The 446,827-nt window shown below is 60.8% G+C and carries 432 protein-coding genes, 3 tRNA genes, 1 pseudogene and 1 riboswitch (2 of these 437 cut by a window edge); of the genes and pseudogenes, 253 read left to right on the plus strand and 183 right to left on the minus strand.

Annotated features, from left to right (window positions below):
• From ACFWXH_RS01295 to ACFWXH_RS01320, 6 genes are all read left to right on the plus strand, one after another.
• Positions 1–615, plus strand: the end of a protein-coding gene (locus ACFWXH_RS01295) for a M20 family metallopeptidase (protein WP_379116841.1). The gene continues 645 nt to the left of window position 1, outside the view; only the last 615 of its 1,260 coding nucleotides appear in the window; its start codon lies beyond the left edge, outside the window; its stop codon occupies positions 613–615.
• Between the two features lie 36 nt (positions 616–651).
• Complete coding sequence (locus ACFWXH_RS01300; RefSeq protein ID WP_379116843.1) at positions 652–1,713, plus strand: substrate-binding domain-containing protein; 1,062 nt, start codon at positions 652–654, stop codon at positions 1,711–1,713.
• Positions 1,714–1,774: 61 nt separating this feature from the next.
• On the plus strand, positions 1,775–2,839 hold the full coding sequence (locus tag ACFWXH_RS01305; RefSeq protein WP_379116845.1) for a substrate-binding domain-containing protein: 1,065 nt from the start codon (positions 1,775–1,777) through the stop codon (positions 2,837–2,839).
• A 43-nt stretch (positions 2,840–2,882) separates the two neighbouring features.
• Positions 2,883–3,857, plus strand: a complete 975-nt coding sequence (locus ACFWXH_RS01310) for an ABC transporter permease (protein ID WP_379116847.1) — start codon at positions 2,883–2,885, stop codon at positions 3,855–3,857.
• Between the two features lie 10 nt (positions 3,858–3,867).
• The gene (locus tag ACFWXH_RS01315) at positions 3,868–5,067 is read left to right on the plus strand and encodes an alanine racemase (RefSeq protein ID WP_379116849.1); all 1,200 of its coding nucleotides are present in this window, start codon (positions 3,868–3,870) and stop codon (positions 5,065–5,067) included.
• Between the two features lie 10 nt (positions 5,068–5,077).
• Positions 5,078–5,830, plus strand: a complete 753-nt coding sequence (locus ACFWXH_RS01320; RefSeq protein ID WP_379116851.1) for an ATP-binding cassette domain-containing protein — start codon at positions 5,078–5,080, stop codon at positions 5,828–5,830.
• A gap of 70 nt (positions 5,831–5,900) precedes the next feature.
• Here the strand turns inward: ACFWXH_RS01320 and ACFWXH_RS01325 are convergent, their stop codons facing one another.
• The 5 genes from ACFWXH_RS01325 to ACFWXH_RS01345 all read right to left on the minus strand — a co-directional run bounded on the left by ACFWXH_RS01325 (position 5,901) and on the right by ACFWXH_RS01345 (position 10,712).
• Entirely contained in the window at positions 5,901–6,662 is a 762-nt protein-coding gene (locus ACFWXH_RS01325; RefSeq protein ID WP_379116853.1) for an SDR family NAD(P)-dependent oxidoreductase, read from the minus strand.
• 10 nt (positions 6,663–6,672) lie between these two features.
• Complete coding sequence (locus tag ACFWXH_RS01330; protein WP_379116855.1) at positions 6,673–7,485, minus strand: ABC transporter permease; 813 nt, start codon at positions 7,483–7,485, stop codon at positions 6,673–6,675.
• Positions 7,485–8,348 carry an ABC transporter permease gene (locus tag ACFWXH_RS01335; protein ID WP_379116857.1) on the minus strand — a complete coding sequence of 288 codons (864 nt, stop codon included), beginning with the start codon at positions 8,346–8,348 and terminating at the stop codon, positions 7,485–7,487. Before ACFWXH_RS01335 ends, ACFWXH_RS01330 begins: the two co-directional genes overlap by 1 nt.
• Before the next feature lie 77 nt (positions 8,349–8,425).
• Positions 8,426–9,589 (minus strand): PotD/PotF family extracellular solute-binding protein, encoded by a 1,164-nt coding sequence (locus tag ACFWXH_RS01340; protein ID WP_379116859.1) that lies wholly within the window; start codon positions 9,587–9,589, stop codon positions 8,426–8,428.
• Positions 9,570–10,712: an ABC transporter ATP-binding protein gene (locus tag ACFWXH_RS01345; protein ID WP_379116861.1), complete on the minus strand. Its 1,143-nt coding sequence runs from the start codon at positions 10,710–10,712 to the stop codon at positions 9,570–9,572. The genes ACFWXH_RS01340 and ACFWXH_RS01345 overlap by 20 nt, the downstream gene beginning before the upstream one ends.
• Positions 10,713–10,831: 119 nt before the next feature.
• Here ACFWXH_RS01345 and ACFWXH_RS01350 point away from each other — a divergent pair, with 119 nt between their 5' ends.
• Complete coding sequence (locus ACFWXH_RS01350; RefSeq protein ID WP_379116863.1) at positions 10,832–11,656, plus strand: LuxR C-terminal-related transcriptional regulator; 825 nt, start codon at positions 10,832–10,834, stop codon at positions 11,654–11,656.
• Between the two features lie 116 nt (positions 11,657–11,772).
• Here ACFWXH_RS01350 and gyrB read toward each other — a convergent pair whose 3' ends face one another.
• A complete protein-coding gene (gene gyrB, locus ACFWXH_RS01355; protein ID WP_379116865.1) occupies positions 11,773–14,250 on the minus strand; it encodes a DNA topoisomerase (ATP-hydrolyzing) subunit B in 2,478 nt (825 codons plus the stop codon).
• Positions 14,251–14,742: 492 nt separating this feature from the next.
• Here gyrB and ACFWXH_RS01360 point away from each other — a divergent pair, with 492 nt between their 5' ends.
• Positions 14,743–14,973, plus strand: a complete 231-nt coding sequence (locus tag ACFWXH_RS01360; protein ID WP_054309193.1) for a hypothetical protein — start codon at positions 14,743–14,745, stop codon at positions 14,971–14,973.
• A gap of 58 nt (positions 14,974–15,031) precedes the next feature.
• Here the strand turns inward: ACFWXH_RS01360 and ACFWXH_RS01365 are convergent, their stop codons facing one another.
• Complete coding sequence (locus tag ACFWXH_RS01365; RefSeq protein ID WP_379116867.1) at positions 15,032–15,853, minus strand: aminoglycoside 6-adenylyltransferase; 822 nt, start codon at positions 15,851–15,853, stop codon at positions 15,032–15,034.
• A 152-nt stretch (positions 15,854–16,005) separates the two neighbouring features.
• On the opposite strand from ACFWXH_RS01365, the gene ACFWXH_RS01370 reads away from it, so the two are divergent.
• Positions 16,006–17,373 (plus strand): cytochrome P450, encoded by a 1,368-nt coding sequence (locus ACFWXH_RS01370; RefSeq protein ID WP_379116869.1) that lies wholly within the window; start codon positions 16,006–16,008, stop codon positions 17,371–17,373.
• The gene (locus ACFWXH_RS01375) at positions 17,370–17,654 is read left to right on the plus strand and encodes an acylphosphatase (protein ID WP_379116872.1); all 285 of its coding nucleotides are present in this window, start codon (positions 17,370–17,372) and stop codon (positions 17,652–17,654) included. The genes ACFWXH_RS01370 and ACFWXH_RS01375 overlap by 4 nt, the downstream gene beginning before the upstream one ends.
• Before the next feature lie 9 nt (positions 17,655–17,663).
• Here ACFWXH_RS01375 and ACFWXH_RS01380 read toward each other — a convergent pair whose 3' ends face one another.
• The 3 genes from ACFWXH_RS01380 to rsmI all read right to left on the minus strand — a co-directional run bounded on the left by ACFWXH_RS01380 (position 17,664) and on the right by rsmI (position 19,306).
• Positions 17,664–17,894: a DUF3297 family protein gene (locus tag ACFWXH_RS01380; RefSeq protein ID WP_379116874.1), complete on the minus strand. Its 231-nt coding sequence runs from the start codon at positions 17,892–17,894 to the stop codon at positions 17,664–17,666.
• Between the two features lie 139 nt (positions 17,895–18,033).
• A complete protein-coding gene (locus ACFWXH_RS01385; RefSeq protein ID WP_379116876.1) occupies positions 18,034–18,411 on the minus strand; it encodes a YraN family protein in 378 nt (125 codons plus the stop codon).
• The gene (gene rsmI, locus ACFWXH_RS01390) at positions 18,404–19,306 is read right to left on the minus strand and encodes a 16S rRNA (cytidine(1402)-2'-O)-methyltransferase (RefSeq protein WP_379116878.1); all 903 of its coding nucleotides are present in this window, start codon (positions 19,304–19,306) and stop codon (positions 18,404–18,406) included. The genes ACFWXH_RS01385 and rsmI overlap by 8 nt, the downstream gene beginning before the upstream one ends.
• Positions 19,307–19,437: 131 nt before the next feature.
• Here rsmI and ACFWXH_RS01395 point away from each other — a divergent pair, with 131 nt between their 5' ends.
• Positions 19,438–19,629 carry a hypothetical protein gene (locus tag ACFWXH_RS01395; RefSeq protein WP_379116880.1) on the plus strand — a complete coding sequence of 64 codons (192 nt, stop codon included), beginning with the start codon at positions 19,438–19,440 and terminating at the stop codon, positions 19,627–19,629.
• 20 nt (positions 19,630–19,649) lie between these two features.
• Here ACFWXH_RS01395 and hemW read toward each other — a convergent pair whose 3' ends face one another.
• Genes hemW through rph form a run of 4 tightly spaced genes read right to left on the minus strand, consistent with a single transcriptional unit; the run spans position 19,650 to position 22,588 of the window.
• The gene (gene hemW, locus ACFWXH_RS01400; protein ID WP_054309185.1) at positions 19,650–20,807 is read right to left on the minus strand and encodes a radical SAM family heme chaperone HemW; all 1,158 of its coding nucleotides are present in this window, start codon (positions 20,805–20,807) and stop codon (positions 19,650–19,652) included.
• Complete coding sequence (rdgB, locus tag ACFWXH_RS01405) at positions 20,807–21,454, minus strand: RdgB/HAM1 family non-canonical purine NTP pyrophosphatase (RefSeq protein ID WP_379116882.1); 648 nt, start codon at positions 21,452–21,454, stop codon at positions 20,807–20,809. The genes hemW and rdgB overlap by 1 nt, the downstream gene beginning before the upstream one ends.
• On the minus strand, positions 21,455–21,865 hold the full coding sequence (locus ACFWXH_RS01410) for a VOC family protein (protein WP_379118901.1): 411 nt from the start codon (positions 21,863–21,865) through the stop codon (positions 21,455–21,457).
• A 6-nt stretch (positions 21,866–21,871) separates the two neighbouring features.
• Entirely contained in the window at positions 21,872–22,588 is a 717-nt protein-coding gene (rph, locus tag ACFWXH_RS01415; RefSeq protein WP_379116884.1) for a ribonuclease PH, read from the minus strand.
• A gap of 134 nt (positions 22,589–22,722) precedes the next feature.
• Between rph and hrcA the strand changes: the two genes are divergently transcribed.
• The 3 genes from hrcA to ACFWXH_RS01430 all read left to right on the plus strand — a co-directional run bounded on the left by hrcA (position 22,723) and on the right by ACFWXH_RS01430 (position 25,460).
• The gene (gene hrcA, locus ACFWXH_RS01420; RefSeq protein ID WP_379116886.1) at positions 22,723–23,808 is read left to right on the plus strand and encodes a heat-inducible transcriptional repressor HrcA; all 1,086 of its coding nucleotides are present in this window, start codon (positions 22,723–22,725) and stop codon (positions 23,806–23,808) included.
• Between the two features lie 32 nt (positions 23,809–23,840).
• On the plus strand, positions 23,841–24,035 hold the full coding sequence (locus ACFWXH_RS01425; RefSeq protein ID WP_379116888.1) for a hypothetical protein: 195 nt from the start codon (positions 23,841–23,843) through the stop codon (positions 24,033–24,035).
• An 84-nt stretch (positions 24,036–24,119) separates the two neighbouring features.
• A complete protein-coding gene (locus ACFWXH_RS01430; RefSeq protein WP_379116889.1) occupies positions 24,120–25,460 on the plus strand; it encodes a PQQ-dependent sugar dehydrogenase in 1,341 nt (446 codons plus the stop codon).
• On the opposite strand, the gene ACFWXH_RS01435 is transcribed toward ACFWXH_RS01430, so the two are convergent.
• Entirely contained in the window at positions 25,457–26,713 is a 1,257-nt protein-coding gene (locus tag ACFWXH_RS01435; protein WP_379116891.1) for an Hsp70 family protein, read from the minus strand. The genes ACFWXH_RS01430 and ACFWXH_RS01435 overlap by 4 nt on opposite strands.
• 195 nt (positions 26,714–26,908) lie before the next feature.
• Between ACFWXH_RS01435 and ACFWXH_RS01440 the strand changes: the two genes are divergently transcribed.
• The 3 genes from ACFWXH_RS01440 to ACFWXH_RS01450 all read left to right on the plus strand — a co-directional run bounded on the left by ACFWXH_RS01440 (position 26,909) and on the right by ACFWXH_RS01450 (position 29,454).
• The gene (locus ACFWXH_RS01440; protein WP_054309178.1) at positions 26,909–27,526 is read left to right on the plus strand and encodes a LysE family translocator; all 618 of its coding nucleotides are present in this window, start codon (positions 26,909–26,911) and stop codon (positions 27,524–27,526) included.
• Positions 27,527–27,689: 163 nt separating this feature from the next.
• Positions 27,690–28,670, plus strand: coding sequence for a cysteine synthase A (cysK, locus tag ACFWXH_RS01445; protein ID WP_054309177.1), 981 nt, complete (start codon positions 27,690–27,692; stop codon positions 28,668–28,670).
• 157 nt (positions 28,671–28,827) lie between these two features.
• Positions 28,828–29,454 (plus strand): glutathione S-transferase family protein, encoded by a 627-nt coding sequence (locus tag ACFWXH_RS01450; protein ID WP_379116894.1) that lies wholly within the window; start codon positions 28,828–28,830, stop codon positions 29,452–29,454.
• Between the two features lie 21 nt (positions 29,455–29,475).
• Here the strand turns inward: ACFWXH_RS01450 and ACFWXH_RS01455 are convergent, their stop codons facing one another.
• From ACFWXH_RS01455 to ACFWXH_RS01465, 3 genes are all read right to left on the minus strand, one after another.
• Complete coding sequence (locus tag ACFWXH_RS01455; RefSeq protein WP_379116896.1) at positions 29,476–30,720, minus strand: RNA polymerase sigma factor; 1,245 nt, start codon at positions 30,718–30,720, stop codon at positions 29,476–29,478.
• Positions 30,721–30,738: 18 nt separating this feature from the next.
• On the minus strand, positions 30,739–31,080 hold the full coding sequence (locus ACFWXH_RS01460) for a YciI family protein (protein WP_379118903.1): 342 nt from the start codon (positions 31,078–31,080) through the stop codon (positions 30,739–30,741).
• 293 nt (positions 31,081–31,373) lie between these two features.
• Positions 31,374–31,520, minus strand: a complete 147-nt coding sequence (locus ACFWXH_RS01465; protein WP_152979733.1) for a hypothetical protein — start codon at positions 31,518–31,520, stop codon at positions 31,374–31,376.
• Between the two features lie 343 nt (positions 31,521–31,863).
• On the opposite strand from ACFWXH_RS01465, the gene ACFWXH_RS01470 reads away from it, so the two are divergent.
• Complete coding sequence (locus tag ACFWXH_RS01470; RefSeq protein ID WP_379116898.1) at positions 31,864–32,358, plus strand: SMI1/KNR4 family protein; 495 nt, start codon at positions 31,864–31,866, stop codon at positions 32,356–32,358.
• Here ACFWXH_RS01470 and ACFWXH_RS01475 read toward each other — a convergent pair.
• Positions 32,298–33,050 (minus strand): ArsR/SmtB family transcription factor, encoded by a 753-nt coding sequence (locus ACFWXH_RS01475; protein ID WP_379116900.1) that lies wholly within the window; start codon positions 33,048–33,050, stop codon positions 32,298–32,300. The two genes, ACFWXH_RS01470 and ACFWXH_RS01475, sit on opposite strands and share 61 nt — an antisense overlap.
• A gap of 68 nt (positions 33,051–33,118) precedes the next feature.
• On the opposite strand from ACFWXH_RS01475, the gene ACFWXH_RS01480 reads away from it, so the two are divergent.
• From ACFWXH_RS01480 to ACFWXH_RS01495, 4 genes are all read left to right on the plus strand, one after another.
• Positions 33,119–33,337, plus strand: coding sequence for a DUF1127 domain-containing protein (locus ACFWXH_RS01480; protein WP_379116902.1), 219 nt, complete (start codon positions 33,119–33,121; stop codon positions 33,335–33,337).
• An 83-nt stretch (positions 33,338–33,420) separates the two neighbouring features.
• On the plus strand, positions 33,421–33,753 hold the full coding sequence (locus ACFWXH_RS01485; RefSeq protein ID WP_379118905.1) for an NIPSNAP family protein: 333 nt from the start codon (positions 33,421–33,423) through the stop codon (positions 33,751–33,753).
• Positions 33,750–34,676: an alpha/beta hydrolase gene (locus tag ACFWXH_RS01490; RefSeq protein WP_379116904.1), complete on the plus strand. Its 927-nt coding sequence runs from the start codon at positions 33,750–33,752 to the stop codon at positions 34,674–34,676. The genes ACFWXH_RS01485 and ACFWXH_RS01490 overlap by 4 nt, the downstream gene beginning before the upstream one ends.
• Positions 34,673–35,017 (plus strand): antibiotic biosynthesis monooxygenase, encoded by a 345-nt coding sequence (locus ACFWXH_RS01495; RefSeq protein WP_054309169.1) that lies wholly within the window; start codon positions 34,673–34,675, stop codon positions 35,015–35,017. Before ACFWXH_RS01490 ends, ACFWXH_RS01495 begins: the two co-directional genes overlap by 4 nt.
• Positions 35,018–35,082: 65 nt before the next feature.
• Here the strand turns inward: ACFWXH_RS01495 and mbfA are convergent, their stop codons facing one another.
• Complete coding sequence (mbfA, locus tag ACFWXH_RS01500) at positions 35,083–36,066, minus strand: iron exporter MbfA (protein WP_379116906.1); 984 nt, start codon at positions 36,064–36,066, stop codon at positions 35,083–35,085.
• 163 nt (positions 36,067–36,229) lie between these two features.
• Here mbfA and ACFWXH_RS01505 point away from each other — a divergent pair, with 163 nt between their 5' ends.
• Positions 36,230–36,553 carry a hypothetical protein gene (locus tag ACFWXH_RS01505; protein ID WP_054309167.1) on the plus strand — a complete coding sequence of 108 codons (324 nt, stop codon included), beginning with the start codon at positions 36,230–36,232 and terminating at the stop codon, positions 36,551–36,553.
• A gap of 136 nt (positions 36,554–36,689) precedes the next feature.
• On the opposite strand, the gene ACFWXH_RS01510 is transcribed toward ACFWXH_RS01505, so the two are convergent.
• A complete protein-coding gene (locus ACFWXH_RS01510; RefSeq protein WP_379116908.1) occupies positions 36,690–37,130 on the minus strand; it encodes a hypothetical protein in 441 nt (146 codons plus the stop codon).
• A 318-nt stretch (positions 37,131–37,448) separates the two neighbouring features.
• On the opposite strand from ACFWXH_RS01510, the gene ACFWXH_RS01515 reads away from it, so the two are divergent.
• Complete coding sequence (locus ACFWXH_RS01515; protein WP_379116910.1) at positions 37,449–38,429, plus strand: threonine/serine dehydratase; 981 nt, start codon at positions 37,449–37,451, stop codon at positions 38,427–38,429.
• 6 nt (positions 38,430–38,435) lie between these two features.
• Here ACFWXH_RS01515 and ACFWXH_RS01520 read toward each other — a convergent pair whose 3' ends face one another.
• From ACFWXH_RS01520 to ACFWXH_RS01540, 5 genes are all read right to left on the minus strand, one after another.
• Positions 38,436–39,572, minus strand: a complete 1,137-nt coding sequence (locus tag ACFWXH_RS01520) for an ABC transporter permease (protein ID WP_054309165.1) — start codon at positions 39,570–39,572, stop codon at positions 38,436–38,438.
• The gene (locus tag ACFWXH_RS01525) at positions 39,569–40,489 is read right to left on the minus strand and encodes an ABC transporter ATP-binding protein (protein ID WP_379116912.1); all 921 of its coding nucleotides are present in this window, start codon (positions 40,487–40,489) and stop codon (positions 39,569–39,571) included. The genes ACFWXH_RS01520 and ACFWXH_RS01525 overlap by 4 nt, the downstream gene beginning before the upstream one ends.
• A 128-nt stretch (positions 40,490–40,617) precedes the next feature.
• On the minus strand, positions 40,618–41,568 hold the full coding sequence (locus tag ACFWXH_RS01530; RefSeq protein ID WP_379116914.1) for an HlyD family secretion protein: 951 nt from the start codon (positions 41,566–41,568) through the stop codon (positions 40,618–40,620).
• Positions 41,569–41,652: 84 nt separating this feature from the next.
• The gene (locus tag ACFWXH_RS01535; protein ID WP_379116916.1) at positions 41,653–42,291 is read right to left on the minus strand and encodes a CerR family C-terminal domain-containing protein; all 639 of its coding nucleotides are present in this window, start codon (positions 42,289–42,291) and stop codon (positions 41,653–41,655) included.
• A gap of 93 nt (positions 42,292–42,384) precedes the next feature.
• Positions 42,385–43,293: a LysR family transcriptional regulator gene (locus ACFWXH_RS01540; protein ID WP_379116918.1), complete on the minus strand. Its 909-nt coding sequence runs from the start codon at positions 43,291–43,293 to the stop codon at positions 42,385–42,387.
• A gap of 103 nt (positions 43,294–43,396) precedes the next feature.
• Here ACFWXH_RS01540 and ACFWXH_RS01545 point away from each other — a divergent pair, with 103 nt between their 5' ends.
• The 3 genes from ACFWXH_RS01545 to ACFWXH_RS01555 all read left to right on the plus strand — a co-directional run bounded on the left by ACFWXH_RS01545 (position 43,397) and on the right by ACFWXH_RS01555 (position 46,104).
• Positions 43,397–44,620 (plus strand): MFS transporter, encoded by a 1,224-nt coding sequence (locus tag ACFWXH_RS01545; RefSeq protein WP_379116920.1) that lies wholly within the window; start codon positions 43,397–43,399, stop codon positions 44,618–44,620.
• 78 nt (positions 44,621–44,698) lie between these two features.
• Positions 44,699–45,172, plus strand: coding sequence for a CYTH domain-containing protein (locus ACFWXH_RS01550; protein ID WP_054309158.1), 474 nt, complete (start codon positions 44,699–44,701; stop codon positions 45,170–45,172).
• Positions 45,169–46,104: a CHAD domain-containing protein gene (locus tag ACFWXH_RS01555; RefSeq protein ID WP_379116923.1), complete on the plus strand. Its 936-nt coding sequence runs from the start codon at positions 45,169–45,171 to the stop codon at positions 46,102–46,104. Before ACFWXH_RS01550 ends, ACFWXH_RS01555 begins: the two co-directional genes overlap by 4 nt.
• Before the next feature lie 45 nt (positions 46,105–46,149).
• Here the strand turns inward: ACFWXH_RS01555 and sigJ are convergent, their stop codons facing one another.
• The 8 genes from sigJ to ACFWXH_RS01595 all read right to left on the minus strand — a co-directional run bounded on the left by sigJ (position 46,150) and on the right by ACFWXH_RS01595 (position 51,676).
• Positions 46,150–47,025 carry an RNA polymerase sigma factor SigJ gene (sigJ, locus tag ACFWXH_RS01560; RefSeq protein WP_379116925.1) on the minus strand — a complete coding sequence of 292 codons (876 nt, stop codon included), beginning with the start codon at positions 47,023–47,025 and terminating at the stop codon, positions 46,150–46,152.
• Positions 47,018–47,578: a hypothetical protein gene (locus ACFWXH_RS01565; protein WP_379116927.1), complete on the minus strand. Its 561-nt coding sequence runs from the start codon at positions 47,576–47,578 to the stop codon at positions 47,018–47,020. Before ACFWXH_RS01565 ends, sigJ begins: the two co-directional genes overlap by 8 nt.
• The gene (locus ACFWXH_RS01570; protein WP_379116929.1) at positions 47,578–47,949 is read right to left on the minus strand and encodes a hypothetical protein; all 372 of its coding nucleotides are present in this window, start codon (positions 47,947–47,949) and stop codon (positions 47,578–47,580) included. Before ACFWXH_RS01570 ends, ACFWXH_RS01565 begins: the two co-directional genes overlap by 1 nt.
• A 90-nt stretch (positions 47,950–48,039) precedes the next feature.
• Positions 48,040–49,755, minus strand: coding sequence for a SulP family inorganic anion transporter (locus tag ACFWXH_RS01575; RefSeq protein ID WP_379116931.1), 1,716 nt, complete (start codon positions 49,753–49,755; stop codon positions 48,040–48,042).
• Positions 49,756–49,953: 198 nt separating this feature from the next.
• Complete coding sequence (locus tag ACFWXH_RS01580; protein WP_054309152.1) at positions 49,954–50,205, minus strand: helix-turn-helix domain-containing protein; 252 nt, start codon at positions 50,203–50,205, stop codon at positions 49,954–49,956.
• 92 nt (positions 50,206–50,297) lie between these two features.
• Positions 50,298–50,996: a phosphatase PAP2 family protein gene (locus tag ACFWXH_RS01585; protein ID WP_054309151.1), complete on the minus strand. Its 699-nt coding sequence runs from the start codon at positions 50,994–50,996 to the stop codon at positions 50,298–50,300.
• 61 nt (positions 50,997–51,057) lie between these two features.
• Positions 51,058–51,381, minus strand: a complete 324-nt coding sequence (locus ACFWXH_RS01590) for a hypothetical protein (RefSeq protein ID WP_379118908.1) — start codon at positions 51,379–51,381, stop codon at positions 51,058–51,060.
• Positions 51,382–51,487: 106 nt separating this feature from the next.
• Positions 51,488–51,676, minus strand: a complete 189-nt coding sequence (locus tag ACFWXH_RS01595) for a hypothetical protein (RefSeq protein WP_054309149.1) — start codon at positions 51,674–51,676, stop codon at positions 51,488–51,490.
• Positions 51,677–51,818: 142 nt separating this feature from the next.
• Here ACFWXH_RS01595 and ACFWXH_RS01600 point away from each other — a divergent pair, with 142 nt between their 5' ends.
• Positions 51,819–52,643: an alpha/beta fold hydrolase gene (locus ACFWXH_RS01600; RefSeq protein ID WP_379116934.1), complete on the plus strand. Its 825-nt coding sequence runs from the start codon at positions 51,819–51,821 to the stop codon at positions 52,641–52,643.
• Positions 52,644–52,749: 106 nt separating this feature from the next.
• A complete protein-coding gene (locus ACFWXH_RS01605; protein ID WP_054309147.1) occupies positions 52,750–54,756 on the plus strand; it encodes a PhoX family phosphatase in 2,007 nt (668 codons plus the stop codon).
• A 50-nt stretch (positions 54,757–54,806) separates the two neighbouring features.
• On the opposite strand, the gene ACFWXH_RS01610 is transcribed toward ACFWXH_RS01605, so the two are convergent.
• On the minus strand, positions 54,807–55,937 hold the full coding sequence (locus tag ACFWXH_RS01610) for a flavin-containing monooxygenase (protein ID WP_379116936.1): 1,131 nt from the start codon (positions 55,935–55,937) through the stop codon (positions 54,807–54,809).
• A gap of 158 nt (positions 55,938–56,095) precedes the next feature.
• Between ACFWXH_RS01610 and ACFWXH_RS01615 the strand changes: the two genes are divergently transcribed.
• Positions 56,096–57,136, plus strand: coding sequence for a phosphatidylglycerol lysyltransferase domain-containing protein (locus tag ACFWXH_RS01615; RefSeq protein WP_379116938.1), 1,041 nt, complete (start codon positions 56,096–56,098; stop codon positions 57,134–57,136).
• Between the two features lie 12 nt (positions 57,137–57,148).
• Here ACFWXH_RS01615 and ACFWXH_RS01620 read toward each other — a convergent pair whose 3' ends face one another.
• Positions 57,149–57,910 carry an ABC transporter permease gene (locus ACFWXH_RS01620; protein WP_054309144.1) on the minus strand — a complete coding sequence of 254 codons (762 nt, stop codon included), beginning with the start codon at positions 57,908–57,910 and terminating at the stop codon, positions 57,149–57,151.
• Positions 57,907–58,833: an ABC transporter ATP-binding protein gene (locus ACFWXH_RS01625; RefSeq protein WP_054309466.1), complete on the minus strand. Its 927-nt coding sequence runs from the start codon at positions 58,831–58,833 to the stop codon at positions 57,907–57,909. Before ACFWXH_RS01625 ends, ACFWXH_RS01620 begins: the two co-directional genes overlap by 4 nt.
• Before the next feature lie 240 nt (positions 58,834–59,073).
• On the opposite strand from ACFWXH_RS01625, the gene ACFWXH_RS01630 reads away from it, so the two are divergent.
• Positions 59,074–59,337 carry a PepSY domain-containing protein gene (locus ACFWXH_RS01630; protein WP_379116941.1) on the plus strand — a complete coding sequence of 88 codons (264 nt, stop codon included), beginning with the start codon at positions 59,074–59,076 and terminating at the stop codon, positions 59,335–59,337.
• Between the two features lie 74 nt (positions 59,338–59,411).
• Here the strand turns inward: ACFWXH_RS01630 and msrA are convergent, their stop codons facing one another.
• The 4 genes from msrA to ACFWXH_RS01650 all read right to left on the minus strand — a co-directional run bounded on the left by msrA (position 59,412) and on the right by ACFWXH_RS01650 (position 62,641).
• Positions 59,412–60,155 carry a peptide-methionine (S)-S-oxide reductase MsrA gene (gene msrA, locus ACFWXH_RS01635; RefSeq protein ID WP_379116943.1) on the minus strand — a complete coding sequence of 248 codons (744 nt, stop codon included), beginning with the start codon at positions 60,153–60,155 and terminating at the stop codon, positions 59,412–59,414.
• Between the two features lie 130 nt (positions 60,156–60,285).
• Positions 60,286–60,594, minus strand: a complete 309-nt coding sequence (locus tag ACFWXH_RS01640) for a hypothetical protein (RefSeq protein ID WP_379116945.1) — start codon at positions 60,592–60,594, stop codon at positions 60,286–60,288.
• A gap of 114 nt (positions 60,595–60,708) precedes the next feature.
• Positions 60,709–61,422 (minus strand): DUF1223 domain-containing protein, encoded by a 714-nt coding sequence (locus ACFWXH_RS01645; protein WP_379116947.1) that lies wholly within the window; start codon positions 61,420–61,422, stop codon positions 60,709–60,711.
• A gap of 169 nt (positions 61,423–61,591) precedes the next feature.
• Complete coding sequence (locus tag ACFWXH_RS01650) at positions 61,592–62,641, minus strand: TadE/TadG family type IV pilus assembly protein (RefSeq protein ID WP_379116949.1); 1,050 nt, start codon at positions 62,639–62,641, stop codon at positions 61,592–61,594.
• 147 nt (positions 62,642–62,788) lie between these two features.
• Here ACFWXH_RS01650 and lepA point away from each other — a divergent pair, with 147 nt between their 5' ends.
• The 16 genes from lepA (at position 62,789) to ACFWXH_RS01730 (ending at position 81,813) form a co-directional block, all read left to right on the plus strand.
• Positions 62,789–64,597 (plus strand): translation elongation factor 4, encoded by a 1,809-nt coding sequence (lepA, locus tag ACFWXH_RS01655; protein WP_054309139.1) that lies wholly within the window; start codon positions 62,789–62,791, stop codon positions 64,595–64,597.
• Positions 64,598–64,945: 348 nt separating this feature from the next.
• Positions 64,946–66,967, plus strand: a complete 2,022-nt coding sequence (locus tag ACFWXH_RS01660) for a hydantoinase/oxoprolinase N-terminal domain-containing protein (protein WP_379116951.1) — start codon at positions 64,946–64,948, stop codon at positions 66,965–66,967.
• A 657-nt stretch (positions 66,968–67,624) separates the two neighbouring features.
• Positions 67,625–69,802, plus strand: a complete 2,178-nt coding sequence (locus ACFWXH_RS01665) for a malate synthase G (protein ID WP_379116953.1) — start codon at positions 67,625–67,627, stop codon at positions 69,800–69,802.
• Positions 69,803–69,861: 59 nt separating this feature from the next.
• A complete protein-coding gene (gene tsaB, locus ACFWXH_RS01670) occupies positions 69,862–70,536 on the plus strand; it encodes a tRNA (adenosine(37)-N6)-threonylcarbamoyltransferase complex dimerization subunit type 1 TsaB (RefSeq protein WP_379116955.1) in 675 nt (224 codons plus the stop codon).
• Positions 70,536–71,030, plus strand: a complete 495-nt coding sequence (rimI, locus tag ACFWXH_RS01675; protein ID WP_054309133.1) for a ribosomal protein S18-alanine N-acetyltransferase — start codon at positions 70,536–70,538, stop codon at positions 71,028–71,030. The genes tsaB and rimI overlap by 1 nt, the downstream gene beginning before the upstream one ends.
• Positions 71,031–71,057: 27 nt before the next feature.
• Positions 71,058–71,852, plus strand: a complete 795-nt coding sequence (locus tag ACFWXH_RS01680; protein ID WP_379116957.1) for a lysophospholipid acyltransferase family protein — start codon at positions 71,058–71,060, stop codon at positions 71,850–71,852.
• A 281-nt stretch (positions 71,853–72,133) separates the two neighbouring features.
• A complete protein-coding gene (miaB, locus tag ACFWXH_RS01685) occupies positions 72,134–73,525 on the plus strand; it encodes a tRNA (N6-isopentenyl adenosine(37)-C2)-methylthiotransferase MiaB (protein WP_379116959.1) in 1,392 nt (463 codons plus the stop codon).
• 56 nt (positions 73,526–73,581) lie between these two features.
• A complete protein-coding gene (locus ACFWXH_RS01690; protein WP_379116960.1) occupies positions 73,582–74,631 on the plus strand; it encodes a PhoH family protein in 1,050 nt (349 codons plus the stop codon).
• A gap of 139 nt (positions 74,632–74,770) precedes the next feature.
• Positions 74,771–75,259 (plus strand): rRNA maturation RNase YbeY, encoded by a 489-nt coding sequence (gene ybeY / locus ACFWXH_RS01695; RefSeq protein WP_379116962.1) that lies wholly within the window; start codon positions 74,771–74,773, stop codon positions 75,257–75,259.
• Positions 75,260–75,285: 26 nt separating this feature from the next.
• Complete coding sequence (locus ACFWXH_RS01700) at positions 75,286–76,362, plus strand: hemolysin family protein (protein ID WP_379116964.1); 1,077 nt, start codon at positions 75,286–75,288, stop codon at positions 76,360–76,362.
• 62 nt (positions 76,363–76,424) lie between these two features.
• Positions 76,425–76,766, plus strand: coding sequence for an ArsR/SmtB family transcription factor (locus tag ACFWXH_RS01705; protein ID WP_379116966.1), 342 nt, complete (start codon positions 76,425–76,427; stop codon positions 76,764–76,766).
• 89 nt (positions 76,767–76,855) lie between these two features.
• The gene (locus tag ACFWXH_RS01710; protein ID WP_379116968.1) at positions 76,856–77,353 is read left to right on the plus strand and encodes an SRPBCC family protein; all 498 of its coding nucleotides are present in this window, start codon (positions 76,856–76,858) and stop codon (positions 77,351–77,353) included.
• A gap of 112 nt (positions 77,354–77,465) precedes the next feature.
• A complete protein-coding gene (lnt, locus tag ACFWXH_RS01715; protein WP_379116970.1) occupies positions 77,466–79,052 on the plus strand; it encodes an apolipoprotein N-acyltransferase in 1,587 nt (528 codons plus the stop codon).
• Between the two features lie 138 nt (positions 79,053–79,190).
• Complete coding sequence (locus tag ACFWXH_RS01720; RefSeq protein WP_054309124.1) at positions 79,191–79,610, plus strand: helix-turn-helix domain-containing protein; 420 nt, start codon at positions 79,191–79,193, stop codon at positions 79,608–79,610.
• A 201-nt stretch (positions 79,611–79,811) separates the two neighbouring features.
• Positions 79,812–81,095, plus strand: a complete 1,284-nt coding sequence (metK, locus tag ACFWXH_RS01725) for a methionine adenosyltransferase (RefSeq protein WP_379116972.1) — start codon at positions 79,812–79,814, stop codon at positions 81,093–81,095.
• A 16-nt stretch (positions 81,096–81,111) separates the two neighbouring features.
• On the plus strand, positions 81,112–81,813 hold the full coding sequence (locus tag ACFWXH_RS01730) for a tRNA (guanine(46)-N(7))-methyltransferase TrmB (protein ID WP_379116974.1): 702 nt from the start codon (positions 81,112–81,114) through the stop codon (positions 81,811–81,813).
• Between the two features lie 108 nt (positions 81,814–81,921).
• On the opposite strand, the gene ACFWXH_RS01735 is transcribed toward ACFWXH_RS01730, so the two are convergent.
• Together ACFWXH_RS01735 and ACFWXH_RS01740 are read right to left on the minus strand one after the other, a co-directional pair.
• On the minus strand, positions 81,922–83,343 hold the full coding sequence (locus ACFWXH_RS01735; protein ID WP_379116976.1) for a sensor histidine kinase N-terminal domain-containing protein: 1,422 nt from the start codon (positions 83,341–83,343) through the stop codon (positions 81,922–81,924).
• 24 nt (positions 83,344–83,367) lie between these two features.
• A complete protein-coding gene (locus ACFWXH_RS01740) occupies positions 83,368–84,033 on the minus strand; it encodes a response regulator transcription factor (RefSeq protein WP_379116978.1) in 666 nt (221 codons plus the stop codon).
• Positions 84,034–84,249: 216 nt separating this feature from the next.
• On the opposite strand from ACFWXH_RS01740, the gene ACFWXH_RS01745 reads away from it, so the two are divergent.
• From ACFWXH_RS01745 to ACFWXH_RS01760, 4 genes are all read left to right on the plus strand, one after another.
• Complete coding sequence (locus ACFWXH_RS01745) at positions 84,250–85,314, plus strand: ABC transporter substrate-binding protein (protein ID WP_054309463.1); 1,065 nt, start codon at positions 84,250–84,252, stop codon at positions 85,312–85,314.
• 311 nt (positions 85,315–85,625) lie between these two features.
• Entirely contained in the window at positions 85,626–86,570 is a 945-nt protein-coding gene (locus tag ACFWXH_RS01750; protein WP_379116981.1) for a Bug family tripartite tricarboxylate transporter substrate binding protein, read from the plus strand.
• Positions 86,567–87,055, plus strand: a complete 489-nt coding sequence (locus ACFWXH_RS01755) for a tripartite tricarboxylate transporter TctB family protein (RefSeq protein WP_054309118.1) — start codon at positions 86,567–86,569, stop codon at positions 87,053–87,055. The genes ACFWXH_RS01750 and ACFWXH_RS01755 overlap by 4 nt, the downstream gene beginning before the upstream one ends.
• 22 nt (positions 87,056–87,077) lie before the next feature.
• Positions 87,078–88,592 carry a tripartite tricarboxylate transporter permease gene (locus ACFWXH_RS01760; RefSeq protein WP_054309117.1) on the plus strand — a complete coding sequence of 505 codons (1,515 nt, stop codon included), beginning with the start codon at positions 87,078–87,080 and terminating at the stop codon, positions 88,590–88,592.
• Positions 88,593–88,778: 186 nt separating this feature from the next.
• Here the strand turns inward: ACFWXH_RS01760 and ACFWXH_RS01765 are convergent, their stop codons facing one another.
• Positions 88,779–88,937: a hypothetical protein gene (locus ACFWXH_RS01765; RefSeq protein WP_379116983.1), complete on the minus strand. Its 159-nt coding sequence runs from the start codon at positions 88,935–88,937 to the stop codon at positions 88,779–88,781.
• 309 nt (positions 88,938–89,246) lie between these two features.
• Here ACFWXH_RS01765 and rimP point away from each other — a divergent pair, with 309 nt between their 5' ends.
• The 12 genes from rimP to ACFWXH_RS01825 all read left to right on the plus strand — a co-directional run bounded on the left by rimP (position 89,247) and on the right by ACFWXH_RS01825 (position 102,356).
• Positions 89,247–89,864, plus strand: coding sequence for a ribosome maturation factor RimP (gene rimP / locus ACFWXH_RS01770; protein ID WP_379116985.1), 618 nt, complete (start codon positions 89,247–89,249; stop codon positions 89,862–89,864).
• Positions 89,865–89,908: 44 nt separating this feature from the next.
• Positions 89,909–91,501 (plus strand): transcription termination factor NusA, encoded by a 1,593-nt coding sequence (gene nusA / locus ACFWXH_RS01775; RefSeq protein ID WP_054309115.1) that lies wholly within the window; start codon positions 89,909–89,911, stop codon positions 91,499–91,501.
• Between the two features lie 32 nt (positions 91,502–91,533).
• Positions 91,534–92,184: an RNA-binding protein gene (locus tag ACFWXH_RS01780; protein ID WP_054309114.1), complete on the plus strand. Its 651-nt coding sequence runs from the start codon at positions 91,534–91,536 to the stop codon at positions 92,182–92,184.
• A complete protein-coding gene (gene infB, locus ACFWXH_RS01785; protein WP_379116988.1) occupies positions 92,181–94,796 on the plus strand; it encodes a translation initiation factor IF-2 in 2,616 nt (871 codons plus the stop codon). The genes ACFWXH_RS01780 and infB overlap by 4 nt, the downstream gene beginning before the upstream one ends.
• A 232-nt stretch (positions 94,797–95,028) precedes the next feature.
• Positions 95,029–95,451, plus strand: a complete 423-nt coding sequence (gene rbfA / locus ACFWXH_RS01790) for a 30S ribosome-binding factor RbfA (protein ID WP_054309112.1) — start codon at positions 95,029–95,031, stop codon at positions 95,449–95,451.
• Positions 95,451–96,407, plus strand: coding sequence for a tRNA pseudouridine(55) synthase TruB (gene truB / locus ACFWXH_RS01795; RefSeq protein WP_379116991.1), 957 nt, complete (start codon positions 95,451–95,453; stop codon positions 96,405–96,407). Before rbfA ends, truB begins: the two co-directional genes overlap by 1 nt.
• A gap of 147 nt (positions 96,408–96,554) precedes the next feature.
• Positions 96,555–97,649, plus strand: coding sequence for a magnesium/cobalt transporter CorA (corA, locus tag ACFWXH_RS01800; RefSeq protein WP_379116993.1), 1,095 nt, complete (start codon positions 96,555–96,557; stop codon positions 97,647–97,649).
• Between the two features lie 184 nt (positions 97,650–97,833).
• Positions 97,834–98,103 carry a 30S ribosomal protein S15 gene (rpsO, locus tag ACFWXH_RS01805; RefSeq protein ID WP_054309109.1) on the plus strand — a complete coding sequence of 90 codons (270 nt, stop codon included), beginning with the start codon at positions 97,834–97,836 and terminating at the stop codon, positions 98,101–98,103.
• 266 nt (positions 98,104–98,369) lie between these two features.
• A complete protein-coding gene (gene pnp / locus ACFWXH_RS01810) occupies positions 98,370–100,517 on the plus strand; it encodes a polyribonucleotide nucleotidyltransferase (protein ID WP_054309108.1) in 2,148 nt (715 codons plus the stop codon).
• A 107-nt stretch (positions 100,518–100,624) separates the two neighbouring features.
• Positions 100,625–100,867, plus strand: a complete 243-nt coding sequence (locus ACFWXH_RS01815) for a hypothetical protein (protein ID WP_379116996.1) — start codon at positions 100,625–100,627, stop codon at positions 100,865–100,867.
• Positions 100,868–100,869: 2 nt separating this feature from the next.
• Positions 100,870–101,343: a hypothetical protein gene (locus ACFWXH_RS01820; RefSeq protein ID WP_379116998.1), complete on the plus strand. Its 474-nt coding sequence runs from the start codon at positions 100,870–100,872 to the stop codon at positions 101,341–101,343.
• Positions 101,340–102,356, plus strand: a complete 1,017-nt coding sequence (locus ACFWXH_RS01825) for a class I SAM-dependent methyltransferase (protein WP_379117000.1) — start codon at positions 101,340–101,342, stop codon at positions 102,354–102,356. Before ACFWXH_RS01820 ends, ACFWXH_RS01825 begins: the two co-directional genes overlap by 4 nt.
• 38 nt (positions 102,357–102,394) lie before the next feature.
• On the opposite strand, the gene ACFWXH_RS01830 is transcribed toward ACFWXH_RS01825, so the two are convergent.
• The 4 genes from ACFWXH_RS01830 to fabA all read right to left on the minus strand — a co-directional run bounded on the left by ACFWXH_RS01830 (position 102,395) and on the right by fabA (position 106,758).
• Complete coding sequence (locus ACFWXH_RS01830; RefSeq protein WP_379117003.1) at positions 102,395–103,954, minus strand: putative bifunctional diguanylate cyclase/phosphodiesterase; 1,560 nt, start codon at positions 103,952–103,954, stop codon at positions 102,395–102,397.
• Positions 103,955–104,160: 206 nt separating this feature from the next.
• On the minus strand, positions 104,161–104,973 hold the full coding sequence (gene fabI, locus ACFWXH_RS01835) for an enoyl-ACP reductase FabI (protein WP_054309103.1): 813 nt from the start codon (positions 104,971–104,973) through the stop codon (positions 104,161–104,163).
• An 11-nt stretch (positions 104,974–104,984) separates the two neighbouring features.
• The gene (fabB, locus tag ACFWXH_RS01840) at positions 104,985–106,208 is read right to left on the minus strand and encodes a beta-ketoacyl-ACP synthase I (RefSeq protein WP_379117005.1); all 1,224 of its coding nucleotides are present in this window, start codon (positions 106,206–106,208) and stop codon (positions 104,985–104,987) included.
• Positions 106,209–106,242: 34 nt separating this feature from the next.
• Positions 106,243–106,758: a 3-hydroxyacyl-[acyl-carrier-protein] dehydratase FabA gene (fabA, locus tag ACFWXH_RS01845; RefSeq protein ID WP_054309101.1), complete on the minus strand. Its 516-nt coding sequence runs from the start codon at positions 106,756–106,758 to the stop codon at positions 106,243–106,245.
• A 278-nt stretch (positions 106,759–107,036) separates the two neighbouring features.
• On the opposite strand from fabA, the gene irrA reads away from it, so the two are divergent.
• On the plus strand, positions 107,037–107,438 hold the full coding sequence (gene irrA / locus ACFWXH_RS01850; protein ID WP_054309462.1) for an iron response transcriptional regulator IrrA: 402 nt from the start codon (positions 107,037–107,039) through the stop codon (positions 107,436–107,438).
• A 77-nt stretch (positions 107,439–107,515) separates the two neighbouring features.
• Here irrA and ACFWXH_RS01855 read toward each other — a convergent pair whose 3' ends face one another.
• A complete protein-coding gene (locus ACFWXH_RS01855; protein ID WP_054309100.1) occupies positions 107,516–108,073 on the minus strand; it encodes an SH3 domain-containing protein in 558 nt (185 codons plus the stop codon).
• A 162-nt stretch (positions 108,074–108,235) separates the two neighbouring features.
• On the opposite strand from ACFWXH_RS01855, the gene ACFWXH_RS01860 reads away from it, so the two are divergent.
• Positions 108,236–109,237, plus strand: a complete 1,002-nt coding sequence (locus tag ACFWXH_RS01860; protein ID WP_054309099.1) for a D-glycerate dehydrogenase — start codon at positions 108,236–108,238, stop codon at positions 109,235–109,237.
• 81 nt (positions 109,238–109,318) lie between these two features.
• Here the strand turns inward: ACFWXH_RS01860 and ACFWXH_RS01865 are convergent, their stop codons facing one another.
• The 9 genes from ACFWXH_RS01865 to ACFWXH_RS01905 form a co-directional block, all read right to left on the minus strand.
• Positions 109,319–109,801, minus strand: coding sequence for a GNAT family N-acetyltransferase (locus tag ACFWXH_RS01865; protein ID WP_379117008.1), 483 nt, complete (start codon positions 109,799–109,801; stop codon positions 109,319–109,321).
• Positions 109,798–110,556, minus strand: a complete 759-nt coding sequence (locus ACFWXH_RS01870) for a molybdopterin-synthase adenylyltransferase MoeB (RefSeq protein ID WP_379117010.1) — start codon at positions 110,554–110,556, stop codon at positions 109,798–109,800. Before ACFWXH_RS01870 ends, ACFWXH_RS01865 begins: the two co-directional genes overlap by 4 nt.
• 31 nt (positions 110,557–110,587) lie before the next feature.
• Positions 110,588–111,763 carry a DNA replication/repair protein RecF gene (gene recF / locus ACFWXH_RS01875; RefSeq protein WP_379117012.1) on the minus strand — a complete coding sequence of 392 codons (1,176 nt, stop codon included), beginning with the start codon at positions 111,761–111,763 and terminating at the stop codon, positions 110,588–110,590.
• Positions 111,764–111,785: 22 nt separating this feature from the next.
• Positions 111,786–112,904 (minus strand): DNA polymerase III subunit beta, encoded by a 1,119-nt coding sequence (gene dnaN / locus ACFWXH_RS01880; RefSeq protein WP_054309095.1) that lies wholly within the window; start codon positions 112,902–112,904, stop codon positions 111,786–111,788.
• A 198-nt stretch (positions 112,905–113,102) separates the two neighbouring features.
• Positions 113,103–114,569, minus strand: coding sequence for a chromosomal replication initiator protein DnaA (gene dnaA, locus ACFWXH_RS01885; protein ID WP_200911709.1), 1,467 nt, complete (start codon positions 114,567–114,569; stop codon positions 113,103–113,105).
• An 891-nt stretch (positions 114,570–115,460) separates the two neighbouring features.
• Positions 115,461–115,727, minus strand: a complete 267-nt coding sequence (gene rpsT / locus ACFWXH_RS01890) for a 30S ribosomal protein S20 (protein ID WP_054309093.1) — start codon at positions 115,725–115,727, stop codon at positions 115,461–115,463.
• Between the two features lie 167 nt (positions 115,728–115,894).
• Complete coding sequence (locus tag ACFWXH_RS01895) at positions 115,895–116,668, minus strand: enoyl-CoA hydratase (RefSeq protein ID WP_379117016.1); 774 nt, start codon at positions 116,666–116,668, stop codon at positions 115,895–115,897.
• A gap of 36 nt (positions 116,669–116,704) precedes the next feature.
• Entirely contained in the window at positions 116,705–117,595 is an 891-nt protein-coding gene (gene mutM, locus ACFWXH_RS01900) for a bifunctional DNA-formamidopyrimidine glycosylase/DNA-(apurinic or apyrimidinic site) lyase (RefSeq protein WP_379117018.1), read from the minus strand.
• Positions 117,588–118,823, minus strand: a complete 1,236-nt coding sequence (locus tag ACFWXH_RS01905) for a phosphopentomutase (protein ID WP_379117020.1) — start codon at positions 118,821–118,823, stop codon at positions 117,588–117,590. Before ACFWXH_RS01905 ends, mutM begins: the two co-directional genes overlap by 8 nt.
• A gap of 156 nt (positions 118,824–118,979) precedes the next feature.
• On the opposite strand from ACFWXH_RS01905, the gene ACFWXH_RS01910 reads away from it, so the two are divergent.
• Positions 118,980–119,945, plus strand: a complete 966-nt coding sequence (locus tag ACFWXH_RS01910; protein ID WP_379117022.1) for a phosphate/phosphite/phosphonate ABC transporter substrate-binding protein — start codon at positions 118,980–118,982, stop codon at positions 119,943–119,945.
• Here the strand turns inward: ACFWXH_RS01910 and ACFWXH_RS01915 are convergent.
• From ACFWXH_RS01915 to ACFWXH_RS01925, 3 genes are all read right to left on the minus strand, one after another.
• Positions 119,926–120,540 (minus strand): TadE/TadG family type IV pilus assembly protein, encoded by a 615-nt coding sequence (locus ACFWXH_RS01915; RefSeq protein ID WP_379117024.1) that lies wholly within the window; start codon positions 120,538–120,540, stop codon positions 119,926–119,928. The two genes, ACFWXH_RS01910 and ACFWXH_RS01915, sit on opposite strands and share 20 nt — an antisense overlap.
• A gap of 30 nt (positions 120,541–120,570) precedes the next feature.
• On the minus strand, positions 120,571–121,176 hold the full coding sequence (locus ACFWXH_RS01920; protein WP_379117026.1) for a TadE/TadG family type IV pilus assembly protein: 606 nt from the start codon (positions 121,174–121,176) through the stop codon (positions 120,571–120,573).
• 140 nt (positions 121,177–121,316) lie between these two features.
• The gene (locus ACFWXH_RS01925; protein ID WP_054309087.1) at positions 121,317–121,736 is read right to left on the minus strand and encodes a pilus assembly protein N-terminal domain-containing protein; all 420 of its coding nucleotides are present in this window, start codon (positions 121,734–121,736) and stop codon (positions 121,317–121,319) included.
• Between the two features lie 225 nt (positions 121,737–121,961).
• Here ACFWXH_RS01925 and ACFWXH_RS01930 point away from each other — a divergent pair, with 225 nt between their 5' ends.
• From ACFWXH_RS01930 to ACFWXH_RS01965, 8 genes are all read left to right on the plus strand, one after another.
• Entirely contained in the window at positions 121,962–122,480 is a 519-nt protein-coding gene (locus ACFWXH_RS01930; RefSeq protein WP_379118910.1) for a prepilin peptidase, read from the plus strand.
• Between the two features lie 121 nt (positions 122,481–122,601).
• Entirely contained in the window at positions 122,602–123,417 is an 816-nt protein-coding gene (cpaB, locus tag ACFWXH_RS01935) for a Flp pilus assembly protein CpaB (RefSeq protein ID WP_379117028.1), read from the plus strand.
• Positions 123,414–124,958 (plus strand): type II and III secretion system protein family protein, encoded by a 1,545-nt coding sequence (locus ACFWXH_RS01940; protein WP_379117030.1) that lies wholly within the window; start codon positions 123,414–123,416, stop codon positions 124,956–124,958. Before cpaB ends, ACFWXH_RS01940 begins: the two co-directional genes overlap by 4 nt.
• A 12-nt stretch (positions 124,959–124,970) precedes the next feature.
• Positions 124,971–125,690 carry a CpaD family pilus assembly protein gene (locus tag ACFWXH_RS01945; protein ID WP_379117032.1) on the plus strand — a complete coding sequence of 240 codons (720 nt, stop codon included), beginning with the start codon at positions 124,971–124,973 and terminating at the stop codon, positions 125,688–125,690.
• Positions 125,691–125,718: 28 nt separating this feature from the next.
• Positions 125,719–127,002: an AAA family ATPase gene (locus ACFWXH_RS01950; RefSeq protein ID WP_379117034.1), complete on the plus strand. Its 1,284-nt coding sequence runs from the start codon at positions 125,719–125,721 to the stop codon at positions 127,000–127,002.
• 29 nt (positions 127,003–127,031) lie between these two features.
• On the plus strand, positions 127,032–128,525 hold the full coding sequence (locus ACFWXH_RS01955; RefSeq protein WP_379117036.1) for a CpaF family protein: 1,494 nt from the start codon (positions 127,032–127,034) through the stop codon (positions 128,523–128,525).
• Positions 128,526–128,554: 29 nt separating this feature from the next.
• Positions 128,555–129,568, plus strand: a complete 1,014-nt coding sequence (locus tag ACFWXH_RS01960) for a type II secretion system F family protein (RefSeq protein ID WP_379117039.1) — start codon at positions 128,555–128,557, stop codon at positions 129,566–129,568.
• A gap of 4 nt (positions 129,569–129,572) precedes the next feature.
• Positions 129,573–130,592 carry a type II secretion system F family protein gene (locus tag ACFWXH_RS01965; protein WP_379117041.1) on the plus strand — a complete coding sequence of 340 codons (1,020 nt, stop codon included), beginning with the start codon at positions 129,573–129,575 and terminating at the stop codon, positions 130,590–130,592.
• A gap of 49 nt (positions 130,593–130,641) precedes the next feature.
• On the opposite strand, the gene ACFWXH_RS01970 is transcribed toward ACFWXH_RS01965, so the two are convergent.
• Positions 130,642–131,478, minus strand: a complete 837-nt coding sequence (locus ACFWXH_RS01970; RefSeq protein WP_379117043.1) for a tetratricopeptide repeat protein — start codon at positions 131,476–131,478, stop codon at positions 130,642–130,644.
• 119 nt (positions 131,479–131,597) lie between these two features.
• Here ACFWXH_RS01970 and ACFWXH_RS01975 point away from each other — a divergent pair, with 119 nt between their 5' ends.
• From ACFWXH_RS01975 to ACFWXH_RS01985, 3 genes are read left to right on the plus strand one after another with little or no spacing between them, the layout of a single operon-like run.
• Positions 131,598–132,956, plus strand: a complete 1,359-nt coding sequence (locus tag ACFWXH_RS01975) for a leucyl aminopeptidase family protein (protein WP_379117045.1) — start codon at positions 131,598–131,600, stop codon at positions 132,954–132,956.
• A gap of 48 nt (positions 132,957–133,004) precedes the next feature.
• Complete coding sequence (locus ACFWXH_RS01980; RefSeq protein WP_379117047.1) at positions 133,005–133,355, plus strand: MarR family winged helix-turn-helix transcriptional regulator; 351 nt, start codon at positions 133,005–133,007, stop codon at positions 133,353–133,355.
• 24 nt (positions 133,356–133,379) lie between these two features.
• On the plus strand, positions 133,380–134,240 hold the full coding sequence (locus ACFWXH_RS01985; protein ID WP_054309075.1) for an NlpC/P60 family protein: 861 nt from the start codon (positions 133,380–133,382) through the stop codon (positions 134,238–134,240).
• Positions 134,241–134,252: 12 nt separating this feature from the next.
• On the opposite strand, the gene ACFWXH_RS01990 is transcribed toward ACFWXH_RS01985, so the two are convergent.
• The 7 genes from ACFWXH_RS01990 to ACFWXH_RS02020 form a co-directional block, all read right to left on the minus strand.
• Positions 134,253–134,681, minus strand: a complete 429-nt coding sequence (locus ACFWXH_RS01990) for a GFA family protein (protein WP_054309074.1) — start codon at positions 134,679–134,681, stop codon at positions 134,253–134,255.
• 131 nt (positions 134,682–134,812) lie between these two features.
• A complete protein-coding gene (moaB, locus tag ACFWXH_RS01995) occupies positions 134,813–135,361 on the minus strand; it encodes a molybdenum cofactor biosynthesis protein B (protein ID WP_379117050.1) in 549 nt (182 codons plus the stop codon).
• Positions 135,348–136,274 carry a 4-(cytidine 5'-diphospho)-2-C-methyl-D-erythritol kinase gene (locus ACFWXH_RS02000; RefSeq protein WP_379117052.1) on the minus strand — a complete coding sequence of 309 codons (927 nt, stop codon included), beginning with the start codon at positions 136,272–136,274 and terminating at the stop codon, positions 135,348–135,350. Before ACFWXH_RS02000 ends, moaB begins: the two co-directional genes overlap by 14 nt.
• The gene (locus tag ACFWXH_RS02005) at positions 136,271–136,456 is read right to left on the minus strand and encodes a hypothetical protein (protein WP_054309072.1); all 186 of its coding nucleotides are present in this window, start codon (positions 136,454–136,456) and stop codon (positions 136,271–136,273) included. Before ACFWXH_RS02005 ends, ACFWXH_RS02000 begins: the two co-directional genes overlap by 4 nt.
• An 82-nt stretch (positions 136,457–136,538) precedes the next feature.
• Positions 136,539–137,402 carry a S49 family peptidase gene (locus ACFWXH_RS02010; protein WP_379117053.1) on the minus strand — a complete coding sequence of 288 codons (864 nt, stop codon included), beginning with the start codon at positions 137,400–137,402 and terminating at the stop codon, positions 136,539–136,541.
• 173 nt (positions 137,403–137,575) lie between these two features.
• Complete coding sequence (locus ACFWXH_RS02015) at positions 137,576–138,367, minus strand: tRNA1(Val) (adenine(37)-N6)-methyltransferase (protein WP_379117055.1); 792 nt, start codon at positions 138,365–138,367, stop codon at positions 137,576–137,578.
• Positions 138,364–138,588, minus strand: coding sequence for a DUF2007 domain-containing protein (locus ACFWXH_RS02020; RefSeq protein ID WP_379117057.1), 225 nt, complete (start codon positions 138,586–138,588; stop codon positions 138,364–138,366). The genes ACFWXH_RS02015 and ACFWXH_RS02020 overlap by 4 nt, the downstream gene beginning before the upstream one ends.
• A 153-nt stretch (positions 138,589–138,741) precedes the next feature.
• On the opposite strand from ACFWXH_RS02020, the gene ACFWXH_RS02025 reads away from it, so the two are divergent.
• The 3 genes from ACFWXH_RS02025 (at position 138,742) to ACFWXH_RS02035 (ending at position 142,920) form a co-directional block, all read left to right on the plus strand.
• On the plus strand, positions 138,742–139,758 hold the full coding sequence (locus ACFWXH_RS02025) for a polyprenyl synthetase family protein (protein WP_379117059.1): 1,017 nt from the start codon (positions 138,742–138,744) through the stop codon (positions 139,756–139,758).
• 277 nt (positions 139,759–140,035) lie between these two features.
• A complete protein-coding gene (locus tag ACFWXH_RS02030) occupies positions 140,036–141,802 on the plus strand; it encodes a tetratricopeptide repeat protein (protein ID WP_379117061.1) in 1,767 nt (588 codons plus the stop codon).
• A gap of 173 nt (positions 141,803–141,975) precedes the next feature.
• On the plus strand, positions 141,976–142,920 hold the full coding sequence (locus ACFWXH_RS02035; protein WP_054309067.1) for a glycine--tRNA ligase subunit alpha: 945 nt from the start codon (positions 141,976–141,978) through the stop codon (positions 142,918–142,920).
• Positions 142,921–142,922: 2 nt separating this feature from the next.
• Here the strand turns inward: ACFWXH_RS02035 and ACFWXH_RS02040 are convergent, their stop codons facing one another.
• Entirely contained in the window at positions 142,923–143,105 is a 183-nt protein-coding gene (locus tag ACFWXH_RS02040; protein ID WP_379117063.1) for a hypothetical protein, read from the minus strand.
• Between the two features lie 203 nt (positions 143,106–143,308).
• Between ACFWXH_RS02040 and glyS the strand changes: the two genes are divergently transcribed.
• Both glyS and ACFWXH_RS02050 read left to right on the plus strand, forming a co-directional pair.
• A complete protein-coding gene (gene glyS / locus ACFWXH_RS02045) occupies positions 143,309–145,618 on the plus strand; it encodes a glycine--tRNA ligase subunit beta (RefSeq protein WP_379117065.1) in 2,310 nt (769 codons plus the stop codon).
• Positions 145,619–145,763: 145 nt separating this feature from the next.
• Positions 145,764–146,036 carry a hypothetical protein gene (locus ACFWXH_RS02050; RefSeq protein ID WP_161808044.1) on the plus strand — a complete coding sequence of 91 codons (273 nt, stop codon included), beginning with the start codon at positions 145,764–145,766 and terminating at the stop codon, positions 146,034–146,036.
• Between the two features lie 58 nt (positions 146,037–146,094).
• Here the strand turns inward: ACFWXH_RS02050 and ACFWXH_RS02055 are convergent, their stop codons facing one another.
• Entirely contained in the window at positions 146,095–146,517 is a 423-nt protein-coding gene (locus ACFWXH_RS02055) for a hypothetical protein (protein WP_379117068.1), read from the minus strand.
• A gap of 154 nt (positions 146,518–146,671) precedes the next feature.
• On the opposite strand from ACFWXH_RS02055, the gene ACFWXH_RS02060 reads away from it, so the two are divergent.
• The 3 genes from ACFWXH_RS02060 (at position 146,672) to ACFWXH_RS02070 (ending at position 149,825) form a co-directional block, all read left to right on the plus strand.
• Positions 146,672–147,643, plus strand: a complete 972-nt coding sequence (locus tag ACFWXH_RS02060; protein ID WP_379117070.1) for an L-threonylcarbamoyladenylate synthase — start codon at positions 146,672–146,674, stop codon at positions 147,641–147,643.
• A 9-nt stretch (positions 147,644–147,652) separates the two neighbouring features.
• Entirely contained in the window at positions 147,653–149,077 is a 1,425-nt protein-coding gene (locus tag ACFWXH_RS02065) for an FAD-binding oxidoreductase (protein ID WP_379117072.1), read from the plus strand.
• A 181-nt stretch (positions 149,078–149,258) separates the two neighbouring features.
• Complete coding sequence (locus ACFWXH_RS02070) at positions 149,259–149,825, plus strand: DUF6101 family protein (protein WP_054309060.1); 567 nt, start codon at positions 149,259–149,261, stop codon at positions 149,823–149,825.
• Between the two features lie 11 nt (positions 149,826–149,836).
• Here ACFWXH_RS02070 and ubiA read toward each other — a convergent pair whose 3' ends face one another.
• Positions 149,837–150,820, minus strand: coding sequence for a 4-hydroxybenzoate octaprenyltransferase (gene ubiA / locus ACFWXH_RS02075; RefSeq protein ID WP_379117074.1), 984 nt, complete (start codon positions 150,818–150,820; stop codon positions 149,837–149,839).
• 57 nt (positions 150,821–150,877) lie between these two features.
• On the minus strand, positions 150,878–151,417 hold the full coding sequence (locus ACFWXH_RS02080; protein WP_379117077.1) for a GNAT family N-acetyltransferase: 540 nt from the start codon (positions 151,415–151,417) through the stop codon (positions 150,878–150,880).
• Positions 151,418–151,610: 193 nt separating this feature from the next.
• Here ACFWXH_RS02080 and purD point away from each other — a divergent pair, with 193 nt between their 5' ends.
• Positions 151,611–152,888 (plus strand): phosphoribosylamine--glycine ligase, encoded by a 1,278-nt coding sequence (gene purD, locus ACFWXH_RS02085; protein WP_379117079.1) that lies wholly within the window; start codon positions 151,611–151,613, stop codon positions 152,886–152,888.
• A complete protein-coding gene (gene arsC / locus ACFWXH_RS02090; RefSeq protein ID WP_379117081.1) occupies positions 152,885–153,298 on the plus strand; it encodes an arsenate reductase (glutaredoxin) in 414 nt (137 codons plus the stop codon). The genes purD and arsC overlap by 4 nt, the downstream gene beginning before the upstream one ends.
• A 5-nt stretch (positions 153,299–153,303) precedes the next feature.
• Here the strand turns inward: arsC and ACFWXH_RS02095 are convergent, their stop codons facing one another.
• Complete coding sequence (locus ACFWXH_RS02095) at positions 153,304–154,446, minus strand: glycoside hydrolase family 25 protein (RefSeq protein WP_379118912.1); 1,143 nt, start codon at positions 154,444–154,446, stop codon at positions 153,304–153,306.
• A gap of 122 nt (positions 154,447–154,568) precedes the next feature.
• Positions 154,569–154,784, minus strand: coding sequence for a hypothetical protein (locus ACFWXH_RS02100; RefSeq protein WP_054309056.1), 216 nt, complete (start codon positions 154,782–154,784; stop codon positions 154,569–154,571).
• A gap of 220 nt (positions 154,785–155,004) precedes the next feature.
• Here ACFWXH_RS02100 and ACFWXH_RS02105 point away from each other — a divergent pair, with 220 nt between their 5' ends.
• Both ACFWXH_RS02105 and ACFWXH_RS02110 read left to right on the plus strand, forming a co-directional pair.
• Positions 155,005–156,774, plus strand: coding sequence for an acyl-CoA dehydrogenase (locus ACFWXH_RS02105; RefSeq protein WP_379117083.1), 1,770 nt, complete (start codon positions 155,005–155,007; stop codon positions 156,772–156,774).
• Between the two features lie 26 nt (positions 156,775–156,800).
• Positions 156,801–157,556 carry a crotonase/enoyl-CoA hydratase family protein gene (locus ACFWXH_RS02110; protein WP_379117085.1) on the plus strand — a complete coding sequence of 252 codons (756 nt, stop codon included), beginning with the start codon at positions 156,801–156,803 and terminating at the stop codon, positions 157,554–157,556.
• 117 nt (positions 157,557–157,673) lie between these two features.
• On the opposite strand, the gene ACFWXH_RS02115 is transcribed toward ACFWXH_RS02110, so the two are convergent.
• Together ACFWXH_RS02115 and pdxH are read right to left on the minus strand one after the other, a co-directional pair.
• The gene (locus ACFWXH_RS02115) at positions 157,674–158,120 is read right to left on the minus strand and encodes a BA14K family protein (RefSeq protein ID WP_379117087.1); all 447 of its coding nucleotides are present in this window, start codon (positions 158,118–158,120) and stop codon (positions 157,674–157,676) included.
• Positions 158,121–158,314: 194 nt separating this feature from the next.
• Positions 158,315–158,932 (minus strand): pyridoxamine 5'-phosphate oxidase, encoded by a 618-nt coding sequence (gene pdxH / locus ACFWXH_RS02120; RefSeq protein WP_379117089.1) that lies wholly within the window; start codon positions 158,930–158,932, stop codon positions 158,315–158,317.
• Positions 158,933–158,968: 36 nt separating this feature from the next.
• Here pdxH and ACFWXH_RS02125 point away from each other — a divergent pair, with 36 nt between their 5' ends.
• From ACFWXH_RS02125 to ACFWXH_RS02145, 5 genes are all read left to right on the plus strand, one after another.
• Entirely contained in the window at positions 158,969–159,436 is a 468-nt protein-coding gene (locus ACFWXH_RS02125) for an RT0821/Lpp0805 family surface protein (protein WP_379117091.1), read from the plus strand.
• A gap of 85 nt (positions 159,437–159,521) precedes the next feature.
• A complete protein-coding gene (locus ACFWXH_RS02130; protein ID WP_379117093.1) occupies positions 159,522–160,460 on the plus strand; it encodes a DnaJ C-terminal domain-containing protein in 939 nt (312 codons plus the stop codon).
• 113 nt (positions 160,461–160,573) lie between these two features.
• Positions 160,574–161,035, plus strand: coding sequence for a GNAT family N-acetyltransferase (locus ACFWXH_RS02135; RefSeq protein ID WP_379117095.1), 462 nt, complete (start codon positions 160,574–160,576; stop codon positions 161,033–161,035).
• A 131-nt stretch (positions 161,036–161,166) separates the two neighbouring features.
• Positions 161,167–161,985, plus strand: coding sequence for an enoyl-ACP reductase FabI (gene fabI, locus ACFWXH_RS02140; protein WP_379117097.1), 819 nt, complete (start codon positions 161,167–161,169; stop codon positions 161,983–161,985).
• Positions 161,986–162,036: 51 nt separating this feature from the next.
• Entirely contained in the window at positions 162,037–162,627 is a 591-nt protein-coding gene (locus ACFWXH_RS02145; RefSeq protein ID WP_054309048.1) for a histidine phosphatase family protein, read from the plus strand.
• 32 nt (positions 162,628–162,659) lie between these two features.
• Here ACFWXH_RS02145 and ACFWXH_RS02150 read toward each other — a convergent pair whose 3' ends face one another.
• A complete protein-coding gene (locus ACFWXH_RS02150; protein WP_054309047.1) occupies positions 162,660–162,908 on the minus strand; it encodes a DUF1344 domain-containing protein in 249 nt (82 codons plus the stop codon).
• Positions 162,909–163,180: 272 nt separating this feature from the next.
• Here ACFWXH_RS02150 and aroC point away from each other — a divergent pair, with 272 nt between their 5' ends.
• Both aroC and ribB read left to right on the plus strand, forming a co-directional pair.
• Entirely contained in the window at positions 163,181–164,278 is a 1,098-nt protein-coding gene (gene aroC, locus ACFWXH_RS02155) for a chorismate synthase (protein WP_379117101.1), read from the plus strand.
• Between the two features lie 85 nt (positions 164,279–164,363).
• On the plus strand, positions 164,364–165,467 hold the full coding sequence (ribB, locus tag ACFWXH_RS02160) for a 3,4-dihydroxy-2-butanone-4-phosphate synthase (protein WP_054309045.1): 1,104 nt from the start codon (positions 164,364–164,366) through the stop codon (positions 165,465–165,467).
• 43 nt (positions 165,468–165,510) lie between these two features.
• Here ribB and ACFWXH_RS02165 read toward each other — a convergent pair whose 3' ends face one another.
• Positions 165,511–166,719: an MFS transporter gene (locus ACFWXH_RS02165; protein WP_379117103.1), complete on the minus strand. Its 1,209-nt coding sequence runs from the start codon at positions 166,717–166,719 to the stop codon at positions 165,511–165,513.
• Between the two features lie 101 nt (positions 166,720–166,820).
• Positions 166,821–168,041 (minus strand): MFS transporter, encoded by a 1,221-nt coding sequence (locus ACFWXH_RS02170; protein WP_379117105.1) that lies wholly within the window; start codon positions 168,039–168,041, stop codon positions 166,821–166,823.
• 157 nt (positions 168,042–168,198) lie between these two features.
• Between ACFWXH_RS02170 and ACFWXH_RS02175 the strand changes: the two genes are divergently transcribed.
• Complete coding sequence (locus ACFWXH_RS02175; protein ID WP_379117107.1) at positions 168,199–168,810, plus strand: TetR/AcrR family transcriptional regulator; 612 nt, start codon at positions 168,199–168,201, stop codon at positions 168,808–168,810.
• 6 nt (positions 168,811–168,816) lie between these two features.
• Here ACFWXH_RS02175 and bluB read toward each other — a convergent pair whose 3' ends face one another.
• Entirely contained in the window at positions 168,817–169,533 is a 717-nt protein-coding gene (gene bluB / locus ACFWXH_RS02180; protein ID WP_379117109.1) for a 5,6-dimethylbenzimidazole synthase, read from the minus strand.
• Positions 169,534–169,577: 44 nt separating this feature from the next.
• Positions 169,578–169,765, minus strand: a riboswitch (cobalamin riboswitch).
• Between the two features lie 215 nt (positions 169,766–169,980).
• Between bluB and ACFWXH_RS02185 the strand changes: the two genes are divergently transcribed.
• The 8 genes from ACFWXH_RS02185 (at position 169,981) to ACFWXH_RS02220 (ending at position 177,230) form a co-directional block, all read left to right on the plus strand.
• Complete coding sequence (locus ACFWXH_RS02185) at positions 169,981–170,907, plus strand: histone deacetylase family protein (protein ID WP_054309041.1); 927 nt, start codon at positions 169,981–169,983, stop codon at positions 170,905–170,907.
• Between the two features lie 3 nt (positions 170,908–170,910).
• Complete coding sequence (locus ACFWXH_RS02190) at positions 170,911–171,162, plus strand: exodeoxyribonuclease VII small subunit (protein WP_054309040.1); 252 nt, start codon at positions 170,911–170,913, stop codon at positions 171,160–171,162.
• A 163-nt stretch (positions 171,163–171,325) separates the two neighbouring features.
• Positions 171,326–171,613 (plus strand): DUF2277 domain-containing protein, encoded by a 288-nt coding sequence (locus ACFWXH_RS02195; RefSeq protein ID WP_379117113.1) that lies wholly within the window; start codon positions 171,326–171,328, stop codon positions 171,611–171,613.
• Positions 171,614–171,786: 173 nt separating this feature from the next.
• Positions 171,787–172,707, plus strand: coding sequence for a pirin family protein (locus ACFWXH_RS02200; RefSeq protein WP_054309038.1), 921 nt, complete (start codon positions 171,787–171,789; stop codon positions 172,705–172,707).
• A gap of 90 nt (positions 172,708–172,797) precedes the next feature.
• Positions 172,798–174,711, plus strand: coding sequence for a 1-deoxy-D-xylulose-5-phosphate synthase (gene dxs / locus ACFWXH_RS02205; RefSeq protein ID WP_379117115.1), 1,914 nt, complete (start codon positions 172,798–172,800; stop codon positions 174,709–174,711).
• A gap of 188 nt (positions 174,712–174,899) precedes the next feature.
• Positions 174,900–175,157, plus strand: coding sequence for a hypothetical protein (locus tag ACFWXH_RS02210; protein ID WP_379117118.1), 258 nt, complete (start codon positions 174,900–174,902; stop codon positions 175,155–175,157).
• 59 nt (positions 175,158–175,216) lie between these two features.
• A complete protein-coding gene (locus ACFWXH_RS02215; RefSeq protein WP_379117120.1) occupies positions 175,217–175,981 on the plus strand; it encodes a TlyA family RNA methyltransferase in 765 nt (254 codons plus the stop codon).
• A gap of 7 nt (positions 175,982–175,988) precedes the next feature.
• Positions 175,989–177,230: a class I SAM-dependent RNA methyltransferase gene (locus ACFWXH_RS02220; RefSeq protein ID WP_379117122.1), complete on the plus strand. Its 1,242-nt coding sequence runs from the start codon at positions 175,989–175,991 to the stop codon at positions 177,228–177,230.
• Between the two features lie 12 nt (positions 177,231–177,242).
• Here ACFWXH_RS02220 and ACFWXH_RS02225 read toward each other — a convergent pair whose 3' ends face one another.
• The 4 genes from ACFWXH_RS02225 to ACFWXH_RS02240 all read right to left on the minus strand — a co-directional run bounded on the left by ACFWXH_RS02225 (position 177,243) and on the right by ACFWXH_RS02240 (position 180,421).
• Positions 177,243–177,950: an NAD-dependent deacylase gene (locus ACFWXH_RS02225; protein ID WP_379118914.1), complete on the minus strand. Its 708-nt coding sequence runs from the start codon at positions 177,948–177,950 to the stop codon at positions 177,243–177,245.
• A 26-nt stretch (positions 177,951–177,976) separates the two neighbouring features.
• On the minus strand, positions 177,977–178,303 hold the full coding sequence (locus ACFWXH_RS02230; protein ID WP_379117124.1) for an antibiotic biosynthesis monooxygenase family protein: 327 nt from the start codon (positions 178,301–178,303) through the stop codon (positions 177,977–177,979).
• A 102-nt stretch (positions 178,304–178,405) separates the two neighbouring features.
• The gene (gene tldD / locus ACFWXH_RS02235) at positions 178,406–179,818 is read right to left on the minus strand and encodes a metalloprotease TldD (protein WP_054309031.1); all 1,413 of its coding nucleotides are present in this window, start codon (positions 179,816–179,818) and stop codon (positions 178,406–178,408) included.
• Positions 179,819–179,899: 81 nt separating this feature from the next.
• Positions 179,900–180,421, minus strand: a complete 522-nt coding sequence (locus ACFWXH_RS02240; protein ID WP_054309030.1) for an invasion associated locus B family protein — start codon at positions 180,419–180,421, stop codon at positions 179,900–179,902.
• A gap of 365 nt (positions 180,422–180,786) precedes the next feature.
• Here ACFWXH_RS02240 and coxB point away from each other — a divergent pair, with 365 nt between their 5' ends.
• From coxB to rnhA, 11 genes are all read left to right on the plus strand, one after another.
• Complete coding sequence (coxB, locus tag ACFWXH_RS02245; RefSeq protein ID WP_379117126.1) at positions 180,787–181,653, plus strand: cytochrome c oxidase subunit II; 867 nt, start codon at positions 180,787–180,789, stop codon at positions 181,651–181,653.
• Positions 181,654–181,691: 38 nt separating this feature from the next.
• The gene (ctaD, locus tag ACFWXH_RS02250) at positions 181,692–183,341 is read left to right on the plus strand and encodes a cytochrome c oxidase subunit I (RefSeq protein WP_379117128.1); all 1,650 of its coding nucleotides are present in this window, start codon (positions 181,692–181,694) and stop codon (positions 183,339–183,341) included.
• 77 nt (positions 183,342–183,418) lie between these two features.
• Entirely contained in the window at positions 183,419–184,363 is a 945-nt protein-coding gene (locus ACFWXH_RS02255) for a heme o synthase (RefSeq protein ID WP_379117130.1), read from the plus strand.
• Positions 184,360–184,530, plus strand: coding sequence for a hypothetical protein (locus ACFWXH_RS02260; protein WP_379117132.1), 171 nt, complete (start codon positions 184,360–184,362; stop codon positions 184,528–184,530). Before ACFWXH_RS02255 ends, ACFWXH_RS02260 begins: the two co-directional genes overlap by 4 nt.
• 8 nt (positions 184,531–184,538) lie before the next feature.
• Positions 184,539–185,168, plus strand: a complete 630-nt coding sequence (locus ACFWXH_RS02265) for a cytochrome c oxidase assembly protein (RefSeq protein ID WP_379118916.1) — start codon at positions 184,539–184,541, stop codon at positions 185,166–185,168.
• 1 nt (position 185,169) lies between these two features.
• Positions 185,170–186,057 (plus strand): cytochrome c oxidase subunit 3, encoded by an 888-nt coding sequence (locus ACFWXH_RS02270; protein WP_379117134.1) that lies wholly within the window; start codon positions 185,170–185,172, stop codon positions 186,055–186,057.
• A gap of 106 nt (positions 186,058–186,163) precedes the next feature.
• The gene (locus ACFWXH_RS02275; RefSeq protein WP_054309453.1) at positions 186,164–186,553 is read left to right on the plus strand and encodes a DUF983 domain-containing protein; all 390 of its coding nucleotides are present in this window, start codon (positions 186,164–186,166) and stop codon (positions 186,551–186,553) included.
• Positions 186,553–187,305 (plus strand): SURF1 family protein, encoded by a 753-nt coding sequence (locus ACFWXH_RS02280; protein ID WP_379117136.1) that lies wholly within the window; start codon positions 186,553–186,555, stop codon positions 187,303–187,305. The genes ACFWXH_RS02275 and ACFWXH_RS02280 overlap by 1 nt, the downstream gene beginning before the upstream one ends.
• A gap of 187 nt (positions 187,306–187,492) precedes the next feature.
• On the plus strand, positions 187,493–188,503 hold the full coding sequence (ispH, locus tag ACFWXH_RS02285) for a 4-hydroxy-3-methylbut-2-enyl diphosphate reductase (RefSeq protein WP_379117138.1): 1,011 nt from the start codon (positions 187,493–187,495) through the stop codon (positions 188,501–188,503).
• Positions 188,503–189,465, plus strand: a complete 963-nt coding sequence (locus ACFWXH_RS02290; RefSeq protein WP_379117140.1) for a homoserine kinase — start codon at positions 188,503–188,505, stop codon at positions 189,463–189,465. The genes ispH and ACFWXH_RS02290 overlap by 1 nt, the downstream gene beginning before the upstream one ends.
• The gene (rnhA, locus tag ACFWXH_RS02295) at positions 189,462–189,944 is read left to right on the plus strand and encodes a ribonuclease HI (protein WP_379117142.1); all 483 of its coding nucleotides are present in this window, start codon (positions 189,462–189,464) and stop codon (positions 189,942–189,944) included. Before ACFWXH_RS02290 ends, rnhA begins: the two co-directional genes overlap by 4 nt.
• A gap of 17 nt (positions 189,945–189,961) precedes the next feature.
• On the opposite strand, the gene aac(3) is transcribed toward rnhA, so the two are convergent.
• The 3 genes from aac(3) to ACFWXH_RS02310 form a co-directional block, all read right to left on the minus strand.
• The gene (aac(3), locus tag ACFWXH_RS02300; RefSeq protein WP_379117144.1) at positions 189,962–190,777 is read right to left on the minus strand and encodes an aminoglycoside 3-N-acetyltransferase; all 816 of its coding nucleotides are present in this window, start codon (positions 190,775–190,777) and stop codon (positions 189,962–189,964) included.
• 17 nt (positions 190,778–190,794) lie between these two features.
• The gene (locus ACFWXH_RS02305) at positions 190,795–191,280 is read right to left on the minus strand and encodes a peroxiredoxin (protein ID WP_379117146.1); all 486 of its coding nucleotides are present in this window, start codon (positions 191,278–191,280) and stop codon (positions 190,795–190,797) included.
• 89 nt (positions 191,281–191,369) lie between these two features.
• Positions 191,370–192,176, minus strand: coding sequence for a protein-disulfide reductase DsbD domain-containing protein (locus tag ACFWXH_RS02310; RefSeq protein ID WP_379117148.1), 807 nt, complete (start codon positions 192,174–192,176; stop codon positions 191,370–191,372).
• Between the two features lie 248 nt (positions 192,177–192,424).
• On the opposite strand from ACFWXH_RS02310, the gene ACFWXH_RS02315 reads away from it, so the two are divergent.
• The gene (locus tag ACFWXH_RS02315; RefSeq protein WP_379118918.1) at positions 192,425–193,033 is read left to right on the plus strand and encodes a YqgE/AlgH family protein; all 609 of its coding nucleotides are present in this window, start codon (positions 192,425–192,427) and stop codon (positions 193,031–193,033) included.
• 156 nt (positions 193,034–193,189) lie between these two features.
• Here the strand turns inward: ACFWXH_RS02315 and ACFWXH_RS02320 are convergent, their stop codons facing one another.
• The 4 genes from ACFWXH_RS02320 to thrC form a co-directional block, all read right to left on the minus strand.
• Positions 193,190–196,024, minus strand: a complete 2,835-nt coding sequence (locus ACFWXH_RS02320) for an EAL domain-containing protein (protein ID WP_379117150.1) — start codon at positions 196,022–196,024, stop codon at positions 193,190–193,192.
• 158 nt (positions 196,025–196,182) lie between these two features.
• On the minus strand, positions 196,183–196,779 hold the full coding sequence (locus ACFWXH_RS02325; RefSeq protein ID WP_379117152.1) for a GNAT family N-acetyltransferase: 597 nt from the start codon (positions 196,777–196,779) through the stop codon (positions 196,183–196,185).
• A gap of 15 nt (positions 196,780–196,794) precedes the next feature.
• The gene (locus ACFWXH_RS02330) at positions 196,795–198,087 is read right to left on the minus strand and encodes a M16 family metallopeptidase (RefSeq protein ID WP_379117155.1); all 1,293 of its coding nucleotides are present in this window, start codon (positions 198,085–198,087) and stop codon (positions 196,795–196,797) included.
• A gap of 14 nt (positions 198,088–198,101) precedes the next feature.
• Positions 198,102–199,499, minus strand: coding sequence for a threonine synthase (gene thrC, locus ACFWXH_RS02335; protein ID WP_379117157.1), 1,398 nt, complete (start codon positions 199,497–199,499; stop codon positions 198,102–198,104).
• A gap of 140 nt (positions 199,500–199,639) precedes the next feature.
• Here thrC and ACFWXH_RS02340 point away from each other — a divergent pair, with 140 nt between their 5' ends.
• Positions 199,640–200,422, plus strand: a complete 783-nt coding sequence (locus ACFWXH_RS02340; protein ID WP_379117159.1) for a hypothetical protein — start codon at positions 199,640–199,642, stop codon at positions 200,420–200,422.
• A 70-nt stretch (positions 200,423–200,492) separates the two neighbouring features.
• Here ACFWXH_RS02340 and ACFWXH_RS02345 read toward each other — a convergent pair whose 3' ends face one another.
• Positions 200,493–201,182 carry an HAD family phosphatase gene (locus ACFWXH_RS02345; RefSeq protein WP_054309452.1) on the minus strand — a complete coding sequence of 230 codons (690 nt, stop codon included), beginning with the start codon at positions 201,180–201,182 and terminating at the stop codon, positions 200,493–200,495.
• A gap of 146 nt (positions 201,183–201,328) precedes the next feature.
• Here ACFWXH_RS02345 and ACFWXH_RS02350 point away from each other — a divergent pair, with 146 nt between their 5' ends.
• On the plus strand, positions 201,329–202,462 hold the full coding sequence (locus ACFWXH_RS02350) for a site-specific DNA-methyltransferase (RefSeq protein ID WP_379117162.1): 1,134 nt from the start codon (positions 201,329–201,331) through the stop codon (positions 202,460–202,462).
• 70 nt (positions 202,463–202,532) lie between these two features.
• Here the strand turns inward: ACFWXH_RS02350 and ACFWXH_RS02355 are convergent, their stop codons facing one another.
• The 3 genes from ACFWXH_RS02355 to mutY are packed head-to-tail and all read right to left on the minus strand — an operon-like array spanning position 202,533 to position 204,624.
• Positions 202,533–202,895: a nuclear transport factor 2 family protein gene (locus tag ACFWXH_RS02355; protein ID WP_054309011.1), complete on the minus strand. Its 363-nt coding sequence runs from the start codon at positions 202,893–202,895 to the stop codon at positions 202,533–202,535.
• On the minus strand, positions 202,892–203,503 hold the full coding sequence (locus ACFWXH_RS02360; RefSeq protein WP_054309010.1) for an HAD family phosphatase: 612 nt from the start codon (positions 203,501–203,503) through the stop codon (positions 202,892–202,894). Before ACFWXH_RS02360 ends, ACFWXH_RS02355 begins: the two co-directional genes overlap by 4 nt.
• Positions 203,500–204,624, minus strand: a complete 1,125-nt coding sequence (gene mutY, locus ACFWXH_RS02365) for an A/G-specific adenine glycosylase (RefSeq protein WP_379117165.1) — start codon at positions 204,622–204,624, stop codon at positions 203,500–203,502. The genes ACFWXH_RS02360 and mutY overlap by 4 nt, the downstream gene beginning before the upstream one ends.
• Positions 204,625–204,675: 51 nt before the next feature.
• Between mutY and ACFWXH_RS02370 the strand changes: the two genes are divergently transcribed.
• From ACFWXH_RS02370 to ACFWXH_RS02390, 5 genes are all read left to right on the plus strand, one after another.
• Complete coding sequence (locus tag ACFWXH_RS02370) at positions 204,676–205,173, plus strand: DUF721 domain-containing protein (RefSeq protein ID WP_379117168.1); 498 nt, start codon at positions 204,676–204,678, stop codon at positions 205,171–205,173.
• Positions 205,174–205,315: 142 nt separating this feature from the next.
• A complete protein-coding gene (locus tag ACFWXH_RS02375) occupies positions 205,316–206,056 on the plus strand; it encodes a DsbA family protein (protein WP_379117171.1) in 741 nt (246 codons plus the stop codon).
• A gap of 60 nt (positions 206,057–206,116) precedes the next feature.
• Positions 206,117–209,578, plus strand: a complete 3,462-nt coding sequence (gene smc, locus ACFWXH_RS02380) for a chromosome segregation protein SMC (protein WP_379117173.1) — start codon at positions 206,117–206,119, stop codon at positions 209,576–209,578.
• Positions 209,579–209,681: 103 nt separating this feature from the next.
• Complete coding sequence (locus ACFWXH_RS02385) at positions 209,682–210,656, plus strand: NAD-dependent epimerase/dehydratase family protein (RefSeq protein ID WP_379117176.1); 975 nt, start codon at positions 209,682–209,684, stop codon at positions 210,654–210,656.
• 153 nt (positions 210,657–210,809) lie between these two features.
• Complete coding sequence (locus tag ACFWXH_RS02390) at positions 210,810–211,466, plus strand: class I SAM-dependent methyltransferase (protein ID WP_379117179.1); 657 nt, start codon at positions 210,810–210,812, stop codon at positions 211,464–211,466.
• Between the two features lie 229 nt (positions 211,467–211,695).
• On the opposite strand, the gene ACFWXH_RS02395 is transcribed toward ACFWXH_RS02390, so the two are convergent.
• From ACFWXH_RS02395 to ACFWXH_RS02410, 4 genes are all read right to left on the minus strand, one after another.
• Entirely contained in the window at positions 211,696–212,862 is a 1,167-nt protein-coding gene (locus ACFWXH_RS02395; RefSeq protein ID WP_379117181.1) for a glycosyltransferase family 87 protein, read from the minus strand.
• A 226-nt stretch (positions 212,863–213,088) separates the two neighbouring features.
• Positions 213,089–213,301: a hypothetical protein gene (locus tag ACFWXH_RS02400; protein ID WP_379117183.1), complete on the minus strand. Its 213-nt coding sequence runs from the start codon at positions 213,299–213,301 to the stop codon at positions 213,089–213,091.
• A 554-nt stretch (positions 213,302–213,855) separates the two neighbouring features.
• A tRNA-Gln gene (locus ACFWXH_RS02405) sits at positions 213,856–213,930 on the minus strand.
• Between the two features lie 124 nt (positions 213,931–214,054).
• Complete coding sequence (locus tag ACFWXH_RS02410; RefSeq protein WP_054309003.1) at positions 214,055–214,399, minus strand: VOC family protein; 345 nt, start codon at positions 214,397–214,399, stop codon at positions 214,055–214,057.
• 335 nt (positions 214,400–214,734) lie between these two features.
• Here ACFWXH_RS02410 and ppdK point away from each other — a divergent pair, with 335 nt between their 5' ends.
• Together ppdK and ACFWXH_RS02420 are read left to right on the plus strand one after the other, a co-directional pair.
• Complete coding sequence (gene ppdK, locus ACFWXH_RS02415; RefSeq protein WP_379117185.1) at positions 214,735–217,395, plus strand: pyruvate, phosphate dikinase; 2,661 nt, start codon at positions 214,735–214,737, stop codon at positions 217,393–217,395.
• A gap of 93 nt (positions 217,396–217,488) precedes the next feature.
• Complete coding sequence (locus tag ACFWXH_RS02420) at positions 217,489–218,247, plus strand: polysaccharide deacetylase family protein (RefSeq protein ID WP_379117187.1); 759 nt, start codon at positions 217,489–217,491, stop codon at positions 218,245–218,247.
• 37 nt (positions 218,248–218,284) lie between these two features.
• Here ACFWXH_RS02420 and ACFWXH_RS02425 read toward each other — a convergent pair whose 3' ends face one another.
• Positions 218,285–219,016, minus strand: a complete 732-nt coding sequence (locus ACFWXH_RS02425) for an SDR family oxidoreductase (RefSeq protein WP_379117189.1) — start codon at positions 219,014–219,016, stop codon at positions 218,285–218,287.
• A gap of 34 nt (positions 219,017–219,050) precedes the next feature.
• Positions 219,051–219,536 carry a VOC family protein gene (locus ACFWXH_RS02430; RefSeq protein ID WP_379117191.1) on the minus strand — a complete coding sequence of 162 codons (486 nt, stop codon included), beginning with the start codon at positions 219,534–219,536 and terminating at the stop codon, positions 219,051–219,053.
• A 109-nt stretch (positions 219,537–219,645) separates the two neighbouring features.
• On the opposite strand from ACFWXH_RS02430, the gene ACFWXH_RS02435 reads away from it, so the two are divergent.
• The gene (locus tag ACFWXH_RS02435; RefSeq protein ID WP_379118920.1) at positions 219,646–220,539 is read left to right on the plus strand and encodes a transcriptional regulator GcvA; all 894 of its coding nucleotides are present in this window, start codon (positions 219,646–219,648) and stop codon (positions 220,537–220,539) included.
• Between the two features lie 46 nt (positions 220,540–220,585).
• Here the strand turns inward: ACFWXH_RS02435 and ACFWXH_RS02440 are convergent, their stop codons facing one another.
• A complete protein-coding gene (locus ACFWXH_RS02440; protein WP_379117193.1) occupies positions 220,586–220,975 on the minus strand; it encodes a DUF427 domain-containing protein in 390 nt (129 codons plus the stop codon).
• Positions 220,976–221,055: 80 nt separating this feature from the next.
• Complete coding sequence (locus tag ACFWXH_RS02445) at positions 221,056–221,412, minus strand: hypothetical protein (protein ID WP_054308997.1); 357 nt, start codon at positions 221,410–221,412, stop codon at positions 221,056–221,058.
• A 190-nt stretch (positions 221,413–221,602) separates the two neighbouring features.
• Here ACFWXH_RS02445 and ACFWXH_RS02450 point away from each other — a divergent pair, with 190 nt between their 5' ends.
• Together ACFWXH_RS02450 and ACFWXH_RS02455 are read left to right on the plus strand one after the other, a co-directional pair.
• Complete coding sequence (locus ACFWXH_RS02450; RefSeq protein ID WP_379118922.1) at positions 221,603–223,231, plus strand: fatty-acid--CoA ligase; 1,629 nt, start codon at positions 221,603–221,605, stop codon at positions 223,229–223,231.
• A gap of 207 nt (positions 223,232–223,438) precedes the next feature.
• Positions 223,439–224,227, plus strand: coding sequence for a DUF1499 domain-containing protein (locus ACFWXH_RS02455; RefSeq protein ID WP_379117195.1), 789 nt, complete (start codon positions 223,439–223,441; stop codon positions 224,225–224,227).
• A 29-nt stretch (positions 224,228–224,256) separates the two neighbouring features.
• Here ACFWXH_RS02455 and ACFWXH_RS02460 read toward each other — a convergent pair whose 3' ends face one another.
• Positions 224,257–225,162 carry an MBL fold metallo-hydrolase gene (locus ACFWXH_RS02460; protein ID WP_379117197.1) on the minus strand — a complete coding sequence of 302 codons (906 nt, stop codon included), beginning with the start codon at positions 225,160–225,162 and terminating at the stop codon, positions 224,257–224,259.
• Between the two features lie 210 nt (positions 225,163–225,372).
• Between ACFWXH_RS02460 and pseB the strand changes: the two genes are divergently transcribed.
• Genes pseB through ACFWXH_RS02475 form a run of 3 tightly spaced genes read left to right on the plus strand, consistent with a single transcriptional unit; the run spans position 225,373 to position 228,537 of the window.
• Positions 225,373–226,398, plus strand: a complete 1,026-nt coding sequence (gene pseB, locus ACFWXH_RS02465; protein ID WP_379117199.1) for a UDP-N-acetylglucosamine 4,6-dehydratase (inverting) — start codon at positions 225,373–225,375, stop codon at positions 226,396–226,398.
• An 11-nt stretch (positions 226,399–226,409) separates the two neighbouring features.
• A complete protein-coding gene (pseC, locus tag ACFWXH_RS02470) occupies positions 226,410–227,621 on the plus strand; it encodes a UDP-4-amino-4,6-dideoxy-N-acetyl-beta-L-altrosamine transaminase (protein ID WP_379117202.1) in 1,212 nt (403 codons plus the stop codon).
• Positions 227,614–228,537 (plus strand): aldo/keto reductase, encoded by a 924-nt coding sequence (locus ACFWXH_RS02475; protein ID WP_379117204.1) that lies wholly within the window; start codon positions 227,614–227,616, stop codon positions 228,535–228,537. Before pseC ends, ACFWXH_RS02475 begins: the two co-directional genes overlap by 8 nt.
• Before the next feature lie 9 nt (positions 228,538–228,546).
• Here the strand turns inward: ACFWXH_RS02475 and ACFWXH_RS02480 are convergent, their stop codons facing one another.
• From ACFWXH_RS02480 to ACFWXH_RS02490, 3 genes are read right to left on the minus strand one after another with little or no spacing between them, the layout of a single operon-like run.
• Complete coding sequence (locus tag ACFWXH_RS02480; protein ID WP_379117206.1) at positions 228,547–229,881, minus strand: aminotransferase class III-fold pyridoxal phosphate-dependent enzyme; 1,335 nt, start codon at positions 229,879–229,881, stop codon at positions 228,547–228,549.
• Between the two features lie 7 nt (positions 229,882–229,888).
• Positions 229,889–230,275, minus strand: a complete 387-nt coding sequence (locus ACFWXH_RS02485) for a GNAT family N-acetyltransferase (protein ID WP_379117208.1) — start codon at positions 230,273–230,275, stop codon at positions 229,889–229,891.
• Complete coding sequence (locus tag ACFWXH_RS02490; RefSeq protein ID WP_379117210.1) at positions 230,272–231,006, minus strand: cytidylyltransferase domain-containing protein; 735 nt, start codon at positions 231,004–231,006, stop codon at positions 230,272–230,274. The genes ACFWXH_RS02485 and ACFWXH_RS02490 overlap by 4 nt, the downstream gene beginning before the upstream one ends.
• 145 nt (positions 231,007–231,151) lie before the next feature.
• Between ACFWXH_RS02490 and pseG the strand changes: the two genes are divergently transcribed.
• Complete coding sequence (gene pseG, locus ACFWXH_RS02495) at positions 231,152–232,180, plus strand: UDP-2,4-diacetamido-2,4,6-trideoxy-beta-L-altropyranose hydrolase (RefSeq protein ID WP_379117212.1); 1,029 nt, start codon at positions 231,152–231,154, stop codon at positions 232,178–232,180.
• 191 nt (positions 232,181–232,371) lie between these two features.
• Entirely contained in the window at positions 232,372–233,418 is a 1,047-nt protein-coding gene (pseI, locus tag ACFWXH_RS02500; protein ID WP_379117214.1) for a pseudaminic acid synthase, read from the plus strand.
• Positions 233,419–233,454: 36 nt separating this feature from the next.
• Here pseI and ACFWXH_RS02505 read toward each other — a convergent pair whose 3' ends face one another.
• The 3 genes from ACFWXH_RS02505 to ACFWXH_RS02515 all read right to left on the minus strand — a co-directional run bounded on the left by ACFWXH_RS02505 (position 233,455) and on the right by ACFWXH_RS02515 (position 236,513).
• A complete protein-coding gene (locus tag ACFWXH_RS02505; RefSeq protein WP_379117216.1) occupies positions 233,455–234,831 on the minus strand; it encodes a UDP-glucose dehydrogenase family protein in 1,377 nt (458 codons plus the stop codon).
• Positions 234,832–234,963: 132 nt separating this feature from the next.
• The gene (locus ACFWXH_RS02510; RefSeq protein WP_379117219.1) at positions 234,964–235,518 is read right to left on the minus strand and encodes a sugar transferase; all 555 of its coding nucleotides are present in this window, start codon (positions 235,516–235,518) and stop codon (positions 234,964–234,966) included.
• Positions 235,515–236,513, minus strand: a complete 999-nt coding sequence (locus tag ACFWXH_RS02515; RefSeq protein ID WP_379117221.1) for an NAD-dependent epimerase/dehydratase family protein — start codon at positions 236,511–236,513, stop codon at positions 235,515–235,517. The genes ACFWXH_RS02510 and ACFWXH_RS02515 overlap by 4 nt, the downstream gene beginning before the upstream one ends.
• Before the next feature lie 294 nt (positions 236,514–236,807).
• On the opposite strand from ACFWXH_RS02515, the gene ACFWXH_RS02520 reads away from it, so the two are divergent.
• Complete coding sequence (locus ACFWXH_RS02520; RefSeq protein WP_379117223.1) at positions 236,808–238,757, plus strand: polysaccharide biosynthesis protein; 1,950 nt, start codon at positions 236,808–236,810, stop codon at positions 238,755–238,757.
• 360 nt (positions 238,758–239,117) lie between these two features.
• Here the strand turns inward: ACFWXH_RS02520 and ACFWXH_RS02525 are convergent, their stop codons facing one another.
• The gene (locus ACFWXH_RS02525; protein WP_379117225.1) at positions 239,118–240,269 is read right to left on the minus strand and encodes a Wzz/FepE/Etk N-terminal domain-containing protein; all 1,152 of its coding nucleotides are present in this window, start codon (positions 240,267–240,269) and stop codon (positions 239,118–239,120) included.
• A gap of 696 nt (positions 240,270–240,965) precedes the next feature.
• Between ACFWXH_RS02525 and ACFWXH_RS02530 the strand changes: the two genes are divergently transcribed.
• From ACFWXH_RS02530 to ACFWXH_RS02540, 3 genes are read left to right on the plus strand one after another with little or no spacing between them, the layout of a single operon-like run.
• The gene (locus ACFWXH_RS02530; RefSeq protein ID WP_379117227.1) at positions 240,966–242,108 is read left to right on the plus strand and encodes an NAD-dependent epimerase/dehydratase family protein; all 1,143 of its coding nucleotides are present in this window, start codon (positions 240,966–240,968) and stop codon (positions 242,106–242,108) included.
• Between the two features lie 5 nt (positions 242,109–242,113).
• Positions 242,114–242,692 (plus strand): serine O-acetyltransferase, encoded by a 579-nt coding sequence (locus ACFWXH_RS02535; protein WP_379117229.1) that lies wholly within the window; start codon positions 242,114–242,116, stop codon positions 242,690–242,692.
• Positions 242,679–243,692 carry a hypothetical protein gene (locus ACFWXH_RS02540; RefSeq protein ID WP_379117231.1) on the plus strand — a complete coding sequence of 338 codons (1,014 nt, stop codon included), beginning with the start codon at positions 242,679–242,681 and terminating at the stop codon, positions 243,690–243,692. Before ACFWXH_RS02535 ends, ACFWXH_RS02540 begins: the two co-directional genes overlap by 14 nt.
• On the opposite strand, the gene ACFWXH_RS02545 is transcribed toward ACFWXH_RS02540, so the two are convergent.
• The 7 genes from ACFWXH_RS02545 to rfbC are packed head-to-tail and all read right to left on the minus strand — an operon-like array spanning position 243,685 to position 250,845.
• Complete coding sequence (locus ACFWXH_RS02545) at positions 243,685–244,671, minus strand: glycosyltransferase family 2 protein (protein WP_379117233.1); 987 nt, start codon at positions 244,669–244,671, stop codon at positions 243,685–243,687. The genes ACFWXH_RS02540 and ACFWXH_RS02545 overlap by 8 nt on opposite strands.
• Positions 244,672–244,688: 17 nt before the next feature.
• The gene (locus tag ACFWXH_RS02550) at positions 244,689–245,969 is read right to left on the minus strand and encodes an O-antigen polymerase (protein WP_379117235.1); all 1,281 of its coding nucleotides are present in this window, start codon (positions 245,967–245,969) and stop codon (positions 244,689–244,691) included.
• Positions 245,966–247,426: an O-antigen translocase gene (locus ACFWXH_RS02555; RefSeq protein WP_379117237.1), complete on the minus strand. Its 1,461-nt coding sequence runs from the start codon at positions 247,424–247,426 to the stop codon at positions 245,966–245,968. The genes ACFWXH_RS02550 and ACFWXH_RS02555 overlap by 4 nt, the downstream gene beginning before the upstream one ends.
• 56 nt (positions 247,427–247,482) lie before the next feature.
• A complete protein-coding gene (rfbA, locus tag ACFWXH_RS02560) occupies positions 247,483–248,385 on the minus strand; it encodes a glucose-1-phosphate thymidylyltransferase RfbA (protein ID WP_379117239.1) in 903 nt (300 codons plus the stop codon).
• Positions 248,382–249,236 carry a dTDP-4-dehydrorhamnose reductase gene (gene rfbD / locus ACFWXH_RS02565; protein WP_379117241.1) on the minus strand — a complete coding sequence of 285 codons (855 nt, stop codon included), beginning with the start codon at positions 249,234–249,236 and terminating at the stop codon, positions 248,382–248,384. The genes rfbA and rfbD overlap by 4 nt, the downstream gene beginning before the upstream one ends.
• Entirely contained in the window at positions 249,233–250,282 is a 1,050-nt protein-coding gene (rfbB, locus tag ACFWXH_RS02570; RefSeq protein WP_379117243.1) for a dTDP-glucose 4,6-dehydratase, read from the minus strand. Before rfbB ends, rfbD begins: the two co-directional genes overlap by 4 nt.
• Positions 250,279–250,845, minus strand: coding sequence for a dTDP-4-dehydrorhamnose 3,5-epimerase (gene rfbC, locus ACFWXH_RS02575; protein ID WP_379117245.1), 567 nt, complete (start codon positions 250,843–250,845; stop codon positions 250,279–250,281). The genes rfbB and rfbC overlap by 4 nt, the downstream gene beginning before the upstream one ends.
• A 271-nt stretch (positions 250,846–251,116) precedes the next feature.
• Here rfbC and ACFWXH_RS02580 point away from each other — a divergent pair, with 271 nt between their 5' ends.
• From ACFWXH_RS02580 to cysQ, 6 genes are all read left to right on the plus strand, one after another.
• The gene (locus ACFWXH_RS02580) at positions 251,117–251,692 is read left to right on the plus strand and encodes a GNAT family N-acetyltransferase (RefSeq protein ID WP_379117247.1); all 576 of its coding nucleotides are present in this window, start codon (positions 251,117–251,119) and stop codon (positions 251,690–251,692) included.
• On the plus strand, positions 251,692–252,474 hold the full coding sequence (locus tag ACFWXH_RS02585) for a WxcM-like domain-containing protein (protein ID WP_379117249.1): 783 nt from the start codon (positions 251,692–251,694) through the stop codon (positions 252,472–252,474). The genes ACFWXH_RS02580 and ACFWXH_RS02585 overlap by 1 nt, the downstream gene beginning before the upstream one ends.
• Positions 252,455–253,564, plus strand: a complete 1,110-nt coding sequence (locus tag ACFWXH_RS02590; protein WP_379117252.1) for a DegT/DnrJ/EryC1/StrS family aminotransferase — start codon at positions 252,455–252,457, stop codon at positions 253,562–253,564. The genes ACFWXH_RS02585 and ACFWXH_RS02590 overlap by 20 nt, the downstream gene beginning before the upstream one ends.
• Before the next feature lie 411 nt (positions 253,565–253,975).
• The gene (gene cysD / locus ACFWXH_RS02595) at positions 253,976–254,881 is read left to right on the plus strand and encodes a sulfate adenylyltransferase subunit CysD (protein ID WP_379117254.1); all 906 of its coding nucleotides are present in this window, start codon (positions 253,976–253,978) and stop codon (positions 254,879–254,881) included.
• A 2-nt stretch (positions 254,882–254,883) separates the two neighbouring features.
• Positions 254,884–256,821, plus strand: coding sequence for a sulfate adenylyltransferase subunit CysN (cysN, locus tag ACFWXH_RS02600; RefSeq protein ID WP_379117256.1), 1,938 nt, complete (start codon positions 254,884–254,886; stop codon positions 256,819–256,821).
• Positions 256,822–256,866: 45 nt separating this feature from the next.
• A complete protein-coding gene (cysQ, locus tag ACFWXH_RS02605; protein WP_379118924.1) occupies positions 256,867–257,640 on the plus strand; it encodes a 3'(2'),5'-bisphosphate nucleotidase CysQ in 774 nt (257 codons plus the stop codon).
• Between the two features lie 137 nt (positions 257,641–257,777).
• Here cysQ and ACFWXH_RS02610 read toward each other — a convergent pair whose 3' ends face one another.
• From ACFWXH_RS02610 to ACFWXH_RS02625, 4 genes are all read right to left on the minus strand, one after another.
• Entirely contained in the window at positions 257,778–258,917 is a 1,140-nt protein-coding gene (locus ACFWXH_RS02610; protein WP_379117258.1) for a DegT/DnrJ/EryC1/StrS family aminotransferase, read from the minus strand.
• Positions 258,918–259,145: 228 nt separating this feature from the next.
• Positions 259,146–260,090, minus strand: coding sequence for a carbohydrate kinase (locus ACFWXH_RS02615; protein WP_379117260.1), 945 nt, complete (start codon positions 260,088–260,090; stop codon positions 259,146–259,148).
• A gap of 4 nt (positions 260,091–260,094) precedes the next feature.
• Entirely contained in the window at positions 260,095–260,532 is a 438-nt protein-coding gene (locus ACFWXH_RS02620) for an RbsD/FucU family protein (protein WP_054308977.1), read from the minus strand.
• A gap of 2 nt (positions 260,533–260,534) precedes the next feature.
• On the minus strand, positions 260,535–261,683 hold the full coding sequence (locus ACFWXH_RS02625) for an ROK family protein (RefSeq protein WP_379118926.1): 1,149 nt from the start codon (positions 261,681–261,683) through the stop codon (positions 260,535–260,537).
• 296 nt (positions 261,684–261,979) lie between these two features.
• Here ACFWXH_RS02625 and ACFWXH_RS02630 point away from each other — a divergent pair, with 296 nt between their 5' ends.
• The 8 genes and pseudogenes from ACFWXH_RS02630 to ACFWXH_RS02665 all read left to right on the plus strand — a co-directional run bounded on the left by ACFWXH_RS02630 (position 261,980) and on the right by ACFWXH_RS02665 (position 274,413).
• Complete coding sequence (locus tag ACFWXH_RS02630) at positions 261,980–263,011, plus strand: sugar ABC transporter substrate-binding protein (RefSeq protein ID WP_054308975.1); 1,032 nt, start codon at positions 261,980–261,982, stop codon at positions 263,009–263,011.
• Positions 263,012–263,173: 162 nt separating this feature from the next.
• Positions 263,174–264,256, plus strand: a complete 1,083-nt coding sequence (locus ACFWXH_RS02635; RefSeq protein WP_379117262.1) for an ABC transporter permease — start codon at positions 263,174–263,176, stop codon at positions 264,254–264,256.
• Entirely contained in the window at positions 264,253–265,038 is a 786-nt protein-coding gene (locus tag ACFWXH_RS02640; RefSeq protein WP_054308973.1) for an ATP-binding cassette domain-containing protein, read from the plus strand. The genes ACFWXH_RS02635 and ACFWXH_RS02640 overlap by 4 nt, the downstream gene beginning before the upstream one ends.
• 197 nt (positions 265,039–265,235) lie before the next feature.
• Complete coding sequence (locus ACFWXH_RS02645) at positions 265,236–267,704, plus strand: glycogen/starch/alpha-glucan phosphorylase (RefSeq protein ID WP_379117265.1); 2,469 nt, start codon at positions 265,236–265,238, stop codon at positions 267,702–267,704.
• Positions 267,705–267,805: 101 nt separating this feature from the next.
• Positions 267,806–269,959, plus strand: a pseudogene (gene glgB, locus ACFWXH_RS02650) (1,4-alpha-glucan branching protein GlgB); the annotation flags it as partial.
• Positions 269,960–270,066: 107 nt separating this feature from the next.
• Positions 270,067–271,332 carry a glucose-1-phosphate adenylyltransferase gene (gene glgC, locus ACFWXH_RS02655; protein WP_379117267.1) on the plus strand — a complete coding sequence of 422 codons (1,266 nt, stop codon included), beginning with the start codon at positions 270,067–270,069 and terminating at the stop codon, positions 271,330–271,332.
• 3 nt (positions 271,333–271,335) lie between these two features.
• Entirely contained in the window at positions 271,336–272,781 is a 1,446-nt protein-coding gene (glgA, locus tag ACFWXH_RS02660; RefSeq protein ID WP_379117269.1) for a glycogen synthase GlgA, read from the plus strand.
• A 3-nt stretch (positions 272,782–272,784) separates the two neighbouring features.
• Positions 272,785–274,413, plus strand: coding sequence for an alpha-D-glucose phosphate-specific phosphoglucomutase (locus ACFWXH_RS02665; RefSeq protein WP_379117271.1), 1,629 nt, complete (start codon positions 272,785–272,787; stop codon positions 274,411–274,413).
• Between the two features lie 53 nt (positions 274,414–274,466).
• On the opposite strand, the gene ACFWXH_RS02670 is transcribed toward ACFWXH_RS02665, so the two are convergent.
• Complete coding sequence (locus ACFWXH_RS02670) at positions 274,467–274,907, minus strand: SRPBCC family protein (protein WP_379117273.1); 441 nt, start codon at positions 274,905–274,907, stop codon at positions 274,467–274,469.
• Between the two features lie 159 nt (positions 274,908–275,066).
• Between ACFWXH_RS02670 and glgX the strand changes: the two genes are divergently transcribed.
• Both glgX and ACFWXH_RS02680 read left to right on the plus strand, forming a co-directional pair.
• Positions 275,067–277,061 carry a glycogen debranching protein GlgX gene (glgX, locus tag ACFWXH_RS02675; RefSeq protein WP_379117275.1) on the plus strand — a complete coding sequence of 665 codons (1,995 nt, stop codon included), beginning with the start codon at positions 275,067–275,069 and terminating at the stop codon, positions 277,059–277,061.
• Positions 277,058–278,686, plus strand: a complete 1,629-nt coding sequence (locus ACFWXH_RS02680; RefSeq protein WP_379117278.1) for an alpha-glucosidase family protein — start codon at positions 277,058–277,060, stop codon at positions 278,684–278,686. Before glgX ends, ACFWXH_RS02680 begins: the two co-directional genes overlap by 4 nt.
• A gap of 68 nt (positions 278,687–278,754) precedes the next feature.
• Here the strand turns inward: ACFWXH_RS02680 and ACFWXH_RS02685 are convergent, their stop codons facing one another.
• Together ACFWXH_RS02685 and ACFWXH_RS02690 are read right to left on the minus strand one after the other, a co-directional pair.
• Positions 278,755–280,533: a pilus assembly protein TadG-related protein gene (locus ACFWXH_RS02685; protein WP_379117280.1), complete on the minus strand. Its 1,779-nt coding sequence runs from the start codon at positions 280,531–280,533 to the stop codon at positions 278,755–278,757.
• Positions 280,533–280,994 carry a TadE family protein gene (locus ACFWXH_RS02690; protein WP_379117282.1) on the minus strand — a complete coding sequence of 154 codons (462 nt, stop codon included), beginning with the start codon at positions 280,992–280,994 and terminating at the stop codon, positions 280,533–280,535. The genes ACFWXH_RS02685 and ACFWXH_RS02690 overlap by 1 nt, the downstream gene beginning before the upstream one ends.
• A gap of 378 nt (positions 280,995–281,372) precedes the next feature.
• Between ACFWXH_RS02690 and ACFWXH_RS02695 the strand changes: the two genes are divergently transcribed.
• From ACFWXH_RS02695 to ACFWXH_RS02710, 4 genes are all read left to right on the plus strand, one after another.
• Complete coding sequence (locus ACFWXH_RS02695) at positions 281,373–282,968, plus strand: peptide ABC transporter substrate-binding protein (RefSeq protein ID WP_379117284.1); 1,596 nt, start codon at positions 281,373–281,375, stop codon at positions 282,966–282,968.
• 65 nt (positions 282,969–283,033) lie between these two features.
• Positions 283,034–283,957: an ABC transporter permease subunit gene (locus ACFWXH_RS02700; protein WP_379117286.1), complete on the plus strand. Its 924-nt coding sequence runs from the start codon at positions 283,034–283,036 to the stop codon at positions 283,955–283,957.
• Positions 283,950–285,077, plus strand: a complete 1,128-nt coding sequence (locus ACFWXH_RS02705; protein WP_379117288.1) for an ABC transporter permease — start codon at positions 283,950–283,952, stop codon at positions 285,075–285,077. Before ACFWXH_RS02700 ends, ACFWXH_RS02705 begins: the two co-directional genes overlap by 8 nt.
• 1 nt (position 285,078) lies before the next feature.
• Complete coding sequence (locus tag ACFWXH_RS02710) at positions 285,079–286,698, plus strand: ABC transporter ATP-binding protein (protein WP_379117290.1); 1,620 nt, start codon at positions 285,079–285,081, stop codon at positions 286,696–286,698.
• Between the two features lie 126 nt (positions 286,699–286,824).
• Here the strand turns inward: ACFWXH_RS02710 and ACFWXH_RS02715 are convergent, their stop codons facing one another.
• Positions 286,825–287,139 carry a YMGG-like glycine zipper-containing protein gene (locus ACFWXH_RS02715; protein WP_379117292.1) on the minus strand — a complete coding sequence of 105 codons (315 nt, stop codon included), beginning with the start codon at positions 287,137–287,139 and terminating at the stop codon, positions 286,825–286,827.
• Between the two features lie 455 nt (positions 287,140–287,594).
• Between ACFWXH_RS02715 and ACFWXH_RS02720 the strand changes: the two genes are divergently transcribed.
• The gene (locus tag ACFWXH_RS02720; RefSeq protein ID WP_379118928.1) at positions 287,595–287,774 is read left to right on the plus strand and encodes a glucoamylase family protein; all 180 of its coding nucleotides are present in this window, start codon (positions 287,595–287,597) and stop codon (positions 287,772–287,774) included.
• A 58-nt stretch (positions 287,775–287,832) separates the two neighbouring features.
• Here the strand turns inward: ACFWXH_RS02720 and proC are convergent, their stop codons facing one another.
• The 3 genes from proC to ACFWXH_RS02735 all read right to left on the minus strand — a co-directional run bounded on the left by proC (position 287,833) and on the right by ACFWXH_RS02735 (position 290,984).
• On the minus strand, positions 287,833–288,648 hold the full coding sequence (proC, locus tag ACFWXH_RS02725) for a pyrroline-5-carboxylate reductase (RefSeq protein WP_379117294.1): 816 nt from the start codon (positions 288,646–288,648) through the stop codon (positions 287,833–287,835).
• 11 nt (positions 288,649–288,659) lie between these two features.
• Positions 288,660–289,964, minus strand: coding sequence for a M20 family metallopeptidase (locus ACFWXH_RS02730; RefSeq protein WP_379117296.1), 1,305 nt, complete (start codon positions 289,962–289,964; stop codon positions 288,660–288,662).
• A 99-nt stretch (positions 289,965–290,063) separates the two neighbouring features.
• Positions 290,064–290,984, minus strand: a complete 921-nt coding sequence (locus tag ACFWXH_RS02735; RefSeq protein WP_379117299.1) for a LysR family transcriptional regulator — start codon at positions 290,982–290,984, stop codon at positions 290,064–290,066.
• A 141-nt stretch (positions 290,985–291,125) separates the two neighbouring features.
• Between ACFWXH_RS02735 and ACFWXH_RS02740 the strand changes: the two genes are divergently transcribed.
• From ACFWXH_RS02740 to ACFWXH_RS02755, 4 genes are read left to right on the plus strand one after another with little or no spacing between them, the layout of a single operon-like run.
• Entirely contained in the window at positions 291,126–291,914 is a 789-nt protein-coding gene (locus ACFWXH_RS02740) for a transporter substrate-binding domain-containing protein (protein WP_379117301.1), read from the plus strand.
• Between the two features lie 44 nt (positions 291,915–291,958).
• The gene (locus ACFWXH_RS02745; protein ID WP_379117303.1) at positions 291,959–292,624 is read left to right on the plus strand and encodes an amino acid ABC transporter permease; all 666 of its coding nucleotides are present in this window, start codon (positions 291,959–291,961) and stop codon (positions 292,622–292,624) included.
• Positions 292,621–293,280, plus strand: a complete 660-nt coding sequence (locus ACFWXH_RS02750; RefSeq protein ID WP_379117305.1) for an amino acid ABC transporter permease — start codon at positions 292,621–292,623, stop codon at positions 293,278–293,280. The genes ACFWXH_RS02745 and ACFWXH_RS02750 overlap by 4 nt, the downstream gene beginning before the upstream one ends.
• The gene (locus ACFWXH_RS02755) at positions 293,258–293,989 is read left to right on the plus strand and encodes an amino acid ABC transporter ATP-binding protein (protein ID WP_379117307.1); all 732 of its coding nucleotides are present in this window, start codon (positions 293,258–293,260) and stop codon (positions 293,987–293,989) included. The genes ACFWXH_RS02750 and ACFWXH_RS02755 overlap by 23 nt, the downstream gene beginning before the upstream one ends.
• A gap of 6 nt (positions 293,990–293,995) precedes the next feature.
• Here ACFWXH_RS02755 and ACFWXH_RS02760 read toward each other — a convergent pair whose 3' ends face one another.
• Positions 293,996–295,699: an aconitase X gene (locus ACFWXH_RS02760; RefSeq protein WP_379118930.1), complete on the minus strand. Its 1,704-nt coding sequence runs from the start codon at positions 295,697–295,699 to the stop codon at positions 293,996–293,998.
• Positions 295,700–295,995: 296 nt separating this feature from the next.
• Here ACFWXH_RS02760 and ACFWXH_RS02765 point away from each other — a divergent pair, with 296 nt between their 5' ends.
• From ACFWXH_RS02765 to ACFWXH_RS02790, 6 genes are all read left to right on the plus strand, one after another.
• Entirely contained in the window at positions 295,996–297,075 is a 1,080-nt protein-coding gene (locus ACFWXH_RS02765; RefSeq protein WP_379118932.1) for a threonine aldolase family protein, read from the plus strand.
• Between the two features lie 31 nt (positions 297,076–297,106).
• Complete coding sequence (locus ACFWXH_RS02770; protein WP_379117309.1) at positions 297,107–297,472, plus strand: nuclear transport factor 2 family protein; 366 nt, start codon at positions 297,107–297,109, stop codon at positions 297,470–297,472.
• A gap of 180 nt (positions 297,473–297,652) precedes the next feature.
• Entirely contained in the window at positions 297,653–298,384 is a 732-nt protein-coding gene (locus ACFWXH_RS02775) for a LuxR family transcriptional regulator (RefSeq protein ID WP_379117311.1), read from the plus strand.
• Between the two features lie 88 nt (positions 298,385–298,472).
• Positions 298,473–299,111: an acyl-homoserine-lactone synthase gene (locus ACFWXH_RS02780; protein ID WP_379117313.1), complete on the plus strand. Its 639-nt coding sequence runs from the start codon at positions 298,473–298,475 to the stop codon at positions 299,109–299,111.
• A 90-nt stretch (positions 299,112–299,201) separates the two neighbouring features.
• Positions 299,202–299,393, plus strand: a complete 192-nt coding sequence (locus ACFWXH_RS02785) for a transcriptional regulator domain-containing protein (protein WP_379118934.1) — start codon at positions 299,202–299,204, stop codon at positions 299,391–299,393.
• Positions 299,344–299,946, plus strand: coding sequence for a DUF2285 domain-containing protein (locus ACFWXH_RS02790; RefSeq protein WP_379117315.1), 603 nt, complete (start codon positions 299,344–299,346; stop codon positions 299,944–299,946). The genes ACFWXH_RS02785 and ACFWXH_RS02790 overlap by 50 nt, the downstream gene beginning before the upstream one ends.
• A 186-nt stretch (positions 299,947–300,132) precedes the next feature.
• Here ACFWXH_RS02790 and ACFWXH_RS02795 read toward each other — a convergent pair whose 3' ends face one another.
• Positions 300,133–300,384, minus strand: a complete 252-nt coding sequence (locus tag ACFWXH_RS02795; RefSeq protein WP_379117317.1) for a DNA -binding domain-containing protein — start codon at positions 300,382–300,384, stop codon at positions 300,133–300,135.
• Positions 300,385–300,505: 121 nt separating this feature from the next.
• Between ACFWXH_RS02795 and ACFWXH_RS02800 the strand changes: the two genes are divergently transcribed.
• From ACFWXH_RS02800 to ACFWXH_RS02885, 18 genes are all read left to right on the plus strand, one after another.
• On the plus strand, positions 300,506–300,718 hold the full coding sequence (locus tag ACFWXH_RS02800) for a helix-turn-helix domain-containing protein (RefSeq protein ID WP_379117319.1): 213 nt from the start codon (positions 300,506–300,508) through the stop codon (positions 300,716–300,718).
• An 867-nt stretch (positions 300,719–301,585) separates the two neighbouring features.
• Positions 301,586–301,825, plus strand: a complete 240-nt coding sequence (locus tag ACFWXH_RS02805; protein WP_379117321.1) for a helix-turn-helix transcriptional regulator — start codon at positions 301,586–301,588, stop codon at positions 301,823–301,825.
• Positions 301,822–302,367, plus strand: a complete 546-nt coding sequence (locus tag ACFWXH_RS02810; RefSeq protein ID WP_379117323.1) for a S26 family signal peptidase — start codon at positions 301,822–301,824, stop codon at positions 302,365–302,367. Before ACFWXH_RS02805 ends, ACFWXH_RS02810 begins: the two co-directional genes overlap by 4 nt.
• Positions 302,355–303,032, plus strand: a complete 678-nt coding sequence (locus tag ACFWXH_RS02815) for a lytic transglycosylase domain-containing protein (RefSeq protein WP_379117325.1) — start codon at positions 302,355–302,357, stop codon at positions 303,030–303,032. The genes ACFWXH_RS02810 and ACFWXH_RS02815 overlap by 13 nt, the downstream gene beginning before the upstream one ends.
• Positions 303,033–303,151: 119 nt before the next feature.
• A complete protein-coding gene (gene rlxS / locus ACFWXH_RS02820; RefSeq protein ID WP_379117327.1) occupies positions 303,152–305,125 on the plus strand; it encodes a relaxase/mobilization nuclease RlxS in 1,974 nt (657 codons plus the stop codon).
• Positions 305,126–305,360: 235 nt separating this feature from the next.
• Positions 305,361–307,391 carry a conjugal transfer protein TraG gene (locus ACFWXH_RS02825; RefSeq protein ID WP_379117329.1) on the plus strand — a complete coding sequence of 677 codons (2,031 nt, stop codon included), beginning with the start codon at positions 305,361–305,363 and terminating at the stop codon, positions 307,389–307,391.
• Positions 307,392–307,495: 104 nt separating this feature from the next.
• Complete coding sequence (locus tag ACFWXH_RS02830) at positions 307,496–307,909, plus strand: CopG family transcriptional regulator (RefSeq protein WP_379117331.1); 414 nt, start codon at positions 307,496–307,498, stop codon at positions 307,907–307,909.
• A complete protein-coding gene (gene trbB / locus ACFWXH_RS02835) occupies positions 307,906–308,868 on the plus strand; it encodes a P-type conjugative transfer ATPase TrbB (RefSeq protein WP_379117333.1) in 963 nt (320 codons plus the stop codon). Before ACFWXH_RS02830 ends, trbB begins: the two co-directional genes overlap by 4 nt.
• Positions 308,869–308,879: 11 nt before the next feature.
• Positions 308,880–309,188 carry a TrbC/VirB2 family protein gene (locus tag ACFWXH_RS02840; RefSeq protein ID WP_379117335.1) on the plus strand — a complete coding sequence of 103 codons (309 nt, stop codon included), beginning with the start codon at positions 308,880–308,882 and terminating at the stop codon, positions 309,186–309,188.
• Entirely contained in the window at positions 309,188–309,460 is a 273-nt protein-coding gene (locus tag ACFWXH_RS02845; RefSeq protein ID WP_379117337.1) for a VirB3 family type IV secretion system protein, read from the plus strand. Before ACFWXH_RS02840 ends, ACFWXH_RS02845 begins: the two co-directional genes overlap by 1 nt.
• Entirely contained in the window at positions 309,454–311,895 is a 2,442-nt protein-coding gene (gene trbE, locus ACFWXH_RS02850; protein WP_379117339.1) for a conjugal transfer protein TrbE, read from the plus strand. Before ACFWXH_RS02845 ends, trbE begins: the two co-directional genes overlap by 7 nt.
• A 5-nt stretch (positions 311,896–311,900) precedes the next feature.
• Positions 311,901–312,626, plus strand: coding sequence for a P-type conjugative transfer protein TrbJ (trbJ, locus tag ACFWXH_RS02855; protein ID WP_379117341.1), 726 nt, complete (start codon positions 311,901–311,903; stop codon positions 312,624–312,626).
• A 31-nt stretch (positions 312,627–312,657) separates the two neighbouring features.
• Complete coding sequence (gene trbL, locus ACFWXH_RS02860) at positions 312,658–313,980, plus strand: P-type conjugative transfer protein TrbL (RefSeq protein ID WP_379117343.1); 1,323 nt, start codon at positions 312,658–312,660, stop codon at positions 313,978–313,980.
• A complete protein-coding gene (trbF, locus tag ACFWXH_RS02865; RefSeq protein WP_379117345.1) occupies positions 313,981–314,715 on the plus strand; it encodes a conjugal transfer protein TrbF in 735 nt (244 codons plus the stop codon). It abuts the gene before it with no gap.
• On the plus strand, positions 314,702–315,724 hold the full coding sequence (trbG, locus tag ACFWXH_RS02870) for a P-type conjugative transfer protein TrbG (protein WP_379117347.1): 1,023 nt from the start codon (positions 314,702–314,704) through the stop codon (positions 315,722–315,724). The genes trbF and trbG overlap by 14 nt, the downstream gene beginning before the upstream one ends.
• A 4-nt stretch (positions 315,725–315,728) precedes the next feature.
• Positions 315,729–316,952 carry a TrbI/VirB10 family protein gene (locus tag ACFWXH_RS02875; protein ID WP_379117349.1) on the plus strand — a complete coding sequence of 408 codons (1,224 nt, stop codon included), beginning with the start codon at positions 315,729–315,731 and terminating at the stop codon, positions 316,950–316,952.
• 758 nt (positions 316,953–317,710) lie between these two features.
• Entirely contained in the window at positions 317,711–318,520 is an 810-nt protein-coding gene (locus ACFWXH_RS02880; RefSeq protein ID WP_379117351.1) for a glycosyltransferase family 2 protein, read from the plus strand.
• Positions 318,521–319,681: 1,161 nt separating this feature from the next.
• Positions 319,682–320,062, plus strand: coding sequence for a tail fiber domain-containing protein (locus ACFWXH_RS02885; protein WP_379117353.1), 381 nt, complete (start codon positions 319,682–319,684; stop codon positions 320,060–320,062).
• Here the strand turns inward: ACFWXH_RS02885 and ACFWXH_RS02890 are convergent.
• Together ACFWXH_RS02890 and ACFWXH_RS02895 are read right to left on the minus strand one after the other, a co-directional pair.
• Positions 320,059–321,198 carry an SGNH/GDSL hydrolase family protein gene (locus ACFWXH_RS02890; RefSeq protein WP_379117355.1) on the minus strand — a complete coding sequence of 380 codons (1,140 nt, stop codon included), beginning with the start codon at positions 321,196–321,198 and terminating at the stop codon, positions 320,059–320,061. The genes ACFWXH_RS02885 and ACFWXH_RS02890 overlap by 4 nt on opposite strands.
• Positions 321,158–322,327 (minus strand): acyltransferase family protein, encoded by a 1,170-nt coding sequence (locus ACFWXH_RS02895; RefSeq protein ID WP_379117357.1) that lies wholly within the window; start codon positions 322,325–322,327, stop codon positions 321,158–321,160. Before ACFWXH_RS02895 ends, ACFWXH_RS02890 begins: the two co-directional genes overlap by 41 nt.
• Positions 322,328–322,618: 291 nt before the next feature.
• On the opposite strand from ACFWXH_RS02895, the gene ACFWXH_RS02900 reads away from it, so the two are divergent.
• Positions 322,619–323,812 carry an acyltransferase family protein gene (locus ACFWXH_RS02900; RefSeq protein WP_379117359.1) on the plus strand — a complete coding sequence of 398 codons (1,194 nt, stop codon included), beginning with the start codon at positions 322,619–322,621 and terminating at the stop codon, positions 323,810–323,812.
• Positions 323,813–325,122: 1,310 nt separating this feature from the next.
• Positions 325,123–325,473 (plus strand): hypothetical protein, encoded by a 351-nt coding sequence (locus ACFWXH_RS02905; RefSeq protein WP_379117361.1) that lies wholly within the window; start codon positions 325,123–325,125, stop codon positions 325,471–325,473.
• 269 nt (positions 325,474–325,742) lie between these two features.
• Here ACFWXH_RS02905 and ACFWXH_RS02910 read toward each other — a convergent pair whose 3' ends face one another.
• Positions 325,743–326,123 (minus strand): hypothetical protein, encoded by a 381-nt coding sequence (locus tag ACFWXH_RS02910; RefSeq protein ID WP_379117363.1) that lies wholly within the window; start codon positions 326,121–326,123, stop codon positions 325,743–325,745.
• Positions 326,124–326,147: 24 nt separating this feature from the next.
• Positions 326,148–327,083 carry a glycosyltransferase family 2 protein gene (locus tag ACFWXH_RS02915; protein WP_379117365.1) on the minus strand — a complete coding sequence of 312 codons (936 nt, stop codon included), beginning with the start codon at positions 327,081–327,083 and terminating at the stop codon, positions 326,148–326,150.
• Between the two features lie 173 nt (positions 327,084–327,256).
• Between ACFWXH_RS02915 and ACFWXH_RS02920 the strand changes: the two genes are divergently transcribed.
• Together ACFWXH_RS02920 and ACFWXH_RS02925 are read left to right on the plus strand one after the other, a co-directional pair.
• The gene (locus ACFWXH_RS02920; protein WP_379117367.1) at positions 327,257–328,663 is read left to right on the plus strand and encodes a hypothetical protein; all 1,407 of its coding nucleotides are present in this window, start codon (positions 327,257–327,259) and stop codon (positions 328,661–328,663) included.
• A 495-nt stretch (positions 328,664–329,158) separates the two neighbouring features.
• Entirely contained in the window at positions 329,159–329,473 is a 315-nt protein-coding gene (locus ACFWXH_RS02925) for a hypothetical protein (protein WP_379117369.1), read from the plus strand.
• Positions 329,474–329,540: 67 nt separating this feature from the next.
• Here the strand turns inward: ACFWXH_RS02925 and ACFWXH_RS02930 are convergent.
• A tRNA-Pro gene (locus tag ACFWXH_RS02930) sits at positions 329,541–329,617 on the minus strand.
• A gap of 210 nt (positions 329,618–329,827) precedes the next feature.
• Between ACFWXH_RS02930 and ACFWXH_RS02935 the strand changes: the two genes are divergently transcribed.
• Together ACFWXH_RS02935 and ACFWXH_RS02940 are read left to right on the plus strand one after the other, a co-directional pair.
• A complete protein-coding gene (locus tag ACFWXH_RS02935) occupies positions 329,828–331,348 on the plus strand; it encodes a phosphomannomutase/phosphoglucomutase (protein ID WP_379117372.1) in 1,521 nt (506 codons plus the stop codon).
• Between the two features lie 19 nt (positions 331,349–331,367).
• Positions 331,368–333,620: a mannose-1-phosphate guanylyltransferase/mannose-6-phosphate isomerase gene (locus ACFWXH_RS02940; RefSeq protein ID WP_379117374.1), complete on the plus strand. Its 2,253-nt coding sequence runs from the start codon at positions 331,368–331,370 to the stop codon at positions 333,618–333,620.
• Here ACFWXH_RS02940 and betB read toward each other — a convergent pair.
• From betB to betI, 5 genes are read right to left on the minus strand one after another with little or no spacing between them, the layout of a single operon-like run.
• Positions 333,617–335,080: a betaine-aldehyde dehydrogenase gene (betB, locus tag ACFWXH_RS02945; protein WP_379117376.1), complete on the minus strand. Its 1,464-nt coding sequence runs from the start codon at positions 335,078–335,080 to the stop codon at positions 333,617–333,619. The two genes, ACFWXH_RS02940 and betB, sit on opposite strands and share 4 nt — an antisense overlap.
• A 49-nt stretch (positions 335,081–335,129) precedes the next feature.
• Complete coding sequence (gene betA, locus ACFWXH_RS02950; RefSeq protein ID WP_379117378.1) at positions 335,130–336,782, minus strand: choline dehydrogenase; 1,653 nt, start codon at positions 336,780–336,782, stop codon at positions 335,130–335,132.
• A complete protein-coding gene (locus tag ACFWXH_RS02955; RefSeq protein WP_379117380.1) occupies positions 336,775–337,776 on the minus strand; it encodes a pyridoxal-phosphate dependent enzyme in 1,002 nt (333 codons plus the stop codon). Before ACFWXH_RS02955 ends, betA begins: the two co-directional genes overlap by 8 nt.
• The gene (betC, locus tag ACFWXH_RS02960) at positions 337,776–339,302 is read right to left on the minus strand and encodes a choline-sulfatase (RefSeq protein ID WP_379117382.1); all 1,527 of its coding nucleotides are present in this window, start codon (positions 339,300–339,302) and stop codon (positions 337,776–337,778) included. Before betC ends, ACFWXH_RS02955 begins: the two co-directional genes overlap by 1 nt.
• Positions 339,299–339,883: a choline-responsive transcriptional repressor BetI gene (gene betI / locus ACFWXH_RS02965; protein ID WP_379117384.1), complete on the minus strand. Its 585-nt coding sequence runs from the start codon at positions 339,881–339,883 to the stop codon at positions 339,299–339,301. The genes betC and betI overlap by 4 nt, the downstream gene beginning before the upstream one ends.
• A gap of 218 nt (positions 339,884–340,101) precedes the next feature.
• Here betI and ACFWXH_RS02970 point away from each other — a divergent pair, with 218 nt between their 5' ends.
• Complete coding sequence (locus tag ACFWXH_RS02970; RefSeq protein ID WP_379117386.1) at positions 340,102–341,268, plus strand: acetyl-CoA acetyltransferase; 1,167 nt, start codon at positions 340,102–340,104, stop codon at positions 341,266–341,268.
• Between the two features lie 116 nt (positions 341,269–341,384).
• On the opposite strand, the gene ACFWXH_RS02975 is transcribed toward ACFWXH_RS02970, so the two are convergent.
• Positions 341,385–342,797 (minus strand): purine-cytosine permease family protein, encoded by a 1,413-nt coding sequence (locus tag ACFWXH_RS02975; protein WP_379117388.1) that lies wholly within the window; start codon positions 342,795–342,797, stop codon positions 341,385–341,387.
• Positions 342,798–343,134: 337 nt separating this feature from the next.
• On the opposite strand from ACFWXH_RS02975, the gene ACFWXH_RS02980 reads away from it, so the two are divergent.
• Complete coding sequence (locus ACFWXH_RS02980) at positions 343,135–344,139, plus strand: asparaginase (RefSeq protein WP_379117390.1); 1,005 nt, start codon at positions 343,135–343,137, stop codon at positions 344,137–344,139.
• A gap of 96 nt (positions 344,140–344,235) precedes the next feature.
• Here the strand turns inward: ACFWXH_RS02980 and ACFWXH_RS02985 are convergent, their stop codons facing one another.
• Entirely contained in the window at positions 344,236–345,615 is a 1,380-nt protein-coding gene (locus tag ACFWXH_RS02985; protein WP_379117392.1) for a TIGR03808 family TAT-translocated repetitive protein, read from the minus strand.
• 160 nt (positions 345,616–345,775) lie between these two features.
• Between ACFWXH_RS02985 and greA the strand changes: the two genes are divergently transcribed.
• Positions 345,776–346,243 carry a transcription elongation factor GreA gene (gene greA / locus ACFWXH_RS02990; RefSeq protein WP_379117394.1) on the plus strand — a complete coding sequence of 156 codons (468 nt, stop codon included), beginning with the start codon at positions 345,776–345,778 and terminating at the stop codon, positions 346,241–346,243.
• A gap of 39 nt (positions 346,244–346,282) precedes the next feature.
• Here greA and scpA read toward each other — a convergent pair whose 3' ends face one another.
• Both scpA and ACFWXH_RS03000 read right to left on the minus strand, forming a co-directional pair.
• Positions 346,283–348,400, minus strand: a complete 2,118-nt coding sequence (gene scpA / locus ACFWXH_RS02995) for a methylmalonyl-CoA mutase (RefSeq protein WP_379117396.1) — start codon at positions 348,398–348,400, stop codon at positions 346,283–346,285.
• Positions 348,397–349,839, minus strand: a complete 1,443-nt coding sequence (locus tag ACFWXH_RS03000) for a methylmalonyl-CoA mutase subunit beta (RefSeq protein ID WP_054308889.1) — start codon at positions 349,837–349,839, stop codon at positions 348,397–348,399. The genes scpA and ACFWXH_RS03000 overlap by 4 nt, the downstream gene beginning before the upstream one ends.
• Positions 349,840–350,016: 177 nt before the next feature.
• On the opposite strand from ACFWXH_RS03000, the gene ACFWXH_RS03005 reads away from it, so the two are divergent.
• Positions 350,017–351,531, plus strand: coding sequence for a helicase HerA-like C-terminal domain-containing protein (locus tag ACFWXH_RS03005; RefSeq protein WP_054308888.1), 1,515 nt, complete (start codon positions 350,017–350,019; stop codon positions 351,529–351,531).
• 101 nt (positions 351,532–351,632) lie between these two features.
• On the opposite strand, the gene ACFWXH_RS03010 is transcribed toward ACFWXH_RS03005, so the two are convergent.
• Positions 351,633–352,454, minus strand: a complete 822-nt coding sequence (locus ACFWXH_RS03010) for a L,D-transpeptidase (protein ID WP_379118936.1) — start codon at positions 352,452–352,454, stop codon at positions 351,633–351,635.
• Positions 352,455–352,867: 413 nt separating this feature from the next.
• On the opposite strand from ACFWXH_RS03010, the gene ACFWXH_RS03015 reads away from it, so the two are divergent.
• From ACFWXH_RS03015 to ACFWXH_RS03030, 4 genes are all read left to right on the plus strand, one after another.
• Positions 352,868–353,746, plus strand: coding sequence for a branched-chain amino acid aminotransferase (locus ACFWXH_RS03015; protein ID WP_379118938.1), 879 nt, complete (start codon positions 352,868–352,870; stop codon positions 353,744–353,746).
• A gap of 212 nt (positions 353,747–353,958) precedes the next feature.
• Positions 353,959–354,555, plus strand: a complete 597-nt coding sequence (locus tag ACFWXH_RS03020; protein ID WP_054308885.1) for a superoxide dismutase — start codon at positions 353,959–353,961, stop codon at positions 354,553–354,555.
• Between the two features lie 203 nt (positions 354,556–354,758).
• A complete protein-coding gene (locus ACFWXH_RS03025) occupies positions 354,759–355,196 on the plus strand; it encodes a c-type cytochrome (protein ID WP_379117399.1) in 438 nt (145 codons plus the stop codon).
• A gap of 10 nt (positions 355,197–355,206) precedes the next feature.
• Positions 355,207–356,148, plus strand: a complete 942-nt coding sequence (locus tag ACFWXH_RS03030; RefSeq protein ID WP_379117401.1) for a c-type cytochrome — start codon at positions 355,207–355,209, stop codon at positions 356,146–356,148.
• Positions 356,149–356,230: 82 nt separating this feature from the next.
• Here the strand turns inward: ACFWXH_RS03030 and ACFWXH_RS03035 are convergent, their stop codons facing one another.
• Genes ACFWXH_RS03035 through ACFWXH_RS03045 form a run of 3 tightly spaced genes read right to left on the minus strand, consistent with a single transcriptional unit; the run spans position 356,231 to position 360,640 of the window.
• Complete coding sequence (locus tag ACFWXH_RS03035; RefSeq protein ID WP_379117403.1) at positions 356,231–357,445, minus strand: MFS transporter; 1,215 nt, start codon at positions 357,443–357,445, stop codon at positions 356,231–356,233.
• A 59-nt stretch (positions 357,446–357,504) separates the two neighbouring features.
• A complete protein-coding gene (locus tag ACFWXH_RS03040; RefSeq protein WP_054308881.1) occupies positions 357,505–358,491 on the minus strand; it encodes an AraC family transcriptional regulator in 987 nt (328 codons plus the stop codon).
• Between the two features lie 43 nt (positions 358,492–358,534).
• The gene (locus ACFWXH_RS03045) at positions 358,535–360,640 is read right to left on the minus strand and encodes a S9 family peptidase (protein ID WP_379117405.1); all 2,106 of its coding nucleotides are present in this window, start codon (positions 360,638–360,640) and stop codon (positions 358,535–358,537) included.
• Between the two features lie 413 nt (positions 360,641–361,053).
• Here ACFWXH_RS03045 and ACFWXH_RS03050 point away from each other — a divergent pair, with 413 nt between their 5' ends.
• A complete protein-coding gene (locus ACFWXH_RS03050; protein ID WP_054308879.1) occupies positions 361,054–361,479 on the plus strand; it encodes a MucR family transcriptional regulator in 426 nt (141 codons plus the stop codon).
• Positions 361,480–361,663: 184 nt separating this feature from the next.
• On the opposite strand, the gene ACFWXH_RS03055 is transcribed toward ACFWXH_RS03050, so the two are convergent.
• Both ACFWXH_RS03055 and ACFWXH_RS03060 read right to left on the minus strand, forming a co-directional pair.
• Complete coding sequence (locus tag ACFWXH_RS03055; protein ID WP_379117407.1) at positions 361,664–362,092, minus strand: SufE family protein; 429 nt, start codon at positions 362,090–362,092, stop codon at positions 361,664–361,666.
• Between the two features lie 127 nt (positions 362,093–362,219).
• The gene (locus ACFWXH_RS03060; protein WP_054309441.1) at positions 362,220–362,591 is read right to left on the minus strand and encodes a DUF5330 domain-containing protein; all 372 of its coding nucleotides are present in this window, start codon (positions 362,589–362,591) and stop codon (positions 362,220–362,222) included.
• 566 nt (positions 362,592–363,157) lie between these two features.
• On the opposite strand from ACFWXH_RS03060, the gene ACFWXH_RS03065 reads away from it, so the two are divergent.
• The 3 genes from ACFWXH_RS03065 (at position 363,158) to ACFWXH_RS03075 (ending at position 366,068) form a co-directional block, all read left to right on the plus strand.
• Positions 363,158–364,837 carry an ATP-binding protein gene (locus ACFWXH_RS03065; RefSeq protein ID WP_379118940.1) on the plus strand — a complete coding sequence of 560 codons (1,680 nt, stop codon included), beginning with the start codon at positions 363,158–363,160 and terminating at the stop codon, positions 364,835–364,837.
• Entirely contained in the window at positions 364,812–365,627 is an 816-nt protein-coding gene (locus tag ACFWXH_RS03070) for a peptidoglycan-binding protein (protein WP_379117409.1), read from the plus strand. The genes ACFWXH_RS03065 and ACFWXH_RS03070 overlap by 26 nt, the downstream gene beginning before the upstream one ends.
• Before the next feature lie 93 nt (positions 365,628–365,720).
• Positions 365,721–366,068 carry a DUF1491 family protein gene (locus ACFWXH_RS03075; protein WP_054308876.1) on the plus strand — a complete coding sequence of 116 codons (348 nt, stop codon included), beginning with the start codon at positions 365,721–365,723 and terminating at the stop codon, positions 366,066–366,068.
• On the opposite strand, the gene ACFWXH_RS03080 is transcribed toward ACFWXH_RS03075, so the two are convergent.
• From ACFWXH_RS03080 to ACFWXH_RS03095, 4 genes are all read right to left on the minus strand, one after another.
• Complete coding sequence (locus ACFWXH_RS03080; RefSeq protein WP_379117411.1) at positions 366,055–366,978, minus strand: hypothetical protein; 924 nt, start codon at positions 366,976–366,978, stop codon at positions 366,055–366,057. The genes ACFWXH_RS03075 and ACFWXH_RS03080 overlap by 14 nt on opposite strands.
• 423 nt (positions 366,979–367,401) lie before the next feature.
• Positions 367,402–367,950 carry a DUF1254 domain-containing protein gene (locus ACFWXH_RS03085; protein ID WP_379117413.1) on the minus strand — a complete coding sequence of 183 codons (549 nt, stop codon included), beginning with the start codon at positions 367,948–367,950 and terminating at the stop codon, positions 367,402–367,404.
• Positions 367,943–368,527, minus strand: coding sequence for a DUF1214 domain-containing protein (locus ACFWXH_RS03090; protein ID WP_379117415.1), 585 nt, complete (start codon positions 368,525–368,527; stop codon positions 367,943–367,945). The genes ACFWXH_RS03085 and ACFWXH_RS03090 overlap by 8 nt, the downstream gene beginning before the upstream one ends.
• A 73-nt stretch (positions 368,528–368,600) precedes the next feature.
• Positions 368,601–370,757 (minus strand): transglycosylase domain-containing protein, encoded by a 2,157-nt coding sequence (locus ACFWXH_RS03095; protein WP_379117417.1) that lies wholly within the window; start codon positions 370,755–370,757, stop codon positions 368,601–368,603.
• A 271-nt stretch (positions 370,758–371,028) separates the two neighbouring features.
• Between ACFWXH_RS03095 and ACFWXH_RS03100 the strand changes: the two genes are divergently transcribed.
• Positions 371,029–371,472, plus strand: a complete 444-nt coding sequence (locus ACFWXH_RS03100) for a GNAT family N-acetyltransferase (protein ID WP_379117419.1) — start codon at positions 371,029–371,031, stop codon at positions 371,470–371,472.
• A gap of 8 nt (positions 371,473–371,480) precedes the next feature.
• On the opposite strand, the gene ACFWXH_RS03105 is transcribed toward ACFWXH_RS03100, so the two are convergent.
• A complete protein-coding gene (locus tag ACFWXH_RS03105; RefSeq protein WP_379117421.1) occupies positions 371,481–372,275 on the minus strand; it encodes an SDR family NAD(P)-dependent oxidoreductase in 795 nt (264 codons plus the stop codon).
• Between the two features lie 336 nt (positions 372,276–372,611).
• Here ACFWXH_RS03105 and ACFWXH_RS03110 point away from each other — a divergent pair, with 336 nt between their 5' ends.
• From ACFWXH_RS03110 to ACFWXH_RS03120, 3 genes are all read left to right on the plus strand, one after another.
• A complete protein-coding gene (locus tag ACFWXH_RS03110; RefSeq protein WP_379117423.1) occupies positions 372,612–373,004 on the plus strand; it encodes a winged helix-turn-helix transcriptional regulator in 393 nt (130 codons plus the stop codon).
• A gap of 324 nt (positions 373,005–373,328) precedes the next feature.
• Complete coding sequence (locus ACFWXH_RS03115) at positions 373,329–374,489, plus strand: porin (protein WP_054308867.1); 1,161 nt, start codon at positions 373,329–373,331, stop codon at positions 374,487–374,489.
• 304 nt (positions 374,490–374,793) lie between these two features.
• Entirely contained in the window at positions 374,794–375,975 is a 1,182-nt protein-coding gene (locus ACFWXH_RS03120; RefSeq protein WP_379117426.1) for a P1 family peptidase, read from the plus strand.
• 61 nt (positions 375,976–376,036) lie between these two features.
• Here the strand turns inward: ACFWXH_RS03120 and ACFWXH_RS03125 are convergent, their stop codons facing one another.
• A complete protein-coding gene (locus tag ACFWXH_RS03125) occupies positions 376,037–376,813 on the minus strand; it encodes a pyrroline-5-carboxylate reductase (protein WP_379117428.1) in 777 nt (258 codons plus the stop codon).
• A 233-nt stretch (positions 376,814–377,046) separates the two neighbouring features.
• On the opposite strand from ACFWXH_RS03125, the gene ACFWXH_RS03130 reads away from it, so the two are divergent.
• The 14 genes from ACFWXH_RS03130 to ACFWXH_RS03195 all read left to right on the plus strand — a co-directional run bounded on the left by ACFWXH_RS03130 (position 377,047) and on the right by ACFWXH_RS03195 (position 392,413).
• Positions 377,047–377,460: a DUF3168 domain-containing protein gene (locus ACFWXH_RS03130; RefSeq protein ID WP_379117430.1), complete on the plus strand. Its 414-nt coding sequence runs from the start codon at positions 377,047–377,049 to the stop codon at positions 377,458–377,460.
• A gap of 285 nt (positions 377,461–377,745) precedes the next feature.
• A complete protein-coding gene (locus tag ACFWXH_RS03135) occupies positions 377,746–378,048 on the plus strand; it encodes a hypothetical protein (RefSeq protein ID WP_379117432.1) in 303 nt (100 codons plus the stop codon).
• 67 nt (positions 378,049–378,115) lie between these two features.
• Positions 378,116–378,781 carry a response regulator transcription factor gene (locus tag ACFWXH_RS03140; protein ID WP_054308864.1) on the plus strand — a complete coding sequence of 222 codons (666 nt, stop codon included), beginning with the start codon at positions 378,116–378,118 and terminating at the stop codon, positions 378,779–378,781.
• 46 nt (positions 378,782–378,827) lie between these two features.
• Complete coding sequence (locus ACFWXH_RS03145; RefSeq protein WP_379117434.1) at positions 378,828–380,207, plus strand: ATP-binding protein; 1,380 nt, start codon at positions 378,828–378,830, stop codon at positions 380,205–380,207.
• A 103-nt stretch (positions 380,208–380,310) separates the two neighbouring features.
• Positions 380,311–380,742 carry a hypothetical protein gene (locus ACFWXH_RS03150; protein WP_054308862.1) on the plus strand — a complete coding sequence of 144 codons (432 nt, stop codon included), beginning with the start codon at positions 380,311–380,313 and terminating at the stop codon, positions 380,740–380,742.
• Between the two features lie 137 nt (positions 380,743–380,879).
• On the plus strand, positions 380,880–382,007 hold the full coding sequence (ccmI, locus tag ACFWXH_RS03155) for a c-type cytochrome biogenesis protein CcmI (protein ID WP_379117436.1): 1,128 nt from the start codon (positions 380,880–380,882) through the stop codon (positions 382,005–382,007).
• 3 nt (positions 382,008–382,010) lie between these two features.
• A complete protein-coding gene (gene ccmE / locus ACFWXH_RS03160; protein ID WP_379117438.1) occupies positions 382,011–382,454 on the plus strand; it encodes a cytochrome c maturation protein CcmE in 444 nt (147 codons plus the stop codon).
• Positions 382,455–382,465: 11 nt separating this feature from the next.
• Positions 382,466–384,451 carry a heme lyase CcmF/NrfE family subunit gene (locus ACFWXH_RS03165; RefSeq protein WP_379117440.1) on the plus strand — a complete coding sequence of 662 codons (1,986 nt, stop codon included), beginning with the start codon at positions 382,466–382,468 and terminating at the stop codon, positions 384,449–384,451.
• A complete protein-coding gene (locus tag ACFWXH_RS03170; RefSeq protein ID WP_379117442.1) occupies positions 384,448–384,915 on the plus strand; it encodes a cytochrome c-type biogenesis protein in 468 nt (155 codons plus the stop codon). The genes ACFWXH_RS03165 and ACFWXH_RS03170 overlap by 4 nt, the downstream gene beginning before the upstream one ends.
• 132 nt (positions 384,916–385,047) lie before the next feature.
• The gene (locus tag ACFWXH_RS03175) at positions 385,048–386,565 is read left to right on the plus strand and encodes a Do family serine endopeptidase (protein ID WP_379117444.1); all 1,518 of its coding nucleotides are present in this window, start codon (positions 385,048–385,050) and stop codon (positions 386,563–386,565) included.
• A 192-nt stretch (positions 386,566–386,757) separates the two neighbouring features.
• On the plus strand, positions 386,758–387,435 hold the full coding sequence (locus ACFWXH_RS03180) for a response regulator transcription factor (RefSeq protein WP_379118942.1): 678 nt from the start codon (positions 386,758–386,760) through the stop codon (positions 387,433–387,435).
• 6 nt (positions 387,436–387,441) lie between these two features.
• Positions 387,442–388,917, plus strand: a complete 1,476-nt coding sequence (locus ACFWXH_RS03185) for an ATP-binding protein (protein ID WP_379117446.1) — start codon at positions 387,442–387,444, stop codon at positions 388,915–388,917.
• Between the two features lie 11 nt (positions 388,918–388,928).
• A complete protein-coding gene (locus ACFWXH_RS03190) occupies positions 388,929–391,895 on the plus strand; it encodes a bifunctional [glutamine synthetase] adenylyltransferase/[glutamine synthetase]-adenylyl-L-tyrosine phosphorylase (protein ID WP_379117448.1) in 2,967 nt (988 codons plus the stop codon).
• 62 nt (positions 391,896–391,957) lie between these two features.
• On the plus strand, positions 391,958–392,413 hold the full coding sequence (locus ACFWXH_RS03195; protein ID WP_379117450.1) for a hypothetical protein: 456 nt from the start codon (positions 391,958–391,960) through the stop codon (positions 392,411–392,413).
• Between the two features lie 114 nt (positions 392,414–392,527).
• Here ACFWXH_RS03195 and ACFWXH_RS03200 read toward each other — a convergent pair whose 3' ends face one another.
• Both ACFWXH_RS03200 and pepN read right to left on the minus strand, forming a co-directional pair.
• Positions 392,528–394,846 (minus strand): PAS domain-containing sensor histidine kinase, encoded by a 2,319-nt coding sequence (locus tag ACFWXH_RS03200; protein WP_379117452.1) that lies wholly within the window; start codon positions 394,844–394,846, stop codon positions 392,528–392,530.
• A gap of 172 nt (positions 394,847–395,018) precedes the next feature.
• Positions 395,019–397,661, minus strand: a complete 2,643-nt coding sequence (gene pepN, locus ACFWXH_RS03205) for an aminopeptidase N (protein WP_379117454.1) — start codon at positions 397,659–397,661, stop codon at positions 395,019–395,021.
• A gap of 156 nt (positions 397,662–397,817) precedes the next feature.
• On the opposite strand from pepN, the gene ACFWXH_RS03210 reads away from it, so the two are divergent.
• Positions 397,818–397,958, plus strand: coding sequence for a hypothetical protein (locus tag ACFWXH_RS03210; protein WP_379117456.1), 141 nt, complete (start codon positions 397,818–397,820; stop codon positions 397,956–397,958).
• Positions 397,955–398,905, plus strand: a complete 951-nt coding sequence (locus tag ACFWXH_RS03215; RefSeq protein WP_379117458.1) for a DMT family transporter — start codon at positions 397,955–397,957, stop codon at positions 398,903–398,905. Before ACFWXH_RS03210 ends, ACFWXH_RS03215 begins: the two co-directional genes overlap by 4 nt.
• Here the strand turns inward: ACFWXH_RS03215 and ACFWXH_RS03220 are convergent, their stop codons facing one another.
• Entirely contained in the window at positions 398,906–399,724 is an 819-nt protein-coding gene (locus ACFWXH_RS03220; RefSeq protein ID WP_379117460.1) for a helix-turn-helix domain-containing protein, read from the minus strand.
• A 203-nt stretch (positions 399,725–399,927) separates the two neighbouring features.
• Here ACFWXH_RS03220 and ACFWXH_RS03225 point away from each other — a divergent pair, with 203 nt between their 5' ends.
• Positions 399,928–400,317, plus strand: coding sequence for a hypothetical protein (locus ACFWXH_RS03225; protein WP_379117462.1), 390 nt, complete (start codon positions 399,928–399,930; stop codon positions 400,315–400,317).
• Positions 400,318–400,384: 67 nt separating this feature from the next.
• Here ACFWXH_RS03225 and ACFWXH_RS03230 read toward each other — a convergent pair whose 3' ends face one another.
• From ACFWXH_RS03230 to ACFWXH_RS03240, 3 genes are all read right to left on the minus strand, one after another.
• Entirely contained in the window at positions 400,385–401,269 is an 885-nt protein-coding gene (locus ACFWXH_RS03230) for a uracil-DNA glycosylase family protein (protein WP_379117464.1), read from the minus strand.
• 131 nt (positions 401,270–401,400) lie between these two features.
• Positions 401,401–402,045, minus strand: a complete 645-nt coding sequence (locus ACFWXH_RS03235; RefSeq protein WP_379117466.1) for a hypothetical protein — start codon at positions 402,043–402,045, stop codon at positions 401,401–401,403.
• Between the two features lie 53 nt (positions 402,046–402,098).
• The gene (locus ACFWXH_RS03240) at positions 402,099–402,743 is read right to left on the minus strand and encodes a hypothetical protein (protein WP_054308847.1); all 645 of its coding nucleotides are present in this window, start codon (positions 402,741–402,743) and stop codon (positions 402,099–402,101) included.
• A 226-nt stretch (positions 402,744–402,969) separates the two neighbouring features.
• Between ACFWXH_RS03240 and ACFWXH_RS03245 the strand changes: the two genes are divergently transcribed.
• The 3 genes from ACFWXH_RS03245 to ACFWXH_RS03255 all read left to right on the plus strand — a co-directional run bounded on the left by ACFWXH_RS03245 (position 402,970) and on the right by ACFWXH_RS03255 (position 406,071).
• Positions 402,970–404,649: an electron transfer flavoprotein-ubiquinone oxidoreductase gene (locus tag ACFWXH_RS03245; protein ID WP_379117468.1), complete on the plus strand. Its 1,680-nt coding sequence runs from the start codon at positions 402,970–402,972 to the stop codon at positions 404,647–404,649.
• 117 nt (positions 404,650–404,766) lie between these two features.
• Positions 404,767–405,369 (plus strand): DUF922 domain-containing protein, encoded by a 603-nt coding sequence (locus ACFWXH_RS03250; RefSeq protein WP_379117470.1) that lies wholly within the window; start codon positions 404,767–404,769, stop codon positions 405,367–405,369.
• 93 nt (positions 405,370–405,462) lie between these two features.
• A complete protein-coding gene (locus tag ACFWXH_RS03255; protein WP_379117472.1) occupies positions 405,463–406,071 on the plus strand; it encodes a DUF922 domain-containing Zn-dependent protease in 609 nt (202 codons plus the stop codon).
• Between the two features lie 17 nt (positions 406,072–406,088).
• On the opposite strand, the gene ACFWXH_RS03260 is transcribed toward ACFWXH_RS03255, so the two are convergent.
• From ACFWXH_RS03260 to ACFWXH_RS03275, 4 genes are all read right to left on the minus strand, one after another.
• Positions 406,089–407,591, minus strand: a complete 1,503-nt coding sequence (locus tag ACFWXH_RS03260) for an AMP nucleosidase (protein WP_379117474.1) — start codon at positions 407,589–407,591, stop codon at positions 406,089–406,091.
• Between the two features lie 194 nt (positions 407,592–407,785).
• Positions 407,786–407,980: a hypothetical protein gene (locus tag ACFWXH_RS03265; protein ID WP_054309437.1), complete on the minus strand. Its 195-nt coding sequence runs from the start codon at positions 407,978–407,980 to the stop codon at positions 407,786–407,788.
• 23 nt (positions 407,981–408,003) lie between these two features.
• Positions 408,004–408,162, minus strand: a complete 159-nt coding sequence (locus ACFWXH_RS03270) for a hypothetical protein (RefSeq protein WP_379117476.1) — start codon at positions 408,160–408,162, stop codon at positions 408,004–408,006.
• A 213-nt stretch (positions 408,163–408,375) separates the two neighbouring features.
• A complete protein-coding gene (locus ACFWXH_RS03275; RefSeq protein ID WP_379117478.1) occupies positions 408,376–408,717 on the minus strand; it encodes a DUF2147 domain-containing protein in 342 nt (113 codons plus the stop codon).
• A gap of 453 nt (positions 408,718–409,170) precedes the next feature.
• Between ACFWXH_RS03275 and ACFWXH_RS03280 the strand changes: the two genes are divergently transcribed.
• The 3 genes from ACFWXH_RS03280 to ACFWXH_RS03290 all read left to right on the plus strand — a co-directional run bounded on the left by ACFWXH_RS03280 (position 409,171) and on the right by ACFWXH_RS03290 (position 412,227).
• The gene (locus ACFWXH_RS03280) at positions 409,171–409,437 is read left to right on the plus strand and encodes a sel1 repeat family protein (RefSeq protein ID WP_379117480.1); all 267 of its coding nucleotides are present in this window, start codon (positions 409,171–409,173) and stop codon (positions 409,435–409,437) included.
• A gap of 304 nt (positions 409,438–409,741) precedes the next feature.
• The gene (locus ACFWXH_RS03285) at positions 409,742–410,866 is read left to right on the plus strand and encodes a branched-chain amino acid ABC transporter substrate-binding protein (RefSeq protein WP_379117482.1); all 1,125 of its coding nucleotides are present in this window, start codon (positions 409,742–409,744) and stop codon (positions 410,864–410,866) included.
• Between the two features lie 236 nt (positions 410,867–411,102).
• Entirely contained in the window at positions 411,103–412,227 is a 1,125-nt protein-coding gene (locus ACFWXH_RS03290) for an ABC transporter substrate-binding protein (RefSeq protein ID WP_379117484.1), read from the plus strand.
• A gap of 80 nt (positions 412,228–412,307) precedes the next feature.
• On the opposite strand, the gene ACFWXH_RS03295 is transcribed toward ACFWXH_RS03290, so the two are convergent.
• The 5 genes from ACFWXH_RS03295 to ACFWXH_RS03315 form a co-directional block, all read right to left on the minus strand.
• Positions 412,308–414,260, minus strand: a complete 1,953-nt coding sequence (locus tag ACFWXH_RS03295; RefSeq protein ID WP_379117486.1) for an acetyl/propionyl/methylcrotonyl-CoA carboxylase subunit alpha — start codon at positions 414,258–414,260, stop codon at positions 412,308–412,310.
• Positions 414,261–414,286: 26 nt separating this feature from the next.
• The gene (locus tag ACFWXH_RS03300) at positions 414,287–415,108 is read right to left on the minus strand and encodes an alpha/beta fold hydrolase (RefSeq protein ID WP_379117488.1); all 822 of its coding nucleotides are present in this window, start codon (positions 415,106–415,108) and stop codon (positions 414,287–414,289) included.
• Between the two features lie 43 nt (positions 415,109–415,151).
• Positions 415,152–415,559 (minus strand): VOC family protein, encoded by a 408-nt coding sequence (locus ACFWXH_RS03305; RefSeq protein WP_379117490.1) that lies wholly within the window; start codon positions 415,557–415,559, stop codon positions 415,152–415,154.
• 132 nt (positions 415,560–415,691) lie between these two features.
• Entirely contained in the window at positions 415,692–416,060 is a 369-nt protein-coding gene (locus ACFWXH_RS03310; protein WP_379117492.1) for a hypothetical protein, read from the minus strand.
• Positions 416,061–416,191: 131 nt separating this feature from the next.
• Positions 416,192–417,799, minus strand: a complete 1,608-nt coding sequence (locus tag ACFWXH_RS03315; RefSeq protein ID WP_379117494.1) for a carboxyl transferase domain-containing protein — start codon at positions 417,797–417,799, stop codon at positions 416,192–416,194.
• A 240-nt stretch (positions 417,800–418,039) separates the two neighbouring features.
• On the opposite strand from ACFWXH_RS03315, the gene ACFWXH_RS03320 reads away from it, so the two are divergent.
• Both ACFWXH_RS03320 and ACFWXH_RS03325 read left to right on the plus strand, forming a co-directional pair.
• Complete coding sequence (locus tag ACFWXH_RS03320; RefSeq protein WP_379117496.1) at positions 418,040–418,432, plus strand: hypothetical protein; 393 nt, start codon at positions 418,040–418,042, stop codon at positions 418,430–418,432.
• Positions 418,433–418,687: 255 nt separating this feature from the next.
• Positions 418,688–419,836, plus strand: coding sequence for a PcfJ domain-containing protein (locus ACFWXH_RS03325; RefSeq protein ID WP_379117498.1), 1,149 nt, complete (start codon positions 418,688–418,690; stop codon positions 419,834–419,836).
• A gap of 38 nt (positions 419,837–419,874) precedes the next feature.
• Here the strand turns inward: ACFWXH_RS03325 and ACFWXH_RS03330 are convergent, their stop codons facing one another.
• The 3 genes from ACFWXH_RS03330 to ACFWXH_RS03340 form a co-directional block, all read right to left on the minus strand.
• Positions 419,875–421,038 (minus strand): isovaleryl-CoA dehydrogenase, encoded by a 1,164-nt coding sequence (locus ACFWXH_RS03330; RefSeq protein WP_379117500.1) that lies wholly within the window; start codon positions 421,036–421,038, stop codon positions 419,875–419,877.
• Positions 421,019–421,651 (minus strand): TetR/AcrR family transcriptional regulator, encoded by a 633-nt coding sequence (locus ACFWXH_RS03335; RefSeq protein WP_379117502.1) that lies wholly within the window; start codon positions 421,649–421,651, stop codon positions 421,019–421,021. Before ACFWXH_RS03335 ends, ACFWXH_RS03330 begins: the two co-directional genes overlap by 20 nt.
• A 154-nt stretch (positions 421,652–421,805) precedes the next feature.
• A complete protein-coding gene (locus ACFWXH_RS03340; protein WP_379117504.1) occupies positions 421,806–422,765 on the minus strand; it encodes a sterol desaturase family protein in 960 nt (319 codons plus the stop codon).
• 220 nt (positions 422,766–422,985) lie between these two features.
• Between ACFWXH_RS03340 and ACFWXH_RS03345 the strand changes: the two genes are divergently transcribed.
• Complete coding sequence (locus tag ACFWXH_RS03345; RefSeq protein WP_379117505.1) at positions 422,986–423,570, plus strand: histidine phosphatase family protein; 585 nt, start codon at positions 422,986–422,988, stop codon at positions 423,568–423,570.
• A 138-nt stretch (positions 423,571–423,708) separates the two neighbouring features.
• Here ACFWXH_RS03345 and ACFWXH_RS03350 read toward each other — a convergent pair whose 3' ends face one another.
• Both ACFWXH_RS03350 and ACFWXH_RS03355 read right to left on the minus strand, forming a co-directional pair.
• On the minus strand, positions 423,709–424,821 hold the full coding sequence (locus ACFWXH_RS03350) for a pyridoxal phosphate-dependent aminotransferase (RefSeq protein WP_379117507.1): 1,113 nt from the start codon (positions 424,819–424,821) through the stop codon (positions 423,709–423,711).
• Between the two features lie 202 nt (positions 424,822–425,023).
• The gene (locus tag ACFWXH_RS03355) at positions 425,024–426,181 is read right to left on the minus strand and encodes a porin (RefSeq protein ID WP_379117509.1); all 1,158 of its coding nucleotides are present in this window, start codon (positions 426,179–426,181) and stop codon (positions 425,024–425,026) included.
• A 416-nt stretch (positions 426,182–426,597) separates the two neighbouring features.
• Between ACFWXH_RS03355 and ACFWXH_RS03360 the strand changes: the two genes are divergently transcribed.
• The 3 genes from ACFWXH_RS03360 to ACFWXH_RS03370 all read left to right on the plus strand — a co-directional run bounded on the left by ACFWXH_RS03360 (position 426,598) and on the right by ACFWXH_RS03370 (position 429,274).
• Positions 426,598–426,688: transfer RNA gene (locus tag ACFWXH_RS03360), tRNA-Ser, on the plus strand.
• A 203-nt stretch (positions 426,689–426,891) separates the two neighbouring features.
• On the plus strand, positions 426,892–427,983 hold the full coding sequence (locus ACFWXH_RS03365; RefSeq protein WP_379117511.1) for a porin: 1,092 nt from the start codon (positions 426,892–426,894) through the stop codon (positions 427,981–427,983).
• Between the two features lie 241 nt (positions 427,984–428,224).
• Positions 428,225–429,274, plus strand: a complete 1,050-nt coding sequence (locus tag ACFWXH_RS03370) for a tyrosine-type recombinase/integrase (RefSeq protein WP_379117513.1) — start codon at positions 428,225–428,227, stop codon at positions 429,272–429,274.
• Between the two features lie 60 nt (positions 429,275–429,334).
• Here the strand turns inward: ACFWXH_RS03370 and ACFWXH_RS03375 are convergent, their stop codons facing one another.
• Both ACFWXH_RS03375 and ACFWXH_RS03380 read right to left on the minus strand, forming a co-directional pair.
• Complete coding sequence (locus ACFWXH_RS03375; RefSeq protein ID WP_379117515.1) at positions 429,335–430,216, minus strand: alpha/beta fold hydrolase; 882 nt, start codon at positions 430,214–430,216, stop codon at positions 429,335–429,337.
• 127 nt (positions 430,217–430,343) lie between these two features.
• The gene (locus tag ACFWXH_RS03380) at positions 430,344–432,371 is read right to left on the minus strand and encodes a lytic transglycosylase domain-containing protein (protein ID WP_379118944.1); all 2,028 of its coding nucleotides are present in this window, start codon (positions 432,369–432,371) and stop codon (positions 430,344–430,346) included.
• A 265-nt stretch (positions 432,372–432,636) separates the two neighbouring features.
• Here ACFWXH_RS03380 and dapA point away from each other — a divergent pair, with 265 nt between their 5' ends.
• From dapA to ACFWXH_RS03395, 3 genes are all read left to right on the plus strand, one after another.
• Positions 432,637–433,518, plus strand: coding sequence for a 4-hydroxy-tetrahydrodipicolinate synthase (gene dapA, locus ACFWXH_RS03385; RefSeq protein WP_379117517.1), 882 nt, complete (start codon positions 432,637–432,639; stop codon positions 433,516–433,518).
• A 206-nt stretch (positions 433,519–433,724) separates the two neighbouring features.
• Positions 433,725–434,204 (plus strand): SsrA-binding protein SmpB, encoded by a 480-nt coding sequence (gene smpB / locus ACFWXH_RS03390; RefSeq protein ID WP_054308804.1) that lies wholly within the window; start codon positions 433,725–433,727, stop codon positions 434,202–434,204.
• A gap of 42 nt (positions 434,205–434,246) precedes the next feature.
• Positions 434,247–434,957, plus strand: a complete 711-nt coding sequence (locus ACFWXH_RS03395; protein ID WP_379117519.1) for a GH25 family lysozyme — start codon at positions 434,247–434,249, stop codon at positions 434,955–434,957.
• A 10-nt stretch (positions 434,958–434,967) separates the two neighbouring features.
• Here ACFWXH_RS03395 and ACFWXH_RS03400 read toward each other — a convergent pair whose 3' ends face one another.
• Together ACFWXH_RS03400 and ACFWXH_RS03405 are read right to left on the minus strand one after the other, a co-directional pair.
• Positions 434,968–435,630, minus strand: a complete 663-nt coding sequence (locus tag ACFWXH_RS03400) for a uracil-DNA glycosylase (RefSeq protein WP_379117521.1) — start codon at positions 435,628–435,630, stop codon at positions 434,968–434,970.
• 32 nt (positions 435,631–435,662) lie between these two features.
• The gene (locus ACFWXH_RS03405; protein ID WP_379117523.1) at positions 435,663–436,256 is read right to left on the minus strand and encodes an NYN domain-containing protein; all 594 of its coding nucleotides are present in this window, start codon (positions 436,254–436,256) and stop codon (positions 435,663–435,665) included.
• A gap of 259 nt (positions 436,257–436,515) precedes the next feature.
• On the opposite strand from ACFWXH_RS03405, the gene rpoZ reads away from it, so the two are divergent.
• From rpoZ to ACFWXH_RS03450, 9 genes are all read left to right on the plus strand, one after another.
• Positions 436,516–436,917 carry a DNA-directed RNA polymerase subunit omega gene (gene rpoZ / locus ACFWXH_RS03410; protein ID WP_054308800.1) on the plus strand — a complete coding sequence of 134 codons (402 nt, stop codon included), beginning with the start codon at positions 436,516–436,518 and terminating at the stop codon, positions 436,915–436,917.
• 109 nt (positions 436,918–437,026) lie between these two features.
• Positions 437,027–439,258 (plus strand): bifunctional (p)ppGpp synthetase/guanosine-3',5'-bis(diphosphate) 3'-pyrophosphohydrolase, encoded by a 2,232-nt coding sequence (locus ACFWXH_RS03415; RefSeq protein WP_054308799.1) that lies wholly within the window; start codon positions 437,027–437,029, stop codon positions 439,256–439,258.
• 15 nt (positions 439,259–439,273) lie between these two features.
• On the plus strand, positions 439,274–439,852 hold the full coding sequence (gene pyrE / locus ACFWXH_RS03420) for an orotate phosphoribosyltransferase (RefSeq protein ID WP_379117526.1): 579 nt from the start codon (positions 439,274–439,276) through the stop codon (positions 439,850–439,852).
• Between the two features lie 29 nt (positions 439,853–439,881).
• Positions 439,882–440,472 carry a DUF2062 domain-containing protein gene (locus tag ACFWXH_RS03425; protein WP_379117528.1) on the plus strand — a complete coding sequence of 197 codons (591 nt, stop codon included), beginning with the start codon at positions 439,882–439,884 and terminating at the stop codon, positions 440,470–440,472.
• Positions 440,469–440,882: a holo-ACP synthase gene (acpS, locus tag ACFWXH_RS03430; RefSeq protein WP_054308796.1), complete on the plus strand. Its 414-nt coding sequence runs from the start codon at positions 440,469–440,471 to the stop codon at positions 440,880–440,882. The genes ACFWXH_RS03425 and acpS overlap by 4 nt, the downstream gene beginning before the upstream one ends.
• Positions 440,883–441,059: 177 nt before the next feature.
• Positions 441,060–441,809 carry a signal peptidase I gene (gene lepB / locus ACFWXH_RS03435; protein WP_379117530.1) on the plus strand — a complete coding sequence of 250 codons (750 nt, stop codon included), beginning with the start codon at positions 441,060–441,062 and terminating at the stop codon, positions 441,807–441,809.
• A gap of 3 nt (positions 441,810–441,812) precedes the next feature.
• On the plus strand, positions 441,813–442,541 hold the full coding sequence (gene rnc / locus ACFWXH_RS03440) for a ribonuclease III (RefSeq protein WP_379117532.1): 729 nt from the start codon (positions 441,813–441,815) through the stop codon (positions 442,539–442,541).
• Complete coding sequence (era, locus tag ACFWXH_RS03445) at positions 442,538–443,452, plus strand: GTPase Era (protein WP_379117534.1); 915 nt, start codon at positions 442,538–442,540, stop codon at positions 443,450–443,452. Before rnc ends, era begins: the two co-directional genes overlap by 4 nt.
• Before the next feature lie 102 nt (positions 443,453–443,554).
• Positions 443,555–444,280, plus strand: coding sequence for a hypothetical protein (locus tag ACFWXH_RS03450; protein ID WP_379117536.1), 726 nt, complete (start codon positions 443,555–443,557; stop codon positions 444,278–444,280).
• Positions 444,281–444,354: 74 nt separating this feature from the next.
• On the opposite strand, the gene ACFWXH_RS03455 is transcribed toward ACFWXH_RS03450, so the two are convergent.
• Complete coding sequence (locus tag ACFWXH_RS03455; protein WP_379117538.1) at positions 444,355–444,624, minus strand: hypothetical protein; 270 nt, start codon at positions 444,622–444,624, stop codon at positions 444,355–444,357.
• On the opposite strand from ACFWXH_RS03455, the gene ACFWXH_RS03460 reads away from it, so the two are divergent.
• The 3 genes from ACFWXH_RS03460 to ACFWXH_RS03470 form a co-directional block, all read left to right on the plus strand.
• On the plus strand, positions 444,617–445,762 hold the full coding sequence (locus ACFWXH_RS03460; protein ID WP_379117540.1) for a porin: 1,146 nt from the start codon (positions 444,617–444,619) through the stop codon (positions 445,760–445,762). The two genes, ACFWXH_RS03455 and ACFWXH_RS03460, sit on opposite strands and share 8 nt — an antisense overlap.
• Before the next feature lie 124 nt (positions 445,763–445,886).
• The gene (recO, locus tag ACFWXH_RS03465) at positions 445,887–446,648 is read left to right on the plus strand and encodes a DNA repair protein RecO (RefSeq protein ID WP_379117542.1); all 762 of its coding nucleotides are present in this window, start codon (positions 445,887–445,889) and stop codon (positions 446,646–446,648) included.
• Positions 446,645–446,827: the 5' end (the start) of a PaaI family thioesterase gene (locus tag ACFWXH_RS03470; RefSeq protein WP_379117544.1), read on the plus strand. The gene runs 336 nt beyond the window's last position; the window shows 183 of its 519 coding nt (coding positions 1–183); the start codon lies at positions 446,645–446,647; its stop codon lies beyond the right edge, outside the window. The genes recO and ACFWXH_RS03470 overlap by 4 nt, the downstream gene beginning before the upstream one ends.

Genomic DNA, 446,827 nt, shown 5'->3' on the forward strand with positions numbered 1-446,827 from the left:
AAATCCGCCTATTTCGGCGTGCCGGAACTGGGCAAGGACGCGCTGCGCGCCAGCCACGCTGCGATGACCGCGCTTTGGAAACACTCCGATGAGGTCGCCGCGCGTGCCGAACACAAGCTGGTCGGACGCAGCTTCCTGCTGATCACCGGTCTGACCGGCGGTGGCTACATCGCCGTGCCGGAGCGCTGCTCTTTGTCGCTGATCCGCAAATTGCTGCCGGGTGAATCCCTCGACGTGGCGGCCGCCGATATCGAGAAGGCCGTGCGCGACGCCATCACCGATCCGGAAATCCGGGTGGAGTTCTCCTATCCGGCCGGTCGAGATCATTCGCTCGGCGGCACCGCAGCCGAGATCGATGAAACGGCTCGGGAAGTGCGCATGCTGTCGGCCGAGATGGCCGCCGCCATGGCCGGGCGTGGGATTGTCGAAGGTGCTCCGTTCTGGTCGGAACAGCCGTTTTTCGTGAACCGGCTCGGTATTCCCGCCGTCTATTGCGCGCCGGGCGACATCCGCAACTGCCACACCTACGAGGAGCATGTGGACGTCGAGGAATATCTGGCCGGCGTGGTCGGCTTTGCCGCCTTCATGGCCCGCTACTGCGGCGTCTTCGAATGATCCTGAAATTCTAACGAACAACAAAGGGAGGAAGAAATGATCTTGAAGAAACTATTGGCTACCGCGCTGGCAGGCGGCCTGACGCTGGCGGCGGGCGCCACCTTCGCGCAAACGGTCGGGCCGGCTGGTGAAGCCGCTACCCCGAGCGCCGAAGTCAAGCTCAGCGACGCCGATATCGGCGCGCTGAAAGGCAAGGGCTACAAAGCGGCGCTGCTGTGGCATACCTCTTCAGACTTCACCAATGCGGTCTCGGCAGGCGCCAGGGACGAATTCGCGCGTGCCGGCGTCGACATTGCCGTGACCACGGATGCGGGTTTCGACGCGGCCCGCCAGCGCAGTGACATCGAAACGGCGCTGGCTGCCAAGCCGAATGTCATCCTGGCGCTGCCACTCGATCCGGTCACCTCCGCCGAAGCATTCCGTCAGGCGGTGAAGGACGGCACCAGGCTGGTGTTCCTGTCCAATGTGCCCAGCGGCTACAAGCAGGGCGGCGACTACGCTTCGATCGTCACCGATGACTTGTTCCAGATGGGCAAGCAGGCGGCCGATGCGCTGGCCAAGGCGATCGGCAGCAAAGGCAAGGTCGGCTACATTTTCCACGATGCCACCTATTACGTGACCAACCAGCGTGACCAGGCGTTCAAGACCACCATCGAGAAGAGCTATCCCGACATCAAGATCGTCGCCGAAAAGGGTATTTCAGATCCGGCACGTGCCGAAGAGATTGCCAATGCGATGCTGCTTCAGAACCCGGATCTGGACGGCATCTACGTGACCTGGGCCGAACCCGCAGACGGCGTTCTTTCGGCGCTGCGCTCGGCCGGCAATGCCAAGACCAAGATCGTTACGCTTGATCTTGCCGAGCCGGTCGCGCTCGACATGGTCAAGGGTGGCAATGTCACAGCACTTGTCGCCGACAAGGCCTACGAGCTTGGCCGGGCCATGGCCGCAGCCGGCATGAAATCGCTGCTGGGTCAGCAGACGCCGGCTTTCGTGGTTGCGCCTGCGCTGACCGTGACGAAGGAAAACGTCGCCGACGGCTGGAAGGAATCGCTCAATCGCGACGCGCCGAAAACGGTGCTCGACGCCGCGAAGTAGCGCGGTCGCCTTGCGGCTTACGCCGCGGGGTCCTTCAACTCGCCTCACAAGGGATGAAACGATGTCGATGAAATTCAAGAGTTTCGCGCTGTTTGCGGGTCTGGTGGCGGCGACATCCGCTTTTGCCGCCGAGGGCGTGACTACCGGTCCGCACGGTGAAAAGCCGACGCCGGCAGCCAGCATGACGCTGAGCCAGGAACAGGAACAGAAGATCAGGGACGGCAAGTTCACCGCCGCGCTGGTCTGGCACGAAATGAGCGAATACACCAACGCGGTGAACCGCGGTGCGCAGGACGAGTTCAAGCGCCTCGGCATCGAAGTCGTTGCCCAGACGGACGCCGGCTTCGACGGTGCCCGCCAGAAGGCCGACGTGGAGACGGTGCTGGCCAAGAAGCCTTCGATCATCGTCTCGTTGCCGGTCGATCCGGCAAGTGCGGCAAGCGTCTACGACCCGGCACGCGCTGCCGGCGTCAAACTGGCTTTCGTCGACAATTCGCCGGCCGGCTACGAGCATGGCAAGGACTACGTCACCATCGTTTCGGACGACCTGTTCCAGATGGGCAACAAGGCCGGCATCGCCATGGCCGAAGCGCTCGGTAAGAAGGGCAAGGTCGGTTATATTTTCCACGACGCGGATTTCTACGTCACCAACCAGCGTGACGGCGCCTTCAAGGCGACGATCGGGAAAGACTATCCTGATATGAAGATCGTCGTGGAAGCCGGCATGGCTGATCCTGCCCGCGCCGAGGAAATCGCCCAGGCGATGGTCACCCAGAACCCGGATCTCGACGGTATCTACGTGACCTGGGCGGAGCCCGCGCTCAGTGTGCTTTCGACCCTGCGCAACGCCGGCAATACCCACACCAAGATCGTTACGCTCGACCTCAACGAACCGGCAGCACTCGACATGGTCAAGGGCGGTAACATCGCAGCGCTGGTGGCCGACGAAGCCTACGACATCGGCGTCACCGTCGCGCGTGCCGCGGCCGGCTCCTTGGTCGGCAAGGCGGCGGAGCCCTTCCTGGTGGTCGACTCGCTTGCCGTCACCAAGGAAACCGTCGCCGAGGGCTGGAAGAAGTCGCTTCACAAGGACATGCCCGAAAGCATCGCGGAAGCCACGAAGTAACAAGGATGCGGGGGCTGGCTGCCCCTGCCTTTCCGGAGGAAGAATGATGTCCGGTGCCAATACGAGCGCTGTCGGCCAAGGCTTGGCCAATCGCTTCAACCTGCAGCAATATGTCGTCTATCTTGGCTTCCTGGCCATTTTCCTGTTCTTCGCTGTGGTGCTGAAGGACAGCGGGTTCCTGACGGTCCGGAACCTCTCCAACATCGTGCTGCAGACCGCGCCGGCCACGATCATGGCGATCGGCCTGGTCTTCGTCATGTCGGCAGGGGAGATCGACCTTTCGATCGGTTCGACAGTCGCGGTGGCTGCTTTGGCCGCAGCGGTGACACTTGGCCAGTATGGCCTTGTCGCGGGCGTCCTGGCCGGTCTCGGCGCCGGCCTGCTGATCGGCCTGATCAATGGCGCGCTGGTCGCCTATGTCAAGCTGCCGTCCTTCCTGGTCACCCTGGCGACGCTGGGGTTGTTTGCGGGTGTATCGCGATCGATGACGGACCTGCGTTCCATCCCGGTCACCGACAGTGTCTTCACCGGCTTCTTCGGCTCGGGTGTCTTCCTTGGCATCCCATCGCTGATCTGGTGGACGGCAATCGCCGTCGCCATTGGTCACATCATCTATCGTGAGACCCGTTTCGGCGCCCATGTCCTGGCGACCGGCGACAATGCTCGCGCCGCCGGCGTCTCCGGCATCAGCGTGCCGCGCATCAGGCTGGCTGTCATGGCCATCAGCGGCACTCTCGCGGGCCTTGCCGGCCTGCTCTATGCCGGCCGCCTGCAGGCCGCCAAGTATACGCTCGGCGAAACCGATCTGATGACCGTCATCGCCGCCGTCATCGTCGGCGGCACGCTACTGAACGGCGGCAGAGGATCGATCATCGGTGCGCTGGTCGGCTCGCTGATGATGGGCATGCTCAACAACGGCCTCATCCTCATGGGCCTGTCGGTCTCCGACCAGATGATCGTCAGAGGCCTCATCATCCTGGCAGCAGTCGCCGTATCGCTGCGCGAAAAGTCCCGCTGAAGGAGCAACCATGTTTCTCGACGTTCTGCGCCGCCGCAATCCGGCTTTCATCGAAGCCGTGATGGCCCTGCATCAGCAGGGGAAGATCCCGGCAAACGCCTACGTGCTCGACCTGGACACGGTCGAACGCAATGCCCGCGTGCTCTCCGACGAGGCGGCGCGGCTGGGGCTGAAGACCTTCGCGATGACCAAGCAGGTTGGCCGCTCGAGCTCATTTTGCCAGGCAGTCAAGCGCGGCGGCATCGATCGTGCAGTCGCCGTCGACATGGCCTGCGCACGCGCCACTCACAAGGCCGGCCTGAAGCTCGGCCATCTCGGACATCTGCAGCAGGTCGCACGCCACGAGGTTGCGGCTGCGGCAAAGGCGTTCGCGCCTGACTATTGGACGGTCTTTAACGACAGCAAGGCCGGCGAGGCCGCTGCCGGTGCGAAAGCTGCTGGATATACGCAGGGTCTGCTGGCGCGCATCCGCGCCGAAGGAGATACCTTTTATCGCGGCCATGAGGGCGGCTACGATGCGGCGGATATTACGGCGGTGGCTGACAGGCTGGATGCGCTGGATGGAGGACGTTTCGCCGGCATCACCACATTCCCGGCCCTGCTGTTCGACCAGGCAACGCGCAAGGTCCTGCCGACGCACAATCTCTCGACACTGTCGAAGGCCGCCGAGACGTTGGCGAAATCCGGCCGCAAGGATATCGAGATCAATGCGCCCGGCACCACCTCCGCGGTGATGCTGCAGGCGCTTGCCGACGCAGGGGCCACCCAATGCGAACCCGGCAACGGCCTTCACGGCACGACTGCACTGCATGTGATGGAAGACCTGCCGGAACTGCCGGCGGTGCTTTATCTCACCGAGGTGTCGCATCTTTCAGGTGGCAAGGCCTATTGCCTGGGTGGCGGTTTCTACATCGATCCGATCTTCCCGGACTATGACGTGAAGGCCTTGGTCGGCGCCGAGCCCACCGTGGCGGCAACTGCGTTGCGCAGCGTCGAGGTGCCGCCAGCTTCGGCGATCGACTATTACGCGATGATCGACGCCGCCGGTCCGTCGGCGCCCAAGCCCGGTGACACCGCTGTCTTCGGCTTTCGTGGGCAGGCTTTCGTCACCCGTGCTTTCGTCGTCGGCGTTTCCGGCATTTCGAAAGGCCAGCCGAAGGTCGAGACCATCGAGAACGGTTTTGGTGAGACGGCCGCCTGGCCTGTTTAGGAGCGATGTCATGAATTCGACTGAGGCAAGTGCGCCAGTGCTCAAGCTGCAGGACATTCACAAGATGTTCAGCGGCATCACCGCGATCGAGAACTTCTCGCTCGAAGTCCATCCGGGCGAGATCGTCGCGCTGGTCGGCGACAATGGTGCGGGCAAGTCTACGCTGATCAAGATCATCTCGGGCGTCCATTCCCCAACCTCGGGCACGATCTCCATCGAGGGCGAGACGGTGACGATGTCCAACGCCACCATGGCGCGGTCGCACGGCATCGAGGTGGTCTATCAGGATCTCGCTCTTGCCGATCAGCAAAGTGTCTACATGAACATGTTCCTGGGTAGGGAACCGGTGAACGGTTTCGGCCTGCTGGACAGGCGCCGCATGATCGCGGAGACCGATAAACTGGTGAAAGAGCTCGACGTGCGCATTCCCTCCGCGCACGCCACTATTCGCGACCTGTCAGGCGGCCAGCGGCAGGGCGTAGCGATCGCGCGCGCCACGCATTGGGCAAGCAAGCTGATCCTGCTCGACGAACCGACGGCCGCGCTGGGGGTTGCCGAAACCGCCAAGGTCGAGGAAATCGTCCTGTCGCTGAAGCGGCGCAACATCGGTGTCCTGATCATCAGCCACAGTCTCGATCAGGTCTTCCGGCTCTCCGACCGCATCTGCGTGCTGCGACGCGGCAAGCAGATTGGCGTGCGCGAAACGGCGAAAACTGACAAGAACGAGATCATCGCCATGATCACCGGCCTGCAACAGCAGTAGCGCGCGACTGGTCGGCATGGGTTCTGGCTGTGGCCGGGCATGATTGCCACCACCGCCAGAAAGGTCCCCGTTATGCGATGCTTTCGCCGCCGTCGATCACCAGTGCTTGTCCGGTCATGAAGGAAGACCTGTCGGACGCAAGGAAAAGGATCGCCTCAGCGATCTCTTCGGCCGTTGCCCAACGCTGCATGGGGATCTTTGTCCGCACATAGGTTTCGATCGCTTCCCGACCGCCCATCTGCGCGATGAACGGATCGTTGAACGGCGTGTCCACCCAGCCCGGGCACAAAGCATTCACGCGCACATTGTATTTGGCATAGTCGATCGACATCTGCCGCGTCATCGCCACGGCCGCGTGCTTGGAGGTGGCATAGGCGATCATTTCACGGTCGTAGAAGACACCGGAATTCGAAGCCGTATTGACGATCACGCCGCTGCCTTGCGCGATCATGGCCGGCACAACAAGTTTCGCAGTGAGGAACTGCGCCCGCACATTGATGCGCCAGGAAGCGTCCATGCCTTCGGCCGCGACCTCCGTCAGCGGCCCGCCGATTTGTATGCCGGCATGGTTGTGCAAGATGTCGATGCGGCCGTGACGGTCGAGTGTGGTCGCGACGAGCCGCTCGATCTGGGTGTCATCCGCGACATCGGTGGCGATGGCCTCGGCGCGTCCTCCCACGGAGCGGATTGCCTCCGCCGCGGCTTTGCCTGCCGCCGCATCCCGGTCGGCGATGACGATCACGGCTCCCTCCCTGCCCATCAGCGAAGCGCCGGCGCGGCCGATGCCTGAGCCCGCGCCGGTCACCACGGCAATGCGATCTTTGAGCAGCATGATGGGCCTTTCAGTGGGAGGGCGTGCGCTTGCGCAGCAAAAGTTGCGCCAACAGGACCATGAACACCGAAGCGCAGAGCACGATGGTGGCGATAGCGTTGATTTCCGGTGTGACGCCGCGGCGGATCGAGGCAAAGACATAGATCGGCAGCGTGGTCTGCGATCCGGCGACGAAGAAGGCGATGATGAAATCGTCGAAGGAGAAGGTGAAGGCGAGCAGAAAGCCCGCAAGGACGGCCGGCATGATCTGCGGCAGCACGATCGAGCGGAAGGTCGTGAACGGCGTTGCGTAAAGATCGCTCGAGGCTTCGACGAGGCTGCGGTCGAGACTGCCGAGCCGGGTGCGTACGATCATCGAAACCAGGGCCATCGAAAACAGGCCGTGAGCCGCGATGATCGATCCATAGCCCAGCGCCAGCCGAGGCGGAGCGTCGCCCGGCCAGATCGAGGCGAGCATCGGGTTGACCACATCGAACAACTGAACCAGCGCTACCAGCGTCGAGATGCCGATGACGACGCCCGGCACCACGATGGCCGCGCCCAGCAGCGCGTCGAAGGCTGCGCGGATGCGCGGGCTCACGCGGGCGAGACCGAGGGCTGCCGCAGTGCCGATCACGGCTGCCAGGAAGGCACTGGTGGTTGCGATGAACAGGCTGTTCTTCAAGGCCTCGACCAGGAAAGGATTGGACAGCGCCTTGCCATACCATTGCGTCGAAAGGCCTGTGAGTTCGCTGGCGTGCCGGCCGGCATTGAATGAGAACAGCACGACCAGCGCAATCGGCAGGTAGAGGAAGGCAAAGACCGCAACGATGAAGACGCGCATCAGATCAGGTCCACCTGGCGCGCACCGGAGAAGCGGCTCGAAACACGGTTCGCGATGATGAGGACTACGACCGAAACAAGCACCAGCGTCACCGCGATGGCGGAACCGAATGGCCAGTTGCGCGACTGCAGGAATAGGTCGACCAGTGCGTTGCCGAGGAAGAAGACCTTGCCGCCGCCGAGCATTGTCGGGATCAGATATTCGCCGAGCAGCAGGATCATCACCAGCGAAAAGCCGGTCGTCACGCCAGGCAGCGAAAGCCTGAATGTTATTCCAAAAAAGGTCGAGACCGGCCTGGCGCCGAGATCGGCGGAAGCCTCCAGAAGGCGGCGGTCGAGCCGTTCGAGACTGACATAGATCGGCAGGATCATCAGCGGCAGGTAACCGTAGACGATGCCGAGCAGCACGGCGCCCGGCGTGTTGATGAGCCGCAAATCCTCAATGCCGACATAGGCGAGCAGGGCCGGGATGCCGCGGCCGCCGAGGATGTACATCCAGGCATAGGTGCGCATCAGAAGGCTGGTCCAGAATGGAATGACGATCAGCGCGAGCAGGATCAGCCGCCAGCGCTGCGACGCCTTCAGTGCGAGATAGTAAGCGACGGGATAGGCCACCAGCAGGCAAGCGAAAGCACCGACGGGAGCAAGGATCAGCGTGTTCCAGAAGGCGGCGGCACGGGCCGGCAGATTGGCATACTGCGTCAGCGTCAGCGCTGCCTGATAGCCACCTTCCGGTGCGCGTTCGCCGACGCTGAAGATGATGATGGCGACGAAAGGCAGCACGAGGAAGACGATCAGCCATGCGCCGGCCGGGGCCAGCAGCAGGGTGGTCAGCAGTTTTCGGCGAAGGCGGCTACCAGGCATCCGGCTAGATCCAAGTCACCGACGGGCGCGGTTTGCCCCGCGCTCGCCGGCAAGGTTTGTGACAGGAACGGACCGGCTCAGGCCGACTTGAAGCGTGCCATCAGTTCGGCGCGCGAAGGGTCGGTAAGCGTCGCTGCCGCACCGAATTCAAGTGGCGTGAGCAACTCGGCTGCGGGATAGAGGATCGGGTTTTCCAACACTTCCTTCGGCAGGAGCGCGTTGACGCGCGCGTCGGTACAGGGCGCGCCGTTGGCTAGATGCTCTTTCACCGCCACCTGCGGGTTCATCAGGTGATTGAGCAGGGCGTAGCCTGCCGGCTTGTTCGGCGCATCCTTGGGGATTGCATAGAAATCGGTCCAGATCTCGCCGCCCTCTTTGCCGAGCACATAGGCGATCTCGGGGATGTCGCGGTGAAGCTGGGCGCCGTCATTGGTCCAGCACATGGTCATCCACGCGTCGCCCGCCCGCATCGGCGGCTGGTAGTCGCTGGAAACCGCGAAGAGGTGCGGCTTGACCTTGATCAGCAACTCCTCCGCCTTGGCCAGCTCGTCGGGCTTCAGCGAGTTGAAGGAGAAACCGAAATATTTCAAGGCATTGCCGATGGTGGTGAGCTGATAGTCGTGCACCATCGTGCGGCCGTCGCCCTCAGCCATGGCCGTATCCCAGAACTCCTTCCAACTGGTCATCGGTTTGGTGAGTTTCTTGGTGTTCACGGCAAAGCCGGTGGTACCCCAGTTCTTCGGCACCGCGTAGACGACACCCTCGATCGTACCTTCGGCGGTAAAGCGCGCATCCTCCGACTTGGCGTCGAAATTGGTCAGCTTGGCCATGTCGAGCGGGTCGATAAGATCAAGTTTCCTGTAGGTCGAGATGGTGTAGTTGGTCGGTACGAACAGGCTCCAGCCCGAACCGCCGGCCTGCAGCTTGGCAAGCATTTCCTCGTTCGAGCCGAACACATTGACCTCGACGGCCACGCCGGTGTCCTTGGTGAAGTTCTCGAAGGTCGCGGGATCGTGGTAGTTGGGCCAGGTGGCGATCGACATACGGTCGCCAAGGTTCTCGGCGGCGCGGGCCGGTGTCGGGGCGAGGCCCAGTTCGCGGCCGAGGATGGCGGTGGCGATGCCGAGGCCGGTCAGGCCTAGGAAGTCGCGACGGCCGATGGAGCCACGCCTGAGGCGCATGAGTTGGTGGACGAATTCCTCCGATGTGACGGGCAGACCGTCACGATATGATTTCGACATTTCTGGTTTCCCTCTGTTTTGTCCCGTTTTCCTTGATGCCCGGGAACGCCAGCGGTGCTCCCGAAGCAAAGCCGATGGCGACGGGCTCACCCGGCTCGAAGAGATTTCCCTGGACGAACTGATGGTCTGCGGTGGCCATGAGCGTTCCCAGGACCGGCACCTCGATGACATATTCCACAGTCGCCCCCAGGAAGATGCGATTGCGCACGACACCTTGCAGCGTGCCTCGCCCTGGCGCTTCCAGCCGCAGTGCTTCCGGCCGCAGACTGACCGAAGTGTCGTCGCCCTTGGCGAGGTTGCTACGGCTTCGCGCCGAGATCGTGGACCCGTTGGCGAGCCGCACCTCGACCAGGCCGTCCGCGCGGCCGGAGACCTTGCCGGGTAAGAGATTGGTTTTGCCGACGAAATCGGCGACGAACAGGTCCGCCGGCTCGTGGTAGACTTCGTTAGGTTGGCCGATCTGGACGATGCTGCCACGATTCATCACGCAGACGAAGTCGCTCATCGACAAGGCTTCTTCCTGGTCGTGCGTGACCAGCACAAACGTTATGCCCAGTTCACGCTGCAGGTTCTGCAGTTCGATCTGCATGTCCGTGCGCAGCTTCTTGTCGAGTGCCGCCAGCGGCTCATCGAGCAACAGCACCGCCGGCTTGTTGACCAGGGCACGGGCGAGCGCGACACGCTGCTGCTGACCGCCCGAAAGCTCGTGAACCTTACGATGGCCATAGCCGGCGAGCTGAACCATCGCCAGGGCTTCGCCTGCCCTTAGACGGATCTCCCGGGCGGAAAGCCTGGGCCGCTGCTGGCGCAGCCCGTAGGCCACGTTGTTCTCCACGTCGAGATGCGGAAACAGCGCGTACTGCTGGAACACCATGTTGACGGGCCGCCGATAAGGCGGCGTTCCGGCCATGTCCTTGCCGCGGATGAGCACCTGGCCTTCGCTTGGCTGCTCGAAACCGGCGATCATGCGCAGGCAGGTGGTCTTGCCGCAGCCCGATGGTCCGAGCAGGGCAACGAAGGCGGCTGGAGGAATGGAAAGATTGATGCCGCTGACGGCAGTGACCGCGCCATAGCGCTTGGCGACCTCGCGGAACTCGATGTCGGAATTGAGCGCTGCGGTCAAACGAATGTCTCCAAGCGCGGACGCGTCACAACTCTCGCAACGCTAGCAGAAAATTTCAACTCGTATATACCTCACAGGTGGTATATGGGTACAATTTCACTGATCCGAGTGGTATTTCCTTGCGACAACAAACCTCCCGCGGCGACGATTTCGGTGACCTTGCGTCGGTGATCGCCGCCACCCGGGAGACCGAGGGCCGCGGTTTTGGAGAGGCGCTGGTCGGTTGGCTGCGCCGGCACGTTTTCTTCGATCATTCGGTCGTGTTCGGCTATCGCGGCGCGGCACGGCCGCCGATGCTGTTTGAAACGTTTTCGCCGGCTGAAAGCCATGTATTTGTCGCGCTCTACCAGGAAGGACCTTACCTGCTCGATCCCTTCCATCACGCCGCGGTGGAGCGTCGGGAAGGCTTCTGGCGCATGCGCGAACTGGCGCCGGATCGCTTCTATGCCAGCGAATATTTCCGTTCCTACTACAGCCAGACACGCCTGGCCGAAGAGGTCGGTTTCTTCGTACCGCTCGCTGGAAAGCAGGCTCTGGTTCTATCCTTGATGCGGCTCAAGACAACAGGACCATTCGGCACCGCCGACGCTCGGCTGCTGCGCGACATGGCCCCCACGGTCATCGAACTTTGCCGCCTGCGCTGGGCGGAACTGCCTGAAATGTCCGAAAAGGAGCATCCCGCATCGATGGCCAGGGGCACGCAGGTGCGTGCAAATGAATTCGACCGCGCCCACATATGGGAAAGCCTGTCACTGACTTCGCGCGAGATGCACGTCGTCGATATGGTGCTCCAGGGTCATTCGACCGAATCCATCGCGCGGTCACTGGGTGTTGCTCCTGGGACCGTCAAGGTTCATCGCCGCAACATCCACCGCAAGCTCGGCATCAAATCGCAGGCCGAGCTTTTTGCCCGTTTCATCCAGATCATTGAAAAACGGCAATGACTACCGATCTCCACCGGCGCCCATAAAAGCGTCGGGGCGTTGGCCTGGCTTGAACGGCTGCGTGTCAAAACATGCAGAATTACGCGTTCAAATCCGAACCGTCAGTGCACGATCACTCAGATATCCAGGTTTGCCACGCTGAGCGCATTCTCCTGGATGAACTCGCGGCGCGGTTCCACTTCGTCGCCCATCAGCCTCGCAAACAGCGAGTCCGCGTCGGTGGCATCGTTGACCTTGACCTGCAGCAGCGAGCGCACGTTCGGATCGAGTGTCGTCTCCCACAACTGCTCGGCGTTCATCTCGCCCAGACCTTTGTAGCGTTGCATGGTCAGCCCCTTCCTGCCAGCGGCGAAAATCGCGTCGAGCAGGGCGAGTGGGCCGGATATCATCTCAGAGGTCTCGCGGCGGCGCAGATGCGGTGGCTCGGAATAGACTTCGGCAAGGCGGGAAGCGTAACGATCAAGCTGGCGCGCATCGGCCGAATTGATCAGGCCCATGTCGAGCTGCACCACCTCGCGCACGCCGCGTACGGTGCGTTCGAACACATAGCCGCCCGTGCCGTCGTTGGAAGTCGATGTACGTCCCTGCCAGCCGCGTTCGATATCCTCGGCAATGGCATCAAGCCGCCTTGCGATCGTTTCGGCCATGGCATTGGCGCGGCCGAGATCGGTGAAGACAACAGGGTTGAGGCCGCCGGCGATCGCGGCCTGTTCGACCACGGCGCGGTTGTAGCGCGTGTGCAGGCCGTTGATCAGCTGACGCACACCCAACGCGTCCGTCACGGCGGAAGCAAGATCCTGGCCGGTGCGGACTTCACCCGACGAGAGCGTGAGAGAGGCTTCCTCGAGGCCGGAGGAGATCAGGAATTCCTCGAAGGCACCTTCGTTCTTGATGTATTGCGAGCTCTTGCCGCGGCTCACCTTATAAAGCGGTGGCTGCGCGATATAGAGATGCCCGCGCTCGATCAGCTCCGGCATTTGCCGGAAGAAGAAGGTGAGCAGCAGCGTGCGGATGTGGGCACCGTCGACGTCGGCGTCCGACATGATGATGATCTTGTGGTAACGCAGTTTGTCGGCGTTGAATTCGTCCTTGCCGATCGAGGTGCCGAGCGCGGTGATCAGCGTGCCGATCATATCGGACGACAGCATGCGGTCGAAACGCGCGCGCTCGACATTGAGGATCTTGCCGCGCAGCGGCAGGATCGCCTGGTTCTGGCGCGAGCGACCGCTTTTGGCCGAGCCGCCTGCCGAGTCACCCTCGACGATGAAGATTTCGGATTTGGCCGGATCGCGCTCCTGGCAGTCGGCAAGCTTGCCGGGCAGGGAGGTGATGTCGAGCACGCCCTTGCGGCGGGTGAGCTCGCGCGCCTTGCGCGCCGCTTCCCGAGCGGCGGCGGCTTCCACCACCTTGCCGATCAGTGTCTTGGCCTCGGATGGGTGTTCCTCCAGCCAGGTGCCGAGCGCCTCGTTGACGAGACTTTCCACAACCGGCCGCACTTCCGACGACACCAGCTTGTCCTTGGTCTGCGAGGAAAATTTCGGGTCCGGCACCTTTACCGAAAGCACGGCGGTCAGGCCTTCGCGGCAATCGTCACCGGTCAGCGTCACCTTTTCCTTCTTGGTCAGCCCCGAAGTATCGGCATAGCCGGTCACCTGGCGCGTCAGCGCGCCGCGGAATCCGGCCAGATGCGTGCCGCCGTCGCGCTGCGGGATGTTGTTGGTGAAGGCCAGCACATTCTCGTGGTAGCTGTCGTTCCACCACATGGCGACTTCCACGGTGATGCCGTCGCGTTCGCTTTTGATGGCGATCGGCTTCTCGATCAGCGACTTCTTGGAACGGTCGAGATATTTGACGAACTCTTCCAACCCGCCTTCATAGTGCAGTTCCTGCGTCTTGACGTCGGCATGACGCTTGTCGGTCAGCACGATGCGCACGCCCGAGTTCAGAAAGGCAAGTTCGCGCAGCCGGTGCTCCAGCGTGCCGTAATCGAATTCGGTCACGCCCTTGAACGTGTCGGATGACGGCAGGAAGGTGATTTCCGAGCCGCTGCGGCCTTCATAGGTGCCAGGGAGCTTTTCCTGGTGATAGGTGCCGGTCACCTTCAATGGCGCGTCCGCATCGCCATGGGTGAAGCTCATTTCGTGGATATTGCCGTCGCGGCGAACCTTGATGCGCAGCCACACCGACAGCGCGTTGACCACCGAAACGCCGACGCCGTGCAGGCCGCCGGAGACCTTGTAGGAGTTCTGGTCGAACTTACCGCCGGCGTGCAACTGGGTCATGATGACCTCGGCCGCGGAGACGCCTTCGCTCGGGTGCAGGTCGGTCGGGATGCCGCGGCCATTGTCGATCACCGTGCACGAACCGTCCGGATTAAGCGTCACCGTCACCAAGTCGGCATGGCCGGCCAGCGCCTCGTCGATGGCGTTGTCGACCACCTCATAGACCATGTGATGCAGGCCCGAACCGTCATCGGTGTCGCCGATATACATGCCAGGGCGCTTGCGCACTGCATCCAGGCCCTTGAGAACCTTGATGGAATCGGCGCCATACTCGACGCTGCCGCCGTTGGCGTTTTCGCTCTGATCGCTCATGGAAACCTGTCTGTTCGATACCGTTCTAAAAGGCGCAGGAAGCGCCCGAATCGTGCTCGTCCCGAGAAGTCAGATATAGGGGTAAAAGGCGGTTTTTCCAAGGTTTACGGGGTACTGCAGCGGGGATAATGCCTCGTAGAGGCGAGGGCGATCCATTCACTCGAGTGGTCTTGGTGTCCCAGCGCCTTATTCAGCTCCGTTCCGAACGCGTCGAGGCTCCAGCGCCCGGGGGGCAACCCCCACAAAATGACGAGCACGTAACCTCCACAGTCGCCTGGTCGGATCGACGCCGGCAGATGCGGTAAGGCCGGCGCTCGGTCATGCGGGAAATGATGACGTTGCTGACGGAGCGCGCAAAGCAGGCTGCTTCACTCTGCGATTTGGACATTTCGATCAACAGTCGTATGCTTGTTCATCGGCGATAGATGGGTCAGGGCATCGCCGGCTGTAAGCGAAGACGCGCTTCCGCCCCAAGTGCAAGGGAAGGGAGTTATGGTGATTCGCCATTCCTCGACGAGCGGGGCTGCGTATCCCGACGATCTCAAACTTCTGAAAGTCATCTATGATGACATCTGCACCCAGCGTGGCCTCAGGCGTGGCAGCACCGCCGCGGAGAATTTGGCCCGGGAGGCAATGGACCTGTTCTCGCAGGGTGTCTTTGATGAAGCCGACATCCGCGAAAGCCTGAAGCTTTACCTTGAGCGGAAGGAACCAAGGAACTGAATTTATCCTGCGGTGAAGTGCCCAGCCCGGGTCCTGTCCGTTGTTTGCGCAGTACGGATCAGTCCAGCGCGCGGATTTTGTCTTCGACCTGCTGCGGGTAGTGGAACCCGGCACGTGCCGCGACCTCGCGACCAAGTCGGCCATAAAGCTTCACAGTTTCCTCGAAGGCCCGCTTCTGATCGTCGGCGTCGAAACGGCCGAACGTTTCCTGTAAATCGCGCCAGGTTTCGGTGTCGGTCCATTCCCTGAGATGGGTTCCAATGTGCCAGATGTCCACCGGCTTCGAATTCGTTGCGATTGCATGCCATTCGATCATTTCCAGCAGCAGTTCCTTCATGGTCCAGTCGCGTTGTTTGACGAGGAAAAGCTCGCCGCGGGCAAGATATTTCGGCACGTGGAATGCCTCGAACCAGAATTCCTCGACGCGTTCGCGAAACGTCTCGGATGAAGGCAGCGAAGCGATCGGAAATCGATGGGATGGTGCCGGCAAATCCTTGGTGACGCCCGTCTTGTCCAGCAAAATCCGGTAACCGCGTTCATAGAGCGGGTCGAGTCCGGACTTGACCATCTCCGTTACGCGTTGGCGGCCCGCGATTGTGAAATCAACCTTCACGCCGTCCTCGAAGATCGCCAGCCGGGTTGCCCAGTCCTGGTCTTCATCGAGGCGAAGCACAGTGATGAGTTCGCCGATTTCTGCCAGCCATGTGTCGTTCGCCGCAAGGCCCGCGGGTCTTGCCGCGATGATCTCGATATCGAGATCGGAGAATTCGTCGGCGCGGTTGTCCGGACGGACGAGCGATCCGGTATGGACAAGCGCTTCGACGCCTTCATGGCCGTTTGCCCACGTGACGACGGCGTCCAGAACGTCGGTGCGGTTCATGCTGGAATGAACTCCTGCGTTGCGGCTGTCTCCTAGGTAGGAAATGCGTCGGTTCGTACAAGGTACGGGTTCGTGCTCCGTCATCCTGCCGCCACGCCGCATGGACGCCGCTATTGGCGCTCACTACATTGGAGCCAGCCACGGAAGACGTCATGGACACAAAGCCAGCCCCCTTCGTTCCGCCGGCGCCGAAGCCGCGCACCGTGCCGCCCTCGACGCTGGAGATGATGCGTATCGTCTACCGCAATCCGCTCGAGTTGTGGGGTGAGCCTTCCTACAACGAACCTTGGATTTCGGTGACCGGTATCGGTGGGCCGTTGGTCGTCGCCAACGATCCGGCGCTCATCCGTCATGTGCTCGTAGACAACGCCAAAAACTACAAGATGGCGACGGTGCGCCAGAAAATACTGCGCCCCATCCTGCGCGACGGCCTCCTCACCGCGGAGGGCGACGTTTGGAAGCGTTCACGCAAGGCGATGGCTCCGGTGTTCACGCCGCGTCACATCTTCGGCTTTGCCGCTCCGATGCTGAAACGCACGGTCGAGTTCGTCGAGCGCTATGAGGACGGCGCGGTCAGCGATGTCGCTCATGACATGACCATGCTGACCTATGACATCCTGGCCGAGACGCTGTTTTCCGGCGAGATCGCCGGCGAGCCGGGCAGTTTTGCCAGCCAGATCGACCGGCTGTTCGAGACCATGGGCCGGGTCGATCCGCTCGATCTGCTGCGTGCGCCGGACTGGTTGCCGAGGCTGACCCGCATCCGCGGCCGCAAGTCGTTGGCGTATTTCCGTAACATCGTCACCAACACCGTGCTGATGCGCGAGGAGCGATTGAAGCGCGATCCCAACGGCGTGCCGCAGGATTTTCTCACCCTGCTGCTCAAGGCCGAAGGGCCTGATGGGCTGACCCGCGCCGAGGTGGAGGACAACATCATCACCTTCATCGGTGCCGGCCACGAAACGACGGCCCGCGCGCTCGGCTGGACGCTGTATTGCCTGGCCGAGGCACCGTGGGAGCGCGAGCCGGTGGAAGCCGAGATCGATGCCGTTCTGGCACGCGAGCCGGATCCGACCAAATGGCTGGACGCCATGCCGCTCACACGCGCGGTTTTCGAAGAGGCGCTGCGGCTCTATCCGCCGGCCCCGTCGATCAATCGCGAGCCGGTCGAGCCGGAGACCTTCAACGGGCTCTATATTCCGCCGCGTGCTGCCGTGCTGGTGATGCCCTGGGTGGTGCACCGCCACCGCAAGCTGTGGGATCGCCCCGATGCCTTCCTGCCGGAGCGCTTCCATCCTGGAAACCGGGAAAAGATGGACCGGTTCCAGTATCTCCCTTTCGGCGCCGGTCCGCGCGTATGCATCGGGGCAAGTTTCGCCATGCAGGAGGCGATCATCGCGCTCGCCATCCTGCTTTCGCGTTTCCGTTTCGACACGGTCGCCGAGACGAAACCTTGGCCGGTGCAGAAGCTGACCACACAACCTGAGGGTGGTCTGCCGATGCGGGTGACGAAGCGGTGAACGGCAGCAGCAAAGCGGTGCGCGTGCACATCACCGGCCGCGTTCAGGGTGTCGGCTTTCGTGTGTGGACACAACGCGAGGCGTCACGGCTTGGCCTGCGCGGCTGGGTGCGCAACGAACCGGATGGTTCAGTCAGCGCGTTGATCGCAGGTTCGAACGAAGCCGTGGCCGAGATGCTGAAAGCCTTCTGGCAAGGGCCGTCCGGCGCCGGCGTCAGACGTGTCGAGCCAAAACCCGCCGACCCCTCCGATGCGCCGATGGATTTCGACATCACCGGCTGATCGATAGCCTTACGGCTTCGGGAACGGCTCGACCGTACCCTTCAGCTTGATGGTGATCGGCTGGCCGAAACGGTCTTTCGATTTGCCGGCGGGCGCACGGATCCAGCCTTCGCTGACGCAATACTCGCTCACGTCATCGCGCTCGCGTCCGTTGAACAGGATGCCGACGCCGCGCTCGAGCACCTCTGCATCGAAATAGGGGCTGCGCGGGTCGTTGCTCAACCGGTCGGGAAGGGCCATCGATTGCTCCAATACACAAGGCGACTGCGGCAGGGCGCAGAAGCACGAATTTTAAGGTCGGGAGCGCTGTTAAGGGCATTTACCATCACGGTAAAGCCCTGTGGCTCCGTTCCGATGTTTGTGTCCGGCTGGACGGGCGCTAGTCATGTCCTTGAAAGATGTTCTCGACATGCACGGGCCAGCGCCAGGGCAGGACCGCCACCATATCGAAGCGCACCGAAAGCTTGCCGAAATCCGGCTGGCGCGACAGCCATAGGTCTGCGGCGCGCTCGATGCGGTGCTCGGACTCGTATTCGATTGCTTCCATCGCTTCCACCAATGTCCGCCGCGCCTTGACTTCGACGATCAGTATGAGGTCGCCACGCCGGGCAATCAGGTCGATCTCACCGAGCTTGGTGCGGTAGCGGCGGGCGAGGATGCGATAGCCTTTGAAAGTCAGGGCGATGGCAGCCAGCCATTCGCTGCGGTGACCACGCCGATAGGATTTGCGTTTCCGGACAACGGAGGCGTCAGCCACCGTTTGCTTCCTTCAGTTCGAGCAGCCGGCGGTAGAGCACCTGCTTCTGACCGCCGGTCATCTTGGCGGCCTCCGAAGCCGCCTTGGAAGCTGGCATTTCCGCCGCAAGCGACAGAAGCAGCCGGTCTATGTCTTCGGGGCTCTCGGTTTGTGCCAGTGGCGGACCGACACAAATGACGATCTCACCTTTCGGCGTATCGGCTTCTGCATAGTGCGCGGCAAGCTCGGCCAGCGTACCGGGCCGTATCTCTTCGAAGGTCTTGGTCAGTTCACGCCCAATCGCTGCCTGGCGTGCCCCGCCCAGAACCTCGGCCATCGCCTCCAGCGTCTCGGCCAGCCGTCGCGGAGATTCGAAGAAGATCAGTGTCGACGGAACGCCTTTAAGCTCTTCCAGTCGTGTCTGGCGCTGGCCGGTTTTGGCCGGCAGGAAGCCTGCGAACAGGAAGGTGTCGGAGGGCAGGCCGGAGGCGGTCAGCGCAGCGAGTGCCGCCGAAGGACCGGGTATCGGCACCACGCGGATGCCGCGCTCGATCGCTTCACCGACCAGCCGGTAGCCAGGATCGGAAACCAGCGGGGTACCGGCATCCGAGATCAGCGCGACGCTTTGTCCCTGTTCGAGAGCCGCGATCAGTCTCGGGCCAGCCTCGGCGGCATTGTGCTCGTGATAGGCGGTGGTGCGGCGGCGGATACCGTAGCGCTCCAGAAGCACGCGCGAAACGCGTGTGTCCTCGCAGGCGACGAGATCGGCCGAAGCCAGCGTTTCCAAGGCGCGCAGGGTGATGTCGGCCAGGTTGCCGATCGGCGTTGCTACCAGATAGAGCGCAGCTTCGAGCGGTCGGGCAGCAAGCTCCGTCTGCCCGATCACATAGGTCTTCCTGGTCGTTTCGCCGTTCATGTGCCCTCCGGTCTGCGCTTGTTTGGCACGGGCGGCGAAGACTTGCAAAAGTCGCGCGCCGCCACACCTTTGCCACAGGGCCGCAGCACACAAAGCGCAGCGGAATTCATGGGTGATTCTGGAAGCACGCGATGCCCAATCATTTCGACGCCTGCATGTCCCAGTTGGAAGCGCGCAGCGCCCGGGAGACAGGGCCTTCTCACGCCTCCGGTGACGAAAACGGCGATCACCGGCATGGCAAGGACGAAGGAAAGTCAGGCCGCGGCGGTGAGCTCTTTGCCGAAAAGGACCGTGTCAAAAACGGTCATAAGCGGCACGCGTGAGCCGCCGGTTGTGAGCCTGGTTAACGCGCCAGGTCAGCCACGACAGCATCCAGAACAATCATGCCGGCAGCCGTAGCGCGCAGGCGTGAATTGCCGATCGATGTGACCAGCCCTTCTTCCTGCAGGATCGAAAGCCGAGCCGAGGGCAGGGCACGACCCGAATATTGCTCGTAACGGGCAAGGTCGATGCCTTCTGCGAGTCGCAATCCCATCAGCAGGAATTCGTCGGCTTCTTCCGAACGGGTAAGAATCTCGCCTCCGGTGACGCCGTGGCCCTTGGCTTCGACGAGATCCAGCCAGGTTTCCGGCATCTTCTCGGCCACCGTCACCACGCGCGTGCCCTTCTCGACAAAGCGGCCATGCGCGCCGGGGCCTACACCGACATATTCGCCATAACGCCAATAGGTCAGGTTGTGCCGGCTCTCGGCGCCTGGTTTTGCATGGTTGGAAATCTCATAGGCCGGCAGGCCGCGAGCCGCGGTGATTTCCTGCGTCAGCTGATAGAGGTCGGCTGCGTGATCACCATCCGGGATTTCGAACTTCCTTGCTGCATGCAGCATGTGGAAGGGTGTGCCTTCCTCGATCGTGAGCTGATAGAGCGACAGATGATCGGCGGCATGGCCGATCGCTTCCTCGAGCTCCGCTTCCCAGGCTTCCGGCGTCTGGCCGGGGCGAGCGTAGATCAGGTCGAAGGAAAGCCGCGGGAAGATCTCGCGGGCGAGCCCGATGGCGTGCAGCGCCTCCTCGACATTGTGCAGCCGGCCGAGGAATTTGAGGTCGCGGTCGTTCAGCGCCTGCACGCCGAGCGAAACACGGTTGACGCCCGCGCTGCGATAGCCGCGGAAACGTTCGGCCTCGACGGAAGACGGGTTGGCCTCCAGCGTCACTTCGATGCCGGCCGGTACCGTCCAGTTTTTGGCGACCGCATCCAGAACGGCACCGACGGTTTCCGGCTTCATCAGCGATGGCGTGCCGCCGCCAAGGAAGATGCTGGTCACCTGGCGCGGGCCGGTACGTTCGCGCATCGTGGCAAGCTCGGCCTCGAAGGCACGCGTGTATCGTTCCTGGTCCACCGGCTGGTGGCGGACATGGCTGTTGAAGTCGCAATAAGGGCATTTGGCCGCGCAGAACGGCCAATGAATGTAGACGCCGAAGCCGGGCGACCGATCCAGCAGCATCAGGCCGAACCCAGCCTTGCGCGGGCGAACTTCTGGAAGGCGCGGGCGCGGTGCGACAGCGCCTCGGCCTGGCCGGGTTTCCAGCCATGTTTCTGCTCGGCGGTCATCTCGCCGAAGGTCTTGTCGTGCCCGTCGGGGCGGAACACTGGATCATAGCCGAAGCCAAGATCGCCACGCGGTGGCCAGACCAATGTGCCTTCCGCTTCGCCGCGGTAATATTCGGCCTGGCCGTCCGGGAAGGCGAGGCAGATAACAGCCACGAAGCGTCCCGAACGCTGCGCTGCTTCGGTCGCCTTCACTTCCTGCAGCGCATCTTCGGTCTTCTGCATCGCCATGCCGAAATCGCGGCTGCCGTCGGGCTTTTCGGCCCAGTTGGCGGTGTAGACACCTGGTGCGCCGTCAAGCGCGTCGACGCAAAGCCCAGAATCGTCCGAAAGCGCCGGCAGACCGGTCGTCTGCGCAGCGGCAAAAGCCTTGATATAGGCGTTTTCCTCGAAGGTCGTACCGGTCTCGTCCGGCTCCGGCAGGCCATATTCCTTGGCCGATTTCGCCTCGAAACCGAAAGGTGCCATCAGGTCGGCGAATTCCTTCAGCTTGCCGGCATTGTGGCTGGCGACGACGATCTTCTTTCCATCGAGCGAATGCATTTACAGCTTCCAGATCTTGGGTTCGGCGAATTCCAGCGAGTTCCCGGAAGGATCGCGCAGATAGATGGAGCGGCCGCCTTGCGGCCATTCGAATTCGGCCTCGATGGCGACGCCATGCGCACTCAGATGCGCCTTCCAGCGATCCAGTTCCTCGGCACTTGCCGAGAAGCAGAGATGGCCGTGACCGGTCGTGCCATGCGGCGGCACCGGCAAACGAGCATCGGGCGCTGGTGGATGCCGCGTTGCGTCCGCGTTGAACAGCAGCAGCACGCCCTGGCCGCAGCGAAAGAACACATGCCGGCCTTCAACCTTGCCGATGCGCTCCAGGCCGATGACATCGGCATAGAACGCTTCCGCTATCTCCAGATCGGTGACGTAGAGCGCGGATTCAAGGATGGCGGCAGGCTGTATCACGCTTCAGGCCACCGCCATCTGCTGCAGGGACACCAGGCGGGAAATGCCCTTCTTGGCCAGGCCCATCAGCGCCGTGAACTGCTCTTCCGAGAAAGGTTCACCTTCGGCCGTGCCCTGGATTTCGACGATCCCGCCCTTGCCGGTCATGACGAAATTGGCGTCGGTGCCGGCGGAGGAATCCTCAAGATAGTCGAGATCGATGACCGGCTGGCCGTCATGGATGCCGCATGAAATGGCGGCGACATGGTCTTTCAGCACCTTGTCCAGCTTTACCATCTGGCGTGCTTCCATCCAGCGCAGGCAGTCGTAGAGCGCCACCCAACCGCCGGTGATGGAAGCCGTGCGGGTGCCGCCATCGGCCTGGATGACGTCGCAGTCGACGGTGATCTGGACCTCGCCCAGCGCCTGCATATCGACCACGGCGCGCAGCGAGCGGCCGATCAAGCGCTGGATTTCCAGCGTGCGCCCACCCTGCTTGCCTGCGGAGGCCTCGCGGCGCATGCGATCGCCGGTCGAGCGTGGCAGCATGCCGTATTCGGCCGTCACCCAGCCCTTGCCGGTGTTGCGCATCCAGCCGGGCACCTTTTCCTCCAGGCTTGCCGTGCACAGCACGTGCGTGTCGCCGAATTTGACCAGGCAGGAGCCTTCGGCGTGCTTGGAAACGCCGCGCTCGAAGGAGATCGCACGCATTTCGTCTGGCTGGCGTTTGGAGGGGCGCATCAAAGGTCTTTCTTCTTGGTTTTGGAGTCGTGGCCGGCTTGTAGCTCCATGGAAGACCGGGCGCAAAGGAAAACGGGTCGCTTGCGTCGCACCGGCTGCAATCTATATCCTTGTCTTCGGAGATTTAGCGCCCGATGACCAAGCCCATCGTTGATCCGATCATGCAATCGCCGGCCTTTCAGCCGCTTGATATCCGTTCGCGCGACATCTTCCGGCGCATCGTCGAGTCCTATCTCCGGGACGGCGAGCCGGTCGGCTCACGCTCCTTGTCGCGTATTCTGCCCTCGTCGCTGTCGCCGGCGACGATCCGCAACGTGATGAGCGACCTCGAGCATCTTGGGTTGATCTACGCGCCGCATATTTCCGCAGGCCGGCTGCCGACCCAGCAGGGGTTACGTTTCTTTGTCGATGCTTTCATGGAGTTTGGCGATCTCACCGGCGAGGAACGCCGTTCCATCGAGGCGCAGGTGAAGGCTTCGGGCGAGGGCATGTCGCTCGAACACATGCTGACCGAAGCCAGCCAGATGCTGTCCGGAATGTCGCGTGGTGCAGGGCTTGTCCTGGCGGCCAAGGCAGAAGTGGCGCTGAAGCATATCGAGTTCATCCAACTGGAGCCGGGCAAGGCTTTGGCGGTGCTGGTCTCACAGGGTGGCGATGTCGAAAACCGCGTCATCGACCTGCCGGCCGGCATCACGCTTTCGCAACTGCATGAGGCTTCGAACTTCCTCAACGCCCATATCCGCGGCCGCACGCTCGCCGAGGCACGCGGTGAGATTTCAAGGTTGAAGGAAGAAACCCGCACCGCGCTCGATACGCTGTCGCAGGATCTGGTCGAAAAAGGCCTTGCCGTCTGGGCAGGCACTGAAAGCGGCTTGCCGGCGCGCCTTATCGTGCGCGGTCGTGCAAATCTGCTCGAAAACGTCACCGCTCAGGCCGATATCGAGCTCCTGAAGCGTTTGTTCGAGGACATGGAAACCCAGGATGGGTTGATCCAGTTGCTCGACCTCGCCGAACAGGGCTCGGGCGTGCGCATCTTCATCGGTTCGGAAAACAAGCTGTTTTCGCTGTCGGGCTCGTCGCTGGTCGTCGCGCCCTATCGCGACAAGGACGCGCGCGTGGTCGGCGCCCTCGGCGTGATCGGCCCGACGCGGCTCAACTATGCGCGCATCGTGCCGATGGTGGACTATACGGCACAGCTGATTTCGCGCATGCTGCGGTAGTTAGCCGAGACTGCCAGCCAGGAGGGAACACCATGGCGCTGGAAGAGATCAAAGCCCGTATCGGCCTGCTTCTGCAGGAGATGGTCAACCAGCCGGAAGACGAGCACGAGATCCAGGAGCAGTTGCGCGAGAAGTTCTCCGAACTGCGTGCGCTCGGCTTGCCGCTGCCGGCCGATCTTGTCGAACTGGAAAAGCGGCTGGAAGCTGACTTCGGCGCCGAGGCCTGAAGGGCGGTCGTTTTTCACGGTCAGTTGTGATGCGCTGACGCGTCTCCCATCCTATCTTCGTCGTGGCGGTCGAAGGAGGATGATGTGAAACGTGCTGTCGCAGCCTTGCTGGTTCCGTTCTTTGTAGCGCCGGTTTCTTCGGCTCTCGCCCAGCAATCCGAAGTTCTGAAAGGGGAGGCCGCCTTCGGTGGCTGGCGCGCCGACAAGCCCGGCATCCGGCGCTTGATAACCCCGCAGGATCTTCCGAAACCCTATGTGTCCGATTCCGCTTCGAACAGCCCCAGCGAGGTCCGGCGCCCGAAGAATGCGGAGCCGAAACTGCCCGCCGGCTTTTCGGCCGAACTGATCGTTTCAGGCATCAGCAATCCGCGCGCGGTGCGCGTTGCCCCGAATGGCGACATCTTCGTTGCCGACAGCCGCGCTGATCAGGTTCGGCTCTACAGGCTTGGCACCGGTGGCGCCAAGCCTGCCGAAGAATCCATCTACGCCAAGGGGCTGAGTTCACCCTACGGCATCGCTTTCTATCCACCGGCCAAGCCGCAATGGGTTTATGTCGCCAACACCGACAGCATCGTGCGCTTCCCTTACGAGGAGGGCGACCTGAAGGCGTCCGGAAAACCCGAAACGGTTGTCACGGACATTCCTGACGGTGGCCATTGGACCCGCGACATCGCCTTTTCGCCGGATGGCACCACGCTTTATCTGTCGGTGGGTTCGGCTTCCAATGCAGCAGAAGACCTCGGAGATCCTCCCGGGGGTCCCAAGGCATGGGCCGCCAACGAGGCGCTTGGAGCTGCATGGAGCTACGAACGCGGCCGCGCCGCCGTCTTTGCTTTTGACGCCGACGGCAAGAACAGCCGCACCGTGGCCACCGGCCTGCGCAACTGCTCGGGGCTTACCGTCCAGCCGGCCACCGGCGAACCCTGGTGCGTGGTCAACGAACGCGACGCGCTGGGCGACAATCTTCCCTTCGAATACGCAACGTCGGTAAAGCAGGGCGCCTTCTACGGCTGGCCCTGGTATTATATCGGCGACAATGAGGATCCGCGCCATGCCGGAACTCGCCCCGACCTCGCGGGCAAGGTGACAGTGCCGGACGTTCTGATGCAGGCGCATTCGGCGCCGCTGGGCATCGCCTTCTACGAAGGCAATCAGTTCCCAGCCGAATATAAGGGCGATGCCTTCGTCGCCTTGCACGGTTCGTGGAATCGCGGCGCGCCGACCGGATACAAGGTGGTGCGGCTGTTCTTCAAGGATGGCAAGCCGACCGGCGAGTACGAAGACTTCATGACCGGTTTCGTCGTCTCCAACGATGCTGTGTGGGGCCGACCGGTGGGCGTGGCGGTGGCCAGGGACGGTTCGCTGATCGTCACCGAGGACGGCAACGGTACCGTCTGGCGTGTCTCTTACAAAGGTAAAGGCTAGGCAAATTTGCGGCGTGCGTCGAGCGCAAGGCCGAGGCCGACCGAACCGAACGCATCGCCCTGCACCACCTTGGCGTCGGGCACCAATCCCAGGATGCTGCGCCGCGCCATGGGGATGGCGGTCGAGCCGCCTGTCAGGAATACGGCAGTGATGTCCGCCGGCTTCACGCCGGCATCGGCCAGAGTATCGGCAACCGTTTGCGTGACGCGACCGACCTCGTTGTGGATGGTGCCCTCCAGGCCTTGTTTGGTCAATTCCGCCGAGAAGTTCGCGCCGGGCAGAACCACCTCCACTGTTGCCTCGTCCTGGTCGGTCAGCGCGATCTTCGCCCTTTCCACCTTCGTGGCGAGCGCATGCCCGAAACGGTGTTCGACCACTTCGATCAACCTGTCGACCAGATCGGCCCGCGCGGCCTCGTAGCGGATCTGGCGCAGATCCAGCATGGCCTTCGGCGTGTAGAGCAGATTGATGCGCTGCCAGGTGGCGAGATCGACGAAATAACCCGCCGGCAGGTTGCGCTTGCCGTCCTTTGTCGGTGTCAGATAGCCGAGTTCGGACATGACACTGGCTATGCTGAGCAACCGGTCGAAATCGGTGCCGCCGATGTGGATACCGCGATTGGCCAGGATGTCGCCCTTGCGGTCGCTGGCGGCGGAACGCTCCGGTGACACCCGCACGATGGAGAAGTCAGACGTGCCACCGCCCATGTCGACGATCAGGGCGAGTTCTTCGCGGTTGAGCGTATGTTCGTAGTCGAGGGCTGCGGCGATCGGCTCAAATTGGAAGTCAATATGCTTGAAGCCTTGTTTGCGGGCTGCCTTTTCCAACTGGCTCTGCGCATCGGTATCTGCGGCGTCGCTCTCGTCGACGAAACGCACGGGTCGGCCAAGCACCACATTTTCCACCGGTTGCCCGGCATGGCTGTCCAGCCGCGCCTTCAGGTGGGCGACAAAAAGGCCGATGATATCGGTGAAGGCCAGCGTGCGTGCCTGAATGCGCGTCTTTTCATGTGCCAGCGAAGAACCCAGCACGCTCTTCAGCGCGCGCATCAGCCGGCCTTCGACGCTATCCGTATAATCGCTGATGGCACGGCGGCCGAACAGGGTGTTGCCGTCTTCGAAATTGAAGAAGATCGCTGAGGGCAGCGTCGCATTGCCGTCCTCCAGCTCCACCAGGCGTGGCCGGCCGTTTTCGATCACGCCAACGGTGGAATTGGAGGTGCCGAAGTCTATGCCGCCGAAAGCCGGTCGCATCGTCTCGTCCTGGATGTTTGCGTAAAAGGGCGCGACCTGTCGGTGCGGGTCGCGGCGGGACCGTGCGCGTACAGGAGCCGGGTCGAAATGTCGATGCCTTTTCAGGAAATTGTGAGTGGCTGGACCAAACACTGTGCCATTTCCAGGAGGCTGGCTTCCATGCGATAAAGCGCCGGTGTTCCCGAGGTTTTCGCGATGACCCTTGCCGGATTTCTTGCCTATTCCGCCGCCCTTGCGGTCGCCGCCGCCATCCCCGGTCCCGGCGTGACGGCGCTGGTGGCGAGAGCGCTCGGTTCCGGCTTCCGCTCATCTCTGGCAATGTCATTGGGGCTCGTGCTTGGCGATCTGACCTATCTCACCGCGGTCGTGCTCGGTCTTGCGCTGGTGGCGCAGAGTTTCGGCATGGTGTTCCTGGTCATCAAATGGCTGGGTGTGCTCTACCTTGCCTATCTCGCCTGGAGTTTCTGGACGGCCGGCATCACGCCGGAAACGGTCGAAGCCCGCAAGGGCAGGGATGGTTTCGTTCCCTCGGTACTGGCCGGCCTTGCCGTCACGCTCGGCAATCCGAAGACGATGATCTTCTACCTTGCGATCACGCCGACCATCGTCGATCTCAAATCGCTGACCTTGGCCGATTACGGCATCCTGGCTGCCATCACCGCCGTCGTGCTGCTCATCGTCCTGGTGCCGTATTTGGCGCTTGCGGCCAAGGCGCGCTGGTTCCTGCGTTCGCCGCGTGCATTGAAAGCGTTGAACCGTACGGCAGCCGGCTTCATGGTTGGTGCCGCGGCAGCGATTGCCGCCCGGTCCTGAGGGTGTTTGCGCAAAGCTGAACCTGAATCCGGGATAATCAGGAAAACTGTTCCAGCCACCTGTTGTTTTCAGCACGCTGCCCACTCGGATATAGTCGGGTGGCGGCCTATCTTCCGTTGGTGAAAAGCCGCATAAGGCAGCCTCGTTTCAGGGAGCGAAATCAATGAACAAGCCTGTAACCTCCGCACGTGTTCCCGGCCGCGGCCGCATCTACAATTCGATTACCGAGACGATCGGCGATACCCCGCTGGTCAGGCTGGACAAATTCGCGAAGGAAAAAGGCATCGTCGCCAATCTTCTCGCCAAGCTCGAGTTCTTCAACCCGATCGCTTCGGTGAAGGACCGCATCGGCGTCGCCATGATCGAGACGCTGGAGCGCGACGGCAAGATCACCCCCGGCAAGACGGTGTTGATCGAGCCGACCTCCGGCAACACCGGTATCGCGCTGGCTTTCGCCGCCGCCGCCAAAGGTTACAAGCTGATCCTCACCATGCCCGAAACCATGTCGGTCGAGCGTCGCAAGATGCTGGCGCTGCTCGGCGCCGAACTTGTGCTGACCGAAGGGCCGAAGGGCATGAAGGGCGCGATCGCCAAGGCCGACGAACTGGCCGCCTCGCTGCCGGATGCCATCATTCCGCAGCAGTTCGAGAATCCGGCCAATCCCGAGATTCATCGCGAAACCACCGCCGAAGAGATTTGGAACGACACCAAGGGCGAAGTCGACATCTTCGTCTCCGGCATCGGCACCGGTGGCACCATCACCGGCGTCGGCCAGGTAATCAAGAAGCGCAAGCCTTCGTTGCATGTCGTGGCCGTTGAGCCGGAAGCATCGGCGGTGTTGTCGGGCGGCCAGCCCGGCCCGCACAAGATCCAGGGGCTCGGCGCGGGCTTTGCGCCGAAGATCCTCGACACCACCATCTATGACGAGATCGTCAAGGTCTCCAACGAGGATGCTGTCGCCAATGCCCGCCTCGTTGCTCGCCTGGAAGGGGTGCCGGTTGGTATTTCGTCTGGCGCCGCGCTGCAGGCCGCGATCATTGTCGGCTCGCGGCCGGAGAACAAGGGCAAGAACCTTGTCGTTGTCATTCCGTCCTTTGCCGAACGCTACCTCTCGACTGTACTTTTCGAAGGGCTTGGCACGTAAGTTTTTTCTCTTGTGGCCAGCGGAGCGGAAAGGCGTTTCCCGTCCCTGGCCCCTGTGAAAAATCTGTTGGCCTTACTGTTGCTAGCTTGAGTGCTGTGCCTCGGCCAGGTCAAATCCACTCTGGTCCGAACGCCGGACCAGGGAGGAGCAGCAAAAAATGTATAAGCTTTACACGCGCCCGGGCTCGGGCGGGTTCGTGATTGAGGCCGCACTCAAGCTGGCCGGCGTTCCCTTCGAACAGATCGATGTGCCAAAGAAACCGGAGCCGGATCCAGAGTTTCTCAAGATCAGCCCGATGAACCAGGTGCCGGTGCTGGTTCTGCCGAGTGGTCATGCCCTCCCCGAAACAGTGGCGATCTCGCTTCTGCTCGCTGAGTTGCACCCGGGAAAAGGGCTTGGTCCGGTTGCCGGCGAGCCGGGCAGGGCGGATTTCCTGCGTTGGATGGCGTTCATGGCGACCGCCATCTACATGGCCAATCTGCGCTACTATTATCCGCACCGTTCGACCACCGACGCTGCCGGCATCGCCGCAGTCAAACAAGCGGCTGTTGCCGAGATGGATAAGGAAATCAGTATTTTGGACAGTGCGCTGACCGGCCGTGATTGGCTGGTGAGTGACAGCCGTACCATTGCAGACATCTATATGCTGATGATGGTTTGCTGGTATCCGGACACGGATAAGGCGCGTCGGGCCTGGCCGAATGTCGAGCGGGTCTGCGCCAGACTACGCGTTGATCCCATGCTTGCCGCGCTCAATGGGCGCCATGAGATGTGGCCCTCCTGATCAGCCTGAAGGGTAATTTGTTCAGTTCAGGAGCGTCGCCTTCTTTGCGGCCAGGAACCGCCGCACTGCTTCATCGCGCTCCAGTCCGATCGCCCTTTCGTAGGCCAGTCGCGCCTCATCCCACCGGCCGAGTTCGGTGAGCAGCCCAGCTCGCGCTGCCCAATAAGGCTGGTAGTCATCGATGCGGCGGTCGTCGGCGACAGTGTCGAGTTCGGCCAGCCCGGCGGTAGGCCCATCGGTCTCGCCGACAGCAACCGCGCGGTTGATGGTCACGACTGGTGAGCCGGCAACCAGGGCAAGCGCATCGTAGAATTGTCTGAGTGCCGCCCAGTCGGTCCTGCCGGTCAGGCGGCGGGCGATATGCACGGACTGGATTGCCGCTTCGATCTGGTAGCGGCCGAGGCTGGAGGAACGGCCTGCGCGCTGCAGCAGCGCGTCCGCTTCCTCAATCAGCTTGGTATTCCATAAGGTCATATCCTGCTCGCTGAGTGGCACGAAGTCGCCTTGCGTGCCTCGGCGCGCCTCGCGTCGCGCTTCAGCATAGAGCATCAACGCGAGCAGTGAGAGAGCTTCCGGCTCTTCCGGCATCAGTTCGGTCACCAGCCGGCAAAGCCAGATTGCCTCGGTCGCCAGGTTGCGGCGGCGCGTTTCGGTACCGGCAGGATCGGTCCACCCTTCGGCGAAGGCAGCGTAGACAGCCTCGAGTACTGCCGACAGCCGCTCAGGTAGTTCCGGCAGTTCAGGAATGCGGAAAGGGATACCCGCTTCTCGGATACGGGCCTTGGCGCGTACGAGCCGCTGCCCCATGGTGGCGGGTGAGATCAGAAAGGCGGACGCGATGGTGGCGGCGTCAAAGCCGAGCACCGTCTGCAGGATCAGCGGCGCGCGCACGCCTGAATCGATCGCTGGATGAGCGCAGGCAAAGATCAGGCCGAGGCGATCGTCCGGCAGCTTCTCGCGCATTGCCTCTTCCTCCATTTCATCGCCGATGAGCTTGAGATGGGGTAGTGCCGCCTCGCGTGTCTGGTGTCGGCGATGCTGGTCGGTGGCGCGGCGGCGCGCCACCGCGAGAAGCCAGGCTTCGGGATGTTGGGGGACACCCGTTTCGGGCCATCTTGCGAGCGCCATCGCAAAGGCGTCTGCGAGCGCGTCCTCGGCGCCGGCAACGTCGCGCGAACGCGCGGCGAGGAAAGCGACGAGCTTGCCGTAGCTTTGGCGGGCGGCCGCTTCAGCCGCCGCCCGGGCCGTCTCCGTGGCCGAGGCCATCGCGCCCTGCCTTGCTGCTCAGTGGGTCGGCCAGATCGGGCGCACCTCGACTGTGCCATGGCTGGCGGCAGGGCATCGCGCAGCCCAGGAAAGTGCCGCGTCGAGATCGGGAGCCTCTATAAGATAGAAGCCGCCGAGCTGTTCTTTGGTGGTAGCGAACGGGCCGTCGAGCACCTCTGTCTTGCCCTCGCGGACCTTGACCGTGGTGGAGACGTTGGATGGCTGCAGCCGCTGGCCGACCACCATGGCTCCGGCCTTCTCGAGTGCAGCATTGTAGGCCATGTAGGGTTCCGACATTACCCCTTGCATTTCGGGGGTCATCCTGGCGAAGGCCGTTTCGTCGACATGGATCAGAAGCATATATTGCACGACAATCTCCCGAGTTTCGAAGGCCGCGTCCTTGCTGGCCGCACGAATGTCGCGCGAGCTTGCCCGATTTCGACAGGCGATGCCGAAAAAATCTTCAGCCCCTGTTGGAAAAACGAAAACCGCCGGCGTGGGAGAACACCGGCGGTTTGAAGATCGGGAAGTTGTTTCAATTGCAGCGTCTCAGGGGCGTGCAGCAATCCCTGGCCGCAGCGGCCGGTAGGTGGTCGTGCGTTGTTCGGCAGCGGGACGGGCGACCCGGCTGTCGTGACGGCTTTCCAGTGTCATCAGTGGGCGCTCACGCCGAGCGTGTGGGTGCGGCGAGCACAAGCCGGACCGGGACCGCGCATGTAATGGCGCTCGGGCCGATAGGTTGGCGCGATGAATTCGCGGATGGCGGCGGCGTAGCCTTTGAACTGGCTGAAGATGGTCATTCGTCTATTCCCTGTCCCGATTTTCGGATGTCCCGTCCGATTGGGTGCATCCTAGCGAGAAGGCGTGAATAGTCGGTGAACGGGATGTTAATCTTCGGGCGAAACCTCTACGAATCATGGCCGCAAAGTGGCGGATTCACGGTGTTTTGGCGCCATTTGACGCCTTTGTCAGTGCTGTGACTTTCGCGCCACAGAAGCTTTCGTTTGAGACTCGGAAAAACGCGGTTCGGTTTCGGCCTTCGGCTGCGAAATACGGAAATGCTCACCTCGCTGCGGGAGTTGCCGAAGGGGCTGCTTCCTCACTACGCTGCAGGCATGAAACGCGATCTGTGGGAACGTGCGAATGGAGCTTTGGCGCTTTATCGACGCCGTCAATCAGGCAGGGGAGAGTCCCGCGGAGCCACGCGACCTGCAGCGGTTCGAGGAAACGACGGGAATCTTCCTTCCTGACGACTATTGCGCATTTCTGCTGGCCTGCGCCGGCGGCAGATGTCTCCAAAAAGTTTCGTTTGATTTTCCGAACGGGGTGTGGGCCGGATATGTGCTGGACGTTGGCGGCCTGCAGAAGGATCCGGTTTATTCGCTGGTCCACAACCGGAGATTTCCGCCATGGCCTCTGCACAATGACCTGCTGTGGATCATGAGTGACCATGGCGGAAATCCCATCTGCCTCCGGCTCGATGAGGGCAATGAGGGGAAGCTCTGCTTCATCGACCACGAACTCGCGCCCGAGGATGACGATTGGACCCTGGAGGAAGCCAGTTCCAGGGACTGGGGTTACGTGTTGCCCCTGGCGTCGTCGTTCACGGAGTTCGTCAGGAAGCTCCGGCGCAAATAGTCGACTTGGCTAACCTCCAGGAATGCCTTCTCGAATGCCTGACGACCTTTCGGTGAAAAGGTGACGACGCGGCTATCCTTTTCTCGGCGCGCCCATTTCTCGGCGAGGATCTTGTCGAGGATCGCAGCACCCAGCTGCCCGGCCAGATGCGAGCGGCGCACGCTCCAGTCGAGACAGTCGCGGCAGACCGGCCGGCGCGAGGGACCTAGCCTCTCCGCGTCGATTCCGATTGCGATGAAATGCGAGGCACCGTTCGGGCCGAGCCGAATCTCCTGACCGTCGCGTACCAGGATGTCGCGGGCGAGAAACGTGTCCATCATCTTCACGGCGTGTTCGCCGGCAAGATGGTCGTAGCAGACACGCGCTTCGCGCATTGCCGGTTCGCGCGGGCCGGGGCGAGCGCGCTTGGGCCCGACACCGGCTGCTACGCCCATGATGGCCTCCAGCATGGAGGCTACCTGCGGCCCAGCCAGGCCATAATAGCGATGACGACCCTGGGCGGCGACGGTAAGCAACCCGCCTTCGATGAGCTTGGCCAGGTGCGATGATGCCGTCGGCAGGGTGACGCCACCCTCCAGCGCCAGCTCGCTTGCCGTCAGCGCGGCGCCTGCCATCAACGCCGTCAGCATGTTGGCGCGGGCAGGGTCGCCGATCAGGCTGGCGATACGGGCGATATCCGGTCCGTCTTTCATAGTTCGATCCCCATCAAAGCATTGACGCAAGAAAAGCACTAATTTGCGAGCAGTTCAAGGAGACGACGATGACCAGCCTGTCTCATCCTGTCAGTGCCGATGTCGGCTACGCCCGGTTCCGCTTTCGCTGGGTCGCACGCGGGCAGTGGTCGCTGCTGATGCGCCGTTATGACTGTTATCTGCAGCGGCTGGAGCTTGCCGAACTCGACGCATGGCAACTCGAAGACCTTGGCCTGGCGCCCGAAGATATACGGCGCGAATGCGCAAAGTTCTTCTGGCTGCCGTGATCGTATCCCGCGTTTAGTCCCATTTCCCAGCCGATGTTTCGATCGCGATCGAAGTGTCGATGCCCCTGCCGAAGGAGATCACCATGACCATCACCTGCTTCATCCGATACGAGATCGATCCGTTCAAGAAGGCGGCGTTCGAGGAATATGCCCGTAACTGGGGGCAGGCGATCCCTCGCTGCGGCGCGGACCTGATCGGCTATTTCGCACCGCATGAAGGCTCTGCCACGACAGCCTATGCGCTATACAACATCGAAAGTCTGGCGGCCTACGAAGCCTACCGCGCCCGCCTTGCCGCCGATCCCGCAGGCAAGGCCAATTTCGAGTTCGCCCGGCGCGAAAACTTCATCCTCAAGGAAGACCGGATTTTTCTGAAGCTGGCATCAGCGCCGCATGCAGCGTTGGTTAAGCCGTGACACCGGGCGAGGCCACCATACTCGACGGACGGGCCGGCGAACCTCGATTGCTGGTCAGGCGCGTCGCTTCGTCGGGACCAAGCGTCATCTACGTCCATGGCGCGACATTCCCGTCGGCACTGTCAGTCGCGTACCGGTTTCACGGCCATTCCTGGATGGACGATCTGCACCGGCGTGGTTTCGACGTATGGGCCTTCGATTTTGCCGGCTATGGCGGGTCCGACCGTCCGGCCTACTTTGCGCGCTCGCCTGCTGGCCGGCAGCCAGGAGGCCGTGCGCCATGGGCCCGCCAGCAGCTTGGCCGGGTCGTCGCGCATGTCCTGGCTGTTACGGGTGGCGCGCGGGTTTCCTTGATTGCCCATTCGTGGGGTACTCTTGTCGCGGGACTCTATGCGGCGACACGGCCTGGGAACGTGGATCGCCTGGTCCTGTTCGGGCCGATCGCCCGGCGCGACGTCGCAGGCGATAGGGCAGCCCATGTCCCAGGCTGGCGGCTGGTGTCCATCGCCGATCAATTGTCGCGTTTTGTCGAAGACGTGCCTTCGGGGCATCCGCCTGTCCTGATCGAGCCGGAACTCGCATCGTGGGGGCCGGCCTACCTTGCCACCGATCCTGGCAGTGCGGCGCGCACGCCACCTGCTGTGCAGGTGCCCGGCGGTCCCGTGGCTGACATCGCCGATGCCTGGGCCGGCCGGATGGTCTACGATCCCGCGCGGATCCAGGCGCCGACACTGGTAGTTCGCGGTGCTTGGGATCGCGTTTCGGACGACGCGGACGCCGCTTGGCTGATGGACCGGTTGGGAGGCCGGATCAAGCTCGATCGCAAACTTCCGAAGGGCACCCATCTGATGCACCTCGAAACTGGCCGCGTGGCGTTGTTTGAAACGGCCGGCCGCTTCCTCGCAGGAGAAACAAACCCATGATCGCTGTTATCTTCGAAGTCACCCCGGCCGAGGGCAAGCGCGACGCCTATCTCGGCATTGCCGCCAATCTGCGCCCGTTGCTCGACGGCATCGACGGTTTCATCTCCATCGAGCGGTTCCAGAGTTTGACCGACCCCGCACGCGTCCTGTCTCTGTCATTCTGGCGCGACGAGGAAGCGGTGCGAGAATGGCGCAACAGCGAGGATCACCGTCAGGCTCAGAAAGCCGGTCGCGCCGGCATCTTTTCGGACTACCGCCTGCGCATTGCCCATGTGATGCGTGACTATGGCATGTTCGACCGCGCCGAGGTGCCGGCCGACAGCCAAAAAGCTCACGGCTGATCGGCACTTCTCTCTCCACTCTTGCGGGAAAGGCCACTCTTGCGAGAGAGGGAAGTGCCGGATAGTCAGGCGTTGCCGATCAGAACACCGGCGGCGAACACCAGCGCGCCGCCGAGCACCACCTGGAAAGCTGCGCGCAGGAAGGGCGTTTCCATGTAGCGGTTCTGGATGAAGGCGATCGCCCACAATTCGAAGAACACGACGACTGCAGCCACCGAAGTCGCGGTCCAGAAATTCGTGATGAGATAGGGCAAGGCGTGGCCGAGTCCGCCGAGCGAAGTCATGATGCCATTGGCCAGCCCGCGCTTCAGCGGCGAACCGCGCCCCGAGAGCTTGCCGTCATCATGCGCGGCCTCGGTGAAACCCATCGAGATGCCGGCGCCGATCGAGGCCGACAGGCCGACGAGGAAGGTCTGCCAGGTGTCGTGTGTGGCAAAGGCCGCTGCGAAGATCGGCGCCAGAGTCGATACAGAGCCGTCCATCAGCCCGGCCAGCCCCGGCTGCACATAGGTGAGAATGAACTGCCGCCGCTCCGTCGCGGCTTCCTCATCGCGCACGTCGCCCGGCACATATTTCTGCTCGAGCTTATGAGCAAGGTCCTCGTGGTTCTGTTCTGCCGCGGCGAGGTCGCCGAGCAATTTGCGGGTGGAGGCATCGGACGTGCGCTTGGCCGCTTCGATGTAGAAGATCTGGGCCTGCCGCTCCATTTCCTCGGCCTGGTGGCGTACCTTGTCGATGCCCAGGGGACGCACCAGCCAGTCGGGCTTGCGTTCGTAGTAGCCCCTCACATGGTCGCGGCGGATGAGCGGGATGAGTTCACCAAAACGCTTGCGATGCAGTTCGATCAGCAAGCCGCGATGCTTGTCTTCTTCTGCTGCCATTTCCTCGAACATCCTGGCCGAATGCGGATAGCTCTCTTGCAGACCCTCCGCATACGAGCGGTAGATGCGGGCATCGTCCTCCTCGGAGGAGATGGCCAGTGCCAGGATTTCCTGTTCGGAGAGCGAGGAAAAGGAACGGCGGCCGAAGCCGAAAACACGGGAAAGCATGATGGATATCTCTAGTTTAGAATTATTCTAAACTATGCCGCTACCATCGGCCGGTCAAGCGTGACGGCTGGCTTTCACCGACAGTCATCATGGTTTTGCGATGGTCCTTTTTATCGGCGAATGTTCACCTATATGTCGTGAGAAGCCAACCGGAGACCTTTGCATGACGGCTGCCAAGCGCACGAAATCCTTTGATCCGAAACCGGTTCTCGATCTCATCGCCTCGATCGAGGCTGACCTTGCCCGTCTCAAGACCATGATGTCGGTCGAGATCGAGCCGTTCGACCCAGCCAATCCGCACAACAAAACGCCGGATGGCAAGCTGACCGGGGAAGGCGTCGAGTGTTGCTATCGGCTCTTCGACAAGGGTGAATCGCGCTATTCCGTCTCGCAGAAGATGAAGATCTCCTTCGCGGCCGCCACGCATCGTTTCAATTCCTGGCGCAAGGCGGGCGGAAACAAACGCAAGCCGACCTTGCTGGGGTAAGAAACCCGTCACCCAGGCGAAGGTCCGCAGGCGCTTTCAAAGCGTGCTCGACACAAACCGGATGAGGGGGAGCACCCCAACCAACGCAAAACGGGCGCCGTTGGGCGCCCGTTCGCATTTGCATTGTCGAAAGACGTCAGCTCATCAGCGGGCAGCGCGGGTCGCGGCGGCCGAAGATCAGGCGTACGCGCTCACCGCTGCGGGCAATGCCGCGCACCTCGATGGTGCGGCGGCCGACGCCGACGACGCGGGCGCGGCGCACGCCCATGCGCTCGGCCTTGTCGAGCGCGCGGTCCGGACTGCATTCGCGGCGGCGATAACCGTCATCATCCTCACGGTCTCTACGCCACTCGTCGGAACGGCGACGCCCGTAGTCGTCCTCGCTGCGCCATTCGTCGGAGCGGCGGCGCTCACCGCAATATTCGCGGTCGGGATCGCAGCGCCGGTCACGCATCATGACCTTGGGACCATCCGGGCCGATCTGAATGTTGAGATCTTCGGCCGAGGCCGTGGTCAGTGGCAGGCTGGTCAGTGCCAGCGTTATGGCGAGGGTGGAAAGGGTAAGGATCTTGCGCATTTGAAGGCCTCCTCTCATCGCCGCACAAGGTCAGGCGGCGCTGTCCTGTTCAAGTCAGATTTCGCTTGGTTCAGAAACAATCGGTGAGCACCGCCGACGTCCCTGACGAACCGATGACACTAGAGCGTTTCCGTTTTTCACGGAAACGCGGAAACGCTCTAACTCTTTGTTTTGCGCAATTCCGGACGGAAAACCGCTACACACTTTTCCTGGAATTGCGCTAGGCGAATGAACATTGTCACGGTTACATCTTTTCGTTGGCGCTCGCCTATGCTTCGCGCACATGATGACGGCGAATGTGTGATTGAGCAGGTTTCCATGACAGCTTCGCTTCCCGCCATTGCCGATGTTCGCAACGCCGCCGAGCGCCTCTCCGGCCTGATCGTGACAACGCCGTTGATCGAGTCTCCCGTGCTCAACGAACGCTTCGGTGGCCGCGTCCTCTTCAAACCGGAAACGCTGCAGCGTACTGGTTCGTTCAAATTTCGTGGCGCCTACAACAAGATCTCCTCCCTGTCGGAGGATGAACGCCGCGGCGGCGTTGTCGCCTTTTCCTCCGGCAATCATGCACAAGGCGTGGCAGCGGCCGCCGCTATGTTCGGCTTGAAAAGCGTGATCGCCATGCCTTCGAATGCGCCGGAAACCAAGGTCGCCAACGTAAAGCTCATGGGCGCGGAAGTGGTGCGCTTCGACCGGTTTCGCGATGACCGCATGGCGGTGGTACGGCCATGGGTGGAGCAGGGCATGGCGCTGGTGCCGCCCTTCGACGACCCTGCCATCATCGCCGGCCAGGGCACGATCGGGCTGGAGCTGGTTGCACAGGCAACGGCCCTTGGCACGACGCTCGATGCGGTGGTGATGCCGTGTGGTGGGGGCGGGCTGTCGAGCGGTATTTCAATCGCGATCAAGGATGCTTCGCCGCGGACTGCCGTCTGGGTGGCCGAGCCGGAGCATTTCGACGATACCCGCCGCTCTCTCGCTGCCGGCCAGCGCATCGCCAACGATCCTGGCCACGACTCGATCTGCGACGCAATCCTGACGCATGAACCCGGCGCCATCACCTTCGAGATCAACCGCAAGAACCTTGCCGGTTCCGTCGTGGTGTCGGACGGGGCGACAGCGGCCGCCATGCGCGATGCGATGGCCTATCTCAAGCTGGTGGTGGAGCCTGGCGGCTGTGTCGGGCTTGCTGCGCTGTCCTCCGGTGAGATCGACCTTGCCGGCAAATGCGTGGCGGTGGTGCTTTCCGGTGGCAATGTCGACTTCGGCACCTATGCCAAAATTCTCGCTGCTGCCTGAACCGGGCTAGTCGAGCGTGCGGCGGAAGCGCATCAGCGCCAGCCCTGCAAACAGCGCCACGAAGAAGATCAGCCAGCCGATCTCGCTGGCAACGGCAGGAAACTCGGCACCTTTCAGCATCACCGCACGCACGATGCGCAGGAAATGCGTGAGCGGGAAAATCTCGCCGAAGGTCTGCGCCCAGCCCGGCATGCCACGATAGGGGAACATGAAGCCGGACAGAAGGATCGACGGCAGGAAGAAGAAAAAAGTGAGCTGCATGGCCTGCATCTGTGTCCGCGACACGGTCGAGATCGTGTAGCCGAGCAAAACCAGCCCCAGCACGAAGACGAGGATCGAGGACAGAAGCAGCCCGAGCCCGCCGACGAAAGGCACATGGAACAACAACTTCGCCGCGATCAGCACCACCACCACTTGCACCGCGCCTACGCCGGCATAGGGCAACACCTTGCCCAGCATGATCTCCAGCGGGTTGGCAGGCATGGCAAGCAGGTTTTCCATCGTGCCGCGCTCAGTCTCGCGCGTCAGCGCGATCGAGGTCATCATCACCATGGTCATCTGCAGGATGACGCCGAGCAGGCCGGGCACGATGTTGTATTGCGAGATGCCTTCGGGATTGTAGAGGCGGTGGGTGATGACATCGAGCTGGCTTGCCGCATCCTCGGCGGCAGCTGCTTCCATGCCACGAGCGCGCAGCAGGGCCTGGGATGCGACGGTGCCGAGGGTGGAGATGGCGCCGCTCGCAGATGACGGATCGGTCGCGTCGGCCTCGATCAGGATCTGTGGCCGGTCGCCGCGCTCGACCCTTTTGCCGAAATCGGCCGGAATAGTGACCACGAACGAGACATCGCCGCGCGCCAGCAGGAAGTCCGCCTCGGCTTCCGTGCGGGCGATGTAGTCGAAGCGGTAGTAGTTGGTGTTTTCCAGCGCCGAGACCATGGCACGCGTGTATGGGTCGCTGCTCATCGCCAGCAGCGCCGCCGGCAGCCGCTTCGGATCGCTGTTGATGGCAAAGCCGAACAGGATGAGCAGCATCAGCGGAACGCCCAGCATCATGGCGAACGTGACGCGGTCGCGCCGCATCTGGATGAATTCCTTGGTCAGCAGCGCGCCGAGCCTGGCGGGAGAGAACAGCTTGCTCACGCCATATTGTCCTTCGAACCAGCCATGAACTGGATGAAGACGTCTTCCAGGCTGGTTTCGCCAGGCCTCACCTTGACGCCGGGATGCGTCTTCTCGACATCGGCCAGCGCGTGTTTGAGCGCGCCGGCATCCGAACCCACGACATGCAGCGTCGCGCCGAATGGCGCTACCTGATCGACGCCGGGCCTGCCTTCGAGCGCCGCCGTCACGGTGTCGAGGCGCGGCCCTTCGACGATGAAGGTGGTGAGCCCCGCATTCTCCACCACCTCCGCCACGGTGCCGGTGGCCAACAGCTTGCCATAGGAGATGTAGGAGATGCGGTGGCAGCGCTCGGCTTCGTCCATGTAGTGGGTGGAGACCAGGACGGTCAGCCCGCCATGGGCGAGGTGATGGATCTCATCCCAGAATTCGCGCCGGGCCTTTGGATCGACGCCGGCGGTCGGCTCGTCGAGCAGAAGCAGCCGCGGCTTGTGCATGATACAGGCGGCGAGTGCGAGCCGCTGCTTCCAGCCACCTGAAAGCGTACCGGCGAGCTGGTTGCGCCGGCTGGTCAAGCCAAGTTCCTCCAGCGTCTTGTCGACATGATCCTCAATCGGCTTCAGATGATAAAGACGGGCGACGAATTCGAGGTTTTCGGCGATCGTCAGGTCCTCGTAGAACGAGAACTTCTGCGTCATGTAGCCAACCTCGTTCTTGATCTTCAGGCTCTCCGTCCTGAGGTCGTAGCCGAGCACGGTGCCTTCGCCTTCGTCCGGCGTCAAAAGCCCGCACATCATGCGGATGGTCGTGGTCTTGCCGGAGCCGTTGGGGCCGAGGAAGCCAACGATCTCGCCTTCGGCCACGCTCATCGTGACATGGTCGACGACGGTCTTGTCGCCGAAGCGTTTCACCAGGTTCTTGACGTCGATGGCATTCATAAAGCGCTGCCTCCGGCAGCGAGCGAGTAGTGAGTAGCGAATAGTGAGTAGCGAATGGTGAGGTGCGAGCAGCAAAGCCGGTCGCGCCTTGATGAGATCAATTCAACCATCTCCCTACTCGCTATTCCCTATTCCCTACTCGCTAGATCCACATCCACGATCTGCCCCGGCTGCAGCGGCCCGGCATCGCCCATGGGCCGCGCCTCGACGAGGTAGACCAGCTTCTGCCGGTTCTCGAGCGAGTAGATGACGGGTGGCGTGAATTCCGGATCGGGCGAGACGTAGCTGATGCGAGCCTTGAGGTCTTGCGGGCAGCCATCGCAGCGCACCGCCAGTTCGCCGCCGACCTTGACCGAGGAGAGGCTGGCTTCGGGCACGTAGACGGTGAGCTTCACCGCACCATCCGGCAGCACCGAAAGCACTGGCGCGCTGGGGCCGGCCGTGTCGCCGGCATGGCGGATGATGTCATCGACGCGGCCAGCGGCAGGCGCGACAAGCGTGCGTTTGGAAAGCTGCCATTCCGCCTGATCCAGCGCGGTTTTCGCCTGTTTCACCTGGTTTTCGGCGGCCTTGATCGTCTCGGGCCGTGCCGGCAGGTTACCGACGGCCAGATTGGCGGTGGCCTGGCCGATGGCGGCTTCTGCCACCTCCGCCTGGGTGGCGGCATCGTCATACTGAGCCTGGGTGGCGACACCGCGTTTCAGCAGATCCTGCGTACGGGCGAGCGTGCGGGCGGCATCGGCTGCCTGCGCCTTGGCCGAGCGCAAGGTAGCCTCCAGCACGGCGATCTCTTCCGGCCGCTTGCCGACCTGTAGGTCGGCCAGTTGCGCCTGCGCCTGGGCGAGCGCTGCCTTGGCCTGTGCCACGGCGATCTCGGTATCGGCGCTCTCCAGCGTCGCCACAGGCTGGCCGGGGCTGACACGGTCGCCGCGTCGTGCCGAAACTGTCTTCACTTCGGCCACTTCGATGGGGGCCAGCAGTACGAAGTCGCCTTCGACATAACCGACGGCGAGCGGCGCGGCGGCGCTGCAGGCGGAAAACAGGTGTGCTGCCAGGGGCAGCGAACACAGCAGGCTCATTTCACATCATCCCTCGAGAACCGGGCCGATCGCCAGCCTTGGCCGAGGCAAGAGCTGATCTCAACGTGTGCGAAATCTCCAGCTTCATGGCTTGTTCCCCCTGGCGTTCAGCATCGCATCGAGATTGGCGTGCAGCGTGGCGACGATCTTGCCGGATTCGTCTTCGCCGATCGCTGTCCAGCCCATGCGGCGCATCACCGGTTCGCGGCCGATGCGGAAATAGACCGTCTGTCCGATCAGCGAGAAGATGGTCAGCCGCGTCGCCTCGCTCTCGGCGGGCTCGCCGGTGGCCCGCTCCCAGATGACACAAAGTCTTCTGTGCGTCGGCTCGAAAACGCCGGCATAGATGCGGTCGAGCGTGGGCGTCGGATCGGAGAGTTCCCTCAACATGAATTGTACGATCTCGCCGGCTTCGGGGCGTGCCACGATGAAGGCAACCATGCCCTGCAGCGTCGCTTTCAACTGCTCGCGTGCTGTCTCCGCTGTCAGCGTGGCAGGCTCGGGGCCGGTCATGCCGCCCAGCGCCTGAGCGGCGATTGACTGGATCGTCTCGACGATATGGTCGGCGACGGCCGCCCGCAGGCCTTCCTTGCCGCCGAAATGATAGGCGATCGAGCCGATATTGGCTTTGGCGGCGGCAGCAATCTCTCGCGTGGAGGTGCCGTCATAACCTTGCCGGCCGAAAAGTTTGAGCGCGGCGCGCACAAGTGCTGCCTTCGTCATGTCAGCGGCCGAGGGGAGTGGTTTTTGCGATTGGGTCGACATTCATTTACTTTAATCAATCGAATGATTAAAGTAAAGCTGATGCCGTTTTGCCTATGAAATGAATGGGGAAGGGACCCTCAGTCCCTCAAGCAATGCGTCGCGAAAGACCGCGACAGGACGAGCGAGCCGTCCAGCGGGCGGTCGATGGAGCATCCATGCACGCACCAGGGGGCGAAAATCCTGAACCTCGATGACTTTGACGCGATCCTGCCACGGGCTTCCGGCCAAAGCGGCGGGCGTCACCATGCCGATGCCGTGGCCGCGCGCCACCAGCGACAGACGCAGATCCGCGCTCAACGCCTCCACGCCGACATTGAAGGGCAGACGCGCCGCCTCGAACTGGCGACGGATGAAGGCACGAAAACCGCACCCGGTCTCGTTCATCACCCACGAGAATTTGGACAGGTCTTCCAGGCTTGCAGGCTTTGGCAATGGAAGATCGGCTGCCGCGACGAGCAGCACCGACTGCGTTCCAAGGTCCTCGCTGACAAGTTCGTCGGGTGGCTGAAGGCCATCGGCAAGGCAAAGCGCTGCCGCGTCGAGTTCGCTGCGCAGAACCTGTTCCATGAGGCGTGGCGACCAACCGGATGTGATGCGCAGCGTCAGTTTCGGGAAATCGGTTCGCAGCCGTTCGATCGGAACCGCAAGCGCGGCATCGGAAAGATATGGCATGATGCCAAGCCTGAATTCCCCCTCGATATCCCCGGTTGGTGAGACGCCGGCTTTCAGATCGTCCAGCGAGCGCAGCACGCGGCGGCCATGTTCATAAGCCTCCCGGCCGGCCGCAGTTGGTTTGAACGGCTTCGACTGGCGATCGAGAAGCGCCGTCTTCAGCCTGTCTTCCAGGTTCTGGATGCGCCGCGTCACGCCCGGCTGGGTCAGGTTCAGCCGCGCCGAGGCTCCGATGATCGAACCTGTCTCGACAACGGCGACAAAAGCTTCGAGGTCATGGATATTCATGCGAAACTCGCATAATCATTATCGACTATTTCAATTTGTATCATGATGCTGTTTGTGAATAAAGCTCCCCATCGATATGCGAGTCATACGAAGGAGCCCTTCCATGTCCACGAACGTCACCGATGCAGCCTGCGGTGTGGCGCGTCCCGGCTCCATCACCGGCTGGCAGGTGTTTCTGTTCGCGGTCGCCGTCGGCGTGATCGTGACGAACCTCTTTGCTCCGCAGACCCTTGTCGGTTTGATCGGCCCCGCCTTCGGTTTCGGGACGGGAACGGGAGGGCTGGTGGCAATGGCAACCTTGCTCGGTTACGCGGCCGGACTGTTCTTCCTGGTTCCCTTGGCCGACCTGTTGGAGAACCGCGCGCTTGTGCTGCGGATGCTGGGCTGCGCTGTGCTGGCGGCGATTGCCGCGACGCTTGCGCCCAATGCGGGTCTGCTGATGGCTGTTCTTTTCGTCCTCGGCGCGGCCTGTTCGGCGATCCAGATCCTGGTGCCCATCGCCGCGTCCATGGCGGAACCCGAGCGGCGCGGCCGTATCATCGGCGATGTGATGAGCGGTCTGATGATCGGCATCCTTCTGGCGCGTCCTGCTGCCAGCCTGATTGCCGACACCTTTGGATGGCGAGCCTTCTATGGCACCAGTGCCACGGCGATGCTGCTGCTCGGCGCGGTCTTGGCGATGCGGCTGCCGCGGCGATGGCCCGCGGGCGATGCCGGATATCCGGCACTGGTTGCCTCGCTCTGGAAACTGCTGCGTTCCGAGCCTGAATTGCGGCGCCATTCCCTCACGGCCAGCCTCTCGATGGCGGCATTCAGCCTGTTCTGGACATCCGTGGCGCTTCGGCTGGCGGAACCACCCTTCGATCTCGGTCAGCGCGGCATAGCTCTTTTTGCGCTTGCCGGCGCAGGCGGTGCGGTCGTGACGCCGCTGTTCGGGCGCGCCGGCGATCATGGCTGGACGCGGCAGGGCACGGTCCTTTCGCACTGTCTCATGGTTGCCGCCTTCGCCCTGTCGGTATGGGCGGGGCTGGCCCGATCCGGTTCCTGGCTTTTGCCTCTCTTGCTGTTGGGGGCCGGCGCCGTTCTGCTCGACGTCGGTGTCACGGGCGACCAGACACTGGGTCGGCGCGTCATCAACCTTCTGCAGCCGGAAGCGCGGGGCCGTCTCAACGGCTTGTTTGTCGGGCTGTTTTTCCTTGGCGGCGCTGCTGGCTCGGCAATTGCCGGTCTTGCCTGGGCATGGGGTGGCTGGCCGGCGGTTTGCACCATCGGCATCGCGATAGCTCTGGCGGCGCTTGCTGTTGATTGTCTTTTCCCGCCGCAGTGACAATGCCTGCAGCGTGCATGCCACGTCATCCCGCAATTGCGGTTGATTTGCTGCCGCCGCCGCGCTTTATTCCTTGTGATGGCCAAGGAAGTCGAACGCAAGTTTCTGATAAGGGACGAGGGTTGGCGCAAGGCGGTGGAGCGCAGCGTCGCCATCACCCAGTTTTATCTGGCCATTTCCTCGGAACGCTCGATCCGCATGCGCATCAGCGACGGCAAGACCGCCAAGCTGACGCTGAAGTTCGGATCGGACCTTAGGGTCCGCGACGAGTTCGAATATTCGGTGCCGCTCGCCGAGGCGCGCGAGATGATGGCCTTCGCCATCGGCAACATCATCCGCAAAACCCGTCATCATGTGCGCCATTGCGGCTATGAATACGAGGTCGATGTCTTCAACGACGTGCTCGACGGGCTCGAGGTGGCCGAGCTCGAAACGCAGGATAGCGTGCCGGATGCCTTGCTGCCCGCCTGGCTCGGGCGGGAGGTGACGGGGGAATTGCGTTTCTCCAACGCTTCGTTGGCGCTGAACGGTTTTCCGGAACTGGTGCCATGAGCGCGCGGCTTGACCCGAACCTGGCCCTGGCCAATGACGCCATGCGGCTGCTGAGGCAGGATGTCCATCTGGCGCTTGACCATCTGGCGCGGGCGCATGCCGAGCCGGAGGAACATCTGCACAAATGCCGGCGTCGGCTGAAGGCGGTGCGGGCGCTGCTGCGCCTTGTGCGCCCCGGCGACGAGACCTTCTTCAAGGCGGAGAATGCGCGTTATCGCGACGTGGCGGCGAGCCTGGCAGGACCGCGCGAAGCAACCGCGCTGATCGAAACCGTCGACCGGCTTGCGGAGGCGCATCCGCATCACGCCGAGCTCTATGCCGGTCTTCGCGCCGTGCTGGTCGAGCGCCGCAATGCCGCGATGAGCGACATCACCGCCTTCGCTTCCGTCATCGATGCAGCCACGGCCACATGCCGCCAGGGGTTGCTGAGGGTCGGTGCGCTGTCCCTGCCGGCCGATCCAAATGCTTCGGCTGCTATCGTTGCGCGAGGCGTTCAAACAGCCATCGACCGCGCGAAGAAGGCGCTCACCAAGGCCCGTTCGCACGGCAAGGAAGACGATTTCCACGACCTGCGCAAGGCCGTCAAGGTTCATGCCGCCCAGCTCGATCTCTTGGGCAAGCTGTGGCCGGGTGGAGACAAGGCGCGCCGGAAGGCACTGGACAAGCTCGGCGGCAAGCTCGGGGATCTGAACGACCTCGCTGTCTTCGGCGCGTTATTGAGCAAGGACGCCGAAGCATTCAAGCTCGCACCCGAAGCGCTGAGGACGATCGAAAAGGATCTGAAGCGCGAGGCGAAACGCCTGCGCAAGGAAAGCCTGGCTGGCACGGCCGCCCTTTTCGAACACGACTGGAAGCGCAAGATTGCGAAACTGACCGAGCGGCTGCGGCTTCAATTCGCCGCCGTTTCGACGACGACGCTCTGGGCAGCTTGAGATCGATCGAATCCGGTGGCTGCAAGCCGGAGGCCGGTTCGACGCTCACATCTTCACATCCATCAGCTTGTCAGGATTGCGCACCACATAGACGCCCGAGATCGCACCTCGGGCATTGACCTCGAAACTCATCGTCTGTTCGATCTTGCCGGCAATCGTGACGACAAGTCCTGGCGCGCCGTTGATGGCGGCGGGCGCTACGATGGTATGCGCCGGATCCGGGTTCTTGCGCGCCACGCCGATCATGAATTTCGCCACGGCATCGCTGCCCAGCAGCACGTTGGTCGCCGCCAGGACCTTGCCGCCGCCGTCCGAGACATATTCGACATCCGCAGCCAGCAATGCCTTCAGCGGCTCGATGTCGCCACCGCGCATCGCTTTCTCGAACACGGCAACGAAGCGGGCCACGTCCTCGTTCGAGGCCGGGAAGCGGCTTTGGTCCTGCCTGAGCATCCTGCGCGCGCGCGACGCCATCTGCCGGCAGGCGGCCGGCGTGCGTTTCAGCGTCTCGGCGATCTCCTCGAACGGTACGTCATAGAGGTCGTGCAGGAAGAGCGCCGCCCGCTCCAGCGGCGACAGCCGCTCCAGCGCCCGCATCACCGAAAAGGAGATGTCGAGTGCCGCATCATTGGTGTTGGGTTCGACCGCACCAGCCCGTTCCACGATCGGCTCTGGCAGCCACGGCCCGACATAGGTTTCGCGCCGCATTTGCGCCGAGCGCAGCCGGTCGAGGCACAGATTGGTGACGATGCGCGAGAGCAGCCTGGGCGCATCCTCCGGCTCGTCGACACCCGCGAAGCGCAGCCAGGCGTCCTGCACGATGTCCTCCGCTTCGCTTGCCGAGCCGAGGTAGCGGTAGGCAAGCCGGGTCAGTCGGTGGCGTTCGCCGAGATAGGCGGCGAGCCGCGGATCCTCAGCCATCGATCGTCTCCAGCATTGCCTCCTCTTTCGCCTCGCCGGCCAGCCAGGCCATTACCGGCTCGCAGCTGTTGCCGTGGCCGAGCCCTCGCTTGAGCAGCGGGTAGAAGGAGCCTGAAACCGTCGCCGCCGCAAGCCCGGCCACGCCTCTCTTGCCCCAGCGCGCCTCGCAGGCTGCGAGGATATTCAACAATGCCGGGTCGTTGGCCAGCACGGCTTCGGCATAGTGGCGGGCAAGCGCCATGTTGCGCGGCGCGCTTTCCGCGCCGTCCAGGAGCATGGCGCGGATATCGCGCATGGGCACGCCGGCCTCGCGGGCCATGGCGATGGTGAGCCTCAGGCAAGAGCCGCAATCGGTCTGTCGCGCCGCGGTGATTTTCGCGGCGAAATAAGGTGCGGCCTCCAGTCCGAAGCGGTGGTCGGTGAAGAACGAAACCAATGCAACCTTGAGCGCGCCGGTGGCGTCGGTGTCGGCGAGTTCTGCAAGGTAGCCGGTGTCATAGCCGTAGCGTCCGCCGAATTTGCGGAACGCACGTTTGAGCAGGAGGGCAAGCATCAGGCGATCCTCCTATCGGGAGCGGTGAGCGCGGCCAGAGGCAGGAGCCCAGGCACTGCGATCAGCGTGATGTCACGCAGCGCGTCCATCGGCGTGGTGCCGTGCAGCAGTTCGGCGAGATGCAGCAGCGCATGACCACCGAGAAAGATGGAGGCGACGAGGACTGTCCGTCGATCGTACTTGAAGGCGCCAAGGAACAGTCCGACGCCCGCCGCGATGAAGGCAAGCCCGATGTCGCGGATGAAATGCGGGTTGGAAGGGCCGGTTTCGGTGACACCGGGAATGGTGGCATACCAAAGCGCAGGTGCGCCCAGCATGAAGACGCCGTTGGCGCTCTGGTAGAGGCCGATGAGGATAAGCAAGGTTCGCATGTCGTTTCTCCTTGGGCCTTTGACGGGATAGGCCGGGGAGGTGTGACATCGAGCGAGACGTTTTTTGCGGCCACCGTTAGGGAAAACGGGTCAAGCGTCGGCTCTCAACTGCGCTTTTGCATCTTTCACTGAAGCTGCGAAGGTCACCAGCGGGCGCTTGACGCCGTGGGTGATCAGCATGCGCCGGGTTTGCGGCGAGGCGCCGGCAATGACGAAACGTACGCCGGCCTTCCTGGCTTTGTGCGCCGTGCTTTCGATGACATTGGCGGCGGTGGAATCGAACAGCGGCACCTGGGAACAGTCGAGGATGAAGTTCTTGCGCTGGTCGGCGATGCGGTCGAGTACGGCCGCCACCGTCGAGGCGGCGCCGAAGAAGAAGGCGCCGGAAATGCGATACACGACCGTGTCGGGGTCGCTGGCCTCGCTTGCGTCGTAGGCGCGGCGGTCGCCATTGGTGGTGTCGGCGACATCCTCCGCAATCAATGGTGGCTCGCTTTCGGCGATTGCCACGGCCTTGGCCATGCGGTCGATGAACAGCACCGATCCCAGTGCGAAGCCGACGACGATACCTTCGGTGAGGTCGCGGAAGACAACGATCAGGAAGGTTGCCGCAAGCACCAGCGCATCCGCGCTGGAGGAGCGCAGCAAGACTGCGATCGCCTGCTTCTCGACCATGTTCCAGCAAACGACGGCAAGCACACCGGCAAGCGCAGCCAGCGGGATGTAGCTGGCAAGCGGTGCTGCCACCAGCATGAACAGAAGCAGGAAGGCTGAGTGCAGCATGCCCGAGACCGGTCCGTATGCGCCGGCGCGCACATTGGTGGCGGTGCGCGCGATGGTGCCGGTGACGCAGATGCCGCCGAACAATGCCGAGCCGATATTGGCAAAGCCTTGCGCCACCAGTTCGCAGTTGGAGCGGTGGCGGCGCCCGGTCATGCCGTCGGCCACCACCGCCGACAGCAGGGATTCGATGGCGCCGAGCAGGGCGAACGCAATTGCATCCGGCAGCACGGCAATCGCCTTGTCGAGGCTCATGGCCGGCAGAGCGGGCAAGGGCAAGCTGCGCGGAATGCCGCCGTAGCGCGAGCCGATCGTGTCGGCGGGCAGGGCAAAAAGCGCCACCACAAGGGAAGCCAAGGCGACCGCCACCAGCATGCCGGGCCAATGCGGGCGCCATTTCTTCAGAGCCATCACGGTGACGATGGACAGAAGGGCGATACCGGCCGCGGATGGGTTCAGCGTGCCGCCGGCCTCCCACAACGCCATCAGTTTCGGGACGAAAGGACCGGGTTCCTTGCCGGGCAGTTTGAGACCCAGCAACTCGACGATCTGGCCGGAAAAGATGATGACGGCGATGCCGGCGGTGAAACCGACCGTCACCGGATAGGGGATGTATTTGATATAGGTGCCGAGCCTCAGATAGCCGATGGCAAGCAGGAATACGCCGGCCATCATCGTGGCGAGCAGGAGCCCGTCCAGACCCTGCCGATCGGCGGTGGAGGCCACAAGCACGATGAAGGCACCGGCAGGCCCGCCGATCTGGAAACGGCTGCCGCCGAGCGCCGAGACGATGAAACCGCCGACGATCGCCGTGAACAGACCGCGCTCCGGAGTCACACCGGAAGCAATCGCGATCGCCATGGAAAGCGGCAGCGCCACGATGGCGACGGTCAGCCCCGACAGGGCATCGGCGCGCAGTTGAGGCAAACGGTAGCCTTCGCGCAATACCGTCATCAGTTTCGGCGTGAACAGTTCGGAAAATGTCGGCCTGGCCTTGTGTGCCTGCCGGCGACGGAGCTGATCCATGGCATGCCTTCCGCAAAAGCGTCGGCATCGTCGGCATCGCAATGGTCTTGCGGAAAGTCGGCGGTCGCCGTCGCGAACCCTAGAGCGTTTCCGTTTTTCGTGGAAACGCTCTAACCCTTTGTTTTTGCGCAATTCCGGACGGAAAACCGCTACACGCTTTTCCTGGAATTGCTCAAAGCCGACCCGGACCGGGAAATCCTATACGGAGTTCTTCAGCCGCACGCCCCTGCCGCCGCGATCGCTGGCCTGGTTGTCGCCGATCAATTCCACCCCGGCCTCGTTAAGTGCCTGGATGACCTTCATCAGCGTGTCGACCACGCCCCGTACCACGCCGTCGCTGGCTTCCATGCGCTGGATGGTCGGCAGCGAAACGCCGGCGCGCTCGGCGAGCGTCTTCTGGTCGATGCCGGCCAGTGCCCGCGCCGCACGCATCTGTGCAGCGGTAATCACCGGTCAGAACTCCCGTCTGAGTCTGCGGTATGAATGTATGATACTTTCATAATGATGTGTCAAACATGAATATGGATTGAAAATACCTTAACTCAACTCGTTTCGCCGTTGTGGCCGCGCGGCATGAAGCGCGCCGCCAGCCAGCACAGCATGGCCCAGGCGAAACCCGCGCACCAGCCCGCCAGCACGTCGGACGGCCAATGGACGCCGAGATAGAGGCGCGACACGCCCACCATCAGCGTCAACAGAACCGCGAGCACGAAGACATAGATCTTGGTGACATGGCCGGGCAGGAAACGCGCCGCCAACGTGCCGAGCGTCAGGTAGGTGACCGCCGAGAGCATGGCGTGGCCGGACGGGAAGGAAAGCGAGGTTTCGACGGCGAGTTTCGATACGAGGTCGGGCCGTGGCCGATCGATGCCGAATTTGAGCAGTGTGGCCAGGATCTGGCCGCCGCCGACCGCCGCCAGCACGAACAGCGCGGTCGTCCAGCGCTTGATGAGCAGGAAATAGACAATGGTGGCTGCGGTGATCAACGTCAGCACGACAGCACTGCCGAGTGCGGTGATGTCGCGCACCGCACCTTCGAAGCGCGGTGAACCGATCGGATTGCCGGGGTCGCCCGCCTCGCGGAAAGCAAGCAGGATTTGCGTGTCGAACGTGTGCGGGGCGGTATCGCGTGCGACTTCCATCAGTTCGACGAAACCCCAAAGCCCGCCGGCCACGATGATGCCTGCCAGGAGCACCGGAAACTCGATCCGGTCGTAAAGCGTCGAAATGGTTTTGCGCATCAATCCTGCCGTAATGCCGGTTGTCGAAGGAGGCCGGCATTATCCAATCCCGGCATCGCTGTCATCGGCCTTGCAAATAAGGCCCCAGCGTGACGAGCGCGACGGCGACGATTGCTAGTGCCACGCCAACAGCCTGGATGGTGGTGAGTCGCTCGCCGAAGAAAGCCAGCGCCACGGCGTTCACGGCCACCAGTTGGATGACAGCCGACAGGCTCAAGGAAATCGACATGCCGAAGTCGCGGATCAGCTTCAGCATGATCAGATTGCCGAGCGTGTAGAGTGCCAGCGTGACGGCGATCTTGCCGAGGCTCGGCGCCAGCGCCCATTGCTTGGCCGCCGTCGCGGCAGCCAGGAAGATCACGGTGGAGACACCGAGTTGCGCCATGCCGAACACGTTCACCGATAGCCTCCGCCAAGCCCGAATACCCACTGCGCAAGCTTGTTTCCCAACGGCGGGCGCTGGTCAAGTGCGCAGCATCTGGCACGGCGGGTTAGCGCAGCTGAACCGTCTTCGGAAACTCGATCACCTGGCCTTTCGGTTTGGTGTGCTGGGCCGTGACGATGGCTTCGATCAGAATGTCCAGCGCCTCGCAGGCTTTCTTGCTGGTCTGGTCGTTCCCGCGCAGGTAGTGGCTTGCCCGTTCGAGATGCAGGCGCGCGGCGGCAAAATCACTGTTCATCGGTGCTCCGTTCTTTACCCACCGCCATTGAAAGCATGGAACGATTCGGTTGCGGGAACGGAAATTCCGGAGGCGGTATTTGATTCAAAATTGCGCTTCCTGCACCCTGCCGGCGAGTCTTCGAACCCTGCAGGATGGCGCTATGTCGTGGAAACTTGATGAGATCGTGCCGACGTCGGCGGGACGAGTGGCAGCCGGCCGGGCCGGTATCGGCCCGGATCTTGTGCTGGCGCATGGCTGGCCGTGGTCGTCCTTTTCCTGGCATCGGATCATTCCCGCGCTGGCCGGACACTATCGTGTCCATTGGTACGACATGCCGGGCTATGGTCGATCGGAGAAGAGCGCCACGCAGCGCACCTCGCTCGATGTGCAGGGACAGGTGTTCGCCGAGATGCTGGCGCATTGGCGCCTCGAAAGCCCTGTCGTTATCGCCCATGATTTCGGCGGCGCGACAACGCTGCGTGCCCATCTGCTGCACGGCTGCGACTATGGGCGCTATGTGTTGATGAATGTCGTCGCCATGCGGCCATGGGGTTCGGAATTCTTCGATCACGTCGGCCGCCACGTGGATGCATTCCTTGGCCTGCCGCCGCACATCCATCGGGCGGTGGTGGAGGCCTATGTCAAGGGGGCAATCGCCAATGGCATCGAACCGGGAGATTTCGAGACGCTGGTCGAACCCTGGCTTGGAGAGGCGGGGCGGCAGAGTTTCTATCGGCAATTCGCACAGGCCGATGAGCGATACACGGCCGAGGTCGAGCCGATGTTCGGTGATATCCGCTGTTCGGTTGCGATCATCTGGGGCGAGGACGATCCCTGGATTCCTCTGGAAAGGGGCCGGGCGCTTCACCGCCTCATCCCACAGGCGTCGTTCGACACGCTCGCGGGTGTCGGCCATCTGCCTCAACTGGAGGCACCCGACCGTGTTCTGGCTCTGTTGAACGCATTTCTGTCAGACAGGGGCTGATGACGGGAGGGGCTGGACGCGTCCTGCGTCATGAAACTGTTAAGCCCGGCCGCTACGCAGGTTTCGGACACGCAGCCCAGCCAACCCGAACAGCCAGAGGTCAGCCATGTCGGACCAGCCGCAAGACGAGATTCGTTTTCGCACCAGCCTGCTCGAAGAAAATGAAGGTCCGGCGATCAATCCGACCGACAACCGTACCATGGGCGAGATCATCGCCGCGCGCTTCTCGCGCCGCGGTTTCCTGAAGGGCTCGCTCGCCGTTTCGGCCATTGCCGTCACCGTCAGTCCGCTTGCCCTGATGAGCGCCGACGAGGCGCGGGCGGCCGAGGGCGGGTCGGCCTTTACCTTCGACGAGGTCGAGGCAGGCATCGATGACAAGCACCATGTCGCCGCCGGCTACGACGCCGACGTGCTCCTGCGCTGGGGCGATCCGCTGTTTGCCGACGCTCCAGCCTTCGATCCTACCAAGCAAACGGCCGAGGCCCAGGCCAGGCAGTTCGGCTACAACAACGATTTCGTCGGTTATATCCCGCTGGAAGGTTCGCCTGAGCACGGGCTGCTGGTGGTCAATCACGAATATACCAACCCGCATTTGATGTTCCCGGGCATCGTCAAGGTGGTGGAAAAGGATGGCAAGAAGGCGCTGGAACTTGCGCCACTTACCAAGGACCAAGTCGATGTCGAGATGGCCGCGCATGGCGGCACCATCGTCGAGATCCGCAAGGAAGGCGGCAAATGGCAGGTCGTGCGTGACGGCAAGCTGAATCGCCGCGTCACCGCGAACACCGAAATGGCGCTCTCCGGCCCGGTCGCCGGTCATGACCGCGTCAAGACCAATGCCGATCCATCGGGTACCAAGGTGCTGGGCACCGTCAACAACTGCGCCGGCGGTGTCACGCCCTGGGGCACCTACGTGATGGCCGAGGAGAATATCCACGGCTATTTCTCCGGCGCATTGCCGGAGGGCCACAAGGAAACCGAGAACTACAAGCGGCTCGGCATACCGGAGGGGGCCTACGAGTGGGGTGCCCACTACGACCGTTTCGACCTTGCCAAGGAACCGAACGAGGCGAACCGCTTCGGCTGGATCGTCGAGGTCGATGTCACCGATCCGAACTCGATGCCGAAGAAGCGCACCGCGCTTGGCCGTTTCAAGCATGAAGGCGCGGAATCGATCGTGGCCAAGGATGGCCGCGTCGTCTTCTATCTCGGCGACGACGAGCGTTTCGACTATGTCTACAAATTCGTCACCGCGGGCAAGTTCGATCCGGCCAATCCGGCCGCCAACAAGGATCTGCTCGACGAAGGCACGCTCCATGTCGCCAAGTTCGCCGAGGACGGCGGTGTCGAGTGGCTGCCCATCGTTTTCGGCCAAGGGCCGCTGACCGCCGAGAACGGCTTCAACAGCCAGGCCGACGTGCTGATCGAGACGCGCCGTGCCGCCGACCTGCTTGGTGCCACCAAGATGGATCGTCCCGAGGACATCCAGCCCAATGCCGTCAACGGCAAGGTCTATGTGATGCTGACCAACAACACCAAGCGCAAGGACGACCAGGTTGATGCCGCCAATCCGCGCGCCAAGAACGCCTTCGGCCATATGATCGAGATCGCCGAGGACGGCGGTGACTTTGCCGCGACCAAGGGCAAGTGGGAAGTCCTGCTGAAATGCGGTGATCCCTCGGTGGCCGATGTCGGCGCCTCCTTCTCCACCGCCACGACCGCCAACGGCTGGTTCGGCATGCCGGACAATTGCGCCGTCGATTCAGCCGGCCGGCTGTGGGTGGCCACCGACGGCAACAATGCCAAGGAAACCGGCCGCACCGACGGTCTTTGGGCGGTCGACACCGAGGGGCCGGCGCGGGCTACCTCCAAGCTGTTCTTCCGCGTGCCGGTGGGGGCGGAAATGTGCGGCCCGCAGTTTGCGCCGGACGACAAGACCGCCTTCGTTGCCGTACAGCATCCGGGCGACGGCGGTACCGACTGGGAGCCGTTCGGACGGCCGTCCTACTACGAGGATCTGTCCACCCGCTGGCCGGACTTCAAGCCGGATATGCCTGTACGGCCTTCGGTCGTTGCCATCACCAAGCAGGATGGCGGCAAGATCGGAGTTTAGCGAATTCCACCACCGACACCGCGCAGGGGTGGCAAAAGCTTCCCCCGCGGCTATTTCCGGCCGACGATCTTCGCCGCGATGGCTTTCGCTTCCTGGCCTGCGGCGTAGAAGTGGCCGACGATGCTCGGCTGCATCGAAATGAACCACAGGCCCGGCTGGCCACCCGGTTCAGCCCCATTGACCTTCGGCTTGCCCTTGTCGTCCACCACGCCGAGGCCGTCCAGCATCTTGTCCAGCCCGGTGCGGTAACCGGTGGCGGCGATGACGACATCGGCCTTGACCTTCGTTCCGTCGGCCAGCACGACATGCTCCGGCTTGAAGCCGGTTACGGGAGCCACGACCTTGATGCGGCCGGCCTTGATGGCGGCGATCGCGCCGTCGTCGGCGGCGATCGCGACGTGATCTTCCTTCAGCCGGCTGATGCCACCTTTCTTTACCGGCGCGAAGCCAAGCTTACGAAGGTCTCCGAACAACAGGCGCTGCACCAGCGCCACCACGAAATTGCCGAGCGGGATCGGCAGCGCGTTGGTGATCCTCGAAAAGCGTTGCACGGCGATCTTGCCGATCCGTTTGGGCAGGATGGAGGGGCCAGCACGGGCAGCGAGATGGATCATGGCCGTCTTGGCGCCGATCAGATAGTTCAGCGCGTCGAAGCCTGAATTGCCGGCGCCGATCACCAGTACGCTTTTGCCTTCGTAGTCCTTGGGACTGCCGAACTGCGCGGCATGGATCAGGCGCCCTCTGTATTCCGATGCCCCTGGCCAGTCCGGCATCCACGGTATTTTGTCGTGGCCGGTGGCGATCACGACGTTGCTGGCGCGGCGGGTGCCTTTGTTGGTACGAACCGCCCAGTGGTCGCCTTCGCGGGCGACACGCTCGACTTCGGTGCCGAATTCGACCGCGATGTTGCGTTCTTCGGCATAGCGTTCGAGATAGGCAATGACGGCAGCCTTGGGCGGAAAGGCCGGCACACCCTTGGGATAGGGCATGCCCGGAAGATAGGACATGTCGCGATGCGTGTTGAGCGCCAGCCGCTCGTGGCGCTGCCGCCACGGTTCGGCGATATGGGCTTCCTTTTCGAGCACGCTGGCCTTGATGCCATGCCGGGCCAGCGCGTCGGCCGTCGCCAGTCCGGCGGCACCGGCGCCGATCACGATCACCTCTTCGATCGTTTCGGTCATATTTCCACCAAATCCTTTCGCGACATCCCAGCCGCAACTTGATTGCGCTATGTGGCACCGACGGCGATATGGCAAGAGAGGGTTGAGGGGTGGCAGCGGCTTGTTGATTCGGAAGACGGATCGATGGGCCGTCTTCGGGTATCATCTGGGCGTAATTCATGGGCTCGCTCCGCAAGAGCATAGACCGCTTCCTCGACGACCGCGCTGCCGCTGTGCCGCGCGCCAGCCTGTCGCTTGCCAAGCGGCTGGAAATGCTCGCACAGCACGGCGATTTCTCGCTTGCCTATTCCACAGCCACGCAGCCGCTGCTGTCCTATTTCGGCGATGAAAACGGCTATGTCGCCTTCCAGACCATGATGGGCCGCCATTATGCGCTGGCCGATCCGGTCGTCGGCGATGCCGATCGCGCCGCGCTGATTTGCCGCTTCGTCGAGATCGCCAGTTCGCCCTGGTTCGTGCAGATCGGCGAGGCGACAGCGAAAATCCTGTCCGGCCTCGGTTATCAGGTCAGCCGCATCGGCTATGACACGCGCCTGCCGCTGCCGGCGCATGATTTCTCCGGCAAGCCCAACGAAACCGTGCGTTATTCCGAGCGCTGGCTGGTCAAGAAGGGTTATACGCTGACCGAGGACGAGGGTGGGCTGGTCGATGCCGACGAGGTGCGCCGCCTTTCCGATGAATGGCGATCCGGCCGCATCGTCGCGCGGCGCGAGATGGCTTTCCTCAACCGACCGTTCCCGATCCTGCCCGGTCCCGGCATGCGCCGTTTCGTGCTGCTGGACCCGGACAACAAACTGACCGCCTTGCTCGATTTCGATCCGATCTCCAGCGATGGCAAGGTCACGGGCTACACCACCGCTTTCAAGCGCAAGCTGGCCGGCGCCACTCCACATGCCGAGATCGGCCTGACCAAATTTGCGGTCGACCGGTTCCGTGAAGAGGGTATTTCGTCGGTGACGCTGGGCCTGTCGCCGCTGGCGGATATGGCGCCGAGCGGCTTTCCCGAAAGCACGTTCTGGCGCGGCGCCTTCAGTCGGGCGTTCGATTCCAGGCTGGTCAACCGCTATCGCTTCAACCTTCAGGGGCAGGCTGCCTTCAAGCGCCGTTTTCACGGCGTGGAGGAACCGGCCTATATCGCGTTCAAGCGCGGTACCGCCAGCGGCATGCTGGCTCTGCTGAGATTGCTGAAGGCGATTTGAGGAGCGCTGCTGTTACGTTCTCAGCCGGTATCCGGTCTTGAAGATCCAGCCGACGACGCCGATGCACAGCACCAGGAAGGCCAGCGTGATGCCGAGGCTGATCTCCACCGCCACGTCGGAATGGCCGAAAAAGGCCCAGCGGAAGCCGCTGACCAGATAGACGACCGGGTTGAACAGCGAGATCGTGCGCCAGACGCCCGGCAGCATGTCGATGGAATAGAACGAACCACCGAGGAAGGTGAGTGGCGTCACCACCAGCAGCGGAATCAGCTGCAACTGTTCGAAACCATTGGCCCAGATGCCGATGATGAAGCCGAACAGGCTGAAAGTCACAGCCGTCAGCACCAGGAATCCCAGCATCCAGAACGGGTGCTCGATGTTGAGATCGACGAAGAGCGAAGCTGTGGCCAGGATGATCAAGCCGATGCCGATCGACTTGGTGGCCGCCGCCCCGACATAGGCGACGACGACCTCCAGATAGGAGACCGGCGCCGACAGGAGCTCGAAGATCGTGCCGACGAATTTCGGGAAGTAGATGCCGAAGGAAGCGTTGGAGATCGACTGGGTGAGCAGCGTCAACATGATCAGCCCCGGCACGATGAAGGCGCCGTAGCTCACACCGTTGACCTCGGTGATGCGCGAGCCGATCGCGGCGCCGAACACCACGAAATAGAGCGAGGTCGAGATGACCGGCGAGATCACGCTCTGCATGATGGTGCGCAGCGTGCGCGCCATCTCCACCTTGTAGATCGCCCAGACGGCGCGATGGTTCATGACTGCCTCCTCACCAGGGAGACGAAGATCTCCTCCAGCGAACTGTTTTCGGTGTCGAGATCGCGGAACTGGATGCCGGCCTGGTCGAGGTCGCGGATCAGCGAGGCGACACCTGGCCGTTCCGCCTGGTTGTCATAGGTATAGGTAAGCCTGCTGCCGTCGGGCGAAAGCTCGAGATTGTAGGTTTCGAAGCCGGCCGGCACGGCGGTGAGGGGATTGCGCAGTTCGAGCTTCAGCAGCTTGCGGCCGAGCTTGCGCATCAGCTCCGCCTTTTCCTCCACCAGGATGATCTCGCCCTTGTTGATGACGCCGACCCGGTCGGCCATCTCCTCGGCTTCCTCGATGTAGTGGGTGGTGAGGATGATGGTGACGCCGGATTCCCGCAAGGTGCGCACCAGCGCCCACATGTCCTTGCGCAGTTCCACATCGACGCCGGCAGTCGGCTCGTCGAGAAACAGGATCTTCGGCTCATGCGACAACGCCTTGCCGATCATCACGCGGCGCTTCATGCCGCCGGAGAGGGTGATGATCTTGGAATCGCGCTTTTCCCACAGCGACAGGTCCTTGAGGACCTTTTCGATGAAGGCAGGGTCGGCCGGCTTGCCGAACAGGCCGCGGCTGAACGCCATCACCGAGCGCACCGTTTCGAAGGATTCCACCGTGAGTTCCTGCGGCACCAGCCCGATCAGGCTGCGCGCGGCGCGATAGTCGCTCGAGATGTCGTGACCGTCCACGGTGACCGTGCCGCCCGAGCGGTTGACGATGCCGCAGATAATCGAGATCAGCGTCGTCTTGCCGGCGCCATTGGGTCCGAGAAGAGCGAAGATTTCGCCACGCCTGATGTCGAGATTGATGTTCTTCAGCGCGCTGAAGCCGGTGGCATAGGTTTTCGAGACACCGGAAACGGAGATGACGGATTGCATGATGAAAAAGGTCTGATTGGAAAGGATTTGCCTTGTGCGCCTGAATGTCGGTTCCCGCAACCCGAAATCAAGGCGCCTGCTGACATATCTCGCCATCACTGGCCATGCGGCTAGGACGGGAACCAATTGCCTCAGGGACGTTCATGCGTTGGCGGCTTGCGGAACGATCGTCAATGCGATGAGTTATGCAAAGGGCAGTCGGGCAAACGCGCATTGCGCGCCAGATTTCGGAGGGAATACATGCGTGCCATCACTGTTTTCGCGGCCATTGCCGTGATTGCCGCAGCAGCGCCGGCGGGCGCGCAGGCCAGGGACGTGCCGCCGCCCAACGCGAAGAAACTGTCGGAGATCATCGCCAAGGTCGAGCAGAGGCCGGACTTCGCCTTCATCGACGAGGTCGACTGGGACAACAAGGGTTACGAAGTCACCTATTTCACCAAGGACGCCGCCAAGGTCGAAATCAAATACGATCCGGTCACCGCGACGCCGATGAACCTGCAATAAGGGGCTCGTTCCGATAGCTCAAAAGAAACCGCGCCGGAGAAAAGCGGCGCGGTTTTTTTTGGCTGGGCCGGCGGTCAGCTCTTCGGGCTCGCCATGACCAGGACAGGCTTGTCCGAATAGAGGTCCGGAAACATCGTCTTCAAATTCTCGATCTTCGGCAGGTCGTTGTAGACGATGTATGGATAGGTCGGGTTCCGCTCGAGGAAGTCCTGATGATAGTCCTCGGCGGGATAGAAGGCCTTGCCGGTCTCCAGCGTCGTCACGATCTTCTCGGGAAACGCCTTCGTCGTGTCGAGCTGGGCGATGTAATCCTCGGCGATCTTCTTCTGCCCGGCATCGGCGGCGAACACCGTGGAACGGTACTGGGTGCCGTAATCCGGCCCCTGGTAATTGAGCTGGGTGGGGTTGTGCGCCACCGAGAAATAGACCTGCAGCAGCTTTCCGTAGCTTACCTTTGACGGGTCGTAGGTGATCTCGACGGATTCGGCGTGGCCGGTGTTGCCCGAGCCGACGCGCTCGTACTCGGCCGTGTCGGCCGCCCCGCCGGCATAGCCGGAAACGGCTTTCGTCACGCCTTTGACGTGCTGGAACACACCTTGCACGCCCCAGAAGCAACCGCCGGCAAACACGGCTTTCTGCAAGCCTGATGCCGGCTTTTCGTCGACGGCGGGCGGCGGGATCTTCACGGCTTCCTCGGCAGCGCGTGTGGGCGCCTGCAGGAAGGTCAGTGCCGTGGCAGTCAGCGCGAGGCCTGCCAGCGCGGACACGCCGAAGGCCTTCCATGGCTTTGCTGCCTTGGATTTGCGATGTCGGATCATGCAGGGGCTCCTTTTTGTCCAAGGGCCGGGCAACGGTTCGCACTATACGATGGCCCGGGCGAAATGGCTTTCACGATGCTGTGTGAAGGGGTGACCCTCTCTGTGGAAAGAGAGGGTCGAAGGGTCACAGTCACTGCTTCTTCGGTTTCATCGCGTCCGCAGGTTTCATCGCATCCGCGGGCTTCATGGCGTTGTCGGACTTCATGGCTCCGTCCTTCTTCATCGCCCCCATGTCGTCGCAGGCCTTCATGGCCTCGTCCTTCTTCATGGCGTCCTTTTCCATGGCCGCCTTCTCCTTGCAGTCCGCAGCCATCTTTTCGGTGGCCATCTTGTCGGCAGGTTTCATGGCATCTTCGGCGCGTGCGCTGCCGGCGACAAAAGCGGTTGCGGCGAAAGCCAAGGCAAGGGCGGGAAGGCTGATCTGGGCAAGACGGGTCATGGTGTTCTCCTTCGAGGCTTGATGGTGGCGCATCTGTCGGCGCCTGTTGCACGCGGCCGTCCTGCGACCGCGCAAATCTCCGGCCGGGATTGGCCGGAAGACGGTTCGCGCAACCTATTCGGCGGCCGCGGCCAGGATCGGTCCGCCATGTAGCGTTTGCACCAGGACGGCAGTGGCAAGGCCGTCGCCGGCCTTCGGAAGGGATAGCGTCGCCGCTTCGCCGGACCATGTGCCGAGACGGGTAAGCGCATGCACCACATTGGCGTGCGGCAACGTGTGGCCACTGTTTTCGCCGCGCCCCACCGGTACGTCGACCACGCCCGGCCGGTAGTGCACCAGCCAGATGTCGGCGCCGTCCGGGGGTGCCGTGCCGGCGCCGATGGTGGCCTTGCCATCGGCCAGCGACAGCTCCGGTCCGGCTGGCGACGTGTCCTTGCCGATCAGCGTTTCGATGTCGGAAAGCTGGTTGCCGACCGTGTCCGCCCGCCCGTTGACCACCATCTGCGGCGTGAACGGACCGCTGCGGCCGAGCGCCGGCTCATAAGTCACCTGGCGGTCGGTGAATTCCTGCCGGCCGAACGTGTCCTTCCAGCCGAGATAGTCCCAGTAGGTGACGGCGAAGGACAGCGCCAGCACGCCCGGCCTGTCTTTCAGCTTGATCAGATTGGCATTGGCCGGCGGGCAGGACGAGCAGCCCTGGCTGGTGAAGAGTTCGACCACCGTGAGCGGCTGGGCCGCTGCTGCGAATGTGCCTGCCATGAGCAAGGCGCCCGCCGCCATGCCTCTCGCCGTGCCAACCAGATTGCTACGTACCGATTTCGCGCGCATCGCCTGCTCCGTTTCGCTGCCGCCCGCCGGCTTCATTCGGACATTCGCGATGACGCGGCCTCTCGTTACGCCGATCACCGCTTCGTGATCTCGCGCGCAAAAAAGAACCCGCCACGGACAGGTCCGGGCGGGTCGAGCAGACGAGAGTAAACTTGAGGTCGGGCAGGAATTATTGGGTCAAGACCGTTTCCGATGGCCGCTGTGAAAAGGCGCATTGTCCGGTGACTGTGTAGAAGAAGTCCGCATTGGAAACGGGCGCCGGCACCGCGTTGCCGCCGTCTTCCCACGCTTGCGAGCTGCTCTGCCCGCAGGGCACCACGCGGAAGATGTCGATCGTCTTGCCGGTCGCGACCTCGACGCCATCGATATAGAGACGGTTGGAGGTTGCCGGGTCGTTGGACTTCAGCACCTTGGGGCTTCCCGATGGCACATCCATCTGCAGGTAGAGGACGTCCATCTTGGTTACATCGATGGCCGCGCCCTTGCCTCCGGTCGTATCCAGCGTGATGGAGCAGGTCGTCACCTTCTCGCCGTTGATGATGGCGTCGGCGGGAATCGGATTCTTGCGACCGTAGTCGGATTTGTTCTTGGTGACGCAGGTTTGCGTCTGCACATCCTGGTAGACGCCATTGATATTGGGTACCGACACGGTCGTGGTGCCGTAGCCTTTGGAGTCGCCGCCCTTGTTGTAGGTATAGGTGATCCGCATCAATTCCTGCGTGGTCTTGGATTCGAACGGTATGCCGAACAACGTCATCTTCTTGTCCCACCAGCCCGAGGCCTTGTCGACCTTGAACGTCGCCTTGATCAGCGCCGGCGTCTTGGTCACGGCGGAGGTCGCGGTAATCGACACGTTGGTGATGGTGGCGAGCCGCAGGAAGTCGGTCGGCATGTTGTAACTTGCCGAGGACAAGGCATGCGCCGTGCCGTCGGTATCGACCTTGAAACTGGTCAGCGTCGCCGTGCCGTCGCCCTTGTTGGCCGTATAGAAGGCCTGCAGCGCTTCCTGCCGCTTGGCCAGGGTGGTGTCGGTCGGCAGCGTGGTGATGGCAAGGGTTGCCGCATCCAGCGCATTCTGCATCTCGTTCTTCGAGTTGATGCCGGACGTGTAATCCACCGAGATGCCGAGCACGGCAAGCAGCGGCAGTGCCGACAGTGCGAAGGCCGGCACGAGCGAGGCTTCCTTGGAGGTCAGGAACTTCAGGCAGAGCTTTCGCATGGGGATATCCCGGGTGACGATGCGCCGCTGATAACATGCGCCTTTCCAACGCCCGGCTAACACAACCGCTAAAGATTTAACGGCTGTGCGCAACCCCAGCGATCCCGCCGCTTGCCGGAGCATTCCGCCCCTGATAAAGGCCGCGCCATGAGCACGCCCATTTCCAACATCCGCAATTTTTCGATCGTGGCCCATATCGACCACGGCAAGTCGACCCTGGCCGACCGCCTCATCCAGATGACCGGCGCGCTGGAAGCGCGCGAGATGACGGAGCAGGTGCTCGACAACATGGACATCGAGCGCGAGCGCGGCATCACCATCAAGGCGCAGACCGTGCGCCTGAACTACAAGGCCAAGGACGGCCAGGACTATGTGCTGAACCTCATCGACACGCCGGGCCATGTCGACTTCGCCTATGAAGTGTCGCGCTCGCTGCGCGCCTGCGAGGGTTCGCTGCTGGTGGTCGACGCCTCGCAGGGCGTCGAGGCGCAGACGCTGGCCAATGTCTACCAGGCCATCGACGCCAACCACGAGATCGTCGTGGTGCTGAACAAGATCGATCTGCCCGCCGCCGAGCCGGACCGCATCAAGGAACAGGTCGAGGAGGTGATCGGCCTCGACGCCTCCGAGGCCGTGCTGATTTCGGCCAAGACCGGTATCGGCATCGAGGAGGTGCTGGAAGCGATCGTCACCAAGCTGCCGCCGCCGCGCGAAGGCGATGCCGCCAAGCCGCTCAAAGCCATGCTGGTCGATAGCTGGTACGACGCCTATCTCGGCGTCATCGTGTTGGTGCGCGTCATCGATGGTGTGCTCAAGAGGGGCCAGACCATCCGCATGATGGGCACCGGTGCCAAATACCCGGTCGAGCGCACCGGCTTCTTCACGCCGAAGATGATCCAGGCCGACGAGATCGGTCCTGGCGAGTTCGGTTTCATCACCGCCTCCATCAAGGAAGTGGCCGATACCCGCGTCGGTGACACCATCACCGAGGACCGCCGCCCGACCGCGGAAGCGCTGCCGGGCTTCAAGCCGGCGCAGCCGGTGGTGTTCTGCGGCCTGTTCCCGGTCGATGCCGCCGATTTCGAGGATCTGCGCGCCGCCGTCGGCAAGCTGCGCCTCAACGACGCGTCCTTCTCTTATGAAATGGAAACCTCGGCTGCGCTCGGCTTCGGCTTCCGCTGCGGCTTCCTCGGCCTTCTGCACCTGGAGATCATCCAGGAGCGGCTGGAGCGCGAGTTCGACCTCGATCTCATCGCCACGGCCCCTTCCGTCGTCTACCGCCTGGCGCTGACCGACGGTACGGTGAAGGAACTGCACAACCCGGCCGACATGCCCGACGTGGTCAAGATCGACCACATCGAGGAGCCCTGGATCCGCGCCACCATCCTGACGCCGGACGACTATCTCGGCGGCATCCTGAAGCTGTGCCAGGACAGGCGCGGCATCCAGATCGACCTGTCCTATGTCGGCAAGCGCGCCATGCTGGTCTACGAACTGCCGCTCAACGAAGTGGTCTTCGACTTCTACGACCGGCTGAAGTCGATCTCCAAGGGCTATGCTTCCTTCGACTATCACCTGACCGACTACAAGGAAGGCGACCTCGTCAAGATGTCGATCCTGGTCAACGAGGAGCCGGTCGACGCGCTCTCCATGCTGGTGCACCGGACGGCGGCCGAAAAGCGCGGCCGTGCTATGTGCGAGAAGCTGAAGGAGCTGATCCCGCAGCACATGTTCAAGATCCCGATCCAGGCTGCCATCGGTGGCAAGGTGATCGCGCGCGAGACGATTTCGGCGCTCCGCAAGGACGTGACCGCCAAGTGCTACGGCGGCGACGTCACCCGCAAGCGCAAGCTGCTGGACAAGCAGAAGGAAGGCAAGAAGCGCATGCGCCAGTTCGGCAAGGTCGACATCCCGCAGGCGGCCTTCATCGAAGCGCTGAAGATGGGGGATAATTAGCAGTCGGGCCGTTCGGCTTGACGCGTCGCCTCGTGAGGTGATGCGAGCTCTATCATCCAGATGACCCGTTCCTTCGTTCTGTTCCTTCTTGTCCTGCTGTCAGCCTGTGCGTCCGGCCGGACCGTGCCGCCGGCTCCAATAAAGACTGCCGCACCTGAAGTAAGTGAACCGCTGGATCCGTCGATCAAGCCGCTCAGCCAGGAATTGGAAGAAGCCGGGCAACAGAAACGTGGTCCCGCCTAGGCGCTTGCGGTTCTCAAGCTGGTCTCTGGCCCAGCCTATCCGCCTTTCGCGGCCAGCCATGATGGTCTAAAGCCCGGGCAGCTTCTGTCTTGCTTGGGCCCTGCCGTGACTGTTTCTTCCTCTGCTCCGCTTTTCCTCGGTATCGACACCGGCGGCACCTACACCGATGCGGTCCTGTGGTCGGACACGGGTGGCAAAGGCACGGTGGTCGCCAAGGCGAAATCGCTCACCACGCGGCATGACCTTGCCGTTGGCATCTCCGGCGCTGTCGGGCAGGTGCTGGAACAGACCGGCACCAATTCTGCGTCCATCAAGCTGGTCTCGATGTCGACCACGCTCGCCACCAACGCGCTGGTGGAAGGGCAGGGCGGGCGGGTGGCCCTGATCATGATCGGCTTCGGCCAGGCCGATCTCGAGCGTGACGGGCTGAAGGCGGCGCTGGGCACCGATCCGGTGTTCTTCTGCCCCGGCGGGCATGATGTGCATGGCAATGCGGCAGCCCTCGACCTTTCCGAACTGGAGGCGGCGTTGCCGGAGCTTGGCCGGTCCGTCTCGGGTTTCGCGGTCTGCGCCTATTTCGCCACCCGCAACCCCGCCCATGAACTCGCCGCGCGCGAGCTGATCCGCGAGGTGACCGGCCTGCCGGTCACCTGCAGCCATGAATTGTCGTCGAAGCTCGGCGGGCCGCGCCGGGCGCTGACCACTTTGCTCAATGCGCGGCTGATCGCCATGATCGACCGGCTGGTGGCGGCTACGGAAGGCTTCCTCATCGAGCGCGGCATCGCTGCCCCCCTGATGGTGGTACGCGGCGACGGTGCGCTCGTGTCGGCGGATTTCGCGCGCCAGCGGCCGATCGAGACCATTCTTTCGGGACCGGCGGCCTCGCTGGTCGGCGCCCGCCATATGACCGGACTGGACGATGCCGTCGTTTCCGACATCGGTGGCACCACGACGGACGTCGCCGTGCTCGACGGAGGCCGGCCGCGACTTGACCCGGAAGGCGCCACGGTCGGCGGCTTCCGCACAATGGTGGAAGCCGTCGCCATGCGCACCTTCGGTCTGGGTGGCGATTCCGAAGTGGCCCTGGAAGATGGTGGGCTGACACCGAAGATCCTCCTTGGTCCCCGCCGCGTCGTCCCACTCGCGCTGGCCGGCCTTGCCCACGGCGAGGCGGTGACAGGCGAACTGGATCGGCAGTTGCGCGCGCCGAACCCCGGCCGCATGGACGGACGCTTTGCCGTGCGCACCGGCGTGCCGGAGCGGCTGGCGGCAGGATTGAGTGGGCCGGAAACCAAGCTCTACGAGGCGATCGGCAGCGTGCCGTTGCCGATCGACCGATTGCTGACCTCCAATGCACAGAATGCGACGCTGAACCGGCTGGTGGCGCGCGGACTGGTGCATGTCGTCGGCTTCACGCCCTCGGATGCGGCGCACACGCTGGGCAAGCAGGCCAATTGGGATGCTCGTGCCGCCCGCCTCGGCGCCGAGCTCTTGGCTCGCCGCAAGGACGGGCGCGGCCAGGCGATCGCCGCCTCGCCCGAGGAGATCTCGGAGCGGGTGCTGGTGGCGCTGACCAGGGTTTCGGCGGAAGTCATCCTGGAGACCGCCTTCGCGGAGGACGGGCTGGATGGTGCCGCCACCGTGGCGCATGCACTGGTGCAGCGCGCGGTCGACGCGCATCCCGGCATCGCAAGGCTGACTGTGGCGCTTGATCGCCCGGTGATCGGCCTCGGCGCCTCGGCGCCGCTGCATTATGCGGCACTTGCCCCGCTGGTCGGCAATGAGTGCGTGGTGCCGGTCGATACCGATGTCGCCAATGCGCTCGGCGCCGTGGTCGGCCAGGTGCGCGTGACGGCAGAAGCGCGCGTCAGCCAGCCGAAGGAAGGGCTGTTCCGTGTCTCGTCCGGCGAAGGCGTGCGCGACTTCATCAATGAGGAAGATGCGATGGCCAAGGCGGAAGCCGATGTGCGCAAGCTCGTCGCCCTGCGCGCCGGCGAGGCGGGCACCGATGCCGCCGAGATCGACGTCGCGCGGGATATCCGCGCTTCCGTGGTCGAGGGCCAGCGCATGTTCATCGAGGCGCATATCGTGGCCACCGCCGCCGGCCGGCCGCGTATCGCGGCTTAGGGGGCGCTTTTTGTCGACACCTTTGAATGGGTGAGCAATAGCGTACAACTGCCTAGAACGGTCTGTAGCTCGTTCTGCGATGTTCCGGAATGGATCCCCGACACTCTCCGGTCGCTTCGCTCCCTCCGAGGTCGAGGATGACGGTTGTGAGGGGCGCCTCGGTTAATCTCGAACGTTAGCGACATGCCGAAATTGGAGATGTCCTGATGTTGGTTTGGTGCCAATGTTGGACAATGCTGAGGCCTGCCTATGCTGGTGGTGCCAGGAACTGCCGGTGACAATTTGCGTCGGCAGCAAATGAAGCCCGTCATCCTCGACCTCGCGGGGAGCGAGGCGACCGGAGAGTGTCGGGGATCCATTCCGGAACGCTGGCGATACAAACGCACCGGGTCTGAGGGCGGGGCGGCCGAACATGCCGAGCCGTCCTGCCACGGCACTAAATCGATTGTTCTGCTGCGACACCCGGTTTGCGACTGACGACGAATTGACCGGGCGGCGCTGACATGCCAAAGCCCGCCCCATCCTGACGATGCGTGGTCACGCAGCGTTGGTTAGGCTTGTTATTCGTCGCAGGTTCCCGCCGCAAAACCGTGGAACATTTTTGCGGAACCTGCTTTGCCGCCTCGCTCCCAGGCGGCATTTCTGGAGACTGTATATATGACCGATCGGATCGAGATCGCCGGATTGCAGATCGCTCGCGAACTGCATGACTTCGTTGCCAATGAGGCAGTTGCCGGTACCGGCGTGAACGCCGCCGACTTCTGGGCCGGCTTTTCCAAACTGGTGCACGATCTCGCGCCGAAAAACCGCGCGCTGCTGAAGAAACGCGACGACTTCCAGGAAAAGATCGACCGCTGGTATCGCGACAACGGCGCGCCGGTCGATATCGCCGCCTACAAGGACTTCCTGAAGGAGATCGGCTATCTGCTGCCCGAAGGCCCGGCCTTCAGCGTCTCCACCGACAATGTCGACCCCGAGATCGCCGTCGTGGCCGGCCCGCAGCTCGTCGTGCCGGTGATGAATGCGCGCTATGCACTCAACGCCGCCAACGCACGCTGGGGTTCGCTCTACGACGCACTCTACGGCACCGATGCCATTCCCGAGACCGACGGCGCCGAGAAAGGCAAGCATTACAACCCCAAGCGCGGCGAGAAGGTGATCGCCTGGGCGCGCGATTTCCTGAACGAGGCCGCGCCGCTGGATGGCGCTGCCTGGCAGGATGCGCGCTCCTTCACCATCAATGCCGGCGCGCTGCGCGTGTCGCTCAATGGCGGCCGCACCACCGGCCTGAAGCGGCCGGAGCAGTTCGTAGGTTATCTCGGCGAGGCTGCCAGCCCCGGCCAGTTCCTGCTCGCCAACAACGGCCTGCACATCGAGATCCTGTTCGATCCCAACTCGACCATCGGCAAGAACGATGCCGCCCATATTTCCGACGTTTGGCTGGAATCGGCGCTCACCACCATCATGGACTGCGAGGATTCGGTCGCGGCGGTCGATGCCGAGGACAAGGTCGTCGTCTACCGCAATTGGCTCGGCCTGATGAAGGGCGACCTTGCCGAGGAGGTGACCAAGGGCGGCAAGACCTTCACCCGCAAGCTCAATCCCGACCTCGATTACACGGCACCGGATGGCTCGACTTTCCTGGCGAAATGCCGCTCGCTGATGCTAGTGCGCAATGTCGGCCACCTGATGACCAATCCGGCCATCCTGCTCTCCGATGGCGCGGAAGTGCCGGAAGGCATCATGGATGCCGCGATCACCGCGCTGATCGCGCTGCACGATGTCGGCGAGAACGGCCGCCGCGCCAATTCGCGCGAAGGTTCGGTCTATGTCGTCAAGCCCAAGATGCACGGGCCGGAGGAAGTCGCCTTCGCCGTCGAGATCTTCGACCGCGTCGAAAAGCTGATCGGCATGAAGCCCAACACCATCAAGATGGGCATCATGGACGAGGAGCGGCGCACCACCGTCAACCTCAAGGAATGCATCCGTGCCGCCAGGGAGCGCGTGGTGTTCATCAACACCGGCTTCCTCGACCGCACCGGCGACGAGATCCACACCTCCATGGAAGCCGGCGCCATGTTGCGCAAGGGCGACATGAAGCAGGCCGCCTGGATCTCGGCCTATGAGAACTGGAACGTCGACACCGGTCTGGAATGCGGTCTCGCCGGCCATGCCCAGATCGGCAAAGGCATGTGGGCGATGCCCGACCTGATGGCGGCGATGCTGGAACAGAAGATCGCCCATCCCAAGGCGGGCGCCAACACCGCCTGGGTGCCGTCGCCGACGGCGGCGACGCTGCATGCCACGCACTACCACAAGGTCGACGTGCACGCCGTGCAGGAAGGCCTGAAGAGCCGGCCGAAGGCCAGGCTCGACGACATCCTGACCGTGCCGGTGGTCAAGCGCCCGAACTGGACGCCGGACGAGATCCAGCGCGAGATCGACAACAACGCGCAAGGCATCCTGGGCTATGTCGTGCGCTGGATCGACCAGGGCGTCGGCTGCTCCAAGGTGCCCGACATCAACGATGTCGGTCTGATGGAAGACCGCGCCACGCTGCGCATCTCCTCGCAGCACATCGCCAACTGGCTGCATCACGACATCTGCTCGCACATTCAGGTGCTGGATTCGCTGCAGCGCATGGCGGTCATCGTCGATACGCAGAATGTCGGCGATCCGAGCTATCGGCCGATGGCGCCGGATTTCGACCAATCGATCGCCTTCCGTGCCGCCTGCGACCTGGTGTTCAAGGGCCGCGACCAACCGAACGGCTACACCGAGCCGGTGCTGCACAAGCGCCGCCTCGAACTGAAGGCCAAGCAGGGCGCCGCCTAGGCCCGTCGGCTAAGCATCATGCTTGTAGCCAGCGCGGCGATCGGTTAGGCGGAGCTGATATGAAACTGCTCGCCATCGATTGCTCCGCCAGCCTGTGCGCCGCCTGCGTCTACGACGCTGCGGCGGATAGGCTCTTGGGCCGGCATGTGCTCGATCTCGGAAAAGGCCATGCCGAGCATCTGCTGGCGGTCATCGACAAGGCTCTGGCCGATGCCGGCGTTACCTACGCCGATCTCGGCGCCATTGCCGTCTCGACCGGTCCCGGCTCCTTCACCGGCATCCGCGTCGGCGTCTCGGCGGCGCGCGGTCTGGCGCTGGCGCTGAAAATTCCGGCCATCGGCGTCACCACGCTGGAGGCACTGGCGGTGGAAGCGGCGACGATCCTCCCGGGGCGTGTTGTGCTGGCGGTGCTCGATGGCGGGCGGAGCGAAATCCATGCCGCTCTCTTCGGCGCCGATGGGCTGGCACGTCATGGTCCCGCCATCATCACCCTTTCCGATGCGGCCCTGATGGCCACGGAGAATGCGGCGGTGCTTGCCGGCACGGCCGCCGAGACGGTCGCGGATGCTGCCGGCGGCGTGTTCGACTTCGGGCCGCTTGCCGCCACCGCCGACATTGCGACTTACGCGCGGCTGGCTGCGCTGAAGGGGCCGGGTGAAAAACCCAAACCGGTCTATCTGCGCGATGCCGATGCCAAGCCGCAGGCCGGCTTTGTCTTGCCGAGGGCCGGCTGATGCGCATTCCGTTCCTGTCACCGCGCCGCCGCGAATATGCGCTCGAACCGTTGACCGTGGCAGACGCCGCCGCCGTCTCGTCGCTGCACCACGAGGATTTCGTGCGGCCCTGGACCGATGGCGAGTTCGCGACACTGCTCGAACAGGACACGGTTTTCGGTTTTGCCGCCCGCGAGGTCGGCCACGGCGCCGAAGCGCCGGTCGGTTTCGTGCTGGCCAGGTTTGCCGCGGGCGAGGGCGAGATCCTCACCGTTGCGGTCGCCCGCGCTCACCGCAGGCAAGGTCTCGGCTGGCAATTGATGGATGCGGTGCTGCGCAACCTGCACGGCGAGCGCGCCGAGGCGCTGTTCCTCGAAGTGGATGAAACCAATGTCGCGGCGCTGACCCTCTATCGCCGGCTCGGCTTCCGCGAAGTCGGCAAGCGGCCGAATTATTACCGTTCGCCCGAACATGGCCCGACCGGCGCGCTTGTCATGCGCCGCGATCTCCGCTAGCGCCTTCATGCCGCAATCGGGGACGTGATGGTCGGAAAAATCAGGACAGTTCTGGCCTTCGCCTATGTCGTGCTGGCAACCGCGGTGCTGGTGCCGCTGCAGCTCATTTCAATGAAGACGGGATGGTGGCCGGAAACGGTCATCCTGAAGATATGGCACCGCGCCATGGCCCGCGCGCTCGGCATTCGCGTCCACACCCACGGCACGTTGTCCAACCAGCGGCCGTTGCTGGTTGCTTCCAATCATATTTCCTGGACCGATATCATGGTTCTTGGCTCGCTGGTCGACGTGAAATTCATCGCCCGCGCCGACATGGAGAACTGGCCGGCGATCGGAAAGCTGTCGAAGCTGCAGCGCACCGTCTTCATCGAGCGGGAGCGCAAGCGCACGTCCGGCGACCAGGCCAATGAGATCGCGGCCCGGCTGGCCAAGGGCGACGCCATGGTGCTGTTTGCCGAAGGCACCACCGGCGACGGCAATATGGTGCTGCCGTTCAAGACCACGCTGTTTGGCGCTGCTTCCATGGCGATCGCCGAAGGAACGGCGGAGGAAGTCTTCATCCAGCCGGTGGCGATCGCCTACACCCGTCTGCACGGCGTGCCGCTCGGCCGGCGCTGGCGCCCGGTGGCGTCATGGATCGGCGATCAGGATCTTGGTCCTCACCTCAAGGCGCTGCTCGCCGAGGGTGGGCTCGATGTCGAGGTGCATTTCGGCGAACCGGTTGCCTTCTCCAGGCGTTCCAACCGCAAGGAGACGGCGCGCGTGGTGGAAGCCCGCGTGCGTGAGATGATGCAGGCAGCGCTCAGCGAGCCCGTGAAGTAGCGCTCTTCGGTTCGCTTGGCGGTTCCACACCCGCCCTGCAGCCCTCGGTTCACGGCAGGCAATCGCGTATGGCGCATTGCCCCCTCTCCGTCTCGCCCTGCGCCGGCGGCAAAAGCCGCCGGAGAAGCCCGAGACGGAGAGGGGGAACTTCATATATGCGATTGCCCTGCCGTTTAGGAGAGCAGCGCCAGGCAGGGCAATAGGGGGCAGTGCCATATTCGCCCCCGCGGAGCGGGGCTAACCTCTGTCATTCACGCCGGAAAAGCGTTAGAAGCCGCCGCATGGAACTGGAAACGCTTTCGCCGAACACCGAAAAGGGTGCCGATGCGCCCCAGCCTAAGAAGGTCTTCGTCAAGACCTATGGCTGCCAGATGAATGTCTATGACTCGCAGCGCATGACCGATGCGCTGGCGGCAGACGGCTATGCCGAAACCAGTGTCATCGAAGATGCCGATCTGGTGCTGCTCAACACCTGCCATATCCGCGAGAGGGCCGCGGAGAAGGTCTATTCGGAGCTCGGCCGCATCCGTGAGTTGAAGAACGAGAAGGCGGCAGCGGGCCGTGAGATGCTGATCGGCGTCACCGGCTGCGTGGCGCAGGCCGAGGGCCGCGAGATCATCCGCCGCGCGCCGGCGGTCGATCTGGTCATCGGCCCGCAGACCTACCACCGTCTGCCGGACGTGCTGGCGCGCGTGCGCGGCGGCAGCCGCGTGGTCGAGACCGAATACGCCGTCGAGGACAAGTTCGAGCACCTGCCGCAGCCCAAGCGCGCCGTGGTCGCCAAGCGCGGCGTTGCCGCCTTCCTCACCGTGCAGGAAGGCTGTGACAAGTTCTGCACCTTCTGCGTGGTTCCTTATACGCGTGGCTCGGAAGTGTCGCGGCCGGTCGCTCAGATCGTCGCCGAGGCTGAGCGCCTTGCCGATGCCGGCGTGCGCGAAGTGACGCTGCTTGGCCAGAACGTGAATGCCTGGCACGGCGAAGGGCCGGATGGCTCCGACTGGGGGCTGGGCCGGCTGCTCTATCGCCTGGCCGAAATTCCCGGCATTGCCCGGCTGCGCTACACCACCAGCCACCCGCGCGACATGGATGACGAGTTGATCGCCGCGCACCGCGATCTGCCCACCCTGATGCCTTATCTGCATCTGCCGGTGCAGTCGGGCTCGGACCGGATCCTCAAGGCCATGAACCGGCGCCATAAGGCGCAGGACTATCTGCGTCTGGTCGACCGCGTCCGCGCCGCACGTTCCGACATCGCCATGTCGGGCGATTTCATCGTCGGTTTTCCCGGCGAGACGGATGCCGATTTCGAAGACACGATGCGGCTGGTGCGGGAAGTGGGCTATGCATCCGCCTTCTCGTTCAAATATTCGCCGCGCCCCGGCACTCCGGGTGCCGAAATGGACGATCATGTGCCCGAAAAGCTGAAGGACGAGCGCCTGCACACGCTGCAGGCGCTGCTGGTACAACAGCAGCAGGCCTTCACCGCTTCCATGGTCGGTCGCACCATCACGACGCTGATCGAGAAGCCCGGCCGGCAGGCCGGCCAGAAGGTCGGCCGCTCGCCTTGGCTGCAGCCGGTGATTGTTGATGAAAAGGCCGGCGAAATCGGTGACATTATTGAGGTGCGAATCACGCGGCCGGGCTTCAACAGCCTGTACGCCGAACCTATCTGAGTTACGGATCGGTCTGAGTTACGGGTCGGAATGACGGATCAGATGAGGAGAGACGTTTGAGCGCCACTGAATTGAAGGACGTGCCCCCAAGCACTGCATCCGGGGCCTCGGATATGGCGCATATCGTTCTGACCTTCGACAACAACAAGCTGGCCAGTGCGCTGTATGGCCAGTTCGATGAGAACCTGGCGCGACTTGAGCAGAAGCTCGGCGTCGACATCCGCTCGCGCGGCAACCAGCTTACCATCAAGGGCTCGTCGACCGCCGCCGAACAGGCGCGCCGCGCCTTGGACAACCTCTACGATATCTTGCAGAAGGGCGCCGATATCGCCCAGTCGGACGTGGATGGCGCCGTGCGCATGGCGGTTGCGGCCGACGACCAACTGGTACTGCCGACAATGGAACGCAAGGGCAAAGTGTCCGCCGCACAGATCTCGACCCGCAAGAAGACCATCTACGCCCGTTCGCTGAACCAGGACGCCTATATGCGCGCGCTGGAACGGTCGGAACTGGTATTCGGCATCGGCCCGGCCGGTACCGGCAAGACCTATCTGGCGGTCGCGCATGCAGCCATGCTGCTGGAGCGCGGCATGGTCGAACGCATCATCCTGTCGCGGCCGGCAGTCGAGGCTGGCGAGCGGCTCGGTTTCCTGCCGGGCGACATGAAGGAAAAGGTCGACCCTTATCTGCGCCCGCTCTACGACGCTCTTTACGACATGATGCCGGGCGACAAGGTGGAGCGCGCCATCGGAGCCGGCGTCATCGAGATCGCGCCGCTGGCCTTCATGCGCGGACGCACGCTGGCGCATGCCGCCGTCATCCTCGACGAGGCGCAGAACACCACCCAGATGCAGATGAAGATGTTCCTGACGCGTCTGGGCGAGAATTCGCGCATGATCATCACCGGCGATCCGACCCAGATCGATCTGCCGCCCAACACCAAGTCGGGCCTGGTCGAGGCGTTGCGCGTGCTGGACGGGGTTCCCGGCATCGTGACCGTGCGTTTCGCCGATGGGGATGTCGTGCGCCACCCGCTGGTGGGTGAGATCGTCAGGGCCTATGACCGTGACGGCAAGGTCTCCCGCGGCCTGGGGGCGGACAACTGATCCTGCCGGTATGCCCGCTAGCGCATGACCCCGAAAATCGGAATCGATTTTCGGAAAGGATCATGCGCCAAATCAAAGTGTTAGAGCGACCTTTGCGCGTCCAAAAGGACGCGCGGCGCTCTAGCCAGGACAAGGCTCGATGACGTCGCCTGATCTGCCATTCGATATCGATCTCGCGGTCGAAGCCGGTGTCTGGCCGTCCGAGGCGGAGTTGCTTGGCCTTGTCGAACGCTCCGTCGGCGCTGCCTTTGCCGAACTTCGCCTTGCCCGAAACGACCCCTCCGAGCTCAGCGTTGTCTTCACCGACGATGCCGCCATCCAGGCGCTGAATGCGGAATGGCGCGGCAAGGACAAACCCACCAACGTGCTGTCCTTCCCAGCCTTTCCGCCGGCCAAGGGCGGTCCGCTGCCGCCGATGCTCGGCGATATCGTCTTGGCTGCCGAAACGGTTGCGCGCGAGGCGGCCGAAGAGAAGAAGCCGATCGAAAACCACGTCAGCCACCTTGTGATCCATGGCCTGCTGCATCTGCTGGGCTATGATCACGAGACCGACGATGAAGCCGAGGAGATGGAGGCGGTCGAGCGCGCGGCGCTGGCAAGACTTGCCATTCCCGATCCGTATGCGTAACTAAACATTCAATTGACCGGACGACGATGAACGAGAAATCAGAGACTGCCGCCCCCACGGACGCCGGCAGTGCCTTAAAGGCTTCCGGAAAGACGGAAGAAACGCCCAGTCCGAGTACCAACTCCGGCAGCATAGCGAGCGAGCCTTCTTCTGCCGGCCCCTCACTGTTCGAGCGCATTCTGGGTCTTTTCCGTCAACGCAACGGAACCTCGTTGCGCGAGGAAATCGCCGACGCGCTCGCCGAAACCGAGACGGGCGCCGAGTCCTTCTCGCCTGGCGAACGGGCGATGCTCAACAACATACTGCGCCTGCGCGAGGTTCGCGTCGAGGACGTCATGGTGCCGCGCGCCGACATCCAGGCAGTGGAGATCGGGACGACCCTGGGCGACATGCTGGTGTTGTTCGAGCAGTCCGGCCATTCCCGCATGCCGGTCTATTCCGAGACGCTGGACGATCCGCGCGGCATGGTCCACATCCGCGACGTGCTCGCCCACATCACACGCCTTGCCCGGGTCAGGAAACCGGGCCGCGCCAGCCGCAAGACGCCGGCCGCCGCGCTGCTCGACCTGACCCAGGTCGATCTCGCGCGCACTATCGGCGACCTCAGCCTGATCCGGCCGGTGCTGTTCGTGCCGCCTTCGATGCTGGCCTCCGACCTGATGGGCCGGATGCAGGCCGCACGCACGCAGATGGCGCTGGTCATCGATGAATATGGCGGTACCGACGGCCTCGCCTCGCTGGAGGACATCGTCGAGATGGTGGTCGGCGACATCGAGGACGAGCATGACGACGACGAGCCGATGATCACGCAGGCCGGCGACGGCATCTACGTGGTGGATGGCAAGGCGGAGATCGATGACGTCGCCAAGATGCTCGGCGAGCACTTCGCAGCCGGCGAACACGGCGAGTCGGTCGACACGATCGGCGGCATGATCTTCAATACGCTGGGGCGCGTACCGGCGCGGGGCGAGGTGGTGCAAGCCATTCCGGGCTTCGAGTTTCACATCCTCGATGCCGATCCTCGCCGGGTGAAGCGCGTGCGCATCGTCGAGAGCCAGAAGGCGATCGAGCGTCGCCGCCGCGCGCGGGCCGAACAAGCGTAGGCTTATCCAGGATTTTCATAGTTAGCCCTTGTGCTAAGTGTCTTGGGGTGATACTTAGCCTTATGGATCAGTATTCGACGCGATTGGACGGAATCTTCCAGGCACTTGCCGACCCGACGCGGCGCGCGGTGCTGACGGAACTCGGCAAGGGACCATCCAGCATCAGCGACCTCGCCAAGCCGTTCGACATGGCGCTGCCGTCTTTCATGAAGCACATCCACTTTCTCGAAGGCAGCGGCCTGATCCGGACGCAAAAACAGGGGCGCGTGCGCACCTGTGCCATCGAAACCAAGCAGTTTGCGATGATCGAAACCTGGCTGTCGGCGCAGCGCGCGGTCTGGGAAGGCCGCAATGATCGCCTGGAGCGTTTCGTTCTCGCCGAGCATGATCCCGAAAAGTTGTAGACTTTTCGGACAACGATCATGCGGCAAACAAAAAAGGCAGAGCGAAATGCCGCGGCATTTCGTTCTGAGCAGAACAAGGAGAAACCGGAATGACCGAGACCGTGAATCCCGAGACCGATCTGACCCTGTCGCGCATCATCAGGGCGCCGCGCTCCGCCGTCTGGAACGCATGGAGCGATCCGGCGAGCTTCGCCCGCTGGTGGGTCCCGGCGCCGGCCAGATGCAAGGTCGAGAAAATGGAGCTTCGTCCGGGCGGCGCTCTCGTCACGCGCATCAGCGAGGACGGTGGTGCCTTCCAGCCGCATCTCGATGCTTGTTTCCTGGCCATCGACGAGCAGGAACGCATCGTCTTCACCAATGCGCTCACCGGTGGCTGGCGTCCGGCCGATCAACCCTTCATGACCGCGATCATCACGTTGCGCGAGCATCCGCAAGGCACGGATTACGCTGCCCATGTCATGCACAAGAGCAAGGCTGAGCGTGACATGCATGAAGAGATGGGATTCCACGACGGTTGGGGCACGGTTGCCAGGCAACTCGCCGAACTGGTCGAGCCGGCTGAGCGGCCTGCTTTGAAATCGGCCTGAAACAGGTGCGTATCGGCATGGTGCGGCCATGCCAATATTTGGGCCGGCATTTGGAGCGCGCGGCGTGGCCTGATACATCTTCCGCCATGATTCTCGTGACTCGGAAGAATGCATGGAGCGCCTCGCCGGCCGGATAATTCTGCTCTGGGGTTGGCGACGCGCGCTTGCGGCCTTTCTGGCCGGCGCGCTGGCGGTTTTTGGGCAGGCCCCTTACGATTTCTTCGCCGTCTGCTTCATTTCCTTTCCGGTTCTGGTCTGGTTGCTCGATGGCACGACGGGTGAGGCGTCCGGCGGCTTTCTGAAGCGACTGCGACCGGCATTCGCCGTCGGCTGGTGGTTCGGTTTCGGTTATTTCCTGGCTGGCCTGTGGTGGATCGGGCAGGCGCTGCTTGTGGAAGCCGACGATTACGCCTGGGCACTGCCTTTCGCCGTGATCGGTATTCCGTTGCTGCTGGCCTTCTTCTATGGGGTCGCCACGGCTGTTGCCCGGCTTTTGTGGAGCAGCGGGCTGGGCCGTATCGCGGCGCTCGCTGTTGGTTTTGCCCTGGCGGAGTGGCTGCGTGGCTTCGTCCTGACCGGCTTTCCCTGGAATGCGGTCGGCTATGCGGCGATGCCGGTTCCCCTGCTGATGCAGAGCGTGTCGGCAATCGGCATGAACGGCATGAACGCGCTTGCCGTCTTCGTCTTCGCCATGCCCGCGCTGCTGGTTGGGCGGCGCAATCTTGCCGTGGGCGCGATTTTGGCGCTCGTCCTGGTCTGCGCGCATCTCGGCTTTGGTTATCTGCGGCTTACCACGCCGGTGCCGGCCGACCGAACGCTCGACATACGTATTGTCCAGCCGTCGGTGGACATGCGCGAGAAGTGGGACGCTTCTGTACGCGACCGCATCTTCGCGACCTTGCTTGGCATGTCGTCGACGCCGGATCCTGGCAAGAAAAAACCGCAGTTGATCCTGTGGCCGGAAACCTCCGTGCCTTTTCTGTTCACCGAGCGGCCGGATGCCCTGACCGCGCTTGGCGATACGCTGGCCGACGGCCAGATGCTGGTCGCCGGGGCGGTGCGGGAGGAGGGGGCGTCGGCCAATACCGGCGCGCGCTATTACAACTCGGTGGTCGCCATCAATGACAAGGGCGAGATCGCCGACGCCTTCGACAAAGTCCATCTCGTGCCGTTCGGTGAATATCTGCCTTTTGCCGAGCTATTGCGGCGCATCGGCGTAGAACAGCTGGTCGCCGGGCCGACGATGTTTTCCGCTGGAAACGACCGGCATCCCATTGTGTTGCCCGGCGCGATCCGCGGCCTTCCGTTCATCTGTTATGAAGTCATTTTTCCTGACGAAGTGGCAGTTGACGCTGCGTCAAGTCAGCTTATTGTGAACCTTACCAACGATGCGTGGTTTGGGGACACGCCCGGCCCTTACCAGCATTTCCGTCAGGCCCAGATACGCGCGGTGGAAAACGGAATGCCTCTGTTACGTGCGGCTAACAATGGCATCTCCGCGGCCGTGGATGCACGCGGCCGGATCCTTGATGCCCTGGCCATCAACGTCCGCGACACCATCGATTTGAGCATCCCGGTTGCATCGTCATCCGATGTGATCTCAGCCGGCCAACGGCGCGTTAACGGATATCTGATTATGCTCGCCCTTGCCCTGATTGCTTTCGTTTTTTCCGTAAGGCACAAGCTACCGGCGAATTGACAGCCAGTATTTTAGAAACCCATTATGGAGCGGTTGGCATCTCTCGCACGCTGTCGCTTTTTTCGAACGAGATGGGAGCTCAGGTCAGAGGTTAGGCGTCAAAAACACAAGAAGCCGGAAGAATTCGGCGAGGATAAAATGGTAGAAGAAAACAAGAAAAAACCAAACCCAATTGACACTCATGTTGGCAGTCGCATCAGATTACGGCGTAACATGCTTGGAATGAGCCAGGAAAAGCTTGGCGAGAACCTTGGAATAACTTTCCAGCAAATTCAGAAATATGAGAAGGGTACGAACCGCGTCGGCGCCAGCCGCCTCCAGGCGATAGCTTCCATCATGAGCGTGCCGGTTTCCTTCTTCTTCGAAGATGCTCCAGGACAGGATGGCATTCCGCGCGGCGGTTTTGCCGAGGACAACGCCATGGCTCTGGCGGCGGAATTCTGCTCGACGCCCGAAGGCCTGCAACTCAATCGCGCTTTCGTGAAGGTCGCCGATCCGAAAGTTCGCCGGCGGATCATCGACCTCATCAAGTCGCTCGCCGGCGATGAAGCAAGCTGAATCGGGACGCGATTATCCGGTCGTCATCACATGGCGGCCGGCTTTACCTGGAACATCGCAATCCAGGGAATTTTGTTCCACTGCCGCATCGGGCTTTGATATCCGATACTGCGCAATCGTCTTGACGAGGCCGGCGCAGCCCCGCTAACACGTGGCCCGCTAGATCGGCGATCTGCCGATTGCTTTCCAGAGGGGACACCCGTGTCGCGCCAGAACTATCTCTTCACATCCGAATCCGTTTCCGAAGGTCACCCCGACAAGGTGTGCGACCGTATCTCCGATGAGATCGTCGATCTCGTTTACCGCGAAGCCAGGAAGACAGGCATGGATCCGTGGAAGGTCCGCGTCGCCTGCGAAACGCTTGCCACCACCAACCGCGTTGTGATCGCGGGTGAAGTGCGTGTGCCTGAGACGCTGCTGAAGAAGGACAAGGCCGGCAACATCGTCAAGGATTCGGCCGGGCACCCGACCGTCAATCCCTCCAAGTTCAAGTCGGTCGCGCGCAAGGCGATCCGGGAGATCGGTTACGAACAGTCCGGTTTCCATTGGAAGACCGCAAAGATCGACGTGCTGCTGCACGGCCAGTCGCCTGATATCGGCCAGGGTGTCGACAACGCCGCCGACCGCCAGGGCGAAGAAGGTGCCGGCGACCAGGGCATCATGTTTGGCTATGCCTGCCGTGAGACGCCGGACCTGATGCCGGCGCCGATCTATTACAGCCACAAGATTCTCGAGCTGCTGGCCGACGCCCGCCACAAGAACAATGGCGATGCCGGCAGGCTTGGTCCGGACGCCAAGAGCCAGGTCACCGTGAAGTATGTCGACGGCAAGGCCGCCGAGGTCACGCAGATCGTGCTTTCCACCCAGCATCTCGAAGAAAGCTGGGATTCCAAGAAGGTCCGCAAGGTCGTCGAACCCTATATCCGCGAAGCATTGGGCGACCTGAAGATCGCCGGCGACTGCAACTGGTACATCAATCCGACCGGCAAGTTCGTGATCGGCGGGCCCGACGGCGACGCAGGCCTCACCGGCCGCAAGATCATCGTCGACACCTACGGCGGTGCTGCACCGCATGGCGGCGGCGCCTTCTCCGGCAAGGATACCACCAAGGTTGACCGTTCGGCCGCCTATGCCGCGCGCTACCTTGCCAAGAACGTCGTGGCGGCCAAGCTTGCCGACCGCTGCACCATCCAGCTTTCCTACGCCATCGGCGTTGCCCAGCCGCTTTCGGTCTATGTCGACCTTCACGGCACCGGCGCCGTCGACGAGGCCAAGCTGGAAGCGGCGCTGCGCGAGGTCATGGACCTGTCGCCGTCCGGCATCCGTCGCCACCTCGATCTCAACAAGCCGATCTATGCCAAGACTTCGTCCTACGGCCATTTCGGCCGCAAGGCTGGCCGGGATGGCTCTTTCTCCTGGGAGAAGACCGATCTGGTGAAGGTGCTCAAGGACGCCGTCGCCAACAAGGTCGCGGCCGCCGCCTGAGGCGACCGTTTCTGACATGGAAGACGAACCGCGCCGCAGCCGAACGAGTGAAGCCTTTTTCGGACGGCGGCGCGGCAAAACCATACGTCCCGCGCAGGCAACTGCTCTGGAGGTCGGCCTCCAGAGCTACCGGCTCGATCTGGCGCAGCCGGCGCCGAAAGAACTGCAAGGCCTTTTTGGGGCCTCCGTTTCTTCGATCCGGCTCGAAATCGGTTTCGGCGGTGGCGAGCATCTGCGTCAGGAGACGCTGACGCATCCTGACACCGGTTTCATCGGCGCCGAACCTTTCGTCAATGGCATGGCCAAGATGATGGTCGCGCTGGCGAAAGAGCCCGCGGATAATCTGCGCGTCTTCGACGACGATGCAGCCCTGTTGCTCGACTGGCTGCCGCAGGCCTCCCTCGACTGGATCGACCTTCTCTATCCCGACCCGTGGCCCAAGAAGCGGCACTGGAAGCGGCGTTTCGTCAGCCCCGTGAATCTCGACCGTTTCGCGCGCGTTTTGAAGCCGGGCGGCAAGTTCTGCTTTGCTTCCGACATCGATACCTATGTGAACTGGACGCTCCAGCATTGCCGTGCACACCCGGCCTTCGCGTGGCAGGCGAACGAAGCGGCCGACTGGCACACGCCTTACCCCGGCTGGGAAAGCACGCGCTATGAAGCCAAGGCCATCCGCGAGGGGCGCCGTACCGCCTACCTGACGTTTATCCGACGATAGAGCAATTCCAGGAAAAGTGTGTAACGGTTTTCCGTCCGGAATTGCGTTAAAACAAAGAGTTAGAGCGTTTCCGCGTTTCCGTGAAAAACGGAAACGCTCTAGCGTCGTCTATCCGACGACGGTGTCGTCACTCGCTTTGTCTGCGGGTGAAGAAGCCGGCGGAAACGTGACGCGCGCGCGCAATCCCTTGCCGGATGCGGGCGTTTCGAGCGTGAGCCTGCCACCGAACAATTCGGCGATCTCTTCCACGATCGGCAGTCCAAGCCCGCTGCCGGGCTTGTCGGCACCGGCCCCGCGCGAAAAGCGCGTGCGAACCGCGGCCAGCTTGTCCGGCGGAATGCCTGGGCCGTTGTCTTCCACCTCCAGAACCGCTTCGTCCCCGCCAGACACGCGCACCGTGATTTCGGCTCCGCTGCCGGCATAGGCGATGGCGTTGTCGACCAGATTGCCGACCAGTTCGCCGATGAGCAGCGGTTCGCCCCTGATCGCGACCGTTTCACCGCCTTCGAAGCCGAGATCGGCGCCGGCCGCATTTGCCTCCATGACGCGGTCGGCGACGCCTTCCATGGTGACGGTGGTGAGATCGACCGATGTCGTCTCGATCATGTCCGATGCGGCGGCGTCGATGCGCGCCAGGAGAAGCAATTGGGCAAGGACGTGCTCGGCGCGCACGATTGCAGTATCGGCGGTCTGGGCCGCGGCTTTCGCTTCGGCGAGTGATTTCGCGCGGCCAGCGAGCGCGAGCTGTGTGCGCACGATGGTCATCGGCGTGCGCAATTGATGGCTGGCATTGCCGGTGAAGTTGCGCAGCCCGGACAGGGCGGCACCCAGCCGCACCATGAAGGAATTCACCGTTTCGACCAGACCGCGCACCTCCCCCGGTACGCGGTCGTCGATCGGGTGCAGGTCGTCGGGGCTGCGTTCGGCAATGGCGGAACGCAGCCGGTAAAGCGGTTGCAGCGAAGCATTGACGGCAAACCAGGTGATAAGGGCCGCGCCGCCGATCAGCACCGCCAGCCGAAGGGCGGAATGCAACAGGATGGTCTGGGCAAGCTGGGTGCGCGCGATGGTGGTTTCGGCAACCGTCACCACGAAGGGGATGGAATCGACACCGGTCGAGGCCGAGCGGGCAAGGGCAGCCAGCCGGATCGGTTCGCCACGGAAGGTCGCATCGGAAAACTGTGCTCTCTCCGGCGGCGGTGCCGGCATGATGGGCAAGGTGTCATAGCCGGTGATGAAGGTGCCCGGCGGGCCGTCGACCCTGTAGAATACCCGATCCTGAGCAGCCGAAGTCAGCATTTCCAGGGCCACATACGGAATGTCGACTTCGAGGGTACCTTCCTCGGAAACGACCACACGCTCGGCAATCGCCAGGGCCGAACCGGCCAGTACGCGGTCCGACGCGGCGTTTGCCGTCCCGATCGCCTCCCGCCAGGTGTCGAGCAGGGCGATCACCCCGATCGCGATCAGCGGCACGAGCAGCCAGAACAGCAGTCGGCGGCGCAGCGAATAGGGCGCGGCGACTGCCATCAGCAAATCTCCCCCATGCTTCCGCTACACTTTCTCGAGATAGTAGCCGATGCCACGTGCGGTCCGTACGGTTACGCCATAGGGGGCAAGCCGACGCCGCAGCCGGCTGACATATTGCTCGATGGCGTTGAAGGACAGCTCCTCGTCGAAGCCGGCCAGCGATTCCAGGATCGATTGTTTCGGCACCACTTTGCCGGTGCGCAGGAACAGCGTTTCGAGCAGGCTCACTTCGCGCGCCGGCAAATCGAGTGGCATGCCGCCGCCTGAGAAACTGCGCGAGGTAAGATCGAAGGTCACATCGCCGAACGAGACGATTGACGATTTCAACCCTGCGTGGCGCCTCAGCAGCATACGCACGCGCGCTTCCAGTTCATCGACGTCGAAGGGTTTGGTCATATAGTCGTCGGCGCCGAGGTCCAGCCCCTTGATCTTGTCATGCAGATCGGCGCGTGCGCTGAGGATGAGCACACCTGGCCCGTCCTGACGCGCACGGATGCTGCGCAGCACCTGCAACCCGTCCATGCCGGGCAGGTTGAGGTCGAGGATGACAAGGTCGACCCGCTCGGCGGCGAGCACGGCAAGCGCCGATTGCCCATCAACGACGTGGTCGACTGCGTAGCCACTGCCTTTCAGCACGGCCACAAGCCCGTCGGCCAGGGTCTGCGTGTCCTCCACCACCAGAATGCGCAACCGGAACTCCTTGCCGGAAATCGTTTTCCCGAGCCTAGAGCATGATCCCGAAAAGTTGCAGACTTTTCGGATGAAGATCATGCGCAAGACAAAGAGACAGAGGAGCAGTACCGATCCATCCTGATCGCTTTCCGCTCTGGCAGACTTTCGTGCGCACCAAACCGCCGCAACCTGCGGCGCTTGTGGATGATCGCGGGCTCGGGCAAGTTGGCCACTATGCGCTTTCTAGTCATCGTTCTGCTGGTTTTGGTGTCGAGGCCTGCGCAGGCCGAAACGACGCTTTTTCCGGCTCTCAACGGTGACGCGGGCGCGCGTACGCTGATCGTTTATTCCGCGCTGGACGCGCCTTTGGCCAAGGGCATGATCGAAGGGTTTCGCCGCGCCAATCCCGGCGTCGCGGTGCGCTACGAGGAATTGCTGACCGGCGACATCTATACGCGCATCATCGAAGAGACCAACGCTGGCCAGAACACCGGCGATGTCGCCTTTTCATCCGCCATGGATCTGCAGGTCAAACTCGCCAATGACGGCTATGCGCAGGAAAGCGACCTGCCGATGAGCGCACGCTGGCCACGCTGGGCGAACTGGCGCAACACCGCCTATGCGCTGACCTTCGAACCGGCAGTCTTCGTCTATCACAAGCCGAGTTTCCGCGATGTCTTGCCGCCGGCGACACGTTCCCAGTTCGTCGACTATCTCGAACGCAACGCCGACGCCGTGCGAGGCAAGATAGCCACCTATGACATCGAGCGCTCCGGCGTCGGCTTCATGTTCATGGCGCGCGACCAGGAACAGTTTCCAGACATCTGGTCGGTCATCCGCAGCATGGGCAAGGCCGGCGTCAAGTTGTATTCGAGAAGCGCTGCAATCCTTGAGCGCATTGCCGATGGCCGGGCAGTCCTGGGCTACAACATCCTCGGTTCCTATGCGACGGATTGGGCGGCACGCAATCCGGATGTCGGCATCGTCATGCCGAGGGATTATACGGTCGTCATGTCGCGCATCGGCCTCGTGCCGAAGGCGGCGGCTTCGCCGGATCTCGGCCGCGCCTTGCTTGCCTATTTCATGTCGGCTGAGGGGCAGACGATCATGGCGCGCGATCTCCACATCGCTGCGGTTAATCCGGATGTGTCGGGTGAAAACACCGCCAATGCCATCCAGGCCACGATGGGCGCACAGCTCCGTCCGGTTCCGGTGAGCCCCGGCCTTCTCGTCTATCTCGATCAGGTCAAGCGCAACCGCCTTGTTGAACGCTGGAACGCGGCCCTGCAAGGCCGCTGACCACGAAGCGGTGGCAAAGGCCTTGTGTTTGGGTCATGATCGCTCTGCCGGGCAGGATGTCAGTCAGATGTCAGCTTGCTCGGTTAGCATTTCTGTCGGTTTGGCTGTTGGAGGCGGCTGGGCCTGCAGGTCTGGGAGGAGAGGGGCCACAACGGCCGGCACCGGGGCGAAGGCAGAAGCCTTCGACGGCAGCTATCCAAAACCACCGTTCTCCCAGGGTTGTCTCGACGCGACGCCAGCCGTGCGACGCGAACCAATGCGAACACGACGCCAGCCGACCCCAATGGGCTGCGTCTCAAGGGAGAGAGACCGTGAAGAAATTCCTTCTGGCGACCATCGTGGCGAGTGTGATGGCCATTCCGGCCTTCGCCGCCGACTACAAGATCATGGCCCCTGCGGCACCGGGCGGCGGCTGGGACCAGACCGCGCGCTCCATGCAGAGCGCGCTGCAGGATGAGAAGATTTCCAGCTCCGTACAGGTAACCAACGTGCCGGGTGCAGCCGGCACCATCGGGCTGGCCCAGTTCGTCAACCAGGCCAATGGCGATGCCTCGCAACTGCTTGTCGGCGGCTATGTGATGGTCGGTGGCATCTTGACCAACAATTCGCCGGTGACGCTCGAGCAGGTAACGCCGATCGCGCGCTTGACCGGCGAATACGAGGTGGTTGTGGTGCCTGCCGCATCCGACATCAAGGACATGGCCGGCCTGGTAGCCAAGCTGAAGGCGGATCCGGGTTCTGTGTCGTGGGGCGGCGGCTCCGCAGGCGGCACCGATCACATCACAGCTGGCCTGATCGCCAAGGCGGTCGGCGTCGATCCGACCAAGGTCAACTACATCGCCTTCTCGGGTGGCGGTGAGGCGCTTGCGGCCTTGCTCGGCAACCAGGTCACCGTCGGCATCTCCGGCTATGGTGAATTCTCCGAACAGGTGAAGGCCGGCACGCTGCGGCTCATCGGCATTTCCAGTGAAAAGCCCATTTCTGGCATTGAAGCGCCGACCTTCAAGGAAGCCGGCGTCGACGTCGCTATCCAGAACTGGCGCATGGTTGCCGCCGCGCCCGGCATCAGCGCCGAGCAGAAGGCTGCGATCGTTGCCGATATCGACAAGATGGTGAAGTCCGCCGCCTGGCAGAAGATCCTCACCGACAAAGGTTGGGAGAACACCTATCTGGCCGGCGACGAATTCACTGCGCAGCTGAAGAAGGACACCGAACTCACCGCCGGCGTTCTCAAGGACATCGGCTTGGTCAAATGAGCGAAACCTCCTCCAAACAGACATCGCGCCGCCCTGATTGGGCGGCGCTTGCCATTGCCATCGCGCTGGCCGTCGTGGCGATCGTCGTTGTCTGGTCGACGGCGCGGCAGACTGGGGCCGCGAGTTATGCCCGCATCGGGCCGACCACTTTCCCGTATGTGATCGCTGCAGTCTTCTTCATCCTGGCGATCTGGACGGCATTCGAAGGCTGGCGCGGCGATTTCCCCGAGCGCGAACAGCAGCAAATCAGCCCGATCCTGTGGATCGTCGGTGGCCTGGCCGCGCAAATGCTGCTTTTGAAGGTCGCCGGGTTCTCGATTGCCACCGGCCTGCTGTTCGCGGCCACGGCGCGCGCCTTCGGCAAGGGGCCCCTGTGGAAGACGATCCCGCTCGGCATCGTGTTTGCCTACGTCATCTGGGTGATCTTCGCGCGCGGCCTGTCGCTTTCGCTGCCTGCCGGCCCGCTTGAACATCTTTTGTTTTGAACGGAATTAGCGGACGAGGCTCATGACAACGTTCGAACTCCTCGCGCACGGGCTTGTGGTCGCCCTGCAGCCGATGAATTTGCTTTATGCGCTGATCGGCGTGACCTTGGGTACCGCCGTGGGTGTTCTACCGGGCATCGGTCCGGCGCTGACGGTCGCTCTTCTCCTGCCGGTGACTTACAAGCTCGACCCGGCCGGCTCACTCATCATGTTCGCCGGCATCTACTACGGCGGCATGTATGGCGGCTCGACAACATCGATCCTGCTCAATACGCCGGGCGAGAGTTCCTCGATCGTGACCGCGCTCGAAGGCAACAAGATGGCGCGCGCCGGACGCGGCGGCCCAGCGCTTGCCACCGCCGCCATCGGTTCCTTCGTTGCAGGCCTTATCGCCACCGTCGGCCTTGCCTTCATTGCGCCGACGATCGTGAAACTGGCGCTTTCTTTCGGTCCCGCGGAATATTTCGCGCTGATGGTGCTCGCTTTCATGACCGTATCGGCCGCCTTCGGCGAATCGACGCTGCGCGGCCTGACCTCGCTTTTCATCGGCCTGTTGCTCGGCCTGATCGGCATCGACCTGCAGACGGGTCAGGCGCGGCTTGCCTTCGGTATTCCGGACCTGCTTGACGGTGTCGAGGTGACGACGCTGGCCGTGGCCCTTTTCGCCATTGGCGAGGCGCTTTCAGTGGCTGCGGCCAAGGGCGGCGATTCGACGATCCAGGCGATCAAGGGCTCGGTGTGGATGACGCGCGAGGATTGGCGTAGGTCCTGGAAGCCGTGGCTGCGCGGCACGGCGATCGGTTTCCCGATCGGTGCCATGCCGGCAGGCGGTGCCGAGATTGGTACCTTCCTGTCCTATTCTGTAGAAAAGCAGTTGGCTGAGAAGCCGGAGGAGTTCGGCAAGGGCGCCATCGAAGGCGTCGCGGGACCCGAGGCCGCCAACAATGCCTCGGCGGCAGGCACCCTGGTGCCGTTGCTGACGCTCGGTTTGCCGACGACGGCGACGGCCGCCATCATGCTTGCGGGCTTCCAGCAGTTCGGTCTGCAGCCGGGGCCGCTGCTGTTCGCCACCAATCCGCAACTGGTCTGGGGCCTGATCGCCAGCCTTCTGGTGGCCAACCTCATGCTCCTGGTGCTCAACCTGCCACTGATTGGGTTGTGGGTGAAACTGCTGACCATTCCGACGCCTTGGCTCTACGCTGGCATCCTGATGTTCGCGACGCTCGGCACCATCGGTGCCAACCCGTCGACCTTCGAACTCGGGCTGCTTCTGGCTTTCGGCCTGCTTGGCTATGGCTTGCGGCGTTTCCACTATCCGATCGCACCGGTGGTGGTGGGGCTGATTCTGGGGCCGCTGGCGGAACAGCAATTGCGCCGCGCGGTCGCCATCAGCCAGGGCGATCCTTCCGTGTTGTTCCATTCCTGGATCGCGGTGGGGCTGTGGGTGCTTGCGGCCGCTGCGGTGCTGGTTCCGCTCTATCTGCGCTGGCGCGGCAAGGACAAGATCCTGTCGCAACTCGGCGGTGATGAAGACTGAACGGAGCGTTCTGACCGGCAAACACGTCGCCGGATCGTTCCCATCCAGCGGAGGCATTTGCCTCCGCTTTTTCATTGTCTGGCGCTAGATGCAATTCCAGGAAAGCTTTGTTGCGGTTTTCCGTTCGGAATTGCATAAAAACAAAGAGTTAGAGCGTTTTCGCGTTTCCGTGAAAACGGAAATGCTCTAGATGCGACGGATCTTGGCGAACTCGACCGGGTCGATGCCGAGGCGGCGAAGGTCTTGGCCCTTGGGGGCGCGGTTGCCTTCCACGGCGCCGGCCGCATTGATCGCGCTGCCGACGAGGTCGATCAGGTTGCGAAAAGCGGTTCTGCTGGTGCGCACGGGCTTGCTCCATTTCTCTGGCACAGCGTTTTGCTGCGCTGCACAAAAGATAGGAGGCCGATGGTGCGGCTAACAGGTCTTTCACGGCAAGTCTGCCATGCGGTGCGCGCATGGGTGGAAATCGGTCGGTGCCAAGTTGTGTCAGGATTCGGCTCGATGGGCTGAGCCCACAACGGAGCCTTGCAATTCAGTGCCGCCATTGTTATATCGGCGTCAAATTCTTGGTCGGTATGACGAAGAGTGGGTCCACCCGGTCCCGCTCTTTTTTGTTACCGGCCGTCGCCAAGAGATTCGAGCAACGGACACCGGATGTCATCAAGCCAGGCCGATAGCGACGACCGTATCATCCGCGAGAGCGGTATCGATGCACGCATCGCCATCATCGTCGAGCCGGTGCTGCGTGGCATGCGCTTCCGTCTCGTGCGTGTACGCCTGTCGGGTCAACATGGCCTGACGTTGCAGATCATGGCCGAGCGCGAAGACGGCACCATGACCGTCGAGGATTGCGAAGAAGTCAGTCGTGCGATCTCGCCGGCGCTCGATGTCGACGATCCCATCGAGAAGGCGTATCATCTGGAAGTGTCTTCGCCCGGGATCGACCGGCCGCTGGTTCGCACGTCGGATTTCGTCACCTGGACCGGCCACCTGGTCAAGCTGGAGACTTCGGTCCTCATCACCGACCGCAAGCGCTTCAAGGGCAAGATCGCGGAAGCCGATGCCGACGGCATCCTGCTGGAGCGTGACAAGGCGGCCTACGGCGAGGAGCCGACGGTGCGCATTCCTTTTGATGCGATTGTCGAAGCTCATCTCGTGCTGACCGATGATTTGATCCGCGAAGCCCTGTCGAGGGACAATCGGGCGCGCAAGGAAGCCAAGAAACACCGCGGCGACGTTGATGCCGCAGAAGAAACAGAAGCTGAGAAGTGAATGAGCGGCCGCCGGCTAGGGCGGCCCTGTTCAGGGAGACTAAGATGGTTGTAAGCGCCAACAGGCTCGAACTCCTGCAGATCGCAGATGCGGTCGCGCGCGAAAAGTCGATCGACAAGTCGATCGTGATTGCTGCCATGGCCGATGCCATCCAGAAGGCAGCGCGTTCGCGTTATGGCCAGGAGACCAACATTCGCGCCGACATCAACCCGAATACCGGTGAGATGAAGCTGCAGCGGCTGATGGAAGTGGTTGAGAACGTCGAGGACTATGCCACGCAGATTGCGCTGGTGTCGGCCCGCGAACGCAACCCCGATGCGCAGCTTGGTGACTTCATCGCCGAACAGCTGCCGCCGATGGATTTCGGCCGCATCGCCGCACAGTCGGCCAAGCAGGTCATCGTGCAGAAGGTGCGCGAAGCAGAGCGCGATCGTCAGTATGACGAATACAAGGATCGTATCGGCGAGATCGTCAACGGCACGGTCAAGCGCGTCGAATATGGCAACGTCATCGTCGATCTCGGCCGCGGCGAGGCGATCATCCGTCGCGACGAGCTGATCCCGCGCGAAAACTACAAATATGGCGACCGCGTCCGCGCCTATGTCTATGACGTGCGTCGTGAGCAGCGCGGCCCGCAGATCTTCCTGTCGCGTACGCATCCGCAGTTCATGGCCAAGCTCTTCACCATGGAAGTGCCGGAAATCTACGACGGCATCATCGAGATCAAGTCGGTGGCCCGCGATCCGGGTTCGCGCGCCAAGATCGCGGTCATCAGCCGCGATTCCTCGATCGACCCGGTCGGCGCCTGCGTCGGTATGCGTGGTTCACGCGTCCAGGCCGTCGTCGGCGAGCTGCAGGGCGAAAAGATAGACATCATTCCATGGTCGCCTTCGGCTGCGTCCTTCATCGTCAACGCCTTGCAGCCGGCGGAAGTCGCCAAGGTGGTGTTGGACGAGGATGCGGAACGCATCGAGGTGGTGGTGCCGGACGACCAGCTGTCGCTGGCCATCGGCCGTCGCGGCCAGAACGTGCGTCTTGCCTCGCAGCTGACGGGCTGGGACATCGACATCCTGACCGAGCAGGAAGAAAGCGAACGTCGCCAGAAGGAATTCGTCGAACGCTCCAACCTGTTCATGGAAGCTCTCGACGTCGACGAGATGGTTGGCCAGGTGCTGGCTTCGGAAGGTTTCACCTCGGTTGAGGAAGTAGCCTATGTCGACCCCGATGAAATCTCCTCGATCGACGGTTTTGACGAGGATACCGCGAGCGAGATCCAGAATCGCGCCCGCGAACACCTGGAGAAGGTCGAGGCCGAACACGACGCCGCCCGCCAGAAGCTGGGCGTGCAGGATGAATTGCGCGAAATCCCGGGCGTGACCACCGCCATGATGGTGACGCTGGGCGAGGACGGTGTGAAGACCATCGAGGACTTTGCCGGCTACGCAGCAGACGATCTCGTCGGCTGGAAAGAGCGCAAGGACGGCGAGACCAAGGTTTTTCCGGGCGTGCTTGCCGCGCACGGTATTTCCAAGACAGAAGCCGAGCAGATGGTTCTGGCGGCGCGCCTCAAGGCTGGTTGGATTTCCGAAGAGGAAGCCCAGGTCGAGGTTGCCGAAGCCGAAACCACCGGCGCTTGAGATGAGACCGGCCGGAGTAACCCTTGTCCGAGATGAACGATCGCACCTGCATCGTCACAAGGAAAACCGCCGAAACGGATGAACTGATCCGTTTCGTCGTCGGTCCGGATTCGGCCGTCGTTCCCGATCTCAAGAGATCGTTGCCGGGTCGGGGTTGCTGGGTCAGCGCCGACCGCGCTACCGTCGACAAGGCCTCTGCCAAGGGGCACTTTGCCCGCGCCTTCAAGAAACAGGTCATCGTCCCGCCGGAACTCGGTGCAATGGTCGAAGGCTTGTTCGTACGTTCCGCCCTGGGCGCGCTCGGGCTTGCCCGCAAGGCAGGCGCGGTTGCGCTGGGCGCTGCCAAGGTCGATAGTGTCGTGCGCTCCGGCAAGGCAGCGCTTGTCCTGCACGCTTTCGAAGCCTCCGAGGACGGAGTGCGCAAGATCACCCAGGCACGTCGCGCCACCGCCCATCTCGGTGGCCCCGCCATTCCCGCATACAAACTTTTCGCGGAAGCGGATTTGGGTTTGGCATTGGGGGGGACAAATGTGATACATGCTGCCGTTCTCGCGAGCGACGCGGGTAAGGCGGCCGTGAAGCGCATGGTTGCGCTCGACCGTTACCGGGGCGGTTCCCCGGACGATCTGGCAATGATTGTGGCTGTTGCCGGCGATGATGATGCCGCAGAGGATATCGAATGAGTGATACGAATTCGGGCGACGACAAGACGTTGAGTGTTACGCCCAAGAAGACATTGACGCTGAAGCGCCCGGGTATCGAGCAGAGCACGGTGCGCCAGAACTTCTCGCATGGCCGCACCAAGCAGGTCGTCGTGGAGACGAAGCGCAAGTTCGTGAAGCCTGGCGAGCAACAGCCGGCTCCGGCCCCGCAGACGGTATTCACACCGAAGCCGGCCGCTCCTCAGCCGCAGCCTCCGGTCCAGCCGCAACCACGTCCACAGCAGGCCGCTCCTGTGGTGCAGGAGCAGCGTCGCCCGACGCTGCCGCCTCAGCCGGATCGTGGCGGCATGGTGCTGAACGAATTGTCACGCGGTGAAATGGAAGCCCGACGCCGGGCTCTCGAGGGCTCACAGGCGCGCGAGATAGAAGATCGTCAGCGCGCCGCCGAGGATGCCAAGCGCCGTGCCGACGAAGAGGAACGCCGCAAGCGCGAGCGCGAGGATTCCGCGCGCCGCCAGGCCGAGGAAGAAGCACGCATCAAGGCCGAGGCAGAAGCGCGTCGCCGGGCGGAAGAAGAAGCGCGCCGCCGTGCGCCGCAGACCGCCGATCAGGTGGCCGCCGAGGAAGAAGAGGCCAAGCCGCGTGGTCGCGGTGGTGCTGCTTCGGCTTTGCCGCCGCGTCGTCTCGCGACGCCGGAACTCGCCCGTCCGGCCAAGCCTACCAAGGCCGAGGAAGATCGCCGGCGCGGCAAGCTGACGCTCAACACGGCGCTGTCTTCCGAGGATGGTGATGCTCGTGCGCGTTCGCTGTCGGCGATGCGCCGTCGCCAGGAAAAGTTCAAGCGCGCGATGCACAACGAGCCGCGCGAGAAGGTCGTACGCGAAGTGACGCTGCCCGAAACCATCACGATCCAGGAACTTGCGCAGCGTATGTCCGAGCGCGCCGTGGATGTGGTCAAGTATTTCATGAAGCAGGGCCAGATCCTGAAGCCGGGCGACGTCATCGACGCTGACACGGCTGAACTGGTGGCTTCGGAATTCGGGCACACCGTCAAGCGTGTCGCCGAGTCGGACATCGAGGAAGGCCTGTTCAACATCGCCGACCGCGACGAGGATCTCGTCTCGCGTCCACCGGTGGTGACCATCATGGGTCACGTCGACCACGGCAAGACCTCGCTGCTCGATGCCATCCGCCACGCCAACGTGGTGTCCGGCGAAGCCGGCGGCATCACCCAGCATATCGGTGCCTACCAGGTCGAGAAGGACGGTCAGAAGATCACCTTCATCGACACGCCCGGTCACGCCGCCTTCACGGCGATGCGTGCCCGCGGCGCACAGGCCACCGACATCGCTATCCTGGTGGTTGCCGCCGATGACAGCGTGATGCCGCAGACGATCGAATCGATCAGCCATGCCAAGGCCGCGGGGGTTCCGATCATCGTGGCCATCAACAAGATCGACAAGCCGGCCGCGGACGCGCAGAAGGTGCGTACGCAGCTCCTGCAGCATGAAGTGTTCGTCGAATCGATGGGCGGTGAAGTGCTCGACGTCGAAGTGTCGGCCAAGACCGGCACAGGCATCGACAAGCTGCTGGAAGCCATTCTGCTGCAGTCCGAAATCCTGGACCTCAAGGCCAATCCGGACCGCACGGCGGAAGGTGTGGTCATCGAAGCGCGCCTCGACAAGGGCCGCGGTCCGGTCGCTACCGTGCTGGTGCAGACCGGCACGCTGATGCCGGGTGAAATCCTGGTCGCCGGCAACGAATGGGGCCGTGTGCGCGCGCTGGTCAACGACCGTGGCGAACACGTGAAGGAAGCGCCGCCGGCCATGCCGGTGGAGATCCTCGGCCTCCAGGGAACGCCCCAGGCTGGCGACCGTTTCGCGGTCGTCAACAATGAGGCGCGTGCCCGTGAGATCACCGAGTACCGCCAGCGTCTGGCCCGCGACAAGGCGGTCGCCAAGCACGCTACGCAGCGCGGCTCGCTGGAACAGATGATGTCGCAGCTGCAGGCGAGCGGGTTGAAGGAATTCCCGCTCATCATCAAGGGCGACGTGCAGGGTTCCATCGAAGCGATCGTGGCCGCGCTGGACAAGCTCGGGACCGACGAGGTGAGGGCACGTATCGTCCACGCCGGCGCCGGTGCCATCACCGAAAGCGATGTCACACTGGCCGAAACCTCGGGCGCTGCGATCATCGGCTTCAACGTCCGCGCCAACGCGCAGGCAAGGACTGCCGCCGAGCAGGCGGGTATCGAGATCCGTTACTACAACATCATCTACAACCTGGTGGATGACGTTAAGGATGCGATGTCGGGCCTGCTTTCGCCGGAACGTCGCGAAACCTTCCTTGGCAATGCGGAGATCCTCGAGGTCTTCCATATCACCAAGGTCGGCAAGGTCGCCGGTTGCCGCGTTACGGAAGGCCGTGTGGAACGCGGTGCGGGCGTTCGCCTGATCCGCGACAACGTGGTCATCCACGAAGGCACGCTGAAGACGCTGAAGCGGTTCAAGGACGAAGTTCCGGAAGTGCCGGTCGGCCAGGAATGCGGAATGGCCTTCCAGAACTACGAGAACATCCTGGCTGGCGACATCATCGAATGCTTCCGCGTCGAGATGGTGACCAGAAAGCTCTAGGTATCTAGAGAAAATGGGAGGGCGGCTTCAGCCGCTCTCCCTTGATGACAACCGTGGCTGCGGTCCCACTCCGCAAACGGGTTAGGTTGGCTTATGTCCGGGCGTGCCCGCATTGACCTGCCTAAAATCCGGCCATTGGCTGGACGGCTTCATGTGATTGGAATTCTATACAAATGGCCGGTGCGCTGTGCCATCGCCTGTCCGTGCAGCTTCCCCCATCCGAGAGATTGAGATGAATAGACAGCAATCCAGTGGCCCTTCGCAGCGCATGCTTCGTGTCGGTGAGCAGGTGCGCCATGCCCTGTCCGATATCCTTCAGCGCGGTGAAGTGCGTGACGACCTCATTGAGATGACGGTCATCTCGGTATCGGAAGTGCGCATGTCGCCCGACTTGAAGATCGCCACCGCCTTCGTCGCGCCGCTCGGCGCCAAGGACGACAAGGCGGTCGTCGAGGCGTTGAACCGCAATGCCCGCTTCATTCGCGGGCGCATGTCGCCGGCGCTGCGGCAGATGAAATACATGCCGGAATTCCGTTTCCGGCTCGACACCAGCTACGACAATTTCTCGAAGATCAACGAGTTGCTGCATTCGCCGGAAGTGGCACGCGACCTCGGCCATCACGAGAGCGACAAGGATGAGGGGAACGAGGAGTAATGGCGCGTCGGGGCAAGAAGAAGGGCCGTCCGGTTTCCGGCTGGCTGATCCTGGACAAACCGGTCGGCATGGGTTCGACCGACGCGGTGTCGAAGGTCAAGTGGCTGTTCCAGGCCGAGAAGGCGGGACATGCCGGCACGCTCGACCCGTTGGCGTCCGGCATGCTGCCGATCGCACTGGGCGATGCGACCAAGACCGTGCCCTATGTTCAGGATGGCGCCAAGATCTACCGTTTCACCGTTGCCTGGGGCGAGGAGCGCACCACCGACGACCTTGAAGGTCCGGTGACGAAGACGTCGGACAAACGTCCGAGCGAGGCGGATATCCGCGCGCTGCTGCCCAACTACACCGGTGTCATCATGCAGACGCCGCCGCAGTTTTCAGCCATCAAGATCGCAGGCGAGCGCGCCTACGATCTTGCCCGCGAGGGCGAGACTGTCGAAATACCTGCGCGAGAGGTCGAGATCGGCCGCCTCGACATTGTCGAACATGGCGCTGACCGGACTATCTTCGAGGTCGAATGCGGCAAAGGCACTTATGTGCGCTCGCTGGCGCGTGACATGGGCCGTGACCTCGACTGTTTTGGCCACATCGCGGACCTTCGCCGCACCGAGGTTGATCCGTTCACGTCCGAGGATTTCGTCACCATCGCAGAACTGGAAGCGGCCTTGCCGCCGGCGGCTGAGGATGACGAGGCGCCACTTTCCGGTGTCGACCGTCATGCCGCGCTGGACGGCTTCCTGATTGATACGGTCGCAGCCCTGGAATGTCTGCCGCAGGTTGTCATCAGCGACGACGCTGCGTCCAAGATCAGGCTCGGCAATCCCGTCATCATCCGCGGCCGCGATGCTCCGGTCGAGGCGGAAGAGGCCTGCGCCACAGCGCGTGGCAAGTTGGTCGCGATCGGCGCGATTGAACAAGGCATGTTCAAACCCAAGCGCGTCTTTGCCGGCTGAGACCTGGTTCGCCGGAGCAGTTTCAGCAAAAGTGCGCAGCGGTTTTGCGTCCGGAATTGCGCAGAAACAAAGAGTTAGAGCGTTTCCGCGATTCGGAGAAAAGCGGAAATGCTCTAATATCCGCGCAGAGATTCGCGCGAGGCTCGCATGGCAAAAGCGGAAACGGTTCAGAAGCGAGAGCCGAGAATGGCGAGGCGTTCGCCCGTCGGCGCTTCGCCGGGAACGTTGATTGCCGACCCCAGGGCGCGGCGCAGCGAGCTCAATCTGACGCTGCTCGACCGCGACCGCTGCGAGAAGATCGACAATGCCAGTATCGATGACCTGCACAGGCATTGCGAAAAATGGCCGCTCGTCTGGCTGGATTGCGTCGGCCTGGCCAATGTCGAGCTGATCGAGCAGATCGGCAAGATCTTCGGCTTGCATCCGCTGGCGTTGGAAGATGTCGTCAACACCGGCCAGCGACCCAAGGCGGAGTTCTTCGACGACCACGCCTTCGTCGTCGTCAACATGATCGACGACCCCACCACCTATCGCTATGAGCAGATTTCCCTGTTTTTCGGCAAGGGTTTCGTCATCACCTTCCAGCAGCGTGAGGGCGATCCGTTCGATCCCGTGCGCAAGCGTATCGTCGCTTCGACGCCCAACCGTTTGCGTTCGCGCGGTGCCGACTATCTCGCCTATGCGCTGATCGACGCCATCGTCGACTCGTTCTTCCCCCTGATCGAAAGCGCCAGTGCCCGCACCGACGAGATCGAGGATTCGATGCTGCGTCATCCGCATAAACATCAGGTTCTCGTCTTGCACGAACAGCGACGGCATGCCGGCCAATTGCACCGGACCATGCTGTCGTTGCGCGACGCGCTGGCAGGGCTGGTTCGTTCTGACGCTGCCTACATCAAGCCGGAAACCAAGATTTTCCTGAACGACACGCTGGATCATGCCTATCGGCTGGTGGAACTGGCCGATACACAACGCGACATGACGACCGGCTTGATAGAAATGCACCTCTCGCTCAGCCAGGCCCGGACCAATGAGGTGATCAGCCTGCTCACCATCGTCTCGGCGATCTTCATTCCACTCACTTTCCTGGTTGGCGTATGGGGCATGAATTTCGATCCGGCGACGTCGCCGTGGAACATGCCAGAACTGCGCGGCTATTACGGCTATCCGGCAGCTCTCGTTTTCATGGCGCTGGTAGCGGTGGGGTTGGTCATATTCTTCAAATGGAAGAAGTGGCTTTAGGGGTGCAAAGCCCTGGCACGCGCGCCGCTCAGGCCAGCCATGTGAATATGCGCTGGCTTTTTGCGTTCTTTTGCACTATACGCGCCGCAACATCGCGCCGGATTGCGTGATGATCACTGACCCTTGCTGGACGACATCCCGGCTATGGGCGCCTCGTTTCCTCCATTGAGAAAGGAAAAATACGATGTCGATTACTGCTGAACGCAAGAAGGAACTGCTGGTTCAATTCGCCACCGTCACGGGCGATACCGGTTCGCCGGAAGTGCAGGTTGCTATCCTTTCCGAGCGTATCAAGAATCTCACCGAGCACTTCAAGGACCACAAGAAGGACAACCATTCCCGTCGTGGCCTGCTCGCACTCGTTTCCCAGCGCCGCAGCCTGCTTGACTATCTCAAGCGCAAGGATGAGGCGCGCTACCAGACGCTGATCGAGAAGCTCGAACTGCGTCGCTGACGAATTGGCCGGCGGGTTCTCATCGAGAACTCGCCGGTCGCGCATTCGGGCTCGATAGCCCGACCCGGTTTCTGTTGGCAGAGGGCCGCCTGAAACCGCCCGTGGACGGTCATGGGGCAGGATTGCAGGATGCTTGGCACGGGCGCCGACCCGACCTCTTTCAAGCCTCCCGTTGTCTTGCCCGTGGCTGCCCGACAAAGGAGCCAGGAAGGGGGCGTCGCGCATGATTGGATGGCGCGGCCCCTTCCGCATATGAAGGACAAGATATGTTCAATCAACACAAAGTGGAAATCGAATGGGGCGGCCGTCCGCTCATTCTCGAGACCGGCAAGATCGCGCGCCAGGCTGACGGCGCTGTGCTGGCGACCTATGGCGAGACCGTGGTTCTGGCCACCGTCGTTTCGGCCAAGGAGCCCAAGCCCGGCTTCGACTTCTTTCCGCTGACCGTCAACTACCAGGAAAAGACCTACGCGGCCGGCAAGATCCCAGGTGGCTACTTCAAGCGTGAAGGCCGCCCGAGCGAGAAGGAAACACTGGTTTCCCGCCTGATCGACCGCCCGATCCGCCCGCTGTTCGCAGACGGCTACAAGAACGATACCCAGATCGTTGTCACCGTTGTCCAGCATGATCTCGAGAACGATCCGGACATCCTGTCGATCGTTGCCACCTCCGCGGCGCTGACCCTTTCCGGCGTGCCCTTCATGGGTCCGATCGGTGGCGCCCGCGTCGGCTACATCAATGGCGAGTATGTGCTGAACCCGCACATCGACGAGATGCAGGAATCCAAACTCGACCTCGTGGTCGCCGGTACGGGCGACGCGGTGCTGATGGTCGAGTCGGAAGCCAAGGAACTGGGCGAAGAGCTGATGCTCGGCGCTGTCATGTTCGGCCACAAGGCTTTCCAGCCGGTGATCGAAGCCATCATCAAGCTGGCCGAGGTTGCCGCAAAGGACCCGCGCGACTTCACGCCACCGTCCTTTGGTGATCTGGAAAAGGAAATGCTCGGCGTTGCCGAAGCCGACCTGCGTGCCGCTTACAAGATCACCGACAAGCAGGCCCGCTACGCCGCCGTTGATGCCGCCAAGGCCAAGGTCAAAGCTGCTTTCACCCCGGCCGAAGGCGAGGAAGCGAAGTATTCGTCCGAGCAGGTCGCGACCGTGTTCAAGGAACTCCAGGCCAAGATCGTGCGCTGGAACATCCTCGACACCGGCTCGCGCATCGACGGCCGTGACCTCAAGACCGTCCGTTCGATCGTTTCGGAAGTCGGCATCCTGCCGCGCACCCACGGCTCGGCACTGTTCACCCGCGGCGAGACCCAGGCGATCGTGGTTGCCACGCTGGGCACCGGCGAAGACGAGCAGTATGTCGACTCGCTGACCGGCATGTACAAGGAGACCTTCCTCCTTCACTACAACTTCCCGCCCTATTCGGTCGGCGAGACCGGCCGCATGGGTTCGCCCGGCCGCCGCGAAATCGGCCACGGCAAGCTCGCCTGGCGTGCCATCCATCCGATGCTGCCTTCGGCCGAGCAGTTCCCCTACACGCTGCGTGTCGTCTCCGAGATCACCGAGTCCAACGGCTCGTCCTCGATGGCTACCGTCTGCGGCACCTCGCTGGCGCTGATGGATGCCGGCGTGCCGCTGGCCAAGCCGGTTGCAGGTATCGCCATGGGCCTCATCAAGGAAGACGAGCGTTTCGCCGTGCTTTCCGACATCCTGGGTGACGAGGATCACCTCGGCGACATGGACTTCAAGGTGGCCGGCACCGCCAACGGCATCACCTCGCTGCAGATGGACATCAAGATCGATGGCATCACCGAGGAGATCATGAAGGTGGCGCTGGGCCAGGCCAAGGACGGCCGCCTGCACATCCTCGGCGAAATGGCCAAGGCCATCTCCGAAGGCCGCAAGGAACTCGGCGAATTCGCTCCGCGCATCGAGGTCATGCATATCCCGACCGACAAGATCCGCGACGTCATTGGTTCGGGCGGCAAGGTGATCCGCGAGATCGTCGAGAAGACCGGCGCCAAGATCAACATCGAGGATGACGGCACGGTGAAGATCGCTTCGTCGAACGCCAAGGAGATCGAGGCTGCGAAGAAGTGGATCCACACCATCGTGGCCGAGCCGGAAGTTGGTGAGATTTACGAGGGTACGGTCGTCAAGACCGCCGACTTCGGCGCCTTCGTGAACTTCTTCGGTCCGCGTGACGGCCTCGTCCACATCTCGCAGCTGTCCGACCAGCGCGTTGCCAAGACCACCGACGTGGTCAAGGAAGGCGACAAGGTCTGGGTCAAGCTGATGGGCTTCGACGAGCGTGGCAAGGTTCGCCTTTCCATGAAGGTCGTCGACCAGGAGACCGGCAAGGAAATCGCCCGCGAGAAGAAGGCGGAAGGTGAAGAAACCGCCGCCTGATCGCACCGATCACGTAGAATGAAGAAGGGCGCGGCCGATGCCGCGCCCTTCTTCATTTATTGTGGTCCGCCTGTTGATGTTACCAAGGTAACTTGGTAACATTCGGTATGATCGAAAGAACGCAGACGGGCGTGCGCCTGGCCACGCCGCTCCTCAAGGTGTTGAAGGGCCTCGCAGCCGAAAAGGGCATCAGCCTCGGCGATCTTCTTGAAGGCGTCGTGCTGCACGCCTTCGAGGGCAAATCCGCCTTTTCCGACGAGACATTGGCGACGATCGCCAAGCTGAAGGACGTCTATGACTGTCGGCTGACCAGCGCCGACAGCCATCTGCATCCCGATCGGGAAGGCTGACCATGCGTCGGGATTTTACGCACGAGATCCGCGTGGCTTTGCCTGTCGAGGAGGCATTCCTTCTGTTCACGCCCAAGGGCGAAGAGGCCTGGGTGCCGGGCTGGTCACCCGACTATGTTTTTCCCGAAACGGGTGAAACGACCAAGGATATGATCTTCCGCACGGGTAGCGGTGAAGAGGCCACGATCTGGACCTGTCTGGACTGGCAGCCCGATCGACACCATGTCCGCTACCTCAGGGCGACGCCGGCACTGCGGGTCGCCTTTGTCGAGGTGACCTGCCACGCAGAAGGAAGCGGCACCAAGGCAGTGGTCTCCTATGGGTACGTCCCGCTGACCGCGAAAGGGCGAGATATGACCGCTTCCATGACGCAGCAGGCCTTCGCCGCCAACATCGACGAATGGTCCGTTCTGATTGCCGATTATCTGCGCATCGACGCACATTCTCAACTGAAATGCGACAATCGACCCTCATGAGCGCCGATACGCTGAAAACACTGTTCCATCCCTTCGAAGCCGATGCGCTGCCTTTGCCAGGGCCGGGCAAGCGCGCATTGTTTCTCGGTGCCGAGCCGGGCTTCCGACTGCCCACCGACTTTGGCGCTACCCTGCATCTTGTCCAAGGTTTCCGTCCCGACTTCCGGTTGTTGCAAGCATCCGGTCGTACAGTCTCGCCGCAGGTCGAGGGCGAGAACTACGATCTTGCTCTTGTTCTCGCAGGCAAGCACCGCGGCCTCAACGAGCTGCGCATCGCGGATGCCATCGAACGCACTGGCGAAGGTGGCGTGATCGTCGTTTCCGGCGGCAAGGAGGATGGTATCGCCAGCCTGCGCAAGCGGACAGGTGAACTCATTGCCGTGGAGGGCAATCTTTCGAAGCATCATGGTCAGGTTTTCTGGTTCGTCCGGCCTGACAGAGATACCGCTACCAAATTGCGCGCCGCCAATCCTTCGGTTCTGGTCGAGGATCGCTACGAGACCGCACCCGGCATGTTCTCCTTCGACCGTGTCGACGCAGGATCACGCTTTCTTGCCGAGCACCTTCCTGCCGATATCAAGGGGCATGCCGCCGATTTCTGTGCCGGTTGGGGCTATCTGTCTGTTGCACTTGCCGAGCGGACGGCTGGTCTGACCAGTCTCGATCTTTACGAAGCCGACCACGCTGCGCTCCAGGCGGCAGGTCGCACGCTCGCCCGGCTGATGCCGGACCTGCCGGTGAGGCCGTTCTGGCACGATCTTGCTGGCGAACCCGTCGATGCGCGTTATGACGTCATCGTCATGAATCCGCCCTTTCACCGTGGCCGTGCGGCCGAACCGGAGCTTGGGGCCGCAATAATCCGCGCGGCGGGGAAGGCGCTGAAGCCCGGTGGGCGTCTGTTCATCGTGGCGAACCGGCAATTGCCTTACGAACGCGTCCTCGCCACGGCCTTCTCAAGTCACACGGAAATCGCGCGCAACGACGCTTTTAAGGTGCTGCTGGCGCGCCGCTGACCGGATGACACGATGAGAGATAGGGCGATGCCTGCTTGTTAATGCAGGTTCGCCGCGCCGCGCTGATTCTGGGCGAACTGGCCGACGCTCTGTGCCTGTCCGCCAATGACCCGCAGCGGTGCCGGCTTACCGAAGAGGTAGCCCTGAACCACCTCGCAGCCCGCAGCTTTCAACATCGTCGCCTGGCTTTCGGTCTCCACGCCCTCGGCGATCGTCGAAACGCCGAGTGCCCGCGACAGACCGACAATGGTCGAGACAACCGCGCCGGAGCCGGAATCGGTGTCGATGCGGCTGACGAAGGAGCGGTCGATCTTCAGCTTGTGGAACGAGAAGTCGATCAGGTAGCTGAGGTTGGAATAGCCGGTGCCGAAATCGTCGACGGCCACCGAAATGCCCATGTCCGACAGCTCTTTCAGAATGGCGGCGGCGCGTTCCTTGTCCTGCATCATCGCCGTTTCGGTCACTTCCAGCTCCAGCCGCGACGGCTTGATACCGGTGCTGACGATGGTGTCGCGTACCATGGCCAGGAAATCCTTGGTCATGAACTGTACCGGCGAGATGTTGACGGCAACGAAGCAGTCCTCCGGCAAATGACGGGCGTCGCTGCATGCCTTGCGCAGTACCCATTGACCGATCGGGCCAATCATGCCGGTTTCTTCCGCCAGTGGAATGAATTCCATCGGTGGGATAGAGCCGCGTTCCGGATGGTTCCACCGGATCAGTGCTTCATAGCCGACAATCTTGCCGGCGGCGAGATCGAGCTGCGACTGATAATGCAGGTCGAAATCGCCGCGCTCGAACGCCGCATGCAGTTCTGACTCCACCCACTGCCGATGGTCCGCGACCTTGCCCATTTCCGGCTGGAAAATCGACCAGGTGCCGGCTGCGTTGGTCGCCCGGGCGTTCTGCAGGGCGAGATTGGCGCGACGCAGCACCAGCACAGGATCGATACCGTCCTTGGGCATGGCGACGACACCGACTGAAAGGCTGACCGACTGCTGATGCGTTTTCAACTGATAGGGAGCGATCAGGTCATCGATCAGCTTCTCGACCAGTGCCTCCATCGAACCCAGCAGACGCTTATCCGGGTAGAGAACGGCGAATTCGCCGGGTCCGACACGGCCGATCACGGCTTCGCGCGGCAGAAGCGCTTTCAGGCGCTTAGCAAACAGACGCAGGAGATCGTCGACCTGCGCGTAGCCGATGGCGTCGTTTATCTGGCTGAAGCGATTGATGTCGATGTCGAGCAGATAGACAGGCTCGCCGGTCTTGAGCGTGGAGGAAGCAGCTTCTGCAATTTTTCCCACCATCGCGTGCTTGGCCAGCGTCTCCGTCAGCTTGTCGAAATTGGTTTCGGAGAAAACATAGTCAGCCGATTCGTCGACGCCGGCGAAAAAGGACATCGCCGCGCACGCGGCCGCCAACGCGCAAAGACCGGCAACGATGGCAACAAGCGTGTTGAGCGGAAGTTCCGTCAAGCTGTCGCCGAGACCGACCTTGAGACCCCACAAGCCAAGTATGAAGCTGCCCATGCCGGCACTGGCGATGGTGATCAGCCGGAAAAGTGGCGTTCGGCCAGGGTTCTTGTCAGTGGGCATACGCAGGTTCCCAATCTGCAGGATGTTCTAACCGCCATCCCCTTAAAATAAGTTTCCTGCGATCCGTCGCATTTTACCGGCGACAAAAGTTGACTAACGTTTCATGAAAGTTAGCCAAAAGGCAAGAGCCCACCCTTCGCTGTGAACGACAGACTCTTTGTACTTTGGTGAGGTTAGTCGACGGGGCTAGCGTGAGCCTTGCGGCTTCATTCCTTGCCGCCATCCTGCCGCTTCAGCTCGTCGAGCGTCGGCATCGAGACCACATGATAGCCGGAATCGACATAATGGATTTCGCCGGTCACGCCCGACGAGAGGTCGGAAAGCAGGTAGAGCGCCGAGTTGCCGATTTCGTCGATGCCGACGGTGCGCCGCAACGGCGCGTTGCGCTGTTGATAAGAATACATGTAGCGCGCATCCGAAATGCCGGCGCCTGCAAGGGTGCGCACCGGGCCGGCCGAAAGCCCGTTCACGCGGATGCCGCGCGGGCCATAGTCGTTGGCGAGATAGCGCACGCTGGCCTCAAGACCTGCCTTGGCAACCCCCATGACGTTGTAGTTGGGCATCACCCGCACGGAGCCGGCATAGGTGAGGGTGACCATCGATCCGCCGTCCTGCATCAGCGCCGCGGCGTGGCGGGCGACCTCCGTGAAGGAGTAGCAGGAGATCACCATGGTGCGCACGAAGTTGTCGCGCGTGGTATCGGCATAGAGGCCCTTCAACTCGTTCTTGTCTGAGAAGCCGATGGCGTGGACGATGAAATCGAGCTTGCCCCATTCGCTTTTCAGCGTATCGAAGGTGGCGGCGACCGATGCGCTGTCCTCGACGTCGCAAGGCACCACCAGCGAGGCGCCGATCTTTTCGGCCAGCGGTTTAACACGGCGGCCAAAGGCTTCGCCCTGATAGGTAAAAGCCAGTTCCGCGCCCTGTTCAGCCAGTTTCTGAGCGATGCCCCAGGCGATGGAATGATCATTGGCAACGCCCATGATCAGGCCGCGCTTGCCCTTCATCAAACCGTCCATGTGAAAAAACCCTATGCGGAATGGCGCTGGAAGACGAGCGTGGCGTTGGTGCCGCCGAAGCCGAAGGAATTGGACAGAACCGTGTCGATCTTGGCGTTGTCGATACGCTTGCGTACGATCGGCACGCCATCGAATTCGGGGTCGAGTTCCTCGATATGCGCGCTTTCGCCGATGAAACCGCCTTGCATCATCAGGATCGAATAAATCGATTCCTGCACTCCGGCCGCACCCAGCGAATGGCCGGTCAGCGACTTGGTGGAGGTGATGTTCGGCAGTTTGTCGCCGAAAACTTCGCGGATCGCGCCGATCTCCTTCGAGTCGCCGATCGGCGTCGAGGTACCATGCGTGTTGATGTAGTCGATCGGTTCTTTCACCGTCGCCAGCGCCTGGCGCATGCAGCGGATAGCGCCTTCGCCGGAAGGAGCGACCATGTCATAGCCATCGGACGTCGCGCCATAACCGGTCAGTTCAGCGTAAATCTTGGCACCGCGCGCCTTGGCGCGTTCAAGCTCTTCCAGCACCAGAACGCCTGCGCCGCCGGCGATGACGAAGCCGTCGCGGTTGACGTCATAGGCACGCGAGGCGGTCGCGGCGCGATCGTTGAACTTGGACGACATCGCGCCCATGGCGTCGAAGAGGTTGGACATCGTCCAGTCGAGGTCTTCGTGGCCACCGGCGAACATGATGTCCTGCTTGCCCCACTGGATCATCTCGGCGGCATTGCCGATGCAGTGCGCTGAAGTCGAACAGGCAGACGAGATCGAATAGTTAACGCCGTGGATCTTGAACCAAGTGGCCAGCGTTGCCGAAGCCGTCGACGACATTGCCTTCGGCACGGCGAACGGCCCGATGCGCTTGGGGCTGCTGTTCTTCAGCGTGATCTCCGAAGCCTCGACGATGGTGCGCGTCGAGGGGCCACCGGAGCCCATGATGATGCCGGTGCGCTCATTACCCGAAATCTCGTTTTCTTCGAGCCCGCTGTCGGCGATCGCCTGCTTCATCGCGACATGGTTCCACATGCCGCCTTGCGACAGGAAACGCGCGGCACGGCGGTCGACAAGTTCGGACGTGTCCAGGTTCGGCGCGCCCCAGACCTGGCACTTGAAGCCGTGTTCGGCGAAATCGTTGGAGAAACTGATGCCGGATTTGGCATCGTGAAGAGAGGCGCTGACCTCCTCGGCATTGTTGCCGATGGACGATACGATGCCGAGGCCTGTGACTACGACCCGTCTCATGTTGCGCTCCTCGTTTATCCGTTGAGTGCAGGTGTCAGGCAGCTGACTGTTTTGCCAGGCCCACCCGCAGGTCCGTGGCCGCGTATATGGGTTCGCCGTCGGCCTTCAACCAGCCGTCGGCGATGCCGAGCACCAGTCGGCCACGCATGACGCGTTTGAAATCGACGCCGTACTCCACCTTCTTGACCGAAGGCGTGACCATGCCCTTGAACTTCACTTCGCCTGTCGACAACGCCATGCCTTTGCCCGGTTCGCCGAGCCAGCCGAGGAAAAAGCCGGTGAGCTGCCAGAGCGCGTCGAGGCCCAGGCAACCGGGCATCACGGGGTTATCGATGAAATGGCAGGGAAAGAACCAGAGATCGCGGTGGATGGCGAATTCGGCGCGGACGAAACCCTTGTCGAAAGCGCCGCCGGTCTCGCTGATCTCGGTAATACGGTCGAACATCAGCATTGGCGGGTAGGGAAGCTGGGCATTGCCGGGGCCAAACAATTCGCCCTTGGCGCAAGCCAGCAGATCGTCGTAGTCGTAACTCGATTTCCGATCCGCCATGTAGTCCTTCCCAGTCGTTGGCCAGGCGATGTGATGCCCATGCCCATTTCTAGTAACACAGTCCGCTTCACGCCGGAAACCGACGCCGGAGATATCGCGCTGGCTCTAGCCTGCCCATCCCCCGGGGTCAATGCGCGCTATTGATCGGATTTGGCCTACAGAATATATCTGGCATAATAAGGGACGTGGATTTCCGCCTGATTTTTGCCGCTGTCGGCAGGCAGTGGCGGGTGGAACATGATGGTGGGTTGGTCGGTTTGGACGATCGGAAAGACGGCATGACTGTGGACAAGCGGGTACGCGAAGCCGGCCTGAGGCCGACTCGTCAGCGCATTGCGTTGGCCGACTTGCTGTTTGCCAAGGGCGACCGCCACCTTTCTGCCGAAGAACTGCATGAGGAAGCGCTGGCCGCGGGTGTGCCGGTTTCTCTGGCTACCGTCTACAATGCGCTGCACCAGTTCACGGAAGCCGGTCTTTTGCGCATCCTGGCAGTCGAGGGCTCACGCACCTATTTCGACACCAACACCTCTGACCACCATCACTTCTTTGTCGAAGGCGAGAACCGCGTCTTTGACATCGAAAGCGGGCCAGTGACGGTTGGCAATCTTCCGGAACCACCGGAGGGCATGGAAATCGCGAATGTCGATGTGGTGGTGCGGCTGCGCCCCAAGCGCGACTAGTCTGAACCCGATGCGAGTTTAAACGATCGCGCGCAGTTCAAGCTGCGTGGTGTCTGGCCGTGCGTCCGACTTGGCGACTATTCGTTGATCTTTTCACCGGGATACGCACCCCATACCAGCGACTGGTTGATCCAGCCGGTGTGGCCGCTCAGGCTCATCTCGCACCACTGGCCGTCACAGGACTTGATCGACCCGATGGCTCCGGGCTCGATCACCGCGACCACGCTGGCGTCCTTGGCTGCGCTCTTCACGAGATTGATGCGTACATCCTTGCCGCGCTGCCATGGTGCGATGATCGCGGTGCGCTTGCCCGAAAGCAGCGCCTGGCTTACCCAGCCTTCGGAACCGTCGGCGTCGCGTACGCGCCGCCAGGTATCGTATTCCTGCACGATCTCCATTGGCAGCCCGGCCCTGGTGTACATCCAGTCGACGGAATAGTTGACGCCCGGACCGACGCGTGAATTCACCCGCGCCGATTTCAGGCTGACGAAGCGCGGCAGCGGCAGGCCACTGGGCCCAAGCGTCACTGTCTGGGCCGGCGCTGCGGCATTTTGCGCCGTCGCGACCGGAGTAAGTGTGAGCAGGCCAAGCATTGTCGCGGAGAGAATCAGACGTAGCGACGCGAAACCAGACACGTTCGTTCCTTTTTCCGGCGCCGTCGGCAATCCTGTGCGCGCCCTTTTTCTTTGTCTTCGGCGGCGCTGCTTGTTACATGAGGCATGGCTACCGAGACCAGTTTGCAGTTTCGCCGGTCTTGGTTAAAGAGGTCTCAACAGCATCCCGGAAACGAGGAAACGATGGCCGGCAAAAAGAAGCCTCTCGTTGTGATCACGCGCAAATTGCCGGACCCCGTCGAGACGCGGATGCGCGAACTGTTTGACGCCCGCCTGAACGTCGAAGACAAGCCGATGTCGCGCGAGGAGCTAGGCGCGGCGCTGCGCGAGGCCGATGTGCTCGTTCCCACCATCACCGACCGAATCGATGCCGAATTGATCGAGCAGGCCGGCCCGAATTTCAAGCTGATCGCCAGCCTCTCCAACGGTGTCGATCACATCGACGTCGCCGCCGCCTCGAAAAAAGGCATCGCCGTCACCAACACGCCGAATGTGCTGACCGAAGACACCGCCGACATGACCGTGGCACTGATGCTTGCCGTGCCGCGGCGGCTGGCCGAGGGTTCCAACGTGCTGACCGGCGACAAGAAATGGACCGGCTGGTCACCTACCTGGATGCTTGGCCGGCGTATCTGGGGCAAACGGCTGGGCATCGTCGGCATGGGCCGCATCGGCACCGCGGTTGCCCGCCGTGCCAAGGCTTTCGGCCTCTCCATCCACTACCACAATCGCCACCGTGTCTTGCAAAGCGTCGAGGACGAGCTCGAGGCCACCTATTGGGAAAGCCTCGACCAGATGCTGGCCCGAATGGACATCATTTCCGTCAACTGCCCGTCCACGCCGGCCACCTTCCATCTCCTGTCCGCTCGACGGCTGGCGCTGCTGCAGCCCACTGCCTACATCGTCAACACGGCGCGCGGCGACATCATCGACGAGGATGCGCTGATCAAATTGCTGCAGGAGGGCAAGATCGCCGGCGCGGGTCTCGACGTCTACGAGAACGAGCCGGCCCTGAATACCAAGCTGCTGAGGCTCGCCGCCAAGCACAAGGTCGTGCTGTTGCCGCATATGGGCTCGGCGACCCTGGAAGGTCGCATCGACATGGGCGAGAAGGTCATCATCAATATCCGCACCTTCTTCGACGGACACCGGCCGCCGGATCGCGTGCTGCCATCCCGCGCCTGACCGTCGCATCAGGCCGGTATCAGCTGGCACCCACTCCATGCGGCATCGCGGACCGAGGCGACTGCCCTTGCGTCGACAGGCCTATGACAGCGCCTTGCGCATGGTCACCGATGTCGGCCGGTCGTAGCCGGGATGAGCCGTGCGTTCCGTTTCGACAAAACCCAGGCGGCTGAAAGCCGTCTGATTGCCGGTCAGTTCCACGCGCGCCTGCAATTCGAGCACAGGCTTGCCGGCTGCGCAGGCAAGGGTCTCGGCGGCGCTCATCAATTCGCGCCCGATTTTTCTACCTTGAAGACCCGGCTCGACCGCCAGCTTGCCGACATAGAAGTGCTGCGCGTGTTCGGCAGCGAAAATGCAGCCGACGATTTTGCCATCCTGCATGGCCAGGAAGCCGGTTTCCTTGCCTGCCTTCTCACGCAAACCATCCACCGTCAGCCGGTGCGCGGAGGAGGGCGGGTCGATCACGCCATCCATGTAGGCGAAGGCGCGCATGATCAAGGTCAGCAGTTCGTCCCAGCGTTTGAAATCGGCGGGCAGGCTGGTCACTACAATATCGGCACTCATCCCTGGCTCCGGTAGCGAATGATATCGAAGCGCGCTGCCAGGCCATCGTAAAGCAGCAGGCGTCCGACCAGCGGCTCACCAATGCCTGCGATCAGCTTGATCGTCTCCATCGCCTGCAAGGTGCCGATGACACCGGTCAGTGCTCCGAGCACACCGGCAACCGCGCAGGAAGGCACCAGGCCGGGTGGCGGCGCTTCCGGGAAGAGGTCACGATAAGTTGGGTTCGGACGTCCGTCCGGTCCGGTCTCGAACGGTTTCAGCACGGTGACGGAACCGTCGAAGCGACCGACCGCGGCATGCACCAGCGGCTTCTTCTCGGCTGCGCAGGCGTCAGCCAGCGCATAACGGGTTTCGAAATTGTCGGAACCATCCACCACCACATCGTAGCCACGCACGATATCTGCCGCGTTCTCGGCGGTCAGGCGCAGGTCGTGCAACTCCACGGCCACATGCGGATTGATGCGAACGATCGCAGCTCTGGCGCTCTCGCCTTTCGACGTTCCAACGGTGCCCGTGTCGTGGATGACCTGGCGCTGCAGGTTGGACAGCGAAACGACATCGTCGTCCACGATGCCTAATGTACCGACACCAGCCGCCGCCAGATATTCAAGCACCGGTGCGCCGAGCCCGCCGGCGCCGAGGACGAGCACTCGAGCGCGCTTCAGCTTCTGCTGGCCCGGTCCACCGATTTCCGGCAAAACGACATGGCGCGCATAGCGTTCGAGTTCTTCGTCGGAGAGGGCAGGGGTGCTCATGCGCGGATCATACCGTCCCGCTTGGCAGTTGTCAGGCACCGGCGGTTGGCACAACAGCGCCATGATCGACACTGAGGAATTGCGCGCGGCCGCTCAGGCTGGAAAACAAGGTGGCGTCAGTGCCGGTCATGAAGGTCTGGCAATTCAAGTCTTCCAGGATGGAAAACAGCGCGGCGCGTCGGCCGGCATCGAGATGTGCCGCGATTTCGTCGAGCAGCAGAATTGGCGTGAGGCCGGACATTTCGCTGGTAAGGCGTGCATGCGAGAGCACCAGTCCAACCAGCAATGCCTTTTGCTCCCCGGTTGAGCAGAGTTCGGCCGGCATGGCTTTCGGGCGATGCCGTACCAGCAGATCCGACCGATGCGGTCCGTCCAGCGTACGGCCGGCGGCGCGGTCGCGGTCGCGACCGTAAGCCAAGGCACGGCGGAACTTTTCCTCGAGCTCCACCGCTGGCATGGTGCCGATTTCGGCTTCCAGCTCTCCGGCCAGTGCGATGTCGGCCTGCGGGAACGGCCCGTCATTGGGCAGTTTCTCGATCATCGCCGACAGAAGCCGCGCCATTTCACTGCGGGCGGCGGCGATGGCCACGCCGGTTTCAGCCATCTGCGTCTCGATGGCTTCGAACCAGGCGCTGTCGCGCGTGCCTTCGGCGAGCAGACGATTGCGGCCGCGCATGGCCTTTTCATAGTCCAGCGCGCGCTGGCCGTGGCTGTCATCGATCGCCAGCACCAGCCGGTCGAGGAAGCGGCGGCGGTCACCGGCGGCGCCCGTGAACAGTGCATCCATGGCCGGTGTCAGCCAGACGACACGCAGCCATTCCAGCATATCCTCGACGGAACGTGCCGTGGCGCCATTGATACGCACGCGCCGCCCACCTTCGCCGGGCGTGTTGCCGCCCGCAATACCGGTACCGATTTCAGCCTCGCCAGAAGGGCCATCGAGGCGCACATGCAGCGCGAAGCCGCCATCGCCTCCTTCGCGGGCAACATCGCCATAGGGCGCGCGGCGCAGGCCGCGTCCCGGCGTGAGAAAGGAAATAGCCTCGAGCAGGTTGGTCTTGCCGGCGCCATTGTCGCCCGTGAAGACGACCGCGCCCGGCTTCAGCTCGAGCGACAGCGCTGCGTAGTTGCGGAAATTGGTGAGCGCAAGCCGGGTGAGATGGGTCTGTGCGCGGCTTGCGCCTTCCCGGCTTTCTTCGCTTGTCATGTGGTCAAGGCAATGCGCGCGGCTACACGCGCATCGGCATCAGCACGTAGAGCGCGTTCTCGTCGCTGGTGTCGTGGATCAAGGTTGGAGAACCGGCATCCGCCAGCATGAACTTGGCTTCACCGCCGCTGAGTTGTGCCGCAACATCGAGCAGATAGCGCGCGTTGAAGCCGATCTCGATTGGATCGGCAGTGTAGTCTGCTGCCAGTTCTTCAGTGGCACTGCCGGAATCGGGATTGTTGACCGCCAGCGTCACCTGGCCGTCCGAGATCGTGAGTTTTACCGCGCGCCCGCGCTCGGACGAGATGGTGGAAACACGGTCGACGGCGGCTGCGAAACTCTGCCGGTCGATGACGAGCTTCTTGTCGTTGCCGGTCGGAATGACGCGCTGATAGTCGGGGAAGGTGCCGTCGATCAGCTTGGAGGTGAGGACCACGCTGCCGATGGTGAGACGTATCTTGGTGTCGGAAAGCTCGGTCGTTACCGCCACATCCGGATCGTCGACCAGCTTCTGCAATTCGCTGACGGTCTTTCGCGGGATGATGATGCCTGGCATGCCTTCCGAACCCGCGGGCGCATCCATCTCTGCACGCGCAAGACGATGACCGTCGGTCGCCACCGAACGCAGCTTCAACTTGCCACCCACCTCGTGTGTGTGCAGGAAGATACCGTTCAGATAGTAGCGGGTCTCTTCAGTCGAGATCGCGAACTGGGTCTTGTCGATCAGGCGCTTGAGTGCGGTCGAATCCAGCCGGAAGATGTGCGAGAAGGATCCGGCCGACAGTTCCGGGAAGTCGGCCTGCGGCAGGCACTGCAGCCGGAAGGAGGAGCGGCCGGAGATGACGGTCATGGCGTTGCCGTCCTCATCCGTCTTCAGCATCACTTCGGCACCGTCAGGAAGCTTGCGCACGATGTCGTAGAGCAGATGCGCCGGCACGGTGGTGGCGCCTGACTGTTCCACCTTGGCGGAGGCCGCTTCGGTCACCTCCAGATCAAGGTCGGTCGCCTTCATTTCCAGGCTGCCGCCTTCTGCCATCAACAGCACATTGGACAGGATCGGGATGGTGTTGCGGCGCTCGACCACGCGATGAACGTGGTTGAGGGATTTCAGGAGATTGGACCGTTCGAGAATAACACGCATGACGATGAAGGCTCGCTTGAAAGACTTTCGAGGTTCCGCGACACGGTGCCCGCGAAAGGTCTGAACACATTCAGATTCTGGCCAAGCTGACAGGAAAAACCCCCTGAACGCAAGCCCGCGGAACCGGCAGCGAGCGGTTCCGCGGGCTTTGTCGGGGATAACGGCGGATGCGGGGCGGCTTCGTTGCCGCCCGGCTCGTCAAGCCTGGTCGTTGATCAGCCGGCGGAGCAGTTCGAGCTCCTGCGCCAGCGTGTTGTCGGCACCCGACAAGTCCTCGATCTTGCGGACAGCGTGGAGAACCGTGGTGTGGTCGCGGCCGCCGAACCTGCGGCCGATTTCCGGCAGCGAGCGTGGAGTGAGCACCTTGGAGAGATACATCGCCACTTGCCGCGGCTTGACGATGGTGCGGGTGCGCCGGTTCGACAGGAGTTCCGTCTTCGAGACATTGTAGTGACGCGCCACGATGCGCTGGATGTCCTCGATGCGCACGCGTTTGGGCTCGCCTGTGCGGTAGATATGGCCGAGGATCTCGTCGATGCGGTCGATGGTGATCTGAGGCTCGAACGACTGCCGGAAAAGCAACTGGTTGAAGGCGCCCTCCAGCTCACGGCCGGAGCCTGTCACGGTGCGGGCGACATGGTCGAGGATCTCGTCGGCGATGTTGAGCGAGGTATCGTCCTGCTTGGCGGTAGCCAGACGCTGCTTCAACATGGCGAGCCGCATGGTGTAGTCGGGCGCGGCCATTTCGAGCGCGACCCCGCCATTGAGGCGCGAGCGAACGCGCGGCTCCAGCGATTCCAGCTCAGACGGCGGCCGGTCAGCGGCAACAACCACCTGTTTGGCGCTGTCGAGCAGCATGTTGATGAGGTGGCAGAATTCGTGCTGGATCGATTTGCCCTGCAGGAATTGCATGTCGTCGATGATCAACAGGTCGATATCGCGCAGTTGCTCCTTGAGGGTGAGCGCATTGTTGTCGCGGATAGCGGTGGCGAAACGCCACATGAAATATTCGGCGGTCAGATAAACGACGCGCGACTTGGGATTGTGGCGCAGCGATTCCGCTGCGATCGCTTGCAGAAGATGTGTTTTACCCAACCCCACGGTGGCATGGAGGAACAGTGGGTTGAAGCGCACGGCGCTCGAAGCGGATTCGGCAACGGCACGTGCCGCGGCGAAAGCCACGCGGTTCGACGGGCCTTCGACAAACGAGCCGAAAGTGTAGCGAGGGTCTAGCGGGGAGCCGAGCACGTTCTGGCGGAAGTCCGGCTCGGCAGCCGCGCCGCGAGCCAGCGGGGCACGTTCCTGCTTGCCGGCGCCCAATGTGGTGCCGGAAGACAGCGTGGTCTGCGCTTGTTTGGCGACCTTGCGCAGCGGGGCGGTTTCCAGTTCCGGGGCAGTGTGGCGCGTGGCACTGCGCACCACCACCTCGACCTTGAGGATACCGGCTTCCTCCTGCTTCCACAGCTCCGTGATGACGTCGAGATAGTGGCCGTTGATCCAGGAGCGCAGGAAAGCAGTCGGCACCGACATGCGGGCGACGCCCTTGGAAAGCTCCACAAGCTTCATGCGGCCGAACCAGCTCGAATAGACCTCGCTGCCGAGGCGCGCCTTCAACTGTGCCCTGATGCGCTCGAAACGTTGCTCTGCCTCGTTACCTGCAGCCATGGCGCCTTCTCCGACGATGTCCCCGGAAAAAGGAAAGCCGCCGAGCTCCCTGTTTGTGCCACCGTGTATCATTTAGATCCTCGTTCCTTGTCTGACTTGCACCGGCGGGCCGATCTTCGCAGCCTTCTCCCGGCATCTATACCTCCCACGGTTCCAGCCGCCGCTGGCCGGAAACGCGGTCTAGCGCAGGAGAGGGGCAAACAGCCCCCAGCAATGCAATCCGAGACGACAAGACAAACGAACCCATCTGGCTGAATGCCAGCTACGTCCGACCTGCCATGCCCTGTTAACCCCGGTCCCCACTACGCATCGAAAGGACAGACCTAGCCGTTCGCGGAATTGCTCCCGCGTTGCAGATTTTGCCTGTTTTTGGGCTAGGTCGAGAGCCTAACGGCCCGCCCCTCTCGATGACCAGACATTACAGAAATCGCTGTGGAAAGGGCAAGGCCGCGTCTAACGGATTTTTAACGAATCTGGTTACCATCGAGGGGCATTTCAGCGCCCTTACGCGTGCCTCCCTAGGCAAAGTTCTTGTGATTCAAACCCTTTTCCGGCGAATATGAAAAAGGGTAGCTGGCGCGAAATAATTTTTAAAAAATCGCTTGACATTGAGTTCTTCCTGAAGCCCGGCTGACGATGTGGACAAGCTGTGGAAAATCCCGCCCGGATCTTCGCTAACACACTGAAGTTAAATGATTATTTATGCCGAGCGGAATGAGGCTGCGGTAAAAATGGCGTATCCGGAACAAAGATGCCGGCAAAAGTTCCCGTCATGTTCGATAACTGCCGTTGCGGCAGTTATCGAACGTTCATTTCAAGTCATTGCCGGCAAACGAAAAAACCCGACGCACGAGCGCCGGGTTCTCAGAATTTCGTGACGCCTGGTGAGGCTTAGGCCGACAGCGTCTTCAAGCGCTGAGCAAGGCGCGAAACCTTCCGGGAGGCCGTGTTCTTGTGCAGCACGCCCTTGGTGGCGGCGCGCATCAATTCCGGCTGAGCGTCCTTGAAAGCGGCCTCGGCAGCAACCTTGTCGCCAGCGGCCAGCGCTTCTTCCATCTTGCGCACATAAGTGCGCACGCGCGAACGGCGGTTCTTGTTGATCGCCGCACGGCGGGCGATCTTGCGCGTAGCCTTCTTGGCCGACGAGGTATTGGCCATACTGCCTCTCTTTTATCTATGTATCTCTATGGTGAGCGCTTGCGGTATACTGCAGGGCGCAAAAAATAAATGGGCAGCCATGGGGCCGCCTCAGTCGTGGCGGCTTATAGTTCAGCTTTTCCTGCGCGTCAACGCCGCCGTTACGCATTTTCCATGCATTTGCGGCTTCAGCGGTTGGTGAAATTGGCCTTTCGCTTCTCGGCGAACGCGGCCATACCTTCCTTTTGGTCATCGAGTGCGAACATCGAGTGGAAAACACGCCTTTCGAATCGCAGACCTTCGGCCAGCGTCGTCTCGTAGGAGCGGTTCACCGCTTCCTTGGCCATCATCACGGCAGGCAGGGAGAAATCGGCGATCCTGGCTGCAGCCTTCAATGCCTCGTCGACGAGTTCAGCCGCCGGAACGATGCGCGAGACGAGGCCGCAGCGCTCTGCTTCCGCAGCGTCCATCATGCGCCCCGTCAGCACCATGTCCATGGCCTTGGACTTGCCAACGAAACGCGTCAGCCGCTGCGATCCGCCCATGCCGGGCATGACGCCGAGCGTGATTTCCGGCTGGCCGAACTTGGCGTTGTCGGCGGCGATGATGAAATCGCACATCATGGCAAGCTCGCAGCCGCCACCCAGTGCGTAGCCGGCCACCGCCGCGATGATCGGCTTGCGGGCGCGCGTGAGTTCCTCCCAGCCGACGAAAAAGTCCTGCATGAAGGCCTCGACATAGGTCTTGGTCTGCATCTCCTTGATGTCCGCACCGGCGGCGAAAGCTTTTTCGGACCCGGTGATGACCATGGCGCCGATATTGGTATCGGTTTCGAAGACCTTCACCGCGTCGAGGATATCGGCGAGCACCTGCGAATTCAGCGCATTCAGTGCCTTCGGCCGGTTCAGTGTGATCAGCCCGACCTTGCCGCGGGTTTCGGCGATGATGGTTTCATAGGCCATGGCTCGGTCTCCTCATTGCGGTGAGACCCGTCTAACCTACTCCTGGCAGGAGCGGCAATAGAAGGTGGAGCGGCCGCTTTGTACGATCCGTTCGATATGGCCGCCACAGCCCGGCTTGGAACACGGCTCGCCTTCGCGGTCATAGACCGCGAAGGAATGCTGGAAATAGCCCAGTGAACCGTCGGTCTGTACATAGTCTTTCAGCGAGGAGCCGCCGGCGGCAATTGCGTCCGCGATGACCGAGCGCACCGCCTCGGCCAGCTTCGCGCTCCGCTCCTTCGCTTTCCTGCTGGTGCCGGCAATCGTGCCGGCGGCGCGCGTCGGCAACAGGCTGGCACGCCACAACGCTTCCGAGACATAGATATTGCCGAGGCCCGCGATCAGCCTTTGATCGAGCAGCGCTGCTTTAAGCGGCGTTTTGCGGCCTTCGAACAAGGAAGCAAGCAGGGGACCGTCCAGTGCATTGCCGGTTGGCTCGATACCGAGGTCTTTGAGCATGGGGTGCTCGCTGGCGGCACCTTCGCCGAACAGCATGAAGCCGAAGCGGCGTGGATCATTGAAAACGACACGAGCCTCGCCGCCGGCGGCCGGCTCGAGATGGAACACGACATGGTCGTGTGCAGCGGCCTTCGAGCGTTCGTGGTGAAAGTCGCCGGGGGTCTCGGCGCCGTCTGGCTGTTCGATACGGAAAGAGCCGGACATGCCGAGATGGCAGATCAGCACCGGACCGTCCTCGACATGCACGGTGAGGTATTTGGCGCGTCGGCCGAGCGCGGTGATACGCCTGCCTTGCAGTCGTTCAACGAAACGCTCGGGAAATGGAAAGCGCAGATCCGGGCGGCGCGCTTCCACAGCCGTGATACGGGCGCCTTCCATGACCGGCTGCAGTCCGCGCCGGACGGTTTCGACCTCGGGCAGCTCAGGCATGGCCACCAAGCTCGGCCAGGAAGGATGTGCCATGGCGGCCGGGCGCCAGGCCGAGATGTTCAGCCACCGTCTCGCCTATGTCGGCAAAAGTTGGCCTGAGCCCGATGTCGCCACCCTTGAGGCCGGGAGCAATGCCGATCACAGGTATACGCTCCCGCGTGTGGTCCGTGCCCCGCCAGGTCGGATCGTTGCCGTGGTCGGCGGTCAGGATGAAAAGGTCGCCGGGCTGCAGCTTGGCCAAGGCTTCAGGAATGCGTTTGTCGAAGGCTTCAAGTGCTCCAGCATAGCCTGCCACGTCGCGGCGATGGCCGAATTCGGTATCGAAGTCGACGAAATTGGCGAACACGAAATCGCCGTCGCCGGCATCGTCGATAGCGGTAAGTGCCTTGTCGAACATCGCCATGTTACCGGCGGCCTTGCGCACTTCCGAAATGCCGCGATGGGCAAAGATATCGCCGATCTTGCCCACGGCGAGGACCTGGCTGCCGCGTTCCGTCAGCCGGTCGAGAAGCGTGGGTTCGGGTGGGGGTACGGAAAAGTCGCGACGGTTGGGCGTACGGCTGAACGTGGCTGCCGTTTCGCCGACAAACGGGCGGGCTATGACGCGCCCGATATTCAGCGGATCGACCAGTCGCCGCACGATCTTGCAGAATTCATAAAGTCGTTCGAGCCCGAAATGCTCCTCATGCGCGGCGATCTGCAGCACGGAATCCACGGACGTGTAGCAGATCGGCATGCCGGTGCGGATGTGTTCCTCGCCAAACTCTTCGATCACGCCGGTACCCGATGCGTGCCGGTTGGCCAGGATGCCCGGCACCTTGCCTTCACGGATCATCGCTTCGGTCAGCGAGGCGGGGAAGGTGGGTATGGTGTCTGGAAAGTAGCCCCAGTCGAAACGGACGGGCAGTGCGGCGATCTCCCAATGGCCGGACGGTGTGTCCTTGCCGCTGGAAACTTCCTGCGCTGCGCCATGGAAAGCGCCTTCGTTGGCAGCCGCTTCTGGGAAGGTGAAGCCGGTAGCCGTCCTGGCGGCGCGACCAAGGCCGAGTGCAGCCATGTTGGGCACAGCGAGGGGGCCGCTGCGCAAGCCTTCGCGGTCAGCTTTGCCTTTGGCGCAGGCCTCGGCGATATGGCCGAAAGTATCGGCACCGGCATCGCCGTATTTCTCGGCGTCGGCAGCACCGCCGATGCCGAAGGAATCCAGAACGAAGATGAAAGCGCGCGCCATTCGAGCCTGTCGGTTTGTTTGTCGGCCAAGACATAGGATTGCACAACGGCGTTGGCAATTCGGAAACCAAACGGCAACGGCTTGCGTCGACAATAGCCGACAACGGCTTCCAAGCGAAGCCGGTCGAAACTTTGGAAGATGATCGGTTCCACGTCGATGTCCCGTTATTCTTGCGTCTTGAGCCTTTGGAAGACGGCGGTCGTCACGGTGGTTCTGGCGACCGCCATCTCGTCCGCGCGCGCCGATTGGCGCGACGACATCGGCACATTCCGCATCGGCATGATCGCCGAACCAGGCGCCGGAAACACGGTGCCCGGCCTCTCAGCCTTGACCAGGGCTTATTCCATGGCGCTCGGCATGAAGGTCGAGTTCCTGGTGGCGCCGGACTACGCGACACTGATCGAGGCACAGGCTGCCGGCCGTGTCGAATATGCGATCTATTCCGCGCTCGCCTATACGACTGCATTCGAACGTTGCGGTTGTGTGGAGCCTCTCGTCGCGCCGACGGATGGCGACGGCGCTGTCGGCATCCGTTCGATCCTGATTACGCGGGACGGGAAGGTGCCATCGCTGCAAGCCATGACCGCGCATCGTATTGCGGTCGGTCCTGCGGAAAGTGTTGCGGGCTGGCTGCTGCCGCTAGCGGACCTCACGCCGAACCAGGTTTCCCTTTCGCAAGCCAGCCCATTTCTCGAACGCGCGTCATCCGTCTCGGCTGCGGAAGCGATGCTGGCGGAGGAAAAAGCCGATGCCGTATTCGGTTGGGCGACGTCTCGCGCTGATGACAGCGAGACCGGCGGTACGATCGCAAGACTGAAAGAAACTGGCGTGCCGGAAAGCTCGCTGCAGGTGATCTGGAGATCCAATCTGCTGCGCTACGGTCCCCATGCGGTGCTGAAAAGTCTCGATCCGGAAGCCAAGAGGAGGCTCCGTGTCTTTCTGGTCAATCTCAAGGGCCAGACGCCCGAAACATACGACCTGCTTGAGCCTGGGCATGCAGGCGGTTTCGTGGCTGTGACGCATCAGAATTATGAGGCGGCGACACGGATCATGCGCGCCAGCTTGCAGGATCCCGTGCGGGCCGGGAATGATGGTCCAGGCCCTAGCAGTCCGAGCAGGTGAGCTGCGAGACCGTGCGCGGACGCAGCAAATAGGTTTCGCCCATGTTGATGGTTTTGAATGTATTGAGCAGGCCCAGTTGCTCGCCGCCCGCTACCCAGACGATCAGTGGTTCGTAGGTCAGATTGCTGTCCACTTTGACCAGGAATGTGCCTTCAATGGCCAGTGCTGGTGGTATCGGGAGTTTGTCGTCTTTGGCGAGGCCGGGGCCGAAAGTGCCGTTGTTCAGTTTGCGCGACCAAACAACCGTAGCTTCCGGTGCCGAGGATTCCACTCGCAGGCCAGTGACTGTGATCGTAGGCTTTGATCGGGCGTATGGCAGCAGCGTAGTTTGCCCAATATCCATAATGCTTTGGATGGCGGCTTTGTCGATGCTTCCGGGATTTTGCGCGACAAGATCGGCAACCATGCTGCCGAGACGACTGACCTTCTTGTTGGTCTCGATTGCCTGCGACGCCTCCATGGTCAGGAAATACATCATCAGCAAGATGGGGGCCAAAAATGCAAATTCGACGGCCGCGACGCCACGTCGATCCTTGCAGAAGCGGGCCGCTTTCAGTCGCAGCGTTCCGAGTCGTTTCAGTGCCTGAGGCAGCATCTCTTTTCCTTTGCGGGTCGCAGTGCCCGATCAACTGCCGTAAGGTTCGTTGAACCAAGTGTTGGTGGCGAAATGCAGCGTGGAATTGCGGTTGCCCTTGAAGTCCAGGCCGGCCATGGATTTTGCCAAGAAGTCGGTGATGACCGGCCATTTGTAGAAGACGCGCAACATGTTGATCGTCTCCTCCCCGCCGGGCTCGGCGACAAACTGTTTCTGGTCTTCCGAAGTGCCCTTCATCAGCACGATCTCACCGTTGGCGATCTTGTAGCTGTAACCGGCGGCCTCGACGTAAGAATCATACTTGCGCAGGTCGACCTTGAGACGGTCTGTGCACTCGTTCGCCATCAGGATTTCGAGTTCGTGGCAGATTTTCTGCTTCAGGGAATCGACGGTGACAACCTTTAGTTGGCCGGTACGCAACTGGCGTGCGATGTCGTCCGTCGCGTTTGTCAGCACCTCCTGGCCGGCGAAGGAAAGGCAGCTTTCCAGGATCGCGAACACGAGCAATGCGAAAGGAATGGCGAGAGCCGCGAACTCGATCGCTGTGCTGCCACGCCGGTCGCGTGCGAAACGGCCCAAAAACCCACGACGTCGCGCCGCGCGCTTCTCGCTGCCGCGTTTGCCTGCCTGCCCCATGACGCCTGGAACCCCTAAGCCGAACCCGCTGGAAGCCTAGACGAAACCCGTTGAGGGCTCGTTTTATTGATCCTTAAAGTAACGGATGAAGTCTTTACCTGCGCTTAACCAGCCTGGACACCGGACGCCGTCCGAGATGTCTATTGACCGGCGTTCATTTCCGACTCGGAAACCTTCTCGGCGTCGGTCTTCGTCGCGCTCTCGCAATAGGGAGTGCACGACATGGTCTGCACTTGCGAGCGCCGGTAGATGCGCACGGAACTGACAGCCTGTCGAACGACTGTAACCTGCTCGTCGAGGATAGGGCTGCCCTGATTGTCGAGCGCCACGATGTTGGTGACACCGAAACCCTTGCCGGTGAGCACGATCGTCGAGGCATCCTGTACGGCAGCGTCGGCGATGGCAGAATTGCCGATGACAACCGTATCAGCCGCACGCGGGAGCTTCACGATCCTGGCCTGGTTCATGGTAACCTCGATGCCAACCTCGGCCTTGCTGGGCAAGGCAAAGATCGCGGCGGCAAATGCCGCGGCCACGATCAGCGGTTTCGACACGGACATCTCGGTCTCCGGCACGGCAAAAAGTCAAAAAGAAGATGAACGAGATTGGTGAACCAAGGGTTAAGTGCCTTCCAGCGCCACCCAGTTGCGGTAGAGCACTAGCCCGCAGACAAGCCGAACTGGCTCCATTCTCATAGAAGGCTGCATTTTCCGGATCTGGCTCATCGATCCTTAACGCAGTTGAAGTAGGTATTGCCGCGTCGAAGTTACTTTGTGCGTCAGGCCATGCTCATAGCGCTGATCTTTGTCGTCTTTCCTTTTTGCATGCTGTTCGCTGCGATCTCGGACATATTGTCGATGACGATCGCCAATCGCGTCTCGGCCCTGCTGGTGGTGACCTTTGTGGCCGTCGCGCCGCTGACCGGCATGGATTGGGCAGCCTTTGGTCTGCATCTCGTGGCCGGCCTTCTCGTTTTAAGCGTGACCTTCGCGCTCTTTGCGCTCGGTGGAATGGGTGGTGGCGACGCCAAGCTGCTCGCTGCCACGTCAGTCTGGATGGGGCTTAATTTTACCCTCCTGCAGTATCTGGTGATTGCATCCATCCTTGGCGGCATACTGACGATCGCCATTCTCGCCTATCGGAAATCGCCCTTGGCAGCGATAACGGGTCAGAATGCGTTCCTGCGCCATTTCGCTGACGAAAAAGTCGGTGTGCCCTACGGTATCGCGTTGGGTTTGGGCGGATTGATCGCATTCCCGGAATCGCCGCTTGCAATGTGGGCACTGGAAAGGCTTTCGGCTTAATTTATCGGCGCTTGGAGCTCTTCCACCAAACCAATAAATTAGAACTCCATTAACCATAATTTGACGATTTCCGACGCACAGTCCGACTTGGCTAGGTGGTTTGTCAGGGTGGTATGGGGCGATGCCGGCATCCCGGTTGATTATTTTGAGCGTGGCTGTTGCCGCTGCGGGCGGTGCTGGCTATGTCGCCAAGAACATGGCGGTTCCGCCGGCGCCTCAGATCGTCGAGGCTGGTCCCCAGCAGCCGGCGATCGCGCTGGAAGACGTGTTGGTTCTCAGCGCCGATGTTTCAATGGGAAGCCCGCTGGAAACCAGCATCAAGTGGGAAGCATGGCCCGCTGACGGGGTGAATCCCAATTTCATCACCCGCGCCGCCGATCCCGAGGCCGTCGATAAGCTCAAGAGTTCCGTCGCTCGCGTTGCCATGTATACCGGCGAGCCCGTTCGTCGTTCCAAGCTGATCGGCGAGGGACAGAGTTTCATGTCGTCAATCCTGCCTCCCGGCACGCGGGCGGTTGCAACGGCGATTGCCGCCGATACATCCGCGGGCGGCTTCATTCTGCCGAACGACTATGTCGACGTGATCATGACGCGAAAGGCCGATCCGGCGAATGGCGGGGGTGGCGGCTTCACCACCGAAACCATCCTGAAGAACATCCGGGTCCTGGCAATCGACCAGACCATCCAGGAAGACGAAGAAGGCAAGAAGACCCGTGTCGGCCAGACGGCTACGTTGGAGTTGACGCCGCAACAGGCCGAGATCATCACCGTGGCGCAACAGATGGCGGACCGGCTGACGCTTGCGCTGCGCTCGATCAAGGACACTCAGGAGAAGGCGGCGGGTGAAGCCGACTACCTCGTCTCGGGTAACGGACGGCGCGGCACGGTGCGTCTCATCAAATCCGGGGAAGTTTCCGAAGTGGGAGCAAGGAAATGAGGGTGAACGCCAAATCCCGGTTTGCCGCCATCCTCGCCGCCGGCCTCATGCTTGTCGGCGCCGAAGCGATGGGCCCGATTGATGTGCAGGCTGCCGGCAGCAAGGCACGCGTCGGCAACACGGTCGCCGGCCAGCGTGTCAAGCTTGGCCTCAACAAATCGATCGTCATCGACTTGCCCAACGACGCTTACGATATCCTCGTGGCCAATCCGGCAGTGGCCGATGCCGTGACGCGAACGTCCCGCCGCATCTATCTGTTCGGCAAGGCGGTCGGCGAGACCAACATCTTCGTCTTCGGTCCGAATGGCGAGCAGATCGTCAGCCTCGATCTGGCTGTCGAACGCGACGTCGCCGGTCTCGAGGATTACCTCAAGCGGTTCATTCCGAATTCCGACGTCAAGGTGGAACTGCTCAACGACAACGTCGTCCTGACGGGCACCGTCGACACACCGCTCGACGCCAAGCGCGCGGTCGATTTGGCCACCATCTTTGTGACGGGCGGTGAGGCGACGACAGGCCAATATTCGCAAACCGCAGTGGGCGGTTCTCGCGACGGTGGGGTGGATATCGATAATCCCGATCAGACCCGCCAGAAGAGCCAGATCGTCAATCTCATCCAAATCATCGGCGATGATCAGGTGACGCTGAAAGTGACGGTCGCCGAGGTGAGCCGAACGGTCATGAAGCAGCTCGGCGTCAATATGGTGGGCAGCGGCGGCTCCAATGGCATCAGCTGGAGCGCGATCGGCGACCCCCTTTCAGGTCTTGGCAAACCCCTCAGCCAATCCAGTCTCGCAATCGGATCGTCATCGCTGCAGGCCTACATCAATGCGATGGAACAGGCGGGCGTCATGAAAACGCTGGCTGAGCCGACCCTGACCGCAGTTTCGGGCGAAAAGGCAACATTCAGGGTTGGTGGCGAGTTCAATCTCGTCACAGGCCAGGATGTCACTGCTGTCGACAATGAGGAGCGAGCAAAAGGAAAGAGGGATAACATTAAGTACACGATCGACAAACTCGAATACGGAATAGGCCTCGAGTTTCAGCCCGTCGTGCTTTCCCCCGGCCGTATCAGCCTGAAAGTCAGGACTTCTGTTTCTGAACCGACGACGGAAGGTTCAGTCGGTCTTTCGACGGGGCTGAACTATCCAGGCGCCAATCTGCTTTCCATCCGTAAGCGGTTAGCCGATACCACCGTCGAACTGCCATCCGGTGGTTCGATGATGATCGCTGGCCTTGTGCGTGACGACATCCGCCAGGCGGTCAACGGTCTGCCGGGTCTTTCAAAAATCCCGGTGCTCGGCGCTTTGTTCCGCAGCCGGGATTTCGTCCGCAACGAGACCGAGCTGGTCATCCTCATTACGCCTTATTTGGCTCGGCCGGTCGCGCGCAACGACCTCGCCAAACCTGATGACAATTTCAACGCCGCCAGCGATGGCGCTGGCATGTTCCTTGGTCGCGTCAACCGTGTCTACGGCACCATGCAGACCGACAAACCCGCCGGCCGCTATCATGGCGTCGTCGGTTTCATCTACAAATAAGCGGGGAACGTTATGTCTCACTCGGCTATCATCGAGGCCCCGCAACCGGCGCTTCGAAGCAGTGTAACGAGGTTGGCGATGCCGGCCTTGCTGGTCGCGGCGGCATTGCTCAGCGGCTGCGCCAACCGCGACAGTGTTACGGTGGGCGCGATCCCCGACGACTATCGCACCAACCACCCGATCATGATCTCGCAGCAGGACAAGACGCTGGATATCCCTGTCGGCGCCAGTGACCGTGGCATGACCCGTGCGCAAAGCCAGTCATTGCTCGGGTTCCTTGACGGTTACGATCGCAACGCCGCATCCGTGCTGACCATTTCGGTGCCGTCCGGCTCGGCCAACGAGATCGCGGCGCAGTCGGCCGCGCGCGGTTTCGCCAAGGTCGCCACCGCCAACGGTGTCCGCCGCGACCGCATCGCCTTCATTTCTTATGACGCCGGCGCTGCCGATGTCGCGGCACCCGTGCGCGTGACCTATTCGGCGATGCGGGCGCATACCGACAAATGCGGCCGCTGGTCGGCAGATATCGCAGATACGGCCGAAAACAAACACTACACCAATTTCGGCTGTTCCTATCAGAACAACCTCGCTGCCCAGATCGCCAATCCGACCGATCTCCTCGGACCGCGGCAGCAGACACCGGTCGATGCGACGCGGCGCGGAGTGGTTATCGACGGATATCGCAAGGCGCCGTTCTACACGCCGGCGCCGCGCACCGAAGTCAACTACTGATGGTCGAGGATCGCGGAGGGCAAAGAACATGACCAATCTCGCCTACGATCCATTGGCGGAAGACGGTGACGTCTCGTATCAGGACATCTCCGCCATGCAGTCGTTGCGGCCTGTTCCGCGGATCTCCGTGCAGGCTTTCTGCGAGACGGACGGGGTGGCCAATCCGATCGAACGCGCGGGCCAGGACCGGCGCATGGCAAAGGCCCATCTGAAAGTCCATATGGGCGGCATTTCGACGGCGATCGACTTCTATCATTCGGCGCCAACCCCCAATCTGATCATTCTGGAAACGCGTGCCGAGCCCAAGGAAATGCTCGAGCAACTCGGCCAGCTCGCGGAATACTGCGATCCATCGTCGAAGGTGGTCGTGATCGGCCACTACAACGATGTCGGCCTCTATCGGGAACTGATCCGTTCCGGCATTTCGGAATATGTCGTCGCTCCTGTCTCGATGGCCGATGTCGTTGCCGTCATCGCCTCGATCTTCATTGATCCGGAAGCGGAGCCGATCGGCCGTTCCGTCGCCTTTGTCGGCGCCAAAGGCGGCGTCGGCTCTTCCACGATCGCCCACAATGTGGCCTGGGCCGTGTCGTCGCTGTTCAAATCGGAAGTCGTCGTGGCCGATCTGGATCTTGCCTTCGGTACGGCAAACATCAACTTCGATCAGGATCCCGCTCAAGGCATCGCCGAAGCGGTGTTTTCGCCCGAGCGTATCGATGAGGTCTATCTCGATCGTCTGCTTGCGCAATGCGCCGAACACCTCTCCCTCCTGGCGGCGCCTTCGACCCTGGACCGCGTCTACGATTTCGAGCCCGAAGCTTTCAGCCAGATCATCGACACCGCGCAGCGCACCGCGCCGCTTCTGGTCCTGGATGTGCCCCATATCTGGAGTGGCTGGAGCAAGAACACGCTGATCAAGGCCGATGAGATCGTCATCACCGCGACGCCGGAGCTGGCCAACCTGCGCAACGCCAAGAATATGGTGGACATGCTGAAACGGCTGAGGCCGAACGACCCGGCCCCAAAGCTGATCCTCAATCAGGCTGGTGTTCCCAAGCGCCCCGAAATCTCGGCCAACGACTTCGCCGAGCCGCTCGGCATCACACCGATGGCGGTCATTCCTTTCGAGCCGTTGTTGTTCGGCAATGCTGCCAACAACGGCCGTATGCTGGGCGAAATGGATGCCAAGAATCCGGTCGTCGCCACGATCAAGGAGATCGCTCACGTGCTGACGGGCCGCAGCGAACTCAAGACGAAGAAAAAAGCGAGCCTCGGCAGCATTCTTGGCAAGCTCAGACGTAACAAGAAGTAACCGCCTTGGGGCGGAATGGGTAGCGGATCATGTTTGGTAAGAGAGGCAGTGACGACGGCAGCCGGGCCACGCCGGAATTCCGGCAGCTCGCGCCCGCACCCGCGGAGGTTGCGGTAGCGCCCCGTCCATCCGCGCCGATCGCGCCGCAGCAGACACCGATATCGGCAGCCGCTCCTGCACGCCGAACGATAGAGGCCCCATCCATCGCGGCGGAAGCCAAACGGGCACCGCGTGAGCGCAGCGAGAGCTATTACGACACCAAAAGCCAGGTTTTCTCGGCACTTATCGATACGATCGATTTGTCGCAACTGGCCAAGCTCGACCCCGAAAGCGCGCGCGAGGAAATCCGCGATATCGTCAACGACATTATCGCAATCAAGAATTTCGCGATGTCGATTGCCGAGCAGGAGGATCTGCTCGAGGATATCTGCAACGACGTCCTGGGCTACGGTCCACTCGAGCCGCTGCTGGCGCGTGACGACATCGCCGATATCATGGTGAACGGTTCCCGCAACGTCTACATCGAAGTCAACGGACGGGTGGAGACGACCGGCATCCGTTTTCGCGACAACCAGCAGCTCCTGAACATCTGTCAGCGCATCGTCTCTCAGGTCGGTCGCCGTGTCGATGAATCCTCGCCGATCTGCGACGCCCGCCTGCCGGACGGCTCGCGCGTCAACGTCATCGCGCCGCCGCTCGCGATCGACGGCACCGCGCTGACGATCCGCAAATTCAAGAAAGACAAACTCACCCTCGACCAGCTCGTCCGTTTCGGCGCGATTTCGCCGGAGGGTGCGGAGGTCCTCAAGATCATCGGCCGCGTTCGGTGCAATGTCGTCATTTCCGGTTCGACCGGTTCAGGCAAGACGACGCTGCTCAACTGCCTGACCAACTATGTCGACCGCGAAGAGCGGGTCATCACCTGCGAGGATTCTGCCGAGCTCCAGCTCCAGCAACCGCATGTGGTGCGGCTGGAGTCCCGCCCGCCCAACCTCGAAGGGGAGGGCGAAGTGACCATGCGCGATCTGGTCAGGAACTGCCTGCGCATGCGGCCAGACCGCATCATCGTGGGCGAGGTGCGCGGGCCGGAAGTCTTTGACCTGCTGCAGGCCATGAATACCGGCCACGACGGATCGATGGGCACGATCCACTCCAACAGCCCTCGCGAATGTCTGAACCGCATGGAATCCATGGTTGCGATGGGCGGCTACACGTTGCCGCAGAAGACGGTGCGCGAAATCATCGTTGGTTCTGTGGATGTCATCATCCAGGCGGCACGCTTGCGCGACGGTTCGCGTCGCATCACCCACATCACCGAAGTGATCGGCATGGAGGGAGACGTGATCATCACGCAGGATCTCGTCCTCTACAACATCAAGGGCGAAGACATGAACGGCAGGCTCATCGGCGAGCATGTGTCGACCGGTATCGGCCGCCCGCATTTCTGGGATCGGGCGCGCTATTACGGTGAGGAACAGCGCCTGGCGGCCGCGCTCGAGGCAATGGAGAAGCGGGCCGAGTAAGGATCCCAGAAGCGCGAGGAAACTTGCCGATGTTCGGTATCGACAGCACCGTTCTGATCTTCATCCTTCTGGCTGGCACAAGTGCCGGCGCGATCGCCTATGCCTTGATGTTCAACCGCATGAGTGCCGAGAAACAGGTTGGCAAGCGCCTGGAGGTCATCAAGGCGGCGGAGAGCGACCGCGCGGTCGTAAAAGCTGCCCGCGATAAGATGAACGAGGCTGCCAGGCGCCGCAAATCCCTGCAGGACACGCTGAAGGATCTCGACGAGAAGCAGAAGACAACCACGCGTACGATCAAGAGTCCCCCTCTGCGGATACAGATCCGCCAGGCGGGGCTCACCATGACGATGGAACGCTTCTATGTGTATTCGGCGATCTGTGGTGTCGTGCTTGGCCTGTTGGTTTTTGTCGCCGGCGCACCGCTCTTTGCGGTGCCTGCCGCGGTGCTGGTCGGTGGCCTTGGCCTGCCGCGCTGGTTTATCTCGTTTCGTCGCGCACGCCGTGTCAAAGCCTTCCTCAACGAATTTCCCAATGCGCTGGATGTCATCGTGCGCGCCGTAAAATCCGGCCTGCCGCTCAACGACGGCATTCGCCTGATCGCCAATGAAGCGGCCGAACCTGTGAAGAGCGAGTTCCGTCGCATCGTAGACGCGCAGCAGATGGGCCTGTCGATCCCGGATGCTGCCTCGCGTATGCCCGAGACCATGCCTTGCGCGGAAGCGGGTTTCTTCGGAATTGTCATTCAGATTCAGGCGCAGGCTGGCGGCAACCTCTCCGAAGCACTCGGCAACCTGTCGCGGGTTTTGCGTGATCGCAAGAAGATGAAAGCCAAGGTCCAGGCATTGTCGATGGAGGCCAAGGCTTCTGCAGCAATCATCGGCGCATTGCCTTTCATCGTCGCCTTCCTCGTCTATCTCACCAGCCCGAACTATCTGATGCCACTGTTCACGACCAGCACGGGTCATTTGGTGCTGGGCGTCTCCGCTGTCTGGATGTCGTTTGGCATCCTTGTGATGCGGCGGATGATGAACATCGAGGTGTAAGACGATGACCGGACAAACCATAAAGACACTTACAGATCCGGCATTCCTGATCGCCATCCTTGTGGCGATCGCCGTCTTTGCCACCGTATTCACGCTTCTGCCGGCCTTCGCCCGCGACCCTCTCAAGGCGCGAATGAAATCGGTGGCGTTGGAGCGCGAGGAACTGCGCGCCAAGCAGCGCGCCCGGCTGGCTGCGGAAGCTGATCGACGCCGAAAGGGACTGCGTGAAGAACAGTCGATCGGCATGCGCAACATCGTCGAGCGATTGGACCTGAAGCGTGCATTGGCCGACGAGAGCACGCTGCAGAAACTCAAGATGGCGGGCTTCCGTGGGCAGAACCCACTGACCAAGTTTCTGTTCTTCCGTCTTGTCCTGCCCTTCGCCGGTTTGGTGCTAGCAGGCTTCTACGTTTTCGTGCTCGGTAGCCTCGGAGAGCAGCCTTTCGTCGTGAAGTTGTTCGTTTGCGTCGTTGGTGCCTATGTCGGGTTCTATATTCCGGTCCTTTATGTTTCCAATCGCGCCACCAAGCGCAAGCAATCCATTCAGAAAGCCTGGCCCGACGCGCTCGACCTGATGCTGATCTGCGTGGAATCCGGCATGTCTGTCGAAGCAGCGATGCACAAGGTTTCGGACGAGATCGGTTCGCAATCAGCGGAACTGGCCGAGGAGTTCGTGCTCACCAACGCTGAGCTCTCCTATCTGCAGGAACGTCGCCAGGCATACGAGAACCTCGCCGGCCGTACCGGGCTCGATTCGGTGAAATCGGTTTCCCAGGCTCTTATCCAGGCCGAGCGCTACGGCACGCCTGTCGCCCAGGCGCTGCGCGTGCTGGCCTCGGAAAGCCGCGACATGCGTATGAATGAGGCGGAGAAGAGGGCGGCTGCCCTGCCGCCGAAGCTGACCGTTCCGATGATCCTCTTCTTCCTGCCGGTACTTTTCGCCATCATCCTCGGCCCAGCCGGCATTACCGTCAGCGAGCGTGGTATCTTCGGCGACAAGCAGCAGTCGACCGAACGGCAGTAGCCGCGTTCGGGAAGCGATTTCTCGAAACGAGTCCGGGCTCGCGACGCGGTCAGTTGACTGCGGTCGCGGTCTGCTTCTTGCCCTTGTCCTGTGCCTTCAATTGGCTCCAGGCATTCTGCTGGGAGAGCATCTGGCGCAGATAGGCGACGTTGGCTTGTGCCTGTTCGGGTGACAATTCCTGCGAGGCGATCTTTTCCGCCTCGTCGAAACGGCCTTGCAGGCCCACCGCCAGTGCCAGGTTCTGTCTTACGCGGCTGTCGGCATTTGGCTGTGAGGTGGCCGAACGCAGATAGGTTTCCGCCGTGCGCAGGTCGCCTTCGAGCAGATAGGACATACCGAGATTGGACAGGATCGTCGGCTCGTTCGGTTTCAGGTCCTGTGCCTTGCGGTAGAGTTGTCGGGCTTCGTCGCGTTGACCGAGCTGGTCGAGGATAGCACCCTCGGCGGAGACCAGTTTCCAGTCCGGATATTCCGGCGTCTGCGCGCGCCGCACGGCATCGAGCGCCGGCTCGAGCTGGCCGTTGGCGGCGAGCGCCTTGCCATAGGCGGCGAGCACGTCGCGGTCCTTCGGATAGGCGATGGCCAGTTTGCGCATCACCGCCAGCGACTGGTCGGCATCGCCATTCATTTGCAGCACAATGGCATATTTCAGCGCGATGTTCTTGTCATTGGGATTGCGCGCGTAGGATTGGCCGAGCCGCCCGGTCGCATCGCGCAGTTCGCCGGAGGACATCAGTTCCAACGGCTTGCCGGTGCCTCGCCCGATCGAGCCGGTCGACATGCGGTCGGTGGTGCCGCAGCCGGCGACGCTCGCCGCGAGCATGACCAGCAACGCGGCTGTCATCGACCGCTTGCCTGTCTTGCGGGCGGGGAGGGTGATGGGCATGGGGCGGGCTCCATTCTTCCGGGGGCCGTGCGCCGGCCGTCTTCCCTAGCCGAGAAATATTCTGTTAACCCTAACGGATGGTTAAGAGCGCCGAGTCGAGGCGCCTTCGGAGCTAGCAAATGCCGGTCGAACTCGTCGCAAAGAAATCCCGCAAGGCGCTGCCTGTGCACCTCGTGCGCAAGGAAGGGCTGGACGCTGCCCAACTACCGCCCGAGGCGTTCGCCTGGGCCAGGGCCAACGGGTTCTCGGGTGAAGCGGGGCGCACCCTCGTGCTGCCCGGAAAGGATGGCGAAATCGGTGGCGCGCTGTTCGGCTCAGGCGAGGGCGCCCTGCAGACCGGCTCGCTGGCAAAGGCGCTGCCGGCTGGCGATTGGCACTTCGCGCAAACGCCCGCGAATCCGGAACTTTCCGCCCTGGGCCTGGTGCTTGGAGGCTATGTCTTCACGCGTTACGGCAAGAAGCCAGGCAAGGCGTTGCGTTTCGCGTTGCCGGCCGGCGCGGACGCGGATCGCATCGGCCGCGTCGCCGAAGGCGTCTTTCTGGTTCGCGATCTCGTCAACACGCCGACCAGTGATATGGGGCCGGAGGCACTGGAAAAGGCCGTCCGCGTGCTGGCAAAGCGGCATAAGGCAGATATTTCGGTCACCAAGGGCGACGACCTCATCAAGAAGAATTTCCCGATGATCCATGCCGTGGGTCGCGCCTCGGCGGAGGCGCCGCGCCTCATCGACCTTACCTGGGGGCCGAAAGGCGCCCCGAAAGTGACGCTGGTCGGCAAGGGCGTGTGCTTCGACACCGGCGGACTCGACATCAAGCCGTCGGCCTCGATGCTTCTGATGAAGAAGGACATGGGGGGCGCCGCCAATGTGTTGGGTCTCGCCTCGATGATCATGGCCGCCAACCTGAAGGTCAGGTTGCGTGTTCTGATCCCGGCGGTCGAGAACTCCATCTCGGCCAACGCCTTCCGTCCGGGTGACGTGTTGACCAGCCGCAAGGGCATCACTGTCGAGATCGGCAACACCGACGCCGAAGGCCGCCTGGTGCTGGCCGATGCGCTGGCGCTGGCGGACGATGAGCAGCCGCAGCTGCTGGTGGACATGGCGACGCTGACGGGTGCTGCGCGCGTTGCGCTGGGGCCGGACCTGCCGCCTTTCTATACTGATGACGAAACGCTCGCGGCAGAGCTTTCAGCCGCTGCGGTTGCGGTGGAGGATCCGCTATGGCGCATGCCGCTTTGGAAGCCGTACGATGCCAAGCTGTCGTCCAAGATCGCCGATATGAACAATGTCACCGCCGATAGTTTCGCCGGCTCGATCACGGCGGCTCTGTTTCTCAAACGCTTTGTCGAGAAGACCACGGGCTGGGCGCATTTCGACATCTTCGCCTGGAATCCAGCCGAGCGTCCATATGGTCCGGCCGGCGGCGAGGCGCAGGCCATTCGCGCCTTGGAACAAGTAATCATCGGTCGCTTTGGCTGAGGAGGCGGCTGAAACGGACGCGAAACGATTTTCCGTCATGTTGGACGGATGTCGATCGCTCTGCGTCCCAGCCAGGCCCTGCGACTGTGGCAGCAAGTCATGCTCTCGCAGGTGCGCGGCGATGCCCCCGATCTCACGGCGCGACAACTGGCGATCCTGCTCACCGTGTATCTCGACCCGCCGCCGCACACGGTACGCGGCCTGGCCACCCGGCTTGACGTCACCAAGCCGGTCATCACGCGTGCGTTGGACACGATGGGGGCACTCAAGCTTGTCTCGCGTCACCGCGACGCACTCGACAAGCGCAACGTCCTGGTCAAACGCACCGTGGAAGGTGCGCTCTATGTCGAGCGGCTTGGCGATGATATCATCGCCAAAGCCCATGATTTGCCACTCTGATTTCCAAAGAGCCGAGTTGCCGCTTTGACTGCCCACGATGCCCGCTTGCATGCTTTCCGCACCGACCTTGCCGATATCCGCCTGAAAGGTGAAGTGACCGCCGAGCGCTTCGTTACCGGCAGGCCGGCGCGGATCGCGGCGTCGGTCGTCGATCTGCGCCGCGCGCCGCGCGCCGATTCCGGAATCGATACGCAATTCCTGTCCGGCGACGATGTTCTGGTGTTCGACGAGGTTGATGGCTGGGCCTGGATACAGGGCGAGCGCGATGGCTATGTCGGCTATGTTCTGGCTGGGGAGCTGGGCGCACGAGCCACGCCGCCCACCCATATCGTCTCGGTGCCGCGCACCTTTGTTTATCCGGGGCCGGACCTGCGCTTTCCACGCAGCGGGCAGTTGTCGATGGGCTCGACCGTAACGGTCACGAGCGCCGCTGAGACCCGCGGCACACACTATGCCGTGCTGACCTCGGGCGAGGCTGTTATCGCTGGCCATCTGCGACCGGTTGGCGAGCATGCGCCGGATTATGTCTCGGTCGCCGAGACTTTCCTGGGCACGCCTTATCTGTGGGGCGGTGCTTCCGGATTCGGCATCGACTGTTCCGGCCTCGTGCAGCTTTCGATGCGCATGGCCGGGCGCGACGCGCTTCGCGACACCGACATGCAGGTTTCGTCGTTGGGTGAGCTTCTCGAGATCGGCCCGGACCATTCCGGCTTGAAGCGCGGTGACCTCGTATTCTGGAAAGGTCATGTCGCGATCATGACCGATCCCGAAACGATGATCCATGCCAATGGTCACACCATGACGGTGGCGCGAGAGGGATTGAAGGATGCGATTGCCCGCATCGGCTATCTCTATGGCGGCCCTACCGCCTTTCGGCGACCATAACGTCCCAAGAGATTAGAGTATGTCGGCCCAGTTTACCGGCATCCAACGGCTCTGGCGCCTGGCTATGCGCTCGTCGCGGGTTTCGGCATCATAGACTGTGGGTAGCGGCTCTCGCGTGAACTGCTTGCGCTCGTCCAGCGCGTTGACGATGATGATCGCCCGCTGCTCGGCGCTATCGGTGGTGACGGCCGCGACATAGACGCCGCAATCGCGGCAGACCAGATATTCGGCTGTCCTCATCCCGAAAGCATAGCGTGAGAGCAGGGTCTCATTCCCAACGGAGATGGTCAGCAAGCCGTTGGGATCGGAGGCCGCGAGCGAATTGTGCTTGCGGCAGAACGAACACTGACAGGCCCGGAGTTCGGTTTCATCCGGCGCTGTGGTGGTCGTGAACGTCAGTCGGACATTGCCGCAATGGCAGCCACCTTCATGCGTGATCATCGCTGCCTCCCATCCACGTGGAGAAGCAGGCAGAATAGTCGTTTGATCCCTGTTTAGGAATGTCGATCCAGAGGCCAAACGTCACAAGTGACTGTGAAACGAAGGTACGAATCTGCAACGGCCGCCGAGGCCTATTTACCGCTCCGCCGCAGATGCTCATCCAGCCTGGGCATGATCTCCACGAAATTGCAGGGCATGTGCCGATAGTCGAGTTGGGCTTTCAGGATGCCGTCCCAGGCATCCTTGCATGCGCCGGGCGAGCCCGGCAGCACGAAGACGAAGGTGGCGTTGACGACACCGCCGGTAGCGCGGCTCTGGATCGTGGATGTGCCGATTTTGTCGTAGGAGATACGGTGGAACACCTCCGAGAAGCCGTCCATGCGTTTCTCGAAAATCGGCTCCAGCGCTTCCGGTGTAACGTCGCGTCCGGTGAAGCCGGTGCCGCCCGTGGTGATGACGACGTCGACATCTTCGTCCTTCGACCAGGCGAGGACCTTGTCGCGGATCTTGTCCTTGTCGTCGGTGACGATGTCACGGGCGGCCAGGACATGCCCCGCTGCCTCGATGCGGTCGGCCAGTGTCTGGCCGGACTTGTCGTCCGCCAGCTTGCGTGTGTCCGATACGGTCAGCACCGCGATGCGGATGGGAATGAAGGAGCGGCTCGTCTCAGGCGTATTCAACTTCGTGAACCTCCGATGCCATCGACCGCGTTGCGGCGACGAACCAGTCCGGATGCCGCGCGCGGATGCTGGCCGCTGCGCGCTTGGCGACGTTGCCTGTCTCGAACAGGCCGAAACAGGTGGCGCCCGAACCCGACATGCGGGCGAAGGCCGCATCTGCGCGCAGCAGCGCGGCCCGGGCTTTGCCGATCAGCGGCGAAATCGTCTCGGCAGCGGGCTCGAGGTCGTTGCGTGTCGCCTCAAGCCAACCCAGCAGGCTGTGGAAGTCGATGACGTCCGGCAGCGGTGGCAGAACCTCGTTCTCGCGGCGGGCAAGCGATCGGAACACATCGGCGGTAGCGACCGTAACGCCTGGATTGACCATGACCAGTCCGAGCGCCGGGAATTTGGCTACGGTCGAAATCGTCTCGCCCGCACCATGGGCAAGGAGCGGTTGTGCCTTGAGGCACATTGGCAGATCGGCGCCGAGTGAGAAGCCGATCTGCGCCAATTCCATCTCATCGATGTCGAGCTTCCAGATCGAGGCAAGAGCGCGCAATGCCGCCGCAGCATCGCTTGATCCGCCGCCGATACCGGAAGCTACGGGCAGGTTCTTTTCGAGCGAAATCGCTACCGCTGGTGCATTCTTCGGGTCGGCGTGGCGGCGCAACGCGTCGCGTGCCTTGAGGATCAGGTTGGTTTCGTCGGTCGGCACGAGCCCGGCAAAACGGCCCGAGACGATGAAACGATCCTCATCCGCCCTTTGTGCTTCGATACGATCCCCAAAGCGGGTGAACACAGCGAGACTTTCGATCGTGTGAAAGCCGTCGGCTCGCAAGCCGGTGACATGAAGGGCGAGATTGACCTTCGCGGGCGCCAGGCGGGCGTCCACGGCATGGTCGGCAGATTCGGGGTCGAGTGCCGTGGAGCTCAATCCTTGGCCAGCCGGTATTCGCCGGTCTTGGGGTCTTTCACCAGCGTCCCCATCGTACCGTTGGCGCGTTGCTGCTCGGTGCGCCGCACCTTGGCGGTCACGCGTTCAGCCTCCTTGATGAAGGAGCGGTATCCAACATAAGCGACGACGCCGATGACGATGAAGAAGATGATCTGTGGCATATCGAAACTCCTCCCTCAATGGTCCTCGGTGGCAGACGTTCGGGTCGGGCAAGTCATCATCGTAGACCGTTCTCGTGGCTTTTCAAAGACCGAAACGGCTCCACAGAGCGCGTTCTTCCGCCGCATCGAAAAGCGCATCGACACCGGCGGCGGCCAAAGCTGGAGCGGTGAAGCCGCCGGATGAGCCGAACAGGCCGAAACGGCTGAACAGCCCGCGTGACTGGGTGACGAGCTTGAGTTGCGTCTTCGGGCCGAAACGCTCCCTGAGCGTACTGCGCATGTCACCGAGCCCGTCGACGAGACCCAGTTCCAAGCCCTTCTTGCCGGTCCAGAACAAGCCGGTGAACAGATCAGGGTCATCCTTCAACCTTGCGCCGCGCCGTTCCTTGACCAGATCGATGAACGTCTCGTGCAGTTCCAGCATCAGCATTTTCAGGCGTTCGACGTCTTCCCTCTTTTCGGGCTGGAATGGATCCATCGAAGATTTGTTTTTGCCGGCGGTGTGCACACGGCGCTCCACGCCGATCTTCTTGATCAGGTCGGTGAAGCCGAATGTGCCGGAAATGACACCGATCGAACCGACGATCGAGGAAGGATCGGCGATGATCTCGTCAGCGGCGACGGCGATCATGTAGCCGCCGGAAGCAGCCACGTCCTCCACGAACACAAAGACCTTCTTGTTTTTCTCCGTGGCCAGGTCACGAATGCGCTTGTGGATCAGTCGCGACTGCACGGGGGAACCGCCGGGTGAGTTGATCGAGATCGCAACGGCGGGGCCAGGAAAGGAAAAGGCCTTTTCGATCAAGCCGACCGTGGAAGCCAGCGAAAGGTTCTGCCTGAGCGGGCTGCCGCTGGCCATGATCGTGCCATGCAGCCGGATAACGGGTACGACGACATCGGTGGAGCGCCAGGATCTCGGCAGGATGCGGTTGAAAAGGCGACGCACGGGATGTGGTTCTCCGGTTGAGCTAGCGCATGACCCCGAAAATCGGAACCGATTTTCGGAAAGGATCATACGCAAATTCAAAGTGTTAGAGCGTCCTTTGCGCGTCCAAAAGGACGCGCGGCGCTCTAGTGGCATGTAGGCATTCGCCGCAAGACGGCAATGGTGAATGAAGGTCAATCTCCGAAAAGCGTGGCGGTTCCGTTGCTGATGGCGTCGGCCCGCGGCAAAAGACCTTTGGCAGTGGCCTCGTGCAGGATGAGCGGCGGCCTTAACGCCAGCTTGCCGCGCGCGCCGAGAAAGCCACGGACGACGATACGGATGGCCGGCTGATCGGCGCGCGGATGCACCGGCACGATATCCGCGTTGCCGAAACGGCCGGCCAAGGCCTCGAGGATCGCTGCCAGGGATTCTGGCCGCGCGATGATCGCGATGCCGCCACGCGGCTTGACCACGGCGGCGGCGCTACGCACCCAGTCTTCAAACAGTCCGTCTGCCATGACATGCGCCTCGCGCCGCAACGCATTGGGCGTCGCGCGGTCCTCGCCGGCATTGAAGGGCGGATTCATGATGATGAAGTCGAATCGGTTGTCGGGAAGCCCGGCAGCTCCTCTCTCTTTGCCGGTCAGCGTGACGTCGGCGCGCAGCACTGTCACCCGGTCGCTGAGATGCTGGTTGGCTGGATGTGCCAGGGATGCTTCCGCGAAGGCCGCCATTTCGGGCGAACGTTCGACCAAGGTCGCCTTTGCGCCCTCGCAACGCGAAACAACGGCGAGCCCGGCAGCACCGGCACCGGCGCCGAAATCGGCAAGCAGCCCGGCAAAACCTGTCGGTACGGCGGCGGCCAGCATCATGGCGTCCATGCCGGCGCGGTGTCCGCCATCGGCCGGTTGCACCAGCCAGAAGCGGCCGCGATGGAAGGCGTCGATCGTATGCCTGGGTGCGGCCGCCGGTTCAGCCGCTGTCATGTCCGGCGGATTTCGTGGGCGATACCGGCGTCAGTGAGGATGCGGCGGGCTTCCTCGATCTGCTCGTCATCGACCAGTATGCGACGAGGCAGGATGCCGATCGAACCGTCCAGCAAACTCATGTTCTGATCGGCGGTGAGAAAGCCTATGCCGGCATCGCGCATCAGCGATTCGACAAAGGAGATGACAACGGCATCGTTAGTGCGGATGAGCTCGATCATGGCGGCAAAATCGCAGCTTGGATCAACGATGTAAACGGTTTGCTCGAGCACCCTCTTGCGCAATCCGCGCCAATTCGCCACTTGCCGTATGCGCTCGCGCCGCTAGAGTCCAATCAAGGCAGCGTGCGTGGCGCGGCGGACGGGAGTTTTGGCGTGGGTGTTGTTCTCAACCTTGAAGGCGGAAAGCGGGAAGCTGCTTCGATCAAGGACCTGATTGATCTGACGGCGTCGGATATGGGCCGCGTCAACGAACTGATCCTTTCTAAGGCCGGCTCCGACGTGCAGATGATCCCGGAGGTTGCCAATCACCTGATTTCGTCGGGAGGCAAGCGGCTGAGACCAATGCTCACGCTCGCCGCGGCCCAGATGTTCGGATATTCCGGCGATGGTCACGTCAAGCTGGCGACCAGCGTCGAGTTCATGCACACCGCCACCCTTCTGCACGACGATGTGGTTGACGAAAGCGGCATGCGGCGCGGCAAGAAGACGGCGCGCATGATCTGGGGCAACCAGGCAAGCGTGCTGGTCGGCGACTTCCTGCTCGGCCAGGCTTTTCGCATGATGGTCGATGTCGGCTCGCTGGATGCGCTCGATATCCTCTCCTCGGCAGCTTCGATCATCGCGGAGGGTGAGGTCATGCAGCTTGCTGCCGCCAAGAATCTCGACACCACCGAGGACGAGCATTTCTCTGTCATCAAGGCCAAGACCGCCGCGCTGTTCGCGGCCGCGGCCGAGGTCGGTCCGGTGATCGCGGGAGCTTCGCGCACCGATCGTGCCGCGCTGCGTTCCTATGGCATGAATCTCGGGCTTGCCTTCCAGCTTATCGACGATGCGCTGGACTATGGCGGCTCCTCGAAGGACCTCGGCAAGAATGTCGGAGACGATTTCCGCGAAGGCAAGGTGACGCTGCCGGTGATCCTTGCCTATCGGAGAGGTACCTCGACCGAGCGAGCCTTCTGGAAGCGCGCCATCGAGGAGAACGTGGCTGACGATGCCGGTCTCGAAAAGGCGATCGGTCTGATGACACGCCATGGCGCTATCTCCGACACGATTGGCCGCGCCCGCCATTTCGGCGAGATCGCCCGCGATGCGCTGGCGCCGCTTGAGGAAACCCCTCAGAAGACAGCGCTGATCGACGTCATCGATTTCTGCATCAGCCGCGTGAATTGAGCTAACGGTCGAATTGACGGCCCTGAAGGCTGCAAACAGCGCCTCACGTGATTTATTTCATGGTAAGCGCGGTAACCGCATGCAACGATCGCCGGCGCGGCAGCCATTCCTCAGTACGAGCGACCTCACCGGCAGCCATGCTTTGTTAAGGCGATGTCCGCATTGTGACCGCGATCCGGATTGATGCGCGACCCCAAAAAGGCCATGCTTTGCCGGAAAGAAGGATTCTTGGCGATCCCCGCTTGAGCAGGGGAGGCGCCCGCCAGAAAGGAATACGATGCGGCAAAGACGTGCTCGCTGGCTTTCGAGCCTGGCCATTCTCGCTGGCCTTGCGGCCCAGACGCAGTTCGGGTTCGCTGCGCAGGCATCGGCACCTGTCGAAATCAACTCCTTTTCCGGTGCCTATCTGTCGGCCAGGGTCGCCGAAAACGACAACGATCTCGACAACGCCATCAATTATTACAAGCAGGCGCTGGCCTTCGCGCCCGAGGATACGCAGCTTCAGCAGAGCCTGATGCTCTCACTGATCGCCCAGGGCCGTTTCGAGGAATCGCTGCCCTATGCCGACAAGCTGAAGGAAGTGCCGGACATCGAGCGCTTCTCACGTCTGGCGCTGGCGGTCGACAGCTTCAAGAAGAAGGACTTCGCCAAGGCGCAGTATTGGCTGAAGCTTTCGCTTGGCGCGGATCTCGACAAGCTGATCTGTGGCGTCATGACCGGCTGGGCCATGCAGGGTGCCGGCCAGGGCACCGACGCCATGGACTATGTCGGCAAGCTGGAAGGGCCGGAATGGTTCGACCTGTTCAAGGCCTATCATCGGGCGCTGATCGCCGACGCGGCAGGGCAGAGCGATAAGGCTGACGCCGCATACGCCGAGGCGATCGGCAACACATCTGCCGGGGGAGCCGCACCTGAAACCTGGATGCGTGCTGCGCAGGCCTACGCAACCTTCCTTGCCCGCAAGGGCGACAAGGACAAGGCGCTTTCGGTGCTGAAACAGGCGGAAGAGTTCGGCCCGGGCAAGATCGAGATCGTCTCGCTGCGCGACAAGATCAGCAAGGGCGAGAAGCCGGAGCCGCTGGTTGCGAATCCGTCGGAAGGCTCATCCGAGATTCTGCTCAACCTTGCCACCGCGCTCAACCGCGGTGGCGGCGAACCTTTCGTGCGTCTGTATCTCGAATATGCGCTGGCACTGAAGCCCGACAGCGACGTGGTTCTGGTGCAATTGGCCGCTGTGGCCGAGCAACTGAAGGACGGCGATCGCGCCATCGATTTCTACCGCCGCATCCCCGCTTCCTCGCCGCTGAAGGAAGTCTCGGAGCTGCAGACCGGCCTGAACCTGGCCGATCTCGGCCGCAATGACGAAGCGATCAAGCAACTGAAGGTTCTCGTCGAGGCCAATCCGGAAGACATGCGCGGTTATCTGGCTCTGGGCGGCGTTTACGCTTCCAAGCAGGATTTCCGATCGGCCGCGGAGCTCTTCGACAAGGCGGTCGCGGTATTGAAAACGCCGACCAAGGCTGACTGGAACATCTTCTATCAGCGCGGTATCGCCTATGAACGGATCAAGGAGTGGCCGAAGGCCGAGCCGAATTTCCGTAAGGCGCTGGAGCTCTATCCGAACCAGCCGCAGGTGCTGAACTACCTGGGTTATTCCTGGGTGGACATGGGCACCAACCTCAAGGAAGCGCTGAACATGATCAAGAAGGCCGCGGAATTGCGGCCGAGCGACGGCTACATCGTCGATTCCCTGGGCTGGGCGTACTACAAGCTTGGCCGCTACGACGATGCCGTGCGCGAAATGGAGCGCGCCGTGCAGCTGAAGCCGGAAGATCCGGTGCTGAACGACCATCTGGGCGACGTCTACTGGCGTGTCGGCCGCAAACTGGAAGCGACCTTCCAGTGGCGCCATGCGCGCGACCTGAAGCCCGAGCCCGATGTGCTGGCCTCTGTCGAGCAGAAACTGCTCAAGGGCCTGCCGCCGCTCGAGAACAAGACCGCCCAGGAAGCGCCGAAACCCAAGCCGATAGCCCCGAAGGGCTGAGTTGGTTCGGCACAGCGAATTGGAGGGCCTCGTACGGGCCTTCCAAGAGTGGCACTGTTCCGATCGCATCGTCTCTTTGACTTCCAGTGTCTTGTAGTTGGCTCGTCGCCTTGACGCCTTCCCCCCTCGGCACTAGGGAGTGGCGCATCCTGCAGCTCCCTGTCGAGGCCGCCGTGACCGCCGAACTTCCCGCCAATCTGGACCCCAAGCGCTCGTTCCAGGGGCTGATCCTGACGTTGCACAACTATTGGGCTGCGCATGGCTGCGTCATCCTGCAGCCATACGACATGGAAGTGGGGGCAGGTACCTTCCATCCGGCCACGACACTGCGTGCGCTCGGACCGCGCCGCTGGAATGCCGCCTATGTGCAGCCGTCGCGTCGCCCGAAGGATGGCCGCTATGGCGAGAACCCGAACCGACTGCAGCATTATTACCAGTATCAGGTCATCCTGAAGCCGAATCCGTCGAACCTGCAGGAGCTCTATCTCGGCTCGCTGAAGGCGATCGGCATCGATCCGCTGCTGCACGATATCCGCTTCGTCGAGGACGATTGGGAAAGTCCGACGCTGGGCGCCTGGGGGCTCGGCTGGGAGTGCTGGTGCGACGGCATGGAAGTGTCGCAGTTCACCTATTTTCAGCAGGTCTGCGGCATTGAATGCGCGCCGGTCGCCGGCGAACTGACCTACGGGTTGGAGCGGCTTGCCATGTATGTGCAGGGCGTCGACAACGTCTACGACCTGAACTTCAACGGCATGGAAGGACCGGAGCGCGTTTCTTATGGCGAGGTCTTCCTGCAGGCCGAGCAGGAATATTCGCGGCACAATTTCGAGCATGCCAATACGGCCATGTTGCTGCGCCATTTCGAGGATGCGGAAGCCGAGTGCAAGGCGTTGCTGGACGCCGGCGCGCCTGGCGCCAACGCCAATGTCGCCATGCACAGGATGGTGTTCCCGGCTTATGATCAATGCATCAAGGCCAGCCACGTCTTCAACCTGCTCGACGCGCGCGGCGTGATCTCGGTCACCGAACGCCAGAGCTACATCCTGCGCGTGCGCAATCTGGCCAAGGCTTGCGGCGAGGCATTCCTGCTGACCGAGGCTGGTGGGCTGGCCGCCTGACCTTACATCTCGTCGACCAGCTCGGCGTCGACGATTGCTGCGAAAAGCGACTGGCGATCCGGGCCGGCGATGGTTTTCAAGGCTTGGCGTACGCCGGGCATCCGGAATTCGGCTGGCGCTTCGACCTGATTGACGAAGCAGGCGCTGAGCGCGATGACCTGAAGCAATGTCGATGCCGTTCTCATGGTTTTCAGCCAATAGTTTCCCGTCTGAGCGTCGACCGCTTCAGCGCTGTGTTTCGATGATGTCGTTGTGCTCCTAGGACGGGTGAGTGGGCCGCTTCCCGACATGCCGTCGAAATTTTCATCGGCCTGTTGTTTCGCGCGAAGGGTGACAGCGCGCGGGCGACTTGCTATTGCCGCGCCAGCTTTCCCGTTTGAGACCGACCATGCCCGATCTGCTTCTTGAACTTCGCAGCGAAGAGATTCCCGCCCGCATGCAGCGAAAAGCTGCGGGTGACCTGAAGAAGATGCTGACCGACGGTCTGGTCGAGGCGGGTCTCACCTATGAGGCGGCGCGCGAATATTGGACGCCGCGCCGTCTGACGCTCGACATCCGCGGGCTCACCGCACGCTCCAAGGATGTGCACGAGGAGATCAAGGGCCCGTCCACCAAGGCGCCGGAACAGGCGATCCAGGGGTTCCTGCGCAAGGCAGGCCTGGCCTCTGTCGCTGACGCGCATGTCCATGCCGATCCGAAAAAGGGCGATTTTTACGTTGCCCACATCTCCAAGCCAGGCCGCGCCGCGGAAGAGGTGATCGCCGAACTGGTGCCGGCAATCATCCGCGGTTTCCCCTGGCCGAAGTCGATGCGCTGGGGTCCGGCCTCGGCAAAGCCTGGCGCGCTGCGTTGGGTGCGGCCGCTGCAATCCATCGTCTGCACCTTCGGCCCGGAAACCGAAGAGCCGGTGGTTGTCGATTTCGAAATCGACGGCATCCGCTCCGGCAACGTCACTTACGGTCACCGCTTCCATGCGCCCGGCGCTATCACGGTCAAGCGCTTCGACGATTATGCGGCGAAGCTTGAGGCAGCCAAGGTCGTCATCGACGCCGAACGCCGCAAGGAGATCATCCTGGCCGATGCCCGCAACCTGGCCTTCGCCAATGGGCTGGACCTGGTCGAGGACGAAGGGTTGCTCGAGGAAGTCTCGGGCTTGGTCGAATGGCCAGTCGTGCTGATCGGTGAGTTCGAACAGGCTTTCCTGGCGATCCCGCCTGAGGTGATCCGCCTGACCATTCGCGCCAATCAGAAGTGTTTCGTCACCCGACCGCAGGGCGAGGTGGAAAACCTTTCCAACCGCTTCACCCTCACCGCCAACATCGAGGCGAAGGACGGCGGTGCCGAGATAGCGCACGGCAACGGCAAGGTGGTGCGCGCACGCTTGTCGGACGCGCTCTATTTCTGGAACACCGACCAGGGCGATCTGCCGGATCTCGGCGCTTTGGAGAGCTCGGCGGCAAAATTCTCCCTCGATCTCAGCAAGCCGCTCGACCAGCGCATGGCACGGCTCGACCATCTCGATGTCACCTTCCATGCCAAGCTGGGCACGCAGGGCGAGCGCGTTGAGCGCATCCGAAAATTGGCGAGTGAACTCGCGCCCGTTGTAGGAGCAAATCCGACACTAGCTGAACGCGCCGCGGTTCTGGCCAAGGCCGACCTGCAGACTGAAGTTGTCGGCGAGTTCCCGGAGCTGCAAGGCGTGATGGGGCGTAAATATGCCCTTCTGCAGGGTGAGAACAGTTCCGTTGCGGCGGCAATCGAGGAACACTACAAACCCCAGGGCCCGTCTGACCGTGTGCCGACAGATCCGGTTTCGGTTTCGGTGGCACTGGCCGACAAGCTCGACACACTGGTCGGCTTTTGGGCCATCGATGAAAAGCCAACGGGCTCCAAAGATCCTTATGCCTTGAGAAGAGCTGCGTTGGGCGTGATCAGGATCATCCTAGAAAATCGGATCCGCCTTCCGCTCGACAATTGGCTCAGAGCTGCACTTCGCTCTGCTGAACATGTTGAAATTACAGGAAAATCTGCATTTCTGAGAAATGCTATCCGACGGTTTTTAGGGACATTAATCTCTGAGGAGCGGCTTGATGGCGCGGTTGAAGATGTCGTCAGCAAGATTGATCAGATTGCGATGGACGATGACGAACTGGACAGTTTGAAGAATTTTGTCTCGGAACAGTTTCGTGAATTTGCTGGCGACCGACTGAAGGTAATGCTGAAAGACAGTGGCGCTCGATACGACCTTATTGATGCTGTGTTTGCCCTTCGGGAAAATGATGATCTGTATGAGATTACAAATCGCGTCGAAGCGCTAGGCAAGCTGCTTGAGACCGAGGACGGCAAGAACCTGCTCGCCGGCACCAAGCGCGCCGCCAACATCCTCGCCGCGGAGGAAAAGAAAGGCACGGCGGTTGCCGCCGCTGTCGACCCGGCGCTGTTTCGTGAAGAGGCGGAGAAAAAGCTGTTCGGTGCGATCGGTCAGGCCGAAGCTCAGGCCGGCGAAGCCATTGGCAGGGAAGACTTTTCCGGCGCCATGGTGGCGCTGAGCACCTTGCGCGAGCCGGTCGATACCTTCTTCGACAAGGTGCTGGTCAATGACGAAGACGCCGCTGTGCGGGCGAACCGTCTGGCGCTGCTTTCGCGCATTCGCACCGCCACGGATCGTGTCGCCGATTTCTCGAAGATCGCCGGCTGATAGCGGAAAATAGGAGTGCCTGCAGGCACTCCTATCAGGCATTTCAGAGGCTTATAAAACAGCCGGCCGAGCCGGCTTACAGTCATATGGCGATGATGTCTGCATGGGACAAATCGGGTGTTCACTCGAACCCACGGAGGCTTTCATGACATTCGTTGCCGAACCCGAAATGATTGAAGACACCCTGGCCTCTGACGAGGCGCTGCTCGAAGCAACTCCCGAATACGAACTCGAAGCCCGTGATGACGACGAGGTCGTGCTTTCGGACGACGAAGACGAGCAGGACGACGACGGCGAGGAAGCCGAAGACGAGTCCGACGATGAAGATGAATCCGAGGACGGCGAAGAGACCGCCGAGGATGAAGAGTCGGACAACGAGGACGACGGCGAGGAAGACGAAGCCAAGGCAGCGGCCTGAGCCGGTTTGCCGCGCGGGCAGGGCGGTTGCTGCCGTCCTGCCCCCGGACGGCTGGTTTTTAGCGCGCCGCGTCGGGTATCGATTCTTCCGCCGGCCCGTCCTTTCCGGCTTTTGCGGACACTTCCGTTGCCGGTTGTTTGCCGTTTGCCGCCGCCGGCTTGGCCATGTGACGCGGCAATGCAGCGCCCACCACACCATCGCGGATCACCATCGTCGCACGTGCCGGCCCGCTTCGATCCGGAATGGCCGAAACTTTTTCTTGGGTCACCGGCATCTCGGCTTCACCCGCCAGAACGACTGAAGCACCCCATATCTGACCGACAGCCGATTGCACACTTGGATCCACGTCGTGTCCGGCTGCTGCGGGCGCGACCACCGAAGGTGTCGACGCCGGTTCGGTATCGCTGAAATAGACCAGTGACGATGCCTGTGCGGTGCCTGCCATGCACAGGCCGAAAAATGCCATCACCATGCCACGCATGAAAATATCCCTTGCCCGATTTTCCCATTCAGCACTTTAGGGCAATCGTCTTGATGCCGGCTTACGGCGGTCACGGGCATTTTAGCGATCGCGCTTGAGGCTTGCCCGCGGCTGCGCAGCGTATTACGCAGCCGCTTCGAAAGAGATTGTGACCGTGGCCGAGATCATACCTGCATCCGAAGCGTTGGAACCGGCGCTGGCTTTGCTTGAAGCCGGCGAGGTCGTCGCCATTCCGACCGAGACCGTCTATGGCCTCGCCGGCGACGCCACCAACGGCCAGGCAGTTGCACGCATCTTTGAAGCCAAAGGCCGGCCGCGTTTCAACCCGCTCATTGCCCATGTCGCCGATATGGCGATGGCCGAGCGTATCGCGATTTTCGACCCGCTGTCGCGCAGGCTGGCCGAAGCCTTCTGGCCGGGGCCGCTGACCCTCGTGTTGCCGTTGCGCCAGGAAGCCGGCATCCACCCGCTGGTGAGCGCCGGTCTGGATACGATCGCGCTGCGTATGCCCAAGGGGTTCGGGGGCGAACTGATTCGTCGCCTCGGTCGCCCCTTGGCAGCACCGTCGGCCAATTCGTCGGGCAGGATCAGCGCCACGACCGCGCGTGCGGTGGCGGATGACCTGGGTGCCCGCATAAAGCTTGTCGTCGACGGCGGCGCAACGCCCGTCGGGTTGGAATCGACCATCGTCAAGGTGGAGCAGGGAGGCCTGCGCCTCCTGCGTCCCGGCGGTATCGCTGCGACCGACATCGAGGCCGTCGCTGGTGTTCTGCTCCTGCGCGGTGCCGTGGGCATCCAGGCTCCGGGCATGCTGGCCTCGCACTATGCGCCGGGCGCGGCAATGCGGCTCAGCGTCGACAGGATAGTGAAAGGTGAGGCGCTGCTTGCCTTTGGCCCGAAACGCACCGCAGGCTGGCAAGATGCCGTTGCCGTGAAAAACCTGTCGGAGCGTGGCGATCTCACCGAGGCTGCCGCCAATCTGTTCTCTTTCATGCAGGCACTCGACCGCTCGGGCGCTGCGGTCATTGCCGTCGAACCGGTGCCTCAGGATGGGCTCGGCGAGGCGATCAACGATCGGCTCGCGCGCGCCGCAGCACCGCGTGACAAACCTCTCGTGGAGACCTAGTCCTTGGCCATGACCGACACCGATCTTTCGCCTGACCTTCTCCAGCGCTTTGCCGATATCGTTGGCGACAGATATGCGTTGCGCGATCAGGCCGACATCGCTCCTTACCTGATCGAGCGGCGTGGGCTGTGGCATGGCCACACCCCACTGGTGCTGCGGCCCGGCAGCGTCGAGGAAGTCAGCCGCATCCTGCGGCTTGCCACCGAAACGCGCACTCCGATCGTGCCGCAGAGCGGCAATACCGGCTTGGTCGGTGCGCAGGTGCCGGATGCTTCCGGGCATCAGATCGTGCTTTCGCTGTCGAGGCTGAACCGCATTCGTGAGATCGACGTGCAGTCGAACACGGCAACTGTCGAAGCCGGCGTCATCCTGCAGACACTGCAGGAAGCGGTCGATGCCGCAGACCGGCTGTTTCCGCTGTCGCTGGCCGCCCAGGGTTCGTGTCAGATCGGCGGCAACCTTTCTTCGAATGCCGGCGGCACGGGCGTTCTCGCCTACGGCAACACGCGAGAGCTTTGCCTCGGCGTCGAGGTCGTGCTGCCGACCGGCGAGGTCTTCGACGATCTGCGCAAATTGAAGAAGGACAATACCGGTTACGATCTGAAGAACCTGTTCGTTGGTGCCGAAGGCACGCTGGGTGTCATCACCGCCGCCGTCATGAAGCTGTTTCCGAAGCCGAAGGGGCGCGAAGTCGCTTTTGTCGGCCTGTCGTCGCCGCAAGCAGCTCTCGATCTTTTCAATCTGGCGGAAGATCGCGCCGGCCCGGCGCTGACTGCCTTCGAGCTGATCGCCAGGACACCTTACGATTTCACGCTGCGCCACGGCGCCGGTGTGATCCGCCCGTTAGCCGATGACTGGCCCTGGTATGTGCTGATGCAGGTTTCCTCCGGCCGCTCTGCCGAGGACGCCAGGGCGCTGATCGAGGACATCCTGTCGGAGGGGCTGGAAAAAGGCCTTGCGGATGACGCGGTGATTGCCGCTAGCCTTGGCCAGGCCGATGCCTTCTGGAACTTCCGTGAAACGCTGCCGGAAACGCAGAAGGCCGAAGGCGCTTCGATCAAGCACGACATTTCCGTGCCGATCGCCGCGGTTCCTACCTTCATCGAAAGCGCCGCCAAGGCTGTGGCCTCGGTCAGTGCCGGCGCCCGTGTCGTCTGCTTCGGCCATATGGGCGACGGCAACCTGCACTACAACATCTCCCGGCCTGTCGACGGCGACGACAAGACCTTCCTCGATCTCTACCGCCCCATGAACAAGGCCGTGCACGATGTCGTGCGTTCGCTGAACGGCTCCATTTCGGCTGAGCACGGCATCGGCCAGTTGAAGCGCGACGAACTGATCGCCACGGCGCCGCCGATGGCCATCGACCTGATGCGCCGGGTGAAGACTGCTTTCGATCCCGCCGGAATCATGAATCCCGGTAAGGTTATCTGATCGTTTCGAAAGTCCTGGCTGGTGGGATTCCGATAACCATCTGGAAGATCAGCAAAATTTAACCGACTTTTTTAAGCGGGCCGGTAAGGAGCCGCCGCTAGTCTCTCCCCATAACGAGGCGGGAAAACCCGCACGGAGAAGACCGGGATACCCGGCTCTCAGGAGAGACAGGAAGGCATCCATGAACACCGGACTGAAGCCAGTCTGGGCTGGGCGCAACATGCGCCTCGACCCGTTTCGCCTGCCGCAGGTGGTGAGCTACGCCGCCCGCGACGATTCTGGCGACATCACCCTCACCATCGATCGGCGCGGCGCCATCATGCGCCGCAAGCTGCAGATGAGCGGCATGCCCGTCGTTATCGCCCTCCCGGCCAAGGCGTTCAGCGGCGTTGCCGCACGCGCCATGGAGGACGAGGACGGCAATGTCACGGTGACGCTGGAACTGCTGCACACGGATCCGATGTTGTCGGTGCCGTTGCTGGTTGCCGACGACCTCGACGACATCGCTGCCGACTGGCGTGCCTGGGCGGAAGCGTTCGGCCTGCCGATGCTGCTGGTCGAGGCGGATGGCGTCGCCCGTACGCTGGAAGAGTCGCTTGGTGCCGCGATCAAGACGCAGCCGCCGCGCGCACGCCGCAAGGGTCGCATCTCCACAACCCGCCGCCCACGCTTCCTGGCCCGCCGCCGCACCGGCGACCTCGGCCTCAGGCTGGTCATCGGCGGCGAGGAGATTATCGCGCGAGAGTAGAAAGAAGTGGCCTAGAGCAGCGGCTTCACCGCCACCCAGACAGCTCCGCCGATCAGGCCGATGAAGATCAGCCAGCCGACCTGGTTGTTCGATCTGAACAGCTTGAGGCACTGCTCCGGATTGTCGATGTCCAGCGTCACGATCTGCCTGGCCATGTGCGCGCCGGCGGCGATCAAGCCCGCCAGCGCCACGACTGGCGCCTGCGCCGAGGCAAAGGCAACGGCGAAGCACATCAGCGCGCCGGCATAGAGACCGGCTAGCCAGGACTTGGTGTGTTCGCCGAAAAGGCGGGCGGTGGAGCGCACGCCGACGATGGCGTCGTCTTCCTTGTCCTGGTGGGCATAGATGGTGTCGTAACCGATCACCCAGAGGATCGAGCCGATATAAAGCAGGAAGGCCGGTGCATCGAGATCGGCGAACTCGCTTGCCCAGCCCATCAGCGCGCCCCACGAGAAAGCGAGGCCGAGCCCGAACTGCGGCCAGTTGGTGAAGCGCTTCATGAATGGATAGATCGCCACGACCGCGAGCGAGCAGATGCCGAGCAGGATGGCGAAGCCGTTGAACTGGACGAGCACCACCAGCCCGACGAGAGCTTGCAGGATGAGGAAGGTCCAGGCCTGCCTGCGGCTGACCTTGCCGGATGGCAGCGGGCGTGAGCGGGTACGCTCCACCTGATTGTCGATGTCGTGGTCGACGAGATCGTTGTAGGTGCAGCCGGCGCCGCGCATGGCGATCGCACCGAGCAGGAACAGGATCAGCGTCGAGGGCAGTGGCAGGAGCGAAAGCAGGCTGTCTTCCGGCCGGGCATAGGCACTGGCTGCAAGGGCGGCCGACCACAAGCATGGCCACAGGAGCAATTGCCAGCCGATCGGCCGGTCCCAGCGCGCGAGCTGAGCGTAGGGCCATACCCAGCGCGGCAGCACGCGATAGACCCAGTGCCCGCTGGGCGCGTCGGCGACACGTCCCTGGGCCGATTTCGACTGTATGGTTTCCATGGGCTTGGAGTGGCAGGCCGCGGCGTGGGCGTCAAGCAGACATGGTGTCCCGCCAGCTCAGATTTGTGGCGCGAACGGCAGGTACCAGAACAGCGCGATCTCGCGGGTGCCGGGATGAAGTCCGCGATAGAAGAAGCGATCGATGCCGCCGAGCTGGAAACCCTGCCGTTCATAGAAGCGGCAGGCGGTGAGGTTGTTGTTCTGGGTTTCCAGTGAAAGCCCGGGCAGGCCTTGCTCCCGCGCCCAGCTTTTGGCCTGCTCGAACAGGCGGTTGCCGATACCGCCGGCGCGATGCTGGCGGTCGACACCGAAATGGTCGAGCAAGCCATAGCCGTTCCAGTTGCGGGTGACCGAAAGCCGCCCGACGGGCGCGTCGTCCAGCATGGCGACGAACAAGGCGCTGTCCTCGTCCCATTCTCCGCCGTCTTCGTCGGTCTTGCCGTAGCTTTTCACATAGGGTTCGGTCGGAATGCGCCGCCATTCGGAGACCGGTGTGCCGAAGGTGGGTTCCAGATAGGCATCGACCTCGAAGCTGAAGTCGGCTTTGCCGGCCGCGTCGAAGAGGAGGGGGGCGGCGCGTTCGATGGTGACGGTCATGACAAATCCTGCAGCAGCATGGCCCCGAACCGAAGGTCGGCGAAGCAAAAAGTTGAAGACTCTTCGGGTCGCAGATAGGCAGCCGTCTGCCAGCCGGCAATGCCGTAGCGGTTGATATGGGTGATCTCGCCTTGACCTGTCGCGTCATCGCCAATAGCCAGAGCTGGCTATACGGATGGGCGAGGTTTCCGACATGAACGTTCTTCTCCTCGGTTCCGGTGGGCGCGAACACGCGCTGGCCTGGAAGCTCGCTGCCTCGCCTTTGCTCACCAGGCTTTATGCTGCGCCCGGCAATCCAGGCATCGCCGAACAGGCGGAGCTCGTCGCGCTCGACATCGCCAACCATGCTGCCGTTGCCGCCTTCTGCCGCGACATGAAGATCGATCTCGTCGTTGTCGGTCCGGAAGCGCCATTGGTCGCCGGTATCGGCGATGATCTGCGCGCCGCCGGCATCCGCGTTTTCGGGCCATCCAAGGCGGCGGCGCGGCTGGAGGGATCGAAGGGCTTCACCAAGGATCTGTGCGCCCGCTTCAACATCCCGACCGCCGCTTACGGTCGTTTCGACAATCTGGCGGCAGCGCGCGCCTATGTCGAAAAGGTCGGGGCGCCGATCGTCATCAAGGCCGACGGGTTGGCTGCGGGCAAAGGCGTTACGGTTGCTATGACGCTGCCGGAGGCGCTGGACGCGCTGAGCGCCTGTTTTGACGGCTCTTTCGGCAGTGCTGGCGCCGAAGTGGTTGTCGAGGAATTCATGACCGGCGAGGAGGCAAGTTTCTTCTGCCTGTGCGATGGCACGACGGCGCTGCCCTTTGGAACGGCGCAGGACCACAAGCGCGTCGGCGACGGCGATGTCGGCCCCAACACCGGCGGCATGGGCGCTTATTCGCCGGCACCCGTGATGACGCCTGAAGTGGTCGATCGCACCATGCGCGAAATCATCGAACCGACCATGCGCGGCATGGCCGAACTCGGTTCGCCTTTCGCGGGTGTGCTGTTTGCCGGGCTGATGATCACCGATCAGGGACCCAGGCTGATCGAATACAACACCCGCTTCGGCGATCCCGAATGCCAGGTGCTGATGATGCGGCTGAAGGACGATCTGCTCGTGCTGCTGAATGCCGCCGCTGATGGTCAGCTCGGTCACATGTCGGTGCGCTGGCTAGATGAGGCAGCGCTTACCGTGGTGATGGCGGCGGCCGGGTATCCAGGCGCGCCGGAAAAGGGCTCGGTCATTCGCGGCATCGATGCGGCTCGCGCCGAGGGCGCCGAGGTTTTCCATGCTGGCACCGCGGTCAATGCGGGCGCCTTGGTTGCCAATGGCGGGCGCGTACTCAATGTCTCGGCCACCGGTGGTACCGTGGGCGAGGCGCAAAAGCGCGCCTATGCCGCGGTCGACCGTATCGACTGGCCGCAAGGCTTCTGCCGCCGTGACATCGGTTGGCGTGCGGTCGAGCGCGAAGAGGGGCGATGAGCGTCACCATCTACCACAATCCCGGCTGCGGCACCTCGCGTAACGCACTGGCCATGATCCGCGCTTCCGGCGAGGAGCCCGAGATCATCGAATATCTGAAGACGCCTCCGTCGCGCGGCAGACTGGTTGAATTGCTCCGCCTCATGGGCATGAAGCCAAAGCAGCTGCTGCGCCAGAAGGATACGCCCTATGCGGAGTTGCGGCTCTACGATCCGCGCTTCAGCGACGAGGAAATCCTCAATTTCATGATGGAGTACCCGGTCCTCATCAACCGTCCGATCGTGGTGACGGAAAAGGGCGTCGTCCTGGCCCGACCTTCTGAGCGTGTGCTGGAAGTGCTCGCCAATCCCGACATCGGTGATTTCGTCAAGGAGGACGGCGAGGTGGTGCACACCTCCGTCCGCCGTTAGAACGATCAGCGGTCTGCCAGCGTGGTGGTGGCCCTGGCCGGCTTGATCGATCCTGTTGCAACAGGATCGATGCCAGGCGGTGGCGTGCCCTGCGACACCAGTACGGCCTGAGTTTTCTGCCTGACAGCGGCTACATAGCCGGCAATGCCGCGCATCTGTTTGGCCACCAGCAAAGGCGGACGGCGGAAGGCGTTGCGCAATGCAACCCAGCGCGCCTTCAGCGCAGCCCCCAGTTCGTCTAACGTTGGTGGCGCAGCGACCGCGGCATAGATGACGCGTTCTCCGCGCATGCCGGCCTCTCGTGACAGCGGTACCGGCACGCTTGCCAGATAGTCGACCGGCACGTCGATGAGGGCGCCGAAGGGCCATTGGCTACGCAGTTCGGCCGCATCCATCGGCGCGACATTGATGTCGATGTCGTTGGGCGTGCCTGCAGCGCGATAGGGACAGGAGAGGCGGCCGCAATTGGCCTGCGCGGCGAACTGCCAAAGCGCATACCCGCTCCAGTGGCCCTTGGGAAAGCTGGCGCCGACCTCCGGCTTGTAGCGCGCATACCAGAGCGGCAGCCGGGACAGGAGCCGATAGCGATAGCGGTTGGCGGCGATATGGCTGGCCGTGACCTCATTGGTATAGAGGATCGGGAAGCGACCGACACGGCGGTGCACCTGCCGCACGAACTCTTCGGCATCCTCCAGCGACATCCATTTCTCGGGGTCGTTGTCTTCGATATCGAGCGCAAGCAGGTCGTCGGGTCCGGGCTCGGCGAAATCGACGAAATTGTCGGCCTGCTCGACCGGGTTGCCGGGACGGGCGAGATGATAAGCTCCCCATTCCAGCCCCAGTGCCTTCGCAACCACCTTGCGCGTCTGGAACAGTTCGCGCGTCACGGCATGGCGCTTCCATAGAGCCTTGCAGAGCCGCTGCTCGGTTTCTGTTCCGTTGCAGGAGTAAGGTGGTGGTATGCCGTCCGAGGCTTTGTTGATGAAGCCGACAATACGCTTGTCGGAAGCAAGAGCGTTCCAGTCGATGGGATTGTATTCATAAGCGTCGATGACCAGCGCGCGGTCTTCTTTTTTCCATGGCTCGGAAAAGTCAGATGCCGCGGCCACACCCGTCAGCGCCGCCAGGCCCGCTGCCAGCGTCGTCATGCGGAAGAACTGTCGCGTGCGGCCGTTCAAGGGCGTATCCCGCTCAATAACCGTCGATCCTGAACGGCTATGGTTAATGAACGGTTTTTGCCGGCGAGATCGTCTCTTGGCTGAGCCTGCTATCAGATAAACGGATCCGGCGCTGGTTTCTCCGGCAGCGTGCCCTCGGCTTCGCGGCGCCGGTAGTGGGCAAGCGAACATTGCGGCGAGCACAAAACGCCACGGTCCGACCAATAGGCCGCGCCATGCTCGATCCTGCCGCTATGGTAGTGAAACCCTTCGTCACGATAAGGCAGGCCGCATTCGATGCAGCGAAAGGCGTCGGGTCCGGCCAGCATTCGAGTGCTCCTTTGCAGTGTTCTTACACCTGCAGCAGTGAAAATGTCAGGCCTAAGCCTGTATCGCCTTCGCGGCAGGGGCTATTCGAATGTCTGCAAAATCCACGTGACAAAATTTGACGTTTACGTAAAAGTATATTTATCGGCGTTGCACCATCGCACTGTTGCATTGCAATAGCGGCACGCGGCAGGATCGGGCGGTAGCAGAGGAGGAGACGGCATGTATCGGGCACCGGTCGCAGATATCGCCTTTACGCTGAAACATGTCGCCGGGCTGAAGCCAGCTCTCGATGCCGGGGCATTCGGTGAACTCGGCGAGGATCTGGTCGATGCGGTGCTGGAAGAGGCGGGTCGCTTCGCAACCGACGAGGTCGCGCCGCTGTACAAGATCGGCGACGAGACCGGCGCGGTGCTGAAGGATGCCGTCGTGACCATGCCCGCCGGCTGGAAGGATCTTTACCGCCGTTGGATCGAAGGCGGCTGGAACGGCCTGTCGGCGCCTGAGGAGTTCGGCGGCCAGGCGCTGCCGACCATGCTGGGGGTTGCTGCGCTCGAAATGTGGAACTCGGCCGCCATGGCCTTCGGCATCGGCCCGACGCTCACCATGGGCGCGGTCGAGGCGCTGCATAAACATGCCTCCGATGAGCTCAAGGCAAAATATCTCGCCAGGCTGGTATCAGGCGAATGGATGGGCACGATGAACCTGACCGAGCCTCAGGCGGGTTCCGATCTTGCGGCTCTGCGTTCCCGCGCCGAGCCGGCTGGAGATGGCACCTACCGCATCTTTGGCCAGAAAATCTTCATCACCTATGGTGAGCACGATTTCACCGACAACATCGTGCATCTGGTGCTGGCGCGCCTGCCTGACGCGCCGGCCGGCACGCGCGGCATCTCGTTGTTCCTGGTGCCGAAGTTCCTGGTCAACGACGACGGTTCGCTTGGCGTCCGCAACGATGTGTTCTGCTCCGGCATCGAGCACAAGCTCGGCATCCATGCCTCGCCCACATGCACCATGATTTACGGTGACGGCTTCGGTGATGCTGCGGCCGGCGCCATCGGCTGGTTGATCGGCGAGGAGAACAAGGGCCTCGCCTGCATGTTCACCATGATGAACAATGCCCGTCTCGCTGTCGGCATGCAGGGCGTGGCGGTGGCCGAAGCCGCGTACCAGAAGGCACTCGCTTATGCCAATGAACGCAGGCAAGGCAAGGCGGCCAGCTATGCCGGCAATGGTATGGCACCGATCGTCCATCACGCCGACGTGCAGCGCAACCTGCTTAGCATGAAGGCGTTGACCGAGATCGCGCGCTCGATCAGCTATTCCTGCGCGCATGCGCTGGATATGGCGCATGTCTCGGAAGGCGAGGCGGCCAGTCATTGGCGCGATCGCGCCAATCTGCTCACCCCGCTGGCCAAGGCCTTTTCCACGGATGCCGGCGTCGATGTCGCTTCGCTCGGCGTTCAGATCCACGGCGGCATGGGCTTCATCGAGGAAACGGGGGCTGCAGCCTATTATCGCGATGCCCGCATCGCGCCGATCTATGAGGGCACCAACGGCATCCAGGCGATCGACCTTGTGACGCGCAAGCTGCCGCTGGGCGATGGCCGGCATGTCCACGGCTATATCGATGAGCTGAAGGCGGTGGCCGCTGATGTGCGCGCATCGAACCGTCCCGGTTTCGGCCGCACGGCCGCCCTGCTCGACCGCGCGCTGGCCGATCTCGCGGAAGCGACGAATTTCCTGCAGGCGCGCCTGGCCGATGGCGAGCAGGAAGCAGTCCTTGCCGGTGCCACGCCTTATCTCAGGCTGATTTCGCTTGCCGCCGGCGGTGCCTATCTGGCGCGTGGCGCGCTCGTCTCCGAGCAGCGCCTGCCGCTTTGCCGCTTCTTTGCCGAGAACATGCTGGGCGAGACCGCCGCGCTCAAGGAACGCGTGCTCGGTGGCGCTGAAAGCCTGGCCGAAGCCGGCAAGGCGCTGATCTCGGCCTGACCATTTTACAACGAAGGAAGAAAAGCGTGACGGATCACATCGTAGTCGAGCGCAGGGGCGCGGTTCAGGTCATCCGCATGAACCGGGCCGACAAGAAGAACGCGCTGACACGCGCTATGTATGCGGCGATGGCGGCGGCGCTTACCGAGGCGGATGCCGATCCGCTGGTACGCGCTACCGTCTTCTTCGGTCTGCCTGGTGCTTTTTCAGCTGGCAATGATCTCGCCGACTTCCTGACCGTTGCCACCGGCGGCGAGGGTGGCCGCGAGGTATGGGACTTTCTCCTGGCTCTGGCGCGGGCACAAAAGCCGTTGCTGTCGGGGGTCGATGGCATTGCGGTGGGCATCGGCACCACGCTCAACCTGCATTGCGACCTGACCTTCGCGACACCGCGCACCATCTTCCGCACGCCTTTCGTCGATCTCGGCCTGGTGCCGGAAGCCGCATCCAGCCTGCTCGTGCCGCGCATCGTCGGCCGTCAGGATGCGTTCGCGCTGCTCGGACTGGGTGAGGGTTTCTCGGCAGAACGCGCCAAGGCCGCTGGATTGATCTACGCGATCGTTGCGGAGGACACTCTCGAGCCGGCGGTGCTTGCTAAGGCCGAGGAGGTTGCGGCCAAGCCGCCTGAGGCGCTGAAGATCGCACGGGACCTGATGCTGGGTTCGCGCGAGGAAATCGTCGCACGCATCGAGGAAGAGGGCCGGCACTTCGGCGAGCGCCTCAAGTCCGACGAGGCTCGCGCCGCTTTCGTGGCCTTCATGAACCGCAAGAAGGCAGGCTGACCGCGCAGTACATCGGAGCGCAAAGACAGCCTGACTTTGGATCCACGTTGAATCTACGCATCGGCCCGAAAATCGATTCCGATTTTCGGGCCGATGCGTAGACAATAGATTGTCTGCTTACCGGTAGGGCGAAATACACTGCTGGCGCGGCCCGTAGTTGGGCTGGAAGGTGTTGTCCGACACGCGGTACGAGCGGTAGCGGTCGTAGCACCAGCGCACATGCGCGTTGCTGAGCCGCACCGGATAGGCCGGACGATAGGCGGGCCGACCCTGATTGGCGATCGCGCCGCCGATGATGGCGCCGGCAATGAAGGCTGCTGGCGGGAACCAAACGCCATTGTGGCGCTTCCAGCCCGGCCGTGCGTGGCGGTAGCCGCGGTGGCCGTTGTAGTAATAACGGTCGCCGTTGCGATAGAAGCCACGCCGGTTCTGTACCTGCATGATGTCGCTGCTCGTTTCGACGGTTGGCCTCGGCATTGGAGCAGCCTGGCCGGGTGTCACCGAAGTGGCGACGCTGGTGAGCACGGTCGCTGCCGCGCAAAGGGTAGAAAGAAGCTTTTTCATCGCATTCCTCGTTTCGGTTGAAAACTTCGGACGCGACGAGCTTCGCAGTGCAGGCGTGAACCGAAACTGAACGCCTCCATTAAATATTTGTAATGTCAGGACAAACCGGAGCGCCAAATCAAGGTGCCGAGCGTCTTTTTGCGTGTGACGCGAACAGGCCCGGCGCTTAGTCGATTCGCTCCGCCGGCCGCCGATTAAGGATAGAGGCGGTTTTTGTTCCAGCTGCCTTCGGTGTTGCGGCTGAACACGATGCGGTCGTGCAGGCGGAAGGGGCGATCGTGCCAGAATTCGATCGTCTGCGGCAGGATGCGGAAGCCGGACCAGTGCTTGGGGCGCGGAATGTCGCCGATGGCATAGCGGGCGGTGTATTCCGCGACCGCCTTTTCCAGGGCGAATCGGCTTTCCAGCGGGCGTGACTGCTTCGAGGCCCAGGCGCCGATCCGGCTACCGCGTGGGCGTGATGCGTAGTAGGCATCGGCTTCCGCGTCGGAGACGATCTCGACCGGTCCGCGCACGCGCACCTGGCGGCGCAGCGACTTCCAGTGGAAGCACATCGCCGCCTTCATATTGCCCAGGATCTCGCGGCCCTTGGCGCTTTCGAAATTCGTGTAGAAGACAAATCCGTGCTCGTCGAATCCCTTGAGCAGCACCATGCGTACGTCCGGCATGCCGTCGGCGTCGACGGTGGCCAGTGCCACGCCATTGGGGTCGTTGGGTTCGGACTTGGAGGCATCGTCCAACCAGGCGGCGAACAGCCGGAAAGGCTCCGCGCTCTCTGTAAAGTCACCTGTTGTTAAGACTGTCTCGTTCATAGTTTTTCCGATGTGAACTGGCCGAGGATTTGCCGATTGTCGCGCATCGCGCACCGTTTTGACAGCCGGCCAGTGGGCACTTTCGTTTCGTCCTGTCTCAGGGCGGCGGCACCCTGTGTGTTGCTTGTCCTTGCTGGCTGTGGCGCGGGTGGCTTCAGTCTGGAAAAGGCCGAGGTCGACCGTTCCATCGTCACGGGTTCGATTTCCTCGGGCGCGAGCACCAATACCGATGCCGGTATGGCTTCCGACGAGACAACGATCCGCAACGCCGCGTCTTCCGCCGATTTGCAGGGCCTGGCCAACCAGGCCGTTCCTTGGGCCAATTCCGCCACCGGCTCGCGTGGCGCCATCACCGCGCTGGCGGAGACCGGTGACACAATCAGGGGGCGCTGCCGCCAGTTCGACGTTTCGCGTGAAAGCTATGATGGCGTGACTATGTACAAGGGGTCGATTTGCATGACGCCAACCGGTGCGTGGAAGACGCAGGATTTCAAGGCGCTCTGATTTTCCCCGCCGCCACTGGAATTTCTTCCTATCAAGGCGCATATAGGAAACAACTCTGAATTTACCCATTCGATGAGCAGGATTGATGCGCGACCCCTATGAGGTGCTGGGAGTTGCCAGGAACGCCTCGTCCAAGGACATCAAGTCGGCGTTTCGGAAACTCGCCAAGAAGCACCACCCGGACCAGAACCCGAATGACCCCAAGGCCAAGGACCGATTTTCCGCGGCCAATCAGGCCTATGAGATTCTCGGCGACGAAAAGGCCCGTGCGGCCTTCGACCGTGGCGAGATCGATGCTGATGGCAAGCCGCGCTTCCAGGGCTTCGAGAACGCCGGCGGCGATCCCTTCGCCGGTTTCCGTCGCCAGCAGGGGCCAGGTGCATCGCATTTCGAATTCCGTTCGTCCGGCGGTGGTCCGTTCGGGGATGGCGCCGGCGACATCTTCAGTCAGATATTCGGCGACGCCTTCAGCCAGCAGCGTCCGGGCGGCGCGGGCATGGGTGGAACGGGTGGTGAGCGTCGCAGGCAGGCGCCGGCCGGCGGAGATATCAACGTGACGTTGGATGTCACGATCGAGGAAGCCGCGACCGCCGAAAAGGTGACGGCCATCTTCCCCGACGGTCGCAAGATCGCTGTGAAATTGCCGACCTATGTGGAAGACGGCCAGACGATCCGTCTCAAGGGCCAGGGGGAGCAGGGTTACGGTCAGCCGGGCGATGCGCTGGTCAAGGTCAGGTTCCGCCGCCACCCGCGCTATCGCGTTGAGGGCCGCGATCTGCACGCCGACCTCCCGGTGTCGCTGCACGATGCGGTTGTCGGCGCCAAGGTGGCGGTCGAAACCCCGACAGGTCGTATCGCGCTTAACGTGCCGGCCTGGTCGAGTTCCGACAAGGTGCTTCGCATCAAAGGGCGCGGGCTGCCGGAAAAGGCCGGTGGTCACGCGGATCTCTATGCTCATGTCCGCATCATGCTGCCGGAAGGTGGCGATCCGGAACTGGAAGCACTCGTCAAGAAGCAAGGCTGAGCGCGTCTTTCTGCGACGGCATTCGCCTGGCCCAAAGGATTGGGTCAGGCGATCCATTGCCGTGACAGTGCCTGTGGGTTGCAATGCCGCTGTCATTCACAGCGGCATTTGTCATGTCTTCGCAAATCATCATCCGCCCGGTCGTTCGCCAGGATTTCGACCGCTGGCTGCCACTCTGGGACGGCTATAACGCTTTCTACGGACGTTCCGGCCCGACCGCGCTTGCCGAAGCCGTCACGCAAATGACCTGGTCGCGGTTCTTCGATGCCTATGAGCCGGTTCATGCACTGGTTGCCGAAAGCGGGGGTCGATTGATCGGCTTGACGCATTATCTTTTCCATCGCTCGACCACGGCCATCGAGCCGAGCTGCTATTTGCAGGATCTGTTCACGTCACAGGATGCGCGCGGCAAGGGGATAGGCAAGGCGCTGATCGAAGGGGTCTACGACCGCGCCCGCGAAGCTGGCTCGAAGCGGGTGTACTGGCAAACCCACGAAACCAACCAGACGGCGATGCGGCTTTACGACCAGGTCGCGGAACGTTCCGGCTTCGTGGTTTACCGCCGGCTTTTCTGATCCGGACAGATTTGGCTGCCGGTTAAACGTGACCGGCAAGCACGGCCGGCTCATGTCATCATCGCTTGAAGGCATCAAGCGCCTGTGCGATAGGGCAGTTCAAAGCGGATCAGTATGCGGAGAGCGCTCATATGGTGGGTGGACAGGGCCTGATGGCCGGCAAGCGCGGCCTTATCCTGGGTGTCGCCAACAACCGTTCGATTGCCTACGGCATTGCCAAGGCCTGTGTGGATCACGGCGCCGAGGTTGCGCTGACCTATCAGGGCGAGGCGTTCAAGAAGCGCGTCGAGCCATTGGCGGCCGAACTTGGCGCGGAGGTCGTCGGCCATTGCGACGTCACCGATCCGGAAAGCCTGGACACGGTGTTCGACAATGTCAGCAAATTGTGGGGCCGGCTCGACTTCCTGGTGCATGCCATCGCCTTCTCCGACAAGGAAGAGCTGACGGGCCGTTATGTCGAGACGACACGCGACAATTTCCTGCGCACCATGGATATCTCGGTCTTCTCCTTCACCACCGTTGCCAAGCGCGCCGAGCCGCTGATGACCAATGGCGGTTCGCTGCTGACGCTGACCTATTACGGTGCCGAAAAGGTGATGCCGCACTACAACGTCATGGGTGTCGCCAAGGCGGCGCTCGAGGCTTCGGTGCGTTATCTGGCAGTCGATCTCGGCGCCAAGGGCATCCGCGTCAACGCCATTTCAGCCGGCCCGATCAAGACGCTCGCGGCGTCCGGCATCGGCGACTTCCGCTACATCCTGAAGTGGAATGAATACAACGCCCCGCTGAAGCGCACGGTGTCACCCGAGGAAGTCGGCGATTCGGGCCTCTATTTCCTGTCGGACCTGTCGCGGGGCGTCACCGGCGAAGTCCATCACGTCGATTCGGGTTATCACGTCGTCGGCATGAAGGCCGTCGACGCCCCGGATATCTCCGTTATCAAGGACTGAGGCTGCCGCCCGGCATTTTCCCGCATCGTTACCGGAGGTCGTTCGCGCACCATGTCTGCGCTTATCTATGTCGTGCGCCACGGCCAGACCGATTGGAATGCCGAGCATCGTCTGCAGGGGCAGGCCGATACTGATCTCAATGACGTCGGTCGCCGCCAGGCGTCGGAGAATGGGCGCAAGCTCGCGGGTCTGATCGGCGACGCGAAGGCTACCTTCGATTATGTCTCCAGCCCGATGCTGCGCACGTGCGAGACCATGGAACTGCTGCGCTCAGCCATGGGGCAGGACCCGGCCGGCTATCGAACCGACGATCGTCTGGTCGAACTTAATTTCGGCGACTGGCAGGGTTTCACCTATCCCGAACTCGAAACCCGCTATCCGGGGGCGAGCCGTGCGCGTGGCGAGGACAAATGGGATTTCACCCCGCCGGGTTCCGGCGCGGAAAGCTACCAGAAGCTGCTATCCCGCATCCAGCCGGTGTTCCAGGCTATGGAACGCGACACGATCTGCGTCACTCACGGCGGCGTGGTGCGCTGCCTGTTTCGGATGATTGCGGGTTTTTCGAAGGATGAAGCGGCCTCGCTGGAAATTCCGCAAGACCGCGTCCTGAGGGTGCAGGGTCGCCGTCTGGAATGGCTGTAGAGCCTCACGGCGGCGACTATCGTTGACTTGCCTTACTGCGGCAGTTCCATGTCGGTGATGACATTCTCGCCATTGCTGACGTCGTAGGCAATGACGATGTCCGTGCCAGGCTTCAACGCTTCAAGGTCCATTTCGGCATTCAGCTTGTAAGCCTTGCCGTCATCGAGCGTCAGCGTCAGCGTTTCCTTGTCGACCTTCTTGATCTTGCCCTCTGCCTGGCCCGCGAAAGCGGCGGTAACGATAAGCATAGTGGCTGCAATGGCGCCGAGCAGGGTACGCATTGATGGTCCTCATTGTTTGTTGTTCTGCGCCGTTCCCATGCGGCGGCCGTATGCGGCGACGGAAACAAACAGAAACCAGCCGAATGTGTCAAACCTAAGTCACCTCCCGTGGACAACAGGGGCGTGACCTCCCTCGGAGGGCTCCTTCTGTCGGTCTGATGCTTGTAATCGAAGCGTTTATCAGCAAGGGTTTGCCCCTGTTTGACCACTGCGGAAAACGCTAATAGAAGGCAGGCCATGCCGGGGTCAGACCCGTGCGAGGGCTGCTACAGATGTCGCATAATACCTTCGGTCATCTTTTCCGGGTAACCACCTGGGGCGAAAGCCACGGTGCGGCCTTGGGCTGCGTCGTGGATGGCTGTCCGCCCGGCATCCGCTTCACCCGAGAGGACATCCAGGCCGAGCTTGACCGTCGCAGGCCGGGCCAGTCGCGCTTCGTCACGCAACGCCGCGAGCCGGACGAGGTCAAGGTATTGTCGGGTTTCGTCATGGACGAGGACGGCATTACCATGATCACCACGGGCACGCCCGTGTCGATGCTGATCGAGAATGTCGACCAGCGCTCGAAGGATTATGGCGAGATCGCTCGCCAGTACCGGCCGGGTCATGCCGACTATGCCTACGAGGTCAAATACGGCATCCGCGATCATCGTGGTGGCGGCCGTTCCTCGGCGCGCGAGACCGCGGCCCGCGTCGCAGCCGGCGCGCTTGCCCGCAAGGTCGTTCCGGGCCTTGTCGTGCGCGGCGCATTGATCTCGATGGGCGAGAAGGAAATCGACCGCGCCAACTGGAACTGGAATTTCATCGGCGATGCCGAAAACCCGTTCTTCACGCCGGATCCGCAGTCAGTGCCTGTGTTCGCGGCCTATCTCGACGGCATCCGCAAGGCGGGTTCGTCCGTGGGCGCGGTGATCGAGGTCGTTGCGGACGGTGTGCCGGCAGGGCTGGGCGCGCCGATCTATGCCAAGCTCGATCAGGATATTGCTTCGAACCTCATGTCGATCAACGCAGTCAAGGGCGTCGAGATCGGCAATGGTTTCGAAGCCGCCAGGATCACAGGCGAACAGAACGCCGACGAGATGCGCATGGGCAACGACGGCAAGCCGGTGTTCCTCTCCAACAACGCCGGCGGCATCCTTGGCGGCATTTCGACAGGTCAGCCGGTCATCGCACGTTTCGCCGTCAAGCCGACCTCGTCGATCCTCAATCCGCGCAAATCCATCGATCGCGACGGCAAGGACGTCGATGTCGTCACCAAGGGCCGCCACGACCCCTGTGTCGGCATCCGTGCCGTGCCGATCGGCGAAGCGATGGTAGCCTGTGCCATTGCCGACCACTATCTGCGCCATCGGGGCCAAACGGGAAGATGAGTGAATAGCGAGTAGTGAGTAGCGAATAGAGTGAAAAAACACTACTCACTATTCGCTACTCACTATTCGCTACCGAAAGAGCCCCATGCCTTACGATCAGAAGAGAATTGTCGAAGCCTTGCGCGCCTTCGAGCGCGGCGAGATCGTTGTCGTCATGGACGATGACGGTCGCGAGAATGAGGGTGACCTGATCGTCGCGGCCGTTCACTGTACGCCGGAGAAGATGGCTTTCATCGTGCGCCACACCTCCGGCATCGTCTGCACGCCGATGCCGCGAGAGGAAGCCAAGCGGCTCAATCTGGCGCCGATGGTGGCCGACAACGATTCCGCCCATACGACCGCCTTCACGGTCAGCGTCGACTTCAAGCATGGCACGACGACCGGCATTTCCGCAGAGGATCGCACGCTTACCGTGCGTAACCTGGCCAATGGCAACGTCGCAGGCAGCGATTTCGTGCGTCCCGGCCACATCTTTCCGCTGATCGCACGGGAAGGCGGCGTGCTGATGCGCTCCGGCCATACGGAAGCCGCGGTCGATCTGTGCAAATTGGCCGGCCTGCCGCCGGTCGGGGTCATTTCCGAACTGGTCAATGACGATGGCACCGTCAAGCGCGGGCCTGAAGTGGCAGCCTTCGCCGAGGAGCATGGGCTGAAGCAGGTCTCGGTGGCCGATCTCATTGCCTACCGCCAGCGCAAGGAAACGTTGGTCGAGCGCGTCGCCTGCTCGGACATCGACACGCCTGGGGGCAAGGCAACCGCGATCGCTTATTCGCTGCCCTGGGAAGCGATGCATCATCTTGCAATCGTCTACGGCGACATTCGTGACGGCGAGGAAGTGCCGGTGCGCCTGCATCTGGAAGATGTCACGACGGACGTCTTCGGCACGCACACAGTTCTTGCCGACATCATGAAGGCGCTCGGAGAGCGCAAGCGCGGGGTCATCGTTTATCTGCGCGAGGGATCCACCGGCGTCGGTAGCCATGGTGGCCGCAACCGGCAGGCAGGCGCAGAGCGCGAGGACCACGAGGAAGCGCGCCGGCGCGAGAACGAATGGCGCGAGATCGGACTTGGCGCGCAGATACTCAAGGATCTCGGCATTTCATCGATCAATCTGATTGCTTCGCGCGAGCGGCATTATGTCGGCCTGGAAGGCTTCGGCATCCGCATCGCCAGGACGGAAATTCTCTGATCGGCAACAGGGCGCCATATCGCGTCCGTTTCGATGAAGCCGCTCAAGCCAAAACCGGGGCGGTCGTGTCGTGCACAGAATGTTGCAGGTTGCGCTGACCGGCCAATGCGACAATCAAGGCGACAATGCCAGCCGTGATCGAAACCAGGAAGCCGCTGGTCGGACCGTAGGCGTCGATCACCCAGCCTGCGGCCGCTGAACCTGCGGCCATGCCGATACCGATGCCGGTGATCGCCCAGGTCATGCCTTCGGTGAGCTTGGAGGACGGTACGAGTTTTTCAACCAGCGCCATCGAGGTGATGATGGTCGGCGAAACGGCCACGCCCGCGACGAAAAACACCAGTGAAAGCATGGGGATGCTGCCCACGATGAGCAGCGGCAAAGTGGTGAGGGCCGCCAGCGCTATCGTGACGAGCAATTGCCGGGCAAGTGGCAGCTTGAGCTTCAACATGCCGAAGGCCAGGCCGGCAACGAGTGAGCCGGCCGCATAGGCCGACAGGGTAAGGCTTGCGGCCGCTTTGTTGCCTTGGGCTTCCGCGAAGGCGACTGCAGCCACTTCCGCTGTGCCGAAGATCGCGCCGATGGACGCCAGGGTCAGCACGATGATCTGCAGCGAACCGAGGCGGATGACGGAGCGACCGCCGTTGTTCTCCCGCGCATGGATCGGTGGCTCGGTGGATCTCTGGGCAGCAAACAGCAGGCTGCCGACAAGAAGAAAGATCGTGGCGGCCAATGGCCCGGCTTCGGGGAAGATGGTGACGCTCAGGCCGATCGCGAGGATCGGACCGACCATGAACATGACTTCGTCGACCACGGACTCAAAGGCAAACGCCGTGTGCAGCTTCGAGGTGCCACGGTAAAGCTCGGTCCATCGTGCCCTGACGAAGGAACTGAAGCTCGGTATCGCGCCGCTGAGGATCGCGAAAAGGAACAGCGTCCAGTTGGGCGCCTTCAAATGGGTTGCCACCATCAGGCTGATCAGTGCCGAAACCGCGATCAGCGTCGCGGGCACAAGAACACGGCGCTGGCCGTGCCGGTCGACTAGCCGCGACACCTGCGGCGCGATCAAGCCGCTTGCCAGCGCGAAGGTGGCCGAGACCGCGCCAGCAAGCCAGTATTCGCCATGTGTTTCGGACAGCATCGTCACGATGCCGAGCGTGATCATGGAGAGCGGAAAGCGGGCAACGAAGCCGGCCGCGGAAAACGCCTTGGCGCCGGGCGCCTGGAAAATTTCGCTGTACGGATTACGCATGGTCGTCACCGGGAATAGTTGAGATTTCAAAGGCAGTCGAGCCGCCTGAGAAGGCGGCTCGTTGGTCCTGTTTGGGTCGTTGTCCTAGGTCTCGGCGAATGTCACTCCGCTGCTTGCGGGGCAGCTTGCGATAATTCGCTTTCCGTCTCGCCGGCGAGTGTCTTCTGGCCGAGAAGCACGATCACGAAGGCGATCGTGCCAGCCGCCACGGAGACCCAGAAACCGTTCTGCGCGCCATAGTTGTCGACCACCCAGCCCGCCACGAATGCACCCAACGCCATGCCGATGCCGATGCCAGTCATCACCCAGGTGATGCCTTCGGTCAGCATGGCTTCGGGCACGCGCCGCTCGATCAGGCCGAAGGCCATGATGAAGGTGGGCGAGATCGCCACGCCGCTGACGAAGACAGCGAGCGCCAGCAGCGGAACGGTGTTGGCGACGAGCAACGGCAGAGTGGTCAAGGCAACGATGGCGATCGAAAGGGCGAGCAGCCGCTGTTTCGGAGCCTGGAGGTTCAACGCGCCGACGATGAGGCCGACGATGAAGGAACCGGCGGCATAGACGCCGATGACCAGGCTGGCAGCGGTCGGCTGGCCGAGTTCCTTGGTGATGGCCACCGAGCTTACCTCGGCTGTGGCGAAGATCGCGCCGACGAAGATAAGCGCCAGCGTTATGATCTGGACGGGACGCAGCATGATCGCCGAGCCGCCGCTGCCGTGTTCTGGCTGACGTATTTTGGGCTCACTGGACCGCTGCAAGATGAAAGCGGCCATGCCGAGGGCCAGGAGAAGCGTGCTGGCCAGCATACCGGCTTCCGGGAAGAGAGCCACGCTGAGGCCCACCGAAAGCGAGGCGCCGGCGATATAGACCAGTTCGTCGGCAACCGACTCGAAAGCGAAGGCCGTGTTGAGTTCCGGACGATCGCGGAACTTTTCCGTCCAGCGCGCCCGCACCATGGCCGGCACGCTGGGCATTGCGGCCGCCAGGAATGCCGAAGCGAACAGCGTCCAGCTCGGCCAGTCATAGTGGGTGGCTGCGAGCAGGGCGATGAAGGCGATGACGGAGATGATCGTCGTGGGAGCCGCCACGGCGGTCTGACCGAGCCGGTCGATCCATCGCGAGATTTGCGGGGCGGCAAAAGCGTTGGTCAAGGCGAAGGTGGCTGATACCGCACCCGCCAGCCAATATTCGCCGCGTGCCTGGGAGAGCATCGCGACAATGCCGATGGGCGCCATGGCGATAGGCAGCCGGGCAATGAAGGCCGCGGCGGCGAAGCCCTTGGCTCCGGGGACTCTGAAGATTTCACCATAAGGATTGCGCATGGGAGCACTCCTGGAAATTTGAGGGTGCGCCACTTACATACGTGGCGTATGCGAATGAGATAATTGCATACGTCTCGTATGTCAATTAATATACGGCGCGTATGTAAAAAAATATACGCGACGTATGTAGAAAGCGAAGCGGCAAAAGGAAAAAACGATGAGGACTGCCCACAAACCTCGTAGCGAGATGATTGCCGAAACGCGGGCAAAGCTGATCGCGGCTGCGCGCCGGGCGTTTGCGACGGTCGGTTATGCGAACGCGTCGATGGATGATTTCACCGCGGAGGCAGGGCTGACGCGGGGCGCTCTTTATCACCATTTCGGCGACAAGAAGGGGCTGTTCGAGGCCGTCGTCGCCCAGATCGACACTGAGATGTGCACGCGCCTCAATGCCATCTCGGCCAAAGCCAAGACACGCTGGCAAGGCTTCCTGGACGAGAACATCGGCTATGTGGAAATGGCGCTGGACCCGGAAGTCCAGCGCATCGTCCTGCGCGACGGCCCGGCTGTACTCGGCGACCCGGCGCTTTGGCCCAATGCCAATAACTGTATCTCGTCCCTAACAAGGAACCTTGCTGCCTTGAAAGAGGAGGGGGTTGTCCGCGAGATGGATCCGGAAGCCATGGCTCGGCTGATCAGCGGTGCCTCGCTCTATGCCGCGCAGTGGGTTGCCAATTCCGACGATCCTGGCGCGACCTCTATCAAGGCGATCAAGGCCTTCCGCGCGCTCATGGAAGGCTTGCTGGCGGACGACAAGGTTTCCGCCTGAACTCTTTTACCCTTGGCTGGCACTGGCCGCAGCTTTGAGGGCATCTTCGCCGACGCCAGAATAGGTCTCGCTCATGATGAGGTCTGAGAGCGGCAGGCGTGATGCCCAGCCTTTGCGTTCGAGATCTGGCCCTGCTGCGAATTCCGAGACATGGCCGACGCAAAGATAGGCGACGGGCACGACATGATCGGGAATGCCGAGCAACTGTTTGAGCGCGTCGGCGTCGAGGATGCTCACCCAGCCAACTCCGATCCCTTCGGCCCGCGCGGCGAGCCAGAAATTCTGTACGGCGCAGACCGTGCTGAAGAGATCCATCTGTGGGTTGTGCCACCGGCCGAGCGGCGAGCCTTCGCTGCGCCGCCGATCGCAGGTGATGCATAGGTTGAGCGCGCTTTCGCAGATGCCCTCCAGCCTGAGCTTACGGTAGAGAGCCTGCCGTTCCTCTGCGATATGAGGCAGTTCCTGGGATCGGGCAGTCAGGAAAAGGTCACGCACGGCTTCGCGTCGTGCCTGATCCCGAATGACGATGAAGTTCCAGGGCTGCATGAAACCGACCGATGGGGCGTGGTGCGCAGCAGTAAGCAGGCGGGCAAGCACCGCGTCGTCTATCGGATCTGGCTGGAAATGGCTGCGTACGTCGCGGCGCGTGAAGATGGCGCGGTAAATGGCTTCGCGTTCAAAGTCGCCGAAGGCATGGCAGGTATGGTTGCGGACGGCGTCCATCGCGTTCCCCTTGCGATCGAAACAGCATCTCCGCCCGTCCATGCGGATGACCATTCCTGCCTGGCCGGTCTTCTGGCTTGGGCTCATCCCGCTTGCCGGCGCCTTCCCGTCCTACTTGCGGACAGTGGCTCTTGCCGAGCGGTCCCCCTTACAGCGTTGGGCACGCCACGGATTTTCACCGTGTTCCCGATTCTCCCGCCTCGTGGCAGGCACCTGACAGTGCGGCGAACATAGCCCGGTTCGAGAGCAAAGGCAGCCCTGATCCCGACGTCGGATGCCGTCTTTTCCCCAACAGGCTGGCGCAATTCCAGCAAAAGTGCGCAGCGGTTTTGCGTCCGGAATTGCGTTAAAACAAAAAATTGGAGCGTTTCCGTATTTCCGTGAAAAACGGAAATGCTCCAATGCTTGTCGCGTGGCCATCATCGCCATTGCTGATAAGGTGGCTCCATGACGACCCGCCTTTACACGCATCCGATTTTCCTGGAACACATCACGCCCGCCGGCCATCCGGAGCGGCCGGACAGGCTGCGTGCCATCGAGCGGGTTCTGGATGACGAGGCCTTCGTCGCTCTCGATCGGCGCGAGGCGCCGATGGGCGACGAAGCGACCATTCTCTATTGTCACCCGAAGGATTTCGTCGAGCGCGTGCGCAAGGCAATCCCGAAAGACGGCATTGCCGTCATCGATTCCGACACGGTAGCGAGCCCAAAAAGCTGGCAAGCGGCGCTGACCGCCATCGGCGCGGCCAATGTGGCTGTCGACGATGTCTTTGCCGGCCAGGCCGACAACGTCTTCGTGGCGGCACGCCCGCCGGGGCATCACGCCGAGAAAACCACGGCCATGGGGTTTTGCCTGTTCAACACGGCGGCCATAGCCGCACGCTACGCGCAGGAGAGGCACGGCGCCGAGCGTGTCGCCATCGTCGACTGGGATGTGCATCACGGCAACGGTACGCAGGACATCTTCTGGGACGATCCATCGGTGCTCTATTGTTCCACGCACCAGATGCCGCTTTATCCGGGCACGGGCGCCAAAAGCGAGACCGGTGCCGGCAACATCGTCAACGCGCCGCTGGCCCCGGCGACAGGCAGCGACATCTTTCGCGAGGCGTTCAACACACGTGTGCTGCCGGCGATTGATTCTTTCGCGCCAGACCTGATCATCATCTCGGCCGGCTTTGATGCGCACCACCGCGATCCGCTGGCCGAGATCAATCTTGTCGAGGACGATTTCGACTGGGCGACCGGGCAGTTGATGGATCGCGCCCGCCGCCATAGTTCAAACAGGCTGGTCAGCCTGCTGGAAGGCGGTTACGACCTGCACGGATTGGCATTTTCGGTCGCAGCGCATGTCGGCCGCCTGATGAAAGGATGAGCCATGGCTGAGGAAGCGAACGAAGACGTCAAGGCGATGAGCTTCGAACAAGCGTTGGACGCGCTGGAGAAGATCGTCGATGACCTGGAGCGCGGCGACGTGCCGCTCGACCAGTCGATCCGTATTTACGAGCGCGGCGAGGCGCTGAAAGCGCATTGCGACCGCCTGCTCAAGGCGGCCGAGGACAAGGTGGAAAAGATCAGGCTCGCCCGCGACGGCAAGCCGGTCGCCACCGAACCACTGGATGGGGAATAAGGGCCGCGAGGCCCCTGGAGCGTTTCCGGTTTTCCGAAACGCGGAAACGCTCTAACTTTTGTTTTCGCGCAATTCAGGACGGTAAACTGCTACGCACCTTTCCTGGAATTGCTCCAACCGGAACGAGGGACAAAGCCGGACATACCAAACGGGAGAAATATCCATGTGTCGCAACATCAAGCCGCTCTTCAACTTCGAACCGTCGGCGACGGATGCCGAAATTCATGAGGCGGCGCTGCAGTTCGTGCGCAAGATCAGTGGCTCCAACAAGCCCTCCATGCGTAACAAGGACGTTTTCGACCACGCGGTGCGCACCATCGCCCATGCCGCGCATGACCTGCTTGTCGCGCTCGAAACCACTCAGCCGCCACGCAACCGCGAGGAGGTGGCGGCAAAAGCTCGCGCCAAATCGGCCCTGCGGTTTGGACCCAAGCCGGTAGCTACCCAATAGTCTTGTGAGAGCTGATCGGCCAGGCGTGCCGAAATCCGCAGGCCGCGGCATTGAACCATTGCTTCGTGAATTGAGGTGATCGGTGAACGGATCGTCGCCGCATCGCCGGTTTGCCGGAGGGGAACGGAGGTATAACTTCCGATCTGCAAATCATCAGCAGATGGAGCAGTCCGATGAGCTTCTTTCCCGGAAACGATCCCGAACCCGGTGACGCCTTTTCCTGCGACGCCATCGAGTTGATGGTGGTCGCCAACGCCAAGGACATCGGCGGGTTCGAGGTGCGTCGCGCGTTGCCAACCGCCAGGCGCCGGCTGGTTGGTCCCTTCATCTTCTTCGATCGCATGGGACCGGCCATCCTGCGTGCCGGCAAGGCGCTGGACGTACGCCCGCACCCGCATATCGGTTTGTCCACTGTCACCTACCTGTTCGACGGCAGGATCAGGCACCGCGATTCGCTCGGCACCGAGATGGTGATTTCACCGGGCGACGTGAATTTGATGACAGCCGGTCGTGGCATTGTTCATTCCGAGCGCACGCCGGAAGAATTGCGCGGCGCACCGATGTCGATGTCCGGGCTGCAGACGTGGATCGCGCTGCCAGACAGGCAGGAAGAAATGACGCCGGTCTTCGAAAATACCGCGAGCGCCGAACTGCCGGAGTTCAGCGCCGATGGCGTTTCGGGCCGTCTCATCATCGGTGAGTTGGAAGGCCGCCGCGCGCCGGTGACCACCTATCACGATACGCTTTATGCCGACATCCGGCTGGAGCCCGGCGCGAAGTACCGCATTGCAGCCGAAGCCGAAGAGCGCGCCATCTATGTGCTCGACGGGCTTGTCACCATTTCCGGCGACAGTTTTCCCGAGAATCGCCTTCTGGTGTTTCGTCCCGGCGACGAAATAGTCGTTTCATCGGAATCGGGTGCGCATTTCATGCTGTTTGGCGGCGCTTCGCTGGGGTCTCCACGTTACATCTGGTGGAATTTCGTTTCTTCGTCGAAAGAACGCATTGAACAGGCCAAGCAGGAATGGAGGACCGGTCGCTTCGACATCGTTCCGGGCGATGAAAAGGAATTCATTCCACTGCCCGACAAATGAACGTGTCATTGCGGCACATTTACTTTCCGTGGTCGGAGGCCTATTCGATTTTTTGAATATTCTTGAACGCGAGCTTGAACGGGCCAGCCATTGATCGCCAGACCCCAGACGCCGCTTCTCGACAAGGTCCGTATTCCCGCGGATTTGAAGAAGCTTTCCGAAAGCGACTTGCCGCAGCTCGCGGAAGAGTTGCGCACCGAACTGGTCGACGCCGTCTCGCAGACGGGCGGGCATCTCGGCGCAGGTCTCGGCGTGGTCGAGCTGACGGTGGCGCTGCACTATGTTTTCGACACGCCGGACGACAGGATCATTTGGGATGTCGGCCACCAGGCCTATCCGCATAAGATCCTGACAGGCAGGCGCGACCGCATCCGCACACTGCGCCAGGAGAACGGGCTTTCCGGTTTCACCAGGCGGACCGAGAGCGAATACGATCCGTTCGGCGCCGCTCATTCCTCCACCTCCATCTCGGCCGGTCTCGGCATGGCCGTGGCGCGCGATCTTTCCGGCGGCAAGAACAATGTCATCGCCGTGATCGGCGATGGCGCGATGTCGGCTGGCATGGCCTTCGAGGCATTGAACAACGCTGGGGCACTTGATGCGCGCCTCATCGTCATCCTCAACGACAACGATATGTCGATCGCTCCGCCGACCGGCGCCATGAGCGCCTATCTGGCTCGACTCGGCTCGGGCAAGGCCTATCTTGGCCTGCGCGATTTCGGCAAGAAACTGACGTCCTACCTCGGCAAGCGCGCCGACCGCGCCATCACCCGCGCCGTCGAGCATGCAAGGGGCTATGTCACCGGCGGCACGCTGTTCGAGGAGCTCGGTTTCTTCCATATCGGCCCGATCGATGGCCACAATCTCGAGCATCTCATCCCGGTGCTGAAGAATGTGCGCGACAACGGCAAGGGCCCGGTCCTGATCCATGTCGTGACGCAAAAGGGCAAGGGCTACGCGCCTGCCGAGGCGGCCGCCGACAAATATCATGGCGTCAACCGGTTCGACGTCATCACCGGCGCGCAGGCGAAAGCCCCAGCCAATGCTCCGACCTACACCAATGTCTTTGCCGAAAGCCTGATCCGCGAAGCCTGCGAGGATGACCGTATCGTCGCCGTCACCGCCGCCATGCCGACCGGCACCGGGCTCGATCTGTTCGGCGAAGTGTTCCCGAACCGCACTTTTGATGTCGGTATCGCCGAACAGCATGCGGTGACCTTTGCGGCGGGCCTCGCGACAGAAGGCTATAAGCCGTTCGCGGCGATCTACTCGACCTTCTTGCAGCGCGCCTACGATCAGGTCGTGCACGACGTCGCCATCCAGAAGCTGCCGGTGCGTTTTCCGATCGACCGCGCCGGCTACGTCGGTGCCGACGGTGCAACCCATTGCGGCGCGTTCGACACCACCTTCCTTGCCTCGCTGCCAGACTTCGTCGTCATGGCGGCAAGCGACGAGGTCGAACTGCGCCATATGGTGCGCACCGCCGCCGAGTACGACGAGGGGCCGATCTCCTTCCGTTATCCGCGCGGCAACGGTGTCGGTATCGATATGCCCGAGCGCGGTTCGCCGCTGGAGATCGGCAAGGGCCGCATCGTGCGCGAAGGCACCAAGGTGGCGCTGCTGTCCTTCGGTACGCGCCTGCAGGACTGCCTCGCGGCAGCCGATGAACTGAGCGCGGCCGGTCTCTCGACGACCGTGGCCGATGCGCGTTTCGCCAAGCCGCTCGACCATGACCTCATCCGCCGTCTGGCCCGTTCGCACGAGATCCTGGTGACCGTGGAGGAGGGCGCCATCGGCGGTTTTGCCACGCAGGTGCTGCATTTCCTCGCCCATGAGGGCCTGCTGGAGAGCGGGCTCAAGGTGCGCCCGCTGGTCCTGCCGGATGCTTTCACCGACCACGCCAAGCCGGAGAAGATGTATGCCGATGCCGGACTCGATGCGAACGGCATCGTGCGTACGGTGTTTGCAGCACTAGGCCATGTGGCCAGCGCGCAGCGCGCCTGAGTCAAAACATCAACAACTTGAATCAGCCTGTGAGCGGCTTGAATCGCCGTCTCAACATGCGGAATCTCTTTGTCGAGAAGCCCTGTTAACCTATTGTTCAGATTGCTTTTTGGCGCTTCGCTTACCTTCTCTCTTGCCCCTTTCTCAACGGCGCACTGCTAGGAAAATCCCAGGCAGGGAGAACAACAATGAGAGCGCTTCTGTTCAGCGCAACCAGCATGCTTTTGCTGGCTGGCCGGGTAACGGCCGAACCGCAATATGACCGCGTTCTCGAACAGGCAGCGATCGACATCGTGGCGGCCAACATCGGGACATTGCGCGGTGGCTTCGCATACAATCAGGTACCGCAGATGATTGTCGCGCAGGAAGGGCCGCGGCCGCGCCGGGCACCTGCCGATGGGCTGGTGCCTGCTGTCGAACGCCCGCCGGCCAGCCAGCTTTTCTAGGGCAAGGCCTCTATCAGTCCCGACTTGCCTTCGGGCGCGGCTTTCGCCAATGAAGGCAGATGCGTTCCCACCAGCCAGCCAATCAGCGCCAGCGGCTCGACGATCTGCTCGTCGTGCGTGGCCTGTTCGCCAGCCGCTCGCGCGCCCGCGACGCGGTTGAGCGCGGCACTGTCTCGGTTGATGGAACGGTGGTGACGAAACCCGGCCAGAACGTATCCTCTGGTGTCGAGCTGGTGGTGGACGATCCTGCACGCGGCTATGTCTCGCGCGCAGCGCTGAAGCTGATCGCCGGGCTCGATCATTTCGGGCTTGATCCGTCCGGTTTGGAAGCGCTCGACATTGGCGCTTCGACAGGTGGCTTCACGCAGGTGCTGCTTGAACGGGGTGCCACCCACGTCACCGCCATCGATGTCGGCCATGGCCAGATGCACGCTTCGATCGAAAGCGACCCGCGCGTGACCTCGGTCGAGGGTCTCAACGCACGCGAACTTTCGATGGCGAGTCTCGATGGCCGAGCGCCGGATTTCATCGTCTCCGATGTTTCCTTCATCTCACTGAAGCTGGCGCTGCCACCTGCGCTCAGCCTGGCAAAAGCCGGCGCATATGCGCTGTTGCTGGTCAAACCGCAATTCGAGGCCGGCCGTGAAGCGATCGGCAAGGGCGGGTTGCTCAGGAACCCCGCCGAGGCTGAGGTCGTCGCCGCTGATTTATATCGCTGGCTGGACGGGCTTCCCGGCTGGCGCGCGCTGGGCCACCACCCGTCGCCGATCGAAGGTGGCGACGGCAACCGCGAATTCCTCCTGGCCGGAATGAAGGACAAGTGAAAGATCGATGAGCGCTCGTTTTCAGATCGCACGGCTCGGTGCCCAGGGGGATGGCGTTGTCGACGCCGATGGCAGCCATGTCTTCATCCCCTTTGCGTTGCCTGGCGAAGTGGTGACGGCTGCGCGCGAAAAGGACCGGGCACAGCTGCTTGCCGTGCTGGAGCCGTCGCCTGAGCGCATCAAGCCGGCCTGCAGGCATTTCACCGAATGCGGCGGCTGTGCCATCCAGCATCTCGAAGAGGGGGCTTATCGTGCCTGGAAGCGCGGTCTTGTCGTCCATGCGCTGAGGGCGAAGGGTGTCGAGGCAGATGTCGCCGATCTCGTTGCCTGTGCGCCGCACAGCCGTCGCCGCGCAGCCTTCACGGCCCGCAACACTGATACCGGATTGCATCTCGGTTACAACCAGGCGTTCTCCAACATCCTTGTCGATATAGAGGAATGCCCGGTTCTCTTGCCGGCCATCGTCGAGGCGGCCGGTGTCCTGCGGCATCTTGCCAGCATCGTCGCAAACACCTCGAAACCCTTCAGGTTCCTGGTCACCGCCACGGCGTCGGGATTCGACGTTGCAGCCTCCGATTGCGGCAAGCCTACCGAAGCCATCCGCCGTGCCGCCACGGATTTCGTCATCAAGTCTGGCATCGCCAGACTTTCCATCGATGGCGAGATCATCGTCGAGGCTATCAAGCCGACGCTCAGCTTCGGCTCGGCAACTGTGACGCCTCCACCGGGAGCCTTCGTTCAGGCCGTCGCCGAAGCTGAGGTTGCCATGGCAAACCTTGTCACCGCGCATGTGCGCAAGGCAAAGAGGGTTGCCGACCTCTATTCAGGATGCGGAACCTTTGCGCTGAGGCTAGCGGCCAATGCCGAGGTTCTCGCTGTGGAAAATGATGGGCCGGCGCTCGCGGCACTCGACAGGGGCTTTCGCTTTGCTGGCGGCCTGAAGCGCGTGACGGTTGAACGCCGCGATCTCGATCGCCGGCCGCTGACCTTCAAGGAGTTGGCAGCCGTCGACGCTGTCGTGTTCGACCCACCGCGCGCCGGCGCCGAGGATCAGTCCAAACAGATCGCCCGTTCGGACGTGCCGCTCGTCGCTGCCGTTTCCTGCAATCCCGTCACGCTGGCGCGTGACCTGCGCATTCTGATCGATGGTGGCTATCAGTTGAAGAGCGTGACACCGATCGACCAGTTCCTGTGGTCGCCGCATGTCGAAGCTGTGGCGCTGCTGGAGAAGCCGCGGAAGCGGCGCTGAAGTTGACGGTACTCAGCGGCCTGCGAGCATTCTATTGACAAAGGCCGGGACGATTTCCGTCGCTTTGCCGAGTACGGCCTCGTCGAAGCTGCTGTGTCCGTCCGAGGGTTCGAGATTGAGCTCGACCGTATGTGCGCCATTGAGCTGCGCCTCTTCGACGAACCCGGCCGCCGGATAGACATTGCCGCTGGTGCCCACAGAGACGAACAGGTCGCAGTCGGTCAGCGCTGCATAGATGCGGTCCATCTGGTAGGGCATCTCACCGAACCAGACGACGTCAGGGCGAAGATAGCCGACGGCGCCGCAGGCTGGACACTGCGAAAGCGCCGACATGTCCTTCGACCAGGGCGAACGCTGCTCGCAGGCCTGGCACAGCGTCTTGCCGAGTTCGCCATGCATGTGGATGAGATTGGTCGACCCGGCCCGCTCGTGCAGATCGTCGATGTTCTGCGTGACCAGCAGCACGGAGCCGGAAAATTCCCGCTCCAGCCGTGCCAGCGCGACATGGGCGGCGTTTGGCTTCACCTTGGCCATGCCCCGCCGACGCTGGTTGTAGAAATCATGCACCCTGGCGGCATCGCGCACAAAGCCTTCCGGCGTCGCCACGTCGCGGTAGTCGACCTTCGACCAGATGCCGTCCTTGTCCCGGAACGTGTCCACGCCCGACTCCGCTGAAATGCCTGCACCGGTGAGGATGACGATGGATTTGTATGGGGGCATGATCAACGGATTGGGGATGGGATTTCTCAATTGTCGGTGTTCGAGAGGGTATGCACGACCTCATACTGGCCCGGTGTGACGGTGCCGAGTTGCGTGTTGCGCTGGATATAGCCTCCGGCCAGCAGGTGGCGCGTCACCCGTTGCGCCGCATCATGGCTTTCGAACTGCACGTAATTCACGACCTGCCGGCCGTCGAAGCTGCGATGGATACTGGCCGAGATCCAACCCGGTACCTCGCTGGCCGCCCGCACCGTCTCGGCGAGTGAATCGACCAGAGCCTGCTGTCTCTCCGGCGTTGTCGTGAACACGTTGATATGGGTGACGATGCCGTTGCCGGCTTCGATGATCGCCATGGCTCCCTCCCATTTGTCGGCGGGGAGGGACGTTAGGCCCTTCTGCGACATCCGGGCAAGCTGCCTGCCCGGTCAGGCAGGCAGGCGTTTTTACAAACATGCCTAGACCTGCGTGCCGCCGACCGTCATCTGGTTCATGCGCAGGTGCGGCTGGCCGACGCCAACGGGTACACCCTGGCCGGCCTTGCCGCACATGCCGATGCCGGTGTCGAGCTTCATGTCGTTGCCGACCATGGTGACGCGGTGCATCGCATCCGGCCCGTTGCCGATCAGCATGGCGCCCTTGATCGGTTGGGTGACCTTGCCATCCTCGATCAGATAGGCCTCGGTGCAGCCGAAGACGAATTTGCCCGACGTGATGTCGACCTGGCCGCCGCCGAAGGAGACGGCATAGACGCCTTTCTTCACTGAAGAGATGATCTCTTCCGGCGTATGGTCGCCTGCGGTCATGTAGGTGTTGGTCATGCGCGGCATCGGCTGGTGCGCATAGGATTCGCGCCTGCCGTTGCCTGTGGCGGCCATGCCCATCAGTCGTGCGTTCTGCCGGTCCTGCATGTAGCCCACCAGCTTGCCGTCCTCGATCAGCACGGTGCGGTTGGTTGGCGTACCTTCGTCGTCTACGGTCAGCGAGCCGCGCCGTTCGGCGATCGTGCCGTCGTCGACGACGGTCACGCCCTTGGCGGCGACCTGCTGGCCAAGCAGACCTGCGAAGGCCGACGTCTTCTTGCGGTTGAAGTCGCCTTCCAATCCGTGGCCGACCGCTTCGTGCAGCATCACGCCCGGCCAGCCGCTGGACAACACGATGTCGAACGTACCGGCCGGTGCGGGAATGGCCTCGAGATTGACCAATGCCTGGCGCAGCGCTTCCTTGGCGGCATATTTCCAGCTGTGTTCGACCAGGAATTCGCCGAAGCCGGTTCTGCCGCCCATGCCGTAGGAGCCGGTTTCCTGCCGGTCGCCATCGCCGACCATGACGGAGATGTTGAGACGAACCAGCGGCCGGATGTCTCGCACCAACTGCCCGTCCGCGCGCAGGATCTCGACCTGCTGCCAGGAGGCGGCCAGCGATGCAGTCACCTGCCGCACGCGCGGGTCTTCGGCGCGCGTCCAGGCATCGATCTCCTGCAGGAGCTTGGCCTTGGCTTCGAAGCCGGGTGAGGGGATCGGGTTCTCGTCGCCGTAGAGACGGCGGTTGGTGCGCGGCGGTGCATCGGCCAGCGTGCCCGAATAACCGGCCTTCACCGTCGCGACGGCACCGGCGGCCCGCAGCAGCGCCGCTTCCGACAGATCGCCGGCATGAGCGTAGCCGCTTGCCTCGCCGGCAACCACCCGCAGCCCAAATCCCTGGTCGGTGTTGAAATTGGCCGTCTTGAGCCGGCCATTGTCGAACATCAGCGCTTCGCTTTCGCTGTATTCGAGGAAAAGTTCGCCGTCATCCGCACCTTTGATGGTGTCTGCGACGATTTTCTTGATCCGCTCTTCGGAAATGTCGAATCGGCCGATGAGGCTGCTCATGGTGCGCATCCTTGAAAGAAGTGTTGATCCCGATGTAGGCGCCGGAGCGCCTTTCGGCAATGCGCGACAGGTTCCCTTGGATCAGGGCAGGGCGTTGAAGCCGTCGGCGAAGCCCTTGAGATCGACCGGAATGCCGATGCCTTCCTCCGGCGTCTGGAAGACGATGAAGGTCGCGGCCTTGCCTGATTTTAGCGTATCAAGCAGCGGCTTTTCCAGGATCACTTCGGCGTAGCAGCCATCCTGGAAACAGCGCACGAAATAGGCGCGGCCGATATCCTTGCCGTCGACGTTGAGGCCAAGGCCATTGGGAAGCAGGACGCCAAGCGGCGCCAGCACGCGCAGGATCTCGGCCTTGTTGTCGGCGGTGCGCAGCACGACGACTGAAAGGCCCATCTCGGGACGGTCTTCAGCCACGACGTTCTGCATCATCACGCATTGTTCGGAGGTCGCGCCTGCCGGCGTGTCGCAGATGATCGACCAGGCGCCATGGGTGGACTTTACATTGCCGCTCGGCTGCTGCGCAGCGGCCATTGCCTGTCCGGCACTGGCAAGGGTGGCGAGAAAGATGACCTTCGCCAAGGTTCTCGAAACCCAAAAGTTCATGTCGGCTCCATTCCCGAATCACGCCACTTTAAGCCCCGGCACCGCTTAGGAAAAGCGTGAGGGCGACGCGCAATCCCTTTCAACTGCGGCAACAATACGATTTCCAAGCGCAAATAGCTCAATTTGCCGCGATTGTCTCTGGCACGGCTATGCGACAGCAGCTTGATTGTCGTGCTGCCTGTGCATGCGGCTGCAATCAATCAAGGCGCGCGCAAAAATGCCGCATGGTTTTGACCGCTCCTTTCTTGCGGCGGGAAAGAGAGTATGGTTTGAACCAATCTGGACCGTCCGGGATTCCCTGTCCCGGCGTTATATCGTATTCCTGCCACCTGTTGCAGGACGGGGACTGGGAGATGAAGAGGGCGATGAAGAAGTTTCTTGCTGGCGCTGGTGCCGCATCGATGGTTTTCGCCGGGTCTGTCGCCCAGGCCGCGCAACCGCAGCCATGGGAAATGACCTTCCAGCCGGCCGCGACCGCAATCATGAGCCAGATCACCTGGTTCGAGCGTTATACGCTCTGGTTCATCGTGCCGATCACGCTGTTCGTGCTCTTCCTACTGGCCTGGTGCATCCTGAAGTACCGCGCAAGCGTCAATCCGACGCCGTCCAAGACCAGCCACAACACGCTGATCGAGGTTGCCTGGACGCTGGGTCCTGTCCTGGTGTTGCTGGCCATCGCCGTGCCGTCCTTCCAACTGCTGACCGCTCAGTACAGCCCGCCGGAAGAGCCAAAGCTGACCGTCAAGGCCACCGGCAACCAGTGGAACTGGGACTATGAGTATCAGTTCGAGCAGCCTTTCTCGTTCAACTCGGCGATCCTTGCTGACGGTGACCGTGCCGGTCTGGGCAAGGAAGACAAGGCGAAATATCCGCGCCTCCTGGCGGTCGACAACGAGATGGTCGTGCCGGTCGGTGTCGTAGTGCGTGTCCTCGTGACCGGTGCGGACGTGATCCACGCTTATGCCATGCCGGCCTTCGGCATCAAGGTCGACGCCGTACCGGGGCGCATCAACGAGACCTGGTTCAAAGCTGAAAAGGAAGGCCTTTATTACGGCCAGTGCTCGGAACTGTGCGGCAAGGACCACGCCTTCATGCCGATCGCGGTGCGCGTCGTATCGGAAAAACAATATGAGACTTGGCTGGCTGCGGCCAAGACCGACCTCCCGGGTGCCAACAAGGCACTGATGGCCGAGGTCGATGGTACCAACAAGGTTGCGTCCGCCGGCAACTGATGCCGCGGTCGAAACAAGGATAGGGAACGGAGCGGAACATGGCGCAGGCAGCGGCTCACGACGATCACGACCATAAGCCTAAAGGCTGGGTCCGCTGGGTCTATTCGACCAACCACAAGGACATCGGTACGCTGTACCTGATCTTCGCGATCATGGCCGGCATCATCGGTGGCTTCCTGTCGATCATGATGCGTTGGGAGCTCGCCGAGCCGGGCATCCAGATATTCCCGGGTCTTGCATCCATGGTCTACGGTGTGAACGGCGATGCTGCGCTCGATGCCGGCAAGTCGATGTTCAACGCCTTCACCACGGCCCACGCGCTGATCATGATCTTCTTCATGGTCATGCCGGCGCTGATCGGTGGCTTCGCCAACTGGATGGTGCCGATCATGATCGGCGCACCCGACATGGCGTTCCCACGCATGAACAACGTATCCTTCTGGCTGTTGCCGCCGGCATTCATCCTGCTGCTCACCTCGATGTTCGTGCCGAGTGCGCCCGGCGCCTACGGCGTCGGTGGTGGCTGGACGATCTATCCGCCGATGTCGACTTCCGGTCAGCCCGGCCCGGCCATGGATCTGGCGATCCTGTCGATCCACATCGCCGGTGCCTCCTCGATTCTCGGTGCCATCAACTTCATCACCACCATCTTCAACATGCGTGCTCCGGGCATGACGCTGCACAAGATGCCGCTGTTTGCCTGGTCGGTTCTGGTCACCGCCTTCCTGCTGCTGCTGTCGCTGCCGGTTCTGGCCGGCGCCATCACCATGCTGCTCACCGACCGTAACTTCGGCACCTCCTTCTTCGTGCCCGAAAATGGCGGTGATCCGATCCTGTTCCAGCACCTGTTCTGGTTCTTCGGTCATCCCGAAGTGTACATCCTGATCCTGCCGGGCTTCGGCATTGTCAGCCACATCATCGCGACCTTCTCGCGCAAGCCGGTGTTCGGTTATCTCGGCATGGCCTATGCCATGGTCGCGATCGGCGCCGTCGGCTTCGTCGTGTGGGCGCACCACATGTACACCACCGGTATCTCGCTTAACGCGCAGCGCTACTTCGTGTTCGCCACGATGGTCATCGCGGTGCCGACCGGCATCAAGATCTTCTCGTGGATCGCAACCATGTGGGGCGGCTCGATCTCCTTCCGCACGCCGATGCTCTGGGCTGTGGGCTTCATCTTCCTGTTCACGGTTGGCGGCGTCACCGGCGTCCAGCTCGCCAATGCCGGTCTCGACCGTTCGCTGCAGGACACTTACTATGTCGTAGCGCACTTCCATTACGTGCTGTCGCTCGGCGCCGTCTTCGCGATCTTCGCCGGCTGGTATTACTGGTTCCCGAAGATGACCGGGTACATGTACTCGCCCTTTATCGCGCGTGCCCATTTCTGGATCATGTTCATCGGCGTGAACCTGGTGTTCTTCCCGCAGCACTTCCTGGGTCTCTCGGGCATGCCGCGCCGCTATATCGACTATCCCGATGCGTTCGCCGGTTGGAACTACGTCTCGTCGGTCGGTTCCTACATCTCCGGCATCAGCGTCCTGATCTTCCTCTACGGTGTCTTCGAGGCGTTCCGGAAGAAGCGTATCGCCGGCGCCAACCCATGGGGCGAAGGTGCGACCACGCTGGAATGGCAGCTGCCTTCGCCGCCGCCTTACCATCAGTGGGAACAGCTGCCCAAGGTCAAGTAAGGCAGCTTTAAAGTTCGAAACCGCCGGCCTCGGCCGGCGGTTTTGGCCAAACGGAATGAGTGGACTTCAAGTACGCAATGGCCCTGATTGACAATTCACACATGGAGCAAGTGGGCTCCCGCATGTCGGAAGCGACGGCGGGTGATTACTTCGCGCTGCTCAAGCCGCGTGTGATGTCGCTTGTGGTTTTCACCGCCTTTGTTGGGTTGGTGGCGGCTCCCGTCACCATCAATCCGTTGCTTGCGGTCATCGCCATCCTGGCGATCGCCATCGGCGCTGGCGCGTCGGGCGCCCTCAACATGTGGTATGACGCCGACATCGATGCCGTCATGACCCGCACGGCCAGCCGCCCGGTTCCATCCGGCCGGGTTTTGCCCGGTGAGGCATTGAGTTTCGGCCTTGTGTTGTCGGCACTTTCCGTGATGACCATCGGCGTGCTGGTCAACTGGCTCTCGGCCGCGCTTCTCGCCTTCACCATCTTTTTCTATGCCGTCATCTACACAATGTGGTTGAAGCGCTGGACACCGCAGAACATCGTCATCGGCGGCGCTGCCGGTGCCTTCCCGCCGGTGATCGGCTGGGCGGCTGCGACCGGCACGGTCAGCCTGGAAAGCATTATCCTCTTCCTCATCATCTTCCTGTGGACGCCGCCGCACTTCTGGGCACTGGCGCTGTTCAAGTCGGGCGACTATGAGCGCGCCGGCATCCCGATGATGCCGAATGTCGCCGGTGAGGCTTCAACTCGCCGTCAGATCTTCGCTTATGCCGTCATCCTGGCGCCGATCGGCGTGCTGCCCTGGGCACTCGGCTATACGTCGGCGATCTACGGCATTCCGGCTACGCTTCTTGGCGTCGGGTTCGTCTGGTATTCCTGGGCAGTGCTGCGCATGCCCGACAGCGATCGTGTCATGAAGCCGGCCAAGGCGCTGTTCGGCTACTCGCTGCTTTATCTGTTCGCCATCTTCGCCGCTTATCTTGCCGACAGCGTTTTTGCCCGTGTTCTGGTTCTGGGTGGGGCATGAGTGCGATGGATGAAAAGCTCGAACTGGTCACGCTGACCGAACGCCAGAAGAAGGCCCGCCGCAGCCGTTCGGTTGCGATCGCGGTGGCGCTTGGCGTGCTTGTCGTCATCTTCTACGTGGCGACGATCGTGAAGTTCGGTGCTCCTCTCATCAACCGGCCGATGTGAGGCTGATGATGGACCAGCAAAAGACAGTCGCCGAAGAGAAGAAGCACAGAACCAACCTGGCTGTGGCCGGTGCTTGCGTGGCTTTCTTCGGCGCCATGGTCGGCATGGCTTATGCGGCAGTGCCGCTCTACGCCATGTTCTGTCAGGTCACCGGTTACGGCGGCACCACGCAGCGCGTAACGCAGTACTCCAATCGGGTTCTGGACCGCGAGATCACCATCCGCTTCGACGCCAACACTGCCGGTGTTCCCTGGGAATTCGAGCCGGTGCAGCGCGAAGTCACCATCAAGCTCGGTGAAACCAAGCAGGTTGCCTACAAGGCCACCAACAAATTCAGCACGCCGACGACCGGTCGTGCGACCTTCAATGTGACGCCGGAACTGGCTGGCGCCTATTTCAACAAGGTGGAATGTTTCTGTTTCACCAATCAGACGCTGAAGGCGGGCGAAACGGTCGATATGCCGATCGTCTTCTACGTGGATCCGGACATTCTCGATGTGCCGGAACTGAAGAATATCAAGACCATCACGCTTTCCTACACCATGTTCCTGGCTGACAAGAACAAGCCGGTCGCGGCCGTGGAGACCAGGGAAAGCGGCAAGGCAATTTCCAATACCGAAGCAAATCTCGGGGGATGACATGGCAGACGGACACGCCAAACCAAACCACGACTACCACATCATAGATCCGAGCCCTTGGCCCTTCCTGGGTTCCGTCGGCGCTCTGGTCATGGCGTTCGGTGGCGTCTTCTACATGCAGTACCTGAAGGGTACGCCATTTCATCTGTTTGGCATCGACGTTGCCAAGGCGCACTTCTGGGTGCTGCTGATCGGCCTGGTGATCGTACTCTACACCATGTACGCGTGGTGGTCGGATACCATCAAGGAAGCGCATGAGGGGCATCACACCAAGGTGGTGTCGCTTCACCTGCGTTACGGCATGATCATGTTCATCGCCTCCGAGGTGATGTTCTTCGTGGCCTGGTTCTGGGCTTATTTCGATGCCAGCCTGTTCCCGAACGAGACCGTGCAGGCGGCGCGCGCCACCTTCACCGGTGGTGTCTGGCCTCCCAAGGGCATGGAAGTCCTCGATCCCTTCCATCTGCCGCTCTACAACACCGTCATCCTGCTTCTGTCGGGCACGACGGTGACCTGGGCGCACCATTCGCTGATCCACGGCGACCGCAAGGGCCTGATCAACGGACTCGTGCTGACCGTCGGTCTCGGCATGCTGTTCACGATGGTGCAGGCTTACGAGTACATTCACGCTCCGTTCGGCTTCAAGGACTCCATCTACGGCGCCACCTTCTTCATGGCGACCGGCTTCCACGGTTTCCACGTCATCATCGGCACCATCTTCCTCCTGGTCTGCCTTGTCCGCGCGATGAAGGGTGACTTCACCCCGAAGCAGCATTTCGGCTTCGAGGCTGCCGCCTGGTATTGGCACTTCGTTGACGTGGTGTGGCTGTTCCTGTTCGCCTCGATCTATGTCTGGGGCTCTGCCGGCGCAGTAATTGAAGGCCACTGACTGCTTCGACAACCGGTTCCGAAAAGAGGTGGCTGCGGCAACGTAGCCGCCTCTTTCTTTTGGGGCAGGCGTTCAATTCGCTCCTGAAAGGCTCTAAAAGATGAACATGAGCGAAGACGAAGACAAGGCAATCTGGCCGCCGGTCGATCCAATCCAGGCTGGCCTGAAGGGGCGCTGCCCGCGGTGCGGAGAAGGACGCCTGTTTTCGGGTTTCCTGACGGTCGGCAAGCGCTGCTTCAATTGCGGCCTCGATTATTCCTATGCCGATGCCGGTGATGGGCCGGCGGTTTTCGTCATCCTCATCATCGGGTTTATCGTCGTTGGCCTTGCACTGTGGCTCGAGGTCACTTTCGCACCATCGCTCTGGGTCCACTTCCTGCTGTGGATACCGTTGACGCTGGTCCTGTGTCTGACTGCGCTGCGGCTCATAAAAGGTGTTCTGCTCACCTTGCAGTACCGCAACAAGGCCGCAGAAGGCAGGCTGGACCGGCCGTAATGTCCGCCGCTTCACACCTGGCCCGGGGTGGTGCGCCGCGCAAGGCGCTGGCGCTTGGTCTCGGCCTGATTGCTTTCATCGTGCTGATTGGTCTTGGCACCTGGCAGGTGGAACGACTGGCTTGGAAGGAAGGGTTGATCGAAACGATCGACCGCCGCATGAATGCGGCCCCTGTGCCCCTGGCGGAAGTCGAGAAGCAGTTCGCGGCCTCCGACGATGTCGATTACCTTGCGGTGACGCTGAACGGCGTCTTCCTGCATCAGGGCGAGCGTCATTTCTTCACCACATGGGATGGCAAGACGGGCTACAGCGTCTACACGCCCCTGAGGCTGGCCGACGGACGCTTTGTCTTCGTCAATCGAGGTTTTGTGCCTTACGAATTGAAGGATCCGGCGAAGCGGGCACAGGGCGAGGTCTCCGGCGACGTCACAGTCACCGGTCTCGCCCGCAACCCGTTGCCTGGCAAGCCGTCGATGATGGTTCCGGACAACGACACCACGAAGAACATCTTCTATTGGAAGGATCGCGCTGCCATGGCCGCGACAGCCGGATTGCCTGCTGACGCCGTGGTGCTGCCTTTCTTCGTCGATGCCGGCAAGGCGCCTAATCCGGGCGGGCTACCGGTTGGAGGCACCACCCTGGTCGACCTGCCCAACAACCATCTGCAGTACGCGCTGACCTGGTACGGTCTCGCCGCCGCGCTCGTCGGTGTCGTGGCCGTATGGCTGCGGAAGAACCGGAAGGCTGGCTGAGAGAGTTCGTTCGAACCATTCCACGCCCTTGACAGACAGGGGTGGCGGACATCATGTCCGCACTGGAGCGCCGCGCGTCCATTCGGACGCGCAAAGGACGCTCTAGCACTTTGGTCCTGCGCATCGTGCTTTCCGGAAATCGATTCCGATTTTCGGGCCGATGCGCGTGTCCAGCCAATGGGAAAGCATGTTGAACAAAGCCGTAAAACCACCGCTCACGATCAGGCTCTGCCAGCCGCGCGGCTTCTGCGCCGGTGTCGACCGAGCCATCCAGATCGTCGTGCTGGCTCTGAAGAAATACGGCGCGCCGGTCTATGTCCGCCACGAGATCGTGCACAACCGCTATGTGGTCGAAGGGCTGCAGAACCTTGGCGCCGTCTTCATCGAGGAGCTTTCCGAGATCCCGGAAGAGCACAAGCAGTCTCCGGTGGTCTTTTCTGCGCATGGCGTGCCGAAGTCGGTGCCGGCCGATGCCGCGGCGCGCAATCTCTTCTACCTCGACGCCACCTGTCCGCTGGTTTCCAAGGTGCACAAGCAGGCCATGCGCCATCAGCGCTTGGGTCGCCATGTGCTTCTGATCGGCCATGCCGGCCACCCCGAAGTGATCGGCACGATGGGGCAACTGCCCGACGGCGCGGTGACACTGATCGAAACCGAGGCCGACGCCGCTTCGTTCCAGCCAGCTGATCCCCAGGCTCTGGGTTTTGTCACCCAGACGACGCTCTCGGTGGAAGATACCGCCGGCATCATCCGCGCCCTGGGGGAACGGTTTCCAGCGCTGCAGGCGCCCGCTGCCGAATCGATCTGTTACGCGACGACCAATCGGCAGGATGCGGTGAAGGAAACCGCGCCCGGCTGCGATCTCTATCTGGTCGTCGGCGCGCCCAATTCCTCCAATTCGCGTCGTCTTGTCGAAGTGGCGGAGCGCGCGGGAGCCGCGATGTCGCTTCTCGTGCAGCGCGCTTCCGAAATTCCGTGGGATGAGATCGGCTCGATCTCGACGCTCGGCCTTTCCGCAGGGGCCTCTGCACCGGAGATCATTGTCGATGAGATCATCGATGCCTTCCGCCAGCGCTTCGACGTCTCGGTCGATCTGGCGGTGACGGCGACGGAAACGGAGGATTTCCCGGTGATGCGGGCACTGCGCGATGTCGAACTGACCCCGGCCGACATGGCCTTCGTTAACGGGACCGTGTGATGGCGGTCTACACCGATGTAGGTGAGGGCGAGCTTGCAGCTTTCCTGAAGGACTATCCGGCCGGCGAATTGCTCTCCTACAAGGGCATCGCCGAAGGAACGGAAAACTCCAACTTCCTGCTGCACACGACGGCGGGCTCCTTCATCCTGACGCTCTACGAAAAGCGTGTGGAAAAGGCCGATCTGCCTTTCTTCCTCGGACTGATGGATCATCTCGCCAAGCAGGGTATCTCCTGTCCGCTGCCTGTGCAGCGCCATGACGGTTCCATGATCGGCACGCTGGCGGGCCGTCCGGCTGTCATCATCACCTTCCTGGAAGGCATGTGGCTGCGCAAGCCGGGCGTCGCGCATTGCCGCGAAGTCGGCAAGGCACTTGCCGAACTGCATCTGGCCGGCGCCGATTTTACCATGCATCGCGACAACGCGCTGGCGATCGACGGCTGGCGCAAGCTTTGGGAGGCGTCACGCGCCCGCGCCGATGAGGTCGAGCCGGGCCTTGCGGCCGAGGTGGACGAGGATTTTGCCGATTTCGAGCGCAACTGGCCGAAAGGCTTGCCTGCCGGTATCATCCATGCCGATCTCTTCCCGGACAATGTTTTCTTCCTCGGCGAGAAGCTGTCCGGCCTGATCGACTTCTATTTCGCCTGTGACGACTTCTACGCCTATGACCTCGCCACCTGTCTCAATGCCTGGTGCTTCGAAAAGGACTTTTCCTTCAACCTCACCAAGGGCACGGCGCTGCTGGCCGGTTACCAGAGCGTGCGGCCGCTGCACGCAACGGAGCGGGAAGCCCTGCCGATGCTGGCACGCGGTTCGGCATTGCGTTTCATGCTGACGCGTCTCTATGACTGGCTGACCGTCCCCGACAGTGGTCTGGTCATCAAGCGCGATCCAACCGAATATATCCGCCGCATGCGCTTCCATCGCGCTATCGGCTCAGCTTCCGAGTACGGCCTGAAATGAAGCATGTCGAGATTTTCACTGATGGTGCCTGTTCCGGTAATCCTGGACCAGGCGGTTGGGGTGCTATCTTGCGCTTCAACGGCTCAACCAAGGAACTGTCGGGTGGTGAGGCGGATACCACCAACAACCGCATGGAGTTGCTGGCGGCGATTTCAGGGCTGAATGCTTTGAGGGAAGCCTGCAAGGTCGACCTTCACACCGACAGCAAATATGTCATGGACGGCATCTCCAAATGGATCCATGGCTGGAAGCGCAATGGCTGGAAAACCGCCGACAAGAAGCCGGTGAAGAACGGCGAACTCTGGCAGGCCCTGGACGAGGCCAACCGGCGCCACGATGTGACGTGGCATTGGGTGAAGGGGCACGCCGGCCATCCGGAAAATGAGCGGGCCGACGAACTGGCACGCGAGGGCATGGCGCCTTTCAAGAAGAAGTTTTCAGGCACCGCCGCATTGAAGAAGGAAATAGCCGGCGGCTGACACGGCTTGATCGGAATTCAGCGTTTCGCTTTGCCGAATCGCGCTTCGAGCCAGTCCACGCCATGACGGACAATCTTCGGTCCTGAAACCAGCACGGAATCGGCATCGCCGACCCTGCCGCGATGGCCTCCGCCCGCTTTGAGAAAGTCTTCGACAACCGTTGCGAAATAGTCGCCCGGCAGCCCGTCGACGATCGGGTCCGTTGTGTCGAACTCCTCCCAACAATGCCATTCCGTCCGGCCGTCGATCAGGAGCGGCGCTTCAAAATGCGCTATGCGCTTGCCGGACAGGTCAGCCAGATGTTCGGCATGATGCAGAATGGACATGGCCTCGAGCGGCGCGCCTATCAACAACACCTTGCCGTTGACTTCGACAAGTTTGTCAAAAGGAGATCCAGCTCCATAGCCGTATTCCAGCGGATGGTCGCAGGTAAGCCACGGGGCTTTTGCACCGACGGCCGCGCAGGAAGCGCCGGGGTTCGCGCTGCGCACCGCGCCTGGAAAGGTGCGCACGAATTCGGCGATCGCGCCATTGTCACGTCGCGCCCGTGACGACGCAGGATCAAAGGGCACGATGTGTTCGCGCAACGCCGCCGGGATGCGACCATCGTCATCCAGCAATTCGTGATAATCGTCGTCCCAGTCCGTGTAGACCATCACGGTCCCGCCGGGACCGGTTGTATCGAGCAGGGCGCGGATAAGGCTGTCGGGCCCGCCGAGAATGTGCCCGACCGATCGCAGCCCTGCATGGACCATCACCGTATCGCCCGCCACCAGACCGAGCGCGCGTAGCTGCGCGCCCAGATCCGTTCTGGTGTGGAATTGCCGAAACATCGATCCGGCGCGCGCTGTTATAGCTGTTCGAGCAGCTTTGCGGCGCCAGAATCCACAGCCTGGCCCGGGTTGCCTTCGATGTTGAGTGCCGTCACCGCACCATTTTCGACGATCATCGAAAAGCGCTTGGAACGCAGGCCGAGGCCGTTGGCGCTGAGGTCGATATCAAGGCCTGCCGCCTTTGCGAAATCGCCGCTGCCGTCAGCCAGGAACAGGATCTTGCCTTCGCCACCGGTAAAGCGTGCCCAGGCGCCCATCACGAACGGATCGTTGACCGCCACAACCGCGATCTGGTCGACGCCGCGCGACAGGATGGCATCGCGGTTCTCGAGATAACCCGGCAGGTGATTGTTGTTGCAGGTCGGCGTGAATGCGCCCGGAACGCCGAACAACACTACCTTCTTGCCGGAAAAGACGTCGGCGGTGGTCAGCGCCTTGGCGCCGTCGTCGGTCATGGTCTTGAAGGTGGCCTCAGGCAGCTTGTCGCCAACGGCAATGGTCATGGCAGTCCTCTTTGTTTGGGAGGGAAGGAAGAGTGCAAAGCGATAGCGCCTTCCTTGGCACCTCGCAATGTAGCCAGCCCCTGCAATTGTCACGGATAGGGCAATAGACCTTCAACCGCTCCGGACGAAGTGGTCAGCGTATAGGGAAGGCCGTGGCCTTCAGCTGCCTTGCCGGGACGTCCGAGGATCGGGATAGAAAAGATGACTTTGCCGTCCTGTTCAGCGCGTGTCGGCGCGCCGAACAGATAACCTTGCTCGCCGGCGACAAAGAGGTCGATGCTTTTGGCTTCAGCCGGTGCGGTCGCCTCGACAACCAATTTGTCCTTCTCTCCCGACAGCGTCTTCGCACCGAAAGCGTCGGTTGATTTCTGTGGCAGGGAAGCCAGGGCAGCTTGCACCAGTTGGGCATCCTCGGCATTGCCCGCGTCTTCGGCCGGATCGACCTTCAGTTGTGCCTGCAGCGGAATGCAAATCGTCTGGCAGATCCCGAGAAAGACGCCAGCATCGATGACTGCGTTTTCCTGGGGCTTTGCCAGCGTGAACTTTATCGGCAGCGCGACTGTATGATCATAGCCGGCCCATCCGCCATAGCCATCATCATGGCGGCCGGGAGCAGGGTAGGACAATTCGGCCTTGGCGACGTTGATCGCCTTCGTGACATCGATCTGCGGCGGTACGCCGCTGGCGCCGGGATCGCGCCAATAGGTCTTCCAGCCGGGCTTCAATTCGATATGAAGCGCCCCGGTGAGTTGACCGGAAGCGTCAGGAATCCCGGTGGTTACCAGCCGCACGCGTCCGCCCTCACTGTCCGCCCAGGCGGATGAGGATGCGGAAGCCGGCATGGAGGTGGTCATCAAGACGGCAAGGCCTAGAGCGTTTCCGATTTTCTCGGACACGCGGAAACGCTTTAATTCTTTGTTTTTACGCAATTCCGGACGGAAAACCGCTACGCACTTTTCCTGGAATTGCTCTAGCGAAAGTCTCAAGCGATCCATGCCGCTGATTTGAAGGGTCAAATGTGGCTACGCAACCGCTTTCGGGCGGTGTGATCCATCATTTTTGCGTGAGTCCTACGCACTAAGGCACCCGCGAATTGCACCAATGGCATCTTTCAAGCGTGCCGGAAACGCGTTACCCTTTGCTTATGGACCTTTTACGCCACAAAAATGCGGCCGGTAAAAGCGGCTTTCTCGACGACCAGTTCGTGATCGCCATGCCTGGCATGAAGGACGAACGATTCGCGCGTTCGGTCATCTATATCTGTGCGCACTCGGACGAAGGTGCGATGGGGCTGATCATCAACCAGACCCAGCAGATGCTGTTCCCTGACCTTCTGGTGCAGCTTGGTATCATGAACGAGCAGGAGGCGATCCGCCTGCCGAGGCAGACCCGCGACTTCATCGTGCGCAATGGCGGGCCGGTGGACCGCAGCCGCGGCTTTGTCCTGCACACTGGCGACTACCGCGTCGAATCCTCACTGCCGGTCTCGGATGACATATGCCTGACTGCAACGGTCGACATCCTGCGCGCCATTTCCGCCGGGCGCGGACCTCGCCAGGCGCTGATGACGCTCGGCTATTCCGGCTGGGGTGCCGGCCAGCTCGAAGGCGAAATAGCCGAGAATGGCTGGCTTACCTGCCCAGCGACACCGGAGCTTCTGTTCGATCCCGACATCGAAGGCAAATATAGCCGGGCTCTCGCGTCGATCGGCATCGATCTTGCGCGCTTCAGCCAAGCCGCCGGCCACGCCTAGTCATTCTTTCCTCGCCCTGTTTGTGGGGAGATGTCGGCGAAGCCGGCAGGTGAGGAGCTGCGCCATCGTCGGCCGGAATACCCGCACCGGTCCCTTCAAACATTGAGCCGCCCTTCGGGCACCTTCTCCCCGTGAACGGGGAGAAGGGAAGTAGGCCTATGCCTGCGTCAGCGGATATTGTTCGCGCAGCAGCTTGACCACGGCTTCGCCGTTCATCGGTGCGCCGAACATGAAGCTCTGCACATATTCGCAGCCCATCTGGCGCAATTCCAGCGCATCGCTCTGGTCAGAAATGCCTTCGGCCACCACAGCCAGACCCAGTTCATGTGCCATGTTGACCATGGAACGCAGCAACACAGCGCGTTTGGGCGACGTGTCGTCGATGAAGCTCTTGTCGATCTTGATCGTGTCAAAGGGGAAACGGGTGAGGTACGACAGTGACGAGTAGCCGGTGCCGAAATCGTCGAGCGACAGGCCGATACCCAGCTGTTTCAGCTTGGTCAGCACATGGGCGGCTTGTTCGGGGTTGTCCATGACCAGCGATTCGGTGAGCTCAAGACGCAGGCATCGTGGCTTCAGGCCGGCGCGTGCGATCACGGAGCGAACATCGGTGACGAGATCGCGGCGGATAAGCTGGCGGCTTGAGAGGTTGACCGAAACCGATAGCGGCGTGTCGCCGATGTGCTTCTGCCAGCCTGCCAGGTCTTCTGCCGCTTTCTGCATCGCGAACAGACCGAGCTGCACGATGAGACCGCAGCTCTCTGCCACCGGAATGAAGTCGGCGGGCGGGATCATGCCGCGGCGGGGATGATCCCAGCGCAGCAGGGCTTCGAAACCGGCGACACTATAGTCTTCCAACCGAACGATCGGCTGATAGGCGAGGGTGAATTCGCGCCGCTCGATGGCCCGGCGCAGGTCGGATTCGAACTGTAGCCGGTCGGTGCCGACGGTGCGGAATGCGGGGCGGAACGGTTCGATACGATCGCCACCGAAGCGCTTGGCCTGATGCATGGCGAGTTCCGCATCCTTGACGAGGTCCTCGGCGGAGGTCTGGTCGGATGTCCAGGTGATCAGGCCGACGGAGGCGGTCAGCACGATCTCCCGCTTGGCGAAGGTGATCGGCGAGCTGATCGCATGTTTGATGGCATCGGCCATGGCGGCGATACGCGCCGGGTCCTGCTCGGAGAGCAGCATCAGCGCGAACTGGTCGCCGGCGAAACGCGACAGTGAGTCCTTCGGCTTGAGCAGGCGGTGCAGACGCCGTGCCACGGTCAGCAGGATGGTGTCGCCGGCTGAAATGCCCAACCCGTCATTGACCTGCTTGAAGCGGTCGATATCGATGACGAAGACGGTCGGCCGCACCTTGTCTTCGGTGCGGGCGATCGAGATGATCGCTTCCAGCCGGTTCATGAACAATTCGCGGTTGGGCAGGCCGGTCAGGTTGTCGTGCACGGCGTCGTGCAGAAGGCGCTCTTCCGATTTCTTCTGCTCGGTCACGTCGACCATCGTGCCGACGCAGCGGATGACCTCGCCGTCGGAGCCGATCACCGGCCGAGCCCGCAAAGCGAACCAGTGATAGTGGCCGTCCGCGCCGCGCAGGCGGAAATTCTGTGCCACGCGGCCGCGTCGATGCTCCAGAACCACGTCAAGCGTGGTACGGAATGTGTCGCGATCGTCCGAATGAAGAACCGGCAGCCAGTTGCGGGCCGCGCCGCCGAGGCTGCCAGGTGCAAGGCCGAGCTGCAGGCTGACGTCGGGGCGGGTGACGATACGGTCGCGCAGGACATCCCAGTCCCAGACAGTGTCGCCGGAGCCGGCGACTGCCAGTGCCTGGCGCTCGAGGTCGGAGAAAAGACCCTGATGCAGCGCGCCGCCGGCAAAGGCATGTTGCATGACCGTAAAGCCGATCAACAGGATCACCAGGATCAGCCCGCCGCCGAGTGCAGGCTGCACGATGTCGTTGTCGAGCAGGCCGGTGATCGCCATCCAGGAACCCGTGGCCCATAGCAGCACCATCACCCAGCTTGGGATCAGCATGATGGCGCGGTCGTAGCCGCGCAGGCCAAGGAAGACGATGAGGCCAAGGCCGGTGACGGCGGTAGCGGCAAATGAGATACGGGCAATGCCGGCCGCGATCGCCGGATCGATGATGGCGATGCCGGCAATTGCGGCAAGACCCAGCACCCACACCACCGCGCCATAACTGAAATGGCCGTGCCAACGGTTGAGGTTCAAATAGGTGAACAGGAAGACGACGAAGGTCGTTGCGAGTGCAACTTCGGCGCCGGCGCGCCAGACCTGCTCGGAACCTGGTGCTACCTGGATGATCTTGGCCAGGAAGCCGAAGTCGATGCAGATATAGGCAAGCACAGCCCACGCCAATGCCGCCGTCGCCGGAAACAGCGAGGTTCCCTTGACCACGAACAGGATCGTCAGGAACAACGCCAGAAGGCCGGCGATGCCGATGACGATGCCGCGATAGAGCGTGTAGGAATTGACGGTGTCCTTGTAGGCCTCCGGTTCCCACAGATAGACTTGCGGCAGCTTCGGCGAGGCGAGTTCGGCGATGAAGGTAACGACCGAGCCGGGGTTCAGCGTCACGCGAAAGACATCAGCATCCGGGCTCGCCTGCTTGTCGAGCGCGAAGCCTTCCGACGGGGTGATCGCGGTGATGCGCGTCGAGCCGAGATCCGGCCAGAAGATGCCCGACTTCACCAGCCGGAAATGCGGCGCGACGATAAGGCGGTCGATGACGTCGTCGGTGGTGTTGGCTAGAGCGAAAACGGCCCAGTCGCCGGTCGAGCGGGCATCGTTGGCCTCAACCTCGATGCGCCGGACGATGCCATCGGAACCGGGTGCCGTCGATACCTGAAAATTCTCGCCCTGGTTGCGGTAGATTTCGACCGCACCCGAAAGGTCGAGCGCGACGTCGTCGCGGGAAATCTTGATCGGTTCCACGGCGTAGGCGGAAGCGGCGGCGAAGAGGGTCACGATCGTCGCAAGGACGAAAGCTAGAGCAATTCCAGGAAAAGTGTGTAACGGTTTTCCGTCCGGAATTGCGTAAAAACAAAGAGTTAGAGCGTTTCCGCGTTTCCGTGAAAAACGGAAACGCTCTAACACCGATCCGTTTCGCGGGAATTTCGTCAAAATCAGCCCTTCGTAGCGGATGCCGGCGGATCGTCGGCGATCCGGGCATAAAGATAGTGGTCTTGCCACGCTCCATTGATGCGAAGATAGGAGCGCGCCAGTCCTTCACGCTGGAATCCGGCTTTTTCAAGCACACGGATCGAACGAATGTTGTCGGGAATACAGGCTGCTTCGATCCGGTGCAACTTGAGTGTGTCGAAGGCGAAACGCACCACGAGGTTGACGGCGTCGGTCATCATGCCGCGACCGGCATAGCGCTCCCCGATCCAGTAACCGATGTGGCCGCTTTGCGCGACACCATGACGGATATTGCCCAGCGTGATGCCGCCCGTCAGCTTGCCGGAGCTCCGATCGAAGATGAAAAAGGCGATCGCCGTGCCTTGCGCGTAGTCCTCACGGTAACGGCCGATGCGATGGCGCCAGGCGGAGCGGTCAAGTTCGTCTGGCGCCCAGCGCGGTTCCCAGCGCTCCAGAAACGCCCGGCTTTCACCACGCAGTGCTGCCCATTCGCGATGATCGTTCGCCATGGGCACGCGCAACAGGACTTTCTCGCCCTTCAGCGCCGGCAGATCTCGGCGAAAGAAAGGGAGCGCGAACACGGCTGTCGGCCAGGATCAGACGGCAAGCTTCCGGGCCGCAACCTCGATGCCCGGGAGCTGGTCGAGAACGGCCTCGTAGGGCGCCAGCGTGCCGACGGGGCCAACGGCGGCCAGTGTCGGCCGCGTCGAGAACAGGCGTGACGACAGGTCGGTCAGGCGCTCCGTGGTCAGAGCTCCGAGCCGTTCCATCAGCTCCTCCTTCGGGATCGGCCGACCGAACAAGAGCAACTGACGCGCGATCTGGGATGCCCGGCTGGCCGGGCTTTCCGCGGACATGATCAACCCCGCACGGTACTGCGCCCGAGCTCGGTCGAGTTCTTCCTGGGAGATATCCTCACCCGCGCGCTGCAGTTCGCGCACGATCACCGGCACCAGTTCGGCGATATCGTTCTGACCGGTAGCGGCATGGACTCCGAACACGCCGGTATCCGAGAAGCCCCAATGAAAGGCATAGACCGAATAACAGAGACCGCGCTTTTCGCGCACCTCCTGGAACAGGCGCGACGACATCCCGCCGCCGAGGATCATCGACAGCACCTGCGAGGCGTAGAAGTCACGCACGTGATAGGCGCGGCCCTCGAAGCCGAGCACGATCTGCGCGTCCATCAGGTCGCGGTCCTCGCGGAAATCGCCGCCGACATATTGGGCATATTGCGGAGCGGTGTTCTCGGCCTTTGAACGGAAGGAACCGAGTTTATTTTCCACTTCGCGCACGAAATCGTCGTGTTTCACGTCGCCGGCCGCAACCATGACCATGCGCTCTGCGCCGTATTGGCGCTCCATGAAATTGTGCAGTTGCTTGGAAGTGAAGGATTTTACCGTTTCCGGCGTTCCCAGGATCGAGCGGCCGATGGTCTGGTGACGAAAAGCGGTTTCGGTGAAACGGTCGAAGACGACGTCGTCGGGCGTGTCGTGAGCGGCGCCGATCTCCTGCAGGATGACGTTTTGCTCGCGCTCCAGTTCCTCGGGATCGAATTCCGATTCCTGCAGGATGTCGGCCAGGATATCGACCGCCAGCGGCACGTCGTCGGACAAGACACGGGCGTAGAAGGATGTCGTCTCGACACTGGTGGCGGCGTTGATCTCGCCGCCGACATTCTCGATTTCCGAGGCGATCTCGAAGGCCGAGCGCCTCTTCGTGCCCTTGAATGCCATGTGTTCGAGCAGGTGGGCCATTCCATGCTCATCGTCGCGCTCATTACGGGCCCCGGATTTGACCCAGGCGCCGAGAGCAACGGATTCGATGCTTGGAAGGGTTTCGGTGGCGACTGTCAGGCCGTTCGACAGACGGCTTACCTCAACACCCATATAGCTAAAACTCCCTAACGCGCCGCCCGGGAGCGGCGACGAACATAATCTTCCACCATTTTCAGGTCCGATGGAAGTACCGCATATTTTTCCTCCGAATTCATTAAGTCGGCAAGCCATGAAGGCAGTGCAGGGTGGATTCCGCTTGCTTCTTCGACGGCGGCCGGGAATTTCGCGGGATGCGCGGTACCCAGGACGATCATCGGGGTGTTGCTGGCAGATTGCAAGGCCGCGACATGAACGCCCGACGCCGTATGGGGATCGAGCAGATAGTTCGAACGGTCCAGCGTGGCGCGGATTGTCTCAGCCACGTCAGCCTGAGTCGCGCGCCCAGCGTCGAACTCGGCACGGATGCGGGCAAGCCCTTCCGTCTCGATGGTGAAGGCACCCGACTGCTTCAGCGAATTCATGTAGCGACGCACCGTCTCGGCATTGCGTCCCGAGACCTCGAACAGCAGCCGCTCGAAATTCGAGGACACTTGGATGTCCATCGACGGCGAGGTCGTCGCGACAACCCCTTTCATGCGGTATTCGCCGCTGGAAAGCGTACGCGCCAGGATATCGTTGTCGTTGGTGGCGATCACCAGGCGCTCGATCGGAAGACCCATCCGCTTGGCCGCGTATCCCGCGAAGATATCGCCGAAATTGCCGGTCGGCACCGTAAAGGACACCGGCCGATCAGGCGCGCCGAGCGACAGTGCCGACGAGAAGTAATAGACGATCTGGGCCATGATGCGCGCCCAGTTGATCGAGTTCACACCCGACAACGAGACCGCGTCGCGGAAGCCGTGGTCGTTGAACATGTCTTTCAGCAGGCCCTGGCAGTCGTCGAAATTGCCCTCGATTGCCAGCGCATGCACGTTGGCGGCGGTTGAAGTCGTCATCTGCCGCTGCTGCACGGGTGAAACGCGTCCGTTCGGAAACAGGATGACGATGTCGGTACGCTCGCGTCCGGCAAAGGCCTCGATGGCTGCACCACCTGTGTCGCCCGATGTGGCGCCGACGATGGTCGCACGATCGCCGCGCTCCGAAAGCACGTGGTCCATCAGTCGGGCGAGCAACTGCATGGCCACATCCTTGAAGGCGAGCGTCGGGCCATGAAAGAGTTCGAGCACGAAAGTGTTGGAACCGGTCTGGACCAGCGGGCAAACCGCTTCGTGACGGAAGGTCGCATAAGCCTCGCGCACCAGCTTCTCGAACACGGCAGGCGCGATTTCGCCGCCGAGGAAGGGTGTCAGCACGCGAATGGCGAGATCGGCATAGGAAAGGCCACGCATGGCTTTGATTTCAGCGGGCGAGAAATGCGGCCAGGTTTCGGGCACATAAAGTCCGCCGTCGCGCGCCAGGCCGGCCAGCACGGCATCCGAAAATCCGAGTTCGGGGGCCTCTCCGCGGGTACTTACATAGCGCATTGTAGACTTTCCATTTCAGCTGCCATTTCGCCCGATTGCCCTCGTTTTGGGCTAAGGCGTGGATTTGTGCGCGTCCTCAGTCGCATTTTTGCCGTCTCGTTGCTATAGGTCGCCTGCTTCGCGTGAGGGAACTGCTTTTTATGGTGTTTCGTTCGTCCAACAACCGCCTTGTCGCGGGTTTCATGTCCATGGGCTTTATGCTGATCGTCGCAGGCTGCCAATCGAGCGACGGCAGTGGTTCCGGTGGCGGTTTCCTGGGGGTGGGCAAGAAGGATGATGCCGCCATCAATGCCGATGTCGCCAAGGCAAAGGCTTCCGATTTGAGAGCCTATTGTCCGAAGGTGACCCTGCGTGAAGGCACTGCCGTCTACAACACCTACGGTAAGGCCGGAGCAAAGCCGAAGGCTCCAAAGGACCAGGATCCGGCCCTCGCAACCGATACGACGCAGGATGATTCAGCCCGCCTCTCCTACCAGGCCTCGATCGGCGACGTGACGCGCGACTGCAACCGCGACAACGGCATGCTGAACATGAAAATCGCCGTGGCAGGGCGCATCGTTCCAGGCCCGACAGCCGTACCGGGCACCGTCACCCTGCCGATCCGCGTGGCCGTGGTTGAGGGCGACAAAGTTCTCTATTCACAGATCTATCAGCACAAAGTGCAGATTTCCGACACGTCCACAGCCACCCAGTTCGTGTTGAACGATTCCAACATCTCCATCCCCCAGCCGTCTGCCGCGACCTACCAGGCCTTCGCTGGCTTTGACGAAGGGCCAAAGAAGGTGCAGAAGTCGGATGAGGATCAGCCGGTGAAGCGTCGCGTGCGCAGGCCTAAGCCGAAGGCGGCTCCGGTGGCGAATGCGCCAGCCGCTCCCGCACCTGCAAAGGGGAGCCAGACGACGATCTCGGATATCCCGCGCTAAGGCGCGGGTTCAAAAGAGAGGCATTAAAAAGGGGCGCACGCCCCTTTTTCTTTTGGCAGGGACGCCGGTCTCAAGCGTCCTGCGACCATTCCGATAGCGCCGCAAGCACGCCCTTCAGATCCGACCAGCGGTTGATCACCGTTTCGGCGCCTGCCTCGGTCAGGATGTCGGCGTGGCCGGGATAGCTGTGCGCCGCGCCAGTGAAACCGATCACACGCATACCGGCCGCGCGGGCGCCATGGATGCCGTGAGCGGAATCCTCGATCACGAAGGTGTTCGCGGGATTTGCCTTCAGCACCTGCGCTGCATGCAGGAAGACGTCAGGCGCCGGCTTGGTCTTCTTCGTCGGTGTTTCGAGTGCCGAGAAGATGCGACCTTCGAACAGCGGCAGGAGCCTTATCTTCTCGAGCATGAAGGCAATGCGCTCCGAGCGTGAATTGGAGCAGATGCAGCGTGGCGCTGTCACCGACGCGACGGCTTGGTGCACGCCGTCGATGGCGCGGACGTCCGAGCGCAGCTTGCGGTCGACCAGTTCTTCGGCGCGTGTGATCAGCGACGCCTGGAAAGGGATGTTCGCCTTGTGCTCGATCGCCATCATGATGTCTTTGAAGGTGAGACCGGCGTAGGTTTCGGCAATCTCCTCGGCGCTGATTTCGAAGCCCGCTTCGGTGATCAGCTCGGCCTCGACGCGTGCGGCGATGATTTCGGAATCGACGAGCACGCCGTCGCAATCGAAAATGACAAGGTCTGGTTGGGGCATTTCGGTCCATCTGCGGAAGGGGAGGGCCGGCGCGGCATACACCAAGCACCGGCGAGCGGCAAATCACGCCTCCACTTCATCAAATATTTACTGAGAACGGTAACCATAACGGCTGGTAAATGTAACGCGTGTCCTGGGTAATCAGCATGTCTGCCGTGCGTCTTCTCGACGAACTTTCCCAAACTCCCCAGCAGTCCGAATGGCTGGATACGATCCTTAAGGGCGATTGCGTTGCCGCGCTCGACCGACTGCCGGAAAAATCGGTGGACGTGATCTTTGCCGATCCGCCCTATAATCTGCAGCTCGAAGGTACCCTGCATCGGCCCGACCAATCCAAGGTCGACGCAGTGGACGACCATTGGGACCAGTTCGAGAGCTTCGAAGCCTACGATGCTTTCACTCGCGCCTGGTTGCTGGCCGCGCGCCGTGTTCTGAAGCCGAACGGCACCATCTGGGTGATCGGCTCCTATCACAATATCTTCCGCGTCGGCGCCAAGATGCAGGATCTCGGCTTCTGGATCCTCAACGATGTCGTCTGGCGCAAGACCAATCCGATGCCGAATTTCCGCGGCCGGCGCTTTCAGAATGCCCATGAGACGATGATCTGGGCATCGCGCGACCAGAAGGCCAAGGGCTACACCTTCAACTACGAAGCGCTGAAAGCCGCCAATGACGACGTGCAGATGCGCTCGGATTGGCTCTTCCCGATTTGCACCGGCGGGGAGCGGCTGAAAGACGACAATGGCGACAAGCTGCATCCGACGCAAAAGCCGGAAGCCCTGCTGGCGCGCATCATGCTGGCTTCGACCAAACCGGGTGATGTCGTGCTCGACCCATTCTTCGGCTCCGGCACTACAGGCGCTGTGGCCAAGCGCCTCGGACGCCACTTCGTCGGTATCGAACGCGAGCAGTCCTATATCGACGCAGCCTATGAGCGTATTGCCGCGGTAAAGCCGCTCGAAGGCACGGATCTGACGATCCTTGCCGGCAAGCGGGCGGAGCCGCGCGTCGCCTTCATCAGCCTGATAGACAACGGGTTGGTGAAACCCGGCACCACGCTTTACGACGCCAAGCGCCGCTGGTCAGCCAAGGTGCGCGCCGACGGCACGCTTGCCATCGGTCAGAGTGCCGGTTCCATCCACAAGATCGGCGCCGAAGTGCAGGGGCTCGACGCCTGCAACGGCTGGACCTTCTGGCACTACGAGCGTGCCGGCGGACTTACCCCGATCGACGAACTGCGCAAGATAGCGCGGCTCGGTATGGAACGGGCCGGAGCATGATCCCGAACCGAAGGTCAGCGAAAGCTGCGGACTTTCGGGCAAAGATCGTGCGACGAAACGAAGAGAGAGCTTAGCCCTCGACGTCCACTCGGATTATCAGGCCATCATCGTCAAGGGTGATGGTCTCGGCGCCGTGCCGTTCCCGCCACACGCCGGTCTTTGTGCTGGTTCCGGTGAGCGACCATTCGGAACGCGCGCTGTTGGGCGACAGCGCTTCCAGCTTCTTGTCTTTCGCGTCCTGGTCCGGATATTCCTCGAAATAGGTGCGGAAGGCCGCCATGACGGCATCCCGGCCTTCGATGCGTCCGCCAACTCCTTGCGAAACATAGACAACTTCAGGCGCGAACATCGCCTCGATTGCGGCGAAGTCTTGCGCGTTGGTTACTTCGTGGAATCGGGCGAGTGTCTTGGCCGGCTCGTGAATGACGCTCATGCTTTTATTCCCCGCTCGGCCAGATCGCGTTTCAGCGTTGCGGCATCGGTGAACAGCACCGCCTCCCAGCCAGCCTCCTTGGCGCCGTCGACATTCTTCTGGCTGTCGTCAATGAACAGTGTTGCCGACGGCTCAAGATCGAAAGATTTGATGTGATGGTCGTAGATGGCACGGTCGGGCTTGATGAGCTTCACGTCGCCCGAAACAGTCACGCCGCGCGGCCGTTTCAGGAAGATGAAACGCTCCTGTGCTTCTCGGAACGTGTCGGAAGCGAAGTTGGTAAGCATGGTGACGTCATGGCCGTCATCGATCAGGCCTTCCATCAGCGCGACACTGTCATCATAGGCGTGCGGCACCATCTCATGCCAATGGCGGCGGAAATTGCGGATGTTCTCGGCATGATCAGGGTGTCGGTCGAGCAGAAGGCCTTCCGCCTCTTCCCATGTGCGGCCGCGATCCTGCTCCACATTCCAGTCGCTCGTGCAGACATTGTCGAAGAACCACTGACGTTCCGCTGCGTCCGGGATCAGCCGGTTGAAAGGCAGATTGGGGTCGTAGTGCAACAGCACCTTGCCGATGTCGAAGACTATGTGGCGGATTTCGGTCATGCTGTCCTCTTGTGCGGACCTTTTTGGGTCGAGCCGGGCATAGCTGCTTCGATTGCCTTTTTCATGACAGTGGGCAAGGCCTCGTCATTGATCCAGCCGGGTCGCGACCAGAAGAAACCTTGCGGGGCGGCGGTGATATCGACGCTCGCCATATAGACGCTGAGTTCCAGCGCAAAATGCGTGAACACGTGGTTGATGGTGCCGCAAGGGCGCCAGTTTGCTGGGAACGGCGCGGCGTCGGTGCCGGTTGCGCCGTCGATACGCGCGGTCCAGCCTGTGGTCGGTACCTCGCTCATGCCGCCGAGCAGGCCTTTTTCAGGGCGCTTGCGCAGGAGGACGGCGCCATCGTTGCGGATCGCGACGAAGGCGGCACCGCGCCGTGACGGCTTTTCCGGCTTGGCGAGTTTCACCGGATAGAATTCCGGATCTCCCGAAAGGATTGCACTGCAGTCTTGCCGCAGCGGGCACAACATGCAGCGGGGCCTGCGCGGCGTGCAGATGGTGGCGCCGAGATCCATCATTGCCTGAGCGAAGTCGCCGGGCCTGCCTTGCGGCACCATTTTTTCGACATGGGTGCGGATTTCCGGCTTTGCCAGCGGCAAGGGAGTATCGATCGAAAACAGTCGCGAAACGACGCGCTCGACATTGCCGTCAACGACCGCGGCAGGACGGTTGAAGGCGATAGCGGCAATCGCCGCGGCGGTGTAGGCTCCGATACCGGGCAGGGCGCGCAGGCCATCCTCGGTGTCTGGAAAGCGGCCGCCTTGCGCTGCGATCTGGTCCGCGCAGGCTTTCAGATTGCGCGCTCGCGAATAATAGCCCAGCCCGGCCCAGGCTTTCATGACGTCGTCGGCATTCGCCGCGCCGAGTGCCTGTACGGTGGGCCAACGCTCCAGGAAAGCCTGGAAATAGGCTTTGACCGCCTCGACGGTGGTCTGCTGCAACATTACTTCCGAGAGCCAGATGCGGTAAGGGTCTGGTTGAGTGCCCCTGGCAAGGTCGCGCGGCGCCACGCGCCAGGGCAGATCGCGATGATGCGCGTCATACCAGCCAAGCAGGCGGGAGGCGATGTCGATCTCACTGTCATATGCGGGCTTGCGGGTCTGGTCGGGCGGTGTCATTGATCGTTTCGGGATGCGGTTCAGCCGGTCCTGCTGTCTGACGGAGAACGCATGACAGGGAAACCCCCTTACAGCAATCCCGTGCCGGTCAGCGATCTTGCAACCGGCATCTTGGACCCGGTACTGCGCAAGCGCGCCGGCATCTCGATCGGCCTCGTCCAATCCTGGGAGGAGATCGTTGGATCGCGGCTGGCCGGCACATCGAGGCCGGAGCGGATCCAGTGGCCACGACGCATGCATGAGGATGATCCGTTCGAGCCCGCTGCTCTGGTGGTGGCTTGCCAGGGCGTTGCGGCGCTTCATCTTCAGCATCAGGCCGACGAGATCATCGGTCGCGTCAATGCGTTCCTGGGTTTCCAGGCTGTCGGCCGCATCCGCATCGTGCAGAAGCCGCTGACGGAGACCAAACGCCGCACCGCCCAACCGGCCAGGCCGCTGACGCCGCTGGAGAAATCGCGCCTCGAACGCGTGGTCGGCGGCGTGGAAGACGAGGCATTGCGTGCTTCGCTGGAGAGATTGGGCGCTACCATCATCGGTCAGCGCAAATAGACTTCACCGCGCTCTCGCGTTTTCGTGATCGTTTCAACCGGTTTTCCCGATTGGACTTGGGCCCCGCAATGCCTTAATTCCCGCGAACTCTCGCTTTTCCTTGGCTATCCATTGCAAAATCAAATCCTGATCAGGTGATTCGATGAACCGTCTTCTGTCCCGCAGATCCATTCTGACCACGCTGGCCGTCGCACCGGCGGCGCTGGCGCTCGCGGCCTGCAATAAGGTGGGCGAGGCCGAAGCCGAGACCGCCAAGCCGGCAGAGACCGCTAAGCCTGCAGATGCGATGAAGCCGGCCGGGGCCGACAAGCCAGCGGCGGCTGCGCCGCAGTCGTCCGGATCCGTCGACATGACAGCGCTCCTGAAGTCTGGCGAGTTGCCGGAAAGGCAGCTCGGCAAGGATGATGCGAAGGTCACCATCATCGAATACGCTTCCATGACCTGCCCGCACTGCGCGCATTTCCATGAAACGACGCTGCCGGAGCTGAAGACCAAATATATCGATACAGGCAAGGCGCGATTGATCTTCCGCGAGTTCCCGTTTGATCCGCGCGCCGAGGCCGGTTTCATGCTGGCGCGCTGTGCCGGCGACAACTATTTCCCGATGGTGGATGTCCTCTTCAAGCAGCAGCAAAACTGGGCCGTGGCAGAAAACGTCAAGGATGCCATGTTCCAATTGTCCAAACTGGCCGGTTTTACACAGGAGAGCTTCAACGCCTGCTTGACGGACCAGAAACTTCTGGACCAAGTCAGATCAGTGCAGAAGCGCGGCGCGGACGAATTCAAGGTCGACTCAACGCCGACCTTCTTCATCAACGGTCAAACCTACAAGGGTGCGTTGTCGATTGAGGAAATGTCGGCCATCATCGACCCTCTGCTCTGACGTTCCGGCAGCGCCGGGGCGGCAGCGGCTCGGCGCGAGCGCCCATATGGGGCTGCGCGAATGAAATTCTCGCGGCTGCGCCTGCTCGGTTTCAAATCCTTCGTCGAACCCGGTGAGTTCGTTATCGAACGCGGCCTCACCGGTATCGTGGGGCCGAACGGCTGTGGCAAGTCCAACCTGGTGGAAGCGCTCCGCTGGGTGATGGGCGAAAGCTCCTACAAGAACATGCGCGCGTCCGGCATGGACGACGTCATTTTCTCGGGCTCCAACACACGGCCGGCCCGCAACACCGCCGAAGTCACGCTTTTCCTCGACAATGTCGACCGTACCGCGCCGTCCGCCTTCAACGACGCCGACGAGCTGCAGGTTTCGCGCCGCATCGAGCGCGAGGCGGGTTCGGTCTACCGCATCAACGGCAAGGAAGCGCGCGCCAAGGACGTGCAGCTTCTCTTTGCCGATCAGTCGACCGGTGCTCGCTCACCCTCGATGGTCGGGCAGGGCCGCATCGGCGAGCTCATCCAGGCCAAGCCCCAGGCGCGCCGCGCTTTGCTGGAAGAAGCGGCAGGCATTTCCGGCCTGCACACACGCCGCCATGAAGCGGAACTGCGGCTGAAAGGTGCCGAGCAAAATCTCGAGCGGCTGGACGATGTCGTCGGTGAGCTGGAAAGCCAGATCGAGAGCCTGAAGCGTCAGGCGCGTCAGGCTTCGCGTTTCAAGAACCTGTCGGCCGATATCCGCAAGGCGGAAGCCACCCTGCTGCATCTGCGCTGGACGCTTGCCAAGGCGCAGGAAGCCGAGGCGCGCTCGGCACTGGCAACTGCGACCGCGCTGGTCGGCGACCGCGCCTCTTCTCAGATGAATGCCGCCAAGGAACAGGCGATCAGTGCGCACCGCTTGCCGGATCTGCGCGACGCGGAGGCCAAGGCCGCGGCTGCCTTCCAGCGACTGTCGATCGCCAAGTCGCAGATCGAGGAAGAGGCAGGCCGTATCAGCGCTCGCCAGACTGAACTCGACCGACGGCTGCAGCAACTCGACGCCGACATCGAGCGCGAAGAACGCATGGTGCGCGACAATGCCGCCGTGTTGGAACGACTGGCGGCGGAAGAGACGACGCTGAATGCTGAAAACGCTGGCGCAGCCGAACGGGAGGCCAACACTCGCACCGCTTTCGAACAGGCAACGGCGACGTTGGCGGCCAGTGAAGAAAAACTGGCCAAGCTGACAGCGGAACGCGCGGAGGCCGCCGCCGGACGTAACCAGATCGAGCGCACCTTGCGTGAGGCCGCTGAACGGCGTGACCGTTTCGCTCGCCAGCTTGCCGATGCCGATCGCGAACTCGCTGAAATTGGTCAGCGCATTGCCGCCCTTGCTGACCCGGCGGAGAAAAAGATCCTGGTCGAGGAAGCGACCGAAACGCTTGCTACCACCGAGATGGCAGCGCTCGAATCCGAGCAGCGTGTGGTTGAGGCTCGCAGCGCGGAGGCTGCCGCGCGCGGTCCGCTGCAGGAGGCCAAGGCAGAACTTGCCCGGGTCGAGACCGAAGCACGCACACTGGCCAAGATCCTGAACTCGGTCGGTGGTGGGGACCTTTTCCCTGCTGTCTTGGAACAGATCAGCGTCGAACGGGGCTTTGAGACGGCGCTGGGGGCGGCTCTTGGCGAAGACCTCGACGTGCCGCTCGACCGCAGCGCTCCCGTACACTGGGGTGATGGTGAGGTGCAGGCCGGCGACCCGGCATTGCCGGAAGGCACGCGCAGCTTGGCCAGCGTCGTCAAGGCGCCGGGACAACTGGCGCGCCGCCTGGCGCAAATCGGCATCGTCGAAGCGGGCGACGGCAAGCGGTTGCAAGCGTTGCTGCTGCCCGGCCAGAGGCTGGTGAGCCGCGAAGGAGCTCTTTGGCGTTGGGACGGTTTCACAGCGAGTGCCGATGCGCCAACGCCGGCCGCGCAACGCCTCGCACAGAAGAACCGGTTGGCCGAACTCGACGCCGAGGCGATTGCCGCCACGCGTGTCGTGCGCGGGGCCGAGGAGGCCCTTGCCAAGGCGGAAGCTGGGCTGCGTGCCGCTGTCGAGGCCGAAAAGGGAGCGCGCCAGACCTGGCGCGAAGCGCAGCACGCGCTCGATGCGGCGCACAATGCGCTGGTTCAAGCGGAAAGAGCGGCTGGTGAGTTCACGACGCGGCGGGCTGCCCTGACCGAATCCCGTGCTCGGGTGGTCGAGGCCCATGAAGAAGCCTCCGCCATCCACGTCGAGGCGGAAGAGCAGTTGAAAGATGCTCCTGATCTTGCCGACCTGCAGTCCAGGCTCGAACAGGCAGCCGCCCATGTGTCGCGCGATCGCGCGGCGCTCGCCGATGCCCGCGCCGTCCATGAGGGGCTGAAGCGCGAGGCCGAGGCGCGCACGCGTCGCCTGGAAGCCATCCAGGTCGAACGCAACAACTGGCTGTCGCGGGCTGAGAATGCGTCCGCCCAGATAGCCTCGCTTGGTGAACGCAAGGCCGAGGCTGCGGCCGAACGCGAGCAATTGGCCGATGCGCCGGATGAACTCGACCAGCGCCGCCGCGCTTTGCTGTCGCAGCTTTCGGAAGCCGAGACGCTGCGCAAGAACGCCGCCGACCGGTTGCAGGAGGCCGAAAACCGCCAGGCCGAGCTCGACAAGGCGGCCACCGCAGCCATCACCACGCTTGCCGAAGCACGCGAGGCACGCGTGCGCGCTGAGGAGCGGCTGACCGCCGCCGACGAGCGCCGGCTGGAAGTCGAAGCCCGCATCCAGGAGGCGCTCAACACGCCGCCGCATCTGGTCATCCGCCACACCGGGCTGGAGGCCGATAGCCCGATGCCCGACATGGGCGAGATCGAGCGTCAGCTGGAGCGGCTGAAGATCGAGCGTGAGCGGCTGGGTGCCGTCAATCTGCGCGCCGAGGAAGAGCAGCGCGAGCTGTCGGAGCGGCTGGAGACCATCGTTTCCGAGCGTGAGGACGTCATCGAGGCGATCCGCAAGCTGCGTCAAGCCATCCAGAGCCTCAACCGCGAAGGTCGTGAGCGTCTGCTTGCCGCTTTTGACGTCGTCAACAGCCATTTCCAGCGGCTGTTCACCCATCTGTTCGGCGGCGGCACAGCCGAACTGCAATTGATCGAGTCGGAAGACCCGCTCGAGGCCGGCCTCGAGATTCTTGCCCGCCCGCCCGGCAAGAAGCCGCAGACGATGACGCTTCTGTCCGGCGGCGAGCAAGCGCTGACTGCGATGTCGCTGATATTTGCCGTCTTCCTCACCAATCCGGCGCCGATCTGCGTGCTGGACGAGGTCGATGCGCCGCTCGACGACCACAACGTCGAACGTTTCTGCAACCTGATGGATGAAATGTCGGCGTCGACGGAGACGCGCTTCGTCGTCATCACCCACAATCCGATCACCATGGCGCGCATGGATCGCCTGTTCGGTGTCACCATGGCTGAGCAGGGTGTCAGCCAGCTGGTCTCGGTCGACCTGCAGGCTGCGGAAGCGATGCGCGAGGCGAGCTGACCTTCGTCGCCATCTGTGCTGTTGAACTTTCGACGATCTCGGTGATAGCACTCAATCGCCAGCCGGCTTGCTTGGTCGCAGTCTGCGGTCACGGAGAACGCCCTTGCCCATACTCGTCACCGGCGCAGCCGGCTTCATCGGCAGCCATGTCTGCCACCGCCTGCTCGACCAGGGCGAGGAGGTTATCGGCGTCGACAATCTGAATGACTATTACGATCCGGCGCTGAAGCAGGCGCGCCTTGAGCGGCTTTCCCCGCGCAGCCACTTCTCGTTCCGCAAGCTCGACATGGCGGATGAGAACGCACTGGCTTCACTGTCGAGCCGTGGCATCAAGCGTATTGTGCATCTGGCGGCTCAGGCCGGGGTGCGCCATTCACTCGATAATCCACGCGCCTACATACGCTCCAACATTGCGGGGCATCTGGAAGTGCTGGAGTTCTGCCGGGCGCAGCCTGGTTTCGAGCACTTGGTCTATGCCTCGTCGAGTTCGGTCTATGGCGGCAACCAAAAGGTGCCGTTTTCGGAGACCGACAAGGTAGACACCCCGGTTTCGCTTTATGCGGCCACCAAGAAGGCCGACGAGCTGATGAGTCATACCTACGCTCATCTTTACTCCATTCCACTTACGGGCCTGCGTTTCTTCACGGTTTACGGGCCGTGGGGCAGGCCAGACATGGCCTATTGGCTTTTTACCAAGGCCATCCTTTCCGGCAAGCCGATCCGTGTTTTCAACCAAGGCGAGATGTGGCGCGATTTCACCTATGTCGATGACGTCGTGGAAGCCGTGGTGAAGGTGCTGGACAATCCGCCTGCCGGCGAGACGCCGCCGGCGCGACTCTACAATATAGGCAACAACAACCCGGTCCGGTTGGGTGATTTCATCGACACGCTGGAGCGCCTGATCGGCATCGAGGCTAGGCGGCAATACGAACCGATGCAGCCTGGCGATGTCGAGCGCACCTTTGCCGATGTCACCGAACTCGACCGCGCCATCGGCTTCAAGCCCAACACCTCCATTGAGGATGGGTTGCGAAAGTTTGTCGACTGGTATCGTGATGAGTGGCAGAGGCGGGAATAGGCCTAGATCCCAGGCGAGACAATCTGCTGCAATCGCACAGGTGCTGCTTGAAAAGAGCTCTGGATCGCGAGCCTCGATTGCTTGGCAACGCGAGCTTTGTGTGGCTTCTTTGCAGGACCAAGCCGGACCGTCCTCTCAATCGAGCTCGTTACGATGACTTCGCAGAAATCGATTTTTCTCTCGGGGGAAGGTGATGCCTGGTTTGAGCGTAACCTTGCAGCACTTGGGCACAAGGGAACGGATCTCGTCGTCAGCGAAATGTTGAGCTTGCAAGTTCAGCCAGAGCTGATTGCCGAGATCGGGTGTGGAGAAGGGGAACGTCTATCGCTTCTTCGCGACAAATTTGGGTCGAGATGCTGGGGTTTTGATCCATCAGCAAAGGCTGTTGCCCACGGCCGCGCTATATATCCTGAAATCACGTTTGAGATTGGGACTGCCGACAGGATCGACCTGCCTGACTCCAGCGTTGATACACTTATCTTTGGGTTCTGTTTGTATCTGACGGATCCAAGAGACTATTTTAGGATAGCTGCAGAGGCGGATCGTGTTCTGGCCGACGGTGGGCTGGTGGCCATTTTGGACTTCAGCCCCAGGCACGTTTTCAAGAATCCGTACTCTCACAAGCCCGGCGTATTCGCTCACAAGATGGATTTCTCGAGGTTCTTTACCTGGAATCCGGCCTATCGGCTAATCAGCCGACGATACACAGAGCATGGCTCCAGCTTCACATATGATGAAAACGAGTCGATCTGTCTCGATTTCATAAAGAAGGACTGGGCGAAAGCGTTTCCAAAATCCCTGCAATATTGAGGGGATCGGGATTTCGAATTGCGCCCAGCCCTGCGCGGGCAGCCTATGGCTGGGAGCTTGCATTCGAACCATGACTAAAGGAGTCAGAGTGTTTGAATGTCCATTGATTTTAAAAGATAAATTTGCCACGCCGCGCCTATGTCGCATCACAATCATGATTGCGTCAGCGTCAGCGCCTATTTCGGGACCACTGTCGCACCCGGTGGACGGGCTTTTCGTGTCTGTTGCGCTAGACGCTGCGGATTGAAGGTGCGCTTTTCTGTCTCGGATGCAGGGCTACTTCAAGAAGCCAAACAAATACAGGAATAGCAACCAGCGTCATGACCAGCGGCTTAAACCAGGGATTGAGCATTGTGTGAATGTGCGCGTGAGCACCTGTCAGGCCCGCGATAAAAACCAGAATCCCACACGCTGACACGAGTGGCTGACCCGGAATGCGTAGCTTTAAGTATGAAATTGCCACAGCCAGCGGAACTGCCAGCATCACATAGGTATTGGATTCGACCCTGGGGTTAAAAACCGTCATGTAACAGGTTGCCATTAGGAAGATAGCGAACGCTCTGTGTCGCCCGGCCCGCCGATCAATCCAAACGACTGTAGCGAGCATCATGCCAGCGGCCAGCATCCGGACCAGCATCGCAACACTGGATGAGACTTCAATGCCGAAGGCGGTCAAAACACCGGTAAAGTCAGCAGGTTCGAAAGCGCTTGAGCGATTGCTGCTCATAGACGAAAGCAGGCGAACGAATTCGATGTTCTGGGAGGTTACGTAGTCAGCAGGAGCGAATGCGTACGGGATCGCGAAAACAAGTAGGATGGCGATAACTAGGTGAGGAATAAGCTTTGGTCGAAGTGCGCCAACCAGCAACACCATCACAATAGCGGTTGGCTTAACCAGAAGCGCAATCAGAGCCCAAAGCAAAGTAGCTCCTCGACGCCGGTCTAGCGCATTGAGCGTGAGCAGCCAGCAAGCAGCCGTTAAGAGAATGGTGGCTTGTCCATTGCGGACCGCCCCCAGCGATAGAGGTATTGCAATGAACATCGCTAGGGAGCCGATTTCAGTAGTGTTCGCTGTGTCGAGCCGCTTCACTTGCTTGAACACAACGAAGGTCAGCAATCCTACGCCGAGTCCTCGCCACAGCAGGCCGCCGACAGCTGGACCTAAAGCATAAAATGGGGCGTAGAGCGCGGCAAATCCAGGCGCATATAGATAACCCATTGTGCTTTCTAAATTGTAGAGCGTGCTATGAGAGTAGAAACTCTGCGTTCCGAAATCATAAGCGACTAGGACGGATCGCACTTCTGGCTTCAGTGCTGCAATGATCAAAACTGTAAATAGCGCAAGCGACCAAAGAATAAGGCCACTGCATTCGTAGAGCGGTTTTGAAATAGACACGTGATCCCTGCCAAAGGAAGGCTGTACGCCTATTAGCATGTTCTAAGGTTTATAAATTGTAGAAGTTGTCTATGCGCGCTGCACCGGAGCGGTCCGCATCGCCTGCGGAGAGGGATCCTCTCGGCTCTATTTCGACAGGTGGGCTCGTTCACGGTTCCGAAAATGTTCAGCGACCGAACGTCAAAAAGAAGCGCCGCTGGAGCATACCGCCCGGGTCCAGCCAAACTCATTGTTTGAAGGAAGCGGTCGGGCTGAGCGGGCTGTAAGGTGGCCGAATATCGGTATGAGTACGCCGTACTCGCCCTCGATTCGCGCTTTGTTGAAGAACCAGTATGTTGACGCTGATGGCGCCCATTTCAGGGGACTTTGCGAAGAAGGAAGTCTCGATCGTATTATGATGGCGCTTCTTCGATGAGTGCACAATGGTCACGATTGCCATGGCCCCATCCATCTATCGAGGCCGTTTCAAGCTCTCGGAAAATGATGGCAAATTATGGCATTTCCTTAAAAGAAAGGCCCGGGAGTCGCGCCAACGCTTCCCGAGCCCGGTTCAACTTCCTCTAAAGGAAGTACGAACGTAGAAAAAAGATAGCACGACAACTCACGTGCGGGCAACTGTACCGTTTCCAGCCGAAGAACCCCTCGACGAATGGACGAAGCGCTGGCGCAATTGCGCGTATCCTTCGCATCACCCTTTTTTGCCAAAAGTTAGAAGCGCGACCACGGTGGAAAAGCTTCTGTATGGCTCGCGATCAGGGGAAACAGCCTGCCGTAGCCTCTACCGCTGATTGCCGCCATTGTCAGCCCACCTAGCCGGAGCAGGGCTAACTTTTGCGTTTGCGATGCGTGGACAGGACGACAATTGGTGAGTAAGCGCGACGCCTATGCCGAAGACAACTAGATAAGCAATCGCGACTGCCGCGTAGTCGATTGCCTTGACCTCAGTCGCCCGAAATATTGCTGTTTCCGGCATCTTAAATGCTTGATTTGATTTGGCTGGGGCGCCAGGATTCGAACCTGGGAATGTCGGTACCAAAAACCGATGCCTTACCGCTTGGCGACGCCCCAACAATCGAACGCATGAATCGAACGTGAGCGGCCTTATAGGCAGAGCCGGCCAAAAGCACAATCGCCAATAACAGACCAAAATCCACGCACGGACCCCTGAAAGGCTCGGGCCGTCGAGTAGCCGCTATTCGCCCCAAACCGCCAGTTCATTGCCGGCCGGATCGGCGAAGTGAAAGCGCCTGCCGCCGGGAAACGAGAAGATCGGCTTCACGATTGTGCCGCCGGCGTTGGTTACTGCATCGAGTGTCTCTTCCAGGTTTTCCGAATAGAGCACCGGCAGCGGTTTGGCCGCGGCTGCAGAGGCGTCGGCGTCAAAACCGCCATCCAGCCCTTCGCTGAAAGCCGAATATGTCGGGCCGTAGTCCGTGAACGACCAGGAGAAAGCCGCGCTGTAGAAAGCCTTGACGTTGTCGAGCTTGCCATTCGTGGCCGGCATTTCGATATAGTCGAGCTTGCCCGTCTTCCTCATCGGTGTGTTCCTTGTTCTTTATATGTTCTCTTTATCGCACAAAACCCGGCAAGGGCTCAAGGGGCAGTGTACCGAGCCCAGAGAGCCGTTGACAGCTCCGTTGCTGATTCCCCTCTCACTTCAAGACGGGTCCGGATACACCGCTCGGCCATCCTTACGGGTGGGATGTTCTGCCCGATTTCCGACACATCGCTCACCCCTAAAATGGCTTAATCGATTGTAGGCACGAGCGAATGTTTCAAGCGCTTGCCTTTCGCAGCGCAGCATCTTAGGCAGGCCGCGAGGCTTATCCTGGGGGCAAGAGCCCTGAGGCAAAACCAGGCTGAGGAGCAAGCATGACCAAGTGGGTCTACACCTTTGGCGACGGAGCGGCCGAGGGCCGCGCCGGAGATAAAAATCTGCTGGGCGGCAAGGGAGCCAATCTGGCCGAGATGTGCAGCCTGGGCCTGCCAGTGCCGCCAGGTTTTACGATCACCACTGATGCTTGCAATCACTATTATGCCAATGGCCGCGCCTATCCGGACACGCTCGAAGCCGACGTGGATGAGGCATTGGGGCATATAGGCCGGATCACCGGCCGCAGCTTCGGCGATCCCGCAAAACTGCTTCTTGTTTCGGTGCGTTCCGGCGCTCGCGCGTCGATGCCCGGCATGATGGACACCGTGCTCAACCTTGGGCTCAACGACGAGACGGTCGAGGCACTGGCGACCGATTCCGGCGATGCGCGTTTTGCCTATGACAGCTACCGCCGCTTCATCCAGATGTATTCCGATGTCGTCATGGGGCTCGACCACGAAGTCTTCGAGGAAATCCTGGAAGACCAGAAAGCAAGCTTGGGCTATGAGCTCGACACGGAACTTTCGGCCATCGAATGGCAAGGTGTGATCGCACTCTACAAGGCCAAGGTTGAAGAAGAACTCGGCAAGCCGTTCCCCCAGGATCCACGCGAACAGCTCTGGGGCGCTATTGGCGCCGTCTTTTCCAGCTGGATGAACGCGCGCGCCATCACTTACCGCCGGCTGCACGATATTCCTGAAGCCTGGGGAACCGCGGTTAATGTCCAAGCCATGGTTTTCGGCAATATGGGCGAGACCTCGGCCACCGGCGTTGCCTTCACCCGCAATCCTTCGACCGGCGAGAAGGTGCTTTACGGCGAGTTCCTGGTGAACGCGCAGGGCGAGGACGTGGTAGCCGGTATCCGCACGCCGCAGAACATCACCGAAGCTGCCCGCATCGCCGCCGGCTCGGACAAGCCCTCGCTGCAAAAGCTGATGCCCGAGGCGTTCGCCAACTTCGTCGCGATCTCGGACAAGCTCGAAAAACACTACCGCGATATGCAGGACCTCGAATTCACCATCGAGCGCGGCAAATTGTGGATGCTGCAGACGCGCTCCGGCAAGCGCACTGCCAAGGCAGCGCTGAAGATCGCGGTTGATATGGCTCATGAAGGGCTGATCACCAAGGAACAGGCAGTGGCTCGTATCGATCCGGCTTCGCTTGATCAACTCCTGCATCCGACGATCGATCCTCGTGCCGAGCGCAACGTCATCGGCGTCGGCCTGCCAGCATCGCCCGGTGCAGCCACCGGCGAGATCGTGTTCTCTTCCGATGAGGCCGAGGAACTGAAGTCGCAGGGACGCAAGGCGATCCTGGTGCGCGTCGAAACCTCGCCTGAGGATATCCATGGCATGCATGCCGCCGAAGGCATCCTTACCACCCGCGGCGGTATGACCAGCCATGCCGCGGTGGTGGCACGCGGCATGGGCAAGCCTTGCGTCTCGGGCGCCGGTTCGCTGCGCGTCGACCACAAGGCCGGCGTTCTGATTGCACTCGGCGCTACCTTCAAGAAGGGCGATGTCATCACCATCGACGGCGGCAACGGCCAGGTGCTGAAGGGTTCTGTGCCGATGCTGCAGCCGGAGCTTTCAGGCGATTTCGCTGCCATCATGGAATGGGCTGATGGCGCGCGCCGAATGAAGGTGCGTACCAATGCCGAGACGCCGGCCGATGCACGCATGGCCCGTTCGTTCGGTGCCGAGGGCATCGGGCTCTGCCGCACCGAGCATATGTTCTTCGACGGTGCCCGCATCGTCGCCATGCGCGAGATGATCCTGGCTGATACCGAGAAGGATCGTCGTGCCGCATTGGCCAAACTTCTACCGATGCAGCGCTCGGACTTCCTTGAGCTCTTCGAGATCATGGCTGGTCTGCCAGTGACCATCCGTCTGCTCGACCCGCCGTTGCACGAGTTCCTGCCCAAGACCGAGGAGGAGGTGGCCGAGGTTGCTGCTGCGATGAATGTCTCAGCAGACAAGCTACGGCAACGCACCGAAGCCTTACACGAGTTCAACCCTATGCTCGGCCATCGTGGCTGCCGCCTGGCGGTTTCCTATCCGGAGATCGCCGAAATGCAGGCGCGCGCCATCTTCGAGGCGGCGGTCGAAGCCGGTCGCAAGGCAGGTGCACTGGTGGTGCCGGAAATCATGGTGCCGCTGGTCGGAATTGTGAAGGAACTCGACTATGTCAAGGCGCGCATCGACCAGGTGGCGAAGGCCGTCATGGATGAGAGCGGTGTCAAGATCGACTATCTCACCGGCACCATGATCGAGCTGCCGCGAGCGGCGATCCGCGCCCATGTCATTGCCGAGACTGCGGAATTCTTTTCCTTCGGCACGAATGACCTTACGCAAACCACCTTCGGCATTTCGCGCGACGATGCTGCCTCCTTCCTGGAAACCTATCGCCAGAAAGGCATCATCGAGCAGGATCCGTTCGTGTCGCTCGACAGGGACGGCGTTGGCGAACTGGTGCGCATGGCCGCTGAAAAGGGCAAGGGCACGCGTCCGTCGATCAAGCTCGGCATCTGCGGCGAGCACGGTGGCGATCCGGCCTCGATCCGCTTCTGCGAGGAAGTGGGGCTGGACTATGTATCCTGTTCGCCCTTCCGTGTGCCGATCGCCCGTCTGGCGGCGGCACAGGCGGCGGTCGCAAAGTAACAGGGGAACGTCCGGCGATCTTGTGTCTGTCGTCGCAAGATCGCCGTTTTCGCCATCCAGGGACAGCGAAAAACAAGTTCCCCGAAAGTTGCGATGCGTATTTTTGCTGCCTTTGCCCTGACGGCGACGCTACTGACCGGTCAAGCCCTGGCTGTGCCGTCCGAACGCCTTGTCGAACCAACCTTGCACATTGCACCGGGCGGCAAGGAAACGCCACGTGTGGCGCTGACCTTCGACGCATGTATGGGCAAGGCTGACCGCCGCATCCTGTCCGTGCTGATCGACAACCGCGTGCCGGCGACGATCTTCGTCACCAGCCGCTGGCTGAAGCACAATAAGGATGTGCTCGCCGAGTTGCAGACGCATCCGGACCTGTTCGAAATCGAGGATCACGGCGCCAGGCACGTGCCGGCGGTCGATCGGCCGACCCGTATCTTCGGCATTGCCGCCGCTGGCTCGCCCGCGGCGGTCGACCAGGAGGTGCGAGGTGGCGCTGAAGCGATCGAGGTGGCCGGTGTGACGGCGCCACGCTGGTTTCGCGGTGCGACAGCCCGTTATAGCAAGAGCGCCATCGAGCAGATCCGCAAACTCGGCCTGCGTGTCGCCGGCTACTCTGTGAACGGGGACGGCGGTTCGTTGCTTGGCGCAACAACAACAGAAAAGCGCATTGCCGCTTCCCGTGATGGGGATGTGATCATCGCTCATATCAACCAGCCGACCCACATGGCTGGCGAAGGGGTGGCCAAAGGTATCCTCGCGCTCAAGGCCAAGGGGTTTTCCTTCGTGAAATTGTCGGATGTGCCTGCTGAGGGGTCGGACGGCACAACCGTTGAGACGGTTGCAGGTTACTGAAAGCCTTCCTCGGCCTGAGTGGGATTGCGCTAAATCGCTAGATCAGCCGTTGTCCGCCGTCGATGTGTAATGTCTCGCCGGTCGTGAACTCGCTTTCCATGAGGTAGAGATATGCAGGTGCGATGTCAGCCGGCGTCGCGACCTTTCTTGCAGGCAATCGAGAACCGATATCGGCAAAGAAGCCGGATTTGGCCTCTCCGACGAGTTCGTCCCACATTGGCGTATCGACCCAACCCGGGGATACGATATTGACGCGCGTCGGCGCGAGTTCCAGCGCGAGCGCCTTGGAAAAATAGCTGAAAGAACCGGCGATGGCGGACACGACCGAACCTCCGGGAACTGGCGGCCGATCTTTGTTGATACCGGAGGTGAAGGTCATGGACCCTCCGCTGATCAGCGTTCGAACTGCATGTTTGGCGAGCATGACCGCACCGATAAGCTTGTTGTCGACGAAGCGTCGTACGAAATCCATATCAGTATCGTTGATCGGGTAATTCGGCGGCGGTGTCCCAGCGGTCGAAACGAGATGGTCGAATGGTCCGATGTTCCCGAACAGCCGGCTGACCTCCGTTTCCTCTGTCATATCGGTCGCAATGCTTCTTACGGTGCTGCTTGCACCAAGTGATCGTAGTGCAGCCTGTAGTTTTTCATGCGAACGGCCGACGATCGTGACACTGGCGCCATTTTGAAGGGCCGCCGCCGCGACACCGAGCCCGATGCCGGAACTGCCTCCGACGACGACGACCTTCTTGCCCTGGAGCGATGCCATGGGAGCCTCTGCTTCTCGATGATGCTGTAAGGGATCACGCCTTTCCGGCGTAGGCTGCTTCCAGGTCCGAGACGATGATCTTGTTCATCTTGTACATGGCCTGTCTTGCCCGATGCGCTTTTTCGCGATCCGGGTCGGTCATGAGTTTCAGCGCGATCTCGGGAATGACCTGCCAGTAGACGCCGAATTTGTCCTGCAGCCAGCCGCATGGCTTTTCAGAGCCCCCGTCTGCGGTGAGCGCGTTGCAATAGTAGTCGGTCTCTTCCTGGTCTTTGGTCTCGATGTAGAGCGAAAGCCATTCATTGAAGTGCGGCATCGATCCGGCGTTGAGCGCCGTGAGCTTCAGGCCTTCGAGTTCGAAGTCGAAGATGGCATGTGGAACGGTTTCGCCCGCTTTCGAAAAACCGTCGGTGAATTGCCGGGTCCCTAGCGTTTTCGAATTCTTGAAAACGGACAGGTAGAAATCCCGTGCGTCTTCCGAATTTCCATTGAACCAGAGGAAAGGGTGAATGGTCGCCATGCTGACCTCGTGAGCGTTGATCACATATTCCATGGAATTTGATCAGCAATGGCTTGACGTACAAACCATTAGTTGGCACCAATTTGTGAAGATTGCTCACAAATTGGCCATGGCCCGAAAGCTTCCTCCACTCAATGCATTGCCGAGTTTCGAGGCTGCGGCGCGGCACTTGAGCTTCACCAGGGCGGCTGAAGAGCTCAATGTCACGCACGGGGCCATCAGCAGGGCGATCAAGAATCTCGAGGATCAACTCGGCGTTCTGTTGTTCGAGCGAGCGACGCGGTCGGTACGGCTCACTGCTATTGGCGAGCCTTATGCGCGGGCCATCCGAGACATGCTCGATCAACTGGCGGTAGCCACGGCTTCTGCAACGGCCCGCCATTCGAACACGACGCTGAATGTCAGCACTTCTGACGGTTTCGCCGGCAGATGGCTTGTGCCGCGGCTCTACCGCTTCCACCGCGCTCACAGCGATATCGACGTGCGAGTTTCAACGACCGGCAAGCTGACCAACTTCCGCGGTGACGGCATCGATATCGCCATCCGCTACGGCAGCGGTAACTATGCTGGCTTGACGTCCGAATTCCTGGCCGGCGAAGAGGTTTTTCCCGTGTGCAGCCCCAAGCTTCTGGAGGGCGATCATCCGCTTCGCAAGCCGGAGGATCTCAGGTACCACCCACTGATCCATGACGGTTATCCGATCGACTGGGCAACCTGGCTTGCCAGTGCTGGCGTGGCAGGCGTGGATCCGAAAAGTGGATTGACATTCGACTCTGCCAGCTTTGCGGTCGAGTCCGCCGTACAGGGGGAAGGGGTCGTGCTCGGTCGCACGATGCTTGTCGCAGCCGATCTGGCCGCAGGGAGGCTGGTGCGGCCTTTTGAGCATGCATTGAAGTCGGTCTCCAGCTTCTACGTCGTCTATCCCACGGACGCTATTCGCCAACGCAAGGTGAAAGCCTTTCGAGACTGGCTCCTTTCGGAGATCGAACCACTCAGGACTTGAAGGGTTGCTTCTGGCAAAGCAGAGGTAGGCGCACCCAAGGGCCTAATCAGGCCGGCGTTGCTTCGATGGCGACGCGGTCGGGATAGAAGGCACCGTGATCCCTGATCACGAGCATTTCGTCATAGGGCGCTTTATAGGCCCACATCACGTCCTTGCGTGTTTCGCCGCCGGTATCGGCGCTCCAATAGCTGGCGTCGCCCTTGTAGGGACAATGGGTGGATGTGTCACTCGGCTTCAGTGCTTCGAAGCGGATGTCGGCGTAGGGCACATAAAGCACCGGTGGATAGCTGGCTTCCTGCAGAAGCTGCGCGCGGCTGGAAGCCGCGATCACAATGCCGCCGAAACTGACGGTGACCGTACCATCGAACGGTTGGATGGTAATGGTGTGGGCTGGGTTGCGTTTGAAACCGGGCGCAGGGTTGGCTTTCTGGTCCATGAGGCTTCTCCGTTGCTGGCCCCAATATAGGATCAGCAGCGCCTACGGCCAGCAGCCTGCTGACAAACTGATCCGTGTGGCTAAGCGGCGACCTTCAGCGCATCCATCAGCCCGGCATAGGCCTCAGCGATACGGGCGGCCGGGTTGCTGCTTTTGGAGGCGGTCTCCACTTTCAGGGAGCCACCTGCGGCGGGCAATGACAGCAGCAGATATTGGCGGTTCTCGCCATCTCCGACCGACGCGGCGGCAACGTACTCATCGGCGCCCTCATTCAACACACACATGCTGAACAGCAGTTTGCCGCTCACGGCTTCCAATGCGCCGTCAACAACCGTTGCGAATTCTTCCCTGGAGACTGCCTTGGCTACCGGTGTCAGTTCGCCGAGGCTTTCCTCAAGCGCGGTTTCAAGGGCTTCATCGTCGATCTGCGGGTCCATCGCGAACCTCATCCATCTCGCCTGTCACACCCGCCATCTTGAAAATATGCAGACTTTGGTCGGCTTGACAATGGTTGGTTGCAGATTCGCCGCGCAATGCGCGTACAAAGGGTCTTTCCTCACCTTGCGGTAGTCTGGACTTTCTTGGCGTTCCTTTCAGAATGCGAAAAAATACAAGAGGAGGAACATGATGCTCGGACTGATGCAGCAATGGCCCTTGCTGTGCCACAAGATCTTGGACAATGCCGCGATCCAGCACGGCAAACGTGAAGTCGTGTCGCGCTCCTGCGAGGGGCCGATCGTGCGCCTGAACTATGCCGAACTCAGGCAGCGTTCGTTGAAGGTCGCGCAGCGCTTGGAGCGAGACGGCTTCAAACTGGGTGACCGTATCGCAACGCTCGCCTGGAATACCGCCCGCCACCTCGAGGCCTGGTACGGCATCATGGGCATCGGTGCTGTCTACCATACGTTGAACCCGCGCCTTTTTCCCGAGCAGATCGTCTGGATCATGAACCACGCTGAGGATCAGGCCGTCTTCGTCGATCTCACTTTCATGCCGCTGGTCGAGAAGATCGCGGGGGCGGTTAAATCGCTGAAAAAGATCATCGTCCTGACTGACAAGGCGCATATGCCGGCAACCAGCCTGCCCAATGTCGTAGCCTATGAGGAATGGCTGGCCGAAGCCGATGGCGACTTCGATTGGGCAAGCGTCGACGAGAGCACCGCCGCCGGCATGTGCTACACCTCCGGTACAACGGGCGACCCTAAAGGAGTGCTCTACAGCCACCGTTCTAATGTGCTTCACGCCATGATCGCGGCCATGCCCGATGCCATGGGTATTTCCTCGCGCGACGTCGTGCTGCCGGTGGTGCCGATGTTCCACGCCAATGCCTGGGGACTCGGTCAGTCCGGGCCAATGATCGGCGCCAAGATGGTGATGCCCGGCGGCAAAATGGACGGCGCCTCCATCTATGAACTGCTCGACACCGAGCAGGTGAGCTTCACCGCGGCGGTTCCGACCGTGTGGCTGATGCTGTTGCAATATCTGGAGGAGACCGGCAAGAAACTGCCCTATCTGAAGAAGGTGGTGATCGGCGGTTCGGCCTGTCCGCGCGCCATCACCCAGAAATTCCAGGATAATTACGATGTGCAGGTCATTCACGCCTGGGGAATGACCGAAATGAGCCCGCTCGGAACACTGGGCACACTGAAGCCGGAATACGCCGGACTGACCGGGGATGCACGGCTCGACGTGCAGCAGACACAAGGGTTCGCGCCCTTCGGCGTCGAAATGAAGGTCACCGACGACAATGACAACGCTCATCCTTGGGATGGCAAGACCTTCGGTCGCTTGAAGGTACGCGGCCCGGCAGTCGCCAGCGCCTATTATGGTGGCGCGGGGGCTGAGCAGTTCGACGCCGCCGGCTGGTTCGACACCGGTGACGTCGCCCATATCGACCCCAACGGCTACATGCAGATCACTGATCGGGCCAAGGACGTCATCAAGTCTGGTGGCGAATGGATCTCCACCATAGAACTCGAGAACCTGGCTGTTGGTCACCCGGATGTGGCGGAAGCCGCGGCGATCGGTATCCGCCATTCCAAATGGGATGAGCGGCCGTTGCTTGTGGTGGTGAAGAAACCGGGCAAGGAGCTCTCGCGAGACGATGTTCTTGGTTTCATGAGCGGCAAGATCGCCAAATGGTGGATGCCGGACGACGTCGCCTTCGTAGCTGAAATCCCGCACACAGCGACCGGAAAGATCCAGAAAAGCGCGTTGCGCGCGCAGTTTCGCGACTATCGCCTGCCGACGGACTAGCGCATGCCCCGAAATCGGACTGATTTTCGGAAAGGATCATGCGCCAAGCGAAAGTGTTAGAGCATCTTTGCGCGTTCGAATGGACGCGTGGCACTCCAAAGGTCACCAATTACCGCAGCCGAAAGGCGGCGGTGATTGCCGCCTTTCGGCTTCAATCCAACGTCGAAACACTCTAATGCTCTGGCCGGACTTGGGAAATCGGTGGCGATGACGGCATATCCCGAACGGCAGGTGGCAAGAGCGGCGGGCTGGTCGCGGCGAACAGGCGCTTTCTCGGCGGTGCTTCTGTTGACGGCATGGATCGGCCATCACTATGGCCTTGTCGAGACTGGCGGCTTTCTTTGGGTGCTGGCATTGGTGGCTTTGCTGGCGCTTCTTGCTTTGCTGTTTTCAGGGTTCGCGCTGGCCAGGCTGTGGAACCATGGCGCTATCGGCGGGCGTGACCTTTCCGTTGGCGCGCTTCTGGCCGTTCTGGTGCTGGTGCCTTACGGTGTCGCCGGCTACGGCATCGCCACTTACCCACCGCTGCGCGACATCTCAACCGATCTCGACAATCCGCCCCGGCTCGACGATAGCTCCCGCACGACCGGCATGAATGTTCTTGCTCCCCTGACACCGGGGGAGGAGCGCCTGCAGGCTCAAATCTATCCCCTGGTGACCGGCCACCGCTACGACTTGCCTCTCGATGAGACCTTGGCGGCTGTACACACCGTGCTCGACCGCCGCGGCTGGACGGTCGTCGGCGACACGGCTGAACCGCAGGAAGGACAGAACGAAACCACCATCACTGTGCTGGCCACGTCCTTCGTGCTGGAGCTGCCCGTCGATGTGGCGATCCGTGTCACCACCGACGGTGAGACGACGCTGGTTGATATGCGCTCGGCTTCGCGCTACGGCCGCCACGATCTCGGCGACAATGCTGAGAGGATCATCGCGTTCCTCGCCGAACTTGACCAGGAAGTTTCGGCGCAGATCGGCACGACAGCCGCGCAGTAGGTCCTTCAGGCGGTTGGTCTGGAGCCACTCTAAGCGGGAAAAAACACACCGTCGATCGAAGGCTCGCCCTCGGTGCTGGCTAAACCCCGCGCAACGAGATCTTCGAGATGCGCCAGAACCGAAAGCCCTGCGGCCCCGTGCAGCCTCGGATCGGTCTCGCGATAGATAGCCTCAACGATCGTCTTGATGTTGCGGTCGCCGAGTTTCAGCCGCTCCAGTACCGCGCGCTCGCGCATCTTGCGGTGCGCCTTCAACCCGCGCATGAACGTTTTCGGCGCGGTCACCGGCCCGCCGTGGCCGGGCAGCAAAATACGGTCTTCGCGCTCCAGCAGCCGGTCAAGCGAGCGCATGTAGTCTGCCATGGCGCCGTCGGGAGGCGCTACGATGCTGGTCGCCCAGGCCATGACATGATCGGCTGAAAAGAGGATGCCGCTGCCTTCCAGTGCGAAGGCGGCATGATTGGCGGTGTGGCCAGGTGTGAGCACTGTACGGATCGCCCAGCCATCGCCGGCGATGAGGGAACCGTCGGGCAGGGCGATATCAGGGTAAAATTCGGTGTCAGCGCTGGCATCGAGCGGATTGGTCTCGCCGATCCTGAGCGGCCGGGCAGGGCGATGCGGCCCTTCAGCCAGAACAGTGGCTCCTGTCGCGGCTTTCAGCCTGGCGGTAAGCGGCGAGTGATCGCGATGGGTGTGACTGACAAAGATATGGCTGACCGGTCGCCCGGCAATGGCCGCGATCAGCGTGTTGAAATGCGCCTCGTTTACAGGCCCAGGATCGACCACCGCCAGCGTGTCGTGGCCGACAATGTAGGAATTGGTACCGTGGAAAGTGAAAGGGCTGGGGTTTTGCGCCGTGATGCGCAGGACACCGGGAGTCAGTTCGACAGCAGAGCCGTAGGCAGGTTCGAAGCGGGCATCGAATTTCAGAGGCATGCAGCGCAGAGCTCCGTTGCGAGGACGACGAAAGCGGCTGCCGTTTAGCACAAATGATCTACGAAGATGCATTGCAATTTTGAGCCGGGTCTCTCTGTTCGACGTCGGCGCTGCTTTTGGTTTCTTTCGGCAAGCTCTGCTCCAGCATCCATGTCTACGCTGAGATTCGGCCCAAACCTTTTCTCAAAGACAATTCCTGGAAACGTCTCAATGATCCGCAATTTTCTTGAGCCCGTGCCGAACCTGGACGGCAAGTCAATCCTGATTACCGGTGGAACAGGCTCCTTCGGCAAGGCTTTCGTGCGTACGGTTCTGCAGCGCTACAAGCCTGCTCGCCTGGTTATCTTCTCGCGTGATGAGTTGAAACAATACGAGATGAACCAGGAACTCAGTGATCAGGAGTTTCCGTGTCTGCGTTATTTTATCGGAGATGTTCGCGACCAGGCTCGGCTGGAAATGGCGATGGCAGGTATTGAGTATGTCGTCCATGCGGCAGCCCTCAAGCACGTACCGATCGCCGAATACAACCCGTTCGAATGCGTTCAGACGAACATCATTGGAGCCGAAAACGTCGTGCGCGCGGCTCTGAACAAGGGGGTCAGGAAGATAGTGGCGCTGTCTACGGACAAGGCTGCCAACCCGATCAATCTCTATGGCGCTTCAAAACTTGCCTCGGACAAGATCTTCATCGCCGCAAACAATATTGCCGGCGCGTCGGGTCTCCGAAGCTCGGTAGTCCGCTACGGCAATGTCATGGGCTCGCGCGGCAGCGTCTTGCCGTTTTTCCGCAAACTGGTTGCAAACAAGGTTGATCGTATCCCGATCACGCATCCTGAAATGACCCGCTTCTGGATTACGCTTGAGCAGGGTATCAACATGGTGCTGTCTTCATTCGACCTGATGAATGGTGGCGAAATTTTTGTGCCGAAAATCCCATCGATGAAAGTTGTCGATCTCGCCAATGCCATCGCCCCCGGTATTCCACATGAAATCGTGGGCATCCGCCCGGGCGAAAAGCTGCACGAGGTCATGGTGACCGGCGACGATGCCCGTATGACGGTCGATCTTGGTGATCGTTATGCGATCTTGCCTTCCTTCCGCTTCTGGACGGCAGATGAAGGTGCCTCCACTGGTGTGAAACGGGTTCCCAACAATTTCAATTATTCGAGCGACATCAATGATGAATGGCTCGACGTGATCGGTTTCAATGAATTGGTGGCGCACACCGGTATCTGAGGCCCAGACGCATGTCCGAAAACTTTCTGCCTTACGGTCGCCATTGGATCGACGAGGATGATATCGCCGCGGTTGCGGAATGTTTGCGCGGCGATTGGTTGACCACCGGCCCTGCGGTCGAGGTATTTGAAGCTGCGTTCGCTGAAGTGGTCGGTGCGCGTTATGCTGTTGTCGTCTCCAACGGAACGGTGGCGCTGCATCTGGCGGCGCTGGCTGCGCATGTCGGCGCGGGTGATATTGGAATTGCGCCGACCATGTCTTTTTTGGCTTCCGCTAACGGTATGCACTACACGGGCGCCGAGATCGTCTTTGCCGATGCGGACCCCAGGACCGGTCTGATCACGCCGGCAACGTTTCAGGCAGCTATAGAGCAAGCCGCAAAGCCAGTGAAAATGGCTGTTGTCGTGCATCTCAACGGTAATGCTGTGAACATGCCCGAAATTGCGCGGATCGCGGCTGAACACAACATCATCCTGGTCGAAGATGCCTGCCACGCTTTGGGAACGACTTATCGTGATGGGGGCGGTGCCGTGGTTAAGGTCGGCGCGAGCCGCCATTCCGCGATGACTGTTTTCTCGCTCCATCCCGTTAAGACGATCACAATGGGCGAGGGGGGCGTTATCACAACTAGCGATCCGCTTCTCTATGAACGACTAAAGCTCTTGCGCTCGCATGGCATGCTAAAAGCCTCGGAAAAATTCCTGAACAAGGATCTGGCGTTCGCGCATACCGGCGAGGCCAACCCCTGGTACTATGAAATGCAGGAATTGGGCTTCAATTACCGGGCGTCGGACTTCGCCTGTGTGCTTGCTCATTCACAGCTTAGAAAACTGTCGACATTTGCTGAGCGCCGTGCCCAGCTCAAGGACATCTACGATCTGCAGTTCGGGGATATTGGTGATCTGGTGGAACCGCTTCGGATCGAAGCTTCCATAGAACCAGTATTGCATCTTTATCCGCTGCTCATTGATTTCGCCGCAATAGGCAAGGAGCGGGCAAGCGTCATGTCTGAGTTGCGAGAGCATGGGATCGGCACGCAGGTCCACTACATTCCGATTCATCGCCAGCCTTATTATGTCGAACAATCGGGCGCGTTTGATCTGCCGGGGGCCGACGCGTATTACGCCAAAGCGCTCTCCATTCCGTATTATCCGTTGATGACTGATCTCGACGCGGAGCGCGTCGCCAGGACAATCAAACGGGTTCTGGGCATCAATGGCTAGCGACGACGCGGCCCTGCTTTCCGGTTCGGCTCGCCTCGGCGTAGGTACCGTTCAGTTCGGCCTGGCTTATGGCGTAACCAATCGGGTTGGCAGGGTCGGTTTGGAAGAGGCCGCTTCCATTCTTCACTTTGCGCGTGAAAACGACGTCGTCACTCTCGATACAGCCGCCCTCTACGGCGATAGCGAAGTTACCATCGGTCGCGCGGCCGCAGGGATGGCGTTCGATATCGTCACCAAGACAGTCAAGGTCAGCAGCGAAGCAAGCGCAGATACCGCCGCGGATGCGATCATTTCGCGATTCGAACGATCGATCAGCGATCTCAGGGTCGCTCAAGTCGACGCTCTTATGGTTCACGACGCGGGAGATTTGCTCGGCTGTTATGGTGACAGGGTGTGGCGCTGTTTACACACCATCAAGGTGTCCGGATTGGCCCGCAAAATCGGCGCCTCCGTCTATTCCGGCAACGAGATCGACGCGCTGCTCGATCGATACGATATCGATATCGTTCAGCTTCCCATCAATGCCATCGATCTGCGGTTGGCGGATGGTGGGCAACTTGATCGCTTGGCGACACGCAAAGTAGAGGTTCACGCTCGCTCGATCTTTCTTCAAGGGTTGCTGCTGACGCCGCCGGAACAGTTACCGGCGAAGTTCGCGGCTCTTGCGCCGTCACTCGTCCAGATGCGGCAAGCCTTTGCCGGAGCCGGCCTGACGATCATGGAAGGAGTTCTCGCCTCTGTTTTTCGACATCAGATGATCGACCGAGTGATTGTCGGCGCGACGAGTATTCGGGAGTTCCGGGAAGTCGTTTCGACAGCGAACCGATTGAGGGCTCACCAAATCGACCAGGCTTCTTGGCGCTGGCCGATTTCTGATGAGCGCCTCTTGAACCCAGCATTGTGGGGGAGCCTGTAACCGGGGCAGCTACCTCAATCGGAACAGCGGCACCAATGGCTCGCAGCGAAGATACTGCCGGATGGCCTTGTTCTCCACGGCATCGCGCAAGAGCGGAAATATCTCGTCATACGCATTGAGCAGCTTTGCAACATCCGCATCGCTGTGCGCGAAGCTGACATTGTGCGTTCCTACTGAAATGATGCCTCGCGCCAGGATTTCCTGCATCCAGAGAGTTTTGATCTCAAAGGATGTACTGCCGTTGGCATCATTCATGGTCAGGAATGACCATGTCGGGTGCCCGGCGAAGCCGAGGAAGCTTTCGCAGTCGTGTTTGATGATCAAGGCTTTGACGCCATCGGCGATCTTGTTGCCCGTGGCATTGAGTTTTTCGATCACATTATGGCTGCGGATTTTCTTCAAGCTGGCTTGGGCCGCTGCCAGCGACATCGCCTCTCCACCCATGGTGAAGGAGAAGAATATCTCGGCAAACTCAGCCATGATGTCGGCACGCCCGGCCACCGCCGAAAGTGGGTAGCCGTTGGCCAGACCCTTACCAAAGCAAGCGAGGTCAGGCTTCACGCCGAAAAGCTGCTGGGCACCGCCTTCGGCATAGCGAAAACCGGTGATGGTTTCGTCAAAGATCGCGATAGCCCGGTGTTTGTGAGCGAGGTCGATCACGCCTTGCAGGTAGCCTTCCTCCGGGAAGGTCGTGTTCATCGGCTCCAGGATGACCGCAGCAAACTCATCGGGATGAGACGAAAGCACGGTGTCGAGCGCGCCCAAGTCGTTGTAAGGGAAGACATGTGAGAGCTCGCGAGTTGCCTTCGGCACTCCCTTGTTGCGTGCAGTGGAACCGATATACCAGTCCTGCCAGCCATGATAGCCGCACATGGCAACGCGCTCTCGTCCGGTAAAAGCTCGCGCTGCCCTGATCGCGCCCGAAGTCGCGTCGGATCCGTTCTTGCCGAACCGCACCATTTCAGCTGAAGGCACCATTTCAATAATGAGTTTCGCCACCGCTGCCTCCAGCGGATGCGCCAGAGGGAAAGAGATGCCGTCTCTGAGTTGTTCAACAACGGCAGCGTTCACATCTGCATCGGCATGACCAAGCGTGACTGAGCACAGGCCATTGTTGAAATCGGTATAGGAGTTGCCGTCCATATCCCAGACGATGGCGCCGTCGCCACGCTGGATGAAGAACGGCGAGACACCGCGCGGATATTGGGTAAGGCTTTTTGAAAATGTCTGCGAGCCAAGCGGAATGATCTTCAGAACGTCGTCCAGCATCTCCTCTGAAATCGAATAGCGGCTACCGCTTGCGCGGGAGGTGTTCATTTCGTGCCTAGGGCTGGCATTGGACATCTCGACTTCAATCCTTGATGTATTCGACTGTATGGCCGGCTTTTATCGCGGCCTTTGCCGAGGCTTCATTGCTTCGCTTGACCCTTGCACGCTTCGGACCGAAATCATGTCGTGCCAATATCAGCATTTGGGTGGCCAGGCCCTTGCCCCGGAATTTCATGTCGACTGTATAGCTGATTTCGTTATCGTCGATACGCACCATGCCACGTGGACTGCCATCATCTTCGCAGATGTATAAGCCAGGCTCTGAGCGGGCCAATCTGATAGACAGCCATTGCAGATGGGCGTCCCAGGTGACTGGTTCCGTACTTATCGACATCGATCGAGTGAGCGGCTCATTTCGCCAATCGAACAACAGTCGCGCGTCTTCGGCCGTCGCAGGACGCAGCTTCATTCGCTTTTGAAACCTTCGTTTCGCATGAACCCGGAATTTAGTGCTTCGAGTGACAGATTAGCGCCCAGGTAGGCCAGTATGTCACCGCTGTCGAAGGCAGGCTTTGCCGGATAGAGAACCTGATAGATGGCCTCCACAAAGGCAAAATCAGCTGGCTCATCGACTGTCCAACGCAGTGCGGACAAGTCCTTTTCATTTTCATAATTCCCCAGTTTGAAACGCTCCGCCTGGCGATGAAGAAACGGCATGACGTGTTCCCGATCGGATTTCGTTGTCGCCTCCCTCCAGGCGGTATGAAGCGCTTCAAAGGTTGCTACTTCGACATCCAATCCGTCGGGGAATGTCGGCCGAATCGTGTTGGAGGCATAGTCGTAGTTGCCGTCGACCGCGAAGCGGGTGACCGCATCAATGATGCCGGGATCGGTGAGTGGGCAGTCACCGGTCAGCCGCACGACATGAGAAGGCGCGAATGGTTCGGCAGCGCGATAGAACCGGTCGAGGACATCTTCCAAGTCTCCGCGATAGACATCGATGCCGGCGTTTTGGCCTATATCTGCCACAGCGTCGTCTTCCGGATTTCGGCTGGTTGCCAGCACCAGCCGCGCAGGCACTCTTGCGCGTTGGATGCGCTCGATTTGGTGATGCAGCATTGGCTTGCCGAGGATGGATTTAAGCACCTTGCCCGGAAGCCGACTAGAGGATGCTCTTGCTTGCAACACCACTATGATCATCAGTGCGTCCAGTTAGTTCCGTAAGATTGCCCGATCTGACAGGCTTCTGTAGTGAAAGGGTATCGTATCGAGCGATAATATCTATGCATTATCAAGAACTTTGCTTCTGATACATACGATTTGAATCCTTGGCGGAGGAGGTTTGATGCAAGCGGTGATCCGGTGCGACTCAGGGCCAGCCGTTGGCGGAGGACATCTTGTGCGCAGCGGCGCGCTGGCGGCGGCATTAAGACGGAACGGCTTCGATATCGCCTTTGCCGTTTCCGACGAAACGGTGACGAGCATCCCACAGCTTTTCGTCGATTTTCCCGATGTTTTGAAAGGCATGACCGCCGAAGAAGCCGATGCCGAACGCATAAAGTCGCGTTGGCCATCCGGCGTCGAGCTTGCCGTCGTGGATCACTATGGCCTCGGCGAGGGATTTGAGAGAGCAGTGGCGGGGTGGGCGAAGAAGGTGCTGGTCATCGATGATGCACCGTCGCGGCGTCATTTATGTACCCATTTGGTCGACGCGACTTTTCGACGACGGCCTGAAGAGTATGGCAAGCAGGTCGATTCTAGCACCACCCTGCTTTGCGGTAGCGACTATGCGCTTCTGCGCGACGCTTTTCAGAAGGAACGGCATGCAGCACTCGACCACCCCCCAGGTGGAGTACGCCGTATTCTGATCTCGATGGGGTTAAACGACAACGTGAACGCCACCTGGGCCGTATCGAAGGGGATTCTTGACGCTGGTGGAACGTATGAGGTGGATTGTGTCCTCGGCGCGGCCGCGCCCCATCTTGACGCCATACGAGCTGCCGTTCTCAAGGGTGGCGATAGATGGCATCTTCACATTGGTGTCGATGCCGAGGCGATGGCGAGACTTACAAGAGCTGCCGATATCGTTGTGGGCGCACCCGGCAGTGCCGGTTACGAACGCTGTTGTCTGGGTCGGCCAGCGCTATTGCTCGTTGTTGCTGACAATCAACTGCACAATGCGGCTGCTTTGGACGAAGCCGGTGCGGCGATTGTGATCGGAAAATTCTCGCACGATACGGCCAGCCGTGTTGCTGGCGCTGTCCGTATGCTGGCAGACAACCCGACCAAATTACGTGACATGCATCTTTCGGCTGCTGCGATATGCGACGGGAATGGTGCCAACCGAATCGTGCGAGTACTACTGAATTCATGAGAACAGAGCATCAAATTCTGCCTCGCTTTTCTCGTTGTCGGAAGCGTGACGAGAAGCCAGGCCGCATAGCTTGACAGATTCAACGAAGTTCACGAGATGACTTATCGACTTCGTCTCTCAAATGCCGCGACCAATCTAGATTTATCGTGGCCGCGCAGGCACGAATTGGGCTTTCGGAAAGGGCAGACGTTGTGAAAATCGGCAATCGTGAAATCGGTCTCGGTCATCGCCCCTATTTGATCGCGGAAATGTCCGGAAACCACAACCAGTCGCTCGATAGAGCGTTGGAAATTGTGGATGCTGCGGCTCGTTCCGGCGCGGACGCTATCAAGCTTCAGACCTACACCGCTGATACAATGACGTTAAACATCCGCGCGCCTGGTTTCGTGATCGAAGACAAGGGAAGTCTTTGGGCCGGCCGGCAACTCTACGAACTCTATCAGGAAGCGCACACGCCCTGGGAATGGCACAAGCCGATCATGGAGCGCGCTGCCAGCCACGGCATTCACTGCTTTTCGACACCCTTCGATGATACCGCGACTGATTTCCTCAGCTCACTCGACGTGCCCGCTTTCAAAATCGCCTCCTTCGAATGCACGGATCTGCCTCTGATCCGAAAGGTGGCGGCAGCGGGCAAGCCCATGATCGTCTCCACTGGCATGGCTACGCTGGCTGAAATTGACGACGCCGTGCGCACCGCTCAGCAAGGCGGGTGCGAGGATATCGTGCTGCTCAAATGCACGAGCACCTATCCAGCGACGCCGGAAAATACCAACGTGCTCACCATCCCACATCTACGCGCGGCATTCCCGGCTTGCGAAGTCGGTCTCTCTGACCACACGATGGGATGTGGGGCTGCAGCCGCGGCGGTGGCACACGGAGCGGTGCTCATTGAGAAGCACTTCACGCTCCGCAGAAGCGATGGTGGCGTTGACTCGAGTTTTTCACTCGAGCCGGAAGAGTTCATGCAACTCCGTCTCGAAACTGAGCGGGCCTGGCAATCTCTGGGCATCGTTAGATATGGTACGCAACCGGCGGAAGAGAAATCGACGGCTTTCCGACGTTCCCTCTACATCTCGCGGGATGTGAAAGCTGGTGACGTGCTTTCCGCGGAAAATGTCCGCATCATTCGCCCAGGTTTCGGGCTGCCACCGAAATTCTATGATGTCGTGATTGGCAATCGGGTGGCCAAGGATGCACCCGTCGGTACACCGATAAGCTGGGAGCTTATTGGGTGATCGTGTCAAGCTGGCAATATCTGGGGGGTATCTGTTTCAGATAGCTGTCCGTGTTGCTGTTTTCGTCGAGGGCGAAAACAAGCTGGCGGAATCGCCTCTGCCAACGGCATAGTAGAGCAGTCCGTGTCTACGGAGTTCGGCAGGGTCGTAGAGATTGCGGCCGTCTATGATGACCGGCGCTTTCAGTTGTGATTTCAACCAGCTGAAGTCGACGACGCGGAACTGCTTCCATTCGGTGCAGATCACGAGTGCATCTGCATCTGCCACGGCATCTTCCTGTCGCTCTACCAGTGTGAAATCGGCTCTATGTCCATAGTGCCCTTCGGCGACAGCTCCGGCTTCGGGATCGTATGCTTTTACCTTCGCGCCGGCGTTCCAGAGCGCTTCCATCAGGAAGCGGCTAGGGGCTTCGCGCATGTCATCGGTGTTGGGTTTGAAGGCCAGCCCCCAAATGGCAATGGTTCTGCCGGCTAGGTCGCCATCGAATACGCGTGCGAGTTTACCGTAGAGAACATTTCGTTGGTACTTGTTGGTTGTCTCGACCGCCTTGATCAGAGCGGCGTCGTAGCCGACCTCCTCCGCACTATATGAAAGAGCGCGAACATCCTTGGGAAAGCAGGAACCGCCATACCCACAACCGGGATAGATAAAGTGATATCCGATACGTGGGTCCGAGCCGATGCCGAGACGGATCTGTTCGATATCAGCGCCAAGGCGTTCGGCTAGGTTGGCGATCTCGTTCATGAAACTGATCTTCGTCGCGAGCATGGCGTTGGCGGCATACTTCGTGAGTTCCGCGGACCGTACGTCCATGAAGATGAGTTTGTCGTGGTTGCGGTTATACGGTGCATAGACCGCCCGCATGATCTTACGGGCCCGCTCGGAATCCGTGCCGACCACGGTACGTGCTGCCTTGGTGAAGTCCTCGATCGCGCTGCCTTCCTTGAGGAATTCAGGATTGGAGCAGACGTCGAATGGTAGGTCTAATCCGCGTGCGGACAGCCTGGCCGAGATCGTGGCTGTGACTTTGTCGGCAGTACCTACCGGGACGGTCGATTTGTCCACAATGACGGCATAGTCATTCAAATTATCACCAATGGTGGCAGCCACGGCCAGGACATGACTGAGATCTGCTGAACCGTCTTCCTCTGGCGGCGTGCCGACGGCGATGAAGATCAGTTCGCTGAATTGGATCGCGGCCTTTGCGTCAGTGGAAAAGAGCAGGCGGCCTGCCGCGAAGTTGCGTTCGACGAGCTCATCGAGACCTGGCTCGGAAATCGGAACAATGCCGTTCTTGAGGCCCTCGACCTTCTCGGCATCATTGTCAACGCAATAGACTTGATGTCCTACCTCGGCAAAGCAAGCGCCCGCAACGAGGCCGACGTAGCCAGTGCCGAAGATGGAGATTTTCATGAGATTGAATCTCTTGGAGGTTAGAGTTTGCTACAGCCTATTTTACATAGCACAGTTGCTGCGTTGATTTTGTGATGAACAATAGAGCTATTGAGCAGCCAGCCGTCATTTGCTTGTCAATTCACGGGCATGCTAAGATGCAACCCTATCGCCCTGTCCAGCGCCGACCGCCGTTGCGAGGATGAGACGAAGGTCGGTGCGCAGAGACATCGTATTCAGATATTCCGCATCGACCTTGGCGAGCCGCTGCGGATCGGACATGTCTATACCTGCCACTTGGGCAATGCCAGTGATCCCCGGACGGATGGCGTAGAGGCCTCGCGCTCGGCGGGCTTCGACCAGTTCCACTTGGGAGGGCAGGCAGGGGCGTGGACCAACAAAGCTCATATCGCCGCGCAGGATGTTCCACAGTTGTGGCAACTCATCTAGTTTTAGCCGTCGGAGCCATCTTCCGACTGGAGTTACAGCAGAGGCTGTCGTTTCGTGACTGGGAGCATTGTGCGTCCCAACGTACATCGTACGCAGTTTGTAGCAAGTGAACAGCTCCTCGTGCATGCCGACCCGTGTTTGGCGGAAAATTGCGGGCCCTCGCGATGAGAGCTTCACTAGCACAATGCAAACAAAGATGAGGAAAAGAGCGATCGGAAGTCCGATCACAGTAATAACAATATCGATAGTTCGCTTCATGTGGATGTAACTCCCGAGCTATCGGGCAAAAGCTGGCGATAGCGCATTCCCGATTCCGTGATCGAGGCGACAAGGCTCTGAGGCTGCTTAAATCCGAACGTCGTGTGGAAGCGGCTGCTGTCGACCTGCAGATCACTCAGGAGTCCGGCAACCATTTGTTGTCGGTTGACCGCCCGTCCGATCGCATGAAAAGCGGCGGTCGGAAAGTAGAAAAGTCTTGGAGGTATGTGCATGCCCCTACGTAATTCGGTCACAATGCGAGGCAGTGACAGGCTTTCCTCATCAGAGATGCAATAGTTGCCTGATTTCTCCTGCGACCACTGGCCTGTGCAGAGATGGCCGATTGCTCCGACAAGCGAGCCTATGCCGATCAGTGAACGCTTGTTGCTGATACTGGCGAAGGGCAGGGGAAGGCCCGTGGCAGCAAGTCGCTGCAATGCCCCCCAGTTTCCCTTCGCCTCTGCTCCAACCACCAGTGGAGGGCGTAGCGAGATTGCCAGGATGCCCTTATCCCTAAGGTCGAGAACATACTTTTCGGCTTCGAGTTTTGCTCTGCCGTAGGGAGTTGGCGGAGGATTGCTTGTATTATCGTCAACAATCGCCGACGAGGCATTTTGTGTTATCGCCGCGAGGCTGCTCATATGGATGAAGGTTTGAACGCCACGATCTGCCGCAGCTTTAGCAATTCTTTCTGTCGCAGTGGCGTTGGCGGCGATGAAGCGGTCAGCCGTTTCTGCCGTGGCTTGCACGTGAGCAAGTCCAGCGAGATGGACAACAATCGAGGCGCTCTCAAGAGCCTCGCCGAGGTTCGTTGCAGTTTCGATCGGGCCTGTCACGACAAATTTGATCCGCTCGTGGTTGCGCCAACTTCGAGGGCAACTACTGGCCTCGCGCAGGGTAACCGTCAGAGGCTGCCCGATGGACAAGAAATGCTTCACAAGATGTCGGCCGACGAAGCCTGTCGCTCCGGTAATGAAGATTCTCTGCGCCGCCATCTTCTTCTTTCTGTCTGCATTGAGGTGTAAACGTATCGCTCAGCCGACGATCGCAGCAACTCAGCGTAAGCGGAGGCGCTTCGATGGATGGCGTGCCGTCGTTATCGGAAAGCGAGGGCGTTTGAAAGAAAGTTCCGTGGTCGTACTCCGTCATCGGGTCGCTTGCCAAATCTGTGCGAGATGAAGAGTCTCGGTCTACTATTGGAAAAATACCGAATCTCCGCTTATGCCATCCAGCACTAGCCGCCATTTTTGGCTTTCGCTCCAAACCCATCATCTGTAGAAGGCGCGATCATGGCATCAGTATTTAATATTCGTACACGGCTTATCAGCCTGCCACGGAGGCAGAAGCAACTGCTCGCATTATTTGCCGATGTCGTGATGTCACTTGCCGCGATGTGGTTGGCTTTTTCCCTTAGACTCGATGTGGATCATGCACCTCAGGCATTTGAATGGATTCCCTACGGCCTTGCCACCTTTCTCTTCGTTCCATTTTTTATTAAATTAGGCCTGTATCGGGCGATTTTTCGATATTCCGGTGCTTCGAGCTTGGCTTCGGTTGCGAGCGCAATCTTCCTGTATGGAATTCTCCTGAGCGTCATTCTTTTCGTAGCCAAATTTCCAGGTGTGCCACGTTCGATCGGCATTCTTCAGCCGATCCTGTTCTTCACTCTTGTATTCGGCAGCCGGGTAGCCGCTTCCCAGTTGCTGATCCGGTCTGTGCCCGGCATGGCGACGGTCAAGGACGTGCTGATCTACGGAGCGGGCCAGGCGGGAGCGCAAGCGTGCGAAGCGCTAGCAATGACGCCGGAATACAGAGTCCGGGGGTTTCTCGACGACGATCCAGCCAAACACAATTGGCGTTTACACGGCCGCCCTGTTATCGATCCCAAGCACGTTGCAGAGGTCGTCGTACGCTTTGGTATCAGTGACATTTTGATTGCTGTCCCAAGCGCAGGGGTCGATCGACGCCGGCAAATTGTTGACTCACTTGCGGATCTTCAGGTCAGAGTGCGAACCATTCCTGGCATTCTGGATTTGGCTCGCGGCACTGCGCAGGTGGACGAGATTCAAGAATTGCAGATCATCGATCTCCTGGAACGTCCGCCAATCATTACTCCTCTCGACAAGACCGCGATGGCAGGAAAAGCGGTTCTGGTCACAGGCGCAGGCGGTTCAATCGGTAGCGAACTGAGTCGTCAGATTTTGGCGTTGGGGCCTGCCAAGCTCATCTTGCTCGATCATAATGAGTTCAGCCTTTACACTATCGATGATGAACTGCACCGGTTGGCGCCCCAGTTGAAGGTGCCAACCGATATCGTATCGTGCTTGGGGTCGATCCGGGACGAGGTTCGGATGAGATGGGTGATGGAGCAACACGCGCCGCGCCTTGTCTATCATGCGGCAGCCTATAAACATGTGCCTCTTGTGGAAGCCAATCCGATTGAGGCCGCGACAAACAATATTCTCGGTACCGCCATCCTGGCCAGAGAATCAGAAAGAGCAGGCGTCGAACGTTTCACTCTCATTTCGACTGATAAGGCCGTTCGACCCACCAATTTTATGGGCGCAAGCAAGCGTCTTGCTGAGCAGATCGTTCAGGGATTGGCGGCGAAGCCCCGCCAAGCCACCATTTTCTCCATGGTGCGTTTCGGCAATGTCCTTGGCAGCAGCGGTTCGGTCGTTCCGCTTTTCAGGCGTCAGATTGCATCTAGAGGTCCGCTTACGGTAACTGATCCTGAGGTCATTCGCTATTTCATGACCATTCCGGAAGCCGTGGGACTTGTTCTGCACTCTTCGCAGATAGCGACAGGGGGCGAGGTTTTTGTCCTCGATATGGGCGAGCCGGTGAAGATTATCGATCTTGCCCGAAAGATGATACGCCTGTCAGGCCACATCGAAAAGACGCCAAGCAATCCCGACGGAGATATCGAGATCAAAATCGTTGGTCTGCGACCAGGGGAGAAGCTTTACGAAGAACTGCTCATTGGCAACGATCCGAGGCGTACGTCCAATCCCCACATTATGATGGCTCGCGAGAGTTTCCTTACTCCCGAGGAACTTGCCGGAGAAATTGAGAGAATACATGCTTCGGCAGCACAGCAAGATATAGCTATGCTGGCCGCCGTGCTGGAGCGAACAGTGGCTGGCTTTCAATGGAAGAATAATATCGCAAATAAAGAGGGAATTTCGCAGAGCAAATCCCTCTTTGACCAGACAGAAGAATCAGTTGAGCCCTTCTGATGTGCAAACTTATCCAATGAATTTTCGCGTTGAAAGGATTTGCTTGAGCGTCGGAAACTGGCTATTCATGACGACCCCATACGCCGGCTAAGTCAAGTGCACGATTGTAAGATCTTCGCTGTAAGCTTGACATGTCACGCTATAGTCGTGCCTTGGTAGAGAGATACTGCTTCGCAGAAACTAGCACCGGGGGGGAACAGCAGGCCTCAATGATTCCATAGAGGACTGCTGCGTCGCCATATGCTCAAACGTTTCCAAGACTTTATCGTGGCCAGACAAAGCAGAGAAACGTCGACTTCCTCGACACCACATTTCTCACCGAGCCCAGGCCGTCGACATGAGGTCCGAGGCTGATTGCGTTCAGTTCCAAAGTCGACGAATAAGTGCGATGGCTGATCCGAGCAGGAAACCGAAAAATAACGAGACAGTTCCGAACACGCTCAGTCGGGGAAATACTTTCTGGGCGTCTGCTGACAAAAGACTGAAACGAACCATGGAAGCAGTTTCCGGATTCGCCAACGGGCTTCGTTTAAGCAAAGCAAGTATGCGGGCGGGGCGCGGATCGTTTTGGATCGCATACAACCGCTGCTGGATCTCCCTTAGGTCTTCAGTGAATGGGTCGTTGCTCTTGCGATCTTGTAGGATCTTGATTCGTTCGTCCAAGGCAGCATAGCCTTGGAGATATGGCGGCTGGTTGCCGTTGGCATTTATTTGGACAGGGGCGGTGCTACCCTGCCCGGCTGCCTCGATGGCATGAAGGGCGAGTGGTTTCTCTATTCCGAGAGCGTGGGCGATCATTGATTGTTCGCCAACGCGGATCATTTCATCGTTGCGATCGTTCTCGATCCGTTTGCGATGGGCGTCGATATCAACTTGGAGCTTTGCTGCTTTCGCATCAAATCGCTCCTTGATCTCTGCAGCGCGTTCTGAGACTTCAATAGCAAGATCATGCGCCATGTCCTTATTCGCGTCTGCCAGTACTTTTTGCATGAACGCGGCGAGTTTATCCGGGTTATCGGCTCTGGCTCGGACATTGAGGAAGCGCTGACCTGCCTGAAAACTCTGGATGTCAGGTTCCTCAAATCTGATCTGGGATACGAAGCGCCTGACGGCTTGCCGGTAAGCCTCGTCAGTCAAGGCTCCGCGCTCGACTAGGCCCGTTTCCATGGCGATCGCTGTCAGGCGATCTGCATCTTTTACGTATGATAAAAATTCTGCATGGAGCGTGTCCGAGGTATAGGCGAAGGCCCTATCGTCTGGTTTCTCACTGCCTTCCTGTGAATTCTCACTCCCGTCGTGTGAAAGAGCGAGATATCTGGCAAACTGAGTCTGTCGCAAAGGAAAGACTGAAACCGTTGACTCAAATGTGCGCGGCACAAGGAGATACGCAACGCCACCTAGGACGACACTCGCGGTGGTAACTGCTGCAATCAGCAGCTTCGAATTCCACAGCGCTGCAAGTAACTCTCCCAAACGCAGCTCGTCTTCGGGGTTAGTCGTCTCAATCTCCATGAGCTTCCTCGTTTTGTAACTCTTGTCGGATTGTTCGGGGTCGTATAGATTAAAAAAAGCAAGTTTCCATAATTTTCAAATATATTCTTATCCATTTTTAAGAATATCATGTATATTCTGAAAGTCTTATGGGGATTGCGACATTGATGCGAATATCGTGGCGAGAAATGCAGAAAGCAAGCTTGGAAAATGTATCAAGGTTACCGGTACGCGATGCGACAGCGCAGCACAAGTGGTTTTGGCTCTATAGCAGTCTCTGAGCGGTTGGCTGAGAGGCGAGAATTCTGACCTTCGCTGAGAGGTAATGGCGAATCGGGTGCCTGAACCTAGTTGAGTGTGCGGTGGTAGTGCTTCTCGGCTCACTCGGCAGGATACTGCCGATAGCAGGTGGCATCTAAGCCTCGCGTCCCAACTGCCGAGCATGTTGTTGATTTTGGCCGCCGTCGATGAAACCGCTGACGGCCGCTCTGAGTGCAAGAATCGCACTCCATCCGAACGAGAGGAGGTGCTTAAGTAGCTTATGCTGCATCGCCGCTTCAACGCCATCGATGATGGCCGGAAAGCTCGCGGCGAACGGTGTCTCTGCGAAATTGTCTTATGAAAATTAGATGCGGCGCCTTTTCTGCTTGTCATAAGCGCGGGGAGGGTGCAAATCGGCCGCAGGCCTAGTGTTTCAATTAAAACTAGTCGTGAATTATGATCAAAGTTCTCATTACCGGCGGCGCAGGTTTCATTGGCAGCCATCTATCCAAGCTGCTGATTGTGGAAAACATTCCGATCCGAATTGTGGATTCACTTTCTCCGCAGATACATGGGGCTTTGCCGGAAGGACTGGACTGGCTAGCGGATGAACGTGTGGAATTTATTCGGGGGTCGATAACCGACCGCCAGACGTTGGAGGCGGCACTCAGCGGCATAACACATGTCATACACTTGGCAGCTGAGACCGGTACGGGGCAATCTATGTATGAGATGGCGCGGTACAATGAGATCAATTCGCAAGGTACGGCGCTACTGCTTGATATTCTGGCCAACCGACGGGATCATGGAGTTCAAAGGCTGATTTTGTCGTCCAGCCGCTCGGTCTATGGCGAAGGCGCTTATGTCTGTCAGGCCTGCGGCGATTCAAGTCGACGTATCTTCCCTGGCGCACGATCGGCAGTGCAACTCGCTGCACACCAATGGAATCCCCAATGCCCACATTGCGAAGCATCGCTAGTCGCTGTGCCGACTCGGGAAAATGATCCTGTCCGTCCCGCGTCGATCTATGCAGCAACGAAATATGCGCAGGAAGACTTGGTGCGAGTTGCCTGCGACGCGCTTGGCATCGGCTACGCAATCCTGCGGCTGCAGAATGTCTACGGTGAGGGACAGTCGCTCAAGAATCCCTATACCGGGATACTCTCAATCTTCTCGACGCGCATCCGGCGAGGTTTGGAGTTGCCAATCTTTGAGGATGGGTTGGAAACCCGCGACTTCGTCCATGTCGAAGACGTGGCACGGGCTATGTGCGCATGCATAACATCGCCAGAGCCGGTAAATAAAGTCATCAATGTCGGCAGTGGTATCGGCACCAGCGTAACGGACGTTGCACGCCTGCTTGCAATCTCGCTCCAACGCGACGTGCCAATCCGAGTAACCTCCCAGTTTCGGTTGGGCGATATCCGGCACAATGTGGCGGATATCACGCTTTTGCGCGAGTTGGTGCAAGGCGGTCCTCAGGTTGCGCTTGCTGATGGACTTGATCGATTTACAGCCTGGGTATTGACCCAACCGCTGCCAGAGGATGGCCTAGAACGGGCAAACGCAGAACTACGAGCCCGTAAACTGATGGCTTAGCCGTGATGGCGGATCAGATGTCTTGCAGCGAACTGCTGCGTGCAGACTTATTGAGGCAGCACAATCTTCTGTACGGCGATCATCAAGGCGCACCTTCCGGATTGCGGCTCTGGCTCGGCGTATGGTCCCCTCGTTTCGTCCCTGTCCTGCTCTGCCGGATCGCTCATTCGCTGCATCGGAGGCGTCTCGAGCCGATTGCGAAGCTGGTGTCGCTCTTGAATTTTTTCGCTTTCGGTATCGAAATTGCTGTGCGTTGCCCAATAGGTCCAGGGCTCTTTTTACCGCACACACAGGGAACTGTGATCGGAGCTTGGAGTATTGGGGCGAATGCTACCATTTTTCAGGGTGTCACCCTGGGGGCCCGTGAGATCGACTTTAGCTATACCGAACAATCCCGGCCAACATTGGGCAATGGGGTAACCGTTGGTGCCGGCGCCAAGGTTTTGGGTGGCGTCATGCTCGGTAGCGATTCACGGATAGGGGCCAATTCCGTTGTTCTGTCGGACATTCCCGCAGGGGTCTTGGCGGTTGGTGCGCCAGCCCGGGGCATCGACAAAATCCGGAGCCTTGATGGCGAAACTTGACGGACAACGCGTCCTATTGATCGCTCCGCGATTTTTTGGGTACGAACGCGACATAAAAGCTGAGATAGAGCGGCGCGGCGCAATCGTGGACTGGCTTCCCGATCGGCCCTTCGACACGCCCACTATGAGCGCTCTGACGCGAGTGCGACCGGGCTGGGTGCAGCCCGCCGCCACACGACTCTACCATAAGCTCCTCGAAGGATTCGGCGCAGAGAATTACGACCTGGTACTCGTCGTAAATGGCCAGACACTCTCGTCAGAGATGCTGACCCACCTTCGCGTTGCTTATCCGCGTGCGACCTTTATCCTTTACATGTGGGACGCGCTGGCAAATCGAGGGCATGTTCGGAAAAACCTGCCGCTGTTTGACCGCCTATACACCTTTGATCCGCGCGATGCGAAAAACTTCAGCATGCATATGCGGCCGCTCTTTTTTGGGCCAGGTTTTGATCGCACAGCAGATTCGGTGCCGATGAAACATCACCTTTGCTTCATCGGCACTGCTCATTCTGACCGCTTCCCCATAATTGATGCGCTTCGAAGGAATTTGCCTGCGGACATCAAGGCCTTCTGGTATCTGTATATGCAGGCGCCATGGGTGCTACAGATTCGCCGGTTGACAGAGCCTTCCATGCGTCACGCCCGTCGCGAGGATTTCGAATTCGTTTCTCTCGATAAGGCGAAGATGCAAGAAGAGGTGGCTGGTTCACGCGCCATTCTCGATATCGAACATCCGCGCCAGTACGGCTTGACGATGCGTACCTTCGAGACGCTGGGGGCGGGTAAGAAGCTGGTGACAACTAACGCCGGCGTGCGCGACTACGATTTTTTTTCGCCGGACAATGTCTTTGTTATCGACAGAAACGCGCCAGTGATTCCGAGAGATTTTCTCGAAGCACCTTTTTCGCCTCTGGCTGAATCGGTCCGCAGGCGGTATTCAATCGCAGGTTGGCTCGACGAAATTATCGAGGATGGATCAGGGTTAACATTGTCTATTTGAAAAAGTGAGTGGTCCGCCCAGCAGCACGAGTTACAATGTTGCGTAGGAAGGGGAATCTGGCTGCGATGCGGGCAACGAACCATACCAAAACATAGAATGGCGATTTCCGATGGGACAGCATGCGATCCGCCAAAGTGGTGGTGCGTTCGGGATGGTTTGCGAGAGATCTGTAGACCTCGCCAGCGATATAACGAGCCGCCCCCTTGTCACAGGCGCGCTTCAATCGGATGTCGTTGGGGTGTTCCTGTTGGGCAAAGCTGAGAGCCATAAGTGACTCGTCGAGCAGCTGGTAGGTGCGTTCACTCGCACCCGTACCGCTCTTCCTGTATTTGCCATACACTCCATCGAGCTTCTCGACGCGGCCGTTGAAGGCAACATCGATGGCGAACTTCCAGTCGGAGACCACGGGCAGCCTTTCATCGAAACCGTAGGAAGGGCACGCCGAACGGCGCACCATCATCGAGGATGCGCCGGCTATGCCACCCTTGTCGATGACGTCATATACGGATCGCTTGGTAAGGCGCTTCTTTTGATCTGTGATAGCTAATATCCGTCCGGTCGCATGCTCGAAGATTTCCACCGGATGATACGACAGCACCAATTTCTCATCCGCTAAGAACTGCGCAACCTGCGCCTGGATCTTACCCTGCAGGAACAGGTCGTCGCCGCCCATAATGGCGACGAAATCTCCGGTGGTTTCGAAGAACGCGGCGTTTGAGTTGCCCGTTATGCCCAAGTTGTTTTCATTCAATACAAGCTTGATGATGTTCGGATATTTAGCACGAAGGGCCGCAAGCACGTCTCGGCTGTTATCCGTCGAGCAATCGTCCGCAATGACGATTTCAAGATTCGGATAGCGCGGTTCCGCCAGAATGCTGGCGATGGTTTCCTCGATCAAATCGGCTTGATTATAGGTAATCACCATCACGCTGACGCGTGGAAGATTTTCGTTCTCTGAAATGGCAGCAGAATTCGTCATCAATCGATTCCAGTACCTCACCCTGTCGGCGCTTCTAATATCGGACGCATCGCTTTGGCCTCGCGTCGAGCAAATTTTATTCTTTGGTCGCGATGATAAATTCCGAAAGCGACTGCTACAACGAGCTGCATAATTGTCGGGAGTAAGAGAAACATGTCGTAGAAGACGGAGAAAACGAGCCCTTGGAATACCACGCAATAGGCTAACATTGCCCAGATGATGTGCTTTTTTGTGTAGATGAAAACCATCGACGCAAAAAACAGTATGCAGCATCCGAAGATAAAGCCACCAAATGTTCCAAAGTCGGAAACAATACCGGCGTACATGGTCGATACATTCAAATTCGCATCGGCAAATGCGAGATTGTCTGCCTGCCGAGTCATTCCCATAAGGTTCCAGATAAAGGAAGGAATGAGTTTTGAGAAGGTATTCTGGAACTGCCAAAGTGGTTCAAGGTTATCGGCGTTGAAGAATATATTGTTCAGCCCCGAAGTGACGTAGATGTAGACCCACAAAAAACCCGCTGGAACGGCCTTGAAAAACCACCGCCATTTCTCATCGATCAAATAATCAAAAGGATTGCTGGTTCCGCGTATATTTCCGATGACGCCGAAGAGGATGATGTTGGCCATCGCGATCAGTGCGACGATGATGATCGTTCGGACATTCACCACGCGGATCAGAAGCAATATGCCCAGGCACTGAATTACCACGCTGAGAAAAATCCCGCGTCCGAGCATCATGATCGGCCAGAGAAGGAAAAGGAAGAAAAGATTCCGATGCTTTTTTTCGCCCTGCAATTGCCAAACAAGGAAATAGGCACTCATCATCTGCAGATAGAGCGCATTCATAATGCCGTGGAACGACGGAATGCCAAAATCGGTGTAGTTGCGTCCGGCGGCGTTCTCCGTCAGGGCCCACTGCAGAGGCAAACCTCCCGACGCTACAATCTCAAACAGGGAACCAACAATCCAGATCAGGCGTAACTTGCTGACGAACTGGTCAAGGAGAACAAGATCAGCAGAAGTGATTGGCTGATTGTGCCGTGGGACTACTCTATGTAGAATCACGGCCAAAAGGAGGATGAAGGTCATGTTCCCGCCGATCATCCAAAGCGCCGCTGGTGCCATGGGCACCAACTGCGTTGTCATCTGAAGGCTGATCAGCCCCAAGGTTATTCCCCAAACACCGCAAAAGACAAATGCCGGCGTTACTAGAATAGACGGGCCGGCAATAGTGTGGATGTGTCGGGACGAAACCGTGGCCCGTGTTAGGCTTAATCTAATTTTGCGTCTCATGGCACTTCATGTTCCAGCCGCGCCGTTTTTCTCAACTGATATAGCCCTTGAAGTCCAAAACACATCGCCAATAGCGTGCCTAGCACGGCGCCAGCAACCTCGAATTCGGCTGATAGAGCAAAGATTCCGATTGCTGCCACGGCCAGCAGGACGAAGCGTGTGTGGACCTGGCGTGTCCAGGCAAAACCGATGCTGTGTCTCGCTATGAGGAAAACAGTGGGCAGATAGAATAGATAAAGAGCCAGAAAACCTACGCCTGTACCGATTGGGCCAAGAAGGGGCAAATCAATCCAGACGACTCCGACAAAAACAATCGCAGCACCCGCCTCTGCCAACAAGAACGCGCGATTCAGGCCAGACGCGAGCAATACAAACGCGAGCGGCCAGCTCAAGACTTTGAGCAGATCGCCAAGAATCTGCCATCGCAGTATTTCAGCCGCTTGCCCGAATTCAGCAGTGTAAAGCAGCGAAATCACTGTAGGTGCCAGTCCCATCAGAAGCAGCAGGATCGGCCCAACCAGGATCAGAGCGACTTCGGTTTGGTCGTTCACCAGTTGTGTCGCTGCGGAATGGTCGCGTATTGTGCCGCTCAGCCGTGGAAAGTAGTCGGTTGCCATCGCGCTCAGGACAAAGCCGATATACGTCATCGAGATCATCCAAGAGGCTTCGAACAGCCCCAATGCCTCGATTCCCAACTGCTGTTGTACAATGCCACGAACCATTAACTGCCCGATCAGCGTCGCTATCCCGCCGATCATCAGTGGTGTCCCGAGGCGCGCCAGATTTAATACGCCGCGGAGCAGTTGAGGTGTGGGTATTGGTGCGGCATGACGTTTGGGGATGCGGCTGGTTAGCACAAATCCCACTGCAAAATTCGCCAGCGGCAAGCTTATGACGAACAAGACCATCCCGGCGTTGCCCCAGATCAGCAGGGCCACTGTTCCCAAGCAAGTTGCCAGAATGCTCGTGGCAACTTTGAGCAGGGCGAGGAATGGAATCTGCCGAAGACCATTGAGCAACGCAACTTGGCCTGTGGCGGCCACCGACAGCGCGAGGCCGAAGGCCACGCAACCGACTTCGTTTTCCCATCGACGGTCGCCGAGAATCAACTCGGATAGAGGTTGGCGCAGTACTGCAAAGAGGACGCCGCCGACAATACCCATTGCAGCAAGCCCCCAGAAGAGCAAGGATCTGGTGCGATCCACTTCTGTTAGCGAGCCCTCGGCAGTCGCCGCGGCGATGTTGCGTGTGCCAATGGTATCCATGCCCAGGCCGGCCATGATCGAGCCGGTATTCATCAGATTTTGAAGCAGGCCGATCAACCCAACGCCTGCTGGCCCCAGCAGCACTGCGGCAATCTTGATCCGAAGCATCCCGAAAAGGATGTGCAAGATTGAGGCGATGCCCATGATGGCCGATGCGCGCAAAATCGCTCGGTAGGATTTGGCTTTCTCCATCTAGCGCAGCCCATCGACTAGTGGTGAGGGGCGCATCGGTCCGCTGACCAATGCCATCAACTCTTCGGGACCGTTGCCGCCAGCGTGAGTAGGTAGTTGCCATATGCGTTCTTTGCCAGCCGCTCACCCATTGCCTTTAGCTGCGCCCTATCGATCCAGCCATTGGCGAAGGCTATTTCCTCTGGGCATCCAGTCTGCAATCCCTGACGTTCCTGCAGCGTGCGAACAAAGTTGCCTGCGTCCAACAAGCTTGCATGAGTCCCTGTATCTAACCAAGCGAAGCCGCGGCCCATGCGTTGCACACTGAGTTTGTCCTCTAACAGATACATTTCGAGCAGGCTCGTGATCTCCAATTCGCCACGAGGCGAGGGTTTTACATTATGCGCTCGAGCAGGAGCAGTGCCGTCCAGGAAGTAGAGGCCGGTTACCGCATAGTTAGAGGGGGGGGCTGCTGGCTTCTCGACGATCTCAGTGACGCGCCCCTTTGAATCCATCCCGACCACACCATAGCGCTCCGGATCAGAAACCTGGTAACCGAAGACTGTGGCTGCCCAATTGCTTTTGTCAGCCTCAACCAATAGGTCCGTCAGGCCGTGCCCGAAGAAGATATTGTCTCCAAGCACCATGGCGGAAGGCGCTCGATTGAGGAAATCTTCAGCGAGGATGTAAGCTTGCGCCAACCCGTCAGGTGACGGCTGCACAATCCAGGTGAATTTGAGACCCCACTGATCGCCGTTGCCGAGCACGCGCCTGAACTGGTCTTGATCCTGCGGGGTGGTTATGATCGCAATCTCATGGATGCCTGCTAGCATCAACACGGAAAGCGGATAGTAGATCATAGGCTTGTCGTAGATAGGCATCAGTTGCTTGGAGACACCTACGGTGATTGGATGGAGGCGGGTACCTGACCCTCCAGCCAAAATGATCCCCTTGCGCTTGCTGTCCCGTCTATCTGTCATTTCCGGTTGTCCTTCAGGTCGGCCAGCACCTCTGCAAGGCCCGTTTGCCAGTCCGGTGGAGAAATTGAAAAGTCGGCACGCAGTTGGCTGCAATCAAGCCGGGAATTCAGCGGTCGTCGCGCCGGTGTGGGATAGTCCGCCGTGTCGATGTCTTCCACCGTGACCGGCATTTCAGCCATTTCGAAGATGGTCCGAGAAAAGCCAGCCCAACTGATTTCGGGCTCTCCGCTGTAATGCTGTATGCCGCCAACCGCGCCACCGCGCATGGATTCGGCCAACTTCACGAGAGTTGCCGCAATGTCGGCGGCGGGCGTTGGTCCTCCGATCTGATCGGCAACAACTCTCAGCGAAGGGCGCTCTGCGCCCAGCCGCAGCATGGTCTTAACAAAGTTGGTTCCATGCGCCGAGAAAATCCACGAAGTGCGCAGAACAAGATGTCTGCCTTCCGCGCCCAACACAGCCTGTTCGCCGGCCAGTTTTGTGCGGCCATATGCACTCAACGGGGCGGTTTTGTCTGTCGGATTCCAGGGGCGGGTCCCTGTCCCATCGAAGACGTAATCACTGGATAGGTGCAAGAGCGGAATGCCAAGATCCGTACAGGTTTTCGCCATGACTTCGGGCGCCAGGCTGTTCACGACCATAGCGGCTTCTTCCTCGCTCTCGGCCTTGTCAACGGCTGTCCACGCGGCGGCGTTGATAACGGCGTCCGGCGAGGTTGCACGAATTGCTGCTCCGCAACTGCGGGGCACCTGTAAATCGACTTCGTCGCGACCCAGATAGATCGCATCCGGTGCAACACGTAAAAGTTCTCGCGCCACCTGTCCCGTTCGCCCGAAAACAAGCAGCTTCATGCTTTGATGCCCAACCGTTCGCCTACACCGGTCCGCGCTAATAGCGGACGCCACCATTGGTCGTTTTCCAAATACCACCGAACAGTGCGGCGAAGGCCCTCTTCCACCGAGATCCGGGGGCGCCAGCCCAACTCAACGCGAATTCGCGACGAGTCAATCGCATAACGTGCATCATGTCCGGGTCGATCGGCGACAAAAGTGATTTGCTCTGCGTAGGAACCCGACGTTTTAGGACGCTCTGCGTCAAGGATCTTGCAAATCGTCTTGACAATATCCAAGTTGGTCCGTTCGTTGGCACCGCCGATATTGTAGCTGCGCCCAACTTGCCCCTTGCTTACCACCAAAAGCAGTGCCTCTGCGTGGTCCTCGACGTAAAGCCAGTCCCGAATATTCGCGCCATTGCCATAAACCGGCAACGGCTTGCCTGCCAGGGCGTTAAGGATGATCACTGGAATTAGTTTTTCAGGGAAATGATAAGGGCCATAGTTGTTGCTGCAGTTGCTCAAAACGACCGGCAGTCCATAGGTTTCACCCCAGGCACGCACCAGATGGTCGGACGCCGCTTTGGATGCGGAATAGGGCGAGCGCGGATCATAGGGCGTATGTTCGGTAAACAGTACCGATGGATCGGAAGGCAGAGACCCGAAGACTTCGTCGGTTGAAATGTGGTGAAACCGAAATTCGGCAGGTCTACCCGCGTCCGTCCAATATCGCCGAGCAGATTCAAGCATGTTGTACGTACCAACAATATTTGTTTCGACAAACGTGCCCGGTCCGTCGATTGAACGATCAACATGGCTTTCTGCCGCCAAATGCATGACTGCATCGGGGCGCTGATTCTCGAAAATCCTATCTAACGCGGTACGATCGCGAATGTCGGCCTGCTCGAATGTATAGCGAGGAGAGTTCGAGACTGGGGTGAGATTATCCAAGCAAGCTGCATAAGTTAGCGCGTCAACATTGACTACCTCATGTCCGTCGCGAACCGCCTGGCGGACGACGGCGGACCCTATAAATCCGGCTCCGCCGGTAACGAGAAGCTTCATGCAGGGTTCCCATAAACAAATGGCGTTTCGAAAGCGGCAAATGGCCGTGCCTGAGCATCTTTATCCGATAGTATCGGGCTCATGCCTAAAAGTGGCCAATCAATACCGCAGCTGTCCCATCGAACACTCCCATCGCAGGCCGAATCATAATGGTCGGTGCACTTGTAGATGATTTCGGTATCGGGCTCCAAAGTCACGAACCCGTGCAATAGGCCTGGGGGGATCCATAGCTGGTGCCCATTTTCTAAACTCAGATCGATGCCGAACCATTGGCCAAACATGGGGCTGCCTTTGCGGACATCAACGACCGCATCGAACAGGCGGCCGCGACCGCATCGCACTAGCTTACCCTGAGCATGCGGTGGCGACTGGAAATGAAGTCCCCTCACAGTGCTTGGCTCATGAGAAAGGGAATGATTGTCCTGAACGAATTCGGGCAGGTTCAACCCCGCGGTTTCAAGAGCCCTTTTGTTCCAGCTTTCGCTGAACCACCCTCGCGAGTCACGAAACCGTCTAGGTATTATCAGCGCAAGCCCCGGAATGGGCAGCATTTCGATTTGCACTCCGGTTCTCCAGTCACCTCGATGTTCCAATCTCAAGTCCTCTATAGGCTGAAGAATGTGTGGCCTGCCAGAGCAAAGGCGCATACCTCGTTATCGTCTTGTGGTTTTCGAAGCTGGCGACTTATTCGCTCGGTATTGGCATCCAGTAGCGCATCGCTTAATGCCATGACGATGTTAAGCTATCTGTCCTTTCAGCGCCTGGGCAGGCAAAATAATCAATGATAGCGACTAAATGCCCCTATACTAGGGTAGATTCTACTGGAGTGATAATTTGGGTGCGAAGTGGTGGAGCATAAGTGGCGGGAGCAGTCCGGGGTATTTTGAAGGCCCCAACATTGCCTTGCGATTGATTCGTCGTGATGACGCTGAGTATGTCCATGAACTGCGCAGCAACCCGACTTACAACCTATACCTCTCCAAGGTGCATGGCACCGCCGAGGATCAGCGTCAGTGGATCGAGAATTATAAGGTTCGGGAGCGCGCTGGAACCGAATTCTATTATGTAATCGAGCGCCGTGACAGGGTTCGATGTGGGCTAGTAAGGCTTTACAATATCCATGCGAATGAATTTACCTGGGGTAGTTGGATACTTGATCACAATAAGCCTCGGAAAGCGGCCTTGGAAAGCGCTGTAATCTCCCTGGGTATCGGCTTCGAGCACTTGAGTAAATCCTTTGCGCATGTAGATGTAAATGTTGGTAATATTCGTGCGGAGGGATTCTATCGCCGATTCGGCATGCAGGAAGTCGGCGCTGATGATCGGGAGATCAATTTTCTCTATTCGCGGGAACGCTTTCGGGCCGATCTAGACAGCCATATGGCTGTGTTGGCAGAAGAGACCTCATAATGGCTGCAACGCTCACTATCGACGGCAAGGCCGTTGCTTCGGACACCGAGATCGAAGTTGGCGCTACGATCGACCCGCGTGTCATTTTCGCGGGACCGAATATTGTGATACGAAAAAACGCTCGTCTCGACGCGGCATCGGTCATTGGTGAAGGCGTAACCATTGGTCAAGGCGCTTGGGTGCGAGCAGGAGCCGTGGTGCTTCGTTCTGTACCTCCTAATGCCGTAGTGGAAGGAAACCCTGCGCAAGTAGTGGGATACGTAAACGGCAGTCTTGGCGATCCCCGTCCCGACCCTCGGCATATCGATATTCATACCTTCGACCATTTGGCGCGTCCGGCCCGTGTGCCGCTCGACGTAGGCGGAAGTGCTCTATACTTGATGCGGCGTATGAGTGATGCACGCGGAGCGCTTACGGTAGGCGAAGTCCCTACGGAGGTGCCGTTCACCCCCGCCCGCTATTTTGCTGTCTTCGATGTTCCGTCCGTTGAGTTGCGCGGAGAACACGCCCACAAGCTGTGCCAGCAATTTCTCATTTGTCTGCATGGTTCGTGCCGCGTATTGCTCGACGACGGTACCAAGCGCTGTGAAGTAACTCTGGATAGACCGGATATGGGGGTTTTTATGCCAGAGCTGATCTGGGGTACTCAATATCGCTACAGCTCGGATGCAGTGCTATTGGTTTTCGCATCCAGGCCTTACGAGGCGTCCGATTATCTGCGAACCTATGACGATTTCCTGACCGAATTGAAAGGCCGCAGGTATGACGATTCCTTTTCTTGATCTTGGCGTCGCGTATCGCGAGCTAAAAGATAGCATTGATGCTGCAATTGCGCGTGTGTTGGATAGCGGCTGGTATATCCTGGGACCTGAAGTTGAGGCCTTTGAGGCTGAATGGGCAGAGTTCTGTGGTGCCAGCCACGCCGTTGGTCTGGCCAATGGGCTAGATGCGTTGATATTGGCTCTACGAGCCTTAGATGTGGGACCTGGAGACGAGGTCATCGTCCCGTCGAACACATATATTGCGACTTGGCTGGCTGTGACTGCTGTTGGCGCACGCCCGATACCGGTGGAGCCTGATCCTGCAACTCAAAACATCGATCCTAGCAGGATTGAAGCCGCCATCACTTCGGCGACAAAAGTGCTGTTGCCGGTGCACCTCTATGGTCAACCTGCCGATATGGATCCTATATTGGCTCTTGCCCGCCAATACGGTCTGAAAGTAGTTGAGGATGCTGCTCAAGCGCACGGTGCGCGGTATCATGGCAGACGGATAGGGGCTCACGGCGACGTAGTGTGCTGGAGCTTCTATCCTGGAAAAAATCTCGGTGCGATGGGCGATGCTGGCGGCGTTACCACTAATTCCATGGAGATAGCCGAAAGAATACGGCTGCTGCGCAATTACGGAAGCAAAGTTAAGTACGTTAATGACGAACTTGGTTCGAATTCCCGTTTAGATCCAATTCAGGCCGCTGTTTTACGTGTCAAGTTGGCGCATCTTGACGCGTGGGCAGAACGAAGGAAGGCCGTTGCCGCCGCTTACAACACGGGTCTGGTCAGTGCAGGGTTAATTTTGCCCCACGTGCCGAATTGGGCCGACCCCGCATGGCATCTTTATGTTGTCCGCTCACGTAATCGCGATCAATTGGTAAGTAGGCTAAAAGATGATGGTATTGGGACCCTCATTCATTATCCGATTCCGCCACATCTGCAGGCGGCATATACTCATCTCGGTATCGGGAAAGGGCAACTACCTCTAGCAGAGCAATTAGCTGACGAGGTCGTCAGCTTGCCAATAGGCCCGCAGGTTACCGGCGATGATGTTCAACGTGTCATTGCGGCAGTAATCGCGGCTCAAGATTCGACTGCTTGAATACTTCAATAATGTCTTCTCGCCTTCACACGGCGGGCTGAATAAATTTATCTGCATACCTGTTGTGCATTGCTTTATCTGTGTCAGAAGTTGGAGCCTCAGGCAAAACAAGACACGATTTATTTGGGTGTTTGCTTTCATTTGGTGGTGTTTTTTAATAGTCGTTGTTCGACCTCTATCTGTAAGCTGATCAGCTGAACCGCAAGCGCTTTCTAAGGGCGGGGTTGCGGTTGGAAAATTCATCTCATTAGGAAGGGGCAAAGAGCCTTAGTGACGTTGGCGACAGCGGTTTCCATCGCTAGAAGATGGGAGGTTCTGCGGCCAACTAGGAGCCGTGACAGCTTATTCCGCCAAGGGCTGTCCGTTCTAATTTGTTCTCTGGCGGAACCGCGATGATAAGAGACTTCTGCAATGAGCATGGCATTGACCCACCTCCAGCGGTTGGAAGCCGAGTCCATCCATATCTTCCGTGAGGTTGCTGCCAATTTCTCCAAGCCGGTGATGCTCTATTCTGTCGGCAAGGATTCTTCGGTCCTCATGCATCTGGCGATGAAAGCCTTCTATCCGGCCAAGCCGCCATTCCCGTTCCTGCATGTCGACACCACCTGGAAGTTCCGCGAGATGATCGCCTTCCGCGATCAGATGGCAGAGAAGCTTGGCTTCGATCTCTTGGTGTACGTCAACGAGGACGGCGTGCGCGACAACATCAACCCATTCGATCATGGTTCGAATGTGCACACCCATGTCATGAAGACGGTGGGCCTGCGCCAGGCGCTCGATAAATATGGTTTCGATGCCGCTTTCGGCGGTGCCCGTCGCGACGAGGAGAAGTCGCGTGCCAAGGAACGCATCTTCTCCTTCCGCAATTCGAGCCATGCCTGGGATCCGAAAAACCAGCGACCGGAGATGTGGAATATCTACAATACCCGCATCGCCGCTGGCGAATCGATCCGCGTCTTTCCGCTCTCCAACTGGACCGAGCTCGATATCTGGCAGTACATTCTGCAGGAGGACATCCCGATCGTGCCGCTCTATTTCGCCAAGGAGCGACCGGTGGTCGAGCGCGACGGCATGTTGATCTTGAAGGACGACGACCGCATGAAATTGCGCTCCGATGAGATGGTCGAGAACCGGCTGGTGCGCTTCCGCACGTTGGGCTGCTACCCGCTCACCGGTGCCATCGAATCCAGCGCCGACACGCTGGAGGCTATCGTCGGCGAAATGCTGACAGCGCGTACATCCGAGCGGCAGGGGCGCCTCATCGATCGCGATGAAGCCGGCTCGATGGAAAAAAAGAAGCGCGAGGGGTATTTTTGAGAATGCGCCATGTTACGGCAAAGACCCTCGAGCCGAGCAACGAGGTGCGCGACTATCTGGCCGCGCAGGAGAAGAAGTCGCTGCTGCGCTTCCTCACCTGCGGTTCGGTCGACGACGGAAAATCGACGCTGATCGGCCGGCTGCTGTCCGACACCAAGCAGATCTTCGAGGACCAACTGGCAGCTCTCGAACGCGATTCCCGCAAGCACGGCACAACCGGCGAGGATGTCGATTTCGCATTGCTGGTCGATGGTCTCGAGGCAGAACGCGAGCAGGGCATCACCATCGACGTCGCTTACCGCTTCTTTGCAACGCCGAAGCGCAAGTTCATCGTCGCCGACACGCCGGGGCACGAGCAATACACCCGCAACATGGCGACCGGCGCTTCCACCGCCGATCTTGCCATTGTGCTGATAGATGCGCGCCAGGGCGTCCTGCGCCAGACAAGGCGCCATTCCATCATCGCTTCGCTTCTCGGCATCCGCCACATCGCGCTGGCCGTAAACAAGATCGATCTGGTTGGCTTCGACCGGGTTACCTTCGACCGCATCGTTGCCGAGTATCGGGATTTCGCGCGTGATCTCGGCTTTGAAAGCGTCGTGCCGATCCCGATGTCGGCGCGTTACGGCGACAATGTCTCGGTGCGTTCGGAGCGCCTGGCCTGGTATCAGGGCCCGACGCTGATCGAACATCTGGAAACCGTGCCGGTCGACAGCGCCTCAGTCGAACAGCCGTTCCGCTTCCCCGTGCAGTATGTGAACCGCCCGAACCTCGATTTCCGCGGCTTTGCCGGCACTGTCGCATCGGGGTCGGTGTCGCGTGGCGACGAGGTGGTGGTGGCGAAGTCCGGCCGCTCCGCGCACGTCAAACGCATTGTCTCCCATGGCGGCGATCTTCAGACGGCCGTTGCAGGCCAGGCGGTAACGCTTGTGCTGGACGAGGAAGTCGAGGTTTCGCGGGGCAATATGCTGGTGCAGCCAGATGCCCGCCCGCAGGTATCTGACCAGTTCGCCGCCAAGCTGGTGTGGTTCGATGAGCAGGCACTGTTGCCCGGCCGCTCCTATATCCTGCGCACGGAGACGGACGAGGCGAGCGCGACCATCACCGAACTGAAGCACCGTCTCAACATCAATGATTTCGCGGAGGAGGCGGCGAAGTCGCTGGAGATGAACGAGGTCGGTGTCGTCAACATTTCGACCCGCACGCCAGTCGCCTTCGATGCTTTTACGGAAAACCGTTCGACCGGCGCCTTCATCCTGATCGATCGCATCACCAATGCGACGGTTGGTGCCGGCATGATCCAGCATGCGCTGCGCCGCGCCGAGAACATCCACTGGCAGTCGCTCGACGTCGACAAGCGTGCGCGTGCCGACATGAAACATCAGCGGCCGGCTGTGTTCTGGTTCACCGGCCTTTCAGGCTCGGGCAAGTCGACGATCGCCAACCTGCTCGAAAGGAAGCTTGCCGCTACCGGTCGCCACACCTACCTGCTCGACGGCGACAATGTGCGCCATGGCCTCAACCGCGATCTCGGCTTCACCGATGCCGACCGCGTCGAGAATATCCGCCGCGTCGCCGAGGTGGCCAAGCTGATGGCGGATGCCGGCCTGATCGTGCTGGTCTCCTTCATTTCACCCTTCCGCGCAGAGCGGCGTTTGGCGCGAGAGCTGATGGCCGGTGGTGAATTCGTCGAAGTGTTCGTGGATACGCCGTTCGAGGAGTGCGCGCGCCGCGATCCGAAGGGCCTCTATGCACGGGCGTTGCGCGGCGAGATTAAGAATTTCACCGGTGTCGATTCTCCCTACGAGCCGCCGGAGAACCCGGAGATCCGTCTCCAAACGATCGGCAGAACGGTCGAAGAGATGGTGGATATTCTGGACGACTGGTTGGCCGAGCGCGACAAGGCCGAGACGCAGTACGAAAGCGGTGGCGGCATCTAGATGAGTGTCGCCCAGATCCCGGCGGATATGGCCGCTGATGCTGCAATGGTTGCCGTTTTCGAAAAGCTGTCATTGGCTGCCGGCAGCGCCATTATGCGTATCTTCCACGAAGGCTGCGCGGTCGATGCCAAGGCGGATGCCTCGCCGGTAACGGAAGCCGACCGGCAGGCTGAGCGGATCATCCTGGTTGGCCTTCGCGAAATCTATCCACATATCCCTTGCGTTGCCGAAGAGGAGGCCAGTGCAGGCATCCTGCCGGTAACTCTGGGTGAGGCCTTTTTCCTGATCGACCCGCTCGATGGCACGAAAGAATTCGTCAAACGTGGTAACGACTTCACCGTCAACATCGCGCTCGTGCGCCGCGGCGTGCCGGAAGTTGGGGTGGTCTTCGCGCCGTGTTCCGGAAAGCTTTATTCGGGGCGGCCAGGCAGGGCCGAAGCCGCGGACGTCGACGCCAATCTCGGCGTTGTCGCACGTCGGGCCATCACAACGCGTGCTGCAGCTTTACCGCTCGCCGTCGTCGCCAGCCGCTCGCATCGCACCGTGGAAACCGACGACTATATCGCGACGCTCGGACAGACGGAGATCGTCTCGATCGGCTCGTCATTGAAGTTCTGCCTGCTGGCGGAAGCCGTGGCTGACATTTATCCGCGTTTCGGCCGCACCATGGAGTGGGATACGGCAGCAGGCGACGCCGTATTGCGCGCCGCCGGCGGCGGCACCTCGACGCTTGATGGCGCGCCGCTCACCTATGGTAAGCGAAACCAGGCGCACGACGCCGATTTCGCCAATCCGTTCTTTATTGCCAGGGGCAGGTGAGGGACCTTTCCTTCTCCCCCGTTCACGGGGGAGAAGGTGCCCGAAGGGCGGATGAGGGGCAGACCAATCCGATAGCAAATAAAGGCGCGCCGCCCGTGACGCCTCACTTTCCCCGTTATAAGCGGGCGAGGGTAGGCTTACTCAGCCGCCTGCGCCGAGTTCGAGCCGATGTAGTTGCGGATCGTCTCGATGATGCGATCCTGGTCGACTTCGCTGAGATAGGGGTGCATCGGCAGGCACAGGATCCGATTGGGCAGGCCTTCCGACACTGCCAGACCCGTGGGTGTGCGCGGGAAGTGGCGATAGGCAACCTGCTCGTGCAGTGGCTTGACGTAGTAGATGACGGACGGAATGCCCTTTTCCTGCAGGTGCGCCTTCAGCCCATCGCGTTTCGGCGTCTCGATGGCATATTGCGCCCATGCCGAACGGGTGCCGTCGAGGTTGCGTGCCGCGGTGACGATATCGCCAAGGCCTTCGGCATAGCGCGTCGCCACTTTCTGGCGGGCGACCATCTCATCTTCCAGGATCGCCAGCTTCTCGATCAGGATCGCTGCCTGCAGTGTGTCGAGGCGCGAATTGATGCCGACATGGACGTTGTCGTACTGCGTCTCGCCCTTGCCATGGAAGGCGAAGGAACGTAGCTTTTCCGCAAGCGCCGCATCATTGGTGAACATCGCGCCACCGTCACCATAGCAGCCCAGCGGCTTCGCCGGGTAGAACGAGGTGCCGGCTACATGGCCGAAAGCGCCGCATTTGGCGTCGTTGGTGGTGCCGCCGATCGATTGGGCCGCGTCCTCGATAACCAGCAGGTTCTCGCGCTTGGCGATCGCCATGATGGCGTCGTAGTCGGCGGCAAGGCCGAACAGATCGACAGGGATGATCGCCCTCGGCTTCAGGCGACCCTCGGCCTTGACCATGGCGATGGCCGCTTCAAGGCTGTCGATATCGATGTTGTAGGTCTTGGCATCGACGTCGACGAAGATCGGCTCGGCCTTGGCCAAGGCTACAACTTCTGCGGTGGCGGCGAACGTGAAGCTTGGTACGAACACTGCATCACCGGGCCCGATGCCGGAAGCATAGAGCGGCAGCAGCAGCGCATCGGTGCCGTTGGCGCAAGCCACGACATGTTTGACACCGACATAGTCGGCCAGCTTGGCTTCGAATTCGGCCACCTGCGGTCCCAGGATATAGCGGCCTTCCTCGACGACGCGGTCCATGGCCGCTTTCAACCTGTCGTGGATGCGTGCGCGTTGCGCGCCTAGATCGATGAACTGCATGTTGGCCCCGAATTTTGCCTGATAACGCGCCGCTGGTACCAGAGTTGCAAGGCAGGCGAAAGATTTGCAGCCAGACTGCGGCCTTAGGCAGCGGAGATCCTCGTTACCGACAACTATCGATTAGCTTGCAGGAAAAGCCGCAAAGTCAAGCTTTTGCTGTGTTTTTTCTGCTGTTGGCCGCGCCGACGTCGCAACCGGCGAAACATAATGTGATCGTGATGGTGCCCGTTAGCCGGCAATCGCGGCTGTCCCAGCCAGCTCACTTCGCCAGGGCGGATTGGCGCCTGCGCGGGAAACGGTGATGGCGGCGGCCTCGGCGCTGAAGGCGAGCACCGCGCGGATCTGACTTTCGGAAAGGTCGGCAATCGCCTGCTTCGAGAGCAGCCCCTGGTCGCGCAGCGAGGCAAGGATCCCGGCGTTGATCGTGTCGCCGGCACCAACGGTATCGACAACCTTCACTGGTGGGGCTGGCACAGAAACCGTATGTTTCCTGGAGAGGGCCACCAGGCCCTTGGCGCCCTGCGTCACCACCATCAGGCTCGGGCCGAGATCGAGCCACCGTTCTGCTATGTCGTGCAGGGAACCCGTTTCGCCGAACCAATCCAGATCCTCATCCGACAACTTTACGATGTCTGCGAGTTCCAGCATGCGCTTCATACGGGCAAGGTGCTTTGGCTTGTCTGCGATGAAATCCTTGCGGATGTTGGGGTCGAACATCATCACCCGTTTGCCGTGTTCGCGGCGCATCAGCGCTTCGTATGTCGAACCGCAAGGTTCGGGCACAAGGCTCATGCACGAGAAATGCATCGCTTCGACATCATCTCCAACAGCGGGGTGATCCGTCTCGTAGAGCATGCGCCCGGCGGTGTTTTCATCATAGAACAGATAGCTGGCATGACCCTCGACCAGGCGCACCAACGCCAGCGTTGTCGGCAGCGGTGAAAATTTGATGAGGTCCAGTTTGACGTTGCTGTCTGTCAGCGCCGCGCTCAGCATACCGCCGAAGAAATCAGTCGACAGGCCCGTGAAAAAACGGACAGGAAGGTTGAGCCGCCCAAGCGCTACGGCTGTGTTGAACACCGCGCCGCCAACATAGGGGGCAAACGCGGCCTCGCCTGCGGTTGTCTCGCGCGGCAACATGTCGATCAGGGCTTCGCCGCAGCACAGGATCATGGTTTCAGGCTCCTGCCGGATAGATGACGCCCTTGCGGACGATGATGTTGGCATAGAGCCGGGGTTCGGATGTTTGCACGATGGCGTGGGCGGCTTTTACCTTGGCGTAGAAGTCGGCGCCGGGCAGGGCAACCACCTTGCGGCCGGGTGCGCGCTTGACGCAGATCGCCTCGATCTCTCCATGTACAGGGTCAACCAGTCTTGGATCGCCCTTTTTCGAGGAACGGAACAGCGCTTCGTCGACAAAATCGTCCACCGGGAGAACCGAAAGGACAGCATCCAGCATCGGTACCAGGTCGACGCCGTCAGCACGGATCAGACGTTTGGCCTGTTCTTCCGCGGGATAGTTGCCGTCGACGATGGCGATTTCGTCGCCATGCCCCATGGCGCGCAGTACGGCGAGAAGTTCAGGCCCAAGCAGGGGGGAAATACCGATCAGCATAGTCAGAGCGTTCCGGATGCGGACGTGGGGCCGACGAGGAAGCGGTCGGAGAGTGGCAGGCTGGCGCCGCCAAGAGCACGGGCGTGGATGCCGACTGTGCCTTCGCGCACGGCGGGTAGTTTGAGCCCTTCGGCGTCGACCTCATCCAGAGCGTTGGCGACTGCTTTCACGAGGCGGGCGCGGATCGCGATAGGCATCCAGCCGTCGATCACCGCATCTTCGAAATCGATTACCGACGATGCCGCGACGATGGCGTAGGCCAGTGCGTTCGCCGCGTTCGTGATCCAGCGGTCGAGCTCCGGTCCGATGTCGCCCCATTCCTCGGGTGAAGTCCAAAGATGTTGCGCGTCGACGCCGCGTTCGGCCAGCGCCTTTTCCAGCGCAGCGATCGAGGCGACGTCGATGAGTTGGATTGGTCTGCCGTCCGGTCCGGGCACGGGCATCGAACCGAGCGCGCCGGCATTGCCGGTCGGCCCGCTGTAGATGCGGCCGTTGAGCACGATGCCGCCACCGGCAAAGGCGCCGATGTAGAAATAGACGAAGTCGCGCACGTCCAGCGCATTGCCGAAGACAAGCTCGGCACCGCAGGCCGCGGTTGCGTCATTTTGCAGATAGACAGGGAAATCACACAGTGCCTGGATGTCGGCGCGAATGTCGCGGTGGCGCCATTCCTCCATGATCGAGCGCGGTGCGCCTGCGGCGTCGGCCCAGCTCCACAACTCGAATGGCACGGCGATGCCGAGACCAGCGACGCGTCGGTCTTGCGCAGGCGTCAGCTCTGATCTCAGCTTGGCGACGCCGGCAGCGACAAAATCCACCGTCTCCGATGGCGCTGGATAGCGATAGGAGTGGTGCAACATCGCCCGCACCTTGCCGAGGAAATCGATAAGGACCAGTTCGGCACTGCGGCGGCCGATCTTGAGGCCGATGAAGAATGCGCCCTCCGGGTTGAGCGCCATGGGAATGGAAGGCTGGCCGATGCGTCCACGCAGTGGCTCGCGCCTGAGCAGCAGCCCTTCGTCTTCCAGCTCACGCATGATGACGGAGACGGTCTGTGCCGAAAGGCCGGTCATGCGGGCAATGTCGGATTTCGCGAGGCCGCCATGCTGGCGCACGAGCGAAAGCACGAGCCGCTCATTGTGGTCGCGCATGCCACTCTGGTTCGTGCCACGGTGGAGACGGCTGGCCGCCGGCTCGCCCGAACCGTGCTTTTGAACGCCGTCGTCCAACAGCTTCCTCCCTCCCATGATTTCTTGTCTGACTTTTGGCCGAGAATGAGCCGGCTCCGCAAGTGTGTCAATAATAAATAAGAGTGATTTAATTATTGACACAAGATTGCGATTGGTGTTTCGTTTGTGCCGAGGTGCTCACCGGGAAAAGCAGACGGGCACTTCGGCGGAAGGCAAGCTGGCCGGCCGCGATCTTTGGTTCTGGGAGGAGTACCTCGATGCGATTTTCTGTTCTCAAGACGTCCGTATTCGGTGCTGCTGTCGCGGCACTCGCAAGCTTTGCCGCGCCTGCTTCGGCCGCCGACGTCGGCGCATGCCTGATCACCAAGACCGATACCAATCCGTTCTTCGTCAAGATGAAGGAAGGTGCCACCGCCAAGGCGAAGGAACTCGGCGTCAGCTTGAAGACCTACGCGGGTAAGATCGACGGCGACACCGAAAGCCAGGTTGCGGCGATCGAGAGCTGCATCGCCGACGGCGCCAAAGGTATCCTGATTACGGCTTCCGACACCAAGGGTATCGTGCCGACCATCAAGAAGGCGCGCGATGCCGGCATCCTGGTGATCGCGCTCGACACGCCGCTGGAGCCGGCCGATGCTGCGGATGCTACCTTCGCCACCGACAATCTGCTGGCTGGCAAGCTGATCGGCCAGTGGGCCGCTGCCACGCTGGGTGACAAGGCGAAGGACGCCAAGATTGCTTTCCTCGACCTTACCCCTTCGCAGCCAACCGTCGATGTGTTGCGGGACCAGGGTTTCATGATCGGCTTCGGTATCGATCCGAAGGATGCCAACAAGATCGGCGACGAGGACGATCCGCGCATTGTTGGTCATGACATCACCAACGGCAATGAGGAAGGTGGCCGCAAGGCGATGGAGAACCTCTTGCAGAAGGATCCTTCCATCAACGTCGTGCACACCATCAATGAGCCGGCCGCGGCGGGTGCTTATGAGGCGTTGAAAGCCGTCGGCATGGAAAAGAACGTGCTGATCGTATCGGTCGATGGTGGCTGCCCGGGCGTGAAGAATGTCGAAGGTGGCGTTATTGGCGCCACGTCGCAGCAATATCCACTGTTGATGGCGTCGCTCGGCGTCGAGGCGATCAAGAAGTTCGCCGACAGCGGCGAGAAGCCGAAGCCGACGGAAGGCAAGAGCTTCGTCGACACCGGCGTAGCGCTGGTCACCGACAAGCCGGCCAACGGCGTCGAATCCATCGACGTCAAGACCGGCCTTTCCAAGTGCTGGGGTTGATCTGAACCCATAACGGCGTGACATTCACCGAGTGGGTGCTCTCTTGGCGGAGCACCTTCTCTTCCGGCAGTCATTCGGCTGGGGAGGGGGCATCGGCGCGCCGGCGAGACATCACCTTGGGCGTATGACGGGGCGTCAATTCCCCGATCGGGAGGAGCCGACATGACCGACGCTTCGGCGGATGCCAGGCGACCGCAGGAATTCGAGAAAGTGCTGACTGGAGCCGACACGGCGGTGGCGGACTTCGACACGCACACGCGTTCGACCCTGGAAAAGATACAGCATTTCCTGCATTCCAACCCCGCCGCCGTGCCATTGATCGTGCTGGTGGTTTCGGTGCTGGTGTTCGGCCTGATCATCGGCGGCAAGTTTTTTTCTGCCTTCTCGATGACGTTGATCCTGCAGCAGGTCGCCATCACCGGCGTGATCGGCGCTGCGCAAACGCTCGTCATCCTCACCGCGGGCATCGACCTTTCGGTGGGCGCCATCATGGTGCTGTCTTCGGTGGTGATGGGCCAATTCGCCTTCCGCTATGGGCTGCCGCCTTCGATTGCGATCCTCTGTGGTTTCGCCGTCGGGGCGCTGTGCGGCTGGATCAACGGCGCACTCGTTGCCTATATGAAGCTGCCGCCCTTCATCGTAACGCTCGGCATGTGGCAGATCGTTCTGGCCTCGAATTTCCTCTATTCGGCCAATGAGACCATCCGCGCCCAGGACATTGAAACACAGGCGCCGATCCTGCAGTTCTTCGGCAACAATTTCCGCATGGGCAACGCTGTCTTCACCTATGGCGTCGTCGCCATGGTGCTGCTGGTGGCCATTCTCTGGTACGTGTTGAACCACACCGCTTGGGGGCGCCACGTCTACGCGATCGGCGATGATCCGGACGCGGCTGAGCTGTCGGGCGTACGTGTCACCCGCATGCTGCTGTCAGTCTATGTGTTGTCGGGGCTGATCTGTGCACTGGGCGGCTGGCTGCTCATCGGCCGTATCGGTTCGGTTTCGCCGACCGCCGGTCAGTTCGCCAATATCGAATCCATCACCGCGGTGGTGATTGGCGGCATCTCTCTGTTCGGCGGGCGTGGATCCATCCTTGGCATGCTTTTTGGGGCGCTTATCGTCGGCGTCTTTTCGCTTGGGCTGCGCCTCATCGGCACGGACCCGCAATGGACCTATCTGTTGATTGGCGTGCTGATCATCAGCGCCGTCGCCATCGACCAATGGATCAGGAAGGTCGCAGGATGACCACGGAACCCATTCTCACCGCGCGCGGGCTCGTCAAGCGTTATGGCCGTGTCACGGCACTCAACAACGCCGATTTCGACCTCTATCCGGGCGAGATCCTGGCGGTTATCGGCGACAACGGCGCGGGCAAGTCTTCGCTGATCAAGGCGATTTCCGGCGCCGTCACACCGGACGAGGGCGAAATCCGCCTTCAGGGCAGCCCGGTGCTGTTCAAGTCTCCGATGGAAGCACGCGCCGCCGGTATCGAGACGGTGTATCAGAACCTTGCTTTGTCGCCAGCACTATCGATCGCCGACAACATGTTTCTCGGCCGGGAAATCCGCAAACCCGGTATTCTTGGCTCCTGGTTCCGTATGCTCGACCGCACGGCTATGGAAAAGCGGGCGCGCGAGAAACTCACTGAGCTCGGCCTGATGACAATCCAGAATATCGGTCAGGCCGTCGAGACATTGTCGGGTGGCCAGCGCCAGGGCGTGGCCGTTGCGCGTGCGGCAGCCTTTGGCAGCCGCGTCGTTATCATGGACGAGCCGACAGCGGCACTCGGGGTCAAGGAAAGCCGCCGTGTGCTGGAATTGATCCTCGATGTGAAGCGGCGCGGGCTACCGATCGTGCTCATTTCGCACAACATGCCGCATGTCTTCGAGGTGGCGGACCGTATCCACATCCACCGGCTTGGCCGACGTCTCACTGTCATCGATCCGAAGGAGTATTCGATGTCGGACGCGGTCGCCTTCATGACTGGGGCAAAAGCTCCGCCGGAGGCTGCCGCGGTCGCCGCCTGATCTGGTGATTGCACCCGGAGTGCATTGCGATAAACTCTAGGTGCAATGCGGAATATTAGCGATATTAAATCGATTGAAAATTTCTGGTCGGCTGTCTAGCTTGGGTTGGAACGTCCTGCTATGCATGCCTTTTGAAAGGCAAAATCGGTTTCCCGGCGAGATGGATAGGCCTGATTGCCGGTCGCGCGAGAGGCAAGATGACACGCACCAAGACGCCTAGTGCTTCGCTGCCCGATCTCGATCATCCCGACCCGCAGACGCTCGCATCCGAGGTCCTGATGGCCCTTAAATATCGGGTCGGCAAGGACGTGACGGTCGCAACGCCCTACGACTGGCTGACCGCCTCGATCAAGGTGGTGCGCGACCGCATCATCGATCACTGGATCAGCGCCACCAAGGAAACCTACGAGCAGCAGGAAAAGCGTGTCTATTACCTGTCGCTTGAGTTCCTCATCGGCCGGCTGATGCGCGACGCCTTCTCCAATCTCGACATCATGGAGCCGATGCGCGAGGCGCTGTCCTCGCTGGGTGTCGATCTCGACGAGATCGCCACGCTGGAGCCGGATGCAGCCCTCGGCAATGGGGGCTTGGGCCGGCTCGCCGCCTGTTTCATGGAATCGATGGCGACCGTCGATGTGCCGGCCCACGGCTACGGCATCCGCTACGCCAACGGCATGTTCCGCCAGGAAATCCAGGACGGCTGGCAGGTGGAACTGCCCGAAACCTGGCTCGATCACGGCAATTCATGGGAGTTCGAGCGTCGCGAGCGCTCCTTCGAAGTCGGTTTCGGTGGTTCGGTGGAATCCGTCACCGCCAACGACGGGCGGCTTGAGCGGCATGTCTGGAAGCCGATGGAGCATGTGCTGGCGGTTGCCTACGACACGCCGGTGGTCGGCTGGAAGGCCAAGCGCGTCAACACGCTGCGGCTCTGGTCCGGTATGCCTGTCGACCCGATCCTGCTCGACAAGTTCAATGCCGGCGACCACATCGGCGCGCTGGCCGAGAGCAACAAGGCGGATGCGCTGTCGCGCGTGCTCTATCCCGCGGACTCGCACAAGGCCGGCCAGGAGCTGCGGCTGCGGCAGGAATATTTCTTCTCGACCGCTTCGTTGCAGGACATCCTGCAGCGTCACCTCAGCCAGTACGGCGAGCTGGAATCCTTGCCGGACAAGGCTGCCATCCATCTCAACGACACCCATCCGGCTGTTGCCGTGCCGGAATTGATGCGGCTGCTGATGGATGTCCACGGCATGGATTTCGCCGGGGCCTGGGACATCACCAGGCGAACCTTTGCTTACACCAACCATACACTTCTGCCGGAAGCGCTGGAAAGCTGGCCGGTGCCGCTGTTCGAGCGGTTGCTGCCGCGGCACATGCAGATCGTCTACGCCATCAATGCCGAGGTGTTGCAGGAAGCGCGTTCGACAGGCCGCTTTTCCGGCGACCAGGTCGCTTCTATCTCATTGATCCAGGAAAACGGCGACCGCCGCGTGCGCATGGGCAATCTCGCCTTCGTCGGTTCGCATTCGATCAACGGAGTGTCGGCGCTGCACACCGAGTTGATGAAGCAGACAGTGTTCGCCGACCTGCATCAGCTTTATCCGGATCGGATCAACAACAAGACCAACGGCATCACGCCACGGCGTTGGTTGATCCAGTGTAACCCTGGCCTGACGGCCCTGACACGCGAAGCGATCGGTGATCGTTTCCTCGACGACATCGAGGCCATCAAGGATTTGGATCGCTTCGCGGAAGATGCAGCGTTTCGCAAGAAGTTCGCCGCCGTCAAACGCGCCAACAAGGTGCGGCTGGCGAATCTGGTTGCCGATCGGCTGGGCATCCGGGTCGATCCGTCCGCATTGTTCGACATCCAGATCAAGCGTATCCACGAATACAAGCGCCAGTTGCTCAACATCCTGGAGGCGGTGGCGCTCTACGACCAGATACGCTCGCATCCGGAGAAGGACTGGACACCGCGTGTGAAGTTCTTCGGCGGCAAGGCGGCGCCCAGCTACCACAACGCCAAGCTGATCATCAAACTGGCCAATGACGTCGCCAAGGTCATCAATGGCGATCCCGCCGTGCGCGGTCTGCTCAAGGTCGTGTTCGTCCCCAACTACAATGTCAGCGCTGCCGAAATCATGATGCCGGCCGCCGATCTGTCGGAGCAGATCTCGACTGCCGGTATGGAAGCGTCGGGTACGGGAAACATGAAGTTCGGGCTGAACGGCGCGCTGACTATCGGCACGCTCGATGGAGCCAATGTCGAGATGAAGGAACATGTCGGTGACGACAACATCTTCATATTCGGCTTGAAAGCCGATGAGGTCGCCGAACGTCGCCGCAACGGTTACCAGCCACGTGCCGTCATCGAAGGTTCGCCGGAACTGGCGCAGGCCATTTCGGCGATCTCGTCCGGTGTGTTCTCACCGCATGACCCGGATCGCTATCGCGATTTGATGAACGGTCTCTACGACAGCGACTGGTTCATGGTCGCCGCCGATTTTGACGCCTACGCCGCCAAGCAGCGCGAGGTGGACGCGGTTTGGAAGGACAGCGCGGACTGGAACGCCCGGGCCATCCGCAATGTTGCGCGCATGGGCTGGTTCTCGTCGGACCGGACGATCCGTCAATATGCGAAAGAAATCTGGAACGTACCTGTGTGATGTGATTGCATGAAGGCCACGACGACCGTGGCCGTGGACCCAGGGAGGGGTACCGCTTGACAAAAAAGCCGCGCGCGACCGCGACGAGCGAAGCTGACGGGTTGGCTTCAGCCAGCGACGTCAAGGCGATCGTGGCGGGTACGCATGGCAATCCCTTTTCAATCCTGGGCGTCCAGGAAGACGGAAAAGGCTTCGTCGCACGGTGCTTCATTCCCGGTGCCCAAACCGTCGCGGTCTCCACGCTGGCCGGCAAGGCAGTTGGCGAGCTTTCCCGTCGCGGCGAGGCCGGCTTCTTCGAGGGGCCGATCGGGGTCAGCAAACGCCAGCCTGTGAAATACCATGCACGCAATGCAGGTGGCGACTGGTGGATCACCGATCCTTATTCCTTCGGGCCGGTTCTCGGGCCGATCGACGATTACTACATGGCCGAAGGCTCGCATCTGCGCCTTTTCGACAAGCTGGGCGCGCATCTCATCGATCATGAGGGGGCGAGCGGTGTGCATTTCGCCGTATGGGCCCCCAACGCCAAACGCGTTTCCGTCGTTGGCGATTTCAACGCATGGGACGGCCGCCACCATCCCATGCGGCTGCGGCGAGACAGCGGTATCTGGGAGATATTCATTCCCGACCTTGGCGAGGGACGGCCCTACAAATATGAGATCGTCGGCGCCAAGGGCGTTCGCCTGCCGCTCAAGGCCGATCCCTTTGCTTTCCGCTCGGAATTGCGTCCCGCGACGGCCTCGGTGACGGCCGCTCCTTCGGGGCATGAATGGGGCGATGCCGCGCACCGCAAGTTCTGGCGCGAGGCGGAAGCGCGCCGTCAGCCCATTTCCATCTACGAAGTCCATGCCGGATCCTGGCAGCGCAACGAGGATGGGACTTTCCTAACTTGGGATGAACTGGCGGAGCGATTGATCCCCTATGTCGTCGATACCGGCTTCACTCATATTGAGCTGTTGCCGATCTCCGAGCATCCCTACGATCCTTCCTGGGGGTATCAGACCACAGGGCTCTACGCACCGACCGCTCGTTTCGGCGACCCCGAAGGTTTCGCCCGCTTCGTCGACGGCGCCCACAGGGCGGGTATCGGCGTCATCCTCGACTGGGTGCCGGCGCATTTTCCGACCGACGAGTTCGGGCTCGCCAAGTTTGACGGCACCGCACTTTATGAGCATGCGGACCCACGCAAAGGTTATCAGCCTGACTGGAACACGCTCATCTACAATTTCGGTCGACGCGAGGTGCTGTCCTTCCTCGTCAACAACGCCCTTTATTGGGCCGAGAAATACCATCTCGACGGGTTGCGCGTGGATGCGGTCGCTTCGATGCTCTACCTCGACTATTCACGCAAGGCCGGCGAATGGATCCCCAACGAGAAGGGCGGGCGCGAGAATCTCGAGGCTGTCGCCTTCCTGCAGCGCATGAACAAGGAACTCTATGGCAGCCATCCCGGCGTCATGACCATTGCCGAGGAGTCCACATCCTGGCCGAAGGTTTCGCACCCTGTGCACGAGGGGGGGCTGGGTTTCGGCTTCAAGTGGAACATGGGTTTCATGCACGACACGCTGGAGTACCTTGCCCGCGAGCCGATCTTCCGCAAACACCATCACAACCAGATCACCTTCGGGCTGACATACGCCTTCACCGAGAATTTCGTGCTGCCGCTCTCGCATGACGAGGTGGTGCACGGAAAGTCGACGCTGATCGGCAAGATGGCCGGCGATGACTGGCAGAAATTCGCAACGCTGCGCGCGTACTACGCGTTCATGTGGGGTTACCCCGGCAAGAAACTGTTGTTCATGGGACAGGAGTTCGCCCAGCGCCGCGAATGGAACGAGGCGCGCGCGCTCGACTGGGATTTGCTGCAGCACGCTCCGCATCGCGGCGTGCGCGACGTCGTATGCGATTTGAACCGCCTTTATCGCGAGAAGCCGGCGCTGCATGCACGCGACTGCGAGCCGGAAGGTTTCGAATGGCTGATCGTCGACGACGCAGAGAATTCGGTATTTGCCTGGCTGCGCCGCGCGCCGGGTGCCAATCCTGTCGCCGTCATTTCCAATTTCACGCCGGTTCCCCGCGAAAATTATCGTGTTCCGTTGCCCGAGGCGGGCACGTGGCGCGAGATCATCAACACGGATGCCGTCGTCTATGGCGGCTCGGGCAAAGGCAATGGCGGCGTTGTGGAAGCGCGCACGGAGGGCGATCGCGCTTTCGCGCTGATGGTGTTGCCGCCGTTAGCGACGGTGATGCTGGAATTCGTGCCCGCGACTGAGGGCAACAAGGTCGTGGGACGGACAAGATCAGTTGCAGGGCCGCGTACGGGGAAAACCGTGGCTCGGAAGACAAAGCTGGGAGGCTGAGAATGGCGGACTTCAAACGGACACAACCGCTGGCACGCGACGCGATGGCCTACGTACTGGCCGGCGGACGTGGCAGTCGCCTCAAGGAGTTGACCGACAGGCGCGCCAAACCTGCGGTCTATTTCGGGGGCAAGACCCGCATCATCGACTTCGCGCTTTCCAACGCCTTGAACTCTGGCATCCGCCGCCTGGGCGTGGCCACCCAATACAAGGCCCACTCGCTGATCCGTCACCTGCAGCGCGGCTGGAACTTCTTGAGGCCGGAGCGAAACGAGAGTTTCGATATCCTGCCAGCCAGCCAGCGCGTTTCGGAAACGCAGTGGTACGAAGGCACGGCCGATGCCGTCTACCAGAATATCGACATCATCGAGGCTTATGGGCCGGAATACATGGTGATCCTGGCTGGCGACCACATCTACAAGATGGACTACGAACTGATGCTGCGCCAGCATGTCGATGCCGGTGCCGACGTCACGGTGGGTTGTCTCGAAGTGCCTCGCATGGAGGCGACCGGCTTCGGCGTCATGCATGTCGACACCAAGGACAACATCATCTCCTTCATCGAGAAGCCGGCCGACCCGCCCGGCATCCCCGACAAGCCGGACTACGCGCTGGCCTCGATGGGTATCTACGTCTTCAAAACCAAGTTCCTGATGGAACAGCTGCGCCGCGACGCCGCCGAGCCGGAGTCCAGCCGCGATTTCGGCAAGGACATCATCCCCTACATCGTGGAGCACGGAAAGGCCGTCGCGCACCGCTTCGCCAAGTCATGCGTGCGTTCGACGGCAGAGGCTGGACCTTATTGGCGCGATGTCGGCACCATCGACGCTTATTGGGAAGCCAATATCGATCTGACCGACATCACGCCCGAGCTCGACCTTTACGATCGCGACTGGCCGATCTGGACCTATGCGGAACTGAAGCCGCCGGCGAAGTTCGTGCACGACGACGAGGGACGGCGCGGCATGGCGGTTTCGTCTCTGGTATCGGGTGACTGCATCGTGTCGGGCGCTTCGCTCAAGCGCAGCCTGATCTTCACCGGCGCGCGCATCAATTCCTATTCCAGCCTCGACCACGTCGTCATGCTGCCGGACTGTCATGTCGGCCGCAATGCGCGACTGACCAATGTCGTCATCGACCATGGGGTGCACATTCCTGAGGGACTCATTGTCGGCGAGGATCAGGACCTCGATCGCAAGCGTTTCCGGGTTTCGGAACGGGGCATTGTTCTGATAACGCAGGACATGATCGACAGGTTGGGAACGTAACGCATGCAGGTTCTGTCCGTCACGCCGGAGATATTTCCGCTGGTCAAGACCGGCGGGCTGGCCGACGTTGCCGGCGCCCTGCCGGTTGCGCTGGCCGACAAGGGCGTGGCCATGCGCTCCCTCGTGCCGGGCTATCCGGTGGTGATGGACGCGCTGAAGAAAAAAAAGACGGCGGCAACCTATCAGGCGCTGTATGGCGGCAAGGCCACTGTCCAGGCAGCGCAAGTCGACGGGCTCGATCTCCTTGTGCTCGACGCCCCCCACCTTTTCGATCGGGTTGGCGGGCCCTATGGCGACAGCAATGGTCGTGACTGGCAGGACAACTGGCGCCGCTTCGCCGCGTTGAGCCGTGTCGGTGGTGACATCGCCGGCGGTGTCATCAACGGCTACGAACCGGATATCGTGCATGCGCATGACTGGCAGGCTGCGATGACGTTGGCCTATATGCGCTACGGCAAAGCGACCCGTACGCCATCGCTGATAACCGTGCACAATCTCGCCTTTCAGGGCCAGTTCGGCGCGGGCGTCTTCGGCGAGCTTGGATTGCCGGCGGAAGCCATGAGCCTGGACGGCGTCGAATATTATGGCGGTGTCGGCTACCTGAAAGCTGGCCTGCAGGCCGCCTGGGCGATCACCACCGTCAGCCCGACCTACGCACAGGAAATCCGTGTCCCTGAATTCGGCATGGGACTGGATGGGCTGATCAATCTGCGAGCGGCCGATCTCCATGGAATCGTCAACGGCATCGATGTCGACATCTGGAATCCCGCTACCGACAAACATCTGGTGTCGACCTATGCGGCGGAGACCCTAAACAAGCGCGCAGCAAACCGCGCCGCGGTTGAAGAGCGCTTCAATCTCGCCAAGGACGATAGCCCGATCATCTGTGTGGTCAGCCGTCTCACCTGGCAAAAGGGTATCGACATTCTCGCTGCCATGGCCGACGGCATTGTCGCCGCCGGTGCAAGGCTCGCCGTACTGGGCTCCGGCGACCCGGGCCTCGAAGGCGCGTTGCTGGCCGCCGCCGCTCGCCATCGTGGCCGCATCGGTACAGTGATCGGCTATGACGAGGCACTGTCGCACACCATGCAAGGCGGCTGTGATGCCATCATCATTCCTTCGCGCTTCGAGCCGTGCGGCCTGACCCAGCTCTATGGTCTGCGTTACGGCTGTGTTCCGATGGTGGCGCGCACCGGCGGACTAGCCGACACGATCATCGACGCCAATGAGGCGGCGGTGGCCGCCGGCGTGGCCACGGGGTTCCAGTTCGCCGCCAACAGCGGCGACGCGTTGCTGCACGCTGTTCATCGGTTGATGCAGGCGCACGGTAACGCCGGCGTCTGGACCTCAATCCAGCGGCAAGGCATGAAGGCTGATGTGTCCTGGGACCGCAGTGCCGGGAAATATGTCGAGCTCTATCGCTCGCTGCTTGCAAGGAAGGTTGCCTGAACGATGATCCGTACCGTCGCCACCAAGCCCTTTGACGATCAAAAGCCCGGTACTTCGGGCCTGCGCAAGAAGGTGCCGGTGTTTCAACAGGAGAACTATGTCGAGAATTTCGTCCAGTCGATTTTCGACTCGCTGGATGGCTTCCGGGGCAAGACGCTCGTGCTGGGCGGTGATGGCCGTTTCTACAATCGCGAGGTGGCGCAGAAGGTGATCGCCATTGCCGCAGCCAACGGTTTCGGCAAGGTCATGGTCGGGCATGGCGGCATTCTCTCGACGCCGGCCGCTTCCAACGTCATTCGCAAATACAAGGCCTTCGGCGGCATCATCCTGTCGGCGTCGCACAATCCCGGTGGTCCGCATGAGGATTTCGGCATCAAGTACAATGCCGAGAACGGTGGCCCGGCACCCGAAAAGCTGACCGACGCCATGTATGCGCGCACCAAGTCAATCACCGAATACAAGATCGCCGAGATCGCACCCGTCGATCTCGACACGATCGGCACGGTGAAGGCGGGCGACATGACGGTGGAGGTGATCGATTCCGTTGCCGACTATGCCGAACTGATGGAAGCGCTGTTCGACTTCGATGCGTTGCGCAAACTGTTCAAATCCGGCTTTCGCATGCGCTTCGATGCCATGCATGCGGTGACCGGTCCATATGCCAAGGAAATCCTGGAAAACCGGCTCGGCGCAGCTGCTGGAACCTGCCGTAATTTCAAGCCGCTGCCGGATTTCGGCGGCCATCATCCCGATCCGAATCTTGTCCACGCCAAACATCTCTACGACGAGATGATGGGGCCGGACGCGCCGGATTTCGGTGCGGCGTCCGATGGCGATGGCGACCGCAATCTGATTATCGGCAAGGGCATTTTCGTCACGCCGTCGGATTCCGTTGCCATGCTGGCAGCCAACGCGCATCTGGCGCCAGGCTACAAGGACGGTCTCAAAGGCATAGCGCGTTCCATGCCGACCAGCGGCGCGGCTGACCGCGTGGCCGAGAAGCTTGGCATCGGCATCTACGAGACGCCGACCGGCTGGAAGTTCTTCGGCAATCTGCTCGATGCCGGCATGGCCACGATCTGCGGCGAGGAGAGTGCCGGCACCGGTTCCAACCATGTGCGTGAGAAAGATGGCCTATGGGCCGTTCTGTTGTGGCTGTCGATCCTGGCTGCGCGGGGAGAAAGCGCCATGGAGATCGTCACCAAACACTGGGCGGAATATGGTCGCAACTATTATTCCCGTCACGACTACGAAGAGGTCGACAGCGCCCGCGCCAATGCGCTGGTCGACGAGCTGCGCGCCAAGCTGGGCTCGCTTCCGGGAACAGCTGTGCGAGGCCTGAAGATCGCCGCGGCCGATGACTTCTCTTATCACGATCCGGTCGACGGTTCCGTCAGCCAGAAACAGGGCATCCGCATCCTGTTCGAGGGCGGCTCGCGCGTGGTGCTGCGGCTCTCCGGCACCGGCACATCGGGAGCGACGCTGCGGGTCTATATCGAACGCTACGAGCCGGATCAGTCCAAGCACGGTCTCGATACGCAGGAGGCGTTGGCCGATCTCATCGCTGCCGCCGACGACATTGCCGGCATCAGGCGCCATACCGGTCGCGACAAGCCAAGTGTGATCACCTGAGCCTTCTCGCCCTGCGGGAGCGGTATTCTCGCTCCCACAGGGCGGAGTTATGGCTAGGGAATGTTGGGCTCGACCAGGTTGGCGAGCTGCAGCAGCGAATCCTGCCAGCCGAGATAGCAGCCGGCTTCCGGGATCACATCCGGCACACCGGCTTGCACGATCTTGAGATCGGTGCCGCAAAATACTTCGGTGAGTTCGACCGTAACCGTGATCTCTCCGGCAAGGTTCGGATCGTCGAAGCGGTCAGTGTAGACGAGTTTGCGATTGGGCTCGAGTTCCAGAAATTCGCCGCCGAAAGAATGCGCGTTGCCGGTCGTATAGTTCTTGAACGCCATGCGGAATGTTCCGCCAACCTTGGCGTCGATATGTTCGACGCTGCATAGGAAACCGTAAGGCGGAAGCCAACGGCACAGGGCATTGGCATCGAGGAAGGCGCGATAGACTTTTTCAGGCGGAGCTTTCAGGACACGGTGCAAGCGGATGGTGTAGGGCACGACTTACTCCTCATCAGTTGCCGGTGGGAAATTCTGGTGAACTGCTGGTATCGACTTTCTGAAACAGGGTGATCAAACGCACGGTTTCGCCTTGTGGCAAGCTTGCTATTGTTGCCTGCCAGAGAGTCGCAGACAACACCGAATTCATTGCAGGAGCGCATGGCCCCCGCCACACTCGGAGCACGGCCCGACAAATCAGGCACCGAATTTGCGGTCTGGTCCAGCCGTGCCGGCAAGATCGAACTCTGCCTCTTCGATGCCAATGATCGCGAGATCAAGCGCCTGCCGATGGCGCGCGGAGAGGACGGTGTTTTCCAACTGCACGTGAAGGACGTCAGGGCGGGCATGCGCTATGGCTACCGGGCCGATGGCGACTACAATCCTGCACGAGGCCTTTCGTTCGATCCGGATAAGCTCCTGGTCGATCCATACGCCGTCGCGATCGATCGCCCTTACATCTACGATGCCAGGCTTGGCGCGCGACGCGGCGAGGGCGGCGATACAGCGTCGTTGATGCCCAAGGCGGTTGTTACTGCCTCGTCCGAAGCGTCGCCGGTAGCGCCGCTGCTGTTCCAGCCGGGCGGACTGATCTACGAGCTGCCTGTGCGGGCCTTCTCCATGCGCCACCCCGATGTGCCGAAGAAGGATCGCGGTACCCTGCGCGCGCTCTCCCATCCCGCCGTCATCGATCACCTGAAGAAAATCGGCGTTTCTGCTGTCGAACTGATGCCGATTACTGCCAAGATCGATGAACGCCATCTGCCGCCGCTTGGTCTGACCAACGCCTGGGGCTACAACCCTGTCACCTTCATGGCGCTGGACCCCTATTTGGCACCTGGAGGCATCGCTGATCTGCGCGCGGCCACCGATGCCTTGCGCAAGGCAGGCATCGGCGTGATCCTCGATCTGGTCTTCAATCATACCGGCGAGAGTGACGAACACGGCCCGACACTGTCATTGCGCGGCCTGGACAACCTTGCCTACTACCGCCACGAACCCGACGGTCGGCTGGTCAACGACACCGGCACAGGCAACACGCTTGCCTGCGACCATCCGGCAGTGCGCGATCTGGTGCTTGCCAGCCTGCGTCACTTCGTGCGTCAAGCGGGCGTCGACGGCTTCCGTTTCGACCTTGCCCCAGTGCTGGGGCGTGACGGCGAAGGTTTCGACGCAAACGCGCAACTGCTCGCCGCCATGCGCATCGATCCGGTTCTCTCAAGCCGTATCCTGATTGCCGAGCCGTGGGACATCGGTCCGGGAGGCTATCAACTCGGACAGTTCGGTTCCCCGTTTCTCGAATGGAACGACAAATATCGCGACGACGTCCGCCGGTTCTGGCGCGGCGATAGTGGTATGGTCGGGCGGTTGGCGACACGTCTGGCTGGTTCTTCGGATATCTTCGCAGATGAACAGCAAAGCCGCAGCGTCAACTTCATCGCCGCCCACGACGGCATGACGCTCGCCGACCTCGTGCGTTACGAGAAAAAACACAATGAAGCGAACGGCGAGGATAACCGTGATGGCCACGACGAGAATCTGTCGTGGAACCACGGTGTCGAGGGCGAAAGCGCCGAACCTCGTATTGTGGGTGAACGCGTGGGCGATCAGCGGGCGTTGCTGGCAACGCTGTTTGCCTCACGCGGCGCCATCATGTTGACCGCCGGCGACGAATTCGGCCGCAGCCAATGTGGCAACAACAACGCCTATGCGCAGGACAACGCGCTCACTTGGCTGGATTGGGACGAACGTGACGAAGCTCTGGAAGACTATGTCGCCGCGCTGTCGGCCTTGCGCCGCAACTCGTCTGCGCTGCGTGATACGACGTTCCTGACCGGACAGCCGCGCGATGGCGGCGGTTCGGCCGACGTCGCCTGGATGACGGAAACCGGGCTGCCGATGGACGAAACGGCCTGGAATGATCCCGACCGGCGCCGTTTAACGATGGTTTTGGCCAGTATGGCTGGTGCCGGCCGGCTCGCTGTTTTGGTCAATGGCGACCGGCGATCGTCGACATTCGTGTTGCCGCTGCGCGACGGCTATCATTGGTTCGGTGCCCTTGATCAGGACGCATCTTCCGAGGGCCGGCGTCTGGTCGAGGGCAGGGCAGTGGCGTTCATGATCGAACGCGAGGCGGACGCAGGAGAGGCGAGATGACCAATCCCGGAACCGAATGGTGGCGCGGCTGCGTTATTTACCAGATCTATCCTCGATCCTTTCAGGATACGACTGGCGACGGCAGCGGGGACCTCAGGGGCGTTACGGCGCGGCTCGCCCATGTCGCCTCGCTCGGCGTTGACGCAATCTGGCTCTCACCGTTCTTCAAGTCGCCGATGGCCGATATGGGCTACGATGTCTCCGATTACCGGGCCGTCGACTCCATCTTCGGCTTATTGGACGATTTCGACGCGCTGCTGGCCGAAGCGCACCGGCTGGGGCTGAAGGTGATCATCGATCAGGTGCTGTCGCACACGTCCGATCGGCACGATTGGTTCCAGGAAAGCCGTTCCAGCCGCGACAACGAAAAGGCGGACTGGTACGTCTGGGCCGATGCAAGGCCGGATGGCTCGCCTCCCAACAACTGGCTGTCGGTGTTTGGCGGCCCGGCCTGGGAATGGGACGCGACGCGGCGGCAGTACTACATGCACAATTTCCTCGCTGCGCAGCCGGATCTCAACTTTCACAACCCGGCGGTGCAGGATGCGCTTCTGGACAGCGTGCGGTTCTGGCTGGAGCGCGGCGTCGACGGCTTTCGCCTCGATACGGTGAACTATTATGTTCACGATCGCTGGCTCCGTTCCAATCCGCCCTTGCCGGCAAGCCTTGCCGGCACGCTGACCGAAACCAATCCCTATCTTTTCCAGGAGCATCTGTTCGACAAGACGCGGCCGGAAAATCTCGAATTCCTGAAGCGTTTCAGAGGCTTGATCGATGAATATGGCGACCGTGCCGTGGTTGGTGAAGTGGGTGATGAGGGCCGCTCGCTGCAGACCATGGCGGCCTATACGTCGGGCAGAGACCGCCTCAACATGTGCTACACCTTCGATCTTCTGGGGCAGGCCTTTTCGGCTGCGCATGTGCGCGGCTGCGTTGAAGCGTTTGAGGCCGCCGCACCGGAGGGGTGGGCCTGCTGGGCTTTTTCCAACCACGATGTCGTTCGTCATGTCAGCCGCTGGACGCCTCCCGGCGGCGACGCCGACGCGGTGGCGAAATTCGCCATCCGATTGATCGCCTGCCTGCGCGGCTCCATCTGTCTCTACCAGGGCGAGGAGCTTGGACTGACCGAGGCTGAGCTTGCCTTTGAGGATCTGCGCGATCCCTACGGCATCCGCTTCTGGCCAGGTTTCAAGGGACGCGACGGCTGCCGTACGCCGATGCCTTGGGAGGCTGGTTCCGAGAATGCCGGCTTTTCAACAGCAAAGCCGTGGCTCCCCGTGCCGGATGAGCATCGCGCTCGCGCCGTTGATGTCCAGAACGGCAGCGATGCCAGCGTGCTTGCCGTGTATCGCGCGGTGTTGGCGTTGCGGCGAGAGCATCCGATACTAGCGACAGGCTCGATCTGTTTCCTTGATACGGAGGGCGATGTGCTCGCCTTCGTGAGAGAAGTGGCAGGCGAGACACTGTTATGTGTCTTCAACTTTGCTCATGCGAGCACTGTCTGGCCGTTGCCGAGCGGAATCGAAATCGGCGAGGTGCTAAATTTTGCGGGAGTGCCGCTGGTGCTCGTCGAGGGGGGCATGTCGCTGACGCCGTTAGGTGCGTTTCTCGGTAAGCTGGCCTGATCAAAACAACAGGCGGAAAACTTCTTCAGGTCTTCCGCCTGTTGTCGCGTGTCGGCGAAGAAGCGCGTCTACTGCACAAGAACCGATTGTCCGCAACTGGCACCGGTGACGCGGACATCGGCTTCGCCGAGACCTATGCCGAGGGACGAGAGCAATCCTGCGAGTAGGTTGTCCAGTGGCGTGGTTACCAACTGCAATACAGGAACAAGTGCCGGGAGAACTGTTCCGGTAAGGAGGTTTGTTATCGCTCCTAGATCAAGCCCTAGGGCACTTGCACTAAGACTCAGATTTCCAAGCAGTGAAGAGGTTGCTGAATTCGTGAAATTTGTGGATTTTACATTCTTTGCTATCTTTAGGGTTATATCGTTGTTGTTGAAGCTTAGCGGTGTTGTTATTGTGTTTCCTATATCGATATTCGCGTAAGCATTTACCTTTAAAACGCCGAGCTGGATGAACAACAGTTTGATGCTGAGGTCGACAAGCGGAGTGGGGGTGAAGCTCTGCGGCTTTGTAAAGTCGGCGAACCCCGTTCCATCGGTCTCAGCGATCTTAACTTTACCAATACCGGGCCGCGCTGCGATCGCGACTGTGCGGCTTGATGGCTGTCCTGTGGGGCAGTTGATGTCGGTAAGGGTTGCCTCGGCATAGGCAAGTTCGACATGGACAGGCAGGGTGATCACCGACTTGCTGCTTCCCACGAGGGTAACACCCGTGTCGATCTCGTTAGAGGGCGGAAGAAGCTTGACGACCAGTTTAAGCCGCGTCTGGGCGGTGCGTACCACTGAGCCCTTTTGTCCAACTCTGAACCAGGGGCTTGATTGAGGGGGTTCACCGACTGCAAGAAGAACAGAGATGCTCAACACGTTGGGAATATTGACGAGCGTAGCGAGATCGATCTGTTTGCCGCCGTTTGCCAATTCGGCCGCGGCCGAGATCAGGTCGAACACGCCGGCATCGACGGTCAGGCCTGCGGGGCGTTGGCCGATGCCGAGGCGCCCGACATTGCCAAGGTCGACAAGCGTCTTGAGCGGTATCTCGATTAAATTGGTTGCGCCCGCCGCAAGCGTTTTCAGCGCAAGCTGACTGCGCGAATCCAGCCCCGGTACGCTGGCCAACGCACCAAGGATCTGTCCGATGGTGACTTTGGTGCTCAGAACGTCCGAATAGCTGACGCCGGTGAGGTTGAGCTTGATAGCGAGTTGGTCGAGAAACGACAGAACATTCACGTCGGCGGCAAGCAGCGAATTGTAATCCATTGCATTCAGCGCAACATTGGTACCAAGCAGCTTGCCGAGCAGCGTGTTAAGCAACGGGCTCTTGCTGGTGTCCACAGAAGCCAGCCTCGAGCCGATCGAAAATGCGGCTTGTGGCGTAGTGGAGGCAATTGCGGTGGTCCCGATTGTGGGGGCGCTCATAAAGGCAGTGCCGAAATACATCGTTCCGATCCTGCGCACCGAAACGGAAACCGCGTTGTAGGGTTGCTCGCCAGCCTGAAAGCGCTGGCCGACGGCCGCCGTCGGCGTGTAGCGACCGCGTATGACATTCGCTACCGGCTTGCCGGGCGTCGGCGCTCCGGTGCCGACAGTGGAGCCAGTCAATCCATTGTCGTTCAACGTATTCAGCACAGCCTGCTCGGCCTTGGCGATATTGGAGCCGGCAGCAATCGCGGCAAGGTCAGTGATCGATTGTGTTTCGCGCCGCTCGGTATAAAGCGAGCCCTCATCGATCGCGACTGCCATGAGCGCCAGCGCTACCGGCGTGCACAATGCCGTCATGACAGCAAAGTTCGCGCTGCGGTCCGGCAGGAAACGCCGGCTCACAGCGATCAAGCTGGAAAGGATGCGCATCATATGCCTCCGACGCGGATCGTGGATTGGCGCGCGATGTTGGTGCCTGGCAACGGCAGACCGGACAGGAGATTCCAGATCGGCAGGTTGCGCGCATCATAGGTGACGGAGACCACGAACTGACTGCCGTCGGCAGTGCTGTCCTTGGCGACCACCGTAAGTTTGCTGGCATCGACAAACGGATAGCCGGCCGCGTTGTTGGCCAGGAACGTGGTAACGAGCGACTGACGCTCGGTCTGGTTCAGCCCGGCGACCGCGGTGCGGGCTGCATCCGCCGCGATCTGCTGGACGGAATGGCTGGCACCAAAATAAATGCCGTATGCAACCATTCCGAGCAAAAAGAGAATGAACAGCGGCGCAAGCAAAGCAAATTCAATTGCCGAAGTTCCGTCGTCATTATCTTTCCATCTCGAAATTTTCGAGTAGATAGGGAAAGTTGAGCTTCCTCGTATACTATGCATGCTTTCTCCCGCCTAAAAAGAAAAGCCTACAAAAGTACATTCGAAAGTAACCGGGGGTTGCTTAATGTCACATTAATATTTTAGGCGAGTGTCAAACAAGCTGGGTTTTTGCAACGATAAGCCAAATAATGGTTAGCTATGGGTTACGTATTTGATTTTATTAATCTTTCGAAACATCTGCACAACTATCCCTGACGGATGACGTTGGGGAAGGTTTAAGGTGTGTTGAAATAAAAATTCGCGGCGTTAGTGTCTCCCCATCTGCTGCGGAGAGGGAACCGCGGCTCGCCCCAGGAGAGGTCGGTGAACGGCCTGCGGGCGTCAACGTCCCGCGGGCCAGGCAAAGCCGGTCCGCATGAGAAAGGGAGAATTGATTCCATGCTGAAAACCATGCTGAAGGCGACGGTGTTCGCCTCTACGCTCGCTTTGGCGAGCGGCGCCTTCCATTCGGCGGCCTTCGCCGAAGTGGTCTATAATCGCGGTAGCGCCGCGGAGCCGGAAACGGTCGACCCGCATAAGACGTCGACTGTCTATGAAGCCCACGTGCTGCGCGATCTGTTCGAAGGCCTGGTCATGCAGGACGCCAAGGCCGATCTCATCCCGGGTGCCGCGGAAAGCTGGACGATCTCCGACGACGGCAAGACCTACACTTTCAAGCTGCGCAAGGACGCTGTCTGGTCCGACGGCAGCCCGGTGACGGCGGATGATTTCGTCTATGCCTTCCATCGTCTGGAAGACCCGGCGACCGGCGCTGAATACGCCTCGATGTTGTATCCGGTTGTCAAGGCCGAAGACGTCAACAAGGGCAAGGCCAAGCCCGAAGAGATGGGCATCAAGGCCGTCGATCCGCTGACCCTCGAGGTCAAGCTGAACGCGCCAACGCCCTATTTCCTTGAAATGCTGACACACCAGGCGGCCTATCCGGTCAACAAGGCTTCGATCGAGAAGCTCGGTGCGGAATGGGTGAAGCCGGGCAAGCTGGTTTCCAACGGCGCCTACACGCTGGCCGAATGGGTGCCGAACGACCACATCAAGATGGTCAAGAACCCGAAATTCCACGATGCCGCCAACGTCAAGATCGATGTGGTCAACTTCATCCCGACCGAAGACCGCTCCTCGGCGATGAAGCGCTTCGAAGCCGGCGAGATGGACAGCTACGACGACCTGCCGACCGAGCAGTTGCCTGACCTCAAGGCGAAGTTCGGCGATCAGATCCGCGTCGCGCCTTATCTCGGCACCTATTATTACGCGATCAAGACCGACAAGAAGCCTTGGGACAATGTGGAATTGCGCAACGCCGTTTCCGAGGCCATCGACCGCGACTTCCTGGCCGAGAAGGTCTGGAACAATTCAATGTTCCCCGGCTATTCGATGGTGCCTCCCGGCATCAAGGGCTACACGCCCGCCATGGCCACGTTCGCGGAAAAGTCGCAGATTGACCGGGAGGACGAAGCCAAGAAGGTTCTGGAGAAGCTTGGCTACGGTCCGAGCAACCCGTTGAAAATGGAAATCCGCTACAACACCTCCGAAAACCACAAGAACACGGCGGTCGCCATCCAGGAACAGTTGAAACCGCTGGGCATCGAGGTGACGCTGCTCAACACCGACACCAAGACCCACTACGGCTTCCTCGAGCAGAAGGGCAACTACGACGTTGCCCGCGCCGCCTGGATCGCCGATTACCAGGATCCGGAAACCTTCCTGGGCATCACGCGCAAGGACAGCGGCAACAACTATTCGAGCTACAACAGCCCGAAATTCGAAGAAGCCATGAACAAGGCTGCCGCCGCCGGCGGCAATCCGGAAGAACGTATGAAGCTGCTCAGTGAAGCCGAGCGTGTTCTGATCGACGAAGTTGGTCAGATTCCGCTGCTCTACTACAGCTTCCACAACATCGTCTCCCCGAAGTTGCACGGTTTTGAAGACAACGTCATGGACGTGCATCCTTCGCGCTTCATCAGCAAAGACCAATAATCTGAGTGGGCCGCCGTCTCCGACGGGAGGCGGCGGTTTTCTCTCGCTGGTGAGGTCTGGCGACAATGTTGATTTATGTCTTCCGGCGGCTTTTGACCGCCATCCCAACGCTATTCGTGATCGTTACGCTGGCGTTCTTCCTGATCCGGGTGGCACCCGGAGGCCCTTTCAACCAGGAGCGCGGCCTGAGTCCCATCATCAAGGCCAATCTCGAGGCTCAGTTCGGTCTTAATGATCCGCTCTGGAAACAATATCTGAACTATCTCAACAACTTGCTGCACGGCAGTTTCGGGCCGAGCTACAATCTGCCTGATTTCACTGTGGGCGAGCTGTTCTGGAAGGGCCTGCCGATCTCGGTTCAGCTCGGCGCTTCTGCTTTGATCCTGGCACTGATCCTGGGCTCCATCCTCGGTGTGGTGGCCGCGCTCAACCAGAACAAGCCCGGCGACTATGCCGTCATCGCGGTTGCAACAGCCGGATCCACCATCCCGACCTTCGTCATCGCGCCTTTGATCCAGCTTGTCTTTGGGCTGAGCTGGAAGCTGCTACCCATCGGGGGCTGGGGTGATGGCGCCTTGATCAACAAAATTGGCCCGGTACTCACGCTGGCCTTGCCTCAGATCGCCATCGTGGCGCGCCTGATGCGCGGCTCGATGATCGAATCCTTGCGATCGCATCACATTCGAACGGCACGTGCGCTTGGTCTTTCCGATTGGTCGGTGGTGGTCAAGCACGCCTTGCGCGGCGCGCTTCTGCCGATTGTCTCGTATGCTGGACCTGCCGCGGCGGCATTGCTCACCGGCTCCATTGTCGTGGAAACGATCTTCTCGATCCCCGGCGTGGGCCGCTACTTCGTCGATGCCGCACTCAACCGCGACTACACGTTGGTGATGGGCACTGTGGTGGTGATCGCTATCTTCACGATCCTCTTCAACCTGATCGTCGATATTCTCTACGCCGTGGTTGACCCGAGGGTGCGCTATGACTGAGATCGCAGCCGCCTCCGCTCCCCCAACGGTCGCAGGTCGTTCGCTTTGGGGTGATGCCTGGGCACGGTTGAAAGCTAATCGTGCCGCCATGATCAGCCTCTGCTATCTCATCCTGATGGGGCTTGTCTGCATCGTCGGTCCATGGTTCGTGCCGCACCAGTACACAACGATCTATTCCGACTATGTGCGCACGCCGCCCAGCTTTTCCGCCTATCCGAAGGAGGAAATGATCAAGACGGCGCTGGACGACGTGGTCCGGCGGATGCGTGTCGACGTCAAGGACGTGAAACAGGATGGTGGCAACCTCACCATCACGCTGACGTCGTCCAAGCCGATCGATGAACGGTATCTGCGCTATCTCGACCGTTCCGATACGTTCGACGGCGCGCAGGTCCTGAGCAAGTCTCCGGAAGGCAACGAACTCGTCATCGGCACGACGGTGCGGCAGGCGTACTTCTTCTTCGGAACGGACAATATCGGCCGTGATCTGTTGTCCCGAACGCTGGTGGCGGGGCGCATTTCGCTGGCCATCGGCCTGCTCGCCGGCGTCGTCGCCGTCGTCATCGGCGTGCTCTACGGTGCCACGGCAGGTTTTGCGGGCGGCAAGGTCGACGAAGTGATGATGCGCATCGTCGATGTGCTTTATTCGCTGCCCTTCATCTTCTTCGTCATCATGCTGGTGGTGTTCTTCGGACGAAACTTCGTGCTGATGTTCTTGGCGGTCGGCGCGGTGTTGTGGCTGGACATGGCTCGCATCGTGCGCGGCCAGGCGCTATCCATCCGCCGGCAGGAATATGTGCAGGCGGCAGAGGCGCTTGGAGTTGGCCAGCGCGGTATCCTGCTGCGCCATGTCATTCCCAATCTGCTCGGACCGGTCGTCATCTACATGACGTTGCTGGTACCGCAGGTCATCATCTTGGAAAGCTTCCTGTCTTTCCTGGGGCTGGGCGTGCAAGAGCCGATGACCAGTTGGGGGGTGCTCATCTCCGCAGGCGCCAAGAACATCGGCACCGCCAATTGGCTGCTTTTGTTCCCCGCCTTCTTCCTCGTTTCGACATTGTTCGCCCTGAACTTCGTCGGTGATGGCCTGCGCGATGCGCTTGATCCGAAGGATCGTTGAGATGGCTGCTGCAGAAACCGTCCTCAATGTTCGCGACCTCAAGGTTCGTTTCCATACGCTCGATGGTGCGGTGGAGGCCGTGAAGGGCATCAACATCAACGTGAAAGCTGGCGAGACAGTCGCCGTCGTCGGTGAATCGGGCTCCGGCAAAAGCCAGACCATGATGGCTGCGATGGGACTGCTTGCCTCCAATGGCGAAGCGACCGGCGCTGTCGACTATCGAGGCTCGAATCTGCTCGCCATGAGCAAGCGCGAACTCAACAAGGTACGTGGCCGCAAGATCAGCATGATCTTCCAGGAGCCGATGACCTCGCTCGACCCGCTTTACACGATCGGCAACCAACTGATGGAGCCGATCCGACGGCATCGTGGTTTGAGCGCGGAGGCAGCGCGCGAGGAGGCACTGAAGCTCTTGCGCCTCGTCCACATTCCCGATCCCGAGCGGCGGTTGAAGTCCTATCCGCACGAGATGTCGGGCGGCCAGCGTCAACGCGTCATGATCGCAATGGCGCTCGCCAACGATCCGGATATACTGATTGCCGACGAGCCGACGACGGCGCTGGATGTCACCATCCAGGCCCAGATCCTGGTGTTGCTGGCCGAACTGCAGAAGAAGCTCGGCATGGCCATCGTCTTCATTACCCATGATCTGGGCATCGTGCGCCGCTTCGCCGACCGCGTCTATGTGATGCGCTCCGGCGAGGTGGTGGAAGAAGGCGAGGCGACGATGCTCTTTGCCAACCCTCAGCACCCTTATACCAAGATGCTGCTGGCGGCAGAGCCAACAGGCCACAAGGCTCCACCGGCGCCCGATGCTCCGGTTCTCCTGGAAGGGCGCAAGGTCGAGGTCACCTTCAAGATCGGCGGTGGGTTCCTTGCCGGCGATCCTGTCATCCTGCGTGCTGTCGACGACATTTCCATTCGTCTCAAACGCAACCAGACCATCGGCATCGTCGGTGAATCCGGTTCTGGTAAGTCGACGCTCGGACGTGCTCTGCTACGGCTCTTGCCGAGCGACGGGCAGATCCGCTTCGGTGACAACGACATTTCCGGTGCCGACAAACGGGCAATGCGGCCGCTGCGCCGCGAATTGCAGCTGGTGTTCCAGGATCCCTTCGGTTCGCTGTCGCCACGCATGACTGTCGGCCAGATCATCACCGAGGGGCTTCTGGTGCATGAGCCCGCACTGTCCTCCAAGGAACGAGACAAGCGTGCGATAGAGGCGTTGAAGGAGGTGGGTCTCGATCCGGTGATGCGCAACCGCTATCCGCATGAATTTTCAGGCGGCCAGCGCCAGCGGATCGCAATCGCCCGAGCCATGATCCTGAAGCCCAAAGTGGTGGTGCTGGACGAGCCGACCTCGGCGCTTGATCGTTCGGTGCAGAAGCAAATCGTGGAATTGCTGCGCAAACTGCAGGCCGGTCACGACCTGTCCTACCTGTTCATCAGCCACGACCTTGCGGTGGTGCGGGCGATGGCTGACTACATCATCGTCATGAAACAGGGCAAGATCGTCGAGGAAGGGCCAACGGATGCAATCTTCGATCACCCACGCGAGAAGTATACGCAGACGCTGATGGCTGCGGCAATCGACTCGACCCGCTTCAGGGCAAGTGCCTGACGCAATCCTGGCGGCTAGCCGATAGGAAAAAGCCCCGGTTCCTGATGGAACCGGGGCTTTTTCTGTTGCGGAGGGCAGCCTCATGCCAAGTCAAAGCAGGGGCCGCCTGGCTTCAAAAGATCGGCCTCAGTAATCGCCGTTGTAATACCGCTCGTCGCAAGGTGCGGTGTAAACCCGGCCATAGCGATCCTGGTAACGGCACATCTCTTCGCCGCGGCGCTTTGGCGTCGTCGCGCTGCCCACGGCCGCGCCCAGCAGCGCACCGGCGCCAGCTCCGATCAATGTGCTCTTGGTGTCTCGGCCGATCGCCTGGCCAACCAATGCACCGCCGGCGCCGCCGACTAGGGCACCCGTTCCGGCTCGCTGGCCTTGTTCAGACGTTTCGCAGCCCGCGAGCGCGACTGCCATGAGAATGGCCGCGATGGATGTATGAAGTCGCATCGAAAAATCCTCTCCGTGAAGCCCCACCGTTGCCCTGATAGGCCATTGCGGCGGAACGGGGGCAGGAAATCATGTCGTGACCGGCGGCAATGGAACGTGATCGAAGTCCGCGGCTGGAAACGGGGAGGGCTGGTGCTTCGAGAACGGTCGACGTACGACCTTTGTTCTACAAGAATAAAATTCGTAATCTGCGCGTTTTCGAGAGCTACGATTAAAATTGGAGTCTGACCGCGAGTGATTGACCGAGAAAACAACAGCGCACAATCTATGGAATAGCGCGGAATTTCTTGTCTACCGAGCTCGTTAGTGTGCACTTCTACCTCGACGATTGTAAGGTCTTATCGTGCGACTTTCGCATCGCTCCCATTTTCCCGGGGGATCGTCGTATCGCTTATCCAACATTTCAGAGCGGCCGAACCTGCGACATGCAGAGTGTGAGCGTCAGTTTCAACCCGATGCTTTGCCAAAGCGATAAACATGGTTGGTTTTCGACGGATCAATTGGGAATCAACTGGGGACCCGTTGTGATGGTCTTTGCAAATTATCATTCTGAACTCATTTGGCGACTAATGCGAGCATATCCCTACGTCGCTGACGGTCTGCGCATGGCGGGCCTTACAAGGGGCTGGCTCTAACTGCATTCCAAGATATTGACCCGAGGCGGCTGTATCCTACGCCACAGTTCGAGCAGTACTAGCTACCGAGTTCGTGTGCTCGCTCGTGAGCGGCCTGCACAGCTCGACTAAGCAAGCGAGCGAGCACATCTTCGTGCTGGAGTACCGCCAAACCTGCTTCGGTAGTTCCCCTAGGACTGGCAACGGCCGCTTTCAAGCTTCCGGGAGACCTTGTCGTTGAGGCGAGAAGCATCGCTGATCCAAACAGCATCTGGCGCACCAATGTGTCCGCGACTTCGGATGACAAGCCTTCAGATTTGGCGGCTTCGATAAGGTTTTCGGCAATTGCAAATATGAAGCCCGGACCGCAACCGGATACCGAGGTCGCACGATCGACGTCCGCTTCTTTGGGCAACCATTCAACCCAGCCAATACATGTAAAAAGCGACGTCGCCAGAGCCTTGTCGCTTGAGCTCAAATTTGATCCAGCGAAGGCCACGGTCATACTGTGGCCGATCTCGGCTGCAAGATTTGGCATTGCCCGAATGACGCGATCGGTTTCCAGACCCGTTCGCAGGGCCATCGTCTTGATTCCAGTGATGATCGAAACCACGAGTGCGCCCTGCACAAGAGGAGCGAGCTCCGTGGCAGACTGAGCCCACATCTGTGGCTTGATGGCGAGAAGCACGAGATCGAAGAGATCGGACTTCGACACTTCGCTGGGTTGGCGCACGGCGACAAGTTCAGGATGCTTCAACAGCGACAATGCGCGATCGACAGCGGGATCCAGTGCAACAATCTTCACGCCGGGGTGCCGATCAACAATGCCGTTGATAATCGCTGCGCCCATGTTGCCGCAGCCAATTACAAGAATGCGCGATGTAGCCAAACTCATGTCGATGTTTCCTATACACTCAGGAAAGCGGCGGAGGCAGTGAAACGAGTTTCGATCTGCTCGAACATCGAGACGCCCAAGGGGATCAGGTCATCGTTGAAGTCGAAGTCTGCCGCATGCGGAAGAGGACAATTTTGGCCTGCGCCGAGCCAAAAATACGCGGATGGCCAACGTTGAGCGAAATAGGCGTAATCGTCGCCGCCCATTGAAGGTTGAAGATCAGAGACAAGTGTGACGACACCACCAATTGCGCTGGCCGCACTTCTGACGATCTCGGCGCACTGCGGCGCGTTGCGTGTCGCTGGGCAACCGCGGCGGATTTCTGCGCTGAGCCTGGTGTCATAGACTGCGGCAATTTCAGCTGTCTTTTCGTTGACCCACCTCCAAGCTTCCTCTCGCGCCTGATCGTTGAGACAGCGTATCGTGCCTCGCAGCTCGGCGCGCGAAGGGATAGTCACGTCGCCACCTGCCGCGATGAAATCTGTGATGCTGATAACTGCCTGCTCAGAAGCGGCACGCCGCCTGAGGAATGTCTGATGCACCAAATCCGCGATTGTACAGGCAGAGAGGATCACATCGCTGCCCTGATGCGGGAGCGCGGGATGCGACGACAGTCCAGAGATTTCCAGCGTGAACCGATCTGAGGAGGCCATTAAGGCCCCGTCGGGTGCAAAGACTGAACCAAAGTCCATTCCGGGCCAGTTGTGCAGCCCGAAGATCGCATCGAGATGGAACTCCTGCAGGGCCGGATCTGCGAGCATCTCGCGGGCGCCGTTGCCAGTTTCTTCGGCCGGTTGGAAGATGAGCACCAGATTGCATGTTGGAGCGCGTGAGATTGTCCGCTCGGCAAATGCCAACAAGGTTGCAGTATGGCCGTCATGCCCACAAGCATGCATCACATCGGCAACCCGCGACGCGTGGGGAACGCCGGATGTTTCGCTGATCGGAAGTGCGTCGATATCAGCACGCAGGCCAATTGTTGGCATATTCGGATCACGCTTTAGGGATCCTACGACGCCGTGGCCGCCGATGTTTTCCAAGACGTCGAAGCCCCATTCGCGTAAGAAATGCGCGATCAGAGCTGCCGTGTTCTTTTCTTGGCCACTTAGCTCAGGGTTTTGGTGCAGCCACCGCCGAATGCAAACTGCTCGAGAAATCGCATGTTGTTTCTCAAACAGGGAGGGATGATAGCCCGCCAATGGCGCAACGGATTGTTGACTGGAGTTTCCAGGCACTCGATCCACCATCGAGTGCAGACTGGTTTTGACAGTGCTGTCTGGGATGCTGCCGAGAGGAGAGAAGTCACACAGTGTCATATCTTTGCCGCCGGTGCCGGATGTCCGAGGCAAACCTAAAAAGCGACGTCTATCCAATCCAATTCAAACTTGACCGTACTCCATGCGGCTTTGATATGCTTATGCAGTCAAATGCTCTTCAACGCGGGCGAGGTTCGCGTCTCGAATGGATTTTAGCTCTGCAACGAACATGTCAATTAGCGGTGACGTCGGCCTGTGCTTTGCACGAAGAAGGGTAGAATGAAATGGTTCACCCGCGGAGAAGCGGCGCATCGTCAAGCCCTGGTTGACAAAATCGAGAGCCGTCAGCGGACTCACGACCGCGACACCACAGCCTCGTGTCACCATGGCGCAGGCAGAATTCGTGTTCGGTGTCTCGATAACAAGGCGCCGCCTGATTTCAGTGGTCTCGAACACGCGGTCCAACCTTCGGCGGTAGGGGTCCCGTTCACTGAGGAACACGCAACTGACCCCATCAAGATCCACTGGATCAATAATTGGTCGCTGCGCCAAAGGATGATCCGAGGGCATCACGCACACTTCGTCCGGTGCACAGAATGGCTCGCACGCTGCCCCTTGTGAACTCACTTCGTACGCGGTGATCCCGAGATCGAATTTCTGCTCATTGATCAGTTCGGCGATTGCCCAGGATTGCTGCGTATCGATCGTAAGCGAGACGTCGCCATATTTGGACAGGAAACTCGCCGCAACATCGCCGATGAAGCCTTCCGAAAACGCCGGGGCGCAAACCACACTGATGTTGCCGTTTTGAAAACTCTTGAGGCTTGATGCAGCCCGTTCGAGATGTTCGAGGCCCCGGTACGTTTTGTTGACCTCGGCCAGGAGGGTGTGCGCGTGCGCCGTGGGCAACAGCCGTCCCTTTACGCGATCAAAAAGGTGAATTCCAACCGCTGTCTCGAGCTGGCTGATCGATCTGCTGACGGCAGGCTGTGATGTGCACAGAACCTCTGCTGCCGCAGTCACTGTGCCGACAGCCATAACGGTCTTGAAGCACTCGACCATCTTGAACGTCAGTTTCACGACACCGCCTCCTATATCAAAATCGTATGAACGGCCTTTTCATTTTTATTTGCTCGGCATGCCTCGGTGCTGTCAACTAGCCTCGCAAGCAAAATGAAATCCAAAGCTTGCGGGGAACTCGGACAACGGGAGATGGCGTCGATGACGAGGCGTATTTTTCTTGCTTTAGGAATCGGAACCGCGGTGCTGGCGGCGAGCTGGAACATCGCATCGGCGGGAACGCTCGAGAATATCAAGGCCAGGAACAAACTCATCGTGGCCGTTCTGCAGGACTACCCTCCTTATGGATCGATGGGACCGGACATGCAGCCAATCGGGCTCGACATCGATATCGCGAAGTACATGGCAAAAAGACTGGGGGTGGAGCTGGAGCTCGTTCCGACCAGCGGCGCCAACCGCATCCCGTTCATGCAGACGGGCAAGGCCGACATCATCATCGCTTGTCTCGGCAAGACCCCGGAGCGTGAGAAGGTGGTGACTTACTCGAACCCGTACATCGGAGAGTACAACAGCGTTTTTGGGGAGGAAGCTACGGTTGTTTCGAACGCAGAGGACCTCGTGAGGCACAAAATCGGCGCGAGCCGTGGTGGCACGGAGGATCTCGAGGTCTCCAAGATTGCCCCGAAAGGTACAGATATTCAGCGCTTCGAGGATACGGCCTCTGCTCTAGGCGCGTATGCGGCTGGCCAGGTCGATCTGGTGGCCACAGGTACAGCAACCGCCTACGCGTTCAACAAGACCTCGCCCCGCAAGTTGGCGGTGAAGATCAAGATGGCGGCGGAACCTGCTTACATCGGTGTGCCAAAGGGCGACGACGAAATGAAAGACGTGGCGAACCAGACGATCTCGGCGATGGTCAAGGACGGAACCTTGGTGGAGCTTGCGCAACAACACATCGGCGATGCCTCGGCCGCCGATATTGCCAAGTAAAACTGGGGGGCGCCGCACGATTATCAAGTGCGGCGCCATAAACGATGTCACTCGATTTTTCATGGGTGCCTGCCTATCAAGATGCGATAGTCAGCGGCATTCTCGTCACGATACGCCTGACGCTGATTGGTGGGTGTCTCGGGTTTCTGCTCGGCGTGGGGACTGCCTGGGGCAGGGTGCATGGCACTCCCGCCTTGCGCTGGGCAATCATCGCCTATGTCGAAGGGATCAGGAACACACCCTTCCTGGTTCAGCTGCTGTTTATCTTCTTCGGTTTGCCCGCGCTTGGATTGAGGCTTTCGGCCGAGGCATCCGGGATCATCGCGCTCGTCGTGAACACCGGAGCTTACATGGGGGAAATCCTGCGCGGCGGCATGGAGGCGACACCAAAGGGCCAGTACGAAGCGGCCTCGAGCCTCGCGATGAACGGGTTCCAGACCTTTCGGCACGTCATTCTGTTTCCCTCCATCCAACGTGTCTGGCCTGCGCTGGTCGGCCAGTTCGTCCTTGACATGTTCCAGACCTCGGTGATCTCGCAGATCGCAGTGGAGGAGCTGACGTTCGTCGCCAGCTTTATTCAGTCGAGGAATTTCCGCGCCTTTGAGACCTACATCTTCATGGCTGCCACCTACCTCGTGCTGGCGTTCCTCCTGCGCCGGCTGCTGTTGATCGCAGGGCATTATGTGTTTCGCATGGGGGTACCCAAATGATCTCCTTCTCGTTTTCGGAGATGTTGTGGACCCTGGTTGTCGCAACAAGATGGACAGTCCTGTTATCGGCCTTGGCACTTTCGGGCGGGGCGCTCGTCGGCGGCCTGTTGCTCATCCTGCGAATTCAACATTCCGCTTTGATTGCAAGGAGTGCAGCAGGGGTCATCGCCTTCATCCAGGGCACGCCCTTGCTCATCCAGCTTTTCCTGATGTTCTTCGGCGTGGCTGCATTGGGCTTCAACGTGAATGCGTGGGTCGCTGCAACGCTCACACTCGTGATCTGGGCAGGTGCATTTCTGGGTGACATCTGGCGCGGTTGTGTCGAAGCAATCGCACGGGGGCAATGGGAAGCTTCTGCCAGCCTAGGTATGAGTTGGCTGCAGCAATTGCGCTACATCATCTTTCCGCAAGCGATCCGCATTGCCATCCCTGCCACGGTCGGGTTCTCGGTCCAGGTTATCAAGGCAACGGCTCTGACATCAGTTATCGGCTTTGTCGAACTGACGCGGACGGCCGCATTCGTGTCGAATGCGACGTATCGTCCGCTAATGACCTACGGTCTGGTTGCCATCATCTATTTCTTGTTGTGTTGGCCGCTTTCGCTCTTCGCAGGCTGGCTGGCGAGGAGGCTCAATGTCGCTAATCGAACTGCATAGTGTGGAAAAAAGCTTCGGGCAGCTGAAGGTTATCCGCGGCGTTGATCTCAGTGTCGAGAAAGGGGAAGTGATCTCCATTATCGGCCAGAGCGGGTCTGGTAAAACCACTCTGCTCCGTTGCGTCAACGGCCTCGAAATAATCGATTCCGGGTCCATTAAAGTCTCCGGTGTGGCGCTTTCACGAGAGCCGAGACAGCTCCGGGCGCTTCGCCTAGAAGTCGGAATGATCTTCCAACAGTTCAACCTTTTCCCGCACCTGACCGCGGGAGAAAATGTAGCGTTGGCGCAGGTCGTGGTTCTAGGTCGCCCTAGAGGAGAAGCGCATGAGATCGCGAAGCGCAATCTCCAGCGCGTCGGCCTGTCGGAAAAATTCGATGCCTACCCGCATCAGATGTCAGGTGGCCAACAGCAGCGCGTTGCCATCGCCAGAGCACTCGCTATGTCGCCGAAGGCGCTCCTCTGCGACGAGATCACCTCAGCTCTCGATCCGGAACTGGTGGGCGAAGTCCTTGCAGTGGTCCGCTCGCTGGCGTCCGAAGGGATGACCCTTTTAATGGTTACGCATGAGATGGAATTCGCGCGAAGAATTTGTGATCGCGTCGTCTTCATGCGCAATGGTGTGGTGCACGAAATGGGGACGTCGAAAGATATCTTCGAAGCGCCAAAGACCGCTGAGTTGAAGCAGTTCCTGAGTGCAATGAAACACTGACCCGATTCACGTGAGCCAGCTGGGCAACCGGGCTGGCGCGGCTCCGACCAATGCTGCATGAACACACTCATCCAGTGTTCCAAGTCTTACAATACATCCTGTCAGTCCCGGCCCGTAATGAGCATACTTCCCGGAGGTGGTCAGAACCACCTTCGCGTGAGACGGGAAGACAGGCCGCGTTATCGAGCACCAGCAGAGGTCCGTTATCACAGCGACGCCACTCATACGGAGCGTCGCCAGGGTTCCATCGGCCTCTGCTAACGCTGCGATTTCCCGTGCGGTCGTGACAATCACTGTGAGGCCGCTCGCCAGCGCGCGACCATCCAGACGCTTGGCTAGCGCCTGGCATTCCGCGAGAGAGGCGTGAGGGCTACCAATCGCGACCAAGTCGATCTCCGCTGGCCCGCTGTTCAGCTTCAACCAACCTTCGGCAAGATCCTGACGGGAGATGAAAGCTACGTCTTTGTCCGAGACGCGCTGGCAAGCCGCTTCCGGTGTGATGCCTTCAATATGAAGTATCGGCGCCGCGGACGTTGTCCCGAAAGCAGCGCAGAGAGCCTTGAGCTCATCTGAGTCCGGTGTCGCATTGGACAATCCCTTGAGTAGCGGGACGCGGTCAGGGGCGGCCAAGCCAGCAAGGTAGCCAATGAGTGGCCAAACCGCGCTGTCGGCATTTTTTGGAAACTCGATACTAATGCTGCGGCACGCACGCCGCCCTTCTTGGAGAAAGGCGCCTGCGAGCGGTGCGCGACCGGTGAGGGCCACGCACAAGTCCAGGAAGTCGGGATGTTTCGCAGTCCGCGCGCCAAGGATTGAATTGGCAAAGATTACTGCATTCGATTCTGACCAGCCAACCTGTTCACCAAGGCCGGGAGGGTTCGGAAGGTCGTATGGAGCACAGGTGAAAGTCGGCTGACATCCCATCTCGAGATAGGCATCGGCCAACCTGGAAGCTGGTATGCCAAATTCTGGCTCTACGCCTTGACGCTGCCAATTGTCGTAGTCCACCGAGATTGCGTTCATCGTCGTCGGAACGCGGACACGCGCCCCCAACTCTTTCATCTTTTCAGCGAACAACAGATTGGCTGGTCCAGCGTAGATACAGCCGTCGATATGAGCACGGGTGACATCGACGAGGGCCCTCGCGCCCTGCTGGTTGGCCATGCTGCAGACGATACGCATGGCCTGCTGGGCCGCTACCCCCTCGCTGCCATCAAGCCTGCGGCGATCGTCGATACTGAGCTCAATATCCTCATGTGTCGGTTGGCGCAGAGAAATCTGAATTCTTCCGTCCGCCGTGATGCTGTCTGACGAAATCTGTGCTGTTTTCGCTGCGGCCAAAACAGAAAAAGCCGTTTCCTCCAGCCTAATGACAGGGATCGTAGACCCGAACATTTCGGCCGCAACTATGGCCCCCAGCGTCAGCGTGTCCTCCGGTCTGCAGAAGACAAGAGCGGCGGGGCTCCCGCCTGAAAGAACCAGTTGCAGCAGCACTCCTGAACCTGAACAGGACCCACGGCTGGTTGGCATCAGCAAAACAGCGCCGGCGAGCGACGCGCCATGCGAAGGATGATGCACGTCGATGATCGTGCCGGAGCCGGGGTCGACGCCGCCCCAGAAGCTCAGTGGCTCGCCCAAGGATAGGATTGGACCCGCGGCTTCACCTGGGACGACAGAGATACCTTGAGCGGGCTGTGGGTTGGGAGTCACGATCGGGCCATTGAGGACTTGGAGCGGCGTTTCAATGTCGATCTGGCACCCGGCTTCGGCTGTCGGCAAATAGAAATGGGATTGCCGTCCATAACCGATTGATATGGCCGTTCGATCTACCTCGTAGCTTATATCAAATTCGAATAATACGCCGTCATTTTTCAATTGGATCGTGATGTTCTCAACCGGTAGCCATTGTGCCGGAAGCAACGGCGTTCGGCACAGAGCGTCTTGGGCTTGCTCGGCAGGCCCAAGACATTTGCCGCCCGGAAAACTGCTGCTTCCGTATCCGGAATATGCGGTTGGATTGGGAGTTGAAGATCATGCCTCGGCCCGCGTTCATCGACCTCTACAGCGACACGAAATCGAAGCCGACCGACGGCATGCGAAAATACATGATGTCCGTCGAGGTGGGAGACGAGCAGAAGGATGAGGATCCCAACGTTCTCGATCTTTGCGCCCGTGTTGCCGATATGCTGGGCAAGGAAGCCGCCGTTTTTCTTCCCTCCGGAACGATGTGCAACGAGATCGCTCTCGCCGTCCATTGTCGTCCAGGAGACGAGATCATCCTGCACGAAAGTGCGCATATCATGGTGTCGGAAACCGGCGGACCAGCAGCTCTATCCGGTGTGATGGTTCGTGGAGTCCAGGGTGAGAATGGTATTTTTGACGGCGACACGTTGAAAAAAGCCATCAGGCCGGAAAGCCGCTATCTGCAGCAGTCACGGCTGGTGACGATCGAGCAGACTTCGAATTTTGGTGGTGGCGCCATCTGGCCCATGACCACCCTGCAGGATGTTATCGCTGTCGCGCGCAAGGCTGACATTATTCTTCACATGGATGGCGCGCGTCTCCTTAACGCAGTCGTAGCCTCGGGGGTGTCAGCCAAGGATTATGCCGAGCCTTTCGATAGCGCATGGATCGACCTGAGCAAGGGGCTCGGTGGCCCCGTCGGGGCGGTACTTGCTGGAACACGCGATTTCATCCGCCAAGCTTGGCGCCTCAAGCAACGGTGGGGAGGGGCCATGCGGCAGGCCGGCTTTCTTGCGGCTGCAGGCATATATGCGCTCGACCACCATGTCGAACGATTGGCGGAAGACCACGAGAATGCACGTGCCTTGGCCCGGGGACTTGCCGAGTTGCCGGGTATCAAGATGACTGCAGGAGAGGTGCAGACCAACATCGTCTTTTTTGACGTCGGTGGGACTGGGCAGAGCCCGGCCGACATCACGGGAGCCCTCAAGGCAAAAGGCGTTGGCATAGGTGGTGGTGGGTTGTTTGGTCCCACCGCGATGCGTGCGGTTACCCATATCGGTGTGTCGCGAGCGGATATCGATGAAGCCTTGAAGGCGATGCGCGACGTCTTGGCCGTCTGACTTTCGAAGCATTTGGTGCAGGGGCACAAACATGACCCATTGCGATCAAATTGTCCGCTATTATCAGGATGTCGATCGGCAGGATATCGACGCAGTCATGGCGCTATTTGCCGAGGAGGCGATATATGTCCGTGCTGATGCTCGATATGTCGGAAGGGCGGAGATTGAGCACTTCTACAGGAACCTGCGTATGATCCGCGGAGTGCATACTCTCGATCGTACCTGCCCACAGGAGAGCGCGAAGAGGGTCTTTGTCACCGGACAATTCGAGGGACAAGGAGCCAACCAGACATCGCGTCTCGTGCGATTCACGGATGTTTGGGAGTTTGATGACCAAGACAAGGTACTAAGGCGTGAGACTTACCTTGCTCTCGGGCATACGTACGTGGAGCGGTAGACACTCGATCGAGCCTAGCTATCGTCAAGCATTCGCATGCCTGCTCGCTGGATAAGGCAGACGATACGAGTCCCGATACAGACCATATCGACTGTAGTTGATCGAGGGACATTCCGGCTCATAAGTCATCGCCGCAGTCGCAACTTTTCGACCAGAGACATGATCCTGTAGTCGACCAAGATGCATGATGTCTTCCATAGATTTGCCGAGCAACTCGCGGGCAGCGTGAATGTAGGTGATCTTCACGACGCCTTGGCCGAAGCTGCTTCATCGCTCGAGCTGCCATCTTTCGCATTCCTCTTCCCTTCTCTCCAATCAGCTCGAACAACAGATTTGATTTCCACCTATCCGAAGGTGTGGACTTCCCACTATCTCCGTAGCCGTTACGAGATTCTAGATCCGGTGATCACCAGAGCACGCCTTTGCCCTGAGACATTTCGCTGGGGCGCCGACGGGCGCGATCTCGAATTATCGAACCCACAACAGCAACTGATGGACGAGGCAAGCCAGTTCGGTATTCGTTGCGGATTTACGATTCCGATCCATGGTCGCCTCGGGTTGTTTTCCGCACTTACCTTTGCCACCGACGAAAAACGCCCCCTTTTTCTACGTGTCATCAAACGATACGAACGTGCGCTCCAGTTGATCGCAATGTTCTTCCATATCCACGCACGTCGCGTGTTGACTACCAGTCGAATGGTCGATGGCGTGGTCCTGTCCCCGAGGGAAATTGAATGCCTGCAATGGGCCGCTCGAGGGAAGTCGGCTTGGGATATTGGTCGTATCCTGGGTATCAGCCAACGCACTGCTGCCTTTCACCTCGATAATGCCAGGAAGAAGCTTGGTGTGCGGACAATCACGCAGGCAGCCGTTCGATTTGCGCTTTCTAAACGGTCGGATTTCAGTCAGTAGCCTGTGCAACCTGTGTACATGCACAGGTTGTTCCAACTGGGCCCTTCGCCTCCAATCGCCTTGTCATTTGGGCGAGAAGGAGTTGGCCATGATGCAACTGATCACACCGGATTGTCACACAGAGTTCGCCGACGATCTCCTGGAGATGCACAGGCTCCGGCACCGTGTCTTCCGGGAACGGCTCGAATGGGATGTGGCTGTCAGAGATGGTTATGAGATCGATCCCTTCGATGCGATTGGTCCTCACTATCTGCTGCTCAAGGCCCAGACGGGGCGTTTGGATGGCTGTGTGCGACTGCTGCCCACGACTGGCCCGAACATGCTGCGCGATAATTTTTCGATGCTTTTGAAAGACGGCCAGGCGCCAGACGATCCCCGGATCTGGGAAAGCAGCCGTTTCGCGCTTGACGTTCCACCATCGGCTCCGAAGGAGGCAGGCGTCGCGCTTGGTACCTATGAGCTGTTCGCAGGGATGATCGAGTTCGGTCTTTCGCGCGAACTGCACAGCATCGTCACGGTGACGGATTTGCGCATTGAGCGCATCCTGCGCCGTGCCGGCTGGCCGCTCGAACGGCTGTCCGATCCACTCACCATTGGCAACACGCGAGCGGTCGCTGGATATCTCGAGATTTCTACACACAGTCTGGCGGTGATCCGGCGCAACGGTCGTATCGAAGGGCCGGTGCTGTGGGTACCCGTCGTGAAGTCGTTTGATCTCGAAACATGATCTCCGCCTACCCGGAACTGAGCGATGAACCAGAGAAGTTCAGGCCCAGCTTGGCCTAACTGGCAAGACGACGGCGCGTATGCCTACTCCATGCACCTCACCAGTCGCGGTTGGGCTTGGGAGTTCCTGAGGCGCAATCCGGTTTTCCGGAAGGACCTTGCCGTGACCTTGCGAGGCGTCGTCTCTTCGCGATCGCGGTCCGCCGACATCATAAGCCTGCCAGCGAACACCGTTGACCTTTCCCGCTGGGGGGTGCTTTTTTGCAAGTTCGATCGGAAGTGACGCGGACACCTTCTGGTGCCCGTGTCACTGTCCGCATGTTCTTCCTGTTTCAGCCGAACGTACCGCGCGATGGTCGGACAGGGATGCGCTCGACATCTCCTTGCTTTCCTGTCGGGTCTCCGTTCTCTTTACCGCAGATGGGCTTCAGAACGTCCTGTTCACCGACGCTGGCCGGAACCTGCAGCTTGCTGTCTTCGGCATCGGTCTCCTTGAGCCGGCGCGGCTGACTTCCAACATTCTCTGGCCGCCTGGAAATGTGAAGCAACGTTTGGACGGACTTGCGTGTCTGAACGCCCTTCGGTCGACAGGGCAGCTATTTCCGAAGTTCTTTCCGGCCGAGCCTCGAAGCGCGCGATTGCGTTGGGTCTTGCGTGCGCTCGACGGTTCTATTGCCGACGCCTCACATCGTGAGATCGGAATAGCCTTGTTCGGGAAAACCCGTATCGAGCGTGATTGGGCTGACCCCGGGGATCACCTGCGCGACATGGTACGCCGTGCGGTCAAACGGGGGCGCTTGCTGATGAACGGCGAATACAGGCGATTTCTGCTGTGATGGCTCTACCGCGGTCCCGCTTTGCCGATTGTTGTGGGCCTCTGACCAATCCTTCATATCGATCGCTGAGATTGCTGACGCGGCCACGTGTTCCGCCTCAGGCAATCAGGATCAGCTCCGTTGGGGAGCGGGTCCTTTTTTGTTGGTGCCGTAAAAATCACAGGCAGTGGCTTCGACCTCAGCGATCTAGCTCGGGAAGAGTTCCCTATGGCCGCTGGCGATCAACCACTGCGTACGATCCAGATGGCTCCGTACCGCTTTGCGCGCGCGGGTTGGCTCCTGCATTGGGTCGATGCCCAGAATGTCACGTGCCATTTCTTCCTCGCTGGCATTGTCAGCGCACGCGTCGAGGAGCTTCAGATAGAGCGTGAAGTGCGCGTTGTCGTATTCGGTCAGCCGATCAGACCAGGGGACTTCGTCTCGCAGTTCTGTCTTCATCTGCCTGTAGTTTCAAAGTGCGGACACGTGACGTCCAAGATGATGTATCTAAGCCGCTAACTATAACGAATAGGAACGATCATTCCTAGAACGATAGTTCCCGTTCTGGTCCGTATCTGCCGTGGATCTCAAAGAGGTCATGGCCGCTAATATGCGTCGCGTTCGCCATGATCAGGGCCTGACGCAAGAGGAATTGGCGGCTCGCGCAGAGCTGAGCATGCGCTATGTCGGTTCAATTGAGCGCGGTCGAGTCTCAGCCAGCGTGACTGTTCTGGGACGACTAGCAGAAGCCCTTAACGTTGACCCTTGCGATCTGATCAAGCCGTCGAAGTGATGGCTGATCAGGCCTGACGGTTTCCCAAGGGAGCTCGCCTGTGCGCGGAGCGAGCACCGGATGCTCGTGAGCCGGGCCCCCTCGTCTTCGCGATGTTCAGGTGATCTCGGCCACCTGGCTTCGTCCCCTGGCGCGGCAGCCTTTTCCGAGCAAAGCGGTCGCTACTGTTTCTGAGCGGCGGAGTTGTTTTCTTAGGCTTTTCCGGCGGCGTGGTGGGCGGCTCTCCCTTCTAGGTCCGCTGGCGGCAGCCCGCAACCTTTCGCTTTCCTCTCGGGGGGCCTCCACTTCGTCACGGTCCTCTGGATGCCGGCCGTCTCCGACCGCGGGCTTTTCCGGTCGTTTTCGCCGCCCACCCCGCTCACGGGGCAGGCACGCGAGACTAGGATCGAGCGCTGCCTCCGCTGCCCCATGGGATCTTCCGGGGGAGGGCGAAGCGAGATTGCGAGCTGAGACCAGATCATGCGCAAGATCGGCAAGCGTTCAGCCTATCGCCGAGCGGAGGGGTAGTCAGCTGCCGGGGGCAGCCTTAATTCTGAGATCACGGATCGCATTATTGCCAATCTCGAGTACGGTTGTGCGCCTTGGGGGAGGTGAGGGCGGCGATCGAGCTGCCGAAAAAAGCCGTCACTGAGCGTGGCTATTCATCAACATCCTCATCCTGTGGGGCGCGGTCATCGGGCGCAGCTATCTGAGCCAGAACTGGCTGACCTTCCATCATCTGGAACTCGGCCAACTGACCGGCAAGCCCTGCGCCATAAGCACGAGGTAACCGCCCCAAGGGGCGGCGAAAACTCGTCAACAACTATTCGCCGGTCCCGTAGACGCTTTTGTTCGCTGATTCTCAACCGACAGAAAACGAGGATCACGATGGACGACGAAAACGAACGCGCCGCCCGCGCCAAGAAGGGCAGCCCGTTCCTCAACACGGCGCAGGCTGCCTTCTATATCGGGCTTTCCCAACGCACTCTGGACAAGATGCGGATCAAGGGTAGCGGCCCAAGCTTCCGCAAGCATGGCCGTTATGTCCGTTACCACATCGACGAACTCGACGAGTGGTCGAAAGGCCGTAAAACTACGGCTGACACCAACGATGGAGGCCGCTCATGAAGCGCCCCTCCATCCATCTAATTGGTCAGAGGCTACGGCGAGTCCGAGCCCGCAACGTCATTGCTGTTAGCACGACAGGACTAGCGCTGATCGCATTTGCAGCATTGGCCAAACCGTCGCCTTGGCTGGTCTGGAACGCTTCCGCTAGTGCGCCGATCGGCCTCTATCGCGTTGTCGCGGGAACGCCGGTACACGGCGATCTGGTGCTCGCTAGCCCTCCGGAATTCACCATTGGGCTCGCCGATGAGCGCGGGTACCTGCCTCGCAATGTGCCGCTATTAAAGCGCGTTGCAGCGCTGCCACGCGAGCATGTCTGCGCCTTCTACGAGGCAATCATCATCAGTGGCGAGATTGTCGCTCGTCGGCTCTCGACCGATCGCCAGGGGCGTCAACTGGCTTGGTGGAATGGCTGTCAGGCACTCGGCAATGACGAGGTTTTCCTGCTTGGTGCTGGTGCGGCCAATTCCTTTGACAGTCGTTATTTCGGACCGGTTCCGGTCAGGAACATCATCGGGAGGGTCGTGCCGCTATGGACCGAATGACCCTCCTGATGTTGAGCATGCTCGCTGTCACGCCATGCGCTTGTTCCGCCTCGATCGGCGCTGAGCCGGCCGCCATTTCTTTAAGTCCGCGTCTGGAAAAGTGGCAGCAGTTCGTGACGGAAGCAAATGAACGTTTCGGCGTTCCGCGGACGTGGATCTATGCCGTCATCGGCGCCGAGAGTGGTGGCAGAACCTTGGTCAACGGCCGTCCGATCGTCTCGCGCGCCGGTGCCATGGGGCTGATGCAGGTCATGCCCGCCACCTATGAGGAAATGCGATTCGAGCATGGACTGGGTCCCGATCCCCATGATTCACGCGATAACATCCTGGCAGGCACCGCCTATCTGCGGGCGATGTATGACCGCTTTGGATTTCCCGGTCTGTTCGCGGCTTATAATGCGGGGCCGGAGCGCTACGAAGACCATATTCAGCGCGGGCGGCCGCTGCCGGGCGAGACCGTTACCTATCTCAACAAAGTCATCGCCGCCGGCTGTTCTGCTGCCGATATTAGACGGGGATCGGAGAAATCACCGCGCGAAAAGCCGTCGAAAATCTCATCCGGACGAGAGCTGTTTTTCCTGAAGGACGACGGCAACCATACGAGGAAACTGAATAGAAGAATTCTGCTGGAACCAGCGGGATCGGAGCGGCCGGACCGGAGATGAAGGCGGGCGTGGCGGGCTCGGAGCAGAGCACGAGGTTAATGTAAGCTGACCGTATTGCTAATGGCAACCACTGGCACGCTGGAGGTCGCAATGCCTAGTAGTGGATATCGGAGATTGACATGGGAGACGATGAGTTCAGACTAAAACTCGGCACAATTGGATCGCGCGGTTCGACGGCCGGTAAGCGCTACGCCGGTCAAATCCGAGTTGCGATAAACAGAGCCGGCGGCAAGCACACACGCAGAGGACGCCGCTTCACTGGAAGCCGGATTGGCCGGGGAGGCGCAGCAGCAGCCCTCCTTCAATCACGGGACCAGTATGCCTCCTTCAAGCAACGGCGCGTCATCGTCAAGGCTCAAGTGTTCAAGCTGGCTGGAAGAGGCGCCTACGGAGTGCGTGCGCATCTGCGCTACCTCCAACGCGACGGCGTCACTCGGGAAGGGACACGGGGCGAGCTCTATGGGGCAGGCAAGGATCACGTTGATGGCAAAGCCTTCATCGATCACGCAAACGGTGACCGGCATCAGTTCCGCTTCATCCTCGCACCTGAAGACGGCATCGAATACGAAGAGCTCAGGCCGCTGACACGACGACTGATGGTGCAGATGGAAGATGATCTCGACACGAGGCTCGACTGGGTTGCTGTCGACCATTTCAACACAGGTCATCCGCACACACATATCATTCTGCGGGGCAAGGACGAATACGGTGACGACCTAATCATCGCCCGCGGTTATGTTTCTGTCGGCCTGCGCGAACGTGCCGCCGAACTGGTGAGCCTGGATCTCGGTCCTCGCACCGATCGGGAAATCGAACAGCGCCTGCGCCAGGAAATGAATCAGGAACGCTTCACCAGCATCGACCGCCAACTGCTGCGCATGCGTAACGATGACGGATTTGTCTCGTCGGATTATCGCGATGCCTTCCGCCAGACCCTGCACCGGGGGCGCTTGCGCAAGCTCGAGCGGATGGGGCTGGCCGAAGAAATCGATGCCGCTCGTTGGCGGCTCGATGATGGATTGGAAAGCACACTGCGTCACATCGGCGAGCGGGGTGACATCATCAAGACCATGCACCGTGAATTGATCGGGAAAGGCCTTGCTCGCAGTGCCGCGGATTATGTCGTCCACAGCCAGCAGGCGCGGGACAGGAAACCTGTAGTTGGTCGAGTTATCGCGCGTGGGGCAGCCGACGAGATCCAGGATCGGCACTATCTTATCGTTGATGGTGTGGACGGCAAAAGCCACTATATCGACATCGGCAAAGGCGAGACAGTCGAACCGACGCCAGAAGGCTGTATCGTCCGCGTCACGTCTCGCAACACCGAGCCTCTGCAGGTCGATTGGACCGTTGCGGCCATCGCCGTAAGAAACGCCGGGTGCTATAGCGCCGACATCCATTTGAAGCACGATCCGACCGCAACTGAGAGCTTCGCCGATATGCATGTGCGGCGCCTCAAGGCAATTCTGCGTGTCACAGGCAGCATCAAGCGTGAGCCGGATGGGACCTGGACCATCGCGCCGGAACATCTGAAACGCGTCGCGGACTACGAGCAACGGTGCGCGAGAGCGGAGCCTGTTGTTGTTGACAAGCTGTCCTCATTGCCGCTGGAGCGGCAGGTCAGTTTCGATGGTGCCACATGGATCGATCGGGAGCTGGTTTCCAGTACGCCAGAGACGTTAAGCCAATCGGGCTTTGGTCGTGAGGTCCGAGAAGCACAGGCGCGGCGGCAGCGATGGCTGATTGAGCAAGGCTTTGCGGCTGAGGCACGGGAAAGAGGAATCTATCGCGCCAACATGATTTCTGCCCTGCGTCAGCGCGAGCTGAATCGCGTTGCGAGGCAACTGTCCGAGGAGTTGGGCCTGCCTTATGCTGAGATCCGGAAGGGAGAACGAACAGAAGGCACGCTACGTCAATCCGTCGAGTTAGCCGCCGGTAGATATGCTGTGGTCGCGAGGTCGCGCGAATTCACCCTCGTGCCGTGGCGACCCATGCTGGAGCGGCACCTGGGCAAGCATATCTCCGGAGTCGTTGGTGAGGAGGAGATTTCATGGTCGATCGGTCGGAAACGAAGTGGGCCAAATGTTTCGTAACGACCGTGTGTCATTGTCGGTGAACGGCTGCTGAGCGAAGCCATTCGCGATGACTGAAGCGCTTCAGGTGTTGCTAAGTTGTGAGCGCAAGATCGGCGGCCAAGATGCCTCACAACAGCGTTGCCTTAGGAAAACGAAGGGTTGATCTGCCTGATCGCACATACGCGCATGTGAGGCATCTTCGTCACTCGTGAACGCCACGCCATGCTGCCTCCGATATGACCGAGGCCATTGCATGACCCCAACGAAGCTTCTTGTCGGCCAGATAGTTGTCGTGCTGGCAATCGTTGTTCTCGGCGTCTGGGCTGCAACGCAGTGGTGCGCGTTCATGCTAGACCACCAGCCACAACTCGGGCCTCCCTGGTTTCTGATAACTACCTGGCCGATCTATAAGCCATGGAAACTGTTCGAATGGTGGTTCCATTTCGACGCCTATGCGCCGGAAGTTTTTGACAAGGCCGGCGCTCTAGCCGGCTTCAGCGGCTTCCTGGGCTGCGCTGCGGCGATCGCTGGTTCGCTTTGGCGCGCGCGGCAGCGGGGCCTGGTCACCACTTATGGCTCCTCCCGATGGGCCAACACGCAGGAGATCGCGCAAGCCGGGCTGTTCTGGCCAGCCGGCGTGTTTCTGGGCAAGTTGAACGAGCGATACCTCCGCCACGACGGCCCCGAACATGTCATGGCCTTTGCGCCGACGCGTTCGGGCAAAGGCGTCGGACTGGTCATTCCGACGCTTCTTTCCTGGACCGGCTCGACCGTCATCCACGATATCAAAGGCGAGAACTGGCAGCTGACGTCCGGCTGGCGGTCGAAGTTCTCGCACTGCCTTCTGTTCAATCCAACCGATCCACGATCGGCGCGCTACAACCCGTTGCTTGAGGTCCGCAAGGGCCTGTCTGAGGTTCGCGATGTGCAGAACATCGCCGACATCCTGGTCGATCCCGAAGGCGCGCTTGAGCGGCGCAATCACTGGGAGAAGACCAGTCATTCCCTGCTGGTCGGCGCCATATTGCACGTGCTCTACGCCGAGGAGGACAAGACGCTTGCCCGTGTCGCGACCTTCCTGTCGAATCCACAACGCTCGTTTGCCACGACACTACAGCAGATGATGACTACCAATCATCTCGGCACACCCGATCGTCCGAAGGTGCACCCCGTGGTGGCCTCTGCTGCGCGCGAAGTGCTGAACAAATCGGAGAACGAGCGCTCCGGCGTGCTCTCCACCGCGATGTCGTTCCTGGGGCTTTATCGCGATCCGACCGTAGCAGCGGCCACGTCAGCTTGCGATTGGCGCATCGCCGATCTCATGGACGCCCATCGACCGGTGTCGCTTTACCTGGTCGTGCCGCCGTCGGACATCTCACGCACAAAACCGCTGGTACGGCTGGTCCTCAACCAGATCGGCAGGCGCTTGACAGAGCGGCTGGAAGGCGATCCAAAAAAGAGCCGCAAGCATCAATTGCTGATGATGTTGGACGAGTTCCCGGCGCTTGGCCGCCTCGACTTTTTCGAGACAGCACTGGCCTTCATGGCAGGCTACGGCATCCGCGCCTATCTGATCGCACAGTCCCTGAACCAGATCTCAAAAGCTTACGGCGAAAACAACGCCATCCTCGACAACTGTCATGTGCGCATCGCCTTTTCCTCCAACGATGAGCGCACAGCCAAACGCATTTCGGATGCTCTCGGTACGGCAACGGAACTGAGATCCATGCGCAACTACGCCGGCCACCGGCTGGCGCCTTGGCTGTCGCACGTGATGGTAAGCCGCCAGGAGACTGCGCGACCGTTGCTCACGCCTGGCGAGGTCATGCAATTGCCGCCGACTGATGAGCTGGTCCTGGTTTCGGGTCTGCCGCCGATCCGCGCGAAGAAGTTGCGCTACTACCAGGACCGGAATTTCGTCGAGCGGGTGCTGCCTGCGCCCTCGCTGGGCGAGGGACCTTATGTGGATCGTCCTGCATCGCGCTCCGATGACTGGACGGGACTGATATGCGGCGTAGATCGCCGTCTCGCGGGAGAGAGCGAAGTGGCCGGCGGGACGATTGACGAGGAAGGCGGCGTTCAGCAGCAGCGCCACCCTGGCCTGCCGGAAGAGCGTCCTGTCGTTGCTGACGAACCGGAGCAAGACGATCTGTTCAAGCCAGCCGACGATGACAGCGAGGCGGCAGCCGACAAGCGCGTGATGGACCGGATTTCCAACGTCTCACGGGCCTACGGCCTCAACGAGGGCAAGGGAGATGAGAAGGACATCATCCCGGGCTTCTGAGCCAAAGCGCATTTCGGCGTAGATAACGGCCCTAAGCATTTTTCGGTCTCTGGCCGATGCTTGTTCCCGCCGCCAGCACCTGCCGGCTTTTGGAACGAACTGATATGAAACCGAGCCGCATTCGCCATCAGTTTTCGCTCGACGCCGAGCTAAGCGAGGAACTGGTAAACCTCAGCCGCAATCCCTCCACCACCAAGTCCGCGATCCTGGCAAAGGCGGTCAAAAACCTTGTCGAGCAGCGCGGCGAGAACGAGCTCGACCGGCGTTACGGCATCCGGCTCGATCGGCTTTCCCGCGATCTTGGGCATGTCAGGCGTGATGTCGAGATCATCCTGGAAAGCCTTGCGCTCTTCATCCGCTTTTCCATCACGCTCCATGCCCATACGCCGGTCCCCGACAAGGCCACGCAGGCAATTGCCCTGGAGCGTTTCGACAAGTTCGTCGAACAGGTTGGCCGCCAGATCGCTTCCGGAAGACGTTCGCTCGACAAGGATCGCGGCGAGGGAGGCGAAGGATGAATTCCGAGGCCGACCTTCGCCGACGCTCCATGCTTCGCACTGCCATGGGGGCGGCGATTACCGAAGCGCTTGCCGATCCAACGGTCATCGAGGTGATGGTCAATCCCGATGGTGCGCTACGGCTCGACAGGCTGGGCGACGGGCGGATCGAGACCGGCGTCAGTATGCACCCTTCCGAAGCTGAGCGCATTATTCGCCTGGTCGCTTCCCATATCCGGGCCGAGACGCACCAGGACAACCCGATCGTCAGTGCCGAGTTGCCCTCAGGCGAGCGCTTTGAGGGTCTGCTGCCTCCGGTCGTCATCGCGCCATGTTTTGCCATCCGCAAGCCTGCGGCAAAGCTCTATTCGCTGGCCGACTATGTGGCTGACAAGATCATGCTGCCGGTCCAGGCGGACGCGCTGAAGAAGGCGGTTCGCGAGCGCCGCAACATCCTGGTGGCCGGCGGCACGTCGTCGGGCAAGACAACGCTTGCCAATGCTCTGCTGGCAGAAGTCGCGGCATGTGATGAGCGGGTGATCTTGATCGAGGACACGCGCGAGCTGCAATGTGCTGCAAAGGACTGCGTGGCGTTGCGCACGAGGAGGGGGTCGGTCACGCTCGCCGATCTCGTTCGTTCGACGTTGAGGCTGAGACCCGACCGCATCATTGTCGGTGAGGTTCGAGGTGCCGAAGCACTCGATATGCTGAAAGCATGGAACACCGGCCATCCAGGCGGCATCGCCACCGTCCATGCCAACTCCGCGCATTCCGCCCTCTACCGTATCGAGCAGCTTGCCCAGGAAGCCGTCATCACGGTTCCGCGCCGTCTCATCGCCGATGCCATCGACCTGATCGTCTTCATCGCCGGTCGCGGAGCTGCGCGCCGCATCGATGTGATCGCCGAGGTCTCCGGTCTCGACGGTAACGGCGACTACGCCGTCTCCCAGCTCACGTTTCCGCAACTCCAGCAGTTTTGAAGGGAATTTTGATGCGCAAGAGGCTTGGCTTTCTCTCATCGATCGCGCTCGCGTTTCTGCTGACGCAGTCCGCCTACGCTGCCGGTTCCGGCATGCCTTGGGAGCAGCCGCTGCAGCAGATCCTGCAGTCGGTTCAGGGGCCGGTGGCGAAGATCATCGCGGTGATCATCATCATCACCACAGGCCTGGCACTGGCTTTTGGCGATACGGCAGGCGGGTTCCGCCGGCTCATCCAGATCGTCTTCGGCCTGTCGATCGCCTTTGCGGCATCGAGCTTCTTCCTCTCGTTCTTCTCCTTCGGCGGCGGAGCGCTGGTCTGATGGTCTCTGGCGGACAGCATATCGAAGGTTTCGAGGTTCCCGTTCACCGGGCCGTGACCGATCCGATCCTGTTGGGCGGAGCACCACGTGCCGTGGCGATCCTCAATGGCACTGTGACGGCCGCTATCGGTCTCGGCCTGCAGCAATGGATTGCCGGACTGGTGCTCTGGATCGTCGGTCACACGCTGGCTGTCTTTGCGGCAAGGCGCGACCCGGACTTCGCCAGCGTTCTTGTCCGCCACCTTCGCCAGAAGGGGTGGCTGTCATGCTGAGCCTTTCGGAATACCGCAGGAAGGCCGACCGGCTTGCCGACCATTTGCCCTGGGCCGCATTGGTCGGCCCCGGCATCGTGCTCAACAAGGACGGGAGCTTCCAGCGCAGTTTCTTTTTCCGGGGTCCGGACCTCGAAAGCGCAACCGAAGGCGAACTCGTCGGGATTTGCGCGCGCGCGAACAATGCGCTCAAGCGACTGGGTTCTGGCTGGGCAATGTTTTTTGAAGCCGAGCGTTTTGAGGCTCTCGGATATCCTGCATCGCGTTTCCCCGACGCGGCCTCCTGGCTGGTCGATCAGGAACGGCGTGTGGCCTTCGAAGGCAAGGTCGCGCATTTCGAGAGCCGCTATCGCCTGACCTTGCTGTTCATGCCGCCACCGGACGGGCAGGCGAGGGCCGAAAGCGCTCTCCTCGAGACGAACCGTCTGGAAGGCGAACGGAACTGGCGACAGGAACTTGAGCGATTCCGCGACGAGACGAACCGTGTCCTTGATCTGCTTTCGAGCTTCATGCCTGAAGTGCGTGCGCTCGATGACGCGGAGACCTTGACCTACCTGCACGGAACGATCTCACCGCGCCGCCATCCGGTCGCCGTGCCGGAAGTGCCGATCTATCTCGACGGCCTGCTGGTCGATGCGCCGCTAACCGGCGGACTGGAGCCGATGCTGGGCGAGCAGCATCTGCGCACGCTGACGGTGCTTGGTTTTCCGAACCTTACCCGCCCCGGGATCCTCGATGCGCTCAACCACCAGGGTTTCGCATACCGCTGGATGACGCGGTTCATTCCGCTCGACAAGGCGCAAGCCACGAAAACGCTGACACGGTTGCGCCGGCAGTGGTTTGCCAAGCGCAAATCGATCGCCGCCATCCTGCGCGAGGTCGTGACCAACGAACCGGTTCCGCTTGTCGACAGCGACGCCGACAACAAGGCGCTCGATGCCGATGCTGCCCTCCAGGCACTCGGTGGCGACCATGTCGGCTTCGGCTATCTCACCACTACGGTGACGGTGTCGGACATGGATCACCAAGCCGCGGCGGAGAAGCTGCGCACAGTCGAGCGCATCATCAACGGGCTCGGCTTCACGACGATCCGCGAAAGCGTCAACGCGGTCGAGGCCTGGCTCGGCTCCTTGCCGGGCCACGTCTACGCCAATGTGCGTCAGCCGCTCGTCCATACGCTGAACCTTGCCCATCTGATGCCGTTGTCGTCGGTCTGGGCAGGTCCAGCCACGAACGAGCACATCGCCAAGGTAACCGGTCAAGAGGCGCCGCCGCTTCTGATTGCCGAAACCAGCGGATCGACACAATTCCGGCTTTCCACACACATCGGCGATGTCGGACACATGCTGATCGTTGGCCCGACTGGCGCTGGCAAATCTGTCCTGCTTGCGCTGATTGCCCTGCAGTTCCGCCGCTACGCCGGTGCGCAGGTCTACGTCTTCGACAAAGGCAATTCAGCGCGCGCGGCAACGCTTGCCATGGGCGGCGAACACCATACGCTCGGGGCGGATGCAGCACTTTCCTTCCAGCCCCTACACGGTATCGACGACGACGCCACGCGCAGTTGGGCGGCTGACTGGATCGCCGGCCTGATCGCGCACGAAAATGTTGCCGTCACACCTGAGGTGAAGGAGGCGATCTGGTCGGCATTGATCAGCCTTGCCAGCGCGCCGGTCCACGAACGCACGCTGACCGGCTTCTCGGTGCTGCTCCAGTCCAATGCGTTAAAATCTGCTCTTATGCCATACACGCTCGATGGACCGCTCGGGCGGTTGCTCGATGCCGAAGAGGATCGGCTTGCGCTGTCAGATGTTCAGTGCTTCGAGACCGAAGAGCTTATGCATCAGCAAAGTGCGGTGCTGCCGGTGCTCACCTATCTCTTCCATCGTCTCGAGAAGCGGTTCGATGGCCGCCCGACACTGCTCGTCCTCGACGAAGCCTGGGTCTATCTCGACAACCCGATCTTTGCCGCCCGCATTCGCGAATGGCTGAAGGTGCTGCGCAAGAAGAACGTGTCGGTCATCTTCGCCACCCAGTCGCTTGCCGACATCGCCGGCTCGGCAATCGCGCCCGCGATCATCGAGAGCTGCCCGCAGCGTATCTTTCTTCCCAATAATCGAGCCGTGGAGCCGCAGGCGCGGACCGCCTATGAGCGCTTCGGGCTGAACGAGCGGCAGATCGAACTGGTCGCCCGCGCCACGCCGAAACGGCACTACTACCTGCAATCGCACCGCGGTAACCGACTGTTTGAGCTTGGGCTCGGGCCGATTGCGCTCGCGCTCTGCGGCGCCTCCGATCCGGCAAGTCAGCTCCTGATCGAGGCCATCCTGTCCGAGCACGGGTCGGATGGTTTTGCCGCCCACTTACTGAATGCGCGCGGCCTTGACTGGGCCGGCGAACTTCTTCGGCAATTTCCTCAACCACTCAAGGAGTGACCGCCATGATGCGTCGCCGTTTTCTATTCGGCCTGATCGCCGTTTCCCTGCTTGGCCAGCCGATGGCCGGTTACATCCGGCAGGCTCACGCTCGGATCGTGTTCGATCCATCGAATTATGCGCAGAACGTGCTGACGGCTGCGCGCTCGCTTGAGCAGATCAACAACCAGATCCAGTCGCTGCAGAACCAGGCGACCATGTTGCAGAACATGGCGCGCAATCTTCAGCGCCTGGATTTTTCTTCACTCAGCCAGCTTACCGGCGCTCTTCATCGCATCGACGGGCTGATGGAGCAGGCGAGTGGCCTGAGCTTTGATCTCGACACGCTACAAGGACAATGGCGCAGCCAATATCCCGAGAGCTATGATGCCTCGATCAAGGCCAGCGATGTCGCCGGTGCTGCCCATGGGCGATGGCAAAGCGCCATGCAGGCGTTTCGCCAGACCATGAATGTGCAGTCGCAGATCGTCGAGAATGTGCGCGGCGACGGCGACCTGCTTGCCGATCTTGTCACCCGCAGCCAGGGCGCGACCGGCGCCTTGCAGGCAAGCCAGGCGACCAACCAATTGATCGCGCTTTCGACCAAGCAGCAGATGCAGATTCAGACGCTGCTCGCGACGCAGTTTCGAGCGGAGGCCGAGGATGCCGCGCGCAAGGCGCAATCCGAGGAGGCGGCTCGCGAAACGACCAAGCGCTTCCTGGGAACCGGCACAGCCTATCGCAGCAACTGATCGGTGATTTTAATACGAGCGAGGCGGCGGCATGAACGATCTCGGCGTCATCGATCGCTTCATGCAGACCTTCATCCGCTACATCGACAGCGGGTTCGGTCTGCTTTCGGGCGACGTCGCCTTTCTCACCACCATCCTGATCGGAATCGACATCACACTCGCGGGCCTCGGCTGGGCGCTCGGTGGTGAGCCCAATGTCCTCGGCCGGCTCGTGCGCAAGGTGCTCTATGTCGGCGTCTTTGCCTACATCCTGAACAACTTCAAAAGTCTCGCCGACATCATCTATCGGTCATTTGCCGGTCTTGGCATCCATGCGTCCGCCGGCAACCTCTCCGCGGACAGTCTGCTGCGACCGGGCCGCATTGCCGCGACCGGTTTCGAGGGCGCCTGGCCGCTGCTCGAACAAGCGAGCCAGTTGCTAGGTTTTCCAGAAATCTTCGGCAACGCGCTCACCATCTTCGTACTGCTGGTGGCCTGGTTCCTGGTCGTCATCGCCTTCTTCATTCTGTCCATCCAGCTCTTCATCACCATCCTGGAGTTCAAGCTCACCACGCTCGCAGGTTTTGTCCTGGTGCCATTCGCACTCTGGGGCCGTTCAGCGTTCCTGGCCGAACGCGTGCTCGGCAATGTGATCTCCTCGGGCATCAAGGTGATGGTGCTCGCCGTCATCGTCGGCATCGGCTCTACGCTGTTCGGCGAGTTCGCGTCCGCGCTCCAAGGCAAAGAGCCGGACCTGGCCGCGGCCATGTCCCAGGTTCTTGGCGCGCTGGCGTTGCTTGGCCTTGGCATCTTCGGGCCCGGCATTGCGTCGGGTCTCGTGTCAGGTGCGCCTCAGCTCGGCGCTGGTGCTGCTCTCGGTACCGGCGTGGCGGCGGCCGGTGCTTCACTTGTTGCCGGAGGTGCTGGAATGGCCGGTGCGCGCATGGCAACCGGAGGCGGTCTCGCCGCAATCCGTGCCGGCACGACCATGGGCTCGGCGGCGTCCAGTGCCTGGCAGATGGGGCAGGCGACCTCGTCCGGTGGCGGCCTATCCGGCGTGGCTGCAGGACTGCACGGCGTGGGCGGTGCCGCAGGAGGTGCTGCGATGCAGACAGCGCGATCTGCCGCAGGCATGTTCGGACGCAGTTTTGATGCCGGGCGGGAAGCTGCCTGGACGGCGACCGGTGGCAAACCAACCGCTTCGATGGCCGAAAACCCGGATGCCGGCACGCCCGATGCCACCCCGGCGTGGGCGAGACGCCTGCGCTCGGAACAGACCGCCCGTGCTCATCGCCATGCCGCCATCCAGGCCGTTCGAGACGGCGACAGGGGAGGTGGCGGCGCCAACCCATCTCTCCACGACAAGGAAGACTAGATGCTCTTCAAGCGACCCGTTCAACGTTATGGCAGGACACCGGAGCCGGTAACGCCGTATCAAAAGGCTGCCCAACTCTGGGACGAGCGCATCGGCTCCTCCCGTGCACAGGCGCGCAATTGGCGGCTGATGGCGATCGGCTGCCTGGCTTTGGCATCCGCGCTCTCAATTGGGCTGCTCTGGCAGTCGATGCAGAGCCGCGTCGTGCCTTATGTCGTCGAAGTGAATCGCTTTGGTGAAGCCCGTGCCGTTGCTCCCGCCATTCAGGACTACGTCCCGGACGATGCTCAGATCGCCTGGCATCTTGGCCGCTTCATCCAGAATGTGCGTTCCGTGTCCACCGATCCGGTTCTGGTCCGCCAGAACTGGCTGGCTGCTTATGACTTCGCCACCGATCGCGCAGCACTTTTCCTGAATGAATACGCCAAGGCGAACGATCCGTTCGGTCAGATTGGGACCCGCAGCGTGTCCGTGCAGGTGACGAGCGTTGTGCGGGCCTCCGACAATTCCTTCCAGGTTAAATGGACGGAACAAGTCTTCGAGCGCGGCAGCCTCACCAGCACGACGCGCTGGACCGGGATCCTTGCCACCGTGATCCGGCCGCCGCGGAACACCGATCAGCTGCGCAAGAACCCACTTGGGGTCTTCATCAACGCCATCGACTGGTCGCGCGAGCTCGACAGCGCCGCGCCCACATCCGTTTCTCCCAAGGAGCCCGCCAATGAGAACGAGTAGCGTATCGGTCCCAGCCGCCCTGATGCTGTCCGCATCGGCTCTTTGCGCCTGTGCCTCCAAGCCGGTGCCTCCACCTGAAATCTCCTACGACGCTGCCGACTTCAAACCGGCAGCGATCGAGAAGCTGCCGGAAAGGCCGGTCAAGATCGTCGAGGTACCGAAGCCGCTGCCACTTCCCGGTCAATTGCAGCCGGACCCAGGCAAGGCCGCCGCGGAAAAGCGCTCTCCTGAGGAACGCGTTGCCGATGCCAACAAGGCGGCCACGCAACAACCCACGCGACACGGTTACATCAATGCGGTTCAGGTATACCCCTATGCCGAAGGTGCGCTCTATCAGCTCTACGCCGCACCTGAACGTGTCAGCGATATCGCGCTGCAGCCGGGCGAAAAGCTGACTGCCGTCTCTGCTGGCGACACGGTGCGATGGGTCATCGGTGATACCGTCAGCGGCACGGGAGACAACCAGCGCACCCATGTGCTGGTAAAACCCTTCGCGGCGGGACTTACCACCAATCTGGTGATCACAACGGAACGCCGCACATACCACCTGCAACTCCAGAGCACCGAAAAAACCGCGATGGCGGCAATCTCCTGGACCTATAGCGAGGACCAGCTCGTGGCGCTGCGCCAGCGCAATGCTCGCGCCGAAGCGGCCTCGCCGGTGGCATCGAATGTTGCGCTGGACAACATTCGCTTTCGCTATGCCATTACCGGCGACACGCCGCCTTGGCGCCCGGCACGCGCCTTCGATGACGGCAGCAAGGTCTACATCGAATTCCCGCGTCGCATCGATCAGGGCGAGGCACCGCCGCTCTTCATCGTCGGACCGGACGGCGGCAACCAGCTCGTCAACTATCGCGTTCGCGGCAACTACTACATCGTCGACCGCCTGTTTGCCGCCGCTGAACTGCGGCTTGGCACCAAGAAGCAGGAAGTGGTCCGCATCACCCGGACCGATGGCAAGCCGCGGCGCACGTCCTTCTTCGCCCGCTCCAGCCGGGGAGGGTGAGTTCATGGCTGATCCTTCCCGCACTGAGGCTCGACCGAAACTGGATCCCGAGCAGTTGCAGTTGCGAGGCTCGCCGCGACGGGCTGTGCGGTTCAGGCGTGGTATCGTCGTCGCGATCGCAGCCGTTGGTTCCGCCACGATCTTCGGCGTGACCATGTTCGCGCTGCGCGGACCGGCACTGCGCCTCAAGCAGCAGGCTGAAGAGCTTTACAACACCGATCGCAAGCCGACGGCTGAAGGCCTGGAAGCCCTGCCCAAGGACTATTCCGGGATCAAGCCGAGGGCCCCGGTGCTTGGACCGCCATTGCCCGGTGATCTCGGCCGCCCGATCCTCGAGCACCAGCGCCAGCTCGGCATTGCACCAGGAAACGCTGGTTCCGAAGAGGCTCAGCGTCAAGCTCAGCAAGCAATCGAGGCACGAGAGTCGAAAGTGTTCTTCCAGATCGAAAACCGTTTTAGCCAGGCGGCAAGGGATCGAGGCCAGGATGTGCAGGAGCTCCCCAATCCCTCACCGCCATCGGGTACGGCGGCCGTGTCAGCTTCTGTAGCTCCGGCTGAAGGTGATCAGAGCAATCAGCAACGCAAACTCGATTTTGTCGGCCAGCAAAGCAAGGACGGCATCTACAATCCGCACGCATTGCAGACGCCGGCTTCGCCTTACCAGGTGATGGCCGGCAGCGTGATCGCGGCAAGCCTGATCACAGGCATCAATTCCGATTTGCCGGGCCTGGTCGTCGCGCAGGTCACCGAAAACGTGCACGACACCGTCACTGGCAACATCCTGCTCATTCCACAAGGTTCGCGATTGATCGGCACCTATGACAGCGTCGTCGCCTTCGGACAAAAGCGTGCGCTTCTGATCTGGCAGCGCATCTTGATGCCGGACGGCTCATCGATCGAAATCGACAATCTGCCGGCGACGGATACCGCCGGTTATGCCGGTCTCGAAGACGAGGTCGACTTCCATACCTGGCAACTGATCAAGGGCGTCGCGCTGGCGACGCTGCTGGGTGTCGGCACCGAACTCAGCCTCGGCGACAACGAGAGCGATCTGGTCAAGGCAATCCGCGAGTCTGCCCAACAAAACGTCAGCCGGGCGGGTCAGCGTATCACCGAGAAAAACCTGGATATTCAACCCACGATTACGGTCCGTCCCGGCTGGCCGCTGCGCGTCATCGTGCACAAGGATCTTGTGCTGCGGCCCTATTCCATCGCGGAGCGGGAGTAGAACGGTGTCGCAGAATATTCATTTTTTTCGGTGGGTATTGGCGCCAATGCAGTTCGGCCTATCCTTCTTGCGATGCCGGGCATCTGCGCGGTGGGTGACTACGGCTATGTGAGGCTGCGAAACAAGCTTCAGTTCACCGAAGCAGGCACCGACAATCTCTTTGGTGAGATCAAACAAGTCGTCGCCTCATCAGGTAGTGGTATCACCACTGCCGAGATGCACAGCACACGGCTGAGTGGTTCCCTTGCCGACGTGGCCGGCTTTTACGGACAGCTTGACGGCGCGAGGGCCTTTGCCCCGTCTGTGACGAGTGGTTCAAATCTCGGCGGCTCATCCATTCGGCTGTGGCATCCAGCGCACAGACTTTCGCCTTGGACGCACGGCCACTGTGGCTCTATCCAAACGTCTTACGGCTGTGGAGACGAAGCAGTCGGAAGCGCCCACCTCGAACGAGAAGTTCCCAACAGCGACACTGAGCCGATTGGACCCGCATGTCGAATTCGCTTGTAGGGTTGAGTAACGCTGTGGCGGCGCTTACGGCGAGTGTTCAACCGGTGGTCGACGAGAGGAGCGCAACCGATCCCCGCCGACGCAATGATCTATTACCTCCATTGTCGACTAATAGCACCCGCTGGCTCTGGCCTATGGGCTTTTTACGTTTGTAGGTCGTCGAAGCGTCTGTCATATCAATTTACAGGTTTGATGATAGGTGTGGTCGGGTATGTCGTTGGCGCTCCGACCAATTACGCATTTTCCTCATGTCTCAAGTCAAAGCGCCGATTTCGGTTCTGATCATCTGCAAGAACGAAGTCGACATGATTGCCGACTGCCTGCGGAGCGTCGACTTCTGCGCCGAGATCGTGGTGGTGGATTCTGGTTCGACCGACGGCACGCTGGAATGCATCGCGGACTACGTCGCGAAAGGCTATCCGATCCGCCTGTTCCATAACGACTGGCCGGGCTTCGCCAGACAGCGGCTTTTTGCGCTACAACAGGCCACGCAGCCTTGGTGCCTGTGCATCGAGGCCGATGAGCGCGCCGACGCTGAGCTGAGGCAATCCATCATCGAAATTACAGGTTCGGGCAGAAACGATATCGATGGTTGGTTCGTCCGCCGTCGCGACTACCTGAAAGGTTACGGCTACGCCCACCGCTGGGTGGCACACAATCGCATCTTCCGCTTCTTTCGCCGCGACAAGGCGACAATGGACATTGCTCAACGCGTCCACGAGTCCTTCAGAGTGCCTGGCCGCACCACTCTGATCGAAAAGGGGATGCTGCTGCACCGACGCGCGACCTCGCTGACCGAGGACCTGAAGCGCACGAACTCCTATTCGTCACTCAAGGTCGAAGCTCAGGTCGAGCAGGGCGACAAGCCCAGCATGTCGCGGCTGGTCTTCTCGCCCTGGATCAATTTCCTGAAATTCTATGTCGGCAAGCGCTACTTCCTGTGCGGCCGCTACGGTTATGTCCATTCGGCGATGGTTTTTCTCTATTCCTACGTCACCGAAGCGAAGCTGTTCGAGGCGCGGATGGTGGACGATCCGAATAGTGTCATACCGGATTGAAGGGAAAACGGCCGGTGCGCAGAAGGAGCGTTAACTGCGCGTTGGCTTATGCGCTGCCAGTAATTTCAGCGCCATGCACAGGCTACGTCGCCCAGGAACATCAAGCATCACCCATTTAGGGGAAAGCGGTCGGCTGGGTGTATTACTTCACCCAGGAGAGGAAACCAGCCGACCGCCGCGCGCCAGCGCACTGCTACAATAGTACTCAGAAAGACGGTTGGCGAGTCGGCCAAGTCCGCATAGACCGCTAGCATGGAAGCATCAGTCGATACCGAAGCCCGAACTTCACCCTCTCAGGCGGTGGCTGGATCGGCACCTATCCGATCTCAGATTACGAAAAGTAGGTGAGGTTCGACCGGGGAACAGCAGGAACGCTATTCGGCGCATGCGAAGTCATATCACCTACGGTGGATGTTCTGGCTGGGATCGCTGCCCAGATAAAGGCGATCACCCAAAATGCATAGTATCGTACGTCTTCGCTGCTGCTTTTACTGGTCTTTCAGATCATCGCGGGAACTAGCCAGCGAAGCGCTGCTGTCAAAGCGAACCCTGCAACCCCCACAGTGAGTGCGCATTTATAGAATGCTGACTTTGATTGTTGCCGATCGTCAAATCGTGACGACTGGTAATCGCGTTCTTCAATAATCATCAGCGGCACTCCCCAATGCCACCCGCATTCGAATGCTAACACCACATCTGAGATTCCTCAAGCGCATGCGCCCGCATGATAGCATTCTCCCGCAGGCCGAGGTCGGCGCCGAAGGTCACTAGCAGATGTCGCGGCGCATCATGCGCATCACGTTTCAGATGGGATATCCTGGGCAGCCAAAAGCTAACCCTTTGATTTTTCTGGTCGGAGTGGCAGGATTCGAACCTGCGGTCCCATCGTCCCGAACGACGATGATTCGGAAAAATATTTATAAATCAATCAGTTATTGGAGATGTCTGGCAGCGAAAAACACGGTTTGTTCCGTTCATCCATTGCCAATCGTTGCCGTAAACAGAGGTCAATGTGAAGATCCACAACATTCGTCCGATGCTGAATTGCCGTTGTTGCCACAGAGTCCGTTAGTCACACTGGACTAGACATCCGGCAGCGGCATCACCACTGCAGTCTTGCACCAGGCTCGGCTGAATGGTGCGCTGACGGATGTGACCGCTGTGTATGGCAACTTGGACGGGGCCAGAGCAATTGGTCCGGCAGTAACGAGCGGGACCAATCTCGGTGACGCCTCCAAGCGTTTCTATCAGGCGTATTTCGCTGTCGCAGCCGATGTGTCGTCGGATGCCAAGCTGAAGCCTGACGCTCAAGATATTCCGGTGGAGTGGGTGCGGGCTGCGAGATCAGTAAAGCCGAAACGCTACCACCTCACGACGGATGGCCCGGATGCCAAGTGGCGTTTCGGTTACATCGCCCAAGACATCATTGCTGCCTTTGAAGCGGAAGGCTGCGATGTTTTCGAGACCAACATCATCAGTAACGGTGCCGATGGCATGTATGGCGTCAACTATACTGAGTTTGAGGCGCTGCGCGACGCTTAGAATTCGATGGGCTTGTATTCATCCCCCAAGATCGCGTTCAGCACCACATCTGCCTGAACGCGATGCCCGAAGTCATTCGGATGGTTTACGCCATTGCCAGTGAGGTCCAGGTAGGCCTTGCGTTCCATCATCCACTTCCAGGCATCGAACATATCGGCGCATGCAATCTTAGGGTCCGTACTGGCTATCGTTCTAACGACGTGAGAGAAGCCTTTGAACAGCGCGGCATCAACCTTATCCCATCGCGGGTTCGCGCTGAGACTGGATACCAAGAGTACATACGACGAGGGGTACTTGGCTGCTATCCGACCTACAATGTGCCGAAGGCGTTCTTCATATTCTTGAGGTGTCGCGGCCGCGTCGTTCATGCCAAAAGCAATGACGAACAGGTCGGCCTCGATGTCGAGGGCATGAGTGTCTAGAGCTGAAATTGCATTTAATGTGCTCCAACCTGCGACGGAAGTATTTCGAAATGCCCATTTGGATGGGAAGCGGGCTGAAAGATAGGCTTCGACAAGCCCAACATAACCGAGCTGATTTGGATAGACATATTGCGCCGATGCGTTTGCGCCATCGCTGATTGAATCCCCGAAGATCGTAACCCGCACCTTGGGTCGGCTCAGCAAATCTTTGAGCGGAAGGCCACCGCAAGTTGGGGCGTACTTGTAGCCGTTGTTTCCCAATATGCCAGCGAAAGCGGGGCGTTGGTAAGTCACCCAATACTGATATTCCTGATACTCGACGCCAATGTAGAGGTTGGAATTATCTGTCGCGGTAGCGTTCGCCAACTCGGCGGGCGCTTCCTTCGTCTCCAGGGACGGCAAGAAGCGAATACCTTTGCGGGTGGCAACGTAGTCTCGACCCTCGACCAATAGGTTTGGTGAGGTCGGTTTACGCACGGCAAGGATCTTGGCGGGTGGAAAGATTAATTCCCGATCGAGTGACTTCCCGAGGAAAACGGGCTCCTCATAGATGATGCTGCCGCCTAGCGTCGGCTTCCCAAGAGCGAAACGCCGCGCAAGGTCGATAGAGCACAGCATCGACAAACATTCGTGAAAAGCAGTTTCCGTAGCCGCCCCATCACGAGCGATTTCTTTAGCGTGCGCGGCTAGTACCGATACGGCCAAGGCCAGCATGCCACCCAGTATCGATCTTACGCTTAGTCTGCTCATGAATCGGGTGCTCAATGTATTTGTAAACCCACAGCGCCACAAACTGACTGATGGCAAGTGTGCCGAGTAGGTAGAGGAACCATGGAACATAGTTCTGGCCACCGATGCCATTCCAGGCGCCAGTAATGAACGGCGTTAGCAGGCCGTGGACCAAATAAAGGCTGTATGAAGAATCACCAAGTTCGCTGATGTGCCCTACAGAAACCTTTCCTTCCATTGAAAGTGCTGCCCAGACTAAAAGCATCGCCGCGATACCCCACGTCAGGGGGCGATAGAATGTCGACGGGACAAAAGAAATTACTGAGGTAAAGGCTGCGAGATAGAAAATACCAACGCCAATTAGGCCAAGGATGATTGAAAGATGGACGCTGGTGCGCAGGTTCCGCGAATAGGCTTCATAAAGAAGCATTCCGAAGAAAAACTCCAGCATCATGGGGCTGCCAACGACGGTGAAGATTTTGCCGACGAAACTCTCTGGTGATTGGAATAGGAAAGGGATCGCGCCGAGTATCCCGAAGACGACAAAATACAGGGCGGGATAGAGCGATGTGCGGGGCGGTTTAGCGATCAGCACGACCGCAAAGAATACATAGAAAATGAACTCGGCCTGCAAAGTCCAGCCCAACGGAATGATGGGGCCGCCTGTCAGATGCGTAAATGTAAGACTCTGAAGTATCCAGCCCAGATCGATTTTGTGGGCGCCAAAGTGGTAAGCCACATATTGATCCATCGGAAACAGACCAGTCGTCAGCAGCGCCGCTAGCGCCACCATGGTCAGAGTTGCAATGGCATATAATGGCCAGATCCGCGTCAAGCGCTTTAGCAGGAACTGGATGCCATCGAATTTCGGAACAGCCGGTATCCCCGGAGAGCCGCCGTAGGTCATGTACGGCATGATGAAGCCGCTGATCACAAAGAATATGTCAACGCCGACGCCGCCAAGGTTCGTGGTTGCTGGGGCGATGCCATAGATCGCAAGGCCCGCGTGAGACATCACAACAAGCGCTGCGGCTACGAAGCGTAGGAATTGTATATTTCTAAGGTTACCACCTCGCTCGCTGCGAGATGGCGCCTGCCCAATTTGCGTTGACATCGCTTAGCCCCTAGTCCCCGGCGATGATCCATTAGCGACACAAGATGTGCTTCGCAAGCGTGATCGCGAGTCTTCTGAATATTTGAAAGGGAAACAATCCATGACGAACGCACCTGCGGGGGGCGAGCGACCGTTATTGCGTATGATCTCTGAGTGACCGAGCGGCGTTGTGATCAGTCAATATACCCAAAGTAACACCAACTTCGATACACATTCGAATTACTTCTAGACAAGGTGAAGTTTTTTGAGGCATACCTAAATTACGATAGGGGTATCGGGAGGGGTTTCTTCGTGCATACGACAATAAGTCGGCCGGCAGCGCTGACGCATAGGCGAGAATTGGATGGACTTCGGTTTTTCGCTTTCCTTCTTGTGTTCGTTCATCATTTTCCGGCAGCTGTTTGGTCTGAAACTCTGATCATTCTTAAAGGTCGCGGATGGGTGGGCGTCGAACTTTTCTTTGCCATCTCGGCTTACTTGTTTTTCTATCTTCTTGGCGCCGAGCAAACGAAGATCGGCAGGATCGACATTCCCAAGTTCTTCATGCGGCGGTTTCTTCGCATTTATCCGCTCATGATCGTCTACGCCACAGCGATGGTTCTTATCTATTCAATTGGAGATGACCCAAGAACGTGGCCGCGCTTGCTTGGTATCGCGCTGAGCTTGGACAATCTTGTCACGTGGGTTCTGAGCTACAACGTATCAGTTCCCTTCGCGACGCACCTCTGGACGCTGTCCTCTGAGTTTCAGATTTATCTGGTGATCCCCGTTGCGTTCCTGGTTTACATGGCAATGGGGCGGACTGCATTCTTGTGGCTGTTGGTTGGGATTGTCGTTTTCTCGACCCTCGCCAGAGCGATGTTCGTGTTGATCAACACGCCATATGTCAACGTCTGGGTTACGCCGTTCCTTCGGCCCGAATCCGTGATCGGCGGGATTGCATTGTCGATCATCGATAGACGCTGGAATCCTTTGTGGTCGCTACTCGCGTTTGTTGTAGCCGCGTTCCTGTTCTTCTACGCACCCTCGGCTGAAGTGCTGCCATGGGGGACAATGCTGGGCTATCCGATTTCGGCGCTGATGTGGGTATCATTGCTGGACTTCGCTTTGCGTAACCGCGCTGCAAGGTCGGTGCTTTCGTATGGACCGCTTCCGTTTCTCGGAACCATCTCGTTCGGCCTGTATGTGTTTCATTGGTGGGCGATGAACCAAGCCTTCGCCGTCGTGGGATACAGCACGACAGAGACGCCGATAGAATATCTGGCCCTGGGGATCGTTGCGCTTGGCATTACAGTCCTGGCCGCTTTGGCTAGCTACTTTGGGCTTGAGCGCTTCTTCCTGAAGCTCAAGGCCAAGGTAACTATTGTGGGACCAAAATCGGAGGTCATTGCGATCCTGGGCCTGTCGGAAATTCCTATGACCCCATTGGCGGCGCCTCAAAGCGTTAATGAGCCAATCTCGTCTAACGACACGGATACAAGATAGACCAACGCGCATAGTCGAATCTAGGAGCTCGCTCCGGCGAGCTTTTTGCATTTCCCCCATGCCCACCGGCGCTGCGGCCGTTGTTGATCACGATGTCGCGATGGAGGTCGCCGGCCATGAAGCGATTGTGCGCTAGGCCTACCGCAATCCCGGTGATGTATGGACCTGGAGCGTTGGGCTGGTGGCTGCAAGTTTGTCGATTGCTAAGGCTCTGCGAGCGCTGTCCGGCTAGCCATGTCCTCCCATCGCGGGCGTGGAACTCCCGCTCCGGATCGCCGCCCCCGCGCGCTATCCGATAGAGCTGCGGCGGGGTTGTTAATGCGCCGAGAAGGAAGTCGGTCAGTCCGGAAGAACTGGCTTTTTGAACGATCTGCAGCAGATCGGCCACTTTGGCTTCGCCGGTTTCGGCAAGAGCTAAAAGCGGGTCGATAGCTGCGTCAGCAGGTCAAGTATCGGCCGACCAGCACAATTTTCAAGGCATCCGACCTCCGACCTTTCACCAGTGAAGTATCCATCAACCTTCCCACATCTAGGATCTTGGGTCAGTTTCGTGTCGGCGATCATGCAAGGCTATCTTCCTCCCAGACCGCTGCAACGATAGACATTCCATCCCCTCGGCAATGTGTGAATTAAGGCCCCAAGATCGCCAATACCACCAGCGTCATTGTAGCGCTTCAGAAGTGGCTTCGGTGCGTCTCTAACTGCCGAGGTGAAGAAGCTTCGCGGCTTCGATCGCTGCGTAGTAGCAGACGATCCCCCAAACGATGAAGAAAGCGCCGTCGCCAATGATCCGCTTGGCCCATTCCACCTTGCTCAAAATCTGATCCCCGGAGTTGCGCACGCAGGCGCGATCACCCTTTGCGCCAACTAAGTGAGCGTTTTATGTCAGCGGGCGTCCGCTACCGTTTGAGCCGTCTGAAACGCATCGCGCGTGCATAAGCCCGCAGAAGAGCAAATGCCGTCGGCGATGTTTTGACGGGCGTTATCGACAATGGGTCCGACGTAAGCCTCGAAATGGCCGTTCGAATGTCGCGCTAAAGCCGCCACGTACCCGAGTAAAATCCAAACGTGACAAGCCCGGAAACCATATCGCCGGCAGAAATAGGCTTGCTTCGTGTTTCGTTCATTGGTGTTCCGCCCTCGGCGTACCCGACGTGCGGCTTGTGATCGAGTTAGGAGTGATCCGTCGCACGCTAACGCGTCAGGCCCATAACACTGCCCCCGAACGGGGACAAGACAACTAGTATACATGAAAGGAGAATCCATGGCTGATCGCTGCCATCCTTCCCGCCGTCTGGTACGGGTGGGGAATGGCAGACAGCCTTTCAAATGGCGCATTGCCGGATGTTGCCGCACTGCCGCCCCAACTCAAAGAATACGCAGATATCGTGTTTCAGAATATTTTTTTATGTTGGCGGCGTCGCCGGACTTCAGCTAGTCGCGTCCGCCATGCGAGGCCGCAAATGACGGCGGCCGAAAACGAGCGCCTGGCGCGCCTTGAAACGCAGATGGGGGACATGAAGGCCAAGGTTGATGAAATGCACGCCTCATTCTTGGCGGCGCGGTGCAAGTGGGTCATCATCATACTTTGGATTGGCCTCGGCGCGATGGTCGCCAACGTCAAGTGGATTCTTGCCGCGCTCGGCGTGAAGTTTAACTAGCGTCTATTGCCTACCATTTCAGCACCTAGTTATTCCATAACCTACCTTCCAGCCCCGTTGCCCTCACCGGCAGCTGGCCTTATTCGTTGAGCCTTTTTTCCCGCCAAATAGTGCCGTTACGCGCACGCCGCGCCTGTCCGTTGGCTGGCGCATCTCAGGTAACGCCCGCTCTGGTTCGCCGGGGCGGACTTTTTGCGTTCTAGGCTCGTCGCGCGGCCAGACCGGCGCTATGTTCTTCTTGTGTTGACCGGACGCCGAGCCTGCTCATTTCAGGGTCGCCGATATCGGGACAGGGCGAACCGCATTGCCAAATAGGTGAATGCGCTCGTTATTGGGATAACGCCGAAGATAGCAAGCCGTGGATACGCCGACAGCATATGAGTGAGTGTGACGCCCAGGCCGAACGCGATTACATAGATTAACGCGACTGTTGCGTAACCTGTTGCATTGACCTCAGTCGCCCGAAAAATAGCCGTTGGGTAGAGAGTAACGACCAGAAGAAAACCAGTGATCCAAGCGATCGCGTATCCGAGTTCCGGGGTGATAGCGAGGACAAGAAGCTGATACAAGATGAGAGTGAAGGCGGTGTTGAACAGGCCTGCGATGGCAAAGCGACTTGCCTCACCAGCCCACTTATCAAGCGAAAGCATAGTCTCAACCTCGAGCGGCGCGGGCTAATTTGCATAAATTCGGCTTACGATACCCAGAGGCCGCTGTTTCGTGTTTTCAAAAGTACGCCAGATATAACACCCGAGAATACCGTTCACGACTAGGGTCATTGATCCGAAGAAGCAGATCAGAAGGACGATGGTCGCATAACCTTCGACCTCTATTGCTCCTAACAATCGGCCGAGTGCTACAATCGTACCCAAAATGGTGCTGATTAGCGTTCCAATCAAACCAAGCCACAATACGAGCAGAATCGGCAGATCGGAGAACGACAAAATCGAATCCATCATGTAGCGGAATCGAGCTTGGGCGCTCCATTTGCTGGTCCCGGATTCACGCGGCATACGAGAATAGGGTACAAAGCGGCGGCGAAATCCAATCCAAAAAAGCTGTGCTACTAAACTGCTGTTTGGTTCGGTTATCCTTAGCAGTGCGGTGCGGGCATCTTCGTTGCAGCCGAATACATCGACACCTCCGCGCGGGAAGTCTCGCATGACTAGGCGACGGAAAACTCCCCAGAAGATGCGCGAACAGGCGTCCCTGATCGGAGCATCATTGCGCTCCTTACGCTGTCCTACGACGATGTCGACTTCTCCAGATTTCAATATTTGGAAGAACGTCAACATCAATTCGGGTGGCTCCTGGAGATCAGCAGCCATGACAGCAAAGAAACGCCCGCGGGCATGCTGAAGCCCGGTGCGAATTGCCACGAATGAGCCAAAATTTCGGGAGTGGAAAATGACCTGTGTCTGTAGCGTCAAGCTTGACCGAGCTTGAAGAAGCAATTCGCCCGACGCGTCTGGAGATCCGTCGACTACAAATATGACCTCCCAAGGTTCATCAATATTTTTCGAAATATTCTCTAAGGCTGTGAGCAGCGAGGAAATGTTTTCTTCGTTCCCGTAAACGGGGATGATCAGTGAATAGGTCGGCTGGGCCATTTTCATTCTTCTAGATTTGAGGTCGTCGGCAGATACTGCACTCTGTCCGTCACCATGTCGCAGAACTTGATCGCAATTGAATCGCATTGTACAGCCAGCGAGGCTGGTTTGTCCGAAATGATTGCTCGCAGACTGGTAAATCGCTAGAAGCTAGCCAACTGCTAAATCAAGAAATGTCTTACGTCTCCTATTCACTAGAGCGCCACCAAAAAAGTGCGGCCTTTCTTGTTACCGCAACGCTTTTCTTTTGTGTCCACCAAGCCTTCGATATAAGCATATTTTATTATGATTCCGATCAGTATTGGCTTCTCGCTGGCCAATTGCTCGATTTTCCAGCGACGTACCGCGGTTACTTCTCCGCGTTCCTTTTTTTTCCGACTAAGATTATTTGCGACACATTTCCGATCTTGGGCTTGCTCCCATTCCGTTTGGGGTCATCCATAGCCTATGCACTTTTCTTCGCTGTGCTTCTCCCCGATGTTTTTGTTACGCTTTTTGGTGGATGCGTCAGTTTCTCGCGAAGACTTCTCGCGCCGGTACTTTTCTGCTGCCTTTTCCCGGGGTTGCTGCTCTACCCACTGACAGACCTGCCGGCCGTTGCTCTTTTGGTTAGCGCTGCTTGGTGTTTGTTGCGCTCGATCGGTGCCTCTCGCGCACGACAGATATTTCTGGTATTGTTGTCAGGCTTTCTTGCCTATGGCGCATATAATACCCGAACGATCTACGCTTTTTCGTTTGCGTTTCTTATCGGCATACTTTTTGTGGCTGGACGCCGGAAGAAGACAATCTTTGGCAATTGGCTTGCTCTGACTACTGTTTTCTTGATGGGCGCAGCAATCGCTGCTGTGCCGCAGATCATCATCAACAAGAAGCGAACGGACACGCTCAGTCCATTCGTAGGCACTGATATTGGTGGCGGTTCATCGCTCTTTGCCAAGCAACTAGTCTGGGGCATCACCCTTCAACGATATGAGACTTCAGTTGACGAAGGTCTTCCTGGGGCCTCATTGTATTATCTGGATCCGGCCGGTGAAAAGTTCTTTCAAGAACAAAGCATCAATGCTTCATCATTTAAGGTGTCTGAATATATCATACTGGCGCTGAATAATCCTATCGATATTATTGGCATAGTTGGAAGACACCTAATCAATGGTCTCGATGTGAGAGACGGCATGGTGTACACACGCACCCTTTCATCAAAAAAAGGCGCATTGTCTGTTTTGAATTTTCTCGTTTTGTTTGGAGCGGTGCTGGTATTGTTAGCTCCCACAGCAAAGATGAATTCTGATCGTCACGCAGGCAAAACAAAGCTATTTTTTTGGATAGCGTATTTTCTTTTGCCCGTGGCGGCCATTTTGCCCGGCGCAGTCGAAACGAGATTTTTCTTGCCGCTGCATCTTTTGATTTACAGTGTGCTCGCGTTTCGCTTCGATTATCGCATGCAGATGGAAACACTGCGCCGACATTGGTTTGCGATTGCTCTCGCTCTTGTGGCATCTGCGAGCATTTACTTCGCCGTGACGCAGTCGACGATGGCGTCTTTGAAATTCACGTACCCAACTCAGTATCGAGGAATGTAAACTCGTCGCCCTAATCAACGCCACGATAGCAGGTTGGGGAAGGACGGAAAGGGGCTTTGGGCGACCTGTCCACGGCAGTCTACACTGCCCGCATGAAAGCGACAGTTGATTCCGAAGCCCCACTTCACCCTTCCAAAGGGAGCTGGATCGGCACCTACCCGATCTCCGATTATGAAAAATGGTGAGCTTTTACCGGGGCCAGCAAGAACCAATCACCTCGATCGCGATTTGATGGCCAAGTTAATTTGGGCGGCTTATCGCAAGGGTTAGGTGCAGCGCGGCGTACCGACCAAGAAGAACGTTGCACGTAGTGCGCTTCCTGATAACGGCACTGTACACCGGCAGTCGATCTGCTCGCGTCTGGCAGGCTTGCTTTTAACGAAAGAAGGGCAGGCCCTTTATTGATCTGGATGCCGGTGTTTACTGCCGAGGACGAGCAAGTTGCCGCCAACAAGCAGGCACGCCGCTCGGCTTCCGCCTCGGCTGCTTGCTCACATGCGCCGCTGGCATCGCCTGGGCGCCAAATGCGTTGTCGAATATCAGGGTGGGCCGGCCGATCCTAAGCGGGCCTTCCGCAATCTGGTGAACGACACATTAGGAGACAATGCCAAGGGCGTTGTGCGTCACACAATGCGCCATACCGCAGCAACGTGGTTCATGCAGGGCGGCGTCGATATGTGGCAGGCTGCAGGCTACCGCGGCATGACAAAAGAGACCTTGGAAAAGACCTACGGCCACCATCACCCCGATCATCAGGGCGACGTGGGTGACGCGTTCACAACGGGTAGGGCAGAGAGGATTCGTCTATGAAAAGGGCCAATCGTTGCCGTATTCATTGCCGTGAAACCGGGAGGTGCTGTTAAGTATTTGATTTTTCTGGTCGGAGTGGCAGGATTCGAACCTGCGACCCCATCGTCCCGAACGATGTGCGCTACCAGGCTGCGCTACACTCCGTGACCAGACGGCGGGCTTATAGCTGCCGCGTCCCGTTCCTGCAAGCGGGTATGGCGCTGTTCCGGTCGCATTTCGTTAGCTTTGTCGGCGCATGGCTCGCTTGGATAGGTTCCTGTTAGGCAGATGTGCTAAAACCGCTGCGCGTAACGGCGATCCGGAACGTTTATTGTCGCTGCAAACAGGCCTCGGCCTTATAGGAGTTCCGTTGTCTTGACCTTCAAGATCGTCGCCGAAGCCAAGCCCAATACTTTCGCTTTCGAGACCGCGGCGCTCGTCAAGCCGTCCGGTTTCCGCGAATATGATGCGCGCTGGTGGTTTGGTCATCCGGCTTCTGCACAGCCGCCCGAACTGAACCTCGTCGGTGTTCAGGCGCTGGGAATGGGGCTGGGGACGCTGATTCGTCGTCTGGGCGTTGGTCCCGGTATCGTCACCGGCCATGATTTCCGATCCTATTCGCTCTCGATCAAGCTGGCGCTGGTTTCCGGGTTGATGGCCACCGGCGCCAAGGTCAAGGATATCGGCCTGGCGCTGTCGCCGATGGCTTATTTCGCCCAGTTCGCGCTCGACGTTCCGTCCGTCGCCATGGTCACCGCTTCACACAACGAGAACGGCTGGACGGGCGTGAAAATGGGCGCGCAGCGGCCGCTGACCTTTGGTCCTGAAGAGATGGCGTCGCTGAGAGACATCGTGCTCGGTGGGGATTTCGATCTCACCGGTGGTGGCAGCTATGAGTTCGTTCCGGACTTTCGGCAAACTTATGTCGACGACCTAGTCGCCAGCGGGACCATTTCCCGAAAATTGAAGGTGGTGGCTGCCTGCGGCAACGGCACCGCAGGCGCCTTCGCGCCTGAAGTGCTGGAGCGCATCGGCTGCGAAGTGATCCCGCTCGACGTGGAACTCGACCATACCTTCCCGCGCTACAATCCCAACCCCGAAGACATGAAGATGCTGCACGCCATCCGCGACAAGGTGCTGGAGACCGGCGCCGATGTCGGCCTGGGGTTTGATGGCGACGGCGACCGCTGCGGCGTGGTCGACAATGAGGGCAACGAAATCTTCGCCGACAAGGTTGGCGTGATGCTCGCTCGCGACATTTCCAGCCAGCATTCCGGGTCGACTTTTGTTGTCGACGTGAAATCAACCGGTCTGTTCAACACCGATGACGTGCTGCGTGCCAACGATGCAAAGACAGACTATTGGAAGACCGGCCATTCCTACATCAAGCGCCGGGTTGCCGAGCTAGGTGCTATCGCCGGCTTCGAGAAGTCGGGGCATTTCTTTTTCAACCCGCCTATCGGGCGCGGCTACGACGATGGGCTTGTCACGGCGATCGCCGTCTGCCGCATGCTCGACCGCAATCCCGAAACGTCGATGGCCGATCTCTATCGCGACCTGCCGCTGACCTTTGGCACGCCGACCATGTCGCCGCATTGCGACGACGACAAGAAATATGGCGTCGTCGAGCGCGTCGTTGCCGATTTCCAGGTGCTGAAGCAGCGCGGCGAGGTCTTTGCCGGTCAGAAGATTGTTGACCTCGTGACCGTCAACGGTGTGCGTGTGGTGGCCGAGGATGGCACCTGGGGGCTGGTAAGAGCCTCGTCGAACAAGCCGGAGCTGGTCGTGGTGGTGGAAAGCCCGGTTTCCGCCGAGCGGCGGCGGCAGATGTTCGAAGGTGTCGATGCCGTGCTGCGGCGCAGCCCGGATGTCGGGCCTTATAATCAGACGTTTTGAATACAGTGCGTGGGGCGGTATGAACGAGCGCATCGTCGGTTTTGTGATGAGCGGCGGCGTTGGTTCGCGGCTGTGGCCGCTATCGCGCGAGGACAATCCCAAGCAGTTCCATGACCTGTCGGGTGACGGCTCGATGCTGGTCAAGACGCTGCAGCGGCTGACCGCGCGCGTTGGAGGGGAGACGCCGGTCTTCCTGATCGCCTCAGAGCGTCATGCCGAGCGAGTCAGCGCCGACCTGGCCGGCATCGATCTTCGTGGTGGTGGCGCATTGTTCGAGCCTGTTGGCCGCAACACAGCCGCCGCCGTGGCATTGGCAACGTTGCGTACGCTTGCCGAATTCGACGATGCGCTGATGCTGGTGGTGCCGTCCGATCACGAGATTTCGACCACGGAGCAGTTCTGGCAGACCGTGGAAGCCGGTGTTCCGGCTGCCCGAGCCGGCAGGCTGGTCGTATTCGGCGTAAAACCGACCCAGCCCGAAACAGGCTATGGCTATATCGAAGTCGGAACGGAGCAGGGTGGCGTGTTCGACGTCTCGCGTTTCGTTGAAAAACCAGATCTTGCCACGGCCGAAACCTATCTCGCGGCAGGCAATTTCTACTGGAATGCCGGCATCTTCCTGTTTCGTGCCAGCGCCATGCGGGATGCCTTCCTGTCGTTTCGACCGGAGATCTGGCAGGCCACTGAGACTGCCTTCAAGGCAGCGACCAGCGACGTGTCCGGCCTCTACATGGCGCAGGATCTCTACGAAGCCATTCCTTCGATTTCGATCGACTATGCCATCATGGAGCGGGCGAGCGACATCGCCATGGTTCCGGCCGGCTTCCGCTGGAACGATCTCGGTTCGTGGCAGTCGTTGCTCGACGTCGGCCCCGCCGACAAGGATGGCAATGTCGTCATTGGCGACGTCGTCGCCATCGACTGCCAGAATTCCTACATCCGCAGCCAGGGTCGCTTGCTCTCGGCAGTAGGCCTGAAGGACATCGCCATCGTCTCGACCGTCGACGCCACCTTTGTCGCGCCCGTGAGCCACAGCCAGAATGTGCGCAAGGTGGTCGAGCAGTTGGAGAAAAGCGGGCGCCTGGAAACCAAGTTCACGCCGGCGCATGATCGCGTCATCGAGAATGGCTCCTGGCGCAAGCGTGTGCGCCATTGGCTGTTCGAGGAAACCATGCCGTTGTGGTCGACCGTCGGCGTGGATGATCGCCATGGCGGTTTTCACGAAGCATTGGGTTTCGACGCGTCTCCGCTGATGAAGCCGAAGCGCATGCGCACAATGGCTCGCCAGGTCTATGCCTTCGCGGTGGCCAAGGTGCGTGGCTGGGATGGGCCGGCCGATCGGTTGATCGCGCACGGCATCGATTTCATAGCGCGTCATGGCCGCACCGACAAAGGCGGCTGGGTGCGCACGATGAATGTCGACGGCACTGTCGCCGATCCGGCTGAGGATGCATATGATCATTCCTGCGTCCTGCTGGCGCTGGCGCATGCGCATATGTGCGGCAACCCGGACGCGTTGCGTTTGGGGCAGGAGACATTTTCTTTCCTCGATGCACACCTGGAAGACGAACGCCTGACCGGATTCCTGGAGATATCGGGCGGCAAGGGAGAGCGTCGTTCCAACCCGCATATGCATCTGCTGGAGGCGTTCCTGGCCTGGCATTTGGCCACCGGAGACCGCACCTATCTGCGCCGCTCTGCGAGGCTGGTAGACCTCTTCCGCAGCCATTTCTTCGACCGCGAAAGCTGGACGCTCGGCGAGTATTTCGATGACGAGTGGAAACCGGCGTTGGGTGAGCGCGGCGAATGGACCGAGCCCGGTCATCATTTCGAATGGGCTTCGCTGCTGGTCAATTTTGCCGAGCGCAGCGGCCAGGCCGATCTCGCCGGCTATGCGCGCAAGCTCTACGCCTCGGCCATCGCCAATGGTTTGAACCGTGCCACGGGGCTGGCTTACGGTGCCGTCTCGCGCGATGGCTTGCCGCTCGACGGCGTTTCTCGCAGCTGGCCGCAGACCGAGGCGATCAAGGCGGCGATCGCGTTGGACGGCACGGGGGGGCCGGATCTGAAACCGGAGATCGAAGCCCGTGTCGGGCGTCTGTTCCGCTGGCACATCGATCCGGCGCCGGTCGGCCTGTGGATTGACCGCATCGATGAACGTGGCCGCTCACAGGCCACGGAAGTGCCGGCAAGCATCTTCTATCATCTTGTCACTGCACTCACGCAATATCTCGACAAGACGGAAGAAACAGGGAAGGGGAGGCCGGCCTAGTACGGGCTCGCCACGTCACCTGTTTCCACATAGACCGACTTCTCCTGCGAGTAGAGCGCCAGTGCTGACAGCGAGTTCTCGCGGCCGATGCCCGACTGCTTGAAGCCGCCGAACGGCATCTCTACCGGCGACAGGTTATAGTTGTTGATCCAGCAGGTGCCTGCCTGCAATTCCGCGATCACGCGATGCGCGCGCGGCAGGTCGCGGGTGAAGATGCCGGCCGAGAGGCCGAATTCGGTATCGTTGGCGCGGTCGATCACTTCGTCTTCGTCGGTGAAGGACAGCACGCTCATCACGGGCCCGAAGATCTCCTCGCGCGCGATGCGCATCTGATCCGTGACATTGGTGAAGATGGTCGGTTCGATGAAGAAGCCGTTTTCGAAACCCTGCAGCTTCGGCTCGCCGCCGCCGTAATGGAGCGACGCGCCCTCGGCCTTGCCGACGCCGATATAGGACACCACCTTGTCGTGCTGTGTCTTGTTGATCAATGGGCCCATCTGCGTTTCGGGATCGAGCGGGTCGCCGATGCGGATTGCCTTGGTGCGCTCCGTCAGCCGTTCGACGAAACGGTCATGCAGACCTTTCTGCACGAACACGCGGGTGCCGTTGGAGCAGACCTGGCCTGTCGAATAGAAATTGCCGAGCATGGCGCCGCCGATGGCGTTCTCGAGATCAGCATCGTCGAAAACGATCAGCGGCGACTTGCCGCCGAGTTCCATCGTGGCGTGTTTCATCAGGGAACCGGTCAGTGCCAGCACCTTCTTGCCGGTCGGCACCGAGCCGGTCAGCGAGACCTTGGCGACCACCTCGTGCGAAGCCAGCGCGCCGCCGACATCGCCGTAACCTTGCACGACGTTGAACAATCCGTCCGGCAAGCCGGCTTCCGTGTAGATTTCGGCAAGTGCCAGGGCGGAGAGCGGCGTGTTCTCCGACGGCTTGAAGACCATGGCATTGCCCATGGCTAGCGCCGGGGCAGATTTCCAACCCGCACCCTGGATCGGATAGTTCCAGGCGCCGATGCCGACGCAGACGCCGAGCGCCTCGCGCCGCGTGTATGCGAAGGGACCGCCGAGATCGACATAGTCGCCGGTGTAGCTCGCTACCGCGCCGCCGAAATATTCCACCGCGTCCGCAGCAGACGCTGGATCGGCCACCAACGTCTCCTGGATTGCCTTGCCGGTATCCAGCGTTTCGATGCGGGCAAGCTCGGCGTTGCGGGCGCGCAGGATGTCGGCAGCACGGCGCAGGATGCGACCGCGCTCCACTGGCTTCAGTCTGGCCCAGGCCGGTTGCGCGGCGCGTGCTGCCTCGATGGCCAGTTCGACGATGTTGGGCGTTGCCGAATGCAGCGTGGCGATCGTTTCGCCGGTCGCCGGATAGATCACCGGCAGCGGCGCGCCCTGTTCGTCGTCGACGAAGCGGCCGTTGATGTAGTGCGATGCCTTGGGCTGCGCGCGCATGGGATGCTCCGAATTTTGTGGCCCGCCGGATGCGACGGCCAATGATGCTCTATCTGTCCGAGACCTGCCAGCGCGGATTGATCCAGGGTTCCTGGTTCGAGGGTGCGAGCGGTGTGCGGCCGAGAATATGGTCGGCGGTTTTCTCACCGGTCATGATCGACGGCGCGTTGAGATTGCCGTTGGTGACGCGCGGAAAAATCGAGGAATCGGCGACACGCAGACCGTCGACACCGATCACCCGGCACTCCGGATCGACCACGGCATGGAGATCATCGGTACGGCCGATCCGGCAGGTGCCGCAGGGATGATAGGCGCTCTCGGCATGCGCGCGGATGAAGGCATCCAGTTCATCGTCGCTCTGCACATGGCTGCCGGGCGAGATTTCCTGGCCGCGGAACGGATCGAAGGCAGCCTGTCCGAAGATCTCGCGGGTAAGACGGATGCAGTGGCGAAAGTCCCGCCAGTCGTCGGCATGCGACATGTAATTGAAGCGGATCATCGGCTTGGCATTGGGATCATGCGAGCGCAGCGTGATGGACCCGCGCGACTTCGACCGCATCGGCCCGACATGCGCCTGGAAGCCGTGCGACTTCGCGACCGCCTTGCCGTCATAACGCACAGCCGCCGGGATGAAATGATACTGGATGTCGGGATAATCGACACCCGGCGCCGAGCGTACGAAGGCTGCGGCTTCGAAGTGGTTGGTGGCGCCCAGACCACTTTTGAAGAACAGCCACCGCGCCCCGATCAGCGCCTTGGAGAAAGGGTTGAGGATCGAGTTCAGCGTGATCGGCTGGGTCGCTTCCTGCTGGATATAGAGCTCCATGTGGTCCTGCAGGTTCTGGCCGACGCCGGGTCGATCGGCGACGACCGGAATGCCGTGTTCGGCCAGGTGTCGCGCAGGGCCGATGCCGGACAGCATCAGGATCTTGGGCGAATTGATGGAGGATGCCGCGACGATCACCTCACGCCGCGCTTTAACGACCTGAATCTGTTTGCGAGCTTCGATTTCGACACCGACGGCACGTTGATTCTCGATGAGCACACGCCGCGCGAAGCCTTTGACGAGACTCACATTTTGCCGCTTCAGCGCCGGCTTCAGATAGGCATTCGCCGCCGACCAGCGCTGGCCGTTGCGGATGGTCTGCTCCATCGGCCCAAAGCCTTCCTGCTTGGCGCCGTTGTAATCGTCGGTCAGTTCGAAGCCGGCTTGGCGTCCAGCTTCGATGAAGGCGGCATAGAGCGGGTTCGTGCGGGCGCCGCGCTGCACATGCAGCGGACCACCCTTGCCGCGCCAGCCATCCTCCCCCCCATGGCTGTCCTCCATACGCTTGAAGTAGGGCAGCACGTCGGCGTAACTCCAGCCGGATGCGCCTTGTTCAGACCAATGGTCGAAGTCGCGGGCATGACCGCGGACATAGACCATGCCGTTGATTGAGGACGAGCCGCCGATCACCTTGCCGCGCGGCGTGGCGAGGATACGCCCGCCGAGATGTGGCTCCGGCTCAGAGGTGAAACCCCAGTCGTAGAGCGGCATGTTGAGGGGGATCGACAGCGCCGATGGCATCTGGATGAGCGGGCCGGCATCGGAGCCGCCATACTCGATGACGATCACCGAATGCTTGCCGTCCTCCGACAGGCGGTAGGCCATGGCCGAACCGGCCGAGCCGGAGCCGATGATGACGAAATCCGCTTCAAGCATTTTCCATATGCGCCATGAAATCGGCGAGCGAGATGTTGCCGCCAGTTGCAATTACGAGCACGGTCTTGCCTGCGACATCTATGCCGCTATCGACCAGAGCTGCCAGCGATGCCGCGCCTGAAGGCTCAAGCACCAGTTTCAACCGCTCGAAAGCGATCTTCATTGCCCGCCGCACGGCAGCGTCGTTCACCGTGATGCCTTCAGCTCCCGCCGTCTTCAGCGCAGCAAAGGGGGCGATGCCAGGTGCCCGCGCCATCAGCCCGTCGCAGATCGAGCTTGGGCCGAGCGGCATTGTTTCGATCCCACCCTGCGCGAGCGACGAGCCCATGCCGTTGAAGCCCTCCGGCTCCACGGCAAGTATCCGGGTTCGAGGCGAGAGATAGTGGAAGGCGAGAGAGATGCCTCCGATCAGGCCACCGCCTCCGACCTGGCAAAAAAGAAGATCGGCTGCAGCGCCACGGGCAGCCAACTGATCGAGCACTTCCAGTCCCGCGCCAGCCTGCCCGGCGACGATCTCAGGATCATCGAAGGGGTGCAACAGTGCCAGGCCCTCTGTCGCGGCGATCTCGCGGGCCTTTGCCGCCGCCACTTCCTCTCGGGCGCGGTCGCCATGATCCGTCAGGACTACACGCGCTCCATAGCCAGCAGTCGCTTCGCGTTTGGCTACCGGGGCATCGATCGGCATGACGATGGTCACGGGAATGCCAAGTGCTTGGCCAGCTGCTGCCAGCCCTTGTGCAAAATTGCCGGAGGAATAGGCGACGACGCCTTTCCTGGCTTCTGCGGGCGACAGCTGCTTCAACCGCCAGTAAGCACCACGCACCTTGAAGGAGCCTGCCCATTGCAGCGATTCCGGTTTGACGAAGACGCGCGCCGCACCGGTCTGGTGGGCGAGTGCCGCCGATTCCAGCAGCGGCGTCCTCTGTGTCGCCTTTGCCGTTTCGGCATAGGCGCGCTGGATGTGGTCGAGAGACGGGATAGGGGGCTCAATCATCACTCACCCCTTGGGAAGCGCTTGTCGGCCTCGAGCGTGTCGAGATTCATGTGGTTGCGCATGTAGCGCTCCGAGGCCTTCTGCAGGGGCTGGAATTCCCACGGGTAGTAGGCGCCGTTGCGCAGTGCCGGGTAGATCACCCAGCGCCTTGCCTGGCTTTCACGCACGGCAGCGTCGAATGCGCCCATGTCCCAGCGCAACCGTACCTTTTCCATGAGTGCTGCCGCGACCGCTGCATGGCTGGGGGCGCTGGCCAGATTGACGCGTTCTTGCGGATCCTGTTCTAGGTCGAACAGTTGCGGCGGATCGATCTCGCAATGCACGAATTTGTAGCGGCCTTCGCGGATCGCCACCATCGGCGCATAGGAGCCCTCAGCGGCGTATTCCATCAGCACTGGCTCGCTGCGCTCGCCGCCCTGCAGCAGCGGCACCAGCGACTGTCCGTCGGTCCAGGGCAGGATTGCGCTGATGTCGATGCCGGCGAGGTCGCAAAGCGTTGGGCAAAGGTCGAGGTTCGAAACCGGAGTGTCGACGCGGGCAGGGTGGATACCCTTGCCTGCGATCATCAAAGGCACGCGCGCCGAGCCTTCGTAGAAACACATCTTGAACCACAGGCCGCGTTCGCCAAGCATGTCGCCGTGGTCGGATGCGAAGACGACAAGGGTGTCGTCGGCCATGCGCGTGCGATCGAGCACGGAGAGCAGTTCGCCGACCTTGTCGTCGAGATAGGAGATGTTGGCGAAGTAGCCTTGCCGGGCGCGGCGGATATGTTCGGGCGTGATCGAAAAGCTGTCGTAGTCGCTGGCTTTGTAGAGCCGCTGCGAATGCGGGTCTTGCTTGTCGTACGGGATGAAGCCTGTTTCGAGTTCGAGCGCCGGACAGTCCTCATAGAGGTCCCAATATTGGCGCCGTGCGACATAAGGATCGTGTGGGTGTGTGAAGGAGACGGTCAGGCACCAGGGGCGGCGCTGCGCGTTGTCCGATATCCGGGCGAAATCATAGAGTTTCTGCTGAGCGTGGAAGGCGACTTCGTCGTCATACTCCATCTGGTTGGTGATCTCGGCGACGCCTGCGCCGGTCACCGAGCCCAGATTGTGGTACCACCAGTCGATGCGCTCGCCGGGCTTGCGGTAATCCGGCGTCCAGCCGAAATCGGCCGGGTAGATGTCGGTGGTCAGCCGCTCCTCGAAGCCGTGCAACTGGTCCGGTCCGACGAAATGCATCTTGCCCGACAGCACGGTGTGATAGCCGGCGGCACGCAGATGGTGCGCGAAGGTCGGGATGGAGGAGGGGAATTCGGCGGCATTGTCGTAGACGCCGTTACGCGAGGGCAGTTGCCCGCTCATGAAGGCTGCACGTCCCGGCGCACACAGAGGTGAGGCGGTGTAGTTGTTGCGGAATCGCGCTGAGCGTGCGGCAAGCGCCTTCAGGTTCGGCGCATGCAGGAAGTCCGCCGGCCCGTCCGGAAACAATGTTCCGGTGAGCTGATCGACCATGATGATCAGGATGTTGGGCGCTTTTGTCATCGAACCTGTGCCAGCTTGGCGTCGATATAGTCTTCCACCAGCGCACCGGCGCTGAGGGGGTTTGGTAGTCCATCGCGCAGCGCGCGGCGGATGTAGAGCCCGTCGATCATGGCGGCGATCGCTTCGGCCATGCGCGCGGCCTCCTCGCGTGGCACCAGCGGCAAAAGCCCGCTCATCAGGTTGGAATGCAGCCGGCGCGCATAGATGCGCAGCAGCCGTCTCAGCGAGAGCGAGTTTTGCGCCTCGACATAGAAGGCAAGCCAGGCATGCACGGTCTCCTCGCGGAACTGGCCGGCGTTGAAGTTCACGCCGACAATTGCCGACAGCCGTTCGCGTGGCGTGCCGGCCTTGTTGAGCGCCGCGATCGTATCGGCGCCGAGATCGGTCAACAGCTGTCGCATCGTGGCCAGCAGCAGCTCCTCCTTCGGTCCGAAATAGTGATGGGCAAGTGCGGAGGACACGCCGGCACGGTCAGCGATTTCCGACATGGTGACGTTGAGGGACCCACGCTCGCCGATCGCAGCGATCGTGGCGTCGATCAGTGCCTTGCGGCGCAGCGGTTCCATTCCGATTTTCGGCATTTCAGCTTCTCCCGTTAGGCAAGGTATTTTTTATTGACTCATCAATCAATAAAAATCCCGCCATGTATTTTGGTCATTGCGACGCGAGGCGAGGGGACTGCTCTTCCGCAAGGCGACCCTCGCAACTCTTCGTGACTGGCCTATATGTTCAGGATTGAACAGTTACCGTGCCGGGCCTAATGTGCTAGGAAAGGCAAGGCCAATCTGGAGAAACTCCCATGACGGCAAGCATTGTCGGTTGGGCGCATTCGCGCTTCGGCAAGCTGGAGGGCGAGACGCTCGAAGGCATGATCACCAAGGTTGCTTCGGAGGCACTCGAGCATGCTGGCATCGGACCAGACGATGTCGACGAAATCGTGCTTGGCCATTTCAATGCTGGTTTCTCGGCTCAGGACTTTACCGCCAGCCTCGTTCTCCAGGCCGATGACCGGTTGCGCTTCAAGTCTGCCACCCGTGTCGAGAATGCCTGCGCCACTGGCTCGGCGGCGGTTCGCCAGGGTATCCGCGCAATCGACGCCAATGCTGCCCGTATCGTTCTGGTGGTTGGTGCCGAACAGATGACGACGACGCCTGGTCCCGAGATCGGCAAGAACCTGCTCAAGGCTTCCTACCTGCCGGAAGATGGCGACACGCCGGCCGGCTTTGCCGGCGTTTTCGGCAAGATCGCCCAGGCCTACTTCCAGCGCTATGGCGATCAGTCCGATGCGTTGGCCATGATCGCGGCCAAAAACCACAAGAATGGCGTCGACAACCCGTATGCGCAGATGCGCAAGGATTTCGGCTTCGATTTCTGCCGCCAGGAAAGCGAGAAGAATCCGTTCGTTGCCGGCCCGTTGAAGCGCACCGATTGCTCTCTGGTTTCGGACGGTGCTGCTGCCCTGGTGCTCGCCGATACCGACACAGCGCTCAGGATGCGCCGTGCCATCACCTTCCGTGCCAATGAGCATGTGCAGGATTTCCTGCCGATGTCGAAGCGCGACATCCTTGCCTTCGAAGGCTGCGAGAAGGCCTGGGAGCGTGCTCTGAAAAAGGCGGGGGTTACGCTCGGCGATCTCTCCTTCGTCGAGACGCATGACTGCTTCACCATCGCCGAACTGATCGAATACGAGGCGATGGGCCTGGCCAAGCCGGGCGAGGGCGCAAAGCTGGCGCTCGATGGTTTCACCGCCAAGGATGGCAAGCTGCCGATCAACCCTTCAGGTGGTCTCAAGGCCAAGGGCCATCCGATCGGTGCCACCGGCGTGTCGATGCATGTGCTGACCGCCATGCAGCTTGTCGGCGAGGCTGGCGGCATCCAGGTGAAGGACGCCAAACTCGGCGGAATCTTCAACATGGGTGGCGCCGCCGTCGCCAATTACGTCTCGATCCTCGACCGCATCCGCTGAGCAATTCCCGGAAAGCGCGTGGCGCTTTTCCATTGGCGATGGTGTCAGACAACAGAGAGGCCGCCGTTTCGCTGAAACGGCGGCCTCTCTGTTTGTATCGATATTCGAATGCCGGATCATACCCGGGCAGGCGCATCCTCGGGTAGGATCATGGTCTGGGGCACGCTGGCATTGCCGCGTGCCAGGAAATAGTAGACCGCCGAAGTCGCCACCAGGGCGACGATCCAGGAGATGTCGGCACCGCCCAGCATCACCGCGATCGGCCCTTCATAGAGCGCCTGGTTCAGAAACGGGATCTGCACCACCACGCCAAAGAGATAGCAGCCGAGTGCCACCCAATTGTAGGCACCGTAACGACCTGACGCGTCATATAGCGCCGGAATATCGACCTTCTCTTTCGAGATCAGGTAGTAGTCGACCAGGTTGATGGCGCTCCACGGTACGAAGACGGCGAGCAGCAGCAGCACGAAGTTCTTGAACGCCGACAGGAAGTTCGAGCTGGCGAAGATGGCGATCGCCACCGACATCGCCACGAAGGCAACGATGTAGGCAATGCGCGTCGCCTGCGAAATGCGATCCTGCCGGGTGAAGGCGCTGACCGTGGTCAGCATCGTCATCGAGCCGCCATAGGCATTCAGGCAGTTCACGGTGAGCTTGTTGGTGACGATGACGATATAGGTCAGCAGCGCCGCTAGGCCGGCACCGGCGAGGTCGCCCATGAAACCGACCTGATTCTGCAGGAATTTGCCGCCGAGAGCGGCCACGATGACGCCGAAACTCATGGCGATCTGTGCGCCGATCGCCGAGCCGAGAAGCGTCGACCAGAACGTCGTGCTCGCCGGCGTTGCTGTCGGCAGATAGCGTGAATAATCAGCGACATAGGGTGCGAAAGTCATCTGCCAGCCTGCAGCGAGCGCGACAGTGAGCAGGAAGGTGGCAAAGCTGAAAGGCTTCTGCCCGAAGGCCTCGGCCACATTGTATTGCGAGAAGAGCTGTACAGCGAGATAGCCGAATCCAAGGATGCCGACGACCGTCGCGATGCGGCCGATGACGTGGATGAGCTTGTAGCCAATCACCGCGACGATGACGGTGATGAGACCGAAGACCAGCATGCCGAAGGCTGGCGCCTGCACACCGAACATCAGGTTGATTGCCTGGCCGGACAGAACCGTGCCGGTGGCCGCAAAGCCGAGATACATCAACACGGTCAGGATCAGCGGAAGTGCCGCGCCCTTTACGCCGAACTGCGCCCGGCTGGAGATCATCTGCGGCAGGCCCAGGCGCGGACCTTGCGCCGAATGCAGCGCCATCACCGCGCCACCGAGCAGATTGCCGATGGCGAGGCCGATAATCGCGGTCAGTGCCTCCGCGCCGAAAACGATGGACAAAGCACCGTCGACCACGGCCGTGATCTGCAGGTTCGCGCCGAACCACAAGGTGAACTGATTGAAGGGCGAACCGTGCCGCTCTCCTTCCGGAATCCGGTCGATCGTGCGCCGCTCGGCCACGCCGGTTGATGCCGCTGCCATGCTTTCCTCCTCCCAAGAGTCGGTCTGAAATCCACTTGAAGTGAAGATATGTATATACATAGTGGGGCGGGTGGTGAGTCAAGAGTGAGCGCTCTGGTTGTGTTTTCCCCGCCATTTATCAGGAGCGGACCGCTCCATCCGGTTCGCTGAACTGAAATATCCGTTTCAATCGAAAGGCTTGCGCGGTTCTCGCCTTGCAGTCTCTGGTATCGGCCTGTCGGCTTCGGTATGGCCGGGGGTAGGCCTCAGAGAGCTTGCCATGGGGCCAAAAGCTTGCCGGTTGCACGAGACGCGTGGAGCCGCTACCCGTTCGAGGCGAAATCGAAGCGAGGATTCCATGGCCAATCCGGTTCTGGTCGAGGTGCTGCGCGGTGCCGTGGTGGAAAGCCTCCATCGCGGCGCCGTCGCTGTGGTGGATGGGGACGGCAAGACGGTGCTGAACATCGGCAACACTGCCCATCCGGTTTTTCCGCGTTCGGCGGTCAAGGCGATCCAGGCGCTGCCACTGGTCGAGAGTGGCGCGGCCGACGCCTATGGTTTCGGTAACCGTGAACTTGCACTGGCTTGTTCGTCCCATTCCGGCGAGCCAGAGCATGTCGAGCTCGCTGCCGCCATGCTCGCAAAGGTTGGCCTCGATGCCAGCGCTTTGGAGTGCGGCTCGCACTGGCCGTCCAATCACCATGCCACTGTCCAACTCGCCCATGCCGGCGGCGAACCCAATCCTCTCCACAACAATTGCTCAGGCAAGCACGCCGGCTTCATCTGCACCTGTTGCCATTCCAGCATCGACCACCGCGGCTATGTGGCGGCAAACCACCGCATGCAGGAGATGATCAAGGAGGCAATGGAGGCGGTGACTGGCGCTGCCCACGGCGCCTCCCATTGTGGCACCGACGGCTGTTCGATCCCGACCTATGCGGTGCCGCTGCGCAGCTTCGCGGCAGGTTTCGCCAAAATGGCGACTGGCAACAGCCTTGGGCCAGAGCGCGCCAAGGCTGCGAAGCAGTTGATCGAGGCCTGTATGGCCGAGCCGTTCCTGGTTGCCGGTACCGACCGCCTCGATACACGATTGATGCGGGCGGCACCTGGGCGCATCTTCGTCAAGGTCGGCGCAGAAGGCGTATTCTGTGCGGCCTTGCCGGAACTTGGGCTTGGCATTGCACTGAAATGCGACGATGGCGCCGAACGCGCCGCCGGCGTGATGATTGCTGCCGTGCTGGCGAAGCTCCTGCAGACCGATGCTGAACTGGCGGTTAAGCTGGTCGAATTCGCCAACCCGCCGGTGGAAAGCCGCCTGGGTGCCCGGGTCGGCCTCCTGCGCCCGACCGCCGCGCTGGTTTGACGCTTGAGCGTTTCCGTTTTTCGCGGAAACGCTCTAACTTTCTGTTTTTACGCAATTCCGGACGGAAAATCGTTACACACTTTTGCTGGAATTGCTCTAGCTCACCCGGTTTCCCTCCACGGTGAGATGCGCGTAGCCGGCATTGCCGATTTCAGCGAGGTCGGCCGTCACCGGCTCCGCCCAGCGCTTGCCGATGATGGCGCCATGCAGCACGTCCTGCAGCACATTGTCAGCGATGATCGTCGGCCCTGCGCCATCGACGACGCTCACTGCAATGCCAATGCCGGCCTTGCGCACGATATTGCTGGTTGCCACCACATTGCGCAGGTACGGTCCCCAGCCGAGTTGCATTCCGCATTGCGGCGCGTTTTCCACCACATTGCCGGTCACTGTGGTGTCAGCCTCCACGCCAATGCCTATGCCGAAACCGCCGACTTCCGCGGGATACGGGCCGGTGGTGGAAAGATTGCGCACGATATTGCCGCTGCAGGTCGCCATGCGCCCGCCCTCGTTGAAATTGACGATCGCTATGCCGTTGGCCGCACCATCGATGACATTGTTGGCGATCACCGCGCCTTCGAAGGCGAATTCGGAATAGAGTGCCGTCTCACCGGAGCGCAGGCAGCTGTTGCCTGTGATCTGTACGTTGGAACCTGAATTGGCGCGGATCGCCGAAAAGGCGCAGTCGCTGACGATGTTGTTCGAGATAAGCACGCCGCCGGCGCGGAACACATTGATGCCGTTCCCGTTCTGGCCAGTACCGCCATTGCGCGCGCCGATACGGGAGATGCGATTTCCACTGACCATGGTGCTGTCTTCGCCGATCTGCCAGCGGTGTATCAGGATGCCGCCATTGGTGCAGTCGTCGATGGCATTGGCGCTGATTGCAAGGCCGGCGGCATCGACCGACCAGATGCCGGCTTCCGCTGCACCCGTGACCGTGCAGCGCTCGATGCGTCCCGCCGCGCGCTGCAGCGCAATGCCGTTCTTGGAGGCGGCGTTCACCTGGCAGTTGTCGATCACCAAGGCCTTCACGGAGCGAAGGTCGAGAAGGCCGGACACGCTCTCGCCGAGATATTGCTTGGCGCCATCGAACATCAGGCCGGAAAACGCGATGTGATCGGCATTCTCCCCCCGAATGAAAGGCCCGCCGCCGCGATGGATCAGGCGGGTAGCGCCAGGAATGCCGGAGAGCCGCACGCGTGGCGGCAAAACGAGCTCGGAAACGATGTAAGCGCCCGGCGGCAGCAAGATTGGCTGATTGCCATCGCTGGCTGTCTTCAGCATTTTGGCGAAGGCTTTGCTCTGATCATCGGTAGCGCCCGGCCGCACGCCAAAATCGGCTGGATCGATCCCGCCAGCCTTGGACGCGACCTGCTTGGCAGTAGCCTGCTTGGCCGCCCTCGCTGGATCAATTATCAGGCCAAGCCCTGCAGCTCCGGCGGCAAGGCCGAGGAGGTGGCGTCTGTTCAGCATTGGCACGATTCCCTGTTTTCCGGATCATCGAGCACGAACCGTGCCATGTCGAAATAGCACTTGCTAGCTGGGGCGTCTGTAACGGGGAGACGCGGCGCTCGCCTTGTCCGGCCACGTGATCAAGCTTGTTAAGCTGGCTAGCTGGCCCTAAATTCTCTTTATGAGCAGAGCTTTCACGCGCGAAGAAGACAGCGAAAACGCCATTGCCGGCATCGGTGAGCGGCCGGTCAGCCCGCATCGCAACCTGGTGACCGTCGAAGGCTTGGCGATGATCGATGCCGAAGTGGCGTCCCTGCGCGCGGCATTGGCCAGTGCCGAAGCGGCAAGCGACCGCGAGCGCATCGCGCTGGTTTCGCGTGACCTGCGCTATTGGAACGCCCGGCGCGAAAGCGCGGAGCTATCCGTTCCCGGACCGGATGGCGGCGTCGTACGTTTCGGCATGAGCGTGACGTTGGAAGACGAGGCGGGCAAACAGGTGACATGGAAGATCGTCGGCGAAGACGAGGCCGACCCCGCCAAGGGCTCGATCTCGCATGTCTCGCCCATGGCGCTGGCCCTGTTCGGCAAGAGCATTGGCGATACGGCAGCAGTCAATGGCCGCGAGTGGGAAGTGGTCGGGCTGCAATAACCGATCGTCGAAAACCGAGACCGGGTACGTGGCGGGGTTTTAATCGAGCAGCCTATCCACCAGCCGTTCCGCCGCTTCCGGGATCACCGTGCCGGGCGGGAAGATTTCGGCGGCACCAGCCTTCAGAACAGCATCGAAATCCTGCGGTGGGATGACGCCGCCGGCGACGATCAGCATGTCTTCGCGGCCGAGTTTCTTCAGTACCGCCTTGAGCTCTGGGACCAACGTGAGGTGACCGGCGGCGAGCGAGGAGACGCCGACGATGTGGACGTCGTTCTCCACCGCCAGCTTGCCGATCTCCTCCGGCGTCTGGAACATGGCGCCGACAGTCACGTCGAAGCCCAGGTCTGCAAACGCCGTGCCGATCACCTTCTGGCCGCGATCGTGGCCGTCTTGGCCGAGCTTGGCGACCAAGATGCGCGGCTTGGCGCCGTGCTTCTTCTCGAAGGCGGCGATCTTTTCCTGTAGCCGGTCGACTTCAGGATTTTCGCCGAGCGCGGCGCGATAGACGCCGGAAATCATCTGCACGGAAGCAACATGGCGCCCGAAGGCCTTTTCCAGCGCCAGCGAGATTTCGCCGACGGTCGCTTTGGCGCGAGCCGCGCGAATGGCGAATTCCAGAAGGTTTCCGTCGCCCTGCGCAGCCTTCGAAAGCTCATCCAGCGCTGTCTCGACAGCGGCGACCTCGCGCGTGCCTTTCAATTGCTGCAGTTTCGACAATTGTCTTGCCCGCACTTCGGCATTGTCGATCTTCAGCACGTCCACCTCGATGTCGCGCTCGGGGCGGAAGGCGTTCACGCCGACCAGTACCTGCTCGCCGGAGTCGATACGGGCCTGCGTGCGTGCTGCCGCTTCTTCGATGCGCAGCTTCGGAATGCCCTTTTCGAGCGCTGCTGCCATGCCGCCCAGCTTTTCCACTTCCTCGATATGGGCGCGGGCGCGGGTCGCAAGCTCATGCGTCAGCCGCTCGACATAAGCCGAGCCACCCCACGGGTCGATGATGCGGGTGGTGCCGCTTTCCTTCTGCAGGATGATCTGGGTGTTGCGGGCGATGCGCGCCGAATGGTCTGTCGGCAGGGCCAACGCCTCATCGAAGGAATTGGTGTGCAGCGACTGGGTATGGCCTTGGGTGGCCGCCATCGCCTCGATCATCGTGCGCACGATGTTGTTGTAAGGATCCTGCGCTGTCAGGGACCAGCCGGATGTCTGGCTGTGAGTGCGCAGCGACAGCGAGCGCGGGTCCTTCGGCGCGAAGTTCTCTTCGATGAGTTCAGCCCACAGCAGGCGCGCGGCGCGCAGCTTGGCGACTTCCATGAAGAAATTCATGCCGATCGCCCAGAAGAAGGAGAGCCGCGGCGCGAATTTGTCGATGTCGAGACCGGCGGCGACACCGGCACGCACATATTCGATGCCGTCGGCGATCGTATAGGCGAGTTCCAGGTCGGCGGTCGCGCCGGCTTCCTGCATGTGGTAGCCGGAGATCGAGATCGAGTTGAACTTCGGCATGTTGCGAGACGTGTAGGAGAAGATGTCCGACACGATCCGCATGGAGGGTTTTGGCGGGTAGATATAGGTGTTGCGCACCATGAACTCTTTCAGAATGTCGTTCTGAATGGTTCCGGCGAGGTCTTTCTGCGCAACGCCCTGTTCTTCGGCGGCGACGATGTAAAGCGCCAGGATCGGCAGCACGGCGCCGTTCATGGTCATCGAGACGGTCATCTCTCCGAGCGGTATGCCGTCGAAGAGCTGGCGCATGTCGAGAATGGAATCGATCGCGACGCCCGCCATGCCGACATCGCCGGCGACGCGCGGATGGTCGCTGTCGTAGCCGCGATGGGTGGCGAGGTCGAAGGCGATGGAAAGGCCTTTCTGGCCGGCGGCAAGGTTGCGGCGGTAGAAGGCGTTGGATTCTTCCGCCGTCGAGAAACCGGCATACTGCCGGATCGTCCAGGGCTGCTGGACATACATGGTCGGGTAGGGGCCACGCAGGAACGGCGCCAGGCCCGGATAGGTATCGAGATCGCCGAGCTCGTTGAGATCGGCCTGTCCGTATTGACGTTTGACCGCGATGCCTTCGGGCGTTTTCCAGATACCATCGGGCGCGCCCGATGGCGTACGCGGCGCCATCCAGGCCATCTTGCTGAAATCTGGGATCAAGCCGTGCCTCCGGCCACCAGGTCGTCACGAACCGGCGGCAGCGCTTCGCAGAATACGGTTCCGTCGGTCGGCGCGATACGCGGCGTGGCGTCGAGCGTCTCCACCGGCCGTTCGGTCTTCGACGGGTGCAACGTCGTGCCGACGATGGCGCGTTCGCCGCGGTGATAGGCTTCGGCGCGGGCTTTGCGAGCGGCGACGATGCGGCCCTGGATATGGCCGTCCTTCAGGCTGGAAAGCACACCGCCTTCCTTTTCGATCTGCTGGAATTCCTTCCAGGCCGCCTCGCACAGGCTGTCGGTGAGTGCTTCGATACCACCTGAGCCAAAGGCCGGATCACCGACATGGTCGAGATGGCTCTCGCGTGCCACGACGAGCTGCGTGTTGCGGGCAACGCGGCGCGCGAAGGCGGCCGGCAGGCCGTGCGCAATGGTATGCGGCAGGATCGAGATCGAATCCGCACCGCCGACGGCGGCCGCGAAACAGGCGATGGTCGAACGCAGGATGTTGGTTTCCGGGTCGAGCGCCGTCACCATCCGGTAAGAGGTTTCGGCGTGTACGCTTGCTGGCGCCGGCTGGATGGAGCTTGCTTCCAGCACACGCGTCCACAACCGCCTGAGTGCCCTGATCTTGGCGATCGACAGGAACTGGTCCTGGTCGACGGAAAGCGCGAAGCCGATATGCGGTGCGGCGTAGATCAGCGCCTGCCGCGCCTCCTCGAACAGCCGCAGGTAAGACACTGCCGAAGCCAGCATGATGCCGAGTTCCTGCGCTTCGGTGGCACCGGAATTGTGGAACACGCGGCCATCGGCCTCGAGCAGCACGCCAGGCACATCCATGGCGAAGAAATGTGCAAGCGACTGCGGCATCGAGGCCTGCAGCGCCTCGATCGACATGCGCAGTCGTCCGGTGCCGGCGAAAATCGCAGCAGGGTCGATGCCGAAGGAGAGGTTGAGTCTGGCGGGGTCGACACGACGCTTGGCCAGAAACGCGGTCAGCCAGTCGGCCATCGCCCGGCTCGCCGGGTGCACATCGACGCGCAGATAGGTCTGGTCGAGCGGCACGCCTTCCAGCACGCGCTCGATCGTGTCGGGTGCATAAGGCAAGCCATATCCGAATGAGTTTGGAGCGCCCTCGAATACCAGTGACAGGCCCGTTGCGCCTTGTGCGATGTCCTCGGCGACCTGCAGGCGGGCTCGCTCGACATCGGGATCGTCGACGCGCTGCGAGATGATCCAGGGCTTCAGCGGATTGGTGCGCAGGCTATGCTCGCGGCCGGCCGCTCGCCCGTAAAGCGGGTCGATGCGGATTCCGTCATCGGTTTGCGAAACCAGCTTCTCCTCGAAGGAGGCACCGGCCAGGGCCTTTTCGGCCAGCGCCAGCCAGCGCTGCCGCTGCGGATTGTCGGGTTCGCTCGGTTCATCGACGGCTTTGCTGCCCATTACCTGTCCTCGTCTGCCGGCCGCATCAGCCACTTTCAAATCACTCTAAAGTCCATTGCCGCGCATCGCAATGTCGCAACGAGGTCACTAACGTCTTTGAATTTGATGGTCGCGTTACTATACCTGCGATGGGACGGGTTTGTGACGATTTGCACAGCGGCTTTGCGGAGACGAGACATGGCTGACGAGACGAGTATCTTCCTGGGCGCCAGCCGCAAGCCGGACGATAGTTACCAGGAGCCGGAAAGCCTGCTGTTGCGCTACGGCAACCGCCATGGGCTGGTCACCGGAGCCACCGGCACCGGCAAGACGGTGACGCTGCAGATCATGGCTGAAGGTTTCTCCAATGCTGGTGTGCCGGTGTTCTGCGCCGACATCAAGGGCGACCTCTCCGGTATTGCGGCTGTGGGCGAGGCCAAGGACTTCCTGGTCAAGCGTGCCAAGGACGTGAAACTCGACCCGTATGAATTCCAGGAATTCCCCGTCATCTTCTGGGATCTGTTCGGCGAGCAGGGTCACCCCATACGCGCCACGGTGTCCGAAATGGGCCCCTTGCTTCTCTCGCGACTGATGAACCTCTCCGAAGCACAGGAAGGCGTGATGAACATCGCCTTCCGTATCGCTGACGAAGAGGGCTTGCTGCTTCTCGACATGAAGGACCTGCAGGCACTGCTCGCCAACATAGCCGAGCGTGCCAGCGAGATCGCCGCGCGCTTCGGCAACGTCACCAAGCTGTCGGTCGGCGCCATCCAGCGCTCGCTGCTCATCCTGGAGCAGCAGGGCGGTGCCAATTTCTTCGGCGAGCCGGCGCTGCGCATCGCCGACATCATGCGCACCACGCGCGACGGCCGCGGCGCCGTCAACGTGCTTGCCGCTGACAAGCTGATGGGCAATCCGCGTCTCTACGCAACCTTCCTGCTCTGGCTGATGTCGGAACTGTTCGAGCAGCTTCCCGAAATCGGCGATCCCGACAAACCTAAGCTCGTCTTCTTCTTCGACGAAGCGCATCTTCTGTTCGACGATGCGCCGAAGGCACTGATCGACCGCGTCGAGCAGGTGGTGCGGTTGATCCGCTCCAAGGGCGTCGGTGTCTACTTCGTCACCCAGAACCCGCTCGATGTGCCGGAGACGGTACTTGCCCAGCTTGGCAACCGCGTACAGCATGCGCTGCGCGCCTATACGCCGCGCGAGCAGAAAGCAGTGAAGACGGCTGCCGAGACCTTCCGCCCCAATCCCGATTTCGACTGCGCCAAGGCGATCACCCAGCTCGGTACCGGCGAGGCGTTGGTCTCGACGCTTGAGGAAAAGGGTGCGCCGTCCATGGTTCAGCGCACGCTGATCCGCCCGCCGTCCTCCAGACTTGGCCCGATCACCGCAGACGAGCGCCGCAGGCTGATCGCCGAAAGCCCTGTCGCCGGCCAATATGACGAAACGGTCGACCGGGAATCCGCCTTCGAAATGCTGCAGAAGAAGGCAGCCGAGGCACAGGCACCACAAAGCGAGGGATCCGGCTGGACATTGCCGGATTTCGGTGGCGGTAGCCGTCAACCCTCCGGCAGACAGCGTGCCCCACGGCCGTCGAACCGCCAGACCGTCACGGAAGCCGCGATCAAGTCGGTGGTGCGTTCGGTCGGCTCTTCGCTCGGCCGCGCCATCGTGCGCGGGATTCTCGGCAGTTTCTCGCGGCGGTGATCCGTCCGAACCATGAGACGAAAAAGCCGCCGTCCCGTCAGGATGGCGGCTTTTTCAAAGACTATTCCAAATCGCGTTGAATAGAGCGTCCTGGATTTGCTCTAGAACCATGAACGGCCGGCAGGACCGATCAGCCGCGCTTCTGGCACGCCCTCGTCGATCGGAATGCCCTGTTCGTCGGGGGCGGTTGGCGCAACCGGCCGGCCAGCGACGTCGGTGACGATCACCGTGGCGCCGTTCTTGACGCGGTCGTAGAGGTCGATGACATCCTGGTTCATCAGGCGCACGCAACCCGAGGAAACAGACTTGCCGATGGAACTCCATTCCGGCGAGCCGTGCAGACGGTAGAGCGTGTCTTCGCCATTCTGGAACAGATAGAGCGCGCGCGCGCCAAGCGGGTTCTTCAGGCCGGGCGGCATGCCGCCATTGTCGGCACTGAATTTCCTCAGTTCCGGCTGGCGCTTGATCATTTCTTCAGGCGGCGTCCATTTCGGCCATTTGCGCTTCCACTGCATGACCGCGGCGCCCGACCAGGCAAAGCCGGCGCGGCCGAGACCGACGCCGTAGCGCAGTGCGCGACCGCCCGGCAGCACGAAGTAGAGGAAGTGGGTGGAGGTTTCGACCACGACGGTGCCCGGCTTCTCCCCGGTAGGGTCGGGGACCACCTGGCGCAGGAACTGCTGGTCGATCTTGCGGTAGGGGATAGCCGGGATTTCGTAATTCTCGTCTACCACCGGGCCGTACATGATCGCATAGTCCGGCAGTATCGGATCCGGCGGGGGAGGAGGTGCGACCGGCGTGACCGGTGGCGGTTCCTGCGAAACGGTGGTGCAGGCTGCGAGCGCCACCGACGCGGCGCCGACCAGGGCGGTGTTCAAAAAACCGCGACGGGTCATCGAGAGGGCGGGTGGCGTCTTGATCATGATGGCCTTGGAATAGTTCGATATGTCGAAGAAAGCGTGAACGGGCGAAAGCCCGCATGGTTGCTTCCCCATTGAGTTGGCGCGATAGGCGTTTCTGAATCGGGCGGCAAGGTGGACAAAAAGAGGCGAGGCGGTGACGGGCGGGCGACTGTTGCCGATCGGCAACGGCATTTTGGGGGCTTTCGCCGGAGTGCAAGTGGATTCGCAACAGTTCCGAACGCGCCATGGCTTGCAGGGGCTGACATTCGCTCCTCTCCCGGGCCTTCCGATCACATCTGCGTGACGATGCAAGTGACCGCCTGAGCTGCCGCTCTGATGCTGGCCTTAGCAAATCCGAGCGATGCCGGTTGACTGGGCCATTGCCGTGCGCCCAATCTCCACAGCCTCATTGCGGCAAGAAATGGAACATGACGATGACTTTAGCGACAGCAGCGCTTTCAACCACATGGACCTTCGTCGATGGTGACTGGCATGAGGGCAATGTGGCGCTTGTCGGTCCACGCAGTCATGTGTTCTGGCTGGCATCCAGCGTATTCGACGGCGCACGCTGGTTCGAGGGGGTTGCGCCCGATCTCGACCGTCATGCTGCCCGGGTCAACGCATCGGCCATTTCGCTCGGGCTGAGGCCTGTGAAAACGCCCGAGGAAATCATCGGCCTCACCTGGGACGGGCTGAAGAAGTTCGACGGCAAGACCGCTGTCTATATCCGACCGATGTATTGGGCCGAACATGGCGGTTACATGGGCGTGCCTGCGGACCCGGAATCGACGCGGTTCTGCCTGTGTCTTTATGAAGCACCGATGCTGCCGCCGGCCGGATTTTCGATAGGCGTGTCGTCCTTTAGGCGGCCGTCGCTGGAAACCATGCCGACGGATGCCAAGGCGGGCTGCCTTTACCCCAACAATGGCCGCTCCATCCTGGAGGCCAAGGCGCGCGGCTTCGACAATGCATTGGTGCTGGATATGCTTGGCAATGTCGCCGAGACCGGCTCGTCCAATGTCTTCATGGTCAAGGACGGCCACATCTACACGCCGGCCGCCAACGGCACTTTCCTTTCGGGCATCACGCGGGCACGCACCATCAGGCTGCTCGCCGACTATGGCTTCCGCACCACCGAAAAGACGCTGACGGTGAAGGATTTCCGCGAGGCGGACGAGATTTTCTCGACGGGGAACCACTCGAAAGTGGTGCCGATCACCCGGATCGAGGATCGTGACCTGCAGCCGGGTCCGGTCGCCAAGAAGGCGCGCGAGCTTTATTGGGACTGGGCCCATTCGACATCGGTGAATTGAGAGCCCAATGCGCGTCGTGATCTTGCAGATTCGCTCCTTGCGCATCAGGGCTTCGATTTTGCGCATGTCGTTATCGCAAAACCGCTACACAGTTTGGCGCGACATGCTTTAGAAGATGGCCGGCGCTCCGTTTTTCGGAGTTGTCGCTGCCCGATCCAACCCTATCTTACTTCGGTATCGACACTGATTTTTTGCCACAAGGGAGTTTATCCATGGCCTTCGAATTGCCCGCCCTGCCTTACGATTATGAGGCACTTCAGCCCTTCATGTCGAAGGAGACGCTGGAATATCATCACGACAAGCACCACAAGGCCTATGTCGACAACGGCAACAAGCTGGCTGCAGAGGCCGGTCTCGACAATCTGTCGCTCGAAGAAGTGGTGAAGCAGTCGTTCGGCAAGAATGCCGGTCTCTTCAACAATGCGGCCCAGCATTACAACCACGTCCACTTCTGGAAGTGGATGAAGAAGGGCGGTGGCGGTAACAAGCTGCCCGGCGCGCTGCAGAAGGCTGTCGACAGCGATCTCGGCGGCTACGACAAGTTCAAGGCAGACTTCATTGCCGCCGGCACCACGCAGTTCGGCTCCGGCTGGGCCTGGGTTTCGGTCAAGAACGGCAAGCTCGAGATTTCCAAGACCCCGAACGGCGAAAACCCGCTGGTGCATGGCGCGACCCCGATCCTCGGCGTCGACGTGTGGGAGCACTCCTACTACATCGACTATCGCAACGCCCGCCCGAAATATCTCGAGGCGTTTGTCGACAGCCTGATCAACTGGGATTACGTGCTGGAACTCTACGAAAAGGCCTGAGACAGCCCTTTTTCTTCGGAAAAGCCCTGCTTCGGTGGGGCTTTTTCTTTTTGAAATCAGTGTATTTGAGCTGTTCCTTGCAGAGGCGCGAGCCCGTTCACCGGAAGTTCACGACGCCGGTGGTGGATATTCGGGAATTTTTACGCCACCTTGGCCGTTGTCCGCAGGCATATGCCTCACTCTTCAATCACGGAGCCCACGGAATGAGAAAGCTAGTCCTCGCCATCTCAATGCTCGCCTTCGCTGGTTCGGCAGCATTTGCCGACCCGATCGCCGACCGCGAGGCCTCGATGAAGGAGCGCGGCAAGATCGTCGGCGGTCTTTCCAAGGTCATCAAGGGCGAGGCGGCTTTTGACGCCGCTGCGGTACTGGAGCAGTTGAAGGCGCTTGAAGCCAATGCCGACAAATTCGACGTGGCCGCGCTGTTTCCAGCCGGAAGCGATCAGGGCAAGACCGAGGCTTCACCGAAGATCTGGGAAGACATGGCCGGCTTCAAGGCCGCCGAAGACAAGTATCTGGGCGACGTCAAGGCCGCTGTTGCGGCGGCGCCCGCCAGTGTCGACGCGCTGAAAGAAAGCTTCGGCAAGGTGGCGGCCAATTGCGGCGCCTGCCACAAGGCCTATCGTCTGAAGAAGAGCTGAGGAAGCATCGGTGTTGGGAAAGATAGCCAGCGCTGTCGTGGCGCTGGCTGCCATCGTGGCAGGCACCGGCTGGTGGCTGTCCGAACCGGTTCGATTGACGGCCGGCGATGTGTTGGAACTTGGCCCGGGCGACGCCACGCGCGGCCAGCGCATCTTCTATGCCGGCGGCTGCACCTCCTGCCATGCCCGGCCGAAGGCGGAAGGCGACGCCAGGCTGGAACTTGTCGGCGGGCTCGAACTGAAAACCGAATTCGGCACCTTCGTTGCGCCGAACATCTCGCAGGACAGGGCCGACGGCATCGGCGGCTGGTCGATGGAAGACTTTGCCAACGCGATGATGCGCGGCGTCTCGCCGGCGGGTGAGCATCTGTATCCGGCCTTTCCTTATACGTCTTACGCTCGCATGAAGTTGTCGGACGTAGCCGATCTCTATGCCTTCCTGAAAACCTTGCCGGCGGTGCCGGGCAAAGCGGCTGCCCCGTCGCTCTCCTTCCCCTTCAATATCCGGCGCGGCATTGGATTGTGGAAGCAGCTTTATCTGGACAGCAGCCCGGTGGTTGCGCTTGCCACCGACGCGCCGGCTGACGTTCTCGCCGGGCGCTATCTGGTCGAGGGACCCGGCCACTGCGGCGAATGTCACACTCCGCGCGCCATGTTTGGGGGGGCGAAGAAGGGTGAATGGCTGGCCGGCGCAAAGGCGGCCGAAGGTGACGGCATCGTGCCGAATATCACCGGTGGCGAAGGCGGCATCGGCGACTGGTCGGCAGCCGATATCGCCAACTATCTCGAAACCGGTTTCACGCCGGAATTCGATTCCGCCGGCGGCGCCATGGCCGACGTGCAACAGAATATGGCGCAGCTCACACCCGAAGACCGCGCGGCGATCGCCGCCTATCTCAAGGCGATCCCGGCGCATAAGGACGGATACCACGCGACGAAACCGCAGGGTTAGAAGCCTTCGACGGCGCTCCCGAGGAAGAAGTTCGCGCCAGCAGTTGCCCCGCCATTATGCGCCGGCGGGGCAAGGCAAGGTTTCATCCGCGCGGCTGCAGTAGCGCCAGGACCGCCGTTACCGCTGCGAGAATGGCGGTAAGGGTCAAAGGCGCCGATGCGCCGTAAGTGTCCACGATATAGCCGCCGACAACCGCGCCGGTGGTGATGGCGACCTGAAAGGAGACGACCATCAGGCTGCCGGAGGCCTCCAGCGCGTCGGGCGCCGCGCGCGACAGATTGGTTGGCAATACGACCGGCGCCATGCCGAAGGCGAAGCCCCAAAGCGTGACGAAACCGAAGGCGATGCCGATATGCGCGCCCCATAACACCAGCACGAGCGCGGCGAGCCCCATCAGGATCGAGGTGGTAACCAGAGCCATGCGGATATTGGCGTCCGCCATGCGCCCGCCGGCAATGTTGCCGACCACGGCGGCGATGCCAAATCCGAGCAGCGCCAGTGCGATCGGGCCTGTGCCGAGCAGTGTCACCTTTTCAAGAAACGGGCGCACATAGACCGAACCCGCGAAATGCCCGGTCATCAGCACGAGGATGGCCAGCATGCCGAACTGGATGCCGCGCCGGCGCGTCAGCCGAAGCACGTCGGCCAGGCTGTTGCTCGCGGCCGCCGGCAAGGTCGGCAGGCTGATGAACTGCAGCAGCATGGCAAGCGCGGCGAGCGCCGCCGTCATCGCCATGGCGACACGCCAACCCAGCCAGTCGCTGATCAGCGCGCCGAGCGACGGCGCTGCGATGGTGGCCAGCGAGACGCCGAGGGTGACGATGGCCATGCCCCGGCCAGTCGCGTTAGCGCCAACCAGCCGCGCCACGACCGCGACCGACAGCGCCCAGAAGGCGCTGATCGAGATGCCCAACCCGGCGCGACCCAGCAGCAGCAGCCAGAAGTCCGTTGCCAGAGCCGAAAGAATGTTGGAGCCGATCGCCAGTGCGCTGAGGCCAATCAGCACCGTCTTGCGGTTCAATTTGCCGATGAGAACGTTGCTCAGCAGCGCCGCCACGGCGCCCACCGAGGCGGTGGCGGTGACGACCTGCCCGGCCGTTCCCTCGCTGATACCCAGATCGCGCGCCATTGGTGTCAAAAGGCCCGCCGGCAGGAATTCAGCCGATACCAGCGCGAAGCTGGTGGCGGCCATCGACAGAACTGCAAGCCAGGTCGTGGCGCTCCAGGACGTTTCGTCCGACGCGTCCGGTTCGTTATCTATCGCGGCGCGATCAAGCGATAGGGTTGTGTCCGTCATATGAAGGTCTCCAAGGTTTGGAGATCTTCATAAACACGCTTTATAGGATGATCTGTACCTTAAAATCCGAATTCCATGTCCATTCGTCCGGAAATTGTGCGTCGCACAACGCCAGGCGAGACGTTGGTAATGCGTTTGAACGCGCGCGCGAAGGAAGCTTCCGACTCATAGCCCAAGCGGGTGGCGACTTCGGCGACCGAAAGATCGCCCTGTCCTAGCAGTTCCTTCGCTAGCTGCATGCGCAGGCGAGCCAGATAGTGCGCCGCGCCTTCGCCGAGGATGGCGCTGAAGCGCTCCGCGAAAACCGAGCGCGATTGGCCAGCCAGGCCCGCGAGACTTTCCAGGGTCCAGTTATGGCCGGGGTCGCGGTGCATCGCCACGAGCACTCGTCCGATATGGGGGTCGCGAATGGCCGCGAGCCAACCGGTGGTCGAGCTGTCATGGCATTTGACCCAGCAGCGTATCAGCCGGGCGGTAAGCAGGTCGGCCATGCGCGACAATATGGTGGCGCCGCCCATCTTGGGGTGGCATGCCTCCTGTGCCATGGCCTCCAGCAAGGGACTGACGATCGGGTCGTTGGCGGCCACGTCGCAGCCTTTGATAATTACGGGCATCAGGCTGATCAGCGGGTGCAGGGCATAGGCTCCCAACGCCATCGAGCCACAAAACAACACGCTGGCGGCACCTTCGCCCTGCTGCACCACTTCACAGACATTGCCGCCATGCTTGGTTACCTCGCAACTCGTCATGCAGTCGCCAGTAACTTCCGGCGAACTGGCCAGGCGGTGCTCGACGCCTTGTGGCAGCAGCACGAGATCGCCCGCGCGTAGCTCCTGCCAGCCCTTGGCCTCGGTGTGTACCCAGCACGGCCCGTCGCTGACAAAGTGAAATCGCAGCAAAGGTTGCTGGGGAAAGGTGATGCTCCATGGATGGCGGAGCTCGCAACGGCCATAGCTGACGCCGCTCAGCCGAAAATCCTGGAGGATTTGGCTGAGCGCGTCTGTCGGGACAGGTGGCGGCGACGATTTGGACGAATAGTGAAGCATTTAGCTATTCTATGTGCCGGCCGTCCGAGTGGCAAGCCGGCTGCTACGCGATCTGCTTGCCCGTTACCTTCAGCGCGAACGCGTAGTTCAGCGCGACCTCCTCCAGCCGCGAGAAGCGGCCCGAGGCGCCCGCATGCCCCGAATCCATGTTGATCTTGAATAGAACCGGACTATCGCCGCTTTTCAGTTCACGCAGCTTCGCCGCCCATTTCGCCGGCTCCCAATAGGTCACGCGTGGGTCGGTAAGGCCAGCGACGGCTAGGATCGGCGGATAGTCCAAATTGCCGACCTTGTCATAGGGCGAATAGGCCGCGATTGTCTTGTAGTCTGCTTCCGAAGCAATCGGATTGCCCCATTCCGGCCATTCAGGCGGCGTCAGAGGCAAGGTCTCGTCGAGCATGGTGGTCAAAACATCGACGAACGGCACCTCGGCTATGATTCCGCCGAAAGCCTCCGGCGCCATATTCGCGATCGCCCCCATCAGCATGCCGCCGGCAGAACCGCCCTGCGCCACGATGCGATCGTGGCTGGTATAGCGTTCGGCTGTCAGATGCCGGGCGACGGCGATGAAGTCCTTGAAGGTGTTCTTCTTGTTGGCGCGCTTGCCATCTTCGTACCAGGCGTAGCCCTTGTCCTTGCCGCCGCGGATATGGGCGATCGCATAGACGAAGCCGCGATCGACCAGTGACAGGCAGTTGGTGTTGAACGAAGCCGGGATGGTGATGCCGTAGGAGCCGTAGCCGTAAAGCAGGCAGGGCGCCGAGCCGTCGATTGCGGTGTCGCGATGGTGGATCAGCGACACTGGAACCAGTTCGCCGTCATGCGAAGGCGCCATCAGCCGACGTGTGACGTAGTGGCTGGCGTCATGCCCGGACGGTACTTCCTGGGTTTTCAGAAGCGTGCGCTGCCTTGTGCGCATGTCGTAGTCGAACACCTGTGCCGGCGTCGTCATCGATGAATAGGAAAACCGCATCACGTCGGTGTCATATTCATAGGAGCCCGAGAGACCGAGTGAGAAGGCTTCTTCGGCGAAGGAAATCAGATGTTCCTCGCCGCTTGCCCGCTCGCGCACGACGATGCGTGGCAGCCCGTCCTTGCGTTCCAGCCGTACCAGATAATCCTTGAAGCCGACGACGGAGAGGATCAGCCGCCCTGGTTCATGCGGGACGACTTCCTTCCAGTTCGTCCTGACGGGATCATGCGCAGGGGCGGCCATGATCTTGAAATCCTTGGCGCCGTCGGCATTGGTCAGGATGAAGAAGACATCGCCGCCTTCCTCCAGATCGTATTGCAGCCCGATTTCACGAGCGGCCACCAGCTTCGGTTCTGCTGTCGGATCGTTGGCGGGCAGCAGCCTGTATTCCGATGTCTCGTGATCGTTGATGCCGATCATGATCCATTCGTTGCTGCGCGTTCCGCCGACATTCATGAAGAAACCAGGATCCTGTTCTTCATAGACAAGCCGATCTTCTTGTTCGTCGCTGCCGATTGCATGGTAGAAAGTCTTGGAAGGGCGATGGTTGGCATCCAGCCTTGTATAGAAGAAGCCGCTATTGTCCTTTGACCAGACGCCGCCACCGCCGGTATCCGCGATACGATCGGCAAGGTCCTTGCCCGTGGCGATGTCGCGTACAAGCAGTGTGTGGAATTCCGAGCCCTTGTCGTCGAAGGACCAGAGCAATTTCTCGTGATCCGACGAGTGGTCGACGCCGCCGAGGCGGAAATAGGCCTTGCCCTCGGCTTCCAGATCGCCATCGAGCAGGATCTGCTGTTCGCCGCCGTCTCTCGGCATCCGGAAATAGCGCGGTTGCTCGCCGCCGAGTTTGAACGAGGACCCATAGGCGAATGGCCCGTCCTTCATCGGTACGGAGGAATCGTCTTCCTTGATGCGCCCTTTCATCTCGGCAAACAGCACCTTCTGCAGCTCGACCGTGTCCGCCATCAGCGTTGACTGATAGGTGTTCTCGGACTCCAGATGGGTCCGGATCTCGGGCGCGAGTACCGACGGATCCTTGAAAACCTCCTGCCAGTTGTCCGCTCTCAACCAGGCGTAATCGTCTGTTCGGGTAATGCCGTGGTGGGTATCGGAACGGGGCTGTTTTTTCGCCTGCGGTGCCTCGGCCGGTGGGAAGATCGCTTTTCGGGTCATCCGTGTCTCATGCTGTGGAATCCAAATTTGACTGAACACGCTGGCTGCCTTCCGTTCAAGGGGGCGCGCGCTTTGATCCGCGATGGTGGCGTAGGGCGCTGTTGCGGCCAAGGACGTCAGGCTGTCCAAGAACCTTTCGGGCAACACTTTGGAAATAGTTCAAGAAATTCTGCAGGAGTGTCGTTGATTAGGCCTAAGGGAGAATGGGAAATGTGTACGTAGTACGAAAAATATCCATTCGTCCAAGAATATTTGATTGATTAGTATTAATATAGTCAGAGGATGAATTGACTTACTTGCCCATGAAGTCCATTAAGGCTGCGTGACACGACTCATGGGCGCGCCCTGTGGAGAATCGTGCGATGCCCTCTGAAGAATGGGCAAGACTTAACTCTCGTTGGGACCAGAACGATATGGATATTGCCGAAACGCCCCCTAGAAATAGCGATATGCTGATCGAACTTACCGCGGACGTCGTTGCCGCCTATGTCAGCAACAATCCTGTTCCTGTTGGTGAACTGCCTAATCTGATCGCCGATGTTCACGCTGCCCTGGGCAGGGTGGGAGGAACGGTGGAACAGCCACCTGCCGACAAGCAGAAGCCGGCCGTCAATCCAAAGCGTTCGGTCCACGACGAGTATATCGTCTGCCTCGAGGACGGCAAGAAGTTCAAGTCGCTCAAGCGCCATCTGATGACCCACTATGGGCTCACCCCGGACCAATACCGTGAGAAGTGGGGCCTGGATGCCAGCTATCCGATGGTAGCGCCGAACTACGCGGCCGCTCGTTCGCAGCTTGCCAAGAAGATGGGCCTGGGTCGCAAGCGCAAGGGGCGCTGAGGTCCATCCGAAGTATCCTGGGGGTATACTTCGAAACGGTATTTTCGAACGGCGCCTTTGGGCGCCGTTTTGCTTTTTGTTTGCTCTCTTCTCGCGCAAGCGCTCAATTCGCCTGCAGTCCGCGTCTCGCCTTGGAGAAGCCGGACTTTGAGAGCGGAGCGGATTGCGTGATCCGAAGGGAAGTTCAGGCAGCCTGTGTCAGTGCCGCTTCGGCGTCATGCTTGATGCGCTTGACCATCGACCGCAGGCCGTTGGCGCGCTGCGGCGAAAGGTGTTCGTCCAGCCCCAGCGCTTTCAGCGTGGCCTCAGCGTCGGTCCTGACGATTTCGCTGGAGGGGCGGCCCGAAAACAGCGCCAGCATGATTGCGACCAGTCCGCGCACGATGTGCGCGTCGGAATCACCCTGGAACGTCAGGATAGGGTCCGCACCGCCGCTGCGTTCGGTTGTCAGCCAGACCTGGCTGACACAGCCCGGCACCTTGTTGGCGGGCACGCGCGCACTTTCGGGGAATTCGGCCAGGGATTCGCCCAGTTCGATAACGTAACGATAGCGGTCCTCCCACTCGTCGAGCAGGGAGAAGTCGTCGCGGATGGCGTCGATCGTCGTGGTCATGTTGGCGATATAGTCACGACACCCAACACAGTCACGGAAAAAAGAAAAACCGCAGATGCCGAGAGGGAGGCGCCTGCGGTGATGCCGATGGTCGGCAAGGGAATGTTGGAGACCGGGCGTATCGTGATCAGCTGTTCGGATCGGGGCGGGCCGACGGCGTCGGGATCACGCTCCCCGTAATGGTGGTCCGGTCAGTGGCGGGAACGGTCTCGGCTGGTCGCGCCACCTGCTCGGCAGGCTGCTCATCGAGCATATCGGCGGCGATACGGGCGGTTTCCTTGGCGCGTACGCCGATGGTGTGCATGGCGGCTTTGCCGGTTTCGCAGACGTCGGGCTTGCGCTCGCACATGCCGGCGAGGTCGCCGACGGCGTCGCGCGCGGCCAGCAATGCCTGGATGGGATTGACGCTCTCGCGGCCCTGTTCATCCGAACCGATGCTGAAAGGCAATACGAGCAGTACCAGTGAGAACCAGAAAGCGGCTCTGAGCAGGAAGAACATGATGTGACCCTCTCTCGTTGCGACCGGATCGCGCATCCTTGTGCCGCGATCTCGTTTGTTGAGATTGATCCTGACACAGTCACACAAAGGACGGCTTGCAGCCTAACCGAGAATTTTCTTCAAATTTTAGACGATCGGGTAAGGAATGATTTTTGATTTGGGCAGCGCCAAATTGGGAGCGTTTCCATTAGGGCGGTAGTAACCACCTAACTCTCTGTCTTTATTCGTCTTTTTTGGCATCATTCCCGGGTGGTGCGAAAATAGCCATGGGACCGGCAAACTGGCCCGGCTAACCGCGTGTTTACCATGACCGCAATCGGCTGGGCACGACGGCTGCTCGATGCCGATATTCGCCGTCGAGATGTCGTCGTCAGGCTCCGTTTTATTCATTCCTTAAACGCTGGATGCGAGTTTCAAACCAACCAAAAGTGATCTGCAAAGCAGACAGTCGAGAGTGCGTTGCGTTGAATTCGATTGCGACCCGATATGCTGACTTGCCCGACGCCGTGGCCGCTGGCTGCGAGCGCCTCGTGCACACGTCCGTCATCGACCCAGTGGCGCGCCGTATGCAACGTCGCTTCATCGGTCTCATGCTTGCGGCACCTTTCCTGGCCGCGAGCATGGCGGTGGTTCTGGTCACGGCAAGGCTTGGCGCCGGCGTGACCGTGGCCACCATCTTTGCGATCTTCGGTCTCTCCTGGTTCATGGCGCTGTTGGTTGCCGCCACCGGACGGCTCGTGCCATCTGCGGGTGTTGCACTCGCCACCGCATCCATTGGCCTGGCGGGTTTGATCGCGGCAGGCGGTGGACTTGCCTCGCCGCTGGTCGTCCTGGCGCTGGCCCTCCCGGCAGAAGCTTTTTTCGTTGTCAGCAAGCGCCGCGCAGCCGGATTCGGCATTATTGCGGCCCTTGCCGCAATCGCCGTTCAGTTTGCGCTGATGCCGTTGTTGCCGGCGGCAGCACCTGCAGCCTGGCATTGGCTGTTTCCGATCGCCTGGATGCTCACCTTGTTGCCGCTCGCCCGTGGACTTGGTCAGGCTCTGGCCTCTCGCGAGACGGTGCAGGAGCAGGTGCGCCTCGAAGATATTATCGACGCCGTCGTGTTGCGCATGGGCCAGAACGGAGAGGTGCTGGAGGCGTCTTCCCAGTCGCGAGCCCTGCTGAAGCTTGCACCGGAACTGCTTTCGGGCACCGGATTGTTCGACCGCGTTCATCTGGCCGATCGCGTTGCCTATCTGTCGGCATTGGCCGATATGCGCGAAGGTGCGGCGCTGCGCCGAGTTGAACTGCGCATGCGTTTGCCGAAGGGCGACGCCGCTGATGTCGGCGCCAACCACAGGCCGTTCCTCCTGGAACTGATGCGCGCAGGTGATGACATCGTCGCGCTGTTGCGTGCCAATGACGAGACCGTCGAACTGAGGGAAGCGCTCGATACCGCGCGGGAATCCGCAGCCGGTGCCGATGTCGCCAAGGGCCGTTTCCTGGCAGCCGTCAGTCACGAGCTGCGCACGCCGCTCAATGCCATCATTGGCTTTTCGGACATGCTGCTCAATGAGATATTTGGCGGCTTCAAGGACCCGCGTCAGAAGGAATATGTCGAGCTCGTGCGCGATTCCGGCCAGCATCTTCTGGCAGTGGTCACCTCGATCCTGGATGTCTCGCGCATCGAATCGGGTGCCTATTCGGCGCAGCCTGAACCTTTCCGCTTCGTCGATGCCGTCGAGATGTGCCAGTCGATGATGCGCATTCAGGCCGAGACCAAGCATATCAAGCTGACCGCGCAGATCCCGGCCGATGCCGGAGAGATCAATGCAGATCGCCGCGCCGTGCAGCAGATACTGATCAACCTGACCTCGAACGCCATCAAGTTCACGCCGGATGGCGGTGCCGTGTCGATCGGCGCGCGCCGGCTTGGCTCGCGGCTGCATTTCTGGGTGAGCGATACCGGCATCGGCATCGCCGAAGCCGACCTCTGCAATCTCGGCAAGCCGTTCATGCAGATCCAGAACGACTATACCCGACGCTTCGAAGGCACCGGGCTTGGCCTGTCCTTGGTGAAGGGGCTGGTCAGTCTGCACGACGGCACGATGTCGATCGAGAGTGCGCCAGGTGAGGGCACCAAGGTGACGATCAGCCTGCCTGTGGATGGTCCGAAGGGCAGTGCGGCCAAGCCGACGGTTCTGCCGCTTTCGCAGCCCAGGAACGAAAAGGAGGTCGGCCTTGGCCCGCTCCGCAAGACAGCCTAAGAAGGGCGCGCGAGCCAAGCAGCGCCCCGGGATGCTGCAGGCTGGAACCGCGGCGCTGGGCGAGGCTATCGCCAACAATCCCGTACTGGTCGGCGGCTCGACGGCCTTCTTGGTGACGCTGTTCTATGTCTCGGCCAATGCGCTCTGGTACCAGCCCGGCCTGCACGCCGGTGCCTTTTTCGCCACGCGCAGCTACCAGCATTTTCCAGTGCCCACGCAAGTGGAGCCGGAAACGACGATCAACATCGAGCGCCCCGAACCACAGGCGTCCGCTGGGCAGGACACGGCATCTCCGGCCGCGGTCGTGGCCAAGAGCGACCCGATCGTGCAGCGCGTACAGGGTGTTTTGAAAGACATCGGCTACTACGATGGCACGCTCGATGGACTGACCGGACCTGCGACGCGCAAGGCGATCGAGGCCTATCGACAGAAGATGGGGCTGCCCGTTTCCGGCAACATCGACGAGGCGCTGCTCGACCAGCTTGGCATCGCATCCACCACTGCATCCGTGGTGCCGCAGCCGGCGCCGCGCAACGAGGTGACCGGTGCCGTAGCCAGGCAGCCTGCTACGAACGCCGCGCAGGATCAGCAGAAACTCAACGCCCGCATCGTGAAGATCCAGGCCGGCCTGCGGGCCTTCGGCAACAACGATATCAAGACGGACGGCGTCATTGGTGGACGTACAAAATCCGCTATCCGCGAGTTCCAGGCACTTTTCGGCCTGCCCGAAACCGGCGAGCCGGACGAGGCGGTGTATGCCAAGATGCGCGAGATTGGCCTGACGAACTGACGTCTTCCCCGCTGGACAGCGGCGTGTGCCCTGCTACAGCAATCAATTCATGACCAGATTCAAACAATATGGTCTCCGGTGCGGAGACCGAACATGCGCGTAACCACCGACCTTTGGGTATCGGCGCTTGTGCGCCGGGTTTTCTCCTCGACGGGCTTCGCTGCGGTCATCCAGCGCGGGGCGACGGAGGCCGGGGCTGTCTTTGTGCTGACCCGCGATCGGTTCGGCGAGGTGACGCTGTTCGGTCCGGCCCCACAAACCAGTTATGACGAAGCCAGGCCGGACGAGCGCTTGTTCGGCAGGCTCGAAACGACTCTCGATGAAGGGGTCGTCAACACCAGACTGGAACGGGAGCGAAAATTCGATCCCGACATTTGGGTGGTCGAGGTCGAGCCAGGATCGGTACCGATCGAAGACTTGATCGCAATCAGGACTTCTTGAGATTCTTGCCGAATTTCGGCTGCGCAACGACGGGCTTGTCGGAATTTGCCGTCGTCTGCCGCGCATCGCGCAGGCCGGGCGACATGGCGTCAAGTTGCCATTGGCTGAGCTGGTTGCGCGCCGCATCGATCGGCAACAGCCGGTAGCGATCGAGAAAAAGGCGGATCGCCTGTGGGTGCGGGAACTGTTGCGGAAAGACGGCAACAGCGATCAGAAACGCATGGTCCTCGCCAAGCTCGAGCACCTTCAGTGCCGAAAGCAGTCGCGCATAGTCACTGGTCACCACAATCGAATGAGCGGTGGCGAAGTCGATCCGCAGCGCATCGGCCAAGGCAGTCTGGAAAAAAGCCAGATTTCCGCTTAGCGCGGTCTCGCGCAGTTTCGAATAAGGGGTCGTATCTCGCGCTGCGGCTGACGCCCCCATCATAGCGCGCAGCCGGTGGCGAACATCCTCGGCCGCCTCACCGGGCTTCGGCTTGGCGTGTTCCACTGTCTCGTCGACGGCAGTGCGCGTCACCGCCAGCTTCGGCCTCTCCAACGCGCGGATCAGATGGGCGATGGCCGGGTTGAGGTCCTTGCGGCGACCGATCGCCCGGGCGTGCGGGAGACCGTGTCGGCTGATCAACGCGATGAGGTCGACATCACTGAGCACAGCCGAACGGATCAGCAGGGGCGCCGCGACATCGACCTTGCTTTCGGCCAGACGCAGTACCAATTGCCGCGGTGCATATTCGGTTTCGGACAGCGCCGCAGCACCGAAACGCAGCGCCTCGTCGGGGACCTCGTCGAAAAGGGGCAGGGCGAGATCTTCCAGCTGTGCGATTTCGCGCCGGGAAGGACGCGGCAGCGAGCAGAACGCCGAAATCGCGGCGCGAAACAGCCGTTCGGCCTTTCGCGTTTCGGTCCGCATAGCGATTTGCCGGAAATCGGAAGAAGACACGGGTTACGCCTGTACAATTCACACGAGCCGCCTTCGTTTCTGCCGGAACCGCTCCGGGCGGAGAAACGCGCGAACAATCTTCAAATTAGCCGCGATCCGTTAGCGCTACGTTAACCCTCTGAGAGCCTAATCACAGAAGGAGGCGTTGCGTTTGTGCTCTGGGTAAACCTGAGAGGATACGCGAACCATGGGACAGGTCCTGTCTTTTACGCCGCGGAATGCGGCACCGAACAGACTTCCACGCAATGCTGATACGGCGGCTGCCGTGATCATCTTCCCGGGAGTCCGCTATGAGCGGCCGCAGGAAGCAATGCCGGTTGTCGCGAGCATCGAAGCCGGTTCGCAAGGCACGCCGTCACCCAAGCCGCGTCACTGAGCGGGGAGACTTTCGGATCAGAATTGCTGCAGATCGCAGGAACTCTGGCTAAGGAATTTCGTCACGGCCGGCCGCCAGCTTTCGTCAGGCACGAATGCGCGCAGCACGACGATGCCTTCCTCGATTGGGGCTTCGACGAAAATCGACCCTTCGAACCCATCCGGCAATGCCTTGCGCATTTCGATCATCTGCGCTGGCGTGAGCACAACCGCATCCATCTGCCCGTTGGTCGCGCTACGGTCGTTGAAGCTGTAGATGTTGTGGCCGTTGCGGTCATAGACCGAAACCGACCAGAATGGCAGCGCGCCAGGCGCGGTCAGCTGCACCATGCCGTCAGCGAGGTCGAAGCGACAGGCGGCAGCGGCAAACAGCGGGTCGATCGACTTGATTGGGGCAGCGCTGCCAGGCTCGGCATCGAGCCGGGTCATGGTATAGAAATCCGCCTTCATCGACAGGTTCGACCAGGCGTCGCGCTCGGAAAACTCCGGCACCAACAGAAGTACGACGATATGGACGATGGCGGCGCCGATCAGCCCGATGACGATGGCGTGGAGAAGCTTACCCATTGCAGCCGACCTTGACGATGACCGGCAGCTTGATGTCGGAAAGCCCGGTCGAGGCAGCAATCGGCGTGTCGTAGAAATTCAGCACGAAACGCAGCGGTCCCGTGCCATTGACCGGCAGCCAGTTGCCAGGGGCGGCGTTCGGAGCCACCGTGATGATGGCTGAATTGTCGGCCTGACGCAGAATCTCGTACGAGTGCAAGGCTGCCTGATGCGGTCGGCCCGATGCGATTGGATCGAGTGCCTGGTCTGCAACATGCAGTGTCCAGAAGCGTGCGGTCGGAGTGCCACCTTCGATCGTGTAGCTGCAGTCACGCCGCAATCCCTCACCGCTGGAATCGGCCTCGGCGATGAACGACAGGCCTTCGGCGCGGCCAAGGGTCAGCGCGCCTTGGCGTGCGACACGCGCCTGCGAATAGGGGTCGGCGTCCAGCGTGCCGATGTCAGGGAAGGCCGTCCATGGTCCGATACGGATGGCGCCGCCGCCGCTCTGGGCATCGAGCGTATACCAGACGCTGCCACCACCGAGTCCAATGGCGATGGCGAGTGCCAACAGCGTCAGCGATGCGTTCTTCAGCATGAAGGCTCGTCAGGGCAAGGGTTCATGGCGGCGTAACGGCGGGGGGAGGGCCGGGCGGATTGCAGAACAGGCGTCACAGCGCCGAGAGCTTTTCAGGCGTGGTGGATGGAACAAGCGCAGGTGCGCCCTCGAAGGTTTTGGAGAGCGCGCGCAGCGTCTGCGTGGTGCGGCTGGAGAGCACCGGCGGGCGTTCCGCTGCGATCCTTGCCTCGTCTTCCGCCGCCTGCTTCTTCTGTGCTTCTTCGGCTTTCGCCGCCACTGTCTTGTCGACGAAAGGCTGGTCGATTCCGGGAATTGGTTTCAGGTCGATGTTCTGGTGGGCGTACACCATCATCCGCTGCCAGATCATCGCCGGCAGTGTACCGCCGGTCATGTCGTTGGTGGGGCGGAAGTCGTCATTGCCCAGCCATACGGCCGCCGTATAGTTGCCGGTGAAACCGACATACCAGGCGTCCCGGTAGCTCTGCGTGGTGCCGGTCTTGCCTCCCGACACGATGTTGGGCAGCGCAGCACGGCGCGCCGTGCCTATGACGGGCACCTGGGTCAGCATCGCGTTCATCGAGCGAAGCGCCTGTTCCGACAGCACACGGCGAGGTGCCGGAGCATCCTTGGCCCAGTCGTATACGACTTCGCCGGTATGGGTGACGAGCTGGGTAATGCCATGGCGGGTTCCGACATAGCCGTTTTGGGCAAAGACCGAATAGCCGGTCGCCTGATCCATCACCGTCATGCCCGAGGTGCCGAGCACCATGGTCTTGTGCGATTCCAGCGGCGATTCAACGCCCATCTCCTCGGCCATCTTCTTGATCGGAGGAATCGACAGCGAGTCCTTGGCGAGCCTGACCGGCACGGTGTTGATTGACCTCACGAAGGCATTGAGCAACGTGATCTTGCCGCCGAAACTGCCGCTGTAGTTCTTCGGCGACCAGTTGCCCCAGCTGATCGGTCCGCTCGAGACGACCGACTCCGGCGTGAAGCCGTGTTCCATGGCCGTCGCGTAGACATAAGGTTTGAAGGACGACCCGGTCTGGCGCAGCGCCTTGGTGGCACGATTGAACTGGCTGGCGCCGTAGTCGCGTCCTCCGACGATGGCGCGCACCGAGCCGTTGGTCTCGATGACCACCACTGCACCTTCGGTGACACGGTATTCCTTACCGTATTGGCGCAGATGGAACTCGACCGATTCTTCGGCTGCATCCTGGATGTTGGCGTCGAACGTGGTGTGCGCAACCAGCGAATGCGTGCCTTTCGGCGCGATCTTCTTGACCTCGTCGAAGGCCCAGTCGAGGAAGTAATCCGGGCTCTTGCGCTCGCCGCGGTCGACGACATTGGCCGGGTGCAGCCTGGCCTGCAGCACCTGGCCTTCCGACATGAAGCCGCTGTCGACCATATTGTTGAGTACGACATTGGCGCGGGCGCGCGCCGCCGGCAGGTTGATGTGCGGCGCATATTTGGTCGGTGCCTTGAACAGGCCGGCGAGCATCGCTGCTTCCGCTAGCGTCAGATCCTTCACGCTCTTGCCGAAATAGAAGTCCGCCGCTGCCTCGATGCCGAAAGTGCCGCCGCCCATATAGGAGCGGTCGAGATACAGCTGCAGGATCTCCTTCTTGGAAAGGTTGGCTTCGAGCCACAATGAAAGGAAGGCTTCCTTGACCTTGCGTTCCAGCGTGCGCTCATTGGTCAGGAACAGGTTCTTGGCCAATTGCTGGGTGATGGAGGAACCGCCCTGCACGACCGAATTGGCCCGCACGTTTTCCGTCAGCGCGCGCGCCAGCCCGAGGAAATCGATGCCGTAGTGTTCGAAGAAGCGCCGGTCCTCCGTGGAGAGCACAGCCTTGATGACGTGATCGGGCATCTGGTCGACCGGCACGGAGTCGCGCTGGATGATGCCGCGCTGACCGATCTCGTTGCCGTAGCGGTCGAGGAAGGTCACAGCGAAATCGCCCTGTGCACGCCAGTTGCCCGATGTTTCCTGAAACGCGGGCAGGGCAAGCGCGAGCAGCGCGACGGAGGCGCCGGCACCAAGCGTAAAGCCCTCCGACAGAGCCTCGATCAGCCAGCGTCGCCAGCCCGTGACCTTGAAGTGACGAAAGAAGATCGTCGCCGCTTCCCAGAACTCGCCGGCGCGATAGCGCAGTTTGTAGAGGCTGGAGTCCAGCCAGGCATCGAGCGACAGGAACCAGGCTGCGATCGGTCCTCTTTTCTTACGCGGTTCCTGGGGGATGTTCATCGAGGCCGGTTACACGCTTGCGATGGGTTGCGCCGTAGCGCCAGTATACTCGTTTGCCGCGCAATCAGGAAACGCGGCCGGCTCCATTTCGGATGCCGAGCCGACTATTCGTCGATTGCAGCGGCACTGGCAAGGGCCTCGCCATTGGATGCGCGAATGGTGAAGAGACGGTAAAGGGGCAGCATTATCCAATGACGCAGACAGGAGCGGTCACGCTGTATCGCGCCGTCCGCCTCCTTGCCCAATAAGCCGCAACTGGCGATAAGGGCGCATGACAACATCTCCAGACAGTCAGCCGGATCATCCTCTGCCGCATTTCGAATGGCGTGGCGTCTTCGCGAATGGCGAGTTGAATGCGCTGCATGCCGAATGTTTCGAACATGCGGTGTTCCACGATGATTGGTGGGCGCAGGTCAGCCGCTTCAGTCTGGGCTGGGTGACGATGCGGATCTCGGGGCGAGGCGCGGGCGAACTTGTCGGCTTCGTCAACGTCGCCTGGGATGGCGGGGTGCATGCCTTTCTGCTCGATACCATGGTGCGTCCGGCACATCGCCGCCGAGGCCACGCATCGGAACTGGTGCAGGTCGCTGTCGACAATGCCAGGGCCGCGCGCTGTGAATGGTTGCACGTCGATTTCGACCCGCATCTGCGCGACTTCTACTTCCGTGCTTGCGGGTTCAAGCCGACCGACGCGGGGTTGATTCAGCTGCGGTAGCGGCCTGCTTATCCGGCGCTCAGCCCGTCGACATAGGTCATGCCGGAATTGGCAACCAGCGAGCCGCCATCCACCGCATAGACCGCGCCGTTGACGAAGGAGGACGCCGGCGACAGGAGGAAGGCGATAACCTCCGCAGCTTCCATTGAGGAGCCGGCGCGCCGCTGCGGAACGTGTTCGCTGACCTTGGCGTAGGCTGCTTCCAGATCGGTGCCGATTGGCAAAGCGCGCATTTCCTCATCGGCCATCTCGCTGCGGATCCAGCCGGGCGCAACGACATTGGCGCGCAGGCCATGGCGCGCATATTCATAGGCGAGGCATTTGATGAACTGGCTGATGCCAGCCTTGGCTGCCGAATAGGCCGAGATGCCAGGGCCGGTCTGTACCGCGCCCACCGAACTCACCGCAACCACGGCACCGCGACTGGTCAGAAGATGCGGCAGCGCGGCCTGGGTCATGACGAAAGGCGCCGTCAGATTGACCGCGATCTGCCGCTCCCAATCCGCGATGGGCAGCTCTGCAATCGATGCGGACAGGATGATGCCGGCATTGAGGACAAGGCCGTCCAGACGCCCATGACGTTCGACGGTTTGCGTCACCAGGTTGCGCACGGCGTCGTGGTCGGTGACATCCATGGCAATGGAGTCCGCTCCGGTGCGCGCCGCGACCGTGTCGAGGGCATCCTTCCGACGTCCGCAGATGACGACGCGGTGGGAGTTCGCAAGCCGTTCAGCGACGGCGGCGCCGATGCCGCTGCCACCACCGGTGACGATCACCACGGGCTTGCCATTGTCAGCCTGCATGGCCTGCTCCTTTTCGAATGCGGATCAGCCTAGCAGGCCGCCTGGCGCAATCCTGTCGTCCTCAAGGATGATCCGGATCCCGAGATCGTATGTTGGCCTTTGGTTCAGAGGGCGGTTTGCGTTGGTGCAGTTGTTTGGAAGGCGGCGTTCGAAATGCCGGTGGACCGATCGGGCGTCAGACCAGAAGTCGTAAGCGGTTGGGCAGGTCCTGTTGCCGTCTCCGGCGATGGGATCAAGGGCAAGGCCGGGAAAAAACCTGAAAATTGTGAGGGAACCAAAGCAGCCTGCGGCTGTTACTGCGCGTGTTCCAAGGGGGGAGCAGATCAGGAGACAGTTATGAACACTCACGTCACCGACCGTTTGGCCGTCGATGGCGATGCGATGTTTGAACTTTTCTCCGACAAATGGACCCTCATCGTCCTGAGGCAGATCTACCTCGACGGAGGTGCGGCGCGGTTCAATGCGCTCAAGCGTCAGGTGGAAGGCATCAGCCAGAAAACCTTGACGCAGTCCTTGCGGCGGCTTGAGCGCAACGGGCTCGTCAATCGTCATCTCGTCGACACCACGCCGCCCGGCGTTGAATACAGCCTCACCGCACTGGGCAATTCTCTGAAATTGCCCCTCAGCGTGCTGCGCGATTGGTCCGAAAACAACGCGCACGCGATCCATCACGCGCAGCAGATTTTCGATCAGAAGCAGTCCAAAGCATCTCGATCCATGGTCGCCTGAGCGATTGTGTCTTCATTGCAACATGAATGAGGCACTATTGGCGTGGATTGATGTCGCCGTTTCTGGTATGGAAATTGATACTATTCCATAAAAATTTCTCGATATTTCAAATTTTACAGCGAAATCAGCATCTTGAATTTTCGTAGTACCCATTTGGATACTTACATCTAATTTGGAATGTTACAGATCGGTAACATTTTTGTTATCGAGATCATCGCCACAAATTATGCATAGTCCGGCCCGTTCGGATCGGGAACTTCCGGCGGCGTTTTTTGCTCGCGACTGGGGGAACTTGACGGTCCTAAGCACGAACAGGGGATATCAGTGAAAATCCACACCCTTCTTCTCGGCTCGGCAGCGGCTTTGATTGCCGTTTCCGGCGCTCGCGCCGCCGACGCCGTCGTCGTCGCAGAGCCGGAACCGGCAGAATACGTCAAGATCTGCGACGTCTACGGCGCCGGCTATTTCTACATTCCAGGCACCGAGACCTGTCTGCGTATCGGCGGCTACGTCCGTTACGATGCCGGCTTCGGTGATATTGGCTCCTTCGACGGCGCCAAGACCCGCGATCGTCTCGACGGCGATGAGCAGGACACCTGGCAGAAAAACGCTCGTCTGGCCCTGCGTACCTGGACCGGCCAGGAAACCGAGCTCGGCACGCTGAAGACGTTTACCGAGACCCGCTTCAACTTCGGCAACCGCGATGGCAGCGGCGAAGCCGGCAACAAGGGCGACATCCAGCTGAAGTGGGCCTGGATCCAGCTCGGCGGCCTGCGCGTCGGTAAGGACGAGTCGGCCTATGACACCTTCTCGGGTTATGCCGCCAACGTCATCCAGGATACGCTGGTTCCTTACGGCGAGTTCGATACCAACCTGATCAGCTACACCTTCGACGGCGGCAACGGCTTCTCGGCACTCGTCTCGCTGGAACAGGGTTCGGGCAGCTACGATACCTACGTCAAGGACGGTGACGGCAACTGGGTCTTTACCGATGACAATGACCAGACGATCGACAGCTACGTTCCGAACGTCGTGCTCGGCGCCAAGTACACCCAGGGTTGGGGCGGCATTTCCGGTGTCGTCGCTTACAACAGCTCTTGGGAAGAGTGGGCCGGCAAGATTCGCTTGGATGTGAACGCCACCGACCAGATCTCGCTGTTCATCATGGGCGGCTACGGTACCGACGATAATATCTACCGCAGCTTCTACAAGCCATGGGGCGGCAACTGGGCCGTCTGGGGCGGCGGCACCTACAAGTTCAGCGAGAAGACCTCTTTGAACGCCCAGGTGTCGTATGACGAAGGCGAGACCCTCGGCGTCGCCGTCAACGTCGCGCACCAGCTGGTTCCGGGCTTCACTGTCACGGCCGAAGTTGACTACGTCAACGAAGGCAAGTTCGGCGATGCCGACTATCGCGGCAGCTGGTCCGGTGCCGACAAGGACAGCAGCGTCGGCGGCATCCTTCGCTTCCAGCGCGACTTCTAGGATATTTCTCCTTTAGCGGGTGCCGGCTTGACCTCCAGTCATTCGCTCTTTTTATCGAGGTGAAGATTTCACCGAAGATTGGCCCGGCCTCTGGTCGGGCCAATCTTTTTTGGTGAGATTGCGGTCCCGAATTGCGGATCTGCCGTGCTGGCTCCAGCCTTGGTCCAGAATCCCCCTTTGCGTTGACGTTACGTCAATCGTGATTGCCGCTTCCATTCCCTGATGGCGATATGTACCCGTCGCTCGGTTGATCGACAGATCAAAGGAGGACTGAGCGCGTTTTCATGAGAGTGGAGGAGACACTATGGAACGTGCAAACAGGACTTTGGTCGGGGCGATGTGCGGCATCGCTCTGGCCGTGAGCGCGGCTGCCGCGGCGGCGGCCGAGAAGCCCCGCGCCCGCGATCTCGGCATTCCGTTCGAGGGAACACCGGGGCCCAACAACGCCATCACCGACGTGCCGGGCGTCGCGGTCGGCTATTCGACGATCATCGAGGGCGAAGGCAAGATCGAGGTCGGAAAAGGGCCGGTGCGCACCGGTGTCACCGCGATTATGCCGCGTGGCAAGGCGTTCGGGCCATCCTTCGCCGGCTGGTATTCGCTGAACGGCAATGGCGAGATGACCGGAACGACCTGGATCGAGGAAAGTGGTTTCCTCGAAGGCCCGGTGATGATCACCAACACGCATAGCGTTGGTGTCGTGCGCGACTCGGTGATTTCCTGGGAAGCCGAGAACAATCTCGTCGGTCCGCATTTCCGCGATCTCTACTGGCGGCTGCCCGTGGTGGCCGAGACCTGGGACGGCATCTTGAACGACATCAACGGCATGCATGTGAGGAAGGAGCATGTGTATGCCGCGCTGGACACGGCAAAATCCGGTCCGATTGCCGAAGGCAATGTCGGCGGCGGCACCGGCATGAACCTTTTCAATTTCAAGGGCGGCACGGGCACGGCCTCTCGCAAGTTGTCGGCCGAAGATGGCGGCTACAATGTCGGCGTGCTCGTCCAGGGCAATTTCGGTTCGCGCGCCGACCTCACCATCGCCGGTGTTCCGGTGGGCAAGGAGATCACCGACCTCATGCCTGACGTGTCATGGAAACGTGAGGAGGCGGGTTCGATCATCGTTGTGGTGGCCACCGACGCGCCGTTGCTGCCGCATCAATTGAAGCGTCTCGCCCGGCGCGTACCACTCGGCATCGCCAAGACCGGTGGCTATGGCGGCAACGGCAGTGGCGACATCTTCATCACGTTCTCGACCGCCAATCCCGAGGCTTTCAACCAGGAGAAGAACACGACGGTCGAGATGGTCTCCAACGACAAGATGAATCCACTCTTCCATGCTACTGCCGACGCCACGGAAGAGGCGATCGTCAATGCCATGGTGGCGGCCGAGACCATGAAGGGTCGCGACGACAACATCTCCTTCGCCATCCCGCATGATCGTCTGCAGGAAGCGCTGAAGAAGTACAATCGCCTGGAGAAATAAGGCTGTCTGAAGGGGCCCGGCCCGGTGCAGGGTCGGCCCCCTTCATCGGGACCTGCGCGACTTACGCCTGCGACGCCGTGATGCGCTTGTGCACGCCGTCCAGGCTCGCGTTGAAAGTCTCGAACAGCCCGGCGTTGGTCAGTTCGCGCAGGATCTGCTCGTTGATGCCGCCACGCGTGGCATAGTCCTGCGACAGATGCACGAAATCGGCTTCAGGCGCGGTGTCCGGTGCATTCGCCAGCGCCTTGAACAGGGCCGCGATGTAGTCGCGCCCCCTGGCTTCGTCGACGCCCTGGCCACGCAGCCAGGCATGGATCGTATCCAGATATTTGAAATAACTGGCATAGGTTGCCGTCACGACGCTGAGGGCATCGAATTCCCGTGCATCCTCGACCTCGACTGCCTTGCCCAGCTTGCCGAAGAAAGCCGCGATCTCGGGATCGGGCGGGCAGATGATGGTGGCGCCTTGCCTGAGAGCAATCATCGGCATCGGCAGTGCCTTGGTCAGCCTGTGTGCCGGCGCAACCAGCTTGCCAATCTCCTGCAGGGAAAGCGTCGCGATCAGGCTGACGATGTGATGGTCCGGTCTGAAGCGCAGCGACGGGATCACTTCATGCGCGTTCTGCGGACGAACGGCCAGCATCGCTGTGTCACTGCCGTCGAGCACTGCCTGATTGTCGGGCGCCACCTGCACATCCTCGAACCGAGAGGCGAGACCCGACGCGATCTCCTCGTTGCGAGGCGACAGAAGGACCGACACCGCATTGTCGGCGAACGATTTCAACCCGGTGACGATCGCTGCGGTAAGCGCGCCCGTGCCGATGAAGCCAAGTTTCATGTCATGCTCTGTACAGCTGGTTAGGATCGAGTCGTCGACGACCATAGTCGCGGCAGCCATGCGGGCAAGGGTTCAAAGTTTGGCTTTGTCGGCGCTGCTCACAGCGATGGACAGACAGCCCTGACGCTCTGGCTGGAGCGCATCCGGTCTGGCAGAGGCCATCGAAGGCGGATACGCTGTCGTCGATGACGAAGAAAGGACAGCCTCGTCGGACGGTAGGAGAGCGGGGAGCGATGGGCACGAGCCTTGCCGCCGAGCTGCAGAAGGCACTGTTCGACCTGCTGAAGGGCGATACCCAGCTGACGGCGGCGTTGGGTGGGGCGAACATTTTCGAGCAGGTGCCGGCCAATGTCATCTTTCCATATCTCACCTTCGGCCGCACCAGCATCTACGACTGGAGCACAGCCACCGAGAGCGCTTCGGAGCAGTTGCTCACGCTGCATGTCTGGTCGAAAGCCAAGAGCAAGCAGGAGACGCAGGCGATCCTGCGGCTGATCCGGCAACGGCTGGATGCCGGGTCGTTGGCGCTGGGAAGCCATCATCTGGTCAACCTCCAATTTGAATTCTCCGAAATCCGCTACGACGACGATCTCTCCGTCCATCATGGTCTCGTCCGCTATCGCGCGATGATCGAGGATGCTGCCTGAATCCATTCGCAAGACCTTGAATCGTATTCTCAGCACCATCCGCAAAGACATGCGGATGGCCGTCTATCCTATTGTTTTTCCGTGGATCTCGCCGGATGCATAGACCTGTCGGCATTGGCCGGTGCATCGCCACAATGAAGCGGGGCGTCGCCCTGCTTCATGCTTTTTTGGAGGGCGGTTGTCGGCTATGGATCGGATCGGTTAAGGTCGCGCGGTTCGGTGGAACACAAGACATTGCGGCCGGTGTTCATTTCGTGTTCAGCCCCGGTGCGCTAAAAAGGCGCCATGAACAGGTTCCGCTTCCTTCTCCGGTCTTCTGTGCTGGCGCTTGGCGTCGGCGGACTGCTGATTGTTCCGCCGGCAAGCGCGCTGCCGATCTCGTCTCCTGCCTATACCAAGCAGGTCGTGACCGTTGCCGCTGACTGCTATGCGATCGGCCAGGAAGTCGCCGCCCAGAACGGCGGCACGCTCGCCAAGGCTTCGTCCGCCACCCGCGGCGGGCAGGCGGTCTGTGTGATCGTCGTGCTCGTGCCGGGCAAGGATGGTGAACGTCCGCGACGGGCCGAGATGGTTGTCCCGGCAGGCTGAGCAGTCATTTTCTGCGACCCGGAATCGGCTTATATCCAAACAATCGAACAGAACGACACGAGGCAGGATGCGCGTACTGGTGGTCGAGGATGACAAGGAACTGAATCGGCAACTTGCCGAATCGCTTGTCGATGCCGGTTACGTGGTCGATCGCGCCTATGATGGCGAGGAGGGGCACTATCTCGGCGACACGGAGCCCTATGACGCCGTCGTGCTCGACATCGGCCTGCCGCAGATGGATGGCATCAGCGTTGTCGAGCGCTGGCGCCGCGACGGCCGCAAGATGCCTGTGCTCATGCTGACGGCGCGCGATCGCTGGAGTGACAAGGTTTCCGGCATCGACGCCGGCGCCGACGATTATGTGACCAAGCCTTTCCACATCGAAGAAGTGTTGGCGCGTGTGCGCGCTCTTATCCGTCGCGCAGCCGGGCACGCCTCTTCCGAGCTGAGCTGCGGACCGTTGCGTCTGGACACCAAGGCCTCCAAGGCGGACGTTGACGGGGTGCCTCTGAAACTCACTTCGCATGAGTTCCGCCTGCTTGCTTATTTGATGCATCACATGGGCGAGGTGGTGTCGCGCACCGAACTGGTCGAGCATCTGTATGACCAGGATTTCGACCGCGATTCCAACACGATCGAAGTTTTTGTCGGCCGGCTGCGCAAGAAGATGGGCGTAGACATGATCGAAACCGTGCGCGGCATGGGCTACCGCATGCGTGAACCGGAGGCGTGAGGCGGAACCGCTTGCCACCACCAAACGGACGAGGAAAAGGGCGCCGTTGCGTTTTTGGCTGCGCTCGCTGACGTTTCGTGTCGTTGCCTTCTCCTCGATCTGGGCCGTATTGACGCTGGTGGTCATCTTCACGCTGATCACCACGCTTTACCGGCAGGCCAGCGAGCGTGGTTTCGACAGCCTGCTCTCAGCGCATCTGTTCAACCTGATCGGTTCTGTCGGTATTTCCGACAAGGGCGTGCTGATAGGCGCGCCGGACCTCGGTGACCTGCGTTTCTCCGAGCCGTATTCGGGCTGGTACTGGTCGGTCGAACCGGCCTCGGAAGGCGTTAGCGGTCATCTGCGCTCATCGTCGATGATGGCGCAAACTCTGCCTTCGCCAAGCATCAGCGAGGTGCCGTTCAACTCCAGCTTCCAGCGCAGCTATTCGACACGAGGGTTGAAGGACGAGAGACTGCAGGTCTTCGAGAGCGAATTCGTGCTCGATGCGAAGAACCACATTGCCCGTTTCAGGGTGATGGGCAACAAGAGCGAGCTGGAGGAGGAAATCCGTTCCTTCCAGGGGCGCCTGCTCACCTATCTGTCGTTGTTCGGCGCCGGCATGATCGCCATCAATGCCATTGCCATCCTGCTCGGTCTGCAGCCACTGCGGCGTGTTCGAGCTGCGCTCGCCATGGTGCGCGAGGGAACGGCGCAGCGGCTTGGGGGTAATTTCCCCTCCGAAATCGAGCCGCTCGCCAACGAGACGAATGCGCTGATCGAGAACAACAAGCGTATTGTCGAGCGTTCGCGCACCCAGGTCGGCAATCTCGCCCACTCGCTGAAGACGCCGCTTGCCGTGCTCCTGAACGAGGGACGGGCACTGGGTGGCTCAAAGGGCCAGTTGATCACCGACCAGGCAGCGTCAATGCAAAAGCAGGTCGAACATTATCTCCAGCGTGCGCGCATCGCTGCCCAGCGCGATAGCGTCGTCTATCGCACGCCGGTGGCGCCGTTGGCCGAGCGCATGGTGCGTGTAATGCAGAAGCTCAATCCCAAGGTTTCGCTTTCGCTTTCCTCGCCCTCGGAGCCCATCATCTTTGCCGGTGAGCGTGAGGATCTCGAGGAGGTCATGGGCAATCTGCTCGAAAACGCGATGAAATGGGCGCGTAATGGTGCCAAGGTCACCGTGAGACCATTTGTTGCGGCTGGCGACGGTGGGGATCATTTCGAAATCTTGATAGAAGACGATGGTCCGGGCATTCCGGAAGACAAGGCGCGTGAGGCCCTGCAGCGCGGCAAGCGCCTGGACGAAACCAAGCCTGGGACAGGGTTGGGGCTGGCCATCGTGGCCGACTTGATCAAGGAGTATGGAGGTACGCTGGCGTTGGAGCGCTCGTCACTTGGCGGACTGAAGGCGATCGTGCGCCTGCGCAGTGTCCAGTGAAGAACGTCCTATAAGGGTGGCACGTGGCCCAATTTCAGCCCAATATCGGAGCTATCGCCGCGGTCGTCGCCGATTGCGCGGCGAAGAGGGGAATTTTGACAGCATGACGATTCGCATGGGCCTCGTTGCCGGAATGCTGGCATTGGCCGGCTGTACCACGACCGGGTCGAATGGTGGACCTGATATCGCACCGAAGTCGGGCCAGGATAGTGCCTCGGTTGCCCCTACCGTGCTTTCGGAGATGGGGGGCGGCCTGATCAGCGGCAATATCGGGGCGAACTTGAGCTCGACTGAAAAGCGCAAGGCACTTGAGGCTGAATACAAGGCGCTGGAATATACAGCCAGTGGCCAGACCGTGACCTGGAAGGGTGAGCAGTCCAGCCGTTATGGCGAGGTTGTCGCAGCGCAGCCTTATCGCGTCGGTTCGCAGGACTGCCGCCAGTATCGCCACACCGTCTATTCCGGCGGAGCCGGTCAGATCGCGCGTGGCACCGCCTGCCGCAACGCCGACGGAAGCTGGACACCGCTGACCTAGCCGGCGGCCACCGGCAAACTTCCTGTTGCTGTCGTCGGGCATTTGCGCTCGATCAAAGTATCTTGGCCGCAATTCTGTCAAAGCGTCGCAGGACGCTTGTGTTGGCAGGATGAAGCGGGACCGCTATTGGAAGTTCCATGCTGTTTTGGGTCATAGCCGCGGTGCTGACGCTGGGTGCGAGCCTGGCTGTGCTGTTGCCCCTCGCCGGGGGCGCGCGCGAACGGGATTCACAAAACGCGCATGATCTCGAAGTCTATCGTGACCAGCTCGGCGAAATCGATCGTGACCTGGAGCGTGGGCTGATCCAGCCGGCCGAGGCCGAGCAGGCACGCGCTGAAATCGGTCGCCGCATTTTGCGCCTCGGCAGCAACGAAAGCACGGCACAGGCTTCCGGCTCGGGGTCGAAAGTCGTTCGTGGCTTGTCTGTCATTGCTGTGCTGGCCGTGCCGCTTTTGAGCTGGGGCATCTATGCGCGTCTCGGTTCGCCCGACCTGCCGTCTCAGCCTTTGGCGGAGCGCCTTGCGAAAAACCCCTCAGACAGTTCGGTCGACGAACTGGTGGCGAGAGCGGAAGCGCATTTGGTTAAAAACCCCGCCGATGGCCGCGGCTGGGATGTTTTGGCCCCGATCTATCTGCGCATCGGCCGGTTCGGCGATGCCGTTACCGCCTACCGCAACGCCATCCGGCTCGAAGGAGCGAGCGCAGCCCGTCAGACGGGTTTGGGCGAGGCAATGGTCAATGGTGCCGGTGGCGTCGTTTCTGCCGAAGCACAGGCGGCATTCGAAGCGGCGTTGAAGCTCGAACCGAACGACCCGAAAGCAAGTTTCTATCTCGCGCTGGCGTTTTCGCAGGAAGGGCGCAAGCCGGAAGCGGTCGCAACGCTTCAGAAATTGCAGGCGACGTTGCCGGTGGATTCACCCTGGGGCAAGGCAGTGGAACAGGCGCTTGCAAGCGTGGGCGCCAATCCGACTCCATCCGCGAATGGTCCGTCGCAGGAAGATGTCGCTGCGGCATCGTCGCTGTCGGATGAACAGCGCGGCGCCATGATCGAGACGATGGTTGCCAGCCTCGATGAGAAGCTGAAACAGAACCCGCGTGACACGGAAGGATGGATGCGCCTCATTCGTTCTTATGCCGTGCTCGGCAAGACCGACGAAGCGCGTGCCGCGCTCCGGCGCGGCATCGCGGTTTTCGGCGCCGATAGCGCGGAGGCCAAGCAGTTTACGGCGTTTGCCGGCACGCTCGGCCTTACGGCAACGGAGTAGGTGATGACGCGCAAACAGAAGCGGCTGTCGGTGATCGTGGCGGGGCTGGGCTTCCTGGCGCTGGCCGCGGGACTAACCTTCTACGCGCTCGGTCAGAAGGCCTCGTATTTCTATATGCCTGGCGATCTTGCCACTGCCAATGTGGCGCCGGGCCAGCGCATCCGGCTCGGCGGGCTGGTGGAAAAAGGCACGATCGTGCGCGGCCAGGGCACGACGGTTTCCTTCGCCGTGACCGACACGCACGACGCGGTCAAGGTGACCTACACAGGCATCCTGCCGGACCTGTTTCGCGAGGAGCAGGGTGTCATCACCGAAGGTTCATTTGGCTCAGACGGTGTTTTCGTGGCCGATAGTGTGCTGGCCAAGCATGACGAACGCTACATGCCTAAGGAAGTCGCCGACGGGTTGAAGGCCAAGGGCGTGTGGCAGGAAACAGAGGTTAAATAGCGGGCATCGCCATGGTTGAGATCGGTCATTTCGCCCTGGTTCTGGCTTTTGCGCTGGCACTCATCCAGACCATCGTGCCTCTGGTCGGCGCTCGCATCGGCAACGACCGCATGATGGCCGTGGCAGCCCCGACAGCCATCACCGGTTTTGCGCTTACCGCGCTTTCCTTTGCGGCCCTGATGGCCGCCTATGCCGGTTCCGACTTCTCAGTCGTCAATGTCTGGGAAAATTCGCACTCGCTGCAGCCGATGATCTACAAGATCACCGGAACCTGGGGCAATCACGAAGGCTCCATGCTCTTGTGGGTGCTGATCCTGGCCTTCTTCGGCGCTCTGGTCGCAGCGTTCGGCGCCAATCTGCCGGCCAGCCTCAAAGCCAATGTGCTGGCCGTGCAGGGATCGATCGGCGTCGCGTTCTTCCTGTTCATCCTGTCGACGTCCAACCCCTTTACCCGGTTGATCCCCGCTCCAGTCGAGGGGCGCGACCTCAACCCGATCCTGCAGGATCTTGGGTTGGCGGTGCATCCGCCGTTGCTCTATCTCGGTTACGTCGGCTTCTCCATCTGCTTCTCCTTCTCGGTCGCCGCCCTGATCGACGGCCGTATCGATGCCGCCTGGGCGCGCTGGGTTCGGCCTTGGACGCTGGTTGCCTGGATCTTCCTCACCGGTGGTATCGCAATGGGCTCCTACTGGGCCTATTACGAGCTCGGCTGGGGCGGCTTCTGGTTCTGGGACCCGGTCGAGAACGCCTCCTTCATGCCCTGGCTGGCCGGTACAGCGCTGCTGCACTCCGCCATCGTCATGGAAAAGCGCTCTGCGCTGAAGATCTGGACGCTGCTGCTCGCCATCCTCACCTTCTCGCTGTCGCTGCTGGGTACTTTCCTGGTGCGGTCCGGCGTTCTGACCTCTGTCCATGCCTTTGCCACCGACCCGTCGCGGGGTGTCTTCATTCTGTGCATCCTGCTCTTTTTCATCGGCGGCTCGCTGGCTTTGTTTGCGCTGCGCGCGTCCTCTCTTACGGCAGGCGGTCTGTTTCAGCCGATTTCGCGCGAAGGCGCACTCGTGCTCAACAACCTCTTCCTGACCACTGCGACGGCAACCGTACTGGTTGGAACACTCTATCCGCTCGCCCTGGAAGCATTGACGGGAGACAAGATTTCAGTTGGTGAGCCGTTCTTCAATCTGACGTTCGGCCCGCTGATGGTGCCGCTTTTGCTGCTGGTGCCGTTCGGACCGCTGCTGGCCTGGAAGCGTGGCGATCTGTTCGCTGCCGCCCAGCGCCTGATGGCGGCTTTCGCGGCCGCTTTGCTGGCGGCGATGGTCACGCTCTTCCTCGTCGACGGCGGTTCCGTCCTTGCCGCTTTCGGCACCGGCCTTGCCGTCTGGCTGATCATTGGTGCCGCCACCGACCTTGCCATGAAGTCGGGTTTCGGTTCAGTGGCGTTCCCGGTCATGCTGCGCCGCTTCATCGGATTGCCTCGCTCCGTCTTTGGAACCGCGCTTGCCCATGCCGGCCTCGGCGTAACCCTGATCGGCATGGTCGGCACGCTGAACTTCGGTGAGGAACATATCCTGACCATGAAGCCGCAGCAGACGGTCGAGGTCGCCGGCCGGACTGTGCGTTTCGACGGAATTCAGCCGATGAAGGGGCCGAATTTCAACGAGGACCGCGCCCACTTCCAACTGATCAACGCTGGCGGCCAGGTGACGGGTACGATCAATTCGTCCAAGCGCTTCTATCCTGCTCGTCAGATGCCGACCACCGAGGCTGGCATCAAGACGATCGGTTTCAGCCAGCTTTACATCGCGCTGGGTGATGAATCGGCTGACGGTTCGGTCGTTGCACGCATCTGGTGGAAGCCGCTGGTGACGCTGATCTGGCTGGGTGGCCTGGTCATGATGGTCGGTGGCACAATATCGCTTGCCGACCGGCGCCTGCGCGTCGGTGCGCCGGCCAAACGCAAGAGCAAAGTCGCCGCAGTGGCTGGCGCCTCATGAAGATGCGCCGTTTTCTTGCTGGCTTGCTGCTGGGAATGGCCCTGCTGGCGTCGGGCAGCGCGTTTGCCGTAAAGCCGGATGAGATGTTGTCCGATCCGGCGCTTGAGGCCCGGGCACGTTCGCTGTCGGCCGGCCTGCGCTGCATGGTCTGCCAGAACCAGTCGATCGACGAATCCGATGCCGACCTGGCACGCGACCTGCGTGTTCTTGTGCGCGATCGCTTGAAAGCCGGCGACAGCGACAAACAGGTCATCGACTATGTCGTCTCGCGCTATGGCGAGTTCGTGCTTTTGAAACCGCGTTTCGAATGGCGCACTGCCTTGCTCTGGGGCGCGCCAGTGCTGCTGCTCTTGGTCGGTGGGGTCTTCATGCTGCGGGCGACGCGTCGGCCGAAACCGTTGGAAACGGCTGGGTTGAGCGCGGACGAAAAGGCCAAACTCGACGCGATTTTGAAGCGCGACTGAGCGCATTTTTCGCGCATCTGGCCAACATTACCAAAGTTTCATCTCCCGGAAATGAAGCGGTAATGTCGTCTTCTCTATCTGTTGTCTCGAAGGATGCCGCTTGAGCGTCCAATTCTAGAGGACAACGGATCGATGACCACTACCCCCACTTCCTCCCGCACCCGTTCACGCCTTGCCGCTGCCGCAGCTTCGCTGGCGATCGCTGGCGCCATCGGCTTCGGCGCGGTGACCACGAGCACGGCTCCCGTTTTGGCCGAGGCCGTCAATGTGCAGGCCCCTCAGGTTCCGGGTTTCGCCGATCTCGTCGAGAAAGTCTCGCCGGCCGTTGTTTCGGTTCAGGTCAAGTCCAAGGTCCAGCCGGCTTCCGACGAAGGCGGCCTTCCGTTCGACGCTCCCGACTTCTTCCAGGACAACCCACAGCTCAAGCGCTTCTTCAAGGAGTTCCGTGGCGGCCCCAACGGTCAGCGCTTCCAGCATCGTGAAAACCGCAACCGGGAGCCGCGTCCGGTAGCGCAGGGTTCCGGCTTCTTCATCTCCGAGGACGGCTACATCGTCACCAACAACCATGTTGTCGACGGCGGTACCGCCTTCACCGTCGTCATGACGGACGGCAAGGAGTTCGACGCCAAGCTGGTCGGCACCGATCAGCGCACCGACCTGGCGGTGCTCAAGGTCGACGCCAAGGATCAGAAGTTCACCTATGTCGAGTTCGCCGACGATTCCAAGGTCCGTGTCGGTGATTGGGTCGTTGCCGTCGGCAATCCTTTCGGCCTGGGTGGCACCGTGACCTCCGGCATCGTCTCGGCCCGTGGCCGCGACATCGGTGCCGGCCCCTATGACGATTTCATCCAGATCGACGCCCCGGTGAACCGCGGCAATTCCGGCGGCCCGACCTTCAATCAGAGCGGTCAGGTGGTTGGCATCAACACTGCGATCTTCTCGCCTTCGGGTGGTAGCGTCGGCATCGCCTTCGACATTCCGGCCTCCACCGCCAAGCAGGTCGTGGAAGTGCTGATGAAGGGCGGCTCGATCGAGCGCGGCTGGCTCGGTGTGGAAATCCAGCCGGTGACGGCTGATATCGCTGAATCGCTTGGCCTGAAGGCTGAAAAAGGCGCGCTGGTTTCCGGTGCTCAGGACGATAGCCCAGCCAAGAAGGCCGGTATCGTTGCTGGCGACGTCATCACTCAGGTCGACGGCAAGGATGTCGCGACCACCAAGGAACTGGCTCGCCTGATCGGCGCCTATCAGCCGGGCAAGTCGGTTGATGTCACCGTCTGGCGTGGCGGCAAGGCAGAGACCGTCAAGGTCGATCTCGGCAAGCTTCCGAACGGCGACAAGGTGGCATCGGCCGGCAAGCCGTCCGAACCGTCGGGCGCCAATTCGTTGGCTGATCTTGGCCTGACCGTCACCAAGTCCGAGGATGGCAAGGGTGTGGTCGTGACCGATGTCGATCCCGATAGCGATGCCGCCGATCGCGGTATCCAGCCGGGCGATATCATCACCGCTGTCAACGCCCAGGAAGTGGCCGGAGCTTCGGACATCTCCAGTGCGATGAAGGAAGCCCAGAAGGCTGGCCGCAAGCAGGTGCTGGTGCAGATCAGTCGCGAAGACACCAACCGCTTCGTGACGCTGCCGGTCGCCAAGGGCTGATCGATCCGGAAAATATTGCTTCCGAAACGGTGGTGTCGCACCCCCGGATCGCCGCGAAGGAAGCATGGTCGGCGTGTCAGTCAGTAGTGTCCGACCTCGGCGGCAGCGGGGCTCTTGTCCCGCTGCCGCAAAATTACAGGATGTCCAGAGATGTCTGCCGCAACGGCTTCGGAAATTGCGTATAACGGCTCCATGAAGATTCTGATCATCGAAGACGATCGGGAAGCCGCCGACTATCTGGAAAAGGCCTTCACCGAAGCAGGCCATACTGCCCATGTCGCCGGTGACGGCGAAACCGGTTTTGCCCTGGCCGACAGTGGCGACTACGACGTCATGGTCGTCGACCGCATGTTGCCGCGCCGCGACGGGCTTTCAGTGATCGCATCCCTTCGCTCGCGCGGAAACACCACGCCGGTTCTCATTCTTTCCGCCCTCGGTGAAGTGGATGATCGCGTTACTGGCCTGCGCGCAGGGGGTGACGATTACCTGACCAAGCCTTACGCCTTCTCCGAACTCCTGGCACGTGTCGAGGTGCTGAACCGCCGCGCCGGCGTGAAGGAGAGCGAGACGGTTTACAGAAGTGGCGATCTCGAACTCGATCGGCTGTCCCATTCGGTCAAGCGGGCAGGCAGGGAAATCGTGCTTCAGCCGAGGGAATTTCGCCTGCTCGAATATCTGATGCGTCATGCCGGCCAGGTGGTGACGCGCACGATGCTGCTCGAGAACGTGTGGGATTATCATTTCGATCCGCAGACCAATGTCATCGACGTCCATGTGTCGCGGCTGCGCGGAAAGATCGAGAAGGGCTTCGACAAACCGATCCTGCACACCATCCGCGGCGCTGGCTATATGCTGAAGAGCGGCGGTTAGTCCTCAATGGCTCTGACCATGCCAGCCATCATGAAGACGACGGCGGCGCGCCTTTCCGCCCTGTATCTTCTGCTGTTCGCGATCTGCGCGGTCCTGCTGGTCTTCTATATGACCTCGCTGTCGGCGCGCATGCTGACGGCGCAGACGCAGGAGACAATCAACGAGGAAGTGGCCGATCTGGCCCGCTCGTACCAGCGCGGCGGCCTGCCGTTCCTCGTGCGCACCATGGAGCGACGTTCGCGTGCGCCTGGCGCCAATCTCTACATGATCGCTGACCCGAACGGCGAGGTTCTGGCCGGCAACGTCCAGAGCATCGAGCCCGGCGTGATCGCACGCGAAGGCTGGACGGAAATCCCGTTCTCCTATGAGCGCTACGGCGAGAGCGGCGGCGAGCAGGCACGGGGCGCGACCGACAGCGGCAAGTCTTCCGCGCAGGGACAGACACCGGCCCAGATAAGACGCAACAAGGGCCATGACGCCATTGCGCTTGTCGTGCGGCTGCCGAACCAGATGATCCTGCTGGTCGGCCGCGATCTCGGCGAGCCGGAACGGTTCCGCAGCGTCGTGCGCAGGGCGCTCACCCTGACGCTCGGCATGATGGGTTTGGGTGCGCTGCTGATCTGGTTCCTTGTCGGCCGCACGGCGTTGAAGCGTATCGACAATGTGTCGGAGGCGAGCAGCCGCATCATGGGCGGCGATTTGTCGGGCCGGCTCCCTGTCACCGGAGCAGGCGACGAATTCGACCGCCTCTCGGAAAACCTCAACGCCATGCTTGCGCGCATCGCCACCTTGAACGAGGGCTTGAAGCAGGTTTCCGACAACATCGCCCACGATCTCAAGACGCCGCTGACGAGACTGCGCAATCGCGCCGAGGCGGTACTGTCGGGCAAGCACAGTGCTGCCGACTACAAGGCGGCCCTCGAAGGCACGATCGCCGACTCCGACCAACTGATCAAAACCTTCAACGCCATCCTGATGATTTCGCGACTGGAGGCTGGATACTCATCCGAGAACACGACCCAGGTCGATCTCGCCGCGACGGTGCGTGATGTCGTCGAACTTTATGAACCGGTCGCCGAGGAAGCCGGCGTGGGCCTGGAGGCCGATGTCGCCGAGCCCTATCTGATCGAAGGCAATCGCGAACTGGTCGGGCAGGCGCTTTCCAACATCGTCGACAACGCCATCAAGTACTCGACCGACGCGACCTCGAAGCCGGCGGTCAAGGTTTCGCTCGAGCGCGTTGCCGGCAAGATCAAGCTGACCGTCGCCGACAACGGCCAGGGCATTCCGGACGACGCCGACCGCGCGCGCGTTACCGAACGTTTCGTGCGGCTGGAAAAGAGCCGCTCGCAGCCGGGATCGGGGCTTGGGCTCAGTCTCGCCAAGGCAATCATGAAATTCCACAAAGGCACCCTTGATCTGCAACCTGCCGATCCTGGACTATGCGTCGTCATGAGCTTTCCGGAGCGGGAAGCTTCGTAGGGGAGAAACGGATGACGGCAAGTGCTGCGGCAGAGCGGGACAAGGTGGATTGGCGGCTGGAGCCGAAAACCAGACTCGCGCCGCTCGACGCTGGGCATGCGCGTGAGGAACTCGCCGACATCGCCGCAGCGGCCAAGGAAGACGAGTTACCGCGTCTGGCGAAATTCCTTGCCGGCAAGGGAGCAGCGCAGGATTTCCTGGCTGCCGTCTTCGATCTGTCTCCGTTCCTGCGTGATCTGGCTCGGCGTCGCCCGCAGATACTCGATGCGCTGTTCGGGAAAACGGTCGAACAACGGCTTGCCGCGATCACCGAAGCCATGGGGGCTGCGGCGCGCGCCGAAAACGTCTCCGAACAGAGTTTGATGATGGAGTTACGCCGTCTGAAGGCAGAGGCGCATTTCCTGATCGCTGTGGACGATCTGGGCGGTGTGGCCGAGACGGTACTGACCGTGCGCCGGCTTTCCGATCTCGCCGATGCTTCGATCCGCGCAGCTGTCGATTTTCTGCTGCGCGATGCTCATGGACAAGGCAAGCTGAAGCTAGTCGATCCCGAGAACCCGACGCTGAAATCCGGCTGGGTCCTGCTCGGCATGGGCAAGCTCGGCGCCCATGAGCTGAACTTCTCGTCCGACATCGATCTGGTCGTCTTCTTCGATCCGGAAGCGCCGGCGGTGATCGATCCACTCGACGGCACCGAATTGTTCTCGCGGCTGACCCGCCGCTTGGTCCGTATCCTGCAGGATCGTACCGAGCACGGCTACGTGTTCCGCACCGACCTCAGGCTGCGGCCTGATCCGGGATCGACGCCGCTGGCTATCCCGGTGGAAGCCGCACTGACCTACTACGAGGGCAGGGGACAGAATTGGGAGCGCGCCGCGATGATCAAGGCCCGGCCCGTGGCCGGCGATATCGCGGCAGGCGAAGCGTTCCTGAAGGAACTTCAGCCCTATGTCTGGCGCAAATACATGGACTATGCGGCGATCGCCGACGTCCATTCGATCAAACGCCAGATCCATGCCCACAAAGGTCACGGCGAGGTGGCTGTCAAAGGCCACAACGTCAAGCTCGGCCGCGGCGGCATCCGCGAGATCGAGTTCTTCGTCCAGACTCAGCAACTGATCGCTGGTGGCCGGTTTCCGGAATTGCGCGGGCGCGAGACGGTGCCGATGCTGGGCGAACTCGCCGAACGCAGCTGGATCACCGCCGAAGCACGCGATGTTCTCGCCAATCAATACTGGTTCCTGCGCCGCGTTGAGCACGCCATCCAGATGGTGGCGGACGAGCAGACCCACATGCTGCCGGAAGATGATGAGGGACTGGAGCGTATCGCCCATATGCTGGGCTATAAGGATGCCGGGACGTTCGCTGCGACCTTCCGCGCAGCCCTGCAGCAGGTGGAGGGCCATTATGCGGCCCTTTTCGAGGCGGCGCCCGAACTGTCGGCCGGCGTCGGCAACCTTGTCTTCACCGGCGACGTCGACGATCCCGATACATTGCAGACTTTGCATCAGCTGGGCTTCCAGCGGCCGAGCGATATATGCCGCGTCATCCGCACCTGGCATTTTGGCCGCTATCGCGTGACGCGGTCGGCCGAGGCGCGCGAACGTCTCACCGAACTCACGCCGGCATTGCTGGAGGCCTTCGGCAAGACGCGTCGCGCCGACGAGGCGTTGATGCGCTTCGATGAGTTCCTGTCCGGTCTGCCGGCGGGCATCCAGCTGTTTTCGCTGCTGCAATCCAACCCTGGGCTGCTTCGCCTAATGGCGACCATCATGGGTGCGGCGCCCCGGCTGGCGGCGATCATCACCCGCCGTCCGCATGTGTTCGACGGTTTGCTTGACCCGGCCTTGCTGACTGAATTGCCGAACCGCGCTTACCTCTCGGCGCGGCTGGCGGCCTTTATCGATGGCGATCGTCCTTATGAGGATGTGCTTGACCGGCTGCGCATCTTCGCGGCCGAGCAGAAGTTTCTCATCGGCGTGCGCCTGCTTGCTGGCTCCATCGATGCAACCCGCGCCGGCAGGGCTTTCTCCGATCTTGCCGACCTCACCATCGGCGCCGCGTTGCAGGCAGTGATGGACGAGTTCGCTCAGCGTCATGGCCGCGTGCCTGGCGGCAGGGTGACGCTTCTGGGCATGGGCAAGCTCGGTAGCCGGGAGTTGACCGCTGGTTCCGATGTCGACCTGATCCTTCTCTACGACCATGACGAACAGGCGGAAGAGTCCGACGGCGAGAAGCCGCTGGCGCCGTCGCATTATTTCGCACGCCTTACGCAGCGCCTGATCGCCGCCGTTTCGGCGCCGACCGCCGAAGGCGTGCTCTACGAGCTCGATCTGAGGCTGCGCCCGTCCGGCAACAAGGGCCCAGTGGCGACCCATGTCGATGCCTTCCGCAAATACCAGCGGCAGGAGGCCTGGACCTGGGAGCAGATGGCGCTGACACGGGCAAGGGCGGTTGCCGGTGACGAGGCGCTTTGCGCCGAGATCGAGGCGGAAGTGGGCACCATCCTCGCGCAGCCGCGCGATCGCGCCAAAGTAGCAGCCGAGGCCGCCGAAATGCGCAAGCTGATCGAGCAGGAAAAGCCGCCACATGACCTGTGGGATATCAAGCTCGTTCCTGGTGGCCTGATCGATCTGGAATTCGTCGCCCAGGTTGCGACCATCACCGGCCAGCTCGAAGGCGATGCGCGCACGCCTGGCACCGCCCAGACGCTGGCGCGCTTGGCGTCCAGCTTCGCCGATCCGGAAGTGAAACAGGAGCTTAACGACGCATATTCGCTCTATTTGGCGGTCACCCAGATGATCAGGCTATGCCTGACCAGCACGTTCGAACGTGATGACGTGCCGCCGGGGCTGGTCGACCTTCTTTTGGCAGCAACCGATCTGCCGGATTTCACGGTGCTGGAAGCGCACCTCAAAGAGACGTCGCGAAAGGTCAGGAAAGACTTCGACCTTTTGCTTCGTGGGAAACGCTTATGAGGAACTGACGCCTCAGAACCGTTTCCGAAGCATCGGGGGTGACGATGCAACAGGAGAAACCGATGAAAAAGTCGACGAAACTTGCCTTCGCATTTGCGACCCTTGCCGGCCTCGTTGGAACCACCGCCTATGCCGAACCGAACAGGGGCGGCGACATGCGCGACGGCACGCGCTGGCGCCTTCAGAAGGCCCTGAAGGATTCTGACGGCGGCATCACCTTCGATCAATTCTCGGAGGCGATGAATCCGGAGTTGAAAAAAATCCTCGCCGACAATGGTGGCAAGGTCACCGTCGAACAGCTTGCCGCAGCGCTTGAAAAGGCGCGTTTTGAGCGCAGGGCCAAGCGCATGATCGAACGCTACGACAGCAAGGGCGAGGGCGTTCTCACCCAGGAGGACGTCACCGCGCACCAGAAGAAGATGTTCGCGCTGTTCGACAAGAACAATGACGGCAAGATCGAAAAAGCCGAACTGCCGAAGCGTGGCGGGCGCGACCATCGCCAGAGCGAGGTTGAGTGATCTTCGCTGAAGACGGCCCGGCGGCGGTTGCCGCCGGGTGTTCTCCGTTTTCTCGCGTGATGCTTATCCGAAAAGCCTGCAGCTTTTTGCTTCGCTGCCCTTTCCGGGGGCGGCTTAGGCCGCCGCCCGAACCGGTTGCGGGACTTTCCGAAGGGGGATGCGCACCGACACGATGGTGCCAGCCCCTTCCGTGGAGCGAATTTTCAGCGCGCCGCCATGCAGTTCGGCCAGGGAGCGTGAAATGGCGAGCCCAAGGCCTGAGCCGGTATGGTTCTTCGAGAACTGGTTCTGCACTTGTTCGAATGGGCGGCCGAGCTTGCCCAGCGCTGTCTTCGGAATGCCGCAGCCGTTGTCCTCGATAGTCAGCGTCAATGCACCTGACGCATTGCGCGCCTTCACCACGATATGCCCACCCTGGCCGGTGAACTTGACCGCGTTGGAAAGCAGGTTGATGACGATCTGCTTGATGGCGCGCCGGTCGGCAACCAGCGACAGGCTGTCGGCGATGCGCGTTTCCACGGTGATCGCCTTCTGAGCCGCCTGGAGCGAGACCACCCGCACCGTCTCGGAGATCAGCGGACCGAGATCGATCTGCTCCCGGTCGATCGAGAACTGGCCGGCCTCGATCTTCGACATGTCGAGAATGTCGTTGATGACGCCAAGCAGGTACTTGCCCGATGAATTGATATCGGTGGCATATTCTTCATAGCGCCCCGAGCCCAGCGGCCCGAACAGCGCCTGTTCCATCAATTCCGAGAAGCCGATGATCGCGTTGAGCGGCGTGCGCAGTTCATGCGACATATTGGCCAGGAATTCCGATTTCGCCTGGTTGGCGGCCTCGGCGCGGTCCTTTTCGCGGATGTATTTGCGGTTCAGCTCGACCAGTTCGCGCGTGCGCTCTTCTTCCGCACGCCGGGCGAGGCTGAGATCGTGAATGGTCGCCATCAGGCGCCGCTCGCTGTCCATGAGCTTGTCCTGATGCTGCTTGATCTGTGTGATGTCGGAACCCACCGACACTGTGCCGCCGTCGCGTGTCTTCAGTTCGTTCACCTGCAGCCAGCGGCCGTCGCCCAGCTGGCGCTCGATGGTGATGCCGCCATTCGGGCCATTGGCGTTGGCCAGCCGCCGCTCGGATGCGAAGGCCAGCATGCGCTCTTCGATCTCGGTGCGTGGTGTTCCAGGCATGACGCTGCGGTCGGAGAGACCGTTATCGTGCTGGAACTTGGAATTGCACATCACCAGCCGCTCCGACGTGTCCCATAGCACGAAGGATTCGTTGATGTTCTCGATTGCCGTGCGCAGCCTGAGATCCGCGGCTTCGGAACGCAGGACCAGGTGCCGTTGTTCGGTCACGTCGACGGCGATGCCGATGAGCTGGATTTCCGGGGCGTCCGGATCCATCACCTGCGCTCTGGCGCGCATCCACACCCACTGTCCGTTGGCATGGCGCATGCGGAAGACTTGGTCGATCTGGTCGATCTCGCGCGCCACGATGCGCTCGGCCAACTCGAACAGATTGCCGTCCTCGGGATGGATGATCTCGTCGACTTCGCCAAAGGAGAGCATGGTCTCGCAGGGTTCGTAGCCCAGCATGTCGTACATGGAGCGCGACCAGTACATCTTGCCGCGGACCATGTCCCAGTCCCAGAGGCCGCAGCGGCCCCTGACCAGCGCCATATCGATGCGCTGCAGGGAATCCCCCAGGATGCGGTCGGCGCTTTTGGCGCGCGTCACCTGGCAGAAATAGGCGTAGAGCACGATCAGCAGCACGCCTGCCGTGAGCACGAAGAGCGTCACGTTCAGCGAAACGGCCTTGCGCCACTCCAGGAACACCGCCTCCTGCGGAACGAGAACGGCGGCAGCGCCTTTGCCGTCAGGCCTGAGGTCGACGGCGGCATACCATTCGGCGTCGCCGATCCGCACGTCGAGCACACCGGCGCGTTCGCCGAACAGGAACAGCGGCTGACCTCCGGAAATGACGCTGTCGAGCGCATGGCCCTGCCAGCGTGTCGACTTAGGCGAAACCGCCAGCACCTTGAAGTCCCGGTCGGTTACGGCAAGGATATGATCCGCGTTGAGCGAACCTTGGCGCACCGCATCTTCGAGCAGTTCGTGCGGATCGGCGGCGGGCGCGGCAGCGCCTGCCTTGGCGAGTTCACCGGCGGAAAGCGTGAGAATTGTCTTGGCGTTGCGTTCGATATCGTCGTGCCAGCTCATCATCGACAGGAAGCGCAGGCAGGCCACGACGATCAGGAAAAGGATGATCAGGGAAGGGATCAGCCGGCGCAGCACCGGTTCGGCGGCCAGCAGCTTGCCGTAGGCGGGACCGGCGATCAGCCGAGCATTGCCGATCAAGGCACTGCTGCGGCGCGGTCTGCTGCGCCACTCAAAAGCTACCCGTCCGGGCGCGCGCAACGCGTCCGCCTTGGCCATGCAATGGCTCTCCCCGAATTTCCCCGATGATGATCCGGCAACACCGTACTTCCGAATCGCCATTAAAGAATCAAAGGTGATTCGCCTTGTCCAGTGGGGGGAGCGAAAAAAGATTGAAGATTCAGTAAATCGGCCGACGTTTTGAGCGTCGGCCTCCGATTTCGACCTTCAGCTAGGCCAGCGTGCGCTCAACGATGTCTTTCAGGTCGGCTGAAAGCTTTTCCTGTTTGAGGATCGACACCAGCGCCTCTCGTGCCTTGCCCTGCCGTATGGGTTCCAACGAGCGCCATGACCGCATCGCTGTGGCAAGCCTTGCGGCAACCTGCGGGTTGCGCTTTTCGACCTCCAGGACGATGTCGGCGAAGAAGCGATAGCTTTCCCCATCGGCACGGTGGAAGCCGGTCTGGTTGGCACCTGCAAAGGTTCCGATCAGGGCGCGCACGCGGTTTGGATTGCCGATCGAAAAGGCCGGATGTCTGGTCAGCGCCCGGACCGTCTCCAAGGCGCGCGGCCCCGGCACGCCGGCCTGGATGATGAACCATTTATCCATCACCAATGCATCGCTCGAATACTGTTTCTCGAACTGTTTCAAGGCCTTGTCGGCCTGAGCGGAATCAGTATGACGGTGAGCGAGAACGGCGAGGGCCGCTGCCCTGTCCGTCATGTTGGTGGCGTTGTCGAAGTGGTCGGCGGCAAGGTGGGCGCCACCGGGCAGCAGCGCAAGGTAGTCGAGCAGAACGTTGCGCAACGCGCGCCGGCCCGCACCGTCTGCGTCGGGCCGGAACGGCCCGCTGTCGCGCAACTCTTCGTAGAGATGCTTGAAGCCCTGTTCGTTGGCCGCAGCTATGGTGCGGGCGCATGCCTGGCGCGCTTCCAGGATGGCATCGGGGTCGATCCCCTTGCCGATATCGCGCGCGATATCGGCTTCGCCCGGCAAGGTCAGCGCCAGCGCCCGGAACGCCGGCTCCAGCGATGTATCCGCGGCTATGCGCCCGGCCACAGCATTGAGATGGTCGCCGAATTCCGGCTGCTTGCCACCAAGGATATTGCGAAAAGCGGCAACGAGGGCGTCGGTGAGCAGCGTGTTGAAGGCCTGCCAGCGTGAGAAGGCATCGCTGTCGTTGCCTGCGAGGAAGATCAGGTCTTCCGGCTTCTGTTCCAGCGAAAGCGTGATCGGTGCGGAAAAGCCGCGGTTCAGCGAAAGCGCAGGCCGCTCGGCGATGCCGGTGAAACGCACCGTCTGGTGCCGCTTGCGCAGGTGGATGACACCGTCCTCGACCGTTGCGCCATCGGCGCTTCCGTACGGCAAATCCCTGCCATCGGCTCCAACGAGGCCGAATGCCAGCGGGATGTGCATCAGACGCTTGCGGCTCTCGGACGGCGTCGGAGCAAGCGACTGCTCGATCTCGAGGGTGAACATATGCGCGTTCTGATCGTAACTGGAACTCACCGTCACATACGGTGTACCGGCCTGATGGTACCACAGCGCGAATTGGGAGAGGTCGCGGCCGGACACGTCCTCGAACACTTTCAGGAAATCATCGATGGTGGCAGCCTCGCCATCATGGCGCTCGAAATAGAGATCCATCCCGGCACGGAAGGTGTCGGCGCCCAGAATGGTGCGGATCATACGCACCACTTCCGAGCCCTTTTCGTAGACGGTCGCGGTGTAGAAGTTGTTGATCTCGCGATAGCGGCGCGGCCTCACCGGATGCGCCAGCGGCCCCTGGTCTTCAGGGAACTGGTGGGCGCGCAGCGTGCGCACTTCGGCGATGCGCTTGACGGGGCGTGAACGCTGATCGGCCGAGAACTCATGGTCGCGATAAACCGTCAGCCCTTCCTTCAGACAAAGCTGGAACCAGTCGCGACAAGTGATTCTGTTTCCTGTCCAATTGTGAAAATATTCATGCGCGATGATCGCTTCGATATTGGCGAAATCGGCATCGGTCGCAGTCTGCTCGTCGGCCAGAACATATTTGTCGTTGAAGATGTTGAGGCCCTTGTTCTCCATCGCGCCCATGTTGAAATCGGACACGGCAACGATGTTGAAGACTTCGAGATCGTATTCGCGGCCGAACTTCTCTTCGTCCCATTTCATCGAGCGCTTCAATGCATCCATCGCATAGCCCGCAAGCGCTTCCTTGCCGTGCTCCACATAGATGCCGAGATCGACCTTGCGTCCCGACATGGTGGTGAATTCATCGGCCACCCTGCCGAGGCTGCCGGCGACAAGAGCGAACAGGTAGCTCGGTTTCGGGAAGGGATCGTACCAGACGGCGAAATGCTTGCCGTCGGGAAGGTCACCATGTTCGATAGGGTTGCCGTTGGAAAGCAAAAGCGGCGCCTCGTTGCGATCCGCCTCGATGCGCACGGTATAGACCGACAGGATGTCGGGCCGGTCCAGGAAATAGGTGATGCGGCGAAAGCCCTCTGCCTCGCATTGCGTGCAGTAGACGCCGCTTGAGCGGTAGAGGCCCATCAGCGTGCTGTTCGTCGACGGGTTCACATCCGTTTCGATGGTCAGCCGGAAGGGCTTGGCGGGTGGCGCGAAGATGGTCAGTTGGTCCGGTGTCGCGGCATAATCGGCCGTGCCAAGCGCCTTGCCATCGATCGAAACGCCGACAAGCTTCAGTTCGTCGCCATCCAGCACGAGTGCCGCTCCCGCAGCCACGCCTTGCCTGCGTTCCATGGTGAGCGTGGCGGTAACCCGGGTCGCATCCGTGGAGAGCGAGAAGATCAGCTCGGTCTTTGGGATCAGATAGTCGCTGGGACGATAATCTTCGAGCCTGAAGACCTGGCCGGTATCTGTGCGCATCCGTCGATTTTTCCTGATGATTTCGGCGTAGCCAGCATCCGCTGGGGCAATATAAAAGGGGTTGCGGCTCTTTACACGAAACCGTCCCTCGACAAAACTACCGGCACGCTTATCTCCTGGCTCTTCCAGCCTTCTCCGATCCCCTATGAGGTTGCCATGACTGTCGTCACCCCCAGATTCGGGATGGGCGCTTCGGTTCGCCGGGTCGAGGACAATGCCCTCATCCTTCGCGATTTGCGATCGAGCGTTACACCGGCGCGCATCCGGTGGGCGATGCGGGACGCCGACATGCAGTGACGTCAAATACATCTTCCGTCCAGCCGCGCACGCTGTTCGGCATCACCCTGAAGATCCTGTCGGTTTCGGTGTTCGTGGCAATGTCCTCGCTGATCAAGGCGGCTGGCGAGCTGCCTGCCGGCCAGATCGTCTTCTACCGTTCCTTCTTCGCCATCTTCCCGATCCTGATCTTCCTCGGTTTCCGGCGCGAATTGCGCACGGCCTTTTCCACCAGACGTCCGCTCAATCATATCGCGCGCGGCGTCGTGGGTGTCTGTGCCATGGGCTTCGGCTTCTTCGCCCTGACGCGTCTGCCCCTGCCTGAAGCGATTACGCTCAACTATGCACAGCCCCTGCTGGTGGTGGTGTTCAGCGCCATCTTCCTGCGGGAGACCATCCGTATCTACCGCTGGGGCGCGGTCGTCGTCGGCCTCATCGGCGTTGTCATCATTTCCTGGCCTACGCTCACCTTGCTGCGTTCCGGCGCTGCGCTCGGCGACCAGGAAGTGCTGGGTGTGATCGCCGCTTTCATCGCGGCAGGGATCTCGGCGGTTGCCATGCTTCTGGTGCGAAGCCTTGTGCACAGCGAACGCACGGCAACCATCGTTTTGTGGTTCTCGCTGACAGCCAGCATTCTGGCGCTGCTGACCATTCCGTTCGGCTGGCAGGCGCTGGCAACCAGACAGATCGTGCTGCTTATCCTGGCCGGCTTCTGCGGCGGATTGGGACAGATCCTCATGACTTCGGCCTATCGCCATGCCGAAGCTTCGGTCGTGGCGCCATTCGAATACACCTCGATGCTGCTCAGCATCGTCGTCGGTTATCTTGCCTTTGGCGATGTGCCGACGCTGCATATGCTGGTGGGCGGTGCGATCGTGGTTGCCGCCGGCCTTTTCATCATCTGGCGCGAGCGGCAACTGGGTCTCGAGCGTGCGGCAGCGCGGAAGGCCTCGCAGCCACCCGGCTGATCAGGCTTGCCCTGCCGCCTTCGCCCTCTCCAACGCGAGGCGGCTCAAGGCCTGTCGTGTTTCTTCGTCAGCAGGAAAGAAGGTTTCGATCGCCAGTTCCGAAAGCGTCACGTCGAGCGGCGTGCCGAACACCGTGGTCGTGCTGATGAACGACAGCACCGTGTCGCCAAGCCGCAGACGCAAGGGATGGACGATTGCATTGGTCTCCAGCTTGGGTGGCCGTGTACTCGAATGGACGGGGTAGGCGCGCAGTTCCTCCTCGAGCGCTTCGAGGACTGGGTCGGCCGAGGCCTCGATCTGCTGTTTCAGCCGTTCCAGAAGATGCGCGCGCCATTCGGCCAGATTGGCGATGTTGGGGGCGACGCCCTTCGGATGCAGGCTGAGCCGCAGCACATTCACCGGTGCCTGCAGCAGGGACGGGTCACCGACGCCTGCGAGCATCGGCGCAAGGGCGTCGTTGGCGGCGACGAGATTCCAGTGTCGGTCGACGGCCAGCGCAGGAAAGGGCTCATGTCCCTTCAGCACGAGTTTCACGGCGTCCATTGCCGGGGCGAGATCGGGATCGGTCAGCGAACGTTCGCCAAAGGAAGGCGCGAAACCGGCGGCGAGCAGGATCTGGTTGCGCTGCCTCAGCGGCACCGACAGCTGTTCGGAGAGCCGCAGCACCATGTCGCGCGACGGCAGGGCGCGACCACTCTCGACAAAACTCAGGTGCCGCTGCGAGATTTCGGCTTCCATGGCGAGATCGAGCTGGCTCATGCGTCGGCGTGTGCGCCATTCGCGAATGAGAGAACCGGCGGAAGTCTGGGTCGTGTTCATGGAAATCCTGTTTCGTCGAACGAGAGGCGGCGGCCTGTGCGCTTTCGCCTGGGGAGGCGATCGGGTCGGGTGGCTGCAAATCTATGACTTGGGAAAATTCATTTCCATTACCTGGCGCGTAATCGCCGTCGCCGAACCGGCCTGTCAATCTCCGCTCATCAGATGCCGGACGGTCCGCTGCATCGTGAGACAGGAGAAAGACCATGCAGATTTCCGTTTCCCCGTTTCTTCGCAATGTGCTGCTGCTCGACGCGCTGGCGAGCGGCGCGACTGCGATCATCTTGCTTGGCGGTGCCCATATGCTGAGCCCGCTGCTGGGTATTCCCCAGAGCCTGCTGTTCTGGGCGGGTGCCGCGCTGGTGCCATTCGTCCTGATGGTGCTTGCGGTTTCGCGCCGGCAGACCGTATCGCGCACCATGCTGGTCGAGATCATCGCGATCAATGCGTTGTGGGTCGTCGCCAGTTTCGGCCTGTTGGTCTCCGGCGTTGTCTCGCCGAACCTGCTCGGTATTGCTTTCGTCAGCGCTCAGGCCATCGCCGTGGCCCTGTTCGCCGAACTGCAATATGTCGGCCTGCGTCGCCAGGCAGCTTGATAAAAGGCGCATGCCTGAGCGGTTTGAGCAACTCGTCTGCCCGGGGCAATCCCGGGCAGATCGTGATTCACGAGAGCGAGCGCAGTTTCATCTTCACCTCGACGAAATCGCGCCAGGCCAGTCGCTTGTGCGCCGGGGTGCGCAGCAGATAGGCCGGGTGCAAGGTCGGCATCGCAGGAATCGCCGCGCCGCTTGCCGTCGTATGGGCTCGCCAGTTGCCACGCAGTCTGAGGATGCCTTCGGTGGTGTTGAGCAGTGTCTTTGCCGAAGGGCCGCCGAGATTGACCAGGACCTTTGGTTTGACCAGTTCGATCTGCCGTTCAATGAATGGCCGGCAGATTTCCGTCTCGTGCGGGGTTGGGGTGCGGTTGCCCGGCGGACGCCAAGGGATGACGTTGGCAATGTAGGCAGAGGTTCGGTCGAGGCCGATCGCTGCCAGCATGCGGTCGAGCAATCGCCCCGAGCGGCCGACGAAAGGCAATCCCTCCAGATCCTCGTCGCGTCCGGGGGCTTCGCCGACCAGCATCAGGGCTGCGTTCGGATTGCCATCGGCGAAGACGAGGCTCTTGGCTGTAAATTTCAGGTTGCAGCCGTCGAAGCCGGCCATGGCTTCACGCAACTCATCCAGGTTGGAAGCCCCGGTGGCGAGCTGGCGCGCGAGCTGTACCTGTGCTTCGTCGGGCACCGCGGCCACGGCCGGAACACGCTGGGCGGGAGGCGGAGCGGCCGGGTTGTTTTCCGCAAAGGCCGGCGCACCCGCAGACTGATTGCGACGATCCGGGGAGGACGGCTGTTCGGGAGCGGAAGCCGCACGCGCGGCGCTGCGGGCTTGCGCCGCCTCGGCGAAGCGGTCCACCGGCTCTTCCGTCAAGGCCTCATCGACCCCGGCCTCCGCATAAAAGGCCAGCAACTCGTAGAAGTCCGGTCGGTTGTGGGAAGGGGCGGCATTCATGGCCGCACCATCTTCCGACGGGCGCCAAATTGCAAGCTCGGGGCAGGTTGTGTTCGGCTGGTTCAACCCATTTGATCCTGCCTCCGACCTATCGGCAGGGGATGAAGACCGATCCGGTATTCGGCACGAGCTCAACTCGAGGGGACATGCGGCTCTTGCACCATATAGATTGCCAAGTGCGGCGTGTAGTCGGTGACCAGGAATTCGAATTCCGCGACATGTCTGGGATCGGCAAGGCCATTCTTGAACAGGAGCCGGTCGTAGGGGCGCATTTCCCTGTGGTATTCAGCATAGTTGGCCGAATGGATGTTGTCGGGGTTCACATTGCGCTGGTCGAAGGAAAGCCCGTCGGCATCGTCGCTCGGGTAGTCGACGGCGGATTGAAGTTCGAACGCGAACTCGATCCAAGGCTCGCCGCTGTTGTTGAGCGCGTTGATGCGCAGGTAAAGCTGTCCGGAGGCATAGTCCCCGGAGGGATCGAAGGGCACGGTTGGCCGCGTGGTGCGAATGGTCAGCGTGACGGGCGCTGGTGAATCCAGCTCTTCGTCGATCACAGCGGGGTCGTTGCGTGTCCCTTTGCCGGAAACGTTGGTGATATGGAAACCGCCGAGTTCGTCCGAAACGGAATAGGGGCCGCAAGACCAGGCCTTGTGCCCGTCGGCGTGGCTTGGCGACGGTGCCGCTGCGAGAAAACCGATAAGGATCGCGAGCAACACCAGGCCACGGGTGGCGGGAGGGCGCCACAGTGGAAACAGTGTCCGGATGGTACTGCTCATGAGACGAGTATGGCTGATGGCGAGCTTTTCGAAAAGCTCGCCACAATGAGCCATCAACTCGACGGGATGCGCGGATCCTGCATCAGATAGAAGGTCCAGCGTGGGGTATAGTCGGTGATAAGAAATTCGAATTCTGCCGTTTCCCGTGCATCGACCTTGCCTTTGGTGAATAGCAGCCGGTCGTAGGGTTCGAAATTGCGGTCGAAAGTCGCGAAATTTGAGGACGCTATATTTTCGGGCGTCTTGTTGCGCTGGTCGAAGGAAAGACCGTCGCCGAACACGCTCGGCTGGTCGAGGACTTCCTGCAGTTCGAACTGGAACTCCACCCAGGGATGGCCGCTGCTGTTGAGCGTGTTGATGCGCATGTAGATGATGCCGCTGGCATAGTCGCCCGTGCTGTCGAAGGGCTGGATCGGCTTGATCGTGCGGATTGTCAGGGTCACCGGCGTCGCTGAACTGAGTTCCTCGTCAATGACGATCGGGTCCTTGCGCGTGCCCTTGCCGGAAACGCCCCTGATGCGGAAGCCACCGAGTTCGTCGGAAAAGGAATAAGCTCCGCTTTCCCAAACCTTTTGTTTCTTTTGAGCCTGGCCCGGAGAGACTAACAGGAGAAAACCGAGGACAGCCGCCGGCCACAGCAGGCCTGAAGCGGAACAGAGGCGCGATGTTGCTAAGCCGGCTGGCCCATGAATGCGCATGAACAGGACTATGACCGATATCCGGTGTCTCGAAAAGCGTCAGTTTTCAAGCATGTCGCGTAATTGACGTTTACGTGAACGTAAAATATTCTGGAAAACGTGACGGCTTCACCTGTGGCGAATGCGGTGCCGTCGTTCCGTGCCGGTTTCGCGTCGCGGAATGATGCGCTATGGAGCGCATGAGCCAGCAATATGCCGGAACGGCAAGCCAGTGCGGAGGGACCTGATGAGCGAAATCGAACGCGAGAGCATGGAATTCGACGTGGTGATCGTCGGCGCTGGGCCGGCGGGGCTCGCCGCAGCGATCAGGCTCAAGCAGGTCAATCCGGATCTTTCCGTCGTGGTGCTGGAGAAAGGCGGCGAAGCAGGCGCCCACATCCTGTCCGGCGCGGTCGTCGATCCGATCGGCATTGACCGTCTTCTGCCCGGCTGGCGCGAGGACGGGGATCATCCGTTCAAGACAGAGGTCACGGCAGACCATTTCCTTGTGCTGGGACCCGCCGGTTCGTTCCGGCTGCCGAATGTCCTCATGCCGCCGCTGATGAACAATCATGGCAACTACATCGTCTCGCTGGGCAATGTCTGCCGCTGGCTGGCTGGCAGGGCAGAGGCTCTGGGCGTGGAAATCTATCCCGGCTTCGCCGCTGCCGGCCTTCTCTACAATGAGGAAGGCGCGGTCACCGGTGTCTACACCGGGGACATGGGGGTGGAGAAAGACGGGTCGCACGGGCCGAACTTCGCGCCCGGTATGGCACTGATGGGCAAATATGTGCTGATCGGCGAGGGCGCACGCGGTTCGCTCGCCAAACAGCTCATCGCCAAATACCAGCTTGATGCCGGCCGCGAGCCGGCCAAGTTCGGCATCGGTCTCAAGGAACTGTGGCAAGTCAAGCCGGAGAATCACAAGCTGGGTCTCGTCCAGCATTCCTTCGGCTGGCCTCTCGACATGAAGACCGGCGGAGGCTCCTTCCTCTATCATCTCGAGGATAACCAGGTGGCGGTCGGTTTCGTCGTCCACCTCAACTACAAGAACCCATATCTGTCGCCCTTTGAGGAATTCCAGCGTTTCAAGACGCATCCGGCCATCGCGCCGACCTTTGCTGGCGCCAAGCGTCTCGGCTACGGCGCCCGCGCCATCACCGAGGGCGGCTGGCAGTCGGTGCCGAAGATGTCCTTCCCGGGCGGTGTTTTGATGGGCTGTGCCGCCGGCCTCGTCAACGTGCCGCGCATCAAGGGTTCGCACAACGCCGTGCTGTCCGGTATGCTCGCCGGCGAGCATGTCGCGGAAGCCATTGCCGCCGGTCGCGCCAATGACGAACTCGCTTCCTATGAGGAAGCCTGGCGTGGCAGCGACATCGGCAAGGACCTCAAAAAGGTACGCAACGTCAAGCCGTTGTGGTCGCGTTTCGGCACCATCGTCGGCGTCGGCCTTGGTGGCCTCGACATGTGGCTGAACACGCTGTTCGGTTTTTCGCCCTTCGGCACGCTCAAGCACGGCAAGACGGATGCCGCTTCGCTCGAGCCGGCATCGAAACATCAGAAGATCGTCTATCCGAAGCCCGATGGCGTTCTGACCTTCGATCGCCTCTCTTCGGTCTTCCTGTCCGGCACCAACCACGAAGAGGACCAGCCGGTCCACCTTCAGGTCAAGGATGCGACATTGCAGGTGAGCTCGGAACATGACGTCTTCGGCGGCCCGTCGACGCGTTACTGTCCGGCTGGTGTCTACGAATGGGTGGATGCCGAAGGCAACGCCGCGGCTGATCCGTCAGCCAAGGATGTGCGCTTCGTCATCAACGCGCAGAACTGCGTGCACTGCAAGACCTGCGACATCAAGGACCCGAACCAGAACATCAATTGGGTGCCGCCGCAGGGTGGCGAGGGCCCGGTCTACCAGAACATGTAGTTTCGAGAGTAAGGCGCCAAAAGGAACCTAAGCGCCTTAATTCGACCGCAAGGCAGCTTTTATCATCCTGTGCTCGCACCCCAAGAGTAATAAACTGGGCGAGCCGGGAGGGTATTGATGCGCCGGTCCATTTTCTGCAGTCTCGCCGTGCTGGCGGTAGTTGGCACGCTGCCAGGCATCGCAATGGCCGGTTCCAAGGTCGTCACCCACATCCGCACCTATGACATCGAAGGCGAGAGTGGCAAGGCGCTGATCGAAGCCATGGACAAGAGCGGTCCCAAGCACGGGTTCTTGACCCGAGCGATTGCGCAGACTTCCTACACCGTCGAGTGGGACTTCGACCTGAAGGCCAAGGCGGATGTCTGCCATCTCAGGGCCGCCAGCGCGACGCTGGACATGACCTATATGTATCCGCGCGTGACGACGCCCATGTCGCCGGCGCTGCGCAAGCGCTGGCAGCGTTTCTTCGCTGGCGTGCGGGCGCATGAGCAGACGCATGGCCGCATCGCCAGGCAGGGAATAGCCGCTGGCGAACGCGCCGTTGCAAGTCTTGCCGTTGCCAACGACCCGCACTGCATCAAGACGCAGCGTGAAGCGCAGCGGCGGGTCGATGCGATCTACGACGAATACGAGGCCAAGCAGGTCGTCTATGACCAGCGTGAGCATCGCGAAGGTGGTCGTGTGGAAGCTTTGGTCGCCAAACTTGTAAAAGATCGCTGAGGCCCGCGGCTTCGGCCTTCATTTCCACTTTGATCGTTGCCTTTCCGCCTTCTATGGTGCGCGCGCAAAACCGCATCATGGCCAGGGGACGGCATGACTCCAAAGACTGGGCTTGGGATACTGACGCTGACGGCATGTGCGGCAGTGCTTCTGGTGGTCGCACCCGCTGCCGCTAAGACGATCGAGCAGGAGAAACCCTACGCCGTCACTGGAACAACCGGTGCCGAACTCTACGCATCGATCGGCCAGAACGGGCCACAAGTGGGAAGAAGCGGTGGCCGTGTCATCGCGCACACCTTCTTCAAGCTCACATGGAGACGAAACTACGTGCCGGAAAATGGCGGCTGCACGCTGAAGTCAGCAACGCCAACGCTCATCATCACTTACACGCTGCCCAAACCGGCAAATCCGTTGCCGCCAGTGGTGCAGAAACGCTGGGATATCTTCATCGAAGGTCTTCGTCGCCATGAGAAGGTGCATGGCGAGCACATCAAGGCGATGCTGGCGCGTATCGAACAGACCACCATCGGCGTGTCCGTGTCCAAGGATCCCGGTTGCCAGAAGATCCGCCGGGAAATCCAGAAACCGCTTTCCGACGCTTCAATCGCGCAGCGTCAGCAAAGCCGCGATTTCGACCGCATCGAGATGGGCTCGGGCGGAGTGATTCAGCGGCTCATCCTCGAATTGGTGAACGGTGACTGACGGCTGGTGCCGGTTGTCTATTGAAATGCGGTTTCCGAGAAGGAGCGCAGCTTGCGCGAATGCAGTCGCTCCATCGGCATTTCAGCCAGCTTCTGCATGGCGCGGATACCGATGGTGAGATGCTGCGACACCTGCCGTTTGTAGAATTCGGTTGCCATACCCGGAAGTTTCAACTCGCCATGCAACGGCTTGTCCGAAACGCATAGCAGCGTGCCGTAAGGCACACGGAAACGGAAGCCGTTGGCCGCGATGGTCGCCGATTCCATGTCGAGGGCGATCGCGCGCGATTGCGATAGCCGCTGTACAGGCCCGCGCTGGTCGCGCAGTTCCCAGTTGCGGTTGTCGATGGTGGCGACCGTGCCGGTACGCATCACCCGCTTGAGATCGTAACCGGCAAGCCCCGTCACCTCGGCCACTGCCTCTTCAAGCGCCACCTGCACCTCCGCAAGCGCCGGCACCGGCACCCATACAGGCAGGTCGTCGTCCAACACGTGGTCTTCGCGAACATAGGCGTGCGCGAGCACATAATCGCCCAGCGCCTGCGTGTTGCGCAGGCCGGCGCAGTGGCCAAGCATCAGCCATGCATGCGGACGCAGCACCGCGACATGGTCGGTGATCGTCTTGGCGTTGGAGGGGCCGACGCCGATATTGACCATGGTGATGCCGCCGTGGTCGCCGCGCTTCAGATGGTATGCAGGCATCTGCGGCAGGCGCGGTGGCGCCACACCTTCGCTTGCCGTCGTTGCGCCGGGTTTCGTCACCACATTGCCCGGCTCGACGAATTCCGTGTAGCCCTCGCCACCCTTCGCCATCAGATCGCGCGCCATCGCGCAGAATTCGTCGATGTAGAACTGGTAGTTGGTGAACAGCACGAAGTTCTGGAAATGCTGCGGGCTTGTCGCCGTGTAGTGCGTCAGCCGGTGCAGCGAATAGTCGATGCGTTGCGCGGTGAACGGCGCCAGCGGTCGCGGGTCCCCCAGCGCTACCTCGAAGGTGCCGTTGGCGATCTGGTCATCGGTTCCGTCGAGATCCGGCACGTCGAACAGGTCGCGGATCGGGCGGCGGATGCGCTCGGCTGCCGCGCTGTCGACATAGGTTCCTTCGAGAAAGGCGAAATGCACCGGGATCGGCGTCTCCGATTCCGAAACGATCACGGGTACGCCATGGTTGCGCATGATCAGCCGGAGCTGTTCTGTCAGATAGCTTTGGAAAAGATCCGGTCGGGTGATCGTGGTCGAGAACTGGCCGGGGGTGGGCATGTGCCCATAGGCCTGGCGCGAATCCACCTGGGTGAAGGAATTGGTGACGACGCTCACCTCGGGATAGAAGGCGCGGTAGCGTTTGTCGTTATCGCCACCGGCGGCCAGCGCCGAGAAGGAATCGCGCAGGAACTTGGTGTTGCGTTCATACAGCGTATGCAGCGCCTCGACGGCCTTGCCCGCATCGTCGAAGGATTGCCGGGCATAGGGCTCCGGCATGACCACGGTTTCGATGGCTTGTGGGTAGATTCGGTTTTCCATGACCCATTATAGAGATGGAAAATGACAGTTGGGAGGGGCAGCCTCGCCAAGTCGGATTTGTATCTGCTTTTTTAGATGTGGTTGAAAGTTCTGCACTTCAACGCATGCCCCCGAGAATCGGCTTCGATTTCGGACCATACGCCAGATCAAACTGACGGAGCGTCCTTTATGCGTCCCGATGGACGCACGGCACTCTAACCGCGCTGCAGGCTCACCAGCAGCACCAGCCCGAGCCCCTTCTTCTGGAGTGCCGGTGCTTCGATGGTGGAGCCGGCATTGGTGCGCATCGTCGGCACAGCCAGGACTGGAGCCGCCAGAAGCATAAGGATCAGCGTCGCGCGCGGCAGAAGCTTCAAGGCGGCGAGGGCGTTTTGGGCAAACGAGGTCATGGCGGTTTTCGTGTTGTTGTCGGTCAATCGGCTGCAAATGAACTGGAGCAGGCGATGCCGCATCGCAGGCCTGCCAGGTCCCAATCGCCACCTGGACGCTTGTGTTCGGCGACCAGGATCGCGAAACCCATGCCGAACAGCGCCGTCAGCAGGCAGACGATGGTGAAGCGGCGCGCGAACATCTGGGTGTCTCTCCTTCAATGCTGGGGAGAATGCCCGAACGCGGCTGAACCCCTTCTGAGGTTGCCGTTCATCCACTGTTCAAAATGATTGACGGGAACTGGGACGTTGCGTCTCCTTCTTCCGAGGAAGGGGGAGAGGCACCGCAATTGACCGCATAAAAAAAGGCGTTTCCGGATCCGGAAACGCCCTGCTGTCATCCGCTTACAGGCGGGCTATAGTTTGTTCCAGGTCTGGCTCTTGCAGATCAGGCCGCCCAACACGCAACCGCTCATCTTCAGAGAGCTGCCGGAGAGCGAAGCCTTACCGTTATAGGTCTTGTCGGTTTCCGGGTCGGTGATGGTGCCGGCATATTTGCCGTCGCCGGCTGCCTTGAAGGAACCGATCGTCTTGCCGGCATGCTTGCCGGTCTTCAGAGTGATCGAGAACGAGCCGCTGCCCGAGATCGCGGCGGTCGCGCCGGATGCGGTCTTCCAGTTACCTTCGATCGGATCGGCGAGCGCCACACCCGACATGATCAATGTGGCAGCGAGTGCCAGGCCCACTTTGCGAAACATCGAGTTCCTCCTCCCTTTGCGCTTCAACTGGACACAGGGTCCAGCCTCTCCATCCCTTACGCCTGGTGAAGCTAATCCAGTCCCTGACAAAACAAAAGCCGTGCCGCTGGGGAAGGAAAGGGGGTTTCTTTGATCTCCGGAAGGCCGTCTGAAACCACGATTTTGACTTCTTACCAAAATGGAAGCTTCGCCGTGGTTAGCGAAACCTTGTTTTCGCATCCGCGAATTTTCATCGAATTTGAGCGGAAACCCAGCAATTGCGCTCTTCCTATCCTTAACGGTTTCTCACGTTTACTTCTTGTTTTAGCTTTGTTTTCCTCAAATTAAGCACGCCGTTTAACGACGGATTCAAGCGTCCCCGGCATCCTTCGAAGCATCGGAAGAGCGCACGTCCACACCAAGAAACGGACGGCGGCTTTCAGGAGCAAACAGGGTCAGACAAGGGGATTTCAAATGGCACGTTTCGAGATGCTTGAAGCAGGGATCGGCACGATGGGCGCAACCGCGCAGGCCGACATTCTCTTCGAACTGGGCATGATGTACGCGACCGGCCGCGATTGCGAGACCGATGTCATCGCTGCTCACAAATGGTTCAACATTGCGGCCATCAAAGGTTCGCTGCGCGCTGCGGAATGGCGCTCGGAACTCTCGTCCGCCATGTCCAAGGGCGAGATCGCACAAGCGCTGCGCGATGCGCGCGATTGGATGACGACGCACTGATTTCCGTTCCCAAAAAGGACGGCAACACCGCTCCAACGGTGATCATAAGTGAGAGAAGACGGCCGGCAATCCGGACCGTTCGGAAAACAGGGAAGATGACGTCTCCAGCGTTAAGCGGAGAGCGGTCAACGAGAAAAACCGCGACCGGTCGTGACAAGACCGGCGCGGTTTTCGCTTTCGGGGAACGATGCGCTGGGCCGAATTTGACCATACATTGCTGTATGGAGGTCTTGACGAAGAGGGGTTTTTTCTCTCATTCCAACCATGCGCCGCCAAACGGCGCGCAACAAATGGGAGAGTCGAATTGAAAACACCAAAATTACTGGGCGTATCCCTGCTCGCCGCGGCGCTCAGCGCCTCGGCGGCTTATGCCGAAGATATCTCCATCGCGGTGGTTGGTCCGATGACGGGACAGCTCGCCACGATCGGTGATCAGTTCAAGCAGGGCGCGCAAGCCGCCGTCGAGGCGATCAACGCCGCGGGTGGCGTGGAGGGGCGTCAGATCAAGCTGGATGTCGAAGATGACCAGTGCGACCCCAAGCAGGCGGTTTCGGTAGCCAACCGTATTGTCGGTAACGGCGTCAAGTTCATCGACGGGCATGCATGTTCAGGCTCGAGCATTCCGGCCTCCGCCGTCTATGCGGAAGCTGGTGCGCTGATGATGAGCCCCGCCTCCTCCAACCCGATCATGACCGACGACGCAGCCAAGAAGGGCTGGTCGACGATCATGCGTCTCTATACTCGTGACGATGCGCAGGGCGCTTTCGTCGGCCCCTGGATCGCGAAGAAATACGCGGGCAAGAATGTTGTCGTTCTGCATGACAAGAGTGCCTACGGTCAGGGTGTCGCCGATGCGGTGAAGCAGACCATGAACGAGGGCGGCTTGAAGGAAGTCCTCTACGAAGGCATCAACGCGGGTGAGAAGGACTATTCGGCGCTCGTCACCAAGCTGAAGGAACTGAAGGCCGACGTCGTTTATTTCGGCGGCTATCATCCGGAAGCCGGTCTGATCCTGCGGCAAGCCTCTGAGCAGAGTTTCAAGTTCCAGCTCATCATGCCGGATTCGATCGCCAGTCCGGAATTTTGGCAGGTTGCCGGCCCGGCCGGCGAGGGCACGATGTTCGTGTTCCCGTCCGATCCGCAGGCGCGGCCGGAAGCCAAGGACGCCATTGAGAAGATCAAGGCCAAGGGCTTCGTGCCGGAAGGCTTCACGCTGTTCTCCTACGCCACGATCCAGGCTTTCGCCGAAGGCATCAAGCGTGCAGGTAGCGACGATCCGGCCAAGGTCGCCGCTGCACTGAAGGACGGTAAGCCGATCAGCACCGTCGTGGGCGAGGTGATCTTCGACGAGAAGGGCGACCTGAAGAACGCCAAGTATGACATCAATCAGTGGCATGACGGCAAATACGCGCCGATCAAGCTGGACTGATCTCGGGCAAGTTCATAGCCAGAAGAGATGGCCGGGCTCGCCCTGGCCATTTCCGACTTCAAACGGTTCGCAACTAGACCGGCACGATTTTTCACGTTTCATCAGATGAATTGATCTTTGCATTAACCGGACGCATGCAATGCCGTCCGGATGGACTTGACGAACTGCAAATTTTTGCGCCCATTGCACGCAAGCGCAGCCGGGAGGGCTTGCGCAAAGCAATGGGAGGGTTCGAGTTGAAAACAACAAAATACCTGGGCGCAGCCCTGTTCGCCACGGCGCTCGGCGCTTCGGCGGCTTACGCGGAAGACATTTCTATCGCTGTCGTCGGTCCGATGACCGGCCAGCTCGCTCCGATCGGTGATCAGTTCAAGCAGGGCGCCAATGCCGCTGCCGCAGCGATCAACGAAAAGGGCGGCATCGGCGGCAAGAAGATCAAGATCGTCGTCGAGGACGACGCTTGCGATCCCAAGCAGGCCGTTTCGGTCGCCAACCGTATCGCGGCCGCAGGCATCAAGTTCGTCGATGGCCACGCCTGTTCCGGCTCCACCATCCCGGCGTCCGCCGTCTATGCCGAGAATGGCATTGTCATGATCACGCCGGCTTCATCCAATCCGGAGCTGACGGAAGCCGCCTTCAAGAAGGGCTGGCCGACGATTCTGCGCCTTTACATCCGTGACGATGCGGGCGGCAACTTCGTCGGTCCATGGATCGCCAAGAAATACGCCGGCAAGAATGTCGTGCTGCTGCACGACAAGAGCGCCTATGGCCAGGGCGCGGCGGATGCGGTGAAGAAGACCATGAATGAGGGCGGCCTCAAGGAAATCGCCTACGAAGGTATCAACGCCGGTGAGAAGGACTATTCGGCGCTGGTCACCAAGCTCAAGGAACTGAAGGCCGATGTCGTCTATTTCGGCGGCTATCACCCGGAAGGTGGTTTGATCAAGCGTCAGGCCAAGGAACAGAACTTCGATTTCCAGTTGATCATGCCGGACAGCCTTTCCAATCCGGAGTTCTGGCAGATCGCCGGCCCGGCTGGCGAAGGCACGATGTTCGTGTTTCCGTCCGACCCGCAGGCCAAGCCTGAGGCCAAAGAAGCCGTGGAGAAAATCAAGGCCGGCGGTTTCTCGCCGGAGGGCTTCACCCTGTTCTCCTATGGCGTCATCCAGGCGGTTGCCCAAGGTATCGAGCGCGCCGGTTCCGACGACCCGGCCAAGGTGGCCGCGGCTCTGAAGGACGGCAAGCCGATCAGCACCGTGGTTGGCGAAATCACCCTGGATGAGAAGGGTGATATCAAGGATCCGAAGTTCGACATCAACCAGTGGCACGACGGCAAATACGCGCCGATCAAGCTGGACTGATAGTCGCCGGTCTGAAGCTGAAAAAGAATGGCCGGGTTCGTCCCGGCCATTCTGTTTTCTAAGGGCTCTGTCGCTTCAGTTCAGGCATCCGCCTCAACGAACCGGACAAGAACGGTGCCGTCGGTCACTTGTGCACCCTCCGCCGCGATCTCGGCGATGATGCCATCATGGGGAGCAGCGATGGTATGTTCCATCTTCATGGCCTCGAGGATCAGCAGCGGTTGTCCTTTGACCACGGCCTCGCCTGGTCCCGAACGCACGACCTTGACCAGGCCTGGCATGGGCGCGCGTAGGTTTCCGGCGCCTGCGCCGGCATCGTCGGCCTTCGCGAGTGGGTCCGGCACACCAAAACTGTAGCCGGTGGCGCCGGAGAAAACAGTTACATGGTCGGGCCAGCGGGCAAGCCGTTTGCCGCCGCCGGCGCGCAGCGAATGGACGCCGTGGTCGGTCGCGACATCGAAACCACCGTCGGCGCGGGCGGTAACCCGGGCCATGATGACGTGCTCGCCTGACTTCAGCGCGATGTTTCGGGCACCGGCATGGAAATGGGCGTAGCCGACCAGAGATGACCATGGATCGGACGGATCGCGATGTTCCGCGACATTGGCGGCCGCGAGTGCCGCCGTTGCGATCACCTCGTCGCCCGGGGCGGGAACAGCGGTCAGCGCATCCTGCTTGCGGCCGATCAGGCCGGTGTCGACATCGCCCGCGGCAAAGTCTGTATCTGCGGCGAGGGCCGCAAGAAAGGCGGTGTTGGTAACCGAACCGGCGATTTCCGTATCGGCCAGCGTCGCCTCCAGTGCCGAAAGTGCGGCAGTGCGGTTATTTCCATGCACCACGAGCTTGGCGATCATGGGATCGTAATAGGGTGAAATGGCATCACCTTCGCGGACGCCTGTTTCGATCCGCATGGCGGCATTCGCAGGCGCTCGTTGAGGGAAGCGCAGATGGTGCAACGTACCGATCGCTGGCAGGAAACCTTTCGTGGCATCCTCCGCATAGAGTCTTGCCTCGAAGGCATGACCGGAAAGCGCGATCCCGTCCTGGGTCTTCGGCAGCTTTTCGCCGGAGGCGACGCGCAGTTGCCACTCGACCAGATCGATGCCGGTGACCATTTCCGTCACCGGATGTTCCACCTGCAGGCGCGTGTTCATTTCCATGAACCAGAAGCGGTCGGGCTTGAGGCCCTGCGAAGCGTCGACAATGAACTCGATGGTGCCGGCGCCGGAATATTTGATTGCCTTCGCCGCTTTCACCGCCGCTTCGGTCATCGCCTTGCGCAAGGCGGGCGTCATGCCGGGGGCAGGGGCCTCCTCGATGACTTTCTGATGGCGTCGCTGTGCCGAGCAGTCACGCTCGAACAGATGCACGGCGTTGCCGAAATTGTCTCCGAACACCTGCACCTCGATGTGGCGCGGCTTGTCGACGTATTTTTCCACCAGCACGCGGTCGTCACCGAAGGCGGCCTTGGCCTCGCGGCGGGCGCCGGAAAGGGCCTCCGAGAAGTCATCAGGGTCGTCGACGCGGCGCATACCCTTGCCGCCGCCGCCGGCGCGCGCCTTGATCAACACCGGATAGCCGATCTCGCGCGCCTTGGTGGCGAGCAGCACGATGTCCTGCGCCTCGCCGTGATAGCCAGGCACCACGGGAACGCCGGCTTTCTCCATCAGCCGCTTGGCGGCGTCCTTGAGACCCATGGCCCGGATCGAGTCGGCCGACGGGCCGATGAAGACCAGGCCGGCGGCGATCACCTGATCGACGAAATCCGGGTTTTCCGAAAGGAAGCCGTAGCCGGGGTGAATAGCTTCGGCACCCGTCTGTTTGGCCGCGGCAATGATGCGATCGCCCCTGAGATAGCTTTCGCCGACCGGAGAGGCACCGATATGCACCGCTTCGTCGGCCATGGCGACATGAAGCGAGGCTGCGTCCGCATCCGAATAGACGGCCACTGTGGTCACCCCCAGCCGGCGCGCCGTGCGGATGACACGGCATGCGATTTCACCGCGGTTGGCGATCAGAATCTTTGAGAACATCGGGGCCTCCAATGGCGAAAGGCGGCTCAAACGCCCTTCGCGAATTCCAACAGCAGCGAATTGAACTCCCGCGGCCTTTGCAGGAAAGGCGCGTGCTGCGCGCCCGCCATGCGCATGATCCTTCGCGACCACAGCGCGGCATAAGAAAGACCGTCGAAATAGTCGGGCCGGATGAAGACGTCATCGCGGCCGTTGACGATCGCAAGCGGCGTCTCGTTGGTTTTGACGATTTCCCGCTCATCCAACGCTTTGCCCGACATGACCGAGCCGAACATGATCTCGCGGGCACGGCCATCCGTGCGCTTGCACATGGCAAGCAGATGCGGATCGACATGTCCGTCCACCGCAGAGGTATGGGTGGCGTAGGCCAGAGCGTCGGCGTCCGTGAAGTCGCGCTTGCCGGTCAGGTTCTCGGCATTCGGATCGATGTTGAAGCCGGCCATCAAGCTTTCGACGTCTGCTTTCACCGGCGGGGTGCCGCTGATCATGAGGCCCTTGGCGCCAAAGCCGCGTCCGAGCATTTCCAATGCAATGTGACCGCCCAACGACCAACCGAAGATGGAGGGCCTATCCAGACCGAGCTGGCGAACAACCGCCTCGGCCACCTCGGCATAGCCGCCGAACGTATAGGTGTGGTTCGGGTCGCTCGCGTCCTCCGAGGCGCCGTGGCCGGGCAGATCGAAGGCGATCAGGCGGTAGCCGGTAAATTCAGCTGCCTCGAACTGCTTGGAAAACACTTCCTTGCAACTCGAATTGCCATGGATGAACAGAATGGCCGGGCCCTCCGCGCGCGATTGTGCGAAGGCGATCTTCGCGAAATCCGTCTCGACGAAACCTGTTTCGGTCATAGCCATTCCTGCTTGTTCTTCTTCATTGCCGCATGATCCGCGTCTATTTCGGTGTGATCACCACCGACGAAGCCGAGCGTTCGAACGGGCCATGGAAGACGGCCTCGATATTGTTGCCGTCCGGGTCGAACAGGAAAGCAGCATAGTAGCCTGGATGATAGCTGCGCTCGCCTGGCCCGCCATTGTCCTTGCCGCCGGCGGCAAGGCCGGCTTCGTAGAATTTAGCCACTGTCTCTCGATCGGGCACCTGGAAGGCGAGGTGCACCCGTGACGTCTGCCCCCTGGCGGCGTCGATCCACAATTCGTCGGCCGAAAAGAACGTGTCGCCTTCATGGATGGAATCGGAACGGCCGATTGCGCCGAGCACGGCGCGGTAGAAGCGCTTTGTCACCTCCAGGTTGGCTGCTCGAAGGTGGATATGGTCGATCAGGCGACCGCGATGGAATTGCATGGTCTTCTCCGATGATTGGCTATTGGAGGGCACAAAGTGTCGGACGAACCCAGCGCCGACCACCCCATTCGTGGCAGCGGCGGAACCGCGGGGCTGGCGTCATGCGCCAGCCCCGCGGGATCAAGGCATGGATCATTTGGAGGCTGCGATCTCGCAGCGGCCACCGTTTCTGACCTTGTAATGTTCGCGTGTCCGCACGCAGGATTCCAAAGCCTTCGCTTCGGCTGCTTCTTGAGACTTCGCGTTGAGCGAGGTTCCGCAGATGATGTACAGATCCACGACCCGCGAATAAGGCGTGGTTGCATAGGCGGAATGACCGCGAGCTGCCACATAGCCCTTCCAGGCCTTGGTGCAAGGATCCTTCACATTGCCTGATATTGTCGGCGGGAAGCGTTTGTCGCCCTCGCTGCCGGTCAAGGAACCTGCATTTGTTATATTTGGCGCTGCGGCAAGAAGCATGCAAGCAAGGAAGGATATATTCAAAGTTCGAAGATGTCGCAATTTTATCCCCATGAGCCCAGTGTGGAACATGGGAAGCAGTAGATGAAATTTCTGAGGTCGGCCAACTGAATTCTTGGAATCCTTCGCCGATGCCCGCGCGTGTTGGTGATGTACAAGATGAAAGCACGGGATCACATCCTGAAAACGCCGAATTTCGTGTCGTCGATGGGTGTGTTGAGCGCTGCCGACAGTGAAAGTGCCAGCACCTCGCGCGATCTTGCCGGATCGATGATGCCGTCGTCCCAGAGCCTCGCGGACGAATAGAGCGGGTGGCCCTCGCGCTCGTATTTCTCCAGCGTCGGGCGCTTGAATTCGGCCTCTTCCGCCGCCGACCAGGTGCCGCCCTTGCGTTCGATGTTCTCGCGCCGCACCAGCGCCAGCACCATGGCAGCTTGTTCGCCGCCCATCACCGAAATGCGCGCGTTCGGCCACATCCACAGGAAGCGGGGCGAATAGGCGCGGCCGCACATGCCGTAGTTGCCGGCACCGAAAGAACCGCCGATGATCATCGTCACCTTGGGCACCTGCGCGGTTGCCACCGCTGTCACCAGCTTGGCGCCGTCCTTGGCGATACCGCCCGCTTCGTATTTCTTGCCGACCATGAAGCCGGTGATGTTCTGCAGGAAGACCAACGGGATCTTGCGCTGGCAGCACAGTTCGATGAAATGCGCGCCCTTAACGGCACTTTCGGAAAACAGCACGCCGTTGTTGGCGATGATGCCGACGGGCATGCCGTGGATGTGGGCAAAACCGGTCACCAGCGTGGTGCCGTAATTCTGTTTGAACTCATCCAGCTCCGAACCGTCGACGATGCGCGCGATCACCTCACGCACGTCATAGGGCTGGCGCAGATCCGCCGGCACGATGCCATGGATCTCGCGCGGATCGTGGAGTGGTGCCACAGGGGCACGAAGATCGAGCCCGATCTCTTTCTTGCGGTTGAGATTGCGCACGATGCGGCGACAGATCGCCAGCGCATGCTCGTCGTCGAGGGCGTAATGGTCGGCCACGCCGCTCTCGCGCGTGTGCAGGTCGGCGCCGCCGAGCTCTTCTGCGCTGACGTCTTCGCCGGTTGCCGCCTTTACCAGTGGCGGGCCGCCGAGGAAGATGGTCGCCTGCTTGCGCACCATGATCGATTCATCAGCCATTGCCGGTACATAGGCGCCACCCGCGGTGCACGAGCCCATGACACAGGCGATCTGCGGAATGCCGGCCGCGCTCATATTGGCCTGGTTGTAGAAGATGCGGCCGAAATGCTCCCGATCGGGAAACACCTCGTCCTGGTTGGGTAGGTTGGCGCCGCCGGAATCGACCAGATAGACACAGGGTAGCTTGTTCTGCAGCGCGATTTCCTGCGCCCGCAGGTGCTTTTTCACGGTGAGTGGATAGTAGGTGCCGCCTTTGACTGTGGCGTCGTTGACCACCACCATCACCTCACGGCCCTCGACGCGGCCGATGCCGGCGATCATGCCTGCAGCCGAAATCGCATCGTCATACATGTCCCAGGCCGCGAATTGGCCGATCTCGAGGAAGGGCGAGCCCGTATCCAGCAACTGGGCCAGCCGGTCGCGCGGCAGCAGCTTGCCGCGCGCGGTGTGGCGCGCGCGTGCCTCTTCCGAGCCGCCGCGCTGTACCAGGGCCGCCTTGTCCGAAATATCGGCAACCAGCGACTGCATGCGTTCTGCATTGGTGCGGAAGCTTTCGGAGGAGGTGGAGATGGAAGACTGGATGACCGGCATATTTCCTCCTCACGCGCTCTTGCGGTGGTGTTGGTTTGGATGTATCAGCCACGCCCCGCATGCGGCTAGCCCCTCGGCGCCGCGGATGACACTGAGATGGAGGCGACGATGAAAGGCAGAATTCTGCTTTCTTGCGAACGTCGGCCTCGGGCGAGCGACCAAGCCGCCTGAGGGCGGCGTTTTTTTGGCCTGGAACATCAGCAAGTTTGAGGAGCGGCGCGCTGCGCCGCCTGTGTCGTCATGTATGTGCGGTTCGTTACGCCGCTCATCCATCCGCAGAGCCGGGTGGAGACCGGCTTTTTTCGGGCGTCCTGGTATCTGTATCGGAACGGTGCACCGGACTGGATTCTGCGGGAACTCGACGGCGAGTTCGACTGGTTCAACGAGCATCTGCCGATCCCGGGCCGGGTGGTGCGGCATTTCAAGCGACGCAACTCGATCTGGGGCGTTTGCTGGTTCAATCACGAGGCTCGCGAGATGATCGCCCGGGCGCACTATTGCGCCTGGCTGATCGAGGAGGGCGGGTTGCCTGTACGGTCGATCCAAGTTGGCCGCCATCGCGAAGTGCTCTGGCGCGACGCGCATCAGGTGGTGGTGAAGCCGACGCAGGAAATGCCGCGCGGTTTCTATTGAAGCGGTGGGGAGCCGAGTGCTCCCCGCCGACGTCACCGGCTTGTCCAAAGGGTCAGTTGCCTGAACGCAACAAGACATTATCCCATTGTAAATAAAAACCATTTCGTTCTTGTGTGAATTCCGCGAGCAGCATAGAGAGCTGCCCCGTTCGACCGAAAGGAGACCTGTCCATGACTGCAAGACCGAGTTCGACACATTCCGTGCCGGCGCTCGATCTGCGTCCGGCTGACAGAGTTTCATTGAGGATGAACGACCATGGCCAAGTCCATGATCAAGCGCCGGCGCGAGGCCGAGCGCGAACGTGTAGACCATTATGAAGCGACGCTGCGGCGTGCGCAGCGCGCGCCAAGGCCTGCCCCTGATTTCGCGCGCGCTCTGAGGGATGCTGCGTATGGTTTCACGGGCGTCTTGGCCCGCGAACCCGATGCTTGGCGCCCCAAGCTGAAGACGCGTGATCCCGCGCGCTTGCGGTTGGCTGCGGCACGTCACCTGTTCGCACGCTACCCGGTACCCTTCGCGCTGGAGGAAATCTGGCTCGATGGATCCGGCCTCAATGCGGACGAGATCGCGCTGCGCCGGCGCTGGTACGTGGTTGCCGCACGTGGCCGCTCGCTGTGGAAGGAAGAAGCGAAGGAGTGGCTTTCGCGCAAGGAAGTCCACTGGTTCCTCAGTTCGCCCGGCGACCTCGGCTTCGACGAGGCGATCTGGCTGGCCATTGCTCGCTCCTACACCGAGGATATCGGTGTGGCACGGCGTATCGCTCGTTCCAAGATCGCACGCACGCCGCGAGCTGGCTTCGCCTTCTGGCGGGAGGTCACGCGTTTCTTCTGTGCCAATCCGGCAACCGTCGCGGAAATTGACGATCTCTGCGACTATCTTGCCGCGCGGCACGAGCGGGAACCCGATTACAGCGTTGTCGGTCGCACGCTCGCTTCGCTGCGCCGCCAGATGCTCGAATGGCATCGCGATCTCGAAGCGGTTGCTCGGATTGAGGCAGCCCGTCGGCAAGCCTTCCGGGCCAAGGGCGGCGAGGACGAAGGGCGCTGGGCTGGCTCGCCGCTCGACGATTGGATCTGGAAACCGACTGCGGGAGAGGCGCGGGTGCGCAAGGAGCAGTTTGCGGTGACGCAGTTGGTTACCGCGGACGAGCTTGTGGCCGAATCCCGCGCCATGCACCATTGCGTGTCCAGCTACGCACAGAAGTGCGTTTCCGGTCAGGCGTCGATCTGGTCGTTGCGTCGAAGCGCGGCAGGGAACGCGAAACGCCTGCTGACGATCGAACTCAATCGCCAGCACCGGGCGGTGCAGATACGCGGTTTCGGCAACCGGCTGGCCAGTGCTGAAGAACTTCAGGTACTCGGCCGGTGGGCGAAAGCGATGGGTGTCGTGCTGCCAGAGCATTGAAAGACAGCCCGCGCGACAGAAATGTCGCGCGGTCCTCCTTATACCGCTTCAGCCATCATTTCGCGACCGATCAGCCAGCGGCGGATTTCGCTGGTGCCGGCGCCAATCTCGTAGAGCTTGGCATCGCGCAGCAACCTGCCGGTCGAATAATCGTTGATATAGCCGTTGCCGCCGAGCAGCTGGATGGCGTCGAGCGCCATCAGGGTCGCCTTCTCCGCAGCGAACAGGATGCAGCCGGCGGCATCCTTGCGGGTGGTCTCCTTGCGGTCGCAGGCTGCGGCGACCGCGTACACATAGGCACGACAGGCATTCATCGTCGTATACATGTCTGCCAGCTTGCCCTGGACGAGCTGGAAGGAGCCGATCGGCTGGCCGAACTGCTTGCGTTCGTGCACATAGGGCATGACCACATCCATACAGGCAGCCATGATGCCGAGCGGACCGCCGGCAAGCACAGTGCGCTCGTAGTCGAGGCCGGACATCAGCACTTCGACGCCGCGTCCTTCTTCATGGAGCACGTTTTCGAACGGTACTTCGACGTCTTCGAACACCAGCTCGCCGGTGTTGGAACCGCGCATGCCAAGCTTGTCGAGTTTCTGCGCTACCGAGAAACCCTTGGAGCTGCGCTCAATGATGAAGGCGGTGATGCCGCGCGAGTTCCGGTCCGGGTCGGTCTTGGCATAGACCACCATGGTTTCGGCGTCGGGGCCGTTGGTGATCCACATCTTGGTGCCATTCAGCACATAGCGGTCGTTCTTCTTTTCGGCGTGCAGGCGTAGCGACACCACGTCGGAGCCGGAACCGGGTTCCGACATGGCGAGCGCGCCGACGTGCTCACCAGAGCAGAGCTGGGGCAGGTACTTTTCCTTCTGTGCGGGTGTTGCCCAGCGGTTGATCTGGTTGACGCAAAGATTGGAATGCGCACCGTAGGAAAGGCCGACCGAGGCCGAGGCGCGGCTGATTTCCTCCATCGCCACCACATGCGCCAGATAGCCCATGCCCGAGCCGCCATAATCCGGGTCGGCGGTCATCCCCAATAGGCCGAGTGCGCCGAGTTCAGGCCACAAATGCGGCGGAAACTCATTGCTCGTATCGATCTCCGCCGCCAGCGGCGCAATCTTGTCCTGGGCAAAACGCTGCGTGAGATCGCGCAGAGCCTCGATATCCTCACTGAGCCCGAAATTAAGCGTGTGCGTGTACATGCCTTTGCTCCCCAGCAGGCTGTGGTGCGCCGACGAGGCGCATGGTCATGGCTAGATAGGTTTGTGTGACGCCATCGATGGACAGGCGTTCGCCGGGCCGATACCAGACGATGACACCGGTCATCATCTGGATCAGCGCCATGGCGGTGAGGCCGATATCGTCAACGGCAAAGACGTTTGCATCGGCGCCGTCGCGCAGGATGGTGCGCAATTCCTTCTCGTAAATCGTGCGCAGTTTCAGGATACGGGTCAGCCGCTCCGGCGCGAGACTGCGCAGCTCCATGTTGGAGACATGTGTCGAGGAACGGCGATCGATGTGGAAGGCGATGTGGTTTTCGACATAGGCGGCAAGCCGGATCACCGGATCCGCCGTGATGGGACGTGCCGCTTCCCATGCAGCCAGCAGCCCTGTCATATGATCCTGCATCAAGGTGTAGAGCAGATCTTCCTTGGTCGGGAAATACCGATAGAGCGCAGCCGCCTGTACGCCCACCTCCGCGGCCAGCTGGCGCATGGAGACCGCTTCGTAGCCGTGTCGCGCGATCAGCACCAGCGCCGCCTCGCGGATCGCCGCTTCTGTCCGTTCGCCATCCGAACCTGTCGTTCTGGCCATCATCTTCTCCTGACGGCTTCAAGAATAAAACGAACGTTCAATTAATTCAAGGTGCGTGTTGAATAGCATGGCTGAATTGGACGAAAGATCAATCGATCCGTTCGATTGACGGAGGCGGAAGGCCGCCCGCCATCGGCAGTTCAGGTTGGGGCGACTACGCTTCCTGGCGCTCAGGTTTGTCCTGATTTGTCTGCCTTGGAGGCTTGCCCAAGATGCGTCGCACGCCCGCCTTGGAGAAGGGCTGCGCAATCTGGCCGAAGAAGCTCTTGTCGATCGTGCCGCTGATGCCGATGTCGGTCGATGAGGGGCGGGCGGGATTGTGATAGGTGCCGAACACCTGATCCCAGATGACGATGTTTTCGCAATAATTGGTGTTGCCTTCGCGCAGGTCGCGCGAATGGTGCCAGCGGTGGATGCAAGGGGTGGTGAAGATTCGATCGAGCAGGCCTGTGCGCATGTCGATGTTGCAATGGGTCAAGAGACCGATGAACACCGACGCCGCGCCGAGCCACAGGAACACCGGCAGCGGCGCGCCGAGCAGGTAAAGCGGCAATTGGCCGAGCAGCATCTTGATCAGCGAATCGACGAAGTGGAAGCGCCCCGTGTTGAGCACCCAAAGCCGCTCGACGCTGTGATGCAAGGCATGGAACCGCCACAACAGCAGGCGTTCATGGCTGAGCCGATGCGCGAAATAGAGCCCGAACTCGGCGATGACCAGGCCGAGAACCGCTTGAGCGAACATTGGAGCCTGGCTCGGCCACAGCGAATAGGAATGCTGCAGCGCTGGCTGTGCAATCGTCGCGACCAGCATCGGAAACGAGGTGGTCACAGCCGCCGCGATCTGGGTCAGACCTTTGGTAACCACCGTGTGTGCGACATTGTTGAAGGTCTCGCCGTCGGGCTCCAGCCAACTTTGTTCATAAGGCATGATGCGTTCGAAAAAAGCGATGACGGCGATGGTCGCAAGATAGACGACGTTGAACCAGAGAATGGGGTGGCCACTTTCGAAAGCGAAATGACTGCCGACCATGCTGGCTACGAAAATCAGCGGCCACAGCGTGACGGACAAAAGCCTGTAAAGCACGCTTTCAGGGTTGAAGCGAAACACCTGCATGCAGTCTCTTCCGGTCCGTTAGCTCAATGGAGGCGCAATATGCCCCGACAGATTGCATCAGCCTTGCATCTTATTGCGATTCGACAACGAAATTTCAGCGGGCGCTTAACTGGTCCATCATCCACAATTGACTTTCGTGTGCGGGCAGCTTTATCGGCCCTGCGTCGATGACGGATTGCCGTCTGTGGTAACTTCCAAGCCTACGAGGCTGTGATTCCGCATGCTTGTCCGTCTCACCATGATCTGTTGCGGGGCGACCGCCGCCAGCCGACGCGGTTTTTTTCCCGCTGATGAGCCACTTGAGGACAAGGCGTTTGAGGGTATTGCGGCGTTGGCTGGGAGTTTGGATGCGGCCGACCGCATCTGGACAAGCCCTGCTGTTCGCGCCCGGCAGACTGCGGAAGCTTTAGATTTGCAGGCGGCGGACACGCCTGCATTGAGCGATCAGGATTTTGGCGCCTGGGCTGGTAGAACTTTCGACGACGTCCAACGCGCCCAGCCGGAAGCGGCGCGCGGCTGGCTGGTTGATCCCGGAGCGGCGCCATCGAATGGCGAGAGTTTTCACGACGTTGCCGCCCGGGTGGCCGGCCTGTTCGACAGGCTGGTGGGTCAACCCGGCCATACAATCGCGGTTACCCATCCAGCCGTGGTTCGTGCGGCGCTTCTACATGTGCTGAAGGCACCGCTCGCCGGATTCCGGTTCATTGATGTGGAGCCCCTCAGCCTGACAGATTTCCGCAGCGACGGGACCCGTTGGGTTCTGCGGGCAACGGGCATAACGGCGCCGAAAGCCCAACGTCGCTAGATCAATCCCAGGAAAAATGTGTACGGTTCCGTCCGGAATTGCGTAAAAACAAAGAGTTAGAGTGTCTCAGCGTTTCCGTAAAAAATGGAAACGCTCCAGATATCGGTCCTTCCTCGCCCGATTGCCGAGGCAGACGGATCAATTACCTTTCGCTGCGGCAATGGCGCCAGGCAGTTCTTCCGCGAGAATGTCGAGCTCGTGATCGAGGCCGACGCTGATGCGGATGCAGCGATCCAGTCCCGCTGCCATCGGTTTGCGGATGAAGACGTCACGCGACAGCAGCGATTGCAGGATTTTGCCCGCGAAGACGCCGTCGCTGCCGCAATCGACGGTGACGAAATTGGTTGCCGAGGGCAGGGGAGTGAGGCCATTGTCGCGTGCGATCGTCGCGATCCGCTGACGTCCCGCTTCGACCTTAGCTACCACCTCCCGCAGCCATGCTTGATCAGCCAGCGCCACGACGCCCGCCTCCTGCGCCATGCGGCTGACGCCATAGTGGTTGCGGATCTTTTCGAAGTCGCTGATCACCTGCTTTTCGCCAAAGGCATACCCCAGCCGGATGCCGGCCAGGCCATAAGCCTTGGAGAAGGTGCGCATGCGGATAAGATTCGGCCGCATCACGTCGATTGCAGGTAAGGCGGATGCTGGTCCCAATTCACCATAAGCTTCGTCCAGCACCAGCATGGTGGTTTCCGGCAGGGCTTCGACGAATCGATTGATTTCACCCGTTTCCCACCAGCTTCCCATCGGATTATCGGGGTTGGAAAGATAGACCAGCGGCGCGTTCTCGCGTTTTGCCGAGGTGAGCAGGCCGTCGAGGCTTTCGCGGTCATTTTCATAGGGCACAGTCACCAGCCGGCCGCCAGCACCGGCAACGTGAAAATTGAAGGTCGGATAGGCCCCGAGTGAGGTCACCACCGGGTCATTTGGCCCAACATACATGCGGGTGAGCAGACCGAGCAGGCCATCGATGCCTTCGCCGACCACGACATTGTCGGCGGAGATACCGAGATGAGCCGCCGCCGCCTGCCTCAGATCATAATTGTCCGGGTCGCAATACATCCACATGTCGCCGGCGATGGCCTGCATGCGCTCAACGACACGCGGGGAGGGACCGAAACTGCTTTCATTGGCGCCAAGACGGGCGCGGAACGGCTTGCCGCGGTCACGTTCCTGCGCCTCCGGGCCGACGAATGGCACCGTAGCCGGCAGCGCTGCGACAATCGTTGAAAGCGGTGGGTATTTTGGCATGGAGAAGCCCCGGATTGCGTTCCGGTTCTGGCTACAGTGATGGGTAGAGGCATGCAAGCATTGAGATGGGCGAAGACGAACCGGTCAGTATGTCCGGTATGATTCCGTCGATCAGCCTCTTTCCCGAAGCCATCCGCTACCGGACGAAAAGAAAACCCGGCGGTTGCCCGCCGGGTTCTGGAAAGTCGAAAGAGACTTTCTCTTAGAAGTCGCGCTGGAAGCGGATCAGGCCACCAATGCTGCTCTCGTCGCTCGCACCGGTCCAGCTGCCGAGGTAATCGGCATCGCCGCGCTTGCCTTCGTTGACGTAATCAACTTCGGCCGTGACGGTGAAGCCTGGAACCAGCTGATGCGCGACGTTGACCGCAACACCGAGGTTTTCCTGCTCGTCATACGACACCTGGGCGTTCAAAGAGGTCTTCTCGCTGAACTTGTAGGTGCCGCCACCCCAGACGGCCCAGTTGCCGCCCCATGGCTTGTAGAAGGTGCGAGCAGCGTTGTCGTCGGTGCCGTAGCCGCCCATGATGAACAGTGCGATCTGATCGGTCGCGTTCACATCCAAGCGAACCTTGCCGGCCCACTCTTCCCAAGAGCTGTTGTAAGCGACGACACCGGAGATGCCGCCCCAGCCCTGGGTGTACTTGGCGCCGAGCACGACGTTCGGAACAGCGCTGTCGATCGTGTTGTTCACGACACCGGGAACCCAGTTGTCAGCAGCGTCACGCACGAAGGTGTCGTATTCGCCAGCACCCTGTTCGAGCGACACGATCGCCGAGAAGCCGTTGCCGGCGTCGAAGGTGTAGCTGATCAGGTTGGTGTCGAACTCGCCGTAAGGAACCAGCGTATCCTGGATGACGTTGCCGGCGTAACCGGTGAAGGTGTCGTAAGCCGACTCGTCCTTACCGACGCGGAGACCACCGAGCTGGATCCAGGCGAAGTTCAGCGAAATGCCGCTGTTGCGAGCCAGATCGGAGCCGTCACCGTTGCCGAAGTTGAAGCGGGTTTCGGTGTAGGTCTTCAGGGTGCCGAGCTCGGTCTCCTGACCGGTCCAGGTCTTCAGCGTGAAGCGAGCCTGCTTGCGCCAGGTGTCCTGTTCCTTGGTAGGCTCAAGACGATCGAAGGCGCGGGCACCGTCGAGCGAGCCGACGTCACCGAAGCCAGCGTCGTAACGGACATAGCCGCCGATGCGCAGGCAGGTCTCGGTGCCCGGGATGTAGAAGTAGCCGGCGCCGTAGACGTCGCAGATCTTGACGTATTCAGCGGGTTCCGGCTCGGCGACGACGACTGCGTCGGCGGCGCGCGCACCGGAAACTGCGAGCAGAGCCGCAGCCGAGCCGAGGAGAAGGCTCTTAATGTTCATTTTCTGACCTCCAGTCAAAAGTTTAAAAACGGGTCTGGGTATTTTTTGCTGAAGGACAGCGTTCCCTGCCCCATCCCCTTACTGAAAAAGATGCGCTGCGCGCCGCTTCTTCGATGTCGACATTACCCATCGGGCTGTCCGGTTCAACAAGGAACGTACAGGCAAAAGCGGTGCCCGGGCGCTATCGGATAGCGTTGTTGCACAAATGACACGATTTTGCCCATGGTCGAAAGCTCTCGTTAACCATGGGGCTTTGATCGGCCCTTGCGAATGGGGATTTCCGCCGAATTTGCGCAGAATCACGGAGCACAGGTGACCTGGACGCGGGTCTCTTTCTCAGGTGTCGTCTTTTTTATGGCCTGATATGCGTTGGCTTATTGATTGTGCCGACCCTTTTCTTTATCCAGCGCCGCAACGGAGAGGTGGCCGAGTGGTCGAAGGCGCTCCCCTGCTAAGGGAGTAGACCTCAAAAGGGTCTCGTGGGTTCGAATCCCATCCTCTCCGCCAGTTTCCCTTTATTCCCTCATTTCGCGGCGGCCCTCAGCGGGCGTTGGTGGCGCACATTTGCTGTCAGTTTGTACCGATGAGCGTTTTTCCATCACTGCGCAGCAATCGTGTAGCTCCAAAAACAATTGCAATAACATATACTTGAAGGAGCTTTGCCTCAATTCCTTCAAAAACAGTGTTCGATTCTGACTGGAGGTCAGAAAATGAACATTAAGAGCCTTCTCCTCGGCTCGGCTGCGGCTCTGCTCGCAGTTTCCGGTGCGCGCGCCGCCGACGCAGTCGTCGTCGCCGAGCCGGAACCCGCTGAATACGTCAAGATCTGCGACGTCTACGGCGCCGGCTACTTCTACATCCCGGGCACCGAGACCTGCCTGCGCATCGGCGGCTATGTCCGTTACGACATCGGCGTGGGTGATCGCGAAGGTCTGACGAACGTCGACGACGTTATGGGTGACGGCGAGCATGACACCTATTGGAAGCAGGCCCGCTTCACGCTGAAGACCTGGACCGGTCAGGAGACCGAGCTCGGCACCCTGAAGACCTACACCGAAACCCGCTTCAACTTCGGCAACAGCGCCGGTGATTATAGCGGACCTGACGGCGCTGGTTGGGATGCCCGCAATAGCGGTATCACCCTGAACTTCGCCTGGATCCAGCTCGGTGGTCTCCGTATCGGTAAGGACGAGTCGGTTTTCGATACCTTCACCGGTTACGCCGGCAACGTCATCGACGATACGATCGTTCCTTACGGCGAGTTCGACACCAACCTGATCAGCTACACCTTCGATGCCGGCAACGGCTTCTCGGCGGTCGTGTCGTTGGAGCAGGGCAAGGGCCTCGATACTCTTGACAGCTACGTGCCGCACGTCGTCGGTGGTGTGAAATACACTGCAGGCTGGGGTGGTATCTCTGGCGTTGTTGCCTACAACAGCGTTTGGGAAGAGTGGGCCGGCAAGGTTCGCTTGGATGTGAAGGCGACCGACCAGATTGACCTGTGGGTCATGGGCGGCTGGGGTTCGGACGACAACGTCACCAAGAACTTCTACAAGCTGTGGGACGGCAACTGGGCTGTCTGGGGCGGCGGCACCTACAAGTTCAACGAGAAGACCTCGTTCAACGTCCAGGCGTCGTATGACGAAGGCAAGACCTTTGGTTTGGCTGCCAACGTTGCGCATCAGCTGGTTCCGGGCTTCACCGTCACGGCCGAAGTTGACTACTACAACAAGGCTGCCAGCGACTGGCACGGCGAGTCGGACGGCGTCGGCGGTATCCTGCGCTTCCAGCGCGACTTCTAAGAGATGTTCTCTCTTTAAGTACCTATCGAACCCGGGCGTCCTGCGCCCGGGTTCTTTTGTTTAGCGTCGGGCTTGGGAAACGAAGGGAAACAGGGGGTGGAACGGTAACTGAAGCGATTTTCTGGACGGTCTCGAAGGGATTCCGGCAGCACCGGAATGAGTCGTCTATGAATTGCTCTCTTGAAAGGACGTCTTCTTGTGGGTATGCCTTGGCGCATCCACAGGGGGGTGTGGCAAAAAGATGTCTCAAGACGCGCTGCAGGAGAGCATGCTCTCCGATCGTTTCGCTGCATTTACGTCTCAGAATATCCGGATCAAATACAACACCGGAAATATCAGGGAAGTAAAATCCTATCGCATCAGTGAACTGTTCTCGCTCTATCGCGACATATTGTGGGACGATGGGCGGCACAAATACAATGTCAGCTCGTTCATTGGCGAGATAGACGAGATTTTGCTTGGAGAGCGCTTTAGTGCGTTCGATCAAAGCACCCTGGACAACCTGATCGGTACCTTGCGCCAACGCGGCAACAGCAACGCAACCATCAATCGCAAGATGGCTGCACTGAGTAAATTGCTGCGCAAGGCTCATAAGATGGGGGATATCCACAGCCTGCCCGAGTTCCGCCGCCAGAAGGAGCGTGCGGGGCGAATCCGTTTCCTCGAAAAGGATGAGGAAGCGCGGCTTTTTGCGGCCATTCGCAGCCGCAGCGAGGACGCCTACAGGCTTGCCGTTTTCCTGGTCGATACCGGCTGTCGTCTTGGTGAAGCCCTGGGGCTGATCTGGAATGACCTGCAGCCGACGCGGGTGAGCTTCTGGATCACCAAGTCTGGGCGCAGTCGTACCATTCCGCTGACGCTGCGTGCCCGGGAGGCCGCCGCTTTCTCAGGTGAAGGGCGGCGCCCGAAAGGTCCGTTCGCCATGCTGAACCAGCCGCAATTCCGTCAGATCTGGAACGAGGCGAAATTGGAGGTCGGTCTTGGTGCCGATGACCAGGTGGTGCCGCATATCCTGCGCCACACCTGTGCTTCGCGCCTCGTTCAGGGGGGCATCGACATCCGCCGCGTGCAGATGTGGCTCGGTCATCAAACCTTGCAAATGACGATGCGCTACGCCCATCTGGCGACCAATGATCTCGACAGCTGCGTCGTCGTCTTGGAAACCCGGCCGATGGAAGATGCCGGGGGAGCGAGCTTGTCGCCCCTTGATGGCGTTTCAGGGAAGCAGCGGAAGCCGCGCGCAAGAAAGAAGCCCGCGGTAGCCGAGGTGGGCGACAAGAAGCGGGCTTGAAGCTCCGGACTTTAGATGTGGGAGCAGTCCGTTGGATCCTATGAGATCATTGACGGCAGGCTAATGTCCTGCCGTTTCGTCTATGAAATCGGCAATTGCCTTGGGCAGATTACCGGTCTCCAGAAACGGAGCATGGCCTTGCCCCTGCACGGTCACGGTCCGTAGTCTTGAATGTCGGCGTGCCATCTCATTCATAGTCGCTTCCGACAGCAACCTCGAGTTGCTGCCTCGAATCGCCAGAATCGGCACATTGCCGAGCGCCTCGAACTGAGGCCAAAGGGTTGGCAGCGGTTTCGATAGGTCGACGCCAGCCAACGTCTCCACCAGCCTCGGGTCGAAATCCGTCACGAGTTTGCCGTCTTCATCGCGATAGATGGCGGCGACCATGCGCTGCCAGTCGGCGGTATTCAGTGCGGGAAAGTCCTGCCCGTGGGCCGCCCTCTGCGCTTCGACAGCTTCCCCGATATTCTGCGGCTGTGGCGCTTTTCCGAGATAGGATTTGATGTGCGCCAGTCCCGCGATTTCCAGTGCGGGACCAACATCGTTGAGCACGATCGCTTTCAGGATCGTGGGTCTCAAGACACCCAGCAGGTGGACGATCAGGCCGCCGCGCGAAGTGCCGATGAAGGCCGCTTCCTTGATGTCCAATTGATCGAGACCGGCGAGAATGTCATTGGCCTCGACGCCCACTGTGTAGTTGCTCAGGTTCGGATCATAGGCGGATTGGCCGCGTCCGCGATAGTCGAATGAAACAACTCTGCGTTGCGTCTTGGCTTCCGTGGATAGATAGAGCGCCAGCTCGTGAAAATCCCGCGCATTTCGCGTTAGGCCCGGCAAACAGACGACCGGCAGCGTGTCCTGATTCTGTTCGCCATAGATCCTGGCGTGCAGTTTCAATCCGTCGGGGGAAGAGTAGAAAAAATCCGAAAAGCTTGCCGTCACACTCGCCGCCTTTGCCTTCGTCGTCTTTCCAAAGGGCTACAGGCGACGGAAGAAGACGTCAAATAGGGTCGTTGTCGAATGAAGCCAGACAACTCTCTCGGGAGAATAGGACGAGCGCCACAGCTGCTCACTTCCGGCCGTTGACGAGGTCGCCGACAATGTCGAATTCACCCGAGATCCGAATTTTGTAGACCTCGTAATTCTCCATCACCCGCTGGACGTAACTTCTTGTTTCCGCATAAGGGATCCGTTCGATCCAGTCGACGACCGTGTCGATGTCCTTGCCACGCGGATCACCGTAGCGCTTGATCCATTGGTCGGCTCGGCGCGGTCCGGCGTTGTAGCCAGCGAAGGTCAACACATAGGAACCGTCATAGCGGTCGAGCTGTTGGCCGAGGAAGGCTGCGCCCAACGTGGCGTTGTAGCCTGGGTCGGTGGTCAGCTTGGTTTGCGAGAATGCCATACCAGCCTTCTTCGCGAGCTGCTCAGCCGTGCCCGGCATCAGCTGCAGAAGGCCGAGCGCGCCAACCCGGGATACCGCGCTGACATTGAATTCGCTTTCCTGGCGTGCAATCGCATAAGCCAATGCCTTGCCGGAACCGGAAATATTCGCGTTTTCCGGAATGACGCCGATTGGGTGTGACAGTGCTCCGACATTGACGCCGTTGGCCGCTGCGATCTTGCCGATTCTCAAAGCGAGGTAGTGATTGCCCTGCTTTTCGGCCATGTCGGCAAGCAAGGCTACCTCGCCGGGACTGGTCAACTGACCAGCCAGATCGACATAGAGCGTATTCGCGTAGCGCTCATACCCGGCTTCCTGCAGGCGGCCGATTGCGGAAACCGCTTCCCGTTTCGAAAAACTCTGCCGGTCGACGTCGCTGGGTTGCGGAGAGGCGATGTTCAGCGTGCGGCTGCCAACACGCTCGCCCGCCAATTGGCCGTAGAAGGTCGTACCGAATGCTGAGGCCTTCGTGAAATAGTCTTTGGAATCGCCCGGTCCACCGGCTTCGGCGGCACGGCCAAGCCAATAGTAGGCACGCGAAAGCGAAAGGCTGCCCTGAGCCAGATTGGCGATACGGGAAAAATGTTCAGCGGCCTTGGCGGGATCGTTCAAACCGCGCAGGGCATACCAGCCGGCATGGAATTCGGCGTCAGCGGCGTTGGTCGGGCTTTCCGCCATGTGTGCCGCGACGATCCGGTAGGCTGTCTTCATGTCCCCCTTGTCGACCAGCTCGCGCGAAAGCACGCGCCGCTCGATCCACCACGCATCCGGGTCGACGAGCGCTGCGCGGTCGCTTGGCGCTTTCTGGATCAAGGCCGCGGCGTCGGCGAATTTCTTGCGCTTGCGCAGATATTCGGCCTCGGCGAACAGATAGCCTGCGGAGCGCTGTTCCGTTGGAACGGCAGCCAGCAGTTTCGCCGTGTTCTTGTCGCCCTGCGATGCCGCCGCCCAGGCATCGGCCAGTTCCTTCGCGCCTGCCAGCATGGCGACGCGCTGTGCCGAGCCAACCCGGTCGGCATAGAACATGCGCTCCATGCGATAACGATGATCCGCCGTAGGAATGATCGGGCCGAATTCGTTGATGATGGCTGTTTCGTCTTTCGCTTCCAGTTTTTCAGTGCGCCAGAATGGGGAAAGCACGGATTGCGCCGCCTTCACATCGCCCGTGGCCACATAGGCACGGGAGAGCACGATTATACCCTCGACCGTCTGTGGCTGGCTGCCGTTGAAAGCTTTGATGACGATGTCTGCGGCTGGATTCTCGCGCGCCAGCGCACGTTCACTGTTCCTGCGCAGCGTTGCCATGCCCGGCCAACCGGGCAGCAGTTCGGAAGCTGCTGCGATTTCGCCGGATGGCACCTTGTCGCCGCCATAGAGCGCGATCGCCCAGGCCAGGATGTGATGGTCGAGCGAAGAAGCGGGCAGGCTGTCGCGGGCTGCGCGCGCACCGTCGAAATTCTTGGCAGCGAGCGCGTCCAGCCCGATCTTCAATTGCATTGGGTTGAAAGCAGGCAAGTCCTGCTTGTTCGGCACGGGGAACATGGGCAGCGCCTCGGACAGCCGCTTCTCGATGCCGCTGCCAATGGCGATCGCCGGCGCCAGCACCACGACCGCGCCCAAAATAGCAAAACGATAGAGCCGCCTAGTCATGATTCCGGTCTGTTCAAAGGTGTCGGCGCGCTACAGATAGGTTGGTGTTGTGAAAAGCCCAGCGGTTGGTTGCGCAACTCCGATAAAAGAAAGGTTATCGGTTCGGTTTCCTTTGCCGTCTTCCGCGCTGGCTCTACTTGCTCCAGAACAGTGTCGAGACTATGGTGCCCGGCCTTTCGATGGGCTAGAGCCGGTTTGGATCGGCCTGGGTCGATCGACACCTGAAAAAAGAAGCTTGGAAACCGCTGGGTTCCGTGGAGTTGAAGATATGCTGAGAGGCTCGCTGACTGCGCTCGTTACACCGTTCGAAAAGAGCGGGCGCTTCGACGAGAAAGCCTTTCGCGCGCTCGTTGCCTGGCAGTTGGAGGAAGGAACCGCTGGGTTGGTTCCGGTAGGCACCACCGGTGAGTCGCCGACGCTGTCGCATGAAGAGCATCGCCACGTCGTGAAGACCTGCATCGAGGTCGCCGGCGGGCGCGTGCCCGTTGTGGCGGGCGCTGGTTCCAACAACACGGAAGAAGCGGTCGGACTGGTGCAGTTTGCCGAACAGGTCGGTGCCGACGCCGCTCTCGTAGTGACGCCTTATTACAACCGGCCCACCCAGCGCGGACTCTATCAGCACTTCGCCACCGTCGCCAAGGCAACGAAGCTGCCGATCATCATCTACAACATTCCGCCGCGTTCGGTGATCGACATGATGCCGGAGACGATGGGGCAGTTGGCCAATGATTTCAAAAACATCGTTGGCGTGAAGGATGCCACCGGCAAGATCGAGCGCGTGTCTGAACAGCGGGCCGCCTGCGGCAAGGATTTCATCCAGCTTTCTGGCGAGGATGCGACCGCTCTGGGCTTCAACGCGCATGGGGGTGTTGGCTGTATTTCGGTCACCTCCAATGTTGCGCCGCGCCTGTGCGCCGAATTCCAGGAGGCTACACTGGCCAACGACAAGGAGCGTGCCTTGGATCTGCAGGATCGTCTGTTGCCGCTGCACAAGGCGATCTTCGTCGAGCCAGGGGTCTCCGGTGCCAAATACGCGCTTTCGCGGCTCGGCCGTATCGAAAACGTGGTGCGCTCGCCGCTGATGACGGTGGAAGAAAGCACCGCTGCCAAGATCGATGCTGCGATGAAGTTCGCGGGTCTGTTGAACTAGCTGTTACGGCTCTGGAGCGTTTTCGTTTTTCGCGGAAACGCTCTAACTCTTTGTTTTTGCGCAATTCCGGACAGAAACCGTTACACACTTTTCCCGGAATCGCTCTTGCGGAATTCGGCCCGCAGCGCCATTTGATGGCTTCTTTTCCGATACGCCCAGGATGGTAATGCCATCGGGGCATCGACAGTTGAATGAAATAGAATGCCATGAACCAGGTGAAGAAGGCCGATCCCAATAACAAGGTCGCCGCGGAAAACCGCAAGGCGCGCTTTTCCTATGAGGTGCTCGACACGGTCGAGACGGGCTTGGTGCTGACCGGCACCGAGGTGAAGTCGTTGCGCCAGGGCCAGGCCAACATCCAGGAATCCTATGCTTCGGTGGAGGATGGCGGCATCTGGCTGATCAATTCGTATCTGCCGGAATATCTGCAGGGCAACCGCTTCAACCACGAGCCGCGCCGTCGCCGCAAACTGCTGCTCAACAAGCGCGAGATCGCCAAACTGGGGCAGGGCGTTGCCCGCGATGGCATGACGCTGGTGCCGCTCAAGATCTATTTCAACGACAAGGGCAGGGCGAAGCTCCTGCTGGGGTTGGCGCGCGGCAAGAAGCTGCACGACAAACGCGAGACGGAAAAACAGCGCGACTGGGCACGCGAAAAGGGCAGGCTGCTGAAGGAACGGGGATGACGGACAGCGCCAGTCCCGTCGGCTACGAACTGTTCATGCATCATGGCTAACAAGACAGTGCGGTTGCTGCGCGTTGTTGTTGTCGCCCTGATCGCCGCAGGCGTCCTGGCTGCCATTGGATTCTGGTATTTCAGAGCCTTTTCCCCGGACCGGCAAAGATATCCAGTACGTGGGGTCGACGTCTCCCATCATCAGGGAAAGATCGACTGGAGACGTGTCGCCGCAGATGACGTAGCCTTCGCCGTGATAAAGGCGACGGAAGGTGGCGATCATGTCGACGATGCCTTCGCGACCAATCTCCGCGAGGCCCGCGCCGCTGGCCTTGCCGTGGGTGCCTATCATTTCTTCACGTTCTGTCGTCCCGGAGCCGATCAGGCGCGGAATTTCCTTTCTGTGGTGCCTCGCGACCAGCCAATACTGCCGCCGGTCGTGGATATCGAGTTTGGTGGCAATTGCCCGCGTCGCCCGACACCGGAAGAACTGCGCACGGAACTCAACGCTTTCCTGGAATTGGTGGAAGCGCAATTCGGCAAGCCGGCCATCGTCTATCTGATTGGCGAGGCCGTCGATCTCTATGAAACCGTCATACCGGCGCGGGAACGCTGGGTGCGGTCACTTGTGCTTCATCCAGGCAATGAAAACTGGGTGTACTGGCAATACCATAACCGTGGCCATGTCGATGGTATCGAAGGTGCCGTCGATCTCAACGTCCTGCAGGGGACGCCAGCCAGATTGATCGAGCTGACGCGGTAGCCAGCCGGTTCTATTTTTCGAGGAAATTGGCGATATCTCCAAACACTTTCACGAACATCTCCGTCGTGAGCACGCCGGTGTTCGTGTTGTAGCGTGAGCAATGATAGCTGGAGAACAGCTGGATCTTGCCTGCATCATAGCTGGCGCCGTGCTTGAACGGGAATGCGGCAACGCGCTGCCCAAGCGCTCGAACGGTCGATTGGTGCGCAATCGCCCCCAGCGTCAGGATTGCACGCAGATTCGGAAAACGCGCTATCGTCGGGACCAGGAAAGCCCGGCAGGTTGCAATCTCCGGACCGGTTGGTTTGTTCTCCGGCGGCACACAGCGCACGGCGTTGACGATGGCCGTGTTGACCAGCTCCAGGCTGTCGTCCGGCCGTGCCTCGAAGCGCCCACGCGCGAAACCATGGGCAATCAGCGTTGAATAGAGCAGGTCGCCGGCATAGTCGCCGGTGAAGGGGCGTCCAGTGCGGTTGGCACCGCGCAGGCCGGGCGCCAGACCTACAATCAGCAGACGTACGCTATCTTCGCGATCCGACGGGGCGCTCGCAGGCAAGAATGCCGGAACGGGGCCGTTGAACCAGCCAGGCTCGCGTTGCCGCCAGCCTGCGATGAAATCATGCAGGCGTGGACAAAGTGGACAATCGTGACTTGGTTCGGCGGAGGCGAGCATGCCTGGGTGCTACCATCTGCCGGCCCCCATCATCAATACTGGTCGTCATCTTCATCATCCTGAGCGGCCGCCGGCTCAGGGCGCCGGGCCGGCCGGTCGGTCGGATCGCGGCCAACCTCGTTCTTCAAGGTCATCAGGTCGATGAAATGGTCGGCCTGACGGCGAAGGTCGTCGGAGATCATCGGCGGTTGCGAGGCCATGGTCGAGACGATGGAGACCTTGCGGCCACGTCGCTGCAAGGCTTCCACCAGGGTGCGGAAATCGCCATCGCCGGAAAAGAGGACGTAGTGGTCGACGACATCGGCAAGTTCCAGCGCGTCCACCGTCAATTCTATGTCCATATTGCCCTTGATCTTGCGGCGACCGGCGGCATCGGTGAATTCCTTGGCCGGCTTGGTCACGACCTTGAAACCGTTATAGTCGAGCCAGTCGATCAGGGGGCGGATCGAGGAATATTCCTGATCCTCGACCAGCGCAGTGTAATAATAAGCGCGCAGGAGGTAGCCGCGCTTCTGGAAACTGGCCAGAAGTTTGCGGTAGTCGATGTCGAAGCCGAGGGAACGGGAAGTTGCATAAAGATTGGCGCCGTCGATGAAAAGAGCGATCTTTTCGCGTGGGTCGAACATAGCAATATCCTTCTTGAAAATAGGCAATGCGATAAGTACGTCTGGCAAGGTTTCTTAAGAAAACCGCCAAGCCCTTATTCTTTCGGAAATAACGCCGGGATGATGGCATTCCAAGAGTGGGCGGAGATCGAGCAAGAAATTGTGATCGTCAGCAGGCCGGTGAAGGTGCTTGAGACGCGCCGTGCTTGTATTCCGGGCCGGTTCGGGCTATGGAGCCCGCCGGATTTCCAATAGATCAAGAGCATGAAAGGGGCATCGAATGGCCCGCGTAACCGTTGAAGATTGCATCGACAAGGTCGACAACCGCTTCGAGCTGGTGCTGTTGGCCGGTCACCGCGCCCGGCAGATCAGCCAGGGTGCGATGATCACCGTGCCGCGTGACAACGACAAGAACCCGGTCGTGGCGCTGCGCGAGATCGCTGATGAGACGCTCTCGCCGGGCGACCTCAAGGAAGACCTGATCCATTCGCTGCAGAAGCATGTCGAGGTCGATGAGCCGGAAGCACCGGAAGCCGAGGCGATCACCGATCAGACCGGAACCGCTGTTGCGGCCGATGCCGACGAGCCGGAAGAGAGCATCACTTTCGACCGCATGTCGGAAGAGGATCTGCTGGCTGGTATCGAAGGCCTGGTGGCTCCGGAAAAGAACGACGATTATTGATAGCCGACGGGGCTTAAGCCCTTTCGCGCCATAGTTTTCGTGGCTATTTGTGACATGCGTCGCCTGCTTGGCGGCGCATGATTCATTTCAGCGTTGCGAGAATCCGCCCATGATGCGTCAGTATGAGCTTGTCGAGCGCGTCCAGCGCTACAAGCCGGACGTCAACGAGGCGCTGCTCAACAAGGCCTACGTTTACGCCATGCAAAAGCATGGCCACCAGAAACGTGCCTCTGGCGATCCTTATTTCTCGCACCCGCTCGAAGTCGCCGCCATCCTCACCGACATGCATCTGGACGAGGCGACCATTGCGGTTGCGCTGCTCCACGACACGATCGAGGACACCACGGCCACGCGCGCCGAGATCGACGAGTTGTTCGGTCCTGACATGGGCAAGCTGGTCGAAGGGCTGACCAAACTCAAGAAGCTCGATCTCGTCTCCAAGAAAGCCGAACAGGCGGAAAACCTGCGCAAGCTTCTGCTGGCGATTTCGGAGGATGTGCGCGTCCTTCTCGTCAAGCTGGCAGATCGCCTGCATAACATGCGCACCCTCGACCATATGCGCGATGACAAGCGCCTGCGTATCGCCGAGGAGACGATGGAAATCTATGCGCCGCTGGCTGGGCGCATGGGCATGCAAGGCATGCGCGAGGAGCTGGAGGAGATCGCCTTCCGCTACATCAATCCGGAGGCCTACCGCACGGTGACGGCGCGTCTTGCCGAAATCTCGGAACGCAACAAGGGAGTGCTTGCCGAGATCGAGCAGGCGCTTTCGGCTTTGTTCGAGAAGCACGCCATCAAGGCCAGCGTCAAAAGCCGTCAGAAGAAGCCGTGGTCGGTTTTCCGAAAAATGGAAGCCAAAGCGCTGTCCTTCGAACAACTGTCCGACATTTTCGGCTTCCGTGTCGTCGTCGACACGGTCGAGGACTGTTATCGGGCTTTGGGCCTCATCCATACGACATGGTCGATGGTGCCCGGCCGCTTCAAGGATTACATCTCGACACCGAAGCAGAATGACTACCGCTCGATTCACACCACCATCGTCGGCCCTTCGCGCCAGCGCGTCGAACTGCAGATCCGCACGCGTGAAATGAACAAGATCGCCGAATACGGCGTCGCCGCCCATTCGATCTACAAGGACGCCGGTGGCAAGGCTAACGGGGCCACGCACACCATCTCCAAGGAAACCAACGCCTATGCTTGGCTGCGTCGCACCATCGAGCAGTTGGCCGAGGGCGACAATCCAGAAGATTTCCTGGAGAACACCAAGCTGGAACTGTTCCAGGACCAGGTGTTCTGTTTTACCCCGAAGGGCATGCTGATCGCGCTACCGCGCGGCGCCACACCCATCGACTTCGCCTATGCCGTTCATACCGATGTCGGTGACACTTGCGTCGGCGCCAAGGTCAATGGCCGTGTCATGCCGCTGATGACTGAGTTGAAGAACGGTGACGAGGTCGAGATCATCCGCTCGAAGGCGCAGGTGCCGCCGGCAGCCTGGGAATCCATCGTCGTCACCGGCAAGGCGCGCGCCGCCATCCGCCGCGCCACCAAGAACGCTATTCGCAAGCAATATTCAGGTCTAGGCCTGCGTATCCTCGAACGCGCTTTCGAACGTAGCGGTAAAACCTTCTCGAAGGAAAACCTGAAGCCGGTGCTGCACCGGCTGGCGCGCAAGGATATTGAGGACGTTCTGGCTGCTGTCGGTCGCGGCGAACTGGCCTCGGCGGATGTCCTGAAGGCCGTGTTCCCCGACTACAAGGATGAACGCGTCACGGTCACTCCGCCCAAGCAGCGTGAGGAAGGCTGGTCGCGTATCCGCAATGCCGCGGGCATGCTGTTCCAGATGCCAGGCAGAGCCGCGCGCCGTGACAAGACGCAGCCGAAGGACGATGCGGCAGTACCGATCCGTGGCGTGCGCGGCGATCTGCCGGTGCGCTTCGCGCCTGAAGGCGCGGTTCCCGGGGACCGTATCGTCGGCATCATCCAGCCCGGCTCCGGCATCACCATCTATCCGATCCAGTCGCCGTCGCTGACGGCCTTCGATGACCAGCCGGAGCGGTGGATCGACGTGCGCTGGGATATCGATGAGAACAACCGCGAGCGTTTTCCGGCACGCGTTTCAGTGACGGCCATCAATGCGCCAGGTTCGCTTGCCGATATCGCACAAGTGGTGGCGTCGAACGACGCCAACATCCATACGCTGTCGATGGTGCGCACGGCCCCCGACTTCACCGAAATGCTGATCGATCTGGAAGTCTGGGATCTGAAGCACTTGAACAGGCTGCTGTCGCAGCTCAAGGAAAACTCGAGCGTCAGCGATGCGCGGCGCGTCAATGGATGATTGGAACAGCAAGGCATGAACACGGCTGAAGTGCTCGATATCTTTCGCTCGGCGGGCGCAGTGCTCGAAGGACATTTTATCCTCACTTCCGGCCTGCGCAGCCCTACCTTCCTGCAGAAGGCACGGGTGTTCATGCATGCGGACAAGACCGAGCGCTTGTGCAAGGCGTTGGCCGAAAAGATCCGCGCGAGTGTGAAGGAGCCGATCGACTATGTCGTCGGCCCGGCGGTCGGCGGCTTGATCCCGGCCTATGAAACTTCGCGTCATCTTGGCGTGCCGGCGATCTGGGTCGAGCGCGAGCAAGGCGTGTTCAGATTGCGCCGTTTCGAGATCGAGAAGGGCGCGCGTGTCGTCATCGTGGAAGACATCGTCACCACGGGCCTGTCGATCCGCGAGACGATCGACTGTCTGCACGATCTCGGCGCCGAAGTGTTGGCGGCCGCCTGCATCATCGACCGTTCTGCCGGCAAAACCGATGTTGGGGTGCCGCTGATTGCGCTCGCGCAATATGAGGTTCCGGCGTATCCTGCCGATCAGTTGCCGCCCGAGCTGGCCGCCATTCCGCCGGTGAAGCCGGGCAGCCGTACGCTCTGAATGGCCTGGGTGGGTTTGGCCTGATCGACATGTTGTTCAAGCGCAGAAAAGCGGAAAGTTTCGGTGAACGCCTGCGCGTCTGGCTTTGGCCGCGCCGCTCGTTGTCGCGTTCGCTGCGCTACTACGCCAAGCGCGTCGTACGGTTGAAGGCAACGCCGCACGCCGTAGCCGCCGGGGTGGCGGCAGGTGTGTTCGCATCTTTCTTCCCGCTCGGCCTGCACTTCGTCGTTGCCGCAGCCGTATGCTGGCTGGTCGCGGGCAATCTGGTGGCCGCCGCCATCGGTACCGCGCTCGGAAACCCGCTGACCATGCCGTTCTTGTGGGGGGCTTCCTGGGAGACCGGCAAACTGATCCTGCACGAGCACCTGCCTCACAAAAGGGTACCGCAACATCTCGGCGCCATGATGGAGCATTTGAGCCTGTCGCAGTTGTGGGAGCCGGTGCTGAAGCCGATGACGATCGGTGCGGTTCCGCTTGGTCTTCTGACTGGATGTGTCGCCTATGGGCTTACGCGGTGGGGTATGACGGCGTTTCGGGAGCGCCGGCGTCGGCGGCTCGCCGAAAGGGCGGCGCGTCGCCAGATATCCGGATCCGATGCATTGGGTTCGGCGACACGATGATTATCGGCATTGGCTCTGATCTGATCGACATCCGCCGGATCGAGAAGTCGCTTGAGCGGCACGGTGAGCGTTTCATCCGGCGGGTCTACACGGACGTAGAACAGGCCCGCTCGGAAGGTCGCAGGACCCGCGCTGCCTCTTACGCCAAGCGGTTCGCCGCCAAGGAAGCCTGCGCAAAGGCACTCGGTACCGGGATCGCGCAAGGTGTCTACTGGCGTGACATGGGCGTAGCCAATCTGCCCAGTGGCAAGCCGACCATGGTTTTGACCGGCGGCGCTGCCGTGCACCTTGGAAAACTGCTGCCGGCAGGGCATCAGGCGTTGGTCCACTTGACCATCACCGACGACTATCCGCTTGCTCAAGCCTTTGTGATTATTGAGGCGCTGCCGGTCGTAGAAGCGCCACAGTGATGGACACTGAAGGTTATTGGCGTTGCCCGGCAGACAGCGACCCCGTATATGAACCGGCGGGACAGCGTATCGGTCCGAAATCGGAATCGATTTTCGGCAAGCACGATGCGTGGATACAAAGTGTTAGAGCGTCCTTTGTGCGTCCCAGTGGATGCGCGGCGTTCTAGTGAGGATGAGATGAGCGTGGCTGATAAACCCGAGAAGAAAAGCGGCGGACTTGGCGAGACCGTGAGCGTTATCGTGCAAGCTCTGCTTCTGGCGCTTGTCATTCGCACATTGTTCTTCCAGCCATTTTCGATCCCGTCCGGTTCAATGCGGCCAACACTGCTGGAAGGCGACTATCTCTTCGTTACCAAATGGGCCTACGGCTATTCGCGCTACTCGTTGCCATTCGGGCCGAACCTGTTCTCGGGCCGTATCTGGGGTTCGGAACCAAACCGCGGTGACGTGGCCGTCTTCAAGTTCCCGCCGGATCCATCCGTCGACTACATCAAGCGTGTTGTCGGTCTGCCAGGCGACAGGATCCAGATGAAGGGCGGCCAGCTCTTCATCAACGGCGTTGGTGTGCCGCGTACCAAGGTTGGCCAGATCGACAACCCGGATATCACCGAGCAGAACAGGCCTGTGGACGTCTATCGCGAGACACTGCCGAACGGCGTGAGTTACGACACGCTCGATCTGACGCCAAACGGCATTGGCGATGACACGCGCGAGTTCATCGTTCCGGAAGGCCACTATTTCATGATGGGTGACAACCGCGACAATTCCAGCGACAGCCGCTTCAGCGTCGGTTATGTGCCCGCGGACAATCTCGTCGGCCGCGCCAACATCATCTTCTTCTCGATCGCTGGTGGCGCCAGCCCGCTCGAGATATGGAAATGGCCGTCCGAGATGCGCCCGTCGCGTCTCCTCACATTCGTTCACTAGCCGATGACCGCGCCCAAGCGGTTGGCTCCCGAGGCGTTGGCCGCCGTTCTGGAAAGCCGCACCGGTCACAGTTTCCGCGATCCGCAGCGTCTGCAGCGCGCGCTGACCCACGCCAGTGCGCGCGGCAGCCATGCAGGGGTCGACTACGAACGCTTCGAATTTCTCGGCGATCGGGTGCTTGGCCTCGCTGTCGCGGATATGCTTCTGGCTGATTTCCCGAACGCGCCGGAAGGCGAGCTTTCGGTGCGGCTGAATGCATTGGTCAACGCCGAAACACTGGCACAGATCGCCGATGAGATCGGATTGGCAGATTTGATCCGCGCGGGCAGCGAAGTGCGCAACCTGGCCGAGCGCAAGCGGGTCAACCTGCGTGCCGATGCGCTGGAATCGCTGATCGCCGTCATCTATCTCGACGACGGTCTCGACGCTGCCAAGCGTTTTATCCATACCTACTGGAAGCCGCGCGCCAAGGCGGTTGGCGCAGCAAGGCGGGACCCGAAGACCGAGCTGCAGGAATGGGCGCATCAGGCAGCCGCTGCTACCCCGGAATACCGGATCGACAGCCGGCAAGGGCCGGATCATGATCCGCTCTTCACCGTAACTGTCAGCGTTGCTTCCAAGGAACCGGCTAGCGGGACTGGCCGCTCCAAACGTGAAGCAGAACAGGCTGCCGCTACGGCACTGCTGCTACGGGAAGGGGTGTGGGCCGCCGAAGGAGACAATGTGCGATGACGACTGATATGAGCGGAGAGAAAACGCGCTCTGGTTTTGTCGCGCTGATCGGTGCGCCCAATGCCGGCAAGTCGACGCTGATCAATCAGCTTGTCGGCACCAAAGTGTCTATCGTTACCCACAAAGTCCAGACAACCCGCGCCCTCGTACGCGGTATTGCCACTCATGGAACCGCACAGATCGTGCTGGTCGACACGCCCGGCATCTTCAAGCCGAAGCGGCGGCTTGACACCGCGATGGTCACTACCGCCTGGGGTGGAGCCAAGGATGCGGATCTGGTTCTGGTGCTGATCGACGCCGAACGCGGCATCAGGGGGGACGCCGACGTCATCCTCGACAAGCTGGCCGATGTGCGCCAGCCGAAGGTCCTGGTGTTGAACAAGGTCGACCGCGTGAAACCCGAGACGCTGCTGACATTGACGAAAGCCGCCAACGAACGGGTTGCGTTCGAGCGCACCTTCATGGTTTCGGCGCTGACCGGGTCCGGCTGCAAGGACCTGCTCGATTATCTGGCAGAGGTTTTGCCGGCTGGCCCCTGGTTTTACCCGGAAGATCAGATTTCCGACTTGCCGATGCGCCAGCTCGCCGCCGAGATCACGCGCGAGAAACTCTACCTGCGCCTGCATCAGGAATTGCCCTATTCCTCCCACGTGGAAACCGAAAAATGGGAGGAGAAGAAGGATGGTTCGGTGCGGATCGAACAGGTGATCTATGTCGAACGCGACAGCCAGAAGAAGATCGTTCTCGGCCACAAGGGCGAGACCATCCGCGCGATAGGCGAGGCCGCACGCAAGGAAATCGGCGAGATCCTCGAGCAGAAGACGCATCTCTTCCTGTTCGTGAAAGTACGCGAAAACTGGGGCGATGATCCCGAACGCTACCGCGAGATGGGGTTGGATTTTCCGCATTGATCGGGTCTGTCCGCCCGTCGCGCATCTGTCATATGTCGCAAATATAGCCGTCTGCGTCCCGGTGCCGGCCATCGTGCGCGGGGCAGTGGCGGATTGATGCGAATGAATGAATTGACCGGCGCGACGAGTGGTGCTGCACGATCCGAACTGGAGCGTCTTGCAGCGGCCGAGCTGGAACGCGTCTTGCGCAACAGCGCTGGCGGCGAGGAGGCTGTCCGCCTGGCTGCGGCGGTTGGCGGCAGCATAGCCGCGGCCATCGTCAATCTCGCGCCGCGCCAACGCCGAGTGCTTGGGCCGGCGTTGAAGGATCCTTCGAAGCTTGCAGCAAAAATACTCAAGCTCTTGCTCGTGGACGCCGCTCAGACGCTGGAAACGGCTGTATCGGTGCCCGGTTTCGATTCGACAGCATCTCCAACCGAATCCGATTTTGGGCTTTCAGCGCAGCGCAATGGCCTGGCTTCCGTCCTGATCGAAGAATGGGCCGGGCAGGTGGCCGGTTCGACCCATCTTGAGGAGGCGCTGCGTATCCCGCGCTCGACCCTGCACCGCTGGCAGCGGCGTGGCGAAGTAATCGCATTGCGCACAGGCGGCAGGAAACATGTTTTCCCGCTTGCCCAGTTTGTTGATGGCCGGCCGGTGTCCGGGATTCGTGAAGTGCTCGCGCTGATCGGTCATCCGAGAGCGACCTGGTCATGGCTCGTGCAGGCGAGATCGGAGTTCGACGGCGAGGCCCCGATCGCACTGCTGATCAAGGACCGCGCGCAAGATGTCATCCGTGCTGCCGAAGCCTTTTCTGCGAGGGTGGACAAACCCGTCCACGCCGGCTGACCGCAGATTTTTCAGCGTTTCGATCTGATGATTTTGTTAGCCGCATAAATTGTCATCGGCAAACAATCGAACTTTTATGACAGTTTTCTGTCGATGTGTCGTTTGTGCCAAAACTCATTTAAAATCAATGATTTAGTGGCAAATATACAACAAGCCGGAGTCAAGTTCTCCTCCTTGGTATTGTGCGCTGCAATATTCGTTGAAAGCGAAAATTCGATGCGTATTGTCCCGGCTGAAAGGGGCGCTCGGGCGTCGTCTTTCAAGTGGCGGTTGGTGGCAATGGCCCTCAGCCAGAAATCTGAAAACATATTCTTGAAATTGACTGGAGAGGTCAAAATGAACATCAAGAGCCTCCTTCTCGGCTCGGCTGCGGCTCTGCTCGCAGTTTCCGGCGCTCGCGCCGCCGACGCTGTTGTGGTCGCCGAGCCAGAACCTGCTGAATACGTCAAGATCTGCGACGTCTACGGTGCCGGCTATTTCTATATCCCGGGCACCGAGACTTGCCTGCGCGTTGGCGGCTACATTCGCTACGATGCCGGCTTCGGCGACCGCGGCTCGCTCGATGGCTCGACGGCCACCGACCGTCTCGACGGCGACCAGCAGGATACCTACTACAAGAACGCACGTTTCGCGCTCAGGACCTGGACCGGCCAGGAAACCGAGCTCGGCACCCTGAAGACCTTCACCGAAACCCGTTTCCAGTTCGGCAACACCAACACCAACGGCGACGCCGTGAACAAGTCGGTTTCGCTGAACTTCGCCTGGATCCAGCTCGGTGGTCTGCGCGTCGGTAAGGACGAAACGGCATTCGATTCGTTCATCGGCTACGCCGGCAACGTCATCCAGGACACGCTGATTCCCTACGGCGGCAAGGACACCAACCTGATCAGCTACACCTTCGAGGCCGGCAACGGTTTCTCGGCGATCGTGTCGCTGGAACAGGGTTCGGGCAGCTATTCGCGTGTCAGGCGCGTGGGTGACACCTGGCTCTCGGACAACAACACCATCGACAGCTACGTCCCGCATGTGGTTGGCGGTCTGAAGTACAAGGGCGACTGGGGTTCGGTCACCGGCGTCGCCGCCTACAACAGCGCCTACGAAGAATGGGCCGGCAAGGTCCGCCTCGACGTGAACGCGACCAGCGAACTCACCCTCTTCGTCATGGCTGGTTATGGCTCAGACGACAACATCGACCGCAACCAGTACAAGCCTTGGGGCGGCAACTGGGCTGTCTGGGGCGGCGGTACCTACAAGTTCGACTCCAAGACCAAGTTCAATGCTCAGGTTTCGTATGACGACAACCGTACCCTCGCTCTCGCGGCCAACGTTGCCTACGAGATCGTTCCGGGCTTCGTGATCACGCCTGAAGTGAACTTCGTTCACGAGGGCAGGTTCGGCAAGGCTGACTATCTCGGCAGCTGGACCCGCGCCGACTCGAAGAACAGCGTCGGCGGCATCGTCCGCTTCCAGCGCAACTTCTAATCGACCTCCAGTCGATTTCTGCGGCCCGCGGCATTCGCCGCGGGCCGTTTGTTTTGGCGGGAGGCTTTGTCAGCCTTTCCGCCTCCTTCTTGATTTCGCGGCCGAAGCCGTCAAATCTCCCGCCATGGAATGGCGCGACGAGGGAATCATACTCGGCACCCGCAAGCATGGCGAAACCAGCGCCATCCTCGAGGTGATGACGCGCGCGCATGGCCGGCATCTCGGCTTGGTGCGCGGCGGTCGCGCGCGCAAGATGCAGCCGGTGCTGCAGGCCGGCAACCGGGTCGATCTGATCTGGCACGCCCGGCTCGACGAGCATCTCGGAACCTTTCAGGCTGAAGCCATCGAAATGAATGCCGCGCGGCTGATGGACAGCGCTGTCGCCGTCTACGGCCTGCAGCTGTTGGCGGCGAATCTCCGGCTTCTGCCGGAGCGCGATCCACACGATGCGCTCTATGAAACGCTTTCGCTCATCATAGCGCATCTGGAGGATGCCGAGGTTGCCGGCGGGCTGGTTGCGCGATTTGAACTCATGATCCTTGATGAACTGGGTTTCGGTCTCGACCTTTCCGAATGTGCCGCGACCGGAACGAAAGAGAACCTGGCCTATGTCTCGCCGAAGTCGGGCAGGGCGGTTTCGCGTGAAGCTGGTGCGCCCTGGCACGACAAGATGCTGGCGCTACCCACTTTCCTGCAGCGCGGCGCCGGGCTGAGCGCGGATCTTGTCGCGGTTGAGCAGGCTTTTCGGCTGACGTCGTTCTTTTTCGCCCGCCATGTCTATGAACCGCGTGGTGTCGAACCGCCCGATGCCCGCTCCGGCTTCATCGCCGCTTTGCGGAAGCATCACGCTGTTCATAGCACCTCCAAGGGAGATACCGCCGCATGAGTGCCGTTGAACTCTATCCCGGCCGGATTTCGCCCATGGGCGTTGGTACCATTCCGCACGCCGACATGCTGACCTATACGGGGCTTGAGTTGCTGCAGCGTGTCATCGACGGTCGCTATCCGGCGCCGCCTATGGCCTACCAACTGAGTTTTGCACTCACCGAGGCGGAGGAGGGGCGC

Origin of the sequence: Mesorhizobium sp. NPDC059054, from assembly GCF_042739215.1 — a bacterium.
GTDB lineage: Bacteria > Pseudomonadota > Alphaproteobacteria > Rhizobiales > Rhizobiaceae > Mesorhizobium.

What these genes read in the sequence shown, in the direction of transcription:
- ACFWXH_RS03345 (WP_379117505.1), top strand. Translation starts at nt 422,986, where the DNA reads ATGCTTGTCCGTCTCACCATGATCTGTTGCGGGGCGACCGCCGCCAGC.
- ACFWXH_RS02845 (WP_379117337.1), top strand. Translation starts at nt 309,188, where the DNA reads ATGGTCTCTGGCGGACAGCATATCGAAGGTTTCGAGGTTCCCGTTCAC.
- ACFWXH_RS02135 (WP_379117095.1), top strand. Translation starts at nt 160,574, where the DNA reads ATGTCTTCGCAAATCATCATCCGCCCGGTCGTTCGCCAGGATTTCGAC.
- ACFWXH_RS03210 (WP_379117456.1), top strand. Translation starts at nt 397,818, where the DNA reads ATGACTGTCGTCACCCCCAGATTCGGGATGGGCGCTTCGGTTCGCCGG.
- ACFWXH_RS01780 (WP_054309114.1), top strand. Translation starts at nt 91,534, where the DNA reads ATGAACGATCGCACCTGCATCGTCACAAGGAAAACCGCCGAAACGGAT.
- recF (WP_379117012.1), bottom strand. Translation starts at nt 111,763, where the DNA reads ATGACAAGCGAAGAAAGCCGGGAAGGCGCAAGCCGCGCACAGACCCAT.
- ctaD (WP_379117128.1), top strand. Translation starts at nt 181,692, where the DNA reads ATGGCGCAGGCAGCGGCTCACGACGATCACGACCATAAGCCTAAAGGC.
- ACFWXH_RS03265 (WP_054309437.1), bottom strand. Translation starts at nt 407,980, where the DNA reads ATGACCTCGTTTGCCCAAAACGCCCTCGCCGCCTTGAAGCTTCTGCCG.
- ACFWXH_RS03300 (WP_379117488.1), bottom strand. Translation starts at nt 415,108, where the DNA reads ATGACCGAAACAGGTTTCGTCGAGACGGATTTCGCGAAGATCGCCTTC.
- recO (WP_379117542.1), top strand. Translation starts at nt 445,887, where the DNA reads ATGGAATGGCGCGACGAGGGAATCATACTCGGCACCCGCAAGCATGGC.
- ACFWXH_RS01380 (WP_379116874.1), bottom strand. Translation starts at nt 17,894, where the DNA reads ATGGCCCTTCCCGACCGGTTGAGCAACGACCCGCGCAGCCCCTATTTC.
- dnaA (WP_200911709.1), bottom strand. Translation starts at nt 114,569, where the DNA reads ATGGCTGCAGGTAACGAGGCAGAGCAACGTTTCGAGCGCATCAGGGCA.
- ACFWXH_RS01920 (WP_379117026.1), bottom strand. Translation starts at nt 121,176, where the DNA reads ATGGGGCAGGCAGGCAAACGCGGCAGCGAGAAGCGCGCGGCGCGACGT.
- ACFWXH_RS02100 (WP_054309056.1), bottom strand. Translation starts at nt 154,784, where the DNA reads ATGCTGGCCGGACCCGACGCCTTTCGCTGCATCGAATGCGGCCTGCCT.
- ACFWXH_RS02940 (WP_379117374.1), top strand. Translation starts at nt 331,368, where the DNA reads ATGAACGAGCGCATCGTCGGTTTTGTGATGAGCGGCGGCGTTGGTTCG.
- ACFWXH_RS01480 (WP_379116902.1), top strand. Translation starts at nt 33,119, where the DNA reads ATGACCAGCCTGTCTCATCCTGTCAGTGCCGATGTCGGCTACGCCCGG.
- ACFWXH_RS03150 (WP_054308862.1), top strand. Translation starts at nt 380,311, where the DNA reads ATGACGATTCGCATGGGCCTCGTTGCCGGAATGCTGGCATTGGCCGGC.
- ACFWXH_RS02420 (WP_379117187.1), top strand. Translation starts at nt 217,489, where the DNA reads ATGCGTATTTTTGCTGCCTTTGCCCTGACGGCGACGCTACTGACCGGT.
- ACFWXH_RS02810 (WP_379117323.1), top strand. Translation starts at nt 301,822, where the DNA reads ATGAAGCGCCCCTCCATCCATCTAATTGGTCAGAGGCTACGGCGAGTC.
- ACFWXH_RS01905 (WP_379117020.1), bottom strand. Translation starts at nt 118,823, where the DNA reads ATGGCGCGCGCTTTCATCTTCGTTCTGGATTCCTTCGGCATCGGCGGT.
- ACFWXH_RS02255 (WP_379117130.1), top strand. Translation starts at nt 183,419, where the DNA reads ATGGCCCTGATTGACAATTCACACATGGAGCAAGTGGGCTCCCGCATG.
- dnaN (WP_054309095.1), bottom strand. Translation starts at nt 112,904, where the DNA reads ATGCGTGTTATTCTCGAACGGTCCAATCTCCTGAAATCCCTCAACCAC.
- ACFWXH_RS03355 (WP_379117509.1), bottom strand. Translation starts at nt 426,181, where the DNA reads ATGAACATTAAGAGCCTTCTCCTCGGCTCGGCTGCGGCTCTGCTCGCA.
- rpsO (WP_054309109.1), top strand. Translation starts at nt 97,834, where the DNA reads ATGTCGATTACTGCTGAACGCAAGAAGGAACTGCTGGTTCAATTCGCC.
- cysQ (WP_379118924.1), top strand. Translation starts at nt 256,867, where the DNA reads ATGGTTGCCGTTTTCGAAAAGCTGTCATTGGCTGCCGGCAGCGCCATT.
- ACFWXH_RS02080 (WP_379117077.1), bottom strand. Translation starts at nt 151,417, where the DNA reads ATGACCGTCACCATCGAACGCGCCGCCCCCCTCCTCTTCGACGCGGCC.
- ACFWXH_RS02185 (WP_054309041.1), top strand. Translation starts at nt 169,981, where the DNA reads ATGACGACCCGCCTTTACACGCATCCGATTTTCCTGGAACACATCACG.
- ACFWXH_RS01650 (WP_379116949.1), bottom strand. Translation starts at nt 62,641, where the DNA reads ATGCGAAAGCTCTGCCTGAAGTTCCTGACCTCCAAGGAAGCCTCGCTC.
- ACFWXH_RS02015 (WP_379117055.1), bottom strand. Translation starts at nt 138,367, where the DNA reads ATGACAGCGGCTGAACCGGCGGCCGCACCCAGGCATACGATCGACGCC.
- ACFWXH_RS01915 (WP_379117024.1), bottom strand. Translation starts at nt 120,540, where the DNA reads ATGCTGCCTCAGGCACTGAAACGACTCGGAACGCTGCGACTGAAAGCG.
- mbfA (WP_379116906.1), bottom strand. Translation starts at nt 36,066, where the DNA reads ATGCTTTCCCGTGTTTTCGGCTTCGGCCGCCGTTCCTTTTCCTCGCTC.
- trbJ (WP_379117341.1), top strand. Translation starts at nt 311,901, where the DNA reads ATGATGCGTCGCCGTTTTCTATTCGGCCTGATCGCCGTTTCCCTGCTT.
- ACFWXH_RS02020 (WP_379117057.1), bottom strand. Translation starts at nt 138,588, where the DNA reads ATGATCGAGCTCATCCGCACTAACGATGCCGTTGTCATCTCCTTTGTC.
- ACFWXH_RS02340 (WP_379117159.1), top strand. Translation starts at nt 199,640, where the DNA reads ATGGTGTTTCGTTCGTCCAACAACCGCCTTGTCGCGGGTTTCATGTCC.
- ACFWXH_RS02785 (WP_379118934.1), top strand. Translation starts at nt 299,202, where the DNA reads ATGCACCTCACCAGTCGCGGTTGGGCTTGGGAGTTCCTGAGGCGCAAT.
- ACFWXH_RS02520 (WP_379117223.1), top strand. Translation starts at nt 236,808, where the DNA reads ATGGCATCAGTATTTAATATTCGTACACGGCTTATCAGCCTGCCACGG.
- ACFWXH_RS03455 (WP_379117538.1), bottom strand. Translation starts at nt 444,624, where the DNA reads ATGTTCATTTTGACCTCTCCAGTCAATTTCAAGAATATGTTTTCAGAT.
- ACFWXH_RS01910 (WP_379117022.1), top strand. Translation starts at nt 118,980, where the DNA reads ATGTCCCGTTATTCTTGCGTCTTGAGCCTTTGGAAGACGGCGGTCGTC.
- ACFWXH_RS02230 (WP_379117124.1), bottom strand. Translation starts at nt 178,303, where the DNA reads ATGGCGATCATCGAAGCCGGCAACGGCATCGTCACCCATATCAACGTG.
- ACFWXH_RS01540 (WP_379116918.1), bottom strand. Translation starts at nt 43,293, where the DNA reads ATGAATATCCATGACCTCGAAGCTTTTGTCGCCGTTGTCGAGACAGGT.
- mutY (WP_379117165.1), bottom strand. Translation starts at nt 204,624, where the DNA reads ATGACACCGCCCGACCAGACCCGCAAGCCCGCATATGACAGTGAGATC.
- ACFWXH_RS03200 (WP_379117452.1), bottom strand. Translation starts at nt 394,846, where the DNA reads ATGGCCAAGGCGGACGCGTTGCGCGCGCCCGGACGGGTAGCTTTTGAG.
- hemW (WP_054309185.1), bottom strand. Translation starts at nt 20,807, where the DNA reads ATGCTGCTGGATCGGTCGCCCGGCTTCGGCGTCTACATTCATTGGCCG.
- ACFWXH_RS01645 (WP_379116947.1), bottom strand. Translation starts at nt 61,422, where the DNA reads ATGCGCGCGAAATCGGTACGTAGCAATCTGGTTGGCACGGCGAGAGGC.
- ACFWXH_RS02745 (WP_379117303.1), top strand. Translation starts at nt 291,959, where the DNA reads ATGTCACTCGATTTTTCATGGGTGCCTGCCTATCAAGATGCGATAGTC.
- ACFWXH_RS02350 (WP_379117162.1), top strand. Translation starts at nt 201,329, where the DNA reads ATGTCTGCCGTGCGTCTTCTCGACGAACTTTCCCAAACTCCCCAGCAG.
- ACFWXH_RS01960 (WP_379117039.1), top strand. Translation starts at nt 128,555, where the DNA reads ATGTTCGGTATCGACAGCACCGTTCTGATCTTCATCCTTCTGGCTGGC.
- ACFWXH_RS02475 (WP_379117204.1), top strand. Translation starts at nt 227,614, where the DNA reads ATGGCTAGCGACGACGCGGCCCTGCTTTCCGGTTCGGCTCGCCTCGGC.
- ACFWXH_RS01665 (WP_379116953.1), top strand. Translation starts at nt 67,625, where the DNA reads ATGACCGATCGGATCGAGATCGCCGGATTGCAGATCGCTCGCGAACTG.
- ACFWXH_RS01680 (WP_379116957.1), top strand. Translation starts at nt 71,058, where the DNA reads ATGGTCGGAAAAATCAGGACAGTTCTGGCCTTCGCCTATGTCGTGCTG.
- ACFWXH_RS01990 (WP_054309074.1), bottom strand. Translation starts at nt 134,681, where the DNA reads ATGATCACGCATGAAGGTGGCTGCCATTGCGGCAATGTCCGACTGACG.
- ybeY (WP_379116962.1), top strand. Translation starts at nt 74,771, where the DNA reads ATGACGTCGCCTGATCTGCCATTCGATATCGATCTCGCGGTCGAAGCC.
- ACFWXH_RS03240 (WP_054308847.1), bottom strand. Translation starts at nt 402,743, where the DNA reads ATGCGCATTCATGGGCCAGCCGGCTTAGCAACATCGCGCCTCTGTTCC.
- ACFWXH_RS03055 (WP_379117407.1), bottom strand. Translation starts at nt 362,092, where the DNA reads ATGACCACGACGATCGACGCCATCCGCGACGACTTCTCCCTGCTCGAC.
- ACFWXH_RS03175 (WP_379117444.1), top strand. Translation starts at nt 385,048, where the DNA reads ATGACCACTACCCCCACTTCCTCCCGCACCCGTTCACGCCTTGCCGCT.
- ACFWXH_RS02305 (WP_379117146.1), bottom strand. Translation starts at nt 191,280, where the DNA reads ATGACCATTGCCGTTGGCGACAAGCTGCCTGAGGCCACCTTCAAGACC.
- pdxH (WP_379117089.1), bottom strand. Translation starts at nt 158,932, where the DNA reads ATGAACGAGACAGTCTTAACAACAGGTGACTTTACAGAGAGCGCGGAG.
- ACFWXH_RS02915 (WP_379117365.1), bottom strand. Translation starts at nt 327,083, where the DNA reads ATGGCCCAGCCGACCTATTCACTGATCATCCCCGTTTACGGGAACGAA.
- ACFWXH_RS01435 (WP_379116891.1), bottom strand. Translation starts at nt 26,713, where the DNA reads ATGCGACCGGCTTTCGGCGGCATAGACTTCGGCACCTCCAATTCCACC.
- ACFWXH_RS02550 (WP_379117235.1), bottom strand. Translation starts at nt 245,969, where the DNA reads ATGAGACGCAAAATTAGATTAAGCCTAACACGGGCCACGGTTTCGTCC.
- glgC (WP_379117267.1), top strand. Translation starts at nt 270,067, where the DNA reads ATGGCGGACTTCAAACGGACACAACCGCTGGCACGCGACGCGATGGCC.
- mutM (WP_379117018.1), bottom strand. Translation starts at nt 117,595, where the DNA reads ATGCCTGAGCTGCCCGAGGTCGAAACCGTCCGGCGCGGACTGCAGCCG.
- ACFWXH_RS02635 (WP_379117262.1), top strand. Translation starts at nt 263,174, where the DNA reads ATGACCGACGCTTCGGCGGATGCCAGGCGACCGCAGGAATTCGAGAAA.
- ACFWXH_RS02555 (WP_379117237.1), bottom strand. Translation starts at nt 247,426, where the DNA reads ATGGAGAAAGCCAAATCCTACCGAGCGATTTTGCGCGCATCGGCCATC.
- ACFWXH_RS01895 (WP_379117016.1), bottom strand. Translation starts at nt 116,668, where the DNA reads ATGGCCTATGAAACCATCATCGCCGAAACCCGCGGCAAGGTCGGGCTG.
- ACFWXH_RS02460 (WP_379117197.1), bottom strand. Translation starts at nt 225,162, where the DNA reads ATGCCTCTGAAATTCGATGCCCGCTTCGAACCTGCCTACGGCTCTGCT.
- ACFWXH_RS01590 (WP_379118908.1), bottom strand. Translation starts at nt 51,381, where the DNA reads ATGGCGCAACTCGGTGTCTCCACCGTGATCTTCCTGGCTGCCGCGACG.
- ACFWXH_RS01720 (WP_054309124.1), top strand. Translation starts at nt 79,191, where the DNA reads ATGGTAGAAGAAAACAAGAAAAAACCAAACCCAATTGACACTCATGTT.
- ACFWXH_RS01620 (WP_054309144.1), bottom strand. Translation starts at nt 57,910, where the DNA reads ATGAACCATCGCGCCGTCTGGGCGATCTACAAGGTGGAGATGGCGCGC.
- ACFWXH_RS01705 (WP_379116966.1), top strand. Translation starts at nt 76,425, where the DNA reads ATGGATCAGTATTCGACGCGATTGGACGGAATCTTCCAGGCACTTGCC.
- cysD (WP_379117254.1), top strand. Translation starts at nt 253,976, where the DNA reads ATGAGCATGGCATTGACCCACCTCCAGCGGTTGGAAGCCGAGTCCATC.
- ACFWXH_RS02290 (WP_379117140.1), top strand. Translation starts at nt 188,503, where the DNA reads ATGGCGGTCTACACCGATGTAGGTGAGGGCGAGCTTGCAGCTTTCCTG.
- ACFWXH_RS03235 (WP_379117466.1), bottom strand. Translation starts at nt 402,045, where the DNA reads ATGAGCAGTACCATCCGGACACTGTTTCCACTGTGGCGCCCTCCCGCC.
- ACFWXH_RS01965 (WP_379117041.1), top strand. Translation starts at nt 129,573, where the DNA reads ATGACCGGACAAACCATAAAGACACTTACAGATCCGGCATTCCTGATC.
- ACFWXH_RS03195 (WP_379117450.1), top strand. Translation starts at nt 391,958, where the DNA reads ATGAAAAAGTCGACGAAACTTGCCTTCGCATTTGCGACCCTTGCCGGC.
- ACFWXH_RS02400 (WP_379117183.1), bottom strand. Translation starts at nt 213,301, where the DNA reads ATGGCAATCGTGACCATTGTGCACTCATCGAAGAAGCGCCATCATAAT.
- cysK (WP_054309177.1), top strand. Translation starts at nt 27,690, where the DNA reads ATGAACAAGCCTGTAACCTCCGCACGTGTTCCCGGCCGCGGCCGCATC.
- ACFWXH_RS02055 (WP_379117068.1), bottom strand. Translation starts at nt 146,517, where the DNA reads ATGCGTGGCATGGTGATGGCATTTTTCGGCCTGTGCATGGCAGGCACC.
- ACFWXH_RS01535 (WP_379116916.1), bottom strand. Translation starts at nt 42,291, where the DNA reads ATGACGAAGGCAGCACTTGTGCGCGCCGCGCTCAAACTTTTCGGCCGG.
- ACFWXH_RS01760 (WP_054309117.1), top strand. Translation starts at nt 87,078, where the DNA reads ATGACAACGTTCGAACTCCTCGCGCACGGGCTTGTGGTCGCCCTGCAG.
- ACFWXH_RS02700 (WP_379117286.1), top strand. Translation starts at nt 283,034, where the DNA reads ATGTTGATTTATGTCTTCCGGCGGCTTTTGACCGCCATCCCAACGCTA.
- ACFWXH_RS01300 (WP_379116843.1), top strand. Translation starts at nt 652, where the DNA reads ATGATCTTGAAGAAACTATTGGCTACCGCGCTGGCAGGCGGCCTGACG.
- ACFWXH_RS02970 (WP_379117386.1), top strand. Translation starts at nt 340,102, where the DNA reads ATGACGGCAAGCATTGTCGGTTGGGCGCATTCGCGCTTCGGCAAGCTG.
- ACFWXH_RS01510 (WP_379116908.1), bottom strand. Translation starts at nt 37,130, where the DNA reads ATGCGCAAGATCCTTACCCTTTCCACCCTCGCCATAACGCTGGCACTG.
- ACFWXH_RS02740 (WP_379117301.1), top strand. Translation starts at nt 291,126, where the DNA reads ATGACGAGGCGTATTTTTCTTGCTTTAGGAATCGGAACCGCGGTGCTG.
- ACFWXH_RS03035 (WP_379117403.1), bottom strand. Translation starts at nt 357,445, where the DNA reads ATGACGGACACAACCCTATCGCTTGATCGCGCCGCGATAGATAACGAA.
- ACFWXH_RS02715 (WP_379117292.1), bottom strand. Translation starts at nt 287,139, where the DNA reads ATGCGACTTCATACATCCATCGCGGCCATTCTCATGGCAGTCGCGCTC.
- ACFWXH_RS02620 (WP_054308977.1), bottom strand. Translation starts at nt 260,532, where the DNA reads ATGCTGATCGGTATTTCCCCCCTGCTTGGGCCTGAACTTCTCGCCGTA.
- ACFWXH_RS02345 (WP_054309452.1), bottom strand. Translation starts at nt 201,182, where the DNA reads ATGCCCCAACCAGACCTTGTCATTTTCGATTGCGACGGCGTGCTCGTC.
- ACFWXH_RS02840 (WP_379117335.1), top strand. Translation starts at nt 308,880, where the DNA reads ATGCGCAAGAGGCTTGGCTTTCTCTCATCGATCGCGCTCGCGTTTCTG.
- ACFWXH_RS03415 (WP_054308799.1), top strand. Translation starts at nt 437,027, where the DNA reads ATGATGCGTCAGTATGAGCTTGTCGAGCGCGTCCAGCGCTACAAGCCG.
- betA (WP_379117378.1), bottom strand. Translation starts at nt 336,782, where the DNA reads ATGCTTGAAGCGGATTTCGTCATCATCGGCTCCGGCTCGGCCGGTTCG.
- ACFWXH_RS03425 (WP_379117528.1), top strand. Translation starts at nt 439,882, where the DNA reads ATGTTGTTCAAGCGCAGAAAAGCGGAAAGTTTCGGTGAACGCCTGCGC.
- ACFWXH_RS02030 (WP_379117061.1), top strand. Translation starts at nt 140,036, where the DNA reads ATGCGGCAAAGACGTGCTCGCTGGCTTTCGAGCCTGGCCATTCTCGCT.
- ACFWXH_RS03140 (WP_054308864.1), top strand. Translation starts at nt 378,116, where the DNA reads ATGCGCGTACTGGTGGTCGAGGATGACAAGGAACTGAATCGGCAACTT.
- acpS (WP_054308796.1), top strand. Translation starts at nt 440,469, where the DNA reads ATGATTATCGGCATTGGCTCTGATCTGATCGACATCCGCCGGATCGAG.
- ACFWXH_RS02065 (WP_379117072.1), top strand. Translation starts at nt 147,653, where the DNA reads ATGACCGACACCGATCTTTCGCCTGACCTTCTCCAGCGCTTTGCCGAT.
- ACFWXH_RS02975 (WP_379117388.1), bottom strand. Translation starts at nt 342,797, where the DNA reads ATGGCAGCGGCATCAACCGGCGTGGCCGAGCGGCGCACGATCGACCGG.
- ACFWXH_RS02625 (WP_379118926.1), bottom strand. Translation starts at nt 261,683, where the DNA reads ATGCGCGACCACAATGAGCGGCTCGTGCTTTCGCTCGTGCGCCAGCAT.
- rdgB (WP_379116882.1), bottom strand. Translation starts at nt 21,454, where the DNA reads ATGCATTCGCTCGATGGAAAGAAGATCGTCGTCGCCAGCCACAATGCC.
- glyS (WP_379117065.1), top strand. Translation starts at nt 143,309, where the DNA reads ATGCCCGATCTGCTTCTTGAACTTCGCAGCGAAGAGATTCCCGCCCGC.
- ACFWXH_RS02910 (WP_379117363.1), bottom strand. Translation starts at nt 326,123, where the DNA reads ATGCTTTCGCTTGATAAGTGGGCTGGTGAGGCAAGTCGCTTTGCCATC.
- ACFWXH_RS02770 (WP_379117309.1), top strand. Translation starts at nt 297,107, where the DNA reads ATGACCCATTGCGATCAAATTGTCCGCTATTATCAGGATGTCGATCGG.
- ACFWXH_RS03405 (WP_379117523.1), bottom strand. Translation starts at nt 436,256, where the DNA reads ATGTTCGACCCACGCGAAAAGATCGCTCTTTTCATCGACGGCGCCAAT.
- ACFWXH_RS03260 (WP_379117474.1), bottom strand. Translation starts at nt 407,591, where the DNA reads ATGGAAAACCGAATCTACCCACAAGCCATCGAAACCGTGGTCATGCCG.
- ACFWXH_RS02270 (WP_379117134.1), top strand. Translation starts at nt 185,170, where the DNA reads ATGGCAGACGGACACGCCAAACCAAACCACGACTACCACATCATAGAT.
- ACFWXH_RS02895 (WP_379117357.1), bottom strand. Translation starts at nt 322,327, where the DNA reads ATGTCAACGCAAATTGGGCAGGCGCCATCTCGCAGCGAGCGAGGTGGT.
- ACFWXH_RS02985 (WP_379117392.1), bottom strand. Translation starts at nt 345,615, where the DNA reads ATGCTGAACAGACGCCACCTCCTCGGCCTTGCCGCCGGAGCTGCAGGG.
- ACFWXH_RS01595 (WP_054309149.1), bottom strand. Translation starts at nt 51,676, where the DNA reads ATGAACAGTGATTTTGCCGCCGCGCGCCTGCATCTCGAACGGGCAAGC.
- ACFWXH_RS01585 (WP_054309151.1), bottom strand. Translation starts at nt 50,996, where the DNA reads ATGCGCAAAACCATTTCGACGCTTTACGACCGGATCGAGTTTCCGGTG.
- ACFWXH_RS01865 (WP_379117008.1), bottom strand. Translation starts at nt 109,801, where the DNA reads ATGAGTGCCGATATTGTAGTGACCAGCCTGCCCGCCGATTTCAAACGC.
- ACFWXH_RS02150 (WP_054309047.1), bottom strand. Translation starts at nt 162,908, where the DNA reads ATGCGTACCCTGCTCGGCGCCATTGCAGCCACTATGCTTATCGTTACC.
- ACFWXH_RS01870 (WP_379117010.1), bottom strand. Translation starts at nt 110,556, where the DNA reads ATGAGCACCCCTGCCCTCTCCGACGAAGAACTCGAACGCTATGCGCGC.
- ACFWXH_RS02920 (WP_379117367.1), top strand. Translation starts at nt 327,257, where the DNA reads ATGTCTTACGTCTCCTATTCACTAGAGCGCCACCAAAAAAGTGCGGCC.
- ACFWXH_RS01710 (WP_379116968.1), top strand. Translation starts at nt 76,856, where the DNA reads ATGACCGAGACCGTGAATCCCGAGACCGATCTGACCCTGTCGCGCATC.
- ACFWXH_RS02720 (WP_379118928.1), top strand. Translation starts at nt 287,595, where the DNA reads ATGCTTTGCCAAAGCGATAAACATGGTTGGTTTTCGACGGATCAATTG.
- ACFWXH_RS01630 (WP_379116941.1), top strand. Translation starts at nt 59,074, where the DNA reads ATGCGTGCCATCACTGTTTTCGCGGCCATTGCCGTGATTGCCGCAGCA.
- ACFWXH_RS02830 (WP_379117331.1), top strand. Translation starts at nt 307,496, where the DNA reads ATGAAACCGAGCCGCATTCGCCATCAGTTTTCGCTCGACGCCGAGCTA.
- ACFWXH_RS01365 (WP_379116867.1), bottom strand. Translation starts at nt 15,853, where the DNA reads ATGAACCGCACCGACGTTCTGGACGCCGTCGTCACGTGGGCAAACGGC.
- ACFWXH_RS02535 (WP_379117229.1), top strand. Translation starts at nt 242,114, where the DNA reads ATGGCGGATCAGATGTCTTGCAGCGAACTGCTGCGTGCAGACTTATTG.
- ACFWXH_RS02315 (WP_379118918.1), top strand. Translation starts at nt 192,425, where the DNA reads ATGGACCTTTTACGCCACAAAAATGCGGCCGGTAAAAGCGGCTTTCTC.
- ACFWXH_RS01825 (WP_379117000.1), top strand. Translation starts at nt 101,340, where the DNA reads ATGAGCGCCGATACGCTGAAAACACTGTTCCATCCCTTCGAAGCCGAT.
- ACFWXH_RS02610 (WP_379117258.1), bottom strand. Translation starts at nt 258,917, where the DNA reads ATGCAGTTCATCGATCTAGGCGCGCAACGCGCACGCATCCACGACAGG.
- ACFWXH_RS01305 (WP_379116845.1), top strand. Translation starts at nt 1,775, where the DNA reads ATGTCGATGAAATTCAAGAGTTTCGCGCTGTTTGCGGGTCTGGTGGCG.
- ACFWXH_RS02095 (WP_379118912.1), bottom strand. Translation starts at nt 154,446, where the DNA reads ATGACGACGCTGGCAGCGGGCCTGGCGGCGCTGACGGGTGTGGCCGCG.
- miaB (WP_379116959.1), top strand. Translation starts at nt 72,134, where the DNA reads ATGGAACTGGAAACGCTTTCGCCGAACACCGAAAAGGGTGCCGATGCG.
- betB (WP_379117376.1), bottom strand. Translation starts at nt 335,080, where the DNA reads ATGCGCGCGCAGCCCAAGGCATCGCACTACATCAACGGCCGCTTCGTC.
- ACFWXH_RS03110 (WP_379117423.1), top strand. Translation starts at nt 372,612, where the DNA reads ATGAACACTCACGTCACCGACCGTTTGGCCGTCGATGGCGATGCGATG.
- betI (WP_379117384.1), bottom strand. Translation starts at nt 339,883, where the DNA reads ATGCCGAAAATCGGAATGGAACCGCTGCGCCGCAAGGCACTGATCGAC.
- ACFWXH_RS01830 (WP_379117003.1), bottom strand. Translation starts at nt 103,954, where the DNA reads ATGCCCACTGACAAGAACCCTGGCCGAACGCCACTTTTCCGGCTGATC.
- pseG (WP_379117212.1), top strand. Translation starts at nt 231,152, where the DNA reads ATGCAAGCGGTGATCCGGTGCGACTCAGGGCCAGCCGTTGGCGGAGGA.
- ACFWXH_RS03320 (WP_379117496.1), top strand. Translation starts at nt 418,040, where the DNA reads ATGTATGTGCGGTTCGTTACGCCGCTCATCCATCCGCAGAGCCGGGTG.
- rnhA (WP_379117142.1), top strand. Translation starts at nt 189,462, where the DNA reads ATGAAGCATGTCGAGATTTTCACTGATGGTGCCTGTTCCGGTAATCCT.
- ACFWXH_RS03125 (WP_379117428.1), bottom strand. Translation starts at nt 376,813, where the DNA reads ATGAAACTTGGCTTCATCGGCACGGGCGCGCTTACCGCAGCGATCGTC.
- ACFWXH_RS02225 (WP_379118914.1), bottom strand. Translation starts at nt 177,950, where the DNA reads ATGCCCCCATACAAATCCATCGTCATCCTCACCGGTGCAGGCATTTCA.
- ACFWXH_RS01955 (WP_379117036.1), top strand. Translation starts at nt 127,032, where the DNA reads ATGTTTGGTAAGAGAGGCAGTGACGACGGCAGCCGGGCCACGCCGGAA.
- ACFWXH_RS01530 (WP_379116914.1), bottom strand. Translation starts at nt 41,568, where the DNA reads ATGAGCCTGCTGTGTTCGCTGCCCCTGGCAGCACACCTGTTTTCCGCC.
- trbG (WP_379117347.1), top strand. Translation starts at nt 314,702, where the DNA reads ATGAGAACGAGTAGCGTATCGGTCCCAGCCGCCCTGATGCTGTCCGCA.
- ACFWXH_RS01330 (WP_379116855.1), bottom strand. Translation starts at nt 7,485, where the DNA reads ATGCGCGTCTTCATCGTTGCGGTCTTTGCCTTCCTCTACCTGCCGATT.
- ACFWXH_RS01640 (WP_379116945.1), bottom strand. Translation starts at nt 60,594, where the DNA reads ATGACCCGTCTTGCCCAGATCAGCCTTCCCGCCCTTGCCTTGGCTTTC.
- greA (WP_379117394.1), top strand. Translation starts at nt 345,776, where the DNA reads ATGAGCAGAGCTTTCACGCGCGAAGAAGACAGCGAAAACGCCATTGCC.
- ACFWXH_RS01360 (WP_054309193.1), top strand. Translation starts at nt 14,743, where the DNA reads ATGGTGATTCGCCATTCCTCGACGAGCGGGGCTGCGTATCCCGACGAT.
- bluB (WP_379117109.1), bottom strand. Translation starts at nt 169,533, where the DNA reads ATGGACGCCGTCCGCAACCATACCTGCCATGCCTTCGGCGACTTTGAA.
- ACFWXH_RS02825 (WP_379117329.1), top strand. Translation starts at nt 305,361, where the DNA reads ATGACCCCAACGAAGCTTCTTGTCGGCCAGATAGTTGTCGTGCTGGCA.
- ACFWXH_RS03460 (WP_379117540.1), top strand. Translation starts at nt 444,617, where the DNA reads ATGAACATCAAGAGCCTCCTTCTCGGCTCGGCTGCGGCTCTGCTCGCA.
- smpB (WP_054308804.1), top strand. Translation starts at nt 433,725, where the DNA reads ATGAACCAGGTGAAGAAGGCCGATCCCAATAACAAGGTCGCCGCGGAA.
- rfbD (WP_379117241.1), bottom strand. Translation starts at nt 249,236, where the DNA reads ATGAAGCTGCTTGTTTTCGGGCGAACGGGACAGGTGGCGCGAGAACTT.
- ACFWXH_RS01815 (WP_379116996.1), top strand. Translation starts at nt 100,625, where the DNA reads ATGATCGAAAGAACGCAGACGGGCGTGCGCCTGGCCACGCCGCTCCTC.
- ACFWXH_RS03275 (WP_379117478.1), bottom strand. Translation starts at nt 408,717, where the DNA reads ATGTTTCGCAAAGTGGGCCTGGCACTCGCTGCCACATTGATCATGTCG.
- ACFWXH_RS02540 (WP_379117231.1), top strand. Translation starts at nt 242,679, where the DNA reads ATGGCGAAACTTGACGGACAACGCGTCCTATTGATCGCTCCGCGATTT.
- ACFWXH_RS01505 (WP_054309167.1), top strand. Translation starts at nt 36,230, where the DNA reads ATGACGGCTGCCAAGCGCACGAAATCCTTTGATCCGAAACCGGTTCTC.
- ACFWXH_RS03000 (WP_054308889.1), bottom strand. Translation starts at nt 349,839, where the DNA reads ATGGGCAGCAAAGCCGTCGATGAACCGAGCGAACCCGACAATCCGCAG.
- ACFWXH_RS03220 (WP_379117460.1), bottom strand. Translation starts at nt 399,724, where the DNA reads ATGAACACGACCCAGACTTCCGCCGGTTCTCTCATTCGCGAATGGCGC.
- trbE (WP_379117339.1), top strand. Translation starts at nt 309,454, where the DNA reads ATGCTGAGCCTTTCGGAATACCGCAGGAAGGCCGACCGGCTTGCCGAC.
- truB (WP_379116991.1), top strand. Translation starts at nt 95,451, where the DNA reads ATGGCGCGTCGGGGCAAGAAGAAGGGCCGTCCGGTTTCCGGCTGGCTG.
- ACFWXH_RS01475 (WP_379116900.1), bottom strand. Translation starts at nt 33,050, where the DNA reads ATGAAAGACGGACCGGATATCGCCCGTATCGCCAGCCTGATCGGCGAC.
- ACFWXH_RS03395 (WP_379117519.1), top strand. Translation starts at nt 434,247, where the DNA reads ATGGCTAACAAGACAGTGCGGTTGCTGCGCGTTGTTGTTGTCGCCCTG.
- ACFWXH_RS02175 (WP_379117107.1), top strand. Translation starts at nt 168,199, where the DNA reads ATGAGGACTGCCCACAAACCTCGTAGCGAGATGATTGCCGAAACGCGG.
- ACFWXH_RS02360 (WP_054309010.1), bottom strand. Translation starts at nt 203,503, where the DNA reads ATGACCGAAATCCGCCACATAGTCTTCGACATCGGCAAGGTGCTGTTG.
- purD (WP_379117079.1), top strand. Translation starts at nt 151,611, where the DNA reads ATGAACGTTCTTCTCCTCGGTTCCGGTGGGCGCGAACACGCGCTGGCC.
- ACFWXH_RS03040 (WP_054308881.1), bottom strand. Translation starts at nt 358,491, where the DNA reads ATGCTTCACTATTCGTCCAAATCGTCGCCGCCACCTGTCCCGACAGAC.
- ACFWXH_RS03335 (WP_379117502.1), bottom strand. Translation starts at nt 421,651, where the DNA reads ATGGCCAGAACGACAGGTTCGGATGGCGAACGGACAGAAGCGGCGATC.
- ACFWXH_RS02795 (WP_379117317.1), bottom strand. Translation starts at nt 300,384, where the DNA reads ATGAAGACAGAACTGCGAGACGAAGTCCCCTGGTCTGATCGGCTGACC.
- trbF (WP_379117345.1), top strand. Translation starts at nt 313,981, where the DNA reads ATGCTCTTCAAGCGACCCGTTCAACGTTATGGCAGGACACCGGAGCCG.
- ACFWXH_RS02615 (WP_379117260.1), bottom strand. Translation starts at nt 260,090, where the DNA reads ATGATCCTGTGCTGCGGCGAAGCCCTGATCGACATGTTGCCGCGCGAG.
- ACFWXH_RS02130 (WP_379117093.1), top strand. Translation starts at nt 159,522, where the DNA reads ATGCGCGACCCCTATGAGGTGCTGGGAGTTGCCAGGAACGCCTCGTCC.
- ACFWXH_RS02105 (WP_379117083.1), top strand. Translation starts at nt 155,005, where the DNA reads ATGTATCGGGCACCGGTCGCAGATATCGCCTTTACGCTGAAACATGTC.
- fabI (WP_379117097.1), top strand. Translation starts at nt 161,167, where the DNA reads ATGGTGGGTGGACAGGGCCTGATGGCCGGCAAGCGCGGCCTTATCCTG.
- ACFWXH_RS01940 (WP_379117030.1), top strand. Translation starts at nt 123,414, where the DNA reads ATGAGGGTGAACGCCAAATCCCGGTTTGCCGCCATCCTCGCCGCCGGC.
- fabB (WP_379117005.1), bottom strand. Translation starts at nt 106,208, where the DNA reads ATGAGACGGGTCGTAGTCACAGGCCTCGGCATCGTATCGTCCATCGGC.
- ACFWXH_RS03065 (WP_379118940.1), top strand. Translation starts at nt 363,158, where the DNA reads ATGCAACGTCGCTTCATCGGTCTCATGCTTGCGGCACCTTTCCTGGCC.
- trbB (WP_379117333.1), top strand. Translation starts at nt 307,906, where the DNA reads ATGAATTCCGAGGCCGACCTTCGCCGACGCTCCATGCTTCGCACTGCC.
- pseC (WP_379117202.1), top strand. Translation starts at nt 226,410, where the DNA reads ATGTCCGAAAACTTTCTGCCTTACGGTCGCCATTGGATCGACGAGGAT.
- fabI (WP_054309103.1), bottom strand. Translation starts at nt 104,973, where the DNA reads ATGGACGGTTTGATGAAGGGCAAGCGCGGCCTGATCATGGGCGTTGCC.
- ispH (WP_379117138.1), top strand. Translation starts at nt 187,493, where the DNA reads ATGTTGAACAAAGCCGTAAAACCACCGCTCACGATCAGGCTCTGCCAG.
- ACFWXH_RS02880 (WP_379117351.1), top strand. Translation starts at nt 317,711, where the DNA reads ATGTCTCAAGTCAAAGCGCCGATTTCGGTTCTGATCATCTGCAAGAAC.
- ppdK (WP_379117185.1), top strand. Translation starts at nt 214,735, where the DNA reads ATGACCAAGTGGGTCTACACCTTTGGCGACGGAGCGGCCGAGGGCCGC.
- ACFWXH_RS01925 (WP_054309087.1), bottom strand. Translation starts at nt 121,736, where the DNA reads ATGTCCGTGTCGAAACCGCTGATCGTGGCCGCGGCATTTGCCGCCGCG.
- ACFWXH_RS03120 (WP_379117426.1), top strand. Translation starts at nt 374,794, where the DNA reads ATGGAACGTGCAAACAGGACTTTGGTCGGGGCGATGTGCGGCATCGCT.
- ACFWXH_RS03010 (WP_379118936.1), bottom strand. Translation starts at nt 352,454, where the DNA reads ATGATCAAGACGCCACCCGCCCTCTCGATGACCCGTCGCGGTTTTTTG.
- ACFWXH_RS03080 (WP_379117411.1), bottom strand. Translation starts at nt 366,978, where the DNA reads ATGCGGACCGAAACGCGAAAGGCCGAACGGCTGTTTCGCGCCGCGATT.
- ACFWXH_RS02505 (WP_379117216.1), bottom strand. Translation starts at nt 234,831, where the DNA reads ATGAAAATCTCCATCTTCGGCACTGGCTACGTCGGCCTCGTTGCGGGC.
- ACFWXH_RS03295 (WP_379117486.1), bottom strand. Translation starts at nt 414,260, where the DNA reads ATGTTCTCAAAGATTCTGATCGCCAACCGCGGTGAAATCGCATGCCGT.
- tldD (WP_054309031.1), bottom strand. Translation starts at nt 179,818, where the DNA reads ATGAGCAGCCTCATCGGCCGATTCGACATTTCCGAAGAGCGGATCAAG.
- cpaB (WP_379117028.1), top strand. Translation starts at nt 122,602, where the DNA reads ATGCCGGCATCCCGGTTGATTATTTTGAGCGTGGCTGTTGCCGCTGCG.
- ACFWXH_RS01945 (WP_379117032.1), top strand. Translation starts at nt 124,971, where the DNA reads ATGTCTCACTCGGCTATCATCGAGGCCCCGCAACCGGCGCTTCGAAGC.
- ACFWXH_RS01950 (WP_379117034.1), top strand. Translation starts at nt 125,719, where the DNA reads ATGACCAATCTCGCCTACGATCCATTGGCGGAAGACGGTGACGTCTCG.
- pyrE (WP_379117526.1), top strand. Translation starts at nt 439,274, where the DNA reads ATGAACACGGCTGAAGTGCTCGATATCTTTCGCTCGGCGGGCGCAGTG.
- ACFWXH_RS01615 (WP_379116938.1), top strand. Translation starts at nt 56,096, where the DNA reads ATGGGCTCGCTCCGCAAGAGCATAGACCGCTTCCTCGACGACCGCGCT.
- arsC (WP_379117081.1), top strand. Translation starts at nt 152,885, where the DNA reads ATGAGCGTCACCATCTACCACAATCCCGGCTGCGGCACCTCGCGTAAC.
- ACFWXH_RS02005 (WP_054309072.1), bottom strand. Translation starts at nt 136,456, where the DNA reads ATGCCACAGATCATCTTCTTCATCGTCATCGGCGTCGTCGCTTATGTT.
- lepA (WP_054309139.1), top strand. Translation starts at nt 62,789, where the DNA reads ATGAGCACGCCCATTTCCAACATCCGCAATTTTTCGATCGTGGCCCAT.
- ACFWXH_RS03095 (WP_379117417.1), bottom strand. Translation starts at nt 370,757, where the DNA reads ATGAACATCCCCCAGGAACCGCGTAAGAAAAGAGGACCGATCGCAGCC.
- ACFWXH_RS03050 (WP_054308879.1), top strand. Translation starts at nt 361,054, where the DNA reads ATGGATATTGCCGAAACGCCCCCTAGAAATAGCGATATGCTGATCGAA.
- ACFWXH_RS02260 (WP_379117132.1), top strand. Translation starts at nt 184,360, where the DNA reads ATGAGTGCGATGGATGAAAAGCTCGAACTGGTCACGCTGACCGAACGC.
- rimP (WP_379116985.1), top strand. Translation starts at nt 89,247, where the DNA reads ATGTCATCAAGCCAGGCCGATAGCGACGACCGTATCATCCGCGAGAGC.
- ACFWXH_RS02680 (WP_379117278.1), top strand. Translation starts at nt 277,058, where the DNA reads ATGACCAATCCCGGAACCGAATGGTGGCGCGGCTGCGTTATTTACCAG.
- ubiA (WP_379117074.1), bottom strand. Translation starts at nt 150,820, where the DNA reads ATGGAAACCATACAGTCGAAATCGGCCCAGGGACGTGTCGCCGACGCG.
- dapA (WP_379117517.1), top strand. Translation starts at nt 432,637, where the DNA reads ATGCTGAGAGGCTCGCTGACTGCGCTCGTTACACCGTTCGAAAAGAGC.
- ACFWXH_RS03250 (WP_379117470.1), top strand. Translation starts at nt 404,767, where the DNA reads ATGCGCCGGTCCATTTTCTGCAGTCTCGCCGTGCTGGCGGTAGTTGGC.
- ACFWXH_RS02665 (WP_379117271.1), top strand. Translation starts at nt 272,785, where the DNA reads ATGATCCGTACCGTCGCCACCAAGCCCTTTGACGATCAAAAGCCCGGT.
- era (WP_379117534.1), top strand. Translation starts at nt 442,538, where the DNA reads ATGACGACTGATATGAGCGGAGAGAAAACGCGCTCTGGTTTTGTCGCG.
- ACFWXH_RS02875 (WP_379117349.1), top strand. Translation starts at nt 315,729, where the DNA reads ATGGCTGATCCTTCCCGCACTGAGGCTCGACCGAAACTGGATCCCGAG.
- ACFWXH_RS01315 (WP_379116849.1), top strand. Translation starts at nt 3,868, where the DNA reads ATGTTTCTCGACGTTCTGCGCCGCCGCAATCCGGCTTTCATCGAAGCC.
- ACFWXH_RS01600 (WP_379116934.1), top strand. Translation starts at nt 51,819, where the DNA reads ATGTCGTGGAAACTTGATGAGATCGTGCCGACGTCGGCGGGACGAGTG.
- ACFWXH_RS02070 (WP_054309060.1), top strand. Translation starts at nt 149,259, where the DNA reads ATGAACACCGGACTGAAGCCAGTCTGGGCTGGGCGCAACATGCGCCTC.
- ACFWXH_RS01525 (WP_379116912.1), bottom strand. Translation starts at nt 40,489, where the DNA reads ATGAATGCCATCGACGTCAAGAACCTGGTGAAACGCTTCGGCGACAAG.
- ACFWXH_RS03280 (WP_379117480.1), top strand. Translation starts at nt 409,171, where the DNA reads ATGGCACGTTTCGAGATGCTTGAAGCAGGGATCGGCACGATGGGCGCA.
- ACFWXH_RS01975 (WP_379117045.1), top strand. Translation starts at nt 131,598, where the DNA reads ATGCCGGTCGAACTCGTCGCAAAGAAATCCCGCAAGGCGCTGCCTGTG.
- ACFWXH_RS02545 (WP_379117233.1), bottom strand. Translation starts at nt 244,671, where the DNA reads ATGACGAATTCTGCTGCCATTTCAGAGAACGAAAATCTTCCACGCGTC.
- ACFWXH_RS02925 (WP_379117369.1), top strand. Translation starts at nt 329,159, where the DNA reads ATGCGCCGCTGGCATCGCCTGGGCGCCAAATGCGTTGTCGAATATCAG.
- rfbA (WP_379117239.1), bottom strand. Translation starts at nt 248,385, where the DNA reads ATGACAGATAGACGGGACAGCAAGCGCAAGGGGATCATTTTGGCTGGA.
- ACFWXH_RS01730 (WP_379116974.1), top strand. Translation starts at nt 81,112, where the DNA reads ATGGAAGACGAACCGCGCCGCAGCCGAACGAGTGAAGCCTTTTTCGGA.
- ACFWXH_RS02355 (WP_054309011.1), bottom strand. Translation starts at nt 202,895, where the DNA reads ATGAGCGTCATTCACGAGCCGGCCAAGACACTCGCCCGATTCCACGAA.
- ACFWXH_RS01335 (WP_379116857.1), bottom strand. Translation starts at nt 8,348, where the DNA reads ATGCCTGGTAGCCGCCTTCGCCGAAAACTGCTGACCACCCTGCTGCTG.
- rlxS (WP_379117327.1), top strand. Translation starts at nt 303,152, where the DNA reads ATGGGAGACGATGAGTTCAGACTAAAACTCGGCACAATTGGATCGCGC.
- rpoZ (WP_054308800.1), top strand. Translation starts at nt 436,516, where the DNA reads ATGGCCCGCGTAACCGTTGAAGATTGCATCGACAAGGTCGACAACCGC.
- ACFWXH_RS02640 (WP_054308973.1), top strand. Translation starts at nt 264,253, where the DNA reads ATGACCACGGAACCCATTCTCACCGCGCGCGGGCTCGTCAAGCGTTAT.
- msrA (WP_379116943.1), bottom strand. Translation starts at nt 60,155, where the DNA reads ATGATCCGACATCGCAAATCCAAGGCAGCAAAGCCATGGAAGGCCTTC.
- ACFWXH_RS01555 (WP_379116923.1), top strand. Translation starts at nt 45,169, where the DNA reads ATGAGCGCGCGGCTTGACCCGAACCTGGCCCTGGCCAATGACGCCATG.
- ACFWXH_RS02645 (WP_379117265.1), top strand. Translation starts at nt 265,236, where the DNA reads ATGACACGCACCAAGACGCCTAGTGCTTCGCTGCCCGATCTCGATCAT.
- ACFWXH_RS01485 (WP_379118905.1), top strand. Translation starts at nt 33,421, where the DNA reads ATGACCATCACCTGCTTCATCCGATACGAGATCGATCCGTTCAAGAAG.
- corA (WP_379116993.1), top strand. Translation starts at nt 96,555, where the DNA reads ATGGCAAAAGCGGAAACGGTTCAGAAGCGAGAGCCGAGAATGGCGAGG.
- ACFWXH_RS03180 (WP_379118942.1), top strand. Translation starts at nt 386,758, where the DNA reads ATGAAGATTCTGATCATCGAAGACGATCGGGAAGCCGCCGACTATCTG.
- ACFWXH_RS01570 (WP_379116929.1), bottom strand. Translation starts at nt 47,949, where the DNA reads ATGCGAACCTTGCTTATCCTCATCGGCCTCTACCAGAGCGCCAACGGC.
- ACFWXH_RS02525 (WP_379117225.1), bottom strand. Translation starts at nt 240,269, where the DNA reads ATGGAGATTGAGACGACTAACCCCGAAGACGAGCTGCGTTTGGGAGAG.
- ACFWXH_RS03305 (WP_379117490.1), bottom strand. Translation starts at nt 415,559, where the DNA reads ATGCAATTCCATCGCGGTCGCCTGATCGACCATATCCACCTTCGAGCA.
- ACFWXH_RS02980 (WP_379117390.1), top strand. Translation starts at nt 343,135, where the DNA reads ATGGCCAATCCGGTTCTGGTCGAGGTGCTGCGCGGTGCCGTGGTGGAA.
- ACFWXH_RS01460 (WP_379118903.1), bottom strand. Translation starts at nt 31,080, where the DNA reads ATGCTTCTGATCCATGTCGACGAAACGGCCTTCGCCAGGATGACCCCC.
- ACFWXH_RS01450 (WP_379116894.1), top strand. Translation starts at nt 28,828, where the DNA reads ATGTATAAGCTTTACACGCGCCCGGGCTCGGGCGGGTTCGTGATTGAG.
- ACFWXH_RS03370 (WP_379117513.1), top strand. Translation starts at nt 428,225, where the DNA reads ATGTCTCAAGACGCGCTGCAGGAGAGCATGCTCTCCGATCGTTTCGCT.
- ACFWXH_RS02630 (WP_054308975.1), top strand. Translation starts at nt 261,980, where the DNA reads ATGCGATTTTCTGTTCTCAAGACGTCCGTATTCGGTGCTGCTGTCGCG.
- lnt (WP_379116970.1), top strand. Translation starts at nt 77,466, where the DNA reads ATGGAGCGCCTCGCCGGCCGGATAATTCTGCTCTGGGGTTGGCGACGC.
- ACFWXH_RS01370 (WP_379116869.1), top strand. Translation starts at nt 16,006, where the DNA reads ATGGACACAAAGCCAGCCCCCTTCGTTCCGCCGGCGCCGAAGCCGCGC.
- ACFWXH_RS01700 (WP_379116964.1), top strand. Translation starts at nt 75,286, where the DNA reads ATGAACGAGAAATCAGAGACTGCCGCCCCCACGGACGCCGGCAGTGCC.
- ACFWXH_RS03045 (WP_379117405.1), bottom strand. Translation starts at nt 360,640, where the DNA reads ATGACCCGAAAAGCGATCTTCCCACCGGCCGAGGCACCGCAGGCGAAA.
- ACFWXH_RS02710 (WP_379117290.1), top strand. Translation starts at nt 285,079, where the DNA reads ATGGCTGCTGCAGAAACCGTCCTCAATGTTCGCGACCTCAAGGTTCGT.
- ACFWXH_RS02165 (WP_379117103.1), bottom strand. Translation starts at nt 166,719, where the DNA reads ATGCGTAATCCGTACAGCGAAATTTTCCAGGCGCCCGGCGCCAAGGCG.
- ribB (WP_054309045.1), top strand. Translation starts at nt 164,364, where the DNA reads ATGCCTTACGATCAGAAGAGAATTGTCGAAGCCTTGCGCGCCTTCGAG.
- ACFWXH_RS02755 (WP_379117307.1), top strand. Translation starts at nt 293,258, where the DNA reads ATGTCGCTAATCGAACTGCATAGTGTGGAAAAAAGCTTCGGGCAGCTG.
- ACFWXH_RS01565 (WP_379116927.1), bottom strand. Translation starts at nt 47,578, where the DNA reads ATGCTTGCCCTCCTGCTCAAACGTGCGTTCCGCAAATTCGGCGGACGC.
- betC (WP_379117382.1), bottom strand. Translation starts at nt 339,302, where the DNA reads ATGACAAAAGCGCCCAACATCCTGATCATCATGGTCGATCAGCTCACC.
- ACFWXH_RS02450 (WP_379118922.1), top strand. Translation starts at nt 221,603, where the DNA reads ATGCTCGGACTGATGCAGCAATGGCCCTTGCTGTGCCACAAGATCTTG.
- ACFWXH_RS02050 (WP_161808044.1), top strand. Translation starts at nt 145,764, where the DNA reads ATGACATTCGTTGCCGAACCCGAAATGATTGAAGACACCCTGGCCTCT.
- irrA (WP_054309462.1), top strand. Translation starts at nt 107,037, where the DNA reads ATGACTGTGGACAAGCGGGTACGCGAAGCCGGCCTGAGGCCGACTCGT.
- ACFWXH_RS01495 (WP_054309169.1), top strand. Translation starts at nt 34,673, where the DNA reads ATGATCGCTGTTATCTTCGAAGTCACCCCGGCCGAGGGCAAGCGCGAC.
- ACFWXH_RS01820 (WP_379116998.1), top strand. Translation starts at nt 100,870, where the DNA reads ATGCGTCGGGATTTTACGCACGAGATCCGCGTGGCTTTGCCTGTCGAG.
- ACFWXH_RS03060 (WP_054309441.1), bottom strand. Translation starts at nt 362,591, where the DNA reads ATGTTCTTCCTGCTCAGAGCCGCTTTCTGGTTCTCACTGGTACTGCTC.
- ACFWXH_RS03090 (WP_379117415.1), bottom strand. Translation starts at nt 368,527, where the DNA reads ATGCTGAAGAACGCATCGCTGACGCTGTTGGCACTCGCCATCGCCATT.
- fabA (WP_054309101.1), bottom strand. Translation starts at nt 106,758, where the DNA reads ATGGCGGATCGGAAATCGAGTTACGACTACGACGATCTGCTGGCTTGC.
- ACFWXH_RS02240 (WP_054309030.1), bottom strand. Translation starts at nt 180,421, where the DNA reads ATGAACTTTTGGGTTTCGAGAACCTTGGCGAAGGTCATCTTTCTCGCC.
- rbfA (WP_054309112.1), top strand. Translation starts at nt 95,029, where the DNA reads ATGAATAGACAGCAATCCAGTGGCCCTTCGCAGCGCATGCTTCGTGTC.
- ACFWXH_RS01470 (WP_379116898.1), top strand. Translation starts at nt 31,864, where the DNA reads ATGGAGCTTTGGCGCTTTATCGACGCCGTCAATCAGGCAGGGGAGAGT.
- ACFWXH_RS02375 (WP_379117171.1), top strand. Translation starts at nt 205,316, where the DNA reads ATGAACCGTCTTCTGTCCCGCAGATCCATTCTGACCACGCTGGCCGTC.
- ACFWXH_RS01610 (WP_379116936.1), bottom strand. Translation starts at nt 55,937, where the DNA reads ATGACCGAAACGATCGAAGAGGTGATCGTGATCGGCGCCGGTGCCGCC.
- ACFWXH_RS01755 (WP_054309118.1), top strand. Translation starts at nt 86,567, where the DNA reads ATGAGCGAAACCTCCTCCAAACAGACATCGCGCCGCCCTGATTGGGCG.
- infB (WP_379116988.1), top strand. Translation starts at nt 92,181, where the DNA reads ATGAGTGATACGAATTCGGGCGACGACAAGACGTTGAGTGTTACGCCC.
- pepN (WP_379117454.1), bottom strand. Translation starts at nt 397,661, where the DNA reads ATGCGCACAGATACCGGCCAGGTCTTCAGGCTCGAAGATTATCGTCCC.
- ACFWXH_RS01575 (WP_379116931.1), bottom strand. Translation starts at nt 49,755, where the DNA reads ATGGATCAGCTCCGTCGCCGGCAGGCACACAAGGCCAGGCCGACATTT.
- ACFWXH_RS03025 (WP_379117399.1), top strand. Translation starts at nt 354,759, where the DNA reads ATGAGAAAGCTAGTCCTCGCCATCTCAATGCTCGCCTTCGCTGGTTCG.
- rph (WP_379116884.1), bottom strand. Translation starts at nt 22,588, where the DNA reads ATGCGCCCCTCCAAACGCCAGCCAGACGAAATGCGTGCGATCTCCTTC.
- ACFWXH_RS01545 (WP_379116920.1), top strand. Translation starts at nt 43,397, where the DNA reads ATGTCCACGAACGTCACCGATGCAGCCTGCGGTGTGGCGCGTCCCGGC.
- ACFWXH_RS02515 (WP_379117221.1), bottom strand. Translation starts at nt 236,513, where the DNA reads ATGGCGGCGCAGAGAATCTTCATTACCGGAGCGACAGGCTTCGTCGGC.
- ACFWXH_RS03075 (WP_054308876.1), top strand. Translation starts at nt 365,721, where the DNA reads ATGCGCGTAACCACCGACCTTTGGGTATCGGCGCTTGTGCGCCGGGTT.
- ACFWXH_RS02590 (WP_379117252.1), top strand. Translation starts at nt 252,455, where the DNA reads ATGACGATTCCTTTTCTTGATCTTGGCGTCGCGTATCGCGAGCTAAAA.
- ACFWXH_RS03005 (WP_054308888.1), top strand. Translation starts at nt 350,017, where the DNA reads ATGGCTGACGAGACGAGTATCTTCCTGGGCGCCAGCCGCAAGCCGGAC.
- sigJ (WP_379116925.1), bottom strand. Translation starts at nt 47,025, where the DNA reads ATGGCTGAGGATCCGCGGCTCGCCGCCTATCTCGGCGAACGCCACCGA.
- glgA (WP_379117269.1), top strand. Translation starts at nt 271,336, where the DNA reads ATGCAGGTTCTGTCCGTCACGCCGGAGATATTTCCGCTGGTCAAGACC.
- ACFWXH_RS01930 (WP_379118910.1), top strand. Translation starts at nt 121,962, where the DNA reads ATGCTCATAGCGCTGATCTTTGTCGTCTTTCCTTTTTGCATGCTGTTC.
- ACFWXH_RS02480 (WP_379117206.1), bottom strand. Translation starts at nt 229,881, where the DNA reads ATGTCCAATGCCAGCCCTAGGCACGAAATGAACACCTCCCGCGCAAGC.
- ccmE (WP_379117438.1), top strand. Translation starts at nt 382,011, where the DNA reads ATGACGCGCAAACAGAAGCGGCTGTCGGTGATCGTGGCGGGGCTGGGC.
- ACFWXH_RS03330 (WP_379117500.1), bottom strand. Translation starts at nt 421,038, where the DNA reads ATGTACACGCACACGCTTAATTTCGGGCTCAGTGAGGATATCGAGGCT.
- cysN (WP_379117256.1), top strand. Translation starts at nt 254,884, where the DNA reads ATGCGCCATGTTACGGCAAAGACCCTCGAGCCGAGCAACGAGGTGCGC.
- ACFWXH_RS02805 (WP_379117321.1), top strand. Translation starts at nt 301,586, where the DNA reads ATGGACGACGAAAACGAACGCGCCGCCCGCGCCAAGAAGGGCAGCCCG.
- ACFWXH_RS02425 (WP_379117189.1), bottom strand. Translation starts at nt 219,016, where the DNA reads ATGGCATCGCTCCAGGGCAAGAAGGTCGTCGTCGTCGGAGGCAGTTCC.
- thrC (WP_379117157.1), bottom strand. Translation starts at nt 199,499, where the DNA reads ATGCGCTATGTAAGTACCCGCGGAGAGGCCCCCGAACTCGGATTTTCG.
- ACFWXH_RS02765 (WP_379118932.1), top strand. Translation starts at nt 295,996, where the DNA reads ATGCGGTTGGATTGGGAGTTGAAGATCATGCCTCGGCCCGCGTTCATC.
- ACFWXH_RS01320 (WP_379116851.1), top strand. Translation starts at nt 5,078, where the DNA reads ATGAATTCGACTGAGGCAAGTGCGCCAGTGCTCAAGCTGCAGGACATT.
- ACFWXH_RS03400 (WP_379117521.1), bottom strand. Translation starts at nt 435,630, where the DNA reads ATGCTCGCCTCCGCCGAACCAAGTCACGATTGTCCACTTTGTCCACGC.
- hrcA (WP_379116886.1), top strand. Translation starts at nt 22,723, where the DNA reads ATGACCAAGCCCATCGTTGATCCGATCATGCAATCGCCGGCCTTTCAG.
- ACFWXH_RS02430 (WP_379117191.1), bottom strand. Translation starts at nt 219,536, where the DNA reads ATGGCGACCATTCACCCTTTCCTCTGGTTCAATGGAAATTCGGAAGAC.
- rnc (WP_379117532.1), top strand. Translation starts at nt 441,813, where the DNA reads ATGACCGCGCCCAAGCGGTTGGCTCCCGAGGCGTTGGCCGCCGTTCTG.
- ACFWXH_RS02780 (WP_379117313.1), top strand. Translation starts at nt 298,473, where the DNA reads ATGATGCAACTGATCACACCGGATTGTCACACAGAGTTCGCCGACGAT.
- ACFWXH_RS02215 (WP_379117120.1), top strand. Translation starts at nt 175,217, where the DNA reads ATGCGTTCCCACCAGCCAGCCAATCAGCGCCAGCGGCTCGACGATCTG.
- rimI (WP_054309133.1), top strand. Translation starts at nt 70,536, where the DNA reads ATGCGCATTCCGTTCCTGTCACCGCGCCGCCGCGAATATGCGCTCGAA.
- ACFWXH_RS02750 (WP_379117305.1), top strand. Translation starts at nt 292,621, where the DNA reads ATGATCTCCTTCTCGTTTTCGGAGATGTTGTGGACCCTGGTTGTCGCA.
- ACFWXH_RS03190 (WP_379117448.1), top strand. Translation starts at nt 388,929, where the DNA reads ATGACGGCAAGTGCTGCGGCAGAGCGGGACAAGGTGGATTGGCGGCTG.
- ACFWXH_RS03450 (WP_379117536.1), top strand. Translation starts at nt 443,555, where the DNA reads ATGAATGAATTGACCGGCGCGACGAGTGGTGCTGCACGATCCGAACTG.
- rpsT (WP_054309093.1), bottom strand. Translation starts at nt 115,727, where the DNA reads ATGGCCAATACCTCGTCGGCCAAGAAGGCTACGCGCAAGATCGCCCGC.
- ACFWXH_RS03135 (WP_379117432.1), top strand. Translation starts at nt 377,746, where the DNA reads ATGAACAGGTTCCGCTTCCTTCTCCGGTCTTCTGTGCTGGCGCTTGGC.
- ACFWXH_RS02485 (WP_379117208.1), bottom strand. Translation starts at nt 230,275, where the DNA reads ATGAAGCTGCGTCCTGCGACGGCCGAAGACGCGCGACTGTTGTTCGAT.
- ACFWXH_RS02435 (WP_379118920.1), top strand. Translation starts at nt 219,646, where the DNA reads ATGGCCCGAAAGCTTCCTCCACTCAATGCATTGCCGAGTTTCGAGGCT.
- ACFWXH_RS01735 (WP_379116976.1), bottom strand. Translation starts at nt 83,343, where the DNA reads ATGGCAGTCGCCGCGCCCTATTCGCTGCGCCGCCGACTGCTGTTCTGG.
- ACFWXH_RS01980 (WP_379117047.1), top strand. Translation starts at nt 133,005, where the DNA reads ATGTCGATCGCTCTGCGTCCCAGCCAGGCCCTGCGACTGTGGCAGCAA.
- nusA (WP_054309115.1), top strand. Translation starts at nt 89,909, where the DNA reads ATGGTTGTAAGCGCCAACAGGCTCGAACTCCTGCAGATCGCAGATGCG.
- ACFWXH_RS02705 (WP_379117288.1), top strand. Translation starts at nt 283,950, where the DNA reads ATGACTGAGATCGCAGCCGCCTCCGCTCCCCCAACGGTCGCAGGTCGT.
- ACFWXH_RS01310 (WP_379116847.1), top strand. Translation starts at nt 2,883, where the DNA reads ATGATGTCCGGTGCCAATACGAGCGCTGTCGGCCAAGGCTTGGCCAAT.
- ACFWXH_RS02280 (WP_379117136.1), top strand. Translation starts at nt 186,553, where the DNA reads ATGTCCGCCGCTTCACACCTGGCCCGGGGTGGTGCGCCGCGCAAGGCG.
- ACFWXH_RS02695 (WP_379117284.1), top strand. Translation starts at nt 281,373, where the DNA reads ATGCTGAAAACCATGCTGAAGGCGACGGTGTTCGCCTCTACGCTCGCT.
- ACFWXH_RS01455 (WP_379116896.1), bottom strand. Translation starts at nt 30,720, where the DNA reads ATGGCCTCGGCCACGGAGACGGCCCGGGCGGCGGCTGAAGCGGCCGCC.
- ACFWXH_RS03365 (WP_379117511.1), top strand. Translation starts at nt 426,892, where the DNA reads ATGAACATTAAGAGCCTTCTCCTCGGCTCGGCTGCGGCTCTGCTCGCA.
- pnp (WP_054309108.1), top strand. Translation starts at nt 98,370, where the DNA reads ATGTTCAATCAACACAAAGTGGAAATCGAATGGGGCGGCCGTCCGCTC.
- ACFWXH_RS03325 (WP_379117498.1), top strand. Translation starts at nt 418,688, where the DNA reads ATGGCCAAGTCCATGATCAAGCGCCGGCGCGAGGCCGAGCGCGAACGT.
- ACFWXH_RS02730 (WP_379117296.1), bottom strand. Translation starts at nt 289,964, where the DNA reads ATGACACTGTGTGACTTCTCTCCTCTCGGCAGCATCCCAGACAGCACT.
- glgX (WP_379117275.1), top strand. Translation starts at nt 275,067, where the DNA reads ATGGCCCCCGCCACACTCGGAGCACGGCCCGACAAATCAGGCACCGAA.
- proC (WP_379117294.1), bottom strand. Translation starts at nt 288,648, where the DNA reads ATGAGTTTGGCTACATCGCGCATTCTTGTAATTGGCTGCGGCAACATG.
- ACFWXH_RS02905 (WP_379117361.1), top strand. Translation starts at nt 325,123, where the DNA reads ATGGCAGACAGCCTTTCAAATGGCGCATTGCCGGATGTTGCCGCACTG.
- ACFWXH_RS02170 (WP_379117105.1), bottom strand. Translation starts at nt 168,041, where the DNA reads ATGCGCAATCCTTATGGTGAAATCTTCAGAGTCCCCGGAGCCAAGGGC.
- ACFWXH_RS02145 (WP_054309048.1), top strand. Translation starts at nt 162,037, where the DNA reads ATGTCTGCGCTTATCTATGTCGTGCGCCACGGCCAGACCGATTGGAAT.
- smc (WP_379117173.1), top strand. Translation starts at nt 206,117, where the DNA reads ATGAAATTCTCGCGGCTGCGCCTGCTCGGTTTCAAATCCTTCGTCGAA.
- ACFWXH_RS03015 (WP_379118938.1), top strand. Translation starts at nt 352,868, where the DNA reads ATGACTTTAGCGACAGCAGCGCTTTCAACCACATGGACCTTCGTCGAT.
- ACFWXH_RS02275 (WP_054309453.1), top strand. Translation starts at nt 186,164, where the DNA reads ATGAGCGAAGACGAAGACAAGGCAATCTGGCCGCCGGTCGATCCAATC.
- ACFWXH_RS02440 (WP_379117193.1), bottom strand. Translation starts at nt 220,975, where the DNA reads ATGGACCAGAAAGCCAACCCTGCGCCCGGTTTCAAACGCAACCCAGCC.
- ACFWXH_RS01325 (WP_379116853.1), bottom strand. Translation starts at nt 6,662, where the DNA reads ATGCTGCTCAAAGATCGCATTGCCGTGGTGACCGGCGCGGGCTCAGGC.
- ACFWXH_RS01550 (WP_054309158.1), top strand. Translation starts at nt 44,699, where the DNA reads ATGGCCAAGGAAGTCGAACGCAAGTTTCTGATAAGGGACGAGGGTTGG.
- ACFWXH_RS03185 (WP_379117446.1), top strand. Translation starts at nt 387,442, where the DNA reads ATGGCTCTGACCATGCCAGCCATCATGAAGACGACGGCGGCGCGCCTT.
- aroC (WP_379117101.1), top strand. Translation starts at nt 163,181, where the DNA reads ATGTCGCATAATACCTTCGGTCATCTTTTCCGGGTAACCACCTGGGGC.
- ACFWXH_RS02585 (WP_379117249.1), top strand. Translation starts at nt 251,692, where the DNA reads ATGGCTGCAACGCTCACTATCGACGGCAAGGCCGTTGCTTCGGACACC.
- ACFWXH_RS02685 (WP_379117280.1), bottom strand. Translation starts at nt 280,533, where the DNA reads ATGCGCATCCTTTCCAGCTTGATCGCTGTGAGCCGGCGTTTCCTGCCG.
- ACFWXH_RS03020 (WP_054308885.1), top strand. Translation starts at nt 353,959, where the DNA reads ATGGCCTTCGAATTGCCCGCCCTGCCTTACGATTATGAGGCACTTCAG.
- ACFWXH_RS02220 (WP_379117122.1), top strand. Translation starts at nt 175,989, where the DNA reads ATGAGCGCTCGTTTTCAGATCGCACGGCTCGGTGCCCAGGGGGATGGC.
- ACFWXH_RS01465 (WP_152979733.1), bottom strand. Translation starts at nt 31,520, where the DNA reads ATGACCATCTTCAGCCAGTTCAAAGGCTACGCCGCCGCCATCCGCGAA.
- ACFWXH_RS03230 (WP_379117464.1), bottom strand. Translation starts at nt 401,269, where the DNA reads ATGAATGCCGCCCCTTCCCACAACCGACCGGACTTCTACGAGTTGCTG.
- ACFWXH_RS01745 (WP_054309463.1), top strand. Translation starts at nt 84,250, where the DNA reads ATGCGCTTTCTAGTCATCGTTCTGCTGGTTTTGGTGTCGAGGCCTGCG.
- ACFWXH_RS02445 (WP_054308997.1), bottom strand. Translation starts at nt 221,412, where the DNA reads ATGGACCCGCAGATCGACGATGAAGCCCTTGAAACCGCGCTTGAGGAA.
- ACFWXH_RS03255 (WP_379117472.1), top strand. Translation starts at nt 405,463, where the DNA reads ATGACTCCAAAGACTGGGCTTGGGATACTGACGCTGACGGCATGTGCG.
- ACFWXH_RS02390 (WP_379117179.1), top strand. Translation starts at nt 210,810, where the DNA reads ATGACTTCGCAGAAATCGATTTTTCTCTCGGGGGAAGGTGATGCCTGG.
- pseB (WP_379117199.1), top strand. Translation starts at nt 225,373, where the DNA reads ATGATCCGCAATTTTCTTGAGCCCGTGCCGAACCTGGACGGCAAGTCA.
- ACFWXH_RS02815 (WP_379117325.1), top strand. Translation starts at nt 302,355, where the DNA reads ATGGACCGAATGACCCTCCTGATGTTGAGCATGCTCGCTGTCACGCCA.
- ACFWXH_RS03105 (WP_379117421.1), bottom strand. Translation starts at nt 372,275, where the DNA reads ATGCAGGCTGACAATGGCAAGCCCGTGGTGATCGTCACCGGTGGTGGC.
- ACFWXH_RS03315 (WP_379117494.1), bottom strand. Translation starts at nt 417,799, where the DNA reads ATGCCGGTCATCCAGTCTTCCATCTCCACCTCCTCCGAAAGCTTCCGC.
- ACFWXH_RS01425 (WP_379116888.1), top strand. Translation starts at nt 23,841, where the DNA reads ATGGCGCTGGAAGAGATCAAAGCCCGTATCGGCCTGCTTCTGCAGGAG.
- ACFWXH_RS02410 (WP_054309003.1), bottom strand. Translation starts at nt 214,399, where the DNA reads ATGAGGAAGACGGGCAAGCTCGACTATATCGAAATGCCGGCCACGAAT.
- ACFWXH_RS02890 (WP_379117355.1), bottom strand. Translation starts at nt 321,198, where the DNA reads ATGCTGGCCTTGGCCGTATCGGTACTAGCCGCGCACGCTAAAGAAATC.
- tsaB (WP_379116955.1), top strand. Translation starts at nt 69,862, where the DNA reads ATGAAACTGCTCGCCATCGATTGCTCCGCCAGCCTGTGCGCCGCCTGC.
- ACFWXH_RS01625 (WP_054309466.1), bottom strand. Translation starts at nt 58,833, where the DNA reads ATGCAATCCGTCATCTCCGTTTCCGGTGTCTCGAAAACCTATGCCACC.
- ACFWXH_RS02510 (WP_379117219.1), bottom strand. Translation starts at nt 235,518, where the DNA reads ATGAAGCGAACTATCGATATTGTTATTACTGTGATCGGACTTCCGATC.
- ACFWXH_RS02210 (WP_379117118.1), top strand. Translation starts at nt 174,900, where the DNA reads ATGAGAGCGCTTCTGTTCAGCGCAACCAGCATGCTTTTGCTGGCTGGC.
- ACFWXH_RS02370 (WP_379117168.1), top strand. Translation starts at nt 204,676, where the DNA reads ATGACAGGGAAACCCCCTTACAGCAATCCCGTGCCGGTCAGCGATCTT.
- coxB (WP_379117126.1), top strand. Translation starts at nt 180,787, where the DNA reads ATGAAGAAGTTTCTTGCTGGCGCTGGTGCCGCATCGATGGTTTTCGCC.
- ACFWXH_RS02195 (WP_379117113.1), top strand. Translation starts at nt 171,326, where the DNA reads ATGTGTCGCAACATCAAGCCGCTCTTCAACTTCGAACCGTCGGCGACG.
- gyrB (WP_379116865.1), bottom strand. Translation starts at nt 14,250, where the DNA reads ATGAGCGATCAGAGCGAAAACGCCAACGGCGGCAGCGTCGAGTATGGC.
- ACFWXH_RS02955 (WP_379117380.1), bottom strand. Translation starts at nt 337,776, where the DNA reads ATGATTGAGCCCCCTATCCCGTCTCTCGACCACATCCAGCGCGCCTAT.
- ACFWXH_RS01395 (WP_379116880.1), top strand. Translation starts at nt 19,438, where the DNA reads ATGCCCAATCATTTCGACGCCTGCATGTCCCAGTTGGAAGCGCGCAGC.
- ACFWXH_RS02265 (WP_379118916.1), top strand. Translation starts at nt 184,539, where the DNA reads ATGGACCAGCAAAAGACAGTCGCCGAAGAGAAGAAGCACAGAACCAAC.
- trbL (WP_379117343.1), top strand. Translation starts at nt 312,658, where the DNA reads ATGAACGATCTCGGCGTCATCGATCGCTTCATGCAGACCTTCATCCGC.
- ACFWXH_RS03350 (WP_379117507.1), bottom strand. Translation starts at nt 424,821, where the DNA reads ATGCCAAAATACCCACCGCTTTCAACGATTGTCGCAGCGCTGCCGGCT.
- rfbB (WP_379117243.1), bottom strand. Translation starts at nt 250,282, where the DNA reads ATGAAGCTTCTCGTTACCGGCGGAGCCGGATTTATAGGGTCCGCCGTC.
- ACFWXH_RS02200 (WP_054309038.1), top strand. Translation starts at nt 171,787, where the DNA reads ATGAGCTTCTTTCCCGGAAACGATCCCGAACCCGGTGACGCCTTTTCC.
- ACFWXH_RS02490 (WP_379117210.1), bottom strand. Translation starts at nt 231,006, where the DNA reads ATGATCATAGTGGTGTTGCAAGCAAGAGCATCCTCTAGTCGGCTTCCG.
- ACFWXH_RS02330 (WP_379117155.1), bottom strand. Translation starts at nt 198,087, where the DNA reads ATGGGTGTTGAGGTAAGCCGTCTGTCGAACGGCCTGACAGTCGCCACC.
- ACFWXH_RS02115 (WP_379117087.1), bottom strand. Translation starts at nt 158,120, where the DNA reads ATGAAAAAGCTTCTTTCTACCCTTTGCGCGGCAGCGACCGTGCTCACC.
- ACFWXH_RS03245 (WP_379117468.1), top strand. Translation starts at nt 402,970, where the DNA reads ATGAGCGAAATCGAACGCGAGAGCATGGAATTCGACGTGGTGATCGTC.
- ACFWXH_RS01515 (WP_379116910.1), top strand. Translation starts at nt 37,449, where the DNA reads ATGACAGCTTCGCTTCCCGCCATTGCCGATGTTCGCAACGCCGCCGAG.
- ACFWXH_RS02190 (WP_054309040.1), top strand. Translation starts at nt 170,911, where the DNA reads ATGGCTGAGGAAGCGAACGAAGACGTCAAGGCGATGAGCTTCGAACAA.
- ACFWXH_RS02040 (WP_379117063.1), bottom strand. Translation starts at nt 143,105, where the DNA reads ATGAGAACGGCATCGACATTGCTTCAGGTCATCGCGCTCAGCGCCTGC.
- ACFWXH_RS01340 (WP_379116859.1), bottom strand. Translation starts at nt 9,589, where the DNA reads ATGTCGAAATCATATCGTGACGGTCTGCCCGTCACATCGGAGGAATTC.
- ACFWXH_RS02775 (WP_379117311.1), top strand. Translation starts at nt 297,653, where the DNA reads ATGCATGATGTCTTCCATAGATTTGCCGAGCAACTCGCGGGCAGCGTG.
- ACFWXH_RS03270 (WP_379117476.1), bottom strand. Translation starts at nt 408,162, where the DNA reads ATGTTCGCGCGCCGCTTCACCATCGTCTGCCTGCTGACGGCGCTGTTC.
- ACFWXH_RS01605 (WP_054309147.1), top strand. Translation starts at nt 52,750, where the DNA reads ATGTCGGACCAGCCGCAAGACGAGATTCGTTTTCGCACCAGCCTGCTC.
- ACFWXH_RS03165 (WP_379117440.1), top strand. Translation starts at nt 382,466, where the DNA reads ATGGTTGAGATCGGTCATTTCGCCCTGGTTCTGGCTTTTGCGCTGGCA.
- rsmI (WP_379116878.1), bottom strand. Translation starts at nt 19,306, where the DNA reads ATGAACGGCGAAACGACCAGGAAGACCTATGTGATCGGGCAGACGGAG.
- ACFWXH_RS01860 (WP_054309099.1), top strand. Translation starts at nt 108,236, where the DNA reads ATGGCCGGCAAAAAGAAGCCTCTCGTTGTGATCACGCGCAAATTGCCG.
- ACFWXH_RS02455 (WP_379117195.1), top strand. Translation starts at nt 223,439, where the DNA reads ATGACGGCATATCCCGAACGGCAGGTGGCAAGAGCGGCGGGCTGGTCG.
- ACFWXH_RS03170 (WP_379117442.1), top strand. Translation starts at nt 384,448, where the DNA reads ATGAAGATGCGCCGTTTTCTTGCTGGCTTGCTGCTGGGAATGGCCCTG.
- ACFWXH_RS01440 (WP_054309178.1), top strand. Translation starts at nt 26,909, where the DNA reads ATGACCCTTGCCGGATTTCTTGCCTATTCCGCCGCCCTTGCGGTCGCC.
- ACFWXH_RS01970 (WP_379117043.1), bottom strand. Translation starts at nt 131,478, where the DNA reads ATGCCCATCACCCTCCCCGCCCGCAAGACAGGCAAGCGGTCGATGACA.
- ACFWXH_RS03130 (WP_379117430.1), top strand. Translation starts at nt 377,047, where the DNA reads ATGGGCACGAGCCTTGCCGCCGAGCTGCAGAAGGCACTGTTCGACCTG.
- lepB (WP_379117530.1), top strand. Translation starts at nt 441,060, where the DNA reads ATGAGCGTGGCTGATAAACCCGAGAAGAAAAGCGGCGGACTTGGCGAG.
- ACFWXH_RS02530 (WP_379117227.1), top strand. Translation starts at nt 240,966, where the DNA reads ATGATCAAAGTTCTCATTACCGGCGGCGCAGGTTTCATTGGCAGCCAT.
- ccmI (WP_379117436.1), top strand. Translation starts at nt 380,880, where the DNA reads ATGCTGTTTTGGGTCATAGCCGCGGTGCTGACGCTGGGTGCGAGCCTG.
- ACFWXH_RS03085 (WP_379117413.1), bottom strand. Translation starts at nt 367,950, where the DNA reads ATGGGTAAGCTTCTCCACGCCATCGTCATCGGGCTGATCGGCGCCGCC.
- ACFWXH_RS02690 (WP_379117282.1), bottom strand. Translation starts at nt 280,994, where the DNA reads ATGCATAGTATACGAGGAAGCTCAACTTTCCCTATCTACTCGAAAATT.
- ACFWXH_RS03340 (WP_379117504.1), bottom strand. Translation starts at nt 422,765, where the DNA reads ATGCAGGTGTTTCGCTTCAACCCTGAAAGCGTGCTTTACAGGCTTTTG.
- ACFWXH_RS03100 (WP_379117419.1), top strand. Translation starts at nt 371,029, where the DNA reads ATGACAACATCTCCAGACAGTCAGCCGGATCATCCTCTGCCGCATTTC.
- ACFWXH_RS03225 (WP_379117462.1), top strand. Translation starts at nt 399,928, where the DNA reads ATGCAGATTTCCGTTTCCCCGTTTCTTCGCAATGTGCTGCTGCTCGAC.